We start from the raw sequence: 461,373 nt of genomic DNA on the forward strand, positions 1-461,373 counted from the left end.
CCTGCTGGCCTCGCCGGTGGCGGAGACGCACAAGGAGCGGGTGGCCGACATGGAGGTTCTCAAGGAGATCTTCGGCGGATAGTCGACGAACCGGGGTCCCGCGCCACCACCCCGAGGTTTCAGTTCCCCGTGTGGTGGTATCCGGGTCCCATGGCTACTGAGCACACGACATCGGCCTCGGTAGATGGCGTTTCCGATAGGGACGTGCGGGATGACCCTGCCTCGATCGATCCGGATGATCCCCGCAAACCCGAATCCCCGACAGACCTGACCAAGCCGTCGGTGTGGTTCGTCGTGCGCAAGACGGCGCGCGAGTTCTCCCGTGACCAGTGCACCGATCTCGCGGCAGCCCTGACCTACTACGCGGTGTTGTCCCTGTTCCCGGCGTTGCTGGCACTGGTGTCGCTGCTGGGTGTGTTCGGGCAGGGGGAGAAGACCACCGACACGGTGCTGCAGATGATCGACGACGTCGGCCCCTCGTCGGCCGTGGACACATTGCGCGGCCCGATCGAGCAACTGGTCTCCGCGCCGAGCGCCGGCATCGCCCTCGTCGTCGGTCTGCTCGGGGCGGTGTGGTCGGCGTCGGGGTATGTCGGCGCGTTCAGCCGGGCGATGAACCGCAGGTATGAAATCGACGAAGGCCGACCGATCTGGAAGTTGCGGCCGATCATGCTACTGATCACGCTGGTCGCCCTCATCATGGCCGCCGCAGTCGGAGTGATGCTCGCCGTCAGCGGACCGATCGCCACCTCCGTGGGCGATGCGATCGGGCTCGGCGACACCGCCCTGACGATCTGGAACATCGCCCGTTGGCCGGTGATTCTGCTCTTCGTGATCGTGGTGGTTGCCGTCTTGTACTGGGCGACACCCAACGTGAAGCAACCGAAGTTCCGGTGGATGAGTGCGGGTGCGGTGTTGGCCATCGTCACCTGGATTCTCGCGTCGGCGCTGTTCGGGCTGTACGTGGCCAACTTCTCGAACTACAACAAGACCTACGGCGCGCTGGCCGGTGTGATCGTCTTCCTGCTGTGGCTGTGGATCACCAACCTGGCACTGCTGTTCGGCGCCGAGTTCGACGCCGAACTCGAACGCGGCCGCCAATTGCAGGCCGGCATGCCCGCCGAGGAACACCTACAGCTGCCCGCGCGCGACACCACGGCGTCGGACAAGAACGCCAAGACCGACCAGGAGTTCATCGAACGGGGACGTGCGCTGCGAACGTCGCGCGGGAACCATGCCGATCCGTCGGCGGGCATCGACTCGGCGACCGACACCGACTCGTCGACCGGTGCCGAGCGTGAGCACGCCTGAGGCGGCCCAATCATCGACCACCACACCCAAGGAGGCGGCATCATGGCCGAACACAGAACAGAGGAGTTGTCGACCGTACAGCTCGTCGAACGATTGCAGCACCAGACCACCACGCTGGTCAGAACCGAGATCCGCGATGCGCTCGACGAGGTCAAGGCCAAGGGCACACGCCTGGGGATCGGCGTCGGCATCACCGGAATCGGCACCTTGCTCCTGCTTTTCGGCCTCGGCACGCTGGTGGCGGCCGCGGTCCTCGGGCTGGCCAACGCCGTGGCCGCGTGGCTCGCGGCAGTGATCGTCGGCGTCATTCTGCTGATGATCGGTGGCGTCGCGGCCGCGATCGGCGCGCAACGCGCCAAGTCCGCCGTCCCGCCTGCCCCGCAGGCCACCGCCGCCAGCGTCCAGCGTGACGTCGAAACAGTGAAGGAGCATCTCCGATGACCAGCCCAGCGGCCGAGCCCGGCAAGACCGGGCCCACCAACACCGCACCGGCCGTCGACGACCCACCACCGGTGGAACAACAGCGCGAGGAGCTCGCCGAGACCGTCGACGCACTCGCCAAGAAACTCGACGTTCCCGCTCGCGTCAACGCCGCCGCAGGTGAGCACCTCCACAATGCTGCCGACCACGTGCAAGAAAATCGGCAGATCGTGATCGGCACAGTCGTCGCCGCTGTGCTGGCGCTCGGCGCCGTCGTTGCCATCCGTCGCCGGAATCGATAGGAGTCTGCGAATGAGTTCTGTATCCAAAGCCTTCTACAAGCCGCTCGCGATCGGCGTCAGTGTGCTGGGCGGTATGGCCGCCAGTGCCGTGTTCAACAAGGTCTGGGCGAAAGTCTCCGATGAGCCCGATGCACCCGATCCGAAAGACCTGCAGCGCAGCAACACCGAAGTCCTCGCAGCCGCCGCGCTGCAGGGATTGATCTTCGGTCTCGTCCGTGCGGCTGTCGATCGTGCGGGGGCTCGCGGATACAAGGCGATCACGCACGAATCTCCGGAGTAGGGGCTGGTACCCCGCCGCCCATACCGGCAGTATCACGCCGAATCGTCCGCGATCTTTCGAGTTTGACGCGTTCGGTCGGCGGGATGATCGGGCGAAATCGGCGGTAGTTCGGACAGCGCTCCCGTGACGCAGGTCGCTTGCGTACAACTTTCGCCATTGGCCTCGCGCGTTGGTCGATGCATTCATCTGTTGCACAGCCTCGACGAGGTGCCGTATCGGTTCGATGTGCTCGGGGGACCGCGGCGGCCCTGCCGCCGGATCTGGTGACCTCGATGTCGCTGATCGGTTCGCGCTTGGAGGTGGCCGAACGGGCGGCTGCGTTCCGCGAGGCCGGGGCAACTGCCTGTCGTCCTCGCCGGTTCGGAGACGCACAAGGAACGGGCGGCGGACATGGCGGGGTGTGGACGGTGAGGGGTAGGGCCAACTGTTGGTCTCGTCTGCCTGATCCTGTGGACGAGTCTTGTGTTCGGCTTCGGGTAAGCGATGCGGGTAGGCTGTCCAGATCCTGTCAGTAAGGGGCTGGTGGAGTCGATGGGCAACAACCTGTGGCAGTCGCGGACCACGCTCTCACACGTCGCTGTCCACACGACGGTGACCATGGCAGTCGTGGCAATTGTGCTGTCGACACTTGTTGGCTGTATCAGTTCGGTCGCGCATGCAGCGGTAGCGCCTTTCGACGCAAACAGTTCCTGGCGAACGTCGCTCGCCGCGGGCGCTCCCGTCGACCCGAACAGCGCGGCAATGATCAGCTGGGCTGCGCGGCAGGACGCAATGACCGCGAATCTGGTTCAGTTCGGGATTCCGATTTATCACGCCGACGCAGCCACGCGTCGGTACACAGTGCGATGCACGGTCACCACGTGGGGCCAGTGCCCGTTCGCGGGCCTTGGTATTCCGATCCCGGACGGCGCGAGACCGCAATCGGGCTCGGACGGCGCGATGGTCGTCATCGACAATTCGACCCAGAAGATTTTCGAATTCTGGCAGGCCAGAAACCTAGGTGGCCGGTGGACCACGAGTTGGGGAGCGATCAATAACCTTTCCGGTTCAGGCTGGGGTGGCGCCAGCACAGGTTCCGGGGCTTCGAGGTTGGGCGGAGTGATACGGCTTTCCGAAGTCGAGCAGGGTTTTATTCCGCACGCGTTGGCGATTCAGTCCGACAACGCGTGCGCAGGTGTTTACCGCGCTCCCGCGACCAAGACCGACGGGCGGTCCCTACGGTGGGATTGCATTCCCGAGGGCGTCCGATTGCGGTTGGACCCCGGACTTGACCTCAATGCCCTTCCGCTGAGTCCGGCCGAGCGGATGGTGGGACGTGCGTTGCAGACCTACGGGGCCTATGTGATGGATGTAGGCGGGGCGCCGCTCAGCGTCAGTTTCGAACGCGATCCGACGGCGAACGCTCGTTCAATCGGCAGCATCTACACCGCTGCCGGACTCCGCTGGGACTATGACGATCTCGGAGGGTTGCCGTGGCGCCGGTTGCAGGTGCTGCGTTAACTATCCGCCAGTCAGACAGGCAGCCAGTAGGCGGTGCAGCTGCGCCGCGGCGTCGTTCAGATCAAACTCGCCGAGCACCAGTGCGCGCCCGTCTTCACTCATCGACCGGCGATGTGAGCAGATGACCTCGGTCAGTGCGCGATGCATGTCGTCGACGTCGCCGGCTTGCGCGAGGTGGCCGGTGACCTGATCGATCACGATCTCAGGGATCCCGGACAGCGCGGTGGACACGGTGGGTACCCCACTGGCGAGGGCTTCCATCAATGCGACGGGCAGACCTTCCATCTGTCCATCGGCCGCCACGACACTGGGCAGGACGAAGAGGTCGGCTGTGGCGAGTGCATCACGCACATGATCCTCGTCGCGGCTGCCGAGGAAGCGAACTCTATGGGCTACGCCCAACTCCTCGGCGAGTTGCTCCAAGTCTCCGCGCAGGGGACCGTCGCCGATCAGGTCGAGTTCGACGCGCTGTACGGGCTCGCCGTCCAGAGCCAACGCCCGCAACAGCACAGCGTGACCTTTGTATTCCTGGAGCGATGCGACGGTCAGCGCCGAAATCGGACCGATTGTCGGGACATCCCGTGCTCGGTAGGGGTACCGGGCGGTCTCGATTCCGCAGTGGACGACTTCGATGGGAGTCGGGCCACCATCGACTTCCTTCAGCAGAGTGCGGTTGTAGTCGGAGATGGTGGCCACGAATTCTGCATCGCGCACCTTGCGCGCCAGCATCGCCTTGTCCACGTACAAGTCGTGGGCATGAGCGGTGAAACTGTAAGTGCTGCCGATCAATTGGCGACACACCCACGCCGCTAGGGCGGGGTAGCTCGCATAGTGGGCGTGCACGTGTGGGGCCGGCGACTGCGCCGATAGGTCACGAGCATGCGAACACGCGAGTGCGACGGTGGTCAGCGCCCTGATCAGCAGTGCGGGCTTATGGCGGTATTCGGCGACGACGACGCGTCCGACTCGCAGGAGCGCCCGGGGTCTGTGAATCATTGCCCAGCCGACTCCCCTTAGCGCATCAAAGAGCCGAGGCCGAACCAGGCGGCCGACCCATTTCGCCGCGATACCATGGACGACCGTATCTGGCGCCGGGAACAACGACCGGAGTTCGACCTCGGCCCCGATGACGGCAGCGATGGCGTCGAGTTCGCGCACGATAAAGGTCTCTGACGTGACGGGAAACCGCGAGACGAAGTACACGAGTCGGCGCTCACCGCTGGTCCTCACCGCTTGACGACCTCCTCGTAAGTGGTGCGCAGCCGTGAAATCCATGCGGTCGACGAGAAGTGATCTCGTGCGCGTCGCTCTGCGGCAGCTCCCAGCGTGCCCCTGAGTTCGGGAGACGAGAGCAATTGGTTGACCCGGTCGGCCAGGTGCTCCGGATTGTTCGGTTCGAACAGCAACCCGGTCTCGCCGTCGACCACGATGTCGGGGATGCCGCCGATACTCGAGGCGGTGATCGCGCATGCGCCGGCGGAGGCTTCGATCAGCACTGTCGGTAGGTTTTCCCCACGTGTGGAGGGCAGGAGGACCACGTCCGCACACCGATACACATTGGGCATGTCTGTCCGCACGCCGGCGAAATGCACCGACCCGTCGAGGCCCAACGCGTTGACCTCGGCGCGCAGATCCGGCTCGAGTTCGCCGCCACCGACAAGCGCCAGCGTAGCGTTGGGGTGCTTCGCCAGGACGGCCGGCCACGCGCGGATTGCGATCGGAATGCCTTTGAAATCACGGAAGGCGGCCGGCAGTACCACCAGCGGCCGGTCACGGCCGCCGAGCTCGTCGCGGAACTCGGAAACAGCTTGCCCAGGAGTGAAATTGGACACGTCGATACCGTTGTGAAGGACCTGCCAATTGGTCGGGAGCGTGCCGCTGCGATACGTCTGTCGAAACGATTCGCGCGAGGCCTCGGACACGAACAGCGCGCGCCGCGAAGCAGTCGCTGCTTTCACCGCCAGGCGTTCGCGCGCCGCGGCCCGACCGCTCAGCGGGCGGGCGACATGGTGAAACGTGCAAACCAAGGGCGTGCGAGCGAGACGGGTCGCCGGAAGTGCCAACGTCATCGCCATCTCGAGGTGTGCATGCACCACGTCGTAGCCGCCGCTGCGGATCAAACGCGTCAGTCGGGGGATGGCCACCGGATCCAAAAGTCGGTGGATTCCGAGCGATCGGGTGGTGATGCCGGCATCGGACAGGATGGCCATCGTCTTGGCCGCGTTCATGGCTTCCGGTGAGATGCTCACGATGTCCATGTCGAGGTCGGTGCCACGGGCGGCCACAGCCATCGGTGCCAACAAGGTCTCGGCCCCACCCATACGGAATGCATCAATGAGTACGAGGACTCGCACGTTCACTCCACCACTCTCAGCTCGTTCCACGGAACACCGGACAGGTCGTCGTAGTCCCATCGAAGACCCACGGCAGTGTAAGTCTTGCCGATCTGGCCCGGGCCCGCCGTTGGATCGCGTTCGAAGCTCACGCTGAGCTCGGCGCCGCCCACGTCGACCACGTACCCGCCGTACCGCTGCATCGCGATCGCAACCATCTTCTCTGCCGGGGTCAGATCGAGTGCCCTGGTGTCGATCGACGGGTCCAGTTGCAGAAGTATGCCCTGGGGAAGGCAATCCGGTCGATCGGAGGTGCCGTCGGTTTTGGTCGCTGGTGGGCGAAAGGCACGAGTGCATGCGTTGTTCGTCTGTAAGGCCAACGCGTGCGGAATTGCGCCGCGCGTGACCTCCGCGAGTCTGATGACCCCACCGAGACGTGACGCGCCGGACCCGGTGCTGGCACCGATGCCGCCCCAGCCGCTGCCCTGTAAATCGTGGATGGCGCCGAACGCAACCGACCACGTGCCGTGCTGGCGTTGTGCCTGCCAGAGCTCATACGATTCCTTGTCGCTCTCGTCGGTGATGACCACCGCACCGTCCGGACCGGGCTGCGGTTGCGCTGTATCCGGAATCGGCACTTCGGTTCCCGCGAAGGGGCATTGGCCCCACGTGGTTTGCCGACAGGTCACCTGATATTCCGGGGTGGTGGGGTTCGCCGCGTAGATCGGCACCGCGAACTCGACCAGGTTCGCGTGGAGGGAAGGTCGCGGCGCGATGGCGTTCACCATCGCGGCACCATCCGGATCGATGTCTGGGTTTGTCGGAATCCGGGTGTTCCATGGACTGTCAGCGGCGAACACCGTGGCAATTTCGTCGTCGGGCTCGGGTTGCAGGGATGATCCACTGCAACCACCGACGAGGAGAGTGAGGGCCAGGATCATCGTGAGCGTTGTCGCCCGACTCACGGGCGATCCAGCGCTTCGACTACCCGGCGGGCGGCTCATCGACGAGATTCCGCCCGGATCAATGTGTCCGCCACCAAGCGCGCGGCCTCGGCCCACGCCCCTTCGATGCTCCGGCGCCCGGTCTCGCCCATGCGGTGAGCCAACTCCGGATCTCGGAGCAGCGTCAACATCGCTTGCGACAGCGCGTGCCGATCGCGTGCTGCAACGAGAAACCCGGTGTCGCCGTCGCGAACCACGTCGGGGAGGTCACCGACGGCGGTGGCGACCACTGGACGGCCAAACGTGTAGGCAAGATGAACCACACCACTCTGACTCGCCCGGATGTAGGGCACCACCACCAGCCGGGCACCCGACATCACGGCACCCACCTGGTCGGAAGCGATGTAGTGGGGGCGGGCTTCCACGTTACCGATGGCCTTGGCGTGATTCAGCACGCGTGGCAGATCGACATCTGCACCGACCGCGCCCGCCATGATCAGCCGGGCGTCGGGCAGTTCCTCACGGACGAGGGCAAAGGCGTCCAGCAGATCCTCGATACCCTTATACCTGGTCCAGGTGCCGAAGAACAGGGCCGCCGGTGCCGAGCCTTCGACCGGGAGCTGCGGTGCGGCCACCTTCTTCAATGCGTTCTCGTCGCCATGTGGAATCACCACCACATCGCACGGGGGATTCCAGCGTTCGATCACCAGCTGCCCGGTGCGCGCACCGAGTACGAACGCGGCGTCCAAGCGATGCCACGCCGCACCGAAACATGCCTGCAGTAGTGTTCCCGACTTCTCGGTACTGGTGTCGCGTGCATCAGACCGCGGGAACGGCTCATGCGCCACAATCGCAAAAGTGGTGTGCGGCAACAATCGTGAAAATGCGGCGACGAACAATGGCTCGAACGAGAACCGCCAGTGGGAGAACACCACCGATCGCGGTCGTGCCGCCACAAGTCGTGCGCCGAGAACGATCCACGCCAGCACGAGTTGGCCCGCCCGTAACGGTCGCCGCAACCGGCGCATCACTCGGCCACGATCGGCCGTGTCGGCGGGGTGCCAGGTGGGCAACAGTGGCCTGACAGCGAAACCGGTTTGACCGGAGCTCAATTCCGGTTCCGGGCCGGTCCATAATTCAACGGGCGGCATGACCTCGGCGAGGGCTTCGCCCAATTGGACGCCGAACTGGAACAAGCCACCGGATGGTGCGAACTCGACAAGGACCACGGGACGATTCATGCGGATACGCCCTCTCGATCGGTCACCTCAGAGCCAGTCCTGCGAGAAGACTCACGCCACGGTGCTGCAAGGCGGCGCAGGAACAGCCAGGCGATCAACGCGACCAACACGCCTGCAACGATCGCAGCGACCTCCGCGGCTGTTGATCGTGTTGAAACTGCAGCTGTCCTGACTTCGTCAACAGTGGTGAGCGAGTATGACCCCGCCAGGTGCTCGGTGGTTGTCGCCTTCGCAGTGGCAACGGCATCGGTCACCTCGGTGACGGCTTGTGCACGGTCGGGCGTGGTGGCACTGAACGTCATAGTGCCGCGGACGATGTCGGCAGTGACCTTCACATCGGTGTCATCCGGGGTCAGCAACACCGCCAGAGTCGGGTAGAAGGCTGTGCGCGTACGAATGTCCATCGCATAGAGGTAGTATCCGTCCACATCGCCGACCGGAGTCATCGCCACAGTTTGACTGGCCGTGGTGGCCGGTGCGGCGGTGGCCGCCGCCACACTCCAGGCTGCTCCGGCGCCGAGTGCTCCGGCAACCAGCCAGATTCCGGCTGTGCGGGACAAGTCGCGGAGGGCGGCTTTGGCGGGCCACTGCGGTGCCAGTGCGGCTGCCAGGGCCAGAACGATCCCGAACGTACGAAAGTACGCTAGGTGGAGCGTCACACTGGCCGCTGACCACGCCACGATGGCCGCTATGACGGCCGCTGTGAGGACGCGGTCAGGTGCCCGTGGCCGGGCAGTCAACCGCAGCAGTGGGATGGTGAGAAAACCCAACACGAGCACCGTCCAGCCGACGATGCCGAGGATGCCCGACTCTGCGCCGGCCTGGAGGTAGAGGTTGTGTGGGGCTTCGATTGCCTGCTGCGGCAGTATCGCCGTCGGCACCAGACCTGAGAATTCATCGGTGTGTTCGGCGAATGTTCCTGGGCCATAACCGAAGATCGGTCTGTTCTGGAACATCAACGAAGCCATCTCCTGGGATGCGAGACGTCCCAGTATGGACGGGTCGATCGTCGCCGTGGTTCCACCCGCCCGGCCCACCTCGTCGGCGGCCGAAGTGAGACGGTCGCCGATGCCCGGCGCCAGCAAGACCGCGATCGCAAGAGGCGGGGCCGCCAACAACGCCCATCTCCGTGCAGTCGGCCCGCACGCGATCGCCCACACCGCGAGCATTACCAGGGTGGCCAGAAACGTCCCACGCGATTGCGTGAGATAGATGCCGGCAAGAATCGAGATGGCAGCGGCGGCCCAGCCGGCTGCCTGAGGAGTTGCGCGGTTGCGCCAGGCGCGGACCGCAAGCGCGCCTGCCAGCGGCAAGCCCATCACGAGGTGGCGGCCCCAGAAGTTCGAGTCGGGTAGCGGTCCCCCGTAGCGCAGCGTGGTGATGGCCTCCCCGTACGCCTCGGTGACCTGCGCGAACCCTCCGAAGGGGAACGTCCCGTGGAAAGCGATCTGGTTCACCAGCGTGAGGAACGACATCACGGCCATTGGAATTACCATGGCAGCTACGGCAATCCAGACTCCGCCAGTGACCTGGATCAGCATCAGGACGATCATCACAAAGGAGCAGTCGATCGCGGCTCTGGTCAGGGTGGCGATCGATACAACAACGTCGGTGCTCCCGATGGTCGCCAGGCTCAACGTGATCACATATCCGAGCAGTAGGAGTCCAGCGACGAGGGTCCAGTGGTTCAGTCGTGCCCGGGCATCCGGTGACCGAAGAGCCACGGCCAGCGCGGCGACCCCGAGCAGCATCGAGGCCTGAAACAGCGGCAGGTTTGCCGAGGGGGCCAGCACACCCGAGACGTTGGTGACCTCGGCGACGACCATCACGACCAAGCTGACAACCGGGAACTGTGCAGCGATCCACAAGCACACGACACCGGCGGGTACTGCGAGTATCAACAATGGTTTCGTGTCGAGATAGAGGACGCAGCTGACCAATACGGCCAGACCCGCGACGATCAGTAGAGCCGGTAGTTGATCTCTTGCTGCACGCCGCGCGGCGGTCAGGTTCATGACGTGGAGTTACTCGGTTCAGCTCCCGCTTCGGACCCTTCCGAAGTAGCCGGAAGCTGCGAACTCTGGCTGGGTAGGTCTGCGTCGCGCTCAGGCTCGGATGTTTCGGTCACCTGATGGGCCGAGTGTCGGCGGGTTTGCCCGTTCCGTCTAGTGCGCCGCCGCGAGATCAACAGACCGGCCCCGGCCCCGACGATGCCACCACCGATGATGCCGATCACCAAAACCTGCCACGTCGAAGTCTGGGAAGACTGTGTGGCGGTGCCCTCCTGCGGGCCGAGTACATCGAGTGTGAACGGCGCCGTCACTCGGGACACCTGGGGGTCCGATGTCCGTAGCACATCTTCCAGGGCGGTCTCGGCGGCCTGTGCCGTCGGCCCGGTGACGGTGACGGTGACCATCGTCGTGTCTGGTATCGCGGCAGCTGTCAACGAAAGGTCAGACATCGGTACGCCTGCGGCCTGAGCCGCAGACGGCAACCACCGATCCGGGTCTTGATAGACGATCGCAGCGGTCTTCGAAACCTGCCCACTTGTCAGGACTTCCCAGAATCCTGAACTCTCCGAGGTCGGGGCGTCGGACGCCGGCAGGATCGCAACGTTCGCCGATGCCACGTAACGCGATTCGCCGGGGGTGAGGGCCAGCGCGATGAGCGCACCGAGGATTGCGCCGATGAGCGCGCCGATCAGCAGTGGCGTGCGTGCGGTTGCGAACGTCTCCCGGTTCATCGGGCCTCCAGTCTGGCTGAATCGCGGCGTTGACTGCTGTGTGCGGGTTTTCGCGGTCGTGCACGGCGCAGCTCGTGAGCGCCCACGTCGGCACCGCGGTGGTTTGGAGACACGTTCTCGACTTCCTGCTCCGCTGTCGCATCAACAGCTTGCGGACGGGAGTCCGCCAATCTGCATCGCGCATCCAGGGTGACAGACTACCTGGATCGGGGTTAGCATCGCCGACTGATGGACTAGGCACTCAGGAGGCCGTATGGCGGTGACGCTGCTCAGCGCCGTCGATCCATATCCGACAGACGCCGGCAAGAAGGTCGTGCTCGCCGGATTTGTCACCTACTTCGCCGAGCGTTACGGTCCCGACCAAGTGCATTACCTCCTCGTGGGCGAGCGTGAGGCGGCCACCTTCCCCGTAGAGCTTCACAGCGTGCCACTGCCGAGCCGTCGTGCGGCGCTGGCCAATGTCATGACGAAGGTTTCGACCGGCCGTGCCAGCCTGCAGGAGGCTCTCCTGCGATCCCGGGTGACCGCACGTGGCATCGCTCGGGCGCGTGAGCACATCCAGCCCACGATCGAGGTCTACGACACCGTACGGATGGCACAGTTCGCCGACGACCAGGCGGGGCGACAGGTGTGCTACCTCGACGATCTGTTCTCTCAGCGGTATGCGGCGATGCTCGAGGCTGCTCGCACGTACCCAGATGTCGACATCCGACCGTTGGGCAACTTTGCCTCGCACGTGCCGCCCACGTTGCGACCACTCGCCGACAACCGGCGAGCTCAGGTTTCGCTGCTGAAGGCCGAGCGAGCGCTGGTGGCCAAGAGCGAGGACAAGGTCGCGAGAACTTTTCGACGGAGCCTTCTGGTCAACTCGATCGAAGCCAGCACCTTGGTCGACCGCACAGGTGTGTCGCCTGATCGGATCAGAGCGGTACCGCCTCTGGTCGAAGCTCCGGCACCACTCGTCCGCAGGGTGAACCGGCCGGTGTTCATCTTCCTCGGATTACTTTCGCTACCGCACAACGACGACGGCCTGCGGTGGTTCCTGACCCGGGTATGGCCGCTGGTACTCGAACGACTGCCCGGGGCCGAGTTGCGGGTGATCGGCCGGGGCGCGCGGCCCGAACTGACCACAATTGCGGAGCGTTTCACCCATAGTGTGTCGATCGAGGGCTATGTTCCCGAGCTCTCGTCAGCGCTCTCCGACGCGGCCGCCCTGGTCAACCCGCTGCGCTTCGGTTCGGGTGTCAAGCTGAAGGTCGTCGAAGCACTGGCACGTGGACTTCCGGTGGTATCGACAACCGTGGGGGCAGAGGGGATCCGGAGTGGGAGGGACGCGGGGGTTCTCGTCGACGACGAAGCCGAGGCATTCGCCGAGAGAATGTGTGATCTCACGTCCCCGCAGGCAAACCTGGAGGTCGCCGAAGCGGCGACTGCGCATTTTCGCGACGTGTACTCCAGGGATGCGGTGTTCGCCGCCTACGATGCAGCGTTCGGCACGTAGCGCCCGTGTCCAGAAACACCTTCGGCCGCCGAAAATCGGAGTGAATTGAACCTTTCCGGAACCCTCAAACGGGTCGCCACGGCTGCCGGGATGGGGCTGGTCGTTGTCCAGGGTGTCGGCATTGTCCAGACCCTGGTCCTCGGTCGCATTCTCGGTCCGACTCAGGTCGGACTCTTCACGGCCGGAACCGTTCTTCTCGGATTCATCGCGGCTTTCTCCCAGGGGGCCATCTCCCAGGCGCTCGTACAGCGGCGAACCGACGTCGAACAGGCCGCCAACACGGCGTTGGTGGTTACCTTCGGCACGGGACTGCTCTTCGCTCTCGCTCTGGCCGCGCTATCACCGTTGGTGGGCGCTGTGTTCGACAGTTCCGAGGTAGGTCTGATCGCGCTGGCCAGCTCGGGAATGGTTGTGCTCCACACATGTACCAGCGTTCCCGATGCGCTGATGCAGCGTGAACTGAAGGTCTATCGAAAGCTCGTCGTGGATCCGGTCGTCACCATCACCTATGCGGTGGTTGCGATCTCCCTCGCAGTAGCCGGATTTGGTGCGTGGTCGATGGTGATCGGGACATACGCTTCGCAGGTGATGTGGGTCGCGCTGAGTTGGTGGTTCGCGCGGTGGCGACCGTCGCGTGGTCAATTCTCGGTACGGGTGTGGCGCGAAATGGCGGTGTTCTCCTTTCCGGTCCTCGTCAGCTCGGTCGCCGAGCGGACGCGCGAAACCGTTGAGCAAGTTCTCGTGGGACAGTTCCTCGGACCAACCGCGCTAGGGCAGTTCCGCTACGGGTTCAGGCTGGGGTCGATGCCATCGCTGGCCATTTTGCAGGTGTGCTCGTACACATTGTTTCCCGCTTTCGCTCAGATAGCGCACGAACGGGCCCGACTGGCCCACGCCTACGTGCGCGCAATGGGATGGCTGTGGGCGGCCGCATTGCCGGTCGGTTTCGTCATGGTGCTCGCCGCCGAACCAGTGATCGTTGCGTTACTCGGGGACGAGTGGCAGCCGGCCGGGTCGGCGGCCGCAGCGATGGCCGGCGTGGGGCCGGCAATGGCGCTGGCCTCGGTGGCCACCGAAGCGATCAAGGGTGTCGGGCGTCCGCGTGCCCTCACCTGGCTTGCCGTCGGCAGTGTCCTCATTGGGGTTCCACTGGTGTGGTGGATGACCAGCTTCGGGTTGACCGCGGTTGGCATCGGGATCTCGGTGACATACCTGGTGATGGGCACCGCCTCCATGGTGGTCGCTGGGCCGATTGTCGGCGTCGCCTTGTCATGGGTGTTGCGTGTGCTGGCACCGATAACCGCATCGGCGTTGACGGCATTCTTACTTATTGGCGGAGTCCGCTTGTGGTTCGGTGGCGGCGGAATCTTCACGCTCATCACCGAATGTGCTGGCTACGTCGTCATCTACGTAGCCGCCCTGTCGGTGTTCGACAGAATCCGGGTGCGCGTGATCGTGGCCGAGATCGGTAGACTTGTGACGCGTGTTCGCCGCCGCGGCGATGATGACGCGCCTACGGATCGCCGGACAAGGTGAGCTGTCGCATGGGACGGATCTGGCCTGGGGCGGGTGACAGTATGAGCGACGGAAGTACGTTACGGGTAATGTGGCGGGAGTATGTGGAGCGCCATGCTCTCGACCCCGGTCTTGTGGCGGTGTTGGCCCGCCTGGCGCCGGCCGCACCCCCGGTTATCGATCGATTGGCCGCGCCGCCCGTATTCCCGCAGCGGCCGCACACGGTTTCGGTCGTCATTCCCTGCTACAACTACGCCCACTACCTCGCCGAGGCCGTCGAAAGCGCTGTGCGGCAAACCGCGATCGAGGTCGAGGTCATCATTGTCGATGACTGCTCGACGGACGATAGCCTAGCAGTGGCGACCGGCCTGGCCGATCGCGACCGTCGTGTCCGCGTGCTGGCCAACCAATCGAATCTTGGGCACGTGCGCTCGTTCAATCGCGGATGGGAACAGAGTGTCGGAGAGTTCGTCGTGAAGCTCGACGCCGACGATCTGCTTGCGCCCGCGGCGCTTGCCAGGGCAGCTGCTTTGTTCGACGCGTATCCTTCCGTGGGTCTTGTCTACGGCCATGCCCGTCACTTCTGGTCGGACACTGCTCCCGCCGGGCGAGTTCATTCTCCGCGATGGACGGTCTGGCGGGGCACGCACTGGCTTGCTGAGCGATGTACTCGAGGGCGCACAGCAATCACCAATCCCGAGATGGTGCTGCGCAGTGCGCTCCTTCGCGAAATTGGGCCGATGAATCCCCAAATTCCGTATGCGCCCGACATGGAGATCTCCCTGCGGATCGCGGCGGTATCTGATGTCGGCTATATCGCTGGAGCAGATCAGGCTCTGCACCGGGAGCACGCGGGCAGTATGAGCATGACGGACGGTTCGGGCGAGCTCGTCGACCTCCACGCCCGCCTGGCGGCGTTTGAATCAGCTCTGGCTGATGCCCCTGCCGAAGACCGGGAGGACCTGTTGGCCACCGCCCGGTGCGCCCTGAGCGAGGAAGCTGGGCGGTACGCCGCGGCAGCGCGCGACCGAGGCCGCCCCTCGGCGGACTACGCGGACCTTGTCGCCTTTGCTGCGCAGGTGGTACCTCACGACCAGTCGGAGCAGGCGCGGCGTCGATTTGAGTCTCCAGGGTCGCGGACGCTGCCACGGCGAGTCGGGCTGTGGGCACGGAAAGCGCTGCGGGCGTGGCGTGATGAGGTTCTGCACATTCGCTGGATGGTGACCGGGGTGTGAGCTCGCCGATCACTGTCCGCCGGTGACGGACGACCAGGCGATTCGTCAGAAAGGTTGATTCGTTCGGCTGTCGCCTTTGCTAAGATGCACTCAATCCGGTTTGGCTCGGTCGGCGATGCGTCAGGTTGGCTCAACTCGGCGACGTGGGGAAGGGCGCATTGTCAATGAAGTGCCGTCTGTGTGGATCTCAGCGTCTGATGAGTGTTCTCGACCTGGGTGCGACGCCGCCGTGCGAGCGGTTCCTCGCTGCCGATGACCTCGACACCATGGAGCCCACCTTCCCGCTGCACCTGCGCCTGTGTGAAGAGTGCTTGCTGCTACAGATTCCTGCGTTGATCACGCCGGAGGACACGTTCACCGAGTATGCCTATTACTCGTCGTACGCGGATTCGTGGGTGGCCCACGCCCGTTCCTTCGTCGACGCCGCGACGCAGCGCCTCGGATTGGGTGCGGAGTCGTTCGTGATCGAGGTCGCCAGCAACGACGGATACCTGCTGCAACATGTCGTGGCCGACGGTCTCGCATGTCTGGGTATCGAGCCGTCGGTGAACGTCAGCGCCGCCGCGCGTGAGAAGGGCGTACCCACCGAAACCGCCTTTCTCGACGAGGACCTCGCCGCGCGTATCCGTCGTGAACACGGTCCGGCTGATCTGGTCGTGGCCAATAATGTCTATGCCCACATCCCGGATCTGCTGGGTTTCACGCGGTCTCTTCGGGGCCTGGTCGCCGATGACGGATGGGTGAGCATCGAGGTCCACCATGCGCTGAACCTGGTGCAGAAGGCACAGTTCGACACCATCTACCACGAACATTTCCAGTACTACACAGTCCTGAGCGCGTCACGCGCGTTGGCCACCGCCGGCTTGCGGGTGGTGGACGTGGAACTATTGACCACCCATGGTGGATCGATCCGGGTCTGGGCACGCCCGGACGAGGTGACCGATTCGCCTAACCCGCGCGTTGCTGAAGTGCTCGACGTGGAGCGAGCGGCTGGATTGCACGCTCCTGCAGGATATCGTGATCTCCAACCGCGGACCGACGCCATTCGCCACGAGCTGCTCACATTTCTACTGGCCCAGCGGGCCGAGGGGAAGAGGGTGGTGGGCTATGGTGCACCGGGGAAAGGCAACACGCTGCTGAACTACTGTGGCATACGGCCCGACCTTGTCGAATACACGGTGGATCGAAATCCCTACAAGCACGGCCGGTTCACTCCGGGAACACGAATCCCGATAAACCGGCCGGCCAAGATCGACGAAGACCAACCCGAGGTCATCCTTGTTCTCCCGTGGAACCTCGAACGCGAGATCAGTGCGCAGTTGGCGCACGTCAAGGACTGGGGCGGTCAGCTCGTATACCCCTTGCCCACACTGCATTTCGCGGATGTTGGCGTGAGTGCCCACCTCGAGGCGGAAAAGGGGCGCTGATATGAAAGTAGTCCTGTTCTGTGGCGGCTACGGTATGCGGATGCGTACCTCGGCCGAGGACGTTCCGAAACCGATGCAGATGGTTGGGCCGCGTCCACTGATCTGGCACATCATGCGTTACTACGCGCATTATGGCCACAACGAGTTCATCCTCTGCCTCGGCTATGGCGCCAGTCATATCAAGAACTATTTTCTCAGCTACGAAGAGACCGAATCGAATGATTTCGTCATGCGTGGTGGCGAGGTGGAACTGTTTCAGACCGATATCAGCGACTGGAGCATCACTTTTGTTGACACCGGACTGGAGTCGGCGATCGGGGAGCGGCTACGCCGCGTGCGGCCATACCTGGATGGCGACGAACGTTTCCTGGCCAACTATGCCGATGTGCTGACCGACGCCCCGCTAGACGAGATGATCGACGCGGTCGCGGAATCGGGTGCGGCTGCATCCATGATGGTCGTGCCGCCGCAGGCGTCATTCCATTGCGTCGAGGTGGCAGACTCCGGGTTGGTCAACGCGATCACGCCTGTCGCAGAGCTGTTCTCAATCTGGGTGAACGGAGGCTTCTTCGTGCTGACGCAAGAAGTCTTCGATCATCTCCCCGAGGGTGGCGACTTGGTGGGCGATGCATGTGTCGCGCTCGCTGCCCAGGGTCGGTTGTTCGGGTACCGACACCAGGGTTTCTGGATGCCAGCCGACACATTCAAAGAACGAGCTGAGCTCGACAGTCGTTACACGCGAGGAGACCGACCCTGGGCGGTCTGGGAGCGGTTCGGTAGCTGATGCTTGGTCTGGCGACCGGAGCACTGGACGAGATCGTGGTGCTCGGTGCACACTGTGACGACATCGCCATCGGCATGGGCGGCACGCTGTTGACGCTGGCGCAGACGACTTCGATTGCGCGCGTTACTGTTTTGGTGCTCACAGGCGGGGAGACCGAGCGGGAGCTCGAGGAGCGAGCAGCGTTGGCAGCCCTTTGTCCGGGTGTCGCGGTGGAGGTCACCGTCTTGGCGTTCCCCGACGGGCGGACGCCGGCGCATTGGAATGCGATCAAAGATGCTGTCGCCGAGCTGCGCCGAGCCTCATCCGGAAAGGTTGTCTTCGCGCCCCAGCGCCATGACGCACACCAGGATCATCGTTTGCTCGCCGAAATCGTCCCAACCGAGTTCCGCGATCACTTGGTGCTCGGGTACGAAATCCTGAAATGGGAAACCGATACACCCCAACCCTCGGTGTTTCATCCCATCACGGCCGAGATTGCCCATGAGAAGGTCCGGCTGCTGCATGAACACTACCGGTCTCAAACGTCACACGATTGGTTCGATGACGAGAGCTTCCTGGGTCTTGCACGGCTGCGCGGGGTTCACTGTCGCCACCGGTATGCCGAAGCCTTCACGCTCGAAAAGGCGTTGATCGGATTCGATTGAGCCCAGGAGCTCAAATTGTGTGCACTGGCGCCACGCTGCCTCGCCTGCGGCGCCGACGCACCCGATCTACCAGCGGTTCCCGATTGAACCGCGAATTGCGTCCGATGTTGGTCTCGATTGCTTTGCGGGTGACATCGATGCGAAACCAGACCCGCGGCAAGAACCTCGAATCATTCGCTATCGACGCACGCACGGTGCGCCCGCGCAGGGATGACTCGATGGCGGGCCAGGTCTTGCGGGCGTGGTCGGCATAGGTGGCGCCCAGCTGTCGGACGTCCGGATCAGGTGACGCTAGCGCCATGCACGCGTACTTGGCGGCGTCCACTGCCAGAGCGCGGCGAGAGTCGTTGATCTCCCGGGAGCCGATCGGCGCCCACGAATCCAGCTCAGGTACCGCGTCGAACACTTGTTGTCGACCGATGAAATCGTTGATCCAACTGTCAGCGTTGATCTGCATATGCAGATTCGCGCCATGCTTACGGTAGTAAGCCTGAGCTGGTCCGTTGACCCGGGCCACGTTTCCGCGTAGTGCCGCCTGAATCCAAAGCAACATGTCCGAGGTCAGGCGAAATTCTGTGTTGTAGCCACCGATGTCACGCAATGTCTCGGTGCGCATCAAGACCTCGGGGTGAAAGAAGGGATTCGTACCCTCCCGATAGCGCCCACGAACCCATGTCATGCCGTCCCATACGGTCCAACTCGTTACCGGGTCATTTTCGAAGGGCGGCGGACCGTCCTCGAACGGCGGGCAATTGCCATATGTCATGACCACATCGGGCCGGGATTCCATTACCGTCACCGCCCGGGTGATCGACCCGGGCGTGAGTAGGTCGTCTGCACAGAGGATCTGGACGTATTTGCCTGTTGCCAGTTCAAGGCCATCGTTGAAGTTGCGTAGATTGTGGATATTCTCGGTCTGGGTGTGCAGGCTGATCCGCGAATCGGAGGCGGCAAGTCGACCAGCGATCGCGAGGCTGTCATCTGTCGAGCCGTTGTCGGCGATGATGACCTCGATATCGACACCGGGCTGGTCGAGTGCGCTGAGCACCGCGGCCTCCAGGTAGCGGCCGTAGTTGTAGCACGTGACGACGATGGATACCGTCGGGCGAGTGTCGAGCTGTTTCGGCTTCACATTGACCATTACCTGACCCTCACCATAGCCTGTGCGTCGTTCGGTATCAGCCTCGTCGAACCGTGATCTTTAGCGCTGCGCAAGACATTCCGGGCGCCGTGGCCTCCGATGGTGCGGATCATAGTAGCTGCACTTCGGTCGCTCCGGGCGGAATCATCGACGGTGAACCGGAGCATACGATGCCGACAACGTGATCGCAACAGCGATAGAGGTTTGTGCCGCACAAGACGTATCATGCGAAAGAGCGTCAGCAAGAACGAATGCGATCTGGATCCGAATGGGGAGGAACCCGCCCATGCCGAATGCCCCGGTCGTCGTCGTCGGAACCGGATTCGCGGGTTTCGGTGCAGGACATCGCCTCGAGGAGGCAGGTGCCGAGTACGTGGTCTACGACCGCAATCAATGGTTCGGCGGCCACACCGCCAGCCACATCCTTCCGGAAGGTTTCGTTTTCGATCAGGGCCCCCATGTCTCCTTCGCCAAGGACGAGCGGGTGCAACAGATTCTCGCCGACGCGGTCGGCGGCAACTATCGGGATGTGCGTATCGGTCTTGACAGCTATTGGCACGGGACGTTGGTCACGCACCCAGTTCAGGTCAATCTGCATGGTCTGCCCGAAGACCTCGTTGTCAAAGTACTGCTCGACCTCATCGAGGTGGCGAAGAATTCGACCGACGGTGAGGCGCCGCCCGCCGACTACGAGACGTGGCTTCGCCGTTCGTACGGGAACACCTTCGCCGAGACATTCCCGATGACCTACGGAGACAAGTACCACACGACTCCGATGAAGAACCTCACGACCGACTGGCTCGGGCCGCGGATGTATCGCCCGTCGGTGGAGGAGGCGTTGCGAGGGGCTCTATCGGTGAAACCTGTTCGGGATCTGCACTATGTCACCCAGTTTCGCTATCCCACCAACGGTGGATATGAGTCCTATCTCAGATCCTGGGCTCGGAGGGCAGAAGTGCGCCTGGACCACGAGGTCGTAGGAATCGACACAACCGAACGAGCTCTCCGGTTCGCGAACGGCGAGACGGCTGAGTACAGCGAACTCATCTCATCGATTCCGCTGCCGGAGTTGGTTCCCCTGATCGACAATTGCCCACAAGATGTGGCAGATGCCGCGAAACGGCTCGCATTCTCTTCCGTACTCCTCGTCAACGTGGGCGTTGGCCGTCCGGGTCTCGGCGGTGACACACACATCCGCTACGTCTATGACGCCGACATCCCGTTCTCGCGCATCAACTTTCCACATCGCCTCTCGCCAAACGTGGTCCCGGACGGAGCGAGTGCGATCCAGGTCGAGTGGTACTTCTCTGACAAGTACCGCCCGCTCCGGGTGGAACCGGATTCGCTCATCGAGCCGACGCTTACTCACCTACGCTCGATGGGGGTTCTCGCTGCCGCCGACGAAATCTTGGTTTCAGAGGCGCAACTGGTCAGGTTCGCCAACGTGATCTACGATCACGATCGGTTCGAGGCCGTCAGCCTGATCCATCCGTACTTGGCGAAGGTGGGGATTCATGTCTGCGGCCGATACGGCGAATGGAACCACTTGTGGACAGACGAGTCATTCCTGAGTGGTGAACGAGCAGCCGATTCAGCTCTGGCGGGGGTGGCCGATCGCTCTCCGCTTTCATGATGCGACAAGGTCGATCAACGCACTCATTCACCGGATAGGCGGTTGACGATGGGGGCGACCATCTCGACGTCGCCGCCCAGATTGAAGTAGGAGAACCCGAACCGTTCACGAAGTTCGAGAAGCTTCTCCACGCACCCCTCGACGCTGCCCACGAGCACTGACGGTGAGTCGGCCATCGCTTGGTCGTCAGCCGCAAGGGCTTGGGAGAAGCTGGAGACCGATCTGCGGGCCCCGCCAGGGGAGTCGGTGACCTCAACCAGATACACGGAGTGCTGCAATTCGGGCTCGGGGCCGACCCGTCCCGAGTCGTTCCACGCCGTCCGAACCCACGCGACTTTTTCGGCGACACGCTCTGCCCTCAGATCCGCCGCCGCATCTCCATCCGCGGTCGAGTTCCGGAGTTTGGCATGCACGCCGACGATGTCGGCGACCCGACCGGCCAGTTCCAATGCGCGTCGGCCGCCTCCACCCAGCATGATCGGCGGGCGAGGTTGCTGCACGGCATCGGGGAGCCCTTGTAGGTCTCGGATCTGGTAGTACTCACCCGAAAAGTTCACCGGATCGTCGCCGAACAGGTCGCCGATGATCGTCACGGCTTCTGCCAATCTCGCCAGACGTTCGCGTGGGGGATCGAATACGATTCCGGTCGACTGATAGTCCGACGGCATCCAGCCGGCTCCCAACCCGATTTCCACACGGCCTTCGCTCAGCACATCCAATGTGGCGAACGACTTGTGGGCAACGACCGGATGGCGAAAGTCGTTGGCCAGCACCAACGTCAAGAATCGGATGCGGGAGGTCATCGCGGTGGCGGCGGCCAGCGAGATAAGCGGGTCCAACATCCAGCCCGACGTGAGGTGATCCGAGATGGACAATGTCGAGAAGCCCAGATCCTCGATACGTCGGATCGAGTCACGCCACGTGGCACGCGAACCCTCCCATCGGGGCATGGGCGCGATGAACCGAAACGGGCGACTCATCGGCTCGCCGGGTCTTCCAGGTAGGCTTTGATGTCGGAGATACACGCTGCCCGAGCCATTTCCGGATCTTCTCGCACACTTCGGTGCCATTGAACTGTCCGATGGACCGCGTCCCGTACACCCCATTTGGGTTGCCAACCGAGCTCGGCGAAAGTTCGGTCCGTGGACAGGCGCAGCGTGCCCGCCTCGGGCAAATCTTCGGGTCGGCTGCTGTCAACCCACCGTCCGTGGCCCCACTCCGTGATCATCAACTCGGTCAGTTGGGCCACTGTGGCCTCATCAGCGCGATTGGGACCGAGGTTCCACGCATCGCAAAACCGGGCGGCTTCATTCGAGCACAGTCGTGCCGCCAACGTCAGGTAACCCGAGAGTGGTTCCAGAACATGCTGCCATGGCCGTATGGCCTGGGGCCGGCGTAGTGACACAGGGTCATCGCGGCCCAATGATCGAACGATGTCGGCGATGATTCCATGGGGCGTCCAGTCTCCACCGCCGATCACGTTGCCTGCCCGTGCGGTCGCCAGGGCTATGCCGTGCCGCTGGATGTCGTCAGGGGGGAAAAACGAGCTCCGATATGCCGCAGCGACAAGCTCCTGTCCAGCCTTGCTGGCACTGTAGGGGTCATGACCCCCGAGCGCATCACCTTCGGCGAACCGGCGACCTTTCTCGTCGTTGGCATAGCACTTGTCGCTGGTGACAACAACGACTGCACATCGCTTGTCGAGTTCGCGCACTGCATCGAGGAGAGCCGCGGTGCCGACCACATTGATGTCAAACGATTCGATGGGCTCTCGATAACTATCGAGCACTACGGTCTGCGCTGCCAAATGCAAGATGATGTCGGGCTGGCTCTCGCGGACAATGGTGGAGATTCTTTTGCGGTCTCGGATGTCACCCCGGACGTCGGCGACGAGTACCTCGCGCACGGAGGAGAGCTCGAAGTTGTTGGGCTCGGTCGGGGGCGCCAGCGCGTACCCGGTGACGCGCGCGCCAAGTAAATTCAGCCAGATGGCAAGCCATGATCCTTTGAAGCCGGTGTGTCCGGTCAGGAGTACGGAGCGGCCGGAGAACATCTGATGGAGTTCAGTGATCGGTCGCTCGGGCTCATTCACCGAACCAGTCTAAACGAGGAGGTCATCCGATGACTGCGTCATTGTCCACCAGGTCATGCCGATCCTGTCAGGCGATTGGCCTCGAGACCATCGTCGATCTCGGTAAGCAACCAGATCCTGATTGGCTGCTCGATCGCGACGACTCGCCGCCGGCCCCACTGGAGGATGTATGCCTCGTCATCTGCTCTGGGTGTGGCCTCGTCCAGCTCGCTGGCCCTCGCCCAGATGGCCCACGCCCGCCGCATGGGCACGCGATGCCTCTCGCCGCTGGTGATCCATGGCTCGAGTTGTTCGGCCGCGCGCTTGGGGCGGGTCCGAAGTCTGTGTGTGATTTCGACGGCTCGAGCGGTCTGCCGGCGTTGCAGCTCAGCTCCGGTGGGCCGGTCTATCGAGGTCTCCCCGTCGATGAGGTCGACGTCGTCCTCCTCGGTCACGCCCTGAACCACGTCGATGATCCGGATCAGATACTTGGTGACCTTGAAAAGTTGCTCGCGCCATCGGGTTCGATCGCGATCGACTTCCATCACGTGTTGGGCCTGGTGCGGGGTCAGATAGACGTAATTTCACACACTCACCGTTGTTACTTATCGCTTTTCAGCTTGGATGCTGCCCTTGCTCGTCACGGTTTCGAGATCCTGGCAGTGCGGCGGATCGCCGAATACGGTGGGACCGTTCGGGTTTTAGCAACCCGGTGTACCAACTCGAGGAGCTATGACCAACCGGGTGGCGACCTCGAAGAAGTGCGAGCGGTCGAACGCGCGGCGGACCTCGCTCACGCCGAGGGCTTTCAAAACGTAAAGCGCGAGATTCGCGAGGCCTCCGATCGGCTGAATCAGTTTCTGGACGGCGCGGCGACTGCCGGGCGCAGGGTTGTCGGCTACGGTGCGGCGTCTCGTGGGACGACCTTCCTGAACATGGCGAGTGTCGGGTCGGATCGTCTTCCGCTCATCGTCGATCGTGATCCTGCCAAACAAGGCAAATTCCTGCCATTATCGAGGATCCCCGTCGGTGCGCCCGCGGAGATCGACGGCATACGACCATCGGAAATACTGGTGCTTCCGTGGCCGTCGGCGCAGGAGATCAAAAGGCAACTCGCCCACACCGATGAGTGGGGCGCGCGATTCGTGGTCGCCTTGCCTTCTTTGCGGACCCTGTGAGGTTACCCAGCCATCCCACCCGTCCGCGACAACCGCAACACCACCGTCGGTGTCTCGCCCGGACCGACCGGGCACAGCGTGAGCATCTCGCGGCGCAGCGTGGCCAGTTCGTCGCCGTGCGCGGGCGACAGGCTCCGTGCCTCCTCGTCGTTCTGGGCGTAGAGGAAGCAGGGTGTCATCGGGTGCACTGCGAACCCGAGTCGCTCGGCGGCAAGCCACAGTCGCTGCATCACCAGGCCGGCGCGGAGGAACGAGGCAGTGTCGGTGCCGGTCTGGATCAGGGTGACCATCGCCGATGCGGACTCGACCCGCCCGGCCGCGTCGGCGCCGAGCGCGTTGCCGCCACCCCACTCGTCGAGCAACGCCATCACATCGGAACGGCGGAGTAGGCCCATCATCTCCATCATCGCGGGCGGAAAGCCGAGGGAGTTGATCTGTATGCCGATCGGGTTGGCCGGATCGTCGGTCAGTTCCGCGAACATTTCCCGGTGTAGTTCGGGGGTGAGGAATCGAATTCGGTCGGAGGAGGCGAGAATCGCTGCGGACCGGCTGATATCCGTCCGATCAGTCAAAACATTCAGCCGGGTTTGTTCGGTTGTCGCGACGTCGACCAACTGGTTTACATCGCCAGGTGAAACGGGGGAGCGGTCGCCGAGTCCGCGTCGGGTCGACCGACTGCGCAGGGATTGCATATCGGTGTCGCGGTGGTCGGGGTCGGAAGACGCTCCAGCGGGCCCGAGGCTGATGCGTATGGCGATCTGATCGGGTTCGTCGACGAGCTTGGTCGCACCCAGAATCCCTCGGCTCGCCGCGGCGATCTGCGCGTTGGCTGCTGCGGCCCCGACCGCCACGGCCGAGGCGCGGTGCCCTAGGTCGAGTGTCGAGGTCCGATCGGGGTCGAGCGCGATCGTCACGCCGTCGGCATCGGCAGTGACGCGCCACGGTTGTTGATTTCCGGCCGACGGCGCACGGTTCGCGGCGTCCACGACCAGCGCCGAATCCGACAAGTCCTCGGGGCGCGTCTCTTGTGTCAGATTCTGTTCAGGGAGAACCTTTTTCGTTTGCATGACTAATGGGTCGGTCAGAGGGTCGACGATGTCGCCGAGCCACGTGTCCCGGTCGAACCGGACCCGTCCCGACGGCAGCGGCCTGTCTTGCACCAGACGTCGGACCGCCGCCGCCACCGAGGCTCCGCCCAGCAGAACGTCGCCACCGAGTTGAGGCCAGGCCGTCACCGTGTACCCGAGCTCCAGGGCGGATGCGGCCATCGATGCGGTCACCTTGGCCGGCTCCAGCACCCGAACCGCAAGCGCGGTGACGGCGCCGCGGTCGAGGCCCACGAGATCGTCGGCGCGCAGGTCGCCGGCCAGGCCATGAAAGAGTGGTCGATCGCGGTCGAGGTCGAACCGTTCGACGTCGAGTGTCCCGCCGTCGCTGGTCTCCATGAGAACGGGGATGCCGAGTGTCCGGCTGCGCTCTCGGATCAATACTTTCGCGTCGAAGGAATCGCATTCTTCGATGACGATATCGAGACCATCCAGAAATGAATCGACATTCTCCGTGGTGATTCCTTCGTCGAATATCGTTGTTGAGATATACGGATCGATTTCCGCAATTCTTCGCGACGCCACGACCGCTTTGTTGACTCCGATATCCATCAATGATGCAGGAATACGATTCATATTTGTCAGCTCGAGTGAATCGAAATCCGCGAGACGTAATTCGCCGGCGAGGCCCTCCAGGGCAAGGGCGAGGGCAATGGCGTGTCCGACGCTCAGGCCGACGATGCCGACCTTCAGTTGCCGGCCCCGCTCCTGGTCCATTGTGGTGAGTTTGTGCCTGTTGCGGTCGAGGCGGAGGCGCCGATACGTACGCGGACCAGGGATCTTGACCACTGTGCGGCGCCACGGGTAGTAGGCGAACCGGGCCTCCTCGGCCTCCGCTTCATAGGGCGGAAGCAGGCCTCGCAGGGCCTCTGCCGAATCGGCGGTGATGTCGAGGAAGAGGGAGTCGGAACCCTCGGACAGTTCGGGCGGCAGGGAGGTCTCGGAATAGAGCGTCGGCGAGGCTTCGGTGGGCGAGCGCATCAGCATATAGTCGCGCACTCGAAGAAGCCGCGCCACAGCGGTGGTGGGGTAGCTTATGAAGTAGCCAACCCACGAAGACGTGCACTATGGCAACATTGCGCATGAGGCCAGTGAATTTTTGTGTCATTGGCATGCTGTTGAAAGGCTGAATACCGCGATGATACGGACCCGAAGCGTGAATACCGTCGGCATTCTACGGGTCCCACGGCCCGATTGTGAGCAAGGCTACACGGTGATCGCGGCCGATCCGCGTCAACAGGCCGGACTCTGGCATGAGTACCTGAACGGCGCGGATGCCGCCTACACCCGTCACGGATGTGCGGCTGCCCTCGATCTCGATGCTGTCATTTCCGGCGAGGGGACGGCATTCTTCTTCACCGTTCTCGACGTTTCCGGCACGGTGTGTGGTGGCCTACGTGTGCAGCCTCGGTTCGTTGCCGCGGCGCAGTCGCATGCGCTGGAGGAATGGGCAGGTCAGCCGGGCCAGGTGCAGCTGGTCAACTCCATCGAAGGACGACTCGCCGGTGGGGTCGTGGAGGTGAAGACCGCGTGGGTGGACGAACGGTCACCCACCGCGGCGGATGTCGCAGGCCAGCTCTCGCGGCTCGGCCTCGTGATCATGGAGATGTCCGGAGTGCAGCACATGATGGCGACAGCGGCCGAGCATGTGCTGCGACGTTGGGAATCGGGTGGTGGGCGAGTCGACACGAGCGTTTCGCCGACGCCGTTCCCCGATGACCGGTACAGCACGCGGCTGATGTGGTGGGATCGTGCCGCTCTGCCGGAGCGGACATCGTCGAAGATCTGGCGTCGTATGCGCGACGAGGCAGATGCGCTGCAGACGGCGACCGACGCTCGTCTCGTACTCGGCGCCTGACAGAGGTAAGCACCGCGTACGTCAGACCTCGACGTCGGCATCCTCGCGCGCTCGACGGGAGAAGAGCGTGAACAGGCTGTCGGTGGGTGGGGGTGTTCCGACATCGACCGCCACTGGACGAAGTGCCGGCTTGTGCCAGACGATCGGATCCATCGACTCGATCACCGAGACGTCGCGGCCCTGTTCCTTGGCCGCGTAGACACAGTCGTCGGCCCGACTGAGGAGCTCGGCGACCACGTCGTCCGTGGACGCTGCGGTCTTGCGGGTAGAGGTGACGAGGGGCGCGCACACACCACCGACACTCAATGTCACGGGAGCCGCGTCGGACACCGCCGTCCGGAAATGTTCGGCCGACGCCAGGAGTTCGGTCTCGTCACGCGCGACGCAGAAGACCAGGAACTCTTCCCCGCCGAACCGGCAGACGACCGATCCCGTCGGTGCCACCTCCCGGATCGTGGCGGCCACCGACAACAGGACGCCGTCGCCGGCCAGGTGACCGTGTCGGTCGTTGATCTTCTTGAAGTGGTCGATGTCCATGAGAAGGATGCCGATCCAGCCCTGCGAGACCCGCGCCGCGGCGAGGAGTTGCGCAACCCGGGCCAGGAATCCACGGCGGTTCAACAGTCCGGTCAGCGGGTCGATCCCGCTCAGGCGGGTCTGCCGATCCAGAGTTGCCTCCAGGGACCGGCGCAGCGCGACCACCAGGAAGACCGGCACCGTGATCGTGCCCATCATCGCGCCCACGCTGATCAGCGTCGCGGCGAACGACGTCGCCGTCATGGCCATTACCGTCGAAGACCCGGCCACGGCGAGAGCCAAGAGCGACAGGGTCAGAGATATGGAAGGGGAGATCGCGGCGATGGTGGGTATGACGGCCACCAGCGCGAGTACGGCCTGCGAGGCCTTGGGCGCGGCCAGGATCATCGACGTGCCGCAGATGCCGATAATTCCGAAGCCGCCGAGGACCGCGAATTGGAGGTCGGTGAGGCGGTGCTTGATCGCGGTGACGGTGAATGCCGCGGCAATGAACATCCAGATACCGAGCAGCGGTAGCAGGGCACCGGGCTTGAGGGTCTCCGGCGCCAGCACGGCGATCACGGGCAGGGGCAGCACACCGCCGGTGCTGATCAGCGTCGCCGCTGACCGGGCGTCATAGCGCCCGAGCACCGCCTTCATCACGGTCATGTATCGACCACTTTCCGTCGGCGAAGCCGACGTCCTCCCCGAGCCGTTCCAATTGTTTAGTGCCAGAAACGAAATCTCGATCGCAACCGATCTATCAGTGCTGAGGAAATTCGCTATCTGGGCAATAACACTAACGCAACATCCCGGCCGCGGCGAGCGAATCCCTCAGTCGGAAACTCATCACTTATCGGTGTGTTCTGCTAATTTGTTGCAGGCAGTCCTGCCCCTCTGGTCGTGCGCACCCTGAATCCGAGAACGAGCTACCCGATGGTCTCAACTCCAGTCAAGCGAGGTGGTCGTCGCTGGGCCATTGCCCGCAATCGCACCGACCCCGTGCTGCTCGGTCTGGACGGCATCCTGCTGATACTCGTCGCCATCGTCGCCATCGTCGCCAACGGCGATGAGGGCACTCTCGGCAGGGTGGTCGGCGTTGTCGGGGTCGTGGTGACGCTCGTGGTTCTGGACATTGTCGGCTTGTATCGGGCGCGGTTGACATTGTCGGCGCTCGACGACCTCCCGCGGCTCGCCGCGTGGTCGGTGATCACGTCGGCAGTGTTGTTCACGATTGCGCGCCCGGGTGTGACGATGATGCGCGCCGCGTATTACGCGGTCCTCGTCTTCGCGGCCCTATTCGCGGTGCGCGTCATCTATTTCGCGATCACGCGCCATCGGCGTCGGTCCTCGGCGAAGCAACGGATGCGTGCGGCGGTGATCGGTGGCGGCGTAGTGGCGGCTGAGTTGATTTCCAGTACGCGGTCCCACCCCGAACTGGGACTCGACGTGGTACTGGCAGTGAGCGATGACCCGCTGCCAGAACTCGCGTCGGCCGGAGTGCCCATCGAAGGCGGAATCGTCGACATCCGCAGCAAGGTCAAAGCGCACGGCATCAATACACTGCTGGTGGCGTTCAGCTCGGCGCCGGACTCGCGGCTGGTCACCCCGCTACGCGAGTGCGACGAACTCGATTGCGAGATCTACATCGTCCCGCGGCTGTTCGAGTTCGTCTCCCTCAACCAGGACATGGACCGCATCCACACGATCCCCCTGGTGCGGATGCGCCGGGACGCGCTGCGCACCTGGTATTGGAAACTCAAGCGCGTCTTCGACGTCAGCGTCGTCTGTGTCGCCCTCGTATTGTTGAGTCCGGTCATGGCTGCGGTCGCCCTCGCGGTGTATGCGTCAGATCCTTCGGCGCCGACCATCTTTCGGCAGAGAAGGATCGGACGGGGCGGCCGATTGTTCGACCTCCTGAAGTTCCGCTCCATGCGTCCGGTGCCCGAGTCGTCGTCGGACTCCGAATGGCAGCCCTCCGAGGAGGACCGGATCGGCAGGGTAGGGCGGTTCATCCGTAAGACATCGCTGGATGAGCTGCCGCAGCTGTGGAACGTGCTGCGCGGCGACATGTCGATCGTCGGCCCCCGGCCGGAAAGGCCCCACTTCGTCGAGCAGTTCGAGACCTCGATACCCAGCTACCGGGATCGACATCGCGTCGAGGTCGGCTTGACCGGATGGGCCGCGATCCACGGGCTCCGTGGGGATACGAGCATCGCCGACCGGGCGCTCTACGACAATTTCTACATCGAGAACTGGAGCGTGTGGCTCGACATCAAGATCATCGTGCGAACGCTCGGCGCCGTGCTTCGCGGCACCGGAGGCTGACCAGCATATCGGTCCGCCGGAAACGCGGCATTTGCGCTTACACTATGTGGCAGAGACGCTGGCGTTTACTGGAGTCGTTAGAGAACGGGAACGGGGACGTCGGTGATGAATCGCGGACTATCCGGAGAGACCGTGATCGCGGTCGCGGCAGACCCCTACCATCGGGCTGCGGTGGCCTATGGACGTGCAGAATCGGCGCTCATCGCTGATCGATTCGTCGAACAGGTGCTGCGCCCGTTGATTCCCGCCGCGTCGTTTCAGCGGCGCGCGGACCTCGAATGGCTGATCTGGTTGTCGACGGGCTACGACGGCCTCGACGGTCTCATCGAGGCGGTACGGGGCAAGCTCGGTGCCCAGCAGGTGCAGATCGACGGTGCCGCGTGCTTCCTCGACATATGCATGGGTGTGGCGGTGGGCGCCGACCTGCCGGAGGCGATCACTTCCGCCGACCTCATGCACTGCGCCGATGCCGCGTTGTCGACCGCGCTGACCAAACATCACAACGTGGTGTTCGCGGATCCGACCACACTTACGCTTGTCCGCGACGAGATCGAGGTCGCGCGGCGACTGACCCAATCGGTAGAGGACGATTTCGTACTCCACTACCAACCTATCGTCGAGCTGCCCAGTCGTCGGGTCGTCGGCTACGAGTCACTCCTCCGGTGGCACACCGAATCCGGACTGCTGACCCCGGACGTCTTTCTTGCCGTGGCGGAGGACACGTCGTTGATCGTGCCGATCGGACGTCATGCCATCGGTGACGCGATCCGCACCCTGTCCACTGACATCACCCCCGCATTGGGTGACGAGGCGTTTCTGACGATCAACCTGTCGTCCCAGCAATTATGGGACGGGCGAATCGCCGATCACGTCGACGGATTGATCAGGACGTACGCCGTTCGTCCGGACCGGGTCTGGATCGAGGTGCGAGAGAACGAGGCCGTCCGGCTCGGGACGTCGGCGGCCCTCGCCGTGCGGCAGCTGCACGAGATCGGTTGCACGATCTGTGTGGACGACCTCGGGTCCGGCTTCTCCGCCCTGCGCTACGTCCGGGATCTGCCGATCGACGTGCTCAAGGTCGACAAGACACTGATCGTCCACCTTCTGGAGGACCCATCCAATCGGGCTGTGGTGCGCGCGATCTGCGACATGGCGCGGGCGACTGGCATCACCATCGTCGCAGAGGGCGTCGAGGACGAGGAGTTGATCCCCGCGCTCGAGGAGCTCGGGTTCAACCTCGCGCAGGGGTACCTGTTCGGGCGGCCCGAAGCGCCCGCGCGTGCGTTCGCCCGGTAGATCAAGTCGTGTGCCTCGGTCTCTGAGGAGCGAGCGAAGCCCCACCCCGGTCCCTGAGGAGCGAGGCGCCAGCCCCACCCCGGTCCCTGAGGAGCGAGGCGCCAGCCCCACCCCGGTCCCTGAGGAGCGAGGCGCCAGCCGAGCGTCACGAAGGGCGGGCCCTTCGTGACGCATCCTCGCAAGCTCGGAGGCTCCTCAGGGAGCGTGTGGTGACGCATCCTCGCAAGCTCGGAGGCTCCTCAGGGTGCGGGTGGTGACGCACCTCGCAGGTTCGGAGGCTCCTCAGGGTGCGGGTGGTGACGCATCCTCAGGCCGGAGGTTGGTGACGTGCGCCCGCCGGCTCAGTAGTAGTACGGGAATGACTCCCAATCCGGGGACCGCTTCTCCAGGAAGGCATCCCGGCCTTCGACGGCTTCGTCGGTCATGTAGGCCAGGCGTGTGGCCTCGCCGGCGAAAACCTGCTGGCCCATCAGACCGTCGTCGGTGAGGTTGAACGCGAACTTCAGCATGCGTTGCGCGGTCGGCGACTTCCCGTTGATCTTGCGGCCCCACTCGATGGCGGTGTTCTCCAGATCCGCATGTGCGACAACTCGATTGACCGCCCCCATCTGATGCATGGTGTCGGCGTCGTAGGCTTCGCCGAGGAAGAAGATCTCGCGGGCGAACTTCTGGCCGACCTGCTTGGCCAAATAAGCGCTGCCGTAGCCGGCATCGAACGACCCAACGTCGGCGTCGGTCTGCTTGAACCTGGCATGTTCGCGCGAGGCCAGTGTGAGGTCGCAGACCGAGTGAAGCGAGTGTCCGCCCCCGGCCGCCCAACCGTTGACCACCGCGATGACGACCTTGGGCATGGTCCGGATGAGTCGCTGCACCTCCAAGATGTGGAGTCGTCCGCCCTCGGCCTTGACCCGGGCTTCGTCCACCGTCTCCACACCCGCCGCAGCGACATCGGAATCATGGCTGGTCGCGTACTGGTAGCCCGACCGTCCGCGGATGCGCTGATCGCCACCGCTGCAGAACGCCCATCCACCGTCCTTGGGGCTCGGACCGTTGCCGGTGAGCAAGACGGTGCCGATGTCGGGGGAACGGCGGGCGTGGTCGAGGGTGCGGTAGAGCTCGTCCACGCTGTGGGGCCGGAACGCATTGCGCACCTCCGGGCGGTCGAAGGCGATCCGGACGATCCCATTGGCCCGGCCTTCGCCGACATGACGGTGATAGGTGATGTCGGTGAGGTCGTCGAATCCAGGGACCGCCGCCCACTGGGACGCGTCGAACGGATTGTCGGTGCCACGAGCCGCGGAGTCGCCGGATGCAGTCATGGAAATGAGCCTAGTGCGCAGCTGAGCGCACCCGATTCGCGGCCATCGGCGGCGGCAGTTCGAAAACTCGGCGTTACCTTTGACCTCGACCTTTGACCGAAACCCCGCAGATGGTGGCATGCTTGAGCCGTGGGCTGGATCATCGCCGCGATCATCCTCACCGTGTGGGTCACGGTGGCGGTGGTGCTCGCCTTGGTGATCGCTCGCACAGTGCGTCTGCGTGACCAGCGCGAGCAGCCACGTCCCCTGCAGGACAACATCCCCGGTGATCCGCCCGGGCCGGGCCGCGAGGGCTGATCGTCCGTTCTATACGGTTGACGCATGAGTGATGGCGTCAGTCCGGATACAACCACCGAGGTCGAAGATCCCCATGAGGGTGGTTTCCGCGCACACACGGCCATCACGACCGAGCGCGGCGGCCCCCGATACGGCGAGTTCAGCGAACAGGTCCGCACCCTCATGGACCGCGCCCGCTACGCGTGCCCGACCCCCGAGCTGACCGACGAACTGATCGGTGACCTCGAGCGTATCAACGAGAAGCTCGCCGCCGTCCGGATCGACGAATGGCATTCGCCGGCGGGCACCCGCATCGACCTGCCCGCTCGCGGCAACATCACCCTGCCGCCCTATGAGGTCACCCAGGTCAACGACGACGGGGTGTTCGCGACCGTCACGTTCCGCGACTTCCACCTGGGCGGCAACAACGCTGCCCACGGTGGTCAGATCGCCGTGGCCTTCGACGATCTGGGTGGTTTCGCGTCGGCGGTGGCGATCCAGGGTGTCAGCCGCACCGCCTATCTCACGGTGCAATACCGATCCATCACGCCCTTGAACAAGGGGTTGCAGTGCCGTACCTGGGCCGAGAAGGTCGACGGGCGCAAGGTGTCCATCAAGGGCACGCTGCACGACGGTGACCGACTGTGTGCCGAAATGGATGCGCTGTTCATCAAGCTGAATCCCGGCCAGCCGTAGCAGTTTTCGTAACGTTTCGGCGGCCCGCCCCGATCGTGAAGTATGTCCGTGAAGAGGTTGGGTGTGACGCGACGGATTGTCGCGTCGTCCGGGATCGCCGCCGCGCTGATGATCGTGTCGCCCGCTGCCATCGCAGCGGCGGATGACGCCATCGGCTCTGGTACAGGCAAGACGATCCCCACCGACCCGACGGCGGGCGAGGTGAACACAGGCTCGGCGCAAGCCGATTCGTCGGATTTAGAGCCCACGACGCCACCTGCCGACGACGCGACCGAAAATACCGAGCTACCTGCCGAAACACCTGGTACGAGCGAACCAGAGTCGGATGGTACGGGCGTACCGCCGGCGGACGGGTCGTCGGCGGATGATGAGGGGACGGGCGGGGCCGGATCGTCGGACGCCACGCCCGAAGAATCGACACGGGCTCCGGGTGGGTCGGAAGGCGCGCCCACCGTCGAGGAAGCCGCGCCCACCTCCAGCGCCACACCCCGCTTCGGAAATCTTCCGCCGCCCGGCCGACACCGCGCCGATGAGACACCGACCGGCCGGCACCGAGCCGCTGACTCCTCCGGCCGGCATTCAGCGGATTCGCCGGACGGTGTCAGCAGGACGGCAACGTCGGGTGGGGCATCGCCGACGGCGTCCTCGGCAGTCATCGACGAGGCGCCGACGGTCGACGAGTTCGTCGGCGAACCGGGCACCCGTGGTGTGGCGGCGCCCGCGACCGCGGACGACGAGGTCGATCGCGACAGCGTGTTCTACCGCCTGACCCACAACTCCGGTGGCGCCGGATTGGTCTTCCTGAATCAGAGCGCGGTGGTGGCCGGGGTGCTCAACCGCCGCAGCCGCGACGACGGGACCGACTACTTCGGTCTGCTGAGCCCCGGCGAGCGACTGTCGATGCCGGCGCAGGCAGTCGCCGCGTTGTCGTTGGGTGATCAGCCCGCCGTCGACGACAGTGACCAGTCGCTGATCACACAGGCGGTCAAGGTGCTCACCGCCCGACTCGTGTGGTGGACCATCGACCCCGACAACCGCTACTACGATCCTTCCGACTTCCAGGTCCTGATCGGCGACAACTACCGCATCATGGACGCCGACGGCATCACCTACACCTACGACAAGGATGCCGACACCATCACGTTCACCAACACCACCGACCACGATGTGGCGGTCATCGCGGTGGATCAGTACAACGTGCCCCACGGTGACGGCATCTATGTGGTGCCGGCGGGCGAGTCGACCACAATCGACACCAGTGGCGACATCTCCGGGTATGTCGTTCAGGGCGAACGGGATTCGGCCGAGCGTGCGATCTTCTACGGAATGGTTGTGGTCCAAGACGATTCGACCCTGAGCTACAACTTCAACCCGACCGGCGGGCCGATCCGCAACGCCGACGTCCCGATCGTGGACCCCGACAACAAGTTCTGGGACCCCGCGGAAGGGCTTGCCACCGGCATACTGTGGCCGCTCGACGCAGTGGGCGCGAGCAGCGCCGACGATGGTGTCTACTATTCGACCGACGCCGACGGCGTGACGATCCACAACGACAGCGACGCCGACATCGCGATCATCGTCTTCAGCGGCACCGCCGATCGGAACCTGATCCCGCAGACCGACTTCTACGTCGTCAAGGCCGGTGAGGCGCACACCATCGAGCTCACCGAGGGATCGTATGCGCTGACATCTGTGCAGGGGGAGAGGGTCGTCGACGGCCCGAACGCCGGGAAGCCGCGGCTGTACGGTTCGTTCGTGGCGCAGGGCGGTCCCGACGGGACGTCGGTGACCCCGATCGACAACATTCCGCAGGACGGGATTCCGCCGATCGGCGCGGCGAGTGCGATTGTGGTGTGAGGTGGGGGCGACCCTTCGTGACAGCCCTTCGCTAGCGCTCCGGGCTTCCTCAGGGATCGGGTTGACAGCCCTTCGCTGGCGCTCCGGGCTTCCTCAGGGAGCCACCACACCGGTCCCTGAGGAGCTCGCTCCTCAGGGGGCGGTGGTGACGCTCGCAAGCTCGCTCCTCAGGACGCATCCTCAGGGCGGCGCCTCAGGGCGAGTGAAGCTGACCTACGTGAGCTCGACCGCTTCCAGCGTGGCCCCCGCGTCGCGGAGCCGTTCGGCGAGAACATCGCCCATCGCGGCGGCGGGGGTGAGTACGCCGGTCAGCTTCGGCAGGCGGTCGCGCTCGAGTGCCAGCGACAGCGCGGACTCGGCGAGCATCACCGCGGTGGCCTTGTATCCGGGATCGCCCTGCATGCGCATCTGCGAGCGGTAGCGGCGGCCGGTGGTCGTGGTGGTGTAGGTCTCGGTCACGAAAGAGCCCTTCTCCCGGACCTTTTCACTCGGGCCCTCGCCGGGCTTCGGCAGCATCTTGTCGAGCACTTTGCGGGTCGGCCCAAAGCTCATGGCGCCCAGGAACACTCCGGTGCCGACCGCGACCGCACCGGCAATCACCGTGGACAGGCCCGGGATTTGCCCCACCGACATCGTTTCGGCGTATTTGAAGTCGGTGCCGTAAGCGTTGTCGAGCAGCACGTTGCTGCGCCGCACGATCCGGGTGTTGGCCGATGCCATGAAGAACGGCGCCAGCGTGCCGCGCAACGACGGATCGACCTTCTTGGCACTGACCATCGACATGTCGCTGGGTTCCGACGAGATGGACGGCCGTGGCGTCTTGCCGGGTTCCCCGGACAGTGAGTGCGGGTTGAGCAACAACCGCCTGGTCTCCGCGTCACGGGACTGTTCGGCGATGACCCGAACGGAGTCGAAGGTGCCGCCGGAGATGCCGCCCTTGAACTTCTTGACGATGAACATGGTGTCGGTGAGTTCGCCGGCGCCGTCGTCCGAGATCTTCTTGTACAGCACGTAGACGCCGAGATCGGAAGGTACCGAATCGAATCCGCACGAATGGACGATGCGGGCGCCGGTGGCGACGGCGGTCTCGTGCGCCTTGTTGATGGAGAAGTGCACGAATGGTGCCTCACCGGTGAGGTCCACGTAGTCGGTGCCGGCGCTTGCCGCCGCGACCACCAGCGCCTCCCCATAGCGCAGGTACGGGCCGACGGTGGTGCACACGACCCGGGTCCGCGCGCACATGGCGTCTAGCGACGCCGGTGACGAGGAGTCCGCGACGATCAGTGGCCAGTCATGCGCCCGAGCCGGGAGCCGTTTGCGGGTGGCGGCCAGCTTGGTCTCCGACCGCCCGGCCAGCGCGACCTTGGTGCCGCGCGGCGCGTGCTCGGCGAGATACTTCGCGGTCAGCTCGCCGACGAATCCGGTGACGCCGAAAACGACGACGTCGAACTCGCGGCTGCTCGATGGTGTTGCCTCCCCGTTCATGACCTCAACCCTAGACAGGTGGCGTCGGCGGGTCGAGAGGCGCGGTCAGCGGGCGAGACGGCGGGCGGCGGCACGGGCCGCGAACGGCGCGACGAACAACATCAGCAGCACACGCAGGATCTGGGCCGCGACCACGAACGCAACGTTCCCGCCGGCGGCCGTGGCCGCGGCGAGGACCGCGTAGATACCTCCGGGTGTGGTGGCCAGGTAGCAGTCGAACATCGACTCGCCGGTCCACGCCGAGAGCGCCACACCCAACAACGCGCAGCCGACCCCGATGGCGAGGATCAGCACGAGTGCGGCGGGCAACACGCGGCCGATGGCCCGCAGACGTTCCATCGTGAACCCGAGTCCGGCCTGCCAGCCGATGATCGCGTAGGCGATGGTCAGCAGGATCGTCGAGACGGCGGCGTCGCCGGCGAGACCGGTGAGTTCGGCGATCGTCGAGACCGCCATCGGACCGAGCAGACCGGCCGCGGGCAGATGCAGGCGTCGTCCGAGAGGTATGCCGATGCCGAGGCAGACCGCCAGTAGCAGCAGGCCCCAGAGCTGGTCGGTGACGCTGGGCGGGGTGGTCTCCACCGATGTCGACGTCGCATCGAACACCACCGACGCCACCAGCGGGATGGTGATGGTGACGAGTGCGACCCGCAGGTACTGGATGACCGCGACCATCCGTTCGTCGCCGCCGAGTTCGCGGGTGAGGGCCACGAGTCCCGACGCGCCGCCGGCGACCAGGGCCAGCGAGCCGGTGAGCGGATCGACCAGTCGATGCAGGCCCAGCAGCAGGCCGCCGAGCACCGACATCGCCAGGGTGCCGAGGCCGATCACCAGAACCGGGAACCACGACGACCCCAGTCCGGACAGCGTCTCCGGGTCGGCCATCGTGCCGATGAACACCCCGAGTACGCCTTGCGCGGCGTGCATCGCGGGACGGGGGATCGGCGGTGGTGCCGGTTCGTCGGTGGGGTCGTCGGCGCGCTCATGCGATCCGTGAGGGCGCGGGGCGAATCCGGCGATGGCCAGTGCACCGGCCACGACGAGGCCCGCGAACAGCGCGGCGGCGTCCACATCAAGAAGTTCGAGGAGATAGGTCGCGGCCGCGGTGAGGACGGCCAGCAGTACCCAACGACGCACTCGGTCCACCCTAAGTTGCGGCGGGCGGTGGTGCTGGGGCGGGTTGGTGGGTGGTGTCTTGCGGAGGCGGTCAGGTGGTGGTTGGTTGGCGGTGGTCTCGATACGCCGCCTCGGCTAGCGCCTCGGTGGCTACTCGACCAGCGGAGGGGGGTGTCTCGGTGGCTGCTCGACCAGCGGAGGGGGTGGTCTCGATACGCCGCCTCGGCTAGCGCCTCGGTGGCTACTCGACCAGCGAGGGGGGCGCCTCGGTGGCTACTCGACCAGCGGAGAGGGTGCTCGACCAGCGAAGGGGGGTATCGAGACCGGCTGAGCTAACCCACCCGGGCGACGCCGAGGGAGAGCGCAGCCACGAACTTGGGGGCCTTGGGCTCGTAGAACTGGTCGATGTCGGTGATCGTCAGCCCGGCGTCGGTGATCGCGGCCTTGATGTCACGGGTGAAGTGGCAGCCGCCGGCCATACGCACCTCGAGGGGATCGAGGCGGTACTGCCATTTGCGCACCTTCTCGTCGGGGGCGATGCCGTGCTCGAGGAAGTGCAGGGTGCCGCCATCTTTGACGACCCGTTTGATCTCGGCGACGGCAGCGGGCAGGTCGGGGATGGTGCACATGGTGTACGTCGACAGCGCGGCGTCGAAGGTGTTGTCCTCGAAGGGCAGGCGCTGGCCGTCGAGTCCGCCCCGGTCAATCGTCACTGTCGATTCGGCCACGCGGTCGGAGGCGAGTTTCCACATGCCGTCCGATGGTTCGACGGCGGTCACGCGTGTCACCGTGTCGGGGTAGAAGGGGACGTTGTGGCCCGAGCCGAATCCCAGTTCGACGATCTCGCCCGTCAAGCCGTCACACGCTCGTCGTCGATAGGGAAAGTCCGCCTTCATGCCGCACATGAAGTTCATCACGTGCGGGAGGATTCGGTCGTCGTAGAACCCCATGTGTCCATTTTGCGGTATCGGTGTGACGAGCACCATGTCCTTACGCCATGCATAGGACATTTGACGTCGTCCTACATTGGAGGGATGAATCCCTCGACACTGCAGGCCCGGGTCATCGTCGACGAGATGATCCGGTGCGGCGTGACCGAGGCCGTGTTGTGCCCGGGGTCGCGCAATGCGCCGCTGGCGTTCGCGCTGCATGCCGCAGACGTCGAAGGCAGGTTGCGCCTGCATGTGCGGATCGACGAACGATCGGCCGGGTTCCTGGCGCTCGGGCTCGCGGTGTCGTCGAAGCAGCCGGTGCCGATCGTGATGACCAGCGGCACCGCGGTCGCGAACATGGGACCGGCGGTGTTCGAGGCCAACTATGCGCGGGTGCCGCTGGTGGTGGTCAGTGCCAATCGGCCGTATGAGCTGCTCGGGTCGGGAGCCAACCAGACCGTTGAACAGTTCGGGATCTTCGGGACCCAGGTGCGGGCCGCGATCAGCCTCGGCCTGGCCGAGCAGGACCTCGACACCAACAGTCAGTGGCGGTCGGCCGTGGGCCGTGTGCTGGCAGCCGCGCGGGGCGCGCGGACCGGCAACGCGGGGCCCGTCCAGTTCGACATCCCGCTCCGCGAACCGCTCGTCCCCGACGCCGCCGGGGCTCCCGACGAGGACCTCGGGACTTTCGCGGGCCGCCCGGACGGGCTGCCGTGGACGCAGGCCCCGGTCGGCAAACTCGACGTCCCGCTACCGATCGACCTCTCGCTGGACACGGTCGTCGTCTCCGGTCACGGCGCGGGTGTGCACCCGGCGCTCGACGGCATCCCGACGGTCGCCGAACCGACCGCACCGCACGCGCACACGCCGCTGCACCCACTGGCACTGAATTCGATCCGCCCGCAGCAGGCGATCATCTGTGGTCGCCCGACACTGCATCGTGGGGTGTCGCGGCTGCTCGCCGACCCGCATGTCCGCGTCTACGCGCTGACCACCGGCCCGCGCTGGCCCGACGTCTCCGGCAATGTCTATGCCACCGGCACGCGGGTGGAGCCGACCGGCGAGCCCCGCGAGGAGTGGCTCAAGGAATGCGCCGAAGTGCAGCAGCGTGTGCTCGGTGTGGTCGATTCGGAACTCGACGGCCTGCTCGATGACCCGGCCGCCACCACGGGCCTGCATGTGGCGCGGGTGGTGAGCGCGGCGATGCGGCCGGGCGATCAGCTGGTCGTCGGCGCCAGCAACCCGATCCGCGACGTCGCGCTCGCCGGCCGCGTCACCGACGGCGTGCGAGTGCTCTCGAACCGAGGCGTGGCCGGCATCGACGGCACCACCTCGACGGCCATCGGCGCCGCGCTCGCGCTCGACCGGTCGTCGCCCGGGGCGCACACCATCGCCCTGATGGGTGACCTCACCTTCATCCACGACGCCACCGGGCTGGTGGTCGGGCCGGGCGAACCGCGCCCGTCCTCGCTGCGGATCGTGGTCGCCAACGACGACGGCGGCGGCATCTTCGGGCTGCTCGAGCAGGGCGACCCGCGGTTCAACAGCGGACCGTATGCGGGAGCCTACGAACGGGTCTTCGGCACCCCGCATCGCACCGACCTCGCATCGATGTGCGCCGGTTTCGGGGTGGCGCACCGGCGGGTGACGATCGGCCAGCTGCCCGCGGTGCTGGCCGAGCCGGCTCCGGAAGGCGGACTCGAAGTGATCGAGGTGATCACCGATCGGGAGCGGCTGCGGGCCGTGCATGCGGCGATCGGGGAGCGGGTGGGGAGCGCCGGCTGACCTGAGCGGGCCGGTCGGGTTCGGTGTCCGCACAGATCACCACAGCGCGGTCTCAGCTGGATTATCCGATCGGTGGCCCGCTGCGGTGATGCGTATGGACAATTTTCAGACGCTCGCGCATACGGAGCCGCTACCTGTCGGCGGCGTCGATCACGGTGGCCACCTCGACCTGGGTACCGTGCCGGATGGTGTCCAGAGTGATGCACAACGCCTCGACCTGCGCCAGCATCTGCCGAACCAGATGTACATCTGTGCCGGGTTCGGGCCGTACCCGTATTTGCGCGCCGATCTGCCGGAACCCGGGCCGGATCTCACGGTCGATAGCGAGTGCGCCGCGCACATCGACCTCGCCGGTCACCTCAACGGCCACGTCGTCGAGTCGGATCCCGAAGTGGTCGGCGACGATTCGCGTCGTGCTCTCCAGACATGCGGCGAGGGCCGCGCACAGAAGGTGCCCCGGGTTGGGCCGGTCGTCGTCACCACCGACCTTGCTGTCGATCCCGTAGTCCCATGCGGTCGTGGGAAAGCAGGGCGCGACGATCCGTCCGTGCCAGTTGTCGGTGACCGCACTCGCTGCCGATACGACGCGCTTGGTCGAGATCGCCTGCGTCGGATCGTCGACATAGGTGTGCCGCAGTGGGGCCTGCCGTTGCGCAGCGCTGAGGGTTGTCGACATGACGTGCTCCTCCGATAGTTCGCACGATCGTTCGTGCTAACTAAGAAAGTACGACCGTGCGTGCTAGCGTGTCAACATGTCGATCGATGACAGTCGCGCCCGGAGGGTGCGGTCCGACGGTGAGCGCTCCCGGAATGCGATCCTCGACGCCGCAGTCGACCTGGCCACCACCGAAGGTCTGCAGGGCGTGTCGCTGGCGCGGCTGGCGACTGTCACGGGTATGAGCAAGAGTGGTGTGTTCGGCCTGTTCGGCTCCAAGGAAGAGCTTCAGCTCGCCGTCATCGAACGAGCCCGAGAGGTATTCGTGCGCGAGGTAGTGTTGCCCGCGCTCGAGTTGCCGCCTGGGCGGGACCGGTTGGCCGCGCTCTGCATGGGCTATCTCGACCATGTCCAGCGTCGAGTATTCGCCGGGGGGTGCTTCTTCGCGTCCGTCGCATCCGAAGTCAGCACACGGCCAGGCCCCGTCCGGGACCGGGTCGTCGCCGAACACACCGCCTGGACCCGATTGCTGGCCGACAATGCGGCACGGGCCGTCGAGAGCGGTGAGCTGTCCAGTGACCGTGACCCGCAGCAACTCACCTATGCGCTCAGCACCCTGCTCACCGGCGCCGACATCGCGTATCTGCTGCGCGACGATCTCGGCGTTCTCGCGGCCGCTCGCGCAGAGATCGAGTCGCGGTTGGCCCGAGCCGACTGAATCGGCGGCGATCTGGACCGACGCCCTCCGTCCGACAATGCCGAGATCAGTACTCTGTCCCCTATGAATCCGACCATCCTGCGCCGCATCCAGATCGTGCTGGTGCTGTTGGGCATGGTCATCACGACGATGGCGTTGGTGTTGGTCGCCGGGTGTCACCGCAACGATGCGCAGATCAACGACAACGAGGCGACGGTGATGGCCGACGTGGTGTCGGCGTCCCGGCTGCACGCCGCGGTCAACTTCCAGACGCCCGATGGCGAGTTCCACAGTCCGCGCCTCGGCCTGCTCTATCCGACCGAACTCACCCAAGGTCAGCGCATCAGCGTCGAGTACGACGCGACCAACCCGGATCTGGCGCGGCCGGCCGGGCGCAGCTGGACCCTGGCGATCATCCCGGCGCTGTCGATCATGGTCGTCGGATGGGCGATCGTCGGTGCCGTGATGGTGGCCCTGGCCGAGGCCAACCGACGGCTGCTGGAGCGGGCGGCGGCGAAGGCCGGTGACGATGAGATCGCCGGCGATCCTCCCGTCGAGACTCAGGACGAGACCACCGAACTCTCCGAACCCGAGACCAGCAACGCCTGATCGTCGGCGAGCAGCCGCAGCGTGAACCGGCTGCCGTAGCGGGTCTGGATCTCCTCGATGACCGCACGTCCGGACACGATGCCGTCGGCATGCGGAACGACGACCTCGTCGATCCAGCCGAGACCTGCCGTCGAGGCGAGGTCGGCGGCTTCGGTCGGGTCGTCGAGCAGTCCGAGCGGTTCGATGTCGGCGCCCACGACGCACGCTCCCGCGCTGAACCCGATGTAGGGGAGTCCGGCTGCGACCCGCTCGGTGACGGTGTCGGCAAACCGGGTGCGGCGCATCGTCGCGAGCAGGTGGAAGACATTGCCGCCGGAGACGAACACGGCGTCGACGTCGTCGAGGATGCCGGCCACTGTCGTCGGCGGGAGGGCTTCGATGTCCAATTCGACGGTCGTGAAGCCCTGCGCGCGCAGTGTGGTGCGGTCCAGGTCCACCCAGGCGCGGTCGTCGTAGATCGAGGATGCGGTCGGCACGAAGCCGATGCGTGCGTCTGCGCCGACGCGGTCGGTGAGGAAGTCAGGGACCGCACCGAGCCAACGGCTGCCGAGGAGCAACTCCATGGGGTCCACGGTGCCAGCTTTCCCGGTGGTCGAGTGGCGACACGTGCGGTGTCGAGGCCAGGCCGGTCGATTTCTCAATTCGCTGACGAGTGTCACTGACATCTGTCAGCATAGTCCCGTCGGCCTTACCGGAAGTGCCACTGGGATGAGAACGGGCGAGCGATGACAAGTGGTCGTGCGGCGCAGCGATTGCAGACGCGGCAGCGTGTGCTCGACGCCGCCGTCGCGGAGTACCGGGAGAAGGGCATGGCCGACGCCGACCTCGCGGCCATCGCCACCGAGGCGGGCGTGGCGCGCGGTACCTTCTACTTCCACTTCCCGACGAAAGAGCATGTCCTGCTCGACCTCGAGGAACGTGAGGAAGCCGAGATCGCGCGCGAGCTGACCCGCTTTCTGGCGCGCCCCCACGACCTGCGCACATCGTTGGCGAAGACCATCGAGCTCGTCGCCGCCATGGAACAGCGGCTCGGCAAGTACCTGTTCAAGGACCTGCTGGCGCTGCACTTCTCACCGACCAGGCCGGTGGGCGACGAATGGCGGGAGCACCCGGTGATCGGGTTGGTCGCGCAGATGATCGACCGTGCCCGCGACGACGGCGAGGCCGAGATCGTCGTCGATCCCTACCACAGTGCGGTGTTCTTCCTGCTCGGTCTGTACGGCCTGCTGGCCACGACCGTGGACGCACAAGCGCTGCGCGACGAGGCGATCCAGAGCTATCTGACCACCACCCTGCGCAGCCTGGAACCCCGATGACCACACCCATCAGATACGGAGACAACCATGTGGCAAGACATCCTGCGACTCGCGTTCGCCTGGGGGCTGATCGTCGGCGTCACCGCGTTCTGGTACTGGATCATGCGCAACATCGGCACCTTCTGATCGGCGAGGCCGGTCGCTGGTCAGGGGTGCGCGATGGCTGACCGCGAACACTCGAATGCGCTTGCCGTCGAACGCAGTTGCGCGGTGACCGCGGTGGCCTTCTCCGAACGGCGCCGCGAGGGCGTGCGGTTGATGACCGGCCCGCGCCGCGGATTCGGTCTGAATCGCACGCGCACCGTGGTGCATGTCCCGTATCCGCCGATCGCGCCCGACTGGACCCGCACCACCCTGACCTGCGGTGTGGCGCTGCAGTGTTCACCGTCCAAGGACCGCGTCGCGGCCTACGCGCTGCATGAGCTCGCACCACGGGAACTGGGCGCCCTCTCGCTGGTCGAGGCAGGGGTGGCCGCCGGCTGGATGGCCGACCGGTTGCCGGGGCTGCTGCCCGAACTGCGTCGGGTCGTCCCACAGCTGGAGATCAGCGATCACGATCTGGGCGGTGAGGAGATGCTGGACCGTGCACTCGGGCTGGCGCGATCGGGTAAATCGCTGCGCAGGCACCCCCTGCTGGGGGAGTTGCCGCTGTCGGCGCCGGCGCGCGGGGCGCTGTCCGCGGCCGTGCGGCGCGCCTACGGCCGGATGCCGTGGACGTCCTCCCGCACCGACTCCCAACGGATCATGTCGGTACCGGTCGGTGGCGACGGTGGTGCGCGCAACCCGAATCTGCCGCCGCCCAGCAGACCGGAGACCGAGGAGATCGAGATCCGGCCCGATCAGCGCGCCGGCGTGCCCTATCCCGAATGGAACATGTGGACCAACGCTTTCCTGGTCGATCACGTCGCGGTCCTCGAACGCGCACACCCGACACGCAACGCACCGGTGGCGGCGGTCTCGCCGGACATCCGGCGCTGGTTCGAACAGCGCACTCACCGCGCGATGCAGACCGGGCTCGAGGACGGTTCGGACGTCGATGTGGACCGCTATGTGCAACACCACCTCGATGTGGTGGCCGGAGAAGCCGGACAGCCCAGAATCTTTCGCGATCTGCTACCGGCGTCCCGGGACGTCACCACCGCGCTGCTGCTCGATGGTAGTTCGTCGCTGAACGTCCACGGTGGACGTGCGTTCCGGCTCGAACTGGCTTGTGCCGACGCACTGTCGCGGGCGATGACCCTCGCGCACGAACGCCACGGCATCTTCGTGTTCACCGGCAACACCCGGCACCGGGTGGAGGTCAACTGCCTCAAGGATTTCGACGACCCCCGATTCGTCGACCCGAGCAGTCTGGGCCTGGCGGCAGGTGGCTACACCCGCCTGGGCGCACCGCTTCGGCATCTGACCCGCCGCCTGGCCGACCAGCGCACGGAGCGGCGACTGCTCATCGTCATCGGCGACGGTTTGATGTCCGACGAGGGCTACGAGGGTCGCTACGCCTGGGCCGACGTCGCGCACGCCCTCGACGAAGCCGACGACGCCGGGGTGTCCATCTATTACATCGGCATCGGCCCGGCCCGCGTCGACCCGCTCCCCGAGGTCTTCGGTGAGCGCCGGTCGTGCCGCATCCGGCGTGTCGAAGAACTGCCGTCAGTGTTGGCCCACATCCACCGAGAGTTGGTAGCGCAGTGAACACAGATCTGTATTACGCCGGTGGCACCGAGGTGCAACTGTTCGAATGGGCGTTCGCGCAACGCATGCCGATGATGCTCACCGGACCGACCGGCTGTGGCAAGACACGGTTCGTCGAACACATGGGCCATCTGCTCGCCCGGCCGGTGATCACCATCAGCTGCCACGACGACCTGACGAGCTCCGATCTGGTGGGCCGATTCATGGTCGCCGGTGGCGACGTGGTGTGGTCCGACGGCCCGCTCACCACCGCGGTCCGGACCGGCGCGATCTGCTACCTCGACGAGGTTGTCGAGGCGCGCCACGACTCGCTGGCCATCCTGCATTCGCTCACCGACCACCGTCGCACCTTGTTCCTCGATCGTGCCGGGGAAACCGTTTGTGCGCCAGACGGATTCATGCTGGTGTGCTCCTACAACCCGGCCTACCGCAGCTCGCTGAAGGATCTGAAACCGTCATTCCGGCAACGCTTCGTCACCGTTGCGATGGACTATCTGCCGGCCGAGCGGGAAGCCGAGGTCGTGGTCGCCGAATCCGGCGTGGAAGCGGCCGTCGCACGACGACTTGTCGACTGTGCCAACAGTATCCGGAACGCCGACGACGCCTTCCATTTCGAGCCGCCGTCGACCCGGGTGCTGGTCGCGGCGGCTCGGCTGATCGCCGTCGGCGCGAGCGAGATGGATGCGGTACAGACCTGCGTGCTCGCCCCGCTGAGCAGCGACGGCGCGATCGGCGAAGGGCTGCGGGAGATCGCTGCCGCCCATCTGTCGGCCGCGGGCGACTCGCGGTTGCAGTCCCCCTGAGAGGAGTCCCATGAACGAACAGGACCGGAGACGAAAGCATGCGCTGATCGTCTTCCAGATCGTCATCTACGGATATCTGCTGGCCATGTTCTGCATCCAGGTCGCGATCATCTACACCTAGAAAAGGGCCACCCCGTGAATCTCCCCACCTTCACCCGCGGCCGCCCCGCAGCGGCCGCGAACAACAACGGCGGCAAGCGAACTCTCAGCTATGACCAGCACGATGAGGACAGCCGCGCCGCGCAACGTCACGCCGACTATTGGCTCACCTCGGGCACCGCCCTGATGGGCACCTTCATCTTCGGGTTCATCGGCCTGCCGGTCTTCCTTCGCGGCGTCTGGCTACAGCGACGAGCGCAACAGGACGGGCTGTCGGTCCGGCCGATCATGGTGACCCTCATCGGCTACCTGGTGATCCTCGACGGCTTCCTCAACAGCATCGGCTGGGTCCTCGACATGCTGGCCAGCCACACGCTGATCTCCCGCGTGTTCTTCACGGCGTGGGGCAATTTCGTCGACAACGGCTACTTCTGGCACTACAACGAGATGCTGATCGGCGGATCGGCAGCACCGGGCGAGAAGGGCTGGGAGATCGCACTGATCTTCGTCGTCTTCCCGATGCGGGTGGCCGCCGCCATCGCCTTCCTGCAGATGAAACGCTGGGGCCACCAATGGCTCACCGTCACCTGCTGGTTCGGGGTGGTCATCTGGGTGGGCTACGTCGCCAACATGACGATGTACGCCCACATCCGCTTCGACGGCACTGTCCTGCCGGTCTTCGGATGGTGGCTCTACGACATCTTCTACATCACACCGTTCCTGGCCATCCCATATCTGCACACGGTCAACCGCGAGATCTTCACCGACTGATCCGCGTCACGGTCCGCACAGCCTCAGGAGATCATCATGAGTACGTCGAACACCGACTCCGACACCGACAACGACGCCGAGGAACTGCCACTCGGCACCACTTCCACCTATGCGCGCATGCACACCTGGCTCAAGCGCGGCATCTTCGTCTGCCTGTTCGCACTTGTCATCGAAGGTGCGTTCACCATTCCGGCGCTGGCCATCTGGTACGGGTGGCCGACCTTGTCGCTGACCCAGATCTGCAGCGAGATGATGAAGGTCCGGTACTCCGACGACAGTCTCGAGTGCCAACAGCCGTACCCACTGGATGCGCCACCATTCGGTGACAACGCCGAAGCGGCCGATCAGACGACCGCCAAGGACAAATGGGGAGTGCAACCGGTGCCCGGATACGACCGCATCGGCTTCCGCGAACTCGTCCGCCACTACGAGGAGCGGATGGAGCGAGAGAAGGCGGCGCAGAGCACAGGGCAGCCACCCGGATGAACAGTTCGATGAGCAGACAGGCGATCTCGTCCGCGATCGGACTCGGATTGATCGCCAGGGAAGCCGTGCGTGCCGGGCTCGATCCGCTGGTCGGCCACGCCGATATTCCGTTGGGGGTCGATGCTGTCGACGCACGGTGGCTCTCCGGGGCGTTGGGTCTGTCACCCGACTCCATCACGACGGTGAGCGTGCTCGACCAGGACTCGGGGACCGCGGCGCGGGCTCGGATCGCGGTGAAATCCGATGTCGAGCTGCCCGAGACGATGTTCGTGAAGCTACCGCCCCGCAACTACATCCAGCGGGTGCTGATGAACGTCTTCCGGCTCGGTACCCGGGAGATCCTCGCCTATCGGGCACTCGGCGATGCGCCACCGGTGCGTGTACCGAAATGCTATGTCGCACAAACTGACCAACGGCGCCAGCGCAGCGTCCTGGTGCTGGAGGATCTCTCGCACACCGCAGACTTCCGGACCTGCGTGGACTCGGTGAGCGGCGCCGAGGCCGAGGCGGTCGTCGACGCCTTCGCCGATCTGCACGCGGCCTATTGGCGCAGCGAACGGTTCGACGATGACCTGGCTCCACTGGCTCGCCGCACATCGACCGAGACCCACACCGCCGACCTCATCCGACGCCGGTTCATCGCCGACATCACCGGGCATGCCGCCGATCTGATCTCGGCCGAGACGAAACGTCGCGCCCGGATCTTCTTCGAGCGCAGCAAGCAGATCGACGCGTTCTGGGCGGCGCAGCCCCGGACACTGATCCACGGCGACCCGCACCTGGGCAACCTGTTCTTCGAGGCGGACGGGCCGGGCCTGCTCGACTGGCAGATCGCGTCGGCGGGCGTCGGCATCCGCGATGTCGCCTATTTCGCCACGGCATCCACCGAGCCCGAACTGCTCCGGCGCATCGAGCGTGACCTCGTCGCGCGGTACGCGGACCGGCTGCAGCTCGCGGGCATCGACGTCGATCCGGCGGAGCAGTGGACGCTGTATCGGGCCGCGATCACCGAGGTCTTCCTCGCAGCCGTCTGCACCGCCGAGGCAGGGGAGCGGATGCAGCCGAAGGAGATCTCGCGAGTCGGCGTCGAACGGGCCGTGGCGGGAGTGGAGGCGCACGACAGCTTCGGGGTGCTGGAGAAAATGATCGGGGGTTGACCGGCCGCGGCACGGTGGGCGGGCGAGTGTTCACCGGGTGTTCGTACGCGTTTTCCCCGGTCTGACCCCTGCGGTCAAGCGCGGGGGACGACACTGGCGGCATGCGGGTCGCGATCGTCGCCGAGAGTTTCCTGCCGCAGATGAATGGAGTCGTGAACTCCGTGCTGCGGGTGGTCGACCACCTCGAACGAACAGGTCACCAGGCCGTCGTGGTCGCACCGGACACCCCGCGGAGAAGTGCTCCCGCGCCGCGGCTGGTCGGACGCCGCACGCCGGTGCACCTGGTGCCGTCGGTGATGGTGCCGAAGGTGACGTCGTTGCCGATCGGGGTGCCGACGCCGGCGATGTACCGCACCGTGCGCGACGTCGAGCCGGACGTGGTGCACCTGGCCTCGCCGTTCGTCGTCGGTGCTGCGGGTGCCGTCGCCGCGCGACGCCTCGACGTGCCGTCGGTGGCGGTGTTCCAGACCGACGTCGCCGGGTTCGCCGCGAGCTACGGGCTGGCGATGACGTCGAAGCTGGCGTGGCGCTACACCCGCCGGCTACACGAGATGTGTGACCGCACACTCGCACCGTCGTCGGAAACGATGAAAGCACTTGCGATACGGGGCATCCCGCGGGTGCATCGGTGGGGTAGGGGCGTCGATCTGGAACAGTTCGACCCGGTCCACCGTTGCACGGAGCTTCGTGCCGGATGGGGTGCCGGCGACCGCCTGGTGGTCGGCTTCGTCGGACGGCTGGCGCCGGAGAAGCACGTCGAACGGCTGGCCGCGGTCGCCGACGATCCGTCGGTGCAGGTGGTCATCGTCGGGAACGGGCCCGAACGGGGGCGACTGGCGAAGTTGATGCCGCGGGCGGTGTTCACCGGGGAGCTGCGGGGCGCCGACCTCGCACGCGCGTACGCGAGTTTCGATGTCTTCGTGCACGCCGGCGAGCATGAGACCTTCTGTCAGACGGTGCAGGAGGCGATGGCCAGCGGACTGCCCGTCGTGGGACCCGACGCCGGTGGCCCACGCGACCTCATCGCGCATTGCCGATCCGGCTACCTGCTGCCGCCGGACGAGTTCGTCGATCGGCTGCCGTCGGTGATCGATGTGCTGCGCGACGATGCGTTGCGCGCCGAGATGGGGCGAGCGGGCCTCAACGCGGTGCGTACCCGCACCTGGCCGGCCGTGTGCGACGAACTGCTCGGACACTATCGGGACGTGATGGGCGTGACGTCGGCGATCCCGTCGCTGGCGGGCTGACGGGGTCGCTGCCCTGCGGGGACGTCGGGGTAGCGTGGTCGGCATGGGAGACGGCTCGCACGATCGCGCAACCCTGGACAAGGATCCGGCCGAGGTCGCGGCGATGTTCGACGGTGTCGCCAAGCGCTACGACATCACCAACACGGTGCTCTCGTTCGGGCAGGACCGGGGTTGGCGGCGTAAGACCCGCAAGGCGCTGGATCTGCGGCCCGGTGACATCGTGCTCGACCTCGCGGCCGGCACCGCCGTGTCGACCGTGGAACTCGCGACCTCTGGTGCGCACTGCGTCGCCGCCGATTTCTCTCTCGGCATGCTCAAGGCCGGCGCCGACCGCGACGTGCCGAAGGTGGCTGCCGACGCGCTGGCGTTGCCCTTCGCGGACGAGTCCTTCGACGCCGCGACCATCTCGTTCGGGCTCCGCAATGTCAACGACGTCGAGAAGGCGCTGTCGGAATTGCGACGGGTCCTCAAACCTGGTGGGCGACTGGTGATCTGCGAGTTCTCCACCCCGACGTTCCGGCCGTTCCGCACGGTCTACATGGAATACCTGATGAAGGCGCTGCCGTCGGTCGCGACCAAGGTGTCGAGCAACCCGGCCGCGTATGTCTATCTCGCGGAATCGATTCGGGCGTGGCCCGACCAACCTCACCTGGCCGCGCTCATCCGCTCGGCCGGATTCTCTGATGTCAACTGGCAGAACCTGACCGGCGGGATCGCGGCGATTCATTCGGCGGTGCGCTGACCGGTTCGCCGGGCCCTTCGTGACGCTCGGCTGGCGAGGATGAGCGTTTCTCGTCCGTTCCCTGAGGAGCCTCCGAGCTTGCGAGGATGCGCCACGAAGGGGCGCCCTTCGTGACGCTCGCACGCTCGCTCCTCAGGGGCCGGGGGAGGCTCGCACGCTCGCTCCTCAGGGGCCGGGGGAGGCTCGCAAGCTCGCTCCTCAGGGACCGGGGGAGGCTCGCGCGCTCGCTCCTCAGGGACCGGGGGAGGCTCGCACGCTCGCTCCTCAGGGACCGGGGGAGGCTCGCACGCTCGCTCCTCAGGGACCGGGGGAGGCTCGCACGCTCGCTCCTCAGGGACCGGGGGAGGCTCGCACGCTCGCTCCTCAGGGACCGGGGGAGGCTCGCACGCTCGCTCCTCAGGGACCGGGGGACGCTCGCAAGCTCGCTCCTCGCGCTCCTCGGGGAGCGGTGGAGGCTTCAGCGGCTCGGACACCAGCAATTCGGATCAGGGCCTCCGTAGCTCACGGAACGGGGGTCGCGGCCAATCGCATGTCGTGCAGGCGCAGCCCCACGTGCAGCTCGGTGCGTAGCCGCCCGTCACCCAGGTCGGTGTCCAGTGCGGAACGAACCCGGCCGAGCCGGTAGTAGAGCGTCGACCGGTGGATGTTGAGGTGCGACGCCGTGTGCTGGGCATCGCCACCGCAGTCCAGATAAGCCTGCAGGGTCGACAGGATCTCCGACGACAATCCCGCCGCCAGAAGCGTTCTCACCGATCGGGGGAGGTCTTCGACGGTCAGTTGTTCGACGGGCAGCAGCGCCAACAGGCCGTCCAGGCCCGTGTCGTCCCAGGTGGTCGCACGCCCATGATCTGCCGGCGTCAGCCACGCCGCGCGCAGCGCTCTTCTCGCCAGTGAGAGCGACTGATGAACATCCTCGAGCCGCTCAACCACTGGTCCGATCCCGGCGCGAACGTCTCCCAGCTTCGGGTCATCGAGGATTCTCGCCAGACGGTCGGTGACCACGGGCCGCGGGAAGATCAGGACGCCAGTGCCGTCGTCGAGGGTGGAACCCACCACCGAAGCCGTGGACGACCTCGCCACGAAATCCAGGGTCGTCCACACCGCGAGTGCGGAACTGTCGGGTGAGTGGCCGGGGCGCGGGTCGCCGGCCACCGCGACCGCGGCGTACTGCGACGCCGACCCGACGTGGTGCTCGGCGATGAGGGCCTCCGCCGCGGCACGCCGTGCAGCCGGATCGGGGCCAGTCACCCGGGTCAGCAACTCGCGAGCCCTTGAGCGGTCGTGCTCCTCGTACAGCAGCCGGAGGGAGAGCAGGACGCCGAGTCCGGATGCACCCTTCAGCAGGGTGGGGAGTTGTCCGTCGTCGAGGGGCGAGTCGTCGAGGGCGGTCACGAGGAATCCGACGCGTCGGCGGTGATCGGTGAGCGGAATCAGCAGGCAGCGCCCCACGGGGGCGAGGTCGACGTCGACGTACCCCTGCACGGTGGCGGCCGGCGGATCCCATCCGCCCGAATGGGCCAGGAGCAGCGAGAGTCGATGCCGGTCGTCGTCGGCCTCGTGGATCGAGTAACCGACCACCGCCATCGTCCAGTCCAGGACCACCAGCCGACGTCCGGCGGTCTCCGACAGATCCTGCAACGCATCATCCAAACCGGCTGGTGTGGCCATCAGATCCCACGTCCGGATGTGGACACTTTGTCGGAATTCATCTCTCCAGATTTGCACAATTGCCCAGTGCTTTGGGTCATAGCCGCTGCCTACGCTCAGGATGCATCACCTCAGAAGGAGTCATCTCATGTCCAAGCGCATCGCCATCGTCGGCGCAGGAATCGGCGGCCTCACCCTTGCGATCGACCTGCAACGCAAGGGCATGGACGTGCAGGTCTATGAACAGACCGCCGTCCTCAAGGAGGTCGGGGCCGCCGTGGCCCTGTCCGCCAACGCAACCCGGTTCTACGAGGGCCGATTCGGGTTGGCCGAGCAGCTCGGGTCCACGTGGGCCGAGGTCGACGGACTGATCTTCCGCGACGGTCGCACCGGTGCGCAGATCGCACGACTGTCCTCACGCGAGGACTACCGGAGCCGTTACGGCGCACCGTACGTCGGCATCCATCGAGCCGACCTGCAGGCGATCCTCTTCGGTGCTCTCGACGCGACGAGCCTGCATCTGAGCAAGCGGCTCACCGGCATCGACGACACCGGCCCCACCGCGCGCCTCTCGTTCGAGGACGGCGACGATGCCGAGGCCGATCTGGTGATCGGGGCGGACGGGGCGAGGTCCCTGACCCGTCGACTCCTGCTGGGCTACGACGACGCCCGCTACTCGGGCTGCACCGCCGCCCGCGGCATCGTCGCACCCGAACTCATGCCGTCGTTGCCGGACCCGGCGGCCATCCAGTTCTGGATGGGCCCGGGAGGGCACCTGCTGCACTACCCGATCGGCAATGGTGATCAGAACTTCTTCCTGGTCAAGCGTGAGTCGTTGCCGTGGGCGCACAAGAGCTGGGTGGTGCCGGCGCAGGACAAGGAACACATCGAGCCGTTCGCGGACTGGGCGCCGGCCGTCGTCGAGATGATCTCGGCCGTGCCCGTGCAGGAACAGTGGGCGCTGGTCTACCGTCCGCCGCTCACCCATTGGTCGGCGGGGCGGGTGACCCTATTGGGCGATGCCGCACACGCGACCGTCCCGCATCACGGGCAGGGCGCCAACCAATCGATCGAGGACGCGATCGTGCTGTCGGATCTGCTGTCCGGAACGTCGGACTGGGATGCCGCGCGGGTGGAGTACGAGCAACGTCGGCGTTTCCGCACCCGCAAGGTCACCGACGCCGCAGTCACCGTCGGTGAGATGTTGCATCTGCCCGACGGTCCGCGAGCCCAGGAACGCAACGAGCGGCTTGCGGCGCCGGGTGCCTTCGACCGGCATCTGGACTGGATTCACTCGTTCCGTGCGGATGAGGAAGTGCCGGAGGTTTCGTTCGTGGGTGCGTGAGGTGTGGGTGGCGTATCGAGGCCGGTGCGGTGATCTCGATACGCCACTCACTTCGTTCGCGGCTACTCGATCAGCGGACGGGTTCCGTCGGCGGGATGTGGGGTTCTGTCGGCGAGGTGTCGGGTGCTGTCGGCGGGATTGGGGGTTCTGTCGGCGGGTTGTGGGGTGCTGTCGGCGGGATTGGGGGTTCTGTCGGCGTGATCAGCGGAAGGGGGGACGGGTGTCGACGCGGGTGGAGACGCGGCCGGCCGTGCGCCAGGCCCGGGCGACCAGGTCGGTGTCCTCGGGGGTGATGAGGTTGCCCATCACCCGCACCACCAGCGACATCAACGCCGCCGACCGGATGCCCGGTCGGCCCAGCGCAGGCACGGTCTGCGGGACGGTGAGCAACCCGGCGAGGCGCCGGGCGGCGGAGAACGCCAGGCCGTAGTGCTCGGTCAGGATGTCGCGCCACCGCGTGGTGTGATCGGGGCGGTGTGCCGTCTCGCCGAGCAGTTCGACGGCCAGCCGGCCGGTCTCCAGCGCGTAGTCGATGCCCTCGCCGTTGAGCGGGTTCACGCAGGCAGCGGCGTCGCCGATGAGCATCCAGTTCGGGCCGGCCACCCCGCTCACGGCACCGCCCATCGGTAGCAGCGCCGACGTCACGCGCAGCGGCGGGCCGTGGATGGCCCAATCGTCGGCGACCATGGTGGCGTAGTGCTCGAGGATCGGTCGCAGTGCCATGTGGGCGGGCCGTTTTGCCGTGGCGAGCGCCCCCACGCCGACGTTGAGCAGGCCGTCGCCACGCAACGTCGGGAGTGGCCCCGGGTCGGGGAAGCCGAGCGGAAAGACCCAGCCGTAGCCGGGAAGTAGTGTGCTGTCGGGACCGCGCAGTTCCAGGTGCGACCCCATCCAGTTGTCGTCGGCGCGCCCGGATTCCACGTAGGCACGGGCGGCCACCCCGTAGGCGGTGTCGCGATGCCATTCGCGGCCCAGTCGTTTGCCGAGACCGGAACGTACGCCGTCGGCGACGATCACGTCACGCACTACGATCGGCCGCGGCCCGGCGCCGTCGTCGACGATCACCTCGGCGATCCGGCCGTCGGTCATGGTGACGTCGACGGCCTTGGCGCCCTGCACCATTCGGGCTCCCCGGGAGACGGCGACGGCGCGGATCGCGTCATCGAGCTCCATGCGGGACACGGCGCTGCCGAACGCCGGGAAGCGGCCCGCCGGCCACCGCACCTGCTGACTCGCGCCCCAGCCGTGCAGGGCGAGTCCGTCGATGCGGGGCCGGTCGGCGAGATAGTCGCCGAGCCCGAGTTGGTCGAGTTCGGCGACCGCCCGCGGCGTCAGACCGTCGCCGCAGGTCTTGTCGCGGGGAAACGTCGCCGAATCCAGCAGCACGACGTCGAGCCCGTGGGCGGCGGCGGCGGATCCGCCCGGCCCGGCTCCGACGACGAGAACGTCGGCGCGCTCCGGCAGCGGGCGCGGTGGAATGTCGCTACTCACCCGACCAGTATGTCGGGAGTGTGGAACGACTACTCTTCGGAGCATGGCAGCCGAGCCCCGATGGCCGGTCGCGACCGACGACGAGATGGAGCGGCAGAGCGCGTGAAGTCCACATTCGCCGGGCTGGACCTGGGTACCGATGAGTTCGCCGAGACGGTTCGGGCATCGTTGGCGCAGGTCGAGGACCTGTTGCTGAGCGAGCTGTCCTCCGGCGACGAGATCATGACCGAGGCGGCCACCCATCTGGCACGGGCCGGTGGCAAGCGGTTCCGTCCGATGTTCGCGATCCTCGCCGCCCAGTTCGGCAAGAACCCGCAGGCCACCGAGGTGATCACGTCGGCAACGGTCGTGGAGATGATCCACCTCGCGACGCTGTATCACGACGACGTGATGGACGAGGCGGCGCTGCGGCGTGGCGCACCGAGCGCGAACGCCCGCTGGACCAACTCGGTGGCGATCCTGTCCGGCGACTTCCTGTTCGCCCGGGCGTCACGCCTGGTGTCGACGCTGGGTCCCGACGCCGTGCGGATCATCGCGGAGACCTTCGCCGAGCTGGTAACCGGTCAGATGCGGGAGACCGTGGGCGTCCGCGAGGGCGGCGACCCCATCGAGCACTACCTACAGGTGGTGTGGGAGAAGACCGGTTCGCTGATCGCCGCGTCCGGCCGCTTCGGCGCGATGTCGTCGGACGCGTCGGCCGAAGACGTCGAACGCCTCTCCAAACTCGGCGACATCATCGGCACCGCCTTCCAGGTGTCCGACGACATCATCGACATCAGCTCCGCCAGCGGCGACTCGGGCAAGACACCGGGCACCGACCTGCGCGAGGGCGTCCACACGTTGCCGGTGCTCTATGCGTTGCGCGCCGACGACGCCGCCTCGACCCGGCTCGCCGAACTGCTGATCGACCCGCAGACCGGGCTGGCAGCACCCGTCACCGACGACGCCGTCGTGACCGAGGCGATCGAGGTGCTGAACGGTTCGTCGGGGATGGCGGCCGCCCACGACCGGCTGCGTGCGTACGCCGCCGAGGCCGACGGTGTGCTCGCCGAGTTGCCGGACGGGCCGGCGCACGCCGCGTTGTCGTCACTGGTGCGCTACACCATCGATCGGACGGGTTAGCGGCGGTCAGGGTCCGACGGGTCCCGCCTCGGAGTAGTTGATGAGATCGGTGAGGCTCCCGACGACCGTCATGCCGTCGACGTTGACGCCGGTCGGGGTGACCGCGAGGTCCCGTGCGTTGAGATAGCTGTTCGGATCGGATTTCAGTGAGCCGATGATCGTCTCGCAGACGATGCGGCTGCCGAGTTCGCCGAGGCGTTCACCGTTTTGCTGGGCGCCGGCCTCGCGGAGGATGTAGTACCAGAGCGGAGTGCGTTGGCCCAGGGCGGTGGTCTCGAGAACGTTCTTCACCGACAATGATTCGCCGGTCCCGCCCATCTGCGCCACCGTCAGCGGCTTCACACCCATGGCCTCGCAGCATGCCTGCGCGGTCGGTACCGAAAGGCTGTATCCGCGAACCAGGTTCGACTTGGCCAAGTGGCCGAGGATGGGATCTCCCTTGCGCGTGCCCAGCGGTAGCGTGCCCAGACCCTTGGCGATGTTGGAGTCGATCTTGCGGGCCATCTGAGTATTGGTGCCGCTGGCGGCGAAGAAGTTGAAATCCACTATAGCGCCGGGCTTCAGCTGGAACGGGACCGGGTCGGTGTCGTCGAAGAAGTCGGGGTTGGCCGTGTCGTCGAAGGGGTCGGGGTTGACCGACTGGCTGGGCGCGAGCAGGTTCATCACGTCGATCAGGCCTCCGGCCGCCCGTAGCTGATACTGCGGGCGGATCATGGTGTGCCCGAACCGGAATGCGGCGGTCGAGAACTCGAGCGGCATGAACGTCTGGCCATGACCGGCCGAGACGCCGTAGAAACGCGGCCCGTTGGCCAGGGCGTCGATCACGATACCCAGATCGCAGACCCGGCTCAGGTAGTCCTGCACGACGATGTACTGGTAGGCCCACCGGGTCAACTGGCGGGCGCGGATGTGTTTGCACACGTCTGTCCCCGCCGTCTGCGCGTCGTAGATCTTGTTGTAGAACAACAGGAACGCGCAGTGCAGCGCCGAGATGTTGGTGTTCTCGTCGTTACGTGCATCGCCGATGATCGCTGACCGTCGCTTCTGGTTCTTCTTCGTCCCGTCCTCGCGCGGGACGTCCCGGCGGGCACCCGCACGGAACACCCTGAGCTTCAGGTTGTTCTCGTAGAGGTCGTCGGACTCGGTGACCGAGCCGGCAGCCAGCGACGGCCCGTCGCCGAAGACACTGTCGAGGTCGAGCTGCGGGCGACGTCCGTTGTGCAGGCTCGCGATCACCTCATCGGGGTCGCGCGGAGTGACCGGTTCGCCCTGGCCGATCGTCGATGCGGTGGTGTCCCGATCGGTGCGGGCGGTGAGGTCGTGGTCGATGAACTGCCCGAAGTAGGTGAAGATCGCCGGCGTCATCGAATCGTGCGGGTCGGGTGGTCCGGCCAGTTCATCGGCGGCCATCGCATCGCCGAGCTGTTTGAGGGCGGCGACGGTGTCGGGTGAGTTGGGCAGCAGATGCGACGACGAATGTGCCGCGCCGTCGAACATGTAGCCGAAGGGTGTGGTGAAGAGGAGTTCGTCCTGCGTGGCGGCTTCGCCGGTGTGGCTGAATTTCTTGAACATGGTCGGGGACCTCGCTGATCGTCGGTGTGTTGATCAGCGACGTTATTGCCCTGAAAAGCCCTGGTCGTGAGTAGAGAACTACCCCAAACGGGCACTCGGGTGTCTACCTACTCATACGGCCTCGGAAACTCTGCCGCACTCACGTTCGTTTGGCACAGTGATAGCACCCAGGCGCGGACGCCGGGGGCACGCTCGAGAACGAGGAACAGATGCATTTCAACGGCCTGAAGACGGCAGCCCTGATGGGGTTGATGTCGGCGATCATCGTCGGCATCGGTGCGCTCTTCCGGAGCCCGACGATCCTGCTTTTCGCGGTGATCATCGCCATCGGCACCAACGCCTACGTCTACTTCAACTCCGCCAAACTGGCCCTGCGGTCGATGCATGCGCAGCCGGTGACCGAGGTCGAGGCGCCCGTGCTGTACCGCATCGTGCGCGAGCTGGCGACGACGGCGCGCCAGCCGATGCCCGCGCTCTACATCAGCCCCACCGAGTCGCCGAACGCGTTCGCGACCGGCCGCAACCCGAAGAACGCCGCCGTCTGCTGCACCGCGGGGATCATGCGGCTGCTCGACGAACGCGAGTTGCGGGCTGTGCTCGGCCACGAGCTGTCGCACGTCTACAACCGCGACATCCTGATCTCGTCCATCGCCGGCGCGATGGCGTCGATCATCACCGGCCTCGCGAACTTCGCATTCTTCTTCGGCGGCAACCGCAACGGCAACGGCCCCGGGCTGCTCGGCGTGCTGCTGATCACCTTCCTCGGGCCGCTGGCCGCCACCGTCATCAAGATGTCGGTGTCGCGGTCGCGGGAGTATCAGGCCGATGAGTCCGGCGCCGAGCTCAGCGGCGATCCGCTGGCGCTGGCGTCGGCGTTGGCGAAGATCAGCGGCGGTATCGACCGAGCACCGCTGCCGGAAGACCCGAAGATCGAGGCCCAGTCACACCTGATGATCGCGAACCCGTTCCGCGGCGGCGCGGTCGCCAAGATGTTCTCCACCCACCCGCCGACCGCCGACCGCATCGCGCGGCTGCAGGAGATGGCCAGGCGGTCGGGGAGGGGTTGACGCTGCCTGCGACCCGCACGGACCGGCTGTTCTGACCGCCGGGCCCACGACGCGTCTAGGCTTGACCCCATGCGGGTGCCCGGTCGGGCCCCTGCACCATCGGGCGGCGGAAGCAGGAGACCGATGACCAACGGGGTTTCACCCGGCATCCGGATGTCGGAGTACCCGCATCCGTCGCATTTGATCCTCCACCTGAGTGACACGCATCTGCTCGGCGATGCCGGTCCGCTCTACGGTGCGGTCGACAGCGAGGTGACGCTGCGCCAGATCCTCGCCGAGGTCGAGGCGTCACACGTGCGACCCAACGCCCTGCTGTTCACCGGTGACCTGGCCGATCAGGGAGAGGCGGCCGCCTACCGGAAGTTGCGGTCGATCGTCGATTCTGTTGCCGATTCCATTGGTGCGCAGGTCATCTGGGCCATCGGGAATCATGACGATCGTGCGCGGTTCCGGGCCGAGCTGCTCGGCGAGGCTCCGTCGGTGGCGCCGGTTGACCATGTCTATGACGTCGACGGTCTGCGCATCATCACCCTCGACACCTCCGTGCCGGGCCTTCATCATGGCGAGATCACCGACGAACAACTGGAATGGCTGGCGGCCGAACTGCTGGTTCGGGCACCACACGGCACCATCCTGGCCATGCACCATCCCCCGGTGCCGTGCGTCCTCGACCTCGCGGTCTTGGTGGAACTGCGCGACCAGCATCGGCTGGCCGACGTTCTCCGAGGCAGTGACGTCCGGTCCATCCTCGCCGGTCACCTGCATTACTCGACGACCGCGATGTTTGCCGGCATCCCGGTCTCGGTTGCCTCGGCCACCTGCTACACACAGGATCTCACCGGTCCGGCAGGCGCGTTGCGTGGCCGCAACGGCGCCCAGGGCTTCAATCTGGTGCACGTCTATCCGGAAACCATCGTGCACTCGGTGGCTCCCGTGGGCGACTACGACACGGTGGGCGAGTATGTGACCTCGGCGGAGACCGAGCGACGGCTGAACGAGGCCGGAGTCCGCATACCGGGCCCCGAGACGACAGCTGTCCGACGGTGACCCCCCGCGCGATGACTCAGGCAGCTTCCCAGGGCGCCGGGATCGGGAAATAGTTCTGCAAGAACTGGGTGACCTTGGCGGCGCGCACCTCCAGATCGACGGTGGGAGTGCTGCCGTCGTTGAGGCAGAAGAAGTCCATGGACCGCTTCTTGAGCAGCGAATCCATCTGCCGAAAGCCGGATTTCATCGTGGTGTCCACGTACTTCACCTTGGCCGAGCGCTGCACCACCGCGCGGCCACTCATGAGTGCGTAGTAGTGATAGAGCGAGTTGGTGACCGAGATGTTGGTCTCGGCCCGAAAGGTGCTGGCCGCGGTGGCGGCGAACTCGGCGGGAAACTTTCCCTCCATCTCCGCCATCACGCTCCTTCGCAGGGGCGTTGCCGCGTGCTCGAGATGGCGGGTGGTCACCAGGCCGAACCGGTCGCTGAGCAGCCCTCGGTTCACTCGCGCCGAGTTCTCGAAACCACTGCGTTGACCGTGGTTGGAGCCCAGTCCGATCCGGATGGGAGCCTCGATGAACATGCTCACCCCGCCCGGGGAGAAGAACATCTGCGGGCCCACCGAACGACCGAAGAACATGTCGTCGTTGGAGTACAGGAAGTGTTCGGCGAGACCGGGGATGCGGTGCAGCTGCGACTCGACGGCCTGCGAATTGTGCGTCGGTAGCACAGACGGGTCTGCGAAGAACTCCTCGCTGCGCACGAACGTCACGCGTGGATCATCGGACAGCCATGCGGGCCTTGGTGAGTCGGTCGCGACGAAGATCCGGCGGATCCACGGTGCATACATGTGCACGCTGCGCAGTGCGTACCGCAACTCGTCGATCTGGCGGAACCGGGCTTCGGAATCGTCGCCCTCGCCCACCACGTAACTCTGCATCCTCTTGGCGCGCTGGGCCTGCCATTCCTTCGACGACCCGTCCACCCAGGAGAACACCAGGTCGATGTCGAACGTGATATCGGAGGCCTGGTGGGCGAACATCTTGTCGAACGTCGGCCACGTGCGGCCGAATCTCTCGACCTCACCGCGTACCGCCTCGCGCGACGACACGGTTCGCCGTGTCAACGAATTCGCCACCGGCAGAAGGAGATCGTCGCCGTCGGTCGCCCAGAGCTCGATCTGCACCCCGGTCGCCGCGCCATACCTCATGCCGCTGGCCAGGTGGACGCGCGGGCGGAACAGTCGGAACACCCGCGCTTTGCGATGCGTCGACAACGTGCCGTCGGCGACCAGGGCGAGTCGACCGTGCTTGTCACCAACCGTTTTGGCGTAGAAGGGATGTCCCGCGCATGCCGCGGCCAACGCGGATCGAAGCTGCTTGCGCTGCGCCCAATCGATCGCCAGCACCGGACGTTCGTCGTTCCCGCGAACCAGCAGATACGAGATCCCGGCGGTGTCGAGGGCGTCCCGAAGAAACAAAAGATCCTCGACCATCGCCTCGTGCGGCGTGGTGCCGGTGTTGATCAACGCGAGACGGCCGTTGAACCGGACCACATCGGGATCGCGTTCGGTGGGTGCCGACGAACGCGCGGTGGCGCCGAGGGACTCCTGCTCCGGGTTTGCGAAGTAGACATCGATCGGGGCGGGAGATTGTGTGATGGGTGGCCTTCCGGTTGCTCGCCGCAACCGCGACAGGTCCAGTGTAGTCCCAGGTCAGCGACGGCCTGCCGAACCGTCGCCGACACTGCCGCCTAATCGTCGGCAGGCGCGAGGTCACCGAGCACGGCGAGGTCGTCGGCGCTGAGCCGAATGCTGCCCGCTGCGATGTTCTGCTCCAGGTGGGCCGGGTTGCCGGTGCCCGGGATGGCCAGCACATGCGGCCCGCGGTGCAGCGTCCATGCCAGCCGAATCTGTGCCGGCGTAGCGCCGTGTGCGTCGGCGACCGCCCTGATCTGGGCCTCGCCCGTGTCGTCCGGACCGTCCGGGGAGGCGCCGGTGGCGGTCGCGACGGCGAAGAACGGCACGAATGCGATGCCCTCGCGACCGCAAAGTTCGAGCAGGTCGTCGTCGCCGCGATCGGTCAGTCCGTATCGGTTCTGCACACTGACGACCGGGGTGATGGTCAGCGCCTCGGCGAGCTGGTCGGCGGTGATGTTGGAGATGCCGATGGTGCGCAGCAGACCCGCATCGCGCAGTTCGGTGAGCGCACCGAGGTGATCGGCGATCGATCCGGGTGCCTTGTCCATGCTCGTTCCCCAGCGCAGGTTGACGACGTCGAGTTGGTCGATGCCGAGCTGACGGATGTTCTCCTCGACCTGACCGCGGAGCTGATCGGGACGTGCCATGTCCTCGAACTCGCCGTAGCGGGACCGGCTCGGCCCGACCTTGGTGCTCAGCACCAGGTCGTCGGGGTAGGGCGCAAGTGCAGTGCTGATCAACTCGTTGGACGACCGCACGGACGTGAAGTAGAAGGCTGCGGTGTCGATGTGATTCACGCCGAGCTCGACGGCGCGGCGCAGGACGGCGATGGCGTCATCGCGGCTGCGGGGCGGTTCCCAGGGCATGCCGCCCAGGCGCATGGCGCCCAGCCCGATGCGGTTCACGGTGACGTCGCCGAGCTGCCAGGTGCCTGCGGCGTCGGCGGTGGGGATGGTTCCGGTGATGGCTGAATCTGTGGTCATGTCAGCCATCATGGTGTCGCACAGAACGTGCTCGCCGGTTCTGGCAACAACCTGCCAACCGGGCGCCGCGACGTCGGTCGGGCGCACAATTGAACCCATGCACAGCACCGACGCCGTCACCGTCGTGCGTGGCGAAGAGGAACTGTTCGCTCGCACCGCCCATCTGTTCGCGAGCGCCGGCGAGGTGTCGTGCGCCGCGAACGACCTGTGGACCTTCGCGTGGGCCCACGGCACCGGTGACCTCGCGGACACCGAATCCGCGCAACCGCACCGGACCGACCAACGAGTCCGCAAGATCTATCGGGCGGCAACATTGCTCGACCCGGTGGCCGCCCACGAGTTGGCCAAGCGCCGGGATCAGTTCGGCGCGGAGATACGCGTCACCACCGACGAGATCAACGAGACGATCATCGTCGACCGACGGCTGGTGATCCTGGCCGGCAACCGCGATGCCGGCCGACGCAGCTACAGCGTGATCACCCAGCCTGACACCGTGGCCGGCGTGTCGTCGCTGTTCGAGGTCGCGTGGCGGTCGGCGACTGACCTCGCCTCCTTCGACGCGAGCATCGCCGACGTTCGTCGGCTAGCTCCACAGGTGCTCGACCTGCTCAGCCAAGGTGTCAAGGACGAGACAGCCGCGCGCAGTCTCGGCCTCGGCGTACGCACCTATCGGCGACGTGTCGCCGAGCTGATGTCGGCGCTCGGCGCACAGTCGAGGTTCCAGGCCGGGATGCGGGCACGGGAGATCGGCATCGTGTGATGCGTCGTGCGGCGGGGGATCGCGATACGCGGCCTCGGCTGGCGCCTCGGTCGTTACTCGATCAGCGGTTGGGGTGAGTGTTTCGCTGGTCGAGTAGGACCGAGCCGCTGGGCGAGGGGCGTATCGAGACCGGGTGGGGTGATCTCGATACGCGGCCTCGGCTGGCGCCTCGGTCGCTACTCGATCAGCGGTTAGTGGCGGCCTCGGCTGGCGCCTCGGTCGCTACTCGATCAGCGGTTGGGGCCTCGGTCGCTACCGGTAGTTCACGAACTGCAGCGCGATCCCGAAGTCCTCACCCTTGAGCAGCGCGATCACGGCCTGCAGGTCGTCACGCTTCTTGCTGGACACGCGCAGTTCTTCGCCCTGGATCTGCGCCTTGACGCCCTTGGGGCCCTCGTCGCGGATCTTCTTCGAGATCTTCTTGGCGTGCTCGGAGTCGATGCCCTCGACGATCTTGCCGGTGATCTTGAAGGTCTTGCCGGACGCGGCGGGCTCGCCGGCGTCGAACGCCTTGAGCGAGATGTCGCGGCGGATCAACTTCTCCTTGAAGACCTCGAGACCGGCCTGCACACGCTCCTCGGCGTCGGAGGTGATCACGATGACCTCCTCGCCGGACCACTCGATGCCGGTGTTGGTGCCACGGAAGTCGTAGCGCTGGGACAGCTCTTTGGCGGCCTGGTTGAGGGCGTTGTCGACCTCTTGGCGGTCGACCTTGCTCACCACGTCGAACGATGAATCAGCCATGACGACACCCTAGCGCCTCACCGATTGGCGGTCGGCGACGGCCCACGGTCAAACTGCCCCATCTACCAGCGGGTTTGCACTGGCATGGGATGTTCGTTGTATTCTTCACGGCGTTGTTCATGCGGTCGGGAGCCCGGCCGGAGGAACGGCACGGCAGGTTGCCCGAGCGGCCAAAGGGAGCGGACTGTAAATCCGTCGCGCAAGCTACATAGGTTCGAATCCTATACCTGCCACGACGTGGTCTCACGCTGACTCATCGGCGCTCGCCACCGGTCGCGACCAGCGATTTGGTGAGCGCCTAGGTTGGTGTGTAATCTCGTTAAGGCTCTCGAGCCGGGTACGCCCGGAGCGGGCACGCCCCCTTAGCTCAGTCGGCAGAGCGTTTCCATGGTAAGGAAAAGGTCGACGGTTCGATTCCGTCAGGGGGCTCGCTGGACCCCAGTCCACATGGCGGTGTAGCTCAGCTGGTTAGAGCGCACGACTCATAATCGTGAGGTCGAGGGATCGAGTCCCTCCACCGCTACACATCGGTGCCGACCAGCTCGGACCCGAACACGCAAAGGGCTGCCGAGCCCGCCCACGTACCACCGAAAGAAGGCAACGAAGTGGCCTCCTCAACAGATGTTCGCCCCAAGATCACCTTGGCGTGCGAGGTGTGCAAGCACCGTAACTACATCACCAAGAAGAACCGTCGCAACGATCCCGATCGTCTCGAGATCAAGAAGTTCTGCCCGAACTGCGGCAAGCATCAGGCGCACAAGGAATCGCGCTGACACAGCATCCTGCGGGATGAACGACATGTGGGCTGCCTCTTGATCCAAGAGGTGGCCCGCAGCCGTAGGTAGGGTGAACCGGTCGTTGTTGACCGGGCCCCGGTCCACGGCCCCGAACGAGAACGCAGCCATCGGGGAAATTGGCTGAAGTGAAGGAGCGGCGTCCGATGTCAGTGACCGAAACCGAGATCCAGGAGCGGATCGACGCCTTGAAGAACGGTGACAAACTGACTCCGGCGGAGATCGCTGCCCACACCACGCAGATGGTGGGCTTCAACTACACCGTCGACGACTACTACGAGGTCGGCCGCGAAGAGATCCGCAAGCACGCACGCGCCGTCCAGGATGACCACCCGGTCCACTGGAACGAGGCCGCTGCGCTCGAGATGGGTCACGACACCCTGATCGCCGCGCCCACCTTCGTCTCGGTCCTCGGCATCATCGCCCAGCGTCGACTCTTCGAGGACGTCGTCACCGGCTACGACCTGTGGCAGATCATGCAGACCGATCAGCGCCTGGTGTTCCACCAGCCGATCAAGGTCGGCGATCAGCTCATCTGCGACGTCTCGCTGGACTCGTTCCGTCAGATGGCCGGCACCGACGTGATGGTGACCAAGAACATCATCTGGAACCAGTACGACGAACCGGTGATGACCACCTGGACCAGCCTCGTGGCCCGCCCGGCCGTGGAAGCCGATCCCGAGGTCATCGACAAGCTCGAGCACGTGATGATGAAGGTCGACCGTGAGGCGGTCATGCCGAAGACCGTGCACGGGCCGTTCGACCGCTACTCGGACCCCGACCCGTCCGTGGCCCCCAAGCCGTACTCGGCGATCAATTTCGACGATCTGAGCGTCGGTCAGGAACTTCCTCCGGTCACCAAGACGCTGACCCGCGGCAACCTGGTCAACTATGCGGGTGTCGCCGGCGACCCCAACCCGATCCACTTCTCCGATGAGGTCGCCAAGGTGATCGGCTTGGAGACCGTCGTCGCGCACGGCATGCAGTCCATGGGGCTCGGCGCCAGCTTCGTCAGCAGCTTCGTCGGCGACCCGGCCGCGATCTTCGAATACAACGTGCGGTTCACCAGCCCGGTCTATGTCCCGGCCGAGGGCTACGCCCAGGTCGACTTCACCGGCAAGATCAAGTCGCTCGACCCGGAGACCCGTCGCGGTGTCATCGCGATCATCGGCAAGCAGGGTGACCGCAAGATCTTCGGACGCGCCCAGGCGCACGTCCAGTTCAACTGAGGTCTCGCGGGCGCGACGGTACCGTCCACGAGAATCGTCATGGCAGAGTCGCGAAGCCATGCCCGTGTCGCGGCATGGACGGTCGCGTTCGCGGTGGTGGTCCTCGCCGTCGGCGCGGGTGGTGTGTTCGCGCTTCGCGACGTCGACGTCAGACCGAATGGCCGCGCCTTCTTCGTCAGCCCGACCGGGGATGACCGCAACGACGGGCGCTCACCGGATCGGGCATGGCGCTCCCTGGACAAGGTCGGAGCGCAGCAGCTACGCCCTGGCGACGAGGTGCTGCTCGCCGGCGGGAGCCGGTTCACGTCTCCGCTTCACCTCGGCGCCGACGATGCCGGAGACCCGGCGGCGCCGGTGATCGTCGGTTCCTACGGGACCGGACGCGCGGTGATCGCCGCGGACAGTGCCGTCGTCGTCCACAACACGGCGGGCGTGGTGATTCGCGACATCGATGCTGTCGGCCCCGGCCATTCGACCACCGCCTCGGGGATCTCGGTCTATTCCGATCGCGCGATCGGTCCGCGGCTCTCTGGGATCACGATCGAGGATGTCGACGTCGCCGGATTCAGTACCGGGATCGCGATCGGAACCTCCGGTCCTGCGGGCTACTCGGACGTGTCGATCCGCGACTCCAGCGTGCACGACAACATCAGAGCAGGTCTGCTCACCTACGGGCCGCACTTCGATCCTGATGTGCCTGCCTACGCCAATGCGCGGGTTGTGGTGAGTGGTGTCCGCGCCTGGGACAACCTGGGCGACCCGGATGCTGCGGTGAACAGTGGCAGCGGCATCGTTCTGGGCAGTGTCGACGAGGGACGCATCGTCGGGTCCACGGCGTTCGGGAACGGTGCCCGTTCGCGGGCGCGGGAGGGCCCGATCGGCATCTGGGCCTATGACTCGACGCGTATCACGATCGAACGAAACCTCTCGTACGACAATCGCACCGAGCATGCCGACGGTGGTGGGTTCGGTCTCGACCAGAACACGTCACACTCGGTGGTTCAGTACAACCTCTCGTATGGCAATTCGGGTCCGGGTGTTCTCCTATTCGCGCAATCGGCCGCCCGCCGCAACGTCGACAACACCGTGCGCTTCAACATCAGCACCGACGACGGTCGTTTCGGCGGTTACCACGGCGGACTGAGTGTCATCGGCCGGGGTGCCGCTGCGGTGGTCGGTGCGCGGGTGTATCACAACACTGTGGTCGTTCGCAGTGGCGCAGTTCGGCCCGCCATCATGATCCGTGGGGCCGTGCAGCGCGCTGTTGTCGCCAACAACGTGTTCGATGCCCGTGGCGACAACCGCGCTGTGGTGGGCATCGCAGTCCCGGGCGGCGCCGTCACCTTTCGAGAGAACAGTTACTCCGCCACGACGGACCCACTCGTCGAGTGGAACGGAGAAGACTACTCGTCTGCGCGGGGCGGCTTCGCCAAGCGAGTGAAAGGCACTCGTGGCGACATCGGAACGGTTGCGACCACGCAACAACTGACCGATCCCAAGGTTCCGGCCCTCACCGATGCCCGGCAATTGCCCGCGGTGAATGGCTTCGAACCCCGGCCCGAGTCGGCACTGTCGGGCGCCGGGGCCCGACCTGAAACGCTCGGCATCGGAGAAAACGGAGGACGGGACTTCTTCGGTACCGCTCTCCGTTCGCCACCGGATATCGGAGCGGTCCAGGGCCCACCGGTCACCAGCCCCACGCGGACGCGAGCTGGCCGGGATAGTTCACCCACGCCAGCACCAGCGGGATGATTGTGACGAGCGATATCAGCACCGGTAACGCTGCCGAGCGGATCACGTGCGCCGGTTTGGCATCAGCGGCGACGGCGGATTCATATGCGTGGAGGATGGGTACGGCGACCGCGGCGAGTGCATAGGTCGACGCACCCAACAGACAGAGCCCGATGTAGCCGACCTGATCGGTGGTGCGCATCCCGACGATCGCGGATGCGGTGAGAATGACGACGATCACGAGGAACGGCGAGATCAGTCGGATGGGCAGCGGTGCTGTCTCGCTGGCGCCCTTGGGCGTCACCTTGAAATCGACGGGCCGGGGCACCAGCGCCTGTACAAGCGCGGCGAACAAGCCGAGGGCGTTGAACGGCCACTTCGTCACCACGAACAACCATTGTTCCCAGCTCACCAGCGGTGCGTCGGCCGGTCGCAGCAGTTTGCGCACTTGGAGGACTCCCGCAAGCGCGAGTATCAAGCCGCCCATCGCAAACCAGAACGCCAGGAACACCAGGTAGTTCACCCGGGCGAAGGCGACCCCCGTCGATGCCGCCACCGCGATCAGTCCCAAGCCGCCCGCCGTGGTCATGACGAGCAGCGGATAGAACGACAGCGATGACACGAATCGCCACCGAAGTCGCCATGGCAGTCGGCCCAATGTCCGCGGAACCAGAGTGAACAGCACCGTCGACAGGCTGCGCGTCCACTGGAACTCTTGCGTGACCATGGCCGCGAACGACGACGGACCTTCTCCGCGCGCGGGTGCGTCGATCGCGAATGCGCCTACCCACCCCGCCACATTGAACAGGTAGGACGTGGTGAAGTCTTCGGCCAATTCGGGCCCGAGACCGCCGATCTCGGCCAAGGCGGCAGTGCGCACCGCATAGTGCGACCCGATGGCCACGGGTGCGAGCCCGACATTGTGGCCCAGCTGGTGCGGCCCGTGGAATGTCGCCTCGTGATACAAACGCCCCCGCACCGCCCATGATGCGTCCGCGTTCGTCGCGCAGACGCTGGGTGCGGCGACATAACCGATCGCCGGGTCCGCGAAAGCGCGGACCATCTCGGCGAGGTAGGCCGGCGACGGAACATGGTCGCAGTCCAGCTGAGCGACGACGTCGTAATCGTCGTAGCCGACCACATCGTAGAAGTAGGTGAGGTTCCCCTCCTTGCACCGTCGGCGACGTGGCCATGTCGCGCGGTGATACCCGTCGATGCCTTCGCGCGAGCACACGCCGACGCCGTGCCGGGCACACCACTGCAGTGTCTGCTCGTCGGGTGCCTCATCGCACAGCCAGACGTCGTAGGCGTGGGGAAAATCCTGAGCGAGCATCGCCGTCAAGGTCGATCGGGCGACCGGCCACGGCTCCGACGGTGCTTTGGTCACCACGAACGCGACACGGAGATCCGGCACCACCAATCGTGGTGACAGTCTGCGCAATCGGTTGGTCGCAACGAGAAAATACAGCGGCAGCGTCGTCACGTACGCCAGCAGGATCGAGTTCACCACGAATGCGGCCGGGTTGATCCAGTGCTCCGGGCGAAGCCACCAGATCCAAAAGCACGCCAAGGTCACGAGCCAGAAGACGCTGAGCATAGCCACCGCGAATCGGGCACGTCCCGAGATCGCCCATACGAAAGAAGACGGTCGCGGATGGCGACTGGGGGGAACGCCGCCTGCGAAAACCGGACCCGAGGGCAGAGCACGCACCACCATGCCTCGAGAGCGCCAGCGCAGATATCCCTCGAGTTCCTCCGTGGAGGACACCGACGAGGGGGCCGGTTTCATCGACGCCTCACCGCTGTCCGTCCGGGGACATGTTCGTGCGGCTCCACTCGACGGTCCGGGTCAGGCCCGCTTTCACGGAGATCTTCGGCGCCCATCCGAGCTCCAGGCGGGCGAGCGAGATGTCCGGACAACGCCGCACCGGATCGTCCGCCGGTAGCGGTCGCCGTTCGAGGGCCGATGGGGACCGGGTGATCGCCTTGACCAGATCTGCGATCTGCCGAACCGTCATCTCCTCCGGGTTACCCAGATTGATCGGCCCGGGCACATCGGCGTCGAGCATCGCGATCAGCCCGCGCACCAGATCGTCGACGTAGCACAGGCTGCGTGTCTGTCCACCATCGCCGAACACGGTCAGGGGTTGCCCACGCAGAGCCTGCTCGATGAAGGTGGTGACCACGCGGCCGTCGTCCGGTCGCATCCCTGGTCCGTAGGTGTTGAAGATCCGCACGATGCCGGTGTTGACTCCCTCCGCCTCGCGATAGGCCATCGTGAGCGCTTCCGCGTAGCGCTTGGCCTCGTCGTAGACACTGCGCGGCCCGATCGGATTCACGTTTCCCGCGTACGACTCGGGCTGTGGATGAACGAGGGGGTCGCCATAGACCTCGCTTGTCGACGTGAACACGAATCGGGCGCGGTTGCGCCGCGCGAAGTCCAGCATCTGCCGGGTGCCCTCGGCGCCGGTCGTCAACGTGAAGGTTCGCAGTTGTCGATAGATCGGTGGGGACGCAGGACTCGCGAGATGTGCGACGCAGTCGAACGCGCCCGGCAGAAGCAGCGGTTGTCGAACGTCATGCCGGTGAAAGTGGAACGCGGCTGAGCCGGTCAGGCCCGCGACGCTGGCGTAAAGACCGGTCGACAGGTCGTCGACGCAGACGACTTCGTCGCCTCTGTCGATCAGCGCCGAACACAAGTGGGAGCCGAGAAAGCCGGCACCCCCGGTCACCAGGACACGCACCGCGGGACCTCCGTCCGAATCGCCCCGTCGCTCGGTTGACGCGATGTCCGGCACACGCCGGGACGCGGGGTTCTGAAGGTTGTACTCATTCGTGTTGGGGCCTTCATCGACGGCCGAGCCCACGGTAGGTCCAACCTGCCGATCGCCACTCCGATGGCACCAGGCAGTTGCGGCCGTCGATCACGATTCGCGTCGCCACCAGGGCGGAGAGGTCTTCGGGTCGAAGCGACCGGAATTGCTCCCAGTCGGTCAAGACCAGGACGATGTGCGCGTCGTCGCACGCTTCGCGGACGCCTGCGACGAAGTCGAGACCGCGGGCGACTCTGGACGCCGCCGCGTTTGCCACAGGGTCGTACACCCGAACGTCTGCGCCCTGCGAGTGCAGCCCGGCCGCAACGTCGAGTGCAGGTGAGTCGCGGACATCATCGGAGCCCGGTTTGAATGCCGCACCAAGCACCGCGACCCGCGTTTCCGCCAAGGTGCCGCACAGCTCACGTGTCAGCTCGATGACGTGGCGGCGGCGGTCCAGGTTGATCGTGTCAATCACCTCGATGAGGTTCACCAAGTTGTCGGCACCGACCTCTGCGGACCTCGCGCTGAGCGCGCGGATGTCCTTGGGTAGACAACCACCGCCGAAACCGAGGCCGGCGTCGAGGAACGCTCGTCCGATCCGGCGATCGAGCCCCAGTGCGTCGGCGAGTGTCGTCACGTCCGCGCCGGCCGCGTCGCACATCTCGGCCACCGCATTGATGTACGAGATCTTCATGGCGAGGAAGGTGTTGGCGGTGGACTTGGACAGCTCCGCTGTCGCGTAATCGGTGACGAGCAATCGGGTCCCCGCGCTGAGGGTCTCGGAGAACATCGCGCGGGTCGCGGCCTCGGCGCGTGTCTCGTATCCGTTCACCCCGAGGACGATGCGGTCGGGTGCCAGGGAATCCGCCACGGCCTGCCCTTCGCGGAGGAACTCGGGACACCACCCCAGCTCGACGTCTGCGGTCGAGTCCGACCGGAGACGATCGGCGAGATTGGCCGCGGTGCCGACCGGTACAGTCGACCGGCCGATCACGACACTGGGGCGAACGAGCAACGGTGCCAACCGCCCGATCGCGTCATGCACGGCCGCGAGATCTGCATGACCGGCGACGCCCTGTGGTGTCCCGACACAGACGAGGTGAATGTCGGCGAACGCCGCGGCGTCGGCGTAGCTGGTGGTGTGCTTGAGGTGACCGGAGCTCAGTCCGTCGGCCAGCAGCCGACGCAGATCCGGTTCGTGGAAGGGGAGCCGCCCCTCCTCGAGTGCGGCGACGCGCTCATGGTCGGTGTCGACGCCGAGTACCTCGTGGCCGAGATGCGCGAGGCACGCAGCCTGTGTTGTACCGAGGTAGCCCAGACCCATGACAGCAATACGCACTCCGCCGGCCCCCCAATTCGTCGAATTATCAGCGCAGCCGCCGACCCCTGTTCGGCAGCGCCGCGTCGCTGTTCCGGCAGTCAACGACGCGGCATTTCGGTTATTGATGTTGTAACAAGGTAGTTCGGCAGGCCATCAGGCGCATCTGGATTCACACCGAGATGGTTTTTCGGGTTCAATCCTGAGCGCTGTACGACCTGATCAGCGGTACCGCCACGGCGTCGACGATCTCGTCGATCGTGTCGGGCGTCAGACTCGCGTTGATCAGGAACTCGTAGCGCGCGAGGTCGAACGGCAGCGCCCGCACCCGTTCGGGTAGCTCGCCGTGACCGATCTCCCCACGGCTACGCGCCCGCGCGACCACCTCGTCGGTCAGCGCCGTGCCCTTGCTCTGCAGGATCGCCAGTGTGCGCGCTTCCGGTTCGTCGGCGGCGTCGGCGAGGATACCGAGGGCCGATGGACGTGTGGTCGCCTCGAGTCGTTCCAGCACTCGTCTGAGAGTCGCGCGCAGATCTCCACTCAACGAACCGGTGTCGACGCTGCTGATGGCGCTGCCACTCACGCTGACGATCGCCGCAGTGACCATCTGTAACCGGGTCGACCAGCGTCGGTAGAGCACCGGTTTGCTGGTTCCTGCGCGGCGCGCGACACCCTCGAACGTCAGTCCGTGGTACCCGACCTCCTCGAGCTCGGCCAGCACGGCATCGAAGATCGCGCTGTCGAGTTCTGCGCCGCGTCGCCGGCTTCCCGCCACCTCACACCCCAAGAAACGTTGCGTATCTAATGGATCGAGACTAGCATCACTCCTTAAGAAACGTTCCGTATCTTAAGGAGTGGTGACGGTGACCGTCAGTGCTGAGACCCGACGTGCGATCGCGATCGTCGTCGGCTTGACCGTGGGCCTCTCGGCCTTGCTGCTCGCTTTCGTGCTGCCTGGCGTGAATGCCAAGCCCAATCACCTACCGCTCGGCGTGGTCGCACCGTCGGCGGTCGTCGAGCAGGTCGCGTCCGGCCTCGAGCGGTCCCACCCGGGTGGCTTCGACGTGACGTCGGTGCCCGACGAGGCGACCGCGCGGGCCCAGATCGAGGACCGCACGGTCGACGGCGCGCTGGTGATCGACGGCGACTCGATGACGACGCTCGTCGCCACGGCGGGGAGCCCGGCGGTGGCGACGCTGATCGAACAGATCGGTGACGGGATCGCGTCGTCGCACGACATGACCAGCACCGTGGACGACGTCCGGGCATTCGGAACCGGCGATCCGCGGGGGATCGGCCTGGCCGCCGGCGCGTTGCCGCTCGCGCTGGGCGGGTGGATCGGTGCACTGGTGATCATGATGCTGATCCGCACGCCGGGGCGGATGATCCCGACCGTTGTCGCGTTCTCGGTTGTCGGCTCGCTCGGCCTCATCACCATGTTGCGCTTCGTGGTCGGAACCTTCGACGACCGTTTCTGGTTTGCCGCCCTCGCCGGGATGCTGGGGATTCTGGCGACGGCATTCGGTGTGATCGGGTTACGTTCGCTGTTCGGCGGTGCGGGTTTGGGTATCGCGGCGCTCGCGCTGATCGTGTTCGGCAACCCGCTGTCGGGGCTGAGTACCGCTCCCGACCTGTTGCCGTCGCCGTGGGGCACGATCGGCCAGCTGTTGCCACCGGGAGCCACCGGGACGTTGCTGCGGAACACCGTCTTCTTCGGTGGTCACGACATCGTGATGCCCGTGGTGGTGCTGGCCTGCTGGCTGGTGGTGGGCCTGCTGCTCTACGGCGTGGCGCTTCGTCGACACACCGACATCAGTGCCGACGACGAACTCATCGACGAAGCGGTGGGCATCGATCCGCCGTCGCAGCAAACCGGTGTCGCGCACCGGTGAACCGGCGGAGTCGGCGACCACGACCCGGCTGCGTACGGTGAACGCCGCACACGCGATGACGGCGAGCCCGCCGACCGCCAGTGACCACGTGAGATCCTCGCCGAGGAACGCCACGGCCCACAGCACGGTCAACACCGGCTGGATCAGCTGGACCTGACTCACCGTGGTCATCGGGCCGATCGCCAGCCCGCGGTACCAGGCGAAGAAGCCGAGGAACATGCTCACCGCCGACAGGTAGCCGAACGCTGCCCATTCTCCGGGCGTGGCGTGCGGCAGCTGCCCGCCGCTGACGCTGAGCGTGCCGATGAGCATGACCGGCAGGGCGAGCAGGAGGGCCCAGCAGATGGTCTGCCACGCACCGAACTCGCGGGCGAGCACACCGCCCTGGGCGTAACCGATCGCCGCGAGCAGGACTGCGCCGAGGAGATGCAGGTCGCCGATGCGGGGCATCTCGAGTGCGCCATGTCCGAGAACGGTGAACGCCAGCGTCGCGACGGCGCCGAACGCCGCGCCGACCCAGAACCGGCGGGTCGGACGTTCACGGGTGGCGCTGACCGCCACCACCGCGGTGGCGGCGGGGAGCAGGCCGATCACGACGGCGGAGTGACCGGCCGACGTCTCGCGCAAGGCCAGCGAGGTGAGGATGGGGAACCCGGCCACGACGCCGAGCGAGACGGGGACGAGCCGAACCCACTGTCGCGGGGTCGGCACTGGCACCCGGCCGAGCAGGAGCGCGATCACGGCCAGCCCGGCGGCGACGACGGCGCGGCCGCAGCCGATGAAGAGCGGGTCGAAACCGTCGACGGCAACCCGGGTGAACGGCACCGTGAACGAGAACGCCGCGACACCGAGGAACCCCCACGCCACGCCATGATGCGATAGCGCAGGCCGACGGCCGGCGATAGCGCTACTATGATTACTCATGTTTGACGATAGCAGTGAGCGGATCGCTCGTCATCTGCGTTCGCTCGCCGCGGCGTCCGAGCCGGGTGGAAAACTGCCGTCGACGCGGACGCTGGCGGCACAATTCGGTGCCGGGCCGGTGACCGTGCAGCGGGCGCTGGCGCGGCTCGTCGCCGAAGGGGTCGTCGAAACACGCTCGGGGTCAGGAACTTTCGTCCGGCCGAGGGTGCCCGGACTGATGTCCGGTGACATCGCCTGGCAGACGGCGGCGCTGGGGCCGGAACGAGCTGGGCCGTCGCCGATCGGTTCCAGCATGCGACAGGTGCCGCACGACACCATCGCCATGCACAGCGGCTATCCCGACGTCGAGCTGCTACCCATCCGGGAGGTGCGCAACGCGTTCGCACGCGTCACCCGTGGCGCCGGCAGTGGCCCGAATCGCGACGCGGTGTTCGTCCGCCCGCCCACCGCGGGCCTCCCCGAGCTGCGGCGGTGGTTCATCGACGAACTCGGCGCCGACGGACTGCGGGAGACCGACGCGGTCATCGCCTCCGGCGGGCAGGCGGCACTCGCCGCGACCTTTCGCGCGCTGGCATCACCGGGAGACCCGATCGTGATGGAGTCGCCCACCTATTGGGGTGCGATCGCGGCCGCGCGTCAGGCGGGGCTCGTGATCGTGCCGGTGCCGCGCACGGACGGGGCGCCGAGTTCCGCCGACCTCGACGAAGCGTTCGCGTCGTCGGGGGCGCGGCTCTGCTACACCCAGCCGACGTTCGCCAACCCCACCGGCGACGTCTGGAGCCCCGCACAACGCGACGAGGTGCTCGCCGTGGTCGCCGCCCACCGGGCCTTCATCGTCGAGGACGACTGGGCGCACGACTTCGCGATGGAGGCGCAACCGCGACCACTGATCTGTTCGGACACCGACGGTCACGTGATCTACATCCGGTCGCTGACCAAGAGCCTGTCGCTGACCGTGCGGGTGGCGGCGCTGATCGCCCGCGGGCCCGCTCGCTCGCGGATCGAGAACGCGCTGACCGTGTCGGATCTGTACGTGGCCCCGGTCCTCCAGGCCGTGGCGCTCGACGTGGTGTCGAGACCGGCGTGGCGCACCCACCTGCAACGACTCCGGCGCGCGCTGCAGTTTCGCCGGGATGCGCTGCTCGCGGCCATCGCAGGTGGAGCGCCGATGATCGACGTCGTCCAGCGGCCGGCCGGAGGCCTGAACCTGTGGGCGGCGCTGCCCGCGTACGGCCGCGACGGCACGCCTACCGATCCGGATGTCGTGGCGGCGCGTACGTTGGCTGGTGGTCTGTCGATCTCGCCGGGCGGGGAGTGGTTCCCGACCGAGCCGACCGGCCCGTTCATCCGGCTCAACTACGGTGCGGCGCCACCCGAGCGGTACCCGGAGGCGGTGGAGATCCTGGCCCGGGCGTTGTAGACCACCCGTCGAGGCGGGTGACCGAACCCGTTTTGGGTTCAACGACCCCGGTGCTCTACACTGAAGTGTCTGGTTTGACTTGACACTTGCGCGCTGCCCGTAGGGTAGCGCGTTGGTTTTGTGGGGAGCTTTCCTCAGGGTCGGACCAGATGGCAGCTGTAGCGTGGCGTCAAGCCACGGAACAGTCGCAAAGGGGCGTAGCTCAACTGGCAGAGCAGCGGTCTCCAAAACCGCAGGTTGCAGGTTCAAGTCCTGTCGCCCCTGCCCTGGTGAAGGGCACACGTTGACGAGAGGACCTCGAAAGTGAGCAAGCGAGATCGAGCTGCCCGCGCCAAAGGCGCCGCGGACGACACCGCCACCGATTCGGTGGAGGGGCTCGAAAGTCGCGACGACGTCGAGGAGACCGGTTCGGAGTCGTCTGAGCTCCGTCCGTCGGGCAAGCGCTCGTCGCGCCGCCGGTCGTCGGCGGGTGCCTCCACCACCGACAGCGGCGCGGAATCCGACAGCGGTTCCGCGGTCGCCGTAAAGGAACGCAAGAAGAAGGCCGACGCAGGTCAGAGTCGCAATCCGTTCGCACGGATCTGGCTCTTCCTGCAGCAGGTCGTCGCCGAACTGAAGAAGGTCATCTGGCCCACCCGCCGGGAGATGATCACGTACACGATCGTCGTGCTGGTCTTCGTGGTCATCATGACCGCCTTCATCTCCGGTCTCGACGTGGCCTTCGCCAAGCTGGTCCTCTGGATGTTCGGCTGAGCACTCCCGCGTGAGTGGGAGTGGCCGGACCCCGGAGACCGGAACCGACAGAGGAGCGTGGGCTGCAGTGAGCACCCCGGAGAACGAGTTCGAATCGACCGAGGTCGATACGACGATCGGCGCTGCCGTCGACACCGATGATCCCGGTGTCGAGGCGCAGGTCGAGGCTGCCGAGGACGACGAGGCAGCCGTCGAGGGTGGCGAGGCCGCGGTCGAGGAAGCCGAGGCCATCGAGGACGCGGTTGCCGACGAGGTCGAGGTGGCCGATGAGGTTGCCGCCGAGGAGGCCCCCGCCGAGGACGTCGACCCGGTCGAGGAACTGCGCAAGCAGCTTCGCCGCGCGCCCGGCGACTGGTATGTCATCCACAGCTACGCCGGGTACGAGAACAAGGTGAAGGCCAACCTCGAGACCCGTGTGCAGAACCTCGACGTCGGCGACTACATCTTCCAGGTCGAGGTCCCGACCGAAGAGGTCACCGAGATCAAGAACGGTCAGCCGAAGAAGGTCAACCGCAAGGTGCTCCCCGGCTACATCCTGGTCCGGATGGACCTCAACGACGAGTCGTGGGGCGCAGTGCGCAACACCCCGGGTGTCACCGGGTTCGTCGGTATGACCTCCAAGCCGTCGCCGCTGTCGCTCAACGAAGTGCTGCAGTTCCTCATGCCGCGGGTGGAAGCCAAGAAGCCCGCCGCCAAGGCCGGTGCCGAAGGCGTCGAGGCCGCTGCCGCCGCAGCGACCGCGGTCATCGAGGTCGACTTCGAGGTCGGCGAGTCGGTCACCGTCATGGACGGCCCGTTCGCGACGTTGCCCGCCTCGATCAGCGAGGTCAACGCCGAGCAGCGCAAGGTCAAGGTGTTGGTGTCGATCTTCGGTCGTGAGACTCCGGTCGAGCTCGGCTTCAACCAGGTCGAGAAGATCTAGAACAGACCAACCCGGTCCCTGAGGAGCCCGCGACGTACGAGCGAGCGTCACGAAGGCCGACCAACAGAAACTTTCACGTCTCCAGCGGGCGTGGATCTGCAAGAAAACAACCAAGGAACTAGAGATGCCTCCCAAGAAGAAGAAGCTCGCCGGGATCATCAAGCTCCAGATCCAGGCAGGCGCGGCCAACCCGGCTCCGCCCGTGGGTCCGGCGCTTGGTCAGCACGGCGTGAACATCATGGAGTTCTGCAAGGCGTACAACGCGGCGACCGAGTCGCAGCGTGGCAACGTCATCCCGGTCGAGATCTTCGTGTACGAAGACCGGTCCTTCGACTTCAAGTTGAAGACCCCGCCGGCTGCAAAGCTCCTCCTCAAGGCCGCCGGCCTGCAGAAGGGCTCGGGCGAGCCGCACGTCAAGAAGGTCGGCAAGGTCTCGATGGACCAGGTCCGCGAGATCGCCAAGACCAAGGCCGAAGACCTCAATGCCACCGACATCGACCAGGCCGCGAAGATCATCGCCGGTACTGCACGGTCGATGGGGATCAACGTCGAGGGCTGACCGGTCTGCCGCTGCTTGATCAGCGGAGATCCCGTGGGAGGGCCGGCTCGGCCCACTAACCACTAACCCGAACATTCACTTACGGAGAAAGAACAGAGCAATGGCACAGAAGAGCAAGGCCTATCGCGCCGCCGCGGAACAGGTCGACAAGGACAAGCTGTACAGCCCGCTGGAAGCTGCGCAGCTTGCCAAGGACACGTCGTCGAAGAACACCGACTCGACCGTCGAGGTCGCCATCCGCCTGGGCGTCGACCCGCGCAAGGCCGACCAGATGGTCCGTGGCACCGTCAACCTGCCGAACGGCACCGGTAAGACCGCCCGCGTGATCGTTTTCGCCGCCGGTGACAAGGCCGCCGAGGCCACCGCCGCCGGAGCCGACGAGGTCGGCGCCGAGGATCTCATCGAGAAGATCCAGGGCGGCTGGCTGGAGTTCGACGCCGCGATCGCCACCCCGGATCAGATGGCCAAGGTCGGCCGCATCGCCCGTGTCCTCGGACCGCGTGGCCTGATGCCGAACCCGAAGACCGGCACCGTGACCACCGACGTCACCAAGGCCATCAACGACATCAAGGGCGGCAAGATCAACTTCCGCGTCGACAAGGCAGCGAACCTGCACTTCGTCATCGGCAAGGCATCGTTCGACGTCGAGAAGCTGGCCGAGAACTACGGCGCAGCCTACGACGAGATCATGCGTGCGAAGCCGTCGGCCGCCAAGGGCCGCTACATCAAGAAGGTCACCGTCTCCACCACCACGGGCCCGGGCATCCCGGTCGACCCGCAGGTGAGCCGGAACTTCACCGAGGCGCCGTCCTGAGGAGCGAGGCGATAGCCGAGCGTCACGAAGGGCGCCGCAGGCCTGACGCCGAAGCTGCGTGACGCTTCATCCGCTCCCTGAGGAGCGAGGCGATAGCCGAGCGTCACGAAGGGCGCCGCAGGCCTGAGTCCCTGAGCAGACTCCGGAAACCCCCGACCCGTCATGGGTCGGGGGTTTTCCGCATATGTGGGCGTCTTCCTGCGCGGTCCGTCGCGTTTGTGAATAATCTTGCGCAGAGGCGGATCCACGAGACACAGGCGGTGTTCTGATGGAAGCACGACCGACGAAGTTGGCCATCATAGGCGCGGGGGCGGTCGGCACCGCCGTCGCGTACGCGTCGTTGATCCGTGGTGTGGCGCGGACTATCGCGCTGATGGACATCAACACGGCGAAGGTGACCGCCGAGGTGCTCGACATGTCGCACGGACTCGAATTCGTCCCTCGCACCGACATCATCGGCGACGACGACGTGTCGGTCTGCGCCGACGCCGACGTCGTCGTGTTCACCGCGGGCGCCAAGCAGAAGCCGGGACAGTCGCGGCTCGAATTGGCCGAGGCCACCATCGGATTGACCAAGAAGATCATGCCGGGGGTACTCGAGGTGGCGCCGAACGCCGTCTACATCATGGTCACCAACCCAGTCGACATCGTGACCTACGCGGCGCTGAAATACAGTGGCCTGCCCAGTAATCAGTTGTTCGGGTCCGGGACGGTGCTGGACTCGTCGCGGCTGCGCTTCCTGATCGCGCAGCACTGCGACGTGGCGGTGCAGAATGTGCACGCCTACATCGTCGGCGAGCACGGCGACACCGAGATCCCGCTGTGGAGTTCAGCCACCATCGGCGGTGTCCCACTACTGCATTGGAAGCCGCTGCCGGGCGGTGAGCCCATCGATGCTGCCGCCCGTGAGCGCATTCACCATGAGGTGGTGCACGCGGCGTACAAGATCATCGAGGGCAAGGGCGCGACCAACTATGCGATCGGGCTGGCCGCCACACGCATCGTCGAGGCTGTGCTGAACAACGAACATCGTGTGCTGCCGGTGTCGACGGTCGCCAAGGGGTACGAGGGCCTCGATGACGTGTGCCTGTCGTTGCCGACGATCGTCGACCGACACGGCGCCCAGACGCGGCTGGAGATGCCGATGTCCGAACTGGAGCTGTCCGGGTTGATGTCGTCGGCGGAAACTCTGCGCGGTATGCAGGCGAAGTTCGGGTTGTAGTCGGTCGGGTGTTCAGCGGTCCGTCAATCGGACTATTTCGGAGCACGCGACCGATCGAGCAGCCCGCGGTCGGATACTGTCACTGCATTCATCGAGGAATGTGGGAAGAGGGTTCGACATGCGTCGCTCACGGGTCGTTATCGCAGGAATGATGGCAACGGGGACGATGGTGATCGCGCCGCTGGCCGTCACCGCGCCCGCCGATGCAGCGACCGTCTACCGCAACTGCGACGCACTCAACGCCGACTACCCGCACGGGGTGGGAGAGCCCGGTGCCGTCGACTCGACATCCGGGGACCCGGTCACGAACTTCACCGTCGACCAGGACACCTATGACGCCAACAAGTCCGGCCGCGATCGCGACAAAGACGGAATCGCCTGCGAACAGCATTGATCCGGATTGTTCAGCCCACGTGAGGACGAGAACCGTCGACTGCTGCGGGCGCGCGATGCGATCGACCGCGCCTACGCCGGACCGCTCGACGTCCCCACACTGGCGCGCATCGCGCTGATCTCACCGGCACACTTCACCCGACGGTTCCGCGCCGTGTTCGGTGAGACGCCGCACCGCTATCTACAACGTCGGCGCATCGAGCGGGCATGCACGTTGCTGCGCAACAGCGATCTGCCGGTGACCGACGTCGCGGCGGCCGTGGGCTACGAGAGCCTCGGCACGTTCAGCCGAACGTTCGCCTCGATCATCGGGCGCAATCCGTCGGAGTATCGAGCCGCTGCACTGTCGGGGCGGGTGGCGTCGGGGAAGGTGCCGCCGTGCTTCGTGCGCGAATGGGCCAGGCCGGTATCTGATCGGCCCGCTCGCTGCGCTTCCGGCGCCGGTGGTGATACGGCCCGCTCGCTGCGCTCCCGGCGCCGGTGCTTGATCGGCCCGCTCGCTACGCTCCCGGCGCCGGTGCTTGATCGGCCCCTCGGCTGAGCAGTTTCGGAGAAGCGTCGCGCGGTCCCGCGACCGTATCGTCAGGTGCATGATCAACGGCATCAGCATCCATTCCATCTACGTTCTCGACCAGGACGAGGCGCTCGACTTCTACGTCGGCAAGCTCGGGTTCACCGTCGGCGCCGACGTCGACATGGGCTTCATGCGATGGCTGACGATCACGGCACCTGAACAGCCGGACCGCGAGATCCTGCTCTCGGTGCCCGGCCCGCCGGCGATGTCGGAGGACGCGGCAGCCGCAGTCCGGGATCTGCTGACCCAGGGCGCCCTCGGTACGACGATCCTGTCCACCGACGACTGCCGGACAACCTTTGCGGACCTGTCGGCCAACGGTGTCGAGTTCACGCAGGAACCCGAGGATCAGCCGTACGGCATCGACTGTGCCTTCCGCGACCCGTTCGGCAACCACATCCGGATGACCGAGCGCGCGCCGCAGGATCGCGAGATCACCGACGACGACATCAGTCGGTGGGCCCCCGACAACTGAGCGGCGTGACCGTTCGTCCCCCGGGTATCGCCAAACTCTCCACACGCACGCGGGGGAGCCGGCGAATTCGGGCGGAAGAACAGAAACATGGAACCGATTGGACCGCTGGATAGTCTGAGATATATGCGCGATGACAAGCTGCTCTCCAAGATCTCGGCGCTGCTGCGGCAGGCCGAGGGCACCGACAACCCGCACGAGGCCGAGACGTTCATGCAGGCGGCGCAGCGGTTGGCGACCGCGGCGTCGATCGACCTGGCCGTGGCACGCAGCCACGACCCGAACGGTCGTCAGAAGTCCACGCCGATCTCGCGTCAGATCACCATCGGCGAGGCCGGCAAGCGGGGGTTGAAAACCTACGTTCAGCTGTTCGTCGCGATCGCGCGGGCCAACGACATCACGGTCGATGTGGCAGGCAACTCGACGTTCGTCCTGGCTTACGGTTATGCCGCCGACATCGACACCTGCGAAACCCTCTACACCTCGCTGGTCGTGCAGATGGTCGCAGCCAGCGACGCCTACCTCCGGTCCGGTGCCTACAAAGGTGAGGAGTTCTCCCGCGTCGTCACCCGCGGTTCCGGGTGGAGGGCACGTCGGGTCCTCGAGACCAAGCCGTTGTCGCCGATCACCGCCCGACTCAACTTCCAGTCGGCGTTCGCCGAACGGATCGGCAAACGGTTGAACGAGGCTCGGGAGCAGGCACGGGCCGAGGCGCTCACCGCCGACGCCGACGACGCGCACCGTCCGTCGAGCACCGCGCTGGCATTGCGCAACAAGGAGATCGAGGTCACCGACTTCTACCGCACCGAGTCCAAGGCGCGCGGCACCTGGCGGCCGTCGAGCGCCTCGGCCGGGTACTCGGAGGCGGCACGCAAGGCGGGAGACCGGGCGGGTCGGCGGGCCAAGATCGGTGCCGATCGCGAGTTCGGCACCGCGCGGGGATCGTTGGAGAAGTGAGGCGGGACATCAGGTCTCCGTGGCGGCCTCGTCGACCTGCTTCTCGACATGGAACACGTCCCCGCTGAGGAACTCGCTGGGCCGGACCGGGAAGGGTTGTGGTGTGCCGAGTCGATGACGCAGCCAGGCGCCGATGGCGCCGTCGTCCGACATCAGCGTCTGCACCACGATGGCACAGACCACCACGATCGCGGCATAGAAGAACAGCCAGCTGATGGCGACGAAGATGCCGCCGAGGGTGCCGTAGTGGCGAGTCGTCTCCCCGAGAATCGTCGGCAGGGCAATGCGACTGCCCACCAGCAGGATCGTGATGAACACCCCGGTGACCGCCCCCGCGAACGCCAGCAACCGCATCGGGACCTGCGACGACACCAGCAGCCGCGGCACCACGGTCCACATGATCGTCCAGATCACGAAGGTGGCCATCACCTCCAGCGCAACACCGACACCGCCGTATCCGCCGAAGGTGTGACCGGTGACGGTGATCCCGTGCAGCGAGCTCGACAGTCCTTGAGCGACCACACCGAGCGGTACGGCGAAGATCACCACCACCCAGCGCCACCACCCCGAGATGGGCAGTTTGGTCACGCCCCACACCGACACGTACATCCGTCCGAGCGCCCGCGACAACGAGGTGGCGCCCGCGATCGTCATCAGTGCGCCCAGCACACCGAAAGCGGTGGCCGACTCGGGAGTGGCGTTGGAGACGACGTCGACCTGTTGCGGATCGACGCCCAGCCCGTTGAGCGCCTTGGTGATGAAGGTGTGATCGGGCAGGGCGGTGAGCAGGATGACGATCGGCAGGATCGAGGTGAACGCCTGCGCTGCGAGCGTCATCGCCCGATCGGTGACGTCGTTGACCGCGAGGTCGCGGATGATGCGGATGATGATGTGCGCGCCGGGGATGACACGCGCCCGATCGGCGAGTGCGTTACCGCGCTCGCGCATCCGGGTACCCAACGATGGAGAACTCAACCGGACGCCTCCCTCCCGCGGCCGGTGGTTGCTGCGGCTGCCGGTCAGATCTTAGTGCCGTCCCCGAATCCCTCGGCGAGTACGTCGATGGCCCGGTGCAGCTCGTCGAGGGCCGACCCCTCGCCACCGGCCCGGAACCAGCGATCGATCGCGGCGACCAGTGCGGTGACGATGCAGCGTCCCTGGATCCGGGCGGCGAGATCGTCGTCGGGCAGCGACCTCCCGGCCGCGATCGTCCGACCGATCCCGTCGCCGAGCGCCTCGGCGTATCCGGACACAGCCATGCGCAACTCGCGGCTGGCATCGAGCAGTCGCAGTTTCCGGCGGACGTCGGACATCGCCTCAGGTGTGAACATCTCCGCTGCGGCGTCGAGCGAACGGTGGACGGCCTCGAGCAGCGGGGTGCTCCGGAGGTTCTCGGTCAGTGCGGCGAGCACCACGTCGTCGAGCTCGTCGTACAGCAGGACGTCCTGCTTGCTGCCGAAGTACCGGTACACCGAACGTTCGCCCACCTCGGCGGCCGCCGCGATGTCCGCGATGGTGACGGCGGAGTATCCGCGTTCGTCGAACAGATCCAGGGCCACGCTCTGGATGTGCTGCATCGCCCGTGCACGCTTGCGGGAGCGGAGGTCGGGGAGCTGTGGTTGTGCGGTCATCGGGGTTCCTTCGGCTCTCCGACAAATGTACACTTACTGCCAAGTGGCGGTGACTGCCAAAATGGAATGGCGACGGAAGCGGGGCAGTGGTGGATGACGTCATCGAGGTTTCGGGTTTGACCAAGCGGTTCGGGCGCACCCAGGCGCTGGACGGCCTGGATCTGCGTGTGCGGGCCGGTCGGGTACACGGTTTTCTGGGGCCGAACGGAGCTGGCAAGTCCACGACGATCCGAGTACTGCTCGGACTGATCCGCGCCGACGGGGGTAGTGCCCGGATGTTCAGCGAGGACCCGTGGCGTCGCGCGGTAGCCCTGCACGAGCGGCTGGCCTACGTCCCCGGCGACGTCGCGCTGTGGCCCGACCTGAGCGGTGGTCAGTGCATCGACGTGCTCGCCTCGGCCGGTTCGGGGCTCGACGAGAAACGCCGGTCCGACCTCGTCGACAGGTTCGGCCTCGATGTCACCAAGAAGGCCGACGACTACTCCAAGGGCAACCGCCAGAAGGTGGCCCTGATCGCCGCACTGTCGTCGCGCGCGGACCTGCTGATCCTCGACGAGCCGACCTCCGGGCTCGACCCGCTGATGGAGGAGGCGTTCCAGGAGTCCGTGCGCGAACGCGTCAGCGACGGTGTCACTGTCCTGCTCTCCAGCCACATCCTCTCCGAGGTCGAGACCCTCAGCCACGACGTCACCATCATCCGTGCCGGGAAGACCGTCCGATCCGGTGGGCTCGATGAGCTGCGCCGCGGGTCGCGGATCAAAGTTCATGCCCGCACACGCGGTGTTCCCGACGGGCTCTCGACGATGCCCGGCATCGGCAATCTCGACGTGACCACCGCCGACGGAGGGCACGGCCAGGAGCGCGACGTGCGGTTCGACGCGGCCGACACCGGCCTCGACGACGCCGTGGCCGCACTGGTGGCCGTCGGTATCGACGCCCTCACCGTGCGCCCGCCGAGCCTCGACGAGCTGTTCCTCACCTCGTACGAGGACGCCGGCGAGCCCACTCCCGCCGACGAGAGCATCGGCGCGTCATGACCGCGACCGCCACCGCCCCGACGACCGGGCGGACCGCGGCGACCGTCCGTCGCAGTGCAGGCGTGACGACGATGATCGCGCTCAGACTGCGTACCGGCTGGAAGCCGTACCTCATCTGGATCGCGTCGATCGTCCTCGGCTATCTGGGCACCGTCGCCGCGATCGACTCCACCTACACCACCCCGGAGCAGCTCGCGTCCTACGGAGCGACTTTCGCCGACGACAAGGCGCTCGCCGCCATCAACGGAACACCCTACGGTGCAACGACTCTCGGGGGTGTTGCGGCCAACGAGTTCGCCTTCCTGGCCGCGATCGCGTTCCCGCTGATGGCCACCCACCTGATCGCCCGCGCCACCCGAGGGCCGGAGGAATCCGGACTCCTCGAACTCGTGCGCTCGCGTTGCGTCGCGCGGTGGGCGCCGGCCGTCGCCGCGGTGACCCTGGCGCTGGCGGCCTTCGTGCTGGTGGCGCTCGGAATCTGGTTCAGCCTGCTCGCCTACGGCGTCGACGTCGGTAGCTCGGCGCTGTATGCGTGGTCGCTGGCCGGACTCGGCGCGGTATGGACGGGTATTGCGCTGTGCGCGGCCCAGTGGGTGCGGCGCACCCGCAAGGTGTACACGGCGAGCCTGCTCGTACTGGGAGCCGCCTACGGATTCCGCGCGATCGGCGACGTTCGAGACAACGGCTGGAAGTGGCTGTCGCCGTTGGCGTGGCAGCAGGAGACCCGGCCGTTCGCGTCGGATTCGCGCTGGTGGCCGTTGCTGCTCGCGATCGCGGTCGCGGTGGCCCTGCTCGCGGTCGGGGTGTGGCAGGCGGGTACCCGCGACCTCGGGTCGGGCCTGATGACCAGTCGGCCCGGCAAGGAGCGGGCCGGGCTGATCGCCGGATCGACCATCGGGCGCGCGATCGCCGAGCACCGCGGGTCGGTTATCGGCTGGACCGCCGGGGGACTGGCCGTCGCCATCGTCTTCGGCGCGTTGGTGCATGACGTCAGCGAGGCGTTCGCGGGTAACCCATCGCTCGGCGAGGCGCTGGGCGGTAGCGGTTCGGGTGCCGAGGCGATCGACCTGTATCTGGCGCTGACGATCACCATCCTGGTCCTGATGGCGGGCGGCTTCGTCATCTCAGCGGTGTCGCGACTGCGGGCGGACGAGACGGATGGACGGCTGGAGACGACGCTGGCGCAGCCGATCAGCAGACCGTCGTGGTTCGGAGCCGAGATCCTGGTGATCACCGTGGGCATGCTGATCGTCACCCTCGTCCCGACGCTGGTCCTCGGCCTGGTTGTGGCCCAACAGCTCTCGGACAGCTCGGAGATCGGGCACAACCTGATGGCCGGTGTCGACTACCTGCCGGCCGTGGGAGTTCTCGGTGGGTTCGCGTTGCTGCTGTTCGGCTGGTTGCCGCGGTGGCAGTCGTTGGCATGGCTGCTGCTCGGCTACACGACGGCGATCGCGTTCCTCGGTGGCATCCTCGACATTCCGGACGCGGTGCTGCGGCTCTCGCCGATGTACTCCGTCGGCAACGTCCCACTGGAGTCGGTGTCGGTCACCGGTGTGGTGGTCCTCGCCGTTGTCACGGTCGCGATGGTGGGTGCGTCGATGGTCGGGTTCCGTCGACGAGACATCCCCGGGTGAGGTCGCGCGACACCGGTCGAAGTCAGGTGTACGCCGCCGAACGGCTCGTGCACCGATTGTTCGACCACGCGGGCAGCGGCGTGAACGGACGGACGGTCGAGTTGGCCGGCACGCAGGTCACCCTGCCCTCCGAGGCGCTCTTCGCGTCGGTGGAGTCGGTCGCCGACTATGTGACGCGCGTGCTCGCGATGCCCGGTGTCGCCGACGAGTTCACGCGGGCGGCCACGCCGGTGCGGGTACGCCGACGACGCGGTCATCGATCCGCGGAGTATCACCTCACGGCCGACAGGGCCGAGATCGCGGTACCGACATCGGAGGAGGGCCGCTGGGCGCTACGCGAACTCGTCGTCCTACACGAACTCGCACACCACCTCGACGACTCGGATGACCCGCCGCACGGCCGTGGATTCGTGCACACCCTGATCGACCTGGTCGGGCTGGTCATGGGGGCCGAGACCGCGTTCGTCTATCGGGTGATGTTCGCCGACAGCGGCGTCGGCTGAGCGCCGGAGTTGTGGAGGGGTGTCGTCATCCGGTCGCTGAGAGGCCGGGAGTTTGGGGAGGGCGAAGGCGACCAACCGGTGCCTGAGCAGGGTCGGGGGTTGGGGAGGGCGAACGCCGCCACCCGGTGCGTGAGGAGGGCCGGGGGTTGGGGAGGGTGAAGGCGACCACCCGGTGCCTGAGCAGGGTCGGGGGTTGGGGAGGGTGAAGGCGACCACCCGGTGCCTGAGCAGGGTCGGGGGTTGGGGAGGGCGAAGGCGACCACCCGGTGCCTGAGCAGGGTCGGGGGTTGGGGAGGGCGAACGCCGCCACCCGGTGCGTGAGGAGGGCCGGGGGTTGGGGAGGGAACGCCACCACCGAGTGCGTGAGGAGGTCCGGGAGTTGGGGAGGGAACGCCACCACCCAGTGCGTGAGGAGGTCCGGGAGTTTGAGGAGGGTGAACGCCACCACCCGGTGCCTGAGCAGGGTTGGAGGTTGGGGAGGGTGAAGGCGACCACCCGGTGCCTGAGGAAGGCCGGGGTTGAGGGCGAACGCCACCACCCAGTGCGTGAGGAGGTCCGGGAGTTTGAGGAGGGTGAACGCCACCACCCGGTCCCTGAGGAGCCTCGCGAGGAACGAGCGATGCGTCACGAAGGGCCCTTCGTGACGCATCCTCGCAGGCTCGGAGGCTCCTCAGGGACCGGGTGGTGGGCGCCGCTCGCGGGCTCGGAGGCTCCTCAGGGACCGGATGGTGACGCATCCTCGCGGGCTCGGAGGCTCCTCAGGGACCGGGTGGTGGGCGCCGCTCGCGGGCTCGGAGGCTCCTCAGGGACCGGATGGTGACGCATCCTCGCAGGCTCGGAGGCTGCTCAGGGACCGGGTGTGAGCCCGGATGGGAGCACTCGCAGGCACAACCTCACCGAGGGGCGTTCGCCTCAGAAGTCCCCGCCGGCCAGGAATGTCAGATAGCTCGGATGCCGCGGATCGAGCACGAGCCGCTGCCGTCGACCCCGGGCCTTGATCAGGTCGGGGACCACCGTGAGATATCGCGGGAAGCTGGCCGCGTACACGTCGACCCGCAGGCGATGCCCGGGTTCGAGGACCGCGTCGGTCGGCACGAGGTCCACGTCGATGCGCACCGGCTGGTCGGCCGGCACGGGCAGCTTCCGCTTATGCGACAGGTAGTGGTGGGCCGACAGCAGGCTGCCGTCCGAGGCGTAGGTCGACTGCGAACGGTCCAGCGCCCGATTGGATGCCGACAAAGCGCCGTTGGTGAGCACCGTCGACGTGCCGTCGGGTGCCACATCGTTCACGGTGACCGCCCAGATGGCCTCGTGAGCGGTGGTGGCGACATTCAGCCGCAGGTTCATGGCACCGCTGATCTGGGTGGACGCGGTGACCGGTTCCGTTGTGAACGACAGACCACCTTGCTCCTGGTATCGGGCGTCGACGGTGAAGTTCTGTCCGAATGCCATCGCGGCCCCGGCGGTCACCTGCGTCATGTCCCGTGACGCGGCGCCGCGCACGTCGGGCCGGACGGTCAGCGACGCCTGGTGGTCGACGGGGTGCCGCGTGAGCGTCCCGTCGTGGACGGCATGCTCGGCGGTGCCCGACGACACGTCGCTGAGATAGAGACGCGTCGGTTGCACACCGGGACGCGGGAAGCTCGGGCCCGACGTCCACGATCCGCCCTGCTGGCGCATGGTGACGGGCCCGTAATACTCGACGCCGTTGCGGTGGCCTTTGAGCCAACGGTCGAACCAGGCTCGCTCCAAGACGTCGAGCCGGGGTGGGGAGAACTTGCCGCCGTACCCTGAGCCGACGTCGACGTGATAGCCGTCGCCGACGAGCATCTGCTTGCGGCCCGGCTCCATCTGCAGGCGTTCGTAGATGCCGGTCGCGCTGCGCCCGAAGAGGTCGTGCCAGGCGCCGACGGTGAAGGTGGGGACCTCGATCTGATCGATCAGCGGGTCGCGCTCGTCGAAGTAGGGGTCGTCGAAGATGCGGTCGTCGCGAGCGGTCAGGAAACCCCACAACAGGGACCCGATCTCGGTGGCGGGCGACTTGATGCGGTCGCGCGCCCATCGCAGGGTGTCGCCGCGCAGCAGATCACGGATCGGGCTGGACGGATTGGGTACCCATTTGAGGAGGTTGACCACCGAAAGCCAGGCCGGGATGAATGCCGACGGCATGCCACCGGTGATGTAGATGTCGCGCACGATGTCGTCGCAACCTTCGACGGCGAAGACGGCCTGCAGCGCGGGCGGTCGTTTGTCGGCGGCCTGCAGCGAGTTGATCGCCGAGTACGACCATCCGGCGAGGCCGACGGCCCCGTTGCACCAGTCCTGCTGCGACGCCCAGTCGATGATCTCGACGGAGTCCTCTTGCTCGCGTTTGCCGAGGATCTGCCATTTGCCCTGACTGGCCCCGGTGCCGCGGACGTCGACGATCACCTGGACGTAGCCGCTGCGCACCAGGTTGCGGTTGACGCCGAAAACGTCGAACACGCCGCCGGCCAGTGTCTTGGTGAGGGTGGTGACCCCCTCGAGCCCGGTGCCCGTGCCGTCGATGGACTCCGAGGCCGTGCGCAGCGCCTTCCCGAGAACGGGCGCATGCAGGGTGTGATCGAGGACGTCGACGGCCAGGCGGTTGTACGGGTTGATGTTGACGATGGCGGGGTAGGGCGTCAGGACGGTCTGGCCGAACCGGTTGGCGGGGCGGACCACGGTGGCGCGCAGCCGGACACCGTCGCTCATCGTCAGCACGACGTCGCGGTCGATGGAGACGCGCGGGAAGAGCGGCTTTCCGTCGACCTGTTCACGCCAGCGGATGGCGTCGGCGCCGCCGGTGGGATCACCGAGCGGAAGCGAACCGAAATGCGGCTTGCCAATCCGGACCGACCCACGGCGGGGTTGGGGCTGACCTGCCCCAGAAGGTCCGGCTTGATCCAACCGATACGTCATGGTGCATCACCCTGCCTCTGGCGATGATGCACACCACTATCCCGCGGGCATCATTGCCTGCTACTCGTCCCGGTACCCGCCTTGGTACCGAATGCGAGGTGAGACACACTCCACAGATGTGGTGTCCGTCACCTCGCCGGACGAGGATAACTCAGCGTCTGTATCGGATCGCTAACTAGGGGGCGTCGGTTTCATCATGCTCTCGTAACCGAAGGTCAACGGCGAGGGCCGCTTCCAGCGCCATCCAGGCCGAGAGCTGCACCGACAGGTCGCGCTCCGGGATCTGTGACGATGACACCGCACCGCCCCTGAACTGGGCTTTTCGGCCTGACTCGGTTGGTTTCGTGGCCGGCCGCCGCCAGTCGGGGCCGAAGATCGGCCCGTACTCGGTGTCCAGACGGTGGTTCCACACCGCGTCGGCGCTCGCGGTGACGATGGTGGCCGCCCGGGTGCGCAGATCGTCGGCGCCGTCGAAAGACGGGACGTCGGTGACGATCAACGCCAGATAACGGGCGAGGATCCCGGCGAACAATCCTCCGTCGCCACCCCCGGCGCCGGGGATCACCCCGTGATCGCACAACCGTGTCTCCACCGCGCCCAACAGCCGGTCGAGGCGGTCGGCGTGGACCGCCGAACCGGTGCGGCGCATCAGCTCCACCTCCGTGCCCAGCACCACCCCCTGGCAGTAGGTGTAGATGTCGGTGACCGGTGTGAGTTCGCCCCCGGGACCGGGTTTGACGCCGTCGATCACCAGGTGTGAGTCGTCGGCGATGACGGTCCGGTCCATCCAGTCGGCCATGGCGCTCGCCCGCTCGACGTGGCCGGTGCGGGCGAGCAGGATGGCCGCCGGGCCGTTGGCCGGCGCGTTGAAGAACAGATCCGTCGTCCGCCATGGAATCCCGCCACCGTGCTGCGGCACCCAGGCGTCGAGCATGCGGCCGGTCAAGGTCCGCAGCGCGCGATGGTGGTCGAGGTGCAGGTGTCGGTCGGCGCGTTCGATCGCCAGGCCCAGCCAGGCCATGTCGTCGGAGTAGTCATTGGTCCATCGGCCCAGGTTGCGCAGCCGGATGCCCCGCAGCAGCCGGTCGACCGTGTCCGCTGATGCACTCGTCGACGAACCCGTTTCCGCTGGTGCAGCGGCCGACGAACTCCTGTCCGCTGGTCGAGTAGCCGACGAACTTCCTTCCGCTGGTCGAGTGGTCGACGAACCTCTCTCCGCTGGTGCAGTGGCCGACGAACTGCCTTCCGCTGGTCGAGTAGCCGACGAACGAAGTGAGGAGGCGTATCGAGACCCGGCACCGAGATCACGGTGGATCGCGTGGTCCACCAACAGGTCCACGAAGTGTGCCTGCCACCAGTAGTGCCACCGGCCGAGGTGCCCGGGAAACCGTCCGGTGGGCCACGCGATCGCGGCCAACCGGGTGCCCGGCATGCCGAGCAGGCGGTGCAGATGCCGATCGATCACGGCTGCCGCTGTTGCCGACGCCCGATCGGCGGCGGTCATCGACGCAGGTCCGCCCGACGATGCCCGCTCGGGGGACGATTTGGATGCATCACGCACCGTCCGGTAGCCTCATTCCTTGGTGTGGCGCACATCCGTGTGCCGTATCGGTTCAACCAGAGACCGTCGGTCGTCGGGAGTGATCCCGATCGAAGGTCCGGCCCACGTCATCGAGGTGGCGATGTGGTCGGCGGCCCACGCAGGGAGAACGAGGATTGACCGGCGAGCTTCTACCCGCCTGTTCACGCCCCGTGCCATCTGCGTGCCGGGGCGTTTGTTGTTTTTCGACAACGGATGTTCGCCCCTCTCGGCTCCGGTTGGGCCCGACCCAACTCTAGTGATGAGAGAGGAGGCGAAGTATGGCCAAGTCCGACAAGGTCGCCGCAGTAGCGGAGATCGCCGAGCAGTTCAAGGGATCGACGGCGACGGTCGTCACGGAATACCGTGGCCTGTCCGTCAGCCAGATCACCGAACTGCGTCGTTCGCTCGGTGAGGGCGCAACCTACTCCGTCGCCAAGAACACCCTGGTGAAGCGTGCCGCCGCCGAGGCGGGCGTGGAAGGGCTCGACGAGCTGTTCACCGGTCCGACCGCGATCGCCTTCATCGAAGGCGAGCCGGTGGTGGCCGCGAAGGCGATCAAGACGTTCGCCAAGGACAACAAGGCTCTGGTCATCAAGGGCGGCACCATGGACGGCCGTGCGCTGTCCGTGGCGGAGATCGAACAGATCGCCGACCTGGAGACCCGTGAGGTTCTGTTGGCCAAGCTCGCCGGTGCCATGAAGGGCAACTTGGCAAAGGCTGCCGGTCTGTTCAACCAGCCGGCTTCGCAGGTGGCGCGCCTGGCCGCGGCCCTGCAGGAGAAGAAAACCGAAGCCGGCGAGTAACTCGCGCCGCACAAAGCAATCCCCGACGGGCCAATCCGCACTGGGATGAACCAACCCCCGTACGGGGACTGACAGGAAGGACGCCACCATGGCGAAGCTCACCGCTGACGAGCTCATCGATCAGTTCAAGGAACTGACCCTGCTGGAGCTCAGCGATTTCGTGAAGAAGTTCGAAGAGGTCTTCGAGGTCACCGCGGCCGCTCCGGTCGCCGTTGCCGCTGCCGGTGCTCCGGCTGCCGGTGGCGCCGAGGCCGCTGCTGAGCAGGACGAGTTCGACGTCGTGCTCGAGGGCGCGGGCGACAAGAAGATCCAGGTCATCAAGGTGGTCCGTGAGATCGTCTCCGGCCTGGGCCTGAAGGAAGCCAAGGACCTCGTCGAGGGTGCTCCGAAGCCGATCCTGGAGAAGGTCGACAAGGAAGCCGCCGACGCCGCCAAGGCGAAGCTCGAAGAGGCCGGCGCTTCGGTCTCCGTGAAGTGACGTTCGGTCTCCGACCGAGCATGTAAGACCTTGATGCCCGCTCGCTGAGCGTCAGCGTCACGAAAGGCCCCGAGTCATTGCGACTCGGGGCCTTCTCGCGCTTGCAGGCCGGTCACGCGCCCTTCGTGACACCCCTCCGCTGGCGCTCCGGGGTTCCTCAGGGAGCGGTGGGGTCGCCCCTTTGACTTGGGGCCTGCGGGTTGGGTAAGGGGCGGTGGGGTCGCCCCGTGTGTTTGGGGCCTGCGGGTCGGCAGGGAGCGGTGGCGTCGCGCCCCTTGCGCTGGCGGGTTCGGCAGGGAGCGGTGGGGGCACGTGACACGCCTCCGCTGGCGCTCCGCGGTTCTCCAGCGGGCGGTGGGGTCGCTCGCTGCGTGGGGCATGCGAGATTCCGCAGGGGCGGTAGGGCCGACGCCTCTTGGTGTCCGTGGACATCACCGCAGCGGGCCGCGAGGTGGATTATCCAGTCGACCGGACACCACGGCGATGTGGACGGACATCGGTCGACGGCGCCCGAACCGCGGAGAGGCCACGCGAGCGCGGTCGTCGTCCCGCATGTGATGGCCCGCGCACTTTTCATCGGTGGGTGGGATCGGCTACGCTCATCCCCCGAGCCAAGTTACCGATGGGTAAGGGTGGACGGCGATGACCGCGGGGGGTGCGGGTCGATCGTCCAGCTTCCGGCGATTGACAGGTGTGGGTGCAGGTGGGTGTCCGCTACAGTGACCCCAACCACAAATGTCACCGGTTCGTGTGTGGTCACACCGACCGCCGCAAGGGGGCAGCGAATGTCTGGGAGGATGCCGTGGGTGTAGAGGTCAGTGTTGAGGGGCTCACCAAGTCGTTTGGTTCGCAGAACATCTGGCGTGATGTGACGATGACGCTGCCGACGGGTGAGGTGTCGGCGCTGCTGGGACCGTCCGGTACGGGTAAGTCCGTGTTCCTGAAGACGCTGATCGGCCTGCTGCATCCCGAACAGGGATCGGTGATCATCGACGGTACCGACATCACCAAGTGCTCGGCCAAGGAACTCTACGAGATCCGCAAGCTGTTCGGCGTGCTGTTCCAGGACGGTGCACTGTTCGGGTCGATGAGCCTGTTCGACAACATCGCCTTCCCGCTTCGTGAGCACACGAAGAAGAAGGAAGACGAAGTCCGCGACATCGTCATGGAGAAGATCGACCTGGTCGGTCTGACCGGGGCCGAGGACAAGCTGCCCGGTGAGATCTCCGGCGGTATGCGCAAGCGCGCCGGCCTCGCCCGCGCCCTCGTGCTGGACCCACAGATCATCCTGTGCGACGAGCCGGACTCCGGTCTGGATCCGGTGCGTACCGCCTACATCTCCCAGCTGCTGATCGACATCAACGCGCAGATCGACGCGACGATCCTGATCGTGACGCACAACATCAACATCGCGCGCACCATCCCCGACAACATCGGCATGCTGTTCCGCAAGGAGCTGGTGATGTTCGGCCCGCGTGAGCAGCTGCTCACCTCAGAGCAGCCGGTGGTCAAGCAGTTCCTCTCCGGTGACCGGTTCGGTCCGATCGGTATGTCCGAGGAGAAGGACGAGGCCGTGCAGAAGCAGGAAGAGGCGATGCAGGCCGCGGGTATCGGTGGTGGCGGTACCAAGGACGACTTCTCCGAGATCATCCCGCAGGTGCAACCCAACCCGGGGATGCCCGAGCGCAAGGCCGTCGCTCGGCACCGCGAGCGCGTGCACGAGATGCTGCACACCCTGCCGCCGAACGCCCAGGAAGCGATCCGCCGCAGCATGGAAGAAGAAGACCGGATGCGCGCCGAGGTCGACGCCCACCACGAGGATCAGCAGAACATCGCTGCAGGTGGTGACGGCCGCTCCTCGGACGAGTGGACATCTGCCGGGGACGACTATCCCGGGAGTGACGCACCGACCCAGAGTTGGGCGACTCCGCCGGTGAGCGACGGCTCCGCCGACAGCACCGATACCCAGCCGATCGAAGCCGGCCGGCACCATTCCAACGACGGTCGGAGTCAATAAGAATGGCAAGTGCCACCACGCGTGGCGTTGATCGGATAGCTCGGGCCGGAACAGGTGCACTCGCACAGACCGGCAACATCGTGCAGCTTTTCGTCGATGTCGCGCGGCAGTCTTTTGTGCGCCCGTTCCAATGGCGGGAGTTCATCCAGCAGGCCTGGTTCATCGCGAGCGTGACGATCCTGCCGACCGCCCTGATCGCGATCCCGTTCGGGGCGATCGTGTCGCTGCAGACCGGCTCATTGATCAAGCAGCTCGGCGCCGAGTCGTACACCGGTGCGGCCAGTGTCCTGGTGGTCATCCAGCAGGGTTCACCGCTGGTGACGTCGCTGCTGATCGCCGGCGCCGCCGGGTCGGCGGTCGCCGCCGATCTCGGGTCGCGCACGATCCGTGAGGAGATCGACGCGATGGAGGTACTCGGCATCAACCCGATCCAGCGCCTCGTGGTGCCTCGTGTGCTCGCCATGGTGTTGGTGGCGATGCTGCTGAACGGCCTGGTCGCCGTGGTCGGTATCGGTGGTGGCTACTTCTTCAACGTCATCGTGCAAGGTGGCACGCCCGGCGCGTATCTGGCGTCCTTCGGCGCCCTGGCGCAGTTGCCCGACCTCTATGTCTCGACGCTGAAGGCGGCGATCTTCGGTGTGCTCGCCGGCGTTGTCGCAGCCTACAAGGGCCTCAACCCCAAGGGCGGCCCCAAGGGCGTCGGTGACGCCGTGAACCAGAGCGTGGTCATCACGTTCCTGCTGCTCTTCCTGGCCAACCTGATCATCACTGCGGTGTACCTGCAGATCGTTCCGCCGAAGGGAAGCTAGGCATGGCCGGTGATGAGGGTGGCGTGACGATCGCGAAGTCGCGGCCCGAGTACTACATGTACGAGGCGCGCAAACAGCTGGGCCGACCGCTCAAGGTGCTCGACGGCGCCGGCGAGCAGATGTCGTTCTACGGACGAACGCTGGCGTGGATTCCCAAGACGCTGGTGCACTACACCCGGGAGGTGCTGCGCCTGCTGGCCGAGGTCGCCTTCGGTTCCGGCGGCTTGGCGGTCATCGGCGGCACCGTCGGCGTGATGGTGCTGATGTCCGGGTTCACCGGTGTGGTCGTCGGGCTGCAGGGCTATGCGGCGCTCGATCAGATCGGGTCGCAGGCACTGACCGGCTTCCTCTCGGCGTACGTGAACACCCGTGAGGTGGCGCCGCTGGTGGCGGGTCTGGCGCTGTCGGCGACGGTGGGATGTGGCTTCACCGCGCAGCTGGGCGCCATGCGGATCTCCGAGGAGATCGACGCTCTGGAGTCGATGGCGGTGCCGTCGATCCCATTCCTGGTCAGTACCCGCGTGATCGCCGGGTTCATCGCGGTCATCCCGCTCTACGTGCTCGGTCTGTTGTCGGCGTATCTGGCCTCGCGGGTCATCACCACGGTGTTCAACGGCCAGTCCGGCGGCTCGTACGACCACTACTTCAATCTGTTCCTGCCACCCGCCGACGTGCTCTGGTCGTTCGGGAAGGTCCTGGTCTTCGCCTTCGTGATCATCCTGGTGCACTGCTACTACGGCTACTACGCGACCGGCGGTCCGGCCGGCGTCGGCGTGGCGGTGGGACATGCTGTTCGCGCCGCGCTGGTGCTGATCGCAGTCCTCGACTTCTTCCTCGGACTCGCGATCTGGGGAACCACCACGACGGTTCGAGTGGGAGGCTGATCGATGTCGACGCTGCGTCGCCGACTGTTGGGGCTGGTGTTCTTCCTGGTGGTCGCCCTGTTCTTCACGGTCACCATCATGAAGTTCAACGACAGCTTCACGACGTTCACCGACGTCACCCTCAAGACCGACTCGACCGGCAATGCCTTGCCGCAGAACGCCGACGTCAAGGCGCGCGGCGTCCTCGTCGGTGAGGTGCGCGACGTGGAACCCGCCCCCGACGGCTCCGTCTCGGTCACGCTGGGACTGGACCCGCAGATGGCCGATCAGCTGCCGCAGAACACCACCGCGCGCATCCTGCCGAAGACCCTATTCGGTGAGCGATATGTGGCGCTACAGGTGCCGACCGAGAACCCGGATTCGGCGACGCTGGCCTCCGGCGACACCATCTACACCGACAAGAGCGGCAACGCCGAAGAGCTCCAGGAACTCTTCGACAAACTGCTGCCGGTGCTCAAGGCGATCCCGCCGCAGGACCTCAACGTCACGCTGACGTCGCTGTCGCAGGCGTTGGCGGGTCGTGGCGAGCAGCTCGGCGTCACCGTCGGCGAACTCGACACCATCTTCCGGCGGTTCAACGACAACATGCCGGAGCTGCAGGGCACCCTTCGCGGACTGGCCAGCTTCTCGCAGACGTACTCCGATGCGCTGCCCGACGTCATCGACGCCCTGGACAACTTCCGCACCACGAACCGGACGATCGTCGAGCGCCAGGGGGATCTGCGGACACTCATCGCGACGGTGGGTGTGGCCGCCACCGACACCACCAAGTTCCTGCAACAGAACCGCACCGACCTGATCGACCTCACCGTCGACGCGGAACCGTTCCTGGTCGGACTGGCCAAGCAGTCCCCGACGTTCACGTGCACGTTCCACAACTTCGCGACGTTGATCCCGGAGTCGCGCACCATCGTCGGGCAGGGCACCAAGAATCCCGGCGTGCGCGTCAACCTGACGTTCGTCAACCCGCGCGGCCGGTATCTGCCGAACCAGGACGAACCGCGCTTCCTCGACCTCGACCCACCCGCGGTCTGCTACGAGCCGGCCACCAACGGCCGTCCGTTCCCGCAGTACCCGGGCGGCGGACTCGCCGACGGCTCCTATCAGCCGCCGTCGCGTAACGCCGGCCCACGGACCATGCCGACCCTGCCGCAGCCGCAGTTCGCGGCCACCCCGGTCGGCACCATCCGGGCCAATCCGTTCGACGACCCCGACTACGTGAAGCAACTGAAGGTCATCTACGGCGGCGCCAACGGCACCGATCCCGAGAAGGTGCCCACCTGGGTCACCACGATCGGTGGCGCGTCGCTTCAGGGAGCGCAGGTCACCATCCGATGAAATCTCTCACCGGACCGCTGATCAAATTGATCACCTTCGCGGTGGTCACGGTCCTCGCCACCAGTCTGCTGGCGCTGACCATCGCGAACGCCGGCGGTGACGGCGACAGCGACTACAAGGCCGTCTTCTCCGACGCGGCGCTGCTCAACAAGGGCGACGACGTGCGTATCGCCGGTGTCCGCGTCGGGCAGGTCACCAACGTCGAGGTGTACGACCGCAACCAGGCGATGGTGTCGTTCAACGTCGACCGCGACCATCTACCCGCGGGCACCCAGATCTACATCCGGTACCGCAACCTCACCGGCCTGCGGTATCTCGCGCTGGAGAAGGGCGCCGGTGATCCCGACCAGACCGTGAGTACGGGCTACACCTTCGGCACCGACCCGGACAACCAGGACACCCATCCGGCGGTGAACCTGACCGAGTTGTTCAACGGGTTCAAGCCGCTGTTCCGCGAACTGTCGGCCGCCGACGTCAACACGCTCTCCGAGCAGATCATCAAGATCTTCCAGGGCGAGGGCGGCAACATCTCCCAGCTGATCAGCAGTACGTCGGACCTCACCAACGCCATCGCCGACAAGGACAAGGTGATCGGCGAACTGATCACCAACCTGACCACGGTGCTCGACACCGTCAACCGCAACGACGACCAGTTCACCGCGCTGCTCGACAACACCGAGCAGCTCGTGACCGGCCTGGCCGCGCAACGTGGATCGGTGGGTTCGGCGATCAGCTCGGTCTCCAACCTCACCGCGGTCACCGCGTCGATCCTGCAACCGACCCGACCGGCGATCCAGGGGGACATCGCGGGACTCAAGGCGGTTGCCGACCAGATCAACGCACGTGACGAAGACGTCGCGCAGATCCTGACGAACCTGCCGGTCAAACTGCAGAAGATCGGCCGCGCCGCGACGTTCGGCTCCTGGTTCCAGTTCTATCTGTGCGGCATCGACGTGGTCGCCGGCAACGGCAAGTCGACGCTGCTGACCCAGCCCCTGGTCCCGTTGCCCGACATCAACCATGTGCTCTACACCAGCGCGGCCACCCGTTGCTGGAAAGACGAGAGGCCGGGGGGATGACCTGTGGCTGACGACGACATGAAGCCCGAAGACAACACGTCCGAAGACGACACGAAGAACCCGCCCGCCGAGCACAGCCATCGACGGTTCGCGGGGCGCCGCAGCCCGGTGAGCATCGGCGCGATCGGCATCCTGGTGCTGCTGATGATGGCGGTGTCGGCGTTCTACCTGAACTCGCTGCCGCTCATCGGTGCCGCCGCGCGCTACACCGCGCAGTTCACCGAGGCGGCCGGCCTGAAGCCGGGCGCCGAGGTCCGCGTGGCCGGGGTCAAGGTCGGTGAGGTCGACGGCGTCTCACTCGACGGCGACCATGTCGACGTCAAGTTCCGGGTGACCAACACCTGGATCGGCGATCAGACCCAGGCGTCCATCCAGATCAAAACGATCCTCGGGCAGAAGTACCTGGGGCTCAACCCACGGGGCAGCAAGCCCGCGGACCCCGACGTCCCGCTCACCGACACCGTCTCGCCCTACGACGTCGTCGAGGCGTTCTCCGACGCGACGACGCAGATCGAAGACCTCGACACCACCCAGCTCGCGGATTCGATGAAGACGCTGTCGAATGCCTTCTCCGGCACGGCCGGTGACATCGGCCCGTCGCTGGACGGTCTGAAGCGGCTGTCGGCGACCATCGCCAGCCGTGACCAGGAGGTCCAGCGACTGCTGGCGGCGACCAAGTCGACGTCGAAGATCCTGGCCGATCGCAACCAGGAGTTCGTGCGGCTGATCGCGGGTGCGGGCCAGCTGCTCGACGAACTGAACAACCGCCAGAAGGCCATCTCGACCCTGCTCTCCACCACCACGACCCTGTCGGATTCGCTGTCGGGGATCGTGCACGACAACGAGGAACAGATCGGTCCGGCGCTGCAGGCGGTCCAGCAGGTCAACCAGTTGCTCATCGCGCAGAACCAGAACCTGCGGCAGACGATCACCTATATGGCGCCGTTCTATCGCCTCTACGCCAACGTGCTGGGCAACGGCCGCTGGTTCGAGTCCGTGGTGACCAACCTGCTGCCGCCGGCATTGCCGCAGCAGAACACGACCCGGCCGCCCAACAAGCAGAAGAACCAGAACAACGGTGGAACGGAGGCCGGCTGATGACGACAGCTCCCGACCTCACCGGCACCTCCGGTCCCGGCCGGTGGTTCACGCCGCGGCACATCGTGATGCTGGTGCTCGGTCTCATCATCGCGCTGATCGTGGCCGGTGTGCTGTGGTGGGCGTTCTCGCTGATCGGTACCACCAAGATCACCGCCACGTTTGCACGCAGCGTCGGCATCTACTCCGGCTCCGACGTGCGGGTCCTCGGTGTACCGGTCGGCAAGGTCGACTCGGTCACGCCGGAGGGCGATACCGTCAAGGTCACGATGACGGTCGATCGGGGAGTGGATCTGCCGGCCGATGTGCGCGCCGTGCAGATCATCCCGTCCGTCGTCGCCGACCGCTACGTACAGCTGACCCCCGCCTACAGTGGCGGGGAGAAGGCCCCCGACAACATCACGCTGTCGCTCGAGCAGACGATGGTCCCGGTCGAGGTCGACCAGATCTACGCGAGCGTGCAGAAGCTGTCCGAGGCGCTCGGCCCGGAAGGCGCGAACAAGAACGGCGCCGTGAGCGATCTGGTCACCACCGGCGCCGACAACCTGCGCGGAAACGGTGCCAAGCTGGGCGACGCCATCGAGCAGCTCTCCAAGGCCACCACCACGCTGAGCGATTCGCGCGGCAACATCGTCGACACGATCAAGAACCTGGATGTGTTCGTCGGTGCGCTGCGTGAGAACGATGCACAGGTGCGGCAGTTCAACACCCAGATGGCCTCGTTCAACAGCTTTCTGGCAGGGGAGCGCACCCAGCTGTCGGCCGCGCTGAACAAGCTGTCCGTCGCGCTGGGCGACGTCGCCGGTTTCGTCGAGGACAACCGTGACCTGCTGGGCCAGACCGTCAAGGATCTGGAACCGACGACGCAGGCGTTGCTGGACACCAAGGACCACCTCAAGGAGGTCCTCACCGTCCTGCCGGTCACGATCAGCAACCTCATCAACGCCTACGACGCGGAATCCGGCACGCTGGCGATGCGCTTGACCATCCCGGATCTGCAGGACCTCATCGGCGCGCAGTGCCGTCTGCTCGATCTCGGCAAACTGCTGCCCGGCAACCCCGCCGCGAAGCAGTTCAGCACCACGCTGAGTCCGCTGATCACCCACTGCGAGGACCTGGGCAAGCAGATCACCGACGGCGTCCTCGACCCGCTGTTGCCGGTGCTGCCGTTCGGCATCATGAGCAACAACAAGCTGCAGCGGTATCCGGCACCGGGCACCAGCTCGGGCAACCCGGATCCGGACCTGGAGTCGGGCGCCGAGTCGGCACCGCGAACTCCGAAGAAGCCGACCAAGCCCACTGCCACCCGGCCGTCGGCGCGTCCCGGGGCAGGTGAGAACTGATGACCCGGAAGTTCCTGACCCGCAGGCCACTGCGCGCCGCCCTCGGCGCGGCGGTGGTGTCGATGGTGCTCGTCCTGTCTGGCTGCATGAGCAACGGAATCCAGTCCCTGCCGCTGCCGGGTGGGGTGGACACCGGCGACAACCCCCGGACCTACGAGATCCAGTTCGACGACATCCTCGATCTGGTGCCGCAGTCGATGGTCAAGATGAACGGCATCCCGGTCGGCACGGTCACCGCGATCGAGGTGCCAGACGACCAGTGGTACGCCCAGGTCAAGGTCAAGGTGAAGAACGAGGTCGACCTGTCCGACAAGGCCCGGGCCGCGGTGCAGCAGACGTCGCTGCTCGGTGAGAAGTTCATCGAACTCACCGACCCGAAGGACGCCGAGAACCTGCCCCGGCAGGACCCGGCGACACCGATCCCGCTCGACCGCACCCGCACCGCAACCGACATCGAGCAGGTGCTCGGCGCATTGTCGATGCTGCTCAACGGTGGCGGGATCAATCAGCTGCAGCCCATCGTCACCGAGCTGAACAAGGCTCTGGCCGGGTCGGTCGACCAACCGTGCGAGGTCCCGCCGAAGGGCAACAGCTGTCCCGCCTTCCGAAGCCTGCTGGAGCAGACGAACTCGTTGATCACCAGCCTCAACCGGCAGCGCGACGACATCGTCACCGCCATCGACGGTCTCGCGCGGCTGTCCACCCGGGCGTCGAACCAGAAGACGCAGATCGAGAGGATCCTCAAGGAGCTGCCCGAAGGTGTCGCGGTCCTGGAGGAGCAGCGCCCGCAGTTGGTGGACCTGCTCACCAAGCTCGACAAGCTCGGGCAGGTCGGCACCGACGTCCTCGGCAAGTCGCGCACGGCGTTGATCACCGACCTCAAGGCGTTGCGCCCGGTGCTGACCGAATTGGCGAAGGCCACCCCGGATCTCATCACCGCGGCACCGCTGATGCTGACCATTCCGTTCCCGGACTGGCTGCTGCCCGCGGTCCACGGTGACTCGACGAACCTCTTCATGACGCTCGATTTCCGGCTGCTCAACCAGCTCGAGGCACTGGGCGTCGGTCAGGGCACCCCGAAGTATTCGCCCCCGGAGCGGGTCAAGGTCCCGATCGATCCGAGCAACCCGTACGTCGGCGGGAACGGTCCGCGCTACGGGTGGCCGACGATCACGTTGCTGCCGCCGGGCCCGAACTGGAAGCCGGGACCGAACACCCCGCCGTCGGGCGGCACCTACCCGATGAACCCGGCGTCGGGGTCGGCGAAGGCGCCGACGTCGGCGAAAACCCCGGCGAAGTCGGAGAAGAGCGATGACGGACAGTTCACGTTGATGCCGCCGGCCCAGCCGGGTCAGCGGTTCATCGACGGACCGCTCAGCATGATCGGAGCACAGTGATGATCATCGTCGTGGCACGGATCGGAGCGAGCTGATGCTGTCGAAGTTCGCCAAGATCCAATTGATCGTGTTCACGGTCGTCGGCCTGCTCGCGCTGGTCTACGTCGGCGCCAAGTACGCACGTCTGGATCGGCTCGCCGGGATCGGCCAGTACACGGTGACGGCGGCGATGCCGTCGTCGGGTGGAATCTTCACCAACGCCGAGGTGACGTATCAGGGTGTGCCGGTGGGTCGGGTCGGGAAGCTGACGCTGACCAAGACCGGTGTGGATGTCGCGTTGGAGTTGAACTCCGGCGGCCCGAAGATCCCGGCGTCGGCGACCGCGGTGGTGGCGAACCGTTCCGCGATCGGTGAGCAGTACGTGGATCTGCAGCCGACGTCGGCGCAGGGGCCCTACCTGTCGGACGGGTCGGTGATCACGAAGACGTCGGTGCCGCCGCCGTTGGAGGATGTGGTGGCCTCGGCGATCGATTTCACCTCGTCGATCCCGATCGATGATCTGCACACGGTGATCACGGAGCTGGGCAAGGCGTTCAACGGTCAGGGCGAGAACCTGACGCGGTTGGTGGACTCGCTGTCGAAATTGTCGCGGTCGGGGTACGACTCGCTGGACGAGACGATCTCGTTGATCCGGAATTCGGATGTGGTGCTCTCGACGCAGGCCGAGCAGTCGGACGCGATCCTGGAATGGTCGCGGAATCTGGAGGTGGTGACCGCCACCCTGGCGTCGGCCGATCCGGATCTGCGGCGGTTACTGACGACGGGCACGGCGTCGGCGACGCAGATCTCGGCGTTGTTGCAGCAGTCGGGTGGCGACATCTCCACGGTGGTCAAGCAGTTGGCGTCCACGCTGCGCACCATCGAACCGACGAGTTATGCGACGTCGACGACGTTCGCCATGCTCTCCGCGTTGTCGGCCGGCAGCCACAGTCCGGCGCCCGGCGATGGTCAGATCCATTTCGGTGTGGTGTTGGAGACGAACAACCCGGCGGCGTGTACGCACGGTTATGAGAGCACGAACGCGATGATCCAGGAGATGAAGCGCAAGGATCCGTCGTTCGACATCCACTACGACGAGTTCCCGTTCAACACCAACGCCAAGTGCACGGTGCCGGTGGGCAACCCGACCGGTGTGCGCAGCGCCCAGCGGGCGACGTTGGCCAATCCGGCGTATCCGCAGCCGTGGGATGACATCCCGAAGAAGGACCCGGACAAGCTGAACCTGAACCCACTGGCCCGACAACTGGCCGCGCTGATGGGCGTGCGTCCCCAGTGAGGTGTTCGGTAATGATGCGCTCGGCAATGAGGCTTTTGGCAGTGAGGTGTTCGGCAGTGACGAGTGCGGTAGCGCAGCTTGGTTTTCTCTCAGGTGCCACCGGTTACAGTGACGGCCGATGACGACGAGTAACACACCGACGACCCCCACCGGGGCCGGCATCGGGCGCACGTTGGCCCTCGTGGCCGCAGTGGTCGCAGTTGTCGTGGCCGCCGGTTGCGCGGTCTGGTTCGGCTACCAGGGATACCAGGCCTACTTCGTGCAGAAGCCGATCCAGGATGCCCGCGACGGTGCCGTCGACGGCGCCGAGCAGGCCATCATCAACGTGACGACCGTGAACCCGAAGGACACGGCCGAGTGGAAGCGTCGGGTCGACGCGTCGCTGACCGGCAAGGCTCGCGAGCAGATCACGAAGCAGGACGTCAGCAACCTCAACTCGATGATCTCGCAGGCCGGACCCCAGGCCGCGACCCTGACCTCACGGCTGGTGCGCAGTGCGCCGTCGGAGGTGGACGCGGACGGCGGCTCGGCCAAGGTCCTCGTCTACGTCGCGGCGACCTCCAAACGGGAGAACGAGGCCGGCGTCACCCAGACCATGGGCTTCTCGGTCTCGATGACCAAGGTCGGCGACGACTGGAAGGCCGACAACATCGTCCCGCTCGACTCGCTGGCCTATCAGGACCCGGGCACCGCCGCAGCGGTGCCCGGCGGTGGCGGCGCCGCGCCGTCGACCACCCCGGGAGGCAACTGATGACCAACCCACGCCCCCCGCGTAAGAAGACCAACCGCAACGCCGCCCGTCGCGTCGCGGGTCACCCCCGTCCGGGCAGCTCGGCTCCTGCCGGTTCCGGCCCGGAGTCCCCAGACCTCGCCGAGGGAACCCCGGATCGCGCCGAGGGAACCCCGGATCTCGCCGACGGAACCCCGGAACCCGCCGAGGGAACCCCAGATCTCGCCGACGGAACCCCAGATCTCGCCGACGGAACCCTAGAAGCCGCCGAGGGAACCCCGGATCGCGCCGACGGAACCCCGGAAGCCGCCGACGGAACCCCGGAAGCCGCCGACGGAACCCCAGAACCCGCCGACGGAACCCCAGAACCCGCCGACGGAACCCCAGAACCCGCCGACGGAACCCCAGAACCCGCCGACGGAACCCCAGAACCCGCCGACAAGCCCAGACCGGCGGCGAAGAAACCGGTGGCGCGGGTCTCCACGCTGAGGCCCACCGACCCGGCTGCGAAGAGTGCATCCGAGTCTCAGCGCAGGCGCTCGTTCACCTCATCGACTCCCGGGTCGGGTCGCCGACGAACCATCGCCATCCTGCTCGCCGCGGCGGTGATCCTGGGCATCTTCGCCCTCATCGCCGGATTGCACCCCGGTGCGAAGATCGGCGCCAACAAGGCGTTCGTCGACCAGGCGGCGACCACCGAACTGACCTCCCAGGTGCAGAGCAAGGCCTGCAATCTGACGGTCGACACCGCGGACGTGAACAAATGGGCGGACAAGGCCCGGTCGGTGCTGACCGGAGAGGCGCGCAGCGAGTTCGACAAGTACCTGCCTCAGCAACGTGAGATCCTGCAGCAGACCAAGGCGATCGCCGACTGCCGCGTCGAATCCGTCGGCGTCGCCAATCTCAGCGGCGGCGGCGACGGTGACACCGCTCGCGTGGTCGTGAACATGATCGTCAGCCAGGAGCAGGCCGGCATCGCCGGACAGAGTGCCGCGCCGCGCTACCAGTTCGCGATGGTCAAGCAGGGCGACGACTGGTTGATCAACAAGGTCGAGGCCTTCTGACGGTCGCCCACCGAAATCCGCCCACCGAAATCCGCCCACCGAAATCCGCCCTCGGGGAGCGCGCGGCCGGCGAAATGCCGTTGCCGGGCCGCTCACGGGCGGTTTTCGGCGGGCGATCGTCGGCTCGAATGTCTGGTTGATCCCTCTGCGCAGGTAACACCCGACTTTTCTGCCGCAAATATGCGCGTAGCGCTTGACGAACGGACGTTGTCGGGCCACGCTGTCACCAGTGAATGACGTGCAGGCAGCCATCAGCGCGGAGTCGCTTCAAGACGTGACTTGACAAAGTACGTCTATTTTCTGCTACAGTTGGACGTTGCGCTGGCTGCCTCCTGTCCACTTTCCGATCCTTCCTCAGGCCACCTTTGCTGTGTGTGCTCGTGGTGATCGCCGAAATCGCAGGTGTCACCCCAGCGAACGGCCCATCAAGCCAAGCACCGAGCTAGGTAGAACACTTCGTGTTGGAAGGACGCATCTTGGCACTCGACCGCCAGTCCACCTCAACCATCCCCGGCGCGCCGAAGCGCGCATCGTTTGCAAAAATCAGTGAGCCGCTGGAGGTCCCCGGCCTCCTCGACCTGCAGCTCGATTCCTTCGAGTGGCTCGTCGGATCGCCGGAATGGCGCGCCAAGGCAATCGCCCGCGGCGACGACAACCCGACCGGCGGCCTCGAGGACATCCTCCACGAACTGTCCCCGATCGAGGACTTCTCCGGCTCGATGTCGCTGTCCTTCACCGATCCGCACTTCGACGAGGTCAAGGCCTCGGTCGAGGAGTGCAAGGACAAGGACATGACCTACGCGGCGCCGTTGTTCGTCACCGCGGAGTTCATCAACAACAACACCGGTGAGATCAAGTCGCAGACCGTCTTCATGGGCGACTTCCCGATCATGACCGACAAGGGCAGCTTCATCATCAACGGCACCGAGCGTGTCGTGGTGAGCCAGCTCGTGCGCAGCCCCGGCGTCTACTTCGATGCGAACATCGACAAGACCACCGAGAAGACCCTGCACACCGTCAAGGTGATCCCCGGCCGTGGTGCTTGGCTGGAGTTCGACGTCGACAAGCGTGACACCGTCGGCGTCCGCATCGACCGCAAGCGTCGTCAGCCGGTCACCGTGCTGCTCAAGGCGCTGGGCCTGACCACCGAAGAGATCAGCGAGCGCTTCGGCTTCTCCGAGATCATGATGTCGACCCTGGAGAAGGACAACACCGCCAACCAGGACGAGGCGCTGCTCGAGGTCTACCGCAAGCTGCGTCCGGGCGAGCCGCCGACCAAGGAGTCCGCGGAGAACCTTCTGGAGAACCTGTTCTTCAAGGAGAAGCGCTACGACCTGGCCCGTGTCGGCCGCTACAAGGTCAACAAGAAGCTCGGTCTGACCGCGAACCCGATGACCGGCGACTCGGTTCTCACCCGTGAGGACATCGTCGCGACCGTCGAGTACCTGGTGCGTCTGCACGAGGCCGATCCGCACGCCACCACCTACATGACCGTCCCCGGCGGCGTCGAGGTCCCCGTCGAGGTCGACGACATCGACCACTTCGGCAACCGTCGTCTGCGTACCGTCGGCGAGCTGATCCAGAACCAGATCCGTGTGGGTCTGTCTCGTATGGAGCGAGTCGTGCGTGAGCGCATGACCACCCAGGACGTCGAGGCGATCACCCCGCAGACCCTGATCAACATCCGTCCCGTGGTGGCGGCGATCAAGGAGTTCTTCGGAACCAGCCAGCTGTCGCAGTTCATGGACCAGAACAACCCGCTGTCGGGTCTGACCCACAAGCGTCGTCTGTCGGCGCTGGGCCCCGGCGGTCTGTCCCGTGAGCGTGCCGGCCTCGAGGTCCGCGACGTCCACCCGTCGCACTACGGCCGTATGTGCCCGATCGAGACCCCTGAGGGTCCGAACATCGGTCTGATCGGTTCGCTGTCGGTGTACGCGCGGGTCAACCCGTTCGGTTTCATCGAGACCCCGTACCGCAAGGTCGTCGACGGTGTCGTCACCGACGACGTCAAGTACCTGACCGCCGACGAAGAGGATCGCTACCTCGTCGGCCAGGCCAACACCAACTACGCACTCGACGGTCGCATCACCGACGAGCGCGTGCTGGTTCGCAAGAAGGGCTCCGAGGTGGAGTTCGTCAGCGCGAACGAGGTCGACTACCTCGACGTCTCGCCGCGCCAGATGGTGTCGGTCGCGACCGCGATGATCCCGTTCCTCGAGCACGACGACGCGAACCGCGCCCTCATGGGTGCGAACATGCAGCGTCAGGCCGTGCCGCTGGTCCGTAACGAGTCGCCGCTGGTCGGCACCGGTATGGAGCTGCGTGCCGCGGTCGACGCCGGTGACGTCGTGGTGTCCGAGAAGACCGGTGTGGTCGAGGAGGTCTCCGCCGACTACATCACCGTGATGTCCGACGACGGCAGCCGCGACACCTACCGGATGCGCAAGTTCGCTCGCTCGAACCACGGCACCTGCGCCAACCAGCGTCCGATCGTGGACGAGGGGCAGCGCGTCGAGACCGGCCAGGTCCTCGCCGACGGTCCGTGCACCGAGAGCGGCGAGATGGCCCTCGGCAAGAACCTGCTCGTGGCGATCATGCCGTGGGAAGGCCACAACTACGAGGACGCGATCATCCTGAGCCAGCGGCTCGTGGAGGAGGACACCCTCACCTCGATCCACATCGAGGAGCACGAGATCGACGCCCGCGACACCAAGCTCGGTGCCGAGGAGATCACCCGGGACATCCCGAACGTCTCCGACGAGGTCCTCGCCGACCTCGACGAGCGCGGCATCGTGCGTATCGGTGCCGAGGTCCGTGACGGCGACATCCTGGTCGGCAAGGTCACCCCGAAGGGTGAGACCGAGCTGACCCCGGAGGAGCGTCTGCTCCGCGCGATCTTCGGTGAGAAGGCGCGCGAGGTCCGTGACACCTCCCTCAAGGTGCCGCACGGCGAGACCGGCAAGGTCATCGGCGTCCGCGTCTTCAGCCGCGACGACGACGACGATCTGGCTCCCGGCGTGAACGAGCTCGTGCGTGTGTACGTGGCCCAGAAGCGCAAGATCCAGGACGGCGACAAGCTGGCCGGCCGTCACGGCAACAAGGGCGTCATCGGCAAGATCCTCCCGGCCGAGGACATGCCGTTCCTGCCCGACGGCACCCCCGTCGACATCATCCTGAACACCCACGGTGTGCCGCGTCGTATGAACATCGGCCAGATCCTGGAGACCCACCTCGGTTGGGTCGCCAAGGCCGGCTGGAACATCAACGTCGCCAACGGTGTGCCCGACTGGGCGTCCAAGCTGCCCGAGGACATGTACTCGGCGGAGCCGGACACCAACACCGCCACCCCGGTGTTCGACGGTGCTCGCGAAGAGGAACTGCAGGGTCTGCTGTCCTCGACGCTGCCGAACCGTGACGGTGAGGTGATGGTCAACGGCGACGGCAAGGCGACGCTGTTCGACGGTCGTTCCGGCGAGCCGTTCCCGTACCCGGTGTCGGTCGGCTACATGTACATCATCAAGCTGCACCACCTGGTCGACGACAAGATCCACGCGCGTTCGACCGGTCCGTACTCGATGATCACGCAGCAGCCGCTCGGCGGTAAGGCGCAGTTCGGTGGTCAGCGCTTCGGTGAGATGGAGTGCTGGGCCATGCAGGCCTACGGCGCCGCCTACACACTGCAGGAGCTGCTCACCATCAAGTCGGACGACGTGGTCGGCCGAGTGAAGGTCTACGAGGCGATCGTCAAGGGCGAGAACATCCCGGAGCCGGGAATCCCCGAGTCGTTCAAGGTTCTGCTCAAGGAGCTGCAGTCGCTCTGCCTCAACGTGGAGGTGCTCAGCTCCGACGGCGCGGCCATCGAGATGCGCGACACCGACGACGAGGATCTCGAGCGTGCTGCGGCAAACCTGGGAATCAACCTGTCGCGCAACGAATCCGCGACGGTCGACGACCTGGCCAACTGATGCGGTCGCAAGCTCCCGCATGGGCCAACTGACCCCACCGACGATCAACTGACAGAGCTCTCGAAAGGTAACAAGTGCTCGACGTCAATTACTTCGACGAACTGAAGATCGGTCTTGCGACGGCCGATGACATCCACAACTGGTCGTACGGTGAGGTCAAGAAGCCGGAGACCATCAACTACCGCACGCTCAAGCCGGAGAAGGACGGACTCTTCTGCGAGAAGATCTTCGGACCGACCCGCGACTGGGAGTGCTACTGCGGTAAGTACAAGCGCGTCCGCTTCAAGGGCATCATCTGTGAGCGCTGCGGCGTCGAGGTGACCCGCGCCAAGGTGCGTCGTGAGCGGATGGGCCACATCGAGCTGGCCGCCCCGGTCACCCACATCTGGTACTTCAAGGGTGTGCCGAGCCGGCTCGGCTATCTGCTCGACCTGGCGCCGAAGGATCTCGAGAAGATCATCTACTTCGCCGCCTACGTCATCACGTCGGTCGACGACGAGCTGCGCCATGCGGAGCTGTCGACCCGTGAGGCCGAGATGGAGGTCGAGAAGAAGGCCGTCGCCGATCAGCGTGACGTCGACCTGAACGAGCGTCAGCAGAAGCTCGAGGCCGACCTCGCCGAGCTGGAGGCCGAGGGGGCCAAGGCCGACGTGCGCCGCAAGGTGCGCGACGGTGCCGAGCGCGAGATGCGCCGCATGCGCGATCAGGCCCAGCGTCAGCTCGACGACCTCGAGGAGATCTGGGACCGCTTCGTCAAGCTGAGCCCGGGCGAGCTGATCATCGACGAGAAGCTCTACCGTCAGCTCGACGAGCGTTTCGGCGAGTACTTCGCCGGCGCCATGGGTGCCGAGGCGATCAAGAAGCTCCTGGAGAACTTCGACATCGACGCCGAGGCCGATTCGCTGCGCGAGACCATCCGCAGCGGAAAGGGCCAGAAGAAGCTGCGTGCGCTCAAGCGACTCAAGGTCGTCGCGGCGTTCCAGCAGTCGGGCAACTCGCCGCTGGGCATGGTCCTCGACGCCGTGCCGGTGATCCCGCCGGAGCTGCGTCCGATGGTGCAGCTCGACGGTGGCCGCTTCGCGACCTCCGACCTCAACGACCTGTACCGCCGTGTCATCAACCGCAACAACCGCCTCAAGCGACTGATCGACCTCGGAGCCCCCGAGATCATCGTCAACAACGAGAAGCGGATGCTGCAGGAGTCGGTCGACGCCCTCTTCGACAACGGCCGCCGCGGGCGTCCGGTCACCGGACCGGGCAACCGTCCGCTGAAGTCGCTGAGCGATCTGCTCAAGGGCAAGCAGGGTCGTTTCCGTCAGAACCTCCTCGGCAAGCGTGTCGACTACTCGGGCCGTTCGGTCATCGTGGTCGGCCCGCAGCTCAAGCTGCACCAGTGCGGTCTGCCGAAGCTGATGGCGCTCGAGCTGTTCAAGCCGTTCGTGATGAAGCGTCTCGTCGACCTGAACCAGGCGCAGAACATCAAGTCGGCCAAGCGCATGGTCGAGCGTCAGCGCCCCGCCGTGTGGGACGTCCTCGAAGAGGTCATCGCCGAGCACCCGGTTCTGCTGAACCGTGCGCCGACGCTGCACCGCCTCGGTATCCAGGCCTTCGAGCCGCAGCTGGTGGAAGGCAAGGCCATCCAGCTGCACCCGCTGGTCTGTGAGGCGTTCAACGCCGACTTCGACGGTGACCAGATGGCCGTGCACCTTCCGCTGTCCGCGGAGGCGCAGGCCGAGGCGCGCATTCTCATGCTGTCGTCGAACAACATCCTGTCGCCGGCCTCGGGTCGCCCGCTGGCCATGCCGCGTCTGGACATGGTGACCGGTCTGTACTACCTGACCACTCTCAAGGAGGGTGCGGCAGGCGAGTACTCGGCCGCCACCACCGACGACGTCGAGCGCGGTGTGTACTCGACCCCGGCCGAGGCCATCATGGCCGTCGACCGCGGCGCGCTCACCGTGCAGTCGCAGATCAAGGTGCGGCTGACCGATCAGCGTCCGCCGGCCGAGATCGAGGCCGAGCAGTTCCCCGACGGCTGGAAGTACGGTCAGCCGTGGGACATCGAGACCACGCTGGGTCGTGTGCTGTTCAACGAGCTGCTCCCGGTGGAGTACCCGTTCGTCAACGAGCAGATGCCGAAAAAGCGTCAGGCCGTGATCATCAACGATCTCGCCGAGCGGTATCCGATGATCGTGGTCGCGCAGACCGTCGACAAGCTCAAGGACGTCGGCTTCTACTGGGCCACCCGCTCGGGTGTGACCGTGTCGATGGCCGACGTGCTCGTGCCGCCGGCCAAGGCAGAGATCCTCGACAAGTACGAGGAGCGGGCCGATGGTCTGGAGCGCAAGTTCCAGCGCGGTGCGTTGACGCCGGAAGAGCGTCGTGACGCTCTGGTGGAGATCTGGAAGCAGGCCACCGAAGAGGTCGGCCAGGCGATGGAGGCCCACTACCCGGACGACAACCCGATCCCGATGATCGTGAAGTCGGGTGCCGCGGGCAACATGACCCAGATCCGCTCGCTGGCGGGCATGAAGGGTCTGGTGACCAACCCGAAGGGTGAGTTCATCCCGCGTCCGATCAAGTCCTCGTTCCGTGAGGGCCTGACCGTGGCGGAGTACTTCATCAACACCCACGGTGCCCGTAAGGGTCTGGCCGACACCGCACTGCGTACCGCCGACTCGGGTTACCTGACCCGTCGTCTGGTGGACGTCAGCCAGGACGTCATCGTTCGCGAGACCGACTGCCAGACCGAGCGTGGCATCACCACGACGATCGCCGAGAAGCAGGCCGACGGCACGATGATCCGCGATGCGCATGTGGAGACCTCCACCTACGCGCGGACCCTGGCCGCCGACGCCCTCGACGAGAACGGCAACGTGATCGTCGAGCGTGGACACGACCTGGGCGACCCGGCCATCGAGGCTCTGCTCGCGGCCGGCATCACGCAGGTCAAGGTGCGCTCGGTGCTCACCTGTGCCACCGGCACCGGTGTGTGTGCGCACTGCTACGGACGGTCGATGGCCACCGGCAAGCTCGTCGACATCGGCGAGGCCGTCGGTATCATCGCGGCCCAGTCGATCGGTGAGCCCGGTACCCAGCTGACGATGCGTACCTTCCACCAGGGTGGCGTCGGTGAGGACATCACCGGTGGTCTGCCGCGTGTGCAGGAGCTCTTCGAGGCTCGTGTGCCCAAGGGCGTCGCTCCGATCGCCGAGGTGTCCGGACGGATTCGCCTCGAAGACGACGACCGCTTCTACAAGATCACCGTCATCCCCGATGACGGCTCGGAAGAGGTTGTCTACGACAAGATCTCGAAGCGCCAGCGTCTGCGTGTGTTCAAGCACGACGACGGCAGCGAGCGTCTGCTCGCCGACGGTGACCACGTGGAGGTCGGCCAGCAGCTCATGGAGGGCTCGGCCAACCCGCACGAGGTGCTGCGCGTGATGGGACCCCGTCAGGTGCAGATCCACCTGGTCAACGAGGTCCAGGAGGTCTACCGCAGCCAGGGTGTGTCGATCCACGACAAGCACATCGAGACCATCGTGCGTCAGATGCTGCGTCGCGTGACGATCATCGACTCCGGTGCCACCGAGTTCCTGCCCGGTTCGCTCACCGAGCGGTCGGACTTCGAGTCGGAGAACCGTCGCGTCGTGACCGAGGGTGGCGAGCCCGCCGCCGGACGTCCGGTGCTGATGGGTATCACCAAGGCATCGTTGGCCACCGAGTCGTGGCTGTCGGCGGCGTCGTTCCAGGAGACCACGCGTGTCCTGACCGATGCGGCCATCAACAGCCGCAGCGACAAGCTGATCGGTCTCAAGGAGAACGTGATCATCGGTAAGCTGATCCCGGCCGGTACCGGCATCAACCGGTACCGCAACATCCAGGTTCAGCCGACCGAAGAAGCACGTGCCGCGGCCTACGCGGTGCCGTCCTACGACGACACCTACTACAGCCCGGACGGCACCTTCGGTGCCCCCGCCGGCGCTGCGGTGCCGCTGGACGACTACGGCTTCTCCAACGACTACCGGTAGGCATCTTCGCTGATCGAGTAGCCCGAGGCGCCAGCCGAGGACTGAGCTCGCTGATCGAGTAGCCCGAGGCGCCAGCCGAGGGCGTATCGAGATCACGTAAGCCGAAACCACGAACGGCCCCCGCACTTTCGAGTGCGGGGGCCGTTCTGCGTCTGCCCGGTTCTTCCTCCCGCTTTTCGTGGATTCCCCGAAAACTGCTGGGGAACGAAACAAGAAGCGACAGAAGAAGTCTCGGAACCTTAGGCCTCGTTCGCGGCGGTGCGGGCCGCCTGTAGGCGAATCCCCTCCAACAGCAACTCGAGCCCGGCCCGGAACTGGTCGATGTCCTCGTGGCCGTCGAACTCGTCGACGATGTAGTGCATGAACGGGTAGCTCTGTACGTCGAGTGCTCGCCATTGATCGGCGATCCCGTGCAGATAGGTCGTGGCCTCCACGGTTCCGGTGAGCACCTCCTCGGGGGGCTCCTGGCCCAGGTCGGCGGCCACGCCGATGACGTACCCGAGGACGGCCGACACCGCGTGAAAGCTCTGTCGGGGTGAGAGATCCAGGCGCATCACCTGCTCGCCGAGCCGTTCGTAAAGGACCAGGGCGTTGGATTGGATCGTGGTGTTGCGCATGAAGTACGCGGCGAGCCAGGGTCGCTCCGCGATCGCCGAGAAGACGGTCACCGCGATGCCCCGGATGTTGTCGATCGGATCGCCGCCGTCGTCGAAGAACTTCTCGGCGTCGGTGAGCATTGTCGCCACCACGTGGTCGGTGGCGCGGTCGAGCAGTTCGTCCTTGTTGGAGACGTACCAGTAGATACTGCCGACGCCACCGCCGAGCCGGGCTGCCAGGGCCCGGAAGGTCAGGGCCGGTTCGCCGGACTCGTCCAACAGGGCGACGGCTGCCTCCACGACGGCTTCCAGTGAATGCGAGACGCGCCGTCGGGTGCCGCGTCGTTCGGGTGCCATGACGTCTATCCCATCACATCGGCACAATCACGCTTGCGTCGGACCGAACGGCGTTCTATTCTCGAACCATGTTCGAAACTCGAACAACGTTCGATGAAAGGAGGTGCTGCGATGATCTCGGCAACTGAAACTGTTCCGGCCCGTACCTACGGGTCGCTGCGCGCCGCGTGGATTCCGCTCGCGGCCCTGTGTCTGGCCTTCTTCGTGGAGATGGTCGACAACACCCTGCTCACCATCGCCCTGCCGACGATCGGTCGTGACCTCGGCAGCGGTACCACCGCACTGCAGTGGGTTACCGGGGCGTACTCGCTCACGTTCGGCGGCCTGCTGCTGACGGCCGGTTCGGCGGCCGACCGACTCGGTCGGCGTCGCGTACTGCTCATCGGTTTGGCTGCGTTCGGCTTGATCAGCCTCGCGGTCGTCTTCGTGCACTCCGCAGGGCAGCTGATCGCGCTCCGTGCCGCCCTCGGCGTCGCCGCCGCCGCGATGGCGCCGATCACCAACTCGCTGGTCTTCCGACTGTTCGAGTCAGAACAGCTGCGGATGCGTGCGATGACCATCATGATCGTCGTCGGCATGAGTGGCTTCATCCTCGGTCCGCTGCTCGGCGGCACCGCGCTGGCCCACGTCAGTTGGGAGTGGCTGCTGGTGGTCAATGCGCCGATCGCGCTCATCGCGTGGATCGGGGTGCGTCTGGGAGTGCCGGCCGATCGCCGGGAGGACCTGACCGCTGACCGGCTGGACCTGCCCGGCGCGGTGCTGAGCATCGCCACCATCGGCCTGGCGTGCTACATGCTGACCAGCGGGGTGGAGCACGGCTGGGCCTCGATCGCGACGGTGGCCTGCGCACTGGGCGCCGTGGCCGCGCTTGTCGCCTTCATCTGGCATGAGCGTCGGACCCCGCAGCCGATGCTGGATCTGACCATCTTCACCTCCGGCACCGTGCGGGGCGCGGCCATCGCACAGGTCGGGACCTCGATCGCGATGGCCGGGGTGATGTTCGGTCTGATCCTGCACTTCCAGTACGCCTACGGGTGGAGCCCGATGAAGGCCGGTCTGGCGAACCTGCCGATGATCGTCACGATGATCGCGGCGACTCCCATTTCCGAGGGCCTGGCCAGGCGGTTCGGGCACCGGATCGCCTGCCTGGTCGGTGCGGTTCTGCTGGCCGGTTCGCTGGCCGGACTCGCGTGGGGCGTCGACCACGGCTACCTGGCGATCGCGGTCTTCATGGTGACCCTGACCATCGGCCTGCGCACGGTCATGACGATCTGTGCGGTCGCTCTGGTCGCGGCCATGCCCGAGAACCGGACCTCGATCGGTGCGGCGCTCAACGACACCGCGCAAGAGGTCGGGACCAGCGTCGGCACCGCCGTCGTCGGCACACTGATCGCCGCGCTGGTGACCGTGAGTCTGCCGACCGGGATCTGGAGCACCGACCTGGTGACGTCGTTCTTCCATGGTGAGCGGATCACCTACGCGGTCCTGGCGGTGATCGTGGGAATCGTCGCGGGATGGGGTGCGCTCACGCTCACCGATTCGCGCGCCACCGAAGAACCTCACTGATCCTTCCGAGCCGGAGCCGTCGGCAAATCAGGTCAGCGGTCGACCGACGAGCGGACGGCGGCCCGCACCTGGGCGGCGATGGCCGCGCCGGCGCTCAGCGGCCAACGGTTCATGATGTAGTCGGCGGCCTGGTCGACGGTGAGCTGGCGAGTGGAATTGCCGCTGCGCACCCAGAACTCGGGCGACGCGTTCTTGCCGGATCGCAGGTAGACCGGTCGCGGCGACGGCGAGCAGCCGACCCGGCAGACCGGTCGCGGGCCGTCGGCGGTCGCGACGTCCTCGATGGTGATGCGGACCGAGGCCGCCGTGGTCTGGCCGAGGGTGGTGGTGAACAGGTCGCGCAACCACAACTCGAAGCGATCCGCATCGGGCACCTTGAGTGTCGCGTAGTCGGCGTCGAGTCCAAGCGCGGTGCCGTCGTCGTCGACGCCGATCAGGAGTGTGCCGCCGCGGGCGTTGAGGAAGGCCGACACCGTCTTGACGATGACATGCTCCATCCGGGCGTCCTTCTCGCCGGAACGCAGGTTGATCCGCGCGGTCGACTTGAACTCGACGCGCTCGGATTCGCCGGCGGCCATGAGGTCGGTGACCGGGGAATGGCGCTGACGCTGGAACCGTGCGGTGACGAGCCCGTAGAGACCGACGGACACGATCGAACTGACCAGCCCGAGCGCGATGGTGACGCCGCTCCACACCCGCAAGGTCGGGTCGATCAGACCGGCGATCATGAAGCCCACGGCGGAACCCAGGATCGCGACCACCATGGATGTTGTGGTGTTCAGTCGGGCACGTCCGCGCAGCAAGACCCGGGCGGTGCCGCCGAACAACCACGCCAGCACCAGCACCGCCACCAGCGCACCGGCGGTGATCCACACCGGAACCCCGACCTCCAGGACCTTCTGCGCCGGCCCGTCTGCCACGACGAGCGTCACTGGTTCGTTCACGGTCACAAGTATGTCGAAGCGGACATCGTGCGCTACGGCGGAGGTGGGCGGGGACTGCGTACGTCGGTATCCGCGCATCCACTGCGCATCCGCGCGTGTCGCGACACGCGCGGATGCGCGCTCGGTGCGCGGTTGTTCGGGGCGGCGCCCTCAGCCACGTGACCCCAACCCGTATACCCGCCGCGCATTCTGAGACCCGATGAGCTCGCTGATCCGCAGCGCGTCATCGACGCTCCACGCACCGTTATCGACGAACCCCTGCAGTACCGTGGCCAGCCCGTCCCGCCACAGCCGCGCGCCGAGGTAGTGCAGCTCGGCGGGACCGAACCCGTCCGAGGAGTACAGGACCTTGCGGAACGGGGCGAGCTCGAGAATGCGGGCGATGAGCTCGGGGGAGCGGGCGCCGAGGTGGTGCACGGCCAGCCCGACGTCGACGTAGACGTTGCTGAACGCCTGCGCCAGATACCCGGCCTCACGCTCGAACGGGTAGCTGTGGAGCAACATCACCGGGGTGTCGCCGCTGGCCCGGAGAAAGTCCAGCAGCAACAGGGGATTGGTGCGATGCAGGTCGGCGTCGCGATCGCCGAGCCCGACATGGACCTGCAGCGGCTTGCCCAGGCGCAGACCTCGATGCAGGCCGAAACGCAGCAGGGTGCGGTCGGTCAGCCGCCGGCCGCCGACGTCACGCCATCGTCGGGCCGCCTCTTCGACGTCCCGCGACTCCGGATCGGACAGGTCGCCGTCGAAACCGCCGCGATAGGCGAGGATCGTCTTGGTGCCGACCGCGGTCCGGGCACGGTCGGCGAGGAGCTCGTCGAACGCGTCGGCGTATCGGCGACCCATCACGACGGCTTCCTCGGCGATGGACTCGAGTCGAATCACCTCGTGGGCCGCCGACCCTGCGAGCCGACTCAGTGTGTCCGGGTCGACGACACCGGGTAGTCCGGTGTCGACGATCCAGTCGCCGACACCGGCCGCAGACAGGAAACGCTGTGCGACATCGGGTTCGGCGAACTCACACCGACGTCGCCAGTACGCGTCCGCTGACTCGTGCGGGTCCAGCCCGAGTATCGGTGCGCACCACCGTCGCACCGCGAAGCCGATCTGGGAATCGAACGGGGCGTCGTCGGCGCAGAGCGCACCGGTGTTCCCTTCATTGAGTGCGCTCTCGAAGCGTGTGCGGTCGACATCGTCGATCCAACAACCGTGGACGTGATGGTCGACGAGGGCGAGATGGGCGATGTGTTCCGCGACCCTGCCCGCAGCCGCCGTCATGCCCTCAGACGCTCCACGCCAACCGGAACCGGTCGGTCAGCGTCTGCGGGGTGTGATCGGGGAAGTGCGTGACCTCGTAACGGCGAACGGCGACGAGCGCATCGACGGCCCGATCGCCGAGGACGCCGCGCAGCCGGGTCGACGATTCCATGGTGTCGACGATCCGCCGCTGATCGTCGGACAACCCGCGGATGCCGGCGGCATCACGCTCCTGCGACGTCATGGTGCCCGGATCGACGGTGACCTCCGCCGGCAGCGGTATCCGCCCGGCGATTCCGGCAAGGGAAGCACCGAGGATGGCCGCGGTCGCGAAATACACGTTCGCCGACGGATCGATCGCCTTCACCTCCACGTTGGCGCCCCGTGGACTTGCCGGTCCGGCCTGGATCAGCCGGACCGCGGCCTCCCGGTTCTCCACGCCCCAGCACGCGAAGGCGCCGGCCCACTGCCCGGGCAGCATCCGCAACCCCGACACCGCGGACCCGCACAGCACGCCCTGCAGGTCGACCATGGTGTCGACGATGCCCGCCACCGCATGCTCTCCGTCGGTCGTCATCCCGGCGGTCCCCGAACCCCCGGAGAACACCGGGTCATCGCCGCGATGCAGCGAGATGTGTTGGTGGGCGCCGCAACCCACCCCGTCGGCAAACGGTTTCGGGGAGAAGCTCACCCGCATCCCGTGCCGTCGGGCCACCCGGCCGAGGACGATCCGGGTCACCACGAGCTGATCGGCCGCGGCGATCGGATCACGGGGTTCGATCGACATCTCGAACTGCAGCTGACCGTATTCGGGATGGAACTGTTCGACGCCGACCCCGGCGGCCCGGCAGTCGGCGAGCACATCGCGCACGAACTCCTCGTGCTCGAACACGCCCGCCGCGCCATATTGGGCCCACAGGTGTGACGGCAGACGGGCGCCGTCCGGGCCGACCAGCACGAACTCGAGTTCGTGCCCGACGAGCGCATGCAGACCGGCCTCGGCGAGCGCGTCGACCACCCGGCGCAACGTGCCCCGCGAGCACTGCGGCACCGGCGCCCCAGCCTGGTCATAGAACTCACCGGGCGCCCAGGCGAGCGTCGGGTCGAGGGTCCGCATCGCGTCGAGGTCCACCCGGATCCGCTGGTCGCCGACGACCCCGATGGCGTCGGTGAACGCGATACCCACCTGGTCGACGGCGAAGGCATGCCAGGTCGGGCTCGCGCCGAGACCCGTTGACGCGAAGACAGGTACGCGGGTCTGCGGCACGGTTTTGGCGAGGATCAGGCCCGCCGGATTGACGATTGTGCCGATCAACACGGTCGGCTCGGAACCCGGAAAGCCCGATTGCATACCTCACAGTGTCGTGCCCCCGCGCCGCCGCCGCATGCGAATGGCGCACGCAACATCCGCGCTCGCCGCCGGAGGGCCCGCGCCTGCACAACGCGGGCCGTCTCGGTTCACGCGGCCCGTCGACGGCCCGCGCGGACCGATCCGGCCCGCGCTGACCGATCCGGCCCGCGCTCGCCTACGCGACCTGCGTTCCGCGGAACGTCGAGATCGTCAGCCCTGGGATTCGTACCGGTACGGCAGGTATTGCACGTTCCAGTGGTTGCCGTCGGGGTCGTCGAAGTAGACGAAATGACCCCATGCCTGCTCGTCGACGTCGCTGACCTCGACACCGGCGTCGAGGAGGTGCTTTCGGGCGGCGTTGATGTCGGAGACACACAGCATCAGCGGGCCGACGTTCGCGGGAGCGCCATCGACGATGCCTTTGCCGAAGGCGATCGAGCAGCCGGACCCGGGTGGCGTCATCTGGACGAACCGGATGTCGTCGGTCGGCGATTGATCGTGATCGGGGTTGAACCCGATCCGGGAGTAGAAGTCCTTGGCGCGGTCGACGTCGGTCACCGGCAGAAACGCGACCTCGAGTGTCCAGTCCATGATGATCCCTCTCTTTTCGAGTTGGTGAAACCTTCTGATACGAGTGTGCCGTTGATAGCGGACAGTTTCGGTCCTCAATGATCAACGAGATCGGCGCGCCGCACCGGCCGTGATGACCGACGCCGACCGGCTGTGCGCAATACGCTGACACGGTGCAGCCCGATCGGCCGGTGACCATCTTCGGTCCCGACTTCCCCTTCGCCTACGACGACTGGATCACCCATCCGGCCGGCATCGGAACGGTACCCGAGCATGCTCTCGGCTCCGAGGTCGCCGTCATCGGAGCGGGGATGGCCGGGATGGTCGCCGCGTACGAGTTGATGAAGATCGGACTGCGCCCGGTGGTCTACGAGCCGGAGCGGATCGGTGGCCGACTGCGGTCGGAACATTTCGTGCCCGGCGAACCCGAGGTGGCCGAACTCGGCGGCATGCGTTTCCCGGCGTCGTCGTCGACGTTCTTCCACTACGTCGACACCTTCGGGCTGCGCACACGACCATTCCCGAACCCGCTCACCGAGGCCGCCGGCAGCACAGTGATCGACCTCGGCGGGGAAACCCTCTACGCCCGCACGCTCGACGACCTGCCGCCGATCTACACGGAGATCGAACGTGCCTGGGACAGCGCGCTGGAACGCGTGGCGGGGTTCTCCGGGCTGCAGGAGGCGATCCGGGACCGGGACCGCCCGCGACTCAAGGAGCTGTGGAACCGGCTGGTCGTGGACTGGGACGACCGCAGCTTCTACGACTTCCTGGCCACCTCCGAGGAGTTCGGTTCCCTGACGTTCCGCCACCGCGAACTGTTCGGCCAAGTCGGATTCGGCACGGGTGGTTGGGATTCCGACTTCGCGAACTCGATGCTGGAGATTCTCCGTGTGGTGGTCACCAATTGTGACACCGACCAGCATCTGGTCGTCGGCGGTGCCGAGCAGGTGCCCCGGCGCCTGTGGTCGGACAGCCCCGCCACCATCCGGTACTGGCCGGTCGGGACCAGTCTGTCGTCGTTGCACAGCGGCGTCCCCCGGGCGGGCGCGGCGGCGGTCCGACGAGTCGGCCCGAACCGCATCGAGGTCGTCGACCGGTGGGGCGACACGCGAGAGTTCCCGTCCGTCGTGGCCACCTGCCAGGCATGGCTGCTGTCCACCGAGATCGAATGCGACGAAAGCCTGTTCAGTCAGGATCTGTGGATGGCGCTGGACCGCACCCGCTACATGCAGTCGTCCAAGACATTCGTGATGGTCGATCGCCCGTTCTGGCTCGACCGGGATCCGCGGACGGGTCGCGACGTGCTGAGCATGACCCTGACCGACCGGCTGACCCGCGGCACCTACCTCTTCGACAACGGACTCGACCGCCCAGGCGTCATCTGCCTGAGCTACACCTGGATGAGCGATGCGCTCAAGGTGCTGCCGCACCCGGTGGAGAAGCGGGTCTCGCTGGCACTGGACGCATTGCGCAAGATCTATCCCGACGTCGACATCGCCGAGCACATCGTCGGGCGCCCATTGACCGTCAGCTGGGAGGCCGAACCGCATTTCCTGGGTGCATTCAAGGGTGCGCTACCGGGCCACTATCGATACAACACCCGGATGTACGGGCACTTCCACGGTCAGGAGCGGCTGCCCGACGCCGAACGCGGCATCTTCCTCGCCGGCGACGATGTGTCGTTCATGCCCGCATGGGTGGAAGGGGCGGTGCAGACCGCGCTCAACGCGGTGTGGGGTGTGATCAATCATTTCGGCGGCGCCTCTCACCCGGACAATCCGGGACCGGGGGATCGCTACGCCGACCTCGGGCCCATCGACATCGGACCGTGAGAGCATGACATCTGACACCAGCCGTTTCCGGATAGCTCTCTGGCAGTGCGCATCCCGCCCCGCGCAGGTCGCCGAGAACCTCGACCGCCTCGACGCGGCCGCCGCCGATGCCGCCGGTCGTTCCGCTGACCTGCTCATCACGCCGGAGATGGCGGTCACCGGCTACAACATCGGTGCCGACGCGGTGAGCGACCTGGCCGAATCCGTCGACGGGCCGATCGCCGACCGCGTCGCCGAGATCGCGGTACAGCATGGCATCGCGGTGCTCTACGGATGTGCCGAACGGGCCGACGATGGTTTGGTGTACAACGCCATCCGGCTCGTCGACCGACACGGTGCCCGGGTCGCCACCCATCACAAGACCCACCTGTTCGGTGACCTCGACCGGGAGATGTTCGCGGCGGGTGACACGCCGCCGCCGGTCGTCGAGCTGTCCGGGTGGCGGCTCGGGCTGCTGACCTGTTACGAGGTGGAGTTCGGTGAACTCGTCCGGTCCCTGGCGCTCCGCGCGGCCGACGTCGTCTGCGTGCCGACGGCGAACATGATCGCCTACGACGTGGTCCAGGATGTGCTGCTGCCGGCCCGCGCACTTGAGAGCCAGGTCTTCGTTGCCTACGCGAACTACTGTGGCACAGAGCATGATCTGGAATACGGGGGGCGCAGCGAGGTCGTCGCGCCGAGTGGCGAGGTTCTCGCCGAGGCGGACCGTTCGCCGACGTTGCTCGTCGCCGACGTCGACCGCGCGATGCTCATACAGTCCCGGGATGCCTATCCCTACATGAAGGATCGTCGACCGGAGATTTACTGAGATGTCAAGCAGGCGGATCGATTTTGCCTCTGGACAGAGTGTGCTCCGTACCCTACGGTAGCGTTACGCGCCAGAACTTACCGGCCAGTAGGTCGGCGCAGGGGGGTCGGTATCACCTCGGAGGGCCGCGAGCATTGGTTCCTCGAGTACGAGGTGTCATCTCCGACAAGCGGTTTGAAGATGGTTTCGGAGATCGGTTCGGCTCGGAGGGCCGGCGTCCGGTGTAGTCAGTTCGTCGTCATGCGTCTACGTGTCGGGGGCGCGCCAGCGTGACGCCGCATGTTCACATGTCTCATGAGGGGGATCCATGACCGACACAATCACTTTTCGCGTGCGCAACTGCGTCGATGGTTCGCTGCGACGTCCGATGGCCCTGATCGAGGCGATCGAGGTCGAGGAGCTCATCGTCATCCCGGGTGTCGACGCGCTTCTCGATGACCCGCACGAGTTCGGGTTGAGCTTCGATTCGTCGATCGCCCTGTCCGGGTTGCTGCGCAAACATGCTCATCGCGTCGGTGTCCTCAAGCGGATGGCGGCCGAGGAGCTCACCGAAAAAGATTGTAGCCGAGAGACTCTGGATCAGATCCCGGCCGCCTTGCCGGTGCGCGCGGTGCGATTCATCGCATCGCAGCCGAAATGGGCGGCCGATCGGCGCGGGATCGAGATCGTCCGGATCGCGTTCTCCTTCGTCGCGGTGCACGCGCTGACTGATCCGACCAACTGCCATACCGCTTCGCGGGCACTGCATCTGCGGCCACGACCGCTCCACGACGACCGGGAATTGTTGCGGACGGTACTGGGTGAGGCGATGCCCGGACTGGACGGCCACGCGTCGCAGTTGCTGGCCACCTACATCAGCAAGGCCAGTGCCTTCTTCGCCGACCCTGACGATGGTCGATGGTCCACGCCGTTCCGCGGCGACACCCACCCGCCGCGGGCATCCGCGTCGCTGCTGGACTACAACCCGGACGCACTGAGTGCAGCCTGCCGTTCGATCGGCCTCGACGCCACCGGGCTCCGCATCGCGCCTCGAAAAGGACGCTGACCAGCCACTTCTGTGCCAAAGTGGTGGCCGTCACCCAGCGTAGAAATTGTGTCTCAGACCACTGGACAAGGCGCCGACATTACCCTACGGTAGGTTACGCATCGGTAAGCTACGCAGGGGTAGGTGCGGCCCGATGCTCCATCTTTCGGCACGTCGGAGGGAATTGATGGTGGGGGCGCGGCATCGGTTGAGGGGTCTGGCGGTCACGGCGGCGATTCTGGCAGCGGTGGTGGTCATGGCCGGTTTCGCGCCGGCGGGGGCCGAGCCGAGGGCCGCGTTCGCGGCTTCGTCCGTGGCCGCCCCGTCGAAGGCGGAGATCGACCAGGCGCAGCGTCTGACCGATGCCATCAATGCCGCTGCGGAGCCCGGGTCACCGCGAGCGGTGAACGGTCTGCGCCGCGACGTCGCCACCCGGCCGCTGGGCCCCATCGCGGACACCCGCGGTGTCGGCCCCGCGCAGCGGGGCTTCTGGTCGGCGTTCGCCTATTCGCAGTTCCACCCTGAGGTGGCGCCACCCGGAGCGAACGACTGGGGCTGCAAGCCGAAAAGCGGTCAGCGGCCGGTGATTCTGGTCCACGGCACATGGGAGAACGCCTACAACAACTGGGCCGCGTTCGCGCCGGTCCTGAAGCGGGCCGGCTACTGTGTGTTCGCGCCCAACTACGGACGTACCGACCTGCTCAACGGAGGTGGACTCGGCGTGGTGCTGCCGGGCACGAACGGCGAGGCCGCCATCGAATATTCGGCCGCCCAGTTCGGCGCTTACGTCGACAGAGTACTGCGCGCGACCGGCGCGAAAAAGGTTGATGTCATCGGGCATTCGCAGGGTGGGCTGATGGTGCGGCAGTGGATGAAGTTCGGTGGCGGCGCAGATTACCGCCATCCCGAACGATCCAAGATCGGCAAGCTGATCACCTTCGGTGCCACCAACAAGGGCACCACGCTGCTCGGCATCGGCGCGCTCGGTCGTGGTATCAACAACCTGGGGCCGGCGTTCAATGTCCTCGGTGTCACCGAGATATTCGTGGGTCGGTCCGGAATCCAACAGACCGTCGACTCGCCGTTCATCAAGAACCTGAACCGATCCAAGCTGGTGTTCCCGGGAGTCGACTACACGATCGTCGGTTCCCGGTACGACGAGGTCACCACCCCGTTCGACCTCACGTTCATCCACCGGCCGGGAGTGAAGAACATTGTGCTGCAAGACGGTTGCGAACAGGACACCTCCGATCACCTGGCGATGTCCTACTCTCCGCGGGCGATCTCGATCGCTCTGCGCGCACTCGACCCGACACGGTTTGCGCGCCTCGCGTGCGGTCCGAGCCCCTGGTTCTTCAGTTTCTGACCACAAGGAGTCTGCTGCTGGCCGAGGAGATCCACGTCGACGCAGGGGAGGGCGTCGTTGCGGGGTCGGGTCGGGCCGGTCCGCCGGTGAGGTAACCGCGGACCGGTCCGACCCGGTGTGGAGGATCGGGCCGAGGTGCCTTCGGCAGTAGGCTGAATCCGTGGGCGACTCACCACTACGCCATCGATGGCTGGTACATGTCGACCTGGATCAGTTCCAGGTCTCCGTCGAACGCCTGCGCAGCCCGGAGTTGGTCGGCGTGCCCGTCATCGTCGGCGGGAACGGGGACCCGACCGAGGCCCGCAAGGTGGTGACCTGTGCGTCCTACGAGGCACGAGATGTCGGGGTGCGGGCGGGGATGCCGCTGCGTGCGGCGTACCGCAAGATGCCGGACGCCGTCTACCTCCCGCTCGATGTGCCCGCCTACGATGTCGCCTCCGCCGACGTCATGAACGTGCTGCGAGGTTTCGGCCATCCCGTCGAGGTGTGGGGATGGGACGAGGCGTACATCGGCGTGGACCCGGTCGACGGCCCGGACGACGGCCCGGGCGACATCGCGCCACAGCACGATCGGTTGACGATCGGGAGTCTCGCACAGCACATCCGCGCCGAGGTGTTCGACCGGACCGGGCTGCACTGCTCGATCGGCATCTCCGACAACAAGCAACGCGCGAAGATGGCCACCGGCTTCGCCAAGAAACCCGACCCGGACTCCGCCGCACTGGCCGCGTTCGACATCGAGAAGGTGTTCCTGCTCGACGAGCAGAACTGGTTGCCGCTCATGGATGATCGGCCGTGCCGCGACCTGTGGAGCGTCGGACCGAAAACCGCGGCGAAGTTGTCGGCCCATCGCATCGACACGGTGCACCAGTTGATCGCTACTACGCGCGAGGATCTCATCGATGTCTTCGGTCCGCACCAGGGCAACTGGCTGTATGTCCTGTGTCGAGGCGGCGGCGACTCGACCATCACGGTGGAACCCTGGCTGGCCCGGTCGCATTCCAAGTCGCGCACGTATCCGACGGACATGACCGACCTCGAGGAGATGCGTTCGGCCGCCTTCCAACTCACCGAGGAGCTGGTTTCCCAGATACTCGCCGAGGAGCGCGAGGTGTTCCGGGTGGCGGTGACCGTCCGGACCAACACCTTCTACACGCGCACGAAGTCCCGCAAACTGGCGGCGCCCACGACGTCCTACGACGACGTCGCGCCGATCATCGGCGAATTGCTCGGCAACTTCGAGATCGACCGTCCCGTGCGACTACTGGGCGTGCGATTCGATCTGGTCACACCGGAGGACGAATGAAACGAACTCTGCGACGGCTCCTGATCGCCGCGGTCGGCGTGCTGGTCGCGGCGGGCACTCTCGCCACTCCCGCAGACGCCGCACCTGCGTTCCCGGTCTTCTACGATTTCACCAGCGGGATCAGGGCCGAACTCGCTGATCCGGGTGGATCGTTGCCGGGAACCAACGACTTCGGGTGCCGGCCCACTCGAGCGCACCCGCGGCGGGTGATCCTGGTGCACGGCAGCGGTGGTGGACGCCAAACAAATTGGGGGACACTGGCACCCGTCCTGGCCAACGAGGGGTACTGTGTCTACGCGCCGACCTATGGGGCGGTGTCGACGGTGTGGCCGCTGTCGGCACTGGGTGGGCTGGGCCCGAAACCCGACAGTGCGTGGCAACTCAAGGCGTTCATCGACCGGGTCCTGACGACGACAGGTGCCCGACAGGTGGACATCGTCGGTCACTCGCTCGGCACCGAGATCCCCACCTATTGGATGAAGTATCTGGGTGGGCGAGGAAAGGTCGCCCACTACGTGTCCCTCGCGCCGTATTGGCGGCAGGGTCCCGACGAGGACGACACGCGCGGGGAGTCGATCGCGATGTTCCGCAACGCCCTCGGAATCCCGGCACCGGTCCGACCGCCGTGTCCGGACTGCGTCGCACCACCTCGCGAGCTGTCGTTCAATCAGGCTGTGCGGCAGCCGACACCGTACCTGCCCGGGGTGTCGTACACCAACATCGTGACCCGCGACGACGAGATCGTCACCCCCTACTCGAGCGGTGTGCTCGCCGGGCCGCCCGGCACCGAGGTGCGCAACATCGTCGTCCAGGATGGCTGCCCGACCGACCACTCCGACCATGCGTCGATCACCTCGAACCGACGCAGTGCGGCGTTGGTACTCAACGCGCTCGATCCGACCCACCCGCGCCCGGTGCCGTGCGTCGCTGTCGCGCCGTTCACCGGCGGCTGAGCCCACCGCCGCAACCGTCAGATCCACGCCCGCCGATGGGAGCAGGCCTGTCCTCACTCTCGGGGGATGCGCACTCCGATGAGCCGGGCCTCGGGATCGACATCGAGCCCGAGCCGATCCCACGCTGTGCCCACGGTGATGACGGCGTAGGCGGATGTGGGGAACTGTTCGACCTCCCCGTCGGCGTCGAGGGTCAGCGCCGTGTCCGGCATGCCCGGGGAGTGCCCGACCACGAGGACCGTCGTCGCATCGGCGGGTGCGTGGATGCGGACCGCCTCGAGGATTTCGGTCGGGTAGGCGCCGTAGAGGTCATCGACGAAGGTCGTCGGAGCGGCCACACCCGTGCGGTCGAGCGTCTCGCGGGTACGGGTGGCGGTCGAGCACAGCACCGCATCGACGTGCAGGCCCTCGTCGGCCATCCATCGCCCGGCGAGCGCCGCCTCCCGCCGGCCACGTTCGGCCAGCGGCCGACCGTGATCGCTCACGCCGGGAGGGTAACCGGATTTCCCGTGGCGCATCAGGACCAGTGTGCGGGTCACGCGGCGCCCCGCGAGCGGCGATCGGTGGCTGGGTTCGTCGCCATCACGCGCAGTAACGCGGCGGTCGCCCGCCACGCGGCGGCCTCCTGCCAACAGAATGCCGCGTGCTCTTCGGCACCCACGGTGAGATGCTCGTCGGCGAGTTCGTCGTACTGGATGCATTCGTCGACGGCTCGATCGATGAGCGCTATCACCTCCTCTTTCGAGGTGCACGCGCGCGTGATCGAGTCGGCGTCGAGAGTGGTGAGACGTTCGAGTTCCGTCTGGTACCGCATGACCCAAACCTACGACGTCGAGCCGACAACGTGGTGGACCAACACCGTGAATCGTTAGCCTGGTCGAATGCACTCCTGGGTACCCGCGCTGCTGTCCGTGCTGGCGGCGCTGCTGATCGCGGCGGGCACGGTGATGCGTCAACGCGCATCCCACGCCAGCGGTCTGATCGCCCAGGGATGGTGGCTCGGTGCCGTGGTAGCACTATGTGGCTTCGCCGCCCAGGCCGCGGCCCTCGGCCTGGGCTCGATCCTGCTGGTGCAGCCGCTCGTGGTGCTCGCGATCCTGTTCGCCCTGCCGATGGAGGCGTGGGCCGACCACCGGCGACCGCAGCGCCCCGAATGGGTGTGGGGTGGAGTGCTCGTCGTCTGTGTGACCCTGTTCCTCTCGATCTCGCGACCCGAACCGTCGCAGCGTCGGCCCGACAATCTGCTCATGGTGACCACGATCGGAGTGGTGATCGTCGCGTTGTTGATCTGCGTCGTGTTGGCCGAACGATCCAATCAGCATTACAAGGCGCTGCTCTACGGCGTGACCGGGGGAGCCCTGTTCGGGATGTCGGCGTTGCTGGTGAAATCGGTCGCCTACCAGTTCGTCCACGACCTGGAACGCACGTTTCTCCAGCCGGAGTTCTACCTGTTCCTGATCGTGGCGGCCGGGGCGATCGTGGCTCAGCAGCGGGCCTTCGGCGCCGGGGAACTACAGACCTCGTTTCCCGCCCTGACCGTGGTGGAGTTGGCCGTGTCGATGGCACTCGGCGTCGTGCTGCTCGGTGAGAACCTCAGCGTGTCGGTGCCGACCGCGTTGTTCCTGGGCGTGGTGCTGGCCCTGATGGTGCGCGCCGTGCTCGAGCTGGCCAAGTTGGCGGCGATCCGTGCCGAGGAGATCTCGTGCCACTCCCGGAGTGCGGCCGCCGACGAGGCGACGGCACACCGACCCGGCGACGGGCCGATCAGCCGGCGGGGAGCGGCGTGATCAAGCCGCTGATGTCGCGGGCCCACCCGGCCGCGTGCTCGGTGGGTTCGACCGACGAGGAGTAGTCGTGTCGAGCATGCTCGCCGATCTGGACCCCACCACGTGTCACCAGCATCTCGGCGATGATCTCGCCGCCCCGGTTGAAGGTCGCGTCGTAGACGATGTCGCCGAGGCCGAAGACCGCGAACCGGACGCCGGTCAGGTCGGGATCGGCCGCATCGAGTCCCTCGGCGAACGGCTCGGCCCCGGTGGGTAGCTCCCCCTCGCCGTAGGTCGAGCAGACGATGACGAAGAAGTCGGCGGGGTCGAGGTCCTCGACGGCGAAGTCACTCATGTCATGGATCGCCGGGTCGTGATCTGTCGTCAGGACGTCGGCGATGGCGTCGGCGACGAGCTCGCCGGTTCCGGTCTCCGTGCCGTACAGGATGACGACCGACATGTGCATTCTCCTTTCGACGTCGTGCCTGTGACGCACGATCAGCCATGTAGGAAAGGCTACCCTTAGTTACTTCCGGGTTGTCAATCCGCAGGTGGGGAGGGGTTTGCAAAATTACTTGGATGTCCTACTATTGGAAATCGGAAGCCACATCCATTGCTGCCCCGACTCTCGAATCAAGGTGATCTACTCGTGTCTAACCTCGACGCTGCCGTCCGGACCATCCCGCACTACCTGAACGGTGCCGCGGTAACCGTTACCGAGGGCCGCTTCGCCGACGTGTTCAATCCCAGCACCGGCGCTGTCGCCGCCAAGGTGCCGCTGGCCACGACCGCCGAGGTCGACGCCGCCGTCGCCACCGCCGTCGAGGCCCAGCGCGAATGGGCCGCCTGGAACCCGCAGCGGCGCGCCCGCGTGATGATGCGGTTCGTCGACCTGGTCAACCAGAACTCCGACGAGCTGGCCACCCTGCTGTCGCTCGAGCACGGCAAGACCCATGCCGACGCCAAGGGTGACATCCAGCGCGGCATCGAGGTCATCGAGTTCGCCATCGGTATCCCGCACCTGCTCAAGGGTGAGTTCACCGAGGGTGCCGGGGGCGGGATCGACGTGCACTCGATCCGCCAGCCGCTCGGCGTCGTCGCCGGCATCACGCCCTTCAACTTCCCCGCGATGATCCCGCTGTGGAAGGCCGGCCCGGCGCTGGCCTGCGGCAACGCCTTCATCCTCAAGCCGTCCGAGCGCGACCCGTCGGTGCCGCTGCGACTGGCCGAACTGTTCACCCAGGCCGGCCTGCCCGACGGCGTCTTCCAGGTCGTCCACGGTGACAAGGAATCCGTCGACGCTCTGCTCAACAACCCGGACGTGCAGGCGCTCGGCTTCGTCGGCAGCTCCGACATCGCCCAGTACATCTATTCGACGGCCGCCGCGAACGGCAAGCGCTCACAGTGCTTCGGCGGTGCCAAGAACCACATGATCATCATGCCCGACGCCAACATGGATCAGGTCGTCGACGCACTCATCGGCGCCGGTTACGGCAGCGCCGGCGAGCGCTGCATGGCCATCAGTGTCGCGGTCCCCGTCGGCGAGCAGACCGCGGAACGCCTGCGCGCCAAGCTCGTCGACAAGGTCAACGCCCTTCGCGTCGGCCACAGCCTCGACCCGAAGGCCGATTACGGCCCGCTGGTCACCGCGGCGGCACTGGACCGGGTCAAGGGCTTCATCGGCAAGGGCGTCGAAGAAGGTGCCGACCTCGTGGTGGACGGCCGTGAGCGGACCAGCGACGAACAGCAGTACGGCGACGAGGACATCTCGAACGGCTTCTTCATCGGCCCAACGCTTTTCGATCACGTCACCAAGGACATGACGATCTACACCGAGGAGATCTTCGGTCCGGTGCTGTCGATCGTGCGCGCCGGCGACTACGAGGAGGCCCTCGCGCTCGCCTCGGATCATCAGTACGGCAACGGCGTCGCGATCTTCACCCAGGACGGCGACGCGGCGCGCGACTTCACCGCACGCGTGAACGTCGGCATGGTGGGCGTGAACGTCCCGATCCCGGTTCCGGTGGCCTACTACACCTTCGGAGGTTGGAAGCGCTCCGGCTTCGGCGATCTCAACCAGCACGGCCCGACGTCGATCCAGTTCTACACCAAGACCAAGACGGTCACGACCCGGTGGCCGTCCGGGGTCAAGGACGGGGCCGAGTTCGTCATCCCCACGATGGACTGACGGCTGTCCGTGGTACGAGATCGACAAGTAGGAGAAGGACCTCGATGACCATCACAACCGACAGCGGTCTCGACGCCGACGAGCGCGTCATCGTCGAGACCGCCGCCGGGTTCGCGGCAAAGAAGCTCGCGCCCTACGCTCTGGAATGGGATGAGAACCACCACTTCCCGGTGGCCGAGCTGAGAGAAGCCGCCGAGCTCGGGATGGGCGCGATCTACTGTTCGGAGGACGTCGGCGGGAGCGGTCTGCGACGTCTCGACGGGGTTCGCATCTTCGAGCAGCTCGCCTACGCCGACCCGGCGGTCGCCGCCTTCCTGTCCATTCACAACATGTGCACCTGGATGGTCGACGAATACGGCACCGCCGAGCAGCGTGAGCGTTGGGTCCCGCGGATGGCGTCGATGGAGGCGGTGGCCAGCTACTGCCTCACCGAGCCGGGTGCGGGATCGGATGCGGCGGCGCTCACGACGCGTGCGGTCCGTTCCGGCGACGACTATCTGATCACCGGCGTCAAGCAGTTCATCTCCGGTGCCGGGTCCAGCGACGTCTATGTTCTGATGGCCCGCACCGGCGACAACGGATCTCGCGGCATCTCCACCTTCCTCGTCGAAAAGGGCACGCCCGGACTGAGTTTCGGTGCCCAGGAACGCAAGATGGGCTGGCACGCCCAGCCCACCGCCCAGGTCATCCTGGATGAGGTGCGGGTGCCGGCGACCAGCCTGCTCGGCGGGCAGGAGGGAATCGGTTTCGGGATCGCGATGAACGGCCTCAACGGCGGCCGGCTCAACATCGCCGCGTCGTCCCTCGGTGGCGCGCAGGCCGCCTTCGACCGGGCCGCGAGCTACGTGGCCTCCCGCAAGGCATTCGGCGGGGCACTGATCGACGAGCCGACCATCCGGTTCACCCTGGCCGACATGGCCACCTCGCTCGAGGCGTCGCGGCTGATGCTGTGGCAGGCCGCGTCGGCCCTCGACGGCAACGCGCCCGACAAGGTGGAGAAGTGTGCGATGGCCAAGCGCTTCGTCACCGACAACTGCTACACCGTCGCCGATGCGGCCCTGCAGCTGCACGGCGGCTACGGATATCTGAACGAATACGGTATCGAGAAGATCGTCCGCGATCTGCGGGTGCATCGGATACTGGAAGGTACCAACGAGATCATGCGTGTCGTGGTCGGCCGGTCGATCGCGTCGCGCTATCGGGACTGAGCACCGGGACAAGTGAACTCACAACATCTGGGAGATTCGACAATGACGACGATCGCCTTTCTCGGCCTGGGCAACATGGGTGGGCCGATGGCCGCAAACCTCGTGAAGGCAGGCCACACCGTGCACGGCTTCGATCCCGTGCCCGAGGCGGTGAAGCAGGCGCAGCTGGCCGGGGTCGAGACGTTCCCGACCGCGGTCGAGGCGGTCGCCGCCGCCGAGGTGGTGATCACCATGCTGCCCAGCGGCGCGATCGTGAAGAACCTCTATGCCGAGATCCTGCCCGCCACACCCACCGGCGCACTGTTCATCGACAGCTCGACCATCTCGGTCGACGATGCGCGCGAGATCCACGGACTGGCCGTCGAGCACGGCTTCGCCCAGCTCGACGCCCCGGTCTCCGGCGGGGTGAAGGGCGCCTCGGCCGGCACGCTCGCCTTCATGGTCGGTGGTGAGGACGAGGCCTTCTCCGCCGCCCGTCCGACCCTGGAACCGATGGCGGGCAAGGTGATCCACTGCGGTGCCGCGGGCGCAGGGCAGGCGGCCAAGGTGTGCAACAACATGGTTCTGGCGGTGCAGCAGATCGCCGTCGGCGAGGCCTTCGTGCTCGCCGAGAAGCTCGGTCTGTCCGATCAGGCCCTGTTCGACGTGATCACCGGTGCGACCGGGAACTGCTGGGCCGTGCAGACCAACTGCCCGGTGCCGGGACCGGTGCCGACCTCACCCGCCAACAACGACTTCAAGCCCGGATTCGCCACGGCGCTGATGAACAAGGACCTCGGCCTCGCACTGGACGCGATCGCGAGCACCGGGTCGCGGGCACCGCTGGGCACGCACGCCGCCCAGATCTACAAGTCGTTCGCCGAGCAGCACGCGGACCTGGACTTCAGCGCGATCATCCAGACGCTGCACTGACCGCGTCGATCCAGACAGACACAACACTTCTCGTCAGCTACACGTGGCACGCCACGGGTAGCTGGCGAGAACTGTTGTATCTGTGGCCTCTCGCCTGGCCGTCGAGATCAGAAGTCGCCGGAGTTGCGACGAAGGGACTGAATCGCTTTCACCATGGCCGCGATCTCGTCGTCGCTCATGCCGACGTCGGCGAAGACCTCACGGTTGAGCGTGGCGGTGGCGTCCTCGACGGTGGATCGTCCGAGTTCGGTGATCTCGACGAGCGTGGTGCGTCCGTCCGTGGGGTGGGGTAGGCGCCGGACGAGCCCGTTCTCCTCGAGCCGGCGGATCGCGTGGGTCACGCTGGTCACGTGCACCTGGAGCCGGTCGCTGGCCTTGGTGATCGGCAGCGAGCCCTCGCGGGAGAAGGCCAGCAGCCGAAGCAGTTCGAAGCGGGAGAAGGTCAGGTCGTACGGCCGCAGCGCGGCCTCGACGCGTGCCAGCAGGATCTGGTGCGCCCGCATCACCGACGTCACCGCGACCATCCCGTCGGCCACCTCGCCCCAGCCCGCATCGGCCCAGTTCTTGCGCGCCTGGGCGATCGGGTCGAAACTCATGCTGCGGCCTGCCATGCTGACAGCCTAGTTCCGACGCACGACACTAGTTCTGGATGGCACGCCAGCCATCGAGGATCGCCATCGTGGCGCGCACCGGGTCGGCCCCGTCGGGGAATCTGCCGGCCAGCAGCAAGAGTGTGAGCCCGTGCACCTGGGCCCACAGCGAGGCGACGATCGTGGCCGGGTCGTCGTCGCGGAAAACGCCGGCGTCGATGGCCGACTGCACCCCACGGGCCAGTGGCGCGATCGCCCGGCCGGCGGCGGCATCGAGATCGTCGCTGGTGCCGATGCCCGCGATCTGGGGTCCGAACATCAGCTCGAACAAGCGTGGATTTTCCAGCGCCCATTGCACGTACGTCGTCCCGAGAGTGGCGAGGAGCTCGGCGACGTCGGTGCCGGTCGCGTTCTCCTGGGCGACTGCGAATCTCTCGAACGCTCGGATCAAGACGGCGCGGGCGAGGTCCTCTTTCTTGCCGAAGAGGGAGTAGACGGCTGTGGTGCTGGTGTTGGCCGCCTGCGCGACGCCGCGAAGCGACAGATTCGCGAGGCCGCCGTCAGCAACTGCTGCCACCGCCTCCTCGAGAAGGCGCTCGTGCAGCTCGTCGTCGTGCACTTTGGGTCTTGCCATGCGTTGCATTGTTCCATAACATCGTTTTATAACACTGTTATGACCGAAGGGACTTGATCATGGTTCGACCTGACGCCCGTCGCATGACCAGCAAGAAGCCGCCGGAGGGGACCGCGCTGTTCCTCATCGGCATGAGTCTGCCGAGGCTGTGGCATCCGGGCGCTTGGCTGTCGATGCTGGTCCAGATGCCCCGGATGCTGACCTACCTGGCCCGTCATCCGGAAGCGGGCTTGCTCTCGTCGCGCCTCTTCGTCGGGTCGACGATCATGGTTGTGTCGTATTGGCGAAGCCCCGAGGACATCCGACGTTTCGCCGCCGACGCGCAGGCGCCGCATCGGCCTGCATGGCAGCGGTTCGCGAAGCGCCTGGCCGATCGCAACGCGGTCGGCATCTTCCATGAGACCTACGTGATCGGCGAGCACGAGACGATCGCCAGCGGCATGCCGCCCTGGGGACTATCCGAGGCGGTGGGGTGGGAGCCGGTGGGTGCGGACAGGCGAACGGCGGCTCAACGCCTCGCGTCGTGACGGAGCTCAGGTTGCCGGGGTGTGCTCCAGGAGCATCTTGATCGCACCGACGATCGTGTCGACGAGTCCGGCGACGGTGTGGTCGCCGAGTTCGCCGCGTGTCTCGTCGGAACGCATCATGATCACCGACTCCACGAGACGGAAGGGGAGGAGCTTTCGCGTGTCGGCGGCCTCGCCCAGCGTGGCGACGGCCAGCGCCTCGTACGCGGCGGCGAGCTCCAGGCGTCCGGCCCGGAACTCGGTGAATCGTTCGTCGGCCAATTCGGGGAGTAGGTAGAGGGCGCCGAGGTTCCATCGGGCGGCGGCCAGTTGCGTGACGTCGTAGCGGGCGAGGTCGAGCAGCCGCTGCAGAGGGGGATCGTCGGCGGCGAGGAGCTCGCGGGCACGTTCGAGGGACGGGTCGACGGTCGTGGCGAGCAGCGCCGCGAGGATGTCGTCCTTGGTCTTGAAATAGTGATACAGGGAGGCCTGCCGGACGCCGACCGCGTCGGCGATCATGCGAGTGGACGTCCCGGTGTAGCCGTGACGGGTGAAGAGTTCGGCGGCGGCGTCGAGGATCTCCCCGCGCGCGGTGTCGGCACGACGCTTCGTGTTGGCCAGTCGCGGCCGGCCGGGGCTCGCGGCAGTGCCCGAGCCTGATGACGGCCGCGTTGCCATGGTGTCCCCGTCCTGTCTGTGCCGGCCGATCGGTGTGAAATCCACCCTAACGCACCTGATCCGAGTCCCGGTCAGGCCGTTGACCTGCGCTGTGTAACACATTTGTAGCGCGTGTTTGCACGCCCGAAACATTTCTGTCACTTGATAGAAATTGTGCTACGGTTTCCTATCAACTGACAGATAAACCGCTCACCGTGGAGCGCCTTGTACCCTTCGGCAGAGAGACCACCGATCATGACCTCCACCGCCATCAAGCCATCCGCTGAACCGCCCAAACCGTCCGGCGGCGATTCCGACGACCTGTCCGAGTTCGGCTACGACCAGCAACTGCACCGGTCGCTCGGCAAGTTCGCGTCCTTCGCCGCGGGTTTCTCGTTCGTGTCGATCCTGACCACGATCTTCCAGCTGTTCGGTCTCGGCTTCGGCTTCGGCGGCCCGGCCTTCTTCTGGACCTGGCCCATCGTCTACGCAGGCCAGTTCCTCGTCGCCCTCTGTTTCGCGGAGATCGCGGCGCGCTACCCGATCTCCGGGGCCATCTACCAGTGGTCGCGGCGCATGGGCGGCGAGGTCGTCGGCTGGTTCGGTGGCTGGTTCATGATGATCGCGCAGATCGTCACCGCGTCCGCAGCGGCGATCGCCCTCCAGGTGGTGCTGCCATCGGTCTGGAGCGGATTCCAGATCATCGGCGACGACCCGACCTTGACGAGTACGAGTGGCGCGGCCAACGCCGTGCTCCTCGGATCGATCCTGCTGGTCATCGTCACCTCCATCAACTGCGTCGGTATCTCCTGGATGAGCCGTATCAACAACATCGGTGTCACCTGCGAACTCGTCGGTGTCACGGCTGTGGTCCTCGCGCTGTTCACCCATGCCAAGCGCGGGCCCGACGTCGTGTTCGACTCCGGAATCCCCGGTCAGCAGCCCGGCTACATCTGGGCCTTCATCGTGTCGGGCCTCATGGCCGCCTACGTGATGGTCGGATTCGGGTCGGCCGGCGAACTCGCGGAAGAGACCCGCAACCCGCGCCGCGTCGCTCCGCGGACGATCCGGCTGGCACTGACCGTCTCCGCGATCGGCGGCGGGCTGATGTTGCTCGGCGCTCTCATGGCCGCGCCGACTCTCGACGAAGAGCTCGCCACCGGCGGCCTGCCCTATGTGCTCGACTCGGTGCTCGGCAGCTTCTGGGGCAAGGTCCTGCTCTGTGATGTCGCCGTCGCGATCTTCATCTGCACCCTGGCCATCCAGACCGCCTGCTCGCGCCTGATGTTCTCGATGGCCCGCGACGGACGCCTGCCATTCTCGAAGACGCTCTCGCATGTCAACGAGCGCACGGGCACCCCGATCGCCCCGTCGATCCTGATCGGCGTGCTCTGCGTGGGCATCCTGGTCGTCAACGTCGGCAACTCGGCGATCTTCGCGACGTTGGCCAGTGTCTGCATCATCCTCATCTACCTGGCCTACCTCGCGGTGACGGCGCCGATGCTGTACCGCCGGTTCCAGGGCTGGCCCAAGGACCGGGCCGCTGTCGACTCCGAGGGCAAGAAGCTGTTCACCATGGGCCCGTTCGGGATCGTCGTGAACCTCCTGGCGGTGGTCTACGGGGTGCTGATGGTCATCAACCTGTCCTGGCCGCGCGCCGAGGTCTTCGACCCGGCCGGTGACATGCCCATCCTTCGTTGGGCCGGCCCGATCTGCATCGCGATCACGGTCCTCGTCGGCATCGCCTGCTATCCCCGTGGCAAAGAGCACCCCAAGCCGGTCACGTCGCCGGTCTGAGATTCCCTTCAACGCACGGGGGGGTCTCGATACGCTCGCTCGTTCCTCGCGGGCTACTCGACCAGCAGAAGGCGCTCGCTCGTTCCTCGCGGGCTACTCGACCAGCAGAGGGCGCTCGCTCGTTCCTCGCGGGACCCATCCGCTGATCGAGTAGGTGCGAGCCGCCAGGCGAGCACCGTATCGAGATCACTCGCCCTGACAACCTCGTCCAAATCCAGGAGTCACATCATGAGCACCACCACCGACAACAGCACCGGCACCACCGCCGGCGCCCGTGAACACGCGAGGGCGCAGGCCCGCGCCGTCACCGACACCATGCCGGTCGTTCCGGCCTCGGCGTGGCCGAACCCGCCCGCCGACATCGACCCCGCCGCCCTCACCTGGGCGGAGACCGTGCCCGGCGGCCGCTACACCAGCAAGGTCCTGGCGCGAGGCACCCGCCTGCGACTGCGCGATGTCACCGGCACCGCGTGCGCACACATCCTGCTGTGGCGCGCCGACGCGCCGTGGGAGCGGCTCAACGTCGCCGACACCGTCAAGGTGCCGTGGCAGGCCTACCTCTCGACCGGCCACCCGCTGTTGAGTGACCAGGGACGCGCGCTGGCCACCGTCGTCGCCGACGATTCCGGCCACCACGATGCGCTGTGCGGCACCACCACACTCGCGGGCAACATCGCGAAATATGGTGACGGCCTGGCACACTCGGTCAGCCCCGCCGGCCGTGAGCTGTTCACTCTGGCCGCCGCGAAGCACGGCCTGACGCCGACCGACGTCGCCCCGTCGCTCTCCTTCTTCCACGGGGTGGTCGTCGAGGCCGACGGCACCCTCACCTCCAAGGGCTCCGCCGGACGCGACAAATCACTCGACCTGATCCTGCACCTGCCGTGCGTGATGGCGATCGTCAACACCGCACATCCGCTGGACCCCTCGCCGACCTTCGACACCGGTCCCCTCGAGGTGCTGGCGTGGAAGGCGCAGAGCGATCTCGATGACCTGCTGACCACTGTCGACGATGCCGACCCCGAGTACCAACGTGCCGTCGCCAATTCCGAAGACGTCTGGGCCGCAGCCCACTTCTGATCGACCCGCTAGGAGCATTGATCATGACCACCACCCACACCACCGACGCGCGTGACCTCGCGCTGGTCCCCGGCGACGTCATCGCCGACGCCGTGATCGGCGAGCGCGCCCCCTGGTCCGGTGTCGTCGAGGCCGGCGACGTGCTGACCATCGTCGACCTCTACGGCAACCAGGCCGTCGACACACTGTTCTACGGCGGGCGCGATCACACGATCCGTTATTCGGCGCAGGCGACGATCGCCGCCCAGGGCAACATCTTCCTGACCACCGGTACCGTCATCCGCGACCAGGAGTCGAACCCGCTGATGACGATCGTCGCCGACGAGGTCGGCAATCACGACACCCTCGGCGGCGCCTGCTCGCAGGAGTCCAACACGTTGCGGTACGGACACCACACCAAACATCAGCACGCATGCGTCGAGAACTTCCTGATCGGTGGCGCCGCGCACGGACTCGGCAAGCGCGATCTGGTCGGCAACGTCAACTTCTTCATGAACGTGCCCGTCGATGCCGATGGTTCGCTCGGGATCGTCGACGGCCTGTCCGCACCCGGCAAGCGGCTGGCGCTGCGCGCCGACGTCGACACCCTGGTGCTGATCTCCAACTGCCCGCAGATCAACAACCCCTGCAACGGATTCGATCCGACCGAGGTCCGGGTCATCGTGACCCGGCCGGCCGCCGGCTGACCGCCGTCCGATCACGTACACGAGGAGCTTGAGACATCATGGCCACCATCACCGTTCTCCGCGCGGGGCCACAGACGACGATCCAGGACTGGCCGGGACGCATCGGCTACTGGAAGGTCGGCGTACCGCCGTCGGGTCCGATGGACGACCTGTCGTTCCGGTTGGCCAACCAGGCGGTCGGCAACCCGGTGGACGCGGCCGGACTCGAGGCCACCATGATCGGCCCGTCCCTGCGCTTCGACGAGCCGACCGTGGTCGCGGTCACCGGTGCCACCGCTGCCGTCACGCTGTCCGGGCGGCCGGTACCGCAGTGGGCGGCGATCTCCGTCGACGCCGGTGACGTCCTCGACATCGGCACCGCCGCCGACCTCGGCATGCGCATCTATGTCGCGATCGCCGGAGGCGTCGACGCCGAGGATTACCTGGGTAGCCGCTCGACCTTCACCATGGGCCGATTCGGCGGTCTCGACGGCCGCAAGCTCGCCGACGGTGACGAGCTCGCACGTGCCGGACTGACCGCCGGACCGGGCCGTCGCATCCTCGGTGACGAACAGCCGGCGTTCACCCACTCCTGGCAGCTCGGCGTGACTGTCGGCCCGCACAGTGCGCCGGAGTTCTTCACCGATGACGACATCGCCGACGTGTTCGCGACCGACTACGAAGTCCACTTCAACTCCGATCGCACCGGCATCCGACTGATCGGACCCAAGCCGCGGTGGGCGCGCAACGACGGCGGCGAGGCCGGACTGCACCCGTCGAACATCCACGACAACGCGTATTCGGTTGGTGCCCTGGACTTCACCGGTGACACCCCGATCCTGCTCGGCCCCGACGGGCCAAGCCTCGGTGGCTTCGTGTGCCCGGTGACGGTGGTCGCCGCCGAGCGGTGGAAGCTCGGACAGCTCAAGCCGGGCGACACCGTTCGATTCGTCGCGGTCCGCAGCAACCATGCCGCGTCTCCGTCGGAGACGGGTCTGGGGCGGCGTGCCTGCTTTGTCGACGTGCTGTCCGGCGGCGGCGACCCCGACGACGGTGTGCTGGGCTCCACCACGACTGCCGACGGGACCACCGCGGTCACCTACCGCCGTAGTGGCGACGACAACATCCTCGTCGAATACGGTGACATGCGACTGGATCTCGCGCTGCGTGCGCGGGTTCATGCGCTGAGCGAGCGGATCGCCGCAGAACGTCCGACCGGTCTGGTCGATCTGACACCGGGTATTCGTTCCCTGCAGGTCAAAGCGGACCCCGACGTCTGGTCGCAGCAGCGGATGCAGGAGTGGCTGACCGAATGCGAGAGCCAGCTCCCGGCCGCAGAGGATCTCGTGGTGCCGAGCCGCACGGTCGAACTCCCGCTGTCGTGGGATGACCCGGCGACGCGCGAGGCGATCGAACGTTACATGCTGGGTGTGCGCTCGGACGCGCCGTGGTGCCCGTGGAACATCGAGTTCATCCGACGGATGAACGGCTTGGACTCGGTCGACGACGTCCATCGGATCGTCTTCGACGCCAGTTATCTCGTCCTCGGACTCGGCGACGTCTATCTCGGCGCGCCCGTGGCGGTGCCGCTCGACCCACGGCACCGTCTGGTCACCACGAAATACAATCCGGCCCGGACCTGGACCCCGGAGAACGCGGTCGGCATCGGTGGCGCCTACATGTGCATCTACGGCATGGAGGGCCCGGGCGGCTATCAGTTCGTGGGGCGGACCACCCAGGTGTGGAATCACCGGCATCCGCTGCCCGCACCCGGCTTCGATCCGGAGCATCCGTGGTTGCTGCGCTTCTTCGACCAGATCCGGTGGTATCCGGTGAGTGCCGACGAACTGCTCGACATGCGTGCCGATGTCGCGGCCGGGCGGGGTGACAGTGTGCGGATCACCGACGGCACGTTCTCCCTCGCCGAGCATCAGCTGTTTCTGGACGCCAACGCCGATGACATCGCCGCGAAACGGGGGAAGATGGAGGAGGCACGCGCAGAGGAACGGGAACGGTGGTCGCAGCAGGGCGAATTCGCATCGAAGACGGACATGACAGCAGGTGCCGTCCTGGAACAGGGGAAGGTCGCATGAGCAGGATCGCCGATATCTATCGACGCATCGACGAGGTGGACCGCCCGGAGGTGTTCATCACGCTCCGCCCGCGTGCGGAAGTGGAGGCAGACCACTGCGATTCGGTTGCCACCGGGGGACCTCTCGCGGGTGTTGTGCTCGCGGTCAAGGACAACGTCGACGTCGCGGGTTTGCCGACCACGGCCGCCTGCCCCGGCTACGCGTTCGTGCCGTCGGTCGACGCGCCGGCCGTTGCCGCCCTGCGCGCCGCAGGTGCGGTCGTCATCGGCAAGACCAACCTCGACCAGTTCGCCACCGGACTCGTCGGCACGCGAAGTCCCTATGGCGCGGTGCGTGACTCACGCCGTCCGGACCTGATCTCGGGCGGCTCGAGCTCCGGTTCGGCAGTGGCGGTCGCCCTCGGTCTCGCCGACATCGCGATCGGAACAGACACCGCCGGCTCCGGGCGCGTGCCGGCCGGACTGCAGGGGATCGTCGGGATCAAGCCGACCGTGGGACTGATATCCACCGAGGGAGTCGTCCCCGCATGCGCGAGCTACGACACGGTGACCATCTTCGCCGAGACCCTCGAGCTGGCCGACCGCGCGATGGCGGCGATGGCCACTGCCGGTGGCCCGCGGCCTTTCGGTTCGGCCACACACTTGGCCGCACCAGAGCAGCCGACGGTGGCGATACCCGCTGAACTCCCGGCACTCGATGACGCCTGGCGCGACGCGTTCCACAGCGCGGTGGCGCGGGCGGAGGCCGCGGGGTTGCGGATCAAGCCGATCGATCTCACCGCATTCCTCGCGGCTGCCAGATTGCTCTACGAGGATGCGCTCGTATCCGAACGCCACCACGCTGTCGGCGACTTCATCGATGGTGCCGACGGCTCTGCGGGTCTCGACCCTGTGGTCACTGGCATCATCGGTTCCGCGAACCGGTTCAGCGCCGTCGACCTGCTGACGGCCCGCGAACGGCTGGCGGAGCTGCGGTCCGAGGCCATGGCAGAACTCGGTGACGCCGATCTCCTGATGGTGCCGACCGCACCCTCGCACCCGACCCTCGGTGAGGTGGCCGCGGACCCGGTCGCGGTGAACTCGCGAATGGGTACCTACACCAATTTCTGCAATCTGTTCGATCTCTGTGCGGTCGCGATCCCGGCCGGCGAGATCGATGAAACCGACGGAACCCGAGCGCAATTCGGTATCACCATCCTGGGCCGCGCACACGATGACGCCGTCGTGGTCGACGTCGCGCGCAGATTCGTCGACGGGACAACAGCATTCGCCCCGGCCGCATGGCCGGAGGTGGCGGGTGCGCCGGCCGTCGAACTCGCCGTGTTCGGTGCCCACATGCGAGGCGGGCCGTTGACGCACGAGTTGTCGGACCGCGGTGCCCGCTGGGTCGGCGAGGTACGGACCGCACCCCGTTACGCGCTGGTGGCGCTGGACACCACGCCGCCGAAGCCGGGGCTGCTTCGCGACCCGCAGAACGGCCGGACCATCGAAGGTGAACTCTGGTCACTCTCTCCGAGCGCGTTGGGGGAGTTCCTCGCCGCACTGCCTGCCCCGATGATGCTGGGCAGCGTCGAACTGTCCGACGGGCGCTGGGTGGTCGGATTCGGGTGTGCTTCGGATGCGGCGCAGCAAGGAGAGTCGCTGGACCGCAACCGCTGGTGACCCGGCCACGGTGGCGCGTTGTCGCTCCCTCGTTTCGTATCCGCGCCTTCGATCGAGGGAGCGCAAGCGTGATGAGGGAGCGAGGTCTGGTGGGCGGCGGCGGTCAGCCCACGACTACCGCGTGACCGTGGCCCGCCGATCCTGCCAATTCGTCGCCTTCAGCCCGTACCGCGTCCGCACGATCATCCAGCCGACGGTTCCGCCGACGAGTGCGACGCCCAACCCGACGAGGGTGAGCAGGTTGCTCACGCCCAGCATCTTCAGGCCCGCGGTGAGCAGCACGAGGGCCAGGGCGCGGCGCACGAGTCCGGCCGATGCCCGCGACGACAGGCGGGCCCCGATGTAGGCGCCGGGGATGCTGCCGACCAGCAGCGGTGCCACCACACTCCAGTCGACGTCGCCGAACAGCAGGTGTCCGGCGGCGGCCGCGATGACCAGGGGGACGGCTTGGGCGAGGTCGGTGCCGACCAGCCAGTTGGCCGACAGGAGTGGGTACATGGTCATCAGGGCGATGATCACCAGCGAGCCCGAGCCGACGGAGGTCAGTCCCACCACCAGCCCACCGAGCACGCCGACCAGCAGCGTGGGCAGAACGCGGACGGCGATGTCGCCGCCGGCAGCCGGTCCGAGGCCGGCGTCGGGCAGTCCGGTCATGTTCTGCCGCAAGGTGAGGTAGGCGCGCCCGACCAGGCCGGCTGCGGCGATGAGCAGCACGACGCCGAGCGCGGTCTTGACGAACTCGCTGACCCCGGCCAGCGGGCCGACCCAGGCGATGACCAGCGCGCCGCAGAATGCGGCCGGTACCGAACCGATGACCAGCCACAGCACGATCTTCCAGTGGATGGTGCCGTTGCGCATATGGACGAGGGTGCCGACGGGTTTGGTGGCGGCGCTGACCACGAGGTCGCTGGAAACGGCGGTCAGTGGGGGGACGTTGAACAACAGCACCAGCGTCGGGGTCATCAGTGCCCCGCCGCCCATCCCGGTCAGGCCGATGACGATGCCGATCCCGAAGGCGGCGATGGCCATCTCGTAGTTCATCGGTGTGGTTCCTCGTTCATCTCAACCCGTCGCAGAAGAGAATAGGGCAACGCCGATGAACGCCTGCGATGCCGTCGTGGGCTGCGGAGGTGCGATGGATCTGGCCCGACGTAGGTGCCGTGAGTAGACGTTGACCGGGCGCTCCTGCCAGACGACTGGGCATCATCTTCCTGTTGACGTGGGCGAGCGCTCACATCTCCATCGCCCACACCGTGAGCAGCAGTCCTGACTCGATGCCATCGTCATAGCAGACGCTGAGCTGGTAATTGCCCGTGGTGGACAGGTACACCTGCTTACTCCGTTCGAGGTTCGGTCTGCGGATGTCCTCGTAGAACGGGCCGTCGTTTTCGCTGATCATCGTCCGCTCGAGCTCTTCGCTGACGCTGGATCGTTGCAGGAGAGCAGTGCGCGTCTCCGGGGATGCGGTACGCACCACCAGCCGCGCCGACGAGTCCGGGAAACTCGGGTACTGCTTGCAGGAGACCACCTCTTCGGTGTCCGAGAGTCGTAACCCCATATCGGCGGCGTAGGAGATCACCGAGTCACACGGGTCACGGTGAACCACGAGCGGTACAGCGATCGCCGCCACGACGAGTCCGATGATGACGGCTGTACAGCCGAGCCAGATCCGCAGCATCCGACGTCGACGGCGCTGCGATGCCGACTGATCGCGCAACCCGTACTCCCTTCGACCGCGTCCCGACCAGCACGCACAGTCAGGCCTCGGACTCGGCGTCGGATTCTTCGCGCGCCCGCCGCTTGTCCGCGTGCAGGGACTTGATCCGGCGTTCCTCGCGTCGGACCTCGATCTGGGTGGCGCGCTCGGCCGCCAGCCAGTCCGGCATCTCGGCGAGCAGTTCATCGATCTGTGCCGTCGTGAGCGCTTCGGTGACACCACCGCGGACCAGGGCGGAATTGGAGATCCCGAGTTTGGCGGCGACCAGATTCTTCGGATGCGGGCCGTCGGCGCGCAGCGTACGGAGCCATTCCGGCGGGTCGGCCTGCAGCTCGGCGAGTTCGGCTCGGGTGATGGGGCGCTCGCGGAACTCTGCCGGGGTCGCCGGCAGGTACACGTCCAACTTCTTGGCGGCGGTGGCCGGCTTCATCGACTGTGAGCTCATCCGCCGAGGATATCGCGGTAGCCTCTGGTCGTGACCACACCCGGCCCGACCACCGGCGACGACGCCCCAGTGTTCCGGCTGGCGTTCGTCCCGGGGGTCACGCCGGGCAAGTGGGTCCGCACCTGGGAGGAACGTCGTCCCGATGTGCCGCTGGAACTCGTCGGCCTCGACGTCGCGGACTGCGCCGAGGCCATCGGGCAGGGGCGCGTCCAGATGGCGATCACCCGCCTGCCGGATGCGCTACGGCGCGGCGACGGGGGAGCGCATCACACCATCGAACTGTACGAGGAGACCACCGTCGTGGTGGTGCCGAAGGACCACGTGCTGACCGCAGGCGATGAGATGACGCTGGCCGATCTCGCCGACGAACAGCTTCTGTGGCCGTTGGACGAGCCGTTGACGGTGGCACAGCGTCCGGGTTCGGGAGTGTCCCATCGACCTGAGACAACCGGCGACGCAATCGAACTCGTCGCCGCCGGGATCGGTGTGCTGTTGGTTCCGCAGTCGCTGGCGCGCCTGCACCACCGCAAGGATCTGGTACACCGTCCGGTGACCGACGCCCCGACCTCGACCGTGGGGCTGCTGTGGCCACAACCGACCACCGGACTCGCCGACGAGTTCATCGGCATCGTGCGCGGCCGTAAGGCGACGTCGTCGCGCGGCCGTACCGGCGAGGCGCCCAAACGGTCGGCCCGGGAGAAAGCTGCGGCCAAGCAGGCAGCACGCGAAGCGGCCGGGAAGATCCCCGGCAAGAGTGCTCGACGCGGTCCCGGACGTCCCAAGCGTCGGTAACCGGCGCAGGGCGAGCCGCGGGTTCGCCCGAGAGCGTCAGGCCCGCCAGTCCGCGGTGCGCTCCGGCGACGCCTCGGCCAGCGCCCGGCGTGTGTTCTCGACATCGAAATCCTTGCCGTACACCGGAGTTCCCGGCTGCTGGCGCCACGACTCGGCGAGCGGTCCGGCGTCTACCGGGTCGAAGCCGAGTTCGTCGACGATCCGGAACACGATGTCCTTGCCGGCCGGGTCGTCGCCGGCGATCGGCAGCGCGATCCGCCCCTGCGTCCCCGCGGGTACACCCTTGTTCAGCAGGTGCTTCCAGTAGATTCCGTTGAACACCTTGTACACCGGTACGCCGAGCAATTCCGACACCCAGACACTCTCAGGTGTGCCGTTCTCGATTGGCTCGATCTTGCCGTCTCGCTGCTGCGGGTAGTAGTTGTTGGTCTCGACGACCGGCGCATTCACCTTGCGGGCGTCGAGGATTCCCGATTCGAGGTCGGGGGTGTTCTTCTGCGGGATGCTGACGATCACCAGGTCCGCGTCCTGTGCGGCGTCGGCTGCCCACGCCGCAGTGGCACCGGTCTCCGCGGCCAGCTCGGCGAGCGTATCCGGATGGCGGGAGTTCGCCACGCGTACCTCGTGGCCCAGGGCCGTCAGGCGACGCGTGAGCGTTCCGCCGATGAATCCCGCACCGATGATCCCGATCTGCACGACTGCACCTCTTGTTCGACGACGTGTTGACCATTTGCGCAACGAGTAGATCCGTTGGGTTCATTCCCGTCTCGGCCGATGGGTGATGAGCGACTCAGTCGTGGGGGGTCCCATGACGCCACAACGTTCCGCGGAACGTTGTGGCCGCGAAGTGCGCCACCCGTGCAGATGTCCTGCACGTATGCAGGCGCGTCCAACCGGCTGCCGATGGTGACCGGCCGGACCGACACATCGGCCCATCCTGCATGTTCATGTGACTACACCTGTTTCCTTGATTACGCGTACCGGACGAATCGGGCCGTGATTCAATGAGCGCGCTCGGTCGGTGGCACAGGGGAGTTGGACGTATGACCAATCTGGGGCGCAACGGAATTCGGCGATCGCGGAAAGGCGATCGTCGACGTCATCGAAAGCAGAAGCGAAACGGCGTGGCCGCAGGTGTCGCGACGCTCGCCACCGTGGCCGCGGTCGGTGCCGGACAGATGATGGGTCCGGGGCAGGCGCACGCGGCGTTCTCGTTGCCGAGCCCCACTGGATCCATCGGCGACGTCATAGCCGCTCTGGCCAACAACGGGGTCACCCAGGAACTCGCAGATCAGTGGCGATTCAGTCTCTGCTCGTCGGACTCGGACGGAGGACCGGTCAGCTCAGGCGCGGATTGTTCTGGCTCCACGGGCGCGGGGGTCGCGGTGGTGTTGCCGACAACCATTGACCTGGTTCCGGCATCGGTGTACGACCCGCTCAAGGATTATCTCAACACCCCCGGTGGCAATGTCGTCGCGGAGGGAGTGCGCCAGCTCGCGATCGCCGCGGCGCAGCAGCTCGGCGTGACGGTCGATCCCGTACCGGATGCCGCGCTTGCGGAGGGGAGTGCATCGATCCTCGGCGACGGAGTCCAGTTCGCGTTGGCCTCCGGAGGCGGCAAGGCAACCGCGATCGCATACCTGCCGATCAGCGTGGCCACCGCCGGTGCGAGCGATGGACGGACAGCTGTCGCCTTCGCCGTGGTGGGCATGGCGAACGCATGGACCACAAGTGCGATTCCGGTGACCATCTTCACCGTGCCCACCGGGTTGGCGATCCCCGCCGTGAAGCACGTCAGTTGCTACGGCGGGCTCACCGCCGCCTACGCCGAGGACGTCGGGGCATGCGCAAATGTCCTCGGCACCTTCGACTTCCGGCTCGACCTGCTCAAGGACACCCCCGAGGTGCAATTCGGGCTCACCGACCCGTCGGCGGTCCTGTTCGACCCAACCGGCGTCCTCAGTCAGGTACTCGGCCAACTGCTGAACGGCCAACCGCTGACTCTCAGCAAGGATTTCGCCCGCCTGTCGTTCGCCGGCGACCATGACCTGCTCAGCGGCAACTTTGTCCGGCTGACGAGCGACTACGGTGTGCAGGCTCCGATCACCATCGACTGGCTCGGCCAAGAACTCACCCTCGACCCGATGGTCACGGTCAACGGACAGGAACGGCCGAATCATCTGGGGACCCCGGTGCTCACCCTCGGAGCACTCGACAGCGGCGAGATCGTCCCGGTCGTCCACCTACCTGAGATCGACTTCCCGTTCGGGATTCCCACGGCCGGTCCGTACACCGTCCCGGACATCACCACCATGGCCACCGCGACCACCGTCAGCGCCCTCGCCGAGGACACGACGGCGGACGGGGCTGCGGCTGACGCGGCACCGAGTCTGCTGCGGGCGAGTGCACCGGCATCCGACACCACGCCCGACGACCAGACGCCTGTCGTGGAATCGGTGTCCGCCGGGAACTCGACGTACTCGCCTGAATCGGACAACGCGCCAGAGGTCGAGGTTCCGGCTCCAGAGTCTGCCGGGGCCGGGTACGTCGGCAGGCACCGAAGCATCCCAGCCCCTCCGACGGGCTACGTGGGGCGGCATCGCAGTGGCGACTCCGATGATTCCGGCGAGGGCGCCAGAGCGGGCTCGTCGACGTCGTCGTCGTCCGGCAGTTCGTCCGTAGACACGGGCTCATCCGCAGACACGGGCACATCCGCCGATGCCGGCTCAGCTGCCGACGCAGGCTCGTCCGCCGACACCGGCTCCGACCCAGACTCCGGCTCCGACGCGACGAAGAACTCGACGGGCGCCGAGTCCTCCAACCCGTCGTCGGCCTACTGACCCGAAATATGCCGTCGGCACGCACCTCGCGGTGCTCGCCGACTGCGCTCACGCGGGGCAGGCGGTCGCCTTGGCTACAGTGGAGGCATCGACGCGCGACACGCGTTCAGCCTCACCAAGGAGGAGCCATGGCGGTAGATCCGGCGAAGCGCAAAGCGGTGTCTGAGGTGGCGCGCCAACACCCTGGTATGAGCCTTGCGGCAGTATCTCCGGGGATCGTGGTGTTCGGTGTGCTCTGGTTGCTGATGGGATTCTGGCCGGCCCTGGTCATCGGCCTGATCGCAGGGGGCGCCGGTTATTACTTCCTGACCAGGCAGAAATAGACCGGCCTCGACCGCACCCACACGCCGTCAACCCAGAGGAGCAATGACCACCCGCGTCGACAGTTGGATCTGGGCGATCCGGCTCACCAAGACCCGATCCGCGGCGGGTGCGGCGTGCCGCGGCGGCCACGTCCGCGTCAACGGCGTGACCGCCAAACCGGCGCAACCGGTGACGATCGGCGACGAGGTGCGCGTGCGCCTGCACGGTCACGAGCGGATCGTCGAGGTGACGAAGCTGATCAGCAAGCGGGTGTCCGCGCCGATGGCCGCCGAGTGCTACCTCGACCACAGTCCGCCACCTCCGCCGCGGGAGGTGCTCGCGAGCCAGCCGCGGCGTGACCGCGGAGCGGGTCGGCCCACCAAGCGTGAACGCCGCGAGATCGACCGGTTGCGCCGCAACGGCGGCTTCCTCGTATCGCTGGTCGTGGTCATCGCACTGGCGTTGACCGGATGCTCCGGTGGAAGTGACGACCCCGGGACGCCCACGACTCCCCAAGCCCCTGGGAAAGCAGGTTCCGGCCCCTTCTTCGGTGCGTGCGGCGGTGTGACCACCGAGGAGGTCACGCGAATCACCGCGTTCTCCGGTTTGTCCAACACCGTGAACAACCCGTCGGCGTGCGAATGGGACAGCAGCAGCGATCGGACGGGACCGGTCACCTCCTTCAACTGGTACCGCGGGTCGCCGATCGGGCGGGAACGGGCCACCGAGCAGCTGTCCCGGGAATCCACCAAGGACATCGATATCAACGGCCACAAGGGCTTCATCGCCTCCGACATCGGCATCTGTGAGATCGGGATCGCCTTCGGCGCCGACTTCTTCGAGTGGTCGGTCAGCACAGGCACCCTGAACCTGAACGACGAGCAGCCGCCGTCGACCGATCAGATCTGCGATGCCGCGACCCAACTGTCCCGGCTGTCCATCGAGCGGGCGTCATGAGACGCACTCTCACGGTCGTGGCCGTCCTGCTGCTGCTCCTCGGCTTCGGTACGGCGTGCGCGCGCAGCGTTGACGGCAAGGCGGTGTCGGTCGGCGCCGCCGACAACCAGCAAGAGGGTCACGTCGACACCGACCAGTTCGACAAGCTGCTCCTCGAGTGTTCCGTCCTGTCGCCGACGCAGATCGCGCAGGCAGTCGGGGGCACGATCGCCCGCGGCACGTTCAACGGCGCGATCTGTCGATGGATCGTCGAAGGCTCGATGACCGCCGACGTCACCTTCAACTGGTTCGAATGGGGTGACCCGAACGTCGAGAAGCAGACCGCGAAGAAGCTCGGATACGAGACCGAGAACATCAAGATCGCCAGCCAGGCCGCGTTCACGCAGCGCGACCCCAAGCGCCCTGCGGTCTGCGGGGTCACGGCTCGTGCACCCAGCCGGGGCGTCTACACCTGGTGGGTCGAACCGCGCACCAGCGCTGCGCCCGCGGACCCGTGTGCCGCGCCGACCAAACTGATGGAGTTGCTGCTCAGCGGCGGCCAGTAGAACCCACTCTCGCCCCCGCACGCAGCGTCACCACGGCGGCGACGGCGAGAACGATCCCACCCGTCGTCAGCGACCCGGCGTCCGACACGCTCGTCGGGGACAGGGCAGCGCACACATTGATCATGGCGTGAAACACGATCGGGTAGACCAGCGTGTATCGCGACGCGACGTACAGCCACACCATGAGCACGCGGGCGCCGATCGTCGTCGCAGTCCATCCGACCAGCCACGGAGTCGAGTGGCCCACCTGAACCAACGGTATGGAGTGCCACACGGCCCATACCGACCCGACGATGAGCCCGGTCGCGAGGACCCCGCGAACCCCGAGCAGTCCCCGGGCGAGGTAGGCCGACCACCCCAACTCCTCGCAGGTCGCCGCGACCAGCATGACCGCCACCAACGCGACGTAGGCCGGCGGTGAGTTCAGTCCGGTCCACAACGCGTCGGATGTGCCGAAGCCGTGCAGAAGTAACGAGGACAACACGGTGATGGCAGGCATCGTCGACAGCGACACAACTGTCCAGCGCAGACGACGATCCGCGAACCGTATCGGCAGACGCAGGAACGAGCCGATCGCACGGCCACCACGATCGTCGAGCCGCACCAGCAGGAGCGCCACGAGGCCGGGCAGCGGAAACATCACCGCGCTCGCCGGCAGGCTCAGCGCACCGATGTGAATGCCGCCCAGCAGCGCCCCGACCACGTAGAACGGGATGGACAGCGCGACCAGCAGCGCGACGAACCGGAACGGGTGCGGGCGGCCGATCATGCGTTCATCGCGATGAACCGGTACCGCACGACACTAGGGCAGTTTCGACACCACAACCGTCGCCGCGACCACCTGATCGTCGTCGTCGCCGGGAATCAGCATCCACACCAGCAGGCGGTCCGCCTCGCGCACCCTGCGCAGCGTGATCGGCACGCCGGGGACGATCGGCCGGAGATACTCGATCACCGCGCGATGGGGGATCTTGACCAGGTCCGGGTGGTCGACCAGTTCGTCCTCGATGGCCTCGAGGTACGCGGCGTTGTTGAGGTGCTTGAACGGGTCGAAGTCCGTGATCCGCAGGACGTGTTCGCGGTCGGGCAGGTCGGTCGACGCCGCGTCGGGCGCCTTGTCGGGGTTCATCGACTTCCACCGCAGACGATGTTCGTCGGTCATCTGCGACAACAGTTCGAACGCCTCGTCGGTCAGCCGTGACGGCATGCCCTGATCATTGACGTTGATCCAGAACGCCTCGGTCTCGATCAACCCGGGTGCGCGCTGGTCGGGGTTGAACCGATTCGTCTCGTGGTCGGCGGTCAGCCGGACCCGCATGTTGGTCCACCGAGTGGACAACGCCCCACACCAGCGTTGGGCGGTGACCTGCGCCGGCCAGGAGAACGGCCTGATCACGTCGATCACCGTGCGACGCACGATCCAGAACGGGTCGGTGGCGCCGAACTCGGTGGCCTCGATGTTGTCGTTGGCGACATCCTGCAGGTATCGGGCCACGGCGTCGAGCCGGACCCGCATGTCCTGGTCGACGTCGCCGGTGCGGATGCGGTAACCGGCTTCGAAGTACCGTGCCCCGGTCTTGCGATCCCGCAGTGGTTCGATGTTCGTCCCGCTGGGTGACGTGCTCACTCGGTCCCTACTTTCAGTCCCCGGTATCTTTACAGTTAAGATACTCAGGACGGAAAAACTAGAACACGTTCCACGTGTTGGATTTCGAGGAATCAGCAGATGGCGCATGTGATCACCCGGCCATGTTGCAACGATGCGAGTTGCGTCAGCGTATGTCCGGTCAACTGCATTCACCCCACTCCGGACGAACCGGATTTCTTCACTGCGGAGATGTTGTTCATCGATCCAGAGACCTGTATCGACTGTGGCGCGTGCATCGACGAGTGCCCGGTCGAGGCGATCATCCCCGATGATCAGCTCGAGGAACGCGACGAGCCGTACCTGCAGATCAACGCCGACTACTACAAGGACCACGACGTCGAGGGCGGTCTGGTTCCACCCAAGAAGGCGCCGCAGCTCCCCGACGGGGAATTGCACGTGGCGATCATCGGCGCCGGACCGGCGGCCTTCTATGCCGCCGAGGAGCTCGTGCGCAAGCCTCAGGTCAAGGTCGACATGTTCGACCGGCTCCCGACCCCGTACGGTCTCGTGCGCGCCGGTGTCGCGCCCGATCATGCGGCGACCAAGGGCGTCGAGAAGACGTTTGCCGCCACCGCGGCCAAGCGGAACTTCCAGTACTTCCTCAACGTCGAGGTCGGCAAGCACATCACCCATGCCGAACTCACCGAGCGCTATCACGCGGTGGTGTATGCGGTCGGTGCCGCGACGGACAAGCGACTCGGCATCGAGGGTGAGGATCTCGCCGGATCGATCCCCGCGACCGAGTTCGTCGCCTGGTACAACGGCCACCCCGATTACGCGGATCTCGAGGTCGATCTGTCGTCGGAGCGTGCGGTCGTGGTCGGCAACGGTAACGTCGCGCTCGACGTGGCGCGCATCCTGGCCAGCGACCCGGAGGATCTGGCGTCGACCGACATCGCCGACCATGCCCTCGCCACGCTGCGTGAATCGAACGTGCGTGAGGTCATCCTGCTGGCGCGCCGCGGCGTCGCCCAGGCCGCCTACACGAACAGCGAGTTCCTGGCTCTCGGCGATGTCGAGGGCGTCGATGTGGTGATCGATCCGGACGAACTCGTGCTGGACCCCGCCACGGAGGCCGCGCTCGCCGACGACACGCTGGACTCGACGATCGCGACCAAGATCCGGCTGGCGCGTGAGTTCGCCGAGCGGCCGACCACCGAGGGGAATCGACGGATCGTGTTCCGGTTCCTCGTGTCACCGGTGGAGATCTCGGGCGAAGGGCACGTCGAGCAGCTGACCTGCGTGCGAAATGTGTACGCGCCGGGCACCGAACGTGTTGCGGTGACGCCGACCGACGAGCGGTTCGAGCTCGAGACCGGAGTGGTGTTGCGCGCGATCGGCTATCGCGGAGTGCCGGTGATCGACCTGCCGTTCGACGAGGTGAAGGGTGTCGTGCCGAACACGGACGGCCGGGTTCAGGCTGTCGCCGACGGCGATGTGGTGCCCGGGCTCTATGTCACGGGCTGGATCAAACGAGGGGCGACCGGGGGGATCGGGATGAACCGAATGTGTGGCCAGGAAACCGCGGAAGCGGTCCTGCGGGACTACGTCGACAACGCGCTGTCGGCGCCGTCGACGGCACGCGACGATGTCGCCGACCTCGTGTCGGATCGTGGCGCCCGGCGGATCGATCTCGCGGGGTGGAAAGCCATCGACGCCGCCGAGAAGGGTGCGGGGAAGTCGGCGGGTCGCCGCCGGGTCAAGTTCGTCTCGATGACCGAGTTCGAGACCGCCGCCGGTATGGAACCGGTGTAGGGGATGCGGGTCGCACTGCTGTCGTATCGCAGCAAGCCGCATTGTGGCGGCCAGGGGGTTTACGTCCGGCATCTCTCGCGCGAGCTCGCTCTGCTCGGGCACGAGGTCGAGATCTTCTCCGGCCAGCCCTATCCCGAGCTCGACCAGGTCGCCATCGATGCCGGCGTCAAGCTCACCAAGGTGCCGAGCATGGCGCTCTACGACGAACCGGATCCGTTCCGTACGCCACGGCCGAAGGAGTACCGCGACTGGATCGACCTGCTCGAGGTCGGTTCGATGTGGACCGCGAGTTTCGGTGAGCCACTGACCTTCAGCCTGCGCGTGGCCCGCCTGTTGAAGGACCGCCGAGACGACTTCGACATCGTCCACGACAACCAGTGCCTCGGTTACGGTCTGCTCGACATCCAGAAGGCCGGCTTCCCGCTGATCGCGACGATCCATCATCCGATCACGCGTGACCGGACACTGGCGGTGAAGGCGGCGAAGGGCTGGCGCAAGATCACCGCCTGGCGCTGGCATTCCTTCCTGCGCATGCAGGGTCGGGTCTCGCGCCGAATCCCCGAGCTCCTCACCGTGTCCCGCAGCAGCGAGGTGGACATCCGCAAGGCCTTCGACATCCCGTCCGGCCGGATCACCACCATCCCGCTGGGCGTCGACACATCGGTCTTCCGGCCCGGTGTGGAGCGCGTACCCGGTCGGATCGCTTGTGTGGCAAGTGCCGACGCGCCGCTCAAGGGTGTGTCGTACCTGCTGGAGGCGGTCGCCAAGCTCAGTGCCGAGCGACAGGTCGAACTGGTACTGGTGTCCAAACTCGATCCGAACGGGCCGTCGGCGAAGATGATCGACGAACTCGCCATCGGTGACAAGGTCAAGGTTGTGTCGGGCCTCGAGGACGAGGAGATGGCCGAGCTCATGGCATCGGCCGAGGTGGCTTGCGTACCTTCGCTGTACGAGGGCTTCTCCTTACCGGCCGTCGAGGCGATGAGCTGTGCGACGCCCCTGGTCGCGACGCGTGCCGGCGCGATCCCCGAGGTCGTCGGGACCAAGGAAGAGGCGGCCCTGCTGGTGCCGCCGCGGGATTCGGGCAAACTCGCCCAGGCGATCGAACGGCTGCTCGACGACGCCGAGTTGCGTCGCCGCCTCGGGGAGGGCGGACGGCATCGCGTCGAGGAGCGTTACAGCTGGGCGGCCGTGGCGGCCAAGACCGCCGAGCACTACGAGACCGTGCTGGACCGGGTGGCGCGCGAGAGCGTCGACCGGTCGGGCGCATCCGTTCAGAGATAGGGGAGTACGCGTGCTGACAGTGGATTTCGACCGCCTGGGGGTGGGTCCGCAGACCAAGGCGATCGACATCGGGGCGGGTCAGGGTAGGCACTCGTTCGAGATGTTCCGTCGCGGTGCCGACGTGATCGCGTTCGACCAGTCCGAGTCCGACATGGCCGACGTTGCCGAGATGTTCGACGCGATGATGGCCGAAGGTCATGTCCCGGCGGACGCCAAGGCGCGCGCCGAGGTCGGGGACGCGCTGCGACTTCCGTACGCGGACAACAGCTTCGACGTGGTTCTCATGTCGGAGATCCTGGAGCACATCCCGGGCGACGAAGGCGCCATCGCCGAGATGGTGCGGATCCTCAAGCCGGGTGGACACGCCGCTGTCACCGTTCCGCGTTACTGGCCGGAGAAGGTCTGCTGGGCCCTGTCGGACGAGTACCACGAGGTGGAGGGCGGTCACGTCCGCATCTACAAGGCCTCCGAACTGGCCGGCAAGTTGGAAGCGGCGGGCCTCGAGGTCACCGGAACCGACCACTCCCATGCGCTGCACGCACCGTACTGGTGGCTGAAATGTGCAGTCGGTGTGGAGAACAACGACAACCTCCTGGTGAAGGGATATCACCAGCTACTGGTGTGGGACATGATGAGCAAGCCGTGGCTGACCCGGGTCGGAGAACAGGTGCTCAATCCGGTCATCGGCAAGTCGGTGGCGCTCTATCTGCGTAAACCGGCCGACACCGCGACCGCGTGACCTCGGTTCCGGCGATCGCCGGGGTGCTCACCGCGCAACAGATCGATGGCACGGGCGCCGCGATCGCTGCGATGCAAGAGGATTCGGGTGCACTGCCGTGGTTTCCGGGTGGCCAGACAGATCCGTGGGATCACGTCGAGTCGGCGATGGCGCTCTCGGTCACCGGCCGCATCGCCGAGGCCGAGGCCGCATACGACTGGTCGCGCAGGCACCAGCGCCATGATGGATCGTGGCCCATCCGGACCGTGGTCGGCCATGTCGAGGACCCCAACATCGACAGCAATTTCTGCGCGTACATCGCGGTCGGGGTGTGGCATCACTACCTGATCACCGGCGACTCCGCGTTCCTCGATCGGATGTGGCCGACGGTGTGGTCGGCCATCGACCTGGTCATGAAGTATCAGCGTGCCGACGGCGCATTTCGCTGGGCCGGGGATCATCGGTCCGGCGCCATGTACGAACAGGCCCAGATCACCGGCAACGCAAGCATTTTCCAGGCCATCGACTGCGCCGTGCGGATCGCCGACGAGATGGGCCAGCCGGAGGAGGCATGGGTGTCCGCGCACACCGCCCTCGGTGACGCCATCCGCGACCGGCCCGAGTTGTTCGAGCCGCCGTCGGATCACTCGATGGACTGGTATTACCCGATTCTCGGTGGCGCTGTACGCGGTCGCGCGGGGCAGGAGCTCATCGCGCGTCGGTGGGAGGAGTTCGTCGTCGACGGGCTCGGGATCCGCTGCGTCGACCATCGTCCCTGGGTGACCGGCGCGGAGACCTGTGAGCTGGCGCTGGCGGTGGATGCGCTCGGCGACACCGATGATGCGATCGAACTCGTCAGATCGATTCAGCACCTGCGGGATCCGGACGGATCGTATTGGACGGGCCTCGTCTATGCCGACGGCAAGCGGTGGCCGGTCGAGAAGAGTTGCTGGACGTCGGCGGCCGTCGTGCTGGCCGCCGACGCGATCAGCCGAACCACCCCGGGCCACGGGATCTTCCGTGATGTCCGGCAAAGTCTGGCCGTCGGACGCTGAATCACCTAGACTAGTGTCCAGTCAGTCGTCCAGGGTGCTGGACGGCGATTCGCGATGCGGCGTTGGAGGGTTCATGGAGTTCGGAATCGTGCAGTTCACGAGTGATCGCGGCCTGAAACCGCAGGTGCTGGCGCCGCTGATCGAAGAGGCCGGTTTCGCGTCGTACTTTGTCCCGGAGCACGGCCACATCCCCACCCGTCGCGACGCGGCGCATCCGCAGACGGGTGATTCGTCGCTGCCGGACGACCGCTACATGCGAACGCTCGACCCATGGACATCACTGGCGGCCGCCGCGGCGGTGACCGAGCGCATCCGGCTCGCGACCGCGGTCGCGCTGCCGGTGCAGTCTGATCCGATCACGCTGGCGAAGACACTGGCCACCCTCGACCACATTTCCGGCGGCCGGCTCACCCTCGGTGTCGGATTCGGTTGGAACCTGGACGAATTGGCCGACCATGACGTACCGCCGAAACGTCGGCGGACCATGTTGCGGGAGTATCTCGAGGCGATGCGTGCGCTCTGGACCGATGAGGAGGCCGAATACCACGGCGAATTCGTCGATTTCGGGACGAGCTGGGCATGGCCGAAGCCGCAGTCGTCGATCCCGACCCTCGTCGGGGCGGCCGGCAACGAGAAGAACTTCAAGTGGATCGCGCGCAGCGCCGACGGGTGGATCACCACCCCCGGTGAGGAGGACATCGAGGGGTCGGTGTCGCTGTTCCAGCAGATCTGGTCCGACGCCGGCCGCGAGGGTGCGCCGCAGATCGTGGTGCTCGACTTCAAGCCCGTCGCGGAGAAGCTCGACAAGTGGGGTGAGATCGGGGTGACGCAGGTCCTCTACGGGCTTCCCGACGACAGCGTCGAACGCGCGAGTGGGTACCTGGCGAAACTGGCGGGGAAACTGGGGTTGGCTGCGGTCGCCGCCGGGTGATCGGAGGTCGCGTCACCTCCCGATCCCTGAGGAGCCTCCGAGCTTGCGAGGATGCGTCACCTCCCGATCCCTGAGGAGGCTCCGAGCTTGCGAGGATGCGTCACCTCCCGTTCCCTGAGGAGGCTCCGAGCTTGCGAGGATGCGTCACCTCCCGTTCCCTGAGGAGGCTCCGAGCTTGCGAGGATGCGTCACCTCCCGTTCCCTGAGGAGGCTCCGAGCTTGCGAGGATGCGTCACCTCCCGTTCCCTGAGGAGGCTCCGAGCTTGCGAGGATGCGTCACCTCCCGTTCCCTGAGGAGGCTCCGAGTCTGCGAGGATGCGTCACCTCCCGTTCCCTGAGGAGCCTCCGAGCTTGCGAGGATGCGTCACCTCCCGATCCCTGAGCCTGGATCTTTCATGTTTGTTTGGGGTGTTCGGCGTGGGAAATGCGAAAGTGCCTACCTGGCAAGGGATTATTGAATCTCCACAACACAATAATTCCTGGCAGAAAGGCACTTCGCAGGTGAAGCATAACCGCTATCCCCGTCTGGTTGTCGATGATCAACGCCGCGAGTCGCTGACGAGTTCGTCGGGGGCGTTGCTGCTGCGTGACGCGGCGCAGGTCGCGGGCCTGGACGAGGCGTTATCGGCGGCGTTGGCGCCGTGGACCTCGCCGCGGGCCACCCATGATCCGGGCCTGATGCTGCTGGATCTGGCGATCGCGTTGGCTCTGGGCGGTGACTGCGCGGCCGACGTGGCGATCGTGCGAGCCCAACCCGACCTGTTCGGGCCGGTGGCCTCGGATGCGACGTTCTCCCGGCTGATCAGCGTGTTGGCCGACGACCTGAGCACGGCGCTACCGGCGATCCGCGCCGCGCGTGCCGCGGCCCGCACCCGGGTATGGACGCGGGCGCGCCCGCTGGCCGGAACACCCGGCACCCGCGATGGGGGGCAGGTGATCGTCGATCTCGACGCCACCACCATCGGTGCGCATTCACTCAAAGAACACGCCCAACTGACCTACAAACGCCAGTTCGGGCATTCCCCGATGTGCGCGTTCGTCGATCACGGCCAGTACGGCACCGGCGAACCACTGATCATCGATCTACGCCGCGGCGGCGCCTCCCCACAAGGCGCCGACCTGCACATCAACACCACGACCGCCGCGCTGGCCCAACTGCCCGCCGCCGAACGCCCCCAGGTGCTGCTCCGCACCGACGCCGGCGGCTGTTCCAAAAAATTCCTCAGGTTCCTGCGCGCCGAGAAACTCGCGTACTCGATCGGGTTCACCCTCTACGACAACGTCAAAACCGCCATCGCCGCGCTGCCCGAGCAGGCCTGGCGCGATGCGTTCAACGGTGACGAACAACCCCGCAACGGCGCCCAGGTCGCCGAGCTCACCGACCTGATCGTCCCCGCCGCCGACCCCACCGACCCCTGGCCGGCCGGGATGCGCGTCATCGTGCGCCGCGAATACCCCGACCCCGGCGCCCAACTACGCCTGACCGACATCGACGGCCGCCGCTACACTGCGTTCGCCACCAACACCCGCGGCACCGGCTGGACCCTGCCGGTCCTGGAACTACGCCACCGCCAACGCGCCCGCGCCGAAGACCGCATCCGCAACCTCAAAGACACCGGCATGGCCAACCTGCCCTTCCACGAGTTCACCAAAAACCAGATCTGGCTCGAAATCGTCTGCCTGGCCGCCGAACTCTTGGCCTGGACCCAAACCCTATGCTGGCCCGAACACCACCCCGCGCGCCTCTTCGAACCCAAACGCATGCGCCTATGCATCCTCGCCGTGGCCGGACGCACCATCCACACCGGCCGACGCCACCTGCTACGACTACCCCGCGGCTGGCCCTACAACGACCTCATCTACCAGGGCTACACCGCCCTGCACGCCGCCTGACACACCACACAGCAGCCCCTGCCCCTCAACCCAGGACCCGAAGAACCGGCGAACACCAGCGCCGGCGATCACCCACACCCACACCACACCAACCCCACACCCAGCCGCCGAAACCCCCAACCCACCACCACATGAAAGATCGAGGCTGAGGAGCCTCCGAGCTTGCGAGGATGCGTCACCTCCCGTTCCCTGAGGAGCCTCCGAGCTTGCGAGGATGCGTCACGAAGGGCCCTTCGTGACGCATCGCTCGTTCCTCGCGAGGCTCCTCAGGGAACGGGGGGTGACGTCGTCGTCCACACGAACGGTTCGGAGCATGCGGCGGCTCAAGAGTCAGGCGCCACCTGCAACCCCGGCATCAGATAGCGGCGCACGTGCCGCAGCACAGCGTCGGCATCGTCGGGGTCGATCGTCTCCGACGGGACTGTGCCGAGGCTGATCAGCACGCGTGCAACCCATTCCGACACCTCATCGAGGTCATGCGCGGGGTGGATCTCCCCGCGGCCGGCCGCCGCGTCGACGTAGGGACGCCAGAACAACGCGAGATCGGGGACAAGCCCGCTGACGCCGGCACCTGCGCAGGCGGCGAACTCCTCGGGCTCGGTCGTCCGCAAACGCATCAGCAGGGTCCCGGGGTCGTCATAGGCGCCGCGCCCGATGCGCACGCCCGCCGCCACCTGGCGGTCGAAGCCGTCGATCGCATCGAGCTCGCCCCGCGCGTCCGACCAGAACGACTCATTCAGGCGCACGATGGCGGCACCGATGAGGGTCGATTTATCCGGGAAGTGGCGATAGAGCCATGCGCGCGAGACCCCGGCGGTCTCTGCGACCTCCTGCATCGTCGTGGATCGTATTCCCTTGTCCGCGAGCAGTTTCTCGGTGGCATCCAGTAATCGCGCGCTGACCGTGGAGGTCGGGCGCTGATGTAGTGGTGCCTCGCTCACGATCGAACCCTAGCAAATTCGTAGACAATTTCCGGATTCTGTTTACCCCAGCGCGGAAATGCGGTAGACAGAATGCACAATCTGTCTACCGTCCGGGGTCGCCGGGCGATCGGGTGAGGAACCATGAGCTCATATCTACCGCGCACCGCGGTCATCGGGGCCGGCATCAGCGGCCTCACCGCAGGCAAGATGCTCGCCGACTACGGCGTGCCCTACACCTGCTTCGAATCGTCCGATCGCATCGGCGGTAACTGGGCCTTCGGGAACCCGAACGGTCACAGCAGCGCCTACCGGTCGCTGCACATCGACACATCCAAGCATCAGCTGTCGTTCCGGGACTTCCCGATGCCCGACGACTACCCCGACTTCCCGCACCACACGCAGATCAAGGCCTACCTCGATTCCTACGCCGAGGCTTTCGGGCTGCTCGACAACATCGAGTTCGGCAACGGGGTCACGCATGCCCGACGGCTCGACGATGGTGGCTGGGAGTTGGAGACCCAACGTGGGGAGCTTCGCCGATTCGACCTACTGGTCGTCGCCAACGGCCACCATTGGAATCCCCGTGTGCCCGACTTCCCCGGGGACTTCGACGGCATCTCCATGCACGCGCACCATTACATCGATCCCAGGACGCCGCACGAGTTCACCGGCAAGCGAATCCTGGTGGTGGGCTTGGGGAACAGCGCCGCCGACATCGCCGTCGAACTGTCGTCGAAGGCGCTGGACAACAAGCTGACACTGTCGACACGGTCGAGTGCCTGGATCGTCCCCAAGTACTTCGCGGGTAAACCGGCGGACAAGTACTACCACACATCGCCGTACATCCCGTTCTCCTGGCAGCGGAAGTTCATGCAGGTCATGCAGCCGATGACCGCGGGACGGCCCGAGGACTACGGTCTCCCGACCCCCAATCACAAGTTCTTCGAGGCGCATCCGACCCAGTCCGTCGAGCTGCCCCTGCGCCTCGGCTCGGGGGATGTGATCGCCAAACCCAACATCTCGCTGCTCGACGGGTCCACCGTGCACTTCGAGGACGGAACCTCGGATGACTTCGACATCATCATCTACGCAACGGGATACAACATCACCTTCCCGTTCTTCGACCCTGATTTCATCAGCGCCCCGGAGAACCGTATCGACCTGTACAAGCGGATGTTCTATCCCGGTATCGACGACCTCGTCTTCGCCGGGTTCGCTCAGGCGACGCCGACGCTGTTCCCCTTCGTCGAATGCCAGGCGCGTGTGATCGGCGCGTACGCGGTCGGCCGCTATCGTCTTCCGGGCGTCGACGACATGCGTCGGATCATCGCCGAGGACATGGCGTTCCACTCCGGCCACATGCTCGATCGCCCGCGGCACACGCAGCAACTCGACCACTATCTCTACGAGCACGACATCAGGACCAAGGAGATCCCGGCGGGCCGGCGACGTGCTGTCGCGCAAGGAGGCCTCCGTTGGTCGCATGCCGGCGCACATCGTGACGACAGGCCCGCCGTTGCGGCCGGAGTGCAGGAGTGACCATGACCCGACAGAACGTGACCTTCGATTCGCACGGAACATCGTGCGACGCATGGTTCTTTCCCGGTCCGCAGACCTCACCCTTCGACGGCCCGGCGGGACGTCCGGTCGTGGTCATGGCGCACGGGTTCGCCGGGACCAAGGATTCCGGTCTCGAGCCTTACGCACGTCGACTCGCCGATGCCGGGCTCGCCGTGTTGGCCTTCGACTATCGCGGCTTCGGACTCTCCGAAGGCGCACAGCGGCAGCGGATCTCGATGAAAGAGCAGGCCGACGACTACCGGGCGGCGATCGCGGCCGCCAAACGCCAACCGGGCGTCGACCCCGACCGGGTGATCCTCTGGGGCATCTCGCAGTCCGGGGGACACGCCATGATCGTCGCGGCGGACCGGACCGACATCGCCGCCGTGATCACGATGGTGCCCCTGGTCAACGGCCTCTCGGCCGGCATCCACAACTATCCGCAGGTCGGAGCGGCCGCGATGCTGCGTTCCACGGCGAGCGGCATCGGCAGTGCGCTGGCGACCAAGGTCGGGCGGCCTGCGACGATGATGGCCGTCGTGGGACGCCCGGGGGAGAAGGCCGCGCTCACCTCACCGGGCTACTACGAGGACTACCTCTCGATAGCCGGGCCGTCCTGGCGCAACGAGGTGGATGCGTCGGTGGGGCTGGAGTTGGGCAGTTTCCGCGCCGACAAGATCGCCGACCGGATCAGCGCTCCCGTGCTGATGCAGATCGCCGATTTCGACCAGGCGGCGCCGCCGCACGCCGCGGCCAAGGCGGCATTCAAGGCTCGCGCCGAGGTGCGGCACTATCCCTGTGATCACTTCGACGTGTTCGATGGCAGGGACTGGTTCGAACCGGCAGCGACGCACCAGATCTCCTTCCTCACGCGGCACCTGTCGGCGGAGCGCGCCGCGGGTTCCGATCAGGTCGGCGCGCGATGACCGGCACAGCCGTGGTGGTCGGCGGGGCATCGGGGATCGGGCGGGCCACCGCCGGAGCCTTCGCCGCCGAGGGCTACTCGGTGGTGGTCGCCGACGTCAACGAGGATGGCGCACGCGCCGCCGCCGAGGAGGTCGGTGGCCGGGCAGTGGCGATGGACGTGACGGACGAGGCATCGGTGGAGGCCGGGTTCGCGAATCTCGACGATGTGCGGGCGGTGGTGAGCTGCGCGGGTCTGACAATCCCCGGCGCCATCACCGAACTGCCGCTCGAGCAGTGGCAGACCACTATAGAGGTATGTCTGACCGGCTCGTTTCTGGTGCTCAAACACGCAGGTCAGCGCGTCGTCGACGGCGGTAGCATCACCGTCATCTCGTCGCTCAACGGGCGGCAGCCGGGCGCGGGGGTGGCCGCATACTGCGCGTCGAAAGCGGGCGCCACGATGCTCGTCGAGGTCGCCGCGCTCGAGTTGGCCGCGCGCGGCATCCGCGTCAATGCGATCCAACCCGGCCTCATCGACACTCCGCTCACCGCCGGGCTCTCGATGGTGCCGGGGCTGACCGACGAGTACATCGAGAACACTCCGTTGGGTCGGAGTGGTCGGCCCGGGGAAGTCGCCGACGTCGCGGTTTTCCTCGCCTCCGACAAGGCCACGTGGATCACCGGCGCCGCCTTCGACATCAACGGCGGCGCACACCTCCAGCGTTACCCCGACATCCTCGGCAAACTGCGCGCACTGGTGCCGTGACGGTTCCTCCCCCGGGTATCGGCAAACGCCCCCTGAGCTTGTGGAGGCTCTGGCGATACCCGGGGGACGAACCCTGCGGACCCGGGGCGGACCCGGCCCGAGGCGGTCCGGGGCGGGCTAGAGGGGCTCGCCCGGCGTGCCGCCGTCGCGGCGCAGGACGCGCAGCGAGCCCTCGGCGCGCACCTCGGTGAACTGGCCGGTTGCCAGGGCCTGCCGATAGATCTCGTACGGCGGGCGACCGCCGTCCGCGGGGTCGGGGAACACATCGTGGATGAGCAGTGCCCCGCCGATACGGACCCAGGGTGCCCAGCCGTCGAGGTCGTTCTGCGCGGCCTGCATGCTGTGGCCGCCGTCGATGAAGACGAAGTCGGCCGGTTTGCCCCACACCTTGGCTGCGATCGTCGACGTCGCCAGCATGCCGATCACGGTGCCCTCGAGGCCGGCGTCGAACATCGTCTGCCGGAAGCGTGCGGAGGTGTCCAGGGTGCCGGTGTGCGGGTCGACCAGCGAGGTGTCGTGGTACTCCCAACCCGGTTGGTGCTCCTCGGATCCGCGATGGTGATCGATCGTCACGATGGTCGCACCGCAGGCCTCGGCGGCCGCGCCCAGGAATACGGTGGATTTGCCGCAGTAGGTGCCGATCTCCACGCCCACACGCGTCGAATTGGGCTGTGCGAGATACTCTCCGGCGATCTCGAACAAGGTCTGGGCCTCGTCGAGCGGCATGAACCCGGGGGCTTCCTCGGCCACTTTCTTCCGCTCCGGCGATGGGGCGTTCGGCATCCGCGTCGACGATGAGGTCATGAGGCAGATCCTATCCGGTCCAGGTTCGGGGCCGCGTAGGGTGACCGTTATGAAAGCACAAGTGCTCACCGCCGAGACGGGCCCCGCAGGACTGGAACTGACCGACGTCGACGACCCGAAACCCGCCGACGGGCAGGTTCTGGTCGACATCAAGTCGTGTGGAGTCTGCTTTCCCGACCTGCTGATGAGCCAGGGCAAGTACCAACTGCGGATGCCGACTCCGTTCACGCCGGGGACCGAGGTGGCCGGTGTGGTGCGTGAGGCGCCGGAGGGTTCGTCGGTCAAGGCCGGGGACAAAGTGCTCGTGGCCTCGGTCGTCGGCGGTTTCGCCGAACAGGTGACCGCGGCGCCCGAGCAGCTGCTGCCGCTGCCCGAGGGCCTCACCTTCGATCAGGGTGCCGCGATGGGCATCAATTACCAGACGGCGTTGTTTGCGCTGAAGGTCCGCGCGCAGACCGCTCCCGGTGAGATCGTCGGCGTGCTCGGCGCCGCAGGCGGCGTCGGAACGGCATCGATCATGGTGGCGAAGGCCATGGGCGCCAAGGTGATCGCCATCGTGCATCGCAAGGGCGCCGACGAACTGTTGCGCAGCGCCGGCGCCGACGAGATCGTGCAGCTCGAAGAGGGCTGGGGTGCGAAGCTGAAGGAGATCGCACCCGAAGGCGTCGACGTCATGATCGACCCGTCCGGCGGAGAGGTCTTCGATGAGGCGTTGCGTCAGGTCGCCCCCGACGGTCGCTACGTCGTCATCGGTTTCGCGGCCGGCGGCATCCCGACGGTCAAGCTCAACCGGGTGCTGTTCCGCAACATCTCGATCGTCGGCGCGGCGTGGGGCGAGTACGTGCGCACGCACCCGGGCCTACCCGAACTGCTCCACGACGAGCTGGGCGAGATGATCGCGGCCGGCATGAGTCCGCAGGTGAACGTCACCTATTCGCTCGATGAGCTGCCCAAGGCGTTGACCGATCTGGCCGAGGGGCGGATCCTGGGTAAGGCGGTCGTCAAGATCGCCGACTGAACTCGTCGTCGGGCGCGGGTGATCTCGATACGCTCGCTCGCCTGGCGGCTCGCGGCTACTCGATCAGCGGTTGGGCCGACCCTGCCCGGACTTCTCCGCTGGTTGAGTGGTCGACGAGCGGAGCGAGGAGACGGATTCCTCCGCTGGTTGAGTGGTCGACGAGTGGAGCGAGGAGACGGATTCCTCCGCTGGTTGAGTGGTCGACGAGTGGAGCGAGGAGACGGATTCCTCCGCTGGTTGAGTAGTCGACGAGCGGAGCGAGGAGACGTATCGAAACCCGAGGAGCCGACCCATGTGCCGCAACATCACCGAACTGCGGGGTCTCGAGCCCGCGGCCACCGACGAGGAGATCGAGGCCGCCGCCCGTCAGTATGTCCGCAAGGTGAGCGGGGTGCGGCATCCCTCGGCGGCCAACGTCGAGGCGTTCGAAGCGGCCGTTCAGAAGGTCACCGCGGCGACGCATGAGTTGCTCGATGCGCTGCCGGAGCGTCGGCAGCCACCCAAGACGGTGCCGCCGTTGCGCAGGCCCGAGGTGCGCGCCCGGATGGCCGCGCGGGGCTCCGCCTGACATCGGTGGGTTTCGCGCCGCGGTGAGCGGAACTGTTGGGTGCCCACCACCACTGCTCGCTACTGTGCTGAGGTGACCGCCTCCCGACCGGCCCCGGCTCGTCCCGCCCGCAGACCCGTCCGCCACCTGGTCGTCCTCGTCGTCGTGGCGATGATCGGTCTGATCGCCGCCATCGGTGCGCCGGCACCGCGAGCCTCAGCCGCCCCGGCGGACAGCTGCACACCGGCCGGCGCCGCCTCGGCATCGGCCGCCCCGACCAACATGGGGGCGGCCGATCAGGGCGGCGAGGACCGCTACACCACCGCGACGACGACACCCGTCGACCAGATCGACACGAATGCCCTCGGGCTGCTCGAACCCGGGACGATCTCGGTCGGCACGCTGTCGGACGCCGGACCGAGCATCTGTGTGAACAGCGAGGGTGTCTTCACCGGTTTCGACAACGAACTGCTCAAGGCGGTGGCCGCCAAGCTGGGCCTGCAGATCCAGTTCTCGGGAACCGAGTTCGCGGGCCTGCTCTCGCAGGTGGCCAACAATCGGTTCGACGTCGGGTCGTCGTCCATCACCACCACCGACGAGCGGCGACAGACCGTCGATTTCACCAACGGCTACGACTTCGGCTACTTCTCCCTGGTCGCGCCGTCGGGCGGACCGATCAAGAGCTTCTCGGATCTGAGTGCGTCCAACCGGATCGGCGTCGTGCAGGGCACCGTTCAAGACGACTACGTGACCAACACACTCAAGCTCGACCCGGTGAAGTTCCCCGACTACGCAACCGCCTACGCGAATCTGAAGAGCGGCCAGATCGACGCGTGGGTAGCGCCGTCGCAGCAGGCGGAGGGGGCGGTCAAGGACGGTGACGGCACCGCCATCGTGGAGAACACCTTCAGCGTCAACAACTTCGTCGCCTGGGCGGTGGGCAAGAACAAGCCGAAGCTGGTCGACGCGCTGAACTCCGGTCTCGACGCGATCATCGCCGACGGCACGTACGCGAAGCTCTACACCGACTGGGTGCCACGCGAACTGCCGGACGGATGGAAACCCGGCAGCAAGGCGGCGCCGACACCGGAATTGCCCGACTTCGCCGCCATCGCCAGGGAGAACGCGGCCGCAGACGCCGCGAAGCAAGACGAGCCGACGGCTCCGAAAGGGACACTCGCCCAACTCGGGAGCACTTTCTTCAACTGGGACCTCTATCAGAAGTCGTTCCCCGACCTGATCAAGACCGGTCTGGTCAACACCCTCATCCTGTCGGTGGTCTCCGGCGTGCTCGGCACAATCCTCGGCATGGCCCTGGCGGTCGCCGGCATCTCCCGTTCACGATGGCTGCGCTGGCCGGCCCGTGTGTACACCGACGTCTTCCGTGGCCTACCCGCCGTGGTGGTGATCCTGATCGTCGGCCTGGGCGTCGGCCCCGTGGTCAAGAACATCACCGGCAACAACCCCTACTGGCTGGGCGCGGTCGCGTTGGCGTTGCTCGCCGCCGCCTACATCGGCGAGATCTTCCGATCGGGCATCCAGAGCATCGACACGGGACAGATGGAGGCCTCGCGCGCCATCGGTTTCAGTTACCGACAGTCCATGCGGCTCGTCGTGATCCCACAGGGTGTCCGGCGCGTGCTGCCGGCTCTGATGAACCAGTTCATCAGTCTGATCAAGGACAGTTCGCTGGTCTACTTCCTCGGTCTGCTGGCGAGTCAACGCGAACTCTTCGCGGTCGGCCGAGACCTCAACGCGCAGACCGGTAACCTCTCGCCGCTGGTGGCCGCCGGCATCATGTACCTCGTCCTCACCATCCCCCTCACACATCTGGTCAACTACATCGACAACCGATTGCGCACGGGTCGACCCCCCGAGATCGAGGACGATCCGTTGCCGGCCACCGCGATCGAGAAGGGTTGAGGGCCATGGCCGACACCACCACCACAGCGCGCCAGGCGGTCTCTCTGACCGGCCACGACCTGCACCTGTCGTTCGGCAAGAATCACGTGTTGCGCGGCGTCGACATCCAGGTCGACGCGGGTACCACGACGACCGTCATCGGGCCGTCCGGTTCCGGGAAGTCGACGCTGCTGCGTGTGCTCAACCGACTGCACGAGCCCGATCAGGGCGACATCCTCCTCGACGGCCGTTCGGTGCTCGACGACAATCCCGACGAACTGCGGCGCCGGATCGGGATGGTGTTCCAGCACTTCAACCTGTTCCCGCACAAGACGGTGGTGGACAACATCGCGCTGGGTCCCCGAAAACTGCGGGGCCTGAGCAAGGACGACGCACGAGCGGTCGCGATGGCGCAGCTCGAGATCGTCGGCCTCACGAACAAGGCGTCGGCGCGTCCCGGGAACCTGTCCGGTGGCCAGCAGCAACGCGTGGCCATAGCGCGCGCACTGGCGATGGAACCGCAGGTCATGTTCTTCGACGAGGCGACCTCGGCACTGGACCCGGAGCTCGTCAAAGGCGTGCTGGCACTGATGGCCGACCTCGCCACCGAAGGCATGACGATGGTCGTCGTCACCCACGAGATGGGATACGCCCGTGACGTGTCCGATCACGTGGTGTTCATGGACCACGGTGTCGTGGTGGAAACGGGCAAGCCCGAACAGATCTTCGACGCCGCAGAATCGGAACGGTTGCGCGCCTTCCTGTCTCAGGTGTTGTGAGAGTCGGCCGCGCCGTCGATCCCGAACAACCCCGCGGCATTGCCGTAGAACGCGCCGCGCAGCCAGTCGTCCCCGAGCTCGAGGCGCTCGAGCGCTTCGAGAGCATGCGTGTACGGGTACGGGATGTTCGGGTAGTCGCTGCCGAACAGGATGCGGTCACCGAGGTCCCGCAGCCGGGGCAGCTCAGCCGTCGGGAACGGGGCGCCTTCCTCGGAGAAGTCGGTGAACGACATGGTCGTGTCGAATCTGACGTTGGGATAACGCTCGGCGAGGTCGAGGAACTCGACATACTCGGGCGTGCCCATGTGCGCGATGATCAGCGGCAACGACGGAAAGCGATGGAGCAGGGTGGCGATCGGCTCCGGTCCGGTGTGGGTGCCGGGTGCGGGGCCCGAGCCGCAATGGATGATCACCGGGACTTGGCTGTCGGCGATCTGCGCCCAGACCCCGTCGAGCAGCGAATCGAGCGGTGAGAAGTCGCCGACCTGGATGTGGCATTTGAAGACCTGTGTTCCGTGCTGAATGGCCTTCGAAACGTATTCCGGCGCCGACTCCTCCGGATAGAAGGTGGCGGTGTGCAGGCAATCCGGGTGATGTGCGGCGAAGTCCGCCGCCCAACCGTTCAGCCATTCGGCCATGTCAGGTTTGTGTGGGTACACCAGCGACGAGTAGGCACGCACCCCGAACTCCTGCAGGGCCGACACGCGCACGTCCTCGTCGGCACGATAGGCGATCGGCCACTCCCGGCCGATCAGCGGTCCCGCCGAGTCGAAGTATCCCCACACCTTGTCCATCACGGACTTCGGCATGAAATGGGTGTGTACGTCGAGCAGTCCGGGCAGCCCGAGTCGTTGCCATGTTCGCCGGACCTGATCGGCTTCAGCCGAACTGAAGGGTTCGGGCAGGGCCGCGGCCGCAGGCGAGGATCGATCGGGAACAGCGCTGTTCACCGGATCCACGCTACTACGGGCATCTGTGACTGCGATGGAGCATGTCGATCACGAACCCTCTGATGATGCCGGGCCCGCGATCGCGCCGATGCTCTGATCGGGCATGACACCCGCCCAGTCCTTCGGCACGATGAAGGTTCCCTCCGCGGTCACCGTCTCCCCGTCGGCGTCGGACAGCGATCCGCGCACGATCTTCTTACGGCCGTCCCGTTCGACGATGATCGCCCGGGCATGCAGCGGCCCCAGCGGCGTCGGCCGGAGATATCTGACCGAAATGGTGCCCGTGTAGCAGGGCACGTCGTCGGCACTGCTCGCCTGGCCCAGCACGTGGTCGAGGACCATCGCGCACACCCCGCCGTGCACGCACCCGGGCGGCCCCTCATAGGCCGCGCCCAGGGTGAAATCGGTGGTGACCAGTCCGTCCCGATGCCGCGTGCCACGCAGGGGCGGCGCGATCGCGTTGCGCAGTCCGATCACCGCGTTTCCCCATGGCATGCCCAATTTGTCGGCGGTGTGGCGCACACCGAACGCGCCGTCGATCTGCTTGGCACGCAACGATTCCACCACGGCGGAGATCTGTCGGTGGGCCTCGCGGATGGTCGAATCGTCGACCTCGGTGCGGATCACCGCGTCGATCAGTTCCCGGACCGAGTCGGCCAGCGGGCCGTACAGGGCTTTGCGACGTTCGAACTCCTCGGTGGTGATGTCCTCGAGGGTGAAGTGCATGGCGTCTCGTTTCCTGCGGCGCGTCAGTCGGGAATGAGGTCGTGTCGTGCGTCGGACAATGCCTCGTCGCGATCCGCGGGCAGGATGAATCCGCTCTCTACGGCTGTTGCGGTCGCCGCACGGTACCGCCGGTCATAGTCATCGCGATCGCGATAGTGGGCGGTGAGGCGTTCCGGCGGGATCGGGGTGGTGGAGCCGAACAACACGCAGATGCGGGGGACGTCGTCGCCGACGATTCCGCTCAGCACCTCGGTCGGTGCCTCCACACAGGGTGTGCGGACACCCCCGCGAACATTCCCGAACTCGTCGACGGCGAATAGCGGACGAGTCATCGAATCGACGACTTCCAGCGGTTGCGCGACAGGCGGTGGGGCGCCGCCGTCGGCCCAGTGGCGGAGGTGATGCAGTGCCGCCCTCAGTACGAGGCGCTGCTGGCCGCGGTTGACCGGCGTCGGGCAGCCGAGCATGTGTTCGTATGGGCCGATCTGATGCAGGTCGGCGTGTGCCGTGCCGGCGATCTCCCAGATGCGCAGGCGATCCGTGTCGGGTTGGCGTGCTCGATGAAACCTGAAGTTCGTCAGGACATCGGTTTCGGTCTGCACGACGAACACCGGGATCTCCAGATCGGTTCGGATCGTCACCGGCTCATCGGCGAACACGGCGTCGACGTCGACCGCTGTACCGACATCGCCCAGAGGTAGCCCGGCGGCCGCCCGGCTGTGGATGAGCAGGCCGTCGAACACGCGGTGTTCGGCGGCGAAGTGATTGGCATAGGTCGTCAGCGCCATCGCCGACTGTGACTCGCCCACTCCGAGCAGGCGGCGAACAGACAAGCCGCGCAGCGGATGATCGACACCCGACGACTCGCCGGTCGAGCGTAGCGACCCCCCGATCGAGGAGAAGATGTCGTAGCTGTAGGCGTCCCCCGGGTGGTGCATCCCCGCATAGCGGTGGGCGTCATGGGCGACCAGGCCACGGGTCGTGGTTCCGTCGAGCCCGTCGACGGACGGAGGGCCGCCCATCACCCCGGTGTACTGGGCGGACACGCCCGCCCAGGCGTACCCGCCGCGGACGAGTTCTTCGGCCAGATAGGTGTATTCGGGTGCGGCATCGGATCCGCTGCTGACATTGAGCCATTCGACGACGACGGTGCCGTTGAAATCGGCGTCGCTTCGGGGTCTCCGCACGAGCACGCGGGTGGTGAACTTGTCCTCACCGTGTGGGGAGATCGTCCGAGCCCCGTCGGCCGTGTACCGCGTGGCGACACCGTCTGCCGCGTATTCGTTCTCCTGGAAACCGTTGGCGGACAGGTCAGGTCCCGGGGTGGCGCTGACAATCGAGCAGCCGCCGCCCCCGGTCACCTCGGTGAACCCGACCGTCGACGTCACTTCTGCTTCTTCTGGTGTTTGGAGATGACGTCGCCGAACATGAAATGCATCTTGGTACCCAGCGGCCAGCCGACGTAGTAGCAGAGGAACAGGCTGATCTCTTCGAGTTCCTCGGCACTCAGTTCACCGTTGCCGATGGCGGCGCTCGCCTGGATCTCGGCGACGTCGATCTGACCGGCTTGCGCGAGAGCGCCGAGGAGAAGAAGTCGCCGGTCGCGGACCGAGAGGCCCGGCCGCGTCCAGACCTCGCCGAACACCTGATCGGCGGTGTGCGCGAAGAAGTCGCCCGGTCCGTCGGACATCTCCCAGCCGTAGACCTTCGACATCATGTCGAGGCCCTTTTGGCGTTGCTCGCTGGTGGTTTCGTCGGCTGCGGTCATGCGTCTTCTCCTTCGTGGTGCGGCACACCCAGTCCGGCGGCGAAATCGCGGAGCGCGATCTCGCCGAGCGGTAGGTCGACCGAGAGTTCGCGTCCCAGTTCGAGAGCCAGTGACAGATCCTTCTCGCCGAGTCCGCGAACCGGTACCAACACGTCATACCAGAAATCGTCGGGTGCGATCTCGGCCGTGGTGTCGCGCAGGATGATCGAGCCGGCACCCCCGGTGATCGCGTCGGTGTGCCGAACGACCTTGCCCAACTTGGTGATGCTGATCCCGGCTGCCTCCGCCAGCTTGGACGCCTCCGCCGCCGCCGTGAACGAGATGAAGTGCAGCAGGTTGCGGGCGAGTTTCATCTTCGTCCCGGCGCCGACATCGTCGCCGGCGTGCACCAGCATCCCCGCGACGAGTCCGAACGGCTCTTCGAGTCGGTCGTAGGAGGCGCGATCGCCGCCGACCATGATGGCCAGTCGTCCCTGTTCGGCACCGGCGGCGCCACCGGAGATCGGCGCGTCGAGCAAGGTGACGCCGCGGCGGGCGCAGATTTCGGCGAGATCGATCGCTGTCTGCGGGCCGATGGTCGAATGGACGGTGATGATGGTGCCCGGCGCCGCGGCGCTCAAGAGGCCGTCGTCGCCGGCCACGACGGTGCGGACCTGCTCGTCGTTCAGCACGCAGATGCCGATGATGTCGGAGTTCGCGGCGAGGTCGGTCAGGGATGGGGCAGCAGTCGCACCCTGGTCGACGATCTTGGCGACCGCCTCGTCGGACAGGTCGAACACGTTGAGGCCACCGGGCCACTTGGCCAGGCGTCCCGCCATCGGGCCACCGATGTTGCCGAGTCCCACGTAGCCGAGGCGTACCGGTTTGGCGGGGGAGGCGTCACTCATGACCGGATGACCTGTCCGCCGTCGACGTTGAAGATCTGTCCGGTGATCCAGCCTGCCTCGTCGGACAGCAGGAACTTGCACATGCCGACCAGGTCGTCCGGGGTGCCGAACCGCTTGAGCGGCAACCGGTTGACGATGTCGGCGACCATCTCCTTGGGCGTGGTCGACCGGGTGGCCTCGGTGTCGATCGGGCCGGGGGCGATCGCGTTGACGCGGATGTTCTGCCCACCGAGCTCGGTGGCGAGCTGCTGGGTCAAGCCGTTGATGCCGACCTTGGCCAGTCCGTAGAAGCCGCTGTAGAGCCAAGCGGCGGTGGAGGACTGGTTGACGATCGCGCCGCCGGAGGTCATGTGCGGATAGACGGCGCGGGTCACGTTGAGTGCGCCGTCGAGGTTCACGCTCATGAACTTCTTGTAGTAGTCCCACGGCACGGTGATCAGGAAGTCGAGTTTCATGCCGCCGTAGATCGCGGCGTTGTTGACCAGTCCGTGGACGGTGCCGTACTCCTCGACGGTGGCGGCGGCGAGATCCTTGGCGGACTGTTCGTCTGCGACGTCGGTGTGCACGTACAGGCCGCCGATGTCGGCGGCGACCTGCTTGCCCAGCTCGTCGTTGACGTCGGCGACGACGACGTTGGCGCCCTCGGCGGCCAGACCGCGGGCATAGCCCTCACCGATGCCGCCCGCGGCGCCGGTCACGATGATGGTCTTGTTCTGGAAACGTTCGGAAGTCATGTGTACCTTCTGTTGCTGTTGATTCCGGGTGGTACGTGGTTTCGATACGCGTCTCGCCTAGCGGCTCGCCGCTACTCAACCAGCGAGGTGGGTTCTTGCTGATCGGGTCGACCAGGGAGGGGGTCCCGTTGCTGATCGAGTAGGTGCCGAGCCGCTAGGCGAGGCGCCGTATCGAGATCACTCGCCATCGTCGAACTCTCATGCCGGGGTCGCCACCGCCTTCGTCTCGAGGTACTCCTCGAACCCGGCGAGGCCCATCTCGCGACCTATGCCGGACTGTTTGTAGCCGCCGAACGGGACGTCGGCGGAGTACCAGATACCACCGTTGATGCCCATGGTGCCGGTACGAACCCCGTTGACCACCTTGTTGATCCGATCGGGATCGGTGCCCCACACCGCTCCCGACAAACCGTAGGGGGAGTCGTTGGCGATGCGGATGGCGTCATCGTCGCCGTCGTGGGGGAGGATCACCAGCACCGGGCCGAAGATCTCCTCCTGCGCGACGCGCGCGGAGTTGTCCAGCCCGGAGATCAGCGTCGGCTCCACGTAGAAGCCCTTGTCCTTGTCGGCGGGCCTGCCACCGCCGATCTCGATCGTGCCGCCCTCGGTTTTCGCCAGTGCGATGTAGGACTCGACCCGATCGCGCTGAATTGCGGAGATCAGTGGGCCGCAGATCGTTCCGGCATCTCTCGGGTCGCCGGGGGCCAGGCCCGCGAGAGCGTCCTTGGTCGCGGTGACGGCCTCGGCCAGTTTCTCTCGCGGCACCAGAAGCCGAGTGGTGATCGCGCAGCCCTGTCCGGCGTGGGTGACGACGTTGAATGCGGCCATCGCACAGGCCGACGCCAGATCGGCATCGTCGAGAACGATGAACGCCGACTTCCCGCCGAGTTCGAGGAAGACGCGCTTGAGCGACTCGGCGGCGCCGGCCATCACCCTCTTGCCGGTGGCGGTCGAGCCGGTGAACGAGATGACGTCCACCCGCGGGTCCGTCGACAGTTGCGCACCCACAGCATGATCGCTCGAGGTCACGATGTTGATCACGCCGGGCGGGAAGTCCGTCTCCTCCGCGATGACCTTGCCGACGAGCGCGGCACACCATGGCGTATCGGGTGCCGGTTTGAGGACGACGGTGCAGCCCGCGGCCAGCGCCGGACCGATCTTGGCGAAGTTGATCTGGTGCGGGAAGTTCCACGGCGTGATGGCGCCGACGACGCCTGCCGCCTCCTTGCGGATCTCCCGGTTGTTCTTGAGGCCCATCGGTTTCGCCATGCCGAGGTCGGTGGTCCAGGCATAGCTCTCGGCGAGGTCGGCGAACCAGCCGAGGTCGGTGACCGGCCCCTCGAACTGGGGCCCGGTGGTCAGGAATGCCGGAGCGCCGACCTCGGCGATGGTCAGCTCACGGAGTTCATCGCCGTGGGCGAGTAGCGCGTCGCGCAACTGACGCAGGCATCGTGCTCGGAAGGCGTGGTCGCGCGACCAGTCGGTGGTGTCGAAGGCCCGGCGTGCGGCGGCGATGGCGGCGTCCATGTCTTCGGTGGTGCCGTCGGCGGCCTTCCCGAGAACGTCTTCGGTGGCCGGGTTCACGACATCGAAGGTGCCGCCACTTCCGGGGATGAGTTTGCCGTCGATCAGTAACTCGGACGACGATTCGGGGCGTAGGGCCATTGTCTGGAACTCCATCTGGACAGGTGTCTGGACTCAAGTTCAAACCTAGTGTAGCCTCGCTCACATGTCCAGTCCCGTATCTCAGGAATCCACCCGCCGCAGGCTCACCCAGCAGCAGGCCGAGACGGTCGGCAGGCTCACCGACGCGGCGGTGGACGTGCTGAACGACGTCGGGTTCGACGGCCTCACGGTGCGTGGTGTGGCCAAGCTCGCCGGCGTGGCGCCCGCGACTGCGTACACCTATTTCTCATCGAAGAGTCACCTGGTCGCGGAGGTGTTCTGGCGTCGGCTCAGCTCGGGGGTCGCCGAGCCGGACCTGTCGATGGCGCCGACCGAACGCGTCGCCCAGGTGTTGCGCGAGGTGTCGATGGTGGTCGCCGGCCAGGGGCAGCTCGGCGGTGCGGTCACGATGGCGCTGTTGGGGACCGACCCGGACGTCGAGCATCTGCGGTTGCGGATCGGCGGCTTCATCCGGCGTCGGCTCGCCGAGGCGCTGGAGGCTGATCCGGAGAACCCGGGGCCATTGCTCGACGCCCTGGAGATGATCTACGCCGGCGGTCTGGTGCACGCGGGAATGGGACACATGACATACGAGCAGACCTCGGAACGTCTTGTCGCAGCTGCACATCTACTGATGGAGAAGTGATGACCGAAACCGCCACGGGAACGGGGATGGAACATCTCGTCCCGTTCGACCCGTATGCCTATGATTTCCACGAGGATCCGTATCCGACGTACGAGCGGCTGCGGCGTGAGGTGCCCGTCTATCACAACGCCTCGATGGACTTCTGGGCGTTGGCCCGTCACGAGGACGTCCGGGCCGGATTCCGCGACAGCGTCCAGCTGTCCAACAGCTGGGGTGTGTCGATGGACCCGTCCTCCTACGGTCCCGATGCACACAAGTCGATGTCGTTCCTTGCCATGGACGACCCCAAGCACATGCGCATCCGCAAGCTGGTGTCCAAGGGATTCACGCCCCGCCGCGTCGGTGACCTGTCCGGTCGGATCACCGCATTGACGCATCAGCACTGGAGCAAGTGTCTGGACAAGGGCGAGTTCGACTACATCGCGGACTTCGCCGGCCTGTTGCCGATGGACGTCGTGTCGGAACTGCTCGGTGTGCCCGAGCCGGACCGCGCTCATCTGCGCCACCAGTCGGATCTGTTGCTGCATCGGGAAGAGGGTGTGCTCGACATCCCGGAAGCGGCAATCTACGCCTACATCGAACTGCACAAGTACTACTCCGAGCTGATCGCCGATCGGCGCAAGAATCTCGGCGACGATCTGGTGTCGGCGTTGATCACCGCGGAGATCGACGACGACGAGACGGGCGAGAAGATCCGCCTCACCGAGGACGAGATCGTCGGGTTCATGGTCCTGATGGTCGTCGCGGGAAACGAGACGACGACCAAACTCCTTGCCAATGCGCTCTATTGGGGTTGGCGCAACCCGGACGAACTGGCCAAGCCGCTCGCCGATCCGGACTGTGTCGCGGATTGGACGGAGGAGACGCTGCGCTACGACAACTCCACCCAGATGGTGTTGCGGCGCGTGCTCGCCGACGTCGAGTACGGAGGGCTCACGATTCCGGCCGGCGAACGGGTGCTGTTGCTGGTCGGCTCGGCGAACCGGGACGAGGACGTGTTCGGCGCCGATGCCGACCGGTATCAGATCGGTCGGGACTGCAGCCAGGCCCTGATGAGCTTCGGGATGGGAACCCATTTCTGCCTCGGTGCGCATCTGGCGCGCCTGGAGTCCAACATCGGTCTGGCCGAGGTGGCCCGATCGATCCGCAGCCTCGACATCGACATCGACAACGCCGTCCGCGTGCACTCCGTGAACGTCCGCGGATTCGCCGAACTCCCCGTGAAAGTGCAGGTGCGCTGATGGCATTCATCCCTCATCCGCAGCGTCGTCCGGTGCTGGTGGCCGGTGCATCGTCGGGTATCGGTGCGGCCACCGCCGAATTCCTGGCCGCAGCAGGCTATCCCGTTGCCCTGGCCGCGCGCCGGGTGGAGAAGCTGCAGGAGCTGACCGACAAGATCACCGCCGCCGGCGGCGAAGCCGTAGCGGTTCCGCTGGACATCACCGACGGGACGTCGGTGCAGGACTGTGTTGCCAAAGCGCAGGCCGCGCTGGGGGACTTGGAGATCGTGGTGAGCGGCGCCGGCGACCTCGCCGTCGGCCTGTCCTACGAGGTGGAGCCTGAGGAATTCGCGTCGCAGATCGACATCCATCTGGTCGGCGCCCACCGGCTGTATCGCGCGGTGGTTCCCGGAATGATCGAGCGTGGCCGTGGCGATTACGTGTTCATCGGCTCCGACGTCGTGCTTCATCCGCGGCCCTGGTCATCGGCATATGTGGCGGCGAAGGCCGGCATCGACGGCCTGGTCGCGACAGCCCAGTTGGAGCTGGAGGGGACCGGCGTGCGCGCCAGCGTGATCCGTCCCGGACAGGTCCTGACCGGCATGGGCATGGATCTGGATCAGAAGACCACCGAGCTGATGCTCAACGACTGGATCAGGCACGGATTGGCCCGACACGGCAACTTCCTCGAGCCCGGACACATCGCGCAGGCGGTCGCCGCCATCGTGACGATGCCGCGGGGGGCGCACATGCGTGTGGTCGAGGTGGAGGCCGAGGGCGCTCTGAAGAAGCGTGACAAGCAGCCCGAAGGAGAGCAGTGATGACCGCACTGACCAAGCCCAAACGCGTCTCCGGGGGAGACGGCGAGCACGGCCACCTCGATGAACTGGCATCCGATCCGATCGGGTTGTTCTGGCGGGTCCGGGAGGAGTGCGGTGACGTCGGGCAGTTCCAACTCGCCGACCGTGAGGTGGTTCTCGTGTCCGGGGCTGCCGCCAACGAGGAGTTCTTCCGGGCGCCCGAGGAGGATCTCGACCAGGCCGCCGCATATCCCTTCATGACACCGGTGTTCGGCGAGGGCGTCGTGTTCGACACCAGCCCGGAGGAACGCTCGAAGGCGATCCACAACTCGGCGCTCAAGGGCGCGCACATGAAGCAGCACGCGGTGACGATTCCGAACGAGGTCGAGCGGATCATCGCGAACTGGGGCGACGAGGGAGAGATCGATCTGCTCGAGTTCTTCGCCGAACTCACCCTCTACACGTCGTCGGCATGCCTGATCGGGCGGAAGTTCCGGGAACGCCTCAACGGTCACATCGCGCACCTGTTCCATGATCTGGAGAAGGGCACCGACCCGATCGCCTACGTCGATTACAAGGCCGACATCGAGAGCTTCCGCAAGCGCGATGAGGCGCGCGCGGAGCTGGTCGAGTTCATCCAGGGAGTCATGGATGAGCGGATCGCGAATCCGACCGAGGACAAGGCCGATCGCGATCTCATGGACGTGCTCGTGCAGGTCGGGTTCGACGCGAACACCATCACCGGCATGTTCATCTCGATGATGTTCGCCGGGCATCACACGACGTCGGGGACCGCGGCGTGGACGCTGATCGAGTTGCTGCGCAACCCCGACTACATGGCGCGGGTGTACGACGAGCTCGACGAGATCTACGGCGACACCCCACCCGGAGAACGGCCCGAGTACACGTTCGCCCACACGCGGCAGATGCCTCAGCTGGAGAACTCGCTGAAGGAGGCCCTGCGTCTGCATCCGCCCCTGATCGTCTTGATGCGGGTGGTGCAGAAGGATTTCCACGTGGAGGACTTCGAGGTGACGGCCGGTCAGTCGATCGCGGTGTCGCCGGCCGTGTCTAACCGTTTGCCGGAGGATTTCCCGTCACCGGACACATTCGACCCGGACCGCTACGACAAGCCTCGTCAGGAGGACCTGGTCAATCGGTGGACGTGGATACCGTTTGGTGCCGGCCGTCATCGTTGCGTCGGTGCGCAGTTCGCGATCATGCAGCTGAAGGCCATCTTCTCGGTGCTCTTCCAGAACTACGAGTTCGAGATGCTCCAGCCGTCGGAGACCTACCGCAACGACCACTCCAAGATGGTGGTGCAGCTGCAACAGCCGTGCCGGGTCAGCTATCGGAGGCGGATGCGGTCGGGGGCGGAGTCGGGCTGATGCGTGTGGAAGTGGATCTCGATTTATGTCAGGGACATGGGATGTGCGAGATGGAGGCTCCCGAGGTCTTCGAGGCGCACAAGGACCACGTGAAAATCCTGAACGCGACTCCCGACGAGAGCCTGCGGACCGAGGTGGAGGCCGCGGTGATGTACTGCCCGACCCAAGCTCTGAAAATTGTCGACGATGACGAATGAAGTGGAGTGACATGTCTTTTGATCGTGCCGAATTGGAAGAGATGAAACACCGTTGGCTCGATGCCAATGTGGAGGCCGAAAAGGCCGGGGACTGGAAGCCGCTCGCCGAGTTCTACACCGAGGACGCCACCTACGGATGGAACTACGGTCCGGAAAAGGACTTCATGGCGGTGGGTCGGGACGAGATCCGTGAGCTCGCCCTGGGTCAGGAGATGGAAGGCCTCGAGGGCTGGGAGTACCCCTATCAGGCGTGGGTGATCGACGACCAGACCGGCGACATGATCGGGCTGTGGAAGCAGGTATACCAGGGCACGCGTGAGGACGGCACCCACTACGCGCTCGAGGGTATCCAGGGAAGTTGGTTCAAGTACGCCGGCAACTTCCAGTTCTCCTGGCAGCGGGACTTCTTCGACTTCGGAAACGTCTCCGCGCTGTTCATCGAGATGCTGAAGAACAATGCGATGAGCGACGGCATGCTCAAGCGCATCGAGAAGTCGGCGCCCGGTGATCTGCCCGGGTGGTATCCGTTCGGCAAAGCACCGGTCGAGTTCTGGTGATCTGACCGATGACTCAATCAGCCCCGGGCTATCAAGGCCTGAGTCAGGACCAACTCGCCATCCTGGTCCCGGAACTGCTGCTCTCGGGGCAGCTGATCGACCGCAGCGGGATGGCGCATCTGATCAGCGACTTCGGCCGCGAGGTGATGGGACAGGTCGCCATCGAGGAATGGATGGCGGCGAGTCCGGTGTACACCCATCGGATGCGGGCCGCGCTCGGGATCGACGGCGACGGTGTGGAGGACATGTTCAAGTGTCTTCAGCTCGACATCGGCGCACCCCCACAGTTCATGGACTTTCGGTACGAGGTGACCGACAAATACCACGGTTCGTTCCTGCTGCGGCACTGTGGCGCGTTGATGGACGTGGAGCCGCTGGGTGACGAGTATGTGACCACGATGTGCCATGACATCGAGGACCCGACCTTCGACGCGACGGCCATCGCGACGAATCGGCGGGCCCGTATCCGGCCGGTCCACCGGCCCCCGCGTCGACCGGCCGACCGGATGCCGCACTGCGAGTGGACGGTGACCATCGAGCCTGATCGCGAGGAGCTTCCGCTGCCCTCCGACGCCGCCGAGATGTTCACATCCGCGGCCGGGCGCCTGGTTCTCACGCCGATAGACGTCACGGCAGGAGGCGGTCACAGCGATTACCGTGGACCGCTCGTCGCCGACCTGCAGTTCCGGGAATGGTCGCGGTCGGCACTGGCGCGTATCGCCGAAGAAGTTGCGTTGCAGCATCAACTGTTGTCGCTCGGATTCTTGAAGTCGGTGCGCAGGCACGCCGACAGCGAGGAGCAGGCCCGCGAGATCTTCCGCAAGCAGTTGACCGGAATCGCAGGCCTCGCCGCGGATCGTCTACGCGCGGCACTCGGTCTGGGCTCGGATGCCACCGGTTTGGCATCGGTGATCAACCTGCACCCCGTTCTCGGGCCGTGGCAGTACACCGGCGTGTGTGCCGAGGTGCGCGGCGACGACGTGGTGGTGCGGGTACCGAAGGTCTCCGATGCCGTCACCGACGGCGGATGGGTCACGGTGTTGGGCACAGAGCATCACGAGCCTCTGCAGGCGATCGGCACCGCCGTCGATGCGCACTGGTCGGTGGCGTCGGCAGACGACGTCGACGATGCGATCGAGTTCGTCATGTCGCTGGGTGCGACGTCACACGAGGAGTTCGGTGAGGTTGCGGTGGCACGGTTCAGTTCCGGCGCATCCTTCGAGTTCGCCGACCGCGGTCGATCGATCCCGATCACGCCGGTGGGCAGCAGGGTCTGATGACTGACGATCCCGTGCGGTCGGGTTCGGTGACCCCGGATCTCAGCCTGTCCGGGCGGGTCGCGGTGGTCGCCGGTGCGACGCGCGGCATCGGCCTGGCGGTCTCGTACGCACTGGCCGGGCGAGGGGTGTCCCTCGTGGTGAACGGTCGCGATCCAGTGGCGGTGGACGACACCGTCACCGAGATCCGCGGCGGTGGTGGGTATGCGGTAGGCATCGTCGGCTCCGCGGGAGAAGACGGAGTGGCGCAGAAGTTGGTCGACACGGCACTGTCGGAGTTCGGGGCGCTCGACATCGCGATCAACTGCGCAGGCATCGCGGAGCCGCCGGGGTCGACGATTCTCTCGATCTCGACACAGGACTTTCGGGAGCAGATGGATGCACATCTGATGAGTGCTTTCCACCTGCTGCAGGCAGCGGGGCGGGTCTTCTCCGAGCAAGAGACGGGGTCGATCGTGTTGACCGGTTCCGCTGCATCGCTCGGCATGTTCGGCGGCAGTGGCTATCCGGCGGCCAAGGGTGGGGTGAACAGTCTCGCGCTCGCCGCGGCTGCTGACCTGGCGGATCGGGGAGTCCGCGTGAATGTGGTCATGCCGGGCGCGAAGTCGCGCCTGTCCACCGGTGACGATTTCGTCGCACATATCGAGAGCCTGCACCGTCGCGGAATCCTCGATGACGTGACCAAGGATGCGGCGTTGGACCCGGCGCCGCCCGAGTACGTGGCCTCCCTGTACGTCTTCCTGTCGAGTGATGCCGCCAAGGGGATCTCGGGACAGGTGTTCACCGCCGCAGGTGGATTCATCGGTCGATACGAACCGGCGCAGGCGACGTTCATCGCCTACCGCGATCACAAGGACAGTGCGCCTTACACATTGGCGGAGTTGGCCGAGCTCCTGGACTGAGTGCGTATCACCCTCCTCCAGGTGTCGGAATCGTCTGCGGTGGTTTGCTTTTCGTTTCCGGGGCGACAGCGTTGGCGGTGGTGTGCTTTTCGATCCCTGAGGACATCCGGAGCGGCGGTGAGTGCCTTTCGATCCCTGAGGAGGTCCGGAGCGCTAGCGGTGGTGTGCCCTTCGATCCCTGACGAGGTCCGGAGCGCCAGCGGCGGTGCGTGCCCTTCGATCCCTGAGCCTCGATCTTTCATGTGGTGGTGGGTTGGGGGTTTCGGCGGCTGGGTGTGGGGTTGGTGTGGTGTGGGTGTGGGTGATCGCCGGCGCTGGTGTTCGCCGGTTCTTCGGGTCCTGGGTTGAGGGTCAGGGGCTGCTGTGTGGTGTGTCAGGCGGCGTGCAGGGCGGTGTAGCCCTGGTAGATGAGGTCGTTGTAGGGCCAGCCGCGGGGTAGTCGTAGCAGGTGGCGTCGGCCGGTGTGGATGGTGCGTCCGGCCACGGCGAGGATGCATAGGCGCATGCGTTTGGGTTCGAAGAGGCGCGCGGGGTGGTGTTCGGGCCAGCATAGGGTTTGGGTCCAGGCCAAGAGTTCGGCGGCCAGGCAGACGATTTCGAGCCAGATCTGGTTTTTGGTGAACTCGTGGAAGGGCAGGTTGGCCATGCCGGTGTCTTTGAGGTTGCGGATGCGGTCTTCGGCGCGGGCGCGTTGGCGGTGGCGTAGTTCCAGGACCGGCAGGGTCCAGCCGGTGCCGCGGGTGTTGGTGGCGAACGCAGTGTAGCGGCGGCCGTCGATGTCGGTCAGGCGTAGTTGGGCGCCGGGGTCGGGGTATTCGCGGCGCACGATGACGCGCATCCCGGCCGGCCAGGGGTCGGTGGGGTCGGCGGCGGGGACGATCAGGTCGGTGAGCTCGGCGACCTGGGCGCCGTTGCGGGGTTGTTCGTCACCGTTGAACGCATCGCGCCAGGCCTGCTCGGGCAGCGCGGCGATGGCGGTTTTGACGTTGTCGTAGAGGGTGAACCCGATCGAGTACGCGAGTTTCTCGGCGCGCAGGAACCTGAGGAATTTTTTGGAACAGCCGCCGGCGTCGGTGCGGAGCAGCACCTGGGGGCGTTCGGCGGCGGGCAGTTGGGCCAGCGCGGCGGTCGTGGTGTTGATGTGCAGGTCGGCGCCTTGTGGGGAGGCGCCGCCGCGGCGTAGATCGATGATCAGTGGTTCGCCGGTGCCGTACTGGCCGTGATCGACGAACGCGCACATCGGGGAATGCCCGAACTGGCGTTTGTAGGTCAGTTGGGCGTGTTCTTTGAGTGAATGCGCACCGATGGTGGTGGCGTCGAGATCGACGATCACCTGCCCCCCATCGCGGGTGCCGGGTGTTCCGGCCAGCGGGCGCGCCCGCGTCCATACCCGGGTGCGGGCCGCGGCACGCGCGGCGCGGATCGCCGGTAGCGCCGTGCTCAGGTCGTCGGCCAACACGCTGATCAGCCGGGAGAACGTCGCATCCGAGGCCACCGGCCCGAACAGGTCGGGTTGGGCTCGCACGATCGCCACGTCGGCCGCGCAGTCACCGCCCAGAGCCAACGCGATCGCCAGATCCAGCAGCATCAGGCCCGGATCATGGGTGGCCCGCGGCGAGGTCCACGGCGCCAACGCCGCCGATAACGCCTCGTCCAGGCCCGCGACCTGCGCCGCGTCACGCAGCAGCAACGCCCCCGACGAACTCGTCAGCGACTCGCGGCGTTGATCATCGACAACCAGACGGGGATAGCGGTTATGCTTCACCTGCGAAGTGCCTTTCTGCCAGGAATTATTGTGTTGTGGAGATTCAATAATCCCTTGCCAGGTAGGCACTTTCGCATTTCCCACGCCGAACACCCCAAACAAACATGAAAGATCCAGGCTGAGGAGGTCCGGAGCGCCAGCGGCGGTGTGTGCCCTTCGATCCCTGAGGAGGTCCGGAGCGCTAGCGGAGGGCCGTCACGAAGGGCGGCCCTTCGTGACGCTCGCAAGCTCGCTCCTCAGGGACCGAGGTGAGACGCTCGCAAGCTCCCTCCGTAGTCGATGCCTCAGGCATGTCGATTCCTGCGGAAGTCCGGAGCGGCGATGTGTGCCTTTCGATCCCTGAGGACAATTGGAGTGCTAGCGGTGGTGTGCGTTTCGATCCCTGAGGAGGTCCGGAGCGCTAGCGGAGGGCCGTCACGAAGGGCGGCCCCGCGCGCGAGAAAACGTCTGCGCGGCAACCATTCTTGTCGGTGGCAGCCGATACTCTGTACCCAGTGGAAGTGATGGGGGCTATCCACAAGCTCCGTCGGTGACGAGCGTTCCTGTCGGTGGCCGTGGTTAATCTGGTGTCAGTTGAATTTCCAACGCGGGCCGTGTTTTCGATGATGGGCTGATGTCGTTGCTGTTCTGTCTCCGTAGCGCCTGCGGGCGCGGAAAGTTCGTTCCTGATGAGCGAGCATCACGAAGGGTGGGGTCGTGTTCTCCTATTCGGATCCGGTTGTTGATGATGCGATTCTGTCTTCGGTCGGGTCGGCGGACGCGGTCACCGAGGCGCGTGCTGCGCTGCTGTTGAGTCGTCAGGCTGAGGCGCGAGCGGTGTTGTTGGCCTTCCGGATTGGTGAGAATGTACACGATGACTTGATGGTGGGGCTGAGTCCAGCTGCTGAGATGAAGGTTCGTCGTCATGCGGAGAAGGCTGCAGTCGGAGAGATTTCGGTGCAGCTGGGTCTGTCGCGGACCAAGGCCGGCAAGTGGTATCGCCTGGGATCGGCGTTGCAGCACATGGCCAAATTGAGGATGGCGTATCTGGCCGGCGAGTACAGTACCAATCGGATGTCGGAGTTGGTGCATTCGGTTGAGGCGGCATCTGATGTCATGCAGCGTAATTCGAGTCCCACGACGGATGTGTCGGATGCCGGTTGCGATGCCACGGGCGATGCGGGGGCAGGTGACGCCGACACCAATAGTGATGCCGATGCGGCCACCTGTGATCCGTCCGACACGGCCGATCCCGCCGACGCTGACGCCGCTGATGCCGCTGCCGAGTTCGGGCCGGTGATGGATATGGAGGATATCGCTCTGGAGTACGGGGCGCGTCCGACGACGGACAAGGTGTTGCGCGATGAGTTGGCCGGGGTGGTGATCGGGCTGGATTCGGAGGGTGCGGCCGAGGCGCGCAAGGAGTTCGGTCGGGCGTGGCAGAACGTCACGGTCACCAACGACAGTTCCGGACACGCCAACATCGACGCCTGCGTACCGGCCGAGCATGGAGTGTTCCTGCGCGAGGGGATTGCCGCACTGATAAAAGAGCGGTTGTGTCGGCGGGATCCGCGCACCTTGGGGCAACAGCGGGTCGAAGCGTTGGCGGAACTCATCGGCACCCCGGGTGTGCGACTGGCCTGCCGATGCGGTGGCGATGACTGTCCCTATGGTGGAGCGCCGACTGACCCTACCTCTGGGCCGGCCGGTCCGACCGAGCCTTCCTCACCCGGGCCCGACTGTGGCCGGGACGATGACCGTGATGGTGACGACGCAATCGATATCGACGGTCCCACCGATGATGGCGACTCCGAGGATCGTAGCGACCACGCCGACGGCGACGACGCGGCGAGAGATGAAAACCTCTCCGACAGTGCCGCTTCAGCCGGGGGTGACCAGGCGGCCGACGACGTTGAGCGCAATCCCCGCCCCGCATCCGATCGCGAGGTGGACCCCGATCGCGAGCCGTACCCTGATCCCGTGCCAGACCAGGTGCTCGAGCACGAGCCCGCGCCGGACGGTGTACCCGAGTTCCCGCTCGCCCCCGTCCCGAAGCCCTGGACGCTGGTGCTCGACAAGGTCGGCGTCGAGGTCCCCCGACTACGTGGCTACGGGGCGATCGACCCTCCCATGGCCACAGACCTCGCCGACCGCGCCACGCTGATCACGTTGCCGGACAAACCGAACCGCCGCACGGCCGGGCGGATCGTGGTCGGCGAGCGTGGTCGGGCCCACCCGGTTGATCCGTCCGGGCATGGTGGCCACGACCTGCCACCGCCGGGTGCACTGACGTATGCGCCGTCGGCGCGGTTGCGGGAGCAGATTCTGTTGTCGGACCTGTACTGTCGATACCCCTACTGCGGCAGACCAGCTCACGAATGCGACCTTGATCACCTCGTGAAGTTTCTGCGTGCGGACCCGTACGTTGGTGGTTGGACTGTGCCCGAAAACCTGGCACCGCTGTGCCGGCCGGATCATCAGCGCAAGCACATGGGTTTGTGGATACCGGTCATGCACGTCGACCGCACCATCACGTGGAGGAACCCGCGCACGGGGCGGGAGATCGTCACGTATCCGCGGTGAGGCCCTTCGTGACGCATCGCTCGTTCCTCGCGAGGCTCCTCAGGGGGCGGGTGGTGACGCATCGCTCGTTCCTCGCGAGGCTCCTCAGGGGTCGGGTGGTGACGTTCGCGAGTTCCGCCTACGTGATGTCGGGCCGACGTGGTGTATGGGGAGAGTTTCCCCCAACACGATCCCTGAGGAGGTCCGGAGCGATAGCGGAGGACCGTCACGAAGGGTCGCCCTTCGTGACGCATCCTCGCAGGCTCGGAGGCTCCTCAGGGGTCGGGTGGTGACGCATCCTCGCAGGCTCGGAGGCTCCTCAGGGGTCGGGTGGTGACGCATCCTCGCAGGCTTCCAGGCTCCTCAGGGGTCGGGTGGTGACGCATCGCTCGTTCCTCGCGAGGCTCCTCAGGGGTCGGGCGGTGACGCATCCTCGCAGGCTCGGAGGCTCCTCAGGGATCGGGGGTAGCGCATTGCTCGTTCCACGCGAGGCCGTCAGGGGCCGGGGTGGTGACGCTCTGCTGGTTCCGCGCGAGGGTGCTCGCGGACCGGATGGTGCCCGGCCGACCGCCGGTTTGCGTCGCGGTCGACCCAGAACCGCGCACCTTCGCCGACGGCGTCGGCAACCGGTCGGGGATGCCACCCCAGGTCTTGCTCGGCCTTACCGTGGTCCATCGGGGACATGAGATGCATCAGCCGCACTGACGTGAGCGTCAGGCGTGTCGGTCGTGCGGTGAACCGGGCGCGTAGCGACCCCACCGCCCCCAGCAGGTAGAGGATCGGCAGCGGAAGGACCACGCGGGGTGCCGTCCGTCCGGCGCTGCGCGCCGCGATCGACACGATCTCACCGAGGTCGATGAATCTCTCGGACACGATGTAGCGCTCGCCCACGTGTCCATGATCTGCGGCCAGGATCAGGGCTCTCGCCGCATCGTCCACACCGACCGATTCCGCGCGGCAACCCCGAACCGTGAAGGGCAACTTGCCCAGTGCGGCACCGGCGACGAACGAACCGTGTGGTGTCGGCTGCCAGTCACCCGCACCGTAGGTGTTGGCCACACACATCGCGGTCGCCGGAAACCCGCGCTCCCGCACATACCGCAGGACCAGATTCTCGGCGGTCACACGAGACCTGACATAGTCCGGTGCCTTATCGGCCCAGTTGAACTCGTCGTCCTCGGTGGCCTGGCGTCCTTTCACCAGCCCGATGGTCGCCACCGAACTCGTGAAGACGAACGAACGCAGTCCTGCGTCGACGGCCACATCGAGCACTGCACGCAGGGCATCGACATTCGTGCGGTATAGGGGTTCCGGATCACGGAGCCACGCACGGGTGTCGACCGCACAGTAGAACACCACATCGCAGCCGCGCAGTGCAGCGGCCACGGTTTCCGAGTCGACGAGCTCACCGACGATCAATTCGACATCCAGCCCGTCGATCGCGCGGGTGTCACTGGTCTCTCGCACGAGCACGCGCACCTTTTCGCCCGCATCCACCAATTGATGAACGACCCGCGAGCCGAGGAAGCCCGTGCCGCCGATCACCAACTTCATCCCAGCGCACCCGGTGTCAGGTCGGCGATGGCCGTGGCTGCGCGCTCCAGCATCGTCATGAACATCCGGTCACCGCGTTCGGTCGGCATCGCTGCAGCGCAACCGAACACGATGATCATCGGTGCCTGGATCAATGAGTCGATGTAGTCGGTCCAACACGTCGAGAGCGGATAGTCGTCGACGCCGCGCTCGAGCAGTGCCTGGTGATAGGCGCCGACGACCTCTCGCTCACATGTTCGGCGAGTCTCCACGTCGACGCTGGTGGACAGGAGAAAAGCGATGTCGCGCAACGGGTTGCCGACGGTGATGGTCTGCCAGTCGACGACGGTCACCGTCCCGTCGGGGCCGAACATGACATTGTCGATTCGCAGGTCGCCGTGGATCAGGGAGTAGTGCCGTGGTGTGCGCTCGAGCCAGTCGCCGGCCTCGGCCACCAGCCAGTCGATTGCCGCGGCTGTCCGTCCGGCGAGGTTGTATCGAGCCCGAAACTGGTCGGCCATCGGTTCGAGGATGGAGTCCATGAGGACGCGATCCTCATGGTTGGGCAACGTGAGGCCGGGCACGTCGAACAGGGTCTCGTCGCACCACCGCGGCGCGTGCAACCCTGCTGCGGCGACGGCGATCGCGCGGGCCTCCTGGGCGCTGCAGCCGGCGATCTGATCGCCTTGGACGGCGGGCGCCATGTCCTCGAGTAACAATGCGAACTCGGTGTTGTCCTCGGAGATCACCGCCGCGTGGCAACGCGGTACCGGGATGGCGACCGTCGGCGCGATCCGCTGATAGAAGAGCACCTCGTTGCGGAACACTCCGGCCGCGAACTCCCGCTGGGAGCGTTCCCCGATGGCGACCTTCGCGACCATCGTCTGCGGCAGCGAACCGGCGGTCGAGTACTCGGGCGTTATCCGGAAGGACCCGGCCATCTGACCGGATCCGACGGATTCCACGGCCATGGAATCGATCTCCACATCCGGGTGCGTGGGTCTGAGCAGGTCGCAGAGCCACGTTGCGGTCAGGTCTTCGACCCGTGTGGGGATCACACCGTCGCCGCGGACGCGGCGGCCACGCGATACCCGGTCGACCGCGCCTCCCGCACCCAGAGGGTTCCCGCACCCGCGACCGCCCCCTCCTTCTTCAGCTCACGCTTGAGGATCTTGTTCGTCGCCGTCGTGGGCAGGTCATCCTCGATGCGGACGAACCGCGGCCACGCCTTGGGGGAGAGGTCCGCCTGTGCGGCGAGCTGTTCGGCCAGCGCCTCGGGCGTGAGCGTGGCATCATCCTGCAGGACCAGGGCCGCCATCACGGCATCGCCCACATGCTCATCGGGGACCGCGTAGACCGCCACCCGGTTGATCTCGGGGAGCCGCAACAGGATTCGCTCGATGGGTCCGGCGGCCATGTTCTCCCCGTCCACCCTCATCCAGTCACCGGTGCGGCCCGCGAGGTAGATCCAGTCGTCGGCATCCTTGTAGGCGAGGTCACCCGACCAGTACATGCCGTCACGGAGCCGCTCGCTGGTGGCCGTCTCGTCGTTGTAGTAGCCCATGAACATCCCGGCGCCCTCGACGTTGACCAGTTCGCCGATGGCTTCGTCGGCGTTGGCGAGTGCCCCGGTCTCGTCGAACTGGGCCCGTGCACATTCGGTATGTGTCTCCGAGTTGTACACGGCCACATTGGGAAAGCCCTTGCCGATCGACCCTTCGGGTGTCCCGGGTTCGCGGGTGATGATGATCGCGAGTTCGGTGGAGCCGAACCCGTCCCACACGGTGCAGTCGAAGCGTCGTGAGAACTCGTTGATGTCGCGGTCGGTGGCCTCGTTGCCGAACGCCACGCGCAGGGGATTGTCGGCGTCGTCGGGCTGCTCCTCGGTGGCCAGAATGTACGCGAGGGGCTTGCCGACATAATTCATGTACGTCGCCCCATAGCGGCGGATGTCGGCCAGGAACGTCGATGCGGAGAACTTCGCCGGGGCGATGGCCGCACCGCCGCACAACGCCACACAGTATCCGCCCATCAGTGCGGCCGAGTGGAACAGCGGCATCGACAGGTAGCAGACGTCGCCGGGGCCGATGCTGTACTTGTCGACCAGGACGGGGCCCGCGAACGGCATCATCATGTGCGCGAAGCGAACCGGCTTCGGATTACCGCTGGTGCCGGAGGTGAAGATCAGCATGAACGTGTCGGCGGCCGTCGGCACGGAGAACGGCACCAGCTCTCCAGCGGTGTCGAGCAACTGTGTCCACTCGGGTGACGAGGTGTCGACAACCGTGACTCCGGGGAGATCGAGCCCGTCCAACAGCAGTCGGTGCTGGGCGTCGGTGATGAGCACCTGGCAGTCCGCACGCACGATGTCCGCGGCGAGTCCGTCGCCGCGCCGGGTGTTGTTCACGCCGACGGTGACGTAGCCGCCGAGCGCTCCCGCGGCGAGGGCACGCAGCATGTCCGGGGTGTTGCCGAGCAGCGTTCCGACGTGCATCGGCCGCGTGGGATCGGCGAGTCCCAGCACTGCCGAGGCCATGCGTTCGGCGTCGGCGATGTACTCGCGCCACGACCACTGCCGACCCTCGAAGGTGATCGCCAGATTGTCGTCGTCTCTACGCTCCTGCAGGAGCTGCGTCACGGTCTCGGCCACGCGACCACTGTAGAACGTGTTCTCGTTTCGTGTGAACAGAATCTCGAAAATGTCTACTCGCCCCTGGGGAGGTACGCGTCGGTGCGGGCGCACGGCGTCGGAACGGGAGTCGGCTGTGACGTGTCCTACACCGGCCGCGGCTGAGTTCGGTGCCGCCGAACAGGGGTGATTGGATGAAGGCACCGCCAGATGTCACGTGAGAGTGGGTGCGCCATGGTCGCCGAACCGACCCGAACCGAGGGTCCGCCGCGGACCGACCCGGTCACTGCTTTCGGGGTCGGAAACGTCGCGCCCTCCGGTCACGGCACGGTCATCGCCGAGCAACAACTCGGTCCCGTGTTCGCCGATCACCGCGGCCGCATCGACCTGCCCGCACTGGCCGTGCTCTTCGATCACGTCGGTGGTCTGCCGTTCTTCTCCTCGGGCCCGGGTGGCACCCCCTGTGTCCAGGCGAGACTGTCGATGGCGATGCAGGGCCACGTCGGTCTCGACGACCGCGTCACCGCGACCGCCGAACTTCTCATGCACGACGAGGGATTCGGGACCACCCGGGTCGACATCGTCACCTCCACCGGACACATCTGCTGTTCCGGCACCGCACGCAACGTCGCGGTGGGGCGCACCTATGACGCCGATCCGTCCGAGAGTCGCGGCGTCGACGCGCCACCGGACCGGGCGCTCACCCATCTCGTGGATCTCCCGCCCGCGATCGATCCGACCCTGTCCGGTCGGGACATCGTCGAACAGATCGCAGCCGAGGTCCGGGCGGCGGGACCGCTCGTCGACCTCCTCAACGGACGGGTCGAGGTGCTCGACCACGATCGGGGGACGGGCGTCCGGTTCATCGTCGCCACCGAGCCGTGGATGGGCAACGTGTTCGGAACGATGCACGGCGGCGTGATCGCCGCGATCGTGGCTCAGGCCTGTTCCTTCGCCGGCCAGGCAAACGCCGCCGCCGGTGGTGACTACCGCCTCGGTGACCTCGCCATCGGATTTCTCCGCTCGCCGGCGGTCCACGGCGCCGACGTCATCGTCGACGTCACGCCGGTGAAGGTCGGCCGGCGGATCGCCTCCTTCGAGGCGACCATGCACGCACACGACGGCCTGCTGTTGAGCCGCGCCTCGGCGGACGTGCTGTACCGCTGACGAACCGCTGAGATCGCGGATGGGTTGGGCCGTGGTCTCGATACGGCCACTCACTCCGTTCGCGGCCTACTCACGCAGCGCGTGGAGTGGGTGCCGGCTGGGGGCCTTCCCGACGAGCGTCATCGCGAAAACAATCATGCGTGCTTGCTTTTTCCGGACACCTGTGTGACGGTGGTCTCATGTCGATCGTGGACGGACTGTTGGCGGATCTGACCGCACAATCGGAGGAGCTCGACGCCCTCGTGGCGGGCCTCGACGAGCAGGGATGGGCCCGGCAGACGCCGGCCCCGGGATGGACGATCGCGCATCAGATCGCACATCTGTCGTGGACCGACGCCGCGGCTCTCGCAGCGGCCACTGATCCGGATCGCTTCTCCGCCGGACTCGAGGAGGTCGCGAGGAATCCCGAGGGCTTCGTGGACGAGGCCGCCCGGGAGGGGGCCCAGGCGCCGCCCGCGGAGATCCTGGCGAACTGGCGCATCGGACGCCGGAAGCTGGCCGACGCCCTGCGCGACGTGCCCGACGGCGTGAAGATCCCCTGGTACGGGCCGCCGATGTCGGCAGCGTCGATGGCCACCGCCCGGCTGATGGAGACCTGGGCGCACGGACTCGACGTCGCCGACACGCTGGGCGTCACGCCGGAGCCGACCGACCGGATCAAGGCAGTCGTGCACATCGGCGTCCGTACCCGTGACTTCGCCTACCTGGTCAACGGCCTGACCGCACCCGCCCAACCGTTCCGGTACGAGATCACCGCGCCGTCCGGTGAGCTCTGGACGTGGGGACCCGAGGACGCCTCCGAGGTCGTGCGCGGCCCCGCGGTCGACTTCTGCCAGCTGGTGACCCAACGTCGCGCACTGGCCGATCTCGACGTGCAACTCGTCGGCGACGAGGCCGCCCGATGGGCGCGGATAGCCCAGGCCTTCGCCGGGCCGCCCGGCGCGGGCCGGGCGCCAACACACGACGACGCCGGGGTGTGACGATGGCCGACACCAACGCGCAGAAGATCATTCGGGTCGGCAACGCGTCGGGCTTCTACGGCGACCGCTTCTCGGCCGTACGGGAGATGCTCGATGGCGGTGAGCTCGACTACCTCACCGGCGACTATCTCGCCGAACTGACCATGCTGATCCTGGGCCGAGACCGGATGAAGGACCCGAGATCCGGCTACGCGAAGACCTTCCTGCGCCAGATGGAGGACTGCCTCGGCCTGGCCATGGACAAAGGCGTGCGCATCGTGGTCAACGCCGGCGGCCTGAATCCGCACGGCCTCACGGTGGCGCTGCGTGAACTCGCCGACAGCATCGGCGTCAACACCGACATCGCCTTTGTCGACGGAGACGACCTCGTCGATCGTGCCGCCGAACTCGGCCTCGGCACACCGCTGACCGCCAACGCCTACCTCGGTGCATTCGGGATCAAGACCGCCCTCGATGCGGGCGCGGACATCGTGGTCACCGGCCGTGTCACCGACGCATCCCTCACCGTCGGTCCGGCGGCCAGCGAATTCGATTGGGAATACCGCGATCTCGATGCGCTCGCGGGTGCGGTCGTGGCGGGGCACATCATCGAGTGCGGTGCACAGGCCACCGGCGGCAACTATTCGTTCTTCACCGAACTCCCGCAGATGGGACGCCTGGGCTTTCCGATCGCCGAGATCGCGGCCGACGGATCGTCGGTGATCACCAAGCATCCCGGCACCGGGGGCGCGGTGACCGTGGGAACCGTGACCGCGCAACTGCTCTATGAGGTGGGCGGACCCCGCTACCTCGGACCCGACGTCACCACGCGCATCGACACCATCGAGCTCGATCAGGTCGGCGACGACCGGGTCTCGGTCACCGGAGTGGTGGGTGAGGCACCACCGGCGACCACCAAGGTGTCACTGAATCATCTGGCCGGTGTGCGCAACGAGATCACCCTGATCCTCACCGGCCTCGACATCGAGGCAAAGGCGGACCTCTTCAAGGAACAGTTCACCGCCGCGCTGCCGACGGCGCCGGCCGAGATCAGCTGGGAGTTGTCCCGGCTCGACCGTCCGGACGCGGAGACCGAAGAGCAGGCGAGTGCCCTGTTGCGGTGCGTCGTCCGCGATCCCGACGGCAAGAAGGTGGGGCGGGCATTCTCGTCGACGGCCGTCGAGCTGGCCCTGGCGAGTTATCCCGGGTTCACGATGACCGGCCCACCAGGCAACGGAACCCCGTACGGGGTGTTCGAACCCGGCTACGTCGATGCCGATGCGATCGACCATCGGGTCGCGCTCCCGGATGGCGTGGTCGAGCCGGTCCCGCCGAGCCCACTGCGCACCGAGGTGCCACCCGACCCCGAGGACGAGCCCGCCGAGACATCCACCGACTGGGGTCCGATGGCGTCGCTGCCGTTGGGCACCATCGCCGGTGCCCGCAGCGGCGACAAGGGGGGCAGTGCGAACATCGGTGTCTGGGTGCGCGATCCCGAGCACTTCGCCTGGCTCGACGCCACCCTCGACGTCGACCTGCTCAAGGAACTGCTGCCCGAGGTCGCCGACCTGCCGGTGCACCGATACCGCCTGCCGAATCTGAACGCCGTCAACTTCGTGATCGAGGAGGTCCTCGGCCGCGGCGTCGCGGAGAACGTGCGGTTCGACCCGCAGGCCAAAGGGATGGGCGAGTGGTTGCGGTCACGGCCCGTACCGATACCGGTTGCATTCACCAACCCCGAGGAGAACTAGTGCCGATCAGCAGTCCGGTGTGGGAGACACCGGAGCGCCGCGAATTACGTTCATCTGTCCGCGGTTTCGTAGAGCGACACATCCTGCCATACCAGGACGACTGGGAGCGCGACGGCCTGATCCCCCGTGATCTGCATCGCGAGGCGGCGAAGCTGGGGCTGTTCGGCCTGGGCGTCCCCGAGGACGTCGGTGGCTCGGGCGGAGATCTGATCGACAGTTCCATCCTCGGTGAGGAGTTCCACCAGGCCGGCGCCGCCGGTGGCGTGTTCGCCTCACTGTTCACCCACGGCATCGCGCTGCCGCACCTCATCGCGGCCGGAGATCCCGATCAGATCGATCGTTGGGTCCGGCCGACGCTCGCCGGGGAGAAGATCGGCAGTCTGGCGATCACCGAGCCCGACGGCGGCAGCGACGTGGGACATCTGCGTACCTCGGCGGTCCGCGACGGCGATCACTATGTGGTCAACGGCGCCAAGACCTACATCACCTCGGCGGTGCGGGCCGACTTCGTCACCACCGCCGTCCGCACCGGCGGAACGGGCGCCGGGGGCGTCTCGCTGCTGGTGATCGAGAAGGGCACACCGGGATTCACCGTCACCCGCAAGCTCGACAAGATGGGGTGGCGCGCCTCGGACACAGCCGAACTCTCGTTCGTCGACGCCCGCGTCCCGGTCGCGAACCTGGTGGGCGTCGAGAACTCCGGATTCGCGCAGATCGCGACGGGATTCGTCTCCGAACGCGCGGGTCTTGCGGTGCAGGCCTACGCGAGCGCGCAACGCTGCCTGGATCTGACCCTGGCGTGGGCGCGTGACCGGGAGACCTTCGGCAAGCCGCTGATCGCACGACAGTCCGTGCAGGACACACTCACCGAGATGGCCCGTCGGATCGACGTGGCACGCTGCTACACCCGGGCCGTGATCGAACGCAACGTGACCTCCGACGACGATCTCATCGCCGAGGTCTGCTTCGCCAAGAACACCGCGGTCGAGGCCGGTGAATGGGTGGCGAACAAGGCGGTCCAGCTGTTCGGGGGCCTCGGCTACATGACCGGCACCGAGGTCGAACGCCAGTACCGGGACATGCGCATCATCGGCATCGGCGGCGGGACGACCGAGATCTTGACCGGTCTCGCGGCAAAACGATTGGGGTACCAGCAATGACAACCATCCGCTCCACGCTCGACGCGGCGGGTGAGGACTTCGCGGCGGCGAGCGAGGCGATGAACACGAAGCTGGCCGAACTCCAGACAGAGTTCGACAAGGCCCTGGCCGGCGGCGGCGAGAAGTATGTGGCGCGACATCGCAAACGCGGCAAGATGATCCCGCGCGAACGCATCGAACTGCTGATCGACGAGGACTCGGCCTTCCTCGAACTCTGCCCCCTGGCGGCCTACGGCTCCGACTTCCAGGTCGGCGCGTCCGTGGTCACCGGCATCGGTGTGGTGCAAGGCGTCGAGTGCATGATCGTCGCCAACGACCCCACCGTGCGGGGTGGCACCTCCAATCCGTGGACGTTGCGGAAGATATTGCGGTGCAACGACATCGCGCTGGCTAATCGCCTCCCGGTGATCTCACTCGTGGAGAGCGGCGGGGCAGACCTGCCCACTCAGAAGGAGGTGTTCATCCCGGGTGGTCGGATGTTCCGGGATCTGACCCGACTGTCCGCGGCCGGTATCCCGACGATCGCCCTGGTGTTCGGCAACTCGACTGCCGGCGGCGCCTACGTCCCCGGCATGAGCGACCACGTGGTGATGATCGAGAACGCCTCCAAGGTCTTCCTCGGCGGCCCGCCGCTGGTGAAGATGGCCACCGGCGAGGACAGTGACGACGAGTCGCTCGGCGGCGCCCAGATGCATGCCCGCCAGTCCGGCCTGGCCGACTACTACGCGGCCGACGAACAGGACGCGATCCGCCTGGGACGGCGCATCGTGTCCCGACTGAACTGGCGCAAGAAGGGGCCGGGGCCGGTTGCCGACGTGATCGGGCCCCGCTATGACACCGAGGAACTGCTCGGCATCGTGCCGTCGGACCTGAAGGTTCCGTTCAACCCCCGCGACGTGATCGCCCGGATCGTCGACGACAGCGACTTCGACGAGTTCAAGGCGGAATACGGCAGCTCGCTGTGTACCGGATGGGCACGTATCCACGGCTATCCGGTGGGCATCCTGGCCAACGCGCAGGGTGTGCTGTTCAGTCAGGAATCGCAGAAGGCCACCCAGTTCATCCAACTGGCCAACCGGAGTGACACCCCGTTGCTGTTCCTGCACAACACCACCGGCTACATGGTCGGCAAGGAGTACGAACAGAACGGCATGATCAAACACGGCTCGATGATGATCAACGCCGTGTCCAATTCGACCGTGCCGCACATCTCGCTGTTGATCGGCGCGAGCTACGGTGCCGGTCACTACGGCATGTGTGGTCGGGCCTACGACCCGCGGTTCCTGTTCGCCTGGCCGAGCGCCAAATCGGCGGTCATGGGCGCCGCGCAGCTCGCCGGGGTGATCTCCATCGTGTCCCGGGCCGCTACCGAGGCGCGCGGTGGTGTCGTCGACGAGGAGGCCGACGCGGCGATGAGGCAGATGATCGAGGCGCAGATCGAGGCGGAGTCGGTGCCGGCGTTCCTGTCCGGGATGCTCTACGACGACGGTGTGATCGACCCGCGGGACTCCAGAACCGTGCTGGGGCTGTGTCTGTCGGCGATCCACAGCGCGCCGGTGGAAGGCACATCCAACTTCGGCGTCTACCGGATGTGAGGCGGAGATGACAACCATCACTTCAGTACTGGTCGCCAACCGCGGCGAGATCGCCTGCCGGGTCTTCACCACTGCCCGCGCCATGGGATTGCGCACGGTCGCGGTGTTCTCCGACCCGGACCGTGACGCACCGCATGTCCGCATGGCCGACGCCGCGGCCCACCTGCCCGGGTCGACGTCGGCCGACACCTATCTCCGTGGCGACCGGATCATCGCGGCCGCCCATGCGGCCGGCGCCGACGCGATTCATCCCGGCTACGGATTCCTCTCGGAGAACGCCGCATTCGCCCAGTCCGTGATCGACGCCGGCCTCACCTGGATCGGCCCGCCGCCCGAGGCGATCACCGCGATGGGATCGAAGGTCAACGCCAAGAAACTGATGGCCGACGCCGGGGTACCCGTGCTCGGCGACATCGACCCGGCAGCAGTCACCGCCGACGACCTCCCACTGCTGATCAAGGCGTCGGCCGGCGGTGGCGGACGCGGAATGCGGATCGTCCGGGCCCTCGACGAGCTGTCGGCGGCCGTCGACGGGGCCGCACGCGAGGCGGAATCGGCGTTCGGGGACCCGACCGTGTTCTGCGAACCGTACGTCGAGCGGGGCCATCACATCGAGGTGCAGATCATGGCCGACACCCACGGTGTGATCTGGGCGGTCGGTGAACGGGAGTGCTCGATCCAACGCCGCCACCAGAAGGTGGTAGAGGAAGCGCCGGCGCCGCTGGTGGAGCGCATCGGAGGTGACCTGCGCGACCGGCTGTTCACCGCGGCGCGTGTCGCGGCCAAGGCCATCGGATACACAGGCGCCGGGACCGTCGAGTTCCTCGCCGACGACACGGGCCGGTTCTACTTCCTCGAGACCAACACCCGACTGCAGGTCGAACATCCGGTCACCGAGCTGACGACCGGAACCGATCTGGTCGAATGGCAGTTGCGGGTTGCGATGGGGGAGAGCCTCGACCAGCAACCGCCTCAGGCGTCGGGGCACGCAATCGAGGTCCGGCTGTACGCCGAGGACCCGGCCACGGACTGGCAACCGCAGTCGGGCACCGTGCACACGATCGAGGTGCAGGCCGACACCCGGTTCGGTCCGCTGCAGCGACCGGGAATCCGGGTGGACGCCGGAATCGAGAGCGGCAGCGAGATCTCGACCTTCTACGATCCGATGCTGGCCAAGGTGATCAGTTGGGCGCCGGATCGTCGGCGGGCGGCGACGATGTTGGCGCGAGCGCTGGCCGATGCTCGCATCCACGGTCCGGTGACCAACCGGGACATGCTGGTCAACACCCTGAACAGCCCAGAGTTCCGCGCCGGTGACACCGACACGGGCTTCATCGACGAGGTAGGTCTGGATCTGCTGTCGGCGCCGCTGGCGACCGGCGAGGACGTGCGCATCGCGGCGACGGCGGCAGCACTGGCCGACTCGGCCGCGGCACCCAAACGCGCCACGGTGCAGGCCGGATTGCCCTCGGGCTGGCGTAATCTGGCATCCGGTCACCAGGTGAAGAGCTACGTCGAGACCCGCCGCGACGAGCAGATCGATGTCCGCTATCGGCGCGGACGGTCGGGTCTGGAACTGCCCGATCTCCCGGATGTGACGGTCGTCGAGGTGACGCCCGAGCGTGTCGTCCTGGAAACCGGTGGCGTGCGACGCACGCTGTCGGTGTCACGCCACGGCGACGACCTCGTGTTCGTCGACCGGCCGGGCGCGTCGGTGGCCCTGCGGCGGGTCCCTCGATTCGTCGATCCGTCCGCAGTGGCCCGTCCGGGTTCGCTCCTGGCCCCGATGCCGGGTTCGGTGATCCGGATCGCGGTCACCGAGGGCGAACACGTCACGGCCGGGCAACCGCTGCTGTGGCTGGAGGCGATGAAGATGGAGCACACCGTCTCCGCGCCGTCCGACGGTGTGGTGGCCACCCTGTCCGTTGTGGCCGGACAACAACTTTCCGTCGGCGATGTCCTCGCGGTGATCGCCGCAGAGGACATCGTCACCGAGGCCACGGACCAGTCGAACACCCTGACAGAGGAGAAGGTCGGATGACCGAGACGATCGACGACACCGCCCCCAATCCGTTCGTCGAGACCCCCGAGCGTGCTGCGCTGCGCGCATCGGTGGCGGCGTTCGCCGCGAAGTACGGGCAGGAATACTTCCGGAAGTGTGCCCGGGAGGGGCGCAAGACAGACGAGATGTGGAGTGAGGCCGGAAAACTCGGCTTCATCGGGGTCAACCTGCCGGAGGAGTACGGCGGCGGTGGCGCCGGGATGTATGAGCTGTCCATCGTGATGGAGGAGATCGCGGCGGCGGGCGCCGGCCTGCTGATGCTGGTCGTGTCGCCGGCCATCTGCGGCAACGTGATCGCGCGGTTCGGCACCGACGAACAAAAACAGCGCTGGCTGCCGGGACTCGCCGACGGCACGATCACCATGGCCTTCGGCATCACCGAACCCGACGCCGGATCGAACTCGCATCAGATCACCACGACGGCGCGACGCGACGGCGACGAGTGGCTGCTCACCGGACGCAAGGTCTACATCTCCGGTGTGGATCAGGCGGAGGCGGTGCTCATCGTCGCTCGCACCGAGGACGCCAAGACCGGCAACCTCAAGCCGGCGTTGTTCATCGTGCCGACCGATGCACCCAACTTCGAATACACGATGATCGAGATGGAACTGCAGAATCCGGAGAAGCAGTTCCAGCTGTTCCTCGACGATGTGCGGCTACCCGCAGACGCTCTCGTCGGCTCCGAGAACGCCGCACTGAGCCAGCTGTTCGCCGGACTCAACCCCGAGCGCATCATGGGCGCGGCGTCGGCACTGGGTATGGGGCGCTTCGCGCTGGACAAGGCGGTCGCCTACGTCAACGACCGCACCGTGTGGAAGACCCCGATCGGCGCGCATCAGGCGATCGCGCATCCGCTCGCCGAGGGCAAGGTGCAACTGGAGATGGCCAAACTCATGATGCAGAAGGCCGCGACCCTCTACGACGCCGGTGACGACTGGGGTGCCGCCGAGCCCGCCAATATGGCGAAATACGCTGCGGCAGAGGCCTGCGTCAAGATCGTCGACCATGCCGTGCACTCGATGGGCGGCAACGGACTGACCACCGAATACGGTCTCGCGCCGATGTTGAGTCTCGCGCGCATCGCGCGTATCGCACCGGTCAGCCGGGAGATGATCCTCAACTTCGTCGCGCAGACCAGCCTCGGGCTGCCGAAATCGTACTGAGGACGACGATGAACGCTGCAGCAGCAGACGAGGTGGTGCACACCTCGATCGACTCGGGGATCGCCACTCTGGAACTCGACTCGCCGAAGAACCGAAACGCCCTCGGCGCCTCGCTGGTCGAGCAACTCGGTGCCGGACTGGCCACGGCTGCCGACGACCCGGCGGTGCGGGCCGTGGTCCTCACCCATACCGGTGGGACCTTCTGTGCCGGTGCCGATCTGAGCGAGGCGCTCGCGTCGGGGATGTCGGTCGAGGATGCGTCGGCGGCCGGTACGCGGTCGATGATCGATCTGATGCGGTCGATCATCGAGATGCCGAAGCCGGTGATCGCGCGCATCGACGGACACGTGCGCGCCGGCGGTTTCGGGTTGGTCGGTGCCGCCGACATCGCGCTCGCCGGACCGAACTGCACCTTCGCGCTGACCGAATCGCGGCTCGGGCTCGCGCCCTCGGTGATCTCCCTGGTCCTCGTCCCCAAGATGACGGCGCGCTCGGCCGGACGATACTTCCTGACCGGCGAGACGTTCGGCACCCAGACCGCGACCGGCTGCGGGCTGATCACCGAGGCCTGCGCCGACGCCGAGGCCCTGGACACCGCGTTGGCCGACGTCCTCGCCGGTATCCGACGGGCGTCACCGCAGGGACTGGCCGCGTCCAAGGCGCTCGCCACCGCCGATGTCCTGGCGGCCTTCGATCGCGACGCGCAGCAGCGGGCGTCAGAATCTGCCGCCCTGTTCGCCACCGACGAGGCCCGCGAGGGAATGACGGCGTTTCTCGGCAAGCGGCGGCCGAGTTGGGATCTCACCGAACGCGCAGACCCGTGACCACCGGCACCCGAACGCCGAATCCGCGTGAGCCGCAGCAGGAACGATCACGGCTCACGCGGGAACGTCTGCTGCGTTCGACCATCGAGGCACTCGCCCACGACGGCTGGACAGCGGCGACGGTGGCGGCGGTCGCCGAGCGCGCCGGTGTGTCACGCGGCGCGGCGCAACACCACTTCCCGACGCGCGAGGCGCTGATCACCGCGGCGCTCGAGCAGATCTTCGACGACATGACCACCTCCGCCTCGAGTCCGGTGGCCGACATCCGCGACGAGCACGATCGGATCGCGGCGGTGGTGACGCGGGCCGTGGAGATCTACACCGGAACCGAATTCAAGGCGGCATTGCAGGTGTGGGCGGCGGCGGCCTCCGATCCTGCGTTGCGCGAGCTCATCCTGCCGATGGAGGCCAGGTTCGCCCGTGCGGCACATCAGATGACCGTGGCCGCATTGGACCCCGAGGGACGCCATCCGCAGACCCATCGGATGGTGCAGGTGACGCTCGACCTCGGACGGGGACTCGGCCTGGCCGACACCCTTTCCGACGACTCGCGACGACGTGCACAGGTCGTCGCATCATGGACCGAGATGGTCAGCGCGGCATTGCAGACGCCGGAGTCGGACTGAACGCTCGTCAGGTGCCGGCCATGGCGTCCCGGAGGATGGGCACTGCAGATACCGGCCCATGATCGGCCGACCCTGGCACCATGAGGGCCATGTACCTTCTCGGGATCGCGCTGTCGGCGTTGATCCTCAGTGGGGTGATCGCCGCGTGGCGTGACCCACGCCGGTTGCGTCCCGGCGTCTACCTGACGGCTGCCGTGAACGTTGCGGTCCTGATCGTGGTGCTCGCCGCGGTGGCCGTGAGCGGCAGCAGGATGACCGGGGCGTGGGTGCTGCTGATCATCGGGATGTGTGGTCTGTTCGCCGTGGTCGCACTCGGTGTCTTCCTGGTGATCAACGGTGCGGTGCTCCTGCGGCGCGAAGGAATTCGTCCACCCACCATGGTGTCGACGGTCCTCGGCGTCATCTTGTTCTGCTATGCCTGGTCGATCATCGTGGCGATCGCTCTCGGGTGGTTCGACCCCGAGCGCAGCAACACCGCGTTGCTGCTGCTCGCGGCGGTCGGCCTACCCGCCGGATACCTGGGTTTCGTGTTGGTCGCCGCGGTGTCGTGGTCGTGGATCTATGCGGGGTGGGCCCGTCGGCGCGCGGGCCGGGAACCCGTCCGGGCGGTGATCGTGCTCGGCGCCGGATTGATCGACGGGCGCGATGTCGGCCCACTGCTCGCCGCTCGTCTCGAGCGTGGACGGGAGATATTCGAATTCTCCCGTGCGGCCGGCCGATCGCCGCTGTTGGTCTGTTCGGGAGGTCGGGGTGACGGCGAGGAGACCTCGGAGGCGGCCGCCATGGCACACTATCTGGAGGCGTCCGGCGTGGACGGTGGGCTCATTCTGCTCGAGGACCGCTCGACCGACACCGCCGAGAACCTGACGATGTCGGCAATGCTGCTTGCGGAGAACCGGATAGGTGCGCCCGTGGCCGTCGTCACGAGCAATTATCACGCGTTTCGCGCCGCGACACAGATGCGGGCGGCGGGAATCGACGGATTCTGTGTGGGAGCCGCGACCGCGCCGTATTTCGTTCCCAATGCGTCGATCCGTGAGTTCGCCGCACTCGTACGCGACCACTGGCGGCTCAACCTCACCGCTGTCATCGCGCTTTCGGTGCCCTGGGTGCTCGGTCTGTGGGCTGTGCTGGAGCGCTGAACTCTCACAAGAGATCTCGGGCGACCATCTCCGTCGTGACCACCACTGCGATGGCACTGACCGCGAGTAGGGAGATGAGTACGAACAACTGCATGACCGCGGCGGCGGTCGTCGACGCGCCACCGAGCACCATTCCGACAAACGCCCCGGGGATCGTCACCAGACCCACCGAGCGCGTCTGATCGATGCCCGGGACCAGTGCGGTCGCGGCGGCGGGGCGGCAGATCTCCACGCGCGCATCATGCGGCGCGAGCCCCAGCGACAGCGCTGCCTCGACCTCGCCACGCCTGGTGGCCAATTCATCGTGTGCACGGCGTCCGGCCAGCGACGTGGTGTTCATGGCGCCGCCGAACATGATTCCCGCCGTGGGGATCACGGCCAGCCCGCTCGCCGGGAGCACGCCGATCAGTACCAGGACGCTCACGATGACGATGGTCGCGGCCGCGACCGGTAGCAGGCAACGTGCCGACTCACGGACCGTTCCACGTCGACTGGTGACCCGGCCCGCGGACGTCGCGGCGGCGACGCACGCCATCACGACGACGAAGAGCGCGGATGCCCACATCGTCTGGATCACCACACCCAACACCGCGGCCAGTGCCGCCAACTGCACCACCGCGCGCACGGTGGCGACGACGGCCTCTCGCGCGTGACCCGTTCGGCCCGCATGATTCACCGCGACGGCGAGTATGGCGAGTACCACGACCACCACGGCCAGTGTCGGCCCGATCCGGACGACGGCATCACCAACAGAACTCACCCGACCATCATCGCGTGCCGGCCGGATTCCGGGGCGCGCTTGGACCGAGTGACACCACCTGGCGTCACTCAGTGCTTCCTCAGCGCGGTCGGCGCAGAATGGTCCGGTGAGCGGCGGACGTCGGTCACCGGGACAAGTGAATCCGCGTGCGGCATCGGGTCGTCGGCGGAGGCAGTCAGGAGAACGGCATGCCACGTGACTCGTCGGATGGGCGGGCACCGCGGGTTGTGGTCCTCGTCCTGCTCGCCGTTGTTCTCGCCGCGGTCGCTCTGCTCACCGGTTGCTCGGCGGCGTCGCCACGGTCGCAGGCCCCCGTCGGTCCGAACGAGGCGGTCTGGACGAACCGCGGCGTTGTGCAACACACGATCACACCCATCCGGCTCGAATATCCGACGACCGGCACCGCCGATCCCACCCAGAACCATGGCGACCTCTATCTGCCGGATCGGCCACCAACACGGTCGGGGATCCCGCTGCTGGTGTTGTTTCACGGTGGCGGCTGGCGGCATTCGCAGGGTGGGCCGGCCGGCATGCTGCCGCTCGCCAGGACCTTGGTCGGTGACGGCTTCGCGGTCTTCAACGTCGAGTATCGCCAGATCGGTTCCGGCGGCGGCTGGCCGACGACCCTCACCGATGCCCGTGACGCCGCCGACTTCGCCCAGACATTGCGCACCCGGTATCCCGCGCTCGCCGGGCGGCCGACCGTGTTGATCGGTCACAGCGCAGGTGGGCAGCTGGCGGTGTGGGCATCCGAGCATCAACCGCATCCGCCACAGTTGGTGATCTCGATCGCCGGCCCGCTGGACATGACGTATGCGGCGTTGCACGGCGATCACAACGTTCGCCTGTTCCTGGGTGGTGCGCCGCAACAGGAGGCCGCGCGATACGCGCTCGCCGATCCCAGCCGGTCCCGCTGTGTGCGCAGCCCGATCCTGATGTTGCAGGGCACCCGGGATCGGGTGGTGCCGATCGGCGTGGCCCGACACTACCTCGAGGACGTCGCGGGCCCCGGCCACCCGACGATGATCGAGGTCGCCGGTGCCACCCACACGTCGCTGATCACCCCCGGGCGCACCGGTTTCCTCGAGGTCGTGACGGCCATCGAGCAAGCAACCGAGAAACTATCGTCATCTGCGGGCTCAGCGAGCGGAGCGGGCCGGGCGACGACCGTTGCGTCGTGTGTGAACCTCAACTCAGCGATCTCTCAGTGACCACTCCTTACTGTCGGCGAAGTGAACCATTTCTCCTCGGCCGCAACGGTCGTCCAGGCCGGCGCCCTTCCCGGATTCCTCGATCCCGTCACACTGCTCGGCTACTTCGGGACGTGGGCGCTGGCCGGTTTGCTGGTGGTGATCCTGGTGGAGTCGGGCATCCTGTTCCCACTGCTGCCCGGAGACTCGTTGCTCTTTGTCGCGGGCATGGTCATCGCAGCGGGCGGCAAAGACCAGGTGCCCGCATTCGCGTCGCTGTGGCAGGTACTGCTCCTGGCGCCGTTGGCTGCCGCCCTGGGCGCCGAAGTCGGTTACGCCATCGGACGAACCGTGGGGACACGATGGTTCCGACCGGAGAATCGCATCCTCAAACAGCGCTACGTCGATGAGGCGCACCAATTCTTCGATCGCCACGGTCCGGTGACCGTCTTTCTTGCCCGATTCGTTCCCATCGTCCGAACGATCACTCCGATCGTCGCGGGCGCGGCCGGGATGCGTCATCGAAGCTTCCTGACCTACAACGTCCTCGGCGCCGTGGTGTGGGCCTGTGGTGTCACGATGCTGGGGTACTGGCTGGGACAGTTCACGATCGTGCAGAAGCTGATCGAACCGATCTTCGTGGTCATCGTGGTCATCTCCATCCTGCCCATGGTGTGGACAGCGATCTCCCGGCGTCGTCAGGCGGCAGCACCGTCGGATCAGGCGTCCGCGCCGGAACCGGGAGCCGAAGTAGCACGTCCCTGACGTCCGAGCGCGTCGGAGTGCGACGATTGACCGATGACCGCAACCCTCGTCGCCAAAGACGTCGCAGGCGGATTCGCCCACCGCACCCTGTTCGACCACCTTGATCTGACCGTTGCGCCCGGCGACGTCATCGGTGTCGTCGGCGCCAACGGTGCAGGCAAGACGACGTTGCTGCGCATTCTGGCGGGTGATCTCGAGCCGCTCGAGGGATCGGTGTCGCTGGCACCATCCGACGCCTTCGTCGGATGGCTGCCCCAGGAGCATGAGCGGGTGCCGGGCGAGACCGTCGGTGCCTACGTGGCGCGCCGAACGGGTTGCGCGCAGGCGACCCGGGCGATGGATGAGGCCGCAGCGGTGCTGGCCGATCCACCGCCGAACCCCGGCGGCGTCGACCCGGCCGACGCCTACGCATCGGCCCTGGACCATTGGCTCGCGACCGGCGCCGCGGACCTCGATGAGCGGCTGCCGGCGGTGCTCGCCGACCTCGGCCTCGACGACGGACGAGTGCGACCCGAGGCGACTCCGATGACCGCGCTCTCCGGTGGGCAGGCGGCGCGCGTCGGGTTGGCCGCGCTGCTGTGTTCACAGTTCGATGTCGTGCTTCTCGACGAGCCGACCAACGATCTCGACCTCGACGGTCTGGCGCGTCTGGAGGATGTGATCGGCGGCCTGCGGGGTGGCGTCGTCCTGGTCAGTCACGATCGAGAGTTTCTGGCACGCAGCGTGACCCGGGTCCTCGAACTCGACCTGGCGCAGCACAGCAACACCATCTACGGCGGCGGCTACGAGAGCTATCTCGAGGAACGGGAGATCGCCCGCCAACACAAGCGTGCCGAGTACGAGGAGTTCGCCGAGAAGAAGGCCGATCTGGTGGCCCGGGCGCGCACCCAACGCGAATGGTCGAGCCAAGGTGTGCGCAACGCGATGCGCAAAGCTCCCGACAACGACAAGATCCGCCGGCGCGCGGCCACCGAGTCGAGCGAGAAGCAGGCACAGAAGGTCCGCCAGATGGAGAGTCGGATCGCACGACTCGACGAGGTTGCCGAACCGCGGAAGGAATGGGTACTCGAGTTCACCATCGGTGCTGCGCCCCGAGCGAGTTCGGTGGTCGCAACACTCAACGATGCCGTTGTGCGTCAAGGCGATTTCGTTCTCGGTCCGGTGTCGCTGCAGGTGAACGCCGGCGACCGTATCGGTATCACCGGCCCGAACGGCGCCGGGAAGTCGACACTGCTGAGGTTGCTGCTCGGTCGGGTCGAACCAGACGCGGGCAGCGCCACCCTCGGCGCGAGTGTCGCCGTCGGCGAGATCGACCAGGCGCGCGCCCACTTCACCGGTTCACAACCGCTGACCGACCGATTCGAGCAACTCATGCCGGACTGGTCCACGGCCGACGTGCGGACGCTGCTGGCGAAATTCGGTCTTCGCGCGGATCACGTCGCACGGCCGGTCGACGCCTTGTCCCCGGGCGAACGGACCCGGGCCGGGCTCGCCCTGCTCCAGGCGCGTGGCACCAATGTCCTCGTCCTCGACGAGCCGACCAACCACCTCGACCTACCGGCGATCGAGCAGCTCGAGCAGGCGCTCGATTCCTACGACGGTGCGCTGCTGCTGGTCACCCACGATCGCCGCATGGTGGACAACGTCCGCCTGGATCGACGGTGGGACGTCGATGGTGGGCAGGTCATCGAGCGCTGATGTCCGGCGGCGCCGAAAGTCGGCGAGGTCAGGGTGTTTCCGTCGTCGGTGTCGGTGTCGGTGTCGGTGTCGGTGTCGGTGTCGCCGGGTGGTGCTGCCGAGGTGGTAAACGACGTGAGTCGAGCCAGGATTCGCCAACCGTGACAGCGGACCCCAGGTGATGTTCGCGCAGCCACACCGTCGTCTTGGTCCCCGGTGAGCCGTGACCTGGAGCACCCAGCGCACGACTGTACGACGCGGCCGTCGCGAACACGCCGATCGCGACGAGGACGGCAACAGCGATCACGACGACGCCGGCGCCCGTCTTCATCGGTCACTCCGCGACCTCGGTGGCCCCTGGGTCAGAGCCGCGGACAGCCTGGCACAGACGGAGACGACGACCGATGTCGTGACGGCAGCGATGAGCAGCGCGTGTGGCGACACGGACAGATGTGCCGGCACGCGGGCGGACGCGCTCATCGCCCACAGCAGCGTCAGGACGAACGTCGTGGCCGCGGCCGACGCCGTCAGCGCCGCTGCCATGCGCACGGACAGTGCCTGCGGTTGTATCGAAGCCGGGTGAGGGAGCGTCATGCGAGTACCGGCTGTGTGACATCGTGTTGCTCGATCCGATCCACCTTGGTCATGCTCAGATATGCCACCAGCACAACCATCACGATCAGGAACACCGCATTGGTGACCGTGGTGCCGATGCCGAGCCCACCCGCGTCCGTCGGTTGGGTGATCAGATCGCCCAACGACGCGCCCAACGGCCGGGTGACGATGTAGGCCGCCCAGAACGCGACGACGGCGTTGAGGCGTAATCCGTAGTGAGCCGCCGCGATCAGGGCGATCACACCGGCGAAGATGACGAGAGAGGTCAGGTAGCCGAGCGCCAATTTCTCCGAGATCAAATCTCCGACAGCGGTTCCGAGGGCGAAGGTGACGAGAATCGTCAACCAGTAGAAGGCCTCTCGGCGCCTGCTGCGGATGGAATGGATGGACAGCGTTCCTTCGACCGCGTACCAGACAACGAAGACGATCACGAGAGCAACGGCAAACACCGATGTCGAGACCACGAGCGGCACACCGAGGTTGTCGGTCAGGTTGTCGGTGATCAGCGTGCCGGTGACGCTGATGAGCAGCACGGTCCACCAGTAGAGCGCGGGGATATAGCGGTTGACCCAGAACTGGGCGACGAGTGTGGCCACAAGCAGGGCGACGGCGACCGCGGTGGTCGATTGCAGTCCCAGGCGCAGTGTCATGTTGACGAAGTCCGCGGCGGTCTCGCCGACAGTGGTCGCCAGAATCTTGATGATCCAGAAATAGATCGTGACCTCGGGAACCTTGCTCAACACTCGGCGGGCCCGGTCGCGGGCGACATCATCGATGGACACGGGTGGGTGTTCTCCTCGTCGTGAGTGGGCCGGGCGCGACCCAGGTTTGTAGCCGGTCGGGTGTCCGCTGCCGTGCCTTGTCGAGTCCGACAGCGACCAGATCGGGGATCACCAGCGCCGCGGCCGTGCCGACGGCGAAGGCCGCGATGACATCGGAGGCCCAATGCACTCCGAGATACAGGCGGGTTGCGGCGGCGAACAGCGTGATCGCGGCGGCGGCGGCAAGCGCCCACCGACGCACAGCGGGTGATGCAGTCGCCGTTGCGACGACCGCGATCGTGATGGTCAGTGCACTTGTTCCGGTGACGTGGCCGGATGGATAGGAATAGGTCATCTCTGAGATCGACCGGTGGTAGATCATCGGGGGGCGTGGGCGAGCCACCACGAGCTTGACGATCTCGGTGACCACTGCGGCGGCCGCCACGGTGGCCACGACCGCGATGGCGCGGCTGAGCGTACGGTCCCGGATTGCGAAGACTGCGGCCGCGATGAACGCCCAGACTGCGATCATGACCGGGCCGAAGCAGTCGGAGATCACCGACACCACCGCGAAGGAGGTGGTGTTGCGATGGGCGACCATCCAGTCCATCACGGAGTGGTCGATCGCGAATGGTCCGCCGTCATAGGCGAGTGCGACGCCGACGACACACACCACCACCAACAGCGCAGCCGCCGACGCCCGTCGGCCCAGATACGGTGACATGCTCACATGGTGTTCCGTTGATGCTTAGTGGACGCTGAGTCCGGCACCGACGCACGTCACGGGGCCGCAGCCGCCAAGGTCTCGACGGCGGAGGATGGTGATCCGACCGGCGATTCCGGCCTGAGCTCACTGCGGCTCCCGGACATCGTCAGTGCGCCGCGTCGGGTGTGTCGCCGGGCTCGGGGAGGTCGGGTCGGCCGGGGACGTCGGGTTGGTCGGCGGTCTGATCGGGCGTGTCGCCGGCTTCGGGGAGGTCGGGTTGGCCGGCGACGTCGGGTTGGTCGGCGGTCTGGTCCGGCGTGTCGCCGGGTTCTGGGCGGTCGGTCGACGATGTGGTCGAAGCAGGCTCCCGGTTGTGGCCGGTGACGGCATGGGCGACACCGAAGCCGGCGCCGGTGGCCAGGACGGCGGCCAGACCTGCTCCCACTGCGGCCTTCCGGAGTCGTCGCGAACGAGTTGTGTTGTGGCCGGCGGTGTGACGAAGCATCTCAATTCTCCCTTGATGTACCGATCGCCCGAATCGGCGATCACGTCACACACTCGTCCCGACGCACTGTGACGATCCTTGGTCCAGCTGAGTGGCTGGTGTACACGACGACGTCGAGCGCGTTAGGGTTCCCCCGTGCCCGACCGATCAGCTGCGATCTACCAGCGAATACGTCGGCGGCTACGTCCCGTGCGGACGAGATTGACACTGGTGGCCACCGGATTGGTCACGCTCGCACTCGCGATCGCAGCGGTGCTGATGGTGGTGGCGCTGCACCACATCCTGCTCCGCTCCGCCGAGGCGGCGACCTCTGCTCGCGCAGAACAGATCGCCGAACCCCTGGCACAGGAAGGCCTACGCGGAATCGACCCGTCGCTGTTGACGACCGCGCAGAACGTCGCAGTGATCCAGGTCTTCGACAAATCGGGAACCATCCGACTCAGCAACGACGACAGCTACGACCAGCCGATGGTGCCGACGATGGCGCCAGGAACGCAACAGGCGGTGCATGGCGCACACGCCACGGTCGGCTCCGATGAGGAATACCAGGCCACGGCGCTCGGTGTGATGACCCCGGACGGTGCACTGACGGTCGGCGTCGGCGCTCCCGAAGGTCCCATCAACGCGACCCTGGTGATCGTGGCGATCCTGTGCTGCATCATGTTCCCGATCATCGTGATCGGCATGGCGGTGCTGACATACTTTTTCGTCGGCCGAACCCTTCGGCCGGTCGACGACATCCGCCGACGCGTCGAGGAGATCACCGGCGGCGACCTGACCCAGCGTGTTCCGGTGCCCAACTCCGGGGATGAGATCGCCACGTTGGCGACGACCATGAACGAGATGTTGAGCCGGATCGAATCCGCGCGGGCACGGCAGCTCCGATTCGTCAACGACGCGTCGCACGAGATCAACAGTCCGCTGACCACACTGGTTGGGCTGCTTGATCTCTCGCGGGTCAAACATCAGCCGATCGATCCCGACACCGTCGAGGGGGTGATGATGCCCGAAGCCCTGCGCCTGCAGGACATGGTGGCCGACCTGCTCCTGCTGGCCAGAGCCGATGAGAGCGGTGTCCCGCTTCGCCTGGCCGACGTCAATCTCGACGAGATCGTCAGCGCGGAGGTCGCACGGCTGGAGGCGGTCACCGACTACACGATCGAGGCCCACATCGTCGCGGTCCGGGTGCGCGGAGACGAGGAGAAATTGGGGCGGGCCCTGCGCAACATCGCCGACAACGCCTTGCGCCACACCCGGAACACGATCACGTTCGAGATGAGCGCGGACCCCACCACGCAGACCGCCACGATCGTCGTGTCCGACAACGGGTCAGGGATCCCGGACGCCGAGAAGACTCGCGTGACGGAGCGTTTCGTGCGGCTCGACACGGCTCGCGGGCGATCGCAGGGCGGGTCGGGCCTGGGCCTGTCGATCGTCACCGAAATCGTTCGCGCACACCACGGCACGGTGATCGTCACCGACTCGCCCGACGGTGGGGCCCGCGTCGGGTTCAGCCTTCCCGCGGAACTGTGATCGTCAGCCGCCGCCGTCGGTCGCCAGCCGATATCCCACGCCGCGGACGGTCTCGATGGCCTTGCAGTCGAATGGAGTGTCGATGCGGCGCCTCAGGTAGCTGACATAGACCTCGACGACATTCTCGTCGCCCCGGTAGTTGATATCCCAGACGGAGTCGAGGATCTCGGTCTTGGTGACGACTTCCCCTTTGTGGCGCATCAGGAACTCGAGGACCCCGAATTCCCTCGGTGTCAGACTCACCTCGACGTCACCGCGGCAGACGACGTGACGAGCCGGGTCGAGCGACAGGCTCCCCGCTGTCAGGATGACCGGTCGTTCCGGCGCGCCTCGTCGGGCCAGCGCGCGGAGCCGGGCGACGAACACGACGAACGAGAACGGTTTGGTCAGATAGTCATCGGCGCCGACGTCGAACGCATCGGCCTGATCGTATTCGCCGTCCTTCGCCGTCAGCATCAACACCGGGGTCCAGACGCCGGCTGCGCGCATCCGGCGGACGACCTCGTATCCGTTGAGGCCGGGCATCATGATGTCGAGGACGACGACATCGAACTTCTCGGTCGTGGCCCGTTCGAGGCCGGCTGTCCCGTCGTGTGCCACGGCCACCACCCAGCCCTCGGCAACCAGCATCCGCCGCACCGTCTCCGCGACGCTGTGGTCGTCGTCCACCACGAGAATGCGCATGGCCACTACTGTCTCCCGAACCGATCGTGCCGCGACAGCACAACACGGGTGTGTTCCGCTCCCGACCCACGATCCGCGAACGACGCTGAAGGGTTGCTGAGCGAGGTGATCACTCGCACCGAGCGGCCTGGCGCCTGACCGGTGACGCCTCTCAGGCCATGACGAAGAACATGATCGCCATACCGGTCGCCATGAACACCTGCGACAGCTCGCCGCTGTGGGTGAGCAGCGCCGACGCCCGGTCCTCGCGGTCGCCGGCGAGGCGGCGCCGACTGACGTACAGATACAGCCACACCAGAGCTGCCAGCACGAAGACGGCTCCCAGGATCAGGTCGACCGGCGTCACATAGCCCGGTCGGGCGGTGTGAACGCCCGTGCCGTACATGCCACCGTGCGGCATGTCCATGCCGGGCATCGACGAGTCCGCCCCGTGCATTCCGTCGGCGGGCGTGATCTCGTCGTCGGAACCGGGCAACAGCGTTCCGTTCATCGCCGCATACATCCACGCCATCGCCCCCATCATGACCGCGTGGTACAGGTGGGCCACCTGTTCGGCCGGCCCGCCGGCGAATGCGATCGCGGCGATCAGGAACCACACGCCGGCAACGACGAAGAACGCCATCGGACCTGTGGTGGGCCACTCCATGCTGAACGGCCAGGCCATGACGAGCATGGCCACCGACATGATCAGATGCAGCACGTGACTCAGCACGCCTGACCACCGCATCCGATGCGTCACCAGCGAATACAGGAACTCGGCGATGGCGAGCGCGAAGAGGACGGTGACCACCCAGCGCAGCGCGAGGTCGGTGATCACGGGGTCGCCACGCGTCCGACCGCACCCAGGGACGGCCTCTCACCGAGGGCGGTGGCCGGACGCGTCCAGATGACGGTTCCGGTGCGGGGTGAGGTTTCCGACGACCGGGTTTCGAGGGGCCGGGTCGCATGCGGCTGCGACGCCGCGGGCGGCGAACTGGCGGTCACGTCGAGAAACTCCGTTTCGTCGAATTGGTGAAAGTGTGGGCTCGGCGGCTCTCGGAGGAAAGCCCCGGAGCAGCCTGATATCTGAGTAGTCGTCTCGGATGTTCGGCTGGTTCCCCCCGGATGCCGATCGCAGCTGTGAGCTGTCTCTCGTTTTTCGCGACGACGACCCACGGTCGTACAGTTGGCGTCGAACACCGGCCGTCCCGGGCGGAGCGATCCGCCCGACAACCGCTCAGGATTTCATGATCGACACAGCTTCACCTCGCCGCCGGGCCGCTGCCCCTGCCGCGGTGGTCGGGATCAGCATCGTCGCGGGTGTCGTCGCTCTCGTGGGCTACGCCATCGTTTCGGGGACGACACGGTTCCACGAGACCGGCGACGGCTTCCCGGGCTGGCTGACCGCAGTCGCAACACCCACCGGTTACTTTCTGACCACGGTGCTCACCGCGATCACGATCGGCTCACTCGTGTACGTCACGATCTGCTCGCGACCGGACTCCGACGGCATGATCGGCGTGGAGACCTTCCGCGCCCATCGCGTGATCGAACGAGCAGCTCCGGCGTGGCTGGTCGGCTCCTTGCTGATGGTCGTCGTGACCGCGGCCGATCGGTCCGGGGTGCCGATCCACACGCTGCTCGCCACGTCGGGTGCGCTGTCGCTGATCGAGACCTCCGAGCAGGCCGTCGGATGGATCGTCAGTGCGTGCTGCGCGCTGCTGATCGCGATCGTCGCCCGGACGACCCTGTCGTGGACCAGCCATGCGCTTCTGCTGATCCCGGGTTTCATCGCCGCGGTTGCGTTGCCCGTCGCGGGTAACGCCGGTCAGGGTCCCAACCACGACTTCACGACGACCGCGGCGATCATGTTCGCGTCTGCGGTATCCGTGCTGATCGGTGTCAGGGTGGCGACGGCACTCACCCTCGGCCGTGACACCCCGGAGGGCGATCGCCTGCCGACGCTGCGCCGGGTGGCCGCGTCGCTGGTGGTGCTGGACGTCGTCGCGGTCGTCTACGGGATGGTCCTGCTCGGTTTCCTGGTGCCGCTGGGTGACCTGACCGGCAGCGCCTACGGTCGCTGGGCGCTGCTCGCCGCCGCGGCCGTGGTGCTCGGACTAGTCGTCGACGTCCGGTTGCTCGCCCGGTCCCGTCGTGCCGAAGCGATGCCGGCCGGGTCACTGCTGCTGATTCAGATGGGTGTCGTGGCCGCGGTGACGCTGCAGGCGGCGATCGCAGGTATGGCGACGCGCACGGCCCCGGCGCTGCTCGCTCACCAGTTCACCGTGTGGGATGTCTTCCTCGGCTATGAACTCCCCGACCCGCCGTCAGTGGCGCGGCTGGCGTTCATGTGGCGCCTCGACCTCTTCATCGGTGTGGGGGCCGTCGCGATGGCCGCTCTCTACGCGTTCGGCGTGTGGTGGCTGCACCGGCGCGGCATCGGGTGGGAATGGCCGCGGACCGTCTCCTGGATGCTCGGCTGCGCCTCGCTGCTCGTGGTCACGTCGTCCGGTGTCCGTACCTATGGGATGGCGATGTTCAGCGTGCACATGGCCGAACACATGGCACTCAACATGTTCATCCCGGTTCTGCTCGTCCTCGGTGCGCCGGTCACCCTGGCTCTGCGGGCGTTGCCGACCGCCGGTGCGGAGAATCTGCCGGGACCTCGCGAGTGGATCGTGTGGCTGGTGCATTCACGGTTCACGCACATCCTCAGCAACCCGATCGTGGCGATACTGATCTTCGTGATCTCGCTGTACGGCGTCTACTTCACGTCGCTGTTCGACACGCTCGCGCGATACCACTGGGGTCACGACCTGATGAGCGTGCACTTCCTCATCACCGGGTACCTCTTCTACTGGATCATCATCGGCATCGACCCCGGCCCGAAACGGCTGCCGTGGCTCGGCCGGTTGGGTCTGCTCTTCGCGATCATGCCGTTCCACGCGTTCTTCGGCATCGCGACGATGACGATGAACTCGATCATCGGGGGCACCTTCTACACCTACCTGGGCCTTCCTTGGCTCGACGACCTGACCCGCGACCAGTTCGTGGGCGGCGCCATCGCGTGGGGTGCGAGCGAGGTGCCGGCACTGCTCGTCGTGGTGGCGCTCGTCAATCAGTGGGCCAAATCGGATCGGCGGACGGCGCGGCGCAAGGACCGGCGTGCGGACAACTTCGCCGACGACGAGCTGACCGCCTACAACCGGATGCTCGCCGAGCTCTCCCGCGACCGCTGACCCGCGACCGCTGACCCGGCCGTTCTCACCCGGGGGAAGAACCCACAGAGCCGGCCGGGCTCAGCGGAGCGCGAGCTTGACTGCCGCTTCGTACTGGGTGCGCTGGTCCTCGGGTGTGCCGTCCGGGAACGTCACCACGACGTCGAGGATCTGAAAGGAGCTCAGGTCGCCGCCAGCGTAGATCTCGGCGCGGCCGGTCGTCGGGAAGTGCAGGATGGTCAGCTGGTCGGCGGCCTCGGCCGAGGTGCAGCCCGCCGACGGGCACAGCTGGTCGGTCGCGTCGTGGCGACCGGTGACGGGTAGTTGCTGCGCGGCGACGGCGTCCATCACCTTGTCGAGCGGAACCGGATCGATGGTGTTGTCGACCATCGAGCCGCTCGGCTGGCTCGGTGTCGTCGTGGGTTCGGCGCAGCCGGCGACCCCGAATGCGCACACTCCGACGACCGCCAGCAGCAGCGCGCGTACGTGGTTCCTCTGCGTCACAGCCCTACCTCCACATCTCGGGCCGCGACGGGATCGTCGGTCGGCCGGTCCACATCGTTGCCGGTCCATTCCTCGCCGGCGGCGAACCGTCGCAGCCGCAGGCTGTTCGACACCACGAAGAACGACGAGAACGCCATCGCCGCACCGGCGATGAGCGGATTGAGCAGCCCCGCCGCCGCGATCGGGATCGCCGCGACGTTGTAGCCGAAAGCCCAGATCATGTTGGTGCGAATGGTGTTCCGGGTCGCGCGCGCCAGGCCCAGTGCCTCGACCACACTCCGCAGGTCATGACGGACCAGGATGATGTCGGCGGCCGCGATGGCGACGTCGGTGCCGCGTCCGATCGCCAGACCCAGGTCGGCGGTGACGAGTGCGGGTGCGTCGTTGATGCCGTCACCGACCATCGCGACCACCCGGCCCTCCTCGCGCAGCCGTTCGATGCAGTGGACCTTCTCGTCGGGCAGCACTTCGGCGAGGACCTCGTCGATGCCGACCTGCTCGGCGACGGCGCGCGCCGCCTCGGCATTGTCACCGGTGACCAGCAAGGTGCGCAGGCCGAGCGCGCGCAGGTCGGCAATGGTGTCCGCGGCGCCGGCCTTCACGGTGTCGGCCACCGCGATCGCGCCACACACTTCGCCGTCGATCGCCACGTAGACGACGGTGTGGCCGACGGACTCCGCGTCGCGACAGGCGCGGGCGACGTCGGTCGGCACCATCGCGTCGCTCGAGACCCAGCGCGGCGAACCCACCTGCACGCGGCGGCCGTCGATCACGCCTGACACACCCTTGCCGGGTTCGGCGACGAACTCGGTCACCGAAGCGATGTCGCCGGTGTCGGCAGCGGCGGCGATGGCCTTGGCGACGGCGTGTTCCGAGGCGGTCTCGACGGTCGCGGCCGCACGCAGGACGGCGTCACGGTCGTGGCCTGCGGCGACCGATACCGACACGATGTCGAGGGCACCATTGGTGAGGGTGCCGGTCTTGTCGAAGACGACCGTGTCGACCTCGCGGGAGGCGTCGAGCGCCTGGTGTCCCTTGAGGAAGATGCCGAGTTGGGCACCGCGACCCGACGCGACCATGAGCGCGGTCGGGGTCGCCAGGCCCAGCGCGCACGGACAGGCGATCACCAGGACCGCGAGCCCGGCGCCGACGGCGTTGTCGACGTCGCCGTCGGCGATCAGCCACGCGATCACGGTTCCGATGGCGATGGCGATGACGATGGGGACGAACACGGTGGCGATGCGATCGGCCAGTCGTTGGATGTCGGCCTTGGTGCTCTGCGCCTGCTCGACCAGCCGCAGCATCGCCGCGAACCGGGTGTCGTCGCCGACGCGAGCCGCCTGCACCACCAGTCGGCCGTTGAGCGAGACGGTGCCGCTGATCACGGCGTCGCCCTCGTCCACATCGGTCGGGCGGGACTCGCCGGTCATCGCGCTCATGTCGATGGCCGACGACCCCGAGATCACCAGTCCGTCAGCCGCGATGGTCTCGCCCGGGCGGACCAGGAAGCGTTGACCTTCCTTGAGTTCGCCGACGGGGATGCGCATCTGTGAACCGTCCGGCAGCAGTACCGCGACGTCCTTGGCGCCGAACGCGGCCAGTGCCCGCAACGCCCCGCCGGCGCGGGACCGTGCGCGGGCCTCGAAGTACCGCCCGGCGAGCACGAACACCGTGACGCCGGCGGCCACCTCGAGATAGATCGAGTCACTGCCCAGGATCGCCTGCCACACGCCGACGTCCCCGACGTCGGCACTCTCGCCGAACATCGACCACAGTGACCACCCGGTGGCTGCCACGATGCCGATGCTGATCAGCGTCTCCATGGACAGCGCGCCGACCCGCAGGTTGCGCACGGCGACCCGGTAGAACGGCCACGCACACCACGTCACCACGGGCGCCGCGAGTGCGATGAGTATCCACTGCCAGCCGGCGATCCGGGTGGCCGGCACGGTCGCGAACATGATCGACAGATCTGCCAGCGGGATGAACAGCAGCAGTGCCACGACCATCCTGCGGAAGATGTCCTGGGCGTAGCGCATGTCGGGATCGTCGTCGGGATCGATCGGGCCGGAGACCCGCGGGCGGGCCGAGTAGCCGGCCTTGTCGACGACGGCGCACAAGTCGTCGGCGACCAGTTCCCGCGGCGCATCGATCGTCGCGACCCGGGTCGCATAGTTGACCGACGCGCGGACACCGTCGACCTTGTTGAGCTTGCGTTCCACTCTCGCCGCACACGCTCCGCACGTCATCCCCGAGACCTCGAGTTCGACCCGGTTCTCATCCGGGTCCACCGTCGTCGGCGTGAACGATGTCACACTGCCTCCCAAACACTCACTCCTGCCGACTCATGGGTCGGAACCCATCCTCACCGGAGTGGTCGCACCGATCGGCCGGTCAGTTCCCGCCGCCGGCGGGCGGTGCTCCGGCTGTGGCTACGGTTACCCGGTGACAACGCCTTGCGACGATGCGACTCGGCTCGCGCTGGCCGCGGCGCAGGGCGACCAGCAGGCCCTGGAATCCTTCGTCAAGGCTACGCGGGACGACGTACGGCGGTTTGTGGGGTGTCTGGCGGATCGCCGCGTCGCCGACGATCTGACCCAGGACACCTACCTGCGGGCGTTCCGCTCGATTCCCACGTTCGGTGGCCGGGCGTCCGGACGAACCTGGCTGCTCGCGATCGCACGCCGCGCCGTCGCCGACCACTTTCGCCACGAGTCGTCGCGACCGCGGTTGCAGTTGAAGGCACCCGAATCGATGTCGACGGTCGCGACGCAGAGCGAGCGTCACGATGACCGGGTCGAGTTGGAGATGCTGCTCGCCGACCTCGACGAGCGCCGTCGCGAAGCATTTGTGCTGACCCAGGTGCTGGACTTCGCCTATGCCGAGGCCGCCGAGATCTGCGCGTGCCCGATCGGCACCATCCGGTCGCGGGTGGCGCGGGCCCGCGAGGATCTGGTGGCCGCCTATCAGGGGGACCGGCGCAAGGCGGTGTGACCGGCGACAACTCGTCGTCACGGCCCCGATGCGACGCCGGCGGCGGTCTGCACAGTTCACCGCAGCGTCCTGCGAAGCCCGACTCGATCTGCCGGTGGATCGCAGGTCAAGCGACGGTTCTCTGATCGGCCCCGGCGTTGTCCTCGCCCGCGTTCCGGTGACGACCCACCCGGCTGCCGGCGATGTTGTCGGCGGGCCGCTGCGAGGCGGTCCCGCGCCCGACGGCGAGGCATCGTCGGCATCGTGACGCAGACCGATCGCGGCAATTCCGGCAAACCGCGCACGACTCCTCCGCGCCGGCCCGCCCGGCGGTCGGTGCCGCCGATCTGCTCGGTGCCGGCGCCCGGATAGCTGCCGGAGCAGTGGGTGGCGGATCGTACTCTGATGGGCGTGAATTCGTTCCCGACCATGGACGCCCCCGATGCGGCGAACACCGCGTGGATGTTGGCCGCATTCGCACTGGTGCTGTTGATGACCCCGGCTCTCGGCCTGTTCTACGGCGGGATGGTGCGCTCGAAGAGCGTGCTGAACATGATGATGATGTGCTTGTCGGCGGTCCCGATCGTGTGGATCGTCTGGTTGGTGGTGGGCTATTCCATGGCCTTCGGGCCCGATCGCGGAGGTGTGATCGGCGACCCGACGACTTTTGCGGGACTGCGAAACCTGTTCGGCCACTTCGGACCCGGAGGTGCCGACACCAACTCGATGCCGCTCGTCGGCACGATCCCGGCCTTGTTGTTCGTGGCCTTTCAGGCCGGGTTCGCCATGGTCACCGTGGCGCTCATCGCCGGTGCGGTCGCAGACCGGATGAAGTTCACATCCTGGCTGGTCTTCGCTGCGCTGTGGGCGATCCTCGTCTACGTCCCGGTGGCCCACTGGGTGTTCAGTGCGCCGGGCCTGACCGCCGAGCACGGCGGCTGGATCGTCGCACATCTGAAGGCCATCGACTTCGCGGGCGGCACCGTCGTCGAGATCAACTCGGGCGCATCCGCGCTCGTGGTCGCCCTGTTGCTCGGTAGGCGGGCGGGATGGCCCAAAGACCCTATGCGTCCACACAATCTGCCCTTCGTGATGCTCGGTGCGGGACTGTTGTGGTTCGGCTGGTTCGGCTTCAACGCCGGGTCGACGCTGGCGGCTAACGGTGCGGCAGCGCTCGTCACCGTGAACACGCTCGGTGCGGGTGCCGTGTCGATGGTCGCGTGGCTCATCGTCGAACGCATCCGACACGGGCGGCCCACCTCGTTCGGCGCCGCGTCCGGTGTGGTGGCGGGGCTGGTCGCGATCACCCCGTCCTGCTCCTCGGTGACACCGATCGGAGCGCTCGCGATCGGTGCGGTGGCCGGAGCGGTTGCGTCCTACGCCATCGAACTGAAGTTCCGATGGGGCTATGACGATTCGCTGGATGTCGTGGGCGTGCATTTCGTGAGTGGCGTGGTCGGGATGCTGATGATCGGACTGGTGGCCAGCTCGTCGGCCCCCGCGGGAGTCGATGGATTGCTTTACGGCGGCGGCCTGGACCAGCTGTGGCGGCAGGCGGTCGCCGTCGTCGTCGTGCTCGCCTATGCCATGGCGGTGACGGCGATCATCGGCTTCGCCATCAAATACACCATGGGTATGCGGGCGCACCGGCAGCACGAGATGGATGGCATCGACGATGGCCAGCATGCGGAGACGGCATACGACTTCCACACGCCCCGTGGCGGACGGGTGGATGTCGGCGGGCACTGAACGGAGACCGACGACGCGCTGGCCGCGGGCGGGTGAAGGCACCCCACGGCGGCGGTGAGCTGCCCGGCTACCGTGGACCCCATGCGTGTCGCGACCTGGAACGTGAACTCGGTGAAGCAGCGGATTCCACGTCTGTTGCCGTGGCTCGATCAGCGACAGCCCGATGTCGTCTGCCTGCAGGAGACCAAGCTCTCCGATGATGCCTTCCACGAGGTGCTCGGCGACGATCTGGCCGAGCGCGGTTACGAGATCGCCCATGTGGGGCAGGGGCAGTGGAACGGGGTGGCGCTGCTTTCGCGTGTCGGCCTCGACGACGTCCGGCAGGGCTTCGACGAAGCTCCGGGTTTCCCCGAGCCCGACTCGCCGGCGGAGGCGCGGGCGGTGTCGGCGATCTGCGGGGGAGTGCGGATCTACTCGCTGTATGTCCCCAACGGGCGCGAGCCGGATTCCGATCATTACCGCTACAAGCTGGCGTGGCTGTCGCAGCTGCGCGCGGTGGTCGCGGCAGGGGAGGCGGCCGACGCGTCGAGCAACACGATGCTGTGCGGTGACATGAACATCGCGCCCGCGGACGCCGACGTGTTCGACCCCGCCGCCTACATAGGTCACACCCACGTCACCGAGCCCGAGCGCACCGCGCTCGACGATTTCGGGGCGCTCGGCCTGCGTGACGTCGTGCGCGAACGGTGGCCGTCGGAGCGGGTGTTCAGTTACTGGGACTACCGCGCCGGGATGTTCCACAAGGACCTCGGCATGCGCATCGACCTCATCCTCGCCGGTGGTGGGATCGCCGATCGGGTTGCGGCGGCGTGGATCGATCGGCAGGCTCGCAAGGGCACCAAGCCGAGTGATCATGCGCCCGTCATCGTCGACCTCGACACCGCGCCCGACGGCGACATCGGTCCCGTGGTGCCACCGCCGTCGAACCCGGCCAAGCGCGGAGCAGCGAAGGTCAAGTTGCCTCAGTCGACCGAATAGCATTGTCCCTGAGGTGGATTCGGTTGGGGTCGTGAATCGGAAGGACAACCAGGGTGATCTCGGATGCCGGTCGGCGATCCCGAGACTCACGTGTCGGTGTGCCCGGCTAGAGTTCAGCCGTCTCTCAGTATTCCCGCTGAGGGTATTCACGGTTCACATTTGAAGTTGGGGTCAATGAAACACATCCACCGTGTCCTTCTGGCGATCGCCGCGTTCACCGCGGTCGCCCTGGTCATCCCGTCGGCCACTGCGAACGCTGCTCCGGTTCGGTCCTCGGGCTCTCCGTTTGTCACCGCCGGACTCACGGCGAACGGCCAGAGCGTCGTCGCCACACTGGCAGACGCCGTGTTCGTGCCGAACGCGGCGCGCACCGCACTGCAGGTGCGTGATCGGCAGGGGCGTGTCGTCGACGCGATGCCGCTGGCGGGCACGATGGACGGCTTCCGGGTGCCGCTGCGTTGGTCGGTGAGCGCAGACGGGACGAGGGCCGTGTTCACCCCCACCGTCAGCCCGGCGTACCGCGCTCAGCTGGATGTCGCGGCCACCGCCGCCGCCAAGAAGCAGCAGGTGAAGCCCCGTGCCAAGCGGATCACCAAGGCGCAGCGCTACGACATGATGTGGAACGAACTCAACAAGGGTTGGAAGGGCAACACGCCGGTGTCGACGTTGATCGGGGGGCTGATCGGGTTCATCGTGTTCGGCTGGTTCGGAGCCGGCATCGGCGCTGCGATCGGTGCCTACCTCGGCTACCAGACATCCAACCCCAAGGCCTGGCCGTCGGTGCTCGCCTGGTGGAACACCCCGTAGCCTCGGCCCCGTCGACACAGGTTGCCGTCCGGCTCGTGAATCGGGCCAGGCGGCAACCTTTTTCGTAGGACGGTCGATCGGGAAGACACCCGGCGCGGTCGGTGTTGAACCCGTCGCGTGTCCACGCGTTGTTCATGTCGCGTCGACTCCCGATTCGGATGCGGGATCCGTTTTTTGACCTGTGCAAACTCGATCGGTAGAGTGGATCGCCGGTGCCCGGCCCATGCTGGGCCAGTCCGCATGCCCGGCGCACCGGGTTTTTGCGAACTGACAGGCGAGACCGTCGTCGAGCGTTTGACACGCCCGACCTCGGGGTAGCGATAAATGTACTGACCAGCGCTTATGCGCTGGTGGGGCGAGTTGCGGAAGCAGCGAAACCGGAAACGGTTTTCGAGAGCTTGCCCGGAGCACAAACCGCAGCGCAACAACTACAGAGCGTCCGACGCGTCCACAAGACGCCGAGGAACAACTGCCGACAAAGGAAGAACACACCTAGTGCCAACGATCAATCAGCTGGTCCGCAAGGGCCGTCACGACAAGGCTGCCAAGACCAAGACCGCGGCCCTCAAGGGGAGCCCGCAGCGTCGTGGCGTGTGCACGCGCGTCTACACCACCACCCCGAAGAAGCCGAACTCCGCGCTGCGTAAGGTCGCCCGTGTGCGCCTGACCAGTGCCGTCGAGGTCACCGCTTACATCCCGGGTGAGGGTCACAACCTGCAGGAGCACTCGATGGTGCTCGTCCGCGGTGGTCGTGTGAAGGACCTCCCCGGTGTCCGCTACAAGGTCATCCGCGGCTCGCTCGACACCCAGGGTGTCAAGGACCGCAAGCAGGCGCGCAGCCGTTACGGCGCGAAGAAGGGGAACTGATAAGTCATGCCACGTAAAGGACCCGCTGCCAAGCGCCCCCTCATCAACGATCCCGTCTACGGTTCGCCGCTGGTCACCCAGCTGGTCAACAAGATCCTGCTGGACGGCAAGAAGTCGACCGCCGAGCGCATCGTGTACCAGGCCCTCGAACAGGCCCGCGAGAAGACCGGCACCGATCCCGTCGTGACGCTCAAGCGCGCGCTGGACAACGTGAAGCCGACCCTCGAGGTCAAGAGCCGCCGCGTCGGTGGCGCCACCTACCAGGTGCCCGTCGAGGTCAAGCCGAACCGCGCCAACACCCTGGCGCTGCGCTGGCTGGTGACCTTCAGCCGTCAGCGTCGCGAGAAAACCATGGTCGAGCGCCTTGCCAACGAGCTTCTCGATGCCTCCAACGGCCTCGGTGCGTCGGTCAAGCGTCGCGAGGACACCCACAAGATGGCCGAGGCCAACCGGGCGTTCGCGCACTACCGCTGGTGAGAACATGCTCCGCGTGATCGAACCACGGTCACGCGGAGCGCATGCCCTTTGTTCAACAGCAATTCCCGAAGGGAAACCAAGTGGCACAGGAAGTGCTCAGCGACCTGAACAAGGTTCGCAACATCGGCATCATGGCCCACATCGATGCCGGCAAGACGACCGCGACCGAGCGAATCCTCTTCTACACCGGTGTGAACTACAAGATCGGTGAGACCCACGACGGTGCTTCGACCACCGACTGGATGGAGCAGGAGAAGGAGCGGGGGATCACCATCACCTCCGCCGCGGTCACCTGTTTCTGGAACAAGAACCAGATCAACATCATCGACACCCCCGGCCACGTCGACTTCACCGTCGAGGTGGAGCGCAGCCTGCGCGTGCTCGACGGTGCCGTTGCCGTGTTCGACGGCAAGGAAGGTGTCGAGCCGCAGTCCGAGCAGGTCTGGCGGCAGGCCGAGAAGTACGAAGTCCCGCGTATCTGCTTCGTCAACAAGATGGACAAGCTGGGTGCGGACTTCTTCTTCACCGTGCGCACCATCGAGGAGCGTCTCGGCGCGAAGCCGCTGGTGCTGCAGCTCCCGATCGGCGCCGAGGACAACTTCGACGGCGTCGTCGACCTGATCGAGCAGAAGGCGATCACGTGGCGCGGCACCGTGGAGATCGGTGCCGAGCCGACCATCGAGGAGATCCCCGCGGATCTCGTCGACCAGGCCGCCGAATACCGCGAGAAGCTGCTCGAGACCGTCGCCGAGACCGATGAGGCGTTGCTGGAGAAGTACTTCGGCGGCGAGGAACTCACCGTCGAGGAGATCAAGGCTGCCATCCGCAAGCTGACGATCGCGCGCGAGTACTACCCGGTGATCTGTGGTTCGGCGTTCAAGAACAAGGGCGTCCAGCCCATGCTCGATGCGGTCATCGACTACCTGCCGTCGCCGCTCGACGTCCCCTCGGTCGAGGGTCACGCCGTGGGCAACGAGGAGGAAGTCCTCTCCCGCAAGCCGTCGTCGGACGAGCCGTTCTCGGCGCTCGCGTTCAAGATCGCCGCACACCCGTTCTTCGGCAAGCTGACCTTCGTCCGTGTCTACTCGGGCAGGATCAGTGCCGGCACCCAGGTGCTCAACGCCACCAAGGGCAAGAAAGAGCGCATCGGCAAGCTGTTCCAGATGCACGCCAACAAGGAGAACCCGGTCGAGGATGCGACCGCGGGCCACATCTACGCGATGATCGGCCTGAAGGACACCACCACCGGTGACACCTTGTGCGATGCCAGCGCGCCGATCGTGCTGGAGTCGATGAGCTTCCCGGACCCGGTCATCAACGTCTCGATCGAGCCGAAGACCAAGTCCGACCAGGAGAAGCTCGGCACCGCGATCCAGAAGCTGGCCGAAGAGGACCCGACCTTCTCGGTGAAGCTCGACGAGGAGACCGGCCAGACCGTCATCGGCGGTATGGGCGAGCTCCACCTCGACATCCTCGTCGACCGAATGAAGCGCGAGTTCAAGGTCGAGGCGAACGTCGGCAAGCCGCAGGTCGCCTACCGCGAGACCATTCGCAAGACGGTCGAGAAGCACGAGTTCACCCACAAGAAGCAGACCGGTGGGTCGGGCCAGTTCGCCAAGGTCATCATCAAACTCGAGCCCCTCGTGGACGCCGAGGACGGTGCGACCTACGAATTCGCGAACGCTGTCACCGGTGGTCGCGTCCCGCGTGAGTACATCCCGTCCGTGGATGCCGGCGCGCAGGATGCGATGCAGTACGGCGTTCTCGCCGGTTACCCGCTGGTCAATTTGAAGGTCACCCTGCTCGACGGTCAGTACCACGACGTCGACTCCTCGGAAATGGCCTTCAAGATCGCCGGTTCGCAGGCCCTCAAGGAGGCTGCGAAGATGGCGAGCCCGGTCATCCTGGAGCCGATCATGGCCGTCGAGGTCACGACTCCGGAGGACTACATGGGTGACGTGATCGGCGACCTGAACTCCCGCCGTGGCCAGATCCAGGCCATGGAGGAGCGCAGTGGCGCCCGTGTCGTGAAGGCACAGGTTCCGCTGTCGGAGATGTTCGGCTACATCGGAGACCTTCGGTCGAAGACCCAGGGCCGGGCAAACTACTCCATGGTGTTCGACTCGTACGCGGAGGTTCCGTCGAACGTGTCGAAGGAAATCATCGCTAAGGCGACCGGCGAATAAGTCGGTTGTCGCAGCGACCAAGCGCTGGCAACAACCCAGAGCGGGCGCGACAACGTAAGTAACGACTCCTGCTGGGATCCGCCCAGCAGGACAACAACAGTCCAGGAGGACAAACAAAGTGGCGAAGGCGAAGTTCGAGCGGACCAAGCCGCACGTGAACATCGGCACCATCGGTCACGTCGACCACGGCAAGACCACGCTGACCGCGGCCATCACCAAGGTGCTGCACGACAAGTACCCGGATCTCAACCAGAGCTTTGCGTTCGATCAGATCGACAAGGCTCCGGAAGAGAAGGCTCGTGGTATCACGATCAACATCTCGCACGTGGAGTACGAGACCGAGAAGCGTCACTACGCACACGTTGACGCCCCCGGTCACGCTGACTACATCAAGAACATGATCACCGGTGCGGCCCAGATGGACGGCGCGATCCTCGTGGTTGCCGCCACCGACGGCCCGATGCCGCAGACCCGCGAGCACGTGCTGCTGGCCCGCCAGGTCGGTGTGCCCTACATCCTCGTCGCCCTGAACAAGGCCGACATGGTCGACGACGACGAGATCATCGAGCTCGTCGAGATGGAGGTCCGCGAACTGCTGGCCGCCCAGGAGTTCGACGAGGAAGCTCCGGTCGTGAAGGTCTCGGCGCTCAAGGCGCTCGAGGGTGACCCCGAGTGGACCAAGTCCGTCGAGGAGCTCATGGCTGCCGTCGACGAGTCGATCCCGGACCCGGTCCGTGAGACCGACAAGCCGTTCCTCATGCCTGTCGAGGACGTCTTCACCATCACCGGCCGCGGCACCGTGGTCACCGGTCGTGTGGAGCGCGGCGAGGTCAACGTGAACGAGGAAGTCGAGATCGTCGGCATCCGTGACAAGTCCACCAAGACCACCGTCACCGGTATCGAGATGTTCCACAAGCTGCTCGACTCGGCACAGGCAGGCGACAACGCCGGTCTGCTGCTGCGCGGCCTCAAGCGTGAGGACGTCGAGCGTGGTCAGGTCATCGTCAAGCCGGGCACCACGACTCCGCACACGGAGTTCGAGGGCCAGGCTTACATCCTGAGCAAGGACGAGGGTGGACGCCACACCCCGTTCTTCAACAACTACCGTCCGCAGTTCTACTTCCGTACCACCGACGTGACCGGCGTCGTGACCCTCCCCGAGGGCACCGAGATGGTCATGCCGGGCGACAACACCGAGATGAGCGTCAAGCTCATCCAGCCGGTCGCCATGGACGAGGGCCTGCGTTTCGCCATCCGCGAGGGTGGCCGCACCGTCGGTGCGGGTCGAGTCACCAAGATCAACAAGTGAGGTTGTCCTCCTGACGATCTGACTCACTGAGTCGAGAAGGCGCCCGGTCACGTAAGTGGCCGGGCGCCTTTGCTCGTATCGCGCTTCTCCTCGGTATGCGGATGCTCTCGGTTCGCGCGGGTCGGCTCGGTTCGCGGGTCGGCTCGGTTCGCGCGGGTCGGCTGGGGTCGCGCGGGTCTTCGACAACCCGCGTTCTCCCGCGCCGCCCGCGGTATCGAAAGTGACCCGCGCAATCGGATCACTCCAGTAGCTTTAGTAGCACCAGACACTTTGGTAACAGCCCCGTTTCGGTCTGCCGCTGCTCTGGTCACAGCTGTGGCGACCCGGTGACACAGCGGATTACGGTACTGCGGTGCCAGTTCTCACCATCCGACCACGCCGGCTGGCGCTGCGTCGTCGAGTCCTCGTCTGCCTACTCGTCGCGGCAACCATCGTCGGCATCGGGTCCGTCGGGGCCGGCACCGCGAATGCCGCGTCCTTGAGCCGCTTCTACGTTGCGGGTTGCGGTATGCCGTCGACGCCGGTGGACATGTGGGTCCGGTGGGGCAACTACAAGACCGTTATCGCCCTCGACGGTCTTCGGGCGACGAATGACATGAGCGGGTGGCGGCATGAGACCCGGATTCAGCGAATCGCCAATTCCGGTGTGAACGTGGTGGAACCGGTCGGCGGGCTCGCGAGCTTCTACACGGACTGGAATGCGGCCAGCCCCGCCAACAAGATCAAGTATCGCTATCGGTGGACCTGCCGGCTGAACACGATCGTCAACGAACTAGACGCCCGCGGACTCGCCGTAGGTCCCCGGTCGAAATACGCGATCATGGGCATCTCGATGGGTGGCAACGCGGCGATGATCTACGGCGCCTACCACCGCAAGCGGATCTCGCACATCTTCTCGATGTCGGGATTTCTGAACCTGTCGGCACCGACGATGCGTGAGGCGGTGCGACTGGCCCTGATCGATGCCGGGATGGAGGCCGGGGTCGGCCCCTTCAGTGCGGACAGCATGTGGGGACCGCCGTGGGACGATCGCTGGATACGCAACGACGCGCTGGCCCAGATCTCACGGATGAGGGGGATGCACATCCGCGTCGGCGCCGCATCAGGCGTGTGGGGTAAGTACAACACCGACGCGATCGGTTCCATCAAGGGCACGCCGCTCGAAGTGGTGTCGCTGGCGCAGACCCGCTCGTTCGAGGTGTCCGCTGCGCTCTCGGGCGTGCGCATCACCACCGACTATCCCGCGGTCGGAACCCACCAGTGGGGCTATTGGCAGGACATGGTGTTCAACGCGAAACGCAGCGGGTGGTTCCGCGACTGAGGCCACCGCGACCCCGGCGCTGAGCGCGCCGCCCGCCGACGGAACCCTCGAACGCGCCGACGGAACCCGTAATCGCGCCGACGGAACCCTCGATCGCGCCGACAGAACCCATAATCGCGCCGACGGAACCCTCGAACGCGCCGACGGAACCCATAATCGCGCCGACGGAACCCGTAATCCCAGCAGATGCGCCACTGATTACCCTCGTACGCATGCGGGTTCTGCATCGACCGACGCCGTCCGGGGACCTCGCGCTCGGTGTCCGGGTCTCTGGTGTCGACCGCGACCGTCCTCCGGTCCTGCTGGTCCACGGGATGGCCGGCGACCACAGCACGTGGCGGGCCTTCGCCGGCGCACTGCGGCGCGACGGCAGGACGGTCGTCTCCGTCGACCTGCGTGGTCACGGGCGCAGCGGCCACGCCGAGACCTACCTCCTCGACGATTTCCGAGACGACCTGCGCTTCGTACTCGACGACCTCGAAATCCCGGTGGCTGACGTGGTCGCGCACTCATTGGGCGCGCACTCGGCACTGCGGCTGGCGATGGACGTCCCCGGCAGAGTGCGCCGTCTGGTCCTGGAGGAGATCCCGCCGATGCCCCGCGACCAGCACGACGTCGATGAGGACATCGTCGTCGCCGCCTCGCTCGGTGAGCGGGTTCGAGGACTGGGGTGGGCGGTGCGGAATCCGGTGCCGCTCATCCGCTTCGACCGGCGCGTGGCCACCGAGGTGTCCCCGCAGTTCGCGGTCGCCGATCCGGGGTGGTGGGCGCGTCTGAAGGTGGTGACGGCGCCCACCCTGGTCATCTCCGGTGGCGGGCGGAGCTTTCTCCCGCCGCGGCACCTGCATGCACTGAGCGACGCGATGCCGGACGCGCGGCTCACCGTGATCGACATCGGGCACAGTGTGCACCGTGATCGTGTCGACGACTTCGGTACCGCGGCAGGCGAGTTCCTCCGCGCCACCTGACCGCGACCGGCCCGCACGCCACCAGCCGGGGCGAACCGGCCAGGTCGCGGGCGAGTGCGCTCAGGCGGCCGGTTTGTTGTGGAGCGGACGCGGATCGATGCCGATCTCCTGCCAGGCCCGATACGCCCACGGGACGTAGAGCCACTTCAGTGGGAGCCGGTTGAACACCGGGTTGAGTGCACGCATGGTGGCCGCGAAACGCTGGAAGTGCTTCTCGCGTTTCTCATTCCACTCCAACCCGCAGACGTCGCGCATCTGCTGGGGCACAGTCCCGACGATAACCGTGCGAAGGAATGCGTTCAATGGTGCCGAGGCAACCTTCCAGACGGGTGCGGGCACCATCTTCGGGCGGGGGAGTCCCTGTCGGATGTAGCCGGTCGCGTAGACGACCGTCTTGTGTGGAACGAAGCGGTTCAACATGTCGTCCCAGTACGCGAGGAACTCCTCATAGGTCTGTGGCTGGCTGCGCGCGCTCACCCCGTAGAGCTGATACCAGATCTTGCTCTCTTCGAAGATCTGCACCTTCTCGGCGTAGCTCAGGCGACGAATGAACGTGTCGGTGATGAAGAGCACCTGATCGACGAATGTGGCGTGCGCCCAATAGAAGAGCTCGGGATTGAGTGCGTGATAGCGCGATCCGTCGCTGATCGTGCCCTTGATGTCGCGATGGAAATCGCGAACCGTGCGCCCCCACTTCTGCGGCTCGGTGCTATAGACGGTCTTCATCACCGGCGGGCCGGTACGCCGCGCGCGCCCGAGGAAGTCGTCGAAGATGACCGAGTGGTCCAGGACGGCCTGCCCGAGTTGTTCGATGCAGTTCTCGGTGCCCGCGAGTCGTTGGAAGCCGAGGATGCCCCGACTGTCCCCGTAGAACTTCCAGACCAGTGAATCGGCGCCCAGGCGGGGCGCAACGTCGGAGGTGTCGACGTCGTCGACGACGACGGGCTCGGCCTCACGGATTGCCCGCTCATAGTCCTGGTTGACTGACATGAGAGGAGACTAACGCAGGTTGGAACGGAATGAAAGATTTGTTTCAACCGAGCTGGGTTGGAGGTGATGTCATGGTGGACAGCCTGCTGCCGCCCGTGGACGAACTGCTCGCTTCGGCGATCACGGTTCGCTTGCCGATGCGGAGCCGGTTCCGCGGGCTCGTCGAACGCGAGACGATGGTGTTCGCCGGCCCGGCGGGGTGGGGAGAGTTCGGCCCCTTCGTCGAGTACGACGACCCCGAGGCCTCGGCCTGGCTTGCCGCGGGGATCGAGGCGGCCTACCAGGGTCCGCCGCCGGCCTACCGCGAGGAGGTCGCGGTGAACGCGACGGTTCCTGCCGTCCCGGCCGACGACGTGGCCGCGATCCTCGCCCGTAACCCCGGTGCGACCACCGCGAAGGTGAAGGTTGCCGAGCGAGGCCAGACGCTGGACGACGACGTTGCCCGTGTGGCTGCCGCCCGCGCCGTGGTGCCGACGGTGCGCATCGACGCCAACGCCGGGTGGACCGTCGACGAAGCGATCCGTGCGATCCGTGCGATCGGCGACGTCGAGTACGTCGAACAGCCATGTGTCACCGTCGAAGAACTTGCCGCGGTGCGCCGGGCCGTTGACGTCCCGATCGCGGCGGATGAGTCGATCCGCAAGGCGGCCGACCCGTATCGGGTGGTCGCCGCCGACGCCGCGGATCTGGCGATCATCAAGGTCGCCCCGCTCGGGGGAATGCGCGCGACGCTGCAGCTGGCCGAGGATCTCGGTCTGCCCGTGGTCGTGTCGTCGGCGCTGGATTCGGCGGTCGGGATCGCCGCGGGCGTCGCGACCGCCGCGGCGTTGCCGTCGCTCGACCACGCGTGCGGCCTGGCCACCGGGACCCTCTTCACCGCCGACGTCGCGGAGCCGTTCGTGCCCGCGGACGGGTCGGTCACCCCGCGGTGGTTCGGACCCGGCGCGATCGATCCGGGCTCGGCCCCGCTCGCGGACTCCGATCGTGATCGCTGGTGGCGCGACCGGGTGCGGCGGTGTCACGCGCTTCTCGCCGAACGGGGCCCTCGGACACGGCCCTAGAAACATTTCCGCTAATCTGTTCCAATAGAACTGATGCGACCGACGTCACACCACGTCCGGAGGTTGCTGATCGAAAATTCACGGTGGCGAGGAGATGGCGATGACAACGGTGTTTGCCCAGGCCCCGGCCGACAGCGGCCTGCTGGAAGTGCCCTGTGCCGAGCGCAACGGGATTCTCGAGATGATGGCGATGCGGCGCGACCCGTTCGCGTTCGGCGACGAGCGGCTCGCGCGTTTCGGTCAGGTGTCCGGACTCAACGCCCTCGGAATCCAGATGGTGATCGCCTCGGGTCCGCGCGCCGCCGACGAGATCCTGATGAATCGCGACAAGGCATTCGCCAACGGCCCGGCGTGGAGCTATTTCATCGGCCCTTTCTTCAACCGCGGCATCATGCTGCTCGACTTCGACGAGCACCGTCATCACCGGCACATCCTGCAGCAGGCCTTCACACCGTCGGTGCTGAAGGGCTATATGCAGGAGATGCAGCCGATGATCGCCGACCGGGTCGAGCGCTTCCCGACCGGGAACGTGAAGATGTTCGAGGAGTTCAAGGCGCTCACGCTCGACGTCGCACTCGAGGTCTTCCTGGGTCTCGAACTGCCGAAGGACGAGGCCGACAAGATCAACAAGGCGTTCATCGACACGGTCCGGGCCGGTGTCGCCTACGTTCGCAAACCCGTCCCGGGGGGACGGTGGTGGAAAGGGCTCCGCGGACGCAAGGTGCTCGAGGAGTTCTTCCACGAGAACATCGCGGCCAAGCGGGCGCGCGAGACCCCGGACCTCTTCTCGGTGCTGTGTCATGCAGAGAGCGACGAGGGCGACCGCTTCACCGACGAGGACGTCGTCAATCACATGATCTTCGTTCTCATGGCCGCCCATGACACCTCGACCATCACCATGACGCAGATGGCCTACCGCATGGGGAAATCGCCGGAGTGGCAGCGCAAGGCCCACGAGCAGTCAATGGAACTGAACCCGGAGCTCGGATACGACGACCTCAAGTCGCTCTCCGCACTTGACCTCGTCATGAAGGAATCCCTGCGGATGTGTCCGCCGGTGCCGGCGCAGCCGCGCATGGCCATCAAGGACACCTCGGTTCAGGGCTACTACATCCCGAAGGGCAGCTTCGTCTCGGTGCCGCAGATGACCAATCACCGCGACCCCGAGTTCTTCACGAACCCGGACATGTTCGACCCGGAGCGATTCTCGCCCGAGCGGGCCGAGGACAAGGGACACCGGATGGCGTGGACGCCGTTCGGTGGCGGCGTGCACAAGTGCATCGGGCTGTATTTTGGCCAGATGGAGATCAAGACGATCCTGCATCACCTGGTGCGGAACTACGAGTGGTCGGTCCCGGACGACTACCAGGTCCCGATGGACTACAGCTCGCTTCCGGTCCCGAAGGACAAACTGCCCGTGGACCTCCGACGCCGATGACGCCCGCTCCGATGTCATCGACCAAGGCCCCACGCAAGGCGCGCAACACCGCGAGCCCCGAGGATCAGGAACAGGCGATCCTGTCGGCCGCCGAAACCGAGTTCACCGCGGTGGGGGTCCGGCGCGCGAACATGGACGAGGTGGCCGCGCAGGCCGGCGTCAGTCGCAGCACCCTGTATCGCCGCTTCCCGAACAAGGAGGCGCTGCTGCTCGCGGTGGCCAACGACCTCTACGAACGGGGTATGCACCGCCTCATGAACGCGGTCGTCGGACTCGGCCCGGCCGACGCGGTCGTGGAGGCCTTCGCCGAGGGCGCGGTGATGATCTCCGAGGATCCGCTGATGCGCAGGCTGGTCCTCACCGATTCGGAGATGCGGGGAATCACCGCGTCGGTGACGTCCCTGTTCATCGACATGGTGACTGACCGGGTGGCCAACACCCTGCGGGACGCGGGGGCGCAGATGCCCGACGAGGATCTTCACCAGGCGGTGGAACTCCATGTCCGGCTGGTGATCTCCTTCCTGGAGATCCCGGCTTCGGATGAGACGAAGCAGCAACCCGAGGCCGTTCGCCAGTTGGCCGCGAAGTATCTGGCCCCGATGATCTGGTGAGCCGTGTGGGGCCGCCGGCGGGGGCGGGGCCATTCCGGTCCCGCGGGCGTGTGCATTCCGGTCCCTGAGGAGGTCCGGAGCGCTAGCCGGAGGGGCGGGTCCGTTCCGGTCCCTGAGGAGGTCCGGAGCGCTGGCCGGAGGGGCGGGTCCGTTCCGGTCCCTGAGGAGGTCCGGAGCGCTAGCGGAGGGGCGGGTCCGTTCTGGTCCCTGAGGAGGTCCGGAGCGCTAGCGGAGGGCCGTCACGAAGGGCGCCCCTTCGTGACGCTCGCAAGCTCGCTCCTCAGGGAGCGGGAGAGTTCGCAGGCTCGCTCCTCAGGGAGCGGGGGAGCGTCGTGGGGCCCGGTGGCGGGGGCGGCCGTTCCGGTCCCTGAGGAGGTCCGGAGCGCTAGCGGAGGGCCGTCACGAAGGGCGCGCCTTCGTGACGGGGGAAGTTTGCAAGCCCGCACCTCAGAGCCTGCGATGAGGCGGCAGCGCCGAGATTTGTTGTGACCACGAAAGGAACAACCCATGTCAGTCCTTGATCGCCTGCGCCGCGGCGCCGATCCTGAAGAGATCCGATCGGCCCTGCGCGGCAAGGTCATCGCCATCACCGGTGGTGCGCGTGGGATCGGATTCGAAACCGCGACACAGCTGTTCGAGGCCGGAGCGGTGGTAGCGCTCGGCGATATCGACGACGAGGCGGTGGGCAAGGCTGCCGCCGACCTCGGGGTCGAGGGATTCGGGGTCGACGTGACGAACCGCGAATCGTTCACCGCGTTCCTCGACGCCGTCGAAGCCGCGCTCGGGCCCATCGACGTACTGATCAACAATGCCGGCATCATGCCGGTGGGTCACTTCCTCTCCTTCGACGACGCGATGATCCGCCGGACCGTCGACATCGACCTGGTGGGTGTGCTGACCGGCACGCAGCTGGCGGCCCGTCGGATGGTCGAACGCGGTCGCGGCCAGGTCGTGAACATCGCATCGGTGGCCGGTCGCCTGCCCACACCGGGAATGGCGGTCTACAACGGAGTGAAAGCCGGTGTCATCGAGTTCTCCGAGGCACTCGACGCCGAGTTGAGCGGGTCCGGGGTACGGATCAGCACGGTGCTGCCGACGTTCACTCGGACCGGGCTCATCGACGGACTCAAGACGAACGCCTTCATCCGGGTGAGCGAACCCGAGGACGTCGCCGCCGAGGTGGTGGGCATCATCGCTCGTCCACGTGTCCGGGTGACGGCCCCTCGGTCGATGGCGTGGGTCGCGCTCAATCCCTTGTTCACCCAACGATCCAAGCGCGCGTCGCGTCGGATGACCAAGCTGGACAGCATCTTCCTCGACTTCGACCGCGCCGGCCGCGCCGAGTACGACAAGCGCATCGCCGGACGCTGATCAGCGGGGGAGGATCACCACCGGGACCGACGAGTGCCGGATGATCTTGGTGGCACGCGAACCCAGGAAGACCTGCGACAGAATGCCCTCACGGGTACTGCCGACGAACAGCACCTCGCCGTCGATCCATTCGACGGAGTCGAACGCCTCCCGGTAGCCGCGCCCCGCGGCGACCACACATTCGGTGTCCGGGGGAAGGCGACCGTCGTTCACCAGCTTCTCCTGAGCCTCGAGCGACTGCTCCTTCCACTGAGCGAGCACGGTGTCCTCGATGCTGAGACCGACCAGCGGGGGATACATTGCGCCGCCCCGGACCGCGAAGGTGACGAGACGCAGTGGGGCGTTCATCCGGTCGGACAACGCTCGGGCCCGATCGACGACCGACACCGATGCCGGATCGGAACCGGCGATCGCGGCGGTGACTCGCGTGAGCCGACCGTCCTTGGGCGAGCGATAGCCGCGAGGACTGACCCCGATCGGTATCGGCGAGCGATGCATGAGCGTGTCGCCGGTCGAGCCGATCACGATCTGACCCAACTGGCCGTCCCCGGTGGAGCTGATAACGATCCCGTCTGCGGACAGCTCCCGAGCGCAGTCGATCAGTGCCGCCGAGGCGGTTCGGTGATCGAGGCGCAGGAATCGCCACGCCAGCTCCGGCGGGTAGATCTGCATGTACTCGGTGATCTCGGCGGCGGCCTTGTCGGCTACCTGATCGGTCCACGTGACGAACTCGGCGTCGATCTTGCCCATCGACGGTGTCGTCCAGGGTTTCGGCACGACGGTCGCCACGACGAGATCGGTGCCGAGTGACTCGGCCATCATCGCGCCCAGCTGCACCCCGCCGAGACCACCCTCGCCCTGGACGTATCCGACCAGAATCGTCACGGCGCCACCTTGTCGGAGGCGGTGCCCGGCGCCTGGTTGAGCCTGCTGTGGCGTCGGCCCCACAGGAAGTAGAAGATCAGCGCGACACCGACCCATAGGCCGAAGAAGATGAACGTGACCCAGTGCAGCCCGCTGAGAATCCAGATGCACGCCGCGACCGACAGGACGGGCGTCACCGGATAACCCGGGACCTTGAACGGCCGATCCAGGTGCGGCATCGTCCGGCGCAGGATCAGCACGCCGATGGACACCACGATGAATGCCGCGAGAGTGCCGATCGAGACCAGATCCCAGAGTTTGTCGATCGGGACGAAGCCGCCGAGGATGGCGATCACCGTGCAGACGATGACGGTGTTGTTCACCGGAACCATGGTCTTACGACTGACCTTGGAGAACGCCGACGGCAGCAGGCCGTCGCGGCCCATGGCGAAGAGGATGCGGGTCTGCCCGTAGATCACCACGAGCGTCACCGAGAAGATGGAGATGACCGCGCCGACCGCGATGATGTTGCCCACGATGGTGTTGCCCGTGACGTTGTTGGCCAGCTGCGACAGGCTCGCCTCGTCGTCCGGATTGAATTCGGTCCATGCCTGCGCCCCTATCGACGCCACGGCTGTCAGCAGGTAGATGCTGATGACGATCACGAGCGCGCCGATGATCGCGCGCGGCATGGCCTTCTGTGGGTTGCGCACCTCGTCGCCCGCTGTCGACACCGCGTCGAGTCCGATGAAGGTGAAGAAGATGACGGCCGCCGCCGAGGTCACGCCGGACATCCCCTCGGGCATGAACGGTGAGAAGTGACTCGAGGTGAAGGCCGTCAGGCAGACCGCCCCGAACAGCAGCAGGACGCCGAGCTTGATGAGTACCATCACCGTGTTGACCAGAGCCGACTCGCTCGCCCCGCGGATCAGCAGGAGTCCGCAGAGGAAGATCAGGATGACCGACGGCAAATTGATGATGCCGGGGTCGTCGACGCCCCAGGGTGCCGCGTTCAGCGCGTGCGGGATCTGCCAGTCGAACAGGTTCCCGATCAGTTCGTTGAGGTATTGCCCCCAACCGATCGAGGTGGCGGCGGCCGAGACGCCGTATTCGAGCATGAGACAGGCGCCGATGCCCATCGCGACGACCTCGCCCAGGGTCGCATAGGCGTAGGAGTAGCTCGACCCGGACACGGGCACCGCCGACGCCATCTCCGCATAGCAGATGGCGGCCAGACCGGCCGCGACGCCGGCGATGACGAAGGACAATATGACGGCGGGACCGGCAGAGCTGATCGCCTCCGGGACGACGATGAAGATACCGGTGCCGACCGTTGCGCCCACGCCGAACAGCGTCAGCTGGAACGTCCCGATACTCCGGCTCAGATGGGGGTCGCCGGAAGCATGCCCGGGCGCACCCTCGCCCGTCACCGGTTTGCGTCGGAAAATCGAGTTCGTCGTCGATTGTGGTCGCGTCATCAGCGCCTCCTCGCAGGTAATAGCTGATTCTGCGCGATTTGCCCGGTATTCGCATGGGAATGACGGTGCAGGCGCCGAGGGCCGCCCGCGGGTGCCACTAGGCTGGGGCTGCCGACGGGGAGGTCGGCATCCCCGCGGAGAGGACCCTCGGATGGCCGCCGATGCCTTGCTCGATGCCGAACGGGTCGCGCGTGCCGAGCTGCGCCGTGCGATCGACGAGCTCGAGGCCGTAGAAGTCCGTGCGGGGCTGCGACGGCCGTCGCGGGTCGGGTGGCTGATGGCCGTGGCGGCCATCGTCACGGTTGTCGTCGCGGCCGTCGGCGTCACCGTCTGGGTGCGCGCCGACGCCGCCTACACCGACGCCGACTATGAGCAGGCCGCGATTGCCGGCGTCGCACTGCTGCTCAGTCCCGACCATCGTCGGCCGGATCAGGCGCGCCGCATCCTCGATGGCTCCACCGGCGAGTTCCGCGACCAGTTCGCCCAATCGGCGGACAGCTACTCACGCTTCGTCGAGTCGCAGGGCACCGTCGCCCGCGGAACGGTGGACGGCGCCGGAGTGTCGGGCAGATCCGGCGACAAGGCAACGGTACTGGTCGCCGCCAGCGTCGAGTTCCTCCAAGGATCGGAGACGGCCGCGGGGGAGTCGGTACGGCAGTTTCGCCTGCGCGTCCTGATGCAACCCGATGACGGTCGGCTGAAAATCGCGGCGGTGCAGTACCTGCCGTGAAGCGCACCGATCCCGCCCCCGCCCCGGGGAGCCCGCCCGCAGCGAGGCCACCGAGAACCACCGATCGGGTGATCCCGGTACGCACGGCAGTCGTCATCGCTGTGGTGATCGTGGTCGTGCTGGCGGGACTCGTCGGAGTGCTCGGTCGGCAATGGCGCGCCGCGGCCACCGCTTCGGCCACCGAGCAGAGCCGCACGGAACTTCGCCACGAGGCAGGTGGGATTGTGGCCCAGGTGTTCTCGGTCGACGCCGGCTCCTGGAAGTCCGATCGTGCAAGGGCGCGCGGCCTCGTCGGCGGGGAGTTCGCGGCACGCTATGCGACCGAGTTGACGCGGCCCCCGGCGGCTGGGGCACGCAGCATCACCTGGACACCCGACGTCGTCGGGGTGATCGATGCGGCCCCAGATCGTGGTGACACCCTCATCCGCGCCACCGTGGTGACCACTCCGGCCGCCGAGGACTCGGCGCCGATCACCGAGAAGCGCACGGTCGCAGCGCGATTCACTCGCGACGGCGACAAATGGTTGGTTACGCGGGTGGAGGTGATGTCATGACCGGATCGGGAGGCACTGCGCCGAAGGCGACGACGGATGACTTGTCGGCGGCGCGTCGTCGGGTGGACGCGGCGACCCGGAACGCGCGATCGGCGCGTATCGCCGCCGCGGCCCCACTGCGCGACCGGGCGCGTCGGCGCACCCGGAGGTTCCTGATCGCCATCGGCGCGATCGCTGTGCTCGCACTCGTCGTCGCCGGCGGAGCGATCGCGCTGTGGGTGCACAACCGCGGTGAGCAGGCCCGGTCGAACGCGGCCACCGCTGCACTGGACGCATCCCGCGCCGCGGTCACCACACTGCTGACCGCCGATCCCGCCGATCCCCAGGGCTACCTGAAGCGGGCGCTGGCCGTGACCACCGGCGCACAACGCGATCGGCTCCAGACCGCGGGCGACGCTCTGACGCAGGCCGTCGGCGCTCTGGACTCGCCGAGTACCGGGGAGGTGCTGTCGGCCGGGCTCGTCACCGACCCGCCCTCCGCGGATGCCGGCGCCGAGGCGACGGTGCTGCTGGTGGCCGAGGCCACCGACCCGCAGCTCGTCGGCGGAGACGTCCGGGACCGTCGGGTGACCGTCGAGGTGACCATGACCCGAACAGATTCGGCGTGGCTGATCAGTCAGGCGGGCCAGGCATGACCGCACGTGCCCACCTGCCCCGGCGTCGACGTCGCCGGGCCGTCGTACTCGGCGTGATCGCGATCCTCGCGGCGGTGGTGGCCGTCGCTGCCTTCGTGACCGCCGCACGTGCGCGGCCGGTGCCCGACGAGTCGCAGCGCGACGCGCTGCTGACGGCAACCCGCGACGCCGTCACCGCGCTCATGACCTTTGCGCCCGCCGACGGCCCCGCCGACCGCGCCGCGGTGGCCACACACCTGGCCCCTCCGCTGCTGCAGACCTATCGCAGTCAGGGGCCCGACGCGGTGCTCGCCGGCGCTGTCGAGACCGGTGCGACGATGTCGGTGCGGGTGGTCGGCGTCGGCGTGAACACCTACGCCGATGACCGGGCCCAGGTCCTCGTGTTCGCCGATCCGACGATCCGGGTCCAGGGTGTGACAGATCCCGAAGAACGGAACGGGGAAAGGACCCCTACCGCTCGATGGGCCACCATGCGTAATGTCGATGGTCATTGGCGACTCGCCGACCTCGACATGGTCGGCGACGTCACCCGGTGAGGGGGATGCATCCAGCGCGTCCCCGGGTCGGCCATCGGCGGCCGGCAGCCGCAGTCGGGCACGTGCCCGCACCGCGGAACGATGCGTCAGGGAGGCATGGGAGATGAGCGGGTCAGCCGCGGGTGTGGTCGTGGTCGGTGCGGGTCTGGGCGGAATCCGCGTAGCGGAGAGCCTGCGGTCCAATGACTATGCGGGTCCGATCACGTTGGTGGGAGCCGAAGTGCACCCACCCTATGATCGACCGCCATTGTCGAAGTCGGTGTTGTTGGGCAAGGACGATCGCGTCGACCTGAAACCCGCCGACTACTTCGGTGACGCGTCGGTCGACCTTCGTGTCGGCGAGCGGGTGTGCGCGATCGCGCCCGACGACCACACGGTCACCGTCGAACGACTCGACGATCCGGGAAACCGGGAGACGTTGCGTTACGACGCATTGGTCCTGGCCACAGGTCTGGCACCCCGATCGCTGCCCGGCACCGAGGATGTGGCCGGGGTCCACGTCCTGCGCACCATCGACGACGCATTGGCGCTGCGCCGTGAGATCGAACAGGCGTCGGCGGCGGTCGTGGTCGGCGCGGGGTTCATCGGCTGCGAGGTGGCCGCCAGCCTCACCCAGCGCGGTCTCGCGGTGACACTGGTCGAGCCGGCCCCGACACCGCTCGCGGCCGCCCTGGGCACCGAGATCGGCGAGCTGATCGCCCGGATGCATGTCGCGAACGGAGTCGACGTCCGGACGGGGATCGGAGTCGACGAGATCCGCACGGACGGTGGCCGGGTCAGCGGCGTCGTGCTGGCCGACGGAACCGAACTCGCCGCCGACATCGTGGTCGTCGGGATCGGCTCGACCCCGGTGATCGATTACCTGGACGGCTCCGGGATCGCCCTGGCCCCACGCGAATCCGGGGGCGGCGTCGCCTGCGACGAGTACGGCGCCACCTCGGCCCCGGACGTGTACGCGCTCGGCGACGTCGCGAACTGGCGGACCGAGACGGGCGGAACCCGACGCGTCGAACACTGGACGCACACCGTCGAACAGGCCACGGTCGTCGCACATCGGATCGCCCAGACCGATGCGATGATCCCCGCCGCACCGCCATACTTCTGGAGCGACCAATACGGTCTCAAGATCCAGGTACTCGGCCGGCCGGAGGCCACCGACGACCTGCATCTGGTGGACGACGACGGGACGAAGTTCCTCGCCTACTACAGCCGGGACGGTTATCTCACCGGTGTCGTCGGCGCGGGCAAGGTCGGCGCGGTCATGAAGACGAGGCCGAAGTTGCTCACCAGAACCCCGATCGCCGACCTCGTCGGCTGAATGGGCGCAGGCGCGTCGGACGGAGCAGGGTCTCCCGGTGTGGGGGAGGCGACTGTCGGACAGATCGTGGCCGCCGTCGCCGAGCACGCCGACCCGGTTCGCGCCGCCGGATCGGCACGGTTCTTCAAGACCGGCCCCGGTGAATACGGCGAAGGCGACGAGTTCATCGGCGTCACCGTGCCCCGATTACGTAAGGTCGCCAAGCGATTTCGCGGTGTCGAACCCGACGTTATTCGTGAGCTGCTGGAGTCGGCGATCCACGAGCACCGCTTGATAGCGCTGTTCCTGTTGCGCGGCGAGTTCGAACGGTCGACCGATGATGCGTCACGTGTCGACTGGGTGAGCCTCTACCGCCGCGCCCTGTTCACCGGTCAGGTGGACAACTGGGATCTCATCGACTCATCTGCCGACCCGATCCTCGGTGCATGGCTCGTCCGACTCGACGATCACGGCCCGCTCGTCGAACTCGCCTCCGCCGACGATCTGTGGATTCGCCGGGCCGGGATCGTCGGTACGTTCGCGTTTCTCAAGCACGGCATCGCGGACGCGACGCTCGCCGTCGTACCGCGCGTCGTCGACGATCGCCGCGATCTGATCCAGAAGGCCACCGGGTGGATGCTGCGGGAGATGGGCAAACGTGTCGGCCGGGACATCCTCACCGACTATCTCGGCGCGCACGCGCCCGAGATGGGCCGTACCGCACTGAGTTACGCGATCGAGCACCTCGACGCCGAGGAACGGGCGTACTTCCGGTCGCTCCGCTGAGGAATCAGGTCTCAGCTCGGTGAGGACCGAAAGACCTTGATGGCCGCCCAGATCATCGGGAACTGCAGGGGCAGACGTCCGATCGCCACGGCGCGCATGGCCGCGGGCTTGTCCTTCCACAGCCGCACCATGTTGAGGTTCGCGGGATAGACGGCGACGAACAGCGCGGCAGCCAGTGCGGCCGACACACGACGAGTACGCGGGACCAGCAGGCCGGCACCGATCGCGACCTCGGCGACACCGGAAGCGTAGGTGAGGGTCCGGGGATCGGCCGGGATCTCCTCCGGGATGATCGCGTCGAACTGCTTGGGCGCCACGAAATGCAGTGTGCCGATGGACAACAACATGCCCGCGAGTAGCCGGGACAATCGAACCGGAGACATGAACCACCCCATTTGTCGTCGTGAACGGTCGGCTCGTCGTCAGAACTCGATCTTCAGCGAATCCGAAGTCGGGTGGGCCTGGCAACCGAGGATGTAGCCGTCGGCGATGTCCTCGGGATCGAGCGCGCCGGTGTTCTCCATCTCGACCGTACCGTCTGTCAGGGTGCAGGCGCAGGAACCACACTCGCCTTCCTGGCACGAATACGGCGCGTCCAGGCCGGCGGCGAGCATGATGTCGATCAGTGATCGCTTGCGCGGCCAGCGCAGTGTGTGGGTCTCGCCGTCGAGTTCCACCTCGACCGAGGCTGCTTCGGCCTCCTCGGCCTCGCTGACCTCGTCGAGCTCGACGTCGGCGAACGGATCCCCCGACAGGGAGTTGTACACCTCGGTGTGCACGTTGTGATGCGGGAATCCGGCTCCGGCAAGGCCTTTGTGGACGGCATCCATGAATGGTCCCGGCCCGCAGAGATAGGCCGTGTGGTCGGCGAGGGAGCGGAACGTGGTGGCGAGTACGCGGTCATCCGGCAGACCCTGCAGGGACTCGAGCCAATGGATGACGGTGAGGCGGTCGGCATGAGCACGCTGCAGGTCGCGCAGTTCGTCGGCGAAGATCACGTCGTCGACGCCGCGGTTGGCGTAGAAGAAGGTGATCGGGGCGGTTCCACCGTGCAGTGCGGCCTTCAGAATCGACATCACCGGTGTCACACCGCTGCCGGCCGCGATCAGCAGCAGCTTCGTGTCGAGATCCTTGGGTGTGAAGACGCCGGAGGGCGGCAGGACCTCGATCTTCGAGCCGGGGGTGAGGTTGTCGCAGACCCAGTTGGAGCCATACCCGTCCACGGTCCGCTTCACGGTGACCTTCGGCAGTCGATCGGTCCGCGGCGCCGACGCGAGCGAGTAGCAGCGGGCCACCGAGCCGGTCTGGTCGCTGGGGATGCGCAGCGTCAGGAACTGTCCGGGCCGGTACTCGGTGAACGGCTCGCGGTGTGAGTCGGGCACCTCGAAGACGATGGAGCGCGCGTCGGCGGTCTCGTCGATGACGTCGGCAACGGTAAGGATCACGCTGCGCGAGCCATGTGGTGTCAGCTCTGTCATCTCGTACCTCTCACGATCGTCCCCGTCGGTGCTGGTCAGGGCAAAATTAGAACACGTTCTACTTGAGTCTACCGCAGCCCCGCCCGATCACGGCAGGGCGCCGACTCCCTCCGCAAGGGTACGGCTTCCCGCCAGGATGAGGGCTTCGAGGTCTGCGTCGGGATGGGAGAGCCACTGGTCGTAGGCCGCGAGTGCCGTGCCGAGGCACATCCAGGCGATCGTCTGGGGCAGGTGGTCATGTTCGTCCAGGCCGAGACGGTGAGCGCAGAACTCCGCGATGACCTGACGCCATTCCGCGTACATGAGCATCGAATGGGCCTGCAGGGCAGGGACGCCGAGTAGCAGCGACATGCGTCGACGGTGGCCGATCAGTTCGGTCGGCGGAACCGTGTTGAAGGAGATGAGGGCGCGACGAAGCGCTTCGGCGATGGGGAGCTCCGACGGGATGTCGGCGAGCAGTGTGCGCATGTCGGCGAGGTGGGAGTCGAAGTCGCCCCACGCGATCGCATTCTTCGACGGGTAGTAGCGGAAGAGCGTGCGGCGCGCGATCCCGGCCGCATCCGCGACGTCCTCGACGCTGGTCTCGTCGAAGCCCTTGGCGGTGAACAGATCGATCGCCACGGCACTGATCTCCGCGCGTGACGTCACCGGCCTGCGGCCCAGCTGGCCGGGTCGATGCACCGAGGGTGCCGAGTCCGGTTGGCTCATCTTCACCTGTCCATCTGATCAGTTTTGGCTGGGGGCTGTTTTTATGCACCGAGTGCCATTATAGTATCCGGTGATCCGCATCACTACCGAGAGAATATGGAGGTTGGATCATGGCCGATCAGCAAGCCACGTCGAATCAGGACGAACTCGTCGGTGAGTCGCTCGTCGAAGAGGTGTCGATCGACGGGATGTGCGGGGTCTACTGATGTCGACCCCGACATCTGCTCCGGCGTCCGGCGACCGCGTTGATGCGGTCGCCGGCGCCGGGAGCGCGCCGCGATTCGACCCCGCGCATGCCTGGACACTCAATCCCAAGGTGGCCCTGCGCCCCGAGCCCTTCGGGGCGTTGCTGTACCACTTCGGTACGCGCAAACTGTCGTTTCTCAAGAACCTGACCGTCGTCGACATCGTCGGATCGCTCGGTGACCATCCGAGCGCCGAGGACGCCCTCGCCGCCGCCGGAATCGGGGCCACGGACCGTCCCCTGTATCTGCAGGCGCTCGGTGCGCTGGCCGACTCCGGGATGATCATCCGACGCGCCGACCACTGACCGCCGTACCGACTCGCCTGCCCCCGAGGAGTCACCGCAATGACAACGCTTGAAATGCCGCCCACCGCAACGGACCTGGCTTCGCCGACGCCGACGGTGCAAACCCCGAAGGTCGGTCGTCTGGTCGATCAGTTCGAGAAGGGTCTCGACGCCCCGATCTGTCTGACGTGGGAGCTCACCTACGCCTGCAACCTGGCGTGCGTGCACTGCCTCTCATCATCGGGCAAGCGTGATCCACGCGAGCTGTCCACCGAGCAGTGCAAGGCGATCATCGATGAACTGCAACGCATGCAGGTCTTCTATGTGAACATCGGCGGTGGTGAGCCGACCGTGCGTCCGGACTTCTGGGAGCTGGTCGACTACGCGACAAGCCATCAGGTGGGGGTCAAGTTCTCCACCAACGGATTACGCATCGACAAGGCAGTCGCGGCGCGGCTCGCGGCGTCGGATTACGTCGACGTGCAGATCTCACTCGACGGCGCGACCGCGGAGGTCAACGACGCCGTGCGTGGGCCGGGCTCGTTCGACATGGCGGTCCGCGCGCTGGAGAACCTGCACGAGGCGGGCTTCGCCGACGCGAAGATCAGTGTGGTCATGACCCGCGAGAACGTCGCGCAGCTCGATGAGTTCAAGGCGTTGGCCGACCGCTACAACGCCACCCTGCGGATCACCCGCCTGCGCCCGTCCGGCCGTGGCGCCGACGTCTGGGATGACCTGCACCCGTTGCCCGAACAGCAGCGTGAGCTCTACGACTGGCTGGTGGCCCACGGCGACGGCGTCCTGACCGGCGACTCGTTCTTCCACCTGTCGGCGTTCGGCGGGTCCGGCGGCGCAGGTGCTCTGCCCGGGTTGAACCTGTGTGGCGCGGGTCGGGTCGTGTGTCTGATCGACCCGGTCGGCGACGTCTACGCGTGCCCGTTCGCGATCCACGAGAACTTCCTTGCGGGCAACATCACGACCGATGGTGGCTTCCAGCAGATCTGGCAGCACTCGGACCTGTTCACCGAACTGCGTGAACCGCAGAACGCCGGGGCCTGCACCAAGTGCGCCCACTTCGACGCCTGTCGCGGCGGCTGCATGGCCGCGAAGTTCTTCACCGGCCTGCCGTTGGCGGGCCCGGACCCGGAATGCGTGCAGGGCTATGGCGAGCAGTTGTTGGCCGGCGACCGCACCAAACCGACTGCGAACAAGGATCATTCACGCGGCACTCCGCTGACGCTGATGACCCGGCGTCCGGACGGCGACCTGACCCCGGTAGGGGCGCCGCCGTCGAAGAGCTGTGACGAGAATCCGCTGGCGGGTTTCGCGCCCTGACAACCAGACCCGAGTAACACAACCCCAAGATGCGACACCACGCCACACCCGGCTCGCGGTCGGGTGATGGTGTGCTGTCACCCACAAGTAGGTAGGAAGAACAATGGCCAAGAATCCCTGGGCCCGCAACCCGTGGTTCGAAACCGTCCATGAAGCACAGCGGCGCGCCAAGAAGCGGCTGCCGAAGTCGGTGTACTCGTCGCTGGTGGCCGGCACGCAGGCGGGCGTCACCCTCAAGGACAACACCGACGCCTTCTCCGAACTCGGCTTCGCGCCGCACGTCGTCGGCGCCCAGGCCGACCGTGAGTTCTCGACGACGGTGATGGGACAGGAGATCTCCTTCCCGGTGATGATCTCGCCGACCGGCGTGCAGGCGGTCGACCCCGACGGCGAGGTCGCGGTGGCCCGCGCCGCGGCCGCGCGTGGCACCGCGATGGGGTTGTCCAGCTTCGCATCTCATCCGATCGAAGAGGTCACCGCGGTCAATGACAAGGTCTTCTTCCAGATCTATTGGCTCGGTTCGCGCGACGAGATCCTGGCTCGCGCCCAGCGCGCCAAGGAGGCCGGCGCGAAGGGGCTGATCGTCACCACCGACTGGGTGTTCAACGTCGGTCGTGACTGGGGTAGCCCGGAGATCCCGGAGAAGGTCGACCTCCAGGCGCTGCTGAAGCTGGCGCCGGAGATCGCGCTCAAGCCACGCTATGCGCTGGACTGGATTCGCGACGGCAAGGTCGAGATCCCTGATCTCACCGCCCCCAACCTGGTGCACAAGGGCGAGGCGGGACCGACGTTCTTCGGCGCCTACGGACAGTGGATGAGCACGCCGCCGCCCACCTGGGACGACCTGAAGTGGCTGCGCGAGCAGTGGGATGGGCCGTTCATGGTCAAGGGAATCACCCGCCTCGACGATGCGAAGCGGGCCGTCGACATCGGTGCCTCGGCGATCTCGGTCTCCAACCATGGAGGCAACAATCTCGACGGCACCCCCGCCACCATCCGGTTGCTCGGACCGATCGCCGACGCGGTCGGCGGGCAGCTCGACGTGTTGCTCGACGGCGGCATTCGCCGTGGCAGCGACGTCGCGAAGGCGCTCGCGCTCGGTGCCCGTGCGGTGATGATCGGTCGCGCCTATCTCTGGGGTCTCGGCGCCAACGGTCAGGCGGGCGTGGAGAACGTCCTCGACCTGCTGCGCATGGGTCTCGACGGTGTGGTCATGGGGCTGGGGCACAAGAGTGTTCACGAACTCTCGCGTGATGACCTCATCATCCCGGCCGATTTCGAGCGCAGCTTCGGCGACGCCTGAACCATCGGGTCCTCGCGGTCACCCGCCACAAAGTAGAACGTGTTACAGTTCTGGCTGTGACGGTCGCCTGTGGCGGGTGACCGATGAGCAGACGAGGACACAGAGCGGATGGGGCAGTTCGACGGCAAGGTCGTCTACATCACCGGCATCGCGCGCGGTCAGGGGCGCAATCACGCGCTGCGATTCGCGCGGGAGGGTGCGGCGATCATCGGTATGGACATCGCCGGGCCCGTGGCCGACCACACCACCTATCCGGCGCCGAACGCCGACGACCTCGCCGAGACGATCCGCCTCGTCGAGGAGGCGGGCGGCAAAATTCTTGCCCGGCAAGGGGATACCCGCGACCTCGCATTCCAGCAGCAGCTGGTCGCCGACGGTGTCGAGCAGTTCGGTCGCCTCGACATTGTCGTCGCCAACGCCGGAATTCTCACCTGGGGCGCGGTGTGGGAGCTCTCGGAGGAACAATTCACCGACGTCGTCGACGTGAATCTCGTCGGTACCTGGAAGACTCTCAAGGCAGCCATCCCGCACATGATGGAGGCGGGCAACGGGGGCTCGATCGTCGTCATCAGTTCGTCGGCCGGCTTGAAGGCGATGCCGCTACAGGCATCGTATTCGGCATCCAAATTCGGCCTGCGTGGGCTCACCCAGTCCGCGGCCAAGGAACTCGGCCACTACCGAATCCGGGTCAACAGCGTGCACCCCTATGCGGTCGACACCCCGATGGGCGTGGCCGATACCGAGGCGCACAGAATCTTCGGTATCCCCTGGGTCGCACCGCATCTCACCTCGATGATGAATCACCACCCGGTGGCCGCGCTGGACGAGATCTCCGACGCGGTCCTCTATCTCGCGTCCGACGGGGCCAAGGCCATCACCGGTGCCGAGTTCCAGATCGACATGGGTGCCACCAAGGTCTGACTCGCCGACAGAACCCGGAACCTCGCCGACAGAACCCAGAACCTCGCCGAGAGAACCTGGAATCTCGCCGAGAGAACCCGTCTGGGCACTCTGGGTGGACCCGGGTTCTCTCGGCGCGGTGGGTCAGTCCTGCCAGAGAGTGGTGGGGTCGACGGCTTCGCGCGCCGGACCGGAGGGGGTCTCGGGGCTGGTCCGGGAGAAGCGGGGGGCCACCTGCGCCTGCATGACGCCGTCGATCTCGATCAGGTTGGCGCGCGCCGCCATGTGCGGGTCCGACGGCGCCTCGCCGAAGTCGAGCACCGGAGAGGTACAGGCGTCGGTTCCGTCGAAGACCTTTGTCCACTCGTCGCGCGTACGCGAGGCGAACGTATTCGTGAAGATCTCTTTGAGCTTGGGCCAGTTCGCGATGTCGTTCTGTCCGGGCAGGTCCGCGTCGGCGAGGCCCAGTCCGGTGATCAGCTCGGCGTAGAACTGCGGCTCGATGGCTCCGACGGCCATGTACTTGCCGTCGGAGGTCTCGTAGACCTCGTAGTAGGGTGCGCCCGTGTCGAGCATGTTCACACCGCGTTCGTCACTCCACAGGCCGGTGCCGCGGAAAGCCCACATCATCTGGCCGAGCACCGATGCGCCGTCGACCATCGCCGCGTCCACGACCTGTCCGCGGCCGGACACCTGACGTTCGAGCAGCGCGGCCAGCACACCCATGACCAGGAACATCGAACCGCCGCCGAAATCGCCTGCCAGGTTCAGCGGCGGCACCGGGCGGTCGTCCTTGCGGCCGATGGCGTGCAGCATGCCGGTCAGCGAGATGTAGTTGATGTCATGGCCGGCGCGGTCGGCACGCGGGCCCTGTTGGCCCCATCCGGTCATCCGCCCGTAGACCAGGCCCGGATTGACCGCCTCGAGGTCGTCCGGGCCGAAGCCGAGGCGCTCCATGACTCCGGGGCGAAAACCCTCGAGGATCACGTCGGCCTTGCCCACCAGTCGAAGAATGGTGTCCCGGTCCGCGGGATCCTTGAGGTTGGCCTCGACGACCTGCCGTCCGCGCAGCAGCGCGTCGGCGTTGCGATCGGCCGCAGGGAGCGAACCCGGTCGCTGCACGCGAACCACATCGGCCCCCAGATCGGCCAGCAGCATCGCGGCGTGCGGTCCTGGGCCGATGCCGGCGAACTCGACCACGCGGATTGCGCTGAGGGGCCCGTTTTTTCCGCTGCTGTGCGCGGCAGATGACGTCATGGTGTCCTCCCGATCCGTACCCGTTCCGATGTGTCGGGTCTCACGTTTGTCGGTCCAGCATCCCACAACCGATCGAGCGCTCGGACATACGGGCTGCCGAAGCCCACCGATGCCGGATTCCTATCGAAGAAATGCGCCGACTCGGTTAACACGCACCGAGCGCATCGCTAAAGTTGAACGAATGGGACGTCGGGCCGCGCTGGGACAGCTGTACTGGCCCGAACTGTCTGACCGATCGGTCACCCTTCTCGTCCCTCTGGGCGCGACCGAGCAGCACGGACCCCACCTTCCGCTCGACACCGACAGTCGCATCGCCGGGGTGGTGGCGGATCGGGCCGCGACACGGCTCGGGTCGGGTGATCCGCATGGAACGTCCGCGGTGTTGACGGCGCCGGGGCTGAACTACGGCGCGAGCGGCGAGCATGAAGGATTTCCGGGCACCATCTCGCTCGGCCATGAGGCGCTGCAGCTGATGCTGGTGGAGTACGGTCGCAGTGCCTGCCGCTGGGCGGATCGCCTGGTCTTCGTCAACGGGCATGGCGGCAACGGCTCGACGCTGGCCTCCGCGGTGCAGAGATTGCGCTACGAGGGGCGCGACGCCGCATGGTTCCCCTGCGCCTTCCCGGGTGGGGATGCCCACGCTGGATTCACCGAAACCTCTGTGCTGCTTCACTTTTCCCCGGAGGCCGTCAGTCTGTCGGCGGCGGAGTCGGGGAACGTGTCGCCGGTTGCGACCCTGTTGCCGACGATGCGGGCCGGCGGCGTCGCGGCCGTCAGCGCCAACGGTGTGCTCGGCGACCCGGACGGGGCAAGTGGCGAGGCCGGCGCGCGGCTGACCGACGAGCTGGTGTCGGGCCTGGTGGGTGCGGTACGAAGCTGGACAATCGACGAGAACGGGCGACTCGGATGACGGCGCTGGAACGGGCGCCCGAGGCCGCCACGGCGGTTGCGACCGGCCTGCCCGACGGATTCCAGGTCCAGATCGACATGCGCTGCGCCCGGCACCGCGACCTGCGGTTCCTGGTCGGCGGGTCGCCGACCCGCATGCTCCGGCTGACCGATACGGCCCTGGGGATGACATCGGCGGACGGTCGTATCGAGGTGTGTGACGCGGCCACCCGCGGTCTCGCCCGTCGACTGCTCGACAGCGGAATCGCCAACCCGCGCCCCATGTTCGGGCCACGACCCGACGATGTGACCGTCGTCGTCCCCGTTCGCGACAACCAGGCCGGCGTCGACCGCCTGCTCGACGCGGTGGCCGGGATGAAGGTGGTGATCGTCGACGACGGCTCCCTCGAGCCCATCCACGCCGCCCGTCCCGGCGTCGCTGTGCTCCGGTTCGACGAGAATCGGGGGCCGGCTGCGGCACGCAACGCGGGCGCCGCCGCCGCGACGACCGACTTCGTCGCGTTCCTCGATTCCGATGTGGTTCCCAGTGCGGATTGGTTGACCATGCTGCTCGGCCACTTCTCGGACCCCGCCGTGGCCATCGTCGCGCCGCGGATCGTCGGATTGAGCCGAACCGCACGTGATGCGTCTATGGTCGAGCGCTACGAGAACGGACATTCCTCTCTCGACATGGGGCCCGAGGAGTGCTCCGTGGTTCCCGGTAGCCGTGTGCCATATGTCCCGAGTGCGGCGATGGTGGTGCGGCGCAACGCTTTCAGTGGTTTCGACGAGTCGCTGCGGGTCGCCGAGGACGTTGACCTGTGCTGGCGGACGCACAAGGCGGGCTGGCGGATGCGTTACGACCCGGTGGCACAGGTGGCTCATGATCACCGCACCGACGTGCGCTCGGTGCTCGGCCGTCGTCGTTTCTACGGGACCGGTGCCGCGTACCTGGCCTCCCGGCATGGCGGTTTCGCGGCGCCGGTCGTGATGTCGATCCCGATGGCCGTGGCGGTCGTCGCGCTTCTCACGCGGACGAAGATCGGCTTCGCGATCGCGCTCATCATCGTCGGACAGACCGGGGTGCGCCTGCGCCGGCGCCTGGGCGAGCTACCCGGGGCCCCGATCGTGGCGACCCAGATGACCGGCCGTGCACTCGGGTTCGGCCTGCTCCAGGCGGCGGGTGCGATATGTCGGCACTACTGGCCGGTCGCCGTCCTCCTCGCGGTGTTCTCCGCTCGATTCCGGCGCCTGGCCATCGAGATCGCCGTTGCCGAAGGGATCGTGTCGTGGGTCCGGCAGGTGGTCGCCGAGCCGGCGGTGGGGCCTGCGCTGGGCCCACTCGGCTACACGGTCTTCCGGCGACTCGACGACCTCGCGTATGGCACCGGCCTGTGGCAGGGCGCGTTGCACGAACGCGATCTGGGTGCCCTGCGACCTGTTCTCACCACATAGACCTGATGCGAAGCGATCTCCCCACGGTCGTCGACACGGTGATCGTCGGTGCGGGCAGCGCCGGCTGCGTGCTGGCCGAACGGTTGTCGCGCAACCCCGATCGCTCGGTTCTGCTGCTGGATCGTGGCACAGCGGACTGGCCGTCGTCGCAGGTGCGGGATCTGCGCGCGCTGCCCATCGAGGGTGGCTCGCCGTACGCCACCCACCATGATGAGGCGACCGGGCTCGGTGTGGTGCGCGGGCGTGGACTGGGCGGGTCGTCGTCGGTGAACGGCGGCTACTTCCTCCGTTGGCACGCCGACGACTTCGTCGACTGGCAGTGGCGGATCGACGACGTCGCGCACTCGTACGAGGAACTCGACGGCGCAGGTGGGACGATGGCCGTGTCGGCGTTCGCCGACGACGAACTGGCACCCGTCGTCGACAGATTCGAATCGTATTGGGGGCGGATTCTTCCGGTGCGTGGGTATGACGACCCCTGGCCGATCGTCGGGGTGAATCGTGTCCGATCCAATCGGGACCTGATGTTCCGCATGACTGCGGCGGAGGCGTACCTCCGGCCTGCACTGCGTCGTCCGAACCTGATGCTCGGCACCGACGCGGAGGTCGACGTCGTGGTCTCGTCGGGGTCGAGGGTCACCGGCGTCCGGCTGGGGGATGAGGTGGTCGGGTGCGGCGAGGTCGTCCTCTCCGGAGGCACACTCGGCACGGCGGCGATCCTGCTGCGATCCGAACTCGAAACCCTCGGGGGGATCGACGAACTGCCCGTGCACGAACATCGTGAGGTTCTGGTGCATTACCGCAGCCGGATCGATGCGGCCACCCCGACCGCCCTGCTGCAGTCGGTCGTCCACACCGACGACGATCTGGAACTCCGTTGCTACAGCGCCGATATGGGCAGCTACATCAAGGGACTTCCCAGCGCGGGGCCGGCCATGGGCGTGGCGGTGATGCGACCGGGAACCGTCGGATCGATACGGCAGCGGGCCGCGGGTCACCCCATCGTCGATCTCGGCACCATCGACGCGACGACCGCGGGCCGACTCCGGGGTGGTGTCGCGGCAATCGGTCGGATGCTGTCGTCCGAGGTGTTCGCCGACATGATCGAGCCGGGTTCGGTCGTCGTGGACCCGATCGTGCGCACCTCCCAGCACGCCTGGGGCAGCATGCCGATGGGCTCGCGGACGGATTGGCTGGGAGCGGTGACGGGACTGCGGGGATTGCGGATCGTCGACGGGTCGATCCTGCCGACCGCCGGTCGCAGCGGACCGCACGCGACCATCATGATGGTCGCCTGCCAGATCGGCGATCAGCTGGCCCACGAGTAGGTCCGCCGGCGGGGAGTGGGCAACCGAACTCATGCGACTACGTGGGTCTCCCCCGTAGGGTTGGGATATGGCTGCTTCCTTGGACCAACTGGCGATCCGCGATTTCCTCTCCAGCGGCACGAAGACCGGCCATCTCGGTTTTCTCGCCGCGGATGGGCGGCCCTTGGCAGCGCCGGTCTGGTTCGTTCTCGACGGCGATCGGATCGCGTTCAACACCGGCTCGACCACCGCGAAAGGGCGTGCGATAACCCGGGATCCGCGCGTGGTCCTCACGGTGGACCTGCCCGAGCCACCCTATGCATTCGTCCAGATCCAGGGTCACGCCGTCACCGGCGACGATCTCACCGAGGTGCGGCGGATCGCGACGCTCTGTGGCGCCAGGTACATGGGTGCCGATCGTGCCGACGAGTTCGGCAGCCGCAACGGTGTGCCGGGCGAACTCGCGGTCTGGATCAACCCGACGAAGGTGATCGCCGAACTCGACGTCTCCGCGTGACCTCGTTGCCCCGGCCGTGAACGGGTATCACCCGGTGGGCGTAGGAAACCCGAGGCCCCGTCTCAGATGAGAGTCGACCAGTAGTCCCAGAATTCGACTCCGATGGCCACGATCACCACCGCGTACCAGACGGGTAGCAACACCCACAGCCAGGAGCGTAGCTCCTGCCCCATCCGCGAGGAGCCGAGCACCCGTCCCGTGCTCAGCACGAGGATCAGCGGGGTGACCACCCACACCACCATGCAGTACGGGCACAGGGCATGGATCCGGTAGAGGCTCTGAAACGCCAGGAAGTTGATCATCACGAACCCGGCCAGCGTCCCGAGTGCCTGGCCGAGCCAGTACCAGCGGGGTAGGGAGATGCCGGCGGTCGCCAGTACGCCGGTGACCACGATCACCGAGAATGCCGCAATCCCGATGAGCGGGTTGGGAAATCCGAAGATCGCCGCCTGCTCGGTCACCATCACCGATCCACACGAGATGATCGGGTTGATGCTGCAGCTCGGTACGTAGGAGGGATCGGTGAACAGGTGGAAGCGCTCAACCGTGAGCGTTGCCGAGGCGACCAGACCGATCACGCCCGCGACGAGCAGTGTGATCGAGATGCCGCGCGACACGGGCACCAATCCCAGCAAGCCCGACGAGGAATCCCCGCCGGTGTCCTCGGTGTCCCGGTTGTCCACGGTGTGATCCCGGGTGTCGCCGGCTTCGTCTGCTGCGGTCGCCTCGGTCATGTCGGTGCTGCTCCCTGCTGATGCGGTCACTTGTTGGCGGCTGCCAGGACTGCGTCGCGAAGTGCGTCGGGGGTGGTCAACTGGACGACCTGGCCATTGATCTTGACGGTCGGGGTCGACGTCGCCGCCGTCTTCTCTGTGGTCTGTGCCACCCAATCACCGAACTGGCGGTCCTCGATGCACTGTCGGACGTTGCTGGCACCGGCCTGTGTGGCCAGATCGTTGAGCTTGTCGTCGGACAGGCCGGCCGAGCCTTCTGCCGGCTGCTGTGCGTAGAGCAGATCGTGGAACTTCAGCCAGGTGGAGAAGTCGCCGTCCTTCGCGGTCGATTCGGCGACACAGGCCGACGCATTGGCCGACCGGGTCGAGTAGTCCGTGGTCGACATCCGGTCGAGGAAGGCGATCGGGGTGTAGTCGACGGCGACCTTCGGGTTGTCCCGCAGTTCGGCGATGACATCGCCGAACTGCGCCTCGAACTGTCGGCAGGCCGGGCATTGGAAGTCCTCGACCAGGGTCAGGACGGCGGGTGGCGTGCTGCCGGCGGGCGCCGTGGTGACCCGGTACGCGTTGGTGTCCGTGGCGACCGTGACCTGCGCTGAGGTGCCCGTGCTCGACTCGTTCGACATGATCGCCCAGAGCCCGAGGCCCACGGCGACTGCGATCAGGACGACGGCCGCGCCGATCCTGATGAGCAGGGATCGGCGACGTTCGGCCTTGCGTGGGTCGACGACGACCTTCTTCGGACTCTGAGCCATGAGGTGCTGCTGCCTCCGCTGTTCGGTGTTCGGATGCTCGGGCCCGGCGGCTCGCCGGCGTTCTCCGGCGGCGCGGTCGGGGACCCGACCCAACCAGGCTACTTGGTCGGCGGAGCGGGCCCCGCCGGACTCGGGACGTCGTGCGCGCCGTCACTCCGAACGGAGCTGAGACGGATCCCTAAACATGGGATGTTAGGCTCTTTGGGTGTCCGAGCTCATCTCCCCGCCGCCACGCACCAGCGAACTGGTCGTCGGCCGCATGCAGGACCTGATCCGCACCGGGCGATGGGCGGTGGGGGAGCGGATTCCCGCCGAGCCCGAACTCGTCGAACAATTCGGGGTGGGGCGCAACACCATCCGTGAGGCGGTCCGGGCACTGGAGCATTCCGGACAGCTCGTGCCGCGACGCGGAGACGGGACCTATGTCCGGAGTAGCAACATGTTGGCCGCGGCTATCGAGCGCTGCGTACCCGGATCGGCTCAACGCGACCTTCTGGGTGCGCGCCGGGCCATCGAGGTCGAAGCGGCGGCCATTGCGGCGGAGCGAGGTCCGCACGAGCACCTCAGCGTTCTCCGCGAGCGACTCGCCGACGCCGAACGAGCGCTCGCCGGCGCCGACAGCGTCGCATACCTGCAGGCGGACATTGCTTTTCACGCCGCTGTCGTCGAGGCTTCTGGCAATCCGCTCTTGGTGGAGCTCTACGGCGGCATCGTGGAGGTCATGCAGCGTCTGCACGCCGAGGTGGTCGAGGCGAGTGTGGTGGATGGGGTCCTGCCGCCCGGGCATGCGGCGGTGGTGGACGCCATCGAGTCCCGGGACCCGACAGCAGCCCGTGACGCGGTCCACCTCTACCTCGACGAGTCGCTGAAAAGGCTCCCGTGACCGGCGGACCGTCGACCGCGCCGGCCGCACCGCGCGGTGCGGATCGGCCGACTTCCGAGGGCCGCGGCGCACCCACAGGGATCGCGGCCGTCGTCGCGGCGGTCGGCATCATGCTCGTCGCCGCCAACTTGCGTCCGCCGGTGGTCTCGGTGGCCCCGTTGATCGACGACGTCATGGCCGACCTCGGCGTGAGTGGCACCGGGGCCGGACTGCTGACCACGTTGCCGGTGCTGTTCTTCGGACTCAGCGCTCCGGCCGCGCCGCGTCTGGCGGCACGGTTCGGGATCGAACGGACCATCTTCGGGTCGATGATCCTGCTGATCGGGGGGATGTGCCTGCGGTACGTCCCGAGCATGGTGAGCCTGTTGATCGGCTCCGCCGTCATCGGGACGGCGATCGGAATCTGCAACGTGGTGTTGCCGGCACTGATCAAGCGCGACTTCGCACATCGGTCGGGTCTGATGACCGGGCTGTACTCGATGACCCTGTCCGGTGGGGCCGCCGTCGCCGCGGGTTTGACCATCCCTATCGATGAACGGTTCGGCGGTGACTGGCGGTTGACGTTGACCTCGTGGTCGGTGCTCGCGGCGGTGGCGATGGTGGTGTGGCTGCCGCAACTACGGCATGTGCATCGTGTCACGGTCACCGCCACGCCGACTTCGTTGTGGCGCAATCGCATCGCCTGGTCGGTCACCGTGTTCATGGCCGCCCAGTCGTTCGTCTTCTACACCTTCGGTGCCTGGCTGCCACAATTCCTGATCGACCGGGGCGCCAGCGCCGCCGACGCGGGGACCACCCTCGCCGTCGGCCAGGTCGTCGCGCTGACCGCATCGCTGGTGATCCCCGTCGTCGCCGGCAGATTCGCCGATCAGCGTGTCATCACGCTGGCCGCCATCGCCGTGTGCGCGATCGGGTTCGCCGGACTGCTGGCGACAGATACCTGGACGCATCTGTGGGTCATCCTGGTGATGGTGGGACCGGGTTCCTCGATCAGTCTGGCGTTGCTGTTCATGGTGCTGCGCAGTCCGTCGACGGTGGTGACCGGGCAGGTGTCCGGGATGGCGCAATCGGTCGGCTATGTCATTGCCGCGCTGGGCCCCATCGCCATCGGCGCCCTGCACGATGCCACCGGCTCGTGGACGTTTGCGTTCTCGGTGCTGGCACTCGCGCTGATCCCCCAGGCGCTCTCCACGCTCCTCGCGGCGAAGAACGTCACGATGAGGGTGTGACGGGAGGGTTGCGGCATTCCCGGTCCCGGAGGACTCTCGCCTTCGGGTCCCTGAGGACTGTCACCAGCCGGTCCCTGAGGAAGTCCGGAGCGCTAGTGGTGGACTGTCACCAGCCGGTCCCTGAGGAAGTCCGGAGCGCTAGCGGAGGACTGTCACGAAGGGCGGCCCTTCGTGACGCATCGCTCGTTCCTCGCGAGGCTCCTCAGGGAGCGGTGCGTGACGCATCGCTCGTTCCTCGCGAGACTCCTCAGGGAGCGGTGGGTGGGGTTGGTTTGCGTTGGTGGCGAAGTGCGCTTTATTTCCGGTCCCTGAGGAAGTTCGGAGCGCTAGCGGAGGACTGTCACGAAGGGCGGCCCTTCGTGACGCATCGCTCGTTCCTCGCGAGGCTCCTCAGGGAGCGGTGGGTGGGGTTGGTTTGCGTTGGTGGCGAAGTGCGCTTTGTTTCCGGTCCCTGAGGAAGTTCGGAGCGCTAGCGGAGGACTGTCACGAAGGGCGGCCCTTCGTGACGCATCGCTCGTTCCTCGCGAGGCTCCTCAGGGGGCGGATGGGGGAGCATCGCTCGTTCCTCGCCCGACTCGAATCAGACTGCGACACCCTGGATGCGGCGCGCGTGTCGGTCGTGTGCGGCGAGGACGTCGCCCACCGCGGGATTCTGAATCTGTCCATCGCGCACGAGGACCCGGCCGCCGACGATCGTCGTGTCGGCCGTCATCGGACCACATCGCAGCCACGCTTCGACCGGATCGGTGACGGCTCCGGCCAAGGACAGTGGAGATGCGGTCCACACCACCAGGTCGGCGCACGCCCCGGGACGCAGGTGCCCCGTTTCGTCGTCCCATCCCAGGCATGCGGCGCCTCCCCGGGTCGCGATGTGCAGGGCATCTCTAGCGGTCATCGCGGTCGGTCCGCCACGGAATCTTGCCAGTGTCAAGGCCGCCCGGGCCTCCAGCCACATCGATCCGTGGTCGGTGGACGCCGAACCGTCACATCCCAGACCGACCGGGCCACCGAGCGCCCGCAGGCGTTGCACGTCCGCAGATCCACCGCCGATCAGCATGTTGGAGCTCGGACAATGCGCCACGCCCACACCTGCCGTGGCCATGCGCGCCTGCTCCTCGTCGGTCGGATAGATGAAATGAGCCACCCACGAACGTGATTGCATCCATCCGACGCTCTCGAAGTACTCGACGGGACTCATGCCGTACATCGAGCGGCAGTAGGCGAGTTCGTCCTGATCCTCGGCCAGGTGGGTGTGCAGTCGTACGTCGTGTTTCTCGGCGAGCACGGCGGTGTCGGTCATGAATTGCGCCGTCACCGAGAACGGTGAGCACGGGGCGAGCGCCACGCGTGTCATCGCGCCGGGCTCGGGGTCGTGGTAACGGTCGATCAGACGTTCGCAGTCGGCGAGGATGTCGTCGGCGTCCTGAACCACTTCCACCGGCGGTAGCCCGCCGTCCTCGATCGACCGGGTCATCGAGCCCCGGTTGGCGTAGAAGCGGAATCCCAGATCGCCGGAAGCCAGGATCTGGGCGTCTATCAACTCATCTCGCGGGTGAACGTACATGTGGTCCGACGACAGAGTGCACCCGCCGAGCAGCAGTTCGGCCATGGCAACCCAGGTGGAGAGGTAGATCGATTCGGTGTCCACGTTCGCCCACATCGGGTAGAGGGTGGTCAACCAGTCGAACAGACCGGCGTTGACCACGGGCCCATGGGAGCGGGTCAGATTCTGATACATGTGATGGTGGACGTTGACCAGCCCGGGCGTGACGAGTCTGCCGCCTGCATCGATGTGCGTCGCGGCGTCCGGAGTCCGATCACCGACCGAACCGACACCCTGGACGCGACCGTCCTTGAGGGCGATCCATCCGGATGGCACTTCCCAGCCGGCATCGACATAGATGTAGGCGTTGGTGATGAGCAGGTCGCAAATCTGATCGGGCATGACGCATCCTCAGGGTCGGCGGCGTGTGCCGCAGCGTGCACCCTGTCCCGGACTCAGGCCATCCGGATCGTCACCGCACGGGGGCGGACGGGCCTTTCATGTGCAGGTAAGACTATCTGCTGCAATGGTTTCCGGCATGTTTCCGAAGGGTTTCAGCCAGGTGGCGGAGGGGTGATCCTGCCGACGCACCGGTCACGGACGGCCGAAGTCCGCCAGCGGTCCGGAGTACGGCTTGGGTGGCGGGGTGGCGAACTCCCCGGACGCGGTCCCGGTCTGCAGTCCGATGGCGGCCATCGCGCCGAGCATGCCCACACCGGCGGCGACGCCGTCGATGACGGGCGCCCCGATGGCGTCGCTGATGCGATGCGCGAGATCGGCCATGCCGGCGCATCCGAGCACGATCGCATCGGAGCCGTCCGTCTGCAGCGCCTCGCGGCAGGACTTCTCCAGGATCAACGCGGTCGCGGGATTGGTCTCGAGTTCGAGCACCGGGATGTCGCAGGCGTGGATCCCCCGGCACTGCCGGGTGAATCCATAGTGATCAACGAGATCAGCTGCGCGGCCGATTGTCCGGTGCAGGGTGGTCACGATCGAGAAGCTGCGTCCGAGGGGGACGGCGAGATGCATGGCCGCCTCGGCGATTCCCATGACGGGGGCGGAGGCGACCTCGCGAGCAGCATCCAGACCAGGGTCCCCGAAGCAGGCGATCAGGTAGCCGTCGCAGTCGGGATTGTCGACGATCGCGCCGAGAAGCCCGGGAACCGCAAGGGCTTCGTCGTAGTGGCTCTCGATCGACGCGGGACCCATCGCGGAGGTGACGGCGACGATCTCGGTGTCCGGACGTGCGACCGAGCGCGCCGCGGCGGCGATGACCTCGGTCATCGCCGCCGCGGTGTTCGGATTGATGACGCAGATGCGCATCGGTATGTCGTACTCCTGTGAGTCGTGCTTACAGCGCGGACGGTTCGAGCTTGCCGTCCTTGGCGGTCGGCAGGACGGCCGGGACCTCACCGCTGTCGTAGACGAAGCTCGTCGGCGCGATCTTCATGCCGACCCAGTAGACGATCCCGCCGGCCGCGGCTCCCATGAACCAGGTGAAGCTCGCCTGGTAGGCGGTGCCCCAGATGACGAAGCTGATCGGCAGGATCGAGGCGATGATCACCGCGATCACCGCGACCGGGTTCCAGCCGTTGCGGTAGGCATACGACTTGCCCGCGTCCATGCTGAACAGGTCATCGACCTCGATCTTCTGCTTTTTGATCAGGTAGAAGTCGACGATCAGGATGCCGAACAGCGGACCGATCACCGCACCGAGTGTGTCCATTGTGTAGTGGATCGCGGTGGGGTTGTTGAACAGGTTCCACGGGGTGATCAGCACCGAGCCGACCGCCGCGATCATCCCGCCGGTTCGCCAGGTGATCTTGGTGGGCGCCACATTCGAGAAGTCGAAGGCGGGGGACACGAAGTTCGCGACGATGTTGATGCCGATGGTGGCGATCGCGAACGTGAGAACACCGAGGACCGCGGCGGTGGTGTTGTCGATCTGGTCGACGATGTGCACCGGGTCGGTGATGATGTTGCCGTCCTCGTCCTTTCCGATCACCGTCGCGCCTGCGGACACGGTGCACACGACCAGCAGCGAGAAGAACAGGAAGTTGACCGGCAGACCCCAGAAATTGCCCTTCTTCACCTCGGCGAAGGACTTCCCGTAGCGGGAGAAGTCACCAAAGTTCAGCATCGGTCCGGAGAAGTAGGAGACCACCAGGGCGAAGGCGCTGATCATCTGGGTGACCGACGACCATCCTGACAGTCCGGGGCCGGTCGACAGATCGAGGCTGACGTTGCTCCAGCCCGCCTTGACGATCAGATATGCCGCCAGGGCGACCATCACGACGTACACCGCCGGACCACAGAAATCGATGAACTTGCGGATGGTGTCCATGCCGTTCCAGAACACGAACGCCTGCAGCACCCACATCAGGATGAACCCGGCCCAGCCGAGGATGCTCAGGCCGAGGAAACCGTGCTGATCGACGTCGCCCCACGGCTCGAGGCCCGGCCAGAACTTCAGCGCCAGCAAGCCGAAAGCGACCGACGCCAAGTAGGTCTGGATGCCGTACCAGACGACGGCGATGCATCCGCGGATGATGGCCGGGATGTTGGCGCCCTTGACGCCGAAGGCGACTCGGGTGGTGACGGGATAGGGCACCCCGGCCAACTGGGACGGCTTGGCCACCAGGTTGCACAACAGGTTGACGGCGATGATGCCGACCACGAGGGCGACGAGCACCTGCCAGGCGGCGATGCCGAGCGCGAACAGGCTGCCGGCGAAGACGTACCCGCCGACGCTGTGCACGTCCGACATCCAGAACGCGAAGATGTTGTACCAGGTCCACTTCTGTTCCTTGAGTGGCGCGAGGTCGGAGTTCGTCAGGTTTTGGTGATACCCGAGTTTGATGACGCTTTCGCCGGCCGCGCTCTCGTGCGCGGTCGCGACGTCGGTTGATGCAGACATATGGCTCTCCCGGTCAGGCGGTCAGCGGACATCCTCTGATAGGCGCTGATGGGATAAAGCTAGAAACCGTTTGTTACCCGGGAATTAACGAGTAGATATATTTTGCCGGGATTCGTGCTGGTCAGCACGCGATTGTCAGTCGTCGTGCCGGACCTCGAGATCGGCGGCGGTCTCGACGATCGCGCTTTCGAGGCGTTGGTGATGGATTTTCGCCACGTCCAGCACCGCTCCGGTGTCGCGAGCGACGAAAGCATCGAGCAGGGTGGCGTGATCGGCGTTGAGTGCCTCCTGAGTTGCGGTGCCGACCGCCCGCATCACCTGGAACGGTTCGGTCAGGTTCCAGGTCGCCTCGAACATGTTGAGCAGACGGGGCATTGCACAGGGAGTCGTGAGCTCGCGGTGGAACTGCCGGGAGATATCGTGAAATGCCTTGCGATCGTTGAACTTCACTGCTGTCACCAGTTCGTCGTGCCGTCCCCGCGCAGCGTCGATACCGGCATCGTCGATCCGGTCGACGGCCCGCGCCAACGCGGCTTGCTCCAGAGTTCCTCGCACGAAATAGATTTCGCGCAGCTCCTCGCTCGAGAGCTGGCTGACCCGGTAACCGGCGTTGCGCTGGTGGACCACGAGTCCCTCGCCGACCAGGGTCTTGAGGGCCTCGCGGACGGGGATCGGGCTGACCGCGAAGGCATCGGCGACCTCACCGGGCGGTATCTGGACACCGGGTGGCGCCCCACCGGACAGGATCAGGCGCCGCAATTCCTCGAGCACGTTGGCGCGTGCGTTGTCCGAGCGCGTCTCGACGAGCTGCGCGATGAGACGGTCGGTCATGCGTGAGCTCATCGAGGCACCCGGCCTCGTGCCGGATGCTCGAATATCCACCCTGCGACGGCCTCGGCCAACCGTTGCTGGTTGTGGCGCTTGACGATCTCATGCCCCTCGTCGTTGAACAGGAGGAGCTCCGCCCTCGCGCCACGGGCACGCAATTCGTCGACGATCTGTTGGGATTCGCTGACCGGTACGTTGGTGTCGTGGGCGCCGTGGATCACCAGAAGGGGCGCACGCACATCGTCGATCCGGTGGATCGGAGACAGGTCCGCCAGCAGCTCGCGATCGGATTCCGGGTGACCGTACTTGGTGTGGGCCGCGACCGCGATCCACGGCTCGGTGTTGCGAAAGAACGACTCCAGATCGCTCATACCGCAGATCGCGATACCCGCTGCGAACATATCCGGGTGGAACGTGAGGCACGCCAACGTGAGATAGCCCCCATACGAGCGTCCCGAGCAGTACACGGCGTCCGGGTCCGCGATCCCTGTCGCGATGAGATGGTCTGCGCAGTCGGCGGCATCGTCGATCCCGGCGTAGCGCCCGTAACGGTCGTCGGCGTGGGAGAACAGCCGTCCATAGCCCGACGATCCACGCACGTTGGGCGCGAACACCGTGACGCCTGCGTCCACGAGCGGCCCGAACAAGAAGTTGTAGTCCGGCCGGGTCTGTGCCTCCGGTCCGCCGTGGAAGTAGATGAGGGTGGGGCCGGCCGCATCGGCACGGTCTGCCCGGAACAGCAACCCCGACAACGGCATCCCGTCACGCGCCGAGAACTCCAGCAATTCCGGACGGAGCCCGCTCGACGGTCCTGCTCCGGCGACCACGTCGTCGCGGACGGCGACGACCTCCCGGGTCGCGGTGTTGACGAGGTGGACCAGCGGTGAATGCTGCGGGCTGGACACGGTGACCGCCACGAGCTTTCCCGCGGCGCTGATGGAGAGGTCGTGGGCCACCTCGCCGGGCAGTTCGATGGGGTCGTGCAGGGTCTGGTCGGGAAGGGTGAGGATCTGTAACTCGCTGCGTCCGTCGATGTTCCACAACATCGCGACCGTGGACTGGTTGTTGCTCACCGCGAATGCGTCGACTCCGGCGCCGGGCCGCTGTGCCAGCACCCGGAATCGCACACCGCCGCGACCCAGCTCGACACCGAGCAGGCGTGGGTACTTGGCATCGAAATCGCTGATCACCAAGGCCTGCACACTGTCGAGGTCGCGCTGCGCGTCCTGTGGCGGACCGACGAACACGAGCGACGGATGGTCGAATCCCTGGTCGAGGATGTAGCCGTCGTCGGTGACCGACCCGGGGTCGTTCGGCAGGAGCGGGGTCATGGTGACCTCGTCGGAACCGGTGTCGACGCGTCGGCGGATCAGCAGCATGTCGCGGTAACCCCGTGGGCCGACGCGGACCAACGTCGCCCCCTTCCACGAGTCGACCAGCGCCCCGCCCACGCGGACATCGAGGGTCACCGACGTCGACGTACCCGGATGAATCCGCAGCGCGTGGGCCGTGCCATCGGGTTCGGTCGCCGTGATCAGGACCCAGTCGGTGTCCCAGCCGACGAGCGACACCGTGCCGAACGGGCGGCCATCGGGTCGCGCGGCGCCGATCCGGTAGGCCGTGTCGTCGTCGGGGTCGGTGGTCACGACCCAGACCTGGTGGTGCTCGCCTCCGCTCGGGGCGATCTCCACGGCCAGCCACTTCCCGTCGGTGGAATGAACGACCTTGCGTACCGGGCCGGTGGCGCGCAGCCGGACCCAGCGCAGTTCGCCCACACCGTCGACCGACAAGGATCGTTGGGCCGCCCGCGGGTAACCCGTTCCGTCGTCGATGATGTAGGCGAATGCGGAGCCATCCGGCGACACCGATGCGCCATAGGTGTGCCATCCGCGGTCGTCGAAGCGGAGCAGATGGGTCGGTGCGGCGGTCTCGGAGGCGGATGGAGTCGGATTGCCGGCGCTCATGGTGCGGTGATTGCCTCCATGGTCTGCAGCCACATCTCCAGCATGGCGAGCTGCCAGAGTTCGTTGGCGTCGAGGGTGGTGCGGATGCCGTTCGGGTCCGCGAACAGACGATCCAGCGCCTCGGGGCGATAGAGGCCACGGTTGACGGCGGTGGTGGAACGCAGCGTGTCCGACACCAGGTCCAGCACCCCGCCCTCGAGATGGCGAATTCCGGGCACCGGGAAGTACCCTTTGGTGCGATCGATGACGGCGGCAGGCAGGAGGGATCGGCTGGCCTGCTTGAGAACTCCCTTGCCACCGTGGGCGAGTTTGAGATCGGGTGGGCACGTCGCGGCGAGCTCGACGAACTCGTGATCGAGGAACGGGACGCGGGCCTCCAGACCCCACGCCATGGTCATGGTGTCGACGCGTTTGACCGGGTCGTCGACCAGCATGATCGTGGTGTCGAGCCGCAGGGCGGCGTCCACGGCGGTGCGGGCGCCCGGCGCGGACTGGTGGGCCAGCGCGAACTCCCAGCTCGGATCGTAGTCGCCGTCGACATGGTATGGCTCGCTGAGTAGTTCGCCGATGGCGTGGTGGCCACGGTCGAAGAAGACGCTCGCGTAGGCCTTGGTGGTCTCGGAACGGTCGATGTCCTGCAAGGGCGGATACCAGGAGTAGCCGCCGAGGATCTCGTCGGCGCCCTGGCCCGACTGCACCACCTTGATGGACTTGCTCACCTCCTGCGACAACAGATAGAAGGCCACGCAGTCATGGCTCACCATCGGCTCACCCATCGCCGCGATGGTGTCGGGAACCGCGGGCAGCAACCGGTCGGTACCGATGTGGATCTTGTGGTGGTCGGTGGCGAAGGTGTCGGCGATCAGATCGGAGTAGGCGTACTCGTCGCCGGATTCGCCACCTGCGGAGTCGAATCCGATACTGAACGTCGCGAGGTCGGTCTGGCCCTGCTCGGCCAGCAGGGCCACCACCAGCGACGAGTCGACGCCGCCCGACAGCAGCACACCGACCGGGACGTCGGCGACCATGCGGCGGCGGACCGCGGTGCGCAGTGAATCCAACACCTCGTGCTGCCAGCGCTGCTCATCCCAATCGGCCCGGTCCGGGTGGGGTTCGAACAACGGTGTCCAGTAACGCCGTTCGGTGCTGCGCCCATCTGGTGTGATGGTCCGGACGGTGGCCGGGGGCAGCTTGCGGATGCCGTTGTAGATGGTGTGCGGCGCGGGTACGACCGAGTGGAAGCTGAAGTAATGGTGCAGTGCGACGCGATCGATCGAGGTGTCGACGTCGCCTGCGCGGAGCAGCGCTTGCACCGACGACGCGAATCGGAGCCGGCCCGGTGTCTCGGCGATGTAGAGCGGTTTGATGCCGAGCCGGTCCCGGGCCAGGGTCACGACTCCGGAGTCGGTGTCGACGACGGCGAAGGCGAACATCCCGATGAGGTGGTCGACACACGCCGGACCCCAGGCGTGAAACGCCTTGAGGATGACCTCGCTGTCGGCGTGGGAGAAGAATCGGTAGCCCTTGGCCTCGAGTTCGCGCCGTAGCTCCCGGTGGTTGTAGATGCAGCCGTTGAACACGAGCGCGAGCGCGAGTTCCGGGTCCACCATCGGCTGGGCTCCACGCTCGGACAGATCGATGATCTTGAGCCGCCGATGTCCCAGCGCAACCGAACCCTTTGCGAAGACACCGGATCCGTCCGGGCCCCGGCGGGTCATCTCGCAGGTCATCGCGTCGACCGCGCCGATGTCCGGAGATGTCGCGTCGAATCGGATCTCACCACATACACCGCACATGTCTCAGTCCTCTCCCAAGCCAACTCCGACGCCCTGGATCCAGGTGTCCTTGCCCCCGCCGCCGCGCGACGAGTTGACGATCAGGCTGCCGGCCGGGGCCACCCTGGTCAGTGCGGCCGGCGCGATGTGCGCACTGACCTCACCTCCCGAATCACGCAGGTGCACAAAGGCCCGCAGGTCGACATGATGAGCATAGAAGCCGTTGCCGTCGAAGGTGGGATGGGTGGACAGCGCCACCACCTCCTGCGCGATGTAGCGCTCCGGCTGCGTCAACAGATCCACCCGCCGTTGGCTGAGCTCCTCCTCGGTGCACTCGGGGCCGATGGTGATGCCGGAACCACCCAGCCCGTCAATGGGTTTGACCACCAGGTGCTCGAGGTTGGCGAGCACGTGGTCGCGCTGTTGCCGTTCAGCGCACAACCACGTGGGCACCTGATCGATCATCGGTTCCTGACCGAGGTAGTACCGGATCATCGCGGGCACGTAGTAATAGATCGCCTTGTCGTCGCCGACTCCGTTCCCCATCGCGTTGACGATGGCGAAGGTGCCCCGGGCCAGCGCGTCGAGGATCCCGGCACGCAGCGGTTGCTCGTCGAAGCCCTTCGACGACAGCAGCATCTCCTCGTCGATCCGCACGAACGCGGTGTTGACCGGCGAGCGCACCGAACCGTGGTGCACGAACAGTCGGCCGGCGTCGGGGCCATCGTCGGCGACCGAGATGTTCTCCGGTGTGGTGAGCAGCAGGCCCGCGCCCTTGGCGAGCAGTTGGTGCTCGAACCACGCCGAGTCCTTCCAGCCGGTGCTGAGCATGATGTCGACGCCGTCGGCGTGGGGGTCGGGCGGCGCCGCGGCGGCGATCGTGTCACCGACCATGCGGGGTACGCCGGCGATCGACATCGTCCCGGGCGGCATGGGGATCTCGGGCAGGAACTGGGTCATCAACGCACGGTTGGACATGGCGTACGCGATTCCGGACGGCAGACGGAGGTTGTCCTCGAGGACGAGGAAACGCCCAGGGCTGGGGGAGACGAGGTCGGTGCCGCAGATGTGCGTGCGGACCCGCTGCCAGGAGGGTATCCGTCCGGTCTGCCGGTACCCCGGAGCAAGGTCGAGGGCTTCGGACGGGATGACGCCGTCGCCGATGATGTTCTGGTCCCCGTACACATCGAGGATGAACGAGTTCAGGGCGAGCGCCCGTTGGCGGAGTCCGGCACCGATGTTCTGCCAGTCCTGCGCGCCGATGTAGCGGGGGACCACGTCGAGCGGGAACAATTGTGCGCGATCCTGGCCGGTGACCCGGAAGGTCACGCCGTCGATGCTCTGTTCGCGTTCGATCTGGTATTGCCGTTTGCGCAGTTCGATCGCGCCGAGTTTTCCAGCCGCGGCGAGGATTTCGTCGTAGCCGGGCCGAGCGAAGGTGTCGGGGGCCACCGCCTCGTCGTAGCACTGCAGTTCCGGCGAGTCCACCGTCGGCACGTCATCGGATCGCTCGACCAGACCATAGCCGTGCAGCAGTCGGCCGCCCGGATCGTCGGGCAGCACCACTTCGGCCAGGGTTCCGGCCGTCTCGCTGATCAACCCGTCGACGACGGCGGTGAGCCGACCGCGGCGCCGGAGCGTGCGCCGCTGTCGCGCCGACGAACTGCCGATCGCGAGGGCCTCGCCGATGAGATCTCGGATGGTCTCCCAGTCGCCGCTCTCCTCGAGCTCGGGTCGTAATGATTCGGCGAGGTCGGTGATGACGTCGGCCGCCGGGCGCGGTGTGGCGTCGTCGACGTCGATCAGGTCGCCCTCCAGGCCGGACCGGGCGGCCTGCCAGATCGCCGCCCGATACAGCGCCGGTGACATCCGCTCGGCGGGCTTTCCGAGACGCTCGGCCTCATGGGACACGATCGCCCGGAACAGTCCGGCGATGACGGTGATCGTGTCCACCGACGGGCAACTGTCGCAGACCCGGAGCTCGAGCGTGCCGACCCGGGCGGAGGGGCGGACGTCGAAGTACACCATGCCGGGGTCGGTGATCACGCCGCTCCCGATCAGTCGGCCGATCTCGGCGTCGTAGTCGGCGGCGGTGTGGACGTCGGGGAACGGGCCGGTGGTGGGCCAGCGCTGCCAGACGAGAGTCCGGACGCTGGCGTATCCGGTGTCCGAGCCGTCGGCCCAGAACGGTGAACTCGCCGACAGGGCGAGCAGCGGAGGGATGTACCGAGCGATCCGGGTTGCGATCGCCACCGCCTCGTCGCGGCTGCGGACATCGACATGTACCTGCGTTCCGCAGATCAGTTGCTCGCGGGCGAGCAACTGATAGTCGGCGAGCATTCGCCGATACCGGGGTGTCTCGGTCACCCGCATCTCGGTGGGTACCGCCAGCGGCACCGACCCGGCGGCCACGACACCCATGCCGAGTGTGCGCGCGGCGTCGACGAGCGCGGACCTGTTCGACCGCAGGTTTTCGCGCAGCTCGGACAGTTGCTGGTAAACCCCGCTGTTGGCCTCGATGACGCAGCGCTGCAGCTCCTCGACGTAGGGGCCGTCGGCGGGGAGGATCTCGAGCAGTTCGGGTGCCCGCGTCGTCAGCTTCGAGGTACGCAGGTCGACCAGGTGGAACTCTTCCTCGACCCCGACCTTGCGGATGGCGGCGGCCCGGTTGCCCAGATCGGCGCACTCGTTTCCGGGCGTCATCATCACAGCCTAGGAGCATCCGCTTGCCACGGCAGGGCAAGCAGCCGCAACGCAATCCGACATTCCGCCCACTTGTGGCCGAGCGGAGGCCAGATCGATCCCGGGGTCATATATTCGGCAGGTCGGAGGAGGTCGGGTACCTATGATCAAACGCGCTTTCCGCGTCGCCATCGCTCTCGTTGTCGCCACCGTGGTGACGGGCCTGCTGACCACGCCGGCGTCGGCCGCCCCGCAGGGCCACGCGCCGGCTCCCGGGTGTGCCTGGCAGATGCGGACCCATCTCGGCGATCTCAATCTGGGCTTCCCGGAGACGAACGCGACCTATTGGGTCACGCCCTATCTGCTGGGAGCGGGTGACTGGATCGAGCTGAACGGCACCTACCCGGATGCGCGGTATTTCTCGTTCAACACCTATGGCACCGGGTTGACCGCCGTGGACTGGTTGCGGGACAGCCGTATTCGGCCGAATCCGGGGAGCACGAACCCATATTCGGGTCAGGGGTCGGGACCGGGCCGGCGCTGGCGGGCGGCCGTGGTGACCCGACCCGCCACTGCGTCGCGCAATGAGTTCTCCGGCCCGTCGGCGGGGCTGCTCATCGAGCGGATCTACGTCCCACACAACGCGGCGTCACCCAACGGTGGTGTACAGCTGCCGACGGTGACGATGCACGTGGGCGGCGGGTCGACGGTGATGGCGCCGTGCGCGAGTTCCTATGCCAGCAACGGCGCACTCGGGGGACTGATCACGGCCGGCCTGAGCGTCCCGCTCGTGGGGGCCGCGAACGCGGCGTTCGCGCCGAACCTGCCGGAGGCGACCTTCGTCAACCCGCGGAGCACCGACGGCCTGCTGGCCAACGGTGAGGGCCGCTACCTCGGCGCCGTCGTCTCTTACCGGCCGGGTCGGGTGGTGGTCATCCGTGGGCGTGCTCCCACCTTCCCCAACACGCGCGCGGGTGTGTCACCGACCGCCGCCACACAGTTGCGCTACTGGTCGATGTGCCAGAACGACCGCGTGCCCCCGTATCCGGTGGTCTCGTGTGCTGCCGACTACCGGACGCGCGTGGACCGGGACGGCTACTACACCTATGTCGTGGCCGCACCCGCCGATCGGCCGACCGGCGACCCCTCGGTGACCTGGATTCCCTGGGGAACCACTGCGGTGCCGCAGAAGGTCCTCATCTATCGCCAGATGCTGCCCGCGGGCGGGTTCTATTCGCGCAGTGTCATGGCGTCGCAGGCGCGCGGCACGAATCCGGCGGCCACGATGGGTGCCTATTACCCGAGCGCACGGTATTGCGACGTCGGCGTTCTGCGTAGCGGCGGCTGGCGGGCCTGCTTCCGGTGAGGCGCCGGCCCGGCGGGTCGGGCCGGCAGGGACAGGACAGTTCTGTCGCGTCAAGCCTGACGTGTCACCCAGGTGGTGATATCGCAGTGAACGACCTCGGTGTCACGCTTGTCGAGGACTCGGACGCTGACGGTGACGTCGGCGCCGTCGGTGATCGCATCGAAGTCCACCGGGTCGACGAGCCGGGCCTCGGCGGTCAGGCGCGTGGTTGCCTTCGCGAGGTACTGGGTGTTCATCGCCTTGGGAATCCACCGGTGGCTCGCCGGGGTGGTGGCCTCCATCAACATCCCCATCGCGGCCTCGGCCAGATTGCAGGCGGCGATCGCGTGGAACGTACCGAGGTGGTTGTGGACGCCGAACCAGTTCGGGCCGCTGACCCGGCAGTAGCCCGGTCGCATCTCGCTGACGAGGGGTAGCACCGTACCGAAGTAGGGCACCCGCGCGACCATGCCCAGAGAGAAGAGGACATCGCCGACGAGGTTGTCCGGCAGTCGGCGACGGAGTGCGTAGGTGGGGGAGAGGGCCATGGGGCGATCTTACTTGTGGGTAAGTTGTCTCGTGACTTCGCGTCGGGAGAGGGCGACTTTGCGTCGACAGAACCCGGAATTTCGTCGAGAGAACTCGGATTCGCGTCGACGGAACCCCTATTCGCGTCGACAGAACCCCTATTCGCGTCGACAGAACCCCTAATCGCGTCGACAGAACCCGGAATTTCGCCGAGAGAACCTGGATCGGGGTGCGTCGGGTTCGTGGCTGGGGCGGTTCTCTCGGCGAAATTCCGGGTTCTGTCGACCTCCGTGCCAAGACCTGGGGTCTTCGGCTCGCCGGGTTCCAAGGCCTAGGGTCTTCGGCTCGCCGGGTGGTGTCGACTGCGGTGCCATGGTTTCGGCTTGCCGGGTTCTGTCACCTCCGTGCCAGGACCTGGGGTCTTCGGCTTGCCGGGTTACAAGGCCTGGGGTCTTCGGCTTGACGGGTTACAAGGCCTGGGGTCTTCGGCTCGCCGGTTGCAAGACCTGGGGTCTTCGGCTCGCCGGGTGGTGTGGACGGCCGTGCCATGGTTCGGCTCGCCGGGTTCGATCGACCGCAACGCACGACCTGGTGAGCGCTTGCGGCCCGGATTTGAATATGCACCCCGACCTGGTGCATACTTGTCGGGTTGCCTTGAGCGGCGGACGCAGGGTTGTCTGCGGCCTCGTTCAGGTGAATGACTCCCAGGCCCCGGATTCCGGGCCAGGGCGTGAAACGCATGCGCCGAATCAGGTTCATGGTCACGACACGCCCGACCGCGGGTGCCGGAGCACAACCGGTTCGCTCCCAGAGCGAACCTACGTACAACGATAGATGAACAGCGTCGATCCCCGAATCTCACGCGGGTGGTCATGTGTCCGCCGACGATCTGTGTCGGTCCCCGTTCGCGGGGCGAGAAGGTCACGCGGTGTTTGTCTGTCGAGAACAACTGACGGAAGAGGACACAGCGTGGCGGGACAGAAGATCCGCATCAGGCTCAAGGCCTATGACCACGAGGCGATCGACGCTTCGGCGCGCAAGATCGTGGAAACCGTGACCCGTACCGGGGCACGCGTGGTCGGCCCGGTGCCGTTGCCCACCGAGAAGAACGTCTATTGCGTCATCCGTTCGCCGCATAAGTACAAGGACAGCCGCGAACATTTCGAGATGCGCACCCACAAACGACTCATCGACATCCTCGACCCGACGCCGAAGACGGTCGACGCGCTGATGCGCATCGATCTGCCGGCCAGCGTCGACGTCAACATCCAGTAGGCGGGGGGCGAGAAGAAATCATGAGTAACCAGAGTGCGACCAAGGGAATTCTGGGCACCAAGCTCGGCATGACCCAGGTCTTCGACGAAAACAACCGTGTCGTTCCGGTGACTGTCATCCAGGCCGGACCGAACGTGATCACCCAGCTCCGTACCGCGGACCGTGACGGCTACACCGCCGTGCAGCTCGCCTACGGCGCCATCGACCCGCGCAAGGTCACCAAGCCGGTCGCCGGGCAGTACGCCAAGGCCGGCGTGACACCGCGTCGCCACCTCGCCGAGATCCGCATCGCGGACGTCTCGGAGCTCGAGATCGGCCAGGAGCTGACCGCGGAGATCTTCGCGGACGGCACCAAGGTCGATGTCACCGGCACCTCCAAGGGCCGCGGCTTCGCCGGCGTCATGAAGCGCCACGGCTTCTCCGGTCTGGGCGCCAGCCACGGCGCGCACCGCGTGCACCGTGCACCCGGCTCGATCGGTGGCTGCGCCACCCCGGGTCGTGTGTTCAAGGGCATGCGCATGGCGGGCCGGATGGGTAACGACACCGTGACCACGCAGAACCTGACCGTGCACAAGGTTGACGCCGAAGCCGGTCTGCTGTTGATCAAGGGCGCGATCCCCGGCCGCAAGGGCGGCATCGTGGTGATCCGTGATGCAGTGAAGGGTGGTGCGACCAAGTGAGCACCGAGACAACGACGAAGCTGACGCTGGACGTCAAGGCCGCTGACGGCTCGACCAACGGCACCGTTGACCTGCCCGCCGACCTGTTCGACGCGCCGGCCAACATCGCGCTGATGCACCAGGTGGTCGTGGCCCAGCAGGCCGCCGCCCGCCAGGGCACCCACGCGACCAAGACCCGCGGTGAGGTCAGCGGTGGCGGCGCCAAGCCGTACCGCCAGAAGGGCACCGGTCGGGCCCGCCAGGGTTCGACCCGCGCACCGCAGTTCGCCGGCGGTGGCACCGTCCACGGCCCGCAGCCGCGTGACTACAGCCAGCGCACCCCGAAGAAGATGAAGGCCGCCGCCCTGCGCGGTGCGCTGTCGGACCGCGCACGCAACGAGCGCATCCACGTGATCACCGAGCTGGTGGCCGGGCAGACCCCGTCGACCAAGTCGGCACGGGTGTTCCTCGAGGCGCTGAGCGACCGTCGCAAGTTCCTGGTGGTGCTCGGCCGTGAGGACGACACCGCATGGAAGAGCGTCGCGAACCTGCAGAACGTTCTGCCGATCGCGCCGGATCAGCTCAACACCTACGACGTCCTGGATTCGGACGAGGTGGTGTTCAGCGTCGAGACGCTCAACGCGTTCATCGAGCAGAACAAGAAGGAGGCCTGATATGCCTACGCAGGCTGACCCGCGTGACATCATCCTGGCACCGGTGATCTCCGAGAAGTCCTACGGACTGATCGAGGACAACGTCTACACCTTCCTGGTGCATCCGGACTCGAACAAGACCGAGATCAAGATCGCGGTCGAGAAGATCTTCGACGTCAGCGTCACCAGCGTCAACACCGCCAACCGGCAGGGCAAGCGCAAGCGCACCCGCTTCGGCTACGGCAAGCGCAAGAACACCAAGCGCGCGATCGTGACGCTGTCCGCCGACAGCAAGCCCATCGAGATCTTCGGAGGACCGGTCGGCTGACCGGGACTCGAGAACTGAGGGACTAGAGACATGGCTATTCGTAAGTACAAGCCGACGACCCCGGGTCGTCGTGGTGCCAGTGGCGCAGACTTCGCCGAGGTCACCCGCGATCATCCGGAGAAGTCGCTGGTTCGCCCGCTGCACGGTCGTGGTGGCCGTAACGCGCACGGCCGCATCACCACCCGGCACAAGGGTGGCGGCCACAAGCGCGCCTACCGCCTCATCGACTTCCGTCGCAACGACAAGGACGGCGTCAACGCCAAGGTCGCACACATCGAGTACGACCCGAACCGCACTGCGCGGATCGCGTTGCTGCACTACGTCGACGGCGAGAAGCGCTACATCATCGCGCCCAAGGGTCTGAACCAGGGCGACGTGGTGGAGAGCGGCGCGACCGCCGACATCAAGCCGGGTAACAACCTGCCGCTGCGCAACATCCCGACCGGTACCCAGGTGCACGCCGTCGAGCTGCGCCCGGGTGGCGGCGCGAAGATGGCCCGCAGTGCGGGCGCATCCATCCAGTTGCTGGGCAAGGAAGGCACCTACGCCACCCTGCGTATGCCGTCGGGTGAAATCCGTCGCGTCGACGTGCGCTGCCGCGCCACCGTCGGCGAGGTCGGCAACGCCGAGCAGAGCAACATCAACTGGGGCAAGGCCGGCCGCATGCGCTGGAAGGGCAAGCGCCCGACCGTGCGTGGTGTCGTGATGAACCCGGTCGACCACCCGCACGGTGGCGGCGAGGGCAAGACCTCGGGTGGTCGTCACCCGGTCAGCCCGTGGGGCCAGCCGGAAGGCCGGACCCGTAAGAACAAGGCCAGCGATCAGCTGATCGTCCGGCGTCGTCGTACCGGCAAGAACAAGCGATAAGCACAGGAGGGAGTTAGAGAATGCCACGCAGCCTCAAGAAGGGCCCGTTCGTCGACGACCACCTGCTTGCCAAGGTGGACACGCAGAACGAGAAGGGCACCAAGCAGGTCATCAAGACCTGGTCGCGCCGTTCGACCATCATCCCCGACTTCATCGGTCACACCTTCGCCGTCCACGACGGTCGCAAGCACGTCCCGGTGTTCGTCTCGGACAACATGGTCGGGCACAAGCTGGGCGAGTTCGCCCCCACCCGCACCTTCAAGGGTCACATCAAGGATGACCGGAAAGCGAAGCGCCGGTAATGACTACGCAGACCGATAATCCGACAGCCAAGGCAACCGCGAAGTTCGTGCGCGTGACGCCGATGAAGGCGCGTCGCGTGATCGACCTGATCCGCGGCAAGAACGTCGACGAGGCCCTCGACATCCTGCGGTTCGCACCGCAGTCGGCATCCGAGCCGGTGTACAAGGTCCTCGCCAGCGCCGTCGCGAACGCGGAGAACAACCTGGATCTGGATCGCCGGACCCTGGTCGTCGCCACCGCATTCGCCGACGAGGGCCCCACGCTCAAGCGGTTCCAGCCGCGTGCGCAGGGTCGTGCGTTCCGCATCCGCAAGCGCACCAGCCACATCACCGTCGTCGTCGAGAGCCTTCCGGAGAAGGCGTCGGCCGGCCGCGGTCGCTCGCGTCAGCCGAAGCAGAAGGGAGCCTAGTAGTGGGCCAGAAAATCAACCCGCACGGCTTCCGTCTGGGCATCACCACCGACTGGAGTTCGCGGTGGTATGCCGACAAGCAGTACGCGGAGTACGTGAAAGAGGATGTCGCCATCCGCAAGCTCCTGTCCACCGGACTCGAGCGCGCCGGCATCGCCAAGGTGGAGATCGAGCGCACCCGTGACCGGGTCCGCGTCGACATCCACACCGCCCGTCCGGGCATCGTCATCGGTCGCCGTGGCGCCGAGGCCGACCGGATCCGTGGCGACCTGGAGAAGCTGACCGGCAAGCAGGTGCAGCTGAACATCCTCGAGGTGAAGAACGCAGAGTCCGAGGCCCAGCTGGTGGCCCAGGGCGTCGCCGAGCAGCTGAGCAACCGTGTGGCGTTCCGTCGCGCGATGCGCAAGGCGATCCAGTCGGCGATGCGTCAGCCGAACGTGAAGGGCATCCGGGTCCAGTGCTCGGGTCGTCTGGGCGGCGCAGAGATGAGCCGCAGTGAGTTCTACCGCGAGGGACGCGTGCCGCTGCACACGCTGCGCGCCGACATCGACTACGGACTCTACGAAGCCAAGACCACCTTCGGCCGTATCGGCGTGAAGGTCTGGATCTACAAGGGCGACATCGTCGGCGGCAAGCGTGAGCTGAGTGCAGCCGCGCCGGCCACCGAGGACCGTCGTCCCCGCCGGCCCAGCCGGCCCCGTCGCAGCGGTGCTTCCGGCACCACTGCCACGAGCACCGACGCGGGACGCGCGGCGGAGGCTCCGGCAGAAGCGACCGCGGGTGCAGGTGCGGCCACTGAGAAGCAGGAGGGCTGATCATGCTGATCCCCCGCCGGGTCAAGCACCGCAAGCAGCATCACCCCAGCCTGAAGGGCCAGGCCAAGGGCGGCACCAAGGTGACCTTCGGTGACTACGGCATCCAGGCTCTGGAAGGCGCGTACATCACCAACCGTCAGATCGAGTCCGCTCGTATCGCCATCAACCGGCACATCAAGCGTGGCGGCAAGGTGTGGATCAACATCTTCCCAGACCGTCCGCTGACCAAGAAGCCTGCCGAGACCCGCATGGGTTCCGGTAAGGGTTCGCCGGAATGGTGGGTCGCCCCGGTCAAGCCGGGTCGTGTGCTGTTCGAGATGACCTACCCCAACGAGGAGATCGCTCGCGAGGCCCTGCGCCGCGCGCAGCACAAGCTCCCGATCAAGACCAGGATCGTGACCAGAGAGGAGCAGTTCTGATGGCACTCGGAGTTGCTGCGACCGAGCTGCGTGAGCTCAATGACACCGATCTGGTCGATCGCCTGAAAGAGTCGAAGGAAGAGCTGTTCAACCTTCGTTTCCAGATGGCCACCGGCCAGCTCGACAACAACCGTCGTCTGCGGACCGTGCGTCGCGAGATCGCACGTATCTACACCGTGATGCGGGAGCGCGAGCTGGGTCTTGCGTCGGGACCGGAAGGTGAAGACGCATGAGTGAGGACCAGAAAGTGACCGAAACGACGACGCGTAACGACCGCAAGGAGCGGATCGGCTACGTGGTCAGCGACAAGATGCAGAAGACCATCGTGGTCGAGCTGGAAGATCGTAAGAGCCACAAGCTCTACGGCAAGATCATCCGGACCACGAGCAAGGTCAAGGCACACGACGAGAACGAGACCGCCGGTATCGGCGACCGCGTGCGGCTCATGGAGACCCGCCCGACGTCGGCGACCAAGCGGTGGCGTCTGGTCGAGGTGCTGGAGAAGGCCAAGTAAGCCGACTCCCAGCGAGTTACATCGCAACGGCCCGTTCCCCGAGGGGGGAGCGGGCCGTTCGGCGTTTCTGGACCGCCGCGGACCGCCCCGGTGCTGCATAATCCGAGCATGAACGGGGTCGGGTCGGTGGGTGTGCGATGACCGACGCAACAGTGGCCGTCATCTGTCTGCTCCTGTTGGCGTGGGCGGTCCTGTCCCGGCTGTTGACGCGCCACGACGTCACCGGTCCGCTGCTGTTCGTCGCGGTCGGCTACCTGCTCGGCAACCCGGACTGGGGCCTGTTGACGGTCGACGTCGACACGTCGGTGGTCCATACGCTCGCCGAGGTCACGCTCGGCCTGGTGCTGTTCACCGACGCGTCGCGGGTCGACGTGGGTCGACTCCGTCGCGCCGTGCGGCTGCCGGCGCGGTTGCTCGTGTTGGGGCTGCCGATGACGATCGTCCTGGGGACCGTCGGCGCGGAGGTGCTCTTCGACCAGTTCGACTGGGGTCTGGCGCTGTTCGTGGGTGCCGCTCTGGCTCCGACCGACGCGGCACTGAGCGTCGCGGTGATCAACGACGAGCGGATTCCGCGACGTCTGCGGCTGACCCTGAATGTGGAGAGCGGCCTCAACGACGGCATCGCCACGCCGGTGGTGACCCTGGCGATCGCGATCGCCGCAACGGCCCTGGGCGTCGGCGGGGCCGAGGGCATCACGCTCGGGGAGGCGGCGAAGGAGTTGCTCCTCGGCGTCGGCATCGGCCTGGCCGCAGGTGGCCTCGCCGCATGGATCATCAACATCTCCGCGGCCCGCGAGCTGTCGTCGGTGAAGACCCGGCAGATCGCCGCGTTGGCCGCGGCGACCGGTGTCTTCGCGCTTGCCACCGCTGTCGAGGGCAACGGGTTCATCGCTGCATTCGTCGCTGGTATGGCGTTCGGTCACATCATCGAGCGCGACCGTGCCGAGGGAACGTCGGGGCCCCCGCCGGCCGTGCGCGTGCCGAGCAGCGAGCACGACGCATCGACGACGTTGGAGGTACTCCCCGAACTCGTGGGCGAACTGCTGGCACTGGTCGTCTGGTTCCTGTTCGGTGCGACCCTGATCCCACTCGCCGGACACGTCGTCGAGGCCGGTGACCTGCTGCTCATGGCCGGCTACGCGCTGCTCGCCCTCACGGTGTTCCGGATGGTCCCGGTGGCCCTCTCGCTGATCGGCACCGGACTCCCGGGCCGCGACGTACTGCTCATCGGCTGGTTCGGCCCGCGCGGCCTGGCATCGGTGGTGTTCGCATTGCTGGGAGTCGAACAGCTCGGCGACGCTCCGAGCGCGCAGGCCGCGGTCGCGGCCATCGGCGTCACCGTATTGGCCAGCGTGATCCTGCACGGTGCGAGTGCCGGTCCGGTGGCGCGGCGATATCCCCGCGCGGCAGCCGAACATCCCGCCGACGCTGATTCCCCGGCACGTCTGCGTCCACGTGGCGCATATCGGTGGCGGCAGTGAACCTGCCACCGTCCGGACCACGCCGGGTTGGGCGGCATCGGCGGGGACCCACCCGCGACGTCCGGCGACATGGCATCGTCGAGAGGAGAACACGGCGAGGCGAGGATCGGATGATCAGGTGTCTGCGACGACGATGATTCATCGCGCACCGAACCGTCCTGGTTCGGTGCCGCTCAGCCGTTGGCGCAAGCGACTCCTGGGCCCCTCCGACCGTTCGGACCTGGCACGCGTCCAACGAGTCGGTTCCCGGTTCATCGGATGCGGACTCATCGTCTTCACCATCGGACTGATCCCGGTCATCGTGACGCGGGGGGCCGTCACCGCCCCGTGGTGGCCCGCGACCAGCGTGCTCCTCGTGGTGGTGCCGGCCACTGCCGTGATCGTCGCGTCCTACCGTCCGCAACTCGCGAACCTCACCGTGCTCGCGACCCTGTGCAGCTTGGGATTTGTCGTCGCCACCGTGCTGTGGTTCTTTGCATGGACCGGTAACACTGCGGAACCCGGGTCATCGCTGAGTGTCTGGCTGGTCCAGTTCCCCGGCGTCCCGGGGCTCCTGTTCGCGCTGACCGGGCACCCGCGACTCGCGTTGACCTGCATCTGTGGTTCCACGCCGCTGGCTCAGACCGCCAACCAACTCGGGGCCAGGGGCTACATCCGCCTCGAGTTCTACCTGGGTTCGCTGCTCACCATCGCGCTGACGAGCGTGTTCCTGGCGGTGGCCGTGGTGACGGTGCGGACTGCCATGCTCCTCGACGAGACGAGGTCGCAGACGATCGACCGGGCCGCGGCGTCGGCGGCGTCGGCGGCGCAGGAGGGGGAGCGCTCGCGCTTCGCGGCGCTGATCCATGACAAGGTCATCGCGATCCTACTGGCCATCGACGTCGGACGGCCGTCGCCGGCGCTCGCCGCGCACGCGACGTCGGCGCTCGATGAGCTCGACCGTCGTGACGACGATGCCGAGCCGGCGACGATGGACGCCGACGAGTTCGCGAAACGGGTGCGGTCGGCGGCCATCTCGGTTGACGACGGGATCGAACGGTCGGTGACCATCGACCGGTCCACCGCGGGACGCTATCCGGCCGATGTCGTGTCCGGGATGCTCGATGCGATGTGTGAGGCCATCCGCAACTACGACAGACATGCCGGGCCGGGCGCATCGTGTCTGGTCGCCGCCGACCTGCGAGCCAACCGCGCCACAGTGGCCATCGTCGACGACGGCACCGGCTTCGACCCGGCCGAGGTGCGCCCGGACCGGCTGGGCGTCGACGTGGCGATCCGACGTCGGATGGCGGCGCTGGGCGGCTGCCGAGCGGATATCGGCAGCACACCGGGTCACGGCACCACCGTCGTGTTGAGTTGGGAGGGCCACGATGCGGTCTGAACCGACTTCCCGGCCGGGAACCGCAGCGGTACCGATCGGAGAGATCGATCTCTTCGGATTACGTTCTCCCACCGTTGTGCGAGCGATGATCGCGTTGGGGGTCGTCTACGTCCTCGCCACCGCAGGATCGGGTCTGCGGATTGAATCGGCGTGGAGTTGGATCGGGCTGTCGGCGGCCTTTGTCCTGCTCGCCGCCGACGTCGCCGTGATGACCCGAGCGGTGGGCGACCCGCTCGGTCGTCCGGTGGCAATCGCAGGTGTCGCGATGATGATCGCCGGGACCTCGTGCGCGTGGTGGTCGGTGCCCTCTGCGACCTTCGAACCGTTGCAGTGCCTGCCCGCCGCAGTCGTCGGAATCGTCGTGCTCGCCCTGCTCGCCATCCGCGGTCGACTCGGTGTGGCGTGGGTTGGTGCCGTGGGGCTGAGCGTGTGTGCAGCTGCGTGGGGAGAGCTGCGTGGTCTCGGCTTCATGTCGGGTCTGGTCTTCACGTCATGGGTGTACCCGGTGATGGTCTTCGCGACGCTGTTCGTGGTCATGTTGCGGCCCATGGCCGACAGCATCAGGACATTGCACGCCCGAGAGATCGGTTTCGCCGCAGATGCGGCGGCGACCAGGGCGGCCGCCGAGGAACGGAATCGTCAACTCCTCCTTCTCGACAGGCGAGCGCGGCCCCTGCTCGAACAGGTTGCCGCCGTCCACGACTTCGACCCGGACGAGGTGGCCGGCGCCCGACTCGTGGAGGCCGAGCTGCGCGATGGAATTCGGGCCCCCGCGTGGCAGTCCGCACGGGTTCGCGCCGCGGTGTGGCAGGCACGCCGGCGCGGGGTCTGGGTGGTGCTCCTCGACGACGGGGGCATGGTGGGGGCCGAGGCGATCCAATCGCGGCTCGATGATGTGCTGGTCGGTGAGCTCGAACGGGTACGGTCCGGCCGGATCACCGCCCGGGTGATGCCTCCCGGACGCACGACCCGCGCGACGATCGTCGTCGACGATGCCGGGGTGGCGCGACGGTACGACTGTGCCGAGGACGGTGAGATATCCGGAGGACTCGGTGGACGACAGTGCTGATCACGCGATGAAGGTCATGAATCGATGGTCGCGTGCCGCCCCGGCCCGAACCGATGCCGGGGGACCCGGTCGCGACGACTCCGATCTCGGACGACTCGAACGTGCCGGGTCCCGCTTCGTCGGGTTGGGGCTCCTCGCGTTCACGGTGGTGATGCTTCCGGTGGCGATGCGAAACGCCGGGCTGACCGCCGTGTGGTGGACGCCGGTCAGTGTGATCCTCGTCGTCGGACCGGCGGCCCTGCTCGTCGCCGCGACCTTCCGTACGGTTCCGCGCGGGCTGGTGCCCCTGGGGTATGCGTGCGCGCTGGGTTTCCTGTCGGCGACGGCGCTCTGGTTCACCGCCTGGCGGGGCGTGCCCGACGAGGCGGAGCGCTACACCGTGTGGCTGGTCCAGTTCCCGGCCGTGCCGAGCATCGCATTGGTGCTCGTGTCCCGAACCCGATGGGCGTTGGCGAACCTCGTGGTGGCCACGGTACTGGTTCACGCGGCCAACGAAGTCGGGCTCTACGGTGAGGTCCGACCTCTCGAGATGCTGAGCGCCCCGTTGACGATGGCTCTCTCGGGTGTGTTCATCGCCGTCGCATATGCCACGACGCGCAACGTCCGGTCGCTCGATGCGCGCCGAACCGCGACGCTCGCGGCCGCCGCATCGAGCGCCGCGGACATGGCGCAGGAGGCCGAGCGGGCGAGATTCGCGGCGTTGATCCACGACAAGGTGATCGCGTCCCTGTTGGCGGTCGATGAGGCGCGTCCTGATCCACGTCTGGTGGCGGAGGCCGCCTCGGCACTCGATGAACTCGATCGAGGTGACGACCACGAGCACGCCGCAGTGGACGTCGCCCAGTTCACCGAGCGGATTCGGGCGTCGGCGGCGGCCGTGAGCGAGGGCGTCCGGGTGGAGCTGACCGTGCCCGACCGTGAGGTGTTCTATCCGGCCGAGGCGGTCGCCGCGGTCATCGGCACCACCGGCGAAGCGCTGCGTAACTGGCGCAGGCATGCCGGTGCCGGCGCCCGCTGCACCATCTCCGGCGCCTTCGGCGATGATGCCGTCCGCATCACCATCACCGACGACGGGGTGGGGTTCGACCCGGGGAAGGTCGGAGCGGAGCGGTACGGGATCACGACCGGGATCCACGCACGGATGGGGGCACTTCCGGGAGGGACCGCGGAGGTACACAGTGCGGTCGGCGTCGGAACGACGGTCGCGGTGAGGTGGGCTCGATCATGACCCACCACCCGGTCGTGGCGGACGACGGGGACCTCGACGACGCCACGCTCGACCTGTTCGGGCTGGGCTCCCCGACGGTGGCCGTCGCCCTGTCGATCTTCACGGTCGTGTACGTCGTCGTCTCGGTCGGCGCCGGGCACGACATCACGGCCGTGTCGGACTGGGTGGGCCTGGCCGGTGCGCTCGCGATCTTCGTGGTTGCCACCGGTCTCGTGGTACGCGCGCGTGGTGCGCAGAGTCGGGTCGCGGTGGCGATCGTGGTGGTCGGATTGGCGCTCTGCGGGCTGGCGATCGCGTTGTGGAGTCTTCCGCCGGCGACCTATCTCACGCTGCAGACCTCGCCACCGGTCTCGGCGGTGACGATCGTGCTGACGATGGTGGCGCTGCATGGTCGACCGGTCGTGGCCTGGACGGGGACCGTCGGCTGCACGCTGGTGGCGGGTGTGTGGGGTCACCGGGTCGGTTTCGGATTCGCGGCCGGCGCGGAGATCACATTCTTCTGTTACCCGGTCATGGTCGTGGCGACGCTGTTCGTGATCATGGCGCGGCCGATGGTGATCCGGATACGGATGCTGCGGGAGAGCGCGATCGGTCAGGCGGCGGCGGAGGCGGCGACTGCGGCCGGTGCCGCCGAGCGCAATCGCCAACTCCGCAGGCTGGATCGTCGCGCCCGCCCGATCCTGCAGAAGATCGTCGCCGGCCACGAGTTCACCGCTGCCGAGGTCGCGGACGCGCGCCTGACCGAGGCCCAGCTCAGAGATGGGATCCGGGCCCGGGCCTGGGAGTCGGAGCAGGTGCGTGAGGCCGTCTGGCGCGCGCGCCGACGCGGCGTCTCGGTGCTGTTGCTCGATGACGGAGTATTGAGTGCGTCTGCCGACGACGGGACGCTCCCGCGATTGCATGGCGTCCTGATCGATGCGCTGCGTTCCGTCGACGGTGGTCAGGTGACGGCACGCGTGCTGCCGCCCGGTCGGACGGTTGTCGCGTCGATCGTCGTGAACGCCGAGCCGAGCGTGCGCCGCATCGAGTACGGCGTCGACGGTCGCGTGTCCGTCCATACCGGAACGCTCGGATGAGTTCCGCGGCGTACCGGACGCGCGTCAGCCCAGCTCCGCGTTCAGCCAGCTCAGTATGTCGGGTGTCACCGCGTGGCTGACGTCGGAGTATTCGGGGTTCTTGCGTAGGTAGGCCGCGACCAACGGACAGACACCGACGATGGTGCGGCCCTCGGCGCGGGTCGCATCGAGGGCCTCGCGGATCAGGATCGTGGCGAGGCCGCGTCCGGCGAAGTCGTCGGCGACCTCGGTGTGGAAGAAGACGCGGGCAGGGGAACCGTCGATGTCGCGGTCGCGGTAGGCGGTGAATCCTGCGGTCACCGGGGATGGCGGCGCGGTCGTCTCGACCTCGATCGCGTAGCGCCGCTCCGACGGCTGGTGCAGGACCGAGACTGCGGCTCCGGTCTTGTCGGTGAGCATGCTGTGAGCCTACGGCGTCCGGGCCGGTTTCAGCGTTCGGTCGCGGCCTTGCGGTAGCCACGCAGCGCCGGGTAGGTGAACGCACCGAGCAGGAGTACCGCCCACACCAGAACCTTGATGAGGTTCTCCGTGATCGGACCACCCATGGCCAGGGAACGCATCACCTCGATGGCCGGGGTCATCGGCTGATTCGCGACGATCGGTTGCAGCCAGGTCGGGAATGCCTCGAGCGGGCTGAAACCGGAGTTGAAGAACATCATGACGCTCGCGATGAGCGAGATCATCGGCACGATCGGCGCGGTTGGTCGCGCGTTGACCGCCAACGCGAGGACCATCATCGAGAACGCCATCCCGTAGAGCAGTGCGACGCCGACGATGCCGATCGCCGCCCACGCACCCTGCGTCAACCGGAATCCGATGAACAGGCCGGTCACCAGCAAGATCACTGTCGACACGAAGATGCGGACGAGTTCGGCCACGATCCGTGCGCTCAGATCTGCCGCCCGGTTGATCGGCAGCACGTACAGGCGTCCCAGCAGTCCGGTCGAGCGCTCTTGGTTGAGTCGTACCGACGCCGCCATCGAGCCGAACATCGCTCCGACCAGGATGACCAACGGGACCGTACCGAACGCGCTGTTCTGTCCGGTTGCGTCGCTCACCACGCCGCCGAGCACGACCTTGAACATGACCATCGTGAGCGCCGGGAAGAGCAGGCTCTGGCCGAGAGTGGAGTAGTCGCGTGCCCAGACCGAGAGTTGCCGACCGGACAGGATCAGGGTCTGGGTGACCCATGCGGTCATGGTCTGCTCCGGCGGACCGGAGACGGCCGGTCCGGAGGTGATGGGGCCGGTGCCGGCCGGTCCAGAGGGGGTGGGCCCGGAGGTGACGGCCCCAGAGACCGCGGGCCCTGGGCTGATCGTGCCGTTGGGGCCGGTCGCGACAGCGCGCCCGGCGACCGGTGCGCCCTCGGCGCCGGCCGGCGGAGACTCGGTGTCCCGCGATGTGATCGTCATGCCCGCTGTCTCCGTTCGGCCCAGAACAGCAGAACGGTCGCGAGGGCGGCCATGGCGACGCACCAGAACACGGTCGGCGTTACCACCGACCATGTCGCGCTGCCGTCGTTGAACGCCCGCATCGAGTCGGAGAACTGGGAGACCGGCTGGTTGCGCACAAATGGTGCGATCCAGTCGGGGAACTCGGTTGCCGGGACGAACCCGGTGGACAGCATGCCGAAGATGAGCACCGGGAGGCCGATCAACTGGCTGGTCGACTGTGGGCTGCGGGCGATCAGTCCGAGCGCGTCGGCGATGACCGCGATCAGCATGCCGACCCCGAAGGCGACGGCGTACAGGCCGATGGTGCCGGTGACACCGCCGTGCGGTCGCCACCCGATCAGCAGGCTCGCGATCGTGGCGAAGACCAGCGAGATCGTCAGCAGGACCGCGTTCGCCGATCCGCGGGCCGCCACCGGTACGAACGCTTTCATCGGTAAGACGCGAAATCGAACATTGATGCCGCGTTCCCGATCCACCGATGAGCGCATCGCCGAGGCCGATGCGACGAATCCGACCGACTGCAACGCGATGATCGGCATCAGGTACTGGGCGTAGTCCATGCCCGGGGAAGCGTCCATCAGCGACCGGAGCGGTATGTAGAAGCACACGGCCAGGAACGCGGGGGCGATGATCGCGAAGATCACCTCGCCGTTCCGGATGAGCCCGGACACGCCTCGCACGGCCAGGGCCCACCATTGCTGCACTGCGCTGATCTGTGGCTCGGCCACACCGACCGCGGCGGGTGGGCCGACGGCGCCAGACCTCTCGGTGGATGTGTCTGTGTGGCTGATCATGGGGTCACCTTCGGGGAGGGTTCGGTGAGCGCGAGAAACACCTCGTCGAGGCTCGGTCGCCGCAAAGCGACGTCGGCCAGGCGGATGCCCGCGGCGCTCGTCCGCCCCACGATCTCCACGAGGGTGTCGGCTCCGTCCGGGGCGGGCACGGACACCGAGAGGGCAGGACCCGGGTCGGAGTTGTTGTCGGGGTCGTGGCCATCAGGGTCGTGGCCGGCGGGGGCGTGGCTGTCGGATTCGTGGCCGTCGCGAACGGACCTCGTGGGCTCGCCGATCAGGTCGGACAGGGTCTCGCGGACCAGAGGGACGTCGGCGGGGTCGGCGGGAGTCACTTGGTACACCGAGGTGCCGATCTGGGACTTGAGGTCATCGGCGGTACCGGCGGCGATGACCCGGCCGTGATCGATCACCACGATCTGATCGGCGAGCGCGTCCGCCTCTTCGAGATATTGGGTGGTCAGCACGGTCGTGACGCCCTCGTCGCGGAGCCCTCGAACCAACTGCCACACCTCCTGACGGCTACGCGGGTCGAGACCGGTGGTCGGTTCGTCGAGGAAGACCACCTCGGGTCGCGTCACCAGACCGCAGGCGATGTCGATGCGCCGACGCATGCCGCCCGAGTACTCGCCGACGCGTCGACGGGCCGCGTCGGTCAGTCCGAACGAGGTGAGGAGTTCGTCGGCGCGGGCGGCCGCGGCCGACTTCCCCAGACCGAGGAGCCGCCCGAACAGGATCAGGTTCTCGCGGCCGGTGAGCGATTCGTCGAGAGCGGCGAACTGCCCGGTCAGCATGATCGATCGGCGGACGTCCGCGGGTCGATCGGTGATGTCGTGGCCGGCCACCAGGCCGGTTCCCGCATCGGGCCGCAGCAGTGTGCACAGCATGTTGACCGTGGTGGTCTTGCCCGCGCCGTTGGGACCCAGGAGGCCGAGGATCGTGCCCCGCGGTACCGAGAACGTGACGTCGGCAACCGCGACGTTGTCCCCGAACCGCTTCTGCAGACCGAACGCGACCACGGCGGGCTCGGGGCCGGCCGGCGACTCGTGGCCGAATCCAGGGGCCGACGTGTCGGGCGCGGGAGCGACCAACGGGGCCGCCACAGGCGGGGGCTTCGGTGGCGCAGGTGTCGGTGGCGCAGGCTGAGGTGTCGCCGGCGCTGCTGTGACGTGTGTCGCGGCCACATTCGTCGCCATGGGCCACGACACCGGCTGCGGTCCGGTGAACGGCATCGGATCCGGCGGCGGGACATGCTGCGGTACCTCGGACGGGCCCGGCCGTGTCAGGCGGTCGGTGCCCGCGAACCGGTCCGGGGTCAGTGGGGGAGCCGGACGCGGCGGCGTCGCAGTCGGGAGGTCATCGGGGACCGGGGACGCACCCGGGGGCGGTCCGCCCCGGTGGCGATCCCGCTCCCACAGCGAGGGGTCGCCCGGCTGATCCAGGGGCAGCAGATCCGCCGGGTCGATCGGATCGGTGAGGGGGTCGAAAGCGCGCCGCGCTCCGTCCCTCGTCTCGGCCGGCTTCAACCCGGCCGGGTGGTCGTCGGCCGGTCCGGGGTCACCGTTGACATGTCCGAGCGATGACTCGTACATTTCGGGCCTCCCTTCTCCGGATCGACGGTATCGGCCGCGAAGGCCTACCGATTCAACTTACGCAGGGCAGTTGCGCGGTACCTCAACCGATCCTCGACACACGGCAACCTGCCGTGAACAAGACAGCATTCCCACAGGTTGAGTCCCTAAGGTACGGGCAAGTCGACGAAAAGGCCGACACTCCGATTACCGTCTGGCGGTCGGTGTTCGTTACGGTTCGACGTCGAACGCTTCAGCGAGCGTTGTAACGAATCGGTCTCCTCCGACGACATACGGAGGTCCAGAACGGTTAGTTTCGCGCACTAATATGCTGGACAGAGCACGTTCTTTGGGTCGGGGGGCCGGAGCGCCGTCAGCAGTGCTGATCGGTGAGACGGGAATTGCACGCACGAGACATGGAGTTGTCGCGACGTGCCGTACCCCAGAGCGGGTGCGGAAACGCTCGACGAACATCTCCACGTCGCCCGACGAGAGCGAGTGGAATGGACCCGACCGAACACGCGGACGAACGCGTGGCGGAGGTCTCGGGTATCCGGCCACTGGAGCTCACCGCCGCGCAGCGGGGCATGTGGTTCGCCGAGAACCTGTCGTCGGACTACTCGGTCATCGTCGCCAACTACCTCGACATCCGCGACGCCGACCGGCCGCTGGACATCGCCCTGTTGGGAGATGTCGTGCGCGAGGTGGGCTGGGACCTGCAGTCCCCGTTCACCCGCATCGTCGAGGTCGACGGCATCCCGAAACAGGTGGTGGATCCGGCCGTCGACTTCCGGCTGGACATCGTTGACCTCCGCTCCGAGTCGGAGCCGCTCTCGGCGGCCCGTCGGTGGATGGATGACGACTATCAGCGCACCGTCGACCTGCGCACCGATCAACTCGTGGTCACGAGCTTGCTGCGGGTGGCCGACGACCGTGCGTTCTGGTACCTGCGCGCCCATCACATCGCGATCGACGGCTACGCCGCGCTGACGGCCATGCACGAGGTGCTCGACCGCTACAACGCGGCGTCCACCGGCACCGTGCCCGCAACCAAGCCCCGAGCCGATCTGGCCGACCTCGTCGCCGACGACCTCGCCTACGCCGACAGTTCGCGACGTGCATCCGATCGCGCGCACTGGACGGCGCATGCGGCCGATCTTCCGGAGCGGGTCAGCCTCGCCACGACCGCCGGGATCGCGCCGCTGCGGCCGGCGAATGTGATCGCCGGCACCGAGCTCGACCCGGCCGTGCAGAAGACTCTCGAGGAGTTCGCCGCGGCCGCGGGCAGTTCCCCGGCGGTCGTGCTCACCGCAGGATTCGCCGCCTACCTCGCGCGCATGACCGGCACCGACGACGTGGTGCTGAGCCTGCCGGTCACCGGGCGTGCCACCGCCCGCATCAAGCGAGCCGGCGGCATGCTGTCGAACATGCTGCCCGTCGTGGCCCGCGGCGTCACCGGGCGGACCCTGCACGAACTCGTCGCGCAGATCCAGGCGGAGATGACCGGCGCGCTGCGTCATCAGCGCTATCGGTTCGAGGACGTGCGTGTCGACGCCGGGATGGGCAGCTCCAACACCGCGTCCTTCGGGCCGATCATCAACATGATGTTCTTCGACAAGCCCATCGAGCTCGTCGGCGCAGAAGTCGACTATCAGATCCTGACCTCCGGGATTCTGGAGGACCTTCGGGTCAACCTGTACCAGGCCGGTCCCGACGAACAGCTCACCGTCGATCTGCACGGCAACCCCTCGCTGTATCGGCAGGATGAGCTCGAACGACACCTGCGTCGATTCGTGACCTTCCTGGAACAGCTGCCCACTGCTGCCGACCTCGTCATCGGTGATGTCGCACTGCTTGTCGAGGACGAGCAGCACCAACTGCTGGCGGCCGGCGCCGGTCCCGACCTCGACACTCCCGACGAGGGCGCCCGGCTTCTCGACGCGTTCGAGCAGCAGGTCCGGCGCTCGCCGGAGGCGACCGCCATCGAGTTCGGGGACCGGACATGGTCATACGCCCGATTCGATGGTCTCCGTCTCGCCCTGGCCCGACGTCTCCTCGACGATGGCGTCCGCAGCGGTGACCATGTGGTGGTCGCGCTCGATCGCGGCGTCGCACAGGTGGCCGCGGTCTACGCCGTGCTCACCGCAGGCGGCAGCTACGTCCCGGTCGACCCGCAACAGCCGCCGAGCCGACGGGCTCTGATCGCCCATATCGTCGGCGCACAGGTTGTCGTCGACACCGACTACCTGCAGGCCACCGGCTTCGACGACACCGCAGCGCAGACCCCGACACCGATCGCGGCCAGGCGATCCGGCGGTGACGCCTCGGCCTATGTCATCTTCACGTCCGGTTCCACCGGGGCGCCGAAGGGCGTCGAGGTCGGTCACCGCGCGGCGATCAACCGACTGACCTGGATGCAGGAGAACTACCCGATCGACGCCGCCGACGCCGTGCTCTACAAGACGCCGATCACCTTCGACGTCTCGGTGTGGGAACTGTTCTGGCCGTTGGCCCGCGGCGCGCGGATGGTCATCGCACGCCCCGATGGGCACCGCGACCCCGAGTACCTCGCGGATCTCATCGCATCGAGTGGGGTCACCACGCTGCACTTCGTGCCGTCGATGCTCGACGCGTACGTCGACATCAACTCGGGTGGTCAGCACCGGACCGACGGCCCGGCGGGGCACGCGCGTGCCGCTTTCGCCCCGACCGTGCGGCGGGTGTTCGCCTCGGGCGAGGCGCTCAGTCGCACTCTGGCCGAGAAGGTTGCCGCGTCGAGTCGCGTCGACCTCATCAACCTGTACGGGCCGACCGAGACCGCGGTGGACGTCACCGAACACCGCGTCGACCACCGAGCAGGGCCGGTACCGATCGGACGGCCGGTCGCCAACACCCGGGTGCATGTCCTCGACTCGCGGCTGCGTCCGGTACCGGTCGGTGTCGCCGGCGAACTCTACATCGCCGGAAGCCAATTGGCCCACGGATACATCGGACGCGCAGATCTGACCGCCGGCCGGTTCGTCGCCGACCCGTTCAGCGCCGCCGGTCAACGCCTCTACCGCACCGGCGATCTCGTGCGCTGGAACGACCAGTACGAACTTGAGTACCTGGGCCGCACCGATTTCCAGATCAAGATCCGCGGCCAGCGGATCGAGCTCGGCGAGATCGAGTCCGTCCTGTGCGGACTGCCCGACGTCGACGCCGCAGTCGCCGTCACCACAGACGGCGACCAGACCCCGACGACCTTGGTCGCCTATGTGCGATCAACGTCCGCCGCGCTCGCCGAGCGGGACGTGCTGGCCCAGTGCCGCCGCCTCCTGCCGTCGCACATGGTGCCGGGCGCGGTGGTCGTCCTCGACGACTTCCCGGTCAACGCGTCCGGGAAACTCGACCGGGCCGCGTTGCCGGCACCGGTCGTCGCCGACGATGTACCGTTCGCGGCGCCGACATCGCCGGTGCAGAAGACGCTTGCCGCGATCATCGAAGAGCTGACCGGCACGGAACGGATCGGACTGCACGACAACATCTTCACCGCCGGCGCCGACTCGCTGACCGTGGCGCGACTGGCGTCTCGGGTGCGCTCCGAGCACGCGCTGTCGTTGCGGCTCGCCGACATCTTCGACGCTCCCACCATCGCCGAGATGGCTGCTCGCGCCGAAGACCTCGCCGAGGGCATGCCGGAGCTGGTGCCCGGTGGCGATCGCGGCGAGTCGGTGCCGCTCTCGCACGCACAGACCCGACTCTGGTTCATCAATCGGATGGACCCCGAGGCGGCCACCTACAACATGCCGGGTGCGGTGCGCCTCGGTCCGGATGTGGACACCGACGCCCTGCGGCGGGCGGTGCTCGATGTCGTGGATCGGCACGAATCGCTGCGGACCCGGTACCCGTCGGTGGCCGGTGAACCCGTGCAGCAGATCGTCGATGTCGCCGACCTCGATCATCTCACCGATGTGTCGGTGCGGCGGATCGAGGAGACCGTTGCCGACGCCGTCGCCGACGAGGCGCGCCGCGGCTTCGACCTCGAGGTCGAAGTGGGGTTCCGGTGGGCTCTGCTCGCCGACGATGACGGCCACATCCTCGTCGTCGTCGCCCACCACATCGCGGCCGACGGATTCTCGCTGAGGCCGCTCATCTCCGATCTGCTGATCGCGTACGAGGCCCGTCGCACCGGCGACGCACCCGACTTCGCTTCCCTGCCGGTCCAATACGCCGATTTCGCGCTCTGGCAGCGGCGCCTCCTCGGTGACGCGGACAACCCCACCGAGCTGGCGGCGCGCGAGATCGACTTCTGGCGTGCCGAACTGGCCGGAATGGATGACCTGTTGGCGCTGCCCACGGACCGTCTGCGGCCGCGGGTGGCCGGTGGACGTGGCGGCTATGTCGACACGACCCTGGACGCCGATCTCGTCGACGGCATCCGCGCGCTCGCGCGGAATGCCTCGGTGACCCCGTTCGCCGTGTTCCACGCCGCACTCGCCGCCGTCCTCGCGCGCCTGGCCGGCACCGATGACGTGGCCATCGGCACCGCCGTCAGTGGCCGTGACGACGAACGTGTCACCGACCTGGTCGGGATGTTCGTCAACACGGTGGTCCTGCGCACCCCGGTCGCGGCCGGTGACACGGTGACCGACCTGTTGACCACCGCTCATCGGTGCCGCGCCCGGGCGATGGCCAACGCCGACATCCCGTTCGAACGTGTCGTCGACGAGCTCGCACCGCCGCGTTCCTCGGCGCACACGCCGCTCTTCCAGGTCTCGCTGACCATGCAATCCGACCCGTCCGACGAACTGTCGCAGTGGGCGGGAACGGGTTCGATGCTCGACGCGCGGGTACCGGCGGCAAAGTATGACCTCGCGTTCTCGGTCGCCGAGCGCGGGGGGCACACCTCCGACACGCAGTACGACATCGAACTGTCCTACGCCACTGATCTGTTCGACCGGTCGACCGCCGCCGCCATCTCCGGCCACCTCGCCACGGTGTTGCGCGCGATGGTCGACGATCCCGATCGGCGGATCGCTCGGATCGATCTCGTACCGGCTGCGGACGTCGCTGCCCTGGCACAGGTGGCGCCGTCCCGCGTCGCGCCGAAGACCTTGCGTGAGTTGCTGTGCGACGGTGCGATCCGCGCCGACCAGGCGGCGCCCGCGGTGGTTGGTGACGGTAGCGAGAGGACCTGGTCGGTCTTCGACGCCCGGACGAATCAGCTGGCCCGAGAGCTCATCTCACTCGGTGCCGGACCCGGCAGGCTGATTGCGATCATGATGCCCCGGTCGTCGCACTCGGTGTTCGCCGCCGTGTCGGTGGCGAAGACCGGCGCCGCGTTCGTCAACATCGACCCCCGTCATCCGGCGGCACGCCGCAACGAGATGCTCGCCGACGCGGCTCCGATGCTGGGTCTCACCGTGACCGGGGCGGGCGAGGATGTCCCCGACGACCTCGACTGGCTCGTCATCGACGATGGATCCGTCGAGCTCCAGGTCGCCGGGCACAGCGGCGCGCCGATCCCCGCCGGCGAGCTGACCTCCGCATCCCGCGTCGACGACATCGCCTACCTCATCTACACCTCCGGCTCTACGGGGCGGCCGAAGGCCACGATCGTCACCCACCGTGGCCTGGCGAACATGGTCGACAACCAACAACGCCGGTTCGCCGTGGACCGCGACAGCCGCGTGCTCCACGTGGCGTCGCCGAGTTTCGACGCCTCGGTCTTCGAGATGCTCATGGCGCTGTGCGTCGGTGCCCGGCTGGTGGTGAGTCCCGCCGACGTCTACGGCGGTGCCGAACTCGAGGATGTCATCGTCGACGCCGGTGTCACCCACGCGGTCATGACGCCCTCGGCCCTGGGGACGCTCGACCCGAACACGGTGACGAGCCTGCGTTCGGTGATGAGCGTCGGCGAGGCGTGCCCACCCGACCTGATGCGCCGATGGGTGAAAGCCGGGCGCGACTTCTTCAATCTGTACGGACCGACCGAGGCGACGATCTGGGCCACCGCGACGGGCCCGATGACCGCGGAGGACACCGTGACGATCGGAACACCGGTGTGCGGTGTCGGTGCGCTGGTTCTCGACCACGGACTGCGTCCGTCGCCGGCCGGGGTGTCCGGCGAGCTCTACCTGACCGGCGTGCAACTCGCGCGGGGCTACCATCTGCGTCCAGACCTCACCGTGACGCGGTTCGTGGCCAATCCCTTCGAGCCCGGAACGCGCATGTACCGAACCGGTGATCGCGTGATCCGTACCACGTCCGGTCAACTGATCTACCAGGGCCGCAACGATTTCCAGCTCAAAATTCGCGGACAGCGATTGGAGCCCGGCGAGGTCGACGTGGTACTCATGGATCACATGGCCGTGTCGAACTCGATCAGTGTCGGCGTCGACGGCCCATCCGGCGAGACCGCACTGGTCGCGTACGTGACCACCGTCGACGACGTCTCCGTGTCACCCGAGGATCTCTTGGGTCATGCGGCGGCGCATCTGCCGGGCTACATGGTCCCTGACAGTGTCGTCGTGGTGGATGACTTCGCGTTGACGCCGTCCGGCAAGATCGACCGGAATGCGCTGCCCGCGGTGGATCTGACGACCTCACACGAGTTCGTCGCGCCGCGAGGTGAGATGGAGGCCGTCGTCGCCGACATCTTCGCCGAGGTCCTGAACGTCGCCCGGGTCAGCGTCCACGACGGTTTCTTCGAACTCGGTGGCAACTCGCTGTCGGCCACCAAGGCCGTATCGCGCCTCGGTGGTCTCCTCGACCGGCGGGTGCCGGTGAAGGACCTCTTCGAGAAGTCGACCGCGGCCCAGTTCGCGGCGCACCTGACCGCAACGATGACAGGCCGCGCGACGCCACCCCTCACGGCGCGCAACCGGGCCGAGATGGTCGGTGTCTCGGGAGTGCAGCGTGGCATGTGGCTGCTCAACCGGTCCGATCCGAATTCGGCCAATTACAATGTGGCGCTGGCACTTCGGCTGTCGGGGCGACTCGATACGGCGGCATTGCGCGCCACGATGGCCGACCTCGTCCGACGGCACGAGACACTTCGGACCACCTATCCGATGGTCAACGGTGCGCCCATCCAGGTCATCATCCCGGCCGAGGACGTGCTCGATGAGTTCGAGCTGCCGATCGTCGACATCGATGGCGACCTCGCCGATGCCATCTCCCGGGTGACCGGAGAGGGATTCGACATCGTGACCACCGCGCCGATCCGCATGGCGCTGCTGCGCGAAGCGCCCGATGAGCACATCCTCGTCTTCGTCGTCCACCACATCAGCGCCGATGGTGCGTCGATGGCGCCGCTGGCACGAGACCTGATGACCGCCTACGAAACACGCCGCCGGGGTGCTGCGCCGGCGTGGCAGTCGCTTCCGGTGCAGTACGCCGATTTCACACTGTGGCAGGCGGACCGGCTCGCGGCGCTCTCCGATGACGGTGTCACCGAGGGAGAACGGCAACTCGAGCACTGGGTGGACCGGCTGTCCGGGGCGCCCGATCAGATCGCCCTGCCCACCGACCGGCCCCGTCCGCAGACGCCCAGCTTCGACGGCCAGACGGTCGAGTTCGAGATCCCGGCCGAGCTGGCCAGAGCATTGCGTTCAGTCGCGCGTGTGAACAACACCACGCTGTTCATGGTCACGCACGCCGCGTTCGCGGTACTGCTGGGACGGGTCACCGGCAAGGATGACGTCGTCATCGGGACTCCGCACGCGGGTCGTGGAGACTCGGCGCTCGACAATGTGGTCGGCATGTTCGTCAACACGCTCGCCCTCCGCACCCGCATCTCGCTGGACGAGTCGTTCACGTCGCTGCTCGAACGGGTTCGCAACGAGGATCTCGTCGACATGGCACACACGGATGTGGCGTTCGACGAGATTGTCTCTCGCGTCCTCCCGGCCACACCCATCTCCTATAATCCGTTGTTCCAGGTGATGTTCGCGTTCCAGAACATCGAGTTCCCGGCTCTGGAACTCGACGGTCTGCGGATCTCCCCGGAGAGCGAGGAACTGTCGGCAGCGAAGGTCGATCTGCAGCTGACGCTCTTCCCCGAGGATCCCGCCGGCGACACTCCGGACGATGCGATGAAGGGTGAGTTGCTCTACGCAACAGATCTTTTCGATCGAGATACGGTCGACGGGTTGGCCGCGTGGTACCTGCGTGTACTCGAAGCGGTGGCGAGCGATACGGACTGCGTGGTGGGCGACATCGTGCTCGACGTGGAGCACGACACGGCGGGTGGCGACACGGAAGATGATGCGACCGCCCTGTCCGACCTCGTGGCCGGTGCCGCGCAAGACGATCCGGCGGCGATCGCCGTGGACCGCGACGGATTCACCCTCGCATTCGGACGTCTGCACGAGACGACCGTCGCGATGGCTGCTGCGCTACCCGGCGCCGACCGCAACGCGGCCCTCACGATGGCCCTGATGAGCTCGATCCCCGACCTCGCCTCGGGCCCGGATCATCTCGACGAAGTGGTCGCGCAGGTCCGCACGCGAGCGCGCCGGGTCGGCGCCGAGTCCATGTCCCCGGCGAGAGGTCACGGACCGGCGTGACGGCAATCGACGTGGGGTCGATCGGTGTCACCCAGTGTTGGGGACGTCGGCCGTCAACCCCGGATCTCATCGCGGCGGCAGCGGAACTCGCGCCCGGCCGTACTGCTTTCGACGGTGCGACGGGGCCCATCACCTTCGCCGTGCTGCACGAGCGGGTCGCCGCGACCGCGGGGGTCCTCGCGGCCAGTGGACTCGACGCCGAGGCGGCGGCATCGGGTTCGGTAACCGGACTGATCCAGACCGAAGGTCTGGAGCCGGCCGCGATCGCCGTCGAGTCGCAGCGGATCGTGGCGCAGATCCGTTCTCTCGCCTTCGAGATCATGGGATCGGCCGATCTGGGATCGTTGCCCGGACTGTTCCGTTCCGCCGTCCATCGTTTCGCCGACCGAACCGCGGTCGTCGATCTCGACGGGACCGCGCTCACCTATTCCGAACTCGACGAACGCTCGGACCGGCTGGCCGCGGGCCTGGTCGCAGCCGGGGCCGGTCCGGAGGTCCTCGTCGGAGTGGCGTTGCCACGCACCGCGGAGCTGATCGTCGCGCTGTTGGGTGTGGTCAAGTCAGGGGCGGCCTATCTCCCGCTCGACCGTTCCCATCCGGTCGAGCGACTACAGACCATCGTCTCCGACGCACACCCACTCATGGTGCTCGCCGACGACGAGACGGTCGCGGCGTGGTCGGATCTCGATGTCCGGCTGTCCACGGTCGCCGACGCCGAACCCGGACGCGATGAGTACGAGCCGCTCGAGCGCGTTCACGGCGATCATCCCGCCTACGTGATGTACACGTCCGGTTCCACCGGGACGCCCAAGGGCGTCGTGGTCACTCACGACGACGTCATCACGCTGCTGCGCTCGATGGGGGAGAGCTTCGACTTCTCCGAGAACGATGTGTGGACGATGTTCCAGTCCTATGCGTTCGACGTCTCGGTCGGCGAGATCTGGGTGTCGCTGAGTTTCGGCGGCCGTCTGGTCGTGCTCGACTACCTGACCACCCGCTCGCCCGCGGATTTCGTCCGGGTGCTGGAGAGCGAGCAGGTCACGGTCGTGAACCTGACGCCGTCGGCCTTCTACCAGCTCGCCGCCGCGGTCCGTGAACCCGTACGCGGACGGCTCTCGAGGTCGATCCGCCACATCATCTTCGTCGGCGAGGCACTGGACTTCGCGCAGGTCCGCCGTTGGCACGCCGATCGGTTGGAGATCGACGGCGAGTCGGGACCGGCGTTGCACAACATGTACGGGCCGACCGAGGCCACCGTGTACATGACGCGGCGCGAGCTGTCCGTCGAGTTCGTCGCGGCCACACATGCTTCCGACATCGGCGGGCCGATCCCCGGAACCCGGTGCCATGTCCTGGACCGTCGTCTCGCCCGAGTGCCCGACGGTGTACCCGGGGAGCTCTACATCGCCGGTGGGCAGGTCGCCCGGGGGTATCTGGGCCGATTCGAGCTGAACGCAACGAGGTTCGTGGCCGACCCGTCCGAGCCCGGCGCACGAATGTATCGTACCGGCGACATGGTCATCCCGCGCGGGGGAACACTCGAATACCTCGGCCGCAGCGACGACCAGGTGAAATTGCGCGGATTCCGAATCGAGCTCGGTGAGGTCGAGGCCGCACTGCTGTCTGCGCCCGGTGTCAACGCCGCGGCCGCGGCGATCAGGCAGCGCGACGATCAGCCCGAGATGATGGTGGGCTACGTCGTCGGGACCGCCTCGGGAGCAGACGATCCGGATGTGTCCGAGGTCCGCGCCGCGGCGGCTGCCCGGCTTCCCGAGTACATGGTTCCCGATGTCGTGGTGGTGCTCGATCAGCTGCCGCTCAACGTCAACGGGAAGCTGGACCGCGCGGCCTTGCCGACACCGGCCCCGGTCAGCGTTGCCTCCTACGAGCCGCCTCGCGGAGAGCTGGAGCGGCAGATCGCCGACGTCTTCGAGGCGGTACTCGACGTCGAGGAGATCAGCGTCGTCGAGTCGCTCTTCAGTCTGGGTGGCAATTCGCTTGTTGCCGCTCAGATCTCGACTCGATGCTCGGATGATCTCGACGTCACCGTCACCGTACGTGACATCTTCGAGTCGCCGACCGTCCGTGATCTGGCAATCCGGGTCGCCGACCGGGTGCACGTGCACCGCCCCGAACTCGTCCCGGCCGAGCGGGTGGCCCCGATCCCGCTGTCCCATGCGCAGCGCCGGATCTGGTTCCTCGCCGAGTTGGATCCGGGGAGCCACGTCTACAACATCCCGCTCGTCCTGCGGTTCCGTGGCGAGCTGGAGCCGTCGGCACTCGACGCGGCGGTGCACGATCTGATCGAGCGACACGAGGTGTTGCGCACCCGTTTCCCGGCCTCCGACGGTGTGCCCGAACAGGTCGTGTTGCCGGTGGGCAGCTATCAGCCCGACGTGGAGATCGCCGACCCGCACCGGATCGCGGCCGACGACACGGCGGCAACCGACGCCGCGCTCGCCGCCACAATGGGCGTGGGCTTCGACCTGAAGGCCGCACCGCCGATCCGCGCGCGCCTGTTCGAGCGGGCCGACGGTGAGTACCTCTTCGTGCTGGTGGCCCACCACGTGATCAGCGACGGCGGATCACTCACCCCGCTCGCCGCTGACCTGATCACCGCCTACACTGCGCGGCGCGCCGGTGAGGTTCCGTCCTGGTCGCCGCTGCCCGTCCAGTACGCCGATTACACGCTCTGGCAGCGAGCTCTGCTGGGCGACTCCGGGGACCCCGAATCGATTGCCGCGCAGCAGCTCGACTATTGGCAGCAGGACCTCGCCGGTGCACCCGATCTGATCGCGCTGCCCACCGACCGGGCCCGGCCGCCGGTCCGATCCCACCTGGCCGACGCCGTGACCTTCGAGGTCGACGCCGAGCTCGTGGCGGACATCGGCCGCTTCGCGCGGGCGCACAACGTGTCGCTCTTCATGGTCCTGCACGCGGTGTGGACCGTCGTATTGCACCGTCTGACCGGCGAACGCGACGTCGTGATCGGCACCCCGTACGCCGGCCGCGGTGAACCGGCGCTCGATCACCTGGTCGGCATGTTCATGAACACGGTGGTGTTGCGCACGGACGTCGATCCCGCCGGCGGGTTCGCGGCCCTTCTCGGCCGGGTCCGAGACCGCGACCTGACCGCGCTGGGCAACGCCGACGTCCCCTTCGACATGGTCGTCGAGAAGCTCCAGCCCACCCGGACCACATCGCATTCACCGATCTTCCAGGTCCTGCTGCTCCTGCAGGATGCGCAGGACGTCCGGTTCGAGCTTTCCGGTGTCACCGCCGAATTGTTGGAGCAGTACCGGGATCTCACCGATCACGACCTTGCCATCACCTTCATCGAAGGGGCCGCGGGCCTTCGCGGAGGCGCGGATAAGGATGCGCCGCAGCCGCTGTCCGGTGTGATCGAATACGCGACCGATCTCTTCGACCGCAGCACGATCAGCGGGTTCGCCGCGATGTTCGACCGGGTGATCCGACAGGTGATCGCCGATCCGGACCGTGCGGTCGGCGACGTCGACCTCCTCGACGATTCGTCGGCCGACCGCCAGAGTTCCCTGGCCCGGGGGCGATCGGTCGACCTGGACGCCCAGACGACCGCGGACGCGCTGGCGCGCCAGGCCGCGACGAGTCCGGAGGCGACGGCGTTGGTGTCCGACGAGCGCACCGTCACCTACGGTGAGCTCGCCGAACGTGTCAACGTACTCGCCCGCGTACTGATCGCAGACGGCGTCGGCCCGGATGTCGCTGTCGGCGTGTGTATCCCGCGATCCATCGAGATGGTCGTCGCCATCCACGCGATCGGTGCGGCCGGTGGACAGTATGTGCCGATCGACGTCGCGGCCCCCACGGATCGTGTGCGCTACATGCTCGACACCGCGGGTGCCGACCTGGTACTCGTCGGCCCCGGCCACGTTCCGAGCGCCATCGGTGAGGCGGGTGTCGCCGTGCGGACGGTGGACTGTGGTGAGCACGTCACCGGCGACGGCTCCGCGGTGCGGGACGACGAACGTCGCGGCCCGCTGCGCCCCGACCACGCCGTCTACACGATCTTCACGTCGGGATCGACCGGTCGTCCGAAGGGCGTGACCCTGACCCATCGTGCGGTCGTCAACCGACTCCGTTGGGGTCTGGACGAATTGCCGATCGACACGTCGGACACCGTCGTGCTCAAGACGCCCTACACGTTCGACTGCTCGGTCGCCGAATTGTATGCACCCCTGATGACGGGTGCACGCCTGCTCGTGCTCAAGGCCGACGGGCATCTCGACCCGATTCATCTCGCCGAGCAGATCGGCCGTCACCAGGTGACGATGGTGCACTTCGTGCCGTCGATGCTGTCGGTGTTCCTCGAGGTGGCCGGTGCGCAGCGGGTGCGCTCGCTCCGATCACTGCGGATCGTCTCGACGACCGGCGAGGCCCTGCCGCCGGCGGTCGCCGTGGAGACCCGGACACTGCTGCCGAACGTGTTGTTCTACAACCTGTATGGGCCCACCGAAGCGGCTGTCGAGATCACCGGTCAGAACATCGGTGCGATCGACGAACAAACCGGTTCGGTGCCGATCGGGCTCCCGGTGTGGAACTCGACCGCCCACGTCCTCGACGCCCGGCTGCACCCGGTGCCGACCGGGGTCGCCGGCGAACTCTACGTCGGCGGGGTGCAGTTGGCGCGTGGCTACGCAGCACGACCGGATCTGACCGCCGAGCGCTTTGTCGCCGACCCCTTCGGCGATCCCGGGGCGCGGCTGTACCGCACCGGCGATCTCGTGCGGCGCCTGCCCGATGGCTCGCTCGACTACCTGGGCCGCACGGACTTCCAGGTGAAGCTGCGCGGACAGCGCATCGAGCTCGGGGAGATCGAATCCGTGCTCGCGTCGGCACCCGGCGTCGTGCACGCGTCCGCGACCGTGGCCGCGGCACCGGCCGGCGGGGAACACCTCGTGGCCTACGTCGCCGGCCGACCCGGAGAGACTTTCGAGCTCGACGCCGTGAAGGCGGCGGTCGCCGACGCGCTCCCGGAATACATGCGACCGAGCGTGTGGATGGTGCTCGACGACATACCGCTCAACTCGGCCGGCAAACTCGACCGGCGGGCACTGCCCGACCCGGAGTTCGCGGCCGGCGAGTACGTGGCGCCCGAAACGGAATCCGAGCAGACGATCGCGACGGTCTTCGCCGACGTGCTCGGTGTCGAGCGGGTGTCGGTGGATGACAGCTTCTTCGACCTGGGCGGCAACTCGTTGTCGGCGACACGCGTGGTGGCACGGGTTTCCGACGCCCTCGGTGCCGCCGTCGCCGTGCGGGCACTGTTCGACGCACCGACCACCCGTGAGCTCGCCGCCTCCGTGGAGATCGCGGAGTCGGCTCGCGCCGGCGCGCCGCAACTCGCACCCGTGCAACGTCCCGAGCCGCTCCCACTGTCCTTTGCGCAGCAACGGATGTGGTTCATCAACCAGTACGACACGACGTCGGCGGCCTACAACATCCCGGTCGTGCTGCGCCTGCGCGGCCCGGTCGACACCGACGCCATGCGAGCGGCGGTCGCAGACGCGATCTCCCGGCATGAGGTCCTGCGCACCGTGTACCCGGCCGGCGCCGACGGCACGCCCCGGCAGCAGATTCTCGACGAGGACTCTGCCGCAACCGAACTGGACTGGGCGATCACCACCGACATCGATGCACGCTCGGCGATGACCCGTGGGTTCGACGTCGCCCGTGAACTGCCTATCCGGGCACGGCTCGCACCGATCGGAGCAGACGAACACCTCCTCGTGATGGTCGTCCATCACATCGCCGCCGACGGCGAGTCGGGACCGGTCCTCGCCCGCGACATCGCCGCCGCGTACACCGCACGGGCACAGGGCAGCCCGCCGACCTGGACGCCGATGGCGCTGCAGTACGCCGACTACGCGCTCTGGCAGCGCGAACTCCTCGGCGACACGACGGACCCGGATGCCGAGATCAGCAGGCAACTCGGCTACTGGACCGATCGGCTCGCCGGACTGCCCGACGTGCTCGAACTCCCCACGGATCGACCGCGCCCGAAGGTCGCGTCGATGCGCAGCGGTTCGGTCGACTACGTGGTCGACGCCGACCTTCGACACGGAATCGAACGCCTCGCCGCCGAGCGTGGGGTGTCGACATTCATGGTTATCCACGCCGCGCTGTCGGTGGTGCTGGCCCGACTGTCCGCGACGACCGACATCGCGGTCGCGACGCCGACCGCAGGTCGTGGCAGGGCGGCCCTCGACGACCTCGTCGGCATGTTCGTCAACACCCTCGTCCTGCGCGCCGAGGTGTCACCCCACGGTTCGTTCGCCGAACTGCTGGACCGCATTCGACGTGACGACCTCGATGCGTTCGCGCATGCCGACGTGCCGTTCGAGCGACTCGTGGAGGCCCTCGACCCGGTGCGGTCGGAGTCCTTCGAACCGCTTGCGCAGGTACTGCTCGTGTTCGACCAGAGCGGGCTCGGACCCACAGTCGTCGGCGACCTCGAGATCACGGCCGAGGACCCGGGTGCCGACGCCGCCAAGTTCGACCTGACCGTGGGCGTCACGGAGACCGATGACGGTCGGCTGTGGGGCAAGATCGTCTACGCCACAGACCTCTTCGATCACGGTAGCGCCGAGCGGTTCGCCGACGCATTCCGCGCCGTCCTCGCCGCCGTCGCCAGGTGCGTCCAGACCGAGACGGATCCGGTGATCGGGGATCTCGCCATCATCGATGACGCGCAGACGGCGCGACAGGTCGACGTCACCACCGGGCCCGTGGTCGACATGCCCGTACAGGTTCTGCCTGACGCCGTGATCGAGTACGGCACAGAACATCCCGATGCGCCGGTACTGGTGGTCGATGATCGCGTCCTCGACCACGCCGAGTTCGGCGCCCGCGTCAACACGCTCGCCCGTCGGTTGATCGAACTCGGTGTGGGTCCGGACATCGCGGTGGCCGTGTGTATCCCACGATCGGTCGAGATGGTGGTGGCCGTTCACGCGGTGGTGGCCGCCGGCGGCCAGTATGTGCCGATCGACACCGAGGCGCCGGGTGACCGGGCCAGGTACATCGTCGAGACCTCCGTTGCGGTGGCACTGCTCGTCGGCGATGGCGACCTGCCAGGGTCAGTGGACGCAGTCGACGTGCCGACGATCGTCGTCGATTCCACCCTCGCGGTGGATGTTGGATCTCCGCAGGCACGCCCGCTCACGGATCATGACCGGATCGCGCCGCTGCGGCCCGATCATGCCGCGTACACCATCTTCACGTCGGGCTCGACCGGACGGCCCAAGGGCGTCACGGTCAGCCATCGCTCGGTGCTCAACCGGCTCCGGTGGGGGCTGTCGAGGTTCCCGTTCGACTCCGATGACACGGTGATCCTCAAGACGCCGTACACCTTCGACGTGTCCGTACCGGAATTGTTCGCACCCGTGATGGCCGGAGCGCGCCTGTTCATCGCGAGGCATGGGGGGCACACCGACCCGGGCTATCTCGCCGACGTGCTGCAAGCCCATCGGGTCACCTCGGTGCACTTCGTGCCATCGATGCTGTCGGTGTTCCTCGACGTCGTGCCCGCCGATCAGCTGGCCCGCCTCACACACCTGCGTTACGTGTTCTGCTCCGGAGAAGCGCTGCCGCCCAGCGTTGCCGCGACGGCGCGGGAGACCTTCGGCCGGGCCGGCCTGCACGATCTGTTCGGGCCGACCGAGGCCGCCGTCGAGGTGGCCCACCAGTACCTCGATGTCGTCGGTGACGTCGTGCCGATCGGCCGGCCGGTGTGGAACACCCAGACTCTCGTGCTGGATTCACGCATGCGCGTGGTGCCTGTCGGCGTCCCCGGCGAGCTCTACCTCGGCGGCGTCCAGGTCGCCCGTGGCTACGCCGGGCGTCCCGACCTGACCGCGGACCGCTTCGTCGCCAACCCGTACGGGCAGCCCGGCTCGCGCCTCTACCGCACCGGTGATCTCGTGCGGGTCAACAGCCGCGACGAGCTGGAATATCTGGGCCGCACCGACTTCCAGGTGAAGCTGCGCGGACAGCGCATCGAGCTCGGTGAGATCGAATCGGTGCTGGCCGGCGTGGATGGCGTCGTCCATGCCGCGACCACCGTGGCGACCTCACCCGGTGGTGCGCAACACCTGGTCGCCTACCTGGCGCCCGCGCCGACGGTCGACGTGTCCGCCGCCGAGGCTGCGGTCGCCGCGGCCCTGCCGCAGTACATGCGCCCCACGGTGTGGACCGTCCTCGACGAGTTGCCGCTGGGCAGCGCGGGCAAACTCGACCGGCGGGCGCTGCCCGCGCCGGACTTCTCGTCGACCGAACCGGCTGAGACGGCCGCGCCGGACACGGACGCCGAACGGCGGATCGCCGACACGGTGGCCGGCGTGCTCGGCGTCGAACGTGTCGGTGTGACCGAGTCCTTCTTCGCGCTCGGCGGCGACTCCATCATGTCGATCCAGCTGTCGTCGTTGCTCCGTGCCGCCGGCTTCGCAGTGAGCCCGCGGGACATCTTCGAGCACAAGACGGTTCGCGCTCTCGCCCGGGCGGCCGAGACCGCCGGCGGTGTGACGCTGGAAGAGCTGCCGGGCGGGGCGGTCGGCGATATCGCCATCACGCCGACAGTGCACTGGATGCTCGAACACGCCGACGGCCCGACAGACTTCGCCGACTACTCGCAGGCCCTGGTGTTGTCGCTCCCGGGCGACGTCCACGAAGCGCACCTGCACACCGTGCTGGACGCCGTCATCAGCCATCATCCCATGCTGTCCGCGCGGCTGACCGCCACGCCCCAGGGCTGGGCGATGCAGGCGGGTGAAGAGTTCGACAGTGCCGATGTCCTGTCGCTGTGGACCGCCGACGATGCGGCCGCGCGCACGGGAACCGACGACGTCGAGTCGCAGATCCGCACGGCGCACGCCCATGCGCTGGGCCGTCTGGATCCGGCAGCCGCACGGATGATCGCGTGCACCGGTATTCGTGGTCGCGGCGAGCGCACCGGGCATCTCGTCGTCGCCGTCCACCACCTCGCGGTCGACGCGGTCTCGTGGCGGTCCATCGTCACCGATCTGGCCGTCGCCGCCTCCCAGGCCAGGCAGGGACAGCCGATCAGCCTGCAGGCGGCCGGAACCTCGATGCGCCGATGGGCCGCCGTCGTCGACGACCTCGCGGGCACCCGAACCTCCGAACTCGATCTGTGGCAACGACATCTGCCTGCTGGCCCGCTGCATCTCGGTGCACCACTCGACCGGGCACGCGACCGGCAGTCGACCGTCCGCTCCGAAACCGTGGAGGTTCCCACCGAGGTCACCGAGGCGGTTCTCGGACGTGTCGCCTCGGCGTTCCGGACCGGTGCCGACGACATCATGCTGGCAGCGTTGGGCCTGGCAGTCGCCCGACACAAGGGTGTGAAGGTTCCGGTGTCCATCCTCATCGAGGGCCACGGGCGCCAAGAACACATCGCAGGCGATCAGGGCCACGCCGACCTGTCGCGCACCGTCGGCTGGTTCACCAGCGTGTCGCCGCTGACGGTCGAGATCGATCCGACCGCAGATCTCACGTCCGTCCTGAAGGCCACCAAGGAGGCCGTTGCGGAGCGTCCCGATGACGGCATCGCGTTCGGCGCACTGCGTTACCTGTTGCCCGACTCGCCTCTTGCCGCACGGCCGCTGCCGCCGATCACTTTCAACTTCCTCGGTGCCGGGGCTGCGGGCCGCGGTGACGCGGCCGGTGTCGGCGTCGACCAAGGACAGTCGGTGGCCTTCGTGCCGGTCGTCGATGCGCCCCGGCTGCCGGGCACCGTCTCGGGTGCCATGGCCGCTCTGGCCGAACTGGCGGTCAACGTCAACACTGTCCCGGCGTCGAACGGACGCGTCCTGCACGCCGAGTTCGGTGTTCCGGCAGCAGTTCTCGACGAGGACTCGGTGACCGCACTGGCCGACGGGTTCGTCCGGGCACTGGCCGAGATCGTCGCGCACGTCGACGAGGTCGGCGATCCTGGTCTCAGCCCGTCGGATATCGCGTCCACCGGGCTGGATCAGGCGGAGATCGACGATCTCGCCCGGCGGTATCCGGGTGCCGACCTGTGGCGGCTCACACCACTGCAGCGTGGCCTGTTCTATCAGTCCGAGGTGGCGCAGACCGCCGCCGACGAGGGCGGCACCGGAGTCGACGTGTATGTGACGCAGGGCGCCATCGATGTCGCCGGGCGCATCGACGTCGAGCGGATGAACGCCTCCGCGCGACGACTTCTCGCCGACCATGTGGTGCTCCGCTCGGCGTATGTGCGGACCGGGGCCGGCACCCCGGTCGCGGTCGTACCGTCGGACGTCGACCTGTCTTGGGATGTGGACGATCTCACCGATGTCGCGCCCGACGAGGCGGAGGCTAGTGCCGACGAGCTGGCGCTCGCCGACCGCGTCACACCGTTCGATCTGGCTGCGCCGCCGCTCCTGCGGTTCCGCGTGATCCACCTCCCCGGCGGCACCGACAGGTTCGTGATCACCAACCACCACCTGCTGCTCGACGGGTGGTCCAACCCGCTCGTCCTCGCCGAGCTGTTCACGCACTACGTCACCCTTCGTGACGATTCCCCCCGATCAGTGCGACCGGATGACGCCGGTGAGGACACTTCCCCCCGATCCATGCGTCCGGGTGACGTTGGCGAGGATGATTTCCCCCGATCGCTGCCGAGTGGTGACGGCGGCGAGGACGATTCCTCCCGATCCCTGAGGAGGTCCGGAGCGCTAGCGGAGGACCGTCACGAAGGGTCGGCCCTTCGTGACGCTCGCAAGCTCGCTCCTCAGGGACCGGAAAGTGACGCTCGCAAGCTCGCTCCTCAGGGACCGGAAAGTGACGCTCGCAAGCTCGCTCCTCAGGGAGCGGAAGGTGACGCTCGCAAGCTCGCTCCTCAGGCAGCGGAAGGTGAGGCTGGCGAGGACGATTCCTTCCGATCGCTGCCGAGTGGCGACGCTGGCGAGGACGATTCCCCCCGATCCGTGCGTCCGGGTGACGCTGGCGAGGACGATTCCTCCCGATCCCTGAGGAGGTCCGGAGCGCTAGCGGAGGACCGTCACGAAGGGCCGGCCGGCTACGCCGACTTCCTGCACTGGCTGGACAACCGCGACGACACCGCCGGTCTCGAGCTGTGGCGCGACACCCTCGCCGACGTCGACGGCCCCACCCTCGTGCGACCCGGATATCGGTCCACGGCAACGGAACTGCCTCGCGATGAGGTGATCACGGCGGGTGCCGACGTCGTCGCCGGACTGGCCCGGCTCGCCCGCGACACCGACACCACGGTCCCGACGATCCTGCAGTACGCCTGGGGCGTGCTGCTGTCCCGTCTGACCGGGCGGACCACCGTCACCTTCGGTGAGACCGTCTCCGGGCGCCCGCCGGAGCTGCCCGGTGTGGAGTCGATGATCGGTTTGTTCATCAACACGCTGCCGGTCGTCGTCGAGGTCGACCCAGGCCGTTCGGTGCGGTCGGGGCTCATCGCGCTGCAGGACACCAAGGCCCGACTGCTCGACCACCAGCACCTCGGCCTCGCCGACATCGCCTCGGCCGCGGGCCATCAGGCATTGTTCGACACCCTGACCGTCTACGAGTCCTATCCGGTCGACGCCGCTGCCGTGAGCGCCGGCAGTTCCGCGGCCGGCCTCGAGATCACCGACGTCTCGCTGACCGACGCCACGCACTACCCGCTCAACCTCGCCGCCGCGCCCGTGGGTGATGAACTCGCCCTCACGTTCAAGTTCCTCCCGGGGGCCTTCTCCGACGACGAGGTCGGCCGCATCGCCGCGATGTACGAGAACCTGCTCGAGGGCTTCGTCGCCGCGCCTGATGTGGCGACGGGCGATGTCGTCGTCATCGATCCGGCCGACCGCGCAGCGCTCACGCCATTGACCGAGCCGGCCACGATCACCCCCCGGACGATCACCGACATCGTCGCCGAGCGCGAAGTTCCCGGCGACCGGGTTGCGCTGGTGTTCGCCGACGAATCGGTCTCCTACGACGAGTTCATCTCCCGCACACAGCGGTTCGGTCGCCTGCTCATCGGCGAGGGTGTCGGTCCGGGTGACGTCGTGGCGGTGGCGATCGGCCGGTCGGCCGACTCCGTCGTCGCGGTCTGGTCGGTGCTGGCCACCGGAGCCGCCTACCTGCCGATCGACCCGACGCTACCGGCCGACCGGATCGCGCACATGCTCGCCGACTCCGGTGTGTCACTGGCACTGACAACTCGACAGGCGGGTCTCGCCGACGAGTTCACCGGCGTCACCTGGATGGCCGTCGACGACCCGCATATCAGCTTTCGCCTGGAAACTTTCTCCCCGGAGATGATCGCCGACGCCGAGCGAATCCGCGCACCCCGCCTCGACGACATCGCCTACCTGATCTACACCTCGGGCTCCACCGGACGGCCCAAGGCGGTCGCGGTGTCTCACCGAGGTATCGCGAACCTCCTTGCCGCACAACGGACGATCTCGTCCGACCCGGCCGACACGCGGGTCCTGCACGTCGCGTCACCCAGCTTCGACGCCGCGTTCTTCGAGATGGCCTGGGCCATCGGACTCGGTGCCACACTGGTGATCTCCCCGGCCGACGTGTATGCCGGTCCCGAACTCGTGTCAGTGATGGTCGACGGCGGAGTCACCGACGCCGTCATCACCCCGCAGGTGCTGGCGACGATGGATCCGACCCCGATCACCACGCTGGCCCACCTCACCACCGCCGGTGAGGCGTGCCCACCCGAGGTCGTCGCGACCTGGGCGCCGGGTCGACAGATGTTCAACCTCTACGGACCGTCCGAGGCGACTGTCTGGGCCACGTCTGCGGCGGTGAACCCCGGCGAGCCGATCACCATCGGCGGCCCGATCAACGGCTTCTCGGTCGCCGTGCTCGACGAGCGACTGCATCCGGTCCCGGTCGGCGCGGTCGGCGAGCTCTATCTCGCCGGCGAGGCGCTCGCGTCCGGTTACCTGAACCGGCCGGGGCTGACCGCCGCCGCCTTCGTGGCCGGACCGTTCGGCGAACCCGGCAGCCGGATGTACCGCACCGGTGACCTCGTCCGCTGGACCGCCGACCATCGTCTCGAGTTCGCCGGACGTGCCGACTTCCAGGTGAAGATCAACGGCCAGCGTGTCGAACTCGGCGAGATCGACGGCGAGCTCACCGCACAGCCCGGCGTCGCTACGTCGGTGACCGTGGGCGTACGCGGGCCGGCGAACTCCATGCGGATCGTCAGCTACGTGGTGCTGCGACACGATACGACCGACGCGCCTGACCCGGACGAGCTGACCGACTCCCTGCGGAACCGTCTGCCGCGCCACATGATCCCCTCGGCGATCATCGTGCTCGACGAGATCCCGTTGACCACCGGGGGCAAGCTCGATCGCCGGGCGCTGCCGTTGCCGCAGTGGGACGACGCCGATCACGTCGCCCCCGCGACCGTGGAGGAGTCCGCCGTCGCCGAGATCGTCGCCGATCTGCTGGGGCGCGAGACCGTCAGCGTCGTGGAGTCCTTCTTCGACCTCGGTGGGAACTCGTTGTCGGCGACCCGTCTGGCCGCGCGCCTGGCGACACACTTCGACCGCGACGTCGCCGTTCGCGACATCTTCGACCATCCGAGCGTGCGGGAACTCGCCGCGTTGGTCACCGCCGGTGCGCGAACGGCGCGGCCGTCGATCGCCCCGGGTTCGCTCGAGCGCGCCGAGCACCTGCCGCTGTCGTACTCGCAACAGCGCATCTGGTTCATCAACCGATTCGACCCGGAGTCACCGGCCTACAACATCCCCGCGGTGCTCGAACTCAACGGAGAGCTCGACACGGCTGCGCTACGGGCGGCCTTCGTCGACGTCATCGGCCGCCACGAGGTGCTGCGGAGCACCTTCGGTGAGACCGATGGTGTCGGTGAACAGATCGTCCACCCGGTCGCCGACATCGACACCCTGTTGTCCTGGCGGGAGATCGAGGGGTCGGCCGACCAGGTCAGCGCGGCGGTGACCGAAGCGGTGTCGACCGGATTCGACATCGCCGCATCACTGCCGATCCGGGCCGTGCTGGCGACCGAGGCCGGCGACACATCGAGATCCGTTCTCGCACTGGTGGTGCACCACATCGCCGCGGATGGCGAGTCGCTTGCGCCCCTGGTCGCCGACGTGCTCACCGCCTACCGCGCGCGGTCGGCCGGCACCGCACCGGACTGGACCCCGCTGCCCGTCCAGTTCGCCGACTATGCGCTGTGGCAGCGGGCGGTGCTCGGTGACCCCGACGATCCCGACTCGGCCATCGCCGGCCAGACGCGGTACTGGACCGACCAACTGGCATCGCTGCCCGACGTGCTGGACCTCCCGGCCGATCGGCCGCGTCCGGCGGTCGCATCGCTGCGCGGCGCGGCGGTCGACGTCGACGTACCCGCCGACGTCGCGCAGGCGATCACCGCGATCGCGACCCGTACCGGGACCACACCGTTCATGGTGGTGCACGCCGCACTGGCGGTGCTGCTCTCGCGGCTGTCCGGCACCACCGACATCGCGGTCAGCACGCCCATCGCCGGACGAGGCGACGAGGCTTTCGACGGCCTCGTCGGCATGTTCGTCAACACCCTGGTCCTGCGCACCGAGATCGATTCCGCGGCAACGTTCGCCGAGCTGCTCGACGACGTCCGGCGGGTCGATCTCGATGCATTCGCGCACGCCGACGTCCCCTTCGAACATGTCGTCGACGAGGTCGATCCCACCCGCTCGGAGGCCTTCGCGCCCCTGGCGCAGGTACTGCTGACCGTCGACCAGAATGTGCCCACGACCATCGAGCTGCCCGGCCTCATGGCCACACCCGTTTCGGCGGGTGAGCCGTCGGCGAAGGTGGACCTCACCATCGATCTGGCCATCGGCACATCCGGCGGCGGCTGGCGCGGCTCCATCGTGTACGCCACCGACCTGTTCGACGCCGCCACCGTCGAACGTCTCGCCACCCGTTTCGTCGGGCTCCTCGGTGATCTGGCCGCCCACCCGTCGACACCGGTCGGCGACACCCCACTGCTGTCCGCCGACGAGATCGACACGGTGCGGGAACTGTCTGTCGGCGCCGAGGTCACCACGCCGCACACCACCCTCGACACGGCGATCGCCGCGCAGACCGGTCGCACGCCGACGGCCCCCGCCCTCCTGTTCGAGGGACGAACCGTGGACTTCGCCGAGTTCGGTTCCCGCGTCGGCGACCTGGCCCGCTACCTCATCGGCCACGGCGTCGGACCGGATATCGCGGTCGGAGTGTGCATTCCGCGATCCATCGAGATGGTTGTCGCCATCCATGCGATCATCTCCGCGGGCGGGCAGTACGTGCCGATCGACACCGATGCACCCGCCGACCGCGTACGCCACATGCTGGACACCGCGCAGGTGGGGATCGTCCTCGTCGGACCCGGATGGGCGCCGCAGGCGATCACCGATGCCGGCGTGCAGATCCACTCCGTCGACACCAGCGCACCGGTCGCCGTGGACACCACACCGGTCACCGACGTCGACCGGAACGCTCCGCTGCGTCCCGACCACGCCGCCTACACGATCTTCACCTCCGGCTCCACCGGCCGGCCCAAGGGCGTCACCGTCTCGCACCGGTCCGTGCTCAACCGGCTCCTCTGGGGCCTGGCCACCTTCGATATCGGCGCGTCGGACACGGTGATCCTCAAGACGCCGTACACCTTCGACGTCTCCGTGCCGGAACTGTTCGCACCGCTGTACGCCGGAGCGCGCATGCTCATCGCCAGACCCGGCGGGCACACCGACCCGGCCTATCTGGCCGACGTGATCGCCGAACACACGGTGACCTCAGTGCACTTCGTGCCGTCGATGCTGTCGGTCTTCCTCGACGTCGTCGACGACGCGGTCCTCTCGCAGTTCACGAGCGTCCGCTACGTGTTCGCCTCCGGCGAGGCGCTCGCGCCGTCGGTGGCCGCGACAACGCGGGCCGCACTGCCGGATGCGGGCCTGCACGACCTGTTCGGTCCTACCGAGGCCGCGGTGGAGGTGGCCCACCAGGATCTCGACCGCGTCGGCGACGTCGTTCCGATTGGCCGGCCGACTCAGAACACGAGCACCTGGGTGCTCGACGACCGGCTGCGCCCGGCACCCATCGGTGTACCCGGCGAGCTCTATCTCGGTGGCGTCCAGATCGCCCGGGGCTACGCCGCCCGTCCCGACCTCACCGCCGAACGTTTCGTTGCCGACCCGTTCGGCGTCCCCGGCGATCGCCTGTACCGCACCGGCGATCTGGTCCGGTGGAACCGCAGCGCAACCGACCCCGATTCGTATGTGCTGGAGTACCTGGGCCGCACCGACTTCCAGGTGAAGCTCCGCGGACAGCGCATCGAACTCGGCGAGATCGAGTCGGTGCTGGCCGGTGTCGACGACGTGGTCCACGCGGCGGTCACCGTCGCCCGGTCGGCAGGCGGGGCCGAACATCTCGTCGCCTACCTCGCCGGACCGAAATCGCCCGACGCCGCACGAGACGCGGTCGGCCGGTCACTGCCCGAGTACATGCGGCCCACCGTGTGGACAATTCTCGACGACATCCCGCTCGGCAGCTCCGGAAAACTCGACCGCCGCGCCCTGCCCGCTCCCGACTTCTCCTCGCTGGACACGGATTACACGGCCCCCGCCGACGACGACGAACGAGCGATCGCCGGCATCTTCGCCGGTGTCCTCGGAGTCGAGCGGGTGTCGGTGACCGAGTCCTTCTTCGCCCTCGGCGGCGACTCGATCATGTCCATCCGGCTGGCCTCGGCACTACGCTCGGCCGGCTATGCCCTGAGCCCACGCGACATCTTCACCAACCGCACCGTCCGCGCGCTCGCCGCAGCAGCTCGCACGGCGACGAGCAGCGAGCTGGCCGAGTATCCCGGCGGGGGAGTGGGCGATGTCGCCCTGACCCCCGCGGTCGCCTGGATGCTCGAGCATGCCGACAGCGCGTCGGACCTGGCCGACTTCTCCCAGACCAGCGTGCTGACGCTGCCCGCCGGCATCTCGGTGACCGACCTGCGCACCGTCATCGCCGCGGTCGTGGCTCACCACCCGATGCTCACCGCGCGCCTGACCGACGACAACGGTCGGTGGGACATGCTCGCGGGCAACGACTTCGACGCCGAACTCCTGGTGCGTGTCGACGATGTCGCCGTCGACCCCGATGCACCCGAGTTCACCGACGTCCTGCTGCGCGCCCACGCCGACACCCTGGGTCGTCTCGACCCGGCAACCGGCGCCGTGGTCGCCGCGACCGGCCTGCGGCCCACCTCCGACTCCGCGGACGGCCGCCTGATCGTCAGCATCCATCACCTCGCGGTCGACGCGGTGTCGTGGTCGGCGATCATCACCGACCTCGTCACCGCCGGGTCGCAACTCGCGGCCGGACAGCCGATCACCCTGCAGGCCAACGGAACATCGATGCGCCGCTGGGCCGGTGTGCTCACCGAAATGGCGGAACGCACCGACGAAGTCGAGATGTGGGCTCGCCACCTCGACGACACCGACGCCATCGCGATCGGGCGTCCGTTCGACCGTGTCCGTGACCGTCAGTCGACGGTCCGGACGATCTCCTGGACGCTGCCCACTGAGCTCTCCGACGCGCTCCTGACCCACATACCCGAGGCCTACCGGACCGGGGCCGACGATCTGATGGTCGCGGCCCTGGCGCTCGCCGTGGCCGACGGACGGGCCGGACGCGTGCCGATCCTGCTCGAGGGACACGGTCGCGAGGAGCACATCGCCCCTGGTGCCGACCTCTCGCGCAGCGTGGGCTGGTTCACCAGCATCGCCCCGGTCGCCGTGGACGTCCCCGCGGACCCGGATGAGTCGTCGATCGTCAAGGCGACCAAGGACGCCCGCGCCGCGCTGCCGGATCACGGCATCGGCTTCGGCCCATTGCGCTATCTGCGCGAGGATTCGCCGCTGGCCGGACGCCCGCTGCCGGCGATCGCGTTCAACTACTTCGGCAACGTGAGCGCCGGGGCGGACGATCGCGCCACGGCGGGGGTCGGTTTCCTTCCCGCCACCGACGTCCCGGTCCTGCCCCCGTCGGTCCGCGGGGACATGGTGGCATTGGCCGCCCTGGCGGTGAACGTCTCGGCCGTCGCTTCCGACGACGGTCGGGTGCTGCGTGCCGATCTCAGCTTCCCGGCGGCGGTCCTCGACGACGCCGAGGCGACCGACATCGCCCGACGGTGGCAGGATGCACTCGCCGCGATCGCGTCCCAGGTCGCGCAGGTCGGTGATCCCGGACTCTCCGAATCCGACGTCGCGCAGGTCGGTCTCATCCAGGCCGAGATCGACGAACTCGGCCGGCGGTACCCCGGTGCCGACCTGTGGCCACTGTCGCCGTTGCAGCAGGGACTGCTGTTCCAGTCGGAGGTCGCCGCCCGGCCCGATGAGATCGACGTCTACTCGGTACAGGTGGTCATCGAGATCGCCGACGCCATCGACGAGGACCGCATGCGACGCGCGGCCACCGAACTGTTCCGCGCACATCCGGTGCTGCGTTCGGCGTTCGTGCGTACGGCATCCGGCACACCGGTCACGGTGGTGCCACCGACGGCGGAACCGGAGTGGTACAGCGTCGATCTCCGCGACCACGATGCGGACACCGCCGAGGCGCTGCTGACGGAACTGGCCGATGCCCAGCGCACGAACCGTTTCGACCTCGCCCGCCCGGGTCCCATCCGGTTCGTCGCCGCCCGCATGCCGTCGGGCGGGCACCGGCTGATCATCACCAACCATCACATCCTGCTCGACGGCTGGTCGGGGCCGCTGGTGATCGCCGACCTGTTCGCCGCGTACGTCGGCGATGGTGCGCTGCAGGCGCAGTCTCGCGCCCGCACCGACTACCGCGACTTCCTCGACTGGCTCGCCGGCCGCGATCGCGATGCCGCATACCGTGCGTGGCGAGAGGCACTGTCTGCGCTGGACGGACCGACTCTGCTCGCGGCCGAGCAATCCGCGGCGGTCGCCGAGAAGCCGGCCGGCCTCGAGGTCGATCTCGACGCCGATCTCGTTGGCGGCCTGCACCGTTTCTCCCGTGACAACGGCGTGACGCCATCGACCGCGATCCAGGTGGCCTGGGCGATGGTGCTGTCCCGCCTGACCGGACAGCAGGTGGTCGCCTTCGGTGAGACCGTGTCCGGGCGTCCCGCCGATCTCGACGGGGTCGAGGCCGCGATCGGCCTGTTCATCAACACCATCCCGGTGGTCGTGGACTGCGATCCGCGCCGGAGTCTCGCTCAGGTCGCATCGGGCCTGCAGGAGGCGAAGACCCGGCTGCTCGACCATCAGCACCTCAGCCTCGCCGACATCGGCGAGATCGCCGGGCGGCCGGTGCTGTTCGACACCCTCACCGTCTACGAGTCCTACCCGGTCGACTCCGACGCGCTCGCGTCGGGCAGTCGCGCGGCCGGCCTCGACATCACCGGGGTCGACTTCGCCGATTCGACGCACTATCCGCTCAACCTGATCGTCGGCCCACGCGGCGACGGCATGCGGTTCGCCTACAAGTACCTGCCCAGCGTCGTCACCGACACCCAGGTCGCACGGATCGCCGACCATGTGCGGGCGGTGCTCGAGGCACTCGTGCAGACACCGCAACGCCTGCTCGCCGACGTCGACACCATCAGTGACGCCGACCGAAGCCAGGTGGCGCAGTGGGCGCACGGTGACCACGTCGGCATCGAGCCCGTCACCCTCGCCGACCAGGTGACGGCGCAGATCACGTCGACGCGCACCGCGGCCGCGCTGGCGTTCGACGACCGAACCGTCACCTACGGCGAATTCGGTGACCGCGTGTGGACGCTCGCACGCGAGCTCATCGCACGCGGTGTCGGACCGGAAGTCGCGGTGGGCGTGTGTATCCCGCGATCCGTTGAGATGCTCGTCGCCATCCACGCGGTCATCTCCGCCGGCGGTCACTATGTACCGCTCGATCCGGAGGCGCCGGCCGACCGGATCACCTACATGCTGGACACCTCCGCCGCCGCGGTGGTGCTGGTGGCCGGCGATGTGCCCGAGGCGATCGGCGCACACCGCGTCGACACCGTCCGCGTCGACGCCCACGCGCCGGCCGGCGATGCCGTCGCACCGGTGACCGATGCCGAGCGCATCACCCCGTTGCGGACGACGCATCCGGCCTACACGCTGTTCACGTCCGGCTCGACGGGCCGTCCGAAGGGCGTGACCGTCACACATTCCGCGATCGTGAACCGTCTGGACTGGATGCAGTCGTCGTATCCGCTGGGGCCCGACGACGTGGTGCTCCAGAAGACCCCGGTGACCTTCGACGTGTCGGTGTGGGAGTTGTTCTGGCCGTTGTGTGTCGGCGCCGAACTCGTGATCGCCCGCCCCGACGCACACCGGGACCCGCACCAACTCGCGGCACTGATGCGTGAGGCGCACGTCAGCACCGCGCACTTCGTACCGTCGATGCTCGCGACGTTCCTCGACGTCGTCGATGACGGCGGGACCGCAGACCTGACCACGATGCGACAGATCTTCACCTCCGGTGAGGCCCTGACGCCGGCGGTCGCGGCCGCCACCCCGGCCGCGATCCCCACGGCGCGGCTGCACAACCTGTACGGTCCGACCGAGGCCGCCGTCGACGTCACCTCCCACGAAGTCCGCCCCGGCGACATCCGCGTGCCGATCGGCCGGCCGGTGCCGAACACCACCGCGTGGGTGCTCGACGCACGGCTGCGTCCGGTGGCGCCCGGCACCGCGGGCGAGTTGTACCTGGGTGGGGTGCAGCTGGCGCGTGGGTACGCGGCACGACCCGACCTCACCGCCGACCGGTTCGTCGCGGACCCGTTCGGCTCATCGGGTGGGCGCCTGTACCGCACCGGCGACCTGGTGCGCCACGATGGGCGCGGGGAGCTGGAGTATCTGGGCCGCACCGACTTCCAGGTCAAGCTGCGCGGCCAGCGGATCGAGCTCGGCGAGATCGAGGCCGTGCTCGCCGCCGCACCCGCTGTCGTGCACGCGGCCGCCGTCGTCGCGTCCGCGCCGAGCGGCGACGATCACCTCGTCGGCTACGTCGCGGGGGAGCAGGTCGACCTCGACACCGTGAAGGCGGCTGCCGCGCAGGCACTGCCCGAGTACATGCGGCCCACCGGGTGGGTGGTACTCGAGTCGATGCCGACCAACACCGCCGGCAAGATCGACCGGCGTGCCCTGCCCGAACCGGAGTTCGGGGCAGGCGAGTACGTCGCCGCTGCCGACGACACCGAACGCACGATCGCCACGGTGTTCGCCGAGGTGCTCGGACTCGACGACGTGTCGGCCGGCGACAGCTTCTTCGACCTCGGCGGCAACTCGCTGTCGGCCACCCGGGTCGCGGCGCGCATCGCCGAGGCCCTCGGTGTGCAGGTCGGGGTCCGCGACATCTTCGACGCACCCAGCGTCCGCGCACTGCGTGAGACCGTCGCCGGGCACACCGTGGCCGCGGTGGAACCGCTCACCGCCGGGCCGCGGCCCGATGCCCTCCCGCTGTCGACCGCCCAGCAGCGGATGTGGTTCATCAACCGGTTCGATCCGACGTCACCCGCGTACAACATCCCGTTCGCGCTGCGACTCTCCGGGCACCTCGACGCCGACGCACTGCAGAAGGCGCTCGCCGACGTCATCGGCCGCCACGAGAGTCTGCGCACCGTGTTCCCGGCCGACGAGAACGGTGATGCCCGCCAGCAGATTCTCGACCCTGCCATCGGCGACACCGACACCACCTGGTTCGCCCGGCCCGCCAACGCATCTGCGGCGCGATCCGTCGTGGAACAGCCGTTCGACGTCACCGTCGACCTGCCGATCCGTGCCGCTCTCGTCGCCACCGGCACCGACGAGCATCTGCTCGTGCTGGTCATCCACCACATCGCCGCCGACGGTGAGTCACTGGCACCGCTGCTGCGCGACATCGTCACCGCATACGTGGCACGGACGTCCGGCAGTGCACCGGACTGGCCCGAACTCGCGGTCCAGTACGCCGACTTCGCCGTGTGGCAGCACCGCGTCCTGGGCTCCGTCGACGATCCGACGTCCGTTGTCGGACAGCAGGTCTCCTACTGGGATGGTCAGCTGGCCGACCTGCCCGACGTGATCGAACTGCCGACCGACCGCGTCCGCCCGTCGGTCGCGTCGATGCACGGCGGTCTCGCCGAATTCGACGTACCCGCCGACCTCGTCGCGGCGGTCGACGACCTGGCGTCACGTCACGACGTCACGGTGTTCATGGTGCTGCACGCCGTGCTGGCCGCATTGCTCGGCAGGCTCTCGGCCGGAACGGATGTCGCGATCGCCACGCCGGTGGCCGGACGTGGGCAGAGCGCGCTGGACGACGTGATCGGCATGTTCGTCAACACGTTGGTGCTGCGCAGCGAGATCGAGCCCGGCATGTCCTTCGACGAACTGCTGCGCTCTACCCGCGAAACGGATCTTGAGGCATTCGCCCATGCCGACGTGCCCTTCGAGTATCTCGTGGAACGACTCGCCCCCACCCGGTCGGAGTCCTTCGCCCCGCTGGCGCAGGTGATGTTCACGCTCGAGCAACACCAGAACCCGAGCATCGACCTGCCCGGCCTGTCCATCTCGCCGGCCGACCCGGGTGACCCGGCCGCCCGCTTCGACCTGACCGTCGGGCTGTCCGCCACTCGCGACGACGACGGACACCTGGAGGCGCTCGACGGTTCGATCGTCTACGCCGACGACCTCTTCGACCACGACACCGCACTGCGCATCGCCGATTGGTATGTCGAACTGCTGCATGCGCTGGTCGACGACCCGGCCACCGTGATCGGCGACGTTCCCCTCGTCGACGCCGCAGGACAAGGCCGCCTCCGCGCCTGGTCGCAGGGACTCGAGGTCGACGCCGGCGTCACGCCGCTGCCGGACGGCATCGCCAAGGCGGTCCGATCCCACCGCACCGCAACAGCTCTCGTCGACGGCGACCGCACCCTGTCCTACGCCGACTTCGGTGCCCGGGTGAACGTGCTGGCCCGCGAACTCATCGGTGGTGGGATCGGCCCGGACACAGCGGTAGCGGTGGCGATCGAACGGTCGGCGGAGATGCTCGTCGCCATCCACGCAGTGGTCACCGCGGGCGGCCACCATGTGCCGGTCGACCCGGACGCGCCGGCCGACCGCATCGGCTACATGCTCGACACCGCCGGCGCCGAGACCCTGCTCATCGGTCCGGCCGGAATGTCCGGTGCCGTCGCCGACGTCGTCTCGGGTCTCACCGCCGATGCGCCGCGCGTCGTGGTCGTCGACCTGTCGGTACCCGTCACGGGCGACACCGCACCGGTCACCGATGCCGACCGCGTTGCGCCGCTCGACGCCGATCACGCCGCCTACACGCTGTTCACCTCCGGGTCGACCGGCCGACCGAAGGGCGTCGTCGTCTCGCATCGCGCGATCGCGAACCGGTTGGCGTGGATGCAGGACTCCTACCGCCTGCGGTCCGCCGATGTCGTGGTGCAGAAGACCCCCGTCACCTTCGACGTGTCGGTGTGGGAGCTGTTCTGGCCGTTGATGGTCGGGGCGCAACTCGTGCTCGCGCGACCGGACGGGCACCGCGATCCCGCATACCTCGCGCAGCTCATCCGCGAGCGCGGTGTGACCACCGCGCACTTCGTCCCGTCGATGCTGTCGGCTTTCGTCGAGGTGCTCGGCCCCGAAGGGATGTCGGTGCTGACCTCGGTGCGGCAGCTGTTCACCTCGGGTGAGGCGCTGGCACCGTCGGTGGCGGCCGCAGCACTCGATGCGCTGCCCGCGGCGCGATTGCACAACCTCTACGGCCCGACCGAGGCGGCCGTCGACGTCACCGCCCAGGAAGTGCGGGCCGGCGACACCGAGGTCCCGATCGGTCGACCGGTCTGGAACACCGCGACCCGTGTCCTCGACGCCCGACTGCACCCGGTGCCGGTCGGTGTGGCCGGCGAGCTGTACCTCGCCGGGGTGCAACTGGCCCGCGGCTATGCGTCGCGTGCCGACCTCACCGCCGACCGGTTCGTCGCCGATCCGCTCGGTTCGGCCGGCACCCGGATGTACCGGACCGGTGACCTCGTCCGGTACAACGCCCGCGGCGAGCTGGAATACCTGGGACGCACCGACTTCCAGGTCAAACTGCGCGGTCAGCGCATCGAGCTCGGCGAGATCGAGGCGGTGCTCGTCTCGGCGCCCGGCGTGGTCCATGCCGCCGCGACGGTAGTGAGCACCGGCGACGGGGAACAGCACCTGGTCGCCTATGTCGCCGGTGCGCCGGAGACGTCGATCGACCTCGACGACGTCAAGGCGGTCGCCGCGCGCATGCTGCCCGATCACATGCGACCGACGGTCTGGATGCGGTTGGACCGCGTCGAACTGACCAGTGCGGGCAAACTGAACCGCCGCGCCCTGCCGGCGCCGGAGTTCGGCGGCGGCGAGTTCGTGGCCCCGAACCCGGGAACCGAGACCACGATCGCCGAGGTCTTCGGTGAGGTGCTGGGAATCGAGCGGGTGTCGGCGACGACGAGTTTCTTCGACCTCGGCGGCAACTCGCTGTCGGCGACGCGGGTCGCCGCCCGGGTCGGACGAGCATTGGACGCCGATGTCTCGGTTCGCGACCTGTTCGACGCGGCCACGGTGCGAGCGCTCGCCGAACGCGTCCGGCCCGGAACCGGCGCCACCGCCGAGATCGTGCCCGGGCCACGGCCACACGTCATCCCATTGTCCTTCGCCCAGCAACGGATGTGGTTCATCAACCAGTTCGACACCGGCTCGGCCGCTTACAACATCCCGCTGGGACTGCGGCTGCGCGCTGAGATCGACGGGAGCAGCGTCGACGCCGCCGCGCTTCTCGACGCGCTGGGCGACGTCGTCGCCCGGCACGAGATCCTGCGCACGGTCTACCCGACGGTCGACGGGCGTCCGACCCAGCGCATCCTCGATGTCGATGACGTCGGTGGGTTGCTGGATTGGTCGCACGCCGAGAGCGCCGAGGAACTGCAGGCCGCGACGGCACGCGGTTTCGACGTCGCCACCGAACTTCCCATCCGCGGACGCATCTGGCGTGCACCGGATTCCGACGTCACCGACGTCATCATCGTGTGTCACCACATCGCGTTCGACGGCGAGTCGGCGAAGGTGCTCGCCGCGGACCTGATCGGCGCCTATCTCGCGCGTACCTCCGGGAGCGGCGCGGTGCCCGCAGCCTTGACCGTGCAGTACGCCGACTACGCCCTCTGGCAGCATGAGACGCTCGGCCGCACCGACGACCGGCAGTCGCCCATCGGGCAGCAGATGGGCCACTGGCTGAGCGTGCTCGACGACATCCCCACGGTCACCGACCTTCCGATGGACCGGCCGCGCCCGGCGGTGTTGGATGCCGACGGGGATCGGATCGGCATCGACGTACCGTCCGAGCTCGCCGCCGCCGTGCAGCAGACCGCCGCCGACACGGGACTCACACCGTTCATGATCTGTCACGCCGCACTGGCGGTGACCGTGTCGCGGCTCGCGTCGACCCGCGACGTCGTCATCGGGGCGCCGATCGCGGGTCGTGGTCAGTCCGCGCTGGACGACCTGATCGGCATGTTCGTCAACACCCTGTTGTTGCGCACCACGGTCGATCCGGGCGAGACGATCGCGGAATTCCTGTCCGACGTGCGGTCGGTCGACCTGGACGCCTTCGCCCACTCGGATGTGGCGTTCGAGCAGCTGGTCGACGCGCTGGCGCCCGAGCGGTCATCGGCGCACGCACCGCTGACACAGATCGCCCTGACCTACGCCGCGGACGACACCGCCGAGCGGCAGCGCTTCACCGATGCGGGACTGACCGTCGAACCCCTCGACATCGCCGAACAGGATGCCAAGTTCGACCTGACGGTCGGCGTGCTGGAGGGTCAGGGCACGGGCGATTCCACCCCGCTGCGAGCGGAATTCCTCTACGCGCGAGCGCTGTTCGACGAACCGACGGTGCGTGGCTTCGCCGATACCTGGCTGCGGGTATTGGCCGCTCTCACCGGCGATTGCGACACCGCGGTCGGGGACATCGACCTGCTCGGCGACGACCAGCGCCGTGAGATGGATGCGGTGCGTGTCGAACTCGCCGCGACCGCCCGCGCCGCCGAGACCTTCGGTGGCAACCGGACGCTGCCGGAGGTACTCCTCGACCGGACCCTCGATCTCGACCACCCGGCCCTCGTCGTCGACGACCGCGTTGTCGACTACGGCGAGTTCGAGGCGCGCACCAATCGTCTCGCGCGAACCCTGATCAGCCACGGCGTCGGCCCGGATGTGGTGGTCGCCGTGGGTATCTCGCGTTCGCTCGAGTCGGTGATCGCGACGTTCGCGGTGATCAAGGCCGGTGGCGTCTATCTCCCGATCGACCCGACCTACCCGGATGACCGCATCGCGTTCATGCTGACCGACTCCGATGCCGCCCTGGGCATCACCACCATGGACGACCGGGAGACGCTCGGTGACCGGGATCGACCCCGATGGCTGGTCCTCGACGACCCCGATGTCATCGACCGGGCCGAGACCGAGTCCGCCGACGTCCTCGCCGACGACGAGCGCCGCGGCCCCGTGCGGCTGGACAACCTCGCCTACCTGATCTACACGTCCGGCTCCACCGGCAGGCCGAAAGCAGTTGCCGTCGCCCACCGCGGCGTCTCGGATCTGGTGCACACCCAGCGCGAGATCTCCTACGGGTCGGCCACTCGCGTACTCCACGTCGCATCACCGAGCTTCGACGCGTCGTTCTTCGAAATGCTCTGGGCCATCGGATCGGGTCACACGCTGGTCGTCTCGCCGGCCGAGACCTATGGCGGCGCCGAACTCGCCGAACTCATGGCCCGCCACCGGGTGACCGACGCCATCATCACACCGACGGTCGTGGCGACCATGGATCCGGCCGACGTGCCGCAGCTCAAGCACCTCGCGACCGGCGGAGAGGCATGCCCGCCGGACCTGGTGGAGAAATGGGCCGCACCGACCGGTACCGCACTGGCGCTCTACAACATGTACGGACCGTCGGAGGCGACCGTCGTCGCCACCGCCGGCCGACTCCGGGCCGCGCGGCCGGTCACGATCGGCCGGCCGATCCACGGGTTCACCGCCTATGTCCTCGACGAGCGTCTCAACCCCGTCCCGCACGGCGTGGTCGGGGAGCTGTACCTCTCGGCGCCGGGTCTGGCGCGCGGCTACCTCGGACGAGCGGGTCTGACCGCGACCCGCTTCATCGCCGACCCGCTCGGGCTTCCCGGCACCCGCCTCTACGCAACCGGCGACCTCGTCCGCCGAACACCCGCGGGCGAAATCGAATTCGCCGGCCGCGCCGATCATCAGGTGAAGATCAACGGTCAGCGGGTCGAGCTGGGGGAGATCGACGCCGTCCTCGCCGCGCTGCCCGGCATACGGCAGGCGGTGACCATCGGTGCCGACGACCCGGCCGGTCGAACCCGGTTGGTGACCTACCTCGTCGGCGACGCCGACAACGACGTCGACGTCGACGCGGTGAACCGTGCGGCGGGTGACCGGCTGGCCGCGCACATGATCCCGGCTGCGTTCGTCGTTCTCGACGAGCTCCCGCTGACGCCGTCGGGCAAACTGGACCGCGCCGCGCTGCCCGCGCCGGACTTCCTCGTCGACACCGAGTTCGTGCCGCCGGCGACCGACGCCGAACGCGCGCTGGCCGACATCGTGGCCGGGCTGCTCGGACTCGACCGCGTCGGCGCGAGCGACTCGTTCTTCACGCTGGGCGGCGACAGCATCATGTCGATCCAGCTCGCCTCGGCGGCGAAGTCGGCCGGGCTGCGGCTGACACCACGGGACATCTTCGAACACAAGACCATCCGTGGAATGGCGGCTGCGGCCGGCAGTGCCGGCGGCGCGCTCGAGGCCCTTCCCGAACTCGCAGGCGGTCCCTCCGGCGACATGGTGATCACGCCGATCATTCGGTGGATGCTCGAGGGGGCCGACGGTCCCACCGACCATGCGACGCCCGCCTTCGCCGATTTCTCCCAGGCCAATCTGTTGCGTGCGCCCGCGGGAATGACGCGCGCGCACCTCGTTCCGATGATCGATGCGCTGCTGGCCGCGCACCCGATGCTGGCGGCGCAACTGCGGAGGACGGCCGACGACTGGACGCTCGAGACGGGCCGGGCGGTGGATGTCGATGCCATCGTGCGTTTCGAGACCCCGGACGCGGAGCCCGGAACCGAGGACTTCGTGGACGCACTGACCCGCATCCATGCGTCGGCGCTCGCCGAACTCGACCCGACCACCGGCGACATCGCTCGCTTTGTGGTCGTGTCGCCCGGGACCCCGAGCGGGCAGGCCACCGCCGGGCCGGCTGACGACGTGGCGGCCGACGGTGCGCGACTGCTCATTGTCATCCATCACCTCGCCGTCGACGCGGTGTCGTGGCCCACGATCGTGGTGGATCTGGCGACCATGTGGTCCCAGGTGACCTCCGGCGGGCAGCCGACCCCGCAACCCGAGGGAACCTCCATCCGCCGCTGGGCACAGGTCCTCGCCGACGACGTGCCCGACCGGCTGGCCGAACTGCCCTACTGGCTGGAGCGGTTGCCGGCCGACGCGGCCCCGTTCGGCGACAGGGAGTCGGACGACGGTCTACAGCCGTCGCCGATGCAACGGGTGACCGTCACCGTGGACACCGAGGTGTCCGAAGCGCTGCTCACCGCCGTGCCACACGCATTCGCCGCGGGCACCCAGGACGCACTGCTCGCCGCGCTGGCCCGTGCGGTGCACCGGTTGCGTAGCACGAGGGGGGACGCGGCGAGCGACGACGCGGTGGTGATCCAGGTCGAGGGTCACGGACGCGAGTCCGACGTCGCCGCCCGTGGTGCCGATCCCCGCGCCGTCGATCTGGCCCGGACCGTCGGATGGTTCACTGCGATCTCACCGGTGCGTATCCCGGTGGGAGACAACCGGGATGCCGCCCGCACGGTCAAGGACACCAAGGAAGAGCTGCTCGGGCGCGCCGATCATGGGCTCGGGTTCGGAGTGCTGCGCTACCTGGCGCCGAACGTCGTCGACGTGCAGGAGACCCCCGAACTCGCCGAGTTGCGCCGGCGTCCGCTGCCGGCCATCGGGTTCAACTACTTCGGCAACGTGGGAGCGGGCAGTGCCGGGTCCGACGGCGACCGCACCGCCGCCGACTCCGCGTTCCTCCCGTCCGGCGACGACGTCGTACTGCCATCGACGATCACCGGCGCGATGATGGCGTCGAGCGCCGTGACCGTCGACGTGAGCACCGTCGTGACCGACGGTGGGCGAGCCCTGCGTGCGTCGTTCGCCTACCGCGCAGGCATTCTCACCGACGACGAGGTCGCCCTCCTCACCGATAGGTGGGTCACCGAACTCGCCGACATCGTCACCGCCGCCCGGACCGGTGAGGTGGGCGCGTCACCGTCGGACCTGATCGGTGCCCATCTCGGCCAGGACGAGATCGACGACCTGCACAGTCGATTCCCGGGCGCCGAACTCTGGCCGCTGACACCCCTGCAGCAGGGCCTCTACTTCCAAGCCGAACTCGGCACGCCCTCCGGCGTCGACGACGGTTCGGCCGGGGAAGTGGACGTGTACGTCACCCAGGCCGTGATCGACCTCGCCGGAGACGTCGACGTTGCGCGGTTGCATGCCGCGGCGTCCGCGCTCCTGCAGCATCATCGGGTCCTGCGTTCGGGTTATGTGCGTACCGCCGACGGGTCCGTCGTCGCGGTCGTGCCGCCGACGGTCGAGCTCGAATGGACGACCCTGGACCTGCGGGCCGCAGGCGACGCCCACACCCGCCTCGACGACTTCAGCGCCGATCACCTGCGACGCCCCTTCGACCTCGACGAGCCGGCCTTGATCCGTTTCGGCCTGGTGCTGTTGCCCGACGACGCGAACGGCTCCCGCGCGGCGCTGATCGTCACCAATCATCACCTCCTGGTCGACGGCTGGTCGGGACCACTGGTCCTCGCCGACCTCTTCGCCACCTACTTCGGCGGTCGACCGCTGACGTCCACCGATGACGGCGACTTCGAGACGTATCTGACCTGGCTCGCCGCGCGCGACGACGACGCGGCGCACGCGGAATGGTCGGCGGCGCTGAGTGATCTGGAGGGGCCGACGCTGGTTGCTCCCGGCCAGGTGGCCACCGAGGACACACGGCCTCGTGATCACCGCATCGACGTCCCCGCCGAACTCGGTGACGCCATCGGCGCCACGGCCCGGCGGCTCGGCGTGACGACGTCGACCGTGCTTCAGTTCGGCTGGGCGGTGTTGCTGTCGCGGATGACCGGTCAGCGAACGGTTGCGTTCGGTGAGACGGTGTCCGGGCGACCGGCGGACATGGACGGCGTCGAGCAGATGGTCGGCCTGTTCATCAACACCCTGCCGGTCGCGGTCACCGTGGATCCGGCATCGACGGTCGACGACGCGCTGCAACGCCTGCAGACCACGAAGACACGACTGTTGGATCACCACCATGTCGGGCTGGCCGACATCGCCGCGCACACCGGGCATCACACGCTCTTCGACACGCTCACCGTGTACGAGTCCTACCCGGTCGACGAGCAGGCCGTCGCGGAGAACGGACGCTCCGACGAACTGCGGATCACCGAGGTCCGGACCGGCGACGCCACGCACTACCCGCTGAACCTCATCGGGGCGCCCGTGCGCGGATCCTCGGGTGGCGCACCCCGGATCTCGTTGCAGCTGAAGTATCTGCCCGGTGCATTCACCGATGAGCAGGTTGCGCAGTACGGTCGGGCGCTGCGACAGATCCTGTGTGCGCTCACGGCTGCCGACTCGGGTCTTGTCGCGGACATCGACCTGCTCGGGTCGGCAGAACGGGACCTCGTCGACGACTGGAGCCGAGGCGCCACGGCGGCGCTCGCACCCGAGTTGGTCGGAACCGCACTGGCGGCCCAGGCCGAGCGCACGCCCGAGGCGGTCGCGGTGGTCGACGGCGACCGGATCGTCACCTACGCCGAGTTCGACGCTCGCGTCAACGATCTCGCCCGACGGCTGATCGCGGCCGGGATCGGCCCCGACGTCGCGGTGGGCGTGTGCCTGCCACGATCGCTGGAAACGCTTGTGGCGGTGCACGCGATCGTCGTCGCGGGTGGACAGTATGTGCCGATCGACACCGAGACGCCCGCGGACCGACTGCTGTACATGGTGGAGACGGCCGCCGTGGCCCGTGTCCTCGTCGCCGCCGGCGGGCCACCCGATGCGCTTCGCGACGTGGCCGGGACCGCGGGCCTGCCGATCGATGTCGTGGACCTCACCGGGCCCGCGCCCACCGGTACCGCGCCGGTGACCGCGGACGAGCGTCTGGCCCCGTTGCGTCCCGAGCACGCGGTCTACACGATCTTCACGTCCGGATCGACCGGCCGCCCGAAGGGCGTCACCGTGTCGCATTCCTCCGTCGTCAACCGCCTGCGGTGGGGACTCGCGGCGTTCGAGAAGGTCGACGCACATGCGACCACCATCGTCAAGACGCCGTACACCTTCGACGTCTCGGTGCCGGAACTGTTCGCGCCGTTCATGATCGGCGCGCGGGTGGTCGTGGCCCGTCCCGGCGGGCATGCCGACCCCGCATACCTGGCCGAGCTCATCGCCCGCGAGCAGATCACCGCTGTCGACTTCGTACCCTCGATGCTGGCCGCCTTCCTCGACATCGTCGACGACGAGCAGCTCGCCGCGATGACCGGTCTGCGCTACCTCTACATCGCGGGTGAGGCACTGCCACCGGCACTCGCACGTGCCGCCCGCCGCCGGCTGCCGCAGGTGGCGCTGTACAACCTGTACGGCCCGACGGAGGCCGCGGTCGAGGTGACCGCGCACCACGTCGAGGCGGTCGACGAACACGTCACCGCGATGCCGATCGGATCGCCGATCACCAACACCGACGTCTGGGTCCTCGACGACCGGCTGCGTCCCGTGCCGCCGGGCATCGCCGGTGAGTTGTACCTCGGCGGCGTCCAGATCGCCCGCGGTTACGCCGCGCGGCCAGACCTCACCGCCGAACGATTCGTCGCCGACCCGTTCGGCGCGAACGGGTCTCGCCTGTACCGCACGGGTGACCTGGTTCGCTGGAACAGCAGCGGGCCGGATGCGGACCGCGCGGAAATCGAGTATCTGGGGCGCACCGACTTCCAGGTGAAGTTGCGTGGTCAGCGCATCGAACTCGGCGAGATCGAGTCGGTCCTGGCCGACGCCCCGGGCGTGGTGCACGCGGCCGCGACCGTCGCCTCCGCGCCCGGTGGGGGAGAGCATCTGGTCGCGTACCTGGCCGCGGGTCCCGGCGAAGAACTCGATCTGGATGTGATCCGCGACCACGCCGCCGGTGCCCTGCCCGAATACATGCGGCCGACGGTGTGGATGGCGCTCGACGACGTCCCGCTGGGCAGCACCGGCAAACTCGACCGCCGGGCCCTGCCCGATCCGGAGTTCGCCGGCGGGGATCTGGTCGCGCCCGAGGGCGATGTCGAGACGACGCTCGCGCAGGTGTTCGCCGACGTGCTCGGCGTGGACCGGGTGTCGGTGACCGACAGCTTCTTCGACCTCGGCGGCAACTCGCTGTCCGCGACCCGCGTGACCGCGCGGGCCGGTGCGGCGCTCGGCGCCGACATCGGGGTCCGCGATCTGTTCGAGGCACCCACGATCCGTGATCTCGCCCGCCGAATCCGTGTCGGCGACAGCGTGGTCGAGCCGATCGTCGCGCACGAGCGGCCGGAGATCATCCCGCTGTCGTTCGCGCAGCAGCGGATGTGGTTCATCAACCGCTTCGATCCCGAGTCGGCGGCCTACAACATCAGGGTCGCGGTTCGCATGACGGGTTCGCTCGACCCCGATGCCCTGCACGCCGCATTCGGCGACGTGGTGGAACGCCACGAGATCCTGCGGACCGTGTATCCGGCGATCGACGGGGTGCCACACCAGCACATCGTCGACGCGGATTCGGCGCGCACGGATCTCGACTGGGCTGTGGTCACCGACGAGCGTGCGTTGACGGACGCGATCGACACCGGGTTCGACGTCAGTGCCGCACTTCCGCTGCGGGTGCGGTTGCTACCGGAGTCGGCGGATCGACATGTGCTCGTCGTGGTGGTGCACCACATCGCCGGTGACGGCGAATCGATGGCGCCGCTGATCGCCGATCTCGCGGTGGCCTACGACGCGCGTGTTCGCGGCGAGGCGCCCGAATTCACCCCGCTCGACGTGCAGTTCGCCGACGTCGCCTTGTGGCAGCATCGCGAGTTCGGCTCGGCCGATGATCCCGATTCGGTCCTCGGCGCCCAGACCGGCTACTGGGCAGAGCAGCTCGCCGATCTCCCGGATGTGCTCGAGTTGCCCTCGGACCGGCCGCGTCCGGCGGTGGCGTCCGGACGCGGTGCCCGACACGAGTTCACAGTGTCCTCCGATGTGTCGCGGGCGGTCACGGAATATGCGGCGGCACACGGTGTCACCCCGTTCATGGTGGTGCACGCCGCGCTCGCCGTCGTGCTGGCGCGGCTGTCCGCCTCGACGGACATCGCGATCGGGACGCCGGTGGCCGGGCGTGGCCGCAGGGAACTCGACGGCCTCGTCGGCATGTTCGTCAACACGCTCGTCCTACGGACACAGGTCGACTCGGGTGTGACCTTCGACGGGCTGGTCGACGAGGTCCGGACCACCGACCTCGATGCCTTCGAACATGCGGACGTCCCGTTCGAGTACCTCGTCGAGCGTCTCGACCCGGTGCGGTCCGAAGCGTTCGCACCGCTCACCCAGGTGTTGCTGAACGTCGCCGGGCACCCCCCACAGGGTGCTGCCATGGCAGGTGTCTCCGTGGAGCCGATCGAGGACGCCGGGGCCGCTGTCGCGCGGGTGGACCTGTCCATCAACTTCGGTCCGATGGCGGACGGACAACAGGCGTGGACGTCGGTGATCACCTACGCCACCGACCTGTTCGACCGCGAGCGGATCGTAGGGTTCGGCGAGACACTGTGCCGCGCACTCGCAGCTTTCCTCGACGAGCCGGCGACTCCGATCGGAGACCTGGATCTCTTCGCCGAGGCCGGGGCGGGCGCGTTGCGTGCCGGCATCGGTCCGAGCACCGAACCGTCCTCGGCGACCCTGGCCGATCACCTCGCCGGCGGGGCCGATACCGACGTGGATGCGTCGGCCATCGAGACATCGACCACGCGAATCACCCGGCGACAGTGGCGTCACCACGTCGCCACCCTGGCACGGGAGCTCATCGGGCGCGGTGTCGGCCCAGAAGTCGCTGTGGCAGTGTGCATGCCGCGGTCGGCGGACATGGTGATCGCCATCCACGCGGTGATCGTCGCCGGTGGCCGATACGTCCCGATCGATCCCGAGACACCGGCCGAACGTGGCGCCCACATGGTGTCGACCGCCGGAGCCCGTCTCGCTCTGGTGTCCAGCGGTGGCGCCGATGACGTGCCGCTGCCCGATGATGTGGCGCGCCTCGAGGTCGTGATGTCCGACGACCTCGCACCCGATGCACAGATCGTGCCGGTCACCGATCGCGAACGCACGTCCCCGCTGCGCCCGGATCACGCCGCGTACACCATCTTCACCTCGGGGTCGACGGGACGGCCGAAGGGTGTCACCGTCTCGCACCGGTCGGTCCTCAACCGGCTGAGGGCGGACGCGGAGGCGTTCGACGTCGGCGGCGATGACGCGATCCTGCACAAGACGCCGACGACGTTCGATGCAGCTGTGCGAGAACTTTTCCTGCCTGCATTCGCAGGTGCGCGGATGGTCATCGCCGACGACGGCGGCCACCGCGAACCCGCTCACATCGCCGCCATGATCGAGCGACACGCGGTGACGCTCGTCCACTTCGTCCCGTCCATGCTGTCGGCCTTCCTCGACGTGACCGACGCGGACGGTCGTCGGCGTCTGGGCAGTCTGCGCGCCATCCTCACCGGTGGCGAGGCACTGTCGGCGGCCGCGGCGCACGCGACCCTGGCCGCTGTTCCGTCGGCACGACTGCACAATCAGTACGGTCCCACCGAGACCACCGTCATCGTCACCCGGCACGAGGTCGTCCAGTCGGATCAGTCGGTGCCCATCGGTCGGCCGATCGCGAACACGACCGCCGTCGTCCTCGACGATCGGCTGCACCCGACCCCGGTCGGCGTCGCGGGCGAGCTCTACATCGGCGGTGTCCAGGTGGCACGCGCCTACGAGAACCAGCCCACCCTGACCTCGGAGCGCTTCGTCGCGGATCCGTTCGGTCCGCCCGGGGCGCGCTTTTACCGCACGGGAGATCGTGTGCGGTGGCGTGTGGGTGCGGACTCGTCACGTCCCGAGCTGGAATACCTCGGCCGCAACGACTTCCAGGTCAAACTGCGCGGGCAGCGGCTCGAGCTCGGCGAGATCGAGGCGGTAGCGGCATCGGCTCCCGGTGTCGTGCACGCGGCCGCCGCGGTCGTGACGGCACCCGGCGGGGGCGATGAACTCGTCGGCTACGTCACCGGCGACTCCGTGGACCTCGACGTCGTGGCCGAGACCGCCGCCCGTTCGCTACCCGACTACATGCGCCCGACGTCGTGGTCGGTGCTCGACGAGATGCCGATCAACGCTGCGGGCAAGCTCGATCGTCGGGCCCTGCCCACCCCTGAACTCCGGGGACGGGCAGGCGAGTACGTGGCACCGGAGACCGACCGGGAGGCCACGATCGCCGCGATCATCGCCGGCGTGCTGGACATCGAGCAGGTGTCGGTGGTCGACAGCTTCTTCGACCTGGGCGGGAACTCGCTGTCGGCGACCCGGGTCGCCGCCCGGGTGGCAGACGGTCTGGGCGTCGAGGTTCCGGTGCGGACCCTGTTCGACGCGCCCAGCGCACGTGAACTCGCGGCAGTCTTGTCGAACGGGCCGGCGCACACCAGCGAGCCGCTGGAACCGCAGGTCAGACCGGACCTGATTCCACTGTCCTATGCGCAACAACGCATCTGGTTCATCAACCGTCTCGCACCGGAGTCCGCCGCCTACAACATCCCGGTTGTGCTGCGCCTGGCCGGCGCCGTGGATCTCGACGCGATGCGCGTCGCCCTCGCCGACGTCGTCGAGCGGCACGAGGTGTTGCGCACGATCTACCCGGAGGGTGCCGACGGCCTGCCTCACCAGCAGATCCTCCGGACTGACGAGGTCGCCGTCGACTGGGCGGTCACCGACGAGGCAGATGCTCTCGCCGTCGTCGGCCGGGGATTCGACGTGGTGTCCGAGCTTCCCCTGAGGGCCCGGATCGCGCGCGTCGAATCTGCTGCAGGAATCGAACATCTGCTGGTGCTGGTCATCCACCACATCGCCAGCGATGGTGAATCCGGGCCGGTCCTGGCACGTGACGCCATCGCCGCTTACGCGGCGCGGGTCGACGGCCGGGCCCCGGCGTGGGAGCCCATGACCGTGCAGTACGCCGACTTCGCCCTGTGGCAACGCCGGGAACTCGGCACCGCGCAGGAGCCCGACTCCACGATCGCCGGCGAACTGGAGTTCTGGGCGGACGAACTGGCCGGGCTGCCCGACGCACTGGATCTGCCGACCGATCGGCCACGCCCGCGCGTTGCGAGCATGCGCAGTGGCACAGTCGAATTCCGTATCGACCGGTCCACCCGGGAGGCGCTGGCGGCAGTGGGCCGCGAGCATGGCTCCACGCTGTTCATGACGCTGCACACGGCTCTTGCCGTTCTCCTGGCTCGGGTGTCGGCCACCCCCGACATCGCGATCGCCACCCCGGTCGCGGGACGCGGCCGGGCCGAACTCGACGAACTCATCGGTATGTTCGTCAACACGCTGGTACTGCGTACGGCGGTCGATCCGGCATCGAGCGGACGCGAGCTGCTCGATGCCGTCCGCCGAGTGGACCTCGACGCCTTCGCCCATGCACAGGTGCCGTTCGAACAGGTCGTGGAGAAGGTTGACCCGGTCCGATCGGAAGCCTTCGAGCCGCTCGCCCAGGTCATGCTGATGCTGGACCAGGGCGGCGACACCTCGGGCGGCGCCGGACACACCGACATCGCCGGTCTCGAGGTGCGGACGGTTGATCCCGGCGCCGATGCCGCGAAGTTCGACCTGACATTCGGCCTGCTCGACGACGGCAATACCCTGACAGGCAAGATCGTCTATGCCGCAGACATCTTCGACGAGACGACGGCCCGCAGGCTGGCCCGGGGATTCGGCCGGATCCTCCGGTCGATCGGAGAACGGCCGGACAACGTCGTCGGCGACATCGGCCTCTTGGACGACGATGAGGTCGCTGAGGAACTCACCCGGTCCACCGGCGAGCGCATCGACGTCGGAGCCCTGGTGCTGCCCGACGTCCTCCGGGAGTACGGCGCCGCCCATCCGTCGGCGCCGGCACTGCTCGTCGGTGCTCGCACGATCGACCACGCGGAATTCGCCGCTCGTGTCGATTCGCTGGCCCACCACCTGATCGCGTGCGGCGTCGGTCCGGACGTGGCTGTGGGCGTCTGTATCCCACGCTCCGCCGAGATGGTGGTTGCGATCCACGCCGTGATCACGGCGGGTGGCCAGTACGTGCCCATCGACGTCGACGCGCCGCACGACCGCGTCGAGTACATGGTGCAGACCGCAGGCGTCGCGCTCGTCCTCGTCTCCGACGACCACGCGCCGGCCGTGGCCGGGGTCGACGTCGACACCCTCGGTGTCGACTGCACCGGGGAGGTCCCGGACGCCCAGCCGGTGACCGATGCCGATCGCCGCGCGCCACTGCGGCCCGAGCATGCGGCATACACGATCTTCACCTCCGGTTCGACCGGTCGCCCGAAGGGTGTGACCCTCCCGCACGCCGCGGTGGTCAACCGGCTGCGGTGGGGTCTGCACGAATTGCCGATCGACCCGTCGGACACCGTGATGCTGAAGACGCCGTACACGTTCGACGTCTCGGTGCCGGAACTGTTCGCGCCCCTGATGGTGGGCGCCGGGGTGGCGGTACTCGACGCCGACGGCCACCTCGATCCGAGTCGCGTGGCGGAGTCGATCCTCGAGTACGGCGTGACGATGGTCCACTTCGTGCCGTCGATGTTGTCGGTCTTCCTCGATGTCGTCGGTGACGAGCGTGTGCGCACACTGGGTGGTGTGCGGATCATCTCGACCACCGGCGAGGCCCTCCCGCCGGCGGTGGCCGCGCGGACCCGTGAACTGTTGCCGGACATCGAGTTCTACAACCTGTACGGTCCGACCGAGGCCGCCGTCGAGATAACGTTCGAGTCGATCGCTGGTGTGCGGCCGGATCAGACATCGGTGGCCATCGGCGTGCCCGTGTGGAACTCGACGGCGTACGTGCTCGATGCCCGGCTGCGGCCGGTTCCCCCCGGGGTGCCGGGCGAACTCTACGTCGGGGGAGTGCAACTCGCCCGTGGCTATGCCGCGCGGCCGGATCTCACCGCCGAGCGATTCGTCGCAGACCCCTTCGGTCGCGACGGTGCGCGCATGTACCGCACCGGCGATCTCGTGCGCCGTGGTTCCGACGGGCGGCTGGACTATCTGGGCCGCACAGATTTCCAGGTGAAGCTGCGTGGGCAGCGCATCGAGCTCGGTGAGATCGAGGCAGTGTTGGCGTCGGCGCCCGGTGTCGTCCACGCGGTCGCGACCGTGGCGACGGCGCCGGGAGGCGGCGAGCACCTCGTCGCCTATCTCGCCGGCGCACCGGCGGCGCCACCCGTGCTCGACACGGTCCGCGCGGCGGTCGATGTCACCCTGCCGGAATACATGCGTCCGACCGTGTGGACGGTCCTCGACAGCCTGCCGCTGAACTCGGCGGGCAAGCTCGATCGCAAGGCGCTGCCGGCTCCCGAGTTCGGGACTCCGGTCATGGGCCACGTCGAACCGGAGGGCCCCGTCGAGCGTGCCATCGAAGGTGTGGTCGCGACACTGCTGGGCGTGCAGCGGGTGTCGGTCACCGAGTCCTTCTTCGGACTCGGCGGCGACTCGATCATGTCGATTCAGCTGTCCTCGCAGTTGCGCGCGGCCGGCTTCGACATCACTCCGCGCGACATCTTCGAACACAAGACGATCCGAGCGATAGCGCGCGCGAGCGCCGATCGGGACACGGCCACCCTCACCGAGTACGAGGGCGGTGGTGTCGGGGCGACATCATTGTTGCCCGCGATCCGGTGGATGCTCGAACTCTCCGATTCCGGCCGGGACTTCGCGGACTACTCGCAGACCGTGACGCTGTCACTACCGCCCGCGATCGCGATCGAGGATCTGCGGGCGGTGGTCGGCGCGGTCGTCGCACACCATCCGATGCTCACCGCAACGCTCGTCGAGACAACCGACGGCGGCTGGTCGCTGACCGCCGGGGCGGGCACGTGCGAGCCCGATGCGGCGGTACGGATCGTCGCGACGCGCTCGGTACCGGGCGACGACGAATTCGCCGACATCATGCGCGCCGAGCACGCAGCGGCCCTCGGCCGGCTCGACCCCGCTGCAGGACGGCTCGTCGACGTCGTCGGGCTGCGACCTGCCGCCGGCGGCACGGGACGGGTGATGATCGCCGTGCACCACATCGCGATCGACGTGGTGTCGTGGCCGATCCTGGCCGCCGAGCTCTCCGCCGCATGGTCCCATCGCGTCGCCGGCACTGCGATCGACCTCCCCGGTGAGGTCACGTCTGCGCGGCGCTGGGCCGGTGTCCTCGACGGTCTGCCCGCCGAGCGGGGGGCAGAGGCCGCCGTGTGGGAGCAGCGTCTGCCCGAGCGGCAGACCGTTCTCGGACGACGACTCGACCGCGTGCGAGATCGCATGCGGGACATGATGACCGTGACCACAACGGTCGACGCGGCCGCCTCCGCAGCGGTGCTCGACCGTGTCGCAGCCGCGTTCCGTTCCGGCGTGAACGAGATCCTGGTGGCTGCGGTCGTGGCAGCGGTCCGCCGTTGGGAAGACGCCCAGCCCGACATCGACGGCGCTGAACGGACCGTCTCGATGTTGGTGGAAGGGCATGGGCGCGAGGAGCAGATCGCGTCCGGCGCGGACCTGTCGCGTACCGTCGGCTGGTTCACCGGTTTCACCCCGATCGCGGTTCCGCCGGACCTCCACTCGGCCCCTCGGGAGATCCGAGACGGCATCGGTTCCGACGCCGCCGCGGTCGTCGATACCGTGCGTCGCGTGAAGGAGATCCTCGCCGGTACACCGGATCGTGGCGTGAGCTTCGCGCCGCACCGGTATGCTCCCGGCGGCGCGCTCCGCGATCGTGACCTGCCACCCATCCTCTACAACTTCATGGGTGCCGTCGGGGCCGCGGTCGCCGACGCCGCAACGGCCGTCGATCCCGACGACGCGTTCACCGTCGCGAACGACACCCCGGCGCTCCCGGCCTCGGTCAGCGGCGCCATGCGGGCGCCCGCCGCGCTCAACATCCACGTCCACATCGGAGCGGGCGACGACGGACGCGAGATCGTCGCCGAATTCAGCTATCCGCGGCGCGCGCTGACGGCCGCCGAGATCGCCGAGATCACCGGTCACTTCCGCGGGGCGCTCGATGTTCTCGTCGATGTCGTCGACGAGTCCGGGGACATGGGGCCGACCCCGTCGGACATCGCGGGTGCCGACCTCTCCCAGCGCGATATCGACGACGTGCGCAGCCGATACCCGGGTGCCGACCTGTGGCCACTGTCGCCGCTGCAGCGGGGGCTGTTCGTCGAGGCAGCCCGGCATGACGGCACGCCCGGCGAGGTCGCCGACGCCATCGACGTCTATGTGACCCAGGCGATGCTCAGGATCGCCGGCGAGCCGGACGGTGACCGGCTGCACCGTGCCGCCACCCGGCTGCTCGCCGAGCATCGCGTACTGCGCTCGGGGTTCGTGCAGTGCACAAGTGGTGCGCTCGTGACGGTCGTGCCGGCCACCGTCGATCTGCCCTGGCGGACCATCGATCTCCGCGACGAGACATCCGAGCGCGCCGAGGAGATCATCGCGGACATCGCGACCGGTGAACGTGTCGAGCGATTCGATCTGTCGGCACCGCCGCTGATCCGTTTCGTGCTGGCGGCCCTGCCGGATCAGGACGGACCACGTGCCGTCCTGATCGTGACCAACCACCACCTGTTGTTCGACGGCTGGTCGGGACCGGTGGTGCTCGCCGAGCTCATCCGGGGTTTCGCGGTCGACGGTCAATCGGTTGCGACACGGCGAAGTGCGGACTACGAGGACTTCCTGCACTGGCTGTACCGTCAAGACCGCAGGGCCGCCGTCGACGCCTGGCGCGCCGAATTGTCTGAGATCGACGGTCCGACCCTGGTCTCCGCCGGCGCCACGGCGACGGTCGACGAGATGCCCGCCGAACACGCGCTGCTCGTGAACTCCGAGATCAGCCGTGGTGTCGAGGAATTCGCGCGTACCTCCAATGTCACCGTGTCCACCGTCGTGCAATTCGCCTGGGGTGTGCTGCTGTCCCGGATGACCGGGCAGGAGACGGTGACCTTCGGCGAGACGGTGTCGGGGCGTCCGCCCGAGATCGACGGTGTCGAGTCGATGATCGGGCTGTTCATCAACACCCTGCCGGTCGCACTCACCGTGGCCCCGCAAGCATCGGTTCGGACCACACTGGTGGCACTGCAGGAGAGCAAGACCCGCCTGCTCGATCACCAGCACGTCGGACTTCCCGAGATCGCCGCGGCGGTCGGTGAGGTCGGCTTCGACACGCTGACGATCTTCGAGTCGTATCCGATCGACGAGGATGCGGTGGCCGACGGCAGTGCGGCAGCCGGGCTGGAGATCGACGGCATCAAGGTCACCGATGCGACGCACTATCCGCTCAACCTCTTCGCGACGCCGACGGCAGACGGACTCGGAATCAACGTCAAGTACCTGCCGAGCGCGTTCGATGCCGCCGAGGTCGCCGGCTTCGCGTCCGCACTGGTCGAGATCCTGACCTCGGTCGTCGAGCGACCGGACATCCAGATCGGCGAGATCGATCTGTTGTCGAACGTGGACCGCACCGCTGCGCTGACCCGCGCTCGGGGCCCCGAGGTATCGGTCTCCGACCAGACCGTCGATCAACTGGTGGCGGCGCAGATCGCCGCGACCCCGGACGCGATCGCGATGATCTTCGATGGCCGCACGGTCACCTATCGCGAGTTCGGCGCGCGGGTCGCGGCGCTGGGCAGCTATCTCATGGCCTCCGGGGTCGGACCCGATGTCGCGGTGGCCGTGTGTATTCCACGATCGGTCGAGATGATGGTCGCGGTCCATGCCGTCGTCGCCGCCGGCGGTCAGTACGTGCCGATCGACCTCGGCACCCCGATCGACCGTGCCGAGTACATGCTCACCACGGCGGGCGCCACGATGCTGCTGGTGGGGCCGGAGGGTGCCGAGCCCGACAACACCGACACGGACATGGACTCCATGGTCCGTGCCGCCGCCCAGGCAGTGGGCACGCCGATCGTCGTCGTGGACACCCGGGTGCCGCTCGATCGCGACGAGACCCCGCTGACCGCAGGAGATCTGCGCGCTCGGGTTCGTGGCGACAACGCCGTGTACACGATCTTCACGTCGGGCTCGACCGGCCGGCCCAAGGGTGTCACGCTGACCCACGAAGCCGTTGTCAACCGATTGTGGTGGGGACTCGACAGATTCCCCCTGTCCGCCGACGATGTCGTCGTCCAGAAGACCCCGTACACGTTCGACTGCTCGGTTCCGGAATTGTTCGCCCCGGTGATCGCGGGTGCCCGACTCCTGGTGGCCCGCCCGGGGGGCCACGCCGATCCGCGCTACCTCGCGGACCTGATCGCCGAGCACCGCGCGACGATGGTCCACTTTGTGCCGTCGATGCTCTCGGTCTTCGTCGATGTCGTCGACCCGGAACGACTGGCGCAGCTGACCTCCGTCAAGTACCTGTCGACGACGGGTGAGGCGCTTCCTCCGGCCGTGGCCGCTCAGGCCCGCGCCCGGTTCCCGGACGCGGCGTTCTACAACCTCTATGGGCCGACGGAGGCCGCGGTCGAGATCACGGGTCAGCGAGTCGACGACATCGATCCGCGCGCATCGTCGGTGCCGATCGGCGTCCCGTTCTGGAACTCGACGGCCCACGTACTGGATTCGCGACTGCGGCCGGTGCCGCCCGGCGTTCCCGGCGAGCTCTACCTCGGCGGCGTGCAACTGGCTCGCGGGTACGCCTCGCGCAGTGACCTCACCGCGGAGCGGTTTGTCGCCGATCCCTTCGGCGGACGGGGCGGGCGCCTGTACCGCACCGGCGACCTGGTGACGGTCGGCGGAGACGGACAGATCGAGTATCTGGGACGCACCGATTTCCAGGTGAAATTGCGCGGTCAGCGCATCGAGCTGGGCGAGATCGAGTCGGCCATCGCGGCCGCGCCGGGCGTCGTCCACGTCGCGGCCACGGTGTCCGCGGCGTCCGCCGGTGCCGAACATCTGGTGGCGTATGTGGCGCCGGTGCCCGGTGAGCAGCTCGACCTCGATGCCGTCAAGCACGATGTTGCCGGTTCACTTCCGGAATACATGCGGCCGACGGTGTGGATGGTGCTCGACGAGATCCCGCTGAACTCCGCCGGCAAGTTGGATCGTCGTGCGCTGCCGGAGCCGGAGTTCGCCGAGGGTGAGTTCGTCTCCGCCGCCGACGATGTCGAACAGGTGGTGGCCGACGTCGTCGCCGAGGTGCTGGGGGTGGAGCGGGTCTCGGTGACCGACAGCTTCTTCGACCTCGGCGGCAACTCGTTGACCGCGACCCGTCTCGTCGCGCGCGTCGGGGAGGCCCTGGACACCGACGTGGCGGTCCGGACGCTGTTCGATGCGCCATCCGTGCGTGAACTGGTCCGACGGATCCGCCCCGGTACCCGACGGGAGCTTCCGGCCATCGGGTCGGTGTCACGTCCGGACCCGATCCCGTTGTCGTTCGCCCAGCAGCGAATGTGGTTCATCAACCGCTATGACCCGACGGCTGCCACCTACAACATCCCGGTGGCACTGCGCCTGTCCGGGCCACTCGATGTCGCTGCGCTCCGTCGCGCCGTGATCGACCTGGTCGAACGCCACCAGATCCTGCGGACGACCTTCCCGGCAGAACTGGGACAGCCGTACCAGTCGATCGCGCCGGTCGACGCCGTCGCCGACGACGTGCCCTGGATTCAGCTGGACCACCCGGATGACGCCATGTCCATCGCCACAACGGGTTTCGATGTCACCACCCAGTGGCCGATTCGCGTCGCGCTGGCGCCTGGCGCCCCCGGGGCAGACTCCGAGCACCTGCTCGTCGTGGTGGCGCATCACATCGCCGCCGACGGCGAATCGGTGCGATTGCTCGCACGCGACCTGATCGCCGCCTACACGGCCCGCGCGGGTGGCACCGAGCCGGGCTGGCCGGCGCTGCCAGTGCAGTTCGCGGACTTCGCCGCCTGGCAGCACGAGGTGCTGGGCGCCGTCGACGAGCCCGACACCCTGCTGTCGCAACAGGCCGGCTACTGGCGGGATCGTCTCGCCGGGCTGCCCGACGTGCTGGATCTGCCGACCGATCGGCCGCGGCCGCGGGTTGCCTCGATGCGCGGAGCGGCGCACACGTTCGAGATCCCCGAAGCGATCGCCGCGGAGATCTCGCGCCTGGCGCGCGATCGCGGCGTGACCGAATTCATGGTCCTGCACACCGCTCTCGCAGTTGTGCTCGGGCGCCTGGCGAGTACCGATGACGTCGCGATCGGCACCCCGATCGCCGGGCGCGGCGACGCGGTCCTCGATGACCTCGTCGGGATGTTCGTCAACACTCTGGTGCTGCGCACCCGGGTCGAGGCGTCGTGGTCGTTCGACGAGCTGCTCGCCGACGTCAGGGCCGGCGATCTCGATGCCTTCGCCCACGCCGCCATCCCGTTCGAGCAGGTGGTCGAGGTCGTCGACCCGCCGCGCTCGGAAGCCTTCGCGCCGCTGGTCCAGACGCTCCTCGCAGTCGACCAGACGCCCTTCGTGACGCCCTCCGCAGGCTCCGTGCTCCTCAGGGATCGGGAGGATATGAGTCCCTCCGCAGGCTCCGGGCTCCTCAGGGATCGGGAGGCTATGACGCCGTCGGCAGGCTCCGTGCTCCTCAGGGATCGGGAGGATATGAGTCCCTCCGCAGGCTCCGGGCTCCTCAGGGATCGGGAGGGTATGGCGCAGTCGGCGGCTGGAGGACCTGACCGCGGTGACGTCACGGTCGGAGGACTTCGGATCACCGGCCTCGACCCGGAGACCGACTCGGCGAAGGTCGATCTGACGGTGAACATCGCAACCGGGCCCGATGCGTGGGCCGGTTCGGTCACCTACGCGACCGACCTGTTCGACGACGAAACCGTCGCGCTGTTGACCTCTCGCCTGACCCGGCTGTTGAGCGTGGTCGTCGCCGACCCGACGGTGGCCGTCGGTGACGTCGACCTGCTGGATGCCGGCGAGGCCTCGGACCTCACACCGGTGTCCGCCGGACCGGGCAGCGACCCGGTCGTACTCCGCGATCTCTTCGCCGACGCCGCACGGCGCTGGCCGGACCGGGTGGCGGTGCGTGACGCTGCCGGGACCGAGCTCACCTACGCGATCCTCGATGAACGATCCAACCAGGTCGCCCGGTGGCTACGTGAGCGGGGAATAGGGGTCGAATCCCTGGTGGCCCTGTCTATTCCACGCTCGGCCGAGCTGCTCACCGCCATCTGGGCCGTGGCCAAGACCGGTGCCGGATACGTGCCGATCGATCCCGACTACCCCGCCGCGCGCGTCGCGTCGATGGTCGAGGACTCCGGTGCCGTGCTCGGCCTGAGCGTGCGCCAGGTCGGCGACCTGCCCGACCAGGGCTTCGACTGGCTGCGTCTGGATGCCGACGATGTCGCGGCCCAGATCGAAGAGAACCCGACCGTGGCGTTCTCCGATGACGAGTGTGCCGTCCTGCGTCCCGCCAACGTCGCCTACGTGATCTACACGTCGGGTTCCACCGGCCGGCCGAAGGGTGTCACCGTGACGCATTCGGGCCTCGCGAATTTCGCGCAGGAGGAGATGACCCGGCTGGGGATCGCCGCCGGCGCCGACGACTCTGCGGACACGGCTCCCCGGGTTCTCGGCTTCGCCTCCCCGAGCTTCGACGCCTCAGTGCTCGAATACCTGCTCGCGACCGTCTCCGGCGGCAGCCTCGTGTACCGGGCGGCCGACGCGGTGGGCGGCGATGTGTTGCAGACCTACATGCGCGAACACCGCATCACGCACACCTTCCTCACCCCCACTGTGCTCGCGACGCTCGATCCCTCGACGCTGCCGGATCTCGCTGCGCTGATGGCCGGCGGTGAGGCGGTGCCGCAGGCTCTGGTCGAGGAGTGGTCGTCGCATGTGGACGTCCACAATCTGTACGGGCCCACCGAGACCACCATCGGCGTGACACTGTCCGCCCCGATGGCGGCGGGTACGCCTGTCCGCCTGGGCGGTCCGCTCGCCGGCCTCGGACTGCTGGTGCTCGACGACCGACTGCATCCGGTTCCCGTCGGGGTCACCGGCGAGCTGTATGTCACCGGACCGGCGTTGTCGCGCGGGTATCTCGACCGGTCGGGTCTGACCGCAGAGCGGTTCGTCGCCACGCCGCACGGGGATGCCGGGGAGCGGATGTACCGGACGGGCGACGTCGTGCGGTGGCGCGGTGACGAGACCGGATCCCTGGTGCTCGAATACTCGGGCCGCAGTGATGATCAGGTGAAGCTACGCGGCCTGCGTATCGAGCTCGGTGAGATCGAATCGGCGCTGACCGAGTATCCGGGCGTCGAGTCGGCCGTGGTCATCGGTGTGGGTGGATCGGTCGCGACGGCGCTCGCGGCCTACGTCGTCACTCGAAACACGCTCGACACGGCCGATCTGAAGTCGGTTCTGGCGCAACGACTGCCGTCGCACATGATCCCGTCCTCCGTCACCGTGCTCGACGCACTGCCGCTGACCCCCGTGGGCAAGCTGGACAAGGCGGCGTTGCCGGAACCGGTGATCGAAGACGACGGGCATGTGCCGCCGACAACGGATGACGAGCGGGCGGTGGCGCAGGTGTTCGCCGAGGTGCTCGGGATCGACGAGGTCGGTGCGACTGCGAACTTCTTCGACCTGGGTGGCAATTCGCTGTCGGCCACCCGTGTCGTCTCACGCGTGTCGGAAACGCTTGGAGTCGATGTGGCGGTGCGCGACCTGTTCGACGCGCCGACGGTACGGGGACTGGCGGGACGGCTGACAGCCGCGCAGGACGCGCTCGAGCCGCTCGTCGCCGGACCTCGGCCAGAGCGGATTCCGCTGTCGAACGCGCAGCAGCGGATGTGGTTCATCAACCGCTTCGACCCCGGTTCGGCGGCCTACAACATCCCGGTGGCGATGAGACTGACCGGGTCGCTGGATGTCTCGGCACTGCGCGCCGCGCTGGTCGACGTGATGACCCGGCACGAGGTGCTCCGGACGGTCTACCCGCAGCACCAGGGCGAGCCGATCCAGCAGATCCTCTCGCCGCAGGCGGCCGCGGACCGGCTCGACTGGGCGGTCGTCGACACCGAGCGGGAGGTGTTCGCCGCCGGCTCCGCGGGATTCGACGTCACCGCCGAGCTGTCGCTGCGGGCGCGGCTGTTCCGAGCCGCGACGGATGACCATGTACTGCTTCTGGTGGCACACCACATCTCCACCGACGGTGAGTCGATGCGCCCACTGGTCGGGGACCTGGTCACCGCGTACCGGGCGCGCGTGTCGGGCGCGGCTCCCGAGTTCGGCTCGCTACCAGTGCAATTCGCTGACTTCGCGCTCTGGCAGCAGCGTGTTCTGGGTCACGCAGATGACGCGGATTCGGTACTCGGACGGCAGGCGGCCTACTGGACCACGCAATTGGCGGCTCTGCCCGACGTGCTGGAGCTGCCCACCGACCGGCCGCGGCCGTCGTCGGCGTCGATGCGCGGCGGTCTCGTCGAGTACCGGGTTCCGGGTCACGTCGTCGAGCGGGTGAGTGCACTCGCCGCGGAGAACGGTGTCACCGAGTTCATGGTCGTGCACGCAACACTGGCCGCGCTGCTGGCCCGGCTGTCGGCTACTTCTGACATCGCCATCGGCACTCCGACGGCGGGACGTGGACGAGCTGCGCTCGATGATCTCGTCGGGATGTTCGTGAACACCCTGGTGTTGCGCACCGATGTCGACAGCTCGGCGTCGTTCCACGATCTGCTCGATCTGGTACGCCGCACCGACCTCGACGCGCTGGCCAACGCCGACGTCCCGTTCGAGTATCTGGTGGAGAAGCTCAACCCGGCCCGTTCGGATGCGTTCGCGCCGTTGACGCAGGTGATGCTCAGCTTCGACCAGAGCATCGTCAGCGCGACCGAGGCGCTCGAGTCGATGAGCGTCGACGCCTCGAACGGCGACCTGCGGGTGGCACCTGTCACGGATGGCCGTACCCCACCGGCGCGGGTCGATCTGTCGATCGGTGTGGCCGTTGACGGCGCCGACGGAGGGTGGCGTGGTGACCTGGTGTACGCGGCCGACCTGTTCGATGCGGCGACCGCCCGATCCATCGCACGGCGATTCGTCGCACTGCTCGATGTTCTGAGCGCACGGCCGGATCTCGCCGTCGGCGACGCCGAGATCCTCGATCGCGCCGAACGGGCGCGTGACGCCGTACGTGCCGGCGGTCTGGATGTCCTGGTGAGTGACGAGTTCGTCGCCGACGTCATCACCCGCCAGGCGCGGCGCACCCCATCGGCCACCGCATTGCGGCTCGGTGACCGCGCGGTCAGCTACGCCGAGTTCAGCGATCGGGTCAATGCGCTGGCGCACGAACTGATCCGGCGTGGCGTCGGCCCGGATGTCGCAGTCGGCGTGTGCATGCCGCGCTCGATCGAGATGGTCGTCGCCATTCACGCCATCGTCGCGGCCGGTGGCCAGTACGTGCCGATCGACACCGCCGCCCCGTCCGACCGCGTCGAGTACATGGTGGACACCGCCGGGGCACTGCTGGTTCTGGTCGCGCCGGGCCTGCTTCCAGAAGCGCTGCGCGAGAGCGAGGTCGAGCCGATGGTTGTGGATACCTCGGTCGGGGTGGCGGGGGACGTCTCACCGGTGACGGCCGACGATCGGCTCGCCCCGCTGCGGCCCGATCACGCCATGTACACCATCTTCACGTCCGGTTCGACCGGTCGGCCGAAGGGTGTGACCCTGACGCACGAGGCTGTGCTCAACCGACTGTGGTGGGGCCTGAACCAGCTTCCGATCGACGCGTCCGACACCGTGATGTTGAAGACGCCCTACACTTTCGACTGTTCGGTGCCGGAGATCTTCGCGCCGTTGATGATCGGCGCGAAGACCGTGGTGCTGAAGGCCGACGGTCACCTCGACCCCGTCTACGTGGCCGAACAGATCGCCGAACATCGCGCCTCCATGGTGCATTTCGTGCCGTCGATGTTGTCGGTGTTCCTCGAACTGGCGGGCCCGCGGCGTCTGGCCGCGCTCGACAGCGTGCGGATTCTGTCGACCACGGGTGAGGCGCTTCCGCCGGCCGTCGCGGCACAGACCCGTGAGCTGATCCCGGGTGCGGACCTGTTCAACCTGTACGGCCCGACCGAGGCTGCGGTGGAGATCACCTACCAGCAGATCAGCGAGATCGACGCCGGTGACGCGACGACCCCGATCGGTCTGCCGGTGTGGAATTCGACGTCGCACGTCCTGGACGGACGTCTGCGTCCGGTCCCGGTCGGCGTGCCCGGCGAGCTGTACGTCGGCGGAGTCCAGCTGGCCCGCGGATACGCGGCGCGGCCCGACCTCACTGCGGAGCGGTTCATCGCCGACCCGTATGGCGAGCCGGGTGCCCGTCTCTACCGGACCGGCGATCTGGTGCGGGTCAACCACCGCGGCGAGATCGAGTATCTGGGCCGCACCGACTTCCAGGTCAAGCTGCGTGGACAGCGCATCGAGCTGGGTGAGATCGAGTCGGTGCTGGCGTCGGCGTCGGGTGTCATTCATGCTGCGGCGACCGTGGCCGCCGCACCGGGCGGGGGAGAGCACCTGGTCGCCTACCTGGCCGGCGATCACATCGACCTCGATGCTGTCAAGCACGATGTCGCGCAGTCGCTTCCGGAGTACATGCGGCCGGGTGTCTGGACGGTGCTCGACGACATCCCGCGGAACACCGCGGGCAAACTCGACCGCCGGGCCCTGCCCGAGCCGGATTTCTCCGGCGGCACCGAGTACGTCGCCCCGTCGAATGACGCCGAACGAATCGTGGCGCAGATCTTCGCCGATGTCCTCGGGGCCGAGCAGGTGAGTGTCACCGACAGCTTCTTCGACGTCGGCGGCAACTCGCTGTCGGCCACCCGCTTGGTCGCGCGCGTCGCCGCTGCTCTCGACGCGGAAGTCGGTGTCCGGATGCTCTTCGATGCGCCGTCGGTCCGTGACCTTGTTGCGGCGGTCGCACCTGGTTCGGGGCAAACACGGTCGAACCTCGTGCCGGTGACCCCGCGCCCGGCGCAGATCCCGCTGTCCCTCGCCCAGCAGCGGATGTGGTTCATCAACCGATTCGATGCGGCCGCACCGACCTACAACATCCCCGTCGTGCTGCGCCTCGAGGGCGAACTCGACGTCGACGCCTTGCACGGCGCGATGACCGATGTGGTCGCCCGCCACGAGATACTGCGGACCACCTACCCGGAGTTCGACGGTGTGCCGCGACAGCTGATCCATGACGTCGACGGCGACCCGGGCCGCGCCGACTGGGCGATGGTCGAGGATCGCGGCGAGCTCGATGCGGCGGCGTCCACCGGCTTCGACGTCACCAGGGAAACGCCTCTGCGGGTGCGGCTCTGGCGGGCGGCGCCGGACGATCACATCCTCGCTGTGGTCATCCACCACATCGCTGCCGACGGCGAGTCGATCGGACCGCTGGTCGCCGACGTGCTCGACGCCTATCAGGCCCGGCTCCGCGGCGATGACATCACCCGAGGGCACCTCGAGGTCCAGTTCGCCGACTACGCGATCTGGCAGCAGCGCGAACTGGGCTCCACCGATGACCCGGGTTCGGTCATCGGGCGCCAACTCGATTTCTGGGCACATGAACTGGCCGGCCTGCCCGATGTCCTCGCCCTGCCCTCGGACCGCCCTCGCCCGTCGGTGGCCTCACATCGAGGTGCGTTGGCGCGCTTCGAGATCCCCGAGTCCGTGGCGATGCGGGTGGCCGATGTCGCACGGCGCGAATCGGTGACGCCGTTCATGGTCGTGCAGGCTGCGCTGGCCGCGCTGCTGGCGCGGGTGTCGGCCACCGACGACATCGCGATCGGTACTCCGATCGCCGGGCGCGGTCACCGAGCACTCGACGATCTCGTCGGCATGTTCGTCAACACCCTGGTGCTGCGTACGCCGGTGGACCCTGCGGCAACCTTCGCCTCGCTGCTCGACACCGTCCGCCGAGCCGACGTCGACGCCTTCGAGCACGCAGATGTACCGTTCGAAGCCGTGGTCGATCGTCTCGATCCGGTTCGCTCGGAGGCGTTCTCGCCGCTGACGCAGGTATCGCTGACCTTCGATCAGTCCGCGGTCACCGACGTTGCTGCGGCTGGTCTGCCGGGAGCCGAGATCGACGGGGTGCGGATCACGCCGATGGCCGCCGACGCGGTGTCGGCGAAGGTGGACCTGACCGTGGCGATCACCGCCGGCGATCAGGGGCAGCCGTGGTCGGGGGCCGTGGTCTACGCCACCGACCTCTTCGACGATGCGACCGTGGCGGCGCTCGCGAGCCGCCTGGTCCGCCTGCTCGACGTGTACACCGCCGAGCCCGATCTACCGGTCGGCGACGTCGACCTGCTCGACGAGACCGAACGCGCTGAACTCGTCCCGGTCTCCGGCGGCGAGGCTACCGGGCCGATGTTGTTGGGCGAGTTGTTCGATCGTGCCGCGAGCACGTGGCCGGATCGCGAGGCGGCGATCGATGCGGCCGGAAGCGCCGTGACGTATGCCGAGCTGGATCGACGTGCGAACCGCCTGGCACGCAACCTGATCGGTGCCGGTGTGGGGCCGGACTCGTTGGTGGCCCTGGCCATTCCGCGTTCGGTGGAACTTCTGACGGCGATCTGGGCGGTCGCGCGTGCCGGCGGCGCATTCGTTCCCATCGATCCCGACTACCCGATAGAGCGGACGAGCATGATGATCGAGGACTGTGGTGCGGTCCTCGGTGTGACGGTTCCCGGTACGCCCGACATGGGCGGGGCCGGGGTGGCCTGGCTGACGATCGACGGGGCCGCCATCCACGGTGATGGCGCCGGCGTTCCCGCGGCCGATGAGGTCGGGTCCGATGAGAGACCCACCGCACCACTGACGTCGGCGGACAAGCTCGGCACACCGGGTCCCGACAACCTCGCCTACGTCATCTACACGTCGGGCTCCACGGGCCGTCCGAAGGGTGTCGCGGTGACCCACCGCGCGCTGCACGGCTTCGCTGCCGAGTCGGTCGCGACCACCGGCTTCGACGAGTGTTCGCGCACCCTCGGATATGTGTCCCCGAGCTTCGACGTCTCGGTCGCCGAGATGCTGGTGACCACCTTCGGCGGCGGCACCCTGGTCTATCGGCCCGCCGATGCTCTCGGTGGTGCCGAACTCCATCGGTACATGGCCGAGAACCGGATCACGCATGCGCTGATACCCACGAGTGTCGCCGCGACGATTCCCGCGGACGGGCTGCCGGAACTGAGGTCGCTGACCGTCGGTGGTGAGCCGGTCCCGCACTCGCTGGTCGACGAGCATGCCCACCACACGGCGGTGTTCAACGCGTACGGGCCGACCGAGGCGACGATCGGTGTCACCTACTCATCGCCGATGACGGCGGGGGAGCCGATCCACGTCGGCGCCCCGATGCGCGGAGTGGACCTCGTGGTACTCGACGACCGCCTGAACCCGGTCCCGCCGGGAACCTTCGGCGAGCTCTACATCTCCGGTGGCGCGTTGGCCCGCGGATATCTGGGCCGGGCCGCACTGACGGCGAGTAACTTCGTCGCGTATCCCCACGGAGTTCCCGGGGCGGTCATGTACCGCACGGGTGACATCGTTCGCTGGGTCGTCGACTCCGACGGCCGGCGCGTCGTCGAGGTCGGCGGCCGTACCGACGACCAGGTGAAGTTGCGTGGTCAGCGGATCGAGCTCGGTGAGATCGAGACGGTGCTCGGTGAGCACCGCGACGTCTGGCGTGCTGTGGTGCTCGGGGTCGGCGAGCCGGTCTCCTCGCTGGTCGCATACCTCGTCGGTGAGAACGGCCTGGAGGTCGATGCCGTGCGTGATCACCTGGCGCGGCGCGTGCCGCGACACATGGTCCCGTCGTCCTTCGTCGTGCTGGACGCGCTGCCGCTGACGCCCGTCGGCAAGCTCGACAAGACCGCCCTGCCTGATCCGGAGCCGGTGTCGGCGGCTGAGTATGTCGACCCCGAGACCGATACCGAACGCAGCGTGGCGAACGTGTACGCCGAGGTGTTGGGCGTCGAACAGGTCGGCGCGTCCGACGGCTTCTTCGATCTCGGGGGCAACTCGCTCTCGGCGACGCGCGTCGTCGCCCGCCTGCGTGACGCGGGAATCGGCATCGAACTGTCGTGGCTGTTCAGCGATCCCACCGTCCGTGGTGTCGCGGCGAGGTTTGACGGCGGCACCGATGACGCGGTCGTCGGCGAGGTACTGCTTCCGCTGCGGCGCGGCGGTGACCGTGCACCGCTGTTCTGTGTGCATCCCGCGGGCGGTCTGGCGTGGTTCTACGGCGGGCTCGCGCCGTATCTGCCGGATCGGCCGATCTACGGCCTGCAGGACCCGCACGTGGTGTCGGGTGAGCCGAGCGCCGGCACCGTCGACGAGCTGGCGGCTCGGTACGTCGAGGAGATCCGGCGCGTGGAGCCGGAGGGGCCGTACAACCTTCTCGGCTGGTCGCTCGGTGGACATGTCGCGCACGCCATGGCGACGATGCTGCAGGCGGACGGCGCCCAGGTGGGTTTCCTGGGGATCATGGACGCGGCGGTGCCGAACCAGGAGGCGTCGGACGGCACAACCGGCGAAGTGGTTTCGTCGGCGGATTCGGACGGCGCGGTCGTCGGTGACCTGCTGGGCGGTTGGCGTGATCTGTTCGATCTCGGCGATGACGTGCGCGCTCGCACGTCCGACGAGGTGGCCGAGGTCGTGCGGGAGCAGATCGCGTCGATGGGGCTGCTCGGGTCCGAGCAGGTGCAGTGGGTGATGGACAGCTTCGCGTCCGCCGGAGATGTGGTGACCAGCTATCGCCCCGACGTGTTCGACGGTTCGCTGGCCGTCGTCACGGCGACTGCGGACAAGGACGACCCGGACGTGGTCCGCACGTCCTGGCGGAAATATGTGACCGGTACGATCAGGAACATCGACCTCGATGCCCACCACCTTGGTCTCGCGGATGCCACGGCGCTGGAGACGATCGGCCCGTGGATCTCCGATCAGTTGGGGCAGCGATGACACGAGAGGAACGACAGAGCAGATGACCAACCCGTTCGACGACGAAAACGGACGTTTCTTTGTGCTGGTGAACGACGAGAACCAGCATTCGTTGTGGCCGACCTTCGCCGACATCCCGGCGGGATGGACGAAGGTGTTCGGTGAGGACAGCCGTGCGGCGTGCCTCGAGTATGTGGAGAAGAACTGGACCGACCTTCGGCCGAAGAGTCTCATCGACGCCATGGAGGCCGACCGCGCCGAGCGCGGGACCGAGTGATGCGACCCTGAGCGACATTCTTCGTGAAATCTGTCGTCCATGACTGACAGGAGCCCGATGAGCTGTCATCATTTCTTCACGGAGAAGTCCCGGTCTCATCCCCTCCGACGCGGACCTCTCGGGTGTGGAAAGCAGGTCAGGCATGGTCGGTGACTTCGGACCGTGGGCGACCGCACGATTGTGTGCGACGCGTGACGAGATCGCGCGCCGCGCCGAGATCACCCCGACACTGACTGCGGTCCGATACATCGACGAATCGGCGACCTATCGCGACCTCGCGGGCGCGCTGGTCAGTTATGACATGGTGGCCGAGCAGAACGGCCTCGGTATCGGGTCCACGGTGTCCGCCGCGATACTGCACTGTCTACCGCGCATCGGCAGGCTCGACGAGCCGACCGCCGTCGTCCACACGGTGTGTCAGGTGGTCGAATGGCTGGCCCGCGACATCGACGACGGCCAGGCCGGCGGGCTACACGCCATCGGCTGACGACGTCTGCGCAATGATCACGGATTGCGCCGGTCGACGACCGGCCCGTCGGCCGACCACGGGAAGTTGATCCACTTGTCGGTGGTGCGCCAGCAATAGTCGGGCCGGGTGATCGTGTGTGGCTTCTGATAGATGACCGCGTTACGGACCTCGGCGACCCGGCCCTGCTGCTCGCAGTAGTCGTCGACGATCCGCAGCGTCTTGCCCGAGTCGGCGACGTCGTCGACGACCAGCACCCGTTGATCGGTGAGTCCACTGCTCTCCAACAGCGACGGGAGCAGCACGGGTTCGGCGAGGGTCTCACCGATTCCCGTGTAGAACTCGACGTTCAGCGAGATCAGGATCTTGCAGTCCAGCGCGTAGGCCATCGCACCGGCCGGGATCAGACCTCCGCGCGCGATGCCGAGGATGATGTCGGGGACGAATCCGTCGTCGGCGACCATCTGGGCGAGTGCCCGGCATGCCTGGCCGTTCAAATCCCAGGTGAGGATCTCCCGTTCCACAGCGGTGCTGTCCATGGGACAACTCTGCCAAGACTTCGGTAGGTGCGCGCGTCGAATCGAGACCAAAGAGGGGTCGGATTCGCTGGGGCCGGCATTGCCTGCGCTCGCTAGTCCGCGGTGACGCCCGGTCTGAGGCCGCTGCCCTGTGGCGCTGCCCTGTGGCGCTGCCCTGTGGCGCTGTCCTGAGGCGCTGCCCTGAGGAGCGACCTGAGGCGCCGCCCTGAGGCGCCGCCCTGAGGCGCCGCCCTGAGGCGCCGCCCTGAGGAGCGAGCGTGCGAGCGTCACGAAGGGAGCGAGCGTGCGAGCGTCACGAAGGGAGCGAGCGTGCGAGCGTCACGAAGGGAGCGAGCGTGCGAGCGTCACGAAGGGAGCGAGCTTGCGAGCGCCCACCACCCGGTCCCTGAGGAGCGAGCGTGCGAGCGTCACGAAGGGCGACCGTTCGTGACACCCTCCGAATGGCGACCCCACACGCCGTCCACAGGCTTCTAAAGGAGTCCAGGATTTTCCTTGACTTAGAACACCAGTTCGAATAAATTGGTGTCATGAGAACTTCGGGGGACCTCATGACATCCATCGATTCACTCTGTGAGCAGCGCCGATCCGACGACCTGACCGGACGTGCCGCGTTTGATCTGATGCAGGTGGTGATCACCGGGCGTAACCGTCTCGACCACCTCGCCGCGCTCCTTGCCGGCGACATGGATCGCTTGGGGGTGGCGAAAAATCACGGCCGCAAGATAACCGAACTGCTCATCGTGATGGGCTTCGCGCCGGCTGTGGCGGCTCGCCTGCTGCGGATCGCGGCCACCACGTCCTCGCTGCCCACCCTGCATGCGCATGCCGCAGACGGTGCGATCTCCAGTGAGCACGCCGATGCGGTGGTCAAAGGTGTGAACCATATCGAGGGCAGATCAGCGGAACCGATCGACGACACAGCGCGTCTAAGGTTTGTGACAGATCTTCTCGGACAATTCTTCTCCGGCGCCACCCCCGCCGACATCACCAAACACGCCCGCGCGTTAGGCAACCGGGCCGCCGACGACACCGGTGGCCTACCCGCCTCGGAAGACCGCAACCTCAACACCCTGTCCAAAGCGTTGACCAGCGACGGACGGCTCGAAGTGCACGCCGACCTCAACACCGACGTCGGCGAAAAGTTCCACGCCGCCATCGAGGAACTGGCCAAACCCCGTCCCGAGCCCGACGGCTCCCCGGACGCCCGGTCGACCGAGCGTCGCCAGGCCGACGCGCTAGAAACGTTGCTGGACATCGCTGCTCGCGGCGGCGATGTCGCCTCCGCACCGCGCACCCAAACCCTGATCACCGTGCCCGCCGAACGACCCGAAGACGCCGAACTCGAGTTCATGGGGTCGATCACCGAAGCCACCCTGCGCACCCTGACCTGTGACGGCACCATCACCACCATGATCGTCGACGACGAAGCCGTCCCCCTCGACATCAGCCACGACAAACGCCTGTTCCCCGCACAACTGAGAAGAGCTCTGCACCAACGCGATCGGGGCTGCATCAAATGCGGGGCACCCGCCACCCGCTGCCATGCGCACCACATCAAACATTGGGCCGACGGAGGCAAAACCTACCTGGAAAACGGCTGCCTGTTCTGCCCCTCGTGTCACCACGACGTCCACCACAACGGCTGGGACGTCGTGATGGGACTCGACAAACACCCCTGGCTGATCCCGCCGGCATCCGTCGACCCGCAACGCCGCCCTATCCCCGCCCACAACCGGCGCACCCTCAACCTCGACAACCTGCCCAGCGCCGCCTGAACCGAGACCCGGTGACGACAACCGCCAGACCACCGCCGCTGACCCCACCCGACCAACCAGCCTGACTGACCCGCCCTCGCTCTTCCGCTGATCGAGTAGGTTCCGAGCCGCTAGGCGAGGCACCGTATCGAGATCACCCAACCCAGGTCTCGATACGCAACTCACTTCGTTCGCCGCTACTCGACCAGCAGAGCGACCCCCTGGCCGGGACCGCATCTGATCCTTGAGAACTCCATAGAGTGAAACAGTCACGGCGCCACACGGTGTCGCGTACCCGACGGCCACCCAAACCCGGTCATGACGACCGGACAGCGGTGGTGCGCGGTACGCGACACCGTGCGCCGCCGGTGCGTCGCTGCCTCAGCGTGCGGTCGCTGCCTTGCGGTAGCCGCGGAGGGCCGGATAGATACAGACGCCGATGATGACGATCGTCCAGATGGTCACCTTGATGAGGTTCTCGGCGATCGGGCCGCCGGCCGCGAGCGACCGCATCACCTCGATGGCCGGGGTCATCGGCTGATTCTCCACGATGGGCTGCAACCAGGCCGGGTAGGCGTCGACGGGGGAGAAGCCTGAATTGAAGAACATGAGCACACTCGATACGAGCGACAGCAAGGGGACCAACGGTGCCGAGGGCTGGGCGCTGACGGCGAGCGCGAGGACCAGCGTTGCGTAGGCGACGCCGAACATGAGAGCCACACCGAAGATGCCGGCGACCGCGACAACGCCCCCGGTGATGTCGAATCCGATGGTGGAGCCGACCGCAATCAGCAGAGCAGTCACCACCACGATGCGGAAGACCTCGCTCAGCAACCGCGACGTGAGGTCGGCGGCCCTGTTGATCGGCAGGACATAGAGTCGGGACAGCAGGCCGGTCCCGCGTTCCTGGTTCAGCCGGATGCCGGCGGCGACCGACCCGAACATCGCGCTGACCAGGATGACCAGAGGTACCGTCCCGTAGGTGCTGTCCTGGCCGGTGGCGCTGCCGATCGCGTCCCCGAGCACCACCTTGAACATGGCCAGGGTCAAGATCGGGACGATGATCAGCTGCAGGAACGTCGCCTTGTCGCGGATCATCACCGACAACTGCCGCCAGGACAACACGAGGCTCTGGGTGAACCAGGCGCGCACAGACCCCTCGGCAGGACTGCGCGTCCCGGCGGTGTCGGTCGCGGACGTGGCCCGCGCTGCGGCCGCCGTGGCAGCCGAGGTGGCCTCACCCTCGCCGGATTCGGGCGAGGTCGGATCGGGCGAGGCGGAGTCGATGGCGGCGGTCATCGCACGGCCCGTCGCACGCCGAGCGTCGTCATCACGATCCCCGCGGCCAGGAGTCCGACACACCACCAGATCGTCGGGGTGAGGATGTCGAGGGTCGCGGTGCCGTCGCTCAGCGCGCGCATCGAGGTCGCGAACTGCGAGATCGGCTGGTTGCGGACGAACGGCTGAATCCAGTCGGGGAATTGGTTCTCGGGTACAAACCCGGTCGACAGCAATCCGAGTATCAGGATCGGTAGGGACAAGGCCTGACTCGTCGCCTCGGGGCTATTGGTCAACAGGCCGAGTGCGTCGGCCAGGATCGCGATCAAGATGCCGACCGTGAGCACGACGCCGAACAGTCCGACCGTCTCGAGCGCGGAGCCGTCGGGACGCCACCCCATGACGAGGCTGGTGACCGTCGCACAGATCACCGAGATCACCAGCAACACGGTGTTGGCTCCCAGTCGTGCGAGGGTCGGAACGGCGACGGGCATCGGCATCGTGCGAAACCTGGTGTTGATGCCCTTGGTGGTATCGACGGCGGCACGCATCGCGGCCGACGATGCCACGAAACTCACCGACTGCAGCGCGATGATCGGCATGAGAAATGCCGCATAGTCCATGCCCGGATCCGCGTCCATGATCGATCGCAACGGGAGGTAGAAGCAGATCGCGAGGAGCACCGGAGCGACGAACGCGAAGATGATCTCGCCGTTGCGCACGATCGCGCCCAGCCCGCGACTCGTCAGCGTCCACCACTGCGCCATCGGGTGTGTGGGTGGACGCCCGACGGTCAGTTCGGCGGAGGCGATGCGGCCGGCGCTCGTGCCCCGGCTCGTCATGTTCCCGGTCGCCGTCATGTTCCCGGGTCCGGCTCATCCGGCGGAGTGGCGGCCCGGGGCGCACCGGTGCCATCGGGACGAGCAGGGTCGGTCAGTGCGAGGAACACCTCGTCGAGGCTCGGGCGACGCAGCGCGACGTCGGACAGCCGGATTCCGGCCTGCGTGGTGCGCTGCACGATGGCGACGAGGGTGTCCGCTCCGGCCGGAGCCGGGACGGCCACCGAGAATCGCTCGTCGGGGTCATCGGAGGAGTCATCGGACGGCCGACGGGCCGTGCCGGCGGGCACCAGGTCCCCGAGGCACTCCACGAGTCGGTTCAGGTCGTCGGGGTCGGCGGGCGACACCTCGTAATGGGAGGCGCCGGTCGCGGCCTTCAGCTCGTCCGCGGTGCCCGACGCAATGACCCTGCCGCGGTCGATCACCACGATGTGGTCGGACAAGGTGTCCGCTTCCTCGAGGTACTGGGTGGTCAGCAGCGTGGTCACGCCTTGGTCGCGCAGCGACTCGACGAGCTTCCACACCTCCAGACGGCTCCGAGGATCGAGGCCGGTGGTCGGTTCGTCGAGAAAGACCACCTCCGGCTGCGTGACGAGGCCGCAGGCGATGTCAATGCGTCGGCGCATTCCGCCCGAGTACTCACCGACCTTGCGGTTTGCCGCGTCGGTCAGCTCGAACGAGGTCAGCAGGTCGTCCGCGCGAGCACGAGCCGCCGAGCGGGTGAGGCCCATCAGCCTGCCGAACAGGATGAGGTTCTCTCGTCCGCTGAGCGCCTCGTCGAGGGCGGCGAACTGTCCGGTCAACATGATCGACCGTCGCACCCCCGGCGCATCCGACACCACGTCGTGCCCTGCCACGGATGCACTGCCCCCATCGGGCTTGAGCAGTGTGCAGAGCATGTTCACCGTGGTCGTCTTGCCGGCCCCGTTCGGACCGAGCAGAGCCAGGATCGACCCTTTGGCTACCGAGAAGCTGACGGACTCGACGGCGACGTTGTCGCCGAATCGCTTGTGCAGGTTGACGACCTCGATCGCCGATTCTCGCTGCGGGACGTCGGCGACCGGGTTGTGCGGGGCGGGCGGAACCGCGTCCGTCGATGATGTGGGGGTGTCCGGAAGGTGTTGGGGGTGAATATCATTCGACTGTGTGCCGACGTCCTCTGCGGGGGGCTCGGTCGATTGATCTGTGGATGAGACGCTCGGCGGATCGCCCGGCGGTGTCGAAGAGTCCTCGGCGGTGGTGTGGGCGGTGTCGGTGTCGGCATTGGGGTAGGTGCCGGCGATGGTGGGGTCGAGCGTGGAATTGCTGACTATGTGCCAGCCATTCACGACCGCCGGGGATTCGGAGGCACTCGCGTCCGTTTCCGGTGCCGGGGACTCGGCCGCCACAGTGGGGATCGGGACAGTCGGCGCCTCGTCGCCCGGCACGGCTGCGTGACGTGCTCGAGCCGGCCGGCCGGACTCGGTACTCGCAGATCCGACGTCCGACGAACCCGCAGGCGGGCCGACCGACTGCGGATCTGCATGCTGCGGACCTATGCGCTGCGGACCTATGTGCTGGGGACCGATCTGCAAGTCACCGGAGGTGAGCAAATCCGCGTCCCGGTCGATGTCCGACACCGGGTCCATCGGTGCTGCGGCGGTGGACCGGCGGGTCTGCTCGGCCATCGACAACTCCTCTCGGGCCACCTCGGTTACGGAGCGCACGGCTGGACGATGTGGCGATGCTACCCAAAATCATGGTCGATGGTCCCAGAATATTGTCGCCACGCGCTGCCCAAACATTACTTCGGGAACCGATGGATTCGTACGTTTGGATGACTCGTCGCGGCGGTCGGTAACGATCTGCGGTCATCGACCGAATTCCTACCGTGAGCAAGTCGTTTACCGGGTAATCGGGTGAGCGGGTGGCTGCTCATCCATTCAACCGAATCATGGTGAAGTTCGTTTTGGAAGGTGGATAATGACGCACACTGTTGCGAGGGAACAACCTTCCCCCGGAACAGACAGCCCACGACGACCCACGCGTCGGACGAATCGGACGACGCTGGTTCGGGCTGGCCGATGACCTGGAAGAGAGAGGCTATGGGGTCAGCAGAGAACACCCATCATGCCACCGAGACCCAACCCGTATATCTGGAACTCACCGCAGCTCAGCGTGGGATGTGGTTCGCCGAGAGCCTCTCTGCCGACTATTCCGTTACCGTTGCTCAGTATCTCGATATCCGCGACCGGGATCGGCCACTCGATCGCGAGATCTTCGAGAAGGTCGTTGTCGAGAACGCGCGTGTTCGCGAGTCCGCGTTCACCAGAATCGACGAGGTCAATGGGGTACCGATGCAGGTTGTCGATCACGGGATCGACAACCGTCTGGACTTTCTCGATTTTCGTGATCGGCCGGACCCCGTCGCTGCTGCGCGTCAGTGGATGAACGACGACTATCAGCGACAAATGGATCTGCGTACTGATCGATTGGTTGTTTCCACGCTGATCAGGGTCGCCGATGACCGCTCATTCTGGTACGTGCGTGCACATCACATCGCCATGGACGGCTACGCCGGTCTGACCGGCGTACGCGAGACCCTTGATCGGTACAACATGGCGCTCGCGGGTTCGGAATACGTTTCGAAACCCGCGGCGACGTTGGCGGAGATCCTCGCGGACGACAAGAAGTACATCGAGGGCTCGCGTCGACAGGCGGACCGCGAGCACTGGGTCGCGCGCGTGCGCGACCTGCCCGAGCGTGTCACGCTCGCACAGCAGTCGGCGGCCGCGCCGCTGTCCCCGGTCAATCTCGTGGCCGGAGGTGAGATGAGTGCGCAGCAGCAGGCCGCCCTCGATCGCGTCGCGTCGGACCTCAACACGTCCACGGCAGTCTTGTTGACGGCCGGATTCTCCGCCTATCTCGCGCGCATGGCCGGCACCGATGACGTGGTCCTGAGCCTTCCGGTGACGGGGCGGGCCTCCGCCAAGATCAAAATGGGCAGCGGCATGCTCGCCAACATGCTGCCGGTACGTGCACGTGACGTGTCGCAATTGACGATGACCCAGCTCATCGAGCAGCTACAGCTCGAACTCACCGGCGCTCTCCGCCATCAGCGTTATCGGTTCGAGGACATCCGTATCGATGCCGGGCTGCAGGATGCCAACACGGCATCGTTCGGTCCGATCGTGAATCTCATGTTCTTCGACAAGCCGATCGAGATGATCGGCGCGACGGTCGACTACCAGATCCTGAGCTCGGGAATCCTGGAAGATCTGCGCCTCAACGTCTATCAGGCAAGCCCAGGGGCACGGCTCGTCGTCGACCTCCACGGCAATCCCAACCTGTACACCGCCGACGAGCTGGAGGGGCACTCCGAGCGGTTCCTGACCTTCCTGGGTCGCCTGTTCGCCGGTCTCGACACGCTGATCGGTGACGTCGACCTCCTTCTCGCCGGAGAGCGGGAGGAGATGGTCGACGTCGGGCGGGGTCCCGAACTGGCGCTGCCGGAGACCGTCACCCATCTGCTCGCCCCCTTCGAACGCAACGTGCGCGATCACGGAGAACGGGTCGCGGTCGATTTCGAGGGTCGACGGTGGACCTACGCCGAGTTCGATCGGCTGCGTGGTGTGCTGACCGGTTATCTGGCGTCCAACGACATCGGCCGGGGCGACCACGTCGTCGTGGCACTCGACCGGGGCGTCGCCCAGGTCGCCGCGATCTACGCGGTGCTGACGATCGGCGCCGCCTACGTGCCCGTCGATCCCGCCCAACCGGACGAGCGGCGGCGGCTGATCGCCGAGACGGTCTCCGCGCGGGTGGTCATCGACGATGCGTCGCTGCGGACGATCGGCTTCGACGCGATCGCGACCGGGGCCGCCTCCGGCGGCAACGAGTGGCCCACGGACAGCGCGGTCGGCGGGGGCAGTGAAGCCGCCTACGTGCTGTTCACCTCCGGGTCGACGGGTACACCGAAGGGCGTCCAGGTCTCGCATTCCGCGGTCATCAACCGACTCGCATGGATGCAGGGCAACTACCCGTTGAGTGCCGGGGACCGGGTGCTCTACAAGACCCCGTTCACCTTCGACGTCTCGGTGTGGGAATTGTTGTGGCCGTTGGCCCAGGGGGCCGAGATGGTCATCGCGCGGCCCGACGGCCACCGCAATCCCGAGTACCTGCTGGACCTGATCACACAGCAGCAGGTGAACGTGCTGCACTTCGTGCCCTCGATGCTCGATGTCTACACGGAGGTCTTGCAGAACGAGGGCCACGAGATCCTCCTGCCGCCCACGGTACGGCGGGTGTTCACCTCGGGTGAGGCGTTGCCGCGGCTGCTGGCCGATCGCGTGTTGACCGGCTCGTCGGCCGAACTGGTGAACCTGTACGGGCCCACCGAGGCCGCGATCGACGTGACCGAACAGCGGGTGGTGGTCGGCGATGGTCCGGTGCCGATCGGCCGGCCCGTCGCGAACACCGACACCTACGTTCTCGACACCCGCCTGTGTCCTGTCCCGGCCGGAGTCGCGGGCGAACTGTATCTGGCGGGCTGCCAATTGGCGGACGGCTACGTCGGGCGGACCGATCTCACGTCGGATCGATTCGTCGCAGACCCGTTCGGTCCCGCGGGCACGAGGATGTACCGCACGGGTGATCTGGTCCGCTGGAGCGCCGACGGCGAACTGCATTACCTGGGGCGCACCGACTTTCAGATCAAGATCCGCGGACAGCGCATCGAGCCGGGCGAGATCGAAGCGGTACTCGACGCCATGCCGGGGGTCGACGCAACCGCAGTCGTACCCCGCACCGACCTCGGCGCCGGACCGGTGCTCGTCGCGTACCTCCGCTCCGATGATCAGTCGGTGAGCGAGGCTGCGGCTCTGTCGTGGTGCCGTCGCCATCTGCCCTCGCACATGGTCCCGTCCGCCGCGGTGCTGCTCGAGCAGTTCCCGATCGGCACCGCGGGCAAACTCGACCGCAAGGCCCTGCCCGCACCGGACCTCAAACCCGTCGTCAGTTACGAGGCGCCCCGCACCCCGATGGAGCAGACCCTGGCGACGCTCATCGGCGAGCTGCTCGGTGTCGAACGAGTCGGCCTGCGCGACAACATCTTCGCCCTCGGTGGCGATTCGCTGATGGCCGCTCGGCTCGTGTCGCGGGCACGGATCGAACACAACGTCCGGATCGACCTCACCGACGTGTTCGTCTCGGTCGATGTGGGCGAGATCGCCGAACGGTCCCGCAAGGGTGGGGCCGACGGTCGACCGCCGCTGACCAGAGTCGAGCCGCGTCCCGACATCATCCCGCTGTCGCACTCGCAGACCCGGCTGTGGTTCGTCAACCGGATGGACCCGGGTGCAGGCACCTACAACATGCCCGGCGCGGTGCGGCTCGGCGCCGATGTCGACATCGCCGCGCTCCAGCAGGCGCTCGCCGACCTGGTGGAACGACACGAGACCCTGCGCACCCGCTTCGGATCCAGTGGCGGCGAACCGGTGCAGGAGATCCTGCGGCCTCATGAGGCCATGAGCTTCCTCGACGTCGAGGTCGGTGTCGTCGACGACCGGCTCGACGAGGTGATCGCCGCCGAGGCCGCCCGTGGTTTCGACCTGGTGCACGAGATCCCGTTCCGCGTTCGGATCCTGCGCGATCGCCAGGGTTATGTGGTGGTCTTGGTGCTGCACCACATCGCCGGTGACGGATTCTCACTGATGCCGTTGATCAGGGATCTCTTCGTGGCCTACACGGCGCGCCGGGACCGGACGCAGGCGCAGATGCCACCTCTGGCGGTGCAGTACGCGGATTTCGCGGTCTGGCAGCACCAGCTCCTCGGTGATCCGGAGGATCCCACGGAGATCGCGACCGAGGGTCTGCGGTTCTGGGAAGAGGAGCTGGCCGGGCTACCTGGTTTCCTCCCGCTGCCCACCGACCATCCCCGGCCGCATGTGGCGTCGGGCGCAGGCGGCTACGTCGACACCTCGCTCGATCCGGACCTGGTCGCCGGCATCCGGACATTGGCGCGTGACCACAACGTCACACCGTTCTCCGTGCTGCACGCGGCGTTCGCGATCCTGCTCGCGCGCTGGGCGGAGGTCGACGAGGTCGCCATCGGGACGGCCGTCGCCGGCCGCGATGAACCCGAGACCGCCGATCTGGTCGGCATGTTCGTCAACACGGTGGTGTTACGGACGTCGATCTCGGCGGGGGACACGACGTCAGAGCTGCTCGACCGCGCGCACACCACCCGCACCCGGGCGATGCGTCACTCCTCCATCCCGTTCGAGCGAGTGGTCGAAGCCGTTGCGCCGGAACGGTCCGCTGCCCACACTCCGCTCTTCCAGGTGTCGTTGACGATGCATCCCGGGCAGGCGACGGCGCTCGATCATTGGGTGGAATCCGCACAGATGCTGGATGCCCGTGTGCCGTCGGCCAAATTCGATCTGTCGATCACTGTGACCGATCAGGTCGGGTCGTCGGGTCTGGACGTCGAATTCGCATATGCGGCAGATATTTTCGACCATCGGACCATCGAACGTGTGGCCGCGCAGCTGAACACGATTCTGCAAACGATCGTCGAGACGCCGAATCGGCGGATCGGCACCATCGATCTCGTCGACGAGGCCGAGCTCGAAATGCTCACCCGCCATCCCAAGGCGCCTGCCATCCCGGAGACGCTGCGCGACCTGCTGTTCTACGGTGTCGCGCAGGCGAACCCGGCTGCGGTCGCCCTGAGCGGGGCGGTCCGGATCACCTGGTCGATGTTGGAGGCCGGCACCAATCAGCTGGCTCGCGAGCTCGTCGCCCGGGAGATCGGCCCGGGTGATGTGGTGGCGATCTGCATACCGCGCTCGCACGAGTCGGTGATGGCGATGCTGGCCGTGGCGAAGTGCGGTGCGGCCTTTGTCAGCATCGACCCGGCCCATCCGGCCGGGCGGCTTGCCGAGATCCTCGCCGACAGTGGAGCACGACTCGGGCTGACCACGCTCCCGGTCGCGTCCAAGACGCCGCCCGGTGTGGAATGGATGGCGATCGACGACGAGTCGGTGGAGCTGCAGCTGGCCGGGCACAGCGGTGCCCGCCTCCGCGCCGACGAACTGGTTCGCGCACCCGGGGTCGACGATCTGGCGTACCTGATCTACACCTCCGGTTCCACCGGACGCCCCAAGGCGGCGGCGCTGAGCCACCGAGGTCTCGCCGGCCTCGTCGCGAATCAGAAGAAGATCCTTCGTCTGGACAGGCGTTCCAAGGTCCTGCACGTGGCGTCGCCGAGCTTCGACGCCTCCATCTTCGAGATCCTGATGGCCCTGTGTAACGGAGCGGAGCTGGTGGTCAGCCCCGCGGGCGTGTTCGGTGGCGACGAGCTGGCCGAACTGATCGACCGGCACGGGGTGTCCCACGCCGTCATGACACCGTCGGCATTGGCCACGTTGGAGCCGGCCGCCGTGCCGCACCTGACCCGTGTGATCAGTGTCGGTGAGGCATGCCCGCCGGACCTGATGCGGCGCTGGGCGAGAGCGGGACGTGCATTCTTCAATCTCTACGGGCCGACGGAGGTGACGATCTGGGCCACCGCCGCCGGACCGTTGCACGATGGCGACGAGGTCACCATCGGTCACGCCGTCCCCGGCGTCGGGACACTCGTGCTCGATCCGGCGCTGCGTCCGGTGCCCGCCGGAGTACCCGGTGAGCTGTACCTGTCCGGCATTGCGCTCGCGCAGGCCTACCACGGTCGAGAAGACCTCACTGCCACCCGCTTCGTCGCGAACCCGTTCGCGCCGGGGGAGCGCATGTACCGGACCGGCGACCGTGTGGTCCGCACCGCGGGGGGAAACCTGCGGTACGTGGGGCGCACCGACTTCCAGCTGAAGATCCGTGGCCTGCGCATCGAGCCCGGCGAGGTCGATGCCGCGATCGCGCGTCACCCCATGGTGAGTGAGGTGGTCAGCCTCGGTGTCCCCGGACCCGGCGGCGATGACGTTCTGGTCGCCTACGCGCGCCTGGTCGAGGGCGCCTCGGCCGACCCCAAGAGAATCCTCGAACAGGCCGCGACCCATCTGCCGAGCTACATGGTGCCGCACTCCCTGGTCATCGTGAAAGAGTTCCGTCTCACGACATCTGGAAAGATCGACCGCAGATCCCTTCCGCCGGTGGACTTCACAACGTCCGCCCGGTATCGCGAACCGAGTTCGCAGATGGAGGCGGTGGTCGCCGGGATCTTCGGGCAGGTTCTCGGACAGGACCGGGTCAGCGCCGACGCCGACTTCTTCGATCTCGGCGGTAGCTCGTTGTCCGCGACCAAGGTGACCTCACGTCTGTCGGCTCTGCTCGATCGGCCGGTACCGGTGAAGTTGCTCTTCGAACGCCCGACCGTGGCGACGCTGGCCCAGGCGCTCGCAGGCGGGCCCACCGGTCACGGCGCGCCGCCGCTGCTCGCCCGTAGTCGCGCGGAGCTGGTGCTGGTCTCGGGGATGCAGCGCGGGCTGTGGCTGGTCAACCGCTCCGATCCGGGATCGGCGGCGTACAACGTCGCGATGGCGCTGCGGCTCACCGGCGACCTCGACGTCGCCGCGCTGCAACTGGCCACCACCGACCTGGTCCGGCGGCACGAGTCGCTGCGCACGACCTATCCGATGATCAACGGTGAACCGATCCAGGTGATCATGCCGGCAGATGTCGTGGAGAGCGAACTCACCGTGGAGCTGCGCGATGTCGGGTCCTCACTCGAGGACGCCATCGCGCGGGTCACCGGTGAAGGATTCGACATCACCACCCGGCCCCCGGTACGCGCGGTGTTGCTGCGGATCTCGGGAACCGAGCACGTCCTCGTCTTCGTGGTCCATCACATCAGCGCCGACGGCGCATCGATGTCACCGCTCGCACGGGATCTGATGACCGCCTACGCCGCCCGCAGCACGGGGGCCGAGCCGGCCTGGAAGCCGCTGCCGGTGCAGTACGCCGACTTCAGCCTCTGGTTGTCCGAACGTCTGGCCGTCGTCGACGGCGACGGCATCACCGAAGAGGAACGCCAGCTGGCCTACTGGGACGAACGGCTGGCCGGTGTCCCGGAGCGCCTGGACCTTCCCCATGACCGACCGCGGCCGAAGTCGCCGACCTTCCGGGGTGACTCGGTGGACTTCGAGATCCCGGCCGCCATCGTGGCGCAGCTGGATTCTGTTGCGCGCCGGCATCACACGACGGCGTTCATGGTCATTCACGCGGCCTTTGCGGTCCTGCTCAACCGGATGTCGGGTGCCACCGACCTCGTGATCGGCACGCCGTTCGCCGGCCGTGGCGAGCAGAGCCTGGACGACGTCGTCGGGATGTTCGTCAACACGCTCGCGCTGCGTACCCAGATCGACCCGGGTGAGCGATTCGTCGATCTGCTCACGCGGGTGCGCAACGAGGACCTCGCGGACATGTCGCACACGGATGTGGCCTTCGACAACATCGTGTCCCGCACCCTGTCCAAGCCGCCGACCTCCTACAATCCGATCTATCAGGTCATGCTCGCCTTCCAGGACGTGGATTTCCCCGTGCTGCAATTCGATCGGCTGACCGTCTCGCCGATCCACGAGGAGCTCACCTCGGCGAAGGTCGACCTGCAGCTCACGCTGTTCCCGAACGATCCGGAGCGGGACGGGCGTGGGGGCGCGATGCGCGCGCAGTTCCTCTATGCCACAGATCTTTTCGAGCACCGTACGATCGACCGGATGGCGGCACGCTATCTACAGGTGCTGGAGTCGGTGGTATCCGAGCCCGAGGCCACCGTCGGCGACGTGAGCATTCGTCTCGGTGACGAGCAGCTCGCGTCGGCCGACCATGCCGCCGACTCGGAGGCCGGGCTCGCCGATCTGGTGTCGACCGCGGCGGCCGCCGACCCCACAGCGATCGCGATCAGCGGCCCGCCGGCGCTGAGCTTCGGTGACCTCGACGTGATGATGGCAGCCATGAGTCCCACAGCGCCCGATGCTGATTCGGCGTTGACGATGGCGGCGATGACTCTGGTGCCGGGTCTGGCCGAGGCCGGACCCGACGGCTTCGACGCGGTACTCGCCGAGCTACGTGAACGTGCCGACACGGTGGTGACACGCGGCGATCATTCGACGGATTCCACTGAGTCGGAAGGCAGCGAACGGACGTGACAGGAATCGGTTTGGACGCGGTGGACATTTCTACGGGATGGGGGCGGCGTCCGCCGACGCGAGACCTGATCACCATCGCGGCGCAACTCGAGCCGGAGACCGTTGCGTTCACCGGGGCCGGCAACGCGATGACGTTCGCGGAGTTGAACACCCGCGTCTCCGCGACCGCCTCGGTGTTCGAGGCACGTGGACTGGACACCGAGGCCGCGGTGAGTGCGATCGTCACCGGGCTGATCCGTCGGGACGGTTTGGACCCGGCCGGTATCGCATCGGCGATCCGGGCCGCGGTCGACGAGATCCGGCAGCGCGCGTGTGCCGTGGCCGGCACCACCGACTGGGGGTCGTTGCCGGGGATCTTCCGTTCGGCCGTGCACCGTTTCAGTTCTCGGGTGGCGGTCACCGATCTCGACGGCGGCTCGTTGACGTATCGGGAACTCGACGAGCTCTCCGATGCGGTGGCCGCCGGTCTGCTCGCCGCCGGCGTCCGGCCGGGTTCTGTGGTCGGTCTGGCGACTCCGCGCACCGTCGAGGTCATGGTCGCGATCCTCGGGATCCTCAAGATCGGTGCGGCCTACCTGCCGCTGGACACCTCGCACCCCGCGGATCGCCTCGCGTTCATCGTCTCGGACGCGGCACCGGCGCTCATCATCACCGATCACGACGGACAAGAGGCACTCGGCTTCCTGGAGGTCGATCGGCGAACCATCACAGAGCTGTCGGCGGCGTCGGACGACCGGGACCTGCCGGATGTGATCGATCCGCGCGCCGCGGCGTACCTGATCTTCACCTCGGGGTCGACCGGTCGGCCCAAAGGTGTTGTGGTGGAACATCGCAGCGTCGTCGGGCTGATGTCGGCCGCCCAACGGCACTACGGGTTCACCGAGAACGATGTGTGGACGATGTTCCACTCCTACGCCTTCGACGTCTCGGTGTTCGAGATGTGGGGCCCGCTGCTGTTCGGTGGGCGGCTGGTGGTGGTCGACTTCCTGACGACGCGCAGCCCCGACGAGTTCGCCCAACTGCTGATCACCGAGTCGGCGACGGTGGTCTCGCAGACACCGTCGGCGTACTACCAACTCGCGGCCGCGGTGCGGCCGGGATCGTCGACGCAACTCGCCGCGACCGTGCGCTACATGGTCTTCGCCGGCGAGGCACTGGATTTCGCCCAGGTCCGTCGCTGGTACTCCGATCGCCTGGAGAGCGACGGTCGGGTAGGCCCGGTGCTGGTCAACATGTACGGCATCACCGAGACCACCGTGCACTCGACCTTCCGTGCACTCGATCCCGATTTCGTCCAGTCCGCCAAGGGCTCTGATGTGGGGCAGGGCCTCCCGGAGCTGACCATCCACCTGCTCGACGACCGGCTGCGCCCGGTCCCCGACGGTGTGCCCGGCGAGATCTACGTCAGCGGCACCCAGGTCACCCGCGGCTACCTGGGCCGACCGGGACTGTCGTCGATCCGCTTCGTGGCGGACCCGTTCGCCGCGGATGGCAGCCGCATGTACCGCAGTGGGGACCTCGCCATCGCGCGCGAGGGCAGCCTGGAGTACCTGGGTCGATCCGATGCTCAGGTCAAACTCCGCGGCTTCCGCATCGAACTCGGCGAAGTCGAGACAGCGCTGCTGGCCACCTCGGGGGTGGACGCCGCGGCGGTCGCCGTCAAGCGCCGCGACAACGCCGACGAACTGCTCGTCGGCTACGTCGTACTCGAGTCCGAGGAGGCGACCACACCGTCGGAGGTGCGTATCGCCGCGGCCGGCCTACTGCCCACCTACATGGTGCCCGACGTGGTGATGGTGATCGATCAGCTGCCGCTGACGGTGAACGGCAAACTCGACCGCCGGAATCTGCCGGAGCCCGAGATCAAGGGCACCGCGGAGTATGTGGCCCCCAGCTCGGAAACGGAGAAGATCCTCGCCGAGATCGTTGCCGACGTGCTCGACCTGGAGCGGGTCAGCGTCGGCGACTCCGTCTTCGACCTCGGTGGCAACTCGCTGGCGGCGGCGCGCATCGTCGGCCGGGCCGCCGAGGCGTTCAACGTCGAGCTGTCGGTCCGGGATGTCTTCGACGTCCCGTCCGTGCAGGGGCTGGCCGATGTGATCAGCGGGCGCGGGGTGGGGCTGGCGCCGGTGGTGGCGGTGGCGCCGCGTCCGGAGCAGGTGCCGGTGTCGTTCGCCCAGGCACGCATGTGGTTCATCAATCAGTTCGACCCGTCGGCGTCGACGTACAACATCCCGGTGCTGTTGCGGTTGACCGGGCCGGTGGACATCGACGCATTGCACACCGCGCTGGTCGATGTCGTGGTGCGTCACGAGGTGCTCCGCACGGTCTTCCCGGCGGTGGACGGGACGCCGGTCCAGGTGATCTGTGCCGCCGACGAGGTGCCCGAGCGACTGGACTGGGCCGTCGTCGGTTCGGAGAGCGAGCTGGTCGCCGCGATCGCCACCGGCTTCGACGTGACGGCGCAGTGGTCGATGCGGGCGCGGGTGTGGCAGGTGGCGGCCGAGGAGTACGTGTTCGGTCTCGTGGTGCATCACATCGCCGCCGACGGCGAGTCGATGGGACCGTTGGTCGCCGATGTGGTGACCGCGTACGCGGCGCGGGTCACCGGCGCGGAACCGGAGTTCGTACCGCTGGACGTGCAGTTCGCCGATTTCGCGATCTGGCAGCACGAGGTTCTCGGTACGGCCGGCGATCCCGAGTCGGTGGTGGGGCAGCAGATCGCCTACTGGTCTTCGCAACTCGCGGGACTGCCGGACGTGCTGGAGCTGCCGACCGATCGGCCGCGACCCGCCGTCGCCTCCCAACGTGGCGCGCAGGTGTCGTTCGAGGTCCCCGCGTGGGTCACCGATCGCATCGCGGTGGTTGCACGCGAGTACGGCGTCACCCCGTTCATGGTGGTGCACGCCGGGCTGGCCGTGTTGTTGGCCCGGCTGTCATCGTCCGGCGACATCGCGGTGGGCACGCCGATCGCCGGCCGCGGTCAGCGGGTGCTGGATCCGTTGGTCGGCATGTTCGTCAACACCCTGGTGCTGCGCTCGACGGTCGATGTGGGAATGCCGTTCGCCGAGTTGCTCGATCAGGTTCGGGCCACCGATCTGGAGGCCTTCGCCCACGCCGATGTGCCGTTCGAGACGGTGGTGGAGGCCCTTGCCCCGGTTCGGTCGGAGGCGTTCGCCCCGCTGACACAGGTCTTGCTCTCGTTCGACCAGTCGGTGCTCGCCGAGTTCGCCGCAGGCGGCGTGCTGGCGCATGACGTCGGCGGCATCGAGGTGAGTTCCGTTGCAGTCGAGGATATTCCGGCCAAGGTTGACCTGACGGTCGGTATCACCGACGCCGGTGACCGATGGCAGGGAAGCCTGATCTACGCCACCGATCTCTTCGACGCGGCGACCGCCGAACACATGGCGACGCAACTCGTCCGGCTGCTCGACCAGTTGACCGCGGATCCGGCTCTGCCGGTGGGCGACACCCACCTTCTCTCCGACGACGAGGCCGCCGGGTTGCTGCCGGTGCGGGGCGGGCGTCCCGCCGCCGCGCGAGTGCCCGCGGAGGTCTTCACCGACATCGCCCGACGCCATCCCGATCATGTCGCCGTCACCGACCAGACCGGTGCGGTGCTCACCTATGCCGAGCTGGACGCACGGTCGAATCGGCTGGCCCGCTGGCTCATCGCGCAGGGCGTCGGTACCGAGTCGCTGGTCGCGCTGGCGATCGGGCGGTCCGCGGATCTGCTCACCGCGATGTGGGCGGTGGCCAAGGCCGGTGCCGGGTATCTGCCGATCGATCCCGAGTACCCGGTGGAACGTATCGAACACATGCTCACCGATTCCGGGGTGCGCATCGGCTTGACCACAGATGCTGTGCGCCAGGGCCTTCCGTCTGGTGCGGACTGGTGGTCGATGGAGGACATCGGATCACCGGGTGTGCTGGCCGGCCACGACGCGGCGGCGATCGGTGACGACGAGCTGCTCGCACCGAGGCATCTCGATGCCGTCGCCTACGTCATCTACACGTCGGGTTCTACCGGCACCCCCAAGGGGGTGTCGGTCACCAACCGCGGCATCCACAACTTCGCCGTGGCGGAGATCGCACGCTTCGGTGTGGACGCCTCCTCGCGTGTTCTCGGGTTCGCCTCACCGAGCTTCGACGCATCCATCCTCGAATGGTTGCTGGCCTCGGCATCCGGTGCGGCGCTGGTCTATCGGCCCGACGGCGTACTCGGCGGGGACATGCTGTCTGCGTTCATCTGCGAACAGCGTCTCACCCATGTCTTCCTGACGCCGTCGGTGCTCGCGACTCTGGAACCCGAGTCCGTTCCGGACCTGGCCGTCCTCATGTCCGGCGGTGAGGCGGTGTCGCAGACGCTGGTCGATCGCTGGGCACCGCGGCTCGCCTTCTTCAACGCCTACGGTCCCACCGAGGCGTCGATCGCCGTCGCGATGAGTCACGCGCTCACCGCCGGGCGTCCCGTGCACATCGGTGGTCCGATCGACGGGGTCGGACTGCTGGTGCTCGATGCCCGCCTGCATCCGGTGCCGGTCGGCGTGGCCGGTGACCTGTATGCCACCGGTGTCGCCCTCGCCCGCGGTTACCTCGACCGTCGCGGCCTGACCGCGGAACGATTCGTGGCCGACCCGCACGGTGGACCCGGTGACCGGATGTACCGTACCGGCGACGTGGTCCGGTGGACGCAGACCGATGCATCACAGCTGGTGCTCGAGTATGTCGGCCGCAGTGATGATCAGGTCAAGCTGCGTGGTCTGCGCATCGAGCTCGGTGAGATCGCCGCGGTCCTCGAATCGCATCCGCAGGTCACTGCTGCGGTGGTGATCGGCGTGGGCGGGTCGGTGGCCTCCGCGCTCGCCGGATACGTGGTGGCCGAGCCGTCCACGGACATCACCGCGCTGCGCGACCACGTCGCCGAACGCTTGCCCTCCCACATGGTGCCCGCGAGTCTGCAGGTGCTCGACGCCCTTCCGCTGACACCGGCGGGCAAACTGGACAAACGCGCACTGCCCGCTCCGGTGATCGAGACCGAGAGCGCCGCGCATGTGGCGCCGTCGTCGTCGACCGAGGAAGTACTCGCACAGGTCGTCGCCGGCGTCCTGGGCGTCGATCGGGTCAGCGTGGTGGAGTCGTTCTTCGCGCTGGGCGGCGACTCGATCTCATCGATCCAGCTGTCGTCGGCCGCACGGGCGGCGGGTCTGTCGCTCTCGCCGCGGGACATCTTCGAGCACAAGTCGGTTCGCGCGATGGCGCAGGCGGTCACCTCTGGGGGCGAGCGGCTGCCACTGCTGGACGAGCCGTCGGGTGGATCCGGCTCCGTGCCGATCTCACCGGTCGTCTCCTGGATGATCGAATCATCGGATTCGGCAGCGGATTTCGCCGATTTCTCGCAGGCTGTCGTGCTCATCTCCCCGGACGGACTCGACACCGAGACGCTGTCCGGTGTCCTGGGTGCGGTCGTGGATGCCCACCCGATGCTCTCGGCGCGCCTCACCGACATCGACGGGCGGTGGGTGCTGACCGCCGGCGTCGGTTCGCGACCGGTGGTGCGTCGTCAGACGACGTCGGCGGCCGCTGGGTCCCCGGAGTTCGCCGACGCGATCACCGCGGCGCATGCGGATGCCTGCGGACGGCTCGACCCGTCGGCCGGGGTGCTGGTCTCTGCGGTCCTCGTGGCGGGCGCCGACGCGGCGCGCATCGTCCTCGCCATCCACCACGTCGGCGTCGATGCGGTGTCCTGGCCGATCCTGATCGAGGACGTGATCACGGTGTGGGCCCAGGTGCAGGCGGGCGGGCCGCTGCAGGTGCGGCCGGAGGTCACCTCGGCGCAGGCCTGGCACACGGCGTTGGCCGGTCAGTCCGCCGACCGGACACACGAGTTGGAGTACTGGGAGTCACGGCTGGGTGCACCGACCTCGTTCGGCACCTCGTTCGACCGGGTGCGGGACCGGTTCTCGACACTCGGCTCGGTGCGGCACCGAGTGGACGCCACGGTCACCGAGGCGTTGGTCACGGTGGTGCCGGAGGCGTTCGGCGGGCACGTCAACGACGCGCTGCTGGCCGCCCTGGCCCGGGCCGTGCGGTCGTGGCAGCAGTCGCGGGGGATCGGCGACGACTCGCCGGTCGGCGTGTTGCTGGAGGGCCACGGGCGCTATGAGGAGCTCGCGGCGGCGGGCGCGGACCCGCGGCGGGCGGATCTGGCCCGGACCGTCGGATGGTTCACGACGATTGCGCCGATGGCTCTCGATCCGGCCGACGACGTGGTGCATGCGGTGAAGGCCGCCAAGGAGGAACGGCTCGGACAGCCCGATCGCGGAGTCGGTTTCGGATTGCTGCGCTTCGGTGGTGACGGCCGGATGGCGGGGCGCGCGCTGCCGTCGATCGGATTCAATTTCTTCGGTGCGGGCGGTCGCGGCGGTGCGAACGACACCGTGGTGCCGTTCATGGCGGATCCGGACGCCCCGGCGCTGCCGGCGTCGGTGTCGGGCGCGATGGCGGCGATGAATGTCCTCACCGTGAATGTCGGGACCCGCCAGAGCATGCATGGCCGTGAGCTGTCCGCGGACTTCCTGTTCGTCGAGGGCATCCTGTCCGCCGAGGACGTCGCCGGGCTGGCGGATCGGTGGTCGGCCGAACTGACCGCCATCGTGGATGTGGTGTCACATGACCGAAACGTCGGTCTGTCCCCGTCCGACGTACCGGGAACCGCTGTGTCGCAAGCGGATCTGGACCTGCTGTCGTCCCGGTGGCCGGACGCGCCCATCTGGCCGCTGTCCGCGCTGCAGAAAGGCCTCTATCTGCAATCCGCGCTGGCCGGCCCCGACATCGACGACTCGGTGGATGTGTACGTCAGCCAAGCGGTACTCCGCCTGCGCGGAGATGTCGACGAACAGCGACTGCACGCAGCGGTCGACACGCTCGTCGGACACCATCGCGTGCTGCGGTCCGCCTTCGTGCAGACCGAGGGCGGTGCGGTGGTGTGCGTGGTCCCCGGTGACGTCCGGGTCCCGTGGCGCACCATCGATCTGGGTGCCGTCGGTGAGTCCGAACGTCGCGCCCGTGTCGATGAGGTGACCGCACACGAGCGGGTGACACCATTCGATCTGGCCGCGCCACCGCTGCTGCGCGTGGTGCTCGTACGCGACGCGGAGGGCGTCAGCGTCGTCATCACCAACCATCACATCCTTTTCGACGGCTGGTCCGGTCCGCTGGTGCTGGCCGATCTGATCGCCCTGTATGCCTCGGGTACCACCTACACCGGCCAGATCGGCACGGGCAACGGTGATTTCGAGGATTATCTGAAGCACGTCGCCGGGATCGGCGTCGCCGATGGACTGGCGGCGTGGCGCGAGGTACTCGCCGACGTCGAGGGACCGACGCTCGTGTCGCCCGGTACCCGGGCGACGATGGCGTCGTTGCCGAGAAATCACCAGGTCATCGTCGACGCCGAGCTGACCGCTGCCGTCGAGTCGCTGGCCCGGTCGACCGGGGCGACCGTGGCGACGGTGTTGCAGTTCGCGTGGGCGGTGCTGTTGTCGCGGCTGACCGGCAACCGGGTGGTCGCCTTCGGTGAGACGGTGTCGGGCCGACCGGCCGACCTCGAGGGCGTCGAGTCGATGGTCGGACTGTTCATCAACACCCTGCCCGCGGTGGTGGACGTCGATCCGGCGGCGCAGGTCAGCGAGGTCCTGGCCCGCCTGCAGGAAGCCAAGGTGTCGGTGCTCGACCACCAGCACCTGGGTCTGCCCGAGCTGACCGCACTCACCGGTGTCCCCGGACTGTTCGACACGCTGACGGTGCACGAGTCGTATCCGGTGGACACCGAGTCGCTCTCGACCACCGATGCCGCACTCACCGGCGGACTCGACATCGCCGAGGCCGTCGTCAGCGACTCGACGCACTATCCGTTGAACATGATCACCTCCCCGATGGCCGATCAGCTCTCGATCACGCTCAAGTATCTGCCGGATGCCTTCGCGGACGAGCAGATCCGGGTGTTCGCCGACGCGGTGGTCGAGATCCTGCGCGCCGCGGCGTCGGCGCCGGACACCCTGGTGGCCGACGTAGGAATGCTGACCGCCGACGAGAGTGCCCACATCGGCGACTGGTCCGTCGGCACGACCATGGCCGTGCCCTCCGGTTCGGTGGCGGATGCGGTTGCCGCACAGATCCTCCGGTCGCCCGACGATGTCGCCCTGATGTTCGAGGAGCGGGCCCTGACGTATGCCGAATTCGGGGCCCGGGTTTCGGCACTGGCCCGAGAGCTCATCGCGGCCGGCGTGGGACCGGCGGTGGCGGTCGGTGTCGCGCTGGATCGCTCGGTGGAGATGGTCGTCGCGATCCACGCGGTGGTCGCTGCCGGAGGCCAGTACGTCCCGATCGACCCGACGGTGCCCGCAGACCGTGTGCAGTACATGGTGGAGACCGCGGCCGTCGGCGTCGTGCTGGTCGGGGCGGGCGCCGTCCCGTCGTCGGTGACGCATCTGCGTGACGCGGTCGCGGTGATCGAGGTCGACGCCTCAGGCGAGGTGGACCTGTCGGTGGCGGCGGTCACCGACGCGGACCGACTGGCGCCGCTGCGACCCGACGATGCGGTGTACACGCTCTTCACGTCCGGGTCGACCGGGCGTCCGAAGGGTGTGACGGTGTCGCATACCTCGGTGCTCAACCGCCTCTGGTGGGGTCTGGACGAGTACCCGTGGTCGACCGGCGATCGCATCGTGTTGAAGACGCCCTTCACATTCGACGTGTCGGTGCCCGAACTGTTCGCCCCCGTGATGACGGGGGCGACGATCGTGGTGGCGCGGGCCGGCGGGCACGCCGACCCGGCGTACATCGCCGATCTCATCGCACACCACCGCGCGACGTCGGTGCACTTCGTGCCGTCGATGCTCTCGGTGTTCCTGGATGTCGTCCCGGCCGAGAAGATCCGGGCCCTGGACTCGCTGCGCTGGCTGTTCTGTTCCGGCGAGGCGCTGCCGCCGGCGGTCGTCGCCCGCGCCCACGATCTCCTCGGCCGGGTCCGGATCGTCAATCTGTTCGGCCCCACCGAGGCCGCCGTCGAGGTGGCCTACGTCGACGTGACCGACGCTCCCGCCGTCGTGCCGATCGGTGTTCCGGTGTGGAACACGTCGACCCACGTGCTGGATGCGCGGTTGCGGGTGGTGCCGCCGGGGGTGCCCGGCGAGCTGTACCTGGGCGGCGTGCAGGTGGCCCGCGGTTACGAGTCGCGTCCGGGGCTGACGGCCGAACGATTCGTCGCCGACCCGTTCGGTGCAGCGGGGGCACGGCTCTATCGCACCGGTGACCTCGTCCGGTGGGATGTCGACGGCTGGATCGAGTATCTCGGCCGCACCGACTTCCAGGTGAAGTTGCGGGGCCAGCGGATCGAGCTCGGTGAGATCGAGTCGGTGATCGCCTCGGCGCCCGGCGTGGTGCACGCGGCGTGCACCGTGGTCGAGACCCCTGGCGGTGGACAGCATCTCGTCGCGTACGTGTCACCGTCCACGGTAGACGAGACGGTGGTGCGGGACGCGGTCACCGACGCGCTACCGGAGTACATGCGGCCGTCGGTGTGGATGTTGCTCGATGACATCACCCTCAACAGCGCAGGCAAACTCGATCGGCGGGCGCTGCCGGCGCCGGTGTTCGAGACGACCGACCACGTCGCGCCGGCAACCGCCGCCGAGGTGACGGTCGCTGCGGTCGTGGCCGAGGTGCTCGGGGTCGAGCGGGTGAGCGCGACCGACTCCTTCTTCGATGTGGGCGGCAACTCGCTGTCGGCGATGCGGGTCGCGGCCCGGGTGGCCGACGAGTTCGGCGCCGAGGTGACGGTGCGCGACCTGTTCGATGCCCCGACCGTGCGGGACCTGGCGGCCGTGGTCTCGACCCGAGGCGCGGGTCGCGCGCCGCTGGTGGCGCTGACCCCGCGGCCGGCCCCGATCCCGTTGTCCTTCGCGCAGACCCGGATGTGGTTCATCAACCGGTTCGAGCCCGGGACCGCGACCTACAACCTCCCGGTCGTGCTGCGTCTGACCGGCGACCTCGATGTCGACGCCCTGCGCGCGGCCGTCGTCGACACCGTGGTGCGCCACGAGGTGCTGCGGACGAGCTTCCCGGCCGTCGACGGTGTGGGAGTGCAGGCGATCGATCCGGCCGAGCTGGTCGACGAGCGGCTCGACTGGGCGGTCGTGGATACGCAGGCCGAACTGGACGCGGCTGTGACGGCAGGCTTCGACGTGACCGTCGACTGGCCGCTGCGAGTGCGGCTCCGGCGGGTTTCCGACGACGAGTTCCTGTTCGCATTGATCGCACATCACATCGCGGCGGACGGCGAGTCGATGCTGCCGCTGGTCACCGACGTGGTGGCGGCCTATGTGGCACGGGCCGCCGGGCGGGCACCGGAGTTCGCGCCATTGGCCGTTCAGTTCGCCGATCATGCCATCTGGCAGCACACCGAGCTCGGTTCCCCCGATGCCCCCGATTCTGTCGTTGGCCGCCAATTGTCCTATTGGACAGAGCAACTCGAGGGCGTTCCGGAGGTGCTCGACCTGCCCGCGGACCGGGAGCGGCCTGCGGTCGCATCCCATCGCGGTGCCCGCGTCGAATTCACGATCGGCGCCGAGGTCGGGGAGCGGATCCGGACAGTCGCCCACGAGTTCGGCGTCACCCCGTTCATGGTGGTGCACGCCGGATTGGCGGTGGTGCTGGCGCAGTTGTCGGCCACCGACGACATCACCGTGGCCACACCGATCGCCGGGCGTGGGCAGGCCGACCTCGACCCGCTCATCGGTATGTTCGTCAACACGCTGGTGCTGCGGACACGGGTGGAGCCGTCCACGAGTTTCGCCGATCTCCTCGACCGTGTCCGGGTCACCGATCTCGACGCGTTCGCCCACGCCGACGTCCCGTTCGAGACGGTCGTGGAGGCGCTCGATCCGTCGCGATCCGAAGCGTTCGCGCCACTGGCCCAGGTCATGCTGTCGTTCGACCCGGCCGCCTCGGCGGAGAAGACCGACATCTCGGTCGGCGGACTCGAGGTCCGCGCGGTCGAGCCGGACTGGGTACCGGCGCAGCTGGACCTGTCGGTGACGGTCGGTTCGGCGGACGCCGCCGACGACTGGCCGTGCTCGATCGTCTACGCCACCGACCTCTTCGACCGTTCGACGGTGCAGACGATGACCGAGCGGTTCACCGCCGCCTTGTCGGCGCTGGTCGCCCGCCCGGCCACCGCGGTCGGCGACGTGGATCTCGTGACCGCGGACGAACGCACGGTCGTCGAGAACTGGTCGCGGGGTGCCGTGGTCGACGTGCCCGCCGAGCTGGTCCCGGATATCGCTGCCGCCCAGGCGATCCGAACGCCGGAGTCCACCGCTCTGGTCTTCGAGGGCAGAGTCGTGTCGTACGCGGAGTTCGGCGCCCGGGTGTCCGTGCTGGCCCGTGAGCTGATCGCGGCGGGTGTGGGACCCGGGGTCACCGTGGGTGTGTCGCTGCACCGCTCGGTCGAGCTGGTCGTCGCCGTGCATGCCGTCCTCGCGGCCGGCGCACAATACGTGCCGATCGATCCGGACACCCCGCTCGACCGTGCGGAGTACATGACCGTGACGGCCGGCGTCGCGGTCGTCCTCGTGGCGGCCGGTGATGGAGCTGTCGCGGCGACGGGGGAGGGCGTGTCGGCGATCGAGGTGGATGCCACCGCAGATGTCGACGTTTCCGTCGCGCCGGTGACCGATGCGGATCGCCTGGCCCCGTTGCGTTCCGACGACGCCGCTTACACCCTGTTCACCTCCGGGTCGACCGGTCGGCCGAAGGGCGTCACGGTCTCACATCGCGCACTGACGAACCGACTGCGGTGGTGCCTGAGCGAGTTCGGGTGGTCTGCCGATGATCGGGTGATGCTCAAGACCCCGGTCACCTTCGACGTATCGGTGCCGGAGCTGTTCGGCCCGGCGATGGCCGGGGCGACGACGGTCATCGCGCGACCGGGCGGACACGCCGAGCCCGGCTACCTCGCGGATCTCCTTGCGGCCGAACGCGCGACGTCCGTGCATTTCGTGCCGTCGATGCTGTCGGTGTTCCTCGACGTGGTGCCGGCCGACAAGCTGGCGCGGATCGACTCGCTGCGATGGCTCCTCACCTCCGGTGAGGCACTGCCGTCCTCGGTGGCGACTCGTGCACATGCGGCGCTGCCCGGCGCCGCGATCCATAATCTGTACGGGCCGACCGAGGCCTGCGTCGACGTCACGTCGGTGGATGTGACCGGTGCGGACGACGTCACGATCGGTGTGCCGGTGTGGAACACGTCGACCCACGTGTTGGATGCCCGGCTGCGGGTGGTGCCGCCGGGTGTTCCCGGTGAGCTCTACCTGGGTGGTGTGCAGCTGGCCCGCGGCTACGCGTCACGTCCGGGGCTGACCGCCGAACGCTTCGTCGCCGACCCGTTCGGCGAGCCCGGGTCGAGGCTCTACCGCACCGGCGACCTGGTGCGGTGGAACTCCCGAGGCGAGATCGAGTATCTGGGCCGCACCGACTTCCAGGTGAAGCTGCGCGGCCAGCGCATCGAACTCGGTGAGATCGAGGCGGTGATCGCCTCCGCGCCCGGGGTCGTGCACGCCGCGTGTGCGATCGCCGACGCCCCGACGGGCGGTAGGCAGCTCGTCGCCTACGTCTCACCGGCTTCGGTGGACAACGATGCGGTCAAGGCGGTGGTCGCCGACGCACTGCCGGAGTACATGCGTCCGTCGGTGTGGATGCTGCTCGACGACCTGGCCCTGAACAGCTCGGGCAAGCTCAATCGAAAGGCTTTGCCGGCCCCGGTGTTCGAGGTCGGTGAGTATGTTGCTCCGGCCACCGATGTCGAGGCCTCGGTGGCAGCGGTGTTCGCCGACGTGCTCGGTGCCGATCGGGTCGGCGTCACCGACTCGTTCTTCGACATCGGCGGCAACTCGCTGTCGGCGATGCGGGTCGCCGCACGGGTTGCCGACGACCTCGCGGTCGACGTGTCCGTGCGTGACCTGTTCGAGTCACCGACCGTACGCGATCTGGTGATCGCCGTCGCGGGTCGCGAGCAGACCGTGGTGCCGCTCGTCGCCGGTGAACGGCCACAACGGCTACCGCTGTCGATGGCTCAGGCGCGGATGTGGTTCATCAACCGATTCGACGCTGCCTCACCTGCCTACAACATCCCGATGGCGCTGCGACTGACCGGCGACCTCGATCTCGATGCGCTCACCGGCGCGGTCGGCGACGTCCTCGATCGTCACGAGGTGCTGCGGACCGTCTACCCGCTCGACGCCGACGGTCCGACGCAGGTCATTCTGGACCCCGAACAGGCTCGCGGGCAACTGGACTGGCGGGTGGTGGACGACGAGGCGGAACTCGCCGCGTCGGCGAGCCGCGGCTTCGACGTCACCGTCGACCTTCCGCTCCGCGGCCGCATCCGTCGCTCCGGAACCGACACCCATGATGTGGTGCTCACCGCCCACCACATCGCTTTCGACGGCACTTCGACCGCCGTCTTCGTCCGTGACCTGCTGGGCGCGTACCTGAATCGCGTCGAGAACACCTTCTCCGTCGCGTCGCCGCTACCGGTGCAGTACGCCGATTACGCCCTCTGGCAACGCACGACGTTGGGCAGCGCCGACGATCCGTCGAGCAGGTTGGCAGGCCAACTCGCCTATTGGCGGGAACGTCTGCGCGGGTTGCCGTCGGTGACCGACCTGCCGATGGACCGGCCGCGTCCGTCGGTCATGGCCACGACGGCGGGAGTGGTGTCGATGACCGTGCCCGACGATCTGGCCCGGGGCCTGGAGGAGTTCGCCCGCGCGCACGGTGTGACACCATTCATGGCATCGCATGCCGCGCTGGCGATCCTGGTGTCGCGGTTGGCGGCCACATCCGACGTGGTCATCGGTACGCCGATCGCCGGCCGTACCGACGCCGCGGTCGGCGACCTGATCGGTATGTTCGTCAACACACTCGTGCTGCGCACCATCGTCGACCCCGGTCGCCCGGTCGCCGAACTCATCGCACAGGTACGCACCGAGGATCTCGACGCGTTCGCCCACGCCGACGTCCAGTTCGAGGAGCTGATCGAGGAACTGGCACCGACCCGGTCGACGGCCTTCCCGCCGCTCGCACAGATCGCCTTCACGCATGTCGACGGCGATCCCGGTACGACGGCGTTGCACGCGGCGGGGCTGACCGCACAGGCCCTGGAGTTGCCCGATCAGGTTGCCAAGTTCGAACTCTCGGTGGCGGTGACCGACCGGACGTCGGCGTCGCCGATGACCATCGACTTCGTGTACGCCCGCTCTCTGTTCGACGAATCGACCGTGGCCGGCTTCGCCGACTCGTGGCTGCGTGTGGTCGGGTCGATGGTGGCGGATCCGTCGGTGCCGGTGGGCGACATCGAGCTGCTCACGCAGGCGGATTCGGCCGCCCTGGCACCGGTCACCGGTGGGCCGGCCATCGCGCCCCGGCCGCTTCCGGACCTGTTCGCCGACGCCGTGCGCGACCACCCGGACCGCCTGGCGGTCCTCGATGCGACAGGCGCCGCGCTGAGCTACGCGGACCTCGACGCGGCCTCGAATCGTCTTGCCCGTTGGCTGATCTCGCAGGGAATCGGTGTCGAGTCGCTGGTGGCGTTGGCGATCGGCCGGTCCGTGGAACTGCTCACCGCGATCTGGGCGGTGGCGAAGACGGGAGCGGGTTACCTACCGGTCGACACCGGCTACCCGGCCGAGCGTATCGCCCACATGCTCACCGACTCCGGGGTGCGGGTGGGCCTGACCACCGAGAGTCTCGGCTCGGCACTGGGCTCCGAGGTCGACTGGACCGCCGTCGATACGACGCAGTTCCGTGCGCACATCGACGGTCTGAGCCCGGAACCGATGTCCGCGGACGAACTGCTCGGCACACCGCACGTGGACGCGGTCGCGTACGTGATCTACACGTCGGGGTCGACCGGTACGCCGAAGGGCGTTCAGGTGACCGCGCGAGCACTCGAGAACTTCGCGAGGGCGGAGGTCGATCGGCTCGCGGTGACCGAACGATCACGTGTGCTGGGCTTCGCGTCGCCGAGCTTCGACGCCTCGGTTCTGGAATGGTTGATGGCCCTCGGAGCCGGTACGACCCTCGTCTATCGGCCCGACGAGGCCCTCGGCGGGGAACCGTTGGCGGGGTTCATCCGTGAGCAGCGGGCGACCCACGCCTTCCTGACCCCCACCGTCCTGGCCACTCTGGATCCGGAATCGGTGCCGGACCTGCAAGTACTCGCGGCCGGTGGCGAGGCCGTGCCGCCGTCGATGGTGGACCGATGGGGACCACGGGTCGGCTTCTTCGACATGTACGGCCCCACCGAGACGTCGATCGTGATCACGATGAGCGAGGCGATGCTGCCCGGCCGCGCCAAGACTCTCGGCGGCCCGATCCCCGGTGTGGGTCTGTTGGTCCTCGATTCCCGGCTGCGGGTGGTGCCCGCGGGCGTCGCCGGGGAGCTGTATGTCGTCGGTGGTGGCCTGGCCCGTGGCTACGTGGGGCGAGCAGATCTCACCGCCGGCCGGTTCGTACCCAACCCGTTCGGGCGTGACGGTGACCGCATGTACCGCACCGGCGATGTCGTGCGCTGGCGCCGCGGTGGCGCCGGGCACCTCGAACTCGAGTACGTCGGGCGTAGCGACGATCAGGTGAAACTGCGCGGCCTGCGCATCGAACTCGGCGAGATCGAGGCGGTGCTGGCCGCCCACCCGTCGGTCGAGTCCGCGGTGGTGATCGGTGTCGGGGGTTCGGTGGCCACCGCGCTCGCGGGCTATGTGGTCCTGCGCGATGCCGTCGACCCCGCCGAGCTGCGCACCCATGTCGGTGCGCATCTGCCGTCCCACATGGTCCCGGCGAGTATCGCCGTACTCGACGCGTTGCCGTTGACCCCGGTCGGGAAGCTCGACAAGCGTGCGTTGCCGGAGCCGGTGATCGAGGGTGGTCGGGAGTTCGTGCCCGCGGACGGCGACCGCGAGCAGACCGTGGCGCAGGTCTTCGCCGACGTGCTGGGAGCCGATGAGGTCAGTGTCGTGGAGAGCTTCTTCGACATCGGCGGCAACTCGTTGTCGGCGACCCGGGTGGCGGCGCGCGTCGCCGACGTGTTCGGCGTCGACGTCTCGGTCCGTGACGTGTTCGAGGCGCCCACCGTGCGCGCCCTCGCCGCCTCGGTTGCCGGCCGCGGCGCCGGACTGGCACCGGTGGTGCCCGTGGTGCCACGTCCCGAGCGGATCCCGGTGTCGTTCGCGCAGTTGCGAATGTGGTTCATCAACCAGTTCGACCCGTCGGTGGCGACCTACAACGTCCCCGTGCTGCTGCGCCTGGTGGGTGACCTGGATGTGCCGGCGTTGCGCGCTGCGCTGGTCGATGTCGTGGTGCGCCACGAGGTGCTGCGGACGACCTTCCCTGCGGTCGACGGCGTCCCGGTCCAGGTGATCGCGTCCGCCGACCGGGTCGGCGAGCACATCGACTGGGCCGAGGTGACATCGGCCGCTGACCTCGAGACCGCGGTGACCACCGGCTTCGACGTCACCAGCGACTGGCCGCTGCGGGCCCGCCTCTGGCGTGTCGGCCAGGGTGAGTTCGTCTTCGGTCTGGTGGCACACCACATCGCCGCCGACGGTGAATCGATGGCGCCGTTGGTCGCCGATCTCGTCACCGCCTACGCCGCCCGTGCCGACGGTGCCGAGCCCGACTTTGCGCCGCTCGACGTCCAGTTCGCCGACTTCGCGATCTGGCAGCACGATGTGCTGGGATCGGCCGACGATATCGAATCGCCTGTGGGACAACAGTTGGCATACTGGTCGTCGGCGCTGCGCGAGTTGCCCGACGTGCTCGAGCTGCCCACCGACCGGCCTCGGCCGGTGGTGGCGTCCGAACGTGGCGACCACGTGGCCTTCGAGATCCCGGCCGACGTGGTCGCCCGGATCGCCGCCGTGGCCCATGACCGTGGTGTGACGCCGTTCATGGTGGTCCACGCTGGTCTCGCGGTGATGCTCGCCCGGCTCTCGGCCGGCTCGGACATCGCGGTGGGCACGCCCATCGCGGGTCGAGGACAGCGCGCACTGGATGCGCTGGTGGGCATGTTCGTCAACACTCTGGTCCTGCGGACCGGAATCGACCCGGCACAGTCGTTCGCGGGGCTCCTCGATCAGGTCCGGGTGACCGATCTGGATGCGTTCGCGCATGCGGACGTGCCGTTCGAGACCCTGGTCGAGCATCTCGACCCGGTGCGGTCCGAGGCGTTCGCACCCCTGACCCAGGTGCTGCTGACCTTCCATCAGAACACGCTGCCCGAGTTCTCGGCAGTCGAGACGACGACGGTGGCGGGTCTGGAGATCTCGCCGGTCGAGGCGCCCCAGACGCCGGCGAAGGTCGACCTCACGTTCGGCATCGCGGGTGGAACCGACGATGCGGCCTGGCCCGCGCAGATCGTGTACGCCACCGATCTGTTCGACGCCGCGACGATCCGCGCGATGGCGGAACGCTTCGTGCGGGTTCTCGGCGTCTGCGTAGCCGATCCGGGCGTGGTGGTCGGCGACATCCCCATGCTGTCGAACTCGGAAGCCGATGTGCTGTCGGCACTTCCGGCGCCGGTGCTCGACACGGAGCATGGTGATGCGAGCCTGGTCGATCTGTTCCGGGCGACCGTCGATCGACATGGGGACCGGACCGCGGTGACGGCCGACGGGACGTCGCTGTCCTACGCCGACATCGACCGCCGGTCCGATGCGGTGGCCTCGGCGCTGGTGTCCCGCGGGGTCGCCCCCGGTGATCTCGTCGGTATCGCCACCGCCCGCACGGTCGACCTCGCGGTGTCGATCGTCGCCGTCCTCAAGGTCGGCGCGGGGTATCTGCCCCTGGACACCACCAATCCGGCAGATCGATTGGCGTTCATCGTGTCCGACGCCGCAGTCGAGACCATCATCACCGATGCCGCGACGGCCGGCCACGAGCTGTTCGGCGCGCTGCCCGAGTCGGTGGCGGCCGCCGACGTGGATGACCTGGCCCGCGCAGGTGCTCACGGCGATGTGCCGTCGGCGGCGGTGTCGCCGTCCGCACGGGCGTATGTGATCTACACCTCGGGCTCGACCGGTCAGCCCAAGGGAGTCGAGATCACCCACCGCGACGTGGTGACCCTGATGGACACCGCAGCAGGTGATTTCGAGTTCCGGCCGACGGACGTGTGGACCATGTTCCACTCCTATGCCTTCGACTTCTCGGTGTGGGAGCTGTGGGGCCCGTTCCTGTCGGGGGCCCGACTGGTCATCGTCGACCGTGGTCTCGCACGAGATCCCGATGCATTCGTGGATCTGCTCGCCGCCGAGCGCGTCACGGTGCTGAGTCAGACACCATCGGCGTTCTACCAGTTGATCGATGCCCGACGCCGCAACCCGGTGGATCTACCGTTGCGGTACATCGTGTTCGGTGGCGAGGCGCTCGGATTCGAGCAGGTGCGGCGATGGTACGGCGACCATCCGGCCGACACCGCGCAGTTGGTGAACATGTACGGCATCACCGAGACGACGGTGCACGTCAGCTTCCGCCCGCTCGACCGTGAGCTCGTCGCGGCCGGTGATGCGTCGCTGATCGGCCGGCCGTTGCACTCGCTGGCGATCCATATCCTCGACGACCGGCTGCATCCGGTCCCGCCGGGCGTCGTCGGCGAGATGTACGTCACCGGCGGCCAATTGGCGCAGGGCTATCTCGGTCGCCCGGGCCTGAGTTCGACGCGGTTCGTCGCGAACCCGTTCGATGCGCGGGGTGGCCGGATGTATCGGACCGGCGACCTGGCCCGTCGGGTCGGCGGTGACATCGAATACCTCGGGCGCGGTGACGCACAGGTCCAGTTGCGGGGCTTCCGCATCGAGTACGGGGAGATCGAGGCGGCGCTGCTCGGGGTGGACGGGGTGACGGCGGCCGCCGCGAACGTCATCGAACTGGCGGGCCGCGGTGAGCAGTTGGTCGGGTATGTGGTCGCCGCACCAGGAGCGGCGATCGATCCGCAGGTCGTGCGGGACACGGTCACTCGGGCGGTGCCGGGTTATATGGTGCCCGGCATCATCGTGCCCGTCGGCGAGTTGCCGCTGACCGCGAACGGCAAACTCGATCGGCGTGCGCTGCCGGTGCCGGAACTCGACAGCGGTGGCGAGGACCATGTGGCACCCGAATCGTCGGCGGAGGAGACTCTGGCCCGGGTCATGGCCGGTGTGCTCGGGGTCGACCGGGTGAGCGTGACGGAGTCGTTCTTCGCGCTGGGTGGAGACTCGATCCTCGCGATCCAGCTGTCGTCGGCGGCCCGGGCGGCGGGATTCGCGGTGTCCCCACGCGACATCTTCGAACACAAGACCGTCCGGGCGATGGCGCAGGCGGTGGCTGCAGGCGGGGACCGGCTGCCGCTGCTGGCCGAGCCGGCCGGCGACGAGGATGACCGGATCACGATGCCCCCGGTGGCCGCGTGGATGACCGAGTTGTCGGACTCGGCAGCCGATTTCGCCGACTTCTCGCAGGCGATGGTGCTGGTGGCGCCCGACGGGCTCGACCTCGACATGCTGACCACGGTGCTCGACGTCGTCGTCGAGGCGCATCCGATGCTGTCGGCGAGACTCACCGGGGCCTCCGGGGAGTGGACGTACTCGATCGGCTGTGGTCCGGGCTGTGTGGCCGATGAGGTGACCGTCGACGCGGGGGTCGGCTCGGCGGACTTCTCGGACGCCCTGCGCGTCGCGCACGAGGAGGCGCTGGGCAGCTTGGACCCGTCGACAGGGGTGATCGTGTCGGCGATGCTCGTCTCGGGGGTCGACGGTGCCCGGGTGGTGCTGGCGATCCACCATCTGGGTGTCGACGCGGTGTCGTGGCCCATCGTGATCGAGGACATGATCACCGTGTGGGGCCAGTTGCAGGCGGGTCAGCAGGCCCGTGTCCGCCCGGAGGTGACCTCCGCCCGGGCCTGGCATGCCGCACTGGCCGATCGGGCGTCCGATCGGGCCGGCGAGGTGGGGTACTGGTCGGCCCGTGTGGATCGCGAGCCCGCCTCCTTCGGTGTGGGGTTCGACCGGGACCGCGACAAGTTCTCGACGGTCGGCTCGGTCACCGTGGATGTGGACGCGGCTACCACGGAGGCATTGCTCACCGCGGTGCCTCAGGCGTACGCCGGGCATGTCAACGACGCGTTGGTGGCCGGCCTCGCGAGGGCGGTGCGGTCGTGGCAGCGCGAGGCCGGGATCGCCGACGACAATCCCGTGTCGGTTCTCATGGAAGGTCACGGCCGCTACGAGGAGGTGCTGGCGCGCGGCGATGATCCGCGCACCGCTGATCTGTCCCGCACCGCGGGATGGTTCACCACCATCGCGCCGGTCAGCCTGGATCCCGCCGACGATGTGGTGCACGCGGTGAAGGCCGCCAAGGAGGAACGGCTCTCACAGCCCGATCGCGGAGTCGGGTTCGGGCTGTTGCGGTTCGGCGACCACGCTCAGCTGGCCGACACGGCGTTGCCGTCCATCGGCTTCAACTTCCTCGGTGCCGGAGCACGCGCCGGCGCCGCCGACGAGGTCACCGTCCCGTTCATGGCCGACACCCGCGCACCCGTGCTGCCGGCGACGGTGTCGGGTGCGATGACCGCGATGAATTCCCTGACCGTGAACGTGGGTGCCCGCGCCGACGAGCAGGGCCGGCAACTGTCGGCGGAATTCCTGTTCGCCCGATCCGTGCTGTCGGAGGACGATGCCGCCGACATCGCGGCGCGCTGGCGCCGCGAGCTGGTCGCGATCGTCGACCATCTTTCGCTCGTCGGGAGCCCGGGCCAGTCCCCGTCGGATGTGCCGGGGACCGCCGTCACCCAGGACGACCTCGACACGCTCGCGCAGCGGTTCCCCGGTGCGGACATCTGGCCGTTGTCGCCGCTGCAGAAGGGGCTGCACTTCGAGGCCGAACTGGCCTCGGGCAGCCACACACCGTCCGTCGACGTCTATGTGGTGCAGTCGATCCTGGAGCTGGGTGGGGAGGTGGACCTCGCGCGTCTGCACACCGCCGCACAAGCCCTGTTCGCCCACCATCGCGCCCTGCGGTCCGGGTTCGTCCGCACCGGCAGCGGTGCGGTGGTGGCGGTGGTCCCCGGCACGGTCGAGGTGCCGTGGGAACTGATCGACACCGACATCGAGGACACCGGCATCGACGACACCGTCGAGGACACCGACGGCCTGATCGAGGCCAGGATCCGGATGGTGGCGGACGCGCAGCGGCGCGAACCCTTCGATCTCGAACGGCCGCCGCTCATGCGCTTCGCCGTGGTCCGCCACGGTGACACCGCCCATCTCGTGGTGACCAATCACCACATCCTGATCGACGGCTGGTCGGGTCCGCTCGTGCTGGCGGATCTGTTGGCGCTGTACGCCACCGGCGACACCTACACTTCTCAGATCGGTGGTGGGGACGGCGATTTCGAGGATTACCTCCGACACATCGCCGCCGCCGACGACTCGGCGGGCCTGATCGCATGGCGTGAGGTGCTGGCGCCGGTCGAGGCACCGACGCTGGTGGCGCCGGGCGCTGTCGCGACAGGGGACTCGTTGCCGCAGGACCTCTCGGTGATCCTCGACGCCGAACTGACCGCCGGGATCGATGCCGTCGCCCGCGCCGAGGGGGCGACGGTGGCGACCGTGCTGCAGTTCGCCTGGGCGGTGCTGCTCTCGCGGTTGACCGGCAACCGGGTGGTGTCCTTCGCGGAGACGGTGTCGGGCAGGCCGGCCGAACTCGCGGGGGTGGAGTCCATGGTCGGGTTGTTCATCAACACGCTGCCGGCGGTGGTGGACGTCGATCCACACGCCCCGATCTCGGCGGTTCTGGCCCGGCTGCAGGCCGCGAAGGTGTCGGTGCTCGATCACCAGCATCTGACGTTGCCGCAGTTGACCGCGCTGCGGCCGGACCTGACCGGTGCGCTGTTCGATACCCTGACCGTGCACGAGTCGTATCCGGTGGACTCCGATTCCCTGTCCACCACGGACGCATCGCTCACCGGCGGTCTGGAGATCCTGGACTTCGAGGGCACCGACGCCACTCACTATCCGCTGAACATGTCGACCTCTCCGGTTGCCGGAGAACGGATCTCGTTGACACTGAAGTATCTGCCGGATGCGTTCGAGGCCGAGCAGGTCCAGGTCTTCATCGACGCGCTCACCGAGATCCTGCGCACGGTCGCGACGCGACCGGACACACTGACCGCGGACATAGGGCTGCTCGCGCCCCGGTCCGTGGGGTCGCTCACGCCGGTGTCCGGGGGTGACGGCACGCCCGCGCGGCTGCTGGCCACGATGTTCGGCGACGCCGCTCGGGCGCACCCCGACCGGATCGCGGTGGTCGACGGCAACGGTGTCGCACTGACCTATGCCGAACTGGACGCACGGTCGAACAGTCTTGCGCGCTGGTTGATCTCGCGGGACATCGGAGTGGAGTCGCTGGTGGCGCTGGCGATCGGGCGGTCGGCGCAACTGCTCACCGCGATCTGGGCGGTCGCCAAGACCGGCGCCGGCTACGTGCCGATCGACCCCGACTACCCGGCCGAACGCGTGGCCACGATGGTGGAGGACTCCGGGGCGATCCTGGGTCTGACCGCCGCCACCGGAGAGCTGCCGGATCAGGGCTTCGCATGGGTGCGACTCGACAGCGACGAGATCGGCGCGGAACTCGACATGTTCGGCGACGAAGAGATCAGCCCCACGGAGATCCTGGGCAGGGTCCGCCCGGAGAATGTCGCGTACGTGATCTACACATCGGGCTCGACCGGTCGGCCGAAGGGCGTCGCGGTGACCCACTCCGGCCTGGCGAACTTCGCCGCGCAGGAGACGCGTCGCCTGGACGTCGGCGAGGACCCCGTGGTGCTGGGATTCGCATCGCCGAGTTTCGATGCATCGGTCCTCGAGTACCTCCTCGCGACGATCAACGGCGGCACGCTGGCGTACCGACCGACCGATGCGGTGGGCGGCGCGGTGCTACAGGACTTCATGCGTGAGCATCGGGTCACGCACACGTTCCTGACACCGACCGTGTTGTCGACGCTCGATCCGCGGCAGCTGCCGGATCTGCAGGCGCTCATGGCCGGTGGTGAGGCGGTCCCACCCGGCCTGGTCGACACGTGGTCGCCGCACACGCGGATCCAGAATCTGTACGGTCCGACCGAGACCACCATCGGCATCACGCTCAGCGAGCCGATGCATGCCGGACGGCCCGTCCGGCTGGGCGGTCCGCTCGCGGGCGTCGGCCTGCTCGTCCTGGATCAGCGCATGTCGCCGGTTCCGGTCGGCGTCCCGGGGGAGCTCTATGCCGTCGGCGGAGCCTTGTCGCGCGGATATCTCGACCGGCCGGGACTGTCGGCAGAGCGGTTCGTCGCCAATCCGTTCGGGGCTGCGGGGGATCGCATGTACCGCACCGGTGACGTCGTCCGATGGCGATTCGGCTCCGCCGGAGATCTGGTTCTCGAGTATGCGGGGCGTACCGACGATCAGGTGAAACTGCGCGGACTGCGGATCGAGTTGGGCGAGATCGAGGCCGTGCTGGCATCGCATCCGGCCGTCGAGTCGGCGGTCGTGCTCGGCGTGGGCGGCTCGGTTGCCACGGCACTGGCGGGCTATGTCGTGGCGGACCCGGCGACCGACATCGCGGCGCTGCGCGACCATGTGGGTCGGCGACTGCCGTCGCACATGGTGCCGGCGAGTATCGCGGTTCTCGACGCCCTGCCGTTGACGCCGGTCGGCAAGCTCGACAAGCGGGCACTGCCGGCGCCGGTGATCGACGCCGTGGCCGATGAGTACGTCGCCCCGGACAACGAGGCGGAGGAAGCCGTCGCCGCCGCGTTCGCGGAGGTGTTGGGCGTGGCCCGGGTGGGTGTCACACAGAGCTTCTTCGATCTGGGTGGCAACTCGCTGTCGGCGACGCAGGTTCTGGCCCGGCTGCGCGAGGGAGGTCACGACCCGGAACTGGCCTGGCTGTTCAACGATCCGACACCGCGAGGGCTGGCTGCGCGGCTGCGCGGCGAGGTCACGGCGGCGGGCGAGGTGCTGATCACCTTGAACGGACAGGGGTCGCGGCCACCGCTGTTCTGTGTCCACCCGGCGGGCGGCCTCGCCTGGTTCTACGGCGGATTCGTGCCCTACCTGACCGATCGCCCGGTGTACGGACTGCAGGACCCGCATGTCGTCTCCGGCGAACCGAGCGCCCGGTCGATCGAGGCGATGGCCGATCGTTACCTCGAAGAGATCCGGCGGGTGTCGCCCCACGGGCCATATCACCTGCTCGGCTGGTCGCTCGGTGGCTATGTCGCCTACGCCATCGCGACCCGCCTGGCCGCGGAAGGCGAGGAGATCGCGTTCCTCGGCGTCATGGATTCCTCGCCCGTACCGGTCGCGGCCGCACCCGACGAACCGGCGCCGGTCGGTGTCGCGCTCGGCGGTGACTTCGTCGGTGACTTCCTGGGCGGTTGGCGTGACCTGTTCGATCTGGACGAGAGCGTCCACGCCGACAGCGCCGAGGAGGTCGCCGAGGTGATCCGGCAGCAGATCGCCTCGATGGGCCTGCTGGAGGCCGAGCAGGTGCAATGGGTGATGGACAGCTTCGCCACCGGCGAAGCATTGGTGGCCGACTTCCGGCCGGACTCCTTCGACGGGCCACTGCTGGTGTTCACCGCGACCCGGGACAAGGCGGACCCGGGTGCGGTGGCCCGCGGGTGGGAGCCCTACGTCTCGGGACCGATCGCCAACGTCGACGTCGATGCGGACCACCTCGGTCTCGCCAATGCGGCGGCGCTCGAGGTCATCGGGCCGGCGCTCGACGACTGGCTCAACCGTGGCGGCCCGGGCCGCCACGGTGACGACAGCAACGTCTCCTACGGAAAGGATCGAGTATGACCAACCCCTTCGATGACGAGAACGGACGGTTCTACGTCCTGGTGAACGACGAGAACCAGCATTCGCTGTGGCCCACCTTCGCCGACATCCCCGCCGGTTGGACCAGGGTGTTCGGCGAAGACGGCCGCGCCGCGTGCCTGGAGTACGTCGAGAAGAACTGGACCGACCTGCGCCCGAAGAGCCTCGTCGATGCCATGGAGGGCGATGCTGTGGCGTCGAGTCAGACGTCCGGCGGGGCATCGGCGGAGTGACGTCGCGGGTGCATGACGCCGCGATAACGCTTGCACATCAAGCAACATACGTCACTCCAACAACTTGAATCACGTGAGTAACATGGGTGATGCACGGCGATGACCACGGGTTTCCTGTGTAATTCGCCACCAATTCGCGTCACCGGTTTCCAAAAGGCCTTTAGCAAGGCAAGGTATATATAAGGACCCGGTGCCAGTTCCATGCTGGGAGGGCAAAGTGGCCAGGGTCGAGAAGACGAGTTCGGGGGAACGGCTGTGGTGATTGAAGTGATGGCAGACATCCGACGGCGAGCGGAGATCACTCCGCGTCTGGCCGCAGTGCGGGTCGGCGACGAGGTGGTCACGTACGGCGCGCTCAACGAGGCAATCGAATCATACGGGTCGGTCACCGACCGTCACGGCATGTCACAGGAAGCGGCGTTTCACGCCGGTCTCATCCATTGCATGCCGGCGTTGACACGCATCGACGGTGCCGCCGAACGCAATCGTGTGATGAGCGAAGTGGTTGCCTGGCTGGGCCGCGACCTCGGTGACGGCAACAGCGGTGGCCGCCTTCGCGCGGTCAGCTGACCTGCCCCGGTGCAATCCCGCCGGCTGAGGTCAGATCGGGATGCCGTGTGCCCTCACAACACGGCCAGGACCATGAGGATCACCAGCAGGATCGGCGTGCCGACGACGACGCTGCCGATCCCTGCGACGATCGCGGTGGCCGCACGTCCGGTCCCGCGATAGCGGTTGGGCTCCGGAGCGCGGCGTCGTCCGGCGCTGCTGATCTGGATCAGTGCCACGACGCCGAGGATCACGGCGACCATGCCCGTCACCGCGCCGACGCCCACGAGTGCCAGCGGCATCGACACCATCGAGATGACGAGCGCAGCGGTGGCCGTGGCAGCGCTCGGGCGGCGCATCGGCGGCATCTGCGCGGCGAACTCCGCCGATGGCAACCAGATGTCGCGAATCGGCGGCAGCGGGCGATCCACGGGGTCCGGACCGAACGACAGGTCGAACGCCGGCGGAAGGTCCCGGTCGTCGCGGATGATCGACGGCCCGGTGGTGACCCGGTACTCGCCGGTGGAATTCTCCGACGGCCACGTCAGTATCCGATCGGTGACCGCGGGCGGTATCGAGTCGGTGGGATGGTCGGTTACCCGCATGACGTGCCTCCTGCGCGCGGACCACATCTCGACGGCGGTCCGCTCCGCGTCCATTCTTCCTGATCTGATGACGATCGGTCTGGAAACGGCTCTCGCCGCACCCGGGTGATCAGGGTGCGGCGAGAGGGTTGTGTGTTTCGGCGTGATCAGCCGCCGTGCTGGCCGCCCATCGTCGTCAGCTGATCGATGGCGCTGCCGCTGAGCTTCCAGTCGCCGTCGACCTTGACGTACTCGAGCGTGAGGTCGACCGGCTGCGATGCGTGCGGGCTCTTGATCGAGACCGTGGCGATGGCCTTGTTGTCACCCTCGGCCTTCACTTCTTTCACGGTGTAGACGTCGGGGGTGTACCCGGCCGCGTTGGACGCCTTCGCGTAGCCCTGGAGGGCCACCTTCGTCACCGGGTTCGTGGTGTCCACGACCGCCTCGAGCTCATCGGACGACGTGGCCGGGTCCACCGCCTTGCGCACGATCACCTGTGCGTCGTCGGTACTCAGTCCCACGATCGCCTGTTTGGCGTTGCTCGCGGCGGACGCGATCGCCGCGGACGCGTTGTTGGCGGCGCTGCTGACCGTGTTCGACGTGTCGTCGGAGCAGCCGGCAGCGAGCAACACTGCGGAGCCGGCGAGCAACACTGCGGCCATGGACTTCCGAACGTTCATTGAGACTCCTCCTCGTGGGTAAGCCCACACTAACCGACGCATCCGGGGGCTCCGCGCAGCGGAATTAATCGGACCGTGGTCCGGTTAGATGGGGTGACGGTTTCATAGCATTCAGGAGGCGCGACATGCAGTTCGGACTCTTCAGCGTCAGTGACATCACGGTCGACCCCACGACGGGCGTCGAGCCCAGCGAACACGAGCGGATCAAGGCGATCGTGGAGATCGCGAAGAAGGCCGAGGACATCGGGCTCGACGTGTTCGCACTCGGCGAGCACCACAACCGGCCGTTCTTCTCGTCGTCACCGACGACGACCCTCGCCTACATCGCCGCGCAGACCACGACTCTGCAGCTGTCCACCGCGACGACGCTCATCACCACGAACGATCCGGTGAAGATCGCCGAGGATTTCGCCATGCTGCAGCATCTCGCCGACGGCCGGGTCGACCTGATGCTCGGGCGTGGTAACACGGGGCCGGTCTATCCCTGGTTCGGTCAGGACATCCGCCAGGGCATTCCGCTGGCGATCGAGAACTATCACCTGCTGCATCGACTGTGGACCGAAGAGGTCGTCGACTGGGAGGGACAGTTCCGGACACCGCTCACGTCGTTCACCTCCACGCCCCGACCGCTCGACGGGGTGGCACCGTTCGTCTGGCACGGTTCGATCCGCAGTCCCGAGATCGCCGAACAGGCCGCCTACTACGGGGATGGCTTCTTCGCCAACAACATCTTCTGGCCGAAGGAGCATTTCCAACGGCTGATCGGCTTCTATCGCGAGCGTTTCGAGCACTACGGCCACGGCACGGCGAACCAGGCGATCGTCGGACTCGGCGGGCAGTTCTTCATCCGGAAGAACTCCCAGGATGCGGTTCGCGAGTTCCGCCCGTATTTCGACAACGCACCGGTCTACGGGCACGGCCCGTCGCTGGAGGAGTTCACCGATCAGACGCCGTTGACCGTCGGGAGCCCTGCGGAGTTCCTGGACAAGACGCTGTCGTTCCGGGAGAGCTTCGGTGACTACCAGCGACAGCTGTTCCTGGTCGATCACGCGGGGTTGCCCCTGAAGACGGTGCTCGAGCAACTCGATGAACTCGGCGCGGTCCTTCCCGATCTGCGAGCAGGCTTCGAGGCGGGACGTCCCGCCGACGTCCCGGACGCACCCACCCATGACTCATTGGTCGCCGCATCGACGTCCGAGCGCGAGGAGGTGGGAGCGTGAGCGGATCGAACTCACACCGGCCGACCCGCTCGTTGGTCGCCGTGAACGCCGGCCTCGGTGATCCGTCATCGACCCGGCTGCTGGTGGACCGTCTCGTGGAGGCGGTCGCCGACGACCTGGGCGGTGCTGATCTCGAGATCGAGGTGATCGATCTCCGCGATGTCGCGGTCGACGTCATGCGTTCGCTGACAACAGGATTCGCGGTGAGTTCGGTTGCCGCCGCCCTCGAGAAGGTCTACGCGGCCGACGGGCTGATCGTCGCCACACCGGTGTTCAACGCGTCCTACAGTGGCTTGTTCAAGTCGTTCGTCGATCTGCTCGAGGTGGAGCGGATGCAGGGCATCCCGGTTCTCATCGCCGCGACCGGCGGCAGCCCGCGCCACTCGATGGTGCTCGACCACGCCGTGCGTCCCTTGCTCGTCTATCTGCGCGCAATCGTCGTCCCGACCGGGGTGTACGCCGCGGCCGAGGACTGGGCGGGTGCCACCGGCGACACCGCGCTGCTCTCGGACCGTATCGCCCGGGCGGCGCACGAACTCGGTACCGCGATGGGTAAATCGGAAACCGTTGCGGCGCCGATGGAATCGGACACGATGCGGGCTGCCGCGCGCACCAAGCAGGGCCAGCGTCACACGGCGTTCGAGGACGCCGGGATCGCCAACTTCGCGCGACTGCTCGGCGAGAGGAGCTGACCGGTCGTCGGTGTCACGCCTGGCCCGGGACATTGTGTCGCGGGCGCAGGCGTGACGTCGGCAGTGCCGGTGCGGGCAGGTGCTGGATCTGCCCCTCATAGCCTCGGACCTGACCGAACCGCTCACTGCGGTCGGTCCATTCTTCGCGGAACCGCACGATGTCGTCGTGACTGCGGCCGAGGAAGTTCCACCACATGATGATCTCCTCGTCGAGCGGGACCCCACCGAGGAGCACCGCACGGGCTGCGTCGTCGGATTCGTTGCGCAGGTGCAGCTGCGTGGCGCCGAGACCGACGTACCCGAGTTCGGTTGGTTTCAGAGGATCCGCCGTGGAGTTGACGACGCGGATCGTCCCCGAGTCGACGAGGATGCCGTGTTCATGGTCCGCGGCGACGGGCAGGGCGATCTCGGTCCCGGCCGGCATCGTCAGCTCGGCGCCGAGCAGGGGAGTGAAGGTGTGTACCGGTGAACGTTCGCCGAGTAACTCGCCGAGGAACACCCGAACTGCGACGCCGTCGCGCTCGATCACCCCGGGGGCGTGATGTGCGAAGTCGCGCGCGGTGTCGGCGGCGTTCTCGGGCAGGGCGATCCAGAGCTGTACCCCGTGCAGGATCGAGGTGTCGGGTGTCGACACCTCGGTGTGGGCGATGCCGTGGCCTGCGGTCATCAGATTGACCTCGCCCGGCCGCACCATCGCGTGATTTCCCATCGTGTCGCGATGCTCGATCTCACCGGCGAAGAGCCAGCTCACCGTCTGCAGGCCGGTATGTGGGTGCGGGGGCACATCCATCCCGCCGGTTGCCGAGACATCGTCGGGACCATAATGATCGGCGAAGCACCACGCCCCGATCAACGACCGCCGGCGTTGCGGCAGGGTCCGGTGCACGGTCATCGCCCGCGGGCCACCCAGGGGGACGTCACGCGCGGTCAGCACCTCCACCGCGACCAGTCCTTCGCCGGCATCGCTGCGCTGCGCCGTTGAGTGGCAGTCGATTTCATCAGGCCGTGTTTCCAGGTTGCTCATGCGCGCACCGTCCGCAGGGTTTCGTTCTGGGCTGTCGAGCCAGTGTAGGCCCTGCGGGCCCTCAGGAGATCACGGTCGCGTCGTCGAAGGTCATGGTCACCCGCTCCACCGACGACGTCATCAACGCATGCCGGCCCAGCTGCAGCGACCGCAGTTCGTCGGCGATCGGGTGGGTGCCCAGTACCAGGTCGGCCCCGCCGATGCGGGTGCGGGTGCCCGACGTCGACGTGAGTTTCCAGGGCGTCATCCGCAGGACCCCGTCGAGTTGGGAGTAGGCGTTGAGCACCGCGTCCTTGGTGGAGTCGGGAACCCGGATACCCGGACGCACCGTCAGATCCGCGACCAGCTGATCGTCGGCGACCACGCGCCCGTGTCTGGTCGCCGAATCATGGTCCACCTCGAACTCGGCAAGCGTCTTGGGGAACCCCCAGATCCCACGGCCGGCCGCCAGGGTGAAGTCGCCGTCGACGGGTAGTCGATGGATGAGCGCGCGAGCATCTCCGCTCACCAGCGACCGAAGTGCCCGCAGCGGGGATGCCGGCGGCCGGGTCGGGTCCTCCACGAGGAAACAGACGCCGAACTCGTTGTACGGCCCCAGATCACCGTCGACGTAGTCGACGAACACCAGCATGCACATCGTCCGGCCGGGGCGGATGCGCAGTGGTCGCGGGTGATTCGCGCCGGGGCCCGCACTCCGGATGGCCTGCTCGACCGCCGCGGTGTCCGCCGTGAACCCGGCCACGAAGCAGCGTGCGTGCCGTATCTCCACGGGCATGGTGACGGTGCTGCCCAGGACCTCGTGTGTGGAAGCGGCTGATGCCATCGGTGGGATCTCCTCCGTTGTGCGGACCTAGAACGTGTTCTCGTTTTCATGGTGCCAGGTCGGGCGGCGAAGAGCGACCCGATCCCTCGGTCGCCTCCGCGCGGCGCGGCGCGCCCCGCGTTCGGACGTCGGGGGTGACCGATAGTGTCGAGAGACGGCCTGTGATCGCCGGAACGGCGTGGTGTGGAACGGCGAGGTGTGGAACGGCGAGGTGTGGAACGGGAGGTGAGGGTGACGTCTGACAGTCCTCCCGTGATCCGCGTAGGGATGGTCGACGATCATCCTTCGCCGATCTGGGGGATCGAGAGAATCCTCGACCGTCAGCCCGATCTCGAACTGGTGTGCTCGGCGCCCACCGTCGGCGCACTGCTCGCGCAGCAGATCCCTCTGGACATCGTGATCCTGGATCTGCGCCTCGACGACGGCACGACGCCCGGCGAGAATGTCACGCGGCTCACCGAAGCGGGCATCGGGACCGTCGTGTACACCTCCGGTGAGCATCCCGCGTTGCTGCGCTCGGCGGCGCGGGCAGGCACGCTGGGGATGATACTGAAGTCCGCGTCAGAGCATGAGCTCGTCGAGGCCGTCCGTGCGGCCGGCGCCGGCCGCGAGGTGCTGACCACCGAATGGGCGGCCGCGATCGATGGTGACCCCGAGCTCGCGGCGGTGGATCTGAGTCCGCAGTTGCAGCGTGTTCTCACCCTGTATGCGTCGGGGGAGACCTCGGCGGGCGTAGGGGCGGCGCTGGGCGTGACCGTCGAGACGGTCAACGAGTACCTCAAGCGGATTCGGCAGAAGTATGCCGCGGCCGGTCGTCCGACGCACACCAAACTCGACCTGTTCAAACGGGCGGTCGAGGACGGTTGGTTGCCCTTCCCGGGGCACGGGCCCGCGTCGCCGAATCAGCCGTCACCGGGTCGTTCGTCACCGGGTCGTTCGTCGTCACCTGGCCGTTCGTCGTCACCGGGCCGTTCGTCGAGGAGACGGTCGTCGCGGCACGGAGAGGCCGGCCCGCCGACCGGATAGCCACTCGATGAGACTTTTGTCACAAATCATCTCATCTCCCGTCTCGGTGACTGCCCGTGTCACCGGCATCGGCGTTGCCCGATAGTGGCGGCGTCGAGCGCCCTTGTCCCCAATCCTGGGTCTACAGTCGCGCCGCCGGATGCCTTAGCCTGCAGTCGACCAGCAGCGGGCTCGTCGGGGGGACCGGGTCGCTTTGTGGCAACGGAGGTTGTGTTGCGAACGAAGGATGGCCGATGACCGCTCATTCACGAATGCCGAACCGGTCGGCGGTGCCGGCGTTGCGCTCAGGTGCTGCCGGCCCGCCGCCGGCGCACGTGTCGACGAGGATCAGGCCGCCAGGCGGCCTCCCCGTGACATGCATGTCGGACTACCGCCACGGAGATGTTGGGATGCCAGAGGATCGAGCGCCGGAACTCTCCACGCGGGAGGTCGAGGTACTGCTCGCCTGGTTGGCGGCCGAATCGAAGGAGGAGGCCGCTGCCGTGCTGTTCATCGCCGCATCCACCGTGAGCACCCACCTGGCGCGGATCCGGGCGAAGTACGCCGCCGTCGGACGAGACGCACCGACGAAGGCGCATCTACTCGCGCGGGCCCTCCAGGACGGATACACCGAGCTCGACGCCTGGTGACCCGCCGGTGCCGCGCTCAGCGCAGGTCGCGGGCGATCTGCGGCCAGGTGCGGTGCAGATCGTCCTGCCAATAGCCCCACGAGTGCGTGCCGGTGGACCGCAAGGTCACCTTCGCGGGAATGTGCAGCGCGGCGAGCCGGTCGGCCATCTGACGGGTGCACTGGTCGATGGCCACCTCGATGAGCCCGCCGAGGGCGGCCTGATTCGCCAGGAAGAACGGGTCCCCCTCGACGAACGGGTCCTGCAGACGTTCGTGCGTGCCGGGCAGGCCGGTTCCGGCGGTCATGTAGATCCTGGTCCCGCGCAGCTTCTCGGCGTTCACGTAGGGGTCGTTCTCGCGCCATCCCGGACCGTTCAGCGGTCCCCACATGTTGACCAGGTTGCCGCCCCCACGATCGGAGACCACGAACCGGATGTACTGCTGGCCGGCGGGATCGCTGGTCCGCGCACACCCACTGAACGCGGCCACCGACCGGTACAGTTTCGGCGCGGCGATCGCCAGGTTGAACACGGTGGTTCCCGCCATCGAGATCCCGGCGACGGCGTTGCGCCTGGTGGTCGCGAAGTGCGTGTCGATCAGCGGCGGTAGCTCCTCGGTGAGGAAGGTCTGCCACTTGTTGCGCCCGAGCGCGGGGTCGTCGCGCTGCCAGTCGGTGTAGTAGGAGAACGCACCACCGATGGGTGTGACCACATAGACGTCCTTGTCGGCGAAGAACTGCTTGTAGTCGGTGCGGGCATCCCACGTCGCGGAATCCTCGCCCCCACCCGCGCCGTTGAGCAGATACAGCGTGGGGCTCGGCTTGGCCCGATCACGAGGGGTCAACACGGTCACCGGGATGTTCTTTCCCATCGCCGCCGAGTAGACGATCAGGGTGACCTGCTGCGGATCGTCGTCATATGAACTGACGATCCGCGACTGCGGTGCCGCAGACGCGGTGCCGGCCGTGCCGGTCACCATCGATGCGACAATCGCCGCTATCGTCACGATCACCCCGAGGACCGGTCGCTGAATTTTCCCCACGATTCCCCTTATCGGTATTCACACGTCCCGCGTTTCACAGCAGCAGTTTTGCCTGCACCACGGGGCGGGCCCAGTGTAGCGGTCGTTCCTGATAGCGCCCGGCCGGTGCCGACAGTCGTACCCAGACCCCCGTCTTGGCTACCGTAGGGGCATGACATCCACCGGGGCGGCGAACGATCCCGACCTTCTCCGCTCGTTGCTCGCGGATTCTGCGCTGGGTGACCGCGGTGCATTCGCGCACCTGTACGACCTCACCAGCGCGCGGATCTATGGGTTGGCATTGCGGGTCGTACGTGATCGCAACTACGCCGAAGAGGTCGTGCAGGAGGCGTATCTGCAGTTCTGGCAGAAGGCCGACGACTATCACCCGGCCCGCGGCACGGTGATCAGCTGGATGATGACCATCGCGCACCGGCGCGCGGTCGACCGGGTGCGCACCGAGGAACTGCAGACCCGCAAGTCCACCGAGTACGAATCGGCCAATCGGACACCGGGAGTCGCGGCGCCCCTGGAGATCGTCGTCGACCGGGAGGAGAGTAGCGAGCTGCGGCTGTGCCTGGATCGGCTCACCGATCTCCAGCGCGACAGCATCGAGATGTCGTACTTCAACGGCATGACCTATCCCGAGGTCGCCGAGCACATGTCGACGCCGCTGCCCACGATCAAGACGCGTATTCGCGACGGGCTGCGCAAACTTCGCAATTGCCTGAGAGGCCGGGACCATGTCTGACACCGACTGGCTCGATGAGCACATCGAACTGTATGCCGTGGACGTCCTCCCGCCCGCCGAACACGACCGGGTGACGCGAGAGCTCGACGGGCTGTCCGCGATCGAGCGACAGATCTATGACAGCCGGATCGCCGAGACACGTTCGGCCATCGTCGACTTCGCCAGCTCCTACGCGCTCGACGCGCCCTCCGGGCTGCGCGCGCGCGTGCTCGACCATGTCTTCACCGCACCCGCCGAGGGCGATGGCACCGCGACGGGTGCGGAGTCCACAGTGGTGCCGATCGATCGTGGCCGTGCCCGGCGACGCCGGCTCGCCGCGGTCGTGGCGGCCGCCGCGGCCGCGGTCGTGGTCGCGCTGGGCGCCGGAGTCATGATCGGGCGCAGCACGGCACCGGAGCCCGCCGCACCCACGATCTCGGCTGCGCAGCAACAGACTCTCGACGTGTTGTCCGCGCCGGACGCACAGCTGGCGGTCCGCCAACTCGACGACCAGCGCGGCACGATGTCGGTGGTGACCTCACGTGAACGCAATCAGGCGGTTGCCCTGCTGCGAGACCTCCGCAACCCGATTCCGGAGGACCGCGAGTTCCAGCTCTGGCTCGTGGGCAAGGGCGATCAGCCCGTCTCGGCCGGGCTGATCCCGTCGAGTGGGGCGCAATCACCAACCCTGGTCGAGGATCTGGATTCCTCGACGGTGCTGGCCGTGACGATCGAACCACAGGGTGGTTCCCAGCAGCCGACGACGCCGATCCTCGCGCAGATCCCGATCTGACCGGTGATTCCGTGGAGACAACCCGCTTTCCCGCGGGTTGTCCTCACAGAGTTTGCAGGCGTCAGAGTTGCAGGCGTCAGAGTGGTAGGCGTCAGGGTTGCAGGCGTCAGTTGGCCGAGCGGCGATAGAGGATGACCGACAACGGGATACAGATCGCCAGGATCGCGACGCTGCATCCGATCGAGTACCCGACGGCGTGGTCGGCCACCCATCCCGTCGGTGCGGGAAAGTCCGGCGGGGACGCGTTGCCGAAGCGCTGCCGGCAGGCCGTGGCGACGGCGGTCACCGGGTTCCACTCGGCGATCGGACGCAGGAATCCCGGCAGGCTCTGGGCGGAGATGAACGCGCTCGAGAGGAACGTCACCGGAAACATCCACAGAAATCCGATGCTCTGGGCCACTTCGACATTCGGTGCAGCGAGCCCGGTCACCGCACCCACCCAGGCCATGGCCAACGCGAACAGCAGGATGATGCCGAACGCGATCGCCGCGTCGGCCGCATCCCCGCGCACCCGCCATCCGATGGCCAGTCCGCAGACCACCATCACGCCCAGGCCGAGCACACCGAGCACCATGTCGGAGCTGACCCGTCCGGCGATGACACCGAGCCGCGACATCGGCAGCGACCGGAACCGATCGATGATGCCGTCGGACATGTCGCCCGCGAGTCCGACGGTCGTGAACGCCGCGTTGAACACGACGGTCTGCGTGAAGATCCCGGCCATCAGGAACTCGCGATACGACCCACCGCCGAAGGTCGCGCCGAAGACGTAGGCGAACAGGAACACGAACATCAGCGGCTGGATCGTGGCACTGATGAGCAGTGTCGGTATACGGCGGACCGTCAACAGGTTTCGTTCGACGATGACCGCGGTGTCGGCGAGCATCAGACCTTCTCCAATCGTTCGGTCGTGACGTCGGGCAGGTCCTCGCCGGAGCCCAGTCCGGGTTCGGCCCGTTCGGTGAGCGTGAGGAAGACGTCATCGAGTGTCGGTGTGGTCACCGTGGCGTCGGCGACGTCGATTCCGACACCGTCGCAGGCGCGTACCGCCTCCACCGCGCTGCGGCTGCCACCGGTGACGGGAACCGACCAGCGGCGCGCCTCCAGCTGCCGGGGCAGGCCCACGCCGATGTCACCGAGAGTGGTCGCGACGAGTGCGGTGTCGACCTCGTTGTCGAGCTCGATCGTCAGGATGGATTGTGCGGTGGTGTTCTTCAGTTCGGCAGCGGTGCCCTGGGCGCGTATCGCGCCGTGGTCGATCACCGTGATCTCGTCGGCCAGCGCGTCGGCCTCCTCGAGGTACTGGGTGGTGAGCAGCACGGTGGTGCCCGAGGCCACCTGTTCGGTGATCACCTCCCACATCTGCCGCCGGCCACGCGGGTCCAGACCTGTGGTGGGTTCGTCGAGGATCACCAGGGACGGTTCGTTGATCAGCGCGCCGGCGAGGTCGAGGCGGCGGCGCATGCCCCCCGAGTACGTCCGCATCGGGCGGTCGGCGGCATCGGAGAGCTTCAGCTCGGCGATCATCGCCCGCGCCCGCTCGGCCGCGTCCCGGCGTCGATGGCCATAGAGTTGAGCCACCATCCGCAGATTCTCGAACCCGGTGAGATTCCCGTCCACGGCGGCGTATTGTCCTGAGACGCCGATCATCTCGCGTACGGTGTCCGGTTCGGCGAGGGCGTCGATGCCGTCGACGACGACCGATCCCGTATCGGGTCGCATCAGCGTGGCGACGGCCCGGACCGTGGTGGTCTTGCCGGCACCGTTGGGCCCGAGCAGCGCATGGATCGTGCCGGCGGAGACCGCGAGATCGATTCCGTTCAGAGCGCAGACGCGGGGTCCACGACCGAGCAGCCCGGAACGGAAGGTCTTGGTCACCCCACGCAACTCCAGGGCGAGTCGGGTGTTCCGGTCACTCATCGTGTGTCGTCCCATAGGCCTTCCCACTTCCTTCCATGGCCCGGATCAGGCTCGCGGGCCGCATGTCTCGCCAGTGCTCCTCGACATAGGCGAGGCAGTCGTCGTGTCCGGCGGGCCCGTGCATCGTGCGCCACCCCTCGGGCACCGCGGCGAACTCGGGCCAGAGCGAGTGCTGCCCTTCGTCATTGACGAGCACAAGGAACACGCCCTCGGTGTCGTCGAACGGATTGGTCATGCTTCCTCCTCGGTGTCGGTGTCGGTGTCGGTGTCGGTGAACGAGCTCTGCGGGGCGGTTCGGGCGGCGGTGGCGGGATCGATGGCCGATGCGTATCCGGTCACGTTCTCCGGGAGCAGCATTCGTGCGTGTGTACAGTCCACGACCACCTCGTCGACGGAGCCGGTCACGTGTTCGTGCCAGTCGTCCACGGCAGGCCGCCCGGCAGGCGGGTCGCCGGCCGCGGTCACGAAGGTCACGTCACCGCGGAACAGTCCCGGCCGCCAATGTTCGGCCAGAGGGGTGGCGGCCCGGAAGGTCTCGTGCACCGCCGCGAAATCGGACTCCGCCAGACCCGCGAGGGGTCCACCGGCCGATCGCACGGCCTGCCATGCCTCGGTGACGGTGGGCTCGTGCCCGTCCTCGCCCGCCGAGAGGCCGAACTCGCCGAGCAGTTCGGCCACCGACGGTTCGGTCGCGAGTTCTGGGCGGCCGGACAGCACGAACGAGTCCAGCAGCACGAGTTGCGCCACCTCCTCTCCGGCCGACTGCAGCGCGATCGCCATCTCATGGGCGATCAGGCCGCCCAGCGACCAGCCGACCAGGTGATAGGGGCCGTGCGGTGCGACAGACCGGATGCGGTCCACATAGTCCGCGGCCAGCTCCGAGATCGTCTGCGCGGCGGGTCGGCCGGTCAGCGTCGGATTCTGCAGCCCGTAGACGGCGCGGTCGGGCGCGACATGCGGCAGCACCGACGCGAAGCTCCACGAGAGCCCGATCGCGGGATGCACCACGAACAACGGTGGCTTGTCGCCGGCGGAACGTGGGGTTCGACGCAGGGCCAGCAGGGGATCGAAACCCACGCCGGTCGCGGCCGAGGCCGTGTCGGACCCGCTGCGCGCCCGGCGTCCGGCGGCTTCGGTGACCGCCGCGAGTTCGGCGACGGTCGGTGCCGCGAACAGGGTCTGCACGGGGATCTCACAGTCGAGCAGATCCCCGAGTCGGGCGGCGACGCCGGTCGCCATCAGCGAGTTGCCGCCGAGATCGAAGAATCCGTCGTCGGCACCGATGACCGCATCGTCGAGCTCGAGCACGTCGGCGAACACCATGGCGATCTGTTGTTCGATCCCCGGACGCGGCGCACGCGACGTAGGGGTCGCCGACGTCGTGGGCAGCGCGCCGCGGTCCAGCTTTCCGGTCGGGGTGAGCGGCACCTCGTCGAGCCGCGTGATCGACGACGGGAGCATGTGCCGCGGCAGGCGCGAACGCAGGTGTGCGCGGGCGTCATCGACATCGATCGACCGGTCGGCATAGGTGGTCACATAGCTGCGCAGGGTCGGCGCACCGGCGGATGAATCGACCACCGTGACCGCGAAATCGACTGCGGGATGGCCGCCGAGAACGTCGTCGATCTCGCCCAGCTCGATGCGGAAGCCGCGGACCTGGACCTGGTTGTCGGCGCGTCCGACGTAGTCGATGCGGCCGTCCGCGGTCCAGCGGACCAGGTCGCCGGTGCGGTACATCCGGTGACCCGCATACCCGTCCCCGGTGACCATCGGAGCCGGGACGAATCGGGTCGCGGTCAGCTCGGGGCGGCCGTGATAGCCACGTGTCACCTGATCGCCCACCAGATAGAGCTCGCCGACGACGCCTGCGGGCACCGGGTGCAGTCGCCGGTCCAACACCAGCGTGCCGACCCCGTTGTTCGGGGTGCCGATCGTCAGCGGCTCATCCGGGCTCAATGCGTCACTGCCGGTGATGATCACGGTGGTCTCGGTGGGCCCGTAGACGTTGTACATGGCGCGCCCGGGTGCCCACCGGCGGACCAACTCACCGCCGAAAGCCTCGCCGCCCACGGCGAGTGCCGTCAGCTGCGGGACCGCGGCCGGGTCCATGGTGGCGACCGCCGCCGGCGTGATGAACGCATGGCTCACGTGGTGACGTTCGATGAACCGCTCGAGGTCGTGGCCGCCGTACACGCCGGGCGGCACGATCGCGAGGGTCGCGGCACCGGCGGCGGCCATCAGGAACTCCAGCACCGACGCGTCGAAACTCGGCGACGCGAAATGCAGGACACGAGAGCCGGTGTCCGGCCGCATCCGGGTGCGGAGTTCGTCGTGCACCGCGGCCAGGCCGCTGTGTGGGACCAGCACGCCCTTCGGTCGTCCGGTGGAACCGGAGGTGTAGATGATGTAGGCCAGTTGATCCAGCCGGATCGGCGCGGCGCGTTCGCTGTCACGGATGGGGGTCGGCGACGAATGGCCCAGTCGCGTGCGGGTCGACAGGTCGTCGAGCACCAGGACGGGCAGGTCGTCGTCGAAGCCGGTGCGGTGTGCCGACGTGGTGACGACGATCGACGCCCCGCTGTCGGCGAGCATGTGCCGGATCCGTTCGGACGGATAGGTGGGGTCGACGGGAACGTAGGCCGCGCCGGTCTTGACGATCGCCCACACCGCGACCACCGCCTGCACCGACCGGGGAATCGCCATCGCGACAACGGTTTCCGGTTGGTCACCCACGCCTCTACCGAGCAGGACCCGCGCCAGACGGTTCGACCGGGAGTCGAGATCGGCGTAGGTGATCGCGTCACCGTCGGTGACCGCGGCCCAGCCCTCGGGATTGCGGCGTACCGCATCCGCGAGCAGGTCGCCGAACGTCGCCGGGGACGCAGCGTCGGGCCCGGTCACGGGACTCAGTGCGGCCGCTTCCAGCGGATCGGTGATCCGGATGTCCCCGACCGCGCGCAGGGGGTCGCAGATCATGGCACGGACCACCCGCAGCAGGCGGGTGACGAACTGTTCGGCCTCGGAGCGCGCGTAGCGGGTGGTCGCATAGGTGAGTTCGACGGTGGCCTGCGGTGCCGTGGACGCCATGCCGGTCACGGTGAACTGCATGTCGAACTTCGCGGTGTGCGTCCCGATCTCGTCCAGTCCGAGAGTGAGGTCGTCGGTGATGGGGATCGACTCACCGCCGGCGAGGGACGATTCGGCGAAGTCGTGTACCGACAGAGCGATCTGGAACAGCGGATGCCGGCCCATCTCGCGGGTCGGATTGACATCGGTGACGACGTCGTCGAAGGGTGCGTCGAGGTGATCGAGTGCCTCGAGGTCGGCGGCCCGGACCTCGTCGAGCAGGTTCGTGACCGACTCCTCGGGGGCCAATCGGGTGCGCAGCGCCAACGTGTTGACGAACATCCCGACGACGCGGTCGTATCCGGCGGACGAGCCGCGCGGGGCCCGGTTGGCCACCGGCGTACCGATGAGCAGGTCGTCGCCGACCCCCAGACGATGGAGCAGGACGGCCAGTGCCGTGTGCATCACAGCGAACGGGGTCGTCGCCCGGTCGCGGGCGAACTCCGCCAGTGCGACACGGAGTTCCGGGTCGATCTCGGCCGACACCGATGCGCCGCCGTGCGCCTTCGGCTCATGTCCGGGATGCACGTCGACCGTCGTCTCGGCCGGCGCGCCGGCGAGGACATCGGCCCAGTAGGCGCGATCCGCGGCGGTGGCCTCCGTCGCGCTCTCGCCGGTCACCTCCAGTGCGTAGTCCCGATAGTCGATTCCGGCCGCCGGCCATGCCTCGGCGCGGCCCCCGGCGCGCTCGGTGTAAGCGGTCACGAGGTCGCCCATCAGGACGGGCAGAGACGCGCCGTCCGCGGCGATGTGATGAATCACCAGGACGAGAGTGTGATCGTCGGGACCATCGGTGAGCACCGCGCAGCGCAGGGGTGCATCGGTGGTCACGTCCATCGGGGCCAGGAGCTCGCCGTGATCGACGGACGTCTGCGGTGTCGGGCCGAGCTCACCGACCACGGACTCGGCGTCCTCGAGGACCACACCGATGGGTGCACCGTCGACGAGCGGATAGATGGTCCGTAGCGAGGCGTGCCGGGAAACCAGATCGACCAAGGCGTCGCGGAGGACGTCGGTGTCGAGTCGCCCACTCAACCGGACTGCGAACGGCATCAGGTAGTCGGTGGCATCCGGTGCGGAGCGCGCGAGTGACCACAGTCGGCGCTGGACCGGTGCCAACGGCACCCGGGTGGGCCTGGGTTGATCGGGATGCCGTGTGGCCGAACGCGTGTCGGGTGCCGGCGCACCTGCGGGAACCCGCTTCGCCAACCCGGCGATGGACGGGGTGTCGAAGATGTCGCGGACACGCCAGTCCACTGATGGGTAGGCATGGCCGAGTCGTCCGACGACCGCGGTCGCCTGCAGCGACGTACCGCCGAGCCCGAAGAAGTCGTCCTCGGCCGACACGGTGGTGGGTTCGACGCCGAGGACCTCGGAGAGGATGTCGACGATCGCCGCCTCCGCCGGTGTGGACGGGGCCCGGCCGGCGGCGTCGCTCACCGCGACCGGCGCGGGCAGGGCGGCCCGGTCGAGCTTGCCGTTGGTGGTCAGCGGGATGCGGTCCAGGATGGTCACCGAGGAGGGCACCATCTGACGCGGCAGGCGCTCGCGCACCGTGTTCCGCAGTTCGCCGGCGGTGGGTGCGGTGGCGCCGTCGATGTCGTCCTGCACGGTCACGTACGACGCGAGGACCGCGTCAGCGCCCTCGCCGACCACCAGCGTGGTGGCGAAGTCGACGGCCGGGTGATCGGCGAGGGCACCGGAGATCTCGTCGAGCTCGATGCGGTAGCCGCGCACCTTGACCTGATTGTCGGTGCGGCCGTGATAGATCAGTGCGCCGGACAACTCGCGGTGCACGATGTCACCGGTCCGGTACATCACCGATCCGTCGCCGTGCGGTGCCGCGACGAATCGGCCGGCCGTGACGTCGGGACGGGAGAGATATCCGCGTGCCACACCGGGCCCGGACAGGTACAGCTCACCGGGAACCATCGCCGGAACCGGTTGCAGCCGATGATCGAGGACCCAGGCCGTGCATCCGGGGATGGGCGTGCCGATGGTGATCGGATCACCGGCGCGCAACGGCTCGGAGATCGTCGACACGATGGTGGTCTCGGTGGGGCCGTAGTTGTTCAGGTAGCGGCGGTCCGAGCCCCACTCGGCGACGAGGGCGGGAGTGGAGGCCTCGCCGCCGACCCCGAGGCAGCGCAGCTGCGGGAGGTCCGACGTCGTCGCGGCGGCGAGTGCCGCCGGGGTGATGAATGCGTGGGTGACGCGTTGCTCGGCCATGAACTCGACGAGTTCGTCGCCGCCGTACACCGATGGCGGTGCGACGGTCATCGTCGCCCCCGTGGCGAAAGCCATCAGGAACTCGAGCATCGAGCCGTCGAAGCCGGGTGAGGCGAAGTGCAGCGTGCGATCTCCCACGCCCACCCCGTAATGCTGCTGCTGGGCGGCGGCGAAGGCGGCCAGGCCGCGATGGGTCACCGTGACACCCTTGGGCTTTCCGGTCGATCCGCTGGTGTAGACGATGTAGGCGACGGTGTCCGGGTTGCGGCGGACATCGCCCGGCCCGATCCGGCTGACATCGGTAGCGGCGTCGGCGACATCGAGCTCATCGGTGGTGAGCCACCACAGGTCACGCGACAGGTCCCCGAATCGATCCGGATCGGTGATCCCGACCAGCGCCTGTGCGTCGTCGAGCATGTGCCGCAGCCGATCTGCCGGGTATCGCGGGTCGAGCGGCAGCACCGCGGCGCCCGTGCGGGTGATCGCCCAGGTGGCGACCACCGATTCCGCCGACCGGTCCAGGGCGACGGCGACCACGTCCTCGGCACCGATCCCCAGGACGGTGAGCCGGTTCGCCCACCGCTGCGCGCGCCGGTCCAGTTCGGCGTAGGTGAGCGAGGTCGCGCCGTCGCACAGGGCCACCGCGGTCGGATGGGCGGCGACGGTGTCGGCGAGGATGTCGGCGAGATGACGCGGCGGGCGCAGAGCTGCCTCGGGGTGCGCGACGGCCACCGTCAGCGGCAGCTCGTCGATGGGACGGTCGGGACTCGCGACGATCTGACGGCTCAAGGTGAGCAGGCCCTCGGCGATGGCCTCGACCCGTGCACGGCTGAACACGTCGGTGGCGTAGGTGAACCGGATGGTGTCGCCGCGCAGCCTCATCTCGAGGTCGAAGCGCGCGGCGCCGGTGTCCACCTCCTCGGCGGAGACCTCGAGACCGTCGAGATCTAGGTCGACACCCAGCCCGGAGGTCGTCGACCCGGCGTCGGCATCGAAGGCCAACGCGATCGAGAAGATCGGATGGCGTCCGGTGCGTGGCGGGTTGACGGCCGCGACGACGTTCTCGAACGGCATGTCGGCCTGCGACAGCGCCTCGAGATCGCGTGGCCGGATCTCGTCGAGCAGTCCGGTGAAGCCGGCCGAGCCGTCGACCGGCGTCCGCAGCACCACCGAGTTGACGAACATGCCGACGAGATCGGACAGGCGGGGATCGGTCCGCCCGGCGACCGGGGTACCGATCACGACATCGGACGGTGCCCCCGTGACGTGTGTGTCGGGGTCGGCGTGCAGCCGGTGCAGCAGGGCGGCGAACACGGCGTGGATGGTCATGAACTCGGTGGTCCGGCCGCCCGCGATCGCGCGGAGCGCCGAGCGGAGTCCACTGTCGAACTCGACGTCGACGACCCCCGCGGCGGCGCTCGTCTCGCCCGCGGCGGATTCCGCGTCGGGGATCAGGATGGGGGTGGAGTCGAGACCGTCGAGTTCTCGACTCCACCACCCGGCCAGCTCGTCGAGCCGGCCTTCCAGATTCTCGGCCTGCCACCGGAGATAATCGCGGTAGCCGACCGGAAGCGGCGCCTGCGACGGTGATCGACCGTCACGCAGGTCCGCGTAGGCGCCGGCGATGTCACGCGCGAGCGGCGCCATCGACCATCCGTCGGCAGCGATGTGATGCACGACGATGGTCAGCTTGTGATGCGAGCCCGCCGCCGGCTGTGCGCCGTCGGGCTCCGCGATGATGCGATGCAGCACGACGCGCAGCGGGGCCTCGCAGGTGAGATCGAAGGCAGTGCGGGCCAGGCTTTGTGCGGCGGTCGCCCACTCCTCTGACCGGATGTCCGTCGGCGACAGCTCGCCGCACACGTCGTCGGCGGAGCGGATGTCGACGACCGGTGTGCCGTCAGGCGCCGGATAGACCGTGCGCAGCGGTTCGTGCCGCTCGACCGCATGCCGCAGCGCGCCGCCGAGGGCGGCCACGTCGAGATCGCCACGCAGGTCGAGGGCGAACGCGATGTTGTACTGGCCCGAGCCCTGCGGTCCGGTGCCCGGGGCATCGTCGCCGGAACGCCGCTGCCCGAGCTGATTGAGGAACCACAACTGCTGCTGCGCCGGCCCCGGGGCGATGACCAGATCGGGGTCGTGGCGCAGTGTCGCGAGTGGGCGGGGATCGGCGACATCGGTGGCGTCCTCGCCGGGTGCGGCGATCTCGGCGAGGGCGGCGATCGTCGAGTGATCGAAGATGTCGCGGACCGCGATCCGCCGGCCGCCGATCTGCTCGATCGTGCTCACGATCTGGGTGGCGGACAACGAGTTCCCGCCCAGTTCGAAGAAGTCGTGTTCGCGTCCGATGTCGGCGACGTCGAGTCCGAGCTGCTCGGCGACGATCTGCGCGATCGCCCGCTCCGTGTCGGTCCGCAGGGCGACGGTCTCGACGTCGCCGACGGTGGAGCCGGCCGCGGTGGCGGGATCGGGGAGGGCGCGCAGATCGACCTTGCCGATGGGCGTGGTCGGGATCTCGTCGAGCTCGATGATGGTGTGCGGCACCATGTGGCGGGGCAGGCGCGCGGCCAGGCGTTCCCGGATGGCCCGGGTGACGTCGGCGGCCGTCCGCGGGGCCGCGCCAGTGCTTCGGTCGTCGACGGTGACGTAGGACACGAGGCGTGCCTGCGCACCGTCTCCGGTCGTGATGGTCACCGCGGCGCGGACGGAGTCGTCGGCGACGAGCGCCGCATCGATCTCACCCAATTCGATGCGGTGACCGCGGATCTTGGTCTGATGGTCGGCCCGGCCCCGGAACTCGAGTTCGCGGTCGGTGGTCCAGCGCACGAGGTCGCCGGTGCGATACATCCGGTCACCCGGGTCGCCGTAGGGGTTGGCGACGAAACGCTTGGAGGTCAGCGGTCGCACACCGTGATAGCCGCGGGCCAGATGGGTGCCGGCGATGTACAGCTCGCCGACCGCGCCCGGCGTGACGGGCCGCAATCGCTCGTCGAGCACCATCGCGGCGATCCCGCGGATCGGGCGTCCGATGGTCACGGCCGGGTCGTCGGGGCTGATGTCCTCGGAGATGGTGGCGACCACGGTGGTCTCGGTCGGGCCGTAGGCGTTGAACATCGCACGGCCCGCCGACCAGCGGCGCACCACCTCGGCGTTCGGATGCTCGCCACCGATGACCAGTGCCGCCAGATCGGGGAGCTCGTCGGGGGACATCGTCGTGAGCAGTGACGGAGTCAGGAATGCGTGGGTGATGCGTTCGGATCGCATGAGGTGGGCCAATTCCGGGCCCCCGACGATGGTCGGCGGGGCCACATGCATCGTCGCCGCCGCGGAGACGGCCATCAACACCTCGAGCACCGACGCGTCGAAACTCGGAGACGCGAGATGCAGGGTCCGCGAGCGCGGGGTGATCCCGAAGTGGGTCACCTGTTGTGCCGCGAAATCCGCGAGGCCCCGGTGGCTCACCACGACGCCCTTCGGGGTGCCGGTGGTTCCCGAGGTGTAGATCAGATACGCCGGATGGTCGACCGCGGTGGGTGCGCGCAGCTCGTCACCACGGATCGGAGTGTCCGGGAAAGCCTGTCGGGCGGTGGCCGTCTCGGGATCGTCGAGCAGCAGGACGTCGATCGGGGGACCGCCGTCTTCGACGGGTTCGAGCGCGGGCGCGGACGCACGCTCGGCGATCAGGAGACCGGTGCCGGAGTCACCGAGCATGAAACCGATGCGCTCAGCGGGGTAGTTCGGATCGACGGGTACCCACGCCGCGCCGGTGCGGGTGATCGCCCACAGGGTGACCATCCAGTCGACGCTGCGGGGTAGCGACACCGCCACATAGCGTTCCGGACCGGCGCCGTGCGCGATCAGCAGCCGCGCGAGCCGATTGGCCGCCGCATCGAGTTCGCGATACGTGAGCGCGGATGTCCCGTCATGCACCGCGATCCGGTCGGGCTCGGCGTCGACGGCGCGGGCGAGGATGCGGCTCAGGTGTTCGACGGGGCGCCGCCCGGCGCCGACCGCCGGAAGCAGATCGAGTTGTTCATGGGGGTCGAGCAGCTGGATGTCGCCGACGGTGATGTCGGGGGAAGCGGTGACCGCATCGATCAGACGGATCAGCCGGGTGGACAGGGCCGAGACCGTGCGGCGGTCGAACAGCGCTGTCGCATAGTCGATGTCGATGCCCATTCCGCCGGGATTCCCGTCGGCGTCGGTGTGCTCGGTGAAGGTGAACTGCAGGTCGAATTTGGTCTGCCCGATCTCGACCCGGGACGCGGTGGCGGACAGTCCGGCGAACTCCAGCTCGATCGCCGAGCTGTCCTCGACCGCGACGGACACCTGGAAGAAGGGATGCAGGTTGCCGGACCGCTCGGGATTCAGTTCGGTGACGAGGCGGTCGAAGGGAAGGTCCGCGTGCGCGAAGGCTGCCAGATCGGTGTCCCGGACCTGCGCCACCAGGTCGGTGAAGGCGCCGGCCTTGTCCACCTGGGTGCGCAGGGCCACCGTGTTGACGAACATACCGACGAGGCCGTCTGTCTCGGCGTCGCCGCGTCCGGAGACGGGCGTGCCGACGGTGATGTCGGGGTTGGTGGACAGCGTGCGCAGGAGTGCGGCGACAGCGGAGTGGAGCACCATGAAGGTCGTCGCGTCGTTGTCGGCGGCGAGCTTGCGTAGTCCGTGGTGGCGCGGTGCCGGGATTCCGGCGTGCAGTGTGGCGCCGGCCGGGTCGGGGGTACGCGGGCGCGGCCGGTCGAAGGGGAGTTCGGTCTCCCGCGGTGCGTCGGCCAGGCGCTCGGTCCAGTACGCGAGGTCGGCACCGGCGGGCGATCCGGGGCTCGTGTCCTCGAGCCAGGCGTTACGGGCGGCACTCACCTGCGAATAGGTCGTCGGCAGCGCAGGCCAATCCGGTTCGTCGCCGTCGCGGCGTGCGCGGTATGCGGTCGCGAGGTCGGCGGCCAGCGGTGCCAGCGACCAGCCGTCTGCAGCGATGTGATGGATGACGACGGTGAGCCGGTGGTCGTCGTCGCCGGTGCGGACCAGTCGCGCCCGCATCGGCATCGAGGATGCGAGATCGAAGGGGATCGAGGCGTAGTCGCGCGCGCTGCAGATCTCGGACTCGGTTGCGTCGAGCAGGGTGAGAGGCACGTGCGCCTGCGCCGCGTCGGTCACCTCGGCGTAGGCGACGCCGTCACGCTCGGTCACCGTGGTGCGCAACGGCTCGTGGCGGGCGACGACATCGCGCAACGCGGCACCCAGTGCGGTGACGTCGAGTTCGCCGACGAGCCGCACCGTGAACGGGATGTTGTAGGTGGCTGCGGCGTCCGGGTCGAGACGCGCGGCCAGCCAGAGCCGGTACTGCGCAGGCGACAAGGGGATCGGGCCGTCGGCAGGGGCGTGAGCGCCGGTCTCGGTCGCCGTCACCGACCGTAGCGTCTCCTCGTCGACGCCGAGTGCGGTGATGGTGTCGGCGATTCCACGCACGGAGGTGGCGTCGAAGACGGTGCGGAGATCGATTCGCTCGCCGGTGGCCCGGGAGAGTCGGGCGGCCACCCGGGTCGCCGACAGTGAGTTGCCGCCGACGGCGAAGAAGTTGTCCGACATGGAGATCTGTCCCACGCCGAGAACCGCTGCGACGGTGTCGGCGACGAGGCGCTCGATCCGCCCTGTCGGTGCGACATGGTCGACGATCTCGCGGCGTGCCGGCGCCGGTAGTGCACGGCGGTCGAGCTTGCCGTTGGCGGTGGTGGGCAATTCGTCGAGCACGACGATCATGGTCGGCACCATGTGATCGGGCAGGTGCCCGCTCATCTCGGTGCGCAGATCGCGGTCGGTCAGTGCCGACTCGCCGCTGACATAGCCGATGACGGCAGCCGAGTCCGCGATCACGTCGTCGCGGACGAGCACACCGGCGGCGCGGACACCGTCCAGTCGACTCAGTGCCGCCTCGATCTCGCCGAGTTCGACGCGCTGTCCGCGGATCTTCACCTGGGAGTCGGTGCGGCCCAGGTACTCCAACTCGCCGTCGGTGCGGCGCCGCACGAGGTCGCCGGTTCGGTACAGGCGGCGGCCCGCGCCGTGCGGGTCGGCGACGAAGCGGGTCGCGGTGAGGTCGGGACGGTTCCGATAGCCGCGGGCGAGCTGGATGCCGGCGAGGTAGAGCTCACCGACGGCGCCGATCGGCTGCGGTTGGAGCCGGTGGTCGAGCACATGCACGCCGGTGTTCCAGACGGGTGCGCCGATCGGCAGGGTGCCGGCATCGGCGGAGCAGTCGTCGTGGAAGGTGACGTCGACGGCCGCCTCGGTGGGGCCGTACAGATTGTGCACCGGGGCGTCGGTGAGCCGTCCGATGGCGGCGACGGTCTCCGGCGTGAGCGCCTCACCGCTGGTGACGATCCGGCGCAGTGAGCCCAGATCCGCGGGGGCATGATCGTCGGTACCGAGTGCGGCGGCGAACGCCGACAACATCGACGGGACGAAATGTGTGGTGGTGATGGCATGTTCGGCGATCACGTCGCGCAGATACCAGGGATCGCGATGCCCGTCGGGCCGCGGGACGACCAGTGCCGCTCCGGTGATCATGGGCCAGTAGAACTCCCACACCGAGACGTCGAAGGTTGCGGGGGTCTTCTGCAGGACCCGGTCGGAGCCGTCGAGGCCGTACCGGGACTGCATCCACCGCAGCCGGTTGACGATGGCGCGATGACTGATCATGACGCCCTTGGGCTTTCCGGTCGAGCCGGACGTGAACAGCACGTAGGCCGGATGGTCGGGATGCAGCCGACGGCCGGCGCGCGGTGCGCTCACGGCGTGCCGGCCGTGACCGGGGGACGCGTCGTCGCGTAGCTCGTCGAGGCCCACCGTCGAGACATCGTGGCCGGTGAGCGCGATGCCGTCGCCGGTGATCACGACTTTCGGCCGGGCGATGTCGAGGATGTGCGCCAGTCGCGCGGACGGCTCGCCCGGATCGATCGGCAGGAACGCGCCGCCGGCGAGTGTCACCGCGTGCAGCGCCACGATCTGCTCGACGCTGCGTGGCAGCGCCACACCGACGACCGATTCCGGGCTGATGCCGCGGGCACGGAGACCGGCCGCGACCGACTCGGCATGGGCCGCGAACTCGTTGTGACGGAGCGACATGCCGCTGTCGGCGTCGACGATCGCGGTCTGGTCGCCGTGGCGTTGTGCGGCCTCGGTGAGGAGGTCGACCAGGGTGGCCTCGCCGAGTTCGACCCTCTCGCCGGTGGCGAATCGGTCGATCTCGGCAGCCTCGTTCGCGGCGACCAACCCGATGGAGGGGACCGACATCTCGGCGTCCGCCGAGACGAATCGCTCGACGAACGACACGATCCGATCATGATGCTGTGCGATCTCCTGCGGCGCATACACATTCGGGTTCGCCTCGAGATCCAGGCGCATGCCGCCGGTGAAACCGTCGTAGACGTTGATCGATGCGTCTTCCACAGGGCCCGTGGACAATACGTTCAGCTCACCGCGCAGTGTGCCGAAGTCGATGTGCTCGAAGAAGAGCATCACGTTGACCATCGGGCCGAAGAAGCCGCGACGGCCGCCCGGCGATCCGAGGACGTCGCCGGTGATGTCCTCGTGGCGGAACTTCTGGTGGCGTACGGCCTGTTTGACGTCGGCGTTCACGGTGCGGAGAAAATCGCCGACGGTGACGGGCCGATCGTCGGCCGCGGTGATGCGGGCGCGTACCGGGACGACGTTGGAGGTCAGGCCGGCGGAGGTGCGCAGGATCTCGTGATCGCGCGCGGCGACCGGCAGACTCAGCATCGACTGGTCGCGGTCGGTGAACCGGGCCAGATACGCGGCGACCGCCGCCGTGATGACCGAGGCGGGCCGGACGTGGTGAGCATCGGCCATGGCGCGGATGCGGTCGACGACCGCTTGGGGCAGGGTGTGGGCGCGGACGGTCGCGGTTTTCGCCGCGGCCGCGGTGGTCGATGACAGTGACGTGATCTCCGGCAGTGCTCCCGAGGGTTCGAGCAGGTGCTCGGACCAATGACGGCGATCGTCGTCGAATGCGGCCGACGAGCGATACTCCGCGTCGAGTGCCGCGATCTTCGCCATCGACGCGATGTCGGCGGGCGGGACGTCGGTGCCATCGACGATGGCGGTGTAGTGCTGGGCGACCCGCAGCATCATGTACATCGCGGCGTAGCCGTCGAAGGCCAGGTGATGGCCCCAGCAGTACCAGATGTGGTGCTTCTCGCCGAGGCGAAGCAGGTGGGTCTCGAGCAGGTGGTCGTGGTACAGGTCGGTGGCCTGCGAGCGGTGTGCGTCGATCCACTCCAGCGCCGCGGAGCGCGGGTCGTCGGCGTCGGCGAAGTCGTGTCGGCCGAGGGGCACCATCCGTTGGGGGTCGACGAGCGCCATCGGCTCGCCGTCCTCGGTGTCGACGAGGCGGAGCAGACCCGACTCGGTCTCTTCGCACGTCGCGGCCACGGCGCGCTCCATGACGTCGGCGTCGACGGCATCGCGGAACTCGGCAAACGCCGCCACCGACATGGGCACGTCGGGGTCGAGCTGCTGGGCGTAGAAGATGCCGCGCTGGGCGGCGGTCATCGGAATCGCTTTCGCGGTGTCCCAGTCCTGGTGGTGTGCAGTGGTGCGGATGACGTTGTCGGTGGTCACGCAGTCCTCCCTCGTCTCGGCAGTTCGCCCCGGCCGGTGTGCCGTGCGTTTGCCGTCATGGGGGGCTTCGCGTGAGATGGGGGCGCAGATTGGTCTCGAATTCGGGTGAAATCCCAACCTGACGGACCGAATCCGACATTCCGCCCACGGCACCCGCGACTGCGCCGACGGAACCCGGAATCGCGCCGACAGAACCCACGACTGCGCCGACAGAACCCCCGACCGCGCCGACAGAACCCCCGACCGCGCCGACAGAACCCCCGACCGCGCCGACAGAACCCCCGACCGCGCCGACAGAACCCGGAATCGCGCCGACAGAACCCACGAGTGCGCCGACGGAACCCGGAATCGCGCCGACAGAACCCCCGATCCCGGGGGCGCTACCCTGGACGAGCGCCGCGTACCGCACGGATTTGGTTCCGACCTGCGGTTTCCCCTACACTTGTGGGGTTGCCTGCGGCATTGACGTGCCGCAATTCGGTTCGCGAACCCACTGGGATGGCCGCACTGACGTCTGCGTCAGCGCAAAACCCCAGGCAGGCGCGTGTCCGGTGGGCGACAGACCGTGTGCGTCGGGTCGGCAATCCGGCGGACATCAACATCCAGGTCAAGGAGATTGACGAGTGATTCAGCAGGAATCTCGCCTGCGGGTCGCCGACAACACCGGTGCGAAGGAAATCCTCTGCATCCGCGTGTTGGGCGGTTCCTCGCGGCGCTACGCCGGCATTGGTGACGTGATCGTCGCCACTGTCAAAGACGCCATCCCGGGCGGCAACGTCAAAAAGGGTGAGGTCGTCAAGGCGGTCATCGTGCGCACCACCAAGGAGCGCCGTCGTGCGGACGGAAGCTACATCCGTTTCGACGAGAACGCCGCCGTCATCCTCAAGGGTGAGAGCGACCCCCGTGGTACCCGCATCTTCGGCCCGGTCGGCCGTGAGCTGCGTGAGAAGAAGTTCATGAAGATCGTGTCGCTGGCACCGGAGGTGATCTGACATGAAGGTGCACAAGGGTGACACCGTGATCGTCATCTCGGGCAAGGACAAGGGCGCCAAGGGCAAGGTCATCCAGGCCTTCCCGAAGGAGCAGCGTGTCCTGGTCGAGGGCGTGAACCGAATCAAGAAGCACACCGCTGCCTCGGCGAACGAGCGCGGGGCTGCCTCCGGCGGCATCGTGACCCAGGAAGCCTCGATCCACGTGTCGAACGTGATGGTCGTGGACTCCGACGGAAACCCGACACGCGTGGGCTACCGCGTGGACGAGGAGACCGGCAAGAAGGTCCGGATTTCCCGCAAAAACGGGAAGGACATCTGACATGACCAGCACCGAGACCAAAGTTGTGCCCCGCCTGAAGACTCGCTACCGCGAGGAGATCAAGGCCGAGCTCAACAAAGAATTCAGCTACGACAACGTCATGCAGATCCCGGGCGTCGTCAAGGTTGTCGTGAACATGGGTGTGGGCGACGCGGCCCGCGACGCAAAGCTGATCAACGGCGCGGTCGAGGACCTCGCACTGATCACCGGTCAGCGTCCGGAGATCCGTCGCGCCCGCAAGTCCATCGCGCAGTTCAAGCTGCGTGAGGGCATGCCGATCGGTGCCCGCGCCACGTTGCGCGGCGACCGTATGTGGGAGTTCCTGGACCGCCTCGTGTCCATCGCGCTTCCCCGTATCCGCGACTTCCGCGGACTGTCGGACCGCCAGTTCGACGGCAACGGCAACTACACCTTCGGTCTGAACGAGCAGTCGATGTTCCACGAGATCAACATCGACAAGATCGACCGGCCGCGGGGTATGGACATCACCGTCGTCACCTCGGCCACCACCGACGAGGAAGGCCGCGCGCTGCTGCGCCACCTGGGCTTCCCGTTCAAAGACAACTCCGTGAAGGACAACTGACATGGCAAAGAAGGCTCTGGTCAACAAGGCCAACAAGAAGCCCAAGTTCGCCGTGCGGGGCTACACCCGGTGCAACAAGTGCGGTCGCCCGCACTCGGTGTTCCGCAAGTTCGGCCTGTGCCGTGTGTGCCTGCGCGAGATGGCACACGCCGGCGAGCTCCCGGGCGTGCAGAAGTCCAGCTGGTGAGCTAGCTCGATCCGGCTGACTTCCCTCCCGATCTTGTGGCAGTAGTCCGCGCGACACGCGGATTCTCGCCACAGATCAAGCGGGTTTGACCGAACGGCCCCACCTCCATGCCGGAGGTGGGGCCGTTCGGCGTTTGGCGTCAGCGATTGGCCTCCCACTCGTCGATCAGATCCGGCAGGCTCTCGAGGCTCGCCGCGAGGGACTTCTGATAGGAGCGGCTGACGACCGCATCGGCCATCCGCCCGAACACCTTGCCCAAACCGGTCTCCGATTCGATCCGATACGTGAATCGGACACCGTCGGGGGTGTCCTCGAACTCGGTCCAGGTGGTGAAGGCGAACGGAGACTCGATGGTCTTGAACTCCGACATCTTGTCGACGTCGACCCTGGTGAACTCCCCACGCCACTCCATGGTTCGTCCGAGGAATCGGGTCTTGCCGGCCCATTGGGTGCCGACGGCGAGCGGACCTTCGGACAACGATCGAATCTCGATCGTTCCGGGAGTGAATGCCGAGACATGGTCGGGGGAGAGGCAGTACTGCCAGACGGTGTCGAGAGGGCGATTGACGGTGACGCTGGCGCTTGCTTCAGGCATGGTGAACCCCTTTGGATGTGGGTGCCTGGATGATTATCGACGTGCCGGCGACCGCTAAGCGATTGGCGACACGAGCTCTGCTGTGACGATTGCGCGGCTTCAAGCGTACGCTCGCGGGTAGTGGGTATCTACCCCCTCGACAACTAATTCCTTTGTCTCGCTAAGGGATTCGTCGACACCTCGCCGCGGCCCGACGTTGAGCGCGATTCGGGCCGGCTCTGCCCGTGATCACCCGCGGCCCTCGCACCCGCCCCGCGCCGGTTCCCTCGATGCCCTTGATCTCCTGATCCAGGATGCCGAGCGAATATCCCTCGTCCCACGGGAACAAGCCGCTCTCATCCGGCCAGACAGCTTGCAGGGCAGCAGCATCCGGGAACAGCTCGTTGGTGATGATCAGATCGTCCTTGTCGATCATCTCGATCAGGCGGACCGGGACGCTCAGGGAACTGAGCTCGATGGCGACCCCGCGGTCGATGGTGTCACGCCAGTCGTGGGTGTGGAAGATGTCGCCGAGTTCGTTGAGCACTTCCCGACTGGTCCAGGCGTCGAGGCCGTAGACGGCGAGTTCGGGAATGTCGTGTAGGACGAGGCCCGAGGTGTAGGCGAAGGAACAAGCGGGCGTCTGACAGCCGTCCGGCTCGCGGGCGCAGACCTCGCAGACACCACTGACCGCGGTCACCGCCCATCCGCAGGCGCGGATCCGGTTGATGGTGTCGTGTACGAGCGGGTCCGGGTGCCATCGTCGAAGACCCCGGATCGCGGCGGCATGGTCCGACATGATTCGCTCCTTTGTTCGAAGGTGCCACCCAGTAGAGCATCGAGGTCTGACAGGTTGCGCGCACCTGTCGGCAGTCGCCGGCGACGGTCCACAGGAGGACGTCGTCATGCCTGGCGCACTGTTGCGCTGCTCGAGGTGCTCGGACCGCGCTGTCGGTCACCGAGCCTGGCGTGCGATCGCCATGACCTCCTCTTCGGTCGGCGGGCTCTTCGGGTGATACGACAGGCACAGCGGTGTCTGGGTCTTCGCGAAGTCGCCGCCGTCGAGCGCGGTGTAGAACACACCGGTCGGCAGGCGGCCGATATCGGGAATGGAGCTGTTCTTGGCGCGGGCGATGTCCTGGGCCGCCGTGATCTGCGCCGGGCTGTGCAGAAGCCCGTAGAACTGGGTCGCCGCATTGCCGGGGATCTTGTTGTCCAGCCCTTTCGGAGCCTGCGTGGCGAAGATCAGTCCGAGTCCATACTTGCGGGCCTGTGAGGCCAGGGCGAGGGTGCTCTGGGTGCATGGTGTGGTGCGGTTCGCCGGCGCGAAGTTCTGCGCCTCGTCCATGACGAACAGGCCCCCGAGGGGGCGATCACCGGCGGGATGGCGCTTGATCCAGGCGAACAGGGCCATCTGCAGCTCGTTGACGAAGTTGTTCCGCTTGTCCTCGTTACCGAGGGCGCCCAAGTTGATCACCGACACCCGCGCACGGAAACCCGGCGAGGGCGTGAGCAGCACCCCCGGATCGGCCGCGGTCGGGTCACCGCCGAAGAGCGGATCGTTTGCCTGGGCCGCCTTGAGGTTTTCCGCGATCTCCCCGGCGAACTTACGCGCGTTCATCAGATCGCTGACCTCGTCCGGTAGGTCGGACAGCAACTCGATGAAATCGCCGATCGACGTACCTCCGTGCCTGCCGAAATGTCGGAGTGCATCCAGGAGAACGGCGCGGGACTGCACCGACTTGGCGGTCTTGCCCTCGACCATCGCCCGAGGGGTCAGACCGGCCGCCGCCGATTCGACCGCGGCGTTGAACTCGTCGGCGTCGTCGAGGACGTCGGCGAAGTCGGGCAACGGCCGGAAGCTCAGCGGCCTGCCGTTGCTGCGGCCGGGGGTGAACACGACGACCTCGGTCCTGGCGAGATAGGCATCGGCCTTGTGCTCGTCCTCGCCGTGCCACTGGCGGGTATTGTCCGGCCATGGTGTGCCGAGTCGGGCGAGGTCATTGTTGACATCGAGCACGATCGACGAAACGCCCTGTAACGCACACTCTTCGATGATCCGACGGATCAGCACGGTCTTGCCCGAGCCCGATCCCGCGAAAATCGCGGTGTGCTTGCGGAGCGCTTCGAGCGCGACGCCGACCGGTCGCTTGGACCCGCTGACGACACCGAGTGGGATCGACATCGTGCCGGCCGAATCGGTGCCCACCGCGGCTGATGGCGCTCGTACGATCGGCCCTCGTGCGATCGAGGGGCTGAACTCGCCCAGCACGACGTTCGTCGCGATCTCACTGAGCGCCGGAACCGAATAGCGGTCCAGGCCGGGCGCAGAGTCCGGTGTGGGGCGGGGTCGCGTGGTCTCCTGGCGCGACGTCTGGCGGGCCGGCGGCGGTGTGGTATCGACAGTGGGCGCCTCGGGAGCCATCTCGTCGACGACCGGTTCGAGGACCTCCTTGATGAAGCCGACGTTCGCCGCCGGATTGCGATGGGCGATCCACTCGGTGAGGAATTCGGAACGCTCCGAACGTATCTGGGCCAGTGCGGATAGGATTCGGATGTCGTCGTCGGTCCAGGCGACGACGATGCCGCCACGTTCGTGGAGTTCGGCCACCATCTCCTCGGTCTTCGTGCCCGACGGCCACGGGTCGCGTCGCAGGACGACGAGTGTGCGCGCGACCGTGCCGAGGGACAGCCCGGCTGCGGTCGTCGCGTTGGCGAGTCGCGCCTGCACGGACCGGTAGTGGGCCGCCGAGAGTGCCCGAAAACTCCACGACTGTTCGGCGTCGGTCTCCGGATCGAGGGTGCGCCGTATGCGTGCGTGCAGAACGGCCTTGGGCCCGGGCTTGGGGTCCTGCTGGAAAGCCGTGCCGTCGTCGGCGAGCGCCTCGATCCACGATGCGAATCCGGCGTGCAGCAGCGGCGGGACGACCCGGTCCTCGTCCTCGGGGGTCAGCGCCGACGTCGGGTCGGCGGCGGCCACCAATTCGGCGAACCGCCGATCGAGTTGGGCGAGTTCGGGTTTGTCGTCGGTGGCTGACACCGTCGTGACGTGCTGGTCCGTGCGCAACGACGTCATCTCGGCGAACACATCGGCACGGAGGCATGCGCCGATGTGTCGGTCCGCCGTGCGCATGAGTTCCCGGGGCGTGAAGTCGACGGATGCGCTCAGGGCCTGACCGGTCACCGGCCACGTGGGATATGGCGGGATGAAACCGGCTTCGTCGAAGCAGGGGGCGAAACGTTTGGCCAGCAACGTCGCGCCGAAGTCGGCCGAGGCGGGGCGCTGGAGCGTCGGGGGCTGACGGAACCGATCCATCGCCGACGCCATCACATTGCTCTCCAAGTACTCCCACGCGGCCGTGATGCACGAGACCACCGCCGTCGTCCGGCTCATCGTCTCCCGGATCGACATCAAACCGTGCGCGACCTTCTCGACCGCGTTCGCATCATGCCGATTCTCCGATTTCGCCGCCTCGATGAGTGTGTCGAGCTGGTCGATCGCCAGTACCGCGGCGTTGTCGAAAGCGATTATCCGAGAGATGTTCTCGACGATCTCCTGGTATCCGAGGCGCGCATTGCGAATGCCCCACACAGCCAACTCCTCGCCGTCGTCGACGTCGAGATGCAGGAAGGCCTCGCCGAGGTCCTTGGTCGCGAAATCATCCGCCTCGGTCAACACCAGTGCCCGCAGAATGTGCTGCGACCGCCGACGGTGCCGCGAGTGTTTCCGGTAGACCGCCGTCACGAACCGGTCGAGGATCTCCGGGGTGACCTCTTCCTCGCCGGTCACCGCCGCCAGATCGGTGGCCTCGACTCCGGTGTCGGCGCCGAGTCGGTACAGCAGCTGCGCCAACTGGGATCGGTGGGTGGGGGTCGGTCGGCTGAGATCCTCGAGCATCGCGACCAGGACCGACCGCCAGAAGTCCTCGCCGTCGAGCAGCTTGACGAGAAAGAAGTAGCCGCCGCCGGTTTGGACGCGTTCACGTACCTGACCCAGCAGGTGGGTTTTGCCGGCCCCGGCAGGGCCGCGGACGGCGACACCGAGGGGACTGGCCGCCGCGCTGCGCTGCGCGTCGTCGAAGGCGCGCATGATGTCCTGGACGGTCGATTCGTGAAGCCCGGGAACATGAAGCGGCGCCTGGGCTCCCCACACGTCGTCGGGGGTCGCCGCCCAATCCAGCCGGATCGATTCCAGGGCGCCTCGGGTGCGTTCGTCCATCAGTATCGGCCCTTCGTGACGCTCGCAGGCTCGCTCCTCAGGGAGCGGGGGGTGACGGGCTCGCTCCTCAGGGAGCGGGGGGTGACGGGCTCGTTCCGCGGGGAGCGGGGGGTGACGGGCTCGCTCCTCACGGAGCGCGGGGTCGCGGGTTCGCTCTGCGGGGAGCGGAGGCTGACGGGCTCGCTCCGCGAGGGGATGGCGGAGTTGTTGCCCAGGGAGCGGGGGCCGGAATTGTCGCTCAGGGAGCGGGGATCGGCGGGCCCGCCGTTCGATGTGTGGAGAACGGCCGATTCTTCGATCGCGAAGAGATGGCACGGTTGGCTGCCGACGCGGACTGCCGTGGACCGGTCGGCGTCGGTGAGCAGGCTGCGGTCCTCCTGCGGGATGAGGCTCACCCCGGGTTGTCGCTGGATCTCGACGAGTGCTTCGTCGAGAACTGTCGGGTCCACGTCGCCGAGAGCCGCGCGTAGTTTCCTCAGCGCGACCCATGAACCGGGTCGAGAGGCCAGATCTGCGTAGGCGTCCCTGATGCGCTTCTCGATTCCGTCGCCGGACGGTTGCGCGGCCGGCGCCGGTTCGGTTGGCGGGCGGAACACCTCGTACAGTCGCAGGTCTTCTGCATCCAGGTAGCGCCCGAGTCCCGCCATGACCGTGTACAGCGCGCGAATGGGTGGTTGCGCACCCTTGGGTGGAGCGGACATGAGTTCTCTTGCGCACCAGGCCCACCCGTCGTCGGTGAGGGAGTGCACGAAGCTGTTGCGTGGGCCCTTGACCGACTCGATGAGACCGAGCCGGTTGAGTTTGTCACGACTCTGCTTCGTCAACTCGGGCGCGAGTGCCTTGAGTTCCGGGTTTGCGACGTCGCGTGCCTGCGACATGAGGACGAACAGCACCGCACTCTGCGATGGCGTGAGCGATACGTGTTCCAACGTCAGTGGCTCCTCGATGTGGTGGCCGGGATCGGGCGGGTGCCGGACGTGGCTCGTTCGGCGAGTGCGTCGTGGATCTCGTCGACAACCACACCGACATCCGCGAGAACCTGCGTGTTGGTGTAGCGGAGTACGAGATATCCGTGCCGCTGAAGCATGTTGTCACGCGCGCGGTCGGCCGCGTACTTCGCGGGCTGCCGATGATCGTCGCCGTCGACCTCGACGATCACCCGCTCATCGGGCCAATGGATGTCGGCGATCGCCATCGGGAGCATCGGATCGAGTTCGTGGATGCGACGATTCCATCGTCGTTCGACCGCCCAGGCATGCCGGTCCAGCGCTCGCTCGAGCGCCTGCTCGGCGTCGCTGTGTGGTGCGGGCATGCCCTCGCATCGGCTGATCGTGATCGCCGCGGGGGGCTCGGGTCTCGGTTCGGCGACCGCCGGGTGCGTGCGTCGGCGGGCAGCCAGACGGTGACGTCGCCGTGTTCGGCGATCCACCCGACCGCCGTGGCCACCACGGATTGCGCGGCGCCGTCGAGGTCGGCTGGCACGGTCACCGCGAGGACCACCGATTCACGAGCGTATGCGCGCCGGAGAAGCCGAGTCAGTCCTCGGGCCCGCGTCTCGGGTGCGGTTCCGGCCGGCAGCGCGGTCCCGGTCGCTGCGGCGCGGGCCAGGTCGATGACGAATGGGCGGTAGTCGGCGCCGGCAGCGCACAACGCGCGTGCGCGCATCTCGGCGTCGTCGACGTCGATGGTGCGAGCCAGCGGTTCGTCGCCGCCCAACCACGCCGGTGCGAGTGCGATGACGATCTGCTCGAGCTCGTCGAGAATCTCGCCGACCACCGCACGCGAGGAGGCCGGCGCCGACCCGCAATAGGTGAGTATCACCGGTCGGTCGTCGGCGATCTCGGCGACCATCGCGTCGATATCGGCACGGCAGACGTCGACCAGTCGCAGCACGCGGCCCGGGCGCTGTGCTCCGGTGAGCCACTCGGATCGGTGGCGGGTCACCCGGTGCCTGCCGTCAGCAGAACCGATGGCGTGGGAGCGGCGTTCATCGCTGAGAAATATATCCGTTGGCGCCGACGGCGGCTCGATGAAGTGGCCGCGATCGGTACGGGCGCGGCAGGTAAGGGAATGAACGACCTACACCGGCTGATCCTGAACAGGTCGTTTCTTGATCCCGAACAGGGTGAACAGAGCCGCGCCGGTCGCGAACACCGCCAGCAATGCCAGTCCGATCGTGTAGCTGTGGTCCTCGGCGTCGTAGGTCGCACCCATCACCATCGGCGGGAAGAAGCCGCCGAGGCCGCCACAGGCACCGACGACGCCGGTCACCGACCCCACACGTTCGACCGGGGCTGCCTGGGCCACCCAGGTGAACACCGAACCCGAGCCGAGTCCCATGCACGCGGCCATCAGCACGAAGTTGATCCCGGCGGGGATCTCCAGGGGCGGTTGGGTGATCATCCAGAGCGCCAGCACTGCGGCACCCGCACACGAGATGAAGGTGATCAGCCGGGGACCGAAGCGGTCGGAGAGCACTCCGCCGACCGGGCGCGCGATGACCGCGGCGACCGCGAACCCCGCGGTGCGGGTGCCGGCGGCCTGCAGGTCGAAATCGTAGACATCCTTGAGGAACGTCGGCAGATAGGTCGAGAACGCGACGAACCCACCGAAGGTGGCCGCATACAGGAACGACATCTGCCAGGTGATCGGCAACTTGGCGGCGGCGACCAACTTGGGTGTGACCGCGGCGCGGTTCGGCCGCCAGGCGGGTGAGTCATGCATGAACATCCATACGATGACGGCCACCACGACAAGCGCGACCGCGATGATCACGTGTGTCGTGACATAGCCGAACCAGCTGACGAAACGAGGGGTGAAGAACGCCGACAGTGCGGTGCCGCCCATGCCGGCGCCGAACACTCCGGTGGCGAAGCCTCGTTTGGATGACTCGTACCACGCGTTCACGAACGGGATGCCCACAGCGAAGGTGGTACCGGAGATGCCGAGGAAGAACCCGACGACGAGCATCATCGGGTACGACTCGAGTTCGCCTGCCACCGCGACCAACACGACGAACGGAGCCGTTGCGATCAGCAGGATCGGGAACATGAGTCGTCCGCCGTAACGGTCGGTGAGTGCACCGGTCAGGATTCGACCGACCGAACCGACCACGATCGGGATGGCCACCAGGACCGACTTCTGAGTGGACGAGAGGCCGAGGACCTCGGAGTAGCGGACGCCCAGGGGCGCAATGATGTTCCACGCCCAGAAGCTGATACAGAAGGCGAGGGTGGCGAGGACGAGGTTGCGAGTCTGGCCGGTGCGCAGGACGGCCGGGTTGGATGTGGCGGTGGTCATCGCTTTCGGTCCTCTGTTCCGACGGGAGCCCAACCGGGCCGGGACGAACGGCTACCGGGAGTGTTCGCGACGTCCCGGCTTCGATAGACGATGTAGGGCCGGAACAGATAGTGAACCGGCGCAGTGAACGCGTGTACGAGGCGGGTGAACGGAACCATCGCGAAGACGAGCATCCCGACCAGCACGTGGATGTGGAACCGCAAGGGCGCTTCGCTCATCGCGTCGATGTCGGGCCGGAAGTAGAAGATCGAGCGGAACCACGGGGACACGGTCTCGCGGTAGTTCACGCCCTCGGCATCGGGAACGGTACCGATGAGGGTGATGTAGACGCCGAGTACCAGGGCGGCGGTCAGCACCAGGTACATCACCTTGTCGTTCGTCGTGGTGGCCATGAACACCGGCCCGGAGGTGCGCCGCCGGTAGATGAGGATCACGAGGCCGCCGAGAGTGGCGATGCCGGCGATGATACCGAAGAAGGCAGCGGTGAAGTGGTACATGTCCTCGGATATGCCGAGGGTCTCGGTCCACGACTCCGGGATCACCAATCCCATTGCGTGCCCTATGATCACGACCAAGATGCCGAAATGGAACAGTGGGCTGCCGATTCGCAGCAGCCGGGACTCGTAGAGTTCCGACGACCGCGTGGTCCAGCCGAACTTGTCATAGCGGTATCGCCAGATGGTGCCGCCGATCACGAGCAACAGGGTGATGTACGGCAGCACTCCCCACAGCACGACGTCCACGAGATCACCTCGCCTCTGCGATCGGCAACAATCGGGGGTCGAACGGCTCGAGTCCGACCGTCTCCACCGGCGTGGGGGTGTCTCGCATGGCCAGCACGGCGTTGCGGTCGGCGGGGGATGTGCCTGGGAGGGTCGAGCAGACGGCCTCCAGCACAGCGGCATACGACGACTCCACCTCGACCAGCGACAGCCGGAGCAGTTCAAGTGCCGGGCGGAACTCCTGCAGCAGTTCGGATCCGGCGACGGGATCCACGCGCGCGGCGAACTCGAGCACGATCGGGAGGTGATCGGGCAACTCGCCCCGCAGGTCCACGACATAACCGCCGTCGCGATAACACTGTTTGAAGCGAGTGAGGATCTCACCACGTCGCCGGGTGTCGCCGGCGGTCCAGTAGGAGAGGTAGAGGGTGTGCTTGCGGGACAGGTCGAAGAGGTCGACGTAGTTCTGCCGCAACACCTCCGGGACGCCAAGTCGGAGGTGGCCGACGAATTCACCTAGAGCGGTGACCGTTTCGTTCCCCGGTTGTTCGCAGAGTGCGGCCTCCAGCAGTGGCGCCATTGCGAGCACGTCGTCGTCGGGGTAGCTCAGGCACACCGACGCGACCTGGCGGATGACCGCAGCATCCGGTGGGTGACCGCGGCCCCACCTCATCGGCGTTCCGATCGGTGCGGGAACAGGCCGTCCGGCACGCCATTGCCGTCCCAGTTCAGCAGATTGGTGCGGCCCGCGAGACTGTCCGAACCCGCTGCGGTATCGGAGGTCTGGCGTTGGCGTAGGGCGTGGAACGTCTCCACCGAGACCGGCGCAGGTTTGCCGCTGGCCTCGCCGAATGCCGACGAGTCGAACATGCCGGGCCCGTCGTCGTAGTCCAACGAGCAACCCAGTTCCTCGAGATCGTGGGCCTGTTCGAGGTGTGCGGTGGGGATGACGTAGCGCTCGTCGTACTTCGCAATCGCCATCAGCCGATACATCTTGTAGAGCTCTTCCTCGGACATCCCCACCGAGGCAGGTATCGATGCGTCGAGCTCACGACCGAGGGTCACATCACGCATGTAGGCCCGCATGGCGGCGAGCTTGCGCAGGACACCGTCGACCACCGCGGTGTCACCGGCGGTGAACAGTTCGGCGAGGTAGCTCACCGGTATGCGCAGGGAATCGATGGCACCGAACAGATTTCGGTGACTCTCCCCGTCGTGTCCCTGATCGGACAGCAGGTCCACGATGGGCGACAGCGGTGGGACGTACCAGACCATCGGCATGGTGCGGTATTCCGGATGCAGCGGCAGCGCGACTCGGTAGGTCTTGGCCAGCGCGTACACCGGGGACCGGCGGGCGGCGTCGAGCCAGTCGTCGGGGATTCCCTGGGCCCGTGCCGCGCTGATCACCTCGGCGTCGTCAGGATCGAGAATCAGGTCGAGTTGCGCCTGGTAGAGATCGTGTTCATCGGGGACCGAGGCTGCTTCGGTCACCGCGTCGGCGTCGTAGAGGAACAGACCGAGGTAGCGCAACCGTCCCACGCAGGTTTCCGAACACACCGTGGGGAGGCCCACCTCGACGCGCGGGTAACAGAACGTGCACTTCTCGGCCTTGCCCGACTTGTGGTTGAAATAGATCTTCTTGTAGGGGCATCCGGTGATGCACTGCCGCCAGCCGCGGCAGCGATCCTGGTCGACGAGCACGATGCCGTCCTCGGCGCGCTTGTAGATCGCCCCCGACGGGCATGAGGCCATGCACGACGGGTTCAGGCAGTGCTCACAGATCCGGGGCAGGTAGAACATGAAGGTCTGTTCGAAGCTGAACTTGATCGCTTCCTCGGACTCCCGTCGGAGTTTCGCGACTATCGGGTCGAGTTCACCCATTTCGGGCGCGCCGCCGAGATTGTCGTCCCAATTTGCCGACCAGGTGACCTTGGTGTCCTTGCCGGTGATGAGCGACTTGGGCCGCGCGACGGGAAAGTCGTCGCCCAGCGGTGCGTCGACGAGGGTCTGGTAGTCGTAGGTCCATGGCTCGTAGTAGTCGTCGAGGGTCGGCTGGACCGGGGAGGCGAAGAGTGTCAACAGTTTCTGCAGCCGCCCGCCGGTGCGCAGTCGCAACTTGCCGCGCTTGTTCAGGTGCCACCCACCGCGCCACTGTTCCTGGTCCTCGTGGCGTCGCGGATAGCCTTGTCCAGGTCGGGTTTCGACATTGTTGAACCAGACGTATTCGGTGCCCGCGCGATTGGTCCACGCCTGTTTGCAGGTGACCGAGCAGGTATGGCACCCGATGCATTTGTCGAGATTCATGACCATGCCCATCTGGGCCATCACGCGCATCAGTACGTCACCTCCTGACTACGTTTGCGGATGGTGGCGACGATGTCGCGCTGATTTCCGGCCGGCCCCAGATAGTTGAAGGCGTAGGACAGCTGGGCGTATCCGCCGATCATGTGGCTCGGCTTCACGAGTAGCCGGGTGGCCGAATTGTGGATGCCGCCGCGACGTCCGGTCGTCTCGGACTTGGGCACGTCGATGGTCCGTTCCTGTGCGTGGTGGACATAGCAGACACCTGCCGGCATGCGATGACTCACGATCGCGCGACACACGAGCACCCCGTTGGCGTTCACGCATTCGATCCAGTCGTTGTCGGCGACGTCGATCGATGCCGCGTCGTCGGGGCTCAGCCATGCCGTCGGCCCACCGCGGGACAGCGAGAGCATGAACAGATTGTCCTGGTACTCCGAGTGGATCGACCATTTCGAGTGCGGCGTCAGGTAGCGGACAGTGATCGCGCGCGAACCGTCTGAGCCGAGTTCGGGTTCCCCGAACAAGCGGTGCATGTCCAGTGGGGGCCGGTAGATCGGCAACGATTCCCCGATGTCGATCATCCAGTCGTGGTCGAGATAGAAGTGCATCCGTCCGGTGAGTGTGTGAAACGGCTTGAGCCGCTCGATGTTCACCGTGAACGGAGCATAGCGGCGACCGCCGGTCTCCGAGCCCGACCACTCCGGCGACGTGATGACCGGCACGGGTGCCTGCTGGGTGTCCGCGAATCGGATTCGTTTCTCCTCGGAGCCGCGTGCGAGGTCGTCGAGCACGAAGCCCACCCGTTGCTGCAGCTTGCGGAAACCTTGCACCGCGAGTTCGCCGTTGGTGGTCCCGGAGAGCGCGAGGATCGCCTCGGCCAGTTTCGAGTCGGTGTCGATCGCGGGGCGGCCGTCTCCCGCACCGCCGAGCATCACCCCGTTCGCCTCGCCGAGCAACCGGATCGGTTCGTCCAGATCGTAGGTGACGTTCTTGACGGTGAAGCCCTGCGAGTCGGCGAGCGGACCGATCGTGGCGAGCTTGTCGGCGATCGCCGTGTAATCGCGTTCGACGACGGTGAACACCGGCATGTTGCGGCCAGGCCGGGCAGCGATGTCGGACTGCCACCAATCGGCCACCCTGCCGTGCGGTTGGGCGGTCTCACCGGGCGTGTCGTGTTGCAGTGGCACACTGACCAGGTCACGACGAACCCCGAGATGGGTCCGGGCGAGTGCGGACAGCTTCTGCGCGAGCAAACCGAACATGTCGAAATCGGTCTTGGCCTCCCATGGCGGGTCGATGGCCGGCGAGAAGGCGTGCACGAACGGATGCATGTCGGTCGACGACAGATCGTACTTCTCGTACCAAGTGGCGGCCGGGAATACCACGTCGGATAGCAGGGTCGTCGAGGTCATCCGAAAATCCGCGGACATGAGCAGATCGAGCTTGCCCTCGGGAGCGGTCTCGCGCCAGGCGACATCGCGTGGTCGCGGGGTGTCGGCCGCCTCGGTGCCGAGCACGTTGTGGTGGGTGCCCAGCAAATGACGCAGGAAGTACTCGTTGCCCTTCGCCGACGAGCCCATCAGATTGGAGCGCCACAGCACCAGCGTCCGCGGCCAGTTCTCGGGCGCGTCGACGTCGCTGATGGCAGGCACCAACGACCCCGACTTCAATTGCGCTGCCACGTAGTCGCCGACCGTGTCGGCGCGGCCGTCGTCGACGGCGGACCGGGCGGCGTCGGCGACGTCGAGCGGGTTGGTGGAGAATTGCGGATAGAACGGCATCCAGCCGAGTCGCGCCGACTGGGCGATCGCGTCGGCGGTGTGCTGGTGGTCGAGGATGCCGCGTGACAGCGGGGAGGCGAGCGACGCAGTCGAATACCCGTCATTGCGCCATTGGTCGGTGTGCATGTACCAGTACGACGTCCCGGTCATGGTTCGCGGCGGCCGGGTCCAGTCCAGGGCGTTGGCCAGCGAGATCCAACCGGTGATCGGACGGCATTTCTCCTGTCCGACATAGTGCGCCCATCCGCCGCCGTTGCGGCCCATACATCCGGTGAGGATCAACAGCGAGAGGATCGACCGGTAGGTGGCGTCGCCGTGGAACCACTGGCAGATCCCGGCTCCCATGATGATCATCGAGCGGCCCTCGGATTCGGCTGCGTTGGAGGCGAACTCGCGGGCGATGCGGATGGCGGCGTCAGCGGGGACACTCGTGATCTCCGCTTGCCAGGCCGGGGTGTACGGCGTACTGACATCGTCGTAGCCGCTGGGCCAGTCGCCGGGCAGCCCGTCGCGCCGAACCCCATACTGGGCGAGCATCAGGTCGAAGACCGTGGTGACCAGGTGGCCGCCGACCCGGCGGGTGGGCACACCGCGGCGCAGCACGGTGCCGCTGCCGTCGGGTGCGTCGAAGGCCGGGAAGCGCACCGTCGTCGTCTCGGCCGCGTCTTCGTACAGCGTCAACGCCGGTATGACACCGCCGAGATCCAGATTCCAGCGGCCGACGCCCCCCTCGGCATAGCGGAATCCCATGGAACCGTTGGGTACCACCGGTTGGCCCGTGGCCTCGTCGAGCAGCACCGTTTTCCATACGTCATCGTCGATGCTCTCGCCGTCTGCGATCTCGTCGGCGGTCAGGAACTTTCCGGGCACGTGGCCGGTGCCGTGCTCGTCGGTGTGCTCGTCGAGATGGATCAGGAACGGGAGGTCGGTGTACGTGCGGACATAGTCGTCGAAGAACGGGGTACGTGTGGAGACGAAGAACTCCGTGAGGATCACGTGACCCATCGCCATGGCGAGTGCGGCGTCGGTACCGGCCTGCGCCGGCAGCCATTCGTCCGCGAACTTGGTGTTGTCGGCGTAATCCGGGCTGACCGTCACCACCTTGGTGCCGCGGTAGCGCACCTCGGCCATCCAATGGGCGTCGGGGGTGCGGGTGACCGGGACGTTGGAGCCCCACATCATCAGATACGTGGCATCCCACCAGTCGCCGGACTCGGGGACGTCGGTCTGGTCGCCGAAGACCTGGGGGCTCGCCACGGGCAGATCGGCGTACCAGTCGTAGAACGACGTCATCACCCCACCGATCAGCTGGATGAATCGTGTTCCGATGCAGTGCGAGACCATCGACATGGCGGGGATCGGGGAGAAGCCCGCGCAGCGGTCGGGCCCATAGGTCTTGATGGTGTGCACGTGTGCGGCCGCGGCGATCTCGATGGCGTCGTCCCAGGACACCCGGATCAGACCGCCCTTGCCGCGGGCCTGCTGATAGGACTTCCGTCGGATGGGGTCGCCGACGATGTCGGCCCAGGCGAGGACGGGGTCGCCCAGGCGTGCTCTCGCTTCCCGAAACATCTCGATGAGAACGCCCCGGGCATACGGGTAGCGCACCCGGGTGGGTGAGTAGGTGTACCAGGAGAATGCCGCTCCCCGAGGGCAACCGCGGGGTTCGTATTCGGGTCGGTCCGGTCCGACCGACGGGTAGTCGGTCTCCTGGGTCTCCCAGGTGATGATGCCGTCCTTGACGTACACCTTCCACGAGCACGACCCGGTGCAATTCACGCCGTGGGTGGACCGCACGATCTTGTCGTGGCTCCAGCGATCGCGATAGAACACGTCGCCGGTCCGCCCACCGCGACGGAATACCGCGCGCCCGTCATCGGTCTCATCCCACCGGGTGAAGAATCTGCCGAGGTCCAGCAGAGCCTTCGCCGCTTCACCGTCCACACCGGATGGTCGGCTCATACCCGGGAACGATACGAGCGTCGCCGCGGCAATTGGTGAAATGCCGGAAATCAGTTGATGAACCGTGCCCGCTCACAGTGGAGGTGGTGGCGTGTGAGGTTTGTCTCGGTAGGTGTTGCGGCGGTGATCAACCCGTGACCACGGTGAGCAGCACTGCCGAATCATGCTGCGCGGTAAGCCCATGCCGCTCCCGGGGGATCACGAGGAGGTCTCCGTCCATGCCCTCCCACTGCGCCGTCGCCGTGCTGAGGGTCACGTGACCGCGCAGGACCTGGAGGCTCGACTCGCCGGGGCTCTCGTGATCGGTCAGGCGGTTGCCGGCTACCAGCGCGATCACGGTCTGGCGCAGCCGGTGGTCGGCGCTGCCGAAGAGCGTGTGCGACGCACGGCCGCTGCGGGCGGAGTGTGCCGAGGAAAGCAGTTGATCGACGAGCTCTGGGAGGCGTGTGGCATCCATGGTTTCACTCTGGCACCACGACCCGTCGCTCACACCGCGACTCGCAGGATTCGGTCATCGCCATCGGCGGGTTGTCCCCGTCCATCGGTGTTGCTGGTGCTGATCCAGAGCGACCCGTCCGGTGCGGCCGCGGCCGCGCGGAGCCGGCCGAAGTCGCCGGTGAACAGATCGGCGGGCGGTTGTGCGGACGCTCCCTCGAGGGGCACCCGCCACAGCCGCCGTCCCCGCAGTGCTGCGACGTAGGCGGTGCTGCCGATGATGGCGAGTCCCGCGGGTGAGGCCTCCCGAGGTGACCAGGTGGTGATCGGCGCGACGAAGCGGGGATCGTCGGAGTTTCCCTCGACGATCGGCCACCCAAAATTGCCGCCTCGGCGGATCACGTTCAGCTCGTCGGAGTCGTCGAGGCCGAACTCCGTGGCCCACAGGCGGCCGGCCGCGTCGAATGCCAGGCCTTCGACGTTCCGATGTCCGTAGGACCACACCTCGTTGCCGAACGGGTTGTCCGGCATCGCACGACCGTCGCGATCCAGGCGGAGGATCTTCCCGTTGAGCGAATCGGTATCCTGCGCGACATCGGGTTGAGCAGCGTCGCCGACAGCGACATACAGCGCACCGTCTGGGCCGATTACGACTGCTCCGCCGTTGTGGTTGACGGCGGAGTCGAGGCCGGTGAGCAGCGGTCGGGGCGCCGATATCCGTCGGCCGTCGAAGTCGGCGCGGGCCAGGCGGTTGTCGCTTGCGGAGGTGAAATAGAGGTACACGGCGGACTCGTCCGGTGTCACCGCGAGGCCCTGGAGGCCGCCCTCGCCGCGTGGGGCGACCCCGGATACGTCGCCGATCGTCGTCACCGCGCCGTCGGGGGAGACGCGCACGATCGTGGCGTCGTCGCGTTGGGTGACCAGTGCGCTCGCGTCGCGCAGGAAGGCGATGGCCCAGGGGACATCGAGGCCACCGGCGATCGTGGTCACCGCGGGAGCCCTCCCGCCGGATGCCGCACTGCCGCGTGTCGGTGCGTCCGACGCCGGAGTGGTGGCGTTGTCGGTTCCGCAGGCCGCGACGACGACCGAAAGCCCGGCGACCGCGCCCGCGGACAGAAACTGTCGACGGTCCATGACCCGATGGTGCCGGAATTGCCCGGCTCGTGCGCTGCGGTGACGGGGATTCCCACACGGCGCACCGTGTGACCGGTTACCGTCCGCGGCGTGGGTGACAAGGTGATCGTGGCGGTGTGGGGCGCGGACAGGGCGACGCTGACGTCGGAGACGTTTCTCGAGACCTGCGCCGCAGCCGGTGTGGGGCGGCTGCAGGTGAACGTCAGCGACGAACCGGTCGCCGGCGCGATGCGGATCAGAGAGGTGAACCCACCGATCGACGGAGCGGTGAGTTTCTGGGCCGACGACCCGCAGCCGGTCATCGACGCAGTGGCGCGACGGGTGGGACGCGTCGCCGCGTGGGCGGTGACCGAACGCGCGCCGCTGAATCCCGACCTGCCGCGTGACGGCACCCGTGTCGACGCCCTGGCCAATCTGGCGTTCCTCCGGCGGCCGACGGAACTCGAGCGTGTCGAGTGGCTGCGGTTGTGGCTCGACGAGCACACGTCGGTGGCCATCGAGACCCAGGCGACGTTCGGCTACTACCAGAACATCGTCGACCGGCCGCTCACCGACGACCCTGTTCACGTCGACGCCATCGTCGAGGAACTGTTCCCGATGGCCGCGGTCTCCGACGTCCACGCCTTCTACGGCAGTGGCGGTGACCAGCGCGAACTCGAACGCCGCCTGACCGAGATGCTGGCGAGTGTGGCGCGGTTCGGTGCCGACCGGCACCTCGACGTCGTCCCGACGTCACGGTATGACTTCGAGCTGGGGCGGCGGTGATCTCGATACGCTCGCTCGCCTGGCGGCTCGCGGGCTACTCGATCAGCGGTTGGGGTGGTCCCGTCGCTGGTTGGGGGACCGTTGAGCCGGCGGTTGCGTGGTGGGGGTGGGCCCCGCCGCTGGTTGAGTTGGGGATCATTGCGCCGGTGGGGTGGCCCCGTCGTTGGTTGAGTAGTTCGAGCCGCTCGCGGGCCGCTCGATCGGCGGTTGGGGCGCCCTCGGCGGCACCGATTTGGGTCTGGCCAGCGAATTCTCTACACTTGAGCGGTTGCCTGCCCTTGGGCCGGCTCATCGACACAACTGAATAGTCGCCGGTGCCGGTGAAAAGCCAAGGGCATCGGCGGCGAGAACCTTATGCACAACTATCCACTTCGTGGAAGGCCCACCGCAGGTCAGGGATTGTTTCCCGCGATCGGCGCTGTATGGGAACCGCCACGAGAAAGGTTGACGGTCAACCATGACCATGACTGACCCGATCGCAGACTTCTTGACACGTCTGCGTAACGCCAACTCGGCGTTCCATGACGAGGTGACTCTCCCGTCGTCGAAGATCAAGGTGAACATCGCCGAGATCCTCAAGCGCGAGGGCTACATCACCGACTACCGCACCGAGGATGCCGAGGTCGGCAAGAACCTCGTCGTCTCTCTGAAGTACGGCCCCAGCCGTGAGCGCAGCATCGCAGGTCTGCGCCGCGTCTCGAAGCCGGGTCTTCGGGTGTATGCAAAGTCCACCAACCTGCCCAAGGTCCTGGGCGGCCTCGGCGTGGCGATCATCTCCACGTCATCCGGCCTGCTCACCGACCGCCAGGCAGCCAACCAGGGCGTGGGCGGCGAAGTCCTCGCGTACGTCTGGTAGGGGAGGCTCACAACATGTCGCGTATCGGAAAGAACCCCATCGAGATCCCGGCCGGCGTCGACGTCACGATCGACGGCCAGAACGTGAAGGTCAAGGGCCCCAAGGGTGAGCTCGGCCTGACCGTGTCGGAACCGATCACCATCGCCAAGGAAGACAACACCATCGTTGTCAGCCGGCCGAACGACGAGCGCCGCAGCCGTGCCCTGCACGGTCTGAGCCGGTCGCTGGTGAACAACCTCGTCGTCGGCGTCACGCAGGGCTACACCACGAAGATGGAGATCTTCGGTGTCGGCTACCGCGTGCAGGCCAAGGGCAGCGACCTCGAGTTCGCCCTGGGCTACAGCCACCCCGTGCCGATCGAGGCGCCCGCAGGCATCACCTTCGCCGTGGAGTCGCCCACCAAGTTCTCGGTCTCGGGTATCGACAAGCAGCAAGTCGGCCAGATCTCGGCGAACATCCGCCGCCTGCGTCGTCCTGACCCCTACAAGGGCAAGGGCATTCGCTACGAAGGCGAGCAGATCCGTCGCAAGGTCGGAAAGACGGGTAAGTAAGCCATGAGTGATACAGCAACCAAGACCAAGACCGCCCGCAAGCCGCTCGGCAAGGACGTGTCGACCCGTCGTCGCACCGCGACCACGAACCGTCACTTCCGCCTGCGCAAGAAGGTCAGCGGAACCCCCGAGCGCCCACGTCTCGCGGTCAAGCGCAGCTCGCGTCACATCCACGTGCAGCTCATCGACGACCTGGCCGGCAACACGCTGGCCGCCGCGTCGTCGATCGAGGCCGACGTGCGTGCCGCCGGCGGCGACAAGACCGCGCAGGCCCGCAAGGTCGGCGAGCTGATCGCCGCCCGCGCCAAGGCTGCCGGCGTCGAGGCCGCCGTGTTCGACCGCGGTGGCAAGGACTACCACGGCCGGATCGCGGCACTCGCCGACGCCGCCCGCGAGGGAGGCCTGAGTTTCTGATGACCATCTTCACCAGCTTCACCAACTTGACCGGAGGGAACCTCTGATGCCCGGACGTCAGCGTGACGGCGGAAACGGACCCGCCGGAAACGACAACAACACCGCCTCGGCGGGTAACGAACAGCGTGGCGGCGACCGCCGCGGCGGCCGTGGCCGTCGCGACGACCGCGGTGGCCGCGACCGCGAGGACCGCAATCAGCTCGAGCGCGTGGTCTCCATCAACCGTGTGTCCAAGGTGGTCAAGGGTGGACGTCGGTTCTCCTTCACCGCTCTCGTCGTCGTCGGCGACGGACAGGGCATGGTCGGTGTCGGCTACGGCAAGGCCAAGGAAGTTCCCGCGGCCATCCAGAAGGGCGTCGAAGAGGCTCGCAAGAACTTCTTCCGCGTGCCGCTGATCGCCGGCACCGTGACCCACCCCGTCCAGGGTGAGGCCGCGGCCGGTGTCGTGATGCTCCGCCCGGCCAGCCCCGGTACCGGTGTCATCGCCGGTGGCGCGGTGCGTGCCGTGCTGGAGTGCGCCGGCGTGCACGACGTGCTCGCCAAGAGCCTCGGCAGCGACAACGCGATCAACGTGGTGCACGCCACCGTTGCCGCGCTGAAGATGCTGCAGCGCCCCGAAGAGGTCGCCGCACGTCGTGGTCTGCCGATCGAAGATGTCGCTCCCGCGGGCATGCTGCGTGCTCGTGCCGGACAAGGAGTCTGATCGACATGGCAGAACTCAAGATCACCCAGATCAAGGGCACCATCGGTACCAAGAAGAACCAGCGTGACAGCCTGCGGACCCTCGGCCTGAAGGGCATCCGCAAGGAGGTCATCCGCGAGGACACTCCGATCAACCGCGGCCTCATCAACGTGGTTCGGCACCTCGTGACAGTCGAAGAGGTTAAGTAATGACCATCAAGCTCCATCACCTTCGCCCCGCCCCGGGCGCGAAGACCGACAAGACCCGCGTGGGTCGCGGTGAGGGCTCCAAGGGTAAGACCGCCGGCCGCGGCACCAAGGGCACCAAGGCGCGCAAGAACGTGCCCGCCGCCTTCGAGGGTGGCCAGATGCCGATCCACATGCGGCTGCCGAAGCTGAAGGGCTTCACCAACCGCAACCGGGTCGAGTACCAGGTCGTCAACGTCGGCGACATCGCCAAGCTGTTCCCGCAGGGCGGCACCATCGGCGTCGACGAGCTCGTCGCAGCCGGTGCGGTTCGCAAGAACCAGCTCGTCAAGGTGCTCGGCGACGGCGAACTCGGCGTCAAGGTCGACGTCACCGCCGACAAGTTCACGGCTTCGGCCAAGGAGAAGATCGCGGCTGCCGGTGGCAGCGCGACCGAACTCTGATCGATTCGCCCGTACCGCCGCGGGCCGGCAGCTGCGTTCACGCTGCCGGCCCGTCGGCGGTATCGGTGTCTGTCATCGGCCACCGGACAGGACAAGCCGGACATCAGCTCGTCGCGCTGACGAGGCCCGATGGCGTGACTGTTAGAGTTCAAGCGTTGTCTTGACGCTTCGATCAACGTCGATTGCCGAGCACGTGGGGGACGTCCGAGTCCATCCGCGTGGTCGTTCCTAGGAGGAGTTAGTGTTTTCCCCCCTCGTCGCGGCCTTCCGGACGCCCGATCTGAGGAAGAAGATCCTCTTCGTCGTCGGCATCATCGTGCTGTATCGACTGGGTGCGACCATTCCGTCCCCCGGCGTCGACTACAAGGCCGTACACGCGTGTATCGACGAGGTGTCGCACGGTAGCGCGGCCAACATCTACTCGCTGATCAGCATGTTCTCCGGCGGCGCCTTGCTGCAGCTGTCGGTCTTCGCGATCGGCATCATGCCCTACATCACCGCCAGCATCATCGTGCAGCTGCTCACCGTGGTGATCCCGCGCTTCGAACAGTTGCGCAAGGAAGGCCAGTCCGGCCAGGCGAAGATGACGCAGTACACGCGCTATCTGACCGTCGCCCTGGCGTTGCTGCAGTCGACCGGCATCGTCGCGCTGGCCGATCGCGGCCAGCTGCTGCAGGACTGCTCGCAGGCCGATCAGATCATCAACGACCAGTCCATCTTCGGTCTCGGGATCATCGTGCTCGTGATGACCGCCGGTGCCTGTGTGGTCATGTGGTTCGGTGAGCTGATCACCGAGCGGGGCGTCGGCAACGGTATGTCGCTGCTGATCTTCGCCGGTATCGCTGCCCGCATCCCGGCCGAGGGCAAGAACATCCTCGACACCCGCGGCGGTCTGGTCTTCGGCCTCGTCTGCCTCGCCGCCCTGTTGATCGTGGCGGGCGTCGTCTTCATCGAGCAGGGCCAGCGCCGTATCCCGGTCCAGTACGCCAAGCGCATGGTGGGCCGCAAGATGTACGGCGGATCGTCGACATATCTGCCGCTGAAGGTCAACCAGGCCGGCGTCATCCCGGTGATCTTCGCCTCATCACTGCTCTACCTGCCGCAGCTGATCCTGCAGTTGACGCAGGGATCGGACGGCACGCAGTCGACCTGGCAGCGCTACATCAATCAGTACCTGACCGACCCCGGCAGCTGGGTCTACATCCTCGTGTACTTCCTGATGATCATCTTCTTCACCTACTTCTATGTGGCGGTGACGTTCAATCCGGAAGAGCGTGCCGACGACATGAAGAAGTACGGCGGGTTCATCCCCGGCATCCGTCCGGGATCCCCGACCGCCGACTACCTCGGCTATGTGCTGAGCCGCATCACACTGCCGGGCTCGATCTACCTGGGTATCATCGCGGTACTGCCAAACCTGTTCCTCGAGATCGGTAACAGCGGTGGTGTGCAGAACCTGCCATTTGGGGGCACGGCCGTGTTGATCATGGTCGGCGTGGGTCTGGACACGATGAAGCAAGTCAACAGTCAATTGATGCAACGCAAGTACGAAGGATTCCTCAAGTGAGACTCGTCATTCTCGGCCCCCCCGGCGCCGGCAAGGGTACCCAGGCGGAACTGCTCTCGGAGGCCCTGGGCATTCCGCACATCTCCACTGGAGACCTGTTCCGTGCCAACATCTCCCAGGGCACCGCGGTGGGCATCGAGGCCAAGCGCTACCTCGACGCCGGTGACCTGGTCCCCTCGGAGATCACCGTCGACATGGTTCGCGCACGCGTCGCCGAGCCGGATGCCGCAAAGGGATTCATCCTCGACGGCTTCCCCCGCTCGACCGAGCAGGCCGACGCGCTCGCCGACATTCTCGCCAAGCTCGACACCAGCCTCGACGCGGTGCTGTCGTTCGAGGTGGACACCGACGTCGTGGTCGATCGCATGATGGCCCGCGGGCGCGCCGATGACACCGAAGAGGTCATCCGCAACCGGATGGCGGTCTACACCAAGGAAACCGCCCCGTTGCTCGAGTACTACGGCACCGAGGTCAAGACCATCGACGCGGTCGGCGACGTGCAGGACGTGCATCAGCGCGTCCTCAGCGCGCTGGGCGCCGGTGTGTCCTGACTCACATTCACTGACGACAGATATCGGTCGCACCCATGGCATTTCGCAAACCCAAGCCGGTCCCGTTCCGCACGGCCGGTGAGGTCGACGCCATGGCTGCGGCCGGATCTGTCGTGGGCGCCGCCCTGGTCGCCGTACGCGCGGCCGCCGCGCCCGGCGTGACCACGCTCGACCTCGATCAGGTGGCCGAGGCAGTCATCCGGGAGGCCGGCGCCGTCCCATCGTTCAAGGGCTATCACGGATTTCCCGGTTCGATCTGCAGCTCGGTGAACGACGTTGTGGTGCATGGCATCCCTTCGGCGGACGTGGTCCTGGCCGACGGTGACCTCGTATCGATCGACTGCGGCGCGATCCTCGACGGCTGGCACGGTGACTCCGCCTGGACCTTCGGGGTCGGCGAACTGTCCACCGCCGACGCCGAACTGTCCGAGGCCACCCGGATATCGATGGAGGCCGGTATCGCCGCCATGGTGGATGGCGCCCGCCTCACCGACATCTCGCACGCGATCGAGATGGGCACTCGCGCCGCGGAGCAGAAGTTCGGTCGGCAGTTCGGCATCGTCTCCGGTTATGGCGGCCACGGGATCGGCCGCGAGATGCACATGGAACCGTTCCTCGCGAACGAGGGCAAACCCAATCGTGGTCCGGTTCTCGTGGTGGGTTCGACCCTGGCGATCGAGCCCATGCTCACGCTCGGGACGACGGAGACATCCGTGCTCGACGACGACTGGACCGTGGTCACCGACGACGGGTCTCGCTCGGCGCACTGGGAGCACACCGTCGTGGTCACCGGCGACGGACCGAGGATTCTCACCACCCGTCCGAGCTGAGCCGCTGCCGAGCTGGGCCGCGGCCTGACTCGGTTCGCCACCCGATCGACCCGCCGATTGTTACGCTGACCACTTGAGATCGATTCCCGGTGGCGCCACGAGCCCGTCGGGCCCGGCGGATCGGACGGTGAGCGATGAACACGGCCGACATTGCAGAGCCTGAAACGGCATCAGATCTCGCGGCGTCGGTGACGGCGACGGTCCGACGGGTCCCGTTCACCATCGTGCTGTGGCTGGCGGTGCTCGTGCTCGGAATCGCGACAGGAGCGCTGTGGGGTCAGGCGCCCGACAAGGGTTGGTACGCCGACGTCGCGTTCGGTGTTCCGTCGCTGGCCGACCAGAAATGGTGGACGCTGCTCACCTCGGCGGTCGTGGAGACCAGTCCCGGCACATACGCGGTCGCACTGATCGCGATCGCCGTCGGGATCGGCTGGGCGGAATGGCGGTTGGGTACGGCCCGGGTGCTCGCTGTCGCCGTCGGCGGTCTCGTCGTCGTCGAGTTGCTCTGCGCGTTGCTGTTCTGGCTGCTCACTCGGGGTGGATTGTCGTGGCAGTGGGCGCGTGAACTCGGCGATGCCCGGACCGTCGGTGCGATGACGATGGTGGTGTGCGCGGTCGCCGCGGCAACCGCAACCCTTCGTTCGCCGTGGCGACTTCGTCTGCGCGCGTTGCTCGCCGCAGCGGTCGCGATCACTTTCCTCTTCGAGGGCACGCTGGCGACCGCGGAGTATGTCATCGCCGTCGTGCTGATGATCTTCGTCGGTGAGCGATGGCTCAGCACCGGCGAGAAGGGACTGTTTCCCAGAACGAGGCGCGAGGTGCGGATGCTCGGGTGCGTCGGCATCCTCATCATCGCGGCCGCGAGTCTCGTCGTGTGGTTCTTCCCGACCAGCGGGCCGCTGGGCCCGACCGACGCGACCGACGACGATTCGTTGTGGTCCATGCTGATCGGCGTCGCCATCAACGTGCTGATCGCCGACCAGTTGCGGCGGGGGCGCCGCTGGGCCTGGTGGGTCGCCGTGATCATCGGTTCGCTCAACGTGGTGGCGACGGTCATCGTGCTGGTGCTCGTCGCGATCACCAGAGACTTCGGGTCACAGGGAACCGTCACCGTGGGCACATCGCTGTTGTGGGCCGTGGTCCTGGCGATCCTGATCCCCGGCCGCTTCGCGTTCCGGGTGCCCTGGCGGGTTCGCCATGTGGGGCCCACCGGCGGCAATGACCCCGTGGACGCGGTCAAGGAATTGCTGCGTGTGCACGGCGGCGGCACCATGTCCTGGATGATCACCTGGCCGGGCAACGAGTATCTGTTCTCCGACAACGGGTCCGGGGTCGTCGCCTATCAGAATCATGTGGGAACCCTGCTCGCTCTGGCCGATCCGGTGTGCGACGAGGAAGACCTCGGGCCCACGGTGCAGGGGTTCATCGATCTGGCCGAGCACAGTGGGAAGACACCGTGCTGGTTCTCCGTCGGAACCGACACGGCCCGCACGGCAGAGGAATTGGGCTGGCGCAGTGTGCAGATCGCCGAGGACACCATCGTGGACCTGCCCGGGCTGGAGTTCACCGGCAAGAAGTGGCAGCACGTGCGGTCAGCGCTGAACAAGGCAAAGAAGCAGGCGATCTCGTTTCGGTTGACCCGACTGGCCGAAGAATCCTTCTCGATCAAGGCCCAGGTACGGGCGATCTCCGAGGAGTGGGTGGGCGACAAGGGGTTGCCCGAGATGGGGTTCACCCTGGGCAGTGTCGAGGAGGCGATGGATCCCGAGGTCCGGGTGGCGCTGGCCCTCGACGAGGATGGCAGCGTGCACGGCGTGCTGTCGTGGCTGCCCGTCTTCGCTCCGGGCGGAGAGGCTCGGGGATGGACCCTGGACATCATGCGTCGTCGGACCGATGGTTTCGGCCCGGTCATCGAATACCTGATCGCATCATCGGCGGTGGCATTCAAACAGGAGGGGGCACAGTTCCTCTCGCTGTCGGGAGCGCCGCTTGCACACAGCGACGACGAGCCGGAACCGGAACGGATGGACCGTGTGCTCGACAGTCTCGGGGCGGCGATGGAGCCGTTCTACGGATTCCGCTCGCTGCACGTGTTCAAGAAGAAGTTCAATCCGCGCTACGAACCGGTGTATCTCGCCTACCGCGACGAGGCCGACCTGCCGCGCATCGGCCTGGCCATCAGCCGGGCCTACCTGCCGGATGCGACACCGGGACAGCTGGTCCGGCTGGCGACCTCGGGCGACGGGTGAACCCGTCGAGAGTGTGACCGTCAGTTGTTCCCGGTCGACACCGACGGCGAGTTGTCCTTGGGCAGATACGGTTCCAGGGCTGCCGCCAGCTTGTCCGGGGTCATCGACTGCAACCAGATGTGGCCGGGGCCATGGATTTCGGCGAGGAACAGCGAGTCGCCGAAGAATTTGTTCTTGACGCCTTTGATCTTGGCGAAGTCCAGGGTCATCTCGCCTCGGAACAGGGCCAGATGACCAGGGTGAACCAGCATCGACTGGCCCGCTGCCAGATCGTATTCGACGAGTTCGCCGGACAGTTGCACCCAGGCGGCGCCCGACCCCGACAGCTTCTGGAACACCACCCCTGCGCCACCGAACACGCCGACGCCCAGCTTCTTCTGTATGCCCACGGATACTTCGACGTCGTTGGTGCTCGCCATGAACGAGCCCGACTGCACCATGAATTCGTCGGCCGCGTCGATCTGCAACTGCCGGATCTGGCCGGGCATGCTGGCCGCGAAGGCGACGAATCCACCACGCGACGGTGCGGTGTACTTGGTGAGGAAGAGTTGGCCGCCGCCGAGCATGCGCTTGAGGCCGCTCATGAATCCGCCCTTGCCGCCCGACCCGAACGCGGTCGATGTCTCCATGTCGAAACCAGGTGTCAACCAGGCCACGTCACCGCCCTCGGCGATGATGTGTTCGCCGGGGTCGAGGGTCAGTTCCAGGACCGGCATCGTGGTGCCGGTGATCCGTGTCTGCACCCGCTCAGCCTAATGCGGCAGAGGCGTGCTCGGTGTCGGTATCGACCCGGTCGGGTCGCGTGTAGAGGACCATCGAGTCGCCTCGCACGAAGCCGGCCAGCGTGATGCCGCGCTCGTCGGCGAGCTCGGCGGCCAGTGACGACGGTGCCGACACCGCCGACAGCACCGGGATACCTGCCATCGCCGACTTCTGGACGAGTTCGAAGCTGGCACGTCCGGACACCTGAAGGATGTGACCGCGCAAGGGAAGTCGATGCTCTGCCGTCGCCCACCCGATCACCTTGTCGACGGCGTTGTGGCGCCCGACGTCTTCACGGAGCACCAGGATGTCGCCGGTATGGCCGTCGACGAGCGCGGCGGCATGCAGACCGCCGGTCTTGTCGAAGACCGCCTGTCCGGCACGCAGGCGGGCCGGGAGATCCAGCAGCATCCCGGCGTCGACGACGATCGGGTCGGCGGCTGGATCGAAGTGCGACCGGGTGGTCACGGACTCGATGCTGTCCTTACCGCACACGCCGCACGCACTGCTGGTGGTGAAGTTGCGGCTCAGCTCGGGGGCCGGTGGGGCGACACCGGGGGAGAGCACGACGTCGAGCACGTTGTAGGTGTTGACGCCTTCGTCGGTGGCCCCCGCGCAGTATCGGGCCAGTTCGATGTCGGCTCCGCTGGTGATCACACCTTCGGAGACCAGGAACCCGATCGCGAGTTCGACGTCGCTGCCCGGTGTGCGCATGGTGACCGAGAGCCGGGTGCCGTTCACCCGGATCTCCAGCGGCTCCTCGACGGCCAGGACGTCGGCGCGCACCGAGGCCGGTGCGTCACGTCGAATCCTGGTCACCCGTCGTCGGGCGGTGATACGTCCCACGGTGTCGAGACTACCGATCCGACGATGCGTGATCAGACGTCGAGGATGAGCGTGACCGGTCCGTCGTTGATGAGCGCGACCTCCATGTGCGCGCCGAATCGGCCGGTGGCCACCGTCGCGCCGGCGTCGCGCAGCGCGTCGGCGACCGCGTCGACGAGTGGTTCGGCCACCGGACCCGGGGCGGCACCGTTCCACGAGGGTCGCCGTCCCTTCGCGGTGTTCGCGTAGAGGGTGAACTGGCTGATGACGAGTATCGGTGCGCCGACATCGGATGCCGAACTCTCGCGGCCGTCCTCGCCGTCCAGAATTCTCAGGCGCCAGATCTTGTCGGCCAGCTTCGCGGCCTGCTCGACGGTGTCGACGTGCGTCACACCGATGAGCGCGACCAGCCCTTGACGTCCGTCGGCGAGGTCGAGTTCGCCGACCGTATCGCCGTCGACCACGACCGATGCCTGGCTGACGCGTTGGATCACTGCACGCATGGGCCATAGCGTGCCATGTCGGTGGAATCTTCGGCGCCCGCGATGAGTTGTGCCGCATATGACGAGCGACGACATCGACAGGTCAACACACATCGCACGCTTCGGTAGCCACGGCGTCTGGGGTCGGTGGGACCGGTTCACCCCCGACGAGGCACGTCGTTTCGAAGAGTTGGGTCTGGGCGCGATCTGGCTCGGTGGTTCGCCGAAGAACCTGACGCCGGTCCGCGCGATCCTGGACGCGACGGAGACCGTCACGGTGGCGACCGGAATCGTCAACATCTGGAACACCGACGCCGCCGCCATGGCGGACGAGTTCTTCGAGGTGGAATCGGATTTCCCCGGTCGGTTCTACCTCGGGATCGGTGCCGGACATCCCGAGGCGATCGCCGAGTACCGCAAGCCGTACGACGCGGTCAGCGAGTATCTCGATGTGCTCGACGAGAAGGGGGTACCGGTCGAGCGCCGCCTGCTCGCCGCGCTCGGACCCCGGATGCTGCGGATGTCGGCAGATCGTGCCCTCGGTGCGCACCCGTATCTGACGCCCCCGGCGCACACGGAGGTCGCCCGGGATGAGCTGGGGGCGGGTGTGCTGCTCGCGCCCGAACACAAGGTCGTTGTCGACACCGATCCGGCCGCCGCGCGTGCCGTCGGTCGTCCACCCGTCGACCAGCCGTACCTGCATCTGCGCAACTACACGTCCAATCTGAAACGGCTCGGCTGGACCGACGCCGACATCGCCGACGGCGGCAGCGACGACCTGATCGACGCGCTGGTGGCGCACGGCGATGCCGCACTGGTGCGCGCCCGCGTGGACGAACATCTGGCCGCGGGCGCCGACCACGTCGCCATCCAGGTGCTCGGCTCAGCGGCGCCTGCAGTCGAAGTCGCGGCGATTCTCGGGGCCGGCTCGACGGTCTGATCACGCGGGACAACACCTGGCCCCGAACGATGTGACGTTGGGCCCTGGTCCGACGTGAGGCGGCGAGTGACGATGACATCATGTCGAAAGTTCTCGTCGCATACGCCAGCAAGCATCATTCGACTGCCGAGATCGCCGAGGCGATCGCCGCCGAACTGCGTGACCGTGGTCTCGACGTCGACTGTCTCGAGGCCGGTGAGACCGGGTGCGACGGCTATCAGGCCGTGGTCCTGGGCAGCGCCGTGTACACGGGACGTTGGCGCAGACATGCGCGAGATTTCCTGAAAAAGCACCACGACGAGCTCGCGACGATGCCGTTCTGGATCTTCAGTTCCGGGCCGACCGGCGAGCATGCCGAAGAGCAACTCGACGAGGACTCGAAATGGCTCGAACCGCATAAGGTCCTCGAGCTCGCGGAATCGGCCGGGGTGAGGGGCCACAAGGTCTTCGCCGGTCGCGTTCCGGACGATCCGCACGGGTTCATCGAGAAGTCGATGGCCCGCAACACACCGGAGGCGTTCCGCGACACCCGCGACTGGGACGCCATCCGGCAGTGGGCGGACGGTATCGCCGCGGAGCTCAGCTCAGCGCATACGTGACGGTCACCGAGAAGCTGAGCGTCTGCTGGCCGGGTTCCACCGGCACCGGAGCCGCGGACGCGACGGAATCGCGTTGCAGCGGCACGGGTTGGTCCTGTCCACTGGTCTGCTCGGTGATCGTCTGCACCTTGCCGAGCGAATCCCCGGCCAACGACGCGTATTGCTCCGCGCGGGAACGTGCGTCGTTGAAGGCGGCCTCCCGGGCCTGCTTCATCAACTCGGAGTCGTCGTCGATGCTGAAGCCGACGTTGCTGATCCGGGTGTTGTCTCCGCCGGCGGTCGCCGCCGCCGCCAGGACGTCGGAGGCCTTGCCGATGTCACGGATGGTGACCCGGATGGTGTTGGTGGCCTGATACCCGGAGATCTGGCTGGTCCCGCCCGGCGCCGGCGACGAATACTGCGGGCTGAGGTTGACCTGCTGGGTCTGGATGTCCTTGCGGTCGACCCCGGCACCGACGACGGCGTCGGTCACCTGTGTGACCTTCGTGCTGGTCTCGTTCAGGGCCCCGGACACATCGTCGGCGGTTGCCTGCACCCCGATATCGGCGTGCAGGGTGTCCGGTGTCCCGGTGACCTTTCCATTGCCGACGACGGTCACCGTTCGGGGCTTGTCGCCGCCACCGTCGTCGCCACACGCCGCCAGCGACAGTGCGCCGATGGACAGGGCGGCGAGGAGCGCGAACAGACGCGCCGGTCGTCGCGGGGTACTCACACCGGCTCCTTGAGCAGTAGACCGACCATCCAGCCGACGATGGAGATCACGATGGCGCCGAAGATGGCCGACCAGAAGAAGCTGTCGACCTCCAGGCCCCAGTGTGTGGTGTTCCGGGTTATCCAGGCCGTGATCTCCAGCATGAAGGCATTGATCACGACGTGGATGAGACCCAGGGTCAGGATGTACAGGGGTATCGAGAGGATCTGGACGACGGGTTTGATGAAGGCGTTGACCACACCGAAGATCAGGGCGACCACCACGACGATGCCGAACTGCTGCCAGCCCGTCGACCCCCCGACGAAATCGAGCCCCGGAACGATCAAAGTCGCGATCCACAGGGCGAACCCGGTGAATGCGGAACGGATCAAGAACGCGGACATGGGCACAGTGTGCCAGGTCGGTGGACGTCGTCCCGGATTTCGCTCGTGCCGGGTCGCGGGGTCGGCGGTGCATGGAGATGGCTCCGGCACCTACCCGATCTGGCTGCGGCGAATGGACACCAGCGCTCGAATCGCTTCCGCCGGCGGGGGAGTCTGCGGCTGGAATCGGATCGTTCCCTTCTCGACGTCGAAGCCGTCGAGCATCGGCGCCGCGGCCGCGACCGCGTCCGCGCTGAACGGATAGATGCCGATGTGCTTTTTGGTCCGCATCACCGAGAGCAACGGTTTGCCCTGGTAGGTGAGGGCCGGCATCCCGTATCCCTTTCCCTGCTCGGCGTCCGGCACGAGTTCGCGCGCTATCGCATAGATCCGCTCGATCGCTTGCCGATCGTCGTCGGCGAGTCCGGTCAGGTAGTCGTCGATGGTTGCCATCGGCCTCCTCTATGAGTTGCCGGGACCATCGAAGAGGCGGGTGCGGGTCCCGACGAGTGGTCCGCCCACGCGGGTCAATCTACGGGGTTGACGGCATGCGGCGCAGGTTGTTTCGCGACCGTGGTGATCATTCGGCGCCCTCGACGCGAGCACGATGGCGCTCGGTGAGGTCGGTCATCTCGCCGAGCAGACGGGCCAGCGCGTCCAGTTGTGCGGTCGAGTGGTCGTCGAAGAGGTGTTGGCCATCGGCGACCATCGGGCCGTAGAGATCCCAGATCTGTTGCTGTCCTGCAGTTGTCAGCTCCACGAGGACCCGCCGCCGATCGGTGGGCGAGGGCGATCGGCGCACGAATCCCTTGTCGGTCAGCCGGTCGATGAGTGCGGTCGTCGCGGCGGGTCGCAGACCGGTCGCGACGGACAGCTCACCGGCCGATCGCGGCCCTTCACTCAGCCAGTCGAGGCAGCGCAGATCCGCGGGCCCGACCCCGAGGCGTCGCCCTACCGCGTCGTCGAATGACTGCACGGTGCGCTGATAACGCTGCAGTGCACGGCCGACGGCATCCATCGCCTCTTGACGGGGCGTCGCCATCGTGCTTTCCTTTCGATAAGTGAAAGATTCGATTTTCGAATCATACAAGTTTCGTACGAAGGGATGATGACATGCGCGCGGTGATCGTGGGCGGCGGAATCGCCGGGCCGGCGACGGCGATGGCGTTGCGGGCCGTCGGCGTCGATGCGGTCGTGGTGGAGTCCCGGTCCGCGTCGGCGCGGCCGGTGGGATCCTGGTTCACCATCTCACCGAACGGGCTGGCGGCGCTCGATGCGCTGGGCGCGCTCGACCCGGTGCGTGCTCTCGGCGTGCCGACGCGTCACAACCTGATGATGGGTGCGACGGGTAATGAACTCGGGATGCTCTCGCTCGGCTCGCCCCTGCCGGACGGCACGCCGGCCTTGTCCTTCCAACGGTCCGAACTCGCGGCCGCGCTGGTCGGCGAAGCCGCGGCACGCGGGATCGAGGTGCGGCACGGGGCCCGTGCCGTTGCCGTGGAACAGGCCACCGGCGGGGTCGTGGTCACCCTCGCCGACGGCGAGAGGTGCACCGGAGATCTGCTGATCGGCGCCGACGGGATCCATTCGGTGGTCCGTGGCGCCATCGACCCGGCAACTCCGCGAGGGCGCTACGTCGGGCTCACCAACTTCGGCGGGATCACCCGCGGCACGTCGATGGCGGCGGCGCTGCGTGCCGAGTCCTGGACGTTTGTCTTCGGGCGCCGCGCCTTCTTCGGTGCACTGCCGACACCCGCAGGCGACGTGGTGTGGTTCGCCAACGTGCCCCGGGAGCCGATCTCGCCGTCCGAGCGAGCGCGGACGTCAGAGGCGCAGTGGCGCGCCCTGCTCGTCGAGCTGGCCTCCGGCGACGACGGAGGTTTCGCCGACCTCATCGTCGCCGGTGAACTCGAGCTCGCCGGCGACAACACCTATGACCTGCCGACCGTGCCCGTCTGGCACCGCGGTCGGATCGGACTGGTCGGGGACGCGATCCACGCGCCGGCGCCGAGCTCGGGGCAGGGGGCGTCGATGGCACTCGAGGACGCCGTGGTGCTGGCGTCCTGCCTGGCAGGGGCTGATCGCGTCGACGACGGGTTCGCGACGTTCGAGGCGGCACGGCGGGCACGCGTCGAGAAGATCGTCGCCGTCGGGGCACGGGCCAGCAGCACCAAGACGCCCGGCGGCCTGCGGAGGGTGCTCAACGACGCGATCATGCGGCTGATCTTCCGCTATGTCGTTACCGAGCGATCACAGTCCTGGATGTTCGATCACCGCGTCCGACTCGACCCGAATGCGTCGATCGGCTCGTGACACGTGGGGTGCTGCGCGCGAGATCCTGGCGGTTTGGTCTGAACTGGCAGTTCGCGTAACATAGAACGTCGGTGTGCGTCGCGCGCCGGTCTCTGCGTGTCCTCGGCTTTCCGGCCGCGGAACAGCGGGTCCGGCATGGGTCACCACCGGTGGGTCCGGTCAGTGATGATCGGAGTGCCATCACACTAACGGATAAACACGGATTCAACCCGGCTTCACGTCGTGGGATCGCTTCGCGGTCTCGGTGGACCAGAAGCCAGGATCGCGGAGGACATGGCGAAAAAAGACGGGGCCATCGAGGTCGAGGGACGAGTCATCGAACCCCTGCCCAATGCGATGTTTCGCATTGAGCTGGAGAACGGTCACAAGGTTCTCGCCCACATCAGCGGCAAGATGCGGCAGCACTACATCCGCATCCTGCCCGAGGACCGGGTCGTCGTGGAACTGTCGCCGTACGACCTCGGTCGTGGGCGCATCGTTTATCGGTACAAGTAAGACTTCCCCCAACAGGGGCGAGGACAGATCGGGTGCGGCTTTGTCGTGCCTGGACCAGTCAAGGAGAAGCGGACGTGAAGGTTCAGCCGAGCGTCAAGCCGATCTGCGAGAAGTGCAAGGTGATCCGCCGTAACGGCCGGGTCATGGTGATCTGCGAGAACCTGCGTCACAAGCAGCGTCAGGGCTGATCACTGGCAACCCTCGTGGTCGCTTGAGCGTCGCGCCGGGAGCGAGAGCGAACGGGCGATGGATACAGAACAACTGAATACGAAAACAGAGCTGAACATTTTGTAGCCAACATTTTGTAGCCAACACAGTGGGAAGCCCTCCCAGCACCAGCGCCGACATACGGGTCGTCGCCTACCTCCGGTTCAGAGGCCGGAGCCCGACAAGAGTTTCGGGACGGACTGGGAGCAGACCTCTGAGAAGAAAAGGAAACCGCCACATGGCACGTGTTGCTGGTGTGGATCTCCCCCGCGAGAAGCGGCTGGAGATCGCACTGACCTACATCTATGGAGTTGGTCGTACCACCTCCAAGGAGATCCTCGAGGGGACCGGCCTCTCCGCCGACCTCCGCGCGAAGGATCTCACCGACGCAGACGTTGCGAAGCTGCGTGAGTACATCGAGAACTCGGTGAAGGTCGAAGGTGACCTGCGTCGCGAGGTGCAGGCCGACATCCGTCGCAAGATCGAGATCGGCTGCTACCAGGGTCTGCGCCACCGTCGTGGCCTGCCCGTCCGTGGACAGCGCACCAAGACCAATGCCCGCACTCGCAAGGGCCCGAAGAAGACCATCGCCGGGAAGAAGAAGTAATGCCACCCAAGTCACGTAGCGCAGGCCCCAAGAAGGGCACCCGCCGTCGCGATAAGAAGAACGTCCCGCACGGCAACGCACACATCAAGTCGACGTTCAACAACACCATCGTGTCGATCAGCGACCCCAACGGCAACGTCATCAGCTGGGCGTCGTCGGGTCACGTCGGCTTCAAGGGCTCGCGTAAGAGCACTCCGTTCGCGGCTCAGCTCGCGGCCGAGAACGCTGCACGCAAGGCCCAGGAGCACGGCGTCAAGAAGGTCGACGTGTTCGTCAAGGGACCGGGTTCGGGTCGTGAGACCGCCATCCGGTCGCTGCAGGCCGCCGGTCTCGAGGTCGGCACGATTTCCGATGTCACCCCGCAGCCGCACAACGGTTGCCGTCCGCCCAAGCGGCGTCGGGTCTAGCGGGAAAGGGAGGACTAGAAAACCATGGCTCGTTATACCGGCCCCGCAACAAAGAAGTCCCGTCGTCTGCGCGTCGATCTCATCGGCGGCGACCAGGCGTTCGAGCGTCGCCCCTACCCGCCCGGCCAGCACGGCCGTTCGCGGATCAAGGAGAGCGAATACCTGCAGCAGCTGCAGGAGAAGCAGAAGGCCCGCTTCACCTACGGAGTGATGGAGAAGCAGTTCCGTCGCTACTACGAAGAGGCCAACCGTCGTAACGGCAAGACCGGCGACGAGCTGCTGAAGATCCTCGAGACCCGTCTCGACAACGTCGTGTACCGCGCCGGCCTGGCCCGGACCCGTCGTCAGGCCCGTCAGATGGTCAGCCACGGCCACTTCACCGTCAACGGTGTGAACGTGGACGTGCCCAGCTACCGCGTGAGCCAGTACGACATCATCGACGTCCGTCCGAAGTCGCTGCAGACCGTCCCGTTCCAGATCGCCAAGGAGATCCAGGGCGACCGTCCGGTTCCGGGCTGGCTGCAGGTGGTTCCGTCGACCCTGCGCATCCTCGTGCACCAGGTGCCCGAGCGCGCCCAGATCGACGTGCCGCTCACGGAACAGCTCATCGTCGAGTTCTACTCCAAGTAGTTCTCGAGCAGTCCAGCCAACAGCCACAAGGCTGTTCGGTTTCACCCTCGAGGCCTTCAAATAGCGGTAGGCCAAAGGAGAAAACACAGAAATGCTCATCTCACAGCGACCCGCCCTCACCGAGGAGATCATCGCCGAGAACCGGTCGAAGTTCGTCATCGAACCGCTCGAGCCGGGATTCGGTTACACCCTTGGTAACTCGCTGCGTCGTACCCTGCTCAGCTCGATCCCGGGCGCCGCGATCACCAGCATCCGGATCGACGGTGTCCTGCACGAGTTCACCACCGTCCCCGGAGTGAAGGAAGACGTCACCGACATCATCCTGAACCTCAAGGGCCTCGTGGTCAGCTCCGAAGAGGACGAGCCGGTCACCATGTACGTGCGCAAGCAGGGTCCGGGCACCGTCACCGGCGCCGACATCGTCCCGCCGGCCGGCGTCACCGTGCACAACCCTGACCTGCACATCGCCACCCTGAACGACAAGGGCAAGCTCGAGATCGAGCTCGTCGTCGAGCGGGGCCGCGGCTATGTGCCGGCCGTGCAGAACAAGGCGTCGGGAGCCGAGATCGGCCGCATTCCGGTCGACTCGATCTACTCGCCGGTGCTCAAGGTGACCTACAAGGTCGAGGCCACCCGTGTCGAGCAGCGCACCGACTTCGATCGGCTCGTGCTCGACGTGGAGACCAAGAACTCGATCACCGCTCGGGACGCGCTTGCTTCGGCGGGCAAGACCCTGGTCGAGCTGTTCGGGCTCGCTCGGGAGCTCAACGTCGAGGCCGAGGGCATCGAGATCGGGCCGTCGCCGGCCGAGGCCGACCACATCGCGTCGTTCAGCCTGCCGATCGAGGATCTCGAGCTGACCGTCCGGTCCTACAACTGCCTCAAGCGCGAGGGTGTGCACACCGTCGGCGAGCTGGTGGCACGGACCGAGTCGGATCTGCTCGACATCCGCAACTTCGGGCAGAAGTCGATCGACGAGGTCAAGGTCAAGCTGCACGCGCTGGGTCTGTCGCTCAAGGACAGCCCGGCCAGCTTCGACCCGTCGCAGGTCGCCGGATACGACCCGGCAACCGGTACGTGGTCGGATGACGCGTCCTTCGACGCCGATTCCGGTGAGGATTTCGCTGAAACCGAACAGCTGTAAGGCTGTCGCCAAAACCCTGACTTCCGGTCGTGAGATCGTGAGTTTCTTCTAGGAGAAGACAATGCCCAAGCCCACCAAGGGTGCCCGCCTCGGCGGGTCGGCCAGCCATCAGAAGGCAATGTTGGCGAACCTCGCCACGTCGCTGTTCGAGCACGGCCGTATCACCACCACCGAAGCGAAGGCGAAACGGCTGCGTCCGTACGCCGAGAAGCTGATCACCCACGCGAAGGCCGGTTCGCTGGCCAACCGTCGCCAGGTGATGAAGGACATCCGTGACAAGGACATCGTGCACACGCTGTTCGACGAGATCGGTCCGTTCTTCGCCGAGCGCAACGGCGGCTACACCCGCATCATCAAGACGCTGCCGCGCAAGGGTGACAACGCCCCGATGGCCGTGATCGAGCTGGTGCGTGAGACGACCGCATCGAGCGAGGCCAGCCGCGCGACCCGTGTCGCCGCCTCCAAGAAGGCCGCCGAGGACAAGCTCGACGCCACCGAAGAGGTCGTCGCCGAGTCGGACGCTGCCGAGGCCGACAACGTGGTCGAGGCCGTTGAGGCCGAGGCCACCGAGGCTCAGGTCGAGAACGCCGAGGCCGTTGCCGAGGCCGTCGACGACGAGTCCTCCGCCGCCACCGCTGCCGACGCCGAAGCTGCCGACGCAGACGTCGACGGCGACAAGAAGTAGTCGTCGTCTGAGCGCAGATCAGTTGCCAGAACCCGCCGTCACCACATCAGGTGACGGCGGGTTCTGTCGTCTGCGGTTGGACGTCTCCTATGACGGCACCGACTTCGCGGGCTGGGCAACCCAGGTGGGGCAGCGCACGGTCTGCGGGGTGCTGCAGGACACGCTCAGCACCATCGTGCGGGTGCCGGTCCGGCTCACCGTCGCCGGGCGCACCGACGCCGGTGTCCACGCCACGGGGCAGGTCGCACACACCGACGTCCCGGAATCGGCGCTGGCCGCCAGGTCCATCGCGGGTGATCCTTCTCGGCTGGTCGGCCGGCTCGCGAAGATGCTGCCCGACGACGTTCGTGTCCGGCAGATAACCCGGGTCAGTGGTGACTTCGACGCCCGATTCTCGGCCCTGCGCCGGCACTATCGCTACCGCCTCACCGACGCGCCGTTCGGTGCCGAGCCCGTCGAGGCTCGCACCACCGCCACCTGGCGCCGCCCGCTCGACATCGAGGCGATGAACGCAGCGTCGCGGTCGCTGGTGGGTCTCAACGACTTCGCCGCCTTCTGCCGGCGACGCGAAGGCGCGACCACGATCCGCGATCTGCAGCACTTCGACTGGACGGAAGGGCCGGGCGGAGTGCTGATCGGCCGGGTCAGCGCCGACGCGTTCTGCTGGTCGATGGTCCGCTCGCTCGTCGGCGCCGTTGCGAGTGTCGGGGATGGCCGGCGAGATGGGCAGTGGTGCGTCGGATTGCTGACCGAGACCACCCGCAACAGCCGCATCCCCGTCGCCGAGGCCCGCGGCCTGTGCCTGACCGGCGTCGACTATCCCGCCGACGACGAACTCGCGGCCCGCAACGAGATCACCAGGGACGTGCGGTCTTCCGGAGGGTGCTGCGGCGGCTGAACGCGATCAGCTCGTGGCCGGTGAGGGCAAGCACATCGATCTCACCGCGCGCCGGCATCGCTCGCGGGTGGCGCGCCGGTGGGCGTCTCCGGTACCCGGCGATTCTGGATCGCCCCGGTGATGACGTCACCCACCTTGTTGAGGACCTGATTGAGGCTTGCAGTCCCCGCGGCCCGTGCCTGGTCGGGGTCGCCCGTCGCGGCCAGGGTGTTCGCAGCCTTGTCGGCCGAGGCGGCACCGCCGATCAGCATCAGTTCCGGCACCACATAGCCCACAGTCCATCCGATGTCGACGGCGTTGACGGCGGCGGCCTGCGCCTTGGTCTCCGGATGTCTGAGGTCCGGCGGGTTCATCATCATCGGCGTTTGGACGGCGTCGAGAATCCGGGTGCGCCCCGCATCGTAGGCCGCACCGACTTGATCAGGTGTGCCACCCGAACGGGCAGTGTCGAGAACATTGATCATCTCGACGGCTGCCACTCCCATGACGTTCTTCACCTTCGGTACCACCATCGCGATATCGTGGCCGAACATGTCGGTGATCCCGCTGCTCGCCGGACCGGTCACCGTTGCCAACGCGATACCCTTTGCCCGGCTGTCGGATCCGGTCTCCGCCAGGGCTGTGGCGTACACATCGGGAGCGCGCAACGCCGCAGTCGGCACAGTGATCGCGAACTCGATCATCGGTGGGCAGAGCAGCACGCAGTACTCCCACTGGTTCTTTGCCATCCCCAAGATGATGGCTCCCGGCGGCGGCCCGGCGACCGGCCGGGGCTCGAATCCGACGGTCGACCGGGGCTCGAGGCTGACGGTCGACGGTTGAACGATCTCGGCCGCCGACGACTGACCCGGACTCCCCAGTGTCGCAGCAGTTGACGCCGCCAGAATGGCGACGATCGGTAGTACGCGGACATTGCGCAGCCATTCCATCAGGACTCCCAGGGGCAATACTTGCACGCTGTGGGTCAGAGCCTACAACGATCGGGCAATCGATCAGTGCTGATTGGAGTCATCGACGGCTCGCGCATGGACGACGAGCCGCCCGATGTCGACTGTTCTCTACGGTCCGCCCTCGCCGAACGGGTCGGTCCTCGGATCTACACGCACCGGCGGCGGGAAGACGGCGGAGTTCGCGCATGGCGATGCTGTCGGCAAGATTTCGGGTTCTGTCGGCGCGAAAGTGGTTTCTGTCGGCGGGGTTTGGGGCTCCCGCCGGGCTCAGTCTGTGTGATCGTGGTCTGTGTGATCGTGATCGTGATCGGTGTCGGCGGCGGTGCCGATGTCGGTCAGGTAGGCGACGATCATGTCGCCCAGCATCTTTCGCTGACCGGTGCGTTGCTCCGGGGCGGTCAGGTCGCGGCCGAACAGCGTCTTGAAGGTGTAGCGATTGGCGACCCGGAAGAAGCAGAAGCTGCTGATCGCCTGATGCACGTCGAGCGCGTCGACGTCGGTGCGGAACAGTCCTCGGTCCCGGCCCACCTCGAGGATGCGTCCGAGGATGTCGACGGCCGGGCTGCCCAGTTCCTGGACGGCCGCAGAGTTCTTGATGTGCGCGCCCTTGAGGATGTTCTCGCCGGCGACGATACGGATGAAGTCCGGGTTGCGGTCGTGGTGGTCGAAGGTGATCTCGGCCAGTTGGCGGATCGCCGTCACCGGGTCGTCCTCGATGTGGGTGACCCGTTGCTCGAGGCGTCGGATCTTTCCGTACGACGCCTCCAGGACAGCTTGATAGAGCCCGTCCTTGTCGCCGTAGTAGTAATAGATCATCCGCTTGGTGGTGTGGGTCTTCGCGGCGATCTCGTCGACCCGAGCGCCCGCGTAGCCCTTGTTGGCGAACTCCTTGGTGGCCACGGCGACGATGTTCGCCTTGGTCTTGTCGGCGTCGCGTCGGCGGATGATCTCGGTGGTCACCCTGTGAACTCTATCGTTAGTTCATCGGCAGGCCCGGCGCGCTTCACGCGGTCCGCAGGGCCGCTTGGTCCTCGGCGGCGATCAGTGCACCGATGTGCCGGGTCATGCGCTGCGCGTCGGGCTCGATGCCGGTGAACAGTCGAAGCGCGTCGACCGCCTGGTGGACGGCCATGCCGTCGCCGGTCAGGGTGCGCGCCCCGATTGCGCGGGCGGTGGCGACCAGCTCGGTCACGACCGGCCGATAGACCACCTCGGCCACCCAGAGCCCGGGCCGCAGCGCCGAGGGGGAGACCGCCATCCCGGGGTGCGCCGACATCCCGATGGGTGTCGCGTGCACCAGGCCGTCGGCCGTGGCGATCCGCTGGTCCGCGTCGCCGGAGCCGCCCGCGGTCAGTGCGGTCGCGGGGAACAGTGGGCGCAATGACGCTGCGAGCGCCTCTGCCCGTATCGGATCCACGTCGACGATGTGGAAGTTCTCGACGCCGCGGGTGAGCATCGCGTAGGCCACCGCCGCGCCGGCCCCGCCGGCACCGACCTGGACGACCGATGATCGCGACACCGGGCGGGGGCTCTCGACGCCGAACCCGAGATCGAAGTTGCGGGCGAAGCCCGACCAGTCGGTGTTGTGCCCGATTCGTCGCCCGCTCTCGAACACCACCGTGTTGACCGCGCCGAGCCGCTCTGCGTCGGGGGACAGCTCGTCGAGGTGTTCGAGCACGCGCTGCTTGAACGGATGTGTGACATTCAACCCGCGCATCCCGGCCTGCTCGGCACGACGCAGGACCTCTCCGAGGTCGACGGTCGCCGACGTCGATTCGGGCACATCCAGGATGAGGTAGGTGTAGTCCAGGCCCTGCGCGGCCGTCTCCTGCTCGTGCATCGGCGGGGTCAGGGACCGGGAGATGCCCTGCCCGACCAGGGCACAGACCGTGGCTCCCTCGTTGATCCGTCGGGTGGCGGTGGCGAACTCGGAAGCGAACATCTGTGGTCTCCTGGTCGGGCTGGGCTGGGGGGCTGACGTTGATCAGGCAGGCGCGCCGTTGAGCACCGGCGGTGTGGCCACGGCGTCGGACTCGCCCGTGCCGGCCTTCTCGCCGAGGCGCATCGTGTCGGTCTTGTTCGTCTCGATCGCGGTGGTGGCGGCGGCCGCTGCGATCAGTGCGCAGACGGCGACGACGATCGCGACCGGGACCCACCCCATGCGGCCTTCACCGAGGATCGCGGCGGCGATCAGCGGGAGGAAGCCACTGGCCATGAAGCCGATCTGGGTGCCGATCGCCACGCCCGAGTAGCGGACCTGCG

Annotated in this window: 344 protein-coding genes, 4 tRNA genes and 2 pseudogenes (2 of these 350 only partly in view); 220 read left to right on the top strand and 130 right to left on the bottom strand. The window is 67.1% G+C overall.

The features are described 5' to 3' along the window. The 6 genes from AC4AMJ_RS02785 to AC4AMJ_RS02810 all read left to right on the top strand — a co-directional run. On the top strand, positions 1-82 hold the 3' end of the coding sequence (locus AC4AMJ_RS02785) for an LLM class F420-dependent oxidoreductase (RefSeq protein ID WP_489917170.1). It extends 986 nt beyond the left edge of the window; 82 of the gene's 1,068 nt are visible here — the last part of the coding sequence; its start codon lies beyond the left edge, outside the window; it ends in the stop codon at positions 80-82. A 68-nt stretch (positions 83-150) separates the two neighbouring features. Further along, positions 151-1,311, top strand: a complete 1,161-nt coding sequence (locus AC4AMJ_RS02790) for a YihY/virulence factor BrkB family protein (RefSeq protein ID WP_489917171.1) — start codon at positions 151-153, stop codon at positions 1,309-1,311. A gap of 42 nt (positions 1,312-1,353) precedes the next feature. Next, entirely contained in the window at positions 1,354-1,752 is a 399-nt protein-coding gene (locus AC4AMJ_RS02795) for a phage holin family protein (RefSeq protein WP_489917172.1), read from the top strand. Beyond that, complete coding sequence (locus tag AC4AMJ_RS02800; protein ID WP_489917173.1) at positions 1,749-2,033, top strand: DUF3618 domain-containing protein; 285 nt, start codon at positions 1,749-1,751, stop codon at positions 2,031-2,033. The genes AC4AMJ_RS02795 and AC4AMJ_RS02800 overlap by 4 nt, the downstream gene beginning before the upstream one ends. Positions 2,034-2,043: 10 nt before the next feature. Continuing rightward, positions 2,044-2,313 (top strand): DUF4235 domain-containing protein, encoded by a 270-nt coding sequence (locus tag AC4AMJ_RS02805; protein WP_489897079.1) that lies wholly within the window; start codon positions 2,044-2,046, stop codon positions 2,311-2,313. Between the two features lie 531 nt (positions 2,314-2,844). Further along, the gene (locus AC4AMJ_RS02810; protein ID WP_489917174.1) at positions 2,845-3,813 is read left to right on the top strand and encodes a hypothetical protein; all 969 of its coding nucleotides are present in this window, start codon (positions 2,845-2,847) and stop codon (positions 3,811-3,813) included. Here AC4AMJ_RS02810 and AC4AMJ_RS02815 read toward each other — a convergent pair whose 3' ends face one another. The 6 genes from AC4AMJ_RS02815 to AC4AMJ_RS02840 are packed head-to-tail and all read right to left on the bottom strand — an operon-like array spanning position 3,814 to position 11,074. Continuing rightward, the gene (locus tag AC4AMJ_RS02815) at positions 3,814-5,043 is read right to left on the bottom strand and encodes a glycosyltransferase (protein ID WP_489917175.1); all 1,230 of its coding nucleotides are present in this window, start codon (positions 5,041-5,043) and stop codon (positions 3,814-3,816) included. Beyond that, positions 5,040-6,173 carry a glycosyltransferase family 4 protein gene (locus AC4AMJ_RS02820; protein WP_489917176.1) on the bottom strand — a complete coding sequence of 378 codons (1,134 nt, stop codon included), beginning with the start codon at positions 6,171-6,173 and terminating at the stop codon, positions 5,040-5,042. Before AC4AMJ_RS02820 ends, AC4AMJ_RS02815 begins: the two co-directional genes overlap by 4 nt. Next, a complete protein-coding gene (locus AC4AMJ_RS02825) occupies positions 6,170-7,111 on the bottom strand; it encodes a hypothetical protein (protein WP_489917177.1) in 942 nt (313 codons plus the stop codon). The genes AC4AMJ_RS02820 and AC4AMJ_RS02825 overlap by 4 nt, the downstream gene beginning before the upstream one ends. Before the next feature lie 35 nt (positions 7,112-7,146). Continuing rightward, the gene (locus AC4AMJ_RS02830; protein WP_489917178.1) at positions 7,147-8,331 is read right to left on the bottom strand and encodes a glycosyltransferase family 4 protein; all 1,185 of its coding nucleotides are present in this window, start codon (positions 8,329-8,331) and stop codon (positions 7,147-7,149) included. Further along, positions 8,328-10,346, bottom strand: a complete 2,019-nt coding sequence (locus AC4AMJ_RS02835) for an O-antigen ligase family protein (protein ID WP_489917179.1) — start codon at positions 10,344-10,346, stop codon at positions 8,328-8,330. The genes AC4AMJ_RS02830 and AC4AMJ_RS02835 overlap by 4 nt, the downstream gene beginning before the upstream one ends. After that, complete coding sequence (locus tag AC4AMJ_RS02840) at positions 10,343-11,074, bottom strand: hypothetical protein (RefSeq protein WP_489917180.1); 732 nt, start codon at positions 11,072-11,074, stop codon at positions 10,343-10,345. Before AC4AMJ_RS02840 ends, AC4AMJ_RS02835 begins: the two co-directional genes overlap by 4 nt. Positions 11,075-11,327: 253 nt before the next feature. On the opposite strand from AC4AMJ_RS02840, the gene AC4AMJ_RS02845 reads away from it, so the two are divergent. The 6 genes from AC4AMJ_RS02845 (at position 11,328) to AC4AMJ_RS02870 (ending at position 18,180) form a co-directional block, all read left to right on the top strand. Further along, entirely contained in the window at positions 11,328-12,575 is a 1,248-nt protein-coding gene (locus tag AC4AMJ_RS02845; protein ID WP_489917181.1) for a glycosyltransferase family 4 protein, read from the top strand. 45 nt (positions 12,576-12,620) lie between these two features. Next, positions 12,621-14,111, top strand: coding sequence for an oligosaccharide flippase family protein (locus AC4AMJ_RS02850; RefSeq protein WP_489917182.1), 1,491 nt, complete (start codon positions 12,621-12,623; stop codon positions 14,109-14,111). A 41-nt stretch (positions 14,112-14,152) separates the two neighbouring features. Continuing rightward, entirely contained in the window at positions 14,153-15,325 is a 1,173-nt protein-coding gene (locus AC4AMJ_RS02855) for a glycosyltransferase family 2 protein (protein ID WP_489917183.1), read from the top strand. A gap of 164 nt (positions 15,326-15,489) precedes the next feature. Further along, complete coding sequence (locus AC4AMJ_RS02860) at positions 15,490-16,752, top strand: methyltransferase domain-containing protein (protein WP_489917184.1); 1,263 nt, start codon at positions 15,490-15,492, stop codon at positions 16,750-16,752. 1 nt (position 16,753) lies between these two features. Then, positions 16,754-17,536, top strand: a complete 783-nt coding sequence (locus tag AC4AMJ_RS02865) for a sugar phosphate nucleotidyltransferase (protein WP_489917185.1) — start codon at positions 16,754-16,756, stop codon at positions 17,534-17,536. Beyond that, on the top strand, positions 17,536-18,180 hold the full coding sequence (locus AC4AMJ_RS02870) for a PIG-L deacetylase family protein (RefSeq protein WP_489917186.1): 645 nt from the start codon (positions 17,536-17,538) through the stop codon (positions 18,178-18,180). Before AC4AMJ_RS02865 ends, AC4AMJ_RS02870 begins: the two co-directional genes overlap by 1 nt. A gap of 10 nt (positions 18,181-18,190) precedes the next feature. On the opposite strand, the gene AC4AMJ_RS02875 is transcribed toward AC4AMJ_RS02870, so the two are convergent. Then, positions 18,191-19,321, bottom strand: a complete 1,131-nt coding sequence (locus AC4AMJ_RS02875; protein WP_489917187.1) for a glycosyltransferase — start codon at positions 19,319-19,321, stop codon at positions 18,191-18,193. Between the two features lie 181 nt (positions 19,322-19,502). Between AC4AMJ_RS02875 and AC4AMJ_RS02880 the strand changes: the two genes are divergently transcribed. Further along, the gene (locus AC4AMJ_RS02880; protein WP_489917188.1) at positions 19,503-20,954 is read left to right on the top strand and encodes a protoporphyrinogen/coproporphyrinogen oxidase; all 1,452 of its coding nucleotides are present in this window, start codon (positions 19,503-19,505) and stop codon (positions 20,952-20,954) included. 23 nt (positions 20,955-20,977) lie between these two features. Here AC4AMJ_RS02880 and AC4AMJ_RS02885 read toward each other — a convergent pair whose 3' ends face one another. Together AC4AMJ_RS02885 and rfbG are read right to left on the bottom strand one after the other, a co-directional pair. After that, the gene (locus AC4AMJ_RS02885; RefSeq protein ID WP_489917189.1) at positions 20,978-21,934 is read right to left on the bottom strand and encodes a TIGR03621 family F420-dependent LLM class oxidoreductase; all 957 of its coding nucleotides are present in this window, start codon (positions 21,932-21,934) and stop codon (positions 20,978-20,980) included. Beyond that, complete coding sequence (rfbG, locus tag AC4AMJ_RS02890) at positions 21,931-23,046, bottom strand: CDP-glucose 4,6-dehydratase (RefSeq protein WP_489917190.1); 1,116 nt, start codon at positions 23,044-23,046, stop codon at positions 21,931-21,933. Before rfbG ends, AC4AMJ_RS02885 begins: the two co-directional genes overlap by 4 nt. 29 nt (positions 23,047-23,075) lie before the next feature. On the opposite strand from rfbG, the gene AC4AMJ_RS02895 reads away from it, so the two are divergent. Beyond that, a complete protein-coding gene (locus tag AC4AMJ_RS02895) occupies positions 23,076-24,203 on the top strand; it encodes a class I SAM-dependent methyltransferase (protein WP_489917191.1) in 1,128 nt (375 codons plus the stop codon). 2 nt (positions 24,204-24,205) lie between these two features. Here the strand turns inward: AC4AMJ_RS02895 and AC4AMJ_RS02900 are convergent, their stop codons facing one another. Beyond that, positions 24,206-26,290 (bottom strand): Rv1355c family protein, encoded by a 2,085-nt coding sequence (locus tag AC4AMJ_RS02900; RefSeq protein WP_489917192.1) that lies wholly within the window; start codon positions 26,288-26,290, stop codon positions 24,206-24,208. Positions 26,291-26,447: 157 nt separating this feature from the next. On the opposite strand from AC4AMJ_RS02900, the gene AC4AMJ_RS02905 reads away from it, so the two are divergent. Beyond that, positions 26,448-27,167 (top strand): hypothetical protein, encoded by a 720-nt coding sequence (locus AC4AMJ_RS02905; protein WP_489917193.1) that lies wholly within the window; start codon positions 26,448-26,450, stop codon positions 27,165-27,167. Between the two features lie 21 nt (positions 27,168-27,188). Here the strand turns inward: AC4AMJ_RS02905 and AC4AMJ_RS02910 are convergent, their stop codons facing one another. After that, positions 27,189-28,352, bottom strand: coding sequence for a GGDEF domain-containing protein (locus AC4AMJ_RS02910; protein ID WP_489917194.1), 1,164 nt, complete (start codon positions 28,350-28,352; stop codon positions 27,189-27,191). Between the two features lie 267 nt (positions 28,353-28,619). Between AC4AMJ_RS02910 and AC4AMJ_RS02915 the strand changes: the two genes are divergently transcribed. Continuing rightward, the gene (locus tag AC4AMJ_RS02915; protein ID WP_489917195.1) at positions 28,620-30,011 is read left to right on the top strand and encodes an exopolysaccharide biosynthesis polyprenyl glycosylphosphotransferase; all 1,392 of its coding nucleotides are present in this window, start codon (positions 28,620-28,622) and stop codon (positions 30,009-30,011) included. A gap of 105 nt (positions 30,012-30,116) precedes the next feature. Beyond that, the gene (locus tag AC4AMJ_RS02920; RefSeq protein ID WP_489917196.1) at positions 30,117-31,307 is read left to right on the top strand and encodes an EAL domain-containing protein; all 1,191 of its coding nucleotides are present in this window, start codon (positions 30,117-30,119) and stop codon (positions 31,305-31,307) included. 341 nt (positions 31,308-31,648) lie between these two features. On the opposite strand, the gene AC4AMJ_RS02925 is transcribed toward AC4AMJ_RS02920, so the two are convergent. After that, positions 31,649-32,626, bottom strand: coding sequence for a 1,4-dihydroxy-2-naphthoyl-CoA synthase (locus AC4AMJ_RS02925; protein ID WP_489917197.1), 978 nt, complete (start codon positions 32,624-32,626; stop codon positions 31,649-31,651). Between the two features lie 129 nt (positions 32,627-32,755). Here AC4AMJ_RS02925 and AC4AMJ_RS02930 point away from each other — a divergent pair, with 129 nt between their 5' ends. From AC4AMJ_RS02930 to AC4AMJ_RS02940, 3 genes are all read left to right on the top strand, one after another. Then, positions 32,756-32,923, top strand: coding sequence for a hypothetical protein (locus tag AC4AMJ_RS02930; protein WP_489897057.1), 168 nt, complete (start codon positions 32,756-32,758; stop codon positions 32,921-32,923). A 24-nt stretch (positions 32,924-32,947) separates the two neighbouring features. Next, entirely contained in the window at positions 32,948-33,598 is a 651-nt protein-coding gene (locus AC4AMJ_RS02935) for a PaaI family thioesterase (protein ID WP_489897056.1), read from the top strand. 63 nt (positions 33,599-33,661) lie between these two features. Further along, positions 33,662-35,455 carry a hypothetical protein gene (locus AC4AMJ_RS02940; protein WP_489917198.1) on the top strand — a complete coding sequence of 598 codons (1,794 nt, stop codon included), beginning with the start codon at positions 33,662-33,664 and terminating at the stop codon, positions 35,453-35,455. A 213-nt stretch (positions 35,456-35,668) separates the two neighbouring features. On the opposite strand, the gene AC4AMJ_RS02945 is transcribed toward AC4AMJ_RS02940, so the two are convergent. The 3 genes from AC4AMJ_RS02945 to AC4AMJ_RS02955 all read right to left on the bottom strand — a co-directional run bounded on the left by AC4AMJ_RS02945 (position 35,669) and on the right by AC4AMJ_RS02955 (position 39,006). Beyond that, positions 35,669-36,940 carry a saccharopine dehydrogenase family protein gene (locus AC4AMJ_RS02945; protein ID WP_489897054.1) on the bottom strand — a complete coding sequence of 424 codons (1,272 nt, stop codon included), beginning with the start codon at positions 36,938-36,940 and terminating at the stop codon, positions 35,669-35,671. 45 nt (positions 36,941-36,985) lie between these two features. Then, positions 36,986-38,077 (bottom strand): AbrB family transcriptional regulator, encoded by a 1,092-nt coding sequence (locus AC4AMJ_RS02950; protein WP_489917199.1) that lies wholly within the window; start codon positions 38,075-38,077, stop codon positions 36,986-36,988. A gap of 311 nt (positions 38,078-38,388) precedes the next feature. Next, a complete protein-coding gene (locus AC4AMJ_RS02955) occupies positions 38,389-39,006 on the bottom strand; it encodes a class I SAM-dependent methyltransferase (protein ID WP_489917200.1) in 618 nt (205 codons plus the stop codon). Positions 39,007-39,090: 84 nt separating this feature from the next. Between AC4AMJ_RS02955 and menD the strand changes: the two genes are divergently transcribed. Then, a complete protein-coding gene (gene menD / locus AC4AMJ_RS02960; protein WP_489917201.1) occupies positions 39,091-40,773 on the top strand; it encodes a 2-succinyl-5-enolpyruvyl-6-hydroxy-3-cyclohexene-1-carboxylic-acid synthase in 1,683 nt (560 codons plus the stop codon). Between the two features lie 130 nt (positions 40,774-40,903). Here the strand turns inward: menD and AC4AMJ_RS02965 are convergent, their stop codons facing one another. Continuing rightward, entirely contained in the window at positions 40,904-41,449 is a 546-nt protein-coding gene (locus AC4AMJ_RS02965; protein WP_489917202.1) for an OsmC family protein, read from the bottom strand. A gap of 76 nt (positions 41,450-41,525) precedes the next feature. Here AC4AMJ_RS02965 and AC4AMJ_RS02970 point away from each other — a divergent pair, with 76 nt between their 5' ends. Further along, complete coding sequence (locus AC4AMJ_RS02970) at positions 41,526-42,146, top strand: TetR/AcrR family transcriptional regulator (RefSeq protein ID WP_489917203.1); 621 nt, start codon at positions 41,526-41,528, stop codon at positions 42,144-42,146. 63 nt (positions 42,147-42,209) lie between these two features. After that, on the top strand, positions 42,210-42,734 hold the full coding sequence (locus AC4AMJ_RS02975; RefSeq protein ID WP_489897047.1) for a DUF3592 domain-containing protein: 525 nt from the start codon (positions 42,210-42,212) through the stop codon (positions 42,732-42,734). Here AC4AMJ_RS02975 and AC4AMJ_RS02980 read toward each other — a convergent pair. After that, positions 42,686-43,297, bottom strand: a complete 612-nt coding sequence (locus AC4AMJ_RS02980) for a Type 1 glutamine amidotransferase-like domain-containing protein (protein ID WP_489897046.1) — start codon at positions 43,295-43,297, stop codon at positions 42,686-42,688. The two genes, AC4AMJ_RS02975 and AC4AMJ_RS02980, sit on opposite strands and share 49 nt — an antisense overlap. A gap of 162 nt (positions 43,298-43,459) precedes the next feature. On the opposite strand from AC4AMJ_RS02980, the gene AC4AMJ_RS02985 reads away from it, so the two are divergent. From AC4AMJ_RS02985 to AC4AMJ_RS03020, 8 genes are all read left to right on the top strand, one after another. Next, a complete protein-coding gene (locus AC4AMJ_RS02985) occupies positions 43,460-44,050 on the top strand; it encodes a TetR/AcrR family transcriptional regulator (protein ID WP_489897045.1) in 591 nt (196 codons plus the stop codon). A 159-nt stretch (positions 44,051-44,209) separates the two neighbouring features. Further along, the gene (locus AC4AMJ_RS02990; RefSeq protein ID WP_489917204.1) at positions 44,210-45,742 is read left to right on the top strand and encodes a nitric oxide reductase activation protein NorD; all 1,533 of its coding nucleotides are present in this window, start codon (positions 44,210-44,212) and stop codon (positions 45,740-45,742) included. Further along, positions 45,739-46,545, top strand: a complete 807-nt coding sequence (locus AC4AMJ_RS02995) for a CbbQ/NirQ/NorQ/GpvN family protein (protein ID WP_489917205.1) — start codon at positions 45,739-45,741, stop codon at positions 46,543-46,545. Before AC4AMJ_RS02990 ends, AC4AMJ_RS02995 begins: the two co-directional genes overlap by 4 nt. 135 nt (positions 46,546-46,680) lie before the next feature. Then, positions 46,681-47,415 carry a hypothetical protein gene (locus AC4AMJ_RS03000; protein ID WP_489917206.1) on the top strand — a complete coding sequence of 245 codons (735 nt, stop codon included), beginning with the start codon at positions 46,681-46,683 and terminating at the stop codon, positions 47,413-47,415. A 36-nt stretch (positions 47,416-47,451) separates the two neighbouring features. After that, on the top strand, positions 47,452-47,901 hold the full coding sequence (locus AC4AMJ_RS03005) for a hypothetical protein (protein WP_489897041.1): 450 nt from the start codon (positions 47,452-47,454) through the stop codon (positions 47,899-47,901). 8 nt (positions 47,902-47,909) lie between these two features. Further along, positions 47,910-49,058 carry a phosphotransferase gene (locus AC4AMJ_RS03010; RefSeq protein WP_489917207.1) on the top strand — a complete coding sequence of 383 codons (1,149 nt, stop codon included), beginning with the start codon at positions 47,910-47,912 and terminating at the stop codon, positions 49,056-49,058. A gap of 101 nt (positions 49,059-49,159) precedes the next feature. Then, positions 49,160-50,305, top strand: a complete 1,146-nt coding sequence (locus tag AC4AMJ_RS03015) for a glycosyltransferase family 4 protein (RefSeq protein ID WP_489917208.1) — start codon at positions 49,160-49,162, stop codon at positions 50,303-50,305. Between the two features lie 43 nt (positions 50,306-50,348). Continuing rightward, positions 50,349-51,047 (top strand): demethylmenaquinone methyltransferase, encoded by a 699-nt coding sequence (locus tag AC4AMJ_RS03020; RefSeq protein WP_489897038.1) that lies wholly within the window; start codon positions 50,349-50,351, stop codon positions 51,045-51,047. 501 nt (positions 51,048-51,548) lie between these two features. Here the strand turns inward: AC4AMJ_RS03020 and AC4AMJ_RS03025 are convergent. Further along, positions 51,549-52,715 carry a helix-turn-helix domain-containing protein gene (locus tag AC4AMJ_RS03025; protein WP_489917209.1) on the bottom strand — a complete coding sequence of 389 codons (1,167 nt, stop codon included), beginning with the start codon at positions 52,713-52,715 and terminating at the stop codon, positions 51,549-51,551. 127 nt (positions 52,716-52,842) lie between these two features. On the opposite strand from AC4AMJ_RS03025, the gene AC4AMJ_RS03030 reads away from it, so the two are divergent. Then, entirely contained in the window at positions 52,843-54,039 is a 1,197-nt protein-coding gene (locus tag AC4AMJ_RS03030; RefSeq protein ID WP_489917210.1) for an FAD-dependent monooxygenase, read from the top strand. A 201-nt stretch (positions 54,040-54,240) separates the two neighbouring features. Here AC4AMJ_RS03030 and AC4AMJ_RS03035 read toward each other — a convergent pair whose 3' ends face one another. Continuing rightward, the gene (locus tag AC4AMJ_RS03035) at positions 54,241-55,575 is read right to left on the bottom strand and encodes a geranylgeranyl reductase family protein (protein ID WP_489917211.1); all 1,335 of its coding nucleotides are present in this window, start codon (positions 55,573-55,575) and stop codon (positions 54,241-54,243) included. 57 nt (positions 55,576-55,632) lie between these two features. On the opposite strand from AC4AMJ_RS03035, the gene AC4AMJ_RS03040 reads away from it, so the two are divergent. Then, a complete protein-coding gene (locus tag AC4AMJ_RS03040) occupies positions 55,633-56,652 on the top strand; it encodes a polyprenyl synthetase family protein (RefSeq protein ID WP_489917212.1) in 1,020 nt (339 codons plus the stop codon). Between the two features lie 6 nt (positions 56,653-56,658). Here the strand turns inward: AC4AMJ_RS03040 and AC4AMJ_RS03045 are convergent, their stop codons facing one another. Continuing rightward, positions 56,659-58,224, bottom strand: coding sequence for a peroxidase family protein (locus AC4AMJ_RS03045; RefSeq protein WP_489917213.1), 1,566 nt, complete (start codon positions 58,222-58,224; stop codon positions 56,659-56,661). A 209-nt stretch (positions 58,225-58,433) separates the two neighbouring features. On the opposite strand from AC4AMJ_RS03045, the gene htpX reads away from it, so the two are divergent. Next, positions 58,434-59,291: a zinc metalloprotease HtpX gene (gene htpX / locus AC4AMJ_RS03050; protein WP_489897031.1), complete on the top strand. Its 858-nt coding sequence runs from the start codon at positions 58,434-58,436 to the stop codon at positions 59,289-59,291. 123 nt (positions 59,292-59,414) lie between these two features. Further along, entirely contained in the window at positions 59,415-60,338 is a 924-nt protein-coding gene (locus tag AC4AMJ_RS03055) for a phosphodiesterase (protein ID WP_489917214.1), read from the top strand. Between the two features lie 16 nt (positions 60,339-60,354). Here AC4AMJ_RS03055 and AC4AMJ_RS03060 read toward each other — a convergent pair whose 3' ends face one another. After that, on the bottom strand, positions 60,355-61,773 hold the full coding sequence (locus tag AC4AMJ_RS03060; RefSeq protein ID WP_489918359.1) for a stealth family protein: 1,419 nt from the start codon (positions 61,771-61,773) through the stop codon (positions 60,355-60,357). A 257-nt stretch (positions 61,774-62,030) separates the two neighbouring features. Continuing rightward, positions 62,031-62,960, bottom strand: coding sequence for an oxidoreductase (locus AC4AMJ_RS03065; protein ID WP_489917215.1), 930 nt, complete (start codon positions 62,958-62,960; stop codon positions 62,031-62,033). Positions 62,961-63,057: 97 nt separating this feature from the next. Here AC4AMJ_RS03065 and AC4AMJ_RS03070 point away from each other — a divergent pair, with 97 nt between their 5' ends. Next, positions 63,058-63,720 carry a hypothetical protein gene (locus AC4AMJ_RS03070; RefSeq protein WP_489917216.1) on the top strand — a complete coding sequence of 221 codons (663 nt, stop codon included), beginning with the start codon at positions 63,058-63,060 and terminating at the stop codon, positions 63,718-63,720. Between the two features lie 252 nt (positions 63,721-63,972). On the opposite strand, the gene AC4AMJ_RS03075 is transcribed toward AC4AMJ_RS03070, so the two are convergent. Continuing rightward, a complete protein-coding gene (locus AC4AMJ_RS03075; protein WP_489897027.1) occupies positions 63,973-64,464 on the bottom strand; it encodes a YajQ family cyclic di-GMP-binding protein in 492 nt (163 codons plus the stop codon). A 152-nt stretch (positions 64,465-64,616) separates the two neighbouring features. On the opposite strand from AC4AMJ_RS03075, the gene AC4AMJ_RS03080 reads away from it, so the two are divergent. The 6 genes from AC4AMJ_RS03080 to AC4AMJ_RS03105 all read left to right on the top strand — a co-directional run bounded on the left by AC4AMJ_RS03080 (position 64,617) and on the right by AC4AMJ_RS03105 (position 68,239). Next, positions 64,617-64,697 (top strand) — tRNA-Tyr (locus AC4AMJ_RS03080). A 123-nt stretch (positions 64,698-64,820) separates the two neighbouring features. Further along, positions 64,821-64,893 (top strand) — tRNA-Thr (locus AC4AMJ_RS03085). Between the two features lie 20 nt (positions 64,894-64,913). Beyond that, a tRNA-Met gene (locus AC4AMJ_RS03090) sits at positions 64,914-64,987 on the top strand. Between the two features lie 82 nt (positions 64,988-65,069). Then, positions 65,070-65,237, top strand: coding sequence for a 50S ribosomal protein L33 (gene rpmG, locus AC4AMJ_RS03095; RefSeq protein ID WP_003929651.1), 168 nt, complete (start codon positions 65,070-65,072; stop codon positions 65,235-65,237). A 167-nt stretch (positions 65,238-65,404) separates the two neighbouring features. After that, on the top strand, positions 65,405-66,487 hold the full coding sequence (locus AC4AMJ_RS03100; protein WP_489897026.1) for a fused (3R)-hydroxyacyl-ACP dehydratase subunits HadA/HadB: 1,083 nt from the start codon (positions 65,405-65,407) through the stop codon (positions 66,485-66,487). A 39-nt stretch (positions 66,488-66,526) separates the two neighbouring features. After that, positions 66,527-68,239, top strand: coding sequence for a right-handed parallel beta-helix repeat-containing protein (locus AC4AMJ_RS03105; protein WP_489917217.1), 1,713 nt, complete (start codon positions 66,527-66,529; stop codon positions 68,237-68,239). Here the strand turns inward: AC4AMJ_RS03105 and AC4AMJ_RS03110 are convergent. The 4 genes from AC4AMJ_RS03110 to AC4AMJ_RS03125 form a co-directional block, all read right to left on the bottom strand. Next, complete coding sequence (locus tag AC4AMJ_RS03110) at positions 68,175-69,815, bottom strand: glycosyltransferase family 2 protein (RefSeq protein ID WP_489918360.1); 1,641 nt, start codon at positions 69,813-69,815, stop codon at positions 68,175-68,177. The genes AC4AMJ_RS03105 and AC4AMJ_RS03110 overlap by 65 nt on opposite strands. Positions 69,816-70,014: 199 nt before the next feature. Continuing rightward, on the bottom strand, positions 70,015-70,962 hold the full coding sequence (locus AC4AMJ_RS03115) for a UDP-glucuronic acid decarboxylase family protein (RefSeq protein WP_489917218.1): 948 nt from the start codon (positions 70,960-70,962) through the stop codon (positions 70,015-70,017). 103 nt (positions 70,963-71,065) lie between these two features. Further along, positions 71,066-72,373 (bottom strand): UDP-glucose dehydrogenase family protein, encoded by a 1,308-nt coding sequence (locus AC4AMJ_RS03120; RefSeq protein WP_489917219.1) that lies wholly within the window; start codon positions 72,371-72,373, stop codon positions 71,066-71,068. Positions 72,374-72,548: 175 nt separating this feature from the next. Further along, positions 72,549-73,127: a TetR/AcrR family transcriptional regulator gene (locus tag AC4AMJ_RS03125; protein ID WP_489917220.1), complete on the bottom strand. Its 579-nt coding sequence runs from the start codon at positions 73,125-73,127 to the stop codon at positions 72,549-72,551. Positions 73,128-73,215: 88 nt separating this feature from the next. On the opposite strand from AC4AMJ_RS03125, the gene AC4AMJ_RS03130 reads away from it, so the two are divergent. Then, positions 73,216-74,244 carry an ABC transporter permease gene (locus AC4AMJ_RS03130; RefSeq protein ID WP_489917221.1) on the top strand — a complete coding sequence of 343 codons (1,029 nt, stop codon included), beginning with the start codon at positions 73,216-73,218 and terminating at the stop codon, positions 74,242-74,244. Between the two features lie 93 nt (positions 74,245-74,337). Here the strand turns inward: AC4AMJ_RS03130 and AC4AMJ_RS03135 are convergent. After that, a pseudogene (locus AC4AMJ_RS03135) lies at positions 74,338-75,168 on the bottom strand (DMT family transporter); the annotation flags it as partial. On the opposite strand from AC4AMJ_RS03135, the gene AC4AMJ_RS03140 reads away from it, so the two are divergent. The 11 genes from AC4AMJ_RS03140 to AC4AMJ_RS03190 all read left to right on the top strand — a co-directional run bounded on the left by AC4AMJ_RS03140 (position 75,167) and on the right by AC4AMJ_RS03190 (position 83,254). After that, positions 75,167-76,588, top strand: coding sequence for an aminotransferase-like domain-containing protein (locus AC4AMJ_RS03140; RefSeq protein WP_489917222.1), 1,422 nt, complete (start codon positions 75,167-75,169; stop codon positions 76,586-76,588). The pseudogene AC4AMJ_RS03135 and the gene AC4AMJ_RS03140 sit on opposite strands and share 2 nt — an antisense overlap. Before the next feature lie 191 nt (positions 76,589-76,779). Next, positions 76,780-76,852, top strand: a tRNA-Trp gene (locus tag AC4AMJ_RS03145). 39 nt (positions 76,853-76,891) lie between these two features. Next, positions 76,892-77,341: a preprotein translocase subunit SecE gene (secE, locus tag AC4AMJ_RS03150; protein ID WP_489897022.1), complete on the top strand. Its 450-nt coding sequence runs from the start codon at positions 76,892-76,894 to the stop codon at positions 77,339-77,341. A 67-nt stretch (positions 77,342-77,408) separates the two neighbouring features. Further along, entirely contained in the window at positions 77,409-78,263 is an 855-nt protein-coding gene (gene nusG, locus AC4AMJ_RS03155; RefSeq protein ID WP_489917223.1) for a transcription termination/antitermination protein NusG, read from the top strand. Between the two features lie 124 nt (positions 78,264-78,387). Next, positions 78,388-78,822 carry a 50S ribosomal protein L11 gene (rplK, locus tag AC4AMJ_RS03160; protein ID WP_489897020.1) on the top strand — a complete coding sequence of 145 codons (435 nt, stop codon included), beginning with the start codon at positions 78,388-78,390 and terminating at the stop codon, positions 78,820-78,822. A 100-nt stretch (positions 78,823-78,922) separates the two neighbouring features. Beyond that, positions 78,923-79,636, top strand: a complete 714-nt coding sequence (rplA, locus tag AC4AMJ_RS03165) for a 50S ribosomal protein L1 (RefSeq protein ID WP_489897019.1) — start codon at positions 78,923-78,925, stop codon at positions 79,634-79,636. A gap of 268 nt (positions 79,637-79,904) precedes the next feature. After that, complete coding sequence (locus tag AC4AMJ_RS03170) at positions 79,905-80,858, top strand: L-lactate dehydrogenase (protein ID WP_489897018.1); 954 nt, start codon at positions 79,905-79,907, stop codon at positions 80,856-80,858. Positions 80,859-81,006: 148 nt separating this feature from the next. Then, on the top strand, positions 81,007-81,252 hold the full coding sequence (locus AC4AMJ_RS03175; protein WP_489901026.1) for an excalibur calcium-binding domain-containing protein: 246 nt from the start codon (positions 81,007-81,009) through the stop codon (positions 81,250-81,252). Positions 81,253-81,258: 6 nt separating this feature from the next. After that, entirely contained in the window at positions 81,259-81,792 is a 534-nt protein-coding gene (locus AC4AMJ_RS03180) for a helix-turn-helix domain-containing protein (RefSeq protein WP_489917224.1), read from the top strand. 49 nt (positions 81,793-81,841) lie between these two features. Then, complete coding sequence (locus AC4AMJ_RS03185) at positions 81,842-82,300, top strand: VOC family protein (RefSeq protein WP_489917225.1); 459 nt, start codon at positions 81,842-81,844, stop codon at positions 82,298-82,300. Between the two features lie 123 nt (positions 82,301-82,423). Continuing rightward, positions 82,424-83,254 carry a DUF2786 domain-containing protein gene (locus tag AC4AMJ_RS03190; RefSeq protein WP_489917226.1) on the top strand — a complete coding sequence of 277 codons (831 nt, stop codon included), beginning with the start codon at positions 82,424-82,426 and terminating at the stop codon, positions 83,252-83,254. A 9-nt stretch (positions 83,255-83,263) separates the two neighbouring features. Here AC4AMJ_RS03190 and AC4AMJ_RS03195 read toward each other — a convergent pair whose 3' ends face one another. Together AC4AMJ_RS03195 and AC4AMJ_RS03200 are read right to left on the bottom strand one after the other, a co-directional pair. After that, positions 83,264-84,229: a YhjD/YihY/BrkB family envelope integrity protein gene (locus tag AC4AMJ_RS03195; RefSeq protein WP_489917227.1), complete on the bottom strand. Its 966-nt coding sequence runs from the start codon at positions 84,227-84,229 to the stop codon at positions 83,264-83,266. Between the two features lie 44 nt (positions 84,230-84,273). Continuing rightward, positions 84,274-84,885 (bottom strand): TetR/AcrR family transcriptional regulator, encoded by a 612-nt coding sequence (locus AC4AMJ_RS03200; protein ID WP_489917228.1) that lies wholly within the window; start codon positions 84,883-84,885, stop codon positions 84,274-84,276. A gap of 89 nt (positions 84,886-84,974) precedes the next feature. Here AC4AMJ_RS03200 and AC4AMJ_RS03205 point away from each other — a divergent pair, with 89 nt between their 5' ends. The 3 genes from AC4AMJ_RS03205 to AC4AMJ_RS03215 are packed head-to-tail and all read left to right on the top strand — an operon-like array spanning position 84,975 to position 88,062. Further along, positions 84,975-85,922, top strand: coding sequence for an ABC transporter ATP-binding protein (locus tag AC4AMJ_RS03205; RefSeq protein ID WP_489917229.1), 948 nt, complete (start codon positions 84,975-84,977; stop codon positions 85,920-85,922). Then, positions 85,919-87,559 (top strand): ABC transporter permease, encoded by a 1,641-nt coding sequence (locus tag AC4AMJ_RS03210; RefSeq protein ID WP_489917230.1) that lies wholly within the window; start codon positions 85,919-85,921, stop codon positions 87,557-87,559. Before AC4AMJ_RS03205 ends, AC4AMJ_RS03210 begins: the two co-directional genes overlap by 4 nt. Continuing rightward, the gene (locus AC4AMJ_RS03215; RefSeq protein ID WP_489917231.1) at positions 87,556-88,062 is read left to right on the top strand and encodes a TIGR04338 family metallohydrolase; all 507 of its coding nucleotides are present in this window, start codon (positions 87,556-87,558) and stop codon (positions 88,060-88,062) included. The genes AC4AMJ_RS03210 and AC4AMJ_RS03215 overlap by 4 nt, the downstream gene beginning before the upstream one ends. Before the next feature lie 912 nt (positions 88,063-88,974). Here the strand turns inward: AC4AMJ_RS03215 and AC4AMJ_RS03220 are convergent. Both AC4AMJ_RS03220 and AC4AMJ_RS03225 read right to left on the bottom strand, forming a co-directional pair. Beyond that, positions 88,975-91,002 carry a CocE/NonD family hydrolase gene (locus tag AC4AMJ_RS03220; RefSeq protein WP_489917232.1) on the bottom strand — a complete coding sequence of 676 codons (2,028 nt, stop codon included), beginning with the start codon at positions 91,000-91,002 and terminating at the stop codon, positions 88,975-88,977. Between the two features lie 175 nt (positions 91,003-91,177). Then, on the bottom strand, positions 91,178-92,506 hold the full coding sequence (locus tag AC4AMJ_RS03225) for a glycoside hydrolase family 76 protein (RefSeq protein WP_489918361.1): 1,329 nt from the start codon (positions 92,504-92,506) through the stop codon (positions 91,178-91,180). A 356-nt stretch (positions 92,507-92,862) separates the two neighbouring features. Between AC4AMJ_RS03225 and rplJ the strand changes: the two genes are divergently transcribed. The 15 genes from rplJ (at position 92,863) to AC4AMJ_RS03300 (ending at position 114,896) form a co-directional block, all read left to right on the top strand. Continuing rightward, on the top strand, positions 92,863-93,387 hold the full coding sequence (rplJ, locus tag AC4AMJ_RS03230; protein WP_489897008.1) for a 50S ribosomal protein L10: 525 nt from the start codon (positions 92,863-92,865) through the stop codon (positions 93,385-93,387). Between the two features lie 88 nt (positions 93,388-93,475). Beyond that, positions 93,476-93,865, top strand: a complete 390-nt coding sequence (gene rplL / locus AC4AMJ_RS03235; RefSeq protein ID WP_164310988.1) for a 50S ribosomal protein L7/L12 — start codon at positions 93,476-93,478, stop codon at positions 93,863-93,865. An 802-nt stretch (positions 93,866-94,667) separates the two neighbouring features. Then, positions 94,668-95,882 (top strand): ABC transporter ATP-binding protein, encoded by a 1,215-nt coding sequence (locus AC4AMJ_RS03240; protein WP_489917233.1) that lies wholly within the window; start codon positions 94,668-94,670, stop codon positions 95,880-95,882. Positions 95,883-95,884: 2 nt separating this feature from the next. After that, positions 95,885-96,691: an MlaE family ABC transporter permease gene (locus tag AC4AMJ_RS03245; RefSeq protein WP_489897006.1), complete on the top strand. Its 807-nt coding sequence runs from the start codon at positions 95,885-95,887 to the stop codon at positions 96,689-96,691. A gap of 2 nt (positions 96,692-96,693) precedes the next feature. Beyond that, complete coding sequence (locus AC4AMJ_RS03250) at positions 96,694-97,575, top strand: MlaE family ABC transporter permease (protein WP_489897005.1); 882 nt, start codon at positions 96,694-96,696, stop codon at positions 97,573-97,575. A gap of 3 nt (positions 97,576-97,578) precedes the next feature. Next, a complete protein-coding gene (locus tag AC4AMJ_RS03255; RefSeq protein ID WP_489917234.1) occupies positions 97,579-98,913 on the top strand; it encodes an MCE family protein in 1,335 nt (444 codons plus the stop codon). Then, on the top strand, positions 98,910-99,992 hold the full coding sequence (locus tag AC4AMJ_RS03260) for an MCE family protein (protein ID WP_489897003.1): 1,083 nt from the start codon (positions 98,910-98,912) through the stop codon (positions 99,990-99,992). The genes AC4AMJ_RS03255 and AC4AMJ_RS03260 overlap by 4 nt, the downstream gene beginning before the upstream one ends. 18 nt (positions 99,993-100,010) lie before the next feature. Next, positions 100,011-101,090, top strand: a complete 1,080-nt coding sequence (locus tag AC4AMJ_RS03265) for an MlaD family protein (RefSeq protein WP_489918362.1) — start codon at positions 100,011-100,013, stop codon at positions 101,088-101,090. Beyond that, a complete protein-coding gene (locus tag AC4AMJ_RS03270; RefSeq protein WP_489917235.1) occupies positions 101,090-102,433 on the top strand; it encodes an MCE family protein in 1,344 nt (447 codons plus the stop codon). The genes AC4AMJ_RS03265 and AC4AMJ_RS03270 overlap by 1 nt, the downstream gene beginning before the upstream one ends. Positions 102,434-102,447: 14 nt before the next feature. Then, positions 102,448-103,830 (top strand): MCE family protein, encoded by a 1,383-nt coding sequence (locus AC4AMJ_RS03275; protein WP_489918363.1) that lies wholly within the window; start codon positions 102,448-102,450, stop codon positions 103,828-103,830. A gap of 34 nt (positions 103,831-103,864) precedes the next feature. Beyond that, positions 103,865-105,106: an MCE family protein gene (locus AC4AMJ_RS03280; RefSeq protein ID WP_489897001.1), complete on the top strand. Its 1,242-nt coding sequence runs from the start codon at positions 103,865-103,867 to the stop codon at positions 105,104-105,106. 118 nt (positions 105,107-105,224) lie between these two features. Next, complete coding sequence (locus tag AC4AMJ_RS03285; protein ID WP_489897000.1) at positions 105,225-105,857, top strand: hypothetical protein; 633 nt, start codon at positions 105,225-105,227, stop codon at positions 105,855-105,857. Further along, a complete protein-coding gene (locus AC4AMJ_RS03290) occupies positions 105,857-106,900 on the top strand; it encodes a hypothetical protein (RefSeq protein ID WP_489917236.1) in 1,044 nt (347 codons plus the stop codon). Before AC4AMJ_RS03285 ends, AC4AMJ_RS03290 begins: the two co-directional genes overlap by 1 nt. A 476-nt stretch (positions 106,901-107,376) precedes the next feature. Then, the gene (rpoB, locus tag AC4AMJ_RS03295; RefSeq protein WP_489896998.1) at positions 107,377-110,865 is read left to right on the top strand and encodes a DNA-directed RNA polymerase subunit beta; all 3,489 of its coding nucleotides are present in this window, start codon (positions 107,377-107,379) and stop codon (positions 110,863-110,865) included. Positions 110,866-110,939: 74 nt separating this feature from the next. Further along, the gene (locus AC4AMJ_RS03300) at positions 110,940-114,896 is read left to right on the top strand and encodes a DNA-directed RNA polymerase subunit beta' (RefSeq protein ID WP_489896997.1); all 3,957 of its coding nucleotides are present in this window, start codon (positions 110,940-110,942) and stop codon (positions 114,894-114,896) included. A 239-nt stretch (positions 114,897-115,135) separates the two neighbouring features. Here the strand turns inward: AC4AMJ_RS03300 and AC4AMJ_RS03305 are convergent, their stop codons facing one another. Then, positions 115,136-115,849, bottom strand: coding sequence for a TetR/AcrR family transcriptional regulator (locus AC4AMJ_RS03305; RefSeq protein ID WP_489896996.1), 714 nt, complete (start codon positions 115,847-115,849; stop codon positions 115,136-115,138). A gap of 111 nt (positions 115,850-115,960) precedes the next feature. Here AC4AMJ_RS03305 and AC4AMJ_RS03310 point away from each other — a divergent pair, with 111 nt between their 5' ends. Then, the gene (locus AC4AMJ_RS03310) at positions 115,961-117,415 is read left to right on the top strand and encodes an MFS transporter (RefSeq protein ID WP_489917237.1); all 1,455 of its coding nucleotides are present in this window, start codon (positions 115,961-115,963) and stop codon (positions 117,413-117,415) included. Between the two features lie 32 nt (positions 117,416-117,447). Here AC4AMJ_RS03310 and AC4AMJ_RS03315 read toward each other — a convergent pair whose 3' ends face one another. The 4 genes from AC4AMJ_RS03315 to AC4AMJ_RS03330 form a co-directional block, all read right to left on the bottom strand. After that, positions 117,448-118,359, bottom strand: coding sequence for an AlbA family DNA-binding domain-containing protein (locus AC4AMJ_RS03315; RefSeq protein WP_489917238.1), 912 nt, complete (start codon positions 118,357-118,359; stop codon positions 117,448-117,450). A gap of 150 nt (positions 118,360-118,509) precedes the next feature. Beyond that, on the bottom strand, positions 118,510-119,634 hold the full coding sequence (locus AC4AMJ_RS03320) for an amidohydrolase family protein (protein WP_489917239.1): 1,125 nt from the start codon (positions 119,632-119,634) through the stop codon (positions 118,510-118,512). Positions 119,635-119,638: 4 nt separating this feature from the next. Next, positions 119,639-120,964: a type I glutamate--ammonia ligase gene (locus AC4AMJ_RS03325; protein ID WP_489917240.1), complete on the bottom strand. Its 1,326-nt coding sequence runs from the start codon at positions 120,962-120,964 to the stop codon at positions 119,639-119,641. 210 nt (positions 120,965-121,174) lie between these two features. Next, positions 121,175-121,555: a VOC family protein gene (locus tag AC4AMJ_RS03330; protein ID WP_489917241.1), complete on the bottom strand. Its 381-nt coding sequence runs from the start codon at positions 121,553-121,555 to the stop codon at positions 121,175-121,177. Between the two features lie 152 nt (positions 121,556-121,707). On the opposite strand from AC4AMJ_RS03330, the gene AC4AMJ_RS03335 reads away from it, so the two are divergent. From AC4AMJ_RS03335 to AC4AMJ_RS03360, 6 genes are all read left to right on the top strand, one after another. Continuing rightward, the gene (locus AC4AMJ_RS03335) at positions 121,708-123,369 is read left to right on the top strand and encodes a flavin monoamine oxidase family protein (protein ID WP_489896990.1); all 1,662 of its coding nucleotides are present in this window, start codon (positions 121,708-121,710) and stop codon (positions 123,367-123,369) included. Positions 123,370-123,373: 4 nt separating this feature from the next. After that, positions 123,374-124,177 carry a carbon-nitrogen hydrolase family protein gene (locus tag AC4AMJ_RS03340; protein WP_489917242.1) on the top strand — a complete coding sequence of 268 codons (804 nt, stop codon included), beginning with the start codon at positions 123,374-123,376 and terminating at the stop codon, positions 124,175-124,177. A 307-nt stretch (positions 124,178-124,484) separates the two neighbouring features. After that, on the top strand, positions 124,485-125,222 hold the full coding sequence (locus tag AC4AMJ_RS03345; protein WP_489917243.1) for a hypothetical protein: 738 nt from the start codon (positions 124,485-124,487) through the stop codon (positions 125,220-125,222). A gap of 133 nt (positions 125,223-125,355) precedes the next feature. After that, positions 125,356-126,567, top strand: a complete 1,212-nt coding sequence (locus AC4AMJ_RS03350; RefSeq protein ID WP_489917244.1) for an esterase/lipase family protein — start codon at positions 125,356-125,358, stop codon at positions 126,565-126,567. Between the two features lie 160 nt (positions 126,568-126,727). Then, a complete protein-coding gene (locus AC4AMJ_RS03355) occupies positions 126,728-127,873 on the top strand; it encodes a DNA polymerase IV (protein WP_489917245.1) in 1,146 nt (381 codons plus the stop codon). Beyond that, positions 127,870-128,826, top strand: coding sequence for an alpha/beta hydrolase (locus tag AC4AMJ_RS03360; RefSeq protein ID WP_489917246.1), 957 nt, complete (start codon positions 127,870-127,872; stop codon positions 128,824-128,826). The genes AC4AMJ_RS03355 and AC4AMJ_RS03360 overlap by 4 nt, the downstream gene beginning before the upstream one ends. A 53-nt stretch (positions 128,827-128,879) precedes the next feature. Here AC4AMJ_RS03360 and AC4AMJ_RS03365 read toward each other — a convergent pair whose 3' ends face one another. Both AC4AMJ_RS03365 and AC4AMJ_RS03370 read right to left on the bottom strand, forming a co-directional pair. Next, positions 128,880-129,344 carry a SixA phosphatase family protein gene (locus AC4AMJ_RS03365; RefSeq protein ID WP_489901021.1) on the bottom strand — a complete coding sequence of 155 codons (465 nt, stop codon included), beginning with the start codon at positions 129,342-129,344 and terminating at the stop codon, positions 128,880-128,882. A 17-nt stretch (positions 129,345-129,361) separates the two neighbouring features. Next, positions 129,362-129,640, bottom strand: a complete 279-nt coding sequence (locus AC4AMJ_RS03370; RefSeq protein ID WP_489917247.1) for a hypothetical protein — start codon at positions 129,638-129,640, stop codon at positions 129,362-129,364. A gap of 67 nt (positions 129,641-129,707) precedes the next feature. Between AC4AMJ_RS03370 and AC4AMJ_RS03375 the strand changes: the two genes are divergently transcribed. Further along, positions 129,708-130,613 carry a DMT family transporter gene (locus AC4AMJ_RS03375; RefSeq protein ID WP_489896983.1) on the top strand — a complete coding sequence of 302 codons (906 nt, stop codon included), beginning with the start codon at positions 129,708-129,710 and terminating at the stop codon, positions 130,611-130,613. Here AC4AMJ_RS03375 and AC4AMJ_RS03380 read toward each other — a convergent pair. Then, positions 130,591-131,052, bottom strand: coding sequence for a flavodoxin domain-containing protein (locus AC4AMJ_RS03380; protein ID WP_489917248.1), 462 nt, complete (start codon positions 131,050-131,052; stop codon positions 130,591-130,593). The two genes, AC4AMJ_RS03375 and AC4AMJ_RS03380, sit on opposite strands and share 23 nt — an antisense overlap. 189 nt (positions 131,053-131,241) lie before the next feature. On the opposite strand from AC4AMJ_RS03380, the gene AC4AMJ_RS03385 reads away from it, so the two are divergent. From AC4AMJ_RS03385 to mmsB, 3 genes are read left to right on the top strand one after another with little or no spacing between them, the layout of a single operon-like run. Beyond that, the gene (locus AC4AMJ_RS03385; protein WP_489896981.1) at positions 131,242-132,780 is read left to right on the top strand and encodes a CoA-acylating methylmalonate-semialdehyde dehydrogenase; all 1,539 of its coding nucleotides are present in this window, start codon (positions 131,242-131,244) and stop codon (positions 132,778-132,780) included. Positions 132,781-132,824: 44 nt separating this feature from the next. Continuing rightward, positions 132,825-133,988 (top strand): acyl-CoA dehydrogenase family protein, encoded by a 1,164-nt coding sequence (locus AC4AMJ_RS03390; RefSeq protein ID WP_489896980.1) that lies wholly within the window; start codon positions 132,825-132,827, stop codon positions 133,986-133,988. Between the two features lie 42 nt (positions 133,989-134,030). Next, a complete protein-coding gene (gene mmsB, locus AC4AMJ_RS03395; RefSeq protein WP_489917249.1) occupies positions 134,031-134,900 on the top strand; it encodes a 3-hydroxyisobutyrate dehydrogenase in 870 nt (289 codons plus the stop codon). A gap of 107 nt (positions 134,901-135,007) precedes the next feature. Here mmsB and AC4AMJ_RS03400 read toward each other — a convergent pair whose 3' ends face one another. Together AC4AMJ_RS03400 and AC4AMJ_RS03405 are read right to left on the bottom strand one after the other, a co-directional pair. Then, complete coding sequence (locus tag AC4AMJ_RS03400) at positions 135,008-135,511, bottom strand: MarR family transcriptional regulator (RefSeq protein ID WP_489896978.1); 504 nt, start codon at positions 135,509-135,511, stop codon at positions 135,008-135,010. 28 nt (positions 135,512-135,539) lie between these two features. Beyond that, the gene (locus AC4AMJ_RS03405) at positions 135,540-136,124 is read right to left on the bottom strand and encodes a TetR/AcrR family transcriptional regulator (protein ID WP_489917250.1); all 585 of its coding nucleotides are present in this window, start codon (positions 136,122-136,124) and stop codon (positions 135,540-135,542) included. A gap of 59 nt (positions 136,125-136,183) precedes the next feature. On the opposite strand from AC4AMJ_RS03405, the gene AC4AMJ_RS03410 reads away from it, so the two are divergent. Beyond that, the gene (locus AC4AMJ_RS03410) at positions 136,184-136,651 is read left to right on the top strand and encodes a DUF4188 domain-containing protein (RefSeq protein ID WP_489917251.1); all 468 of its coding nucleotides are present in this window, start codon (positions 136,184-136,186) and stop codon (positions 136,649-136,651) included. Between the two features lie 6 nt (positions 136,652-136,657). Here AC4AMJ_RS03410 and AC4AMJ_RS03415 read toward each other — a convergent pair whose 3' ends face one another. After that, the gene (locus AC4AMJ_RS03415) at positions 136,658-137,308 is read right to left on the bottom strand and encodes a TetR/AcrR family transcriptional regulator (RefSeq protein ID WP_489918364.1); all 651 of its coding nucleotides are present in this window, start codon (positions 137,306-137,308) and stop codon (positions 136,658-136,660) included. 234 nt (positions 137,309-137,542) lie between these two features. Here AC4AMJ_RS03415 and AC4AMJ_RS03420 point away from each other — a divergent pair, with 234 nt between their 5' ends. The 5 genes from AC4AMJ_RS03420 to atzF all read left to right on the top strand — a co-directional run bounded on the left by AC4AMJ_RS03420 (position 137,543) and on the right by atzF (position 144,583). Continuing rightward, on the top strand, positions 137,543-139,084 hold the full coding sequence (locus AC4AMJ_RS03420) for an amino acid permease (RefSeq protein WP_489917252.1): 1,542 nt from the start codon (positions 137,543-137,545) through the stop codon (positions 139,082-139,084). A gap of 228 nt (positions 139,085-139,312) precedes the next feature. Further along, positions 139,313-140,164 (top strand): urea amidolyase associated protein UAAP1, encoded by an 852-nt coding sequence (locus AC4AMJ_RS03425; RefSeq protein ID WP_489917253.1) that lies wholly within the window; start codon positions 139,313-139,315, stop codon positions 140,162-140,164. 23 nt (positions 140,165-140,187) lie between these two features. Then, positions 140,188-140,850: an urea amidolyase associated protein UAAP2 gene (locus AC4AMJ_RS03430; RefSeq protein WP_489896975.1), complete on the top strand. Its 663-nt coding sequence runs from the start codon at positions 140,188-140,190 to the stop codon at positions 140,848-140,850. A gap of 38 nt (positions 140,851-140,888) precedes the next feature. Beyond that, positions 140,889-142,922, top strand: coding sequence for a 5-oxoprolinase/urea amidolyase family protein (locus AC4AMJ_RS03435; protein ID WP_489917254.1), 2,034 nt, complete (start codon positions 140,889-140,891; stop codon positions 142,920-142,922). Further along, positions 142,919-144,583, top strand: a complete 1,665-nt coding sequence (gene atzF, locus AC4AMJ_RS03440) for an allophanate hydrolase (RefSeq protein ID WP_489917255.1) — start codon at positions 142,919-142,921, stop codon at positions 144,581-144,583. The genes AC4AMJ_RS03435 and atzF overlap by 4 nt, the downstream gene beginning before the upstream one ends. 114 nt (positions 144,584-144,697) lie before the next feature. On the opposite strand, the gene AC4AMJ_RS03445 is transcribed toward atzF, so the two are convergent. The 3 genes from AC4AMJ_RS03445 to AC4AMJ_RS03455 all read right to left on the bottom strand — a co-directional run bounded on the left by AC4AMJ_RS03445 (position 144,698) and on the right by AC4AMJ_RS03455 (position 146,730). Continuing rightward, positions 144,698-145,624, bottom strand: coding sequence for a sulfite exporter TauE/SafE family protein (locus tag AC4AMJ_RS03445; RefSeq protein ID WP_489917256.1), 927 nt, complete (start codon positions 145,622-145,624; stop codon positions 144,698-144,700). A gap of 190 nt (positions 145,625-145,814) precedes the next feature. Next, positions 145,815-146,300 (bottom strand): hypothetical protein, encoded by a 486-nt coding sequence (locus AC4AMJ_RS03450; RefSeq protein ID WP_489917257.1) that lies wholly within the window; start codon positions 146,298-146,300, stop codon positions 145,815-145,817. Positions 146,301-146,340: 40 nt separating this feature from the next. After that, positions 146,341-146,730, bottom strand: a complete 390-nt coding sequence (locus AC4AMJ_RS03455) for a DUF5997 family protein (protein WP_489918365.1) — start codon at positions 146,728-146,730, stop codon at positions 146,341-146,343. Between the two features lie 39 nt (positions 146,731-146,769). Here AC4AMJ_RS03455 and AC4AMJ_RS03460 point away from each other — a divergent pair, with 39 nt between their 5' ends. Beyond that, entirely contained in the window at positions 146,770-147,537 is a 768-nt protein-coding gene (locus AC4AMJ_RS03460) for a LysR family substrate-binding domain-containing protein (RefSeq protein WP_489918366.1), read from the top strand. A 36-nt stretch (positions 147,538-147,573) separates the two neighbouring features. Here AC4AMJ_RS03460 and AC4AMJ_RS03465 read toward each other — a convergent pair whose 3' ends face one another. Further along, positions 147,574-148,275 carry an NADPH-dependent F420 reductase gene (locus AC4AMJ_RS03465; RefSeq protein WP_489896956.1) on the bottom strand — a complete coding sequence of 234 codons (702 nt, stop codon included), beginning with the start codon at positions 148,273-148,275 and terminating at the stop codon, positions 147,574-147,576. Positions 148,276-148,580: 305 nt separating this feature from the next. On the opposite strand from AC4AMJ_RS03465, the gene AC4AMJ_RS03470 reads away from it, so the two are divergent. The 4 genes from AC4AMJ_RS03470 to AC4AMJ_RS03485 all read left to right on the top strand — a co-directional run bounded on the left by AC4AMJ_RS03470 (position 148,581) and on the right by AC4AMJ_RS03485 (position 152,182). Further along, positions 148,581-150,377, top strand: coding sequence for a hypothetical protein (locus AC4AMJ_RS03470; RefSeq protein WP_489917258.1), 1,797 nt, complete (start codon positions 148,581-148,583; stop codon positions 150,375-150,377). 128 nt (positions 150,378-150,505) lie between these two features. Continuing rightward, the gene (locus AC4AMJ_RS03475) at positions 150,506-150,700 is read left to right on the top strand and encodes a hypothetical protein (RefSeq protein WP_489917259.1); all 195 of its coding nucleotides are present in this window, start codon (positions 150,506-150,508) and stop codon (positions 150,698-150,700) included. A gap of 43 nt (positions 150,701-150,743) precedes the next feature. After that, positions 150,744-151,637: a DUF3558 family protein gene (locus AC4AMJ_RS03480; protein WP_489917260.1), complete on the top strand. Its 894-nt coding sequence runs from the start codon at positions 150,744-150,746 to the stop codon at positions 151,635-151,637. Beyond that, positions 151,634-152,182, top strand: coding sequence for a DUF3558 domain-containing protein (locus AC4AMJ_RS03485; RefSeq protein WP_489917261.1), 549 nt, complete (start codon positions 151,634-151,636; stop codon positions 152,180-152,182). The genes AC4AMJ_RS03480 and AC4AMJ_RS03485 overlap by 4 nt, the downstream gene beginning before the upstream one ends. Here the strand turns inward: AC4AMJ_RS03485 and AC4AMJ_RS03490 are convergent. Together AC4AMJ_RS03490 and AC4AMJ_RS03495 are read right to left on the bottom strand one after the other, a co-directional pair. Next, positions 152,166-152,951: a CPBP family intramembrane glutamic endopeptidase gene (locus AC4AMJ_RS03490; RefSeq protein WP_489917262.1), complete on the bottom strand. Its 786-nt coding sequence runs from the start codon at positions 152,949-152,951 to the stop codon at positions 152,166-152,168. The genes AC4AMJ_RS03485 and AC4AMJ_RS03490 overlap by 17 nt on opposite strands. 33 nt (positions 152,952-152,984) lie before the next feature. Next, positions 152,985-153,809, bottom strand: a complete 825-nt coding sequence (locus AC4AMJ_RS03495) for an acyl-[acyl-carrier-protein] thioesterase (RefSeq protein WP_489896950.1) — start codon at positions 153,807-153,809, stop codon at positions 152,985-152,987. Between the two features lie 99 nt (positions 153,810-153,908). On the opposite strand from AC4AMJ_RS03495, the gene AC4AMJ_RS03500 reads away from it, so the two are divergent. The 6 genes from AC4AMJ_RS03500 (at position 153,909) to AC4AMJ_RS03525 (ending at position 161,466) form a co-directional block, all read left to right on the top strand. After that, positions 153,909-155,585: an FAD-dependent oxidoreductase gene (locus AC4AMJ_RS03500; protein WP_489917263.1), complete on the top strand. Its 1,677-nt coding sequence runs from the start codon at positions 153,909-153,911 to the stop codon at positions 155,583-155,585. A 3-nt stretch (positions 155,586-155,588) separates the two neighbouring features. Beyond that, a complete protein-coding gene (locus AC4AMJ_RS03505) occupies positions 155,589-156,869 on the top strand; it encodes a glycosyltransferase family 4 protein (RefSeq protein WP_489917264.1) in 1,281 nt (426 codons plus the stop codon). 10 nt (positions 156,870-156,879) lie between these two features. Continuing rightward, positions 156,880-157,608, top strand: a complete 729-nt coding sequence (locus tag AC4AMJ_RS03510) for a class I SAM-dependent methyltransferase (protein ID WP_489896947.1) — start codon at positions 156,880-156,882, stop codon at positions 157,606-157,608. After that, on the top strand, positions 157,605-158,642 hold the full coding sequence (locus tag AC4AMJ_RS03515; protein WP_489917265.1) for a prenyltransferase: 1,038 nt from the start codon (positions 157,605-157,607) through the stop codon (positions 158,640-158,642). Before AC4AMJ_RS03510 ends, AC4AMJ_RS03515 begins: the two co-directional genes overlap by 4 nt. Before the next feature lie 73 nt (positions 158,643-158,715). Then, positions 158,716-159,573 (top strand): LLM class F420-dependent oxidoreductase, encoded by an 858-nt coding sequence (locus AC4AMJ_RS03520; protein ID WP_489917266.1) that lies wholly within the window; start codon positions 158,716-158,718, stop codon positions 159,571-159,573. A gap of 501 nt (positions 159,574-160,074) precedes the next feature. After that, complete coding sequence (locus tag AC4AMJ_RS03525; protein ID WP_489897037.1) at positions 160,075-161,466, top strand: IS1380 family transposase; 1,392 nt, start codon at positions 160,075-160,077, stop codon at positions 161,464-161,466. 323 nt (positions 161,467-161,789) lie between these two features. Here AC4AMJ_RS03525 and AC4AMJ_RS03530 read toward each other — a convergent pair whose 3' ends face one another. After that, entirely contained in the window at positions 161,790-162,407 is a 618-nt protein-coding gene (locus AC4AMJ_RS03530; RefSeq protein WP_489896944.1) for a TetR/AcrR family transcriptional regulator, read from the bottom strand. Between the two features lie 123 nt (positions 162,408-162,530). Here AC4AMJ_RS03530 and AC4AMJ_RS03535 point away from each other — a divergent pair, with 123 nt between their 5' ends. From AC4AMJ_RS03535 to AC4AMJ_RS03545, 3 genes are read left to right on the top strand one after another with little or no spacing between them, the layout of a single operon-like run. Then, positions 162,531-163,928, top strand: a complete 1,398-nt coding sequence (locus AC4AMJ_RS03535) for a flavin-containing monooxygenase (protein WP_489917267.1) — start codon at positions 162,531-162,533, stop codon at positions 163,926-163,928. A gap of 2 nt (positions 163,929-163,930) precedes the next feature. Next, positions 163,931-164,875 carry an alpha/beta hydrolase gene (locus AC4AMJ_RS03540; protein ID WP_489896942.1) on the top strand — a complete coding sequence of 315 codons (945 nt, stop codon included), beginning with the start codon at positions 163,931-163,933 and terminating at the stop codon, positions 164,873-164,875. Next, complete coding sequence (locus AC4AMJ_RS03545) at positions 164,872-165,621, top strand: SDR family NAD(P)-dependent oxidoreductase (RefSeq protein ID WP_489896941.1); 750 nt, start codon at positions 164,872-164,874, stop codon at positions 165,619-165,621. Before AC4AMJ_RS03540 ends, AC4AMJ_RS03545 begins: the two co-directional genes overlap by 4 nt. A gap of 117 nt (positions 165,622-165,738) precedes the next feature. Here AC4AMJ_RS03545 and AC4AMJ_RS03550 read toward each other — a convergent pair whose 3' ends face one another. Beyond that, complete coding sequence (locus tag AC4AMJ_RS03550) at positions 165,739-166,425, bottom strand: class I SAM-dependent methyltransferase (protein WP_489917268.1); 687 nt, start codon at positions 166,423-166,425, stop codon at positions 165,739-165,741. A gap of 49 nt (positions 166,426-166,474) precedes the next feature. Between AC4AMJ_RS03550 and AC4AMJ_RS03555 the strand changes: the two genes are divergently transcribed. From AC4AMJ_RS03555 to AC4AMJ_RS03570, 4 genes are all read left to right on the top strand, one after another. Further along, a complete protein-coding gene (locus tag AC4AMJ_RS03555; protein ID WP_489896939.1) occupies positions 166,475-167,443 on the top strand; it encodes an NADPH:quinone oxidoreductase family protein in 969 nt (322 codons plus the stop codon). Positions 167,444-167,735: 292 nt separating this feature from the next. After that, complete coding sequence (locus AC4AMJ_RS03560; protein ID WP_489896938.1) at positions 167,736-168,011, top strand: DUF2277 domain-containing protein; 276 nt, start codon at positions 167,736-167,738, stop codon at positions 168,009-168,011. A 150-nt stretch (positions 168,012-168,161) separates the two neighbouring features. Next, positions 168,162-169,913: an ABC transporter substrate-binding protein/permease gene (locus AC4AMJ_RS03565; RefSeq protein ID WP_489918367.1), complete on the top strand. Its 1,752-nt coding sequence runs from the start codon at positions 168,162-168,164 to the stop codon at positions 169,911-169,913. Positions 169,914-169,918: 5 nt separating this feature from the next. After that, complete coding sequence (locus AC4AMJ_RS03570) at positions 169,919-170,671, top strand: amino acid ABC transporter ATP-binding protein (RefSeq protein WP_489896937.1); 753 nt, start codon at positions 169,919-169,921, stop codon at positions 170,669-170,671. Here AC4AMJ_RS03570 and AC4AMJ_RS03575 read toward each other — a convergent pair. The 7 genes from AC4AMJ_RS03575 to AC4AMJ_RS03605 all read right to left on the bottom strand — a co-directional run bounded on the left by AC4AMJ_RS03575 (position 170,659) and on the right by AC4AMJ_RS03605 (position 177,401). Further along, a complete protein-coding gene (locus AC4AMJ_RS03575; RefSeq protein ID WP_489917269.1) occupies positions 170,659-171,621 on the bottom strand; it encodes an amidohydrolase family protein in 963 nt (320 codons plus the stop codon). The two genes, AC4AMJ_RS03570 and AC4AMJ_RS03575, sit on opposite strands and share 13 nt — an antisense overlap. A gap of 48 nt (positions 171,622-171,669) precedes the next feature. Then, a complete protein-coding gene (locus AC4AMJ_RS03580; RefSeq protein ID WP_489917270.1) occupies positions 171,670-172,347 on the bottom strand; it encodes a PaaI family thioesterase in 678 nt (225 codons plus the stop codon). A gap of 23 nt (positions 172,348-172,370) precedes the next feature. Beyond that, positions 172,371-173,735: an alpha/beta hydrolase domain-containing protein gene (locus AC4AMJ_RS03585; RefSeq protein WP_489917271.1), complete on the bottom strand. Its 1,365-nt coding sequence runs from the start codon at positions 173,733-173,735 to the stop codon at positions 172,371-172,373. Continuing rightward, positions 173,732-174,115 carry a carboxymuconolactone decarboxylase family protein gene (locus AC4AMJ_RS03590; RefSeq protein ID WP_489896933.1) on the bottom strand — a complete coding sequence of 128 codons (384 nt, stop codon included), beginning with the start codon at positions 174,113-174,115 and terminating at the stop codon, positions 173,732-173,734. Before AC4AMJ_RS03590 ends, AC4AMJ_RS03585 begins: the two co-directional genes overlap by 4 nt. Next, on the bottom strand, positions 174,112-175,002 hold the full coding sequence (locus AC4AMJ_RS03595; RefSeq protein WP_489917272.1) for an NAD(P)-dependent oxidoreductase: 891 nt from the start codon (positions 175,000-175,002) through the stop codon (positions 174,112-174,114). Before AC4AMJ_RS03595 ends, AC4AMJ_RS03590 begins: the two co-directional genes overlap by 4 nt. Next, entirely contained in the window at positions 174,999-175,736 is a 738-nt protein-coding gene (locus tag AC4AMJ_RS03600) for an SDR family oxidoreductase (protein ID WP_489896931.1), read from the bottom strand. The genes AC4AMJ_RS03595 and AC4AMJ_RS03600 overlap by 4 nt, the downstream gene beginning before the upstream one ends. A 198-nt stretch (positions 175,737-175,934) precedes the next feature. Beyond that, positions 175,935-177,401, bottom strand: a complete 1,467-nt coding sequence (locus AC4AMJ_RS03605) for an aldehyde dehydrogenase (protein WP_489918368.1) — start codon at positions 177,399-177,401, stop codon at positions 175,935-175,937. Between the two features lie 64 nt (positions 177,402-177,465). On the opposite strand from AC4AMJ_RS03605, the gene AC4AMJ_RS03610 reads away from it, so the two are divergent. The 8 genes from AC4AMJ_RS03610 to AC4AMJ_RS03645 are packed head-to-tail and all read left to right on the top strand — an operon-like array spanning position 177,466 to position 184,388. Further along, entirely contained in the window at positions 177,466-178,047 is a 582-nt protein-coding gene (locus AC4AMJ_RS03610) for a TetR/AcrR family transcriptional regulator (RefSeq protein ID WP_489917273.1), read from the top strand. Continuing rightward, positions 178,047-179,288, top strand: coding sequence for a cytochrome P450 (locus AC4AMJ_RS03615; protein ID WP_489917274.1), 1,242 nt, complete (start codon positions 178,047-178,049; stop codon positions 179,286-179,288). The genes AC4AMJ_RS03610 and AC4AMJ_RS03615 overlap by 1 nt, the downstream gene beginning before the upstream one ends. After that, positions 179,288-180,088: an SDR family oxidoreductase gene (locus tag AC4AMJ_RS03620; RefSeq protein ID WP_489917275.1), complete on the top strand. Its 801-nt coding sequence runs from the start codon at positions 179,288-179,290 to the stop codon at positions 180,086-180,088. Before AC4AMJ_RS03615 ends, AC4AMJ_RS03620 begins: the two co-directional genes overlap by 1 nt. Beyond that, the gene (locus tag AC4AMJ_RS03625; RefSeq protein WP_489896927.1) at positions 180,088-181,455 is read left to right on the top strand and encodes a cytochrome P450; all 1,368 of its coding nucleotides are present in this window, start codon (positions 180,088-180,090) and stop codon (positions 181,453-181,455) included. Before AC4AMJ_RS03620 ends, AC4AMJ_RS03625 begins: the two co-directional genes overlap by 1 nt. Beyond that, on the top strand, positions 181,455-181,652 hold the full coding sequence (locus AC4AMJ_RS03630; RefSeq protein ID WP_489896926.1) for a ferredoxin: 198 nt from the start codon (positions 181,455-181,457) through the stop codon (positions 181,650-181,652). The genes AC4AMJ_RS03625 and AC4AMJ_RS03630 overlap by 1 nt, the downstream gene beginning before the upstream one ends. 11 nt (positions 181,653-181,663) lie before the next feature. Then, positions 181,664-182,209: a Cif family virulence factor gene (locus tag AC4AMJ_RS03635; protein ID WP_489917276.1), complete on the top strand. Its 546-nt coding sequence runs from the start codon at positions 181,664-181,666 to the stop codon at positions 182,207-182,209. A gap of 8 nt (positions 182,210-182,217) precedes the next feature. Continuing rightward, entirely contained in the window at positions 182,218-183,486 is a 1,269-nt protein-coding gene (locus tag AC4AMJ_RS03640) for a hypothetical protein (RefSeq protein ID WP_489896924.1), read from the top strand. Next, positions 183,486-184,388, top strand: coding sequence for an SDR family NAD(P)-dependent oxidoreductase (locus AC4AMJ_RS03645; protein WP_489917277.1), 903 nt, complete (start codon positions 183,486-183,488; stop codon positions 184,386-184,388). The genes AC4AMJ_RS03640 and AC4AMJ_RS03645 overlap by 1 nt, the downstream gene beginning before the upstream one ends. A gap of 373 nt (positions 184,389-184,761) precedes the next feature. Here AC4AMJ_RS03645 and AC4AMJ_RS03650 read toward each other — a convergent pair whose 3' ends face one another. Further along, a complete protein-coding gene (locus AC4AMJ_RS03650) occupies positions 184,762-186,153 on the bottom strand; it encodes an IS1380 family transposase (protein ID WP_489897037.1) in 1,392 nt (463 codons plus the stop codon). Between the two features lie 888 nt (positions 186,154-187,041). Here AC4AMJ_RS03650 and AC4AMJ_RS03655 point away from each other — a divergent pair. Next, positions 187,042-188,715, top strand: coding sequence for an HNH endonuclease signature motif containing protein (locus tag AC4AMJ_RS03655; protein ID WP_489917278.1), 1,674 nt, complete (start codon positions 187,042-187,044; stop codon positions 188,713-188,715). 474 nt (positions 188,716-189,189) lie between these two features. Here the strand turns inward: AC4AMJ_RS03655 and AC4AMJ_RS03660 are convergent, their stop codons facing one another. Genes AC4AMJ_RS03660 through fadD1 form a run of 3 tightly spaced genes read right to left on the bottom strand, consistent with a single transcriptional unit; the run spans position 189,190 to position 192,877 of the window. After that, positions 189,190-190,248, bottom strand: coding sequence for an NAD-dependent epimerase/dehydratase family protein (locus AC4AMJ_RS03660; RefSeq protein ID WP_489917279.1), 1,059 nt, complete (start codon positions 190,246-190,248; stop codon positions 189,190-189,192). Continuing rightward, a complete protein-coding gene (locus tag AC4AMJ_RS03665) occupies positions 190,245-191,285 on the bottom strand; it encodes a phosphotransferase (RefSeq protein ID WP_489917280.1) in 1,041 nt (346 codons plus the stop codon). Before AC4AMJ_RS03665 ends, AC4AMJ_RS03660 begins: the two co-directional genes overlap by 4 nt. Continuing rightward, positions 191,282-192,877 carry a fatty-acid--CoA ligase FadD1 gene (fadD1, locus tag AC4AMJ_RS03670; RefSeq protein ID WP_489917281.1) on the bottom strand — a complete coding sequence of 532 codons (1,596 nt, stop codon included), beginning with the start codon at positions 192,875-192,877 and terminating at the stop codon, positions 191,282-191,284. Before fadD1 ends, AC4AMJ_RS03665 begins: the two co-directional genes overlap by 4 nt. 213 nt (positions 192,878-193,090) lie before the next feature. Here fadD1 and AC4AMJ_RS03675 point away from each other — a divergent pair, with 213 nt between their 5' ends. From AC4AMJ_RS03675 to AC4AMJ_RS03720, 10 genes are all read left to right on the top strand, one after another. Next, entirely contained in the window at positions 193,091-194,023 is a 933-nt protein-coding gene (locus AC4AMJ_RS03675) for a hotdog domain-containing protein (protein ID WP_489918369.1), read from the top strand. A 179-nt stretch (positions 194,024-194,202) separates the two neighbouring features. Beyond that, the gene (locus AC4AMJ_RS03680) at positions 194,203-195,003 is read left to right on the top strand and encodes a TIGR03084 family metal-binding protein (RefSeq protein WP_489917282.1); all 801 of its coding nucleotides are present in this window, start codon (positions 194,203-194,205) and stop codon (positions 195,001-195,003) included. Between the two features lie 2 nt (positions 195,004-195,005). After that, positions 195,006-196,733, top strand: a complete 1,728-nt coding sequence (locus tag AC4AMJ_RS03685) for an acyclic terpene utilization AtuA family protein (RefSeq protein ID WP_489917283.1) — start codon at positions 195,006-195,008, stop codon at positions 196,731-196,733. Next, positions 196,733-197,893, top strand: coding sequence for an acyl-CoA dehydrogenase family protein (locus AC4AMJ_RS03690; RefSeq protein WP_489917284.1), 1,161 nt, complete (start codon positions 196,733-196,735; stop codon positions 197,891-197,893). The genes AC4AMJ_RS03685 and AC4AMJ_RS03690 overlap by 1 nt, the downstream gene beginning before the upstream one ends. Next, positions 197,890-199,488: an acyl-CoA carboxylase subunit beta gene (locus AC4AMJ_RS03695; protein WP_489917285.1), complete on the top strand. Its 1,599-nt coding sequence runs from the start codon at positions 197,890-197,892 to the stop codon at positions 199,486-199,488. The genes AC4AMJ_RS03690 and AC4AMJ_RS03695 overlap by 4 nt, the downstream gene beginning before the upstream one ends. A 7-nt stretch (positions 199,489-199,495) precedes the next feature. Continuing rightward, the gene (locus tag AC4AMJ_RS03700; protein WP_489917286.1) at positions 199,496-201,529 is read left to right on the top strand and encodes an acetyl/propionyl/methylcrotonyl-CoA carboxylase subunit alpha; all 2,034 of its coding nucleotides are present in this window, start codon (positions 199,496-199,498) and stop codon (positions 201,527-201,529) included. After that, the gene (locus AC4AMJ_RS03705) at positions 201,526-202,713 is read left to right on the top strand and encodes an acyl-CoA dehydrogenase family protein (RefSeq protein ID WP_489896913.1); all 1,188 of its coding nucleotides are present in this window, start codon (positions 201,526-201,528) and stop codon (positions 202,711-202,713) included. The genes AC4AMJ_RS03700 and AC4AMJ_RS03705 overlap by 4 nt, the downstream gene beginning before the upstream one ends. 8 nt (positions 202,714-202,721) lie before the next feature. Beyond that, positions 202,722-203,537, top strand: a complete 816-nt coding sequence (locus AC4AMJ_RS03710) for an enoyl-CoA hydratase family protein (protein WP_489896912.1) — start codon at positions 202,722-202,724, stop codon at positions 203,535-203,537. Continuing rightward, on the top strand, positions 203,534-204,163 hold the full coding sequence (locus tag AC4AMJ_RS03715) for a TetR/AcrR family transcriptional regulator (protein WP_489917287.1): 630 nt from the start codon (positions 203,534-203,536) through the stop codon (positions 204,161-204,163). Before AC4AMJ_RS03710 ends, AC4AMJ_RS03715 begins: the two co-directional genes overlap by 4 nt. 80 nt (positions 204,164-204,243) lie before the next feature. After that, positions 204,244-205,305: a YdcF family protein gene (locus AC4AMJ_RS03720; RefSeq protein ID WP_489917288.1), complete on the top strand. Its 1,062-nt coding sequence runs from the start codon at positions 204,244-204,246 to the stop codon at positions 205,303-205,305. A 4-nt stretch (positions 205,306-205,309) separates the two neighbouring features. Here the strand turns inward: AC4AMJ_RS03720 and AC4AMJ_RS03725 are convergent, their stop codons facing one another. Next, positions 205,310-206,065, bottom strand: coding sequence for an ABC transporter permease (locus AC4AMJ_RS03725; protein ID WP_489896909.1), 756 nt, complete (start codon positions 206,063-206,065; stop codon positions 205,310-205,312). A 188-nt stretch (positions 206,066-206,253) separates the two neighbouring features. Here AC4AMJ_RS03725 and AC4AMJ_RS03730 point away from each other — a divergent pair, with 188 nt between their 5' ends. The 3 genes from AC4AMJ_RS03730 to AC4AMJ_RS03740 are packed head-to-tail and all read left to right on the top strand — an operon-like array spanning position 206,254 to position 209,718. Further along, the gene (locus tag AC4AMJ_RS03730) at positions 206,254-207,276 is read left to right on the top strand and encodes an alpha/beta hydrolase family protein (RefSeq protein ID WP_489917289.1); all 1,023 of its coding nucleotides are present in this window, start codon (positions 206,254-206,256) and stop codon (positions 207,274-207,276) included. Between the two features lie 21 nt (positions 207,277-207,297). Further along, positions 207,298-208,020: a VTT domain-containing protein gene (locus AC4AMJ_RS03735; RefSeq protein ID WP_489896907.1), complete on the top strand. Its 723-nt coding sequence runs from the start codon at positions 207,298-207,300 to the stop codon at positions 208,018-208,020. Between the two features lie 33 nt (positions 208,021-208,053). Then, positions 208,054-209,718, top strand: a complete 1,665-nt coding sequence (locus AC4AMJ_RS03740) for an ABC-F family ATP-binding cassette domain-containing protein (RefSeq protein ID WP_489917290.1) — start codon at positions 208,054-208,056, stop codon at positions 209,716-209,718. Between the two features lie 28 nt (positions 209,719-209,746). Here AC4AMJ_RS03740 and AC4AMJ_RS03745 read toward each other — a convergent pair whose 3' ends face one another. The 5 genes from AC4AMJ_RS03745 to AC4AMJ_RS03765 form a co-directional block, all read right to left on the bottom strand. Beyond that, positions 209,747-210,028 carry a hypothetical protein gene (locus AC4AMJ_RS03745; protein WP_489917291.1) on the bottom strand — a complete coding sequence of 94 codons (282 nt, stop codon included), beginning with the start codon at positions 210,026-210,028 and terminating at the stop codon, positions 209,747-209,749. Then, positions 210,025-210,240 (bottom strand): hypothetical protein, encoded by a 216-nt coding sequence (locus tag AC4AMJ_RS03750; RefSeq protein WP_489917292.1) that lies wholly within the window; start codon positions 210,238-210,240, stop codon positions 210,025-210,027. Before AC4AMJ_RS03750 ends, AC4AMJ_RS03745 begins: the two co-directional genes overlap by 4 nt. Positions 210,241-210,287: 47 nt before the next feature. Further along, positions 210,288-211,094 (bottom strand): COG4705 family protein, encoded by an 807-nt coding sequence (locus AC4AMJ_RS03755; protein WP_489917293.1) that lies wholly within the window; start codon positions 211,092-211,094, stop codon positions 210,288-210,290. Then, the gene (locus AC4AMJ_RS03760) at positions 211,081-211,797 is read right to left on the bottom strand and encodes a phosphatase PAP2 family protein (protein WP_489917294.1); all 717 of its coding nucleotides are present in this window, start codon (positions 211,795-211,797) and stop codon (positions 211,081-211,083) included. The genes AC4AMJ_RS03755 and AC4AMJ_RS03760 overlap by 14 nt, the downstream gene beginning before the upstream one ends. A 148-nt stretch (positions 211,798-211,945) precedes the next feature. After that, a complete protein-coding gene (locus AC4AMJ_RS03765) occupies positions 211,946-212,284 on the bottom strand; it encodes a hypothetical protein (RefSeq protein ID WP_489917295.1) in 339 nt (112 codons plus the stop codon). Between the two features lie 210 nt (positions 212,285-212,494). Here AC4AMJ_RS03765 and AC4AMJ_RS03770 point away from each other — a divergent pair, with 210 nt between their 5' ends. Beyond that, a complete protein-coding gene (locus AC4AMJ_RS03770) occupies positions 212,495-213,817 on the top strand; it encodes a sensor histidine kinase (RefSeq protein WP_489917296.1) in 1,323 nt (440 codons plus the stop codon). 3 nt (positions 213,818-213,820) lie between these two features. Here the strand turns inward: AC4AMJ_RS03770 and AC4AMJ_RS03775 are convergent, their stop codons facing one another. Together AC4AMJ_RS03775 and AC4AMJ_RS03780 are read right to left on the bottom strand one after the other, a co-directional pair. Then, positions 213,821-214,501: a response regulator transcription factor gene (locus AC4AMJ_RS03775; protein WP_489917297.1), complete on the bottom strand. Its 681-nt coding sequence runs from the start codon at positions 214,499-214,501 to the stop codon at positions 213,821-213,823. 151 nt (positions 214,502-214,652) lie between these two features. Next, positions 214,653-215,318 carry a DUF5134 domain-containing protein gene (locus tag AC4AMJ_RS03780; protein WP_489917298.1) on the bottom strand — a complete coding sequence of 222 codons (666 nt, stop codon included), beginning with the start codon at positions 215,316-215,318 and terminating at the stop codon, positions 214,653-214,655. A gap of 409 nt (positions 215,319-215,727) precedes the next feature. Between AC4AMJ_RS03780 and AC4AMJ_RS03785 the strand changes: the two genes are divergently transcribed. Beyond that, the gene (locus tag AC4AMJ_RS03785) at positions 215,728-217,719 is read left to right on the top strand and encodes a cytochrome c oxidase assembly protein (protein ID WP_489917299.1); all 1,992 of its coding nucleotides are present in this window, start codon (positions 215,728-215,730) and stop codon (positions 217,717-217,719) included. Between the two features lie 60 nt (positions 217,720-217,779). Here the strand turns inward: AC4AMJ_RS03785 and AC4AMJ_RS03790 are convergent, their stop codons facing one another. Then, positions 217,780-218,202, bottom strand: a complete 423-nt coding sequence (locus tag AC4AMJ_RS03790; protein WP_489917300.1) for a hypothetical protein — start codon at positions 218,200-218,202, stop codon at positions 217,780-217,782. Further along, positions 218,199-220,517, bottom strand: coding sequence for a heavy metal translocating P-type ATPase (locus AC4AMJ_RS03795; RefSeq protein ID WP_489917301.1), 2,319 nt, complete (start codon positions 220,515-220,517; stop codon positions 218,199-218,201). Before AC4AMJ_RS03795 ends, AC4AMJ_RS03790 begins: the two co-directional genes overlap by 4 nt. A gap of 130 nt (positions 220,518-220,647) precedes the next feature. Here AC4AMJ_RS03795 and AC4AMJ_RS03800 point away from each other — a divergent pair, with 130 nt between their 5' ends. The 10 genes from AC4AMJ_RS03800 (at position 220,648) to AC4AMJ_RS03845 (ending at position 231,837) form a co-directional block, all read left to right on the top strand. Next, positions 220,648-221,196: a sigma-70 family RNA polymerase sigma factor gene (locus AC4AMJ_RS03800; RefSeq protein WP_489896894.1), complete on the top strand. Its 549-nt coding sequence runs from the start codon at positions 220,648-220,650 to the stop codon at positions 221,194-221,196. 408 nt (positions 221,197-221,604) lie between these two features. After that, positions 221,605-222,924, top strand: coding sequence for an ammonium transporter (locus AC4AMJ_RS03805; protein WP_489901010.1), 1,320 nt, complete (start codon positions 221,605-221,607; stop codon positions 222,922-222,924). 81 nt (positions 222,925-223,005) lie between these two features. Beyond that, positions 223,006-223,902, top strand: coding sequence for an exodeoxyribonuclease III (locus AC4AMJ_RS03810; protein WP_489896893.1), 897 nt, complete (start codon positions 223,006-223,008; stop codon positions 223,900-223,902). A 174-nt stretch (positions 223,903-224,076) separates the two neighbouring features. Continuing rightward, positions 224,077-224,709, top strand: coding sequence for a DUF8020 domain-containing protein (locus AC4AMJ_RS03815; protein ID WP_489917302.1), 633 nt, complete (start codon positions 224,077-224,079; stop codon positions 224,707-224,709). Positions 224,710-225,204: 495 nt separating this feature from the next. Continuing rightward, complete coding sequence (rpsL, locus tag AC4AMJ_RS03820; protein WP_489896891.1) at positions 225,205-225,576, top strand: 30S ribosomal protein S12; 372 nt, start codon at positions 225,205-225,207, stop codon at positions 225,574-225,576. Positions 225,577-225,582: 6 nt separating this feature from the next. Beyond that, the gene (gene rpsG, locus AC4AMJ_RS03825) at positions 225,583-226,053 is read left to right on the top strand and encodes a 30S ribosomal protein S7 (RefSeq protein WP_489896890.1); all 471 of its coding nucleotides are present in this window, start codon (positions 225,583-225,585) and stop codon (positions 226,051-226,053) included. Positions 226,054-226,133: 80 nt separating this feature from the next. Next, positions 226,134-228,239: an elongation factor G gene (fusA, locus tag AC4AMJ_RS03830; protein WP_489896889.1), complete on the top strand. Its 2,106-nt coding sequence runs from the start codon at positions 226,134-226,136 to the stop codon at positions 228,237-228,239. Between the two features lie 118 nt (positions 228,240-228,357). Next, a complete protein-coding gene (tuf, locus tag AC4AMJ_RS03835) occupies positions 228,358-229,548 on the top strand; it encodes an elongation factor Tu (RefSeq protein ID WP_489896888.1) in 1,191 nt (396 codons plus the stop codon). Positions 229,549-229,900: 352 nt separating this feature from the next. Beyond that, positions 229,901-230,869 (top strand): alpha/beta hydrolase, encoded by a 969-nt coding sequence (locus tag AC4AMJ_RS03840; RefSeq protein WP_489917303.1) that lies wholly within the window; start codon positions 229,901-229,903, stop codon positions 230,867-230,869. A 212-nt stretch (positions 230,870-231,081) separates the two neighbouring features. Beyond that, a complete protein-coding gene (locus AC4AMJ_RS03845) occupies positions 231,082-231,837 on the top strand; it encodes an alpha/beta fold hydrolase (RefSeq protein ID WP_489917304.1) in 756 nt (251 codons plus the stop codon). 60 nt (positions 231,838-231,897) lie between these two features. On the opposite strand, the gene AC4AMJ_RS03850 is transcribed toward AC4AMJ_RS03845, so the two are convergent. Beyond that, complete coding sequence (locus tag AC4AMJ_RS03850; RefSeq protein WP_489917305.1) at positions 231,898-232,827, bottom strand: oxygenase MpaB family protein; 930 nt, start codon at positions 232,825-232,827, stop codon at positions 231,898-231,900. A gap of 71 nt (positions 232,828-232,898) precedes the next feature. Here AC4AMJ_RS03850 and AC4AMJ_RS03855 point away from each other — a divergent pair, with 71 nt between their 5' ends. From AC4AMJ_RS03855 to AC4AMJ_RS03870, 4 genes are all read left to right on the top strand, one after another. After that, positions 232,899-233,888, top strand: coding sequence for an o-succinylbenzoate synthase (locus tag AC4AMJ_RS03855; protein WP_489917306.1), 990 nt, complete (start codon positions 232,899-232,901; stop codon positions 233,886-233,888). Between the two features lie 100 nt (positions 233,889-233,988). After that, on the top strand, positions 233,989-235,326 hold the full coding sequence (locus AC4AMJ_RS03860) for a cytochrome P450 (RefSeq protein WP_489917307.1): 1,338 nt from the start codon (positions 233,989-233,991) through the stop codon (positions 235,324-235,326). An 11-nt stretch (positions 235,327-235,337) separates the two neighbouring features. Further along, entirely contained in the window at positions 235,338-235,937 is a 600-nt protein-coding gene (locus AC4AMJ_RS03865) for a TetR/AcrR family transcriptional regulator (RefSeq protein ID WP_489896883.1), read from the top strand. A gap of 507 nt (positions 235,938-236,444) precedes the next feature. Continuing rightward, positions 236,445-237,308 carry an SDR family oxidoreductase gene (locus tag AC4AMJ_RS03870; protein WP_489896882.1) on the top strand — a complete coding sequence of 288 codons (864 nt, stop codon included), beginning with the start codon at positions 236,445-236,447 and terminating at the stop codon, positions 237,306-237,308. On the opposite strand, the gene AC4AMJ_RS03875 is transcribed toward AC4AMJ_RS03870, so the two are convergent. Together AC4AMJ_RS03875 and AC4AMJ_RS03880 are read right to left on the bottom strand one after the other, a co-directional pair. Beyond that, entirely contained in the window at positions 237,309-238,193 is an 885-nt protein-coding gene (locus tag AC4AMJ_RS03875; protein ID WP_489917308.1) for a universal stress protein, read from the bottom strand. It lies immediately after the preceding gene. Continuing rightward, positions 238,190-239,650 carry an amino acid permease gene (locus tag AC4AMJ_RS03880; RefSeq protein WP_489917309.1) on the bottom strand — a complete coding sequence of 487 codons (1,461 nt, stop codon included), beginning with the start codon at positions 239,648-239,650 and terminating at the stop codon, positions 238,190-238,192. Before AC4AMJ_RS03880 ends, AC4AMJ_RS03875 begins: the two co-directional genes overlap by 4 nt. A 151-nt stretch (positions 239,651-239,801) precedes the next feature. Between AC4AMJ_RS03880 and AC4AMJ_RS03885 the strand changes: the two genes are divergently transcribed. The 6 genes from AC4AMJ_RS03885 (at position 239,802) to AC4AMJ_RS03910 (ending at position 244,188) form a co-directional block, all read left to right on the top strand. Continuing rightward, a complete protein-coding gene (locus AC4AMJ_RS03885; protein WP_489917310.1) occupies positions 239,802-240,380 on the top strand; it encodes an Rv1363c family protein in 579 nt (192 codons plus the stop codon). Next, on the top strand, positions 240,377-240,934 hold the full coding sequence (locus AC4AMJ_RS03890) for a hypothetical protein (protein ID WP_489917311.1): 558 nt from the start codon (positions 240,377-240,379) through the stop codon (positions 240,932-240,934). Before AC4AMJ_RS03885 ends, AC4AMJ_RS03890 begins: the two co-directional genes overlap by 4 nt. Further along, positions 240,931-241,569, top strand: coding sequence for a hypothetical protein (locus AC4AMJ_RS03895; RefSeq protein WP_489896877.1), 639 nt, complete (start codon positions 240,931-240,933; stop codon positions 241,567-241,569). Before AC4AMJ_RS03890 ends, AC4AMJ_RS03895 begins: the two co-directional genes overlap by 4 nt. Continuing rightward, positions 241,566-242,105, top strand: coding sequence for a hypothetical protein (locus AC4AMJ_RS03900; protein WP_489917312.1), 540 nt, complete (start codon positions 241,566-241,568; stop codon positions 242,103-242,105). The genes AC4AMJ_RS03895 and AC4AMJ_RS03900 overlap by 4 nt, the downstream gene beginning before the upstream one ends. Before the next feature lie 103 nt (positions 242,106-242,208). Beyond that, positions 242,209-243,423 carry an NAD(P)/FAD-dependent oxidoreductase gene (locus AC4AMJ_RS03905; protein WP_489917313.1) on the top strand — a complete coding sequence of 405 codons (1,215 nt, stop codon included), beginning with the start codon at positions 242,209-242,211 and terminating at the stop codon, positions 243,421-243,423. Further along, on the top strand, positions 243,424-244,188 hold the full coding sequence (locus tag AC4AMJ_RS03910; RefSeq protein ID WP_489917314.1) for a DNA alkylation repair protein: 765 nt from the start codon (positions 243,424-243,426) through the stop codon (positions 244,186-244,188). An 11-nt stretch (positions 244,189-244,199) separates the two neighbouring features. On the opposite strand, the gene AC4AMJ_RS03915 is transcribed toward AC4AMJ_RS03910, so the two are convergent. The 3 genes from AC4AMJ_RS03915 to mftR form a co-directional block, all read right to left on the bottom strand. Continuing rightward, positions 244,200-244,571, bottom strand: a complete 372-nt coding sequence (locus AC4AMJ_RS03915) for a DoxX family protein (RefSeq protein WP_489896873.1) — start codon at positions 244,569-244,571, stop codon at positions 244,200-244,202. Between the two features lie 39 nt (positions 244,572-244,610). Beyond that, on the bottom strand, positions 244,611-245,666 hold the full coding sequence (locus AC4AMJ_RS03920; RefSeq protein ID WP_489896872.1) for a 2Fe-2S iron-sulfur cluster-binding protein: 1,056 nt from the start codon (positions 245,664-245,666) through the stop codon (positions 244,611-244,613). 87 nt (positions 245,667-245,753) lie between these two features. Then, positions 245,754-246,374: a mycofactocin system transcriptional regulator MftR gene (mftR, locus tag AC4AMJ_RS03925; RefSeq protein WP_489917315.1), complete on the bottom strand. Its 621-nt coding sequence runs from the start codon at positions 246,372-246,374 to the stop codon at positions 245,754-245,756. A gap of 110 nt (positions 246,375-246,484) precedes the next feature. On the opposite strand from mftR, the gene mftA reads away from it, so the two are divergent. The 5 genes from mftA to AC4AMJ_RS03950 all read left to right on the top strand — a co-directional run bounded on the left by mftA (position 246,485) and on the right by AC4AMJ_RS03950 (position 250,462). Then, positions 246,485-246,580, top strand: coding sequence for a mycofactocin precursor MftA (gene mftA / locus AC4AMJ_RS03930; protein ID WP_489896870.1), 96 nt, complete (start codon positions 246,485-246,487; stop codon positions 246,578-246,580). Further along, the gene (gene mftB, locus AC4AMJ_RS03935; RefSeq protein WP_489917316.1) at positions 246,580-246,924 is read left to right on the top strand and encodes a mycofactocin biosynthesis chaperone MftB; all 345 of its coding nucleotides are present in this window, start codon (positions 246,580-246,582) and stop codon (positions 246,922-246,924) included. The genes mftA and mftB overlap by 1 nt, the downstream gene beginning before the upstream one ends. Positions 246,925-246,963: 39 nt before the next feature. Further along, complete coding sequence (gene mftC / locus AC4AMJ_RS03940) at positions 246,964-248,238, top strand: mycofactocin radical SAM maturase (RefSeq protein ID WP_489917317.1); 1,275 nt, start codon at positions 246,964-246,966, stop codon at positions 248,236-248,238. A 103-nt stretch (positions 248,239-248,341) separates the two neighbouring features. Beyond that, positions 248,342-249,541 carry a pre-mycofactocin synthase MftD gene (mftD, locus tag AC4AMJ_RS03945; protein ID WP_489896867.1) on the top strand — a complete coding sequence of 400 codons (1,200 nt, stop codon included), beginning with the start codon at positions 248,342-248,344 and terminating at the stop codon, positions 249,539-249,541. 108 nt (positions 249,542-249,649) lie between these two features. Beyond that, positions 249,650-250,462: a mycofactocin-coupled SDR family oxidoreductase gene (locus tag AC4AMJ_RS03950; protein ID WP_489896866.1), complete on the top strand. Its 813-nt coding sequence runs from the start codon at positions 249,650-249,652 to the stop codon at positions 250,460-250,462. Positions 250,463-250,585: 123 nt separating this feature from the next. On the opposite strand, the gene AC4AMJ_RS03955 is transcribed toward AC4AMJ_RS03950, so the two are convergent. Continuing rightward, complete coding sequence (locus tag AC4AMJ_RS03955; protein ID WP_489917318.1) at positions 250,586-251,698, bottom strand: CaiB/BaiF CoA transferase family protein; 1,113 nt, start codon at positions 251,696-251,698, stop codon at positions 250,586-250,588. 181 nt (positions 251,699-251,879) lie between these two features. On the opposite strand from AC4AMJ_RS03955, the gene mftE reads away from it, so the two are divergent. From mftE to AC4AMJ_RS03975, 4 genes are all read left to right on the top strand, one after another. Next, positions 251,880-252,608 carry a mycofactocin biosynthesis peptidyl-dipeptidase MftE gene (gene mftE, locus AC4AMJ_RS03960; RefSeq protein WP_489917319.1) on the top strand — a complete coding sequence of 243 codons (729 nt, stop codon included), beginning with the start codon at positions 251,880-251,882 and terminating at the stop codon, positions 252,606-252,608. Then, positions 252,605-254,041, top strand: coding sequence for a mycofactocin biosynthesis glycosyltransferase MftF (gene mftF / locus AC4AMJ_RS03965; RefSeq protein WP_489896863.1), 1,437 nt, complete (start codon positions 252,605-252,607; stop codon positions 254,039-254,041). Before mftE ends, mftF begins: the two co-directional genes overlap by 4 nt. A gap of 5 nt (positions 254,042-254,046) precedes the next feature. Continuing rightward, positions 254,047-255,369 (top strand): mycofactocin system GMC family oxidoreductase MftG, encoded by a 1,323-nt coding sequence (gene mftG, locus AC4AMJ_RS03970; protein ID WP_489917320.1) that lies wholly within the window; start codon positions 254,047-254,049, stop codon positions 255,367-255,369. 67 nt (positions 255,370-255,436) lie between these two features. Beyond that, positions 255,437-255,865: a PPOX class F420-dependent oxidoreductase gene (locus tag AC4AMJ_RS03975; RefSeq protein ID WP_489917321.1), complete on the top strand. Its 429-nt coding sequence runs from the start codon at positions 255,437-255,439 to the stop codon at positions 255,863-255,865. A 62-nt stretch (positions 255,866-255,927) separates the two neighbouring features. Here AC4AMJ_RS03975 and AC4AMJ_RS03980 read toward each other — a convergent pair whose 3' ends face one another. Beyond that, complete coding sequence (locus AC4AMJ_RS03980) at positions 255,928-256,599, bottom strand: vitamin K epoxide reductase family protein (RefSeq protein ID WP_489917322.1); 672 nt, start codon at positions 256,597-256,599, stop codon at positions 255,928-255,930. Positions 256,600-256,625: 26 nt separating this feature from the next. Then, positions 256,626-257,354 (bottom strand): DsbA family protein, encoded by a 729-nt coding sequence (locus AC4AMJ_RS03985; protein WP_489896859.1) that lies wholly within the window; start codon positions 257,352-257,354, stop codon positions 256,626-256,628. Positions 257,355-257,559: 205 nt separating this feature from the next. On the opposite strand from AC4AMJ_RS03985, the gene AC4AMJ_RS03990 reads away from it, so the two are divergent. Both AC4AMJ_RS03990 and AC4AMJ_RS03995 read left to right on the top strand, forming a co-directional pair. Continuing rightward, on the top strand, positions 257,560-258,237 hold the full coding sequence (locus tag AC4AMJ_RS03990; protein WP_489917323.1) for a FadR/GntR family transcriptional regulator: 678 nt from the start codon (positions 257,560-257,562) through the stop codon (positions 258,235-258,237). Between the two features lie 110 nt (positions 258,238-258,347). Then, positions 258,348-259,466 carry a CynX/NimT family MFS transporter gene (locus AC4AMJ_RS03995; protein ID WP_489918370.1) on the top strand — a complete coding sequence of 373 codons (1,119 nt, stop codon included), beginning with the start codon at positions 258,348-258,350 and terminating at the stop codon, positions 259,464-259,466. A 580-nt stretch (positions 259,467-260,046) separates the two neighbouring features. On the opposite strand, the gene AC4AMJ_RS04000 is transcribed toward AC4AMJ_RS03995, so the two are convergent. The 7 genes from AC4AMJ_RS04000 to AC4AMJ_RS04030 all read right to left on the bottom strand — a co-directional run bounded on the left by AC4AMJ_RS04000 (position 260,047) and on the right by AC4AMJ_RS04030 (position 271,196). Continuing rightward, positions 260,047-261,411: an 8-oxoguanine deaminase gene (locus tag AC4AMJ_RS04000; protein WP_489917324.1), complete on the bottom strand. Its 1,365-nt coding sequence runs from the start codon at positions 261,409-261,411 to the stop codon at positions 260,047-260,049. 192 nt (positions 261,412-261,603) lie between these two features. Continuing rightward, positions 261,604-262,332, bottom strand: a complete 729-nt coding sequence (locus AC4AMJ_RS04005) for an aspartate/glutamate racemase family protein (protein WP_489896855.1) — start codon at positions 262,330-262,332, stop codon at positions 261,604-261,606. A gap of 28 nt (positions 262,333-262,360) precedes the next feature. Then, positions 262,361-263,926: an NCS1 family nucleobase:cation symporter-1 gene (locus AC4AMJ_RS04010; protein ID WP_489896854.1), complete on the bottom strand. Its 1,566-nt coding sequence runs from the start codon at positions 263,924-263,926 to the stop codon at positions 262,361-262,363. A gap of 135 nt (positions 263,927-264,061) precedes the next feature. Then, entirely contained in the window at positions 264,062-264,757 is a 696-nt protein-coding gene (locus AC4AMJ_RS04015) for a GntR family transcriptional regulator (protein ID WP_489896853.1), read from the bottom strand. Between the two features lie 8 nt (positions 264,758-264,765). Further along, the gene (locus AC4AMJ_RS04020; RefSeq protein WP_489901007.1) at positions 264,766-266,718 is read right to left on the bottom strand and encodes a S9 family peptidase; all 1,953 of its coding nucleotides are present in this window, start codon (positions 266,716-266,718) and stop codon (positions 264,766-264,768) included. After that, positions 266,715-268,514: an N-acetylglutaminylglutamine amidotransferase gene (locus AC4AMJ_RS04025; RefSeq protein ID WP_489917325.1), complete on the bottom strand. Its 1,800-nt coding sequence runs from the start codon at positions 268,512-268,514 to the stop codon at positions 266,715-266,717. Before AC4AMJ_RS04025 ends, AC4AMJ_RS04020 begins: the two co-directional genes overlap by 4 nt. A 3-nt stretch (positions 268,515-268,517) precedes the next feature. Next, positions 268,518-271,196 (bottom strand): glutamate--cysteine ligase, encoded by a 2,679-nt coding sequence (locus tag AC4AMJ_RS04030; protein WP_489917326.1) that lies wholly within the window; start codon positions 271,194-271,196, stop codon positions 268,518-268,520. A 142-nt stretch (positions 271,197-271,338) separates the two neighbouring features. On the opposite strand from AC4AMJ_RS04030, the gene AC4AMJ_RS04035 reads away from it, so the two are divergent. Next, entirely contained in the window at positions 271,339-272,541 is a 1,203-nt protein-coding gene (locus AC4AMJ_RS04035; protein WP_489917327.1) for a hypothetical protein, read from the top strand. A 50-nt stretch (positions 272,542-272,591) separates the two neighbouring features. Here the strand turns inward: AC4AMJ_RS04035 and AC4AMJ_RS04040 are convergent, their stop codons facing one another. Beyond that, the gene (locus AC4AMJ_RS04040; protein ID WP_489896849.1) at positions 272,592-273,068 is read right to left on the bottom strand and encodes a hotdog fold domain-containing protein; all 477 of its coding nucleotides are present in this window, start codon (positions 273,066-273,068) and stop codon (positions 272,592-272,594) included. A 949-nt stretch (positions 273,069-274,017) separates the two neighbouring features. Here AC4AMJ_RS04040 and rpsJ point away from each other — a divergent pair. The 16 genes from rpsJ (at position 274,018) to AC4AMJ_RS04120 (ending at position 285,525) form a co-directional block, all read left to right on the top strand. Beyond that, entirely contained in the window at positions 274,018-274,323 is a 306-nt protein-coding gene (gene rpsJ, locus AC4AMJ_RS04045) for a 30S ribosomal protein S10 (protein WP_003938093.1), read from the top strand. Positions 274,324-274,343: 20 nt separating this feature from the next. Next, the gene (gene rplC / locus AC4AMJ_RS04050; protein WP_489896848.1) at positions 274,344-275,003 is read left to right on the top strand and encodes a 50S ribosomal protein L3; all 660 of its coding nucleotides are present in this window, start codon (positions 274,344-274,346) and stop codon (positions 275,001-275,003) included. Then, complete coding sequence (rplD, locus tag AC4AMJ_RS04055; protein ID WP_489896847.1) at positions 275,000-275,656, top strand: 50S ribosomal protein L4; 657 nt, start codon at positions 275,000-275,002, stop codon at positions 275,654-275,656. The genes rplC and rplD overlap by 4 nt, the downstream gene beginning before the upstream one ends. Position 275,657: 1 nt before the next feature. Next, the gene (rplW, locus tag AC4AMJ_RS04060; RefSeq protein ID WP_489896846.1) at positions 275,658-275,963 is read left to right on the top strand and encodes a 50S ribosomal protein L23; all 306 of its coding nucleotides are present in this window, start codon (positions 275,658-275,660) and stop codon (positions 275,961-275,963) included. A 30-nt stretch (positions 275,964-275,993) separates the two neighbouring features. Then, the gene (rplB, locus tag AC4AMJ_RS04065; RefSeq protein WP_489896845.1) at positions 275,994-276,830 is read left to right on the top strand and encodes a 50S ribosomal protein L2; all 837 of its coding nucleotides are present in this window, start codon (positions 275,994-275,996) and stop codon (positions 276,828-276,830) included. A 20-nt stretch (positions 276,831-276,850) separates the two neighbouring features. Next, complete coding sequence (gene rpsS, locus AC4AMJ_RS04070; protein ID WP_005203946.1) at positions 276,851-277,132, top strand: 30S ribosomal protein S19; 282 nt, start codon at positions 276,851-276,853, stop codon at positions 277,130-277,132. Continuing rightward, complete coding sequence (gene rplV / locus AC4AMJ_RS04075) at positions 277,132-277,542, top strand: 50S ribosomal protein L22 (protein WP_489896844.1); 411 nt, start codon at positions 277,132-277,134, stop codon at positions 277,540-277,542. The genes rpsS and rplV overlap by 1 nt, the downstream gene beginning before the upstream one ends. Before the next feature lie 2 nt (positions 277,543-277,544). Beyond that, a complete protein-coding gene (gene rpsC / locus AC4AMJ_RS04080) occupies positions 277,545-278,357 on the top strand; it encodes a 30S ribosomal protein S3 (protein WP_489896843.1) in 813 nt (270 codons plus the stop codon). Between the two features lie 2 nt (positions 278,358-278,359). Then, on the top strand, positions 278,360-278,776 hold the full coding sequence (rplP, locus tag AC4AMJ_RS04085; RefSeq protein WP_004020548.1) for a 50S ribosomal protein L16: 417 nt from the start codon (positions 278,360-278,362) through the stop codon (positions 278,774-278,776). Then, complete coding sequence (gene rpmC / locus AC4AMJ_RS04090) at positions 278,776-279,009, top strand: 50S ribosomal protein L29 (protein WP_489896842.1); 234 nt, start codon at positions 278,776-278,778, stop codon at positions 279,007-279,009. The genes rplP and rpmC overlap by 1 nt, the downstream gene beginning before the upstream one ends. Continuing rightward, on the top strand, positions 279,006-279,290 hold the full coding sequence (rpsQ, locus tag AC4AMJ_RS04095; RefSeq protein WP_489896841.1) for a 30S ribosomal protein S17: 285 nt from the start codon (positions 279,006-279,008) through the stop codon (positions 279,288-279,290). The genes rpmC and rpsQ overlap by 4 nt, the downstream gene beginning before the upstream one ends. A gap of 137 nt (positions 279,291-279,427) precedes the next feature. Next, positions 279,428-280,771, top strand: a complete 1,344-nt coding sequence (locus AC4AMJ_RS04100) for a cation:proton antiporter (RefSeq protein WP_489917328.1) — start codon at positions 279,428-279,430, stop codon at positions 280,769-280,771. A gap of 118 nt (positions 280,772-280,889) precedes the next feature. Further along, a complete protein-coding gene (locus AC4AMJ_RS04105; protein WP_489917329.1) occupies positions 280,890-282,152 on the top strand; it encodes a sensor histidine kinase in 1,263 nt (420 codons plus the stop codon). Continuing rightward, positions 282,142-283,221 (top strand): DUF8320 family protein, encoded by a 1,080-nt coding sequence (locus tag AC4AMJ_RS04110; protein WP_489896838.1) that lies wholly within the window; start codon positions 282,142-282,144, stop codon positions 283,219-283,221. Before AC4AMJ_RS04105 ends, AC4AMJ_RS04110 begins: the two co-directional genes overlap by 11 nt. Then, on the top strand, positions 283,205-284,449 hold the full coding sequence (locus AC4AMJ_RS04115) for a sensor histidine kinase (RefSeq protein WP_489917330.1): 1,245 nt from the start codon (positions 283,205-283,207) through the stop codon (positions 284,447-284,449). The genes AC4AMJ_RS04110 and AC4AMJ_RS04115 overlap by 17 nt, the downstream gene beginning before the upstream one ends. Continuing rightward, positions 284,446-285,525 carry a DUF8320 family protein gene (locus AC4AMJ_RS04120; protein ID WP_489917331.1) on the top strand — a complete coding sequence of 360 codons (1,080 nt, stop codon included), beginning with the start codon at positions 284,446-284,448 and terminating at the stop codon, positions 285,523-285,525. The genes AC4AMJ_RS04115 and AC4AMJ_RS04120 overlap by 4 nt, the downstream gene beginning before the upstream one ends. Before the next feature lie 24 nt (positions 285,526-285,549). Here the strand turns inward: AC4AMJ_RS04120 and AC4AMJ_RS04125 are convergent, their stop codons facing one another. The 4 genes from AC4AMJ_RS04125 to AC4AMJ_RS04140 are packed head-to-tail and all read right to left on the bottom strand — an operon-like array spanning position 285,550 to position 289,362. Next, positions 285,550-285,924, bottom strand: a complete 375-nt coding sequence (locus AC4AMJ_RS04125; protein ID WP_489917332.1) for a GNAT family N-acetyltransferase — start codon at positions 285,922-285,924, stop codon at positions 285,550-285,552. Between the two features lie 29 nt (positions 285,925-285,953). Beyond that, positions 285,954-286,937, bottom strand: coding sequence for an ABC transporter permease (locus AC4AMJ_RS04130; protein ID WP_489896834.1), 984 nt, complete (start codon positions 286,935-286,937; stop codon positions 285,954-285,956). Further along, on the bottom strand, positions 286,934-287,773 hold the full coding sequence (locus AC4AMJ_RS04135) for an ABC transporter permease (protein ID WP_489896833.1): 840 nt from the start codon (positions 287,771-287,773) through the stop codon (positions 286,934-286,936). The genes AC4AMJ_RS04130 and AC4AMJ_RS04135 overlap by 4 nt, the downstream gene beginning before the upstream one ends. Beyond that, entirely contained in the window at positions 287,770-289,362 is a 1,593-nt protein-coding gene (locus AC4AMJ_RS04140) for an ATP-binding cassette domain-containing protein (RefSeq protein ID WP_489917333.1), read from the bottom strand. The genes AC4AMJ_RS04135 and AC4AMJ_RS04140 overlap by 4 nt, the downstream gene beginning before the upstream one ends. A 482-nt stretch (positions 289,363-289,844) precedes the next feature. Between AC4AMJ_RS04140 and AC4AMJ_RS04145 the strand changes: the two genes are divergently transcribed. The 4 genes from AC4AMJ_RS04145 (at position 289,845) to AC4AMJ_RS04160 (ending at position 353,097) form a co-directional block, all read left to right on the top strand. Beyond that, on the top strand, positions 289,845-297,893 hold the full coding sequence (locus AC4AMJ_RS04145; RefSeq protein WP_489917334.1) for an amino acid adenylation domain-containing protein: 8,049 nt from the start codon (positions 289,845-289,847) through the stop codon (positions 297,891-297,893). Next, positions 297,890-352,354: a non-ribosomal peptide synthase/polyketide synthase gene (locus tag AC4AMJ_RS04150; RefSeq protein ID WP_489917335.1), complete on the top strand. Its 54,465-nt coding sequence runs from the start codon at positions 297,890-297,892 to the stop codon at positions 352,352-352,354. Before AC4AMJ_RS04145 ends, AC4AMJ_RS04150 begins: the two co-directional genes overlap by 4 nt. Positions 352,355-352,376: 22 nt before the next feature. After that, entirely contained in the window at positions 352,377-352,610 is a 234-nt protein-coding gene (locus AC4AMJ_RS04155; RefSeq protein WP_489896829.1) for an MbtH family protein, read from the top strand. A gap of 142 nt (positions 352,611-352,752) precedes the next feature. Then, the gene (locus tag AC4AMJ_RS04160; protein ID WP_489896828.1) at positions 352,753-353,097 is read left to right on the top strand and encodes a hypothetical protein; all 345 of its coding nucleotides are present in this window, start codon (positions 352,753-352,755) and stop codon (positions 353,095-353,097) included. Between the two features lie 17 nt (positions 353,098-353,114). Here the strand turns inward: AC4AMJ_RS04160 and AC4AMJ_RS04165 are convergent, their stop codons facing one another. After that, the gene (locus AC4AMJ_RS04165) at positions 353,115-353,615 is read right to left on the bottom strand and encodes a phosphoribosyltransferase (protein WP_489896827.1); all 501 of its coding nucleotides are present in this window, start codon (positions 353,613-353,615) and stop codon (positions 353,115-353,117) included. 527 nt (positions 353,616-354,142) lie between these two features. On the opposite strand from AC4AMJ_RS04165, the gene AC4AMJ_RS04170 reads away from it, so the two are divergent. Beyond that, entirely contained in the window at positions 354,143-355,390 is a 1,248-nt protein-coding gene (locus tag AC4AMJ_RS04170) for an HNH endonuclease (RefSeq protein WP_489917336.1), read from the top strand. A 360-nt stretch (positions 355,391-355,750) separates the two neighbouring features. On the opposite strand, the gene AC4AMJ_RS04175 is transcribed toward AC4AMJ_RS04170, so the two are convergent. From AC4AMJ_RS04175 to AC4AMJ_RS04185, 3 genes are read right to left on the bottom strand one after another with little or no spacing between them, the layout of a single operon-like run. Next, positions 355,751-356,668: an ABC transporter permease gene (locus tag AC4AMJ_RS04175; RefSeq protein WP_489917337.1), complete on the bottom strand. Its 918-nt coding sequence runs from the start codon at positions 356,666-356,668 to the stop codon at positions 355,751-355,753. Further along, positions 356,665-357,507: an ABC transporter permease gene (locus tag AC4AMJ_RS04180; RefSeq protein ID WP_489917338.1), complete on the bottom strand. Its 843-nt coding sequence runs from the start codon at positions 357,505-357,507 to the stop codon at positions 356,665-356,667. Before AC4AMJ_RS04180 ends, AC4AMJ_RS04175 begins: the two co-directional genes overlap by 4 nt. Then, a complete protein-coding gene (locus tag AC4AMJ_RS04185) occupies positions 357,504-359,153 on the bottom strand; it encodes an ATP-binding cassette domain-containing protein (protein WP_489917339.1) in 1,650 nt (549 codons plus the stop codon). The genes AC4AMJ_RS04180 and AC4AMJ_RS04185 overlap by 4 nt, the downstream gene beginning before the upstream one ends. A gap of 417 nt (positions 359,154-359,570) precedes the next feature. Here AC4AMJ_RS04185 and AC4AMJ_RS04190 point away from each other — a divergent pair, with 417 nt between their 5' ends. The 4 genes from AC4AMJ_RS04190 to AC4AMJ_RS04205 all read left to right on the top strand — a co-directional run bounded on the left by AC4AMJ_RS04190 (position 359,571) and on the right by AC4AMJ_RS04205 (position 393,369). After that, complete coding sequence (locus tag AC4AMJ_RS04190) at positions 359,571-367,607, top strand: amino acid adenylation domain-containing protein (RefSeq protein WP_489917340.1); 8,037 nt, start codon at positions 359,571-359,573, stop codon at positions 367,605-367,607. Further along, positions 367,604-392,548, top strand: coding sequence for a non-ribosomal peptide synthase/polyketide synthase (locus tag AC4AMJ_RS04195; RefSeq protein ID WP_489917341.1), 24,945 nt, complete (start codon positions 367,604-367,606; stop codon positions 392,546-392,548). The genes AC4AMJ_RS04190 and AC4AMJ_RS04195 overlap by 4 nt, the downstream gene beginning before the upstream one ends. Then, positions 392,545-392,799, top strand: coding sequence for an MbtH family protein (locus tag AC4AMJ_RS04200; protein WP_489896820.1), 255 nt, complete (start codon positions 392,545-392,547; stop codon positions 392,797-392,799). Before AC4AMJ_RS04195 ends, AC4AMJ_RS04200 begins: the two co-directional genes overlap by 4 nt. Before the next feature lie 270 nt (positions 392,800-393,069). Beyond that, positions 393,070-393,369: a hypothetical protein gene (locus AC4AMJ_RS04205; RefSeq protein WP_489917342.1), complete on the top strand. Its 300-nt coding sequence runs from the start codon at positions 393,070-393,072 to the stop codon at positions 393,367-393,369. A gap of 53 nt (positions 393,370-393,422) precedes the next feature. Here the strand turns inward: AC4AMJ_RS04205 and AC4AMJ_RS04210 are convergent, their stop codons facing one another. After that, positions 393,423-393,953, bottom strand: a complete 531-nt coding sequence (locus AC4AMJ_RS04210) for a DUF4190 domain-containing protein (RefSeq protein ID WP_489917343.1) — start codon at positions 393,951-393,953, stop codon at positions 393,423-393,425. 146 nt (positions 393,954-394,099) lie between these two features. Continuing rightward, positions 394,100-394,612: an MTB12 C-terminal domain-containing protein gene (locus AC4AMJ_RS04215; protein WP_489917344.1), complete on the bottom strand. Its 513-nt coding sequence runs from the start codon at positions 394,610-394,612 to the stop codon at positions 394,100-394,102. Positions 394,613-394,737: 125 nt separating this feature from the next. Between AC4AMJ_RS04215 and AC4AMJ_RS04220 the strand changes: the two genes are divergently transcribed. Together AC4AMJ_RS04220 and AC4AMJ_RS04225 are read left to right on the top strand one after the other, a co-directional pair. Then, the gene (locus tag AC4AMJ_RS04220) at positions 394,738-395,832 is read left to right on the top strand and encodes an LLM class flavin-dependent oxidoreductase (protein WP_489917345.1); all 1,095 of its coding nucleotides are present in this window, start codon (positions 394,738-394,740) and stop codon (positions 395,830-395,832) included. Next, positions 395,829-396,524 carry a CE1759 family FMN reductase gene (locus tag AC4AMJ_RS04225; protein ID WP_489917346.1) on the top strand — a complete coding sequence of 232 codons (696 nt, stop codon included), beginning with the start codon at positions 395,829-395,831 and terminating at the stop codon, positions 396,522-396,524. Before AC4AMJ_RS04220 ends, AC4AMJ_RS04225 begins: the two co-directional genes overlap by 4 nt. A 13-nt stretch (positions 396,525-396,537) precedes the next feature. Here AC4AMJ_RS04225 and AC4AMJ_RS04230 read toward each other — a convergent pair whose 3' ends face one another. Together AC4AMJ_RS04230 and AC4AMJ_RS04235 are read right to left on the bottom strand one after the other, a co-directional pair. Beyond that, complete coding sequence (locus AC4AMJ_RS04230; RefSeq protein WP_489917347.1) at positions 396,538-397,548, bottom strand: pirin family protein; 1,011 nt, start codon at positions 397,546-397,548, stop codon at positions 396,538-396,540. 61 nt (positions 397,549-397,609) lie between these two features. Next, complete coding sequence (locus tag AC4AMJ_RS04235; RefSeq protein ID WP_489896813.1) at positions 397,610-398,371, bottom strand: acetoacetate decarboxylase family protein; 762 nt, start codon at positions 398,369-398,371, stop codon at positions 397,610-397,612. Between the two features lie 267 nt (positions 398,372-398,638). Between AC4AMJ_RS04235 and AC4AMJ_RS04240 the strand changes: the two are divergent. Beyond that, positions 398,639-399,250: pseudogene (locus tag AC4AMJ_RS04240) on the top strand (LuxR C-terminal-related transcriptional regulator); the annotation flags it as partial. 380 nt (positions 399,251-399,630) lie between these two features. Further along, the gene (locus tag AC4AMJ_RS04245) at positions 399,631-400,026 is read left to right on the top strand and encodes a LuxR C-terminal-related transcriptional regulator (RefSeq protein WP_489917348.1); all 396 of its coding nucleotides are present in this window, start codon (positions 399,631-399,633) and stop codon (positions 400,024-400,026) included. 16 nt (positions 400,027-400,042) lie between these two features. Here the strand turns inward: AC4AMJ_RS04245 and AC4AMJ_RS04250 are convergent, their stop codons facing one another. Continuing rightward, complete coding sequence (locus AC4AMJ_RS04250) at positions 400,043-400,984, bottom strand: alpha/beta hydrolase (RefSeq protein WP_489917349.1); 942 nt, start codon at positions 400,982-400,984, stop codon at positions 400,043-400,045. Between the two features lie 214 nt (positions 400,985-401,198). Here AC4AMJ_RS04250 and sigK point away from each other — a divergent pair, with 214 nt between their 5' ends. Beyond that, on the top strand, positions 401,199-401,777 hold the full coding sequence (gene sigK / locus AC4AMJ_RS04255; RefSeq protein ID WP_489896810.1) for an ECF RNA polymerase sigma factor SigK: 579 nt from the start codon (positions 401,199-401,201) through the stop codon (positions 401,775-401,777). Next, on the top strand, positions 401,770-402,549 hold the full coding sequence (locus AC4AMJ_RS04260) for an anti-sigma factor (protein WP_489917350.1): 780 nt from the start codon (positions 401,770-401,772) through the stop codon (positions 402,547-402,549). Before sigK ends, AC4AMJ_RS04260 begins: the two co-directional genes overlap by 8 nt. Positions 402,550-402,655: 106 nt before the next feature. On the opposite strand, the gene AC4AMJ_RS04265 is transcribed toward AC4AMJ_RS04260, so the two are convergent. The 4 genes from AC4AMJ_RS04265 to AC4AMJ_RS04280 are packed head-to-tail and all read right to left on the bottom strand — an operon-like array spanning position 402,656 to position 418,467. Then, positions 402,656-403,435, bottom strand: coding sequence for an ABC transporter permease (locus AC4AMJ_RS04265; protein ID WP_489896808.1), 780 nt, complete (start codon positions 403,433-403,435; stop codon positions 402,656-402,658). Further along, entirely contained in the window at positions 403,435-404,484 is a 1,050-nt protein-coding gene (locus AC4AMJ_RS04270; RefSeq protein ID WP_489917351.1) for an ABC transporter ATP-binding protein, read from the bottom strand. Before AC4AMJ_RS04270 ends, AC4AMJ_RS04265 begins: the two co-directional genes overlap by 1 nt. Next, entirely contained in the window at positions 404,462-404,704 is a 243-nt protein-coding gene (locus AC4AMJ_RS04275) for an MbtH family protein (RefSeq protein WP_489896806.1), read from the bottom strand. The genes AC4AMJ_RS04270 and AC4AMJ_RS04275 overlap by 23 nt, the downstream gene beginning before the upstream one ends. Then, entirely contained in the window at positions 404,701-418,467 is a 13,767-nt protein-coding gene (locus AC4AMJ_RS04280) for a non-ribosomal peptide synthetase (RefSeq protein ID WP_489917352.1), read from the bottom strand. The genes AC4AMJ_RS04275 and AC4AMJ_RS04280 overlap by 4 nt, the downstream gene beginning before the upstream one ends. A 623-nt stretch (positions 418,468-419,090) precedes the next feature. Here AC4AMJ_RS04280 and rplN point away from each other — a divergent pair. Genes rplN through AC4AMJ_RS04300 form a run of 4 tightly spaced genes read left to right on the top strand, consistent with a single transcriptional unit; the run spans position 419,091 to position 420,548 of the window. Continuing rightward, complete coding sequence (rplN, locus tag AC4AMJ_RS04285; protein ID WP_004019493.1) at positions 419,091-419,459, top strand: 50S ribosomal protein L14; 369 nt, start codon at positions 419,091-419,093, stop codon at positions 419,457-419,459. Between the two features lies 1 nt (position 419,460). Further along, the gene (gene rplX, locus AC4AMJ_RS04290; protein ID WP_489896804.1) at positions 419,461-419,778 is read left to right on the top strand and encodes a 50S ribosomal protein L24; all 318 of its coding nucleotides are present in this window, start codon (positions 419,461-419,463) and stop codon (positions 419,776-419,778) included. A gap of 1 nt (position 419,779) precedes the next feature. Beyond that, the gene (gene rplE / locus AC4AMJ_RS04295) at positions 419,780-420,361 is read left to right on the top strand and encodes a 50S ribosomal protein L5 (protein ID WP_489896803.1); all 582 of its coding nucleotides are present in this window, start codon (positions 419,780-419,782) and stop codon (positions 420,359-420,361) included. A gap of 1 nt (position 420,362) precedes the next feature. Continuing rightward, positions 420,363-420,548 (top strand): type Z 30S ribosomal protein S14, encoded by a 186-nt coding sequence (locus AC4AMJ_RS04300; protein ID WP_006338055.1) that lies wholly within the window; start codon positions 420,363-420,365, stop codon positions 420,546-420,548. Between the two features lie 139 nt (positions 420,549-420,687). Here the strand turns inward: AC4AMJ_RS04300 and AC4AMJ_RS04305 are convergent, their stop codons facing one another. From AC4AMJ_RS04305 to AC4AMJ_RS04365, 13 genes are all read right to left on the bottom strand, one after another. Beyond that, entirely contained in the window at positions 420,688-421,143 is a 456-nt protein-coding gene (locus AC4AMJ_RS04305; protein ID WP_489917353.1) for an SRPBCC family protein, read from the bottom strand. Positions 421,144-421,303: 160 nt separating this feature from the next. Then, entirely contained in the window at positions 421,304-421,921 is a 618-nt protein-coding gene (locus AC4AMJ_RS04310) for a DUF4262 domain-containing protein (RefSeq protein ID WP_489917354.1), read from the bottom strand. Between the two features lie 156 nt (positions 421,922-422,077). After that, positions 422,078-425,341, bottom strand: coding sequence for a helicase HerA domain-containing protein (locus AC4AMJ_RS04315; protein ID WP_489917355.1), 3,264 nt, complete (start codon positions 425,339-425,341; stop codon positions 422,078-422,080). Beyond that, positions 425,341-426,270: a hypothetical protein gene (locus AC4AMJ_RS04320; RefSeq protein ID WP_489917356.1), complete on the bottom strand. Its 930-nt coding sequence runs from the start codon at positions 426,268-426,270 to the stop codon at positions 425,341-425,343. The genes AC4AMJ_RS04315 and AC4AMJ_RS04320 overlap by 1 nt, the downstream gene beginning before the upstream one ends. Positions 426,271-426,272: 2 nt before the next feature. Continuing rightward, entirely contained in the window at positions 426,273-426,536 is a 264-nt protein-coding gene (locus AC4AMJ_RS04325) for an endonuclease domain-containing protein (RefSeq protein WP_489917357.1), read from the bottom strand. Then, the gene (locus tag AC4AMJ_RS04330) at positions 426,497-427,285 is read right to left on the bottom strand and encodes a hypothetical protein (protein WP_489917358.1); all 789 of its coding nucleotides are present in this window, start codon (positions 427,283-427,285) and stop codon (positions 426,497-426,499) included. Before AC4AMJ_RS04330 ends, AC4AMJ_RS04325 begins: the two co-directional genes overlap by 40 nt. Positions 427,286-427,420: 135 nt before the next feature. Beyond that, the gene (locus AC4AMJ_RS04335) at positions 427,421-428,641 is read right to left on the bottom strand and encodes a nitrate/nitrite transporter (protein ID WP_489896791.1); all 1,221 of its coding nucleotides are present in this window, start codon (positions 428,639-428,641) and stop codon (positions 427,421-427,423) included. Further along, a complete protein-coding gene (gene narI, locus AC4AMJ_RS04340; protein WP_489896790.1) occupies positions 428,638-429,384 on the bottom strand; it encodes a respiratory nitrate reductase subunit gamma in 747 nt (248 codons plus the stop codon). The genes AC4AMJ_RS04335 and narI overlap by 4 nt, the downstream gene beginning before the upstream one ends. Before the next feature lie 4 nt (positions 429,385-429,388). After that, complete coding sequence (gene narJ, locus AC4AMJ_RS04345) at positions 429,389-430,036, bottom strand: nitrate reductase molybdenum cofactor assembly chaperone (protein ID WP_489896789.1); 648 nt, start codon at positions 430,034-430,036, stop codon at positions 429,389-429,391. Next, a complete protein-coding gene (gene narH / locus AC4AMJ_RS04350) occupies positions 430,033-431,697 on the bottom strand; it encodes a nitrate reductase subunit beta (RefSeq protein WP_489896788.1) in 1,665 nt (554 codons plus the stop codon). Before narH ends, narJ begins: the two co-directional genes overlap by 4 nt. Next, positions 431,697-435,410: a nitrate reductase subunit alpha gene (locus AC4AMJ_RS04355; protein ID WP_489917359.1), complete on the bottom strand. Its 3,714-nt coding sequence runs from the start codon at positions 435,408-435,410 to the stop codon at positions 431,697-431,699. The genes narH and AC4AMJ_RS04355 overlap by 1 nt, the downstream gene beginning before the upstream one ends. 127 nt (positions 435,411-435,537) lie before the next feature. Then, a complete protein-coding gene (locus AC4AMJ_RS04360) occupies positions 435,538-435,867 on the bottom strand; it encodes a cupin domain-containing protein (RefSeq protein WP_489896787.1) in 330 nt (109 codons plus the stop codon). A gap of 29 nt (positions 435,868-435,896) precedes the next feature. Continuing rightward, positions 435,897-436,979: a PQQ-dependent sugar dehydrogenase gene (locus AC4AMJ_RS04365; protein ID WP_489896786.1), complete on the bottom strand. Its 1,083-nt coding sequence runs from the start codon at positions 436,977-436,979 to the stop codon at positions 435,897-435,899. Between the two features lie 90 nt (positions 436,980-437,069). Between AC4AMJ_RS04365 and AC4AMJ_RS04370 the strand changes: the two genes are divergently transcribed. The 11 genes from AC4AMJ_RS04370 (at position 437,070) to AC4AMJ_RS04420 (ending at position 446,093) form a co-directional block, all read left to right on the top strand. Beyond that, on the top strand, positions 437,070-437,744 hold the full coding sequence (locus AC4AMJ_RS04370; RefSeq protein WP_489896785.1) for a hypothetical protein: 675 nt from the start codon (positions 437,070-437,072) through the stop codon (positions 437,742-437,744). Positions 437,745-438,201: 457 nt separating this feature from the next. After that, positions 438,202-438,600 (top strand): 30S ribosomal protein S8, encoded by a 399-nt coding sequence (gene rpsH / locus AC4AMJ_RS04375; protein ID WP_489896784.1) that lies wholly within the window; start codon positions 438,202-438,204, stop codon positions 438,598-438,600. Between the two features lie 14 nt (positions 438,601-438,614). Next, positions 438,615-439,151, top strand: coding sequence for a 50S ribosomal protein L6 (gene rplF, locus AC4AMJ_RS04380; protein WP_489896783.1), 537 nt, complete (start codon positions 438,615-438,617; stop codon positions 439,149-439,151). Between the two features lie 3 nt (positions 439,152-439,154). Further along, the gene (gene rplR, locus AC4AMJ_RS04385) at positions 439,155-439,565 is read left to right on the top strand and encodes a 50S ribosomal protein L18 (RefSeq protein ID WP_489896782.1); all 411 of its coding nucleotides are present in this window, start codon (positions 439,155-439,157) and stop codon (positions 439,563-439,565) included. 46 nt (positions 439,566-439,611) lie between these two features. Beyond that, positions 439,612-440,268 (top strand): 30S ribosomal protein S5, encoded by a 657-nt coding sequence (gene rpsE / locus AC4AMJ_RS04390; protein WP_489896781.1) that lies wholly within the window; start codon positions 439,612-439,614, stop codon positions 440,266-440,268. Positions 440,269-440,273: 5 nt separating this feature from the next. Beyond that, positions 440,274-440,456 carry a 50S ribosomal protein L30 gene (gene rpmD, locus AC4AMJ_RS04395; RefSeq protein ID WP_489896780.1) on the top strand — a complete coding sequence of 61 codons (183 nt, stop codon included), beginning with the start codon at positions 440,274-440,276 and terminating at the stop codon, positions 440,454-440,456. Next, a complete protein-coding gene (gene rplO, locus AC4AMJ_RS04400) occupies positions 440,456-440,896 on the top strand; it encodes a 50S ribosomal protein L15 (RefSeq protein WP_489896779.1) in 441 nt (146 codons plus the stop codon). Before rpmD ends, rplO begins: the two co-directional genes overlap by 1 nt. Positions 440,897-441,137: 241 nt before the next feature. Then, complete coding sequence (gene secY, locus AC4AMJ_RS04405) at positions 441,138-442,463, top strand: preprotein translocase subunit SecY (RefSeq protein ID WP_489896778.1); 1,326 nt, start codon at positions 441,138-441,140, stop codon at positions 442,461-442,463. Then, positions 442,460-443,014, top strand: a complete 555-nt coding sequence (locus tag AC4AMJ_RS04410; RefSeq protein ID WP_489896777.1) for an adenylate kinase — start codon at positions 442,460-442,462, stop codon at positions 443,012-443,014. Before secY ends, AC4AMJ_RS04410 begins: the two co-directional genes overlap by 4 nt. Before the next feature lie 35 nt (positions 443,015-443,049). Beyond that, the gene (gene map, locus AC4AMJ_RS04415; RefSeq protein ID WP_489896776.1) at positions 443,050-443,844 is read left to right on the top strand and encodes a type I methionyl aminopeptidase; all 795 of its coding nucleotides are present in this window, start codon (positions 443,050-443,052) and stop codon (positions 443,842-443,844) included. Between the two features lie 134 nt (positions 443,845-443,978). Next, on the top strand, positions 443,979-446,093 hold the full coding sequence (locus tag AC4AMJ_RS04420; RefSeq protein WP_489917360.1) for a bifunctional lysylphosphatidylglycerol flippase/synthetase MprF: 2,115 nt from the start codon (positions 443,979-443,981) through the stop codon (positions 446,091-446,093). A 20-nt stretch (positions 446,094-446,113) separates the two neighbouring features. Here the strand turns inward: AC4AMJ_RS04420 and AC4AMJ_RS04425 are convergent, their stop codons facing one another. Genes AC4AMJ_RS04425 through dtd form a run of 3 tightly spaced genes read right to left on the bottom strand, consistent with a single transcriptional unit; the run spans position 446,114 to position 448,183 of the window. Beyond that, positions 446,114-446,836, bottom strand: coding sequence for a TIGR00266 family protein (locus tag AC4AMJ_RS04425; protein ID WP_489896774.1), 723 nt, complete (start codon positions 446,834-446,836; stop codon positions 446,114-446,116). A gap of 4 nt (positions 446,837-446,840) precedes the next feature. Then, positions 446,841-447,701: a formate dehydrogenase accessory sulfurtransferase FdhD gene (gene fdhD / locus AC4AMJ_RS04430; protein WP_489896773.1), complete on the bottom strand. Its 861-nt coding sequence runs from the start codon at positions 447,699-447,701 to the stop codon at positions 446,841-446,843. 32 nt (positions 447,702-447,733) lie between these two features. Beyond that, on the bottom strand, positions 447,734-448,183 hold the full coding sequence (dtd, locus tag AC4AMJ_RS04435; RefSeq protein ID WP_489896772.1) for a D-aminoacyl-tRNA deacylase: 450 nt from the start codon (positions 448,181-448,183) through the stop codon (positions 447,734-447,736). A 58-nt stretch (positions 448,184-448,241) separates the two neighbouring features. Between dtd and AC4AMJ_RS04440 the strand changes: the two genes are divergently transcribed. Both AC4AMJ_RS04440 and AC4AMJ_RS04445 read left to right on the top strand, forming a co-directional pair. Next, entirely contained in the window at positions 448,242-449,102 is an 861-nt protein-coding gene (locus tag AC4AMJ_RS04440; RefSeq protein WP_489896771.1) for an LLM class F420-dependent oxidoreductase, read from the top strand. A gap of 80 nt (positions 449,103-449,182) precedes the next feature. After that, positions 449,183-449,701 carry a flavodoxin domain-containing protein gene (locus tag AC4AMJ_RS04445; protein WP_489896770.1) on the top strand — a complete coding sequence of 173 codons (519 nt, stop codon included), beginning with the start codon at positions 449,183-449,185 and terminating at the stop codon, positions 449,699-449,701. Here the strand turns inward: AC4AMJ_RS04445 and AC4AMJ_RS04450 are convergent. The 4 genes from AC4AMJ_RS04450 to AC4AMJ_RS04465 all read right to left on the bottom strand — a co-directional run bounded on the left by AC4AMJ_RS04450 (position 449,682) and on the right by AC4AMJ_RS04465 (position 451,817). Continuing rightward, positions 449,682-450,413: an SIMPL domain-containing protein gene (locus AC4AMJ_RS04450; protein WP_489896769.1), complete on the bottom strand. Its 732-nt coding sequence runs from the start codon at positions 450,411-450,413 to the stop codon at positions 449,682-449,684. The genes AC4AMJ_RS04445 and AC4AMJ_RS04450 overlap by 20 nt on opposite strands. After that, positions 450,410-450,796: a phage holin family protein gene (locus AC4AMJ_RS04455; RefSeq protein WP_489896768.1), complete on the bottom strand. Its 387-nt coding sequence runs from the start codon at positions 450,794-450,796 to the stop codon at positions 450,410-450,412. Before AC4AMJ_RS04455 ends, AC4AMJ_RS04450 begins: the two co-directional genes overlap by 4 nt. 90 nt (positions 450,797-450,886) lie before the next feature. Then, positions 450,887-451,228, bottom strand: a complete 342-nt coding sequence (locus AC4AMJ_RS04460) for an iron chaperone (protein ID WP_489896767.1) — start codon at positions 451,226-451,228, stop codon at positions 450,887-450,889. 127 nt (positions 451,229-451,355) lie between these two features. Then, a complete protein-coding gene (locus AC4AMJ_RS04465; RefSeq protein WP_489896766.1) occupies positions 451,356-451,817 on the bottom strand; it encodes a MarR family winged helix-turn-helix transcriptional regulator in 462 nt (153 codons plus the stop codon). Positions 451,818-451,888: 71 nt separating this feature from the next. Between AC4AMJ_RS04465 and AC4AMJ_RS04470 the strand changes: the two genes are divergently transcribed. The 9 genes from AC4AMJ_RS04470 to truA all read left to right on the top strand — a co-directional run bounded on the left by AC4AMJ_RS04470 (position 451,889) and on the right by truA (position 458,161). Next, the gene (locus tag AC4AMJ_RS04470) at positions 451,889-453,088 is read left to right on the top strand and encodes an FAD-dependent monooxygenase (protein ID WP_489917361.1); all 1,200 of its coding nucleotides are present in this window, start codon (positions 451,889-451,891) and stop codon (positions 453,086-453,088) included. Positions 453,089-453,361: 273 nt separating this feature from the next. Next, on the top strand, positions 453,362-453,583 hold the full coding sequence (gene infA, locus AC4AMJ_RS04475; RefSeq protein ID WP_005170487.1) for a translation initiation factor IF-1: 222 nt from the start codon (positions 453,362-453,364) through the stop codon (positions 453,581-453,583). A 74-nt stretch (positions 453,584-453,657) separates the two neighbouring features. Next, positions 453,658-453,771 (top strand): 50S ribosomal protein L36, encoded by a 114-nt coding sequence (gene rpmJ / locus AC4AMJ_RS04480; RefSeq protein WP_005207978.1) that lies wholly within the window; start codon positions 453,658-453,660, stop codon positions 453,769-453,771. A gap of 257 nt (positions 453,772-454,028) precedes the next feature. Then, positions 454,029-454,397, top strand: a complete 369-nt coding sequence (rpsM, locus tag AC4AMJ_RS04485) for a 30S ribosomal protein S13 (RefSeq protein WP_235725006.1) — start codon at positions 454,029-454,031, stop codon at positions 454,395-454,397. Beyond that, positions 454,397-454,804: a 30S ribosomal protein S11 gene (gene rpsK / locus AC4AMJ_RS04490; protein ID WP_007616245.1), complete on the top strand. Its 408-nt coding sequence runs from the start codon at positions 454,397-454,399 to the stop codon at positions 454,802-454,804. The genes rpsM and rpsK overlap by 1 nt, the downstream gene beginning before the upstream one ends. A 24-nt stretch (positions 454,805-454,828) precedes the next feature. Then, positions 454,829-455,434 (top strand): 30S ribosomal protein S4, encoded by a 606-nt coding sequence (gene rpsD / locus AC4AMJ_RS04495; protein ID WP_489896764.1) that lies wholly within the window; start codon positions 454,829-454,831, stop codon positions 455,432-455,434. 91 nt (positions 455,435-455,525) lie between these two features. Then, the gene (locus AC4AMJ_RS04500) at positions 455,526-456,578 is read left to right on the top strand and encodes a DNA-directed RNA polymerase subunit alpha (RefSeq protein WP_489896763.1); all 1,053 of its coding nucleotides are present in this window, start codon (positions 455,526-455,528) and stop codon (positions 456,576-456,578) included. Positions 456,579-456,639: 61 nt separating this feature from the next. After that, on the top strand, positions 456,640-457,263 hold the full coding sequence (gene rplQ, locus AC4AMJ_RS04505; RefSeq protein WP_489896762.1) for a 50S ribosomal protein L17: 624 nt from the start codon (positions 456,640-456,642) through the stop codon (positions 457,261-457,263). A gap of 22 nt (positions 457,264-457,285) precedes the next feature. Further along, positions 457,286-458,161, top strand: coding sequence for a tRNA pseudouridine(38-40) synthase TruA (truA, locus tag AC4AMJ_RS04510; RefSeq protein WP_489917362.1), 876 nt, complete (start codon positions 457,286-457,288; stop codon positions 458,159-458,161). A gap of 41 nt (positions 458,162-458,202) precedes the next feature. Here the strand turns inward: truA and AC4AMJ_RS04515 are convergent, their stop codons facing one another. The 4 genes from AC4AMJ_RS04515 to AC4AMJ_RS04530 all read right to left on the bottom strand — a co-directional run. Then, complete coding sequence (locus AC4AMJ_RS04515; RefSeq protein WP_489917363.1) at positions 458,203-459,090, bottom strand: hypothetical protein; 888 nt, start codon at positions 459,088-459,090, stop codon at positions 458,203-458,205. 288 nt (positions 459,091-459,378) lie between these two features. Beyond that, the gene (locus tag AC4AMJ_RS04520) at positions 459,379-460,071 is read right to left on the bottom strand and encodes a TetR/AcrR family transcriptional regulator (protein ID WP_489917364.1); all 693 of its coding nucleotides are present in this window, start codon (positions 460,069-460,071) and stop codon (positions 459,379-459,381) included. 43 nt (positions 460,072-460,114) lie between these two features. Next, entirely contained in the window at positions 460,115-461,053 is a 939-nt protein-coding gene (locus AC4AMJ_RS04525) for a shikimate dehydrogenase (RefSeq protein ID WP_489917365.1), read from the bottom strand. A gap of 42 nt (positions 461,054-461,095) precedes the next feature. Further along, positions 461,096-461,373, bottom strand: partial view of an MFS transporter gene (locus tag AC4AMJ_RS04530; protein WP_489896757.1) — the final stretch only. It continues 1,087 nt past the right edge of the window; only the last 278 of its 1,365 coding nucleotides appear in the window; its start codon lies off the right edge, out of view; the stop codon is at positions 461,096-461,098.

Source organism: Gordonia sp. LMA484, from assembly GCF_058129505.1.

Coding starts and splice junctions, on each gene's coding strand:
- AC4AMJ_RS03705 (WP_489896913.1), top strand. CDS start 201,526: ATGACCGAGACGATCGACGACACCGCCCCCAATCCGTTCGTCGAGACC.
- AC4AMJ_RS03635 (WP_489917276.1), top strand. CDS start 181,664: ATGTCTTTTGATCGTGCCGAATTGGAAGAGATGAAACACCGTTGGCTC.
- AC4AMJ_RS03590 (WP_489896933.1), bottom strand. CDS start 174,115: ATGACCGCAGCCGACGAAACCACCAGCGAGCAACGCCAAAAGGGCCTC.
- rpmD (WP_489896780.1), top strand. CDS start 440,274: ATGGCAGAACTCAAGATCACCCAGATCAAGGGCACCATCGGTACCAAG.
- AC4AMJ_RS04190 (WP_489917340.1), top strand. CDS start 359,571: ATGGGGTCAGCAGAGAACACCCATCATGCCACCGAGACCCAACCCGTA.
- AC4AMJ_RS03470 (WP_489917258.1), top strand. CDS start 148,581: ATGACCAATCTGGGGCGCAACGGAATTCGGCGATCGCGGAAAGGCGAT.
- AC4AMJ_RS03305 (WP_489896996.1), bottom strand. CDS start 115,849: ATGGCACCCGAACGACGCGGCACCCGACGGCGCGTCTCGCATTCACTG.
- rplA (WP_489897019.1), top strand. CDS start 78,923: ATGGCACAGAAGAGCAAGGCCTATCGCGCCGCCGCGGAACAGGTCGAC.
- AC4AMJ_RS03245 (WP_489897006.1), top strand. CDS start 95,885: ATGGCAAGTGCCACCACGCGTGGCGTTGATCGGATAGCTCGGGCCGGA.
- AC4AMJ_RS02895 (WP_489917191.1), top strand. CDS start 23,076: ATGACTGCGTCATTGTCCACCAGGTCATGCCGATCCTGTCAGGCGATT.
- AC4AMJ_RS04525 (WP_489917365.1), bottom strand. CDS start 461,053: ATGTTCGCTTCCGAGTTCGCCACCGCCACCCGACGGATCAACGAGGGA.
- AC4AMJ_RS03175 (WP_489901026.1), top strand. CDS start 81,007: ATGATGGCAACGGGGACGATGGTGATCGCGCCGCTGGCCGTCACCGCG.
- AC4AMJ_RS03620 (WP_489917275.1), top strand. CDS start 179,288: ATGGCATTCATCCCTCATCCGCAGCGTCGTCCGGTGCTGGTGGCCGGT.
- infA (WP_005170487.1), top strand. CDS start 453,362: ATGGCGAAAAAAGACGGGGCCATCGAGGTCGAGGGACGAGTCATCGAA.
- AC4AMJ_RS04230 (WP_489917347.1), bottom strand. CDS start 397,548: ATGAGCAACCTGGAAACACGGCCTGATGAAATCGACTGCCACTCAACG.
- AC4AMJ_RS04015 (WP_489896853.1), bottom strand. CDS start 264,757: ATGACCGACCGTCTCATCGCGCAGCTCGTCGAGACGCGCTCGGACAAC.
- AC4AMJ_RS03545 (WP_489896941.1), top strand. CDS start 164,872: ATGACCGGCACAGCCGTGGTGGTCGGCGGGGCATCGGGGATCGGGCGG.
- mftE (WP_489917319.1), top strand. CDS start 251,880: ATGGGACGTCGGGCCGCGCTGGGACAGCTGTACTGGCCCGAACTGTCT.
- AC4AMJ_RS03980 (WP_489917322.1), bottom strand. CDS start 256,599: ATGACCGAGGCGACCGCAGCAGACGAAGCCGGCGACACCCGGGATCAC.
- AC4AMJ_RS02855 (WP_489917183.1), top strand. CDS start 14,153: ATGAGCGACGGAAGTACGTTACGGGTAATGTGGCGGGAGTATGTGGAG.
- AC4AMJ_RS03325 (WP_489917240.1), bottom strand. CDS start 120,964: ATGCAATCGGGCTTTCCGGGTTCCGAGCCGACCGTGTTGATCGGCACA.
- AC4AMJ_RS03250 (WP_489897005.1), top strand. CDS start 96,694: ATGGCCGGTGATGAGGGTGGCGTGACGATCGCGAAGTCGCGGCCCGAG.
- AC4AMJ_RS03345 (WP_489917243.1), top strand. CDS start 124,485: ATGACCGACACAATCACTTTTCGCGTGCGCAACTGCGTCGATGGTTCG.
- mftB (WP_489917316.1), top strand. CDS start 246,580: ATGTCGACCCCGACATCTGCTCCGGCGTCCGGCGACCGCGTTGATGCG.
- AC4AMJ_RS03685 (WP_489917283.1), top strand. CDS start 195,006: ATGGCCGACACCAACGCGCAGAAGATCATTCGGGTCGGCAACGCGTCG.
- AC4AMJ_RS02885 (WP_489917189.1), bottom strand. CDS start 21,934: ATGAGTCGCCCGTTTCGGTTCATCGCGCCCATGCCCCGATGGGAGGGT.
- AC4AMJ_RS03695 (WP_489917285.1), top strand. CDS start 197,890: ATGACAACCATCCGCTCCACGCTCGACGCGGCGGGTGAGGACTTCGCG.
- AC4AMJ_RS03320 (WP_489917239.1), bottom strand. CDS start 119,634: ATGACGGCGGCTGCGGGCAGGGTCGCGGAACACATCGCCCATCTCGCC.
- AC4AMJ_RS02870 (WP_489917186.1), top strand. CDS start 17,536: ATGCTTGGTCTGGCGACCGGAGCACTGGACGAGATCGTGGTGCTCGGT.
- rpsD (WP_489896764.1), top strand. CDS start 454,829: ATGGCTCGTTATACCGGCCCCGCAACAAAGAAGTCCCGTCGTCTGCGC.
- AC4AMJ_RS03140 (WP_489917222.1), top strand. CDS start 75,167: ATGTTTGACGATAGCAGTGAGCGGATCGCTCGTCATCTGCGTTCGCTC.
- AC4AMJ_RS03920 (WP_489896872.1), bottom strand. CDS start 245,666: ATGACAGAGCTGACACCACATGGCTCGCGCAGCGTGATCCTTACCGTT.
- AC4AMJ_RS03350 (WP_489917244.1), top strand. CDS start 125,356: ATGCTCCATCTTTCGGCACGTCGGAGGGAATTGATGGTGGGGGCGCGG.
- AC4AMJ_RS04260 (WP_489917350.1), top strand. CDS start 401,770: ATGTCTGACACCGACTGGCTCGATGAGCACATCGAACTGTATGCCGTG.
- AC4AMJ_RS04235 (WP_489896813.1), bottom strand. CDS start 398,371: ATGGCATCAGCCGCTTCCACACACGAGGTCCTGGGCAGCACCGTCACC.
- AC4AMJ_RS03810 (WP_489896893.1), top strand. CDS start 223,006: ATGCGTGTCGCGACCTGGAACGTGAACTCGGTGAAGCAGCGGATTCCA.
- AC4AMJ_RS03540 (WP_489896942.1), top strand. CDS start 163,931: ATGACCCGACAGAACGTGACCTTCGATTCGCACGGAACATCGTGCGAC.
- AC4AMJ_RS03905 (WP_489917313.1), top strand. CDS start 242,209: ATGAGCGGGTCAGCCGCGGGTGTGGTCGTGGTCGGTGCGGGTCTGGGC.
- AC4AMJ_RS03855 (WP_489917306.1), top strand. CDS start 232,899: ATGGTGGACAGCCTGCTGCCGCCCGTGGACGAACTGCTCGCTTCGGCG.
- AC4AMJ_RS02900 (WP_489917192.1), bottom strand. CDS start 26,290: ATGCGCTCGCCCACCGAAGCCTCGCCGACGCTCTATTCCGAGACCTCC.
- rplX (WP_489896804.1), top strand. CDS start 419,461: ATGAAGGTGCACAAGGGTGACACCGTGATCGTCATCTCGGGCAAGGAC.
- AC4AMJ_RS02915 (WP_489917195.1), top strand. CDS start 28,620: ATGGTCTCAACTCCAGTCAAGCGAGGTGGTCGTCGCTGGGCCATTGCC.
- AC4AMJ_RS03605 (WP_489918368.1), bottom strand. CDS start 177,401: ATGGCCCTACGCCCCGAATCGTCGTCCGAGTTACTGATCGACGGCAAA.
- AC4AMJ_RS03595 (WP_489917272.1), bottom strand. CDS start 175,002: ATGAGTGACGCCTCCCCCGCCAAACCGGTACGCCTCGGCTACGTGGGA.
- AC4AMJ_RS02865 (WP_489917185.1), top strand. CDS start 16,754: ATGAAAGTAGTCCTGTTCTGTGGCGGCTACGGTATGCGGATGCGTACC.
- rplJ (WP_489897008.1), top strand. CDS start 92,863: ATGGCCAAGTCCGACAAGGTCGCCGCAGTAGCGGAGATCGCCGAGCAG.
- rplO (WP_489896779.1), top strand. CDS start 440,456: ATGACCATCAAGCTCCATCACCTTCGCCCCGCCCCGGGCGCGAAGACC.
- sigK (WP_489896810.1), top strand. CDS start 401,199: ATGACATCCACCGGGGCGGCGAACGATCCCGACCTTCTCCGCTCGTTG.
- AC4AMJ_RS03910 (WP_489917314.1), top strand. CDS start 243,424: ATGGGCGCAGGCGCGTCGGACGGAGCAGGGTCTCCCGGTGTGGGGGAG.
- narH (WP_489896788.1), bottom strand. CDS start 431,697: ATGCGCGTGATGGCCCAGATGGGCATGGTCATGAATCTCGACAAATGC.
- AC4AMJ_RS02810 (WP_489917174.1), top strand. CDS start 2,845: ATGGGCAACAACCTGTGGCAGTCGCGGACCACGCTCTCACACGTCGCT.
- htpX (WP_489897031.1), top strand. CDS start 58,434: ATGCATTTCAACGGCCTGAAGACGGCAGCCCTGATGGGGTTGATGTCG.
- AC4AMJ_RS03015 (WP_489917208.1), top strand. CDS start 49,160: ATGCGGGTCGCGATCGTCGCCGAGAGTTTCCTGCCGCAGATGAATGGA.
- AC4AMJ_RS02790 (WP_489917171.1), top strand. CDS start 151: ATGGCTACTGAGCACACGACATCGGCCTCGGTAGATGGCGTTTCCGAT.
- AC4AMJ_RS03255 (WP_489917234.1), top strand. CDS start 97,579: ATGTCGACGCTGCGTCGCCGACTGTTGGGGCTGGTGTTCTTCCTGGTG.
- rplE (WP_489896803.1), top strand. CDS start 419,780: ATGACCAGCACCGAGACCAAAGTTGTGCCCCGCCTGAAGACTCGCTAC.
- AC4AMJ_RS04470 (WP_489917361.1), top strand. CDS start 451,889: ATGCGCGCGGTGATCGTGGGCGGCGGAATCGCCGGGCCGGCGACGGCG.
- AC4AMJ_RS03415 (WP_489918364.1), bottom strand. CDS start 137,308: ATGGCAACGCGGCCGTCATCAGGCTCGGGCACTGCCGCGAGCCCCGGC.
- AC4AMJ_RS03865 (WP_489896883.1), top strand. CDS start 235,338: ATGTCATCGACCAAGGCCCCACGCAAGGCGCGCAACACCGCGAGCCCC.
- AC4AMJ_RS03555 (WP_489896939.1), top strand. CDS start 166,475: ATGAAAGCACAAGTGCTCACCGCCGAGACGGGCCCCGCAGGACTGGAA.
- AC4AMJ_RS03420 (WP_489917252.1), top strand. CDS start 137,543: ATGACCTCCACCGCCATCAAGCCATCCGCTGAACCGCCCAAACCGTCC.
- AC4AMJ_RS04180 (WP_489917338.1), bottom strand. CDS start 357,507: ATGACGGCGACCGGGAACATGACGAGCCGGGGCACGAGCGCCGGCCGC.
- AC4AMJ_RS03410 (WP_489917251.1), top strand. CDS start 136,184: ATGGTTCGACCTGACGCCCGTCGCATGACCAGCAAGAAGCCGCCGGAG.
- AC4AMJ_RS03200 (WP_489917228.1), bottom strand. CDS start 84,885: ATGACCGCACAACCACAGCTCCCCGACCTCCGCTCCCGCAAGCGTGCA.
- atzF (WP_489917255.1), top strand. CDS start 142,919: ATGAGCAGGATCGCCGATATCTATCGACGCATCGACGAGGTGGACCGC.
- AC4AMJ_RS02845 (WP_489917181.1), top strand. CDS start 11,328: ATGGCGGTGACGCTGCTCAGCGCCGTCGATCCATATCCGACAGACGCC.
- AC4AMJ_RS03880 (WP_489917309.1), bottom strand. CDS start 239,650: ATGACGCGACCACAATCGACGACGAACTCGATTTTCCGACGCAAACCG.
- map (WP_489896776.1), top strand. CDS start 443,050: ATGGCATTTCGCAAACCCAAGCCGGTCCCGTTCCGCACGGCCGGTGAG.
- AC4AMJ_RS03805 (WP_489901010.1), top strand. CDS start 221,605: ATGGACGCCCCCGATGCGGCGAACACCGCGTGGATGTTGGCCGCATTC.
- AC4AMJ_RS03025 (WP_489917209.1), bottom strand. CDS start 52,715: ATGGCCACACCAGCCGGTTTGGATGATGCGTTGCAGGATCTGTCGGAG.
- AC4AMJ_RS03480 (WP_489917260.1), top strand. CDS start 150,744: ATGACCACCCGCGTCGACAGTTGGATCTGGGCGATCCGGCTCACCAAG.
- AC4AMJ_RS03065 (WP_489917215.1), bottom strand. CDS start 62,960: ATGACCACAGATTCAGCCATCACCGGAACCATCCCCACCGCCGACGCC.
- AC4AMJ_RS02935 (WP_489897056.1), top strand. CDS start 32,948: ATGAGTGATGGCGTCAGTCCGGATACAACCACCGAGGTCGAAGATCCC.
- menD (WP_489917201.1), top strand. CDS start 39,091: ATGAATCCCTCGACACTGCAGGCCCGGGTCATCGTCGACGAGATGATC.
- AC4AMJ_RS02925 (WP_489917197.1), bottom strand. CDS start 32,626: ATGACTGCATCCGGCGACTCCGCGGCTCGTGGCACCGACAATCCGTTC.
- rplW (WP_489896846.1), top strand. CDS start 275,658: ATGCCTACGCAGGCTGACCCGCGTGACATCATCCTGGCACCGGTGATC.
- AC4AMJ_RS03285 (WP_489897000.1), top strand. CDS start 105,225: ATGACGACGAGTAACACACCGACGACCCCCACCGGGGCCGGCATCGGG.
- AC4AMJ_RS02980 (WP_489897046.1), bottom strand. CDS start 43,297: ATGGAGTTGCTCCTCGGCAGCCGTTGGCTCGGTGCGGTCCCTGACTTC.
- AC4AMJ_RS02945 (WP_489897054.1), bottom strand. CDS start 36,940: ATGAACGGGGAGGCAACACCATCGAGCAGCCGCGAGTTCGACGTCGTC.
- AC4AMJ_RS04155 (WP_489896829.1), top strand. CDS start 352,377: ATGACCAACCCGTTCGACGACGAAAACGGACGTTTCTTTGTGCTGGTG.
- AC4AMJ_RS03565 (WP_489918367.1), top strand. CDS start 168,162: ATGATCGGTCTGATCGCCGCCATCGGTGCGCCGGCACCGCGAGCCTCA.
- AC4AMJ_RS03850 (WP_489917305.1), bottom strand. CDS start 232,827: ATGTCAGTCAACCAGGACTATGAGCGGGCAATCCGTGAGGCCGAGCCC.
- AC4AMJ_RS03190 (WP_489917226.1), top strand. CDS start 82,424: ATGCGCGATGACAAGCTGCTCTCCAAGATCTCGGCGCTGCTGCGGCAG.
- AC4AMJ_RS03340 (WP_489917242.1), top strand. CDS start 123,374: ATGACATCTGACACCAGCCGTTTCCGGATAGCTCTCTGGCAGTGCGCA.
- AC4AMJ_RS04455 (WP_489896768.1), bottom strand. CDS start 450,796: ATGTCCGCGTTCTTGATCCGTTCCGCATTCACCGGGTTCGCCCTGTGG.
- AC4AMJ_RS03185 (WP_489917225.1), top strand. CDS start 81,842: ATGATCAACGGCATCAGCATCCATTCCATCTACGTTCTCGACCAGGAC.
- AC4AMJ_RS02965 (WP_489917202.1), bottom strand. CDS start 41,449: ATGTCGACAACCCTCAGCGCTGCGCAACGGCAGGCCCCACTGCGGCAC.
- AC4AMJ_RS02840 (WP_489917180.1), bottom strand. CDS start 11,074: ATGAACCGGGAGACGTTCGCAACCGCACGCACGCCACTGCTGATCGGC.
- AC4AMJ_RS04215 (WP_489917344.1), bottom strand. CDS start 394,612: ATGAACGTTCGGAAGTCCATGGCCGCAGTGTTGCTCGCCGGCTCCGCA.
- AC4AMJ_RS04005 (WP_489896855.1), bottom strand. CDS start 262,332: ATGCGCATCTGCGTCATCAATCCGAACACCGCGGCGGCGATGACCGAG.
- AC4AMJ_RS04245 (WP_489917348.1), top strand. CDS start 399,631: ATGACCGCTCATTCACGAATGCCGAACCGGTCGGCGGTGCCGGCGTTG.
- AC4AMJ_RS03975 (WP_489917321.1), top strand. CDS start 255,437: ATGGCTGCTTCCTTGGACCAACTGGCGATCCGCGATTTCCTCTCCAGC.
- narJ (WP_489896789.1), bottom strand. CDS start 430,036: ATGAGGTGGGGCCGCGGTCACCCACCGGATGCTGCGGTCATCCGCCAG.
- AC4AMJ_RS02830 (WP_489917178.1), bottom strand. CDS start 8,331: ATGAATCGTCCCGTGGTCCTTGTCGAGTTCGCACCATCCGGTGGCTTG.
- AC4AMJ_RS03710 (WP_489896912.1), top strand. CDS start 202,722: ATGAACGCTGCAGCAGCAGACGAGGTGGTGCACACCTCGATCGACTCG.
- AC4AMJ_RS03455 (WP_489918365.1), bottom strand. CDS start 146,730: ATGAAGCCGGCCACCGCCGCCAAGAAGTTGGACGTGTACCTGCCGGCG.
- AC4AMJ_RS03225 (WP_489918361.1), bottom strand. CDS start 92,506: ATGACCGCCGCCGATCGGGCGTCGGCAACAGCGGCAGCCGTGATCGAT.
- AC4AMJ_RS04310 (WP_489917354.1), bottom strand. CDS start 421,921: ATGTCGGACCATGCCGCCGCGATCCGGGGTCTTCGACGATGGCACCCG.
- AC4AMJ_RS04445 (WP_489896770.1), top strand. CDS start 449,183: ATGTCGAAAGTTCTCGTCGCATACGCCAGCAAGCATCATTCGACTGCC.
- rpsE (WP_489896781.1), top strand. CDS start 439,612: ATGCCCGGACGTCAGCGTGACGGCGGAAACGGACCCGCCGGAAACGAC.
- AC4AMJ_RS03075 (WP_489897027.1), bottom strand. CDS start 64,464: ATGGCTGATTCATCGTTCGACGTGGTGAGCAAGGTCGACCGCCAAGAG.
- AC4AMJ_RS03550 (WP_489917268.1), bottom strand. CDS start 166,425: ATGACCTCATCGTCGACGCGGATGCCGAACGCCCCATCGCCGGAGCGG.
- AC4AMJ_RS03310 (WP_489917237.1), top strand. CDS start 115,961: ATGATCTCGGCAACTGAAACTGTTCCGGCCCGTACCTACGGGTCGCTG.
- AC4AMJ_RS03330 (WP_489917241.1), bottom strand. CDS start 121,555: ATGGACTGGACACTCGAGGTCGCGTTTCTGCCGGTGACCGACGTCGAC.
- AC4AMJ_RS04420 (WP_489917360.1), top strand. CDS start 443,979: ATGAACACGGCCGACATTGCAGAGCCTGAAACGGCATCAGATCTCGCG.
- AC4AMJ_RS03645 (WP_489917277.1), top strand. CDS start 183,486: ATGACTGACGATCCCGTGCGGTCGGGTTCGGTGACCCCGGATCTCAGC.
- AC4AMJ_RS04275 (WP_489896806.1), bottom strand. CDS start 404,704: ATGACCAATCCGTTCGACGACACCGAGGGCGTGTTCCTTGTGCTCGTC.
- rplP (WP_004020548.1), top strand. CDS start 278,360: ATGCTGATCCCCCGCCGGGTCAAGCACCGCAAGCAGCATCACCCCAGC.
- AC4AMJ_RS03520 (WP_489917266.1), top strand. CDS start 158,716: ATGGAGTTCGGAATCGTGCAGTTCACGAGTGATCGCGGCCTGAAACCG.
- AC4AMJ_RS03885 (WP_489917310.1), top strand. CDS start 239,802: ATGGCCGCCGATGCCTTGCTCGATGCCGAACGGGTCGCGCGTGCCGAG.
- AC4AMJ_RS03220 (WP_489917232.1), bottom strand. CDS start 91,002: ATGACGTATCGGTTGGATCAAGCCGGACCTTCTGGGGCAGGTCAGCCC.
- AC4AMJ_RS02910 (WP_489917194.1), bottom strand. CDS start 28,352: ATGACCGTGATGAAGGCGGTGCTCGGGCGCTATGACGCCCGGTCAGCG.
- AC4AMJ_RS04040 (WP_489896849.1), bottom strand. CDS start 273,068: ATGGCCCTCTCCCCCACCTACGCACTCCGTCGCCGACTGCCGGACAAC.
- AC4AMJ_RS04135 (WP_489896833.1), bottom strand. CDS start 287,773: ATGATCAGCCACACAGACACATCCACCGAGAGGTCTGGCGCCGTCGGC.
- AC4AMJ_RS03720 (WP_489917288.1), top strand. CDS start 204,244: ATGAGGGCCATGTACCTTCTCGGGATCGCGCTGTCGGCGTTGATCCTC.
- AC4AMJ_RS03580 (WP_489917270.1), bottom strand. CDS start 172,347: ATGCACTTCACCCTCGAGGACATCACCACCGAGGAGTTCGAACGTCGC.
- AC4AMJ_RS03660 (WP_489917279.1), bottom strand. CDS start 190,248: ATGAAGTTGGTGATCGGCGGCACGGGCTTCCTCGGCTCGCGGGTCGTT.
- AC4AMJ_RS04010 (WP_489896854.1), bottom strand. CDS start 263,926: ATGTCTGCATCAACCGACGTCGCGACCGCGCACGAGAGCGCGGCCGGC.
- AC4AMJ_RS03030 (WP_489917210.1), top strand. CDS start 52,843: ATGTCCAAGCGCATCGCCATCGTCGGCGCAGGAATCGGCGGCCTCACC.
- mftA (WP_489896870.1), top strand. CDS start 246,485: ATGGCCGATCAGCAAGCCACGTCGAATCAGGACGAACTCGTCGGTGAG.
- AC4AMJ_RS03625 (WP_489896927.1), top strand. CDS start 180,088: ATGACCGCACTGACCAAGCCCAAACGCGTCTCCGGGGGAGACGGCGAG.
- AC4AMJ_RS03815 (WP_489917302.1), top strand. CDS start 224,077: ATGAAACACATCCACCGTGTCCTTCTGGCGATCGCCGCGTTCACCGCG.
- rpsH (WP_489896784.1), top strand. CDS start 438,202: ATGACCATGACTGACCCGATCGCAGACTTCTTGACACGTCTGCGTAAC.
- AC4AMJ_RS04025 (WP_489917325.1), bottom strand. CDS start 268,514: ATGTGCGGTGTATGTGGTGAGATCCGATTCGACGCGACATCTCCGGAC.
- AC4AMJ_RS03270 (WP_489917235.1), top strand. CDS start 101,090: ATGACGACAGCTCCCGACCTCACCGGCACCTCCGGTCCCGGCCGGTGG.
- AC4AMJ_RS04360 (WP_489896787.1), bottom strand. CDS start 435,867: ATGGATGCCACACGCCTCCCAGAGCTCGTCGATCAACTGCTTTCCTCG.
- AC4AMJ_RS04200 (WP_489896820.1), top strand. CDS start 392,545: ATGACCAACCCCTTCGATGACGAGAACGGACGGTTCTACGTCCTGGTG.
- AC4AMJ_RS03860 (WP_489917307.1), top strand. CDS start 233,989: ATGACAACGGTGTTTGCCCAGGCCCCGGCCGACAGCGGCCTGCTGGAA.
- AC4AMJ_RS02805 (WP_489897079.1), top strand. CDS start 2,044: ATGAGTTCTGTATCCAAAGCCTTCTACAAGCCGCTCGCGATCGGCGTC.
- rplR (WP_489896782.1), top strand. CDS start 439,155: ATGAGTGATACAGCAACCAAGACCAAGACCGCCCGCAAGCCGCTCGGC.
- AC4AMJ_RS03730 (WP_489917289.1), top strand. CDS start 206,254: ATGCCACGTGACTCGTCGGATGGGCGGGCACCGCGGGTTGTGGTCCTC.
- AC4AMJ_RS03045 (WP_489917213.1), bottom strand. CDS start 58,224: ATGTTCAAGAAATTCAGCCACACCGGCGAAGCCGCCACGCAGGACGAA.
- AC4AMJ_RS04355 (WP_489917359.1), bottom strand. CDS start 435,410: ATGAGCCGACCATCCGGTGTGGACGGTGAAGCGGCGAAGGCTCTGCTG.
- AC4AMJ_RS03600 (WP_489896931.1), bottom strand. CDS start 175,736: ATGACTTCCGAACGTTTCCAGAACAAGACCATCATCGTGACCGGCGCC.
- AC4AMJ_RS03615 (WP_489917274.1), top strand. CDS start 178,047: ATGACCGAAACCGCCACGGGAACGGGGATGGAACATCTCGTCCCGTTC.
- AC4AMJ_RS04500 (WP_489896763.1), top strand. CDS start 455,526: ATGCTCATCTCACAGCGACCCGCCCTCACCGAGGAGATCATCGCCGAG.
- AC4AMJ_RS04465 (WP_489896766.1), bottom strand. CDS start 451,817: ATGGCGACGCCCCGTCAAGAGGCGATGGATGCCGTCGGCCGTGCACTG.
- AC4AMJ_RS03630 (WP_489896926.1), top strand. CDS start 181,455: ATGCGTGTGGAAGTGGATCTCGATTTATGTCAGGGACATGGGATGTGC.
- AC4AMJ_RS03005 (WP_489897041.1), top strand. CDS start 47,452: ATGAGTACGTCGAACACCGACTCCGACACCGACAACGACGCCGAGGAA.
- AC4AMJ_RS03290 (WP_489917236.1), top strand. CDS start 105,857: ATGACCAACCCACGCCCCCCGCGTAAGAAGACCAACCGCAACGCCGCC.
- AC4AMJ_RS03400 (WP_489896978.1), bottom strand. CDS start 135,511: ATGGCAGGCCGCAGCATGAGTTTCGACCCGATCGCCCAGGCGCGCAAG.
- rpsS (WP_005203946.1), top strand. CDS start 276,851: ATGCCACGCAGCCTCAAGAAGGGCCCGTTCGTCGACGACCACCTGCTT.
- dtd (WP_489896772.1), bottom strand. CDS start 448,183: ATGCGTGCAGTGATCCAACGCGTCAGCCAGGCATCGGTCGTGGTCGAC.
- mftG (WP_489917320.1), top strand. CDS start 254,047: ATGCGAAGCGATCTCCCCACGGTCGTCGACACGGTGATCGTCGGTGCG.
- AC4AMJ_RS03985 (WP_489896859.1), bottom strand. CDS start 257,354: ATGGCTCAGAGTCCGAAGAAGGTCGTCGTCGACCCACGCAAGGCCGAA.
- AC4AMJ_RS03370 (WP_489917247.1), bottom strand. CDS start 129,640: ATGCGGTACCAGACGGAACTCGAACGTCTCACCACTCTCGACGCCGAC.
- AC4AMJ_RS04110 (WP_489896838.1), top strand. CDS start 282,142: ATGCGGTCTGAACCGACTTCCCGGCCGGGAACCGCAGCGGTACCGATC.
- AC4AMJ_RS03765 (WP_489917295.1), bottom strand. CDS start 212,284: ATGCTTCGTCACACCGCCGGCCACAACACAACTCGTTCGCGACGACTC.
- rpsK (WP_007616245.1), top strand. CDS start 454,397: ATGCCACCCAAGTCACGTAGCGCAGGCCCCAAGAAGGGCACCCGCCGT.
- AC4AMJ_RS03680 (WP_489917282.1), top strand. CDS start 194,203: ATGTCGATCGTGGACGGACTGTTGGCGGATCTGACCGCACAATCGGAG.
- AC4AMJ_RS03365 (WP_489901021.1), bottom strand. CDS start 129,344: ATGCGCCACGGGAAATCCGGTTACCCTCCCGGCGTGAGCGATCACGGT.
- AC4AMJ_RS03360 (WP_489917246.1), top strand. CDS start 127,870: ATGAAACGAACTCTGCGACGGCTCCTGATCGCCGCGGTCGGCGTGCTG.
- AC4AMJ_RS04270 (WP_489917351.1), bottom strand. CDS start 404,484: ATGGGACGACACACGATGAGTGACCGGAACACCCGACTCGCCCTGGAG.
- AC4AMJ_RS03490 (WP_489917262.1), bottom strand. CDS start 152,951: ATGATCGGCCGCCCGCACCCGTTCCGGTTCGTCGCGCTGCTGGTCGCG.
- AC4AMJ_RS04515 (WP_489917363.1), bottom strand. CDS start 459,090: ATGGAATGGCTGCGCAATGTCCGCGTACTACCGATCGTCGCCATTCTG.
- AC4AMJ_RS03895 (WP_489896877.1), top strand. CDS start 240,931: ATGACCGGATCGGGAGGCACTGCGCCGAAGGCGACGACGGATGACTTG.
- AC4AMJ_RS03070 (WP_489917216.1), top strand. CDS start 63,058: ATGCACAGCACCGACGCCGTCACCGTCGTGCGTGGCGAAGAGGAACTG.
- AC4AMJ_RS04120 (WP_489917331.1), top strand. CDS start 284,446: ATGACCCACCACCCGGTCGTGGCGGACGACGGGGACCTCGACGACGCC.
- rpsG (WP_489896890.1), top strand. CDS start 225,583: ATGCCACGTAAAGGACCCGCTGCCAAGCGCCCCCTCATCAACGATCCC.
- AC4AMJ_RS03915 (WP_489896873.1), bottom strand. CDS start 244,571: ATGTCTCCGGTTCGATTGTCCCGGCTACTCGCGGGCATGTTGTTGTCC.
- AC4AMJ_RS03380 (WP_489917248.1), bottom strand. CDS start 131,052: ATGTCGGTCGTCATCCTGTACGGCACGGAGACCGGAACCGGCGAGCTC.
- AC4AMJ_RS03845 (WP_489917304.1), top strand. CDS start 231,082: ATGCGGGTTCTGCATCGACCGACGCCGTCCGGGGACCTCGCGCTCGGT.
- AC4AMJ_RS04220 (WP_489917345.1), top strand. CDS start 394,738: ATGCAGTTCGGACTCTTCAGCGTCAGTGACATCACGGTCGACCCCACG.
- AC4AMJ_RS03610 (WP_489917273.1), top strand. CDS start 177,466: ATGTCCAGTCCCGTATCTCAGGAATCCACCCGCCGCAGGCTCACCCAG.
- AC4AMJ_RS04305 (WP_489917353.1), bottom strand. CDS start 421,143: ATGCCTGAAGCAAGCGCCAGCGTCACCGTCAATCGCCCTCTCGACACC.
- AC4AMJ_RS02990 (WP_489917204.1), top strand. CDS start 44,210: ATGGCTGACCGCGAACACTCGAATGCGCTTGCCGTCGAACGCAGTTGC.
- AC4AMJ_RS04440 (WP_489896771.1), top strand. CDS start 448,242: ATGACGAGCGACGACATCGACAGGTCAACACACATCGCACGCTTCGGT.
- AC4AMJ_RS03640 (WP_489896924.1), top strand. CDS start 182,218: ATGACTCAATCAGCCCCGGGCTATCAAGGCCTGAGTCAGGACCAACTC.
- AC4AMJ_RS02970 (WP_489917203.1), top strand. CDS start 41,526: ATGTCGATCGATGACAGTCGCGCCCGGAGGGTGCGGTCCGACGGTGAG.
- mftR (WP_489917315.1), bottom strand. CDS start 246,374: ATGAGCCAACCGGACTCGGCACCCTCGGTGCATCGACCCGGCCAGCTG.
- AC4AMJ_RS04325 (WP_489917357.1), bottom strand. CDS start 426,536: ATGGCGATCGCCGACATCCATTGGCCCGATGAGCGGGTGATCGTCGAG.
- AC4AMJ_RS03475 (WP_489917259.1), top strand. CDS start 150,506: ATGGCGGTAGATCCGGCGAAGCGCAAAGCGGTGTCTGAGGTGGCGCGC.
- AC4AMJ_RS03390 (WP_489896980.1), top strand. CDS start 132,825: ATGACCATCACAACCGACAGCGGTCTCGACGCCGACGAGCGCGTCATC.
- rplV (WP_489896844.1), top strand. CDS start 277,132: ATGACTACGCAGACCGATAATCCGACAGCCAAGGCAACCGCGAAGTTC.
- mftF (WP_489896863.1), top strand. CDS start 252,605: ATGACGGCGCTGGAACGGGCGCCCGAGGCCGCCACGGCGGTTGCGACC.
- AC4AMJ_RS04210 (WP_489917343.1), bottom strand. CDS start 393,953: ATGCGGGTAACCGACCATCCCACCGACTCGATACCGCCCGCGGTCACC.
- AC4AMJ_RS03760 (WP_489917294.1), bottom strand. CDS start 211,797: ATGTCACCGTATCTGGGCCGACGGGCGTCGGCGGCTGCGCTGTTGGTG.
- AC4AMJ_RS04160 (WP_489896828.1), top strand. CDS start 352,753: ATGGTCGGTGACTTCGGACCGTGGGCGACCGCACGATTGTGTGCGACG.
- AC4AMJ_RS04030 (WP_489917326.1), bottom strand. CDS start 271,196: ATGACGCCCGGAAACGAGTGCGCCGATCTGGGCAACCGGGCCGCCGCC.
- AC4AMJ_RS03425 (WP_489917253.1), top strand. CDS start 139,313: ATGAGCACCACCACCGACAACAGCACCGGCACCACCGCCGGCGCCCGT.
- AC4AMJ_RS03655 (WP_489917278.1), top strand. CDS start 187,042: ATGAAGGTTCGTCGTCATGCGGAGAAGGCTGCAGTCGGAGAGATTTCG.
- AC4AMJ_RS04020 (WP_489901007.1), bottom strand. CDS start 266,718: ATGAGCGCCGGCAATCCGACTCCATCCGCCTCCGAGACCGCCGCACCG.
- AC4AMJ_RS02795 (WP_489917172.1), top strand. CDS start 1,354: ATGGCCGAACACAGAACAGAGGAGTTGTCGACCGTACAGCTCGTCGAA.
- AC4AMJ_RS02835 (WP_489917179.1), bottom strand. CDS start 10,346: ATGAACCTGACCGCCGCGCGGCGTGCAGCAAGAGATCAACTACCGGCT.
- AC4AMJ_RS03950 (WP_489896866.1), top strand. CDS start 249,650: ATGGGGCAGTTCGACGGCAAGGTCGTCTACATCACCGGCATCGCGCGC.
- AC4AMJ_RS04165 (WP_489896827.1), bottom strand. CDS start 353,615: ATGGACAGCACCGCTGTGGAACGGGAGATCCTCACCTGGGATTTGAAC.
- AC4AMJ_RS04140 (WP_489917333.1), bottom strand. CDS start 289,362: ATGTACGAGTCATCGCTCGGACATGTCAACGGTGACCCCGGACCGGCC.
- rplL (WP_164310988.1), top strand. CDS start 93,476: ATGGCGAAGCTCACCGCTGACGAGCTCATCGATCAGTTCAAGGAACTG.
- AC4AMJ_RS02920 (WP_489917196.1), top strand. CDS start 30,117: ATGAATCGCGGACTATCCGGAGAGACCGTGATCGCGGTCGCGGCAGAC.
- AC4AMJ_RS04145 (WP_489917334.1), top strand. CDS start 289,845: ATGGACCCGACCGAACACGCGGACGAACGCGTGGCGGAGGTCTCGGGT.
- AC4AMJ_RS03700 (WP_489917286.1), top strand. CDS start 199,496: ATGACAACCATCACTTCAGTACTGGTCGCCAACCGCGGCGAGATCGCC.
- AC4AMJ_RS03060 (WP_489918359.1), bottom strand. CDS start 61,773: ATGGTCGAGGATCTTTTGTTTCTTCGGGACGCCCTCGACACCGCCGGG.
- AC4AMJ_RS04300 (WP_006338055.1), top strand. CDS start 420,363: ATGGCAAAGAAGGCTCTGGTCAACAAGGCCAACAAGAAGCCCAAGTTC.
- AC4AMJ_RS03110 (WP_489918360.1), bottom strand. CDS start 69,815: ATGCTCAGCGTCTTCTGGCTCGTGACCTTGGCGTGCTTTTGGATCTGG.
- AC4AMJ_RS03430 (WP_489896975.1), top strand. CDS start 140,188: ATGACCACCACCCACACCACCGACGCGCGTGACCTCGCGCTGGTCCCC.
- AC4AMJ_RS04035 (WP_489917327.1), top strand. CDS start 271,339: ATGATCAAACGCGCTTTCCGCGTCGCCATCGCTCTCGTTGTCGCCACC.
- AC4AMJ_RS04175 (WP_489917337.1), bottom strand. CDS start 356,668: ATGACCGCCGCCATCGACTCCGCCTCGCCCGATCCGACCTCGCCCGAA.
- AC4AMJ_RS02985 (WP_489897045.1), top strand. CDS start 43,460: ATGACAAGTGGTCGTGCGGCGCAGCGATTGCAGACGCGGCAGCGTGTG.
- AC4AMJ_RS03280 (WP_489897001.1), top strand. CDS start 103,865: ATGCTGTCGAAGTTCGCCAAGATCCAATTGATCGTGTTCACGGTCGTC.
- AC4AMJ_RS03995 (WP_489918370.1), top strand. CDS start 258,348: ATGCTCGTCGCCGCCAACTTGCGTCCGCCGGTGGTCTCGGTGGCCCCG.
- AC4AMJ_RS04365 (WP_489896786.1), bottom strand. CDS start 436,979: ATGGACCGTCGACAGTTTCTGTCCGCGGGCGCGGTCGCCGGGCTTTCG.
- AC4AMJ_RS02860 (WP_489917184.1), top strand. CDS start 15,490: ATGAAGTGCCGTCTGTGTGGATCTCAGCGTCTGATGAGTGTTCTCGAC.
- AC4AMJ_RS03955 (WP_489917318.1), bottom strand. CDS start 251,698: ATGACGTCATCTGCCGCGCACAGCAGCGGAAAAAACGGGCCCCTCAGC.
- AC4AMJ_RS03785 (WP_489917299.1), top strand. CDS start 215,728: ATGATCGACACAGCTTCACCTCGCCGCCGGGCCGCTGCCCCTGCCGCG.
- AC4AMJ_RS04315 (WP_489917355.1), bottom strand. CDS start 425,341: ATGGACGAACGCACCCGAGGCGCCCTGGAATCGATCCGGCTGGATTGG.
- AC4AMJ_RS04125 (WP_489917332.1), bottom strand. CDS start 285,924: ATGCTCACCGACAAGACCGGAGCCGCAGTCTCGGTCCTGCACCAGCCG.
- mftC (WP_489917317.1), top strand. CDS start 246,964: ATGACAACGCTTGAAATGCCGCCCACCGCAACGGACCTGGCTTCGCCG.
- rplQ (WP_489896762.1), top strand. CDS start 456,640: ATGCCCAAGCCCACCAAGGGTGCCCGCCTCGGCGGGTCGGCCAGCCAT.
- mmsB (WP_489917249.1), top strand. CDS start 134,031: ATGACGACGATCGCCTTTCTCGGCCTGGGCAACATGGGTGGGCCGATG.
- AC4AMJ_RS03035 (WP_489917211.1), bottom strand. CDS start 55,575: ATGCTCCGAAGAGTAGTCGTTCCACACTCCCGACATACTGGTCGGGTG.
- AC4AMJ_RS04335 (WP_489896791.1), bottom strand. CDS start 428,641: ATGACCACCGCCACATCCAACCCGGCCGTCCTGCGCACCGGCCAGACT.
- AC4AMJ_RS02975 (WP_489897047.1), top strand. CDS start 42,210: ATGAATCCGACCATCCTGCGCCGCATCCAGATCGTGCTGGTGCTGTTG.
- AC4AMJ_RS04250 (WP_489917349.1), bottom strand. CDS start 400,984: ATGGTGACCGGCACGGCCGGCACCGCGTCTGCGGCACCGCAGTCGCGG.
- AC4AMJ_RS03570 (WP_489896937.1), top strand. CDS start 169,919: ATGGCCGACACCACCACCACAGCGCGCCAGGCGGTCTCTCTGACCGGC.
- AC4AMJ_RS03210 (WP_489917230.1), top strand. CDS start 85,919: ATGACCGCGACCGCCACCGCCCCGACGACCGGGCGGACCGCGGCGACC.
- AC4AMJ_RS03020 (WP_489897038.1), top strand. CDS start 50,349: ATGGGAGACGGCTCGCACGATCGCGCAACCCTGGACAAGGATCCGGCC.
- AC4AMJ_RS03055 (WP_489917214.1), top strand. CDS start 59,415: ATGACCAACGGGGTTTCACCCGGCATCCGGATGTCGGAGTACCCGCAT.
- AC4AMJ_RS03745 (WP_489917291.1), bottom strand. CDS start 210,028: ATGAAGACGGGCGCCGGCGTCGTCGTGATCGCTGTTGCCGTCCTCGTC.
- AC4AMJ_RS03900 (WP_489917312.1), top strand. CDS start 241,566: ATGACCGCACGTGCCCACCTGCCCCGGCGTCGACGTCGCCGGGCCGTC.
- AC4AMJ_RS03435 (WP_489917254.1), top strand. CDS start 140,889: ATGGCCACCATCACCGTTCTCCGCGCGGGGCCACAGACGACGATCCAG.
- AC4AMJ_RS03405 (WP_489917250.1), bottom strand. CDS start 136,124: ATGGCAAGACCCAAAGTGCACGACGACGAGCTGCACGAGCGCCTTCTC.
- mftD (WP_489896867.1), top strand. CDS start 248,342: ATGGCCAAGAATCCCTGGGCCCGCAACCCGTGGTTCGAAACCGTCCAT.
- AC4AMJ_RS04460 (WP_489896767.1), bottom strand. CDS start 451,228: ATGGCAACCATCGACGACTACCTGACCGGACTCGCCGACGACGATCGG.
- AC4AMJ_RS03010 (WP_489917207.1), top strand. CDS start 47,910: ATGAGCAGACAGGCGATCTCGTCCGCGATCGGACTCGGATTGATCGCC.
- AC4AMJ_RS04205 (WP_489917342.1), top strand. CDS start 393,070: ATGGCAGACATCCGACGGCGAGCGGAGATCACTCCGCGTCTGGCCGCA.
- AC4AMJ_RS03485 (WP_489917261.1), top strand. CDS start 151,634: ATGAGACGCACTCTCACGGTCGTGGCCGTCCTGCTGCTGCTCCTCGGC.
- rpmC (WP_489896842.1), top strand. CDS start 278,776: ATGGCACTCGGAGTTGCTGCGACCGAGCTGCGTGAGCTCAATGACACC.
- rpsQ (WP_489896841.1), top strand. CDS start 279,006: ATGAGTGAGGACCAGAAAGTGACCGAAACGACGACGCGTAACGACCGC.
- rplF (WP_489896783.1), top strand. CDS start 438,615: ATGTCGCGTATCGGAAAGAACCCCATCGAGATCCCGGCCGGCGTCGAC.
- AC4AMJ_RS03500 (WP_489917263.1), top strand. CDS start 153,909: ATGGCGCATGTGATCACCCGGCCATGTTGCAACGATGCGAGTTGCGTC.
- AC4AMJ_RS03265 (WP_489918362.1), top strand. CDS start 100,011: ATGAAGCCCGAAGACAACACGTCCGAAGACGACACGAAGAACCCGCCC.
- AC4AMJ_RS03445 (WP_489917256.1), bottom strand. CDS start 145,624: ATGAACTACGAGATGGCCATCGCCGCCTTCGGGATCGGCATCGTCATC.
- AC4AMJ_RS03535 (WP_489917267.1), top strand. CDS start 162,531: ATGAGCTCATATCTACCGCGCACCGCGGTCATCGGGGCCGGCATCAGC.
- AC4AMJ_RS03100 (WP_489897026.1), top strand. CDS start 65,405: ATGTCAGTGACCGAAACCGAGATCCAGGAGCGGATCGACGCCTTGAAG.
- rplB (WP_489896845.1), top strand. CDS start 275,994: ATGGCTATTCGTAAGTACAAGCCGACGACCCCGGGTCGTCGTGGTGCC.
- AC4AMJ_RS03740 (WP_489917290.1), top strand. CDS start 208,054: ATGACCGCAACCCTCGTCGCCAAAGACGTCGCAGGCGGATTCGCCCAC.
- AC4AMJ_RS04000 (WP_489917324.1), bottom strand. CDS start 261,411: ATGCCCGATCAGATTTGCGACCTGCTCATCACCAACGCCTACATCTAT.
- AC4AMJ_RS02905 (WP_489917193.1), top strand. CDS start 26,448: ATGATACGGACCCGAAGCGTGAATACCGTCGGCATTCTACGGGTCCCA.
- AC4AMJ_RS03105 (WP_489917217.1), top strand. CDS start 66,527: ATGGCAGAGTCGCGAAGCCATGCCCGTGTCGCGGCATGGACGGTCGCG.
- AC4AMJ_RS03560 (WP_489896938.1), top strand. CDS start 167,736: ATGTGCCGCAACATCACCGAACTGCGGGGTCTCGAGCCCGCGGCCACC.
- AC4AMJ_RS04100 (WP_489917328.1), top strand. CDS start 279,428: ATGACCGACGCAACAGTGGCCGTCATCTGTCTGCTCCTGTTGGCGTGG.
- AC4AMJ_RS04130 (WP_489896834.1), bottom strand. CDS start 286,937: ATGACGATCACATCGCGGGACACCGAGTCTCCGCCGGCCGGCGCCGAG.
- AC4AMJ_RS04170 (WP_489917336.1), top strand. CDS start 354,143: ATGAGAACTTCGGGGGACCTCATGACATCCATCGATTCACTCTGTGAG.
- AC4AMJ_RS02875 (WP_489917187.1), bottom strand. CDS start 19,321: ATGGTCAATGTGAAGCCGAAACAGCTCGACACTCGCCCGACGGTATCC.
- AC4AMJ_RS02800 (WP_489917173.1), top strand. CDS start 1,749: ATGACCAGCCCAGCGGCCGAGCCCGGCAAGACCGGGCCCACCAACACC.
- AC4AMJ_RS03775 (WP_489917297.1), bottom strand. CDS start 214,501: ATGCGCATTCTCGTGGTGGACGACGACCACAGCGTCGCGGAGACGGTG.
- rpsM (WP_235725006.1), top strand. CDS start 454,029: ATGGCACGTGTTGCTGGTGTGGATCTCCCCCGCGAGAAGCGGCTGGAG.
- AC4AMJ_RS04265 (WP_489896808.1), bottom strand. CDS start 403,435: ATGCTCGCCGACACCGCGGTCATCGTCGAACGAAACCTGTTGACGGTC.
- AC4AMJ_RS03505 (WP_489917264.1), top strand. CDS start 155,589: ATGCGGGTCGCACTGCTGTCGTATCGCAGCAAGCCGCATTGTGGCGGC.
- AC4AMJ_RS03750 (WP_489917292.1), bottom strand. CDS start 210,240: ATGGCAGCGGCGCTGACGGCGTCGGCCGCGGCCACGACGTTCGTCCTG.
- AC4AMJ_RS03675 (WP_489918369.1), top strand. CDS start 193,091: ATGGTCGCCGAACCGACCCGAACCGAGGGTCCGCCGCGGACCGACCCG.
- AC4AMJ_RS02955 (WP_489917200.1), bottom strand. CDS start 39,006: ATGGGGTTCTACGACGACCGAATCCTCCCGCACGTGATGAACTTCATG.
- AC4AMJ_RS04185 (WP_489917339.1), bottom strand. CDS start 359,153: ATGGCCGAGCAGACCCGCCGGTCCACCGCCGCAGCACCGATGGACCCG.
- AC4AMJ_RS03375 (WP_489896983.1), top strand. CDS start 129,708: ATGCACTCCTGGGTACCCGCGCTGCTGTCCGTGCTGGCGGCGCTGCTG.
- AC4AMJ_RS03260 (WP_489897003.1), top strand. CDS start 98,910: ATGAAATCTCTCACCGGACCGCTGATCAAATTGATCACCTTCGCGGTG.
- AC4AMJ_RS03870 (WP_489896882.1), top strand. CDS start 236,445: ATGTCAGTCCTTGATCGCCTGCGCCGCGGCGCCGATCCTGAAGAGATC.
- rplC (WP_489896848.1), top strand. CDS start 274,344: ATGAGTAACCAGAGTGCGACCAAGGGAATTCTGGGCACCAAGCTCGGC.
- AC4AMJ_RS03170 (WP_489897018.1), top strand. CDS start 79,905: ATGGAAGCACGACCGACGAAGTTGGCCATCATAGGCGCGGGGGCGGTC.
- rplK (WP_489897020.1), top strand. CDS start 78,388: ATGCCTCCCAAGAAGAAGAAGCTCGCCGGGATCATCAAGCTCCAGATC.